This window comes from Novosphingobium sp. HNCC26DJ243, from assembly GCF_057180545.1.
The window spans coordinates 1-450,434 of record NZ_JBXUGN010000001.1; the positions used below are offsets into that span (position 1 = coordinate 1).

The following is a 450,434-nucleotide window of genomic DNA, read 5'->3' on the forward strand; positions in this document are numbered from 1 at the left end:
CGTCATCGTCATGGACAAGTCAACCGATATCGTCCGCGCGATCAGCCGCCTGTCGTACTTCTACAAGCACGAAAGCTGCGGCCAGTGCACGCCGTGCCGCGAAGGCACCGGCTGGATGTGGCGCGTGATGGAACGCCTGCGCACCGGCGATGCCGACGTGGGCGAAATCGACATGCTGTTCAACGTGACCAAGCAGGTCGAAGGCCACACGATCTGCGCCTTGGGTGATGCCGCCGCATGGCCGATCCAGGGCCTGATCAAGCACTTCCGCCCCGAAATCGAACGCCGCATCGCCGAGCGCAGCGATGTGCGGGAGGCAGCAGAATAATGCCTAAAGTCAAAGTCGATGGCGTTGAACTCGAAGTCCCCGCAGGCGCGACCGTCCTGCAGGCTTGCGAGCTGGCCGGTAAGGAAATCCCCCGCTTCTGCTATCATGAGCGGCTGTCCATTGCGGGCAATTGCCGCATGTGCCTGGTCGAAGTGAAGCCGGGGCCGCCGAAGCCGCAGGCTTCGTGTGCGCTCCCAGCCACTGAAGGGCAGGAAATCCGCACCGATTCCGAGATGGTCAAGAAGGCGCGCGAAGGGGTGATGGAGTTTCTCCTGATCAACCACCCGCTCGATTGCCCGATCTGCGATCAGGGCGGCGAGTGCGACCTGCAGGACCAGTCTGTCGCCTATGGCCGCGGTGCCTCGCGCTATCATGAGCACAAGCGCGCGGTGACCGAGAAGTACATGGGCCCGCTGATCAAGACGACGATGACGCGCTGCATCCACTGTACCCGCTGCGTGCGGTTCAGCGAGGAAGTGGCGGGCGTTGACGAAATCGGCGCGCTCTATCGCGGCGAGACGATGCAGATTTCCACTTATCTGGAAAAGGCTGCGGCGCACGAGCTTTCGGCCAATGTGATCGACCTTTGCCCGGTTGGCGCGCTGACCTCTCGGCCTTACGCGTTCGAAGCGCGTCCGTGGGAGCTAAAGAAGACGCTGTCGATCGACGTTTCGGACGCACTGGGTTCGAACATCCGCCTCGACAGCCGTGGCCGCGAAGTGCTGCGCGCACTGCCTCGCGTGAACGACGACGTGAACGAGGAATGGCTGTCCGACCGTGGCCGCTACATGGTCGATGGCCTGACCCGCCGCCGTCTGGACAAACCGTGGCTGCGCCGTGACGGCAAGCTGGTCGCGGCAACCTGGGCTGAGGCGTTCGAGGCTGTTGCCAGGATCAACCCGGGCTCGTCGGTGGCAGTGATCGCGGGCGATCTGGTCGATTGCGAAACGATGTTTGCAGCCAAGAAGCTGGCGGGGGCCTTGGGTTCCACGCTGCTCGAAGGCCGTCAGACCGGCCTTGCCTATGACACGTCGAACCTTGCGGCGGTGAACTTCAACTCAGGCCTGGCTGGCATCGAGGATGCGGACGCGGTGCTGATCGTCGGCTCGATGATCCGCGACGAAGCGCCGCTGCTCAACACCCGCCTGCGCAAGGCGGTGAAGAAGGGCGCGAAGGTCTTCGTGGTCGGCCCACAGTGGGACCCGACGTATCCGGCGACGTTCCTCGGCGACGATCTGGCGGTATTGGGCAACCTGCCGCAGGCCGTAACCGACGCCTTCGGTGCGGCACAAAAGCCTGCGATCATTCTGGGCGGTGCGGCACTGGGCAAGGGCGCGCTTGGTGCAGGCCTGGCCTTTGCCGAACGGTTCAATCTGGTGCGTGATGGCTGGAACGGCTTCAACGTCGTCCACATGGCCGCGAGCCGCATGGGCGGGCTGATGCTGGGCTATGCGCAAGCGGGCGGCATTGCCGATCTGGTTGCGGCCAAGCCCAAGATGGTCATCTCGCTCGGTGCGGATGAGGTGGACTTTACGAAGTTTGCCGACAGCATGATCGTCCACATCGGCCACCATGGTGACAAGGCGGCGCACGCTGCCGACGTGATCCTGCCTGCCGCAGCGTTCAGCGAGAAGGACGGCACTTACGTCAACACCGAAGGCCGCGTGCAATATGCCGAGAAGGCCGTGTTCGCGCCGGGCGATGCTCGCGAGGACTGGACCATCCTGCGTGCGATGGCCGATGCGCTGGGCGTCTCGGTCGGCTTCGACAGCTTCGAGCAGCTTCGCGCCGCGATGGTGGCCGAAGTTCCAGCGCTGGGCGTGGAAGGGCTGGCCGATTACGGCACGCTGCCTGCGGCTCCTGCGGGCGCAAAGGCTGAAGGCGTGATCGCGGGCTACCCGATCAAGGATCGCTACCTCACCAACGCCATCGCGCGTTCGAGCCCGACGCTGCAGCGCTGCTCGGCGGAACTGCTCCACGGTGCGACGTTTGCGGAGGCCGCGGAATGACAAGCACAACCAGCTTCGTCATTGCGAGCGCAGCGAAGCAATCCAGAGCGTTGCATAACCGGGCTCTGGATTGCCGCGCGGCTTTGCCGCTCGCAATGACGAATGAAAGGGTCGCACTGTGACCGAATTCTTCATGGGTCTTGGCCTCTCCTACGAGTGGGCCTTTGGTCTTTCGACCATCGCGGGCATCCTGCTGATCGCGCTGCCGCTGATGCTTGGCGTTGCCATGATCATCTATGCCGACCGCAAGATCTGGGCGGCGATGGCGCTGCGCCGTGGCCCGAACGTGGTCGGTCCGCTCGGCCTGCTGCAGTCGTTCGCGGACGGATTGAAGGTTTTCCTGCAGGAAACCATCATCCCTACGGCGGCGAACAAGGGTTTGTTCCTGATCGCGCCAATCATCACGTTCACCGTCGCGCTGATGGCCTGGGCGGTGATCCCGTTCAATTCGGGCGCGGTGCTGGCGGATATCAATGTCGGCCTGCTCTACGTCCTCGCGATCTCGTCGCTGGGTGTTTACGGCGTGGTTATCGCGGGCTGGTCGTCCAACTCGAAGTACCCGTTCTTCTCGGCGATGCGCGCCTCGGCGCAGATGATTTCCTATGAAGTCTCGATCGGGTTTATCCTGATCTGCGTGGTGCTGTGGGCGGGGACGTTCAACCTGAACGACATTGTCAAGGCACAGCAGAGCCATGTCTGGATCATCAACGGCTTCGTCGCGAACCCGCTGCTGTTCCCGATGTGGGTGATGTTCCTGATCTCGGGCATGGCCGAAACCGCACGCGCGCCGTTCGACCTGACCGAGGCGGAATCGGAGCTGGTTGCCGGGTATCAGACCGAATATTCGTCGATGAGCTTCGCGCTCTACTGGCTCGGCGAATATGCCAACGTGCTGCTGATGTGCGCGCTGAACGCCGTGCTGTTTTGGGGCGGATACCTGCCGCCGCTCGACATTCCGGTGCTCTACCTCGTGCCGGGCTTCGTCTGGCTGCTGCTCAAGATCCTGTTCTTCTTCTTCATCTTCAGCTGGGTTAAGGCGACCGTTCCGCGCTATCGCTATGACCAGCTGATGCGCCTGGGCTGGAAGATCTTCCTGCCCGTCTCGCTGCTGTTCGTGTTCCTGATCAGCGGCTACCTCATGGCTACCGGACACTTCGCATGACCGTCGGACAGCTCATCAAGAGCTTCACCCTGTGGGAGTTCGTGAAGGCGCACTGGCTGACCTTGAAGTATTTCTTCAAGCCCAAGGCGACGATCAACTACCCGTTCGAGAAGAACCCGCTTTCCCCGCGCTTCCGTGGTGAGCATGCGCTGCGCCGTTATCCCAACGGCGAGGAGCGCTGCATCGCGTGCAAGCTGTGCGAGGCGGTGTGTCCGGCGCAGGCGATCACCATCGAGGCCGAGCCGCGTGAAGACGGCAGCCGCCGTACCACGCGCTACGACATCGACATGACCAAGTGCATCTTCTGCGGCTTCTGCCAGGAAGCCTGCCCGGTCGATGCCGTGGTCGAGGGCCCGAACTTCGAATACGCGACCGAAACGCGCGAGGAGCTGCTTTACGACAAGGCAAAGCTGCTCGCGAACGGGGACAAGTGGGAGCGGGCGATTGCCGCGAACCTTGAAGCCGATGCGCCGTATCGCTAGGGGGCCGATCAACGTGACCAACAGGCACCAAGACCCGTTCGTGTCGAGCGCAGTCGAGACACTCGCGCGCGGCCTCTCGACTTCGCTCGAGGCGAACGGAGGTAGGGAATCATGATCCAGGTATTCGCCTTCTATCTCTTCGCCACGCTCTGCATCTTCAGCGGTGCGGTGACGATCCTTGCGCGCAATCCGGTGCATTCGGTGCTCTGGCTGATCCTCGCGTTTTTCAACGCGGCCGGCCTGATGGTGCTGGTGGGCGCTGAATTCATCGCGATGCTGCTGGTCATCGTCTATGTCGGCGCAGTGGCGGTGCTGTTCCTGTTCGTCGTCATGATGCTCGACATCGACTTTGCCGAACTGCGCGCCGGGTTCGTGAAGAACTTCCCGCTCGGGCTGGCGCTGGCGGTCGTGCTGTTCGTCGAACTGTTCGTCGGCCTCGTCGTGCGTGGCGCGGGCGGCGTTCAGCTTGGCAAGGCCGACGGCTCTGCGGCGCCGGTCGCGGACATGTCGAACATCGAATCCATCGGCGCGCTGCTCTACACGCGCTATCTGTTCCTGTTCGAAGCGGCGGGCATCGTCCTGCTGGTCGCCATGATCGGCGCGATCGTGCTGACGCATCGCCAGCGTGGCGGAACGCGCGGGCAGAACGTGTCGAAGCAGAACGCGCGCCGTCCACAGGACGCGACGATCAACATGCAGCCGGAAACGGGCAAGGGAGTGTCGCTCTGATGATCGGCACGATTTCCCAAGCCCCGTTCGCTTCGAGCGAAGTCGAGAAGCCGCACACTGTGTCTCGACTACGCTCGACACGTACGGATGTTGTCATGCAGGGGACCGCACGATGATCGGCATCGAACACTATCTCGTCGTCAGTTCGATCCTGTTCGTGCTGGGCGTGCTCGGCATCTTCCTCAACCGGAAGAACGTGATCATCATCCTGATGGCGATCGAACTGATCCTGCTCTCGGTGAACCTCAACCTCGTCGCGTTCAGCGCGTTCCTGCACGACCTTGTCGGCCAGGTATTCGCGATGTTCGTGCTGACGGTGGCAGCGGGCGAGGCGGCGATCGGGCTTGCCATTCTGGTCATCTACTTCCGTGGTCGCGGCACGATTGCCGTGGACGACGTCAACCGGATGAAGGGATAAGACCGTGCATCCTATCCTTATCATCGTATTCCTGCCGCTGCTGGCAGCGGTCATCGCGGGGCTCGGCAACAAGCAGCTGGGCATGGTTCCGGCCAAGGTCATCACGACCGGCGCGCTGTTCATCTCGTGCGCGCTTTCATGGCCGATCTTCCTTTCGTTCATCGGTGGCGCGGCTGAAGCCAGCGTCACGCCGGTGCTGAGCTGGGTGAAGTCGGGCGATCTCGATTTCGCATGGGCGCTGCGCGTGGATACGCTGACCGCAGTCATGCTGGTTGTTATCACCAGCGTCTCGGCGCTCGTGCACCTGTACTCGTGGGGCTACATGAGCGAGGAGCCGGACCAGCCGCGCTTCTTCGCCTATCTGTCGCTGTTCACGTTCGCCATGCTCATGCTGGTGACGGCGGACAACCTCGTGCAGATGTTCTTCGGTTGGGAAGGCGTGGGGCTTGCCTCGTACCTGCTGATCGGTTTCTGGTTCAAGAAGCCCTCGGCCAATGCCGCCGCGATGAAAGCCTTCGTGGTCAACCGCGTCGGCGACCTTGGCTTCATGATGGGCATCTTCGGGACGTTCCTGGTGTTCGGCACCGTGTCGATCCCGGCGATCCTTGAAGCCGCACCGGGCATGGCCGGATCGACCATCGGGTTCCTGGGGCATCGCTTCGACACGATGACCGTGCTGTGCATTCTGCTGTTTATCGGCGCGATGGGGAAATCGGCGCAGCTTGGCCTGCACACCTGGTTGCCCGACGCGATGGAAGGCCCGACGCCGGTTTCGGCGCTGATCCACGCAGCAACGATGGTGACCGCAGGCGTGTTCATGGTCTGCCGTCTATCGCCGATGTTCGAAGTCAGCCCGACGGCGCTGGGCTTCGTGACCTTCATCGGTGCGATGACCTGCATCTTTGCCGCAACCGTCGGTACTACGCAGACCGACATCAAGCGCGTGATCGCCTATTCGACCTGTTCGCAGCTCGGCTACATGTTCTTCGCGGCGGGCGTTTCTGCCTATGGCGCGGCGATGTTCCACCTGTTCACGCACGCCTTCTTCAAGGCGCTGCTGTTCCTCGGGGCCGGTTCGGTGATCCACGCGATGCACCATGAGCAGGACATGCGGTACTACGGGGGCCTGCGCAAGAGCATCCCGCTGACCTACTGGGCGATGATGATGGGCACGCTGGCGATCACCGGCGTGGGCATTGTCGACGTGTTCGGCTTTGCGGGCTTCTACTCGAAGGACGCGATCCTCGAGGCGGCTTATGCCAAGGGCACCGAATTGGGGCACTTCGCCTTCTTCCTCGGCATCTTTGCGGCGCTGCTGACGAGCTTCTATTCGTGGCGTCTGGTGTTCCTGACGTTCTTCGGCAATCCGCGCTGGGAGCAGTCGGAGCATATCCAGCACGCGGTGCATGACGCGCACGGGCATGATGATCACGCGCATGCCCATCACCATGACGAGCACAGCGACGGTACGGCGGGCTACCATCCGCACGAAAGTCCGCTCAACATGCTGGTGCCGCTCGGCGTGCTGTCACTGGGCGCGATCTTCGCGGGCTTCGTGTTCCACCACGCTTTCATCAGCGAAGGCACGGGCGAATTCTGGAAGGGTTCGCTGGTCTTTGCCGAACACACGCTCCACGCGATGCATGCCGTGCCGCTGTGGGTGAAGTGGGCGCCGTTCGCGGTGATGGCCACCGGTCTGCTGATCGCTTGGTACGCCTATATCAAGAACACGAAGTTCCCTGCTGCGTTCGTCGACCAGTTCGGGTTCCTCTACAAGTTCCTGCTCAACAAGTGGTACTTCGACGAGTTCTATCACTTCCTCTTCGTCGTGCCCGCGATGTGGCTCGGGCGTGTGTTCTGGAAGGTGGGTGATCAGGGCATCATCGATCGTTTCGGCCCCAACGGTGCCGCCTGGCTGGTCGCCCAGGGCAGCCGCGCCGCCGCCAAGCTCCAGTCGGGGTATCTCTATAGCTATGCGCTGGTCATGCTCGTCGGACTTGTCGGCGCGATCAGCTGGGTGATCGCACAATGATGGGCTTTCCTATCCTCTCGCTGATGCTGCTGGTGCCGTTGGTAGCGGCGGTGGCCTGCCTCGTCGTCCCGCGCGAACAGGCGCGCAATGTCGCGATCGTCGCTACCTTGATCGACTTCGTTCTCGGCATGATCCTCTGGGCGAACTACGACGTTGGCGGCGCGCAGTGGCAGTTCACCGAGAACGCCGCGCTGTTTGCCGGTTTTTCGTGGAAGCTCGGGATCGACGGCATCGCATTGATGCTGATCGCGCTCACCGTGTTCCTGATGCCAGTGTGCATCGGGGCCAGCTGGGAGTCGATCGACAAGCGCCAAGGCGAATATTACGCCGCGTTCCTGATCATGGAAACGCTGATGATCGGCGTGTTTGCGGCGCAGGACCTGTTCCTGTTCTACATCATGTTCGAAGCCGGCCTGATCCCGATGTATCTGATCATCGGCGTGTGGGGCGGGGCTGACCGCATCTACGCCAGCTACAAGTTCTTCCTCTACACGCTGCTCGGCTCGGTGCTGATGCTGATCGCGATGTTCTGGATGGTGAACGCTGCCGGCACGACCGACATCCCGACGCTGATGTCCTACAACTTCCCGGTACATGCGCAGACATGGCTATGGCTGGCCTTCTTCGCGAGCTTTGCAGTGAAGATGCCGATGTGGCCGGTGCACACCTGGCTGCCCGACGCGCACGTTCAGGCGCCGACCGGTGGCTCGGTGATCCTTGCCGGCGTTCTGCTGAAGATGGGTGGCTACGGCTTCATCCGCTTCTCGCTGCCGATGTTCCCCGAAGCTTCGGCGCAGTTCGCGCCGCTGATCTTCGGCATGTCGATGGCCGCAGTGGTGATCACTTCGCTGATCGCGTTGGTGCAGTCAGACATGAAGAAACTGATTGCCTATTCGTCGGTCGCGCACATGGCGATCGTCACGGTCGGCCTGTTCGCGTTCAACGTTCAGGGGCTGGAAGGCTCGATGATCGTGATGCTAAGCCACGGTCTGGTGGCGGGCGCGCTGTTCCTGTGCGTCGGCGTGATTTACGACCGCCTGCACACGCGCGAGATCGACCGTTACGGCGGTCTTTCGATCAACATGCCGCGCTATGCGATCTTCTTCCTGCTGTTCACGATGGCCTCGATCGGTCTTCCGGGCACGAGCGGTTTTGTTGGCGAGTTCCTCTCGCTTGCGGGCATCTACCAGATCTCGAGCTGGGTGGCGCTGGTCTGCACCACGGGCATCATCCTGGGCGCAGCCTACATGCTCTACCTCTACCGCCGCGTGGCCTACGGCGTGCAGAAGAACGCCGATGCCGCCGCATTGCCCGATCTCGACAAGCGCGAGTGGGCGATGATGGTGCCGCTGGCCGCCGTCGTGCTGTGGATGGGCGTCTATCCTGAAAGCTTCCTCGCGCCGATGCGCAAGGACATCGCCACGCTTGATGCGCGTCTTGCCCAGGCCAAGCCCAAGGGCGATGCCCAAGTGACCGCCGGATCGGCCAAACCCGCTGCTGAAGAACATTCCGCCCATGGGGGGGCGCACTGATGGATTTCGCCCGTTCGCTCTGGCTCGTCGCCCCCGAAACGCTCCTTTCGGTGGCGGGACTGGTCCTGCTGCTTGTGGCCGCATGGGGCGGTGACAAGGCTTCCCGCGCGATTTCGGTTGCTGCAGTTGCCGCGCTGACCGCGTGCGCGTTCCTTGTCGCACCGGCCTTGTGGAGTGGCGCCATGGGCCCTGACACGGTGGCGTTTGGCGGCCAGTATCGCGCTGACGCTTTCGCGTCGTTCGCCAAGCTGCTGATTTATGCTGGCGCCGGCGTGACGCTGATGGTCGCACCTTCGTTCTTCGACCGCTTCAAGGCGATGCGCGCCGAGTTCCCGCTGCTCGTCATGTTTGCCGCGCTCGGCATGGGCATGATGGTTTCGGCGGGCGACTTGCTGACGTTGTATATCGGCCTCGAGCTCAACAGCCTTGCTGCCTATGTGATGGCATCGTTCCTGCGGACCGACGACCGTTCGGCGGAGTCGGGCCTCAAGTACTTCGTGCTCGGCTCGCTGGCTTCGGGCATCCTGCTTTTCGGCGTAAGCCTCGTCTATGGTTTTACCGGCACGACCAGCTTCGCCGGCATCCACGACGCGCTTTCGGGTGAAATGGCAACGGGCGCACTGTTCGGCGTGATCTTCGTGCTGGCAGGCCTTGCGTTCAAGATCAGCGCCGCGCCGTTCCATATGTGGACGCCTGACGTCTACGAAGGCGCGCCGACCCCGGTAACGACTTTCTTCGCCACGGCGCCCAAGGTCGCCGCGCTCGGTCTGCTGATGCACGTGAGCCTCGAGGCGTTTGGCCAGCAGGTCTTCGCGTGGCAGCAGATCGTGATCTTCGCCTCGCTGCTTTCGATCGTGATCGGTGCGCTCGGTGCGATCGGCCAGAACAACATCAAGCGCCTGATGGCCTATTCGTCGATCAACAACGTCGGCTTCATGCTGATCGGGCTGGCGACCGCTACCCAGGCAGGCGCCTCGGCGATGCTGGTCTACCTCGCAATCTACGTTGCCATGTCGGTAGCGGGCTTCGTCGTCGTGCTGCTGCTGCGCGACGAGAACGGCGAGCAGGTCGAGGCGATCTCGGACCTTGGCGGTCTTTCGAAGACTCGGCCCTGGCTGGCGCTTTCGATGGCTTCGGTGATGTTCAGCCTTGCAGGCATTCCGCCGCTGTTCGGCTTCTGGGGCAAGTTCGTGGTGTTCCAGGCCGCCGTGCAGGCGGACCTTGTCGCGCTGGCGGCGATCGGTATTGCGGCATCTGTGATCGGCGCGTTCTACTACCTCAAGGTCGTCAAGATCATGTACTTCGACGAGGCGACCGACAAGGTGAAGGGCGAGGGCGAGCTTTCGCACACCGTCCTGCTCGCGATCTCGGTGCTGGCGATCTCGCCGCTCGGGTATCTTGGTACCAAGTGCCTTGGCGCTCTGGCCGACAAAGCCGCCGCCGCCTTGTTCTTCGCGTACTGACTTGATCGAAACCCTCACTGAAATCCCCTCGACCAACGGCGCGCTGCTGGCGCGGCTTGGCGGGGGAGAGGCCGTGCCCGAAGAGTACTGGCTGATTGCAGACCGGCAGAGTGCAGGCCGTGGAAGGGCGGGCCGGACATGGTCCGATGGCTTCGGCAACTTCATGGGTTCGACGGTCGTGCACTTGCGGCCCGCTGGCCCGATGCCGCAGACGCTTGCGCTCGTCGCCGGACTGGCCACCCATCAGGCCGTGATTGAATGCGCGCCGTCGCTTGCGGGCCTCGTGCTCAAGTGGCCGAATGACCTGCTCGTGGGCGATGCCAAGCTTGCGGGCATCCTGCTCGAGCGCCAGCGTGACAGCGTAGTTGTCGGGATCGGCGTAAATCTGGCGCAGGCGCCCGATGTTGCCGGTCGCGCCACAACTTCGCTCTCGGTTCTGGGCTGCGCGGTTTCGCGTGATTGCTTTGCCTCGGTCCTTTCCGCGCGATTTGCCGATGCGCTTGCCCGCTGGCACCTGGGCGAGTGGCCCTTGCTGCGTGCGCAGTGGCTTTCGCGTGCAATGCCGCTTGGTACGCTTGTATCCGTGAAGGATCGGGACCAAGGCGAGATCATCGGCGCGTTCGGCGGCATCGATGACGATGGAGTCGCCCTTCTGCGCTTGGCGGATGGTGCGGTCCGTGCCATCCACGCGGGCGACATTGAAATGGTGGGATCTCATGCTTCTGGCGGTTGACGTCGGCAATACCAACATCGTCTTCGCCCTGTTCGAAGGGCTGGCGATCAAGGCGCGCTGGCGCGTGGCAACGGACCCGCGCCGCACGGCCGATGAATATGCCGTGTGGCTGCTGCAACTCATGGAGCTTGAAGGGCTTGATCGCGGTGCGGTGAAGCAGATCCTGGTCTCGACCGTCGTGCCACGCGCGCTGCACAACCTGACCGTGCTTTCGCAGAAGTACTTCGGCCTCGACCCGCTGATTGCCGGGCAACCGCCGGTGGAGTGGGGCTTCGAAGCCGATGTGGACGAGCCACGTTCGCTGGGGGCCGACCGGGCGGTCAACGCCATTGCCGCGCATGCAAAGTATCCCGGCGACCTGATCGTTGTCGATTTCGGCACGGCGACAACGTTCGATGTCGTTGACTTCAACGGTGCCTACAAGGGCGGGATCATCGCGCCCGGCATCAACCTTTCGCTCGATGCGCTTGTCAACGCGGCGGCCAAGCTTCCGCGCATCGCCATCGAAGCGCCGACCCGCACCAAGAGCGTGATCGGCCGCAACACCGAGGATCAAATGCATATCGGCGTGTTCTGGGGTTATGTCGCGATGATGGAGGGCCTGATCGCTCGCATGCGCGCGGAAATCGGCCGACCTGCGAAGGTTGTCGCGACAGGCGGGCTTGCCATCCTGTTCGGCGATCACACCGACATCTTCGACCATGTGGATACCGACCTGACGCTCGATGGCCTCGCCATTCTCGCCGAACGGGTGGCTGCATCGTGAAGACCGCCAAGGAACTTTTGTTTCTCGCGCTGGGTGGTTCGGGCGAGATCGGGATGAACGTCAACCTCTATTGCTGTGATGGCAAGTGGCTGATGGTCGATCTCGGCATGACTTTTGCCGATCCGTTCTATCCCGGCATCGACCTCGTCTTCGCCGATCTCGACTTCATCGAGGATCGTCTGGACGATCTGGTCGGAATTGTGCTGACCCACGCGCACGAGGATCACATTGGCGCGGTGCCCTATTTTGCGCAGGACCTTGGCGTGCCGCTCTATGCGACGCCGTTCACGGCCAAGCTGGTCCACGAAAAGCTGGTCGAGGCAGGGATCGAGGATGAGGTCGAACTCAATGTCATCGACCATCTCGACCGCTTCGAACTGGGACCGTTCGGCATCAAATACGTGCCGCTGGCGCACTCCATTGCCGAAGGCAACGCGCTGCTGATCGATACGCCGCACGGCAACATCTTCCATACCGGCGACTGGAAGCTGGATGACGAGCCGCGCATCGGTACGCCCGCGACGGAAGAAGAGCTGACCGCGATTGGCGATGCCGGGGTTCTCGCGCTGGTCTGTGATTCGACCAACGTGTTCAACCCCAAGCCTTCTGGTTCGGAAGGCGAAGTGCGCGCCGGCCTGCTCGAAGCGGTGGCCGCGCAGAAGGGGCGGCGCGTCGTCGTCACGACCTTTGCCTCGAACGTCGCACGATTGCAGACCCTGGGCGAGGTGGCCGAGGCGACCGGGCGGCGGCTCTGCGTTGCCGGGCGCTCGCTCGACCGCATCATCCGCGTGGCAAAATCGTGCGGGTATCTCAAGAATTTCCCCGACCTTGTCCATCAAGATGACGCGATGGACATTCCGCGCGGCGAGCTGCTGGTGCTGGCAACTGGCGGTCAGGGCGAGCCACGCGCGGCGCTGGCGCGCATCGCGGGAGAGCAGCACCCGATCCGCCTCGAGAAGGGCGACGTGGTCCTGTTTTCAAGCCGCCAGATTCCCGGCAATGAACTTGCCATCGGGCGCATCCAGAATTCGCTGGTCGACAAGGGCGTGCGCATCGTGACCGACCGGCAGTCAATGATCCACGTTTCGGGCCATCCGGGGCGGCCGGAGCTGGTGGCGCTTTACGACTGGATCAGGCCCGAGATTCTCGTGCCCGTGCATGGCGAGATCCGGCACATGGCCGAACAGGCGCAGCTCGGGCTTTCGGAAGGCATCCCCAAGGCAATCGTCCAGAAGAACGGCGATCTTATCCGTCTCGCGCCTGATGGGCCGAAGAAGCTGTCAGAGGAGCGGGCCGGTCGGCTCGTGCTCGATGGCGACATCATCGCGCCAGCCGATGGCGAGGCCGTGATCGCCCGGCGCAAGCTCTCGCAGAACGGGTTGATCAGCGTGGCGCTTGCGGTGCGCCTTGATGGGCACGTCGTTTCCGATGTCGATATCGGCGCGATCGGCATTCCGCTCGACGAGGACATGGAAGCGTTCGTTGCCGAAGCCAAGGTCGAGGCTGTCGAGGCTGTGCGCAAGGTCAAGGGTGACCGAAAGCGCGACCGCGTGGCCGTTGCCGAAGCCGTACGGCTTGCGGTAAGGCGCTGCGGACAGCGCTGGAGCGGCAAGAAGCCGGTGGTTCAGGTCCTGCTGCGGGAAGGCTGAAGCAGATGAAGTGGACGTCGATCATTGCCATCTATGGCCTGTTCTGGGTCATGGCGGCATTCGTGGTGCTGCCGTTCGGCGTGCGCACGCATGATGAAGTTGGTGCCGCGAAAATTGCCGGCCAGGCCGACAGTGCGCCGGCCAACTTCTCGCCACGCAAGATCGCGATCCGGGCAACGATCCTTTCGGCGCTGATGTTCGGGTTCTTCTATGCCAACTATTTCCAGCAATGGATTACGGTCGCCGATCTCGACCTGACGACCTACTTCGGCCACTGACAGGCGAGGGGGCGTTGCGCGCGGCGGTCCGCAGGGCGGGCATCGATCCGTCCTTGCTTGCGCTGATGGCGCTGGCTCTGACAATCCGCGTCCCGATTGCGCTGTTCACAGTCTATCACCACGCCGACGAGGTCTGGCAGTACATCGAGCCAGCCTACGGCATCGTCACGGGCGACTGGATACGCACCTGGGACATCAGGCTCGGCATACGCAGCTGGCTGATCCCGCTAATCCTGTTGCCACCGGTGTGGCTGGGGCATGTGTTGGCACCGACAGGCGAACTTCACCTTGTCCTGCCGCGCCTGCTGATGGCGTGCTTTTCGCTGGGAGCGGTCTGGGCGGGCTGGTCGCTGGGACGACGCGTGAGCCGGACCCACGCGGCGGTCGCGGGGTTCGTCGCGGCGGTATGGGTCGATTTCGCCTACTTCGCCTCGCGCACGTCGAGCGATACGCTGTCCGTCCTCGCAATTCTTCCGGGACTTGCGCTGCTCTACCGCTTTCGGGACCGGGGCGGCACGAGGATCGCCGCGGCAGCCGGCTTCCTGCTCGGCCTGGGTTTCATCACACGATTTCCCCTGGGGCCTGCGCTGGCGATCCCGTTCCTGTGGGCGGGGCGGGCCGATTTTCGCAGGGCCTGGCTGCCGCTGGTGGGCGGCGCGATGCTGCCGGCGCTGTGCGATGTGGCGGCCAACGGTGCGATGGGAGAAGCGCCGCTGCTGTGGATCTACCGCAACGTCATGGCGAATGTCGTGCAGGACCGCAGCCATGCCTATGGCGTCGAGACCGCCGACTGGTATTTGCGCGTGCTGGTGTGGGAGTGGCAGTACATCGCGATTGCGCTGCTGCCGGCGTTGCTACTGGGCGCGCGCCGCTATCCGATGCTGCTGACGACTGCGCTTGTCGTGTTCGCGGTCCATTCGGCCATCGGCCACAAGGAGTACCGCTTCGTCCTGCTGGGTGTGTCGCTGGTGATCCTCCTCGCCGCAATCGGCTCGGTCGACCTGATGCGCGCGCTGGCTCAACGCTTTGGCAAGCAGCCAGCAGCGGGTGCGGTTGCGGGGCTGATGGCGGTCTGGCTTGCAGCTTCGGTGCAGGTGGCGGCGACCGAGCCGTTCAATATCAATTGGGGCGTCGGACAGGCCCCGTTGCGCGTCATGCGCACCGTGCGCAAGCAGCCCGCGATGTGCGGCCTGGCGACCTATCGCGTTCGTGACGTGCCGTTCGTATCGCGTGCCGTGCTCAATCGGTCAGTCCCGGCGATGCTCATCAATACGCAGGCGGCCATGCAGGTGACGCAGGGGCGCTACAATGTCGTCGTGACGCCTGCCGAGCACATGCGCGAACTGCCGGTGACCTATCGCTTCGTCGGTTGCGCCTCGCGGGTGAAGCCGCTGTTCGAGGAGCAGTACTGCGTGCTGGTCCGGCCGGGGACATGTACCGAAAAGCCGGGCGTCCTCGACTACAACACCGCGCTCAGGCGGATGGACCTCTAGAGTCTAGACGCCTTCTAGCGCGTATCCGGCCGAGCGGACGGTGCGCACCGGATCGGCCACGCTGGGCACGGCGATGGCCTGACGCAGCCGACGGATGTGCACGTCGACCGTGCGCAGTTCGATGTCGCTGCCGCTGCCCCAGACCGCGTCGAGCAATTGCCCGCGCGAGAACACGCGGCCGGGATGCTCCATGAAGTGCTTGAGCAGGCGGAACTCGGTGGGTCCGATCTTCATCGGCACGCCGCGTCGCGTGACGCGATGGGCGGTTGGATCAAGCGAAAGGTCGCCCACGGTGATTGTCTCGCCTGCCAGGGCAGGGCGCACGCGGCGCAGCACGGCGCCCACGCGCGCGATCAGCTCGCGCGGGGAGAACGGCTTGGTCACATAATCGTCGGCGCCGATCTCCAGCCCGCGAATGCGATCATCCTCGTCCGACCGCGCGGTAAGCATGATGATCGGGACGTGCGCCGTCTCCTTGTTCCGACGCAGGCGGCGGCACACTTCGATGCCGCTTGTGCCGCCGATCATCCAGTCGAGCAGCACGAGGTCGGGCGCGTCCTCGGCGGCGAGCAGCAGCGCCTCGTCACCATCGTCAGTGGTGCGAACGTCGTAGCCTTCGCCGCGAAAGCGGTATTCGACCAGTTCGGCCAGAGCCGTATCGTCTTCAACCAGCAGCAGTTTCGGAGCGGGCACGCAAACCTCCATGACAGTCAGTTTGCTGAAACACGACGGATGTTACCCCGATATGACAGCGATGCAGGCGGAGCGCGAATCAGGCCGGCGGGATGACTTCCTCGCGCTCGGGCAGGGTCGCGCCGGTGGCGGCATAGTACACCATTTCGGCAATATTGGTGGCATGATCGCCGATGCGTTCGATATTGCGCGCAACGAACAGAAGCTGGGCCGCAGAACTGATCGTCGCCGGGTCCTCGACCATGAACGAGATCAGGTTGCGGAAGATCGAATCGTAGAAGGCATCGACCTTGGCATCGCGCTGGACGATCTCGGTCGCCGCAGCCGCGTCGCGGGCGGCAAAGGCGGTCAGCACGTCGTGGACCATTTCGGCGGCGAGATCGTTCATCGCCGGGATGAGCGTGAGGGGTTCGAAGCGCTTGCGCCCTTCGATGATCCCGACGCGCTTGGCGATGTTCTTGGCATAATCGCCGATGCGCTCGATCACGCCAGCGATCTTGAGCGCGGCCACGACTTCGCGCAGGTCGTCTGCCATCGGCGCGCGCAGAGCGAGGACACGGATCGCGAGACGATCGACCTCGGCTTCGAGCTGATCGATGCGCTTGTCGCGAGCGATGACCCCGGCGGCGAGTTCGTGATCGGCGCGAACCAGCGCGTCCATCGCTTCGGAGACGGAGAGTTCGGCAAGGCCGCCCATTTCCGCGACAAGGCCGCGGAGCCGGGTGATGTCCTCGTCGAATGCCTTGACGGTATGTTCAGCCACGTTTCGATCCTTGCCCCTGCCGCTCAGCCGTAGCGTCCGGTAATGTAGTCCTTCGTGCGTTCTTCACGCGGATTGGTGAAGATGTCGGAAGTCTTGCCGTATTCGACGACCTTGCCAAGATGGAAGAAGGCGGTCCGCTGCGAAACGCGCGCGGCCTGCTGCATCGAGTGGGTGACGATGACGATGGCATAGCGCCCGCGCAGTTCGTCGATCAGTTCCTCGATGCGCGCCGTTGCGATGGGGTCGAGCGCCGAGCACGGCTCGTCCATCAGGATCACTTCGGGGTCGACCGCAATCGCGCGCGCGATGCACAGGCGCTGCTGCTGGCCGCCCGAGAGCGCGGTGCCGCTGTCGTTGAGGCGGTCCTTCACTTCGTCCCACAGGCCAGCACGGCGCAGCGACTGCTCGACGATCTCGTCGAGTTCGGCCTTCGAACCAGTGATCCCGTGAATGCGCGGCCCGTAGGCGATGTTTTCGTAGATCGACTTGGGAAAAGGGTTGGGCTTCTGAAAGACCATGCCGACGCGGGCACGCAGTTGCACCACGTCCATCCCCGAACGGTAGATGTCCGCGCCATCGAGCAGGATCTCGCCCTCGACACGCGCATTGGCGATGGTGTCGTTCATGCGGTTCAAGGAGCGCAGGAAGGTCGATTTCCCGCAGCCCGATGGGCCGATGAAGGCAGTGACGTAGCGCTGCGGAATGTCGATCGAGACATCGTCGATCGCGCGCTTGTCGCCATAGAACACCGAGACGTTCTTCGCGCTCATCTTGAGCGGCGCGTCGAAGTAGGGCGTGTCGTCGGGCTTTACCGCAGTCTGGATCGCTTCAGCGTTCATGTTACCACCGTTTTTCGAAGCGGTTGCGCAAGTAGATCGCAAGCCCGTTCATAAGGAGCAGGAAGACGAGCAGCACGACGATCGCGGCGCTGGTGCGCTCGACGAAGCCGCGGTCGATCTCGTCGGACCACAGGAAGATCTGCACCGGCAGCACGCTCGACGGCGAGGTGAAGCCGGTAGGGGGGCTGGCGACGAAGGCGCGCATGCCGATCATCAGCAGCGGTGCCGTCTCGCCCAGCGCGCGCGCCATGCCGATGATCGTTCCGGTGAGGATGCCGGGCAGGGCGAGCGGCAAGACGTGGTGGAACACGACCTGAACCTTGCTCGCGCCGATGGCGAGTGCGGCATCGCGGATCGATGGTGGCACTGCCTTGATCGCGTTGCGGCCTGAAATCACGATGACCGGCATCGTCATCAAGGCCAGCGTCATGCCGCCGATCAGCGGGGCCGAGCGATAATTCGGAAACAGCGCGAGGAAGACGGCGAGGCCGAGCAGGCCGAAGATGATCGACGGCACCGCAGCCAGATTGTTGATCGAGATTTCGATCCAGTCGGTCCAGCGGTTCTTGGGCGCGTATTCCTCAAGGTAGAGTGCCGAGAGCACGCCGACCGGGAAGGCCAGGATCAGCGTGATGAACATCGTCAGCATCGAACCCTTGAGTGCACCCCAGATACCCACGGTCTGCGGGCTCGTGGCGTCAGACCGGCTGAGGAAGCCCTTGTCGAAGGCGCGGACGAGCTTGCCGTCTGCGGCCAGCTTGCGCGCGATCTGCTGGTCGGCTGTTTCGCCTTCGCCGCGCTGTGCGCTGGCAAGATCGTCGCTTGCCGGCAGCGAAACGTTGATCGTGCCGTTGACCAAAGACGGGTCGGCGATGAGCTGCTCTGCCACTTCGCGCCATGCGCCTTCGGCCAGCATGTTCGCGCCATCGGGGCCGAGCGATGCCTTCGCGGCATTTTCGACCACACGCGGCAGGCCGGCGAGTTCGAGTCCTCCCAGGGGATCGGGTTGCTTGAGGCGATCGGCATCGATCTGCATCGAGCCGGCGATCGGGATCGGGAAACGCACTTCGCTGCGCTGGAAACCGTCGATTCCCGCAGAGCTCATGTTCACGAGGAGGAACAGCAGCATCAGCCCGGAAAAGCCCACGGCGATAAAGCCGAGCCAGCGGAAGCGGCGGTCGGCCGAGCGGCGCTTGGCGAGGCCGCGCTCCATCAGGGCATGACGGCGCGCCTGCACTTCGCTTCTCTCAGCCTCGGTGGCTGCGTCGGTCATTGCGGCCTCACTCATATGCTTCTCGGTACCGCTTCACCACGCGCAGGGCGATGAAGTTGAGCGTCAGCGTGACGAGGAACAGGACCATGCCCAGTGCAAACGCCGACAGCGTTGCGGGATGATCGAAGCTGCCTTCGCCGGTCAGCATGGCGACGATCTGGAATGTGACCGTGGTCATGCTCTGGAACGGATTGGCGGTCAGGTTGGCCGAAGCACCTGCGGCCATGACCACGATCATCGTTTCGCCGATCGCGCGGCTGATGGCGAGCATGACGCCGGCAACGATGCCCGGCAGGGCGGCGGGCACGAGGACCTTGCTGATGGTTTCCGCCGTGGTCGCGCCCATCGCAAGGCTGCCGTCGCGCATCGCTTGCGGTACGGCGGCAATGCTGTCGTCGGCCATCGAGGAGACGAACGGGATGATCATCACGCCCATGACGAGGCCTGCGGCGACCGCGCTTTCGGTCGACGCGCTGGAAATGCCGATGGCCTGGGCCACATCGCGCACCAGAGGAGCGACTGTCAGTGCGGCGAAATAGCCGTAGACCACGGTCGGCACGCCCGCGAGGATTTCGAGCAGCGGCTTGATAACCTTGCGCACGCTGTTGCTTGCGTACTGCGTGAGGAAGATCGCGCTCATCAGGCCGAGCGGGATCGCCACGATCATTGCGATGATTGCACCGATGTAGATCGTGCCCCAGAACAGCGGGATTGCGCCGTAATCATTGCCATCGGGCGCGCCCGAGCTCATCGGATCGGGCGACCAGTGGGTGCCGAAGAGGAAATCGAGCGGCGAGACCATGCCGAAGAAGCGGACGGTCTCGAACACGAGGCTGGCGATGATGCCGATGGTCGTCAGGATCGCCACGAGCGAGGCGATCAGCAGCAGCGCCATGACCGCGCGTTCGACGCGCGTCCTGGCGGTGAAATCGGGCTTGAGGCGCAGGAAAGCAAAAGCGCCGCCCGCGAAGGCGACAAGGATCGTCACGATCAGGCCGATCGAATCGAACAGCGTGATCGCGGTGCGATAAGGTCCGACGAGAGCCTGGGCTTCCTCGTTGAAGACTCCGAAGGCATGGCCTTCTGCAACCGAGCGCGCTTCAGCGAGCAGCGTCTCGCGTTCGAACCCGAAGCCAGGCAGCATTGCGGCGGCGGGATCGGCCATGACGTGGCCGGTGATCAGCGAAGGGCTGATGACGTTCCACAGCGCTGCGAAGAGCAGGGCTGGCACGCCGACCCAGAGGGCGACGTACCAGCCATGAAAATTGGGAAGGGAATGCAGCCGTGTCTGCGGATCGGCGCGCCGGAAGGCCCAGGCGCGAGATCGCGCCGCAAGCCAACCGAGCAGGCCCAACCCGAAGGCGAGCAGTAACAGGATGGCTGGCGACATGACTGCGGTAGTTCCCCCTTACTTCAACTGCGAACCGTCAAGGACCGGCAGGTCGTTAACAGCCTTGGCGCTTGCTGCAAGCACATCGTCAGGTGCGACGACCATGCCGAGCTTGGCGAGCGCGCCATCCTTGCCCCAAAGCTTTGACCATTCGGTGACAAAGCTCTGCAGTCCCGGGATTGCCTTGAGGTGCGCCTTCTTGACGTAGATGTAGAGCGGACGTGCACCGGGATAGCTGAAGTCCGAGATCGTCGCGTAAGTCGGCGTCACGCCCTTCATCGTCAGGCCCTTGATGCGGCCGTTGTTCTCTTCGAGATAGGAGAAGCCGAAGATACCGATGGCCTTGGGGTTGGCTTCGATCTTCTGGACGATCAGGTTGTCGTTTTCGCCGGCGTCGACATAGGCGCCATCATCGCGCACGTCGCCGCAGATCTTGTCGTGGCTGTCCTTGTCGCTGTCCTTGAGCGCCTTCATTTCGGCGTTCTCGTCGCAGCCCTTCATCAGGATCAGTTCCTTGAGCGCGTCACGCGTGCCCGAGGTCGAAGGCGGGCCGTAGACCAGGATCGGCTCGGCAGGGAGCGAAGGGTTGACGTCCTTCCAGGTCTTTGCGGTCTGCGGCTTGCCGTATGGCGTCTTGGCCAGCGCCTTGTAGACGTCTTCCGGAGTCAGCGCGATGCCGGGGCCGTTCTGGGCTTCGGCAAAGGCGACGCCATCGAGGCCGACCTGGATTTCGACGATGTCCTTGACGCCGTTCTTGGCGCAGTCCTCGAACTCCGACTTCTTCATGCGGCGCGAAGCATTTTCGATATCGGGGAACTGCGCGCCGACGCCGGCGCAGAACAGCTTCATGCCAGCGCCCGTGCCGGTCGATTCGATGATCGGCGATTTGAGCGAAGCGTCCGACTTGGCGAGCGATTCAGCGACCGCCTTGGCAAAAGGATAGACCGTGGAAGAACCAACCGCGCGCACCTGGTCGCGGGTCGTGGCCTCCTGTCCGCCGCAACCGGCGAGCGAGAGAGCGCCGAGAGCGGCAGCGGAAAGAGCAATCGTGCGAATCATCGACATGTTGAGAACCTTCGTCCCTGTTGGCAGGGGCGCAATGCGACGGTTGCGTGACAGCTTTATGACAGCGCGGGCTCTGCCGTCAAAGGCGGAGGTGCGGCAAGCGGAATCCTTACGCTTACGGTCGTGCCGACACCCAGCGTGCTCGCGATGTCGAGCTTGCCACGGTGCCGCTCGACAATGTGCTTGACGATAGCAAGGCCCAGGCCGGTTCCGCCCGCAGTCCGGCTTCGGCCGGGATCGGTGCGATAAAATCGACGGGTGAGATAGGGCAGGTGATCGGGGTGGATGCCTTCGCCCTTGTCGGTCACGGTCAGTTCGGCCTCGCCGCCGCGGGTGACGAGCTTGACGCTGACCGGCGCGACCGGATCGCCATACTTGAAGGCGTTGTCGATCAGGTTGCGTACCAGCTGGTCGAGCTGCTGGCGGTCTCCCGCAACGACGGCCTCGGTCGTATCGACGATCAGGCGGTCCTCGCCCGAGGTCATCGCCACCTCGCTGCCGATGCTGCCGACGAGTTGGCCGAGATCGATGCGGTCGCGCGGTTGCTCGTGCTTCTCGGCCTCGATGCGCGAAAGCGACATAAGGTCCTCTACAAGGTTCTGCAGGCGCTTGGCTTCGCGCAGAACCGTGTTGTGAAACCGGGCGGCGGTGGCTTCATCGACATTCGCGTCGGGATCGGCGAGCGTCTCGATGTAGCCGATGATCGATGCGAGCGGCGTGCGCAATTCGTGGCTGGCGTTGGCGACGAAATCGGTATGCGCGCGACTGATGTCGGCTTCGGCCGTGCGGTTGACCATTTCGATCAACGAGAAACGTTCGTCGATGGGCACGCGGCTGACTTGCCAGATGCTGCGCGCACCGGTCAGCCCGCGCACCAGCGCGCGCCCGGCAGGTTTGGACAGCAGCCGGATCGCCTCAGGATGGCGAAGGGCGACGCGCGCATCCTGCCCGACGATGTGGGTTCCCAGTTCCTCACGCGCCGCAGCATTGGCTGCAGCGATGCGCTGGCCATCGAGCATCAGCACCGGCAAACCGAACGGTTCGACCAGTTCGATCATGGTCTGGCGCGAGACGCTGCCATCGTCGCGCGTCAGCGTTTCAACGGTGGGTTCGGGCCGTGCAAGCCAGAGCGTTGCCAGCCATACCACCAGGATCGACAGCGAAAGCCAGAAGCCCGCGCCGCTGATGAACATGATGACAGCCGCGCACAGCGCAACCACAATGCTGGGAAGAGGCAGCGACAAGCCCTTCATCGAATAGTGCCGTGTGGTCTGCCTGCGTCTTGCGAATCGCCAACCGGGTCGGCTGGCCTTGCCGCGCCCGAATAGGCGACCATGCCGGTTGGGCGCAAGCACGCAGCGTGGCTGTCAAAAAGTGCGGCGACACTAAAACGCCGGAATGTCGGGAAAAATTCTGGTGACCCCTACGGGAATCGAACCCGTGTTTCAGCCGTGAGAGGGCCGCGTCCTGACCGCTAGACGAAGGGGCCGCTTGAATGGGCCGAGCTGTGCGCTGCTATCACCTTTCCCGGCATGCGAGAAATGAATGGTGACCCCTACGGGAATCGAACCCGTGTTTCAGCCGTGAAAGGGCCGCGTCCTAACCGCTAGACGAAGGGGCCATTGGGCTTGCGCCGCTGGGCAGGACCGCGCCTCTAAGGGGACTATGCCGGGGCGTCAAGCGCGGAATTGCGAAAAATGTCAGTCGGCAAAGGCGGCGTCCTCGACGTGCAGTTCGGCAGCCGGGCGGCTCGCCCAATCGTCGATCCGGGCGCGCCCTGCAAGCCACAGCTGGCGCCCCTTGGAGCCGTGGAGCAGCGTCTGTCCAAGTTCGGTCTGCGCAGCTCGAAAGGCGATGGCCTTGAACGACTTGCCATCCGCGCCGCTGGCCACCATCCGGACGTGGTCGGTCCCGACCAGATCGCACTTGACCAGCCGTACCGGTCCGACCGCAATGCGCGGTCCGGGCCAGCCGACGCCGAACGGCCCGGCAGTCTCGAGCGTTTCGACCAGGTCCGGCGTCAGGCCGCCAGGGCTCAGCGAAAGATCGAGCAGCAGGGCCTGCGAGAGTCGCGCGCCAGATATGTCGCGCGCCAGTCTTTCGTCCAGCCAGTCGCCCAGCGCGTTGAGGCGGGCAGGGTCGATCGTCAGCCCGCAAGCCATGGCGTGGCCGCCGCCGGCAATCAGCAGCCCGGCCTCGCGTGCAGCGATGATCGCGGCACCCAGATCCACCCCGGCGATCGAGCGGCCAGAGCCCTTGCCATTGCCTGCCTCGTCCGCATCGAGCGCGATCACCAGTGCGGGCTTGCCGGTCTTCTCCTTGATCCTTCCGGCGACAATGCCAATCACGCCCGGATGCCAGCCGAGGCCCGCCAGGACGAGCACCGCCCGGTTGTGCTGGGCCTCGACCTGCGCCTCGGCGGCTTCCTGCACTTCCTGCTCGATCGCGCGGCGTTCCTCGTTGAGCAGCGAAAGCTGGGCCGCGATGGTGCGCGCTTCATCCGGGTCCTGCGTGGTGAGAAGGCGCACGCCGAGCGTCGCCTCGCCGACGCGCCCGCCTGCATTGATTCGTGGCCCCAGCGCGAAACCAAGGTCGCTGCAGGTGGGCGCGCGATTGAGCCGGCTGGCGTCGATCAGGGCGGAAAGCCCCACGTTCTCGCGCCGGGCCATGATCTTGAGGCCCTGGCTGACGAGCGCGCGATTGAGCCCCTTGAGCTGGGCGACATCTGCCACGGTGCCCAGTGCGACAAGATCGAGCAGGCGCATGAGATCGGGGGCGGGGCGCCCGGCAAAGAAGCCGCGGCCGCGCAACTCGCGCACCGTGGCGATCGCCAGCAGGAAGGCCACGCCCACGGCGGCGAGGTGGCCATGGGCGGCAGCCTCGTCGCATTCATCGAGGCGGTTGGGATTCACCAGTGCGGCGGTAAGAGGAAGCTCGGACGAGCACTTGTGGTGGTCGACGACAATCACGTCGACGCCCACCCCATGCGCCGCAGCCAGCGCCTCGTGCGCCATCGCGCCACAATCGACGGTTACAATCAGACTGGACCCCTCGCGCGCGAGCCGCACCAGCGCCTCGCCCGACGGTCCGTAGCCTTCGAGCAGGCGGTCCGGGATATAGGGCTGCGCTGCCACGCCGAGATCGCGCAGCAGCAGGATCAGCAACGCCGCGCTGGTCGCGCCGTCGACGTCGTAGTCTCCGTAGATCGTGATCCGCTCGTTTGCCTCGACCGCATCCGAAAGACGGCGTGCGGCAGTGTCCATGTCGCGGAAGATCGAGGGATCGGGCAGGAATTCGCGCAAGGTTGGGCGGCGGTGGCGTTCGAGGTCGTCCCGGTCCACGCCGCGCGAGAGCAGGAGCTGCGTGACCAGATCATCGCCGCCAGCGCCACTTGTGCCGCCCAGGTCCATGTTCCCGCCCCGCCAGCGCCAGGCCTGTCCGGAAAGCGAGCGGGTAATGGATGACACGGGAATCATGCAACCAGCGCTAGACCATGCTAGCATGCACGCAAAGAGCCGGTTGCAGTGCAGTTGCGCACGATCATTGACTTGTCCCCGGCGCATATGGTCGCATCGAATCGTCGCGTGGCCCAATGGGGTCGCCGATGGCACATGGTCTCCAGCAGGAGTTCGCGAAAATGCGCAGGAACAAGATCATCTGGACGGTTTCGGGACTGGTTTTCGCCGGGGTCGCCACTGCAGGACTTTATGCCCAGCAGGCGAGCGGCCCCGTCGCAAGGTACGAAATGCGAGCCGAGACGATGTCGGGATTTGGCGGTGGCATGGGTGGACAGGGCGGCGGGCAGGGCGGTGTCGGCGCAGCGATGGCGATGGCCTTGGGTGGCGCGCCCAAGGCGCAGCATGCGCTCTGGCTCGATCTGGGATCGTCGCGCGCGGCTGCCGATGGCAAGCCCAAGGCCGATCACTTCCTGCCGACCGGGGCGAAGCTCGGCAAATCAGTGGCTCTGAAGACGCCGGTCGCCACTCCGCGTGAGCCTGGAACGACCGAGTTCCAGCGACCCAAGGGCCGCATGCTGATCTTCTGGGGCTGTGGCGAACATGCGCCAAAGGGCCAGCCGGTGATCATCGATTTCAGCAAGCTGGCCGCAGGGCAGGTGCCGCCGGGATTGTTCACCAGCGCAGTGCCTATGGACCGCTGGGTGTCGCCCGCGTCGAGCAAGACCTACGGGCACTGGCCTTCGGACGATGGCAAGTCTGCCCGTCCCGATACGTCGCTGATCGGCGCGCACCGTGTGGCGGGCAACTATTCGCCCGAGATGGCCTTCACGCTGGCCAAGGACTTCATGGCCCCCCTCAATGCGACCAACACCGTCCAGCCGAGCGGTTCAACGCTCGTCCGATGGGGCGCGGTGCCTGACGCTACGGGCTATTATGCCATGATCATCGGCGGCAAGCAGGCGCCCAAGGGGCAGGACATGACCGATATCGTGTGGTGGTCGTCGAGCGCGACCCGCGAATTCGGCGGAGGCCTGTCGGACTGGCTTGCCCCGTCCACGGTCGCCCGGCTTGTCACTGCAAGGACTGTGATGTCGCCGCAGACCACGACGTGCACAGTGCCGGCCGAGGTCAAGGCGGCCGCGCCCGATTTCATGTTCGGCACGCTCCATGCCTATGGGCCGGAGGAATCGTTTGCCTATCCGCCAAAGCCAGCCGATCCCAAGGCGAAGTGGGTGCTTGAGTGGACCGCGCGGATCCGCCACCGCTCGACCACGGGTTTTCTCGTAGGCATGGATGGCTTCGGCATGGGCGCCGCGCAAGGGTCGCAGGCAGAAGCCGCGGAAAAGCCCCAGTGCAAACCCAAGAAGAAGGGCTTCGGCGGGCTGCTTGGCAGCGCCATCGGCGGGGCCCTGGGCGTGCCGGGCTCGAACGACGGCTGCTGAGCCCCAAGTGCTGCTTATAATCTGGCACAGCCGGACCGGCACGGCGGAGGCCATGGCTCATGCGGCGTGGCAGGGAGCCAGCGCGCAAGGGCCATGCCGTCTGGTACGGGCAGAGGAGGCCGAGCCTGAGGACCTGCTTTCGGCCAGCGGGTTTCTGTTTGCGTGTCCCGAAAACCTCGGGACGATGAGCGGTGCGATGAAGGAGTTCTTCGATCGGACATATTACCCGGCGCTCGGCCGGATCGAAGGGCGTCCTTACGCGACGATGATCGCAGCGGGAACGGATGGATCGGGTGCTGAGCGCCAGATTGACCGGATCGCGACAGGGTGGCGGCTGCGACGTGTAGCAGAGCCCCTGATTTTGCTGACTGGTGCACAGACGGCCGCAGCGATTCTTGCTTCGAAAATCGCGCCTGTGGCAGCTCTGCAAGACTGTCACGTTCTGGGACAAAGCCTTTCTGGAGGCATCGCCTTGGGCATTTTCTAGCGTTCGCGGCCTATATCGACCGAAAGACCAGTTTCGGGTGTCGCGCCGGACTCGACGTCAGGGGGGCGATTGTGCCAATTCCGAATGAAACCAGCAGGGGTGTACGTGGACTCAAGTGACCAGTCTCCCGACTGCGCGCCGCTCGCGGCAATTCTCTACGATTCCGGGTCCTGCCCGGGGATCGAGGACTTGGCCACGGCAGCGGGGCAGGGCGGCGGATTTGCGATAACCCACTGCCCACCGCCCGAAGATGGCTGGGCCGAGGTCCTGCGTGACGGGCTGACATTCGATGTGCGCGGCCTTGCCGGTGGCCCTGCGCTTCCATCGTGCAAGGTTGACCATCGGTTGGGTTTGCAGTTGTCCGAGCTGGTGGGGCTATCTGCGATAACCGTCTCGCCCGGCCCGCATCTGGCGGGAGCAGAGCACCTGCTGCCGGTGATTCGCGTGGTCAGCGCACTGCTTATTGCGCTGTCACGAATCGGGGGCGCAAGGGCGATTTGCTGGAATCCTGCGAAATGCGCGGTATCTCCTGCACTGTTCGAGCGCGCCGTCACGCCATGGCTCGAAGGAGGTCCATTCCCAGCGCTCGCTCTGACCGCACTGAGCCCGCAGTCTGATGGCAGTCTTGCATCGGAAGGCCTCAAGTTTCTGACAGGACAGGAATTTTTGCTGTCCGATGCGCAGGGTCGGGGACGCGAGTATCTGTCGCGGGTGGCCGTCAGGCTCGTCGACTGGCTCGTTGCGCACGGACCGGTCACGGGCAATAAGGAGGCAGTTCTTGCCGGAACGGGCGTAGTCGTGGTTGAGGCCGCGACCGGCGACCGTATCGTTGCAAGGTGCCACTGAATCATGGACATGTTCGCGACAAGCCGGTGACGTTGCCGTTTGGCAGCGTCAATGTTGCAGGGCGTGCCGGCTATTCACCCGGTCTTCAGCGCCATCACATCATTCCGCGCCAGCTTCTGGGTTCGCCTTCGCTGTGCCGGATGATAGCGCGTCTCGGTCTCGATCGGCTGGGCTTTCACGATTTTCGCCGCAATGGCCTGTTGTTGCCCGCATCGGAAGTTGCGGCCTTGCGCATCGGGCTACCGCTGCATCGCGGGCCGCATCGCGGGTACAACGAACTGGTTCTCCAACGCGCCGGCCAGATCGAGGCGCACTGGACGCGGCAACGTGCTGCCGGGTCGAGGTTTGCCGACCTTGAGGCCTTGATGCGGTTCGACCTGCTGCAGCGCGCGCTGCGCCGCCGGTTGCTGAATCCGCGTGCGTGGAAGCGCAAGCCTCTCAACGCACGTGATCCGGCGCTCGATTTTGCGCATCTCGACGATATGGCCGATCTGCTCTGGGCCGCAAGCGACTGTGCCAGCCAAGCTGCTTAAGGTTCAGTCGAGAAACGGCGCCGAGTTGGCCGATAGTTCAGCAGCAGCAGTTCGATATTGCTCTTCCAGCCGTGCCACGCGGTCAGCCACGGACTCGACCTCGGTCACCGCGCCGATGCCCTGGCCGGAGCCCCAGATGTCCTTCCACGCCTTGGCCTCGGTATTGCCGCCCGATCCAAAATTCATCTTGCTGGGATCGCTGACCGGCAGATTGTCCGGGTCCAGCCCTGAATTGAGGATCGAGGTCCGCAGGTAATTTCCGTGCACGCCGGTGAATAGGTTCGAATAGACGATATCATCGGCGCGGCCATCGACGATGGCCTGCTTGTAGGCCTGGTCCGCGCGGGCTTCCTCGGTCGCGATCCACGCTGATCCGATATAGGCGAAGTCTGCGCCAAGGGCTTGTGCCGCCAGAACCGAGCGGCCGTGGGCGATAGCGCCCGACAGTGCGACGAGCCCGTCGAACCATTCGCGGATCTCCTGCATCAGGGCGAACGGCGATTGCGCACCGGCGTGGCCCCCAGCGCCTGCTGCCACTGGGATGAGGCCGTCCGCGCCTTTCTCGATGGCCTTGTGGGCGAAACGGTCGTTGATCACGTCATGCAGCACGATGCCGCCCCAGCGATGGGTTGCGGCATAGACATCCTCGCGCGCGCCGAGCGATGTGATCATCATCGGCACCTGCCACTTTTCGCACATCGCCATGTCGTCATCGAGGCGGTTGTTGGTCTTGTGGACGATCTGGTTGACCGCGAACGGCGCGGCTGGGCGATCGGGGTGGGCGCGATTGTGCGCGGCAAGTTCCTCGGTGATCTGGTGCAGCCATTCGTCCAGCTGGCTGACCGGCCTTGCGTTGAGCGACGGAAACGAGCCCACGATACCGGCCTTGCACTGTGCGATTACCAGTTCGGGGCACGAGATGATGAACAGCGGCGAGGCGATTACGGGCAGGCGCAGATTGGCGAACAGCGGGGGCAGGGGCATGCGTGGGCGTCCTTGCGTCGAAATATTAAGTGATCGGTTAAATGGTAGGGCCGAGGCCGCGGGTTGTCAAAGGGGCTGGCGGTCAATCACGGCATTATGTCGGTGATGCCATAGAAGCGCGCCGCCGTGCCTGCGAAGAGCGCACTCTTCTCGTCGGCCGAGGCTCCGTGCGCGAGGCGCTTGAACGCATTCCACAGCGTGTCATAGCTCGCCCCCCATTTGTCGACCGGGTAGTTGCTCTCGAACATGGCGCGATCCGGGCCAAAGGCTTCGATGCAGGTCTCGATGTAGGGCAGCCACATCGCCGCCAGTGTTTCGGACGAAAGCCCGGCGGCGGGGCCTTGATCGGGCATCGCGCAGAATGACATGGCGAGCCCGCCGAGCTTGACCGAGACGTTCGGACAACGCGCGATCTCACGGATCATCGCGCGCCACGTGTCGAAGCGTTCGTGCAGTTTGCCGTGGTATTGCCCCGTTCCCAGCGGCGTCCCGCAGTGATCGAGGCAGATCGGCTGGTCGGGGAATGCCCGTGCGAGCGACAGCACGTCTCCCAGTTGTGGCTCGAGCAACCAGGCGTCGAAGGTCAGGCCTAGTTCGCCGAGATGGCGAAAACCTTCGCGAAAGGTGTCGGACAGGTAGAGCTCGGGCGGCGCATGAAACGGGGGGCCGAGGACTTCGGGATCGGCGTCCCACGCGCCCTGATGCCGGATGCCTCGGAAGCGACCGTTGCCCGCTGCTGTGAGCGCTTCAAGAACCGGGCGGGCTCCGTCACCCAGCATCAGGTCGGCATGGCCGACGATCGCGGTGCAGGGGCGGAAAACGCCATAGAGCCCGCTTGCCCCTTGCGCCGCCACGCCGCTTACGAACTCGACCTCGCCGACCGGCTTCATCGCAGCGTCGGCGTCGGCGCGGTAGAAGGCGCCGCATTCCATGTAGACCGTGCCGATGACGTTATGACCACTGCGCGCATCGGCCAGCAGGGCATCGAAGGTGTAGTACGCCGAGAGCGCCAGGGTTTCGATGAAGGGATGGCGCGGCTCGGGGAAGGCGTTGACCAGTGGGCGCAGGTCCCAGAGGTGGTGATGCGGATCGATGATCGGCAGATCGGGTTCGAGAATCGTTTCGGCCATGTCCACTCCCAACATCGCGCCTCTGACGGGCAGGGAGGACTATGGCGCAACGCGCGCCGCCTTCAAGCGAATTTAATCGGGCAGTTGAATGGGCGGCCGCGACCGCCCATCCAGTTTGTCAGGAGGCTGCGTTGGCAGCGCTGAGGACAGCACGGACCGAAGCGGTCGCGACGTCCTCGTCGATGCCGACACCCCAGATCGTGCGGCCATCGGGCAGGATGCATTCGACGTAGGCCGCAGCGCGGGCATTGCTGCCCGAGCCCATGGCGTGTTCCGAATAGTCGCTGACATCGATATCGACGCCGAAACCATCCTTGAGCGTTGCCACGACCGACGAGATCAGCCCGTTGCCTCGTCCGCTTACGGTGCGGACATTTCCGTCGACCTCGATCTTGCCCGCGAAGATGCGCGCACCGTCGGGCCCGCGCGCTTCCTCGTAATCGACAAGCTGGAAGTGCTGCGGCGCATCGAGGCGATAGGCCTTGCGGAAGACGCCCCAGATATCGGCCGCCTGCAGTTCGCGGCCCAGTTCGTCGGCCAGTTCCTGCACGTGGCGCGAGAAGTGCGCCTGCATCTTCTTGGGCAGCTTGAGGCCCTGGTCCTGTTCGAGCACCCAGGCGAAACCGCCCTTGCCCGACTGCGAATTGACGCGAATCACGGCTTCGTAGCTGCGGCCCAGATCGGCCGGATCGATCGGCAGATAGGGGATGGCCCAGAGCTCGTCGTTGCGCTGGTCCTGCGCGGCAAAGCCCTTCTTGATCGCGTCCTGATGGCTGCCCGAAAAGGCGGTGAACACCAGCTCGCCGCCGTAGGGGTGGCGTGGGTGGACGGGCAGCTGGTTGCAGTATTCGACTGTCTGGATCACTTCGTCGATGTTCGAGAAGTCCAGTTCGGGATCGATGCCTTGCGTGTAGAGATTGAGGCCGACCGTGACGAGGCAGCAATTGCCGGTGCGCTCGCCATTGCCGAACAGGCAGCCCTCGACGCGATCCGCGCCCGCCATCAGGCCCAGCTCGGCCGCGGCAACGCCCGTGCCACGATCGTTGTGCGTGTGCAGCGAGATTATCGCGCGGTCGCGGTTCGGCAGGTTGCGGCAGAAATATTCGATCTGGTCGGCGTAGATGTTCGGCGTCGACGCCTCGACCGTGGCCGGCAGGTTGAGAATGATCGGATGGTCGACCGTCGGCTGGAGAATCTCCATCACCGCCTCGCAGCATTCGATCGAGAAATCGACTTCGGCGGTCGAAAACGTCTCGGGGCTGTATTCGAAATGCCAGTCGGTCTGCGGGAAACGGGCAGCCTGATCACGCAGGAACTTCGCGCCGTCCTGCGCGATCTTGCGCACGTCGGCCTTGTCCATGCCGAACACGACCTGCCGCCAGAGCGGCGAGACGGCGTTATAGACATGCACGATCGCCTGCTTGGCGCCGGCCAGACTTTCGAAGCTGGTCCTGATCAGATCTTCGCGCGACTGGGTGAGCACCTGCACGAAGACGTCGTCGGGAATGCGGCCCTGATCGACCAGACCACGAATGAAATCATACTCGGTCGCGCCCGCGCTGGGGAAACCGACCTCGATCTCCTTCAGCCCGATCTTGACCAGCAGATCGAAGAAGCGTGCCTTCTTCTCGGCATCCATCGGATCGATCAGCGACTGGTTGCCGTCGCGCATGTCGGTCGAAAGCCAGCGGGGGGCCTTCTCGATCACGCGCGAAGGCCACTGGCGATCGGGCAGGTTGATCTGCGGAAACGCGCGGTACTTGACCGAAGGGTTCTTCAGCATGGTCATGGGAAATTCACTCGATCTGTCTGGCCCTGTGGGCCTGATTGCCTGCATCTGGTCCTAAAGCTTCCCCTGGGCGCCGTCCCGCGCCGCAATCGCGACACGTCAGCTCACGCCCAAGGGCGGATAAGTCGCAGGGTAAGGTCCAGTCGAGCGGTCATGGATCAAGCCTATGGTGATTTGGCGCGCGCTTGTCCAGAATGAAAGCAACAAAACAAGCAGGGGAGAGCGCCGATCATGTCCGTCATGCCTTTCGTCGTCGACATCGCGCAAGAAGCGATCGCCGATCTGAATCAGCGCCTCGATCTGGCGCGCTGGCCGGAAAAGGAGACGGTGGCCGACTGGACGCAAGGCGTTCCGCTCGCTGCCCTGCAGGACTTCGTGGCGTACTGGCGCAACAGCTATGACTGGTACGCCTGCCAGGCCCTGCTTAACCAGTGGGGCATGCACGAGACCGAGATCGACGGCGTCATGATCCGGTTCCTCCATGTCCGCTCGGCCCATGCCGATGCGCGCCCGCTGTTGATGACGCATGGCTGGCCGGGTTCGATCCTCGAATTCCGCCGCTGTATCGCTCCGCTGACCGATCCGCTTGCGCATGGCGGGACAGCGCGCGATGCGTTCCATCTCGTGATCCCCTGCCTTCCGGGGTACGGTTTTTCCGGCAAGCCCGCCGCATCGGGCTGGAGCGTCCAGAAGATCGCGAGTGCATGGGGCGAACTGATGGCGTGCCTCGGCTATGATGCGTGGCTGGCACAGGGTGGTGACTGGGGTTCGATCGTCACCACGATGATCGGCGCGATGCAGGTCAAGGGTTGCCGGGGCATCCATCTCAACATGCCGATGGCATCCCCGTTGCCCGAAGAACTCGAAGCGCCCACGCCGGCGGGGGCAAGGGCGCTTGCTGCGCTCAAGCACTATCAGGATTGGGATTCCGGCTATTCAAAGGAACAATCCACGCGACCGCAGACCGTGGGATATGGACTGGTCGATTCCCCGGTCGGCCTTGCTGCGTGGATATACGAAAAGATGTGGGCCTGGACCGAAAACGGTGGCGCGCCCGAAGATGCGCTCAGCCGCGACGACATGCTCGACAACATCATGCTCTACTGGCTCACCGCCAGTGGCGCCTCATCGGCGCGGCTCTACTGGGAAAGCTTCGGGGCGGTACGCGGCGTGCAGATCGACATTCCGGTTGCCGCCAGCGCGTTTCCGAAGGAAATCATCCCCTCGCCGCGCAAGTGGTTCGAGCGCAGTTGCTCGCAGCTGGTCTATTGGGGCGAGCCCGCGCACGGCGGGCACTTCGCTGCGTGGGAGCAGCCCGAAGCCTTCGTGCAAGAACTTCGGGCCGCGTTTTCCCTGATGACTTGAGCGCTTACTTCTTTTCGAAGGCCACGGTGATGTCGAGCTTCACTTCGTCGCCGACGAAGGGAACGCCGTACTTCACGTTGAAGTCCGAGCGCTTGATCGTGGTCATGCCGTGGAAGCCAAGCGTCGGCGCCTTGGTCATCATGCTGGCACCTGCGCCTGCGAAGGTGGCGGCGATCGATACGGGCTTGGTCACGCCGTTGAGCGTGAGGTCGCCGTTTACCGTTGCCGACATGCCATCGGCACCGGGAACCACGCTGGTCGAAACGAAGGTCGCATCGGCCGGGGCAGGGCCGAAAAAGTCGGCGGGCTTGCCGTCGGCACCGGGCTTGAGCAGGTGCGCGGTAAGACCGGCGTTGGCGGTGATGATCTTCGATACGGGAATCTTCACCGAAACCTTGGCAGCGGCGGGATTGGCTGGATCAATGTCGAGCGTACCCGAAACATCGCCGAACAGGCCGAAGTAATCGTTGAACCCGAGGTGGTTGACCTTCCAGCCAACTAGCGAGTGCGCGGAATCGGCGGTGTAGGAACCGGCGACGACGCGCGACTTGTCGGCCTTGCCGGGCGTTTCGGGCATCTGGGCGAGCATCGGTGCGGCCGCAGCGGCAAGCGCCAGCGGCAATGCGATCTTGAAAGCGCGGGGGAACTTGGGGAGGATGGACACTGGGGATCTCCTGACCTTGTGACCCGCAGGAGATGCCTCAGGCGGACGGCGGGCACAAGGGCCGGTTTCGTGCCTTCAACCGCAACGCATGGTCAAGATCCGGCCGTCGGCAGATAGAATCACGTTGAGCCGGTCCGGGCGAAGATCCTGCGTGACTGCTGTTCCCGGCTTGATCCAGCGGATCTGATCATGAGCGACCGAGCCTTTTACCGCTTCACGGACATCGGGTCTTGCAGTGGCACCAATGAACCGGGCGGCAAGGTCGGCACCGCAACTGTCAGCAATCCGGCGTGGACCGGAGGAACCCGGCGGGATCGGCTTTGTGCCCATTTCGATTGCGGCCAGAACCGGGGAGTGCGCACCGACGCAACACGCCAAGGCGGCCATTGCACAGGCCACGCGCAGGCGTCCCGCGCCGATCGACGAAATATGCAAGGTGCGACCCATCCGCGTTTTCTCTCCGATTTGGAGAGATACCACTTGCCGCCAAGGCGTCCAAGGCTTTCGTCGTTGCCCGGATGCCGTTCATGGAAAAGGCGGCCCCTTTACGGAGCCGCCTTTGATCCACGTTGGCGGAGCGATCAGTTCTTGGTCTGGTCGACCAGCTTGTTCGCGCCGATCCACGGCATCATCGCACGCAGGCGAGCACCGGTTTCCTCGATCGGGTGGCGCTTTGCAGCAAGGCGCGAAGCCTTGAGCTCGGGCTGGCCGGCACGGTTGTCGAGGACGAATTCCTTGACGAAGCGGCCCGACTGGATGTCGGCGAGGACGCGCTTCATTTCCTTCTTCGTCTCTTCGGTGATGATGCGCGGACCGGTCTTGATGTCGCCGTATTCGGCGGTGTTCGAGATCGAGTAGCGCATGTTGGCGATGCCGCCTTCATACATCAGGTCGACGATCAGCTTCAGTTCGTGAAGGCACTCGAAATAGGCCATTTCCGGTGCGTAACCGGCTTCGACCAGGGTTTCGAAGCCAGCCTGGACGAGCGCGCTGGCGCCGCCGCAAAGCACGGCCTGTTCGCCGAACAGGTCGGTTTCGCATTCCTCGCGGAAGTTGGTTTCGATGATGCCCGAACGGCCACCGCCGACGCCCGAAGCATAGGCGAGAGCGACGTCATGGGCATTGCCGGTCGAATCCTGATGCACGGCGACCAAGCAGGGCACGCCGCCGCCCTTGAGGTATTCGCCGCGGACGGTGTGGCCGGGGCCCTTGGGCGCGATCATGATCACGTCGATGTCGGCGCGCGGTTCGATCAGGCCGAAGTGGATGTTGAGGCCGTGGGCAAAGGCGAGTGCTGCGCCCGGCTTCATGTTGGCGTGCAGATCGTCCGCATAGATCGCGGCCTGATGTTCGTCGGGAGCAAGGATCATCAGGACGTCCGCCCAGGCAGCAGCCTCGGCATTCGGCAGGACCTTGAAGCCGGCGGCTTCGGCCTTCTTGGCGCTGGCCGAGCCGGGACGCAGCGCGATGGCCACTTCCTTCACGCCCGAATCGCGCAGGTTCTGCGCGTGAGCGTGGCCCTGCGAACCATAGCCGAGAATGGCGATGTTCTTGTCGGTGATCAGGTTCAGATCACAGTCGGCGTCGTAAAAAACCTTCATTTCGTTCCCAATCTTGTTGAAATCGTGTCTGAAATTTATGCGAAAATCCTAGGCGGCCGAGGCGCCGCGCACCATGCCGACGATGCCGGTGCGACCCACTTCGACAAGGCCAAGCTCCTTCATCAGGGTGACGAAGCTGTCGATCTTGTCAGGCGCGCCGGTCAGTTCGAAGATGAAGCTGGAGGTGGTTGTGTCCACGACCTTGGCGCGAAACACGTCGGCAAGGCGGAGCGCCTCGACGCGGTTCTCGCCCTTGCCCGACACCTTGATCAGCGCCAGTTCGCGCTCGACGAAAGGACCAACTTCGGTGAGGTCGGTAACCTTGTGCACCGGCACCAGACGTTCAAGCTGGGCGCGGATCTGGTCGATGATCGGCGGAGGACCGTGCGTCACGATCGTGATGCGGCTGACGTCGTGGCCGTCGGTGATGTCGGCCACGGTCAGGCTGTCGATGTTGTAGCCGCGCGCGGTGAACAGGCCGGCGATCTTGGCAAGGATGCCCGCCTCGTTGTCGACGGTGATCGTGAGGACGTGGCGCTCCTGCGCCGCTTCATGGATGTGCATCATATGAGCTCTCTTACACCAGCGCCTTGGCTTCGTCGTCCATCGTGCCGGCGACTTCGTCCCCGTAGAGCAGCATTTCGGTATGCGCAGCCCCGCTCGGGATCATCGGGAAGCAATTGGCTTCCTTGGCGACGAGGCAATCGACGAAGACCGGTCCGTCGTGGTCCATCATCGCCTTGATACCGGCGTCGAGCTCGCTTTCGTCGGTAATGCGGATGCCCTTCCAGCCATAGGCTTCGGCGAGACGCACGAAGTCGGGCAGGCTGTCGGAATAGGAATTGGAGTAGCGACTCTCGTAGGTGAGCTCCTGCCACTGGCGGACCATGCCCATCCATTCGTTGTTGAGCACGAACACCTTGACCGGCAGGCGGTACTGCGTGGCGGTGCCCAGTTCCTGGATGTTCATCTGGATCGAGGCATCGCCCGCGATGTCGATCACCAGCGCATCGGGGAATCCGGCCTGCGCACCGATCGCGGCCGGAAGGCCATAACCCATCGTGCCGAGGCCGCCCGACGTCAGCCACTTGTTGGGCTTCATGAAGTGGAAGTGCTGCGCGGCCCACATCTGGTGCTGGCCGACCTCGGTGCTGATGATCGGCTCGAGATGCTTGGTCAATTCGTAGAGCCGCTCGATCGCAAGCTGCGGCATGATCTCGCTGGCCTTGCGCGGATAGGCGAGGCTCTTGCGCTCGCGCCAGCTGTCGATCTGCGCGTTCCAGCCCGACAGGTCCTGCGCGCAGTAGCCACGTTCGAGCCAGGCTTCGATCAGCTGCGCCAGCACCTTGCCGCAATCGCCGATGACTGGCAGATCGACACGCACGGTCTTGTTGATCGAAGCGCGGTCGATGTCGATGTGGATCTTCTTGCTGTTTGGCGCGAAGGCATCGAGCCGGCCGGTGACGCGATCGTCGAAGCGCGCACCGATGCAGACGACGAGGTCCGCGCGGTTCATCGTCATGTTGGCTTCATAGGTGCCATGCATGCCGAGCATGCCCAGCCATGCCGGGTGATCGGCCGGGAAGGCACCGAGGCCCATCAGGGTAGAGGTGACGGGCGCGCCGGTGAGGGACTGAAGTTCCTGCAGCAGGCGAGCGGCTTCCGGCCCTGCGTTGATGACGCCGCCGCCGGTGTAGAATACCGGCGCCTTGGCCTTGGCGATCATCTCGATCGCTTCGGCGATTTCCTTTGCGCCACCTTCGGTCTGCGGGTTGTAGCGGTTGCGCTGCTGCGGCGCTGCGTTGCTCCACGTCGCCGTCGCGATCTGGACGTCCTTCGGGATGTCGATCACGACCGGGCCGGGACGGCCTTCGGTGGCGATGCGGAACGCCTCGTCAATCGTCGCGGCAAGCTGCGACGGGTCCTTCACTAGGTAGTTGTGCTTGGTGCAGTGGCGCGTGATGCCGACGGTATCGGCTTCCTGGAACGCGTCCGAACCGATCAGGCCGGTCGGGACCTGACCGGTGATGACCACCATCGGAATCGAATCCATGAAGGCATCGGCAATGCCGGTGACGGCGTTGGTTGCGCCCGGGCCCGAGGTGACGAGCACGACGCCGGGCTTGCCTGTGGCGCGGGCATAGCCTTCGGCGGCGTGAGCCGCGCCAGCTTCGTGACGGACGAGGATGTGGCGGAGACGCTCGTCGCCGAAAAGCGCATCGTAGATCGGCAAAACCGCGCCACCGGGATAGCCGAACACGAATTCGACTCCCTTGGCGACCAGGCTTTCGACCAGGATCTCGGCGCCGCTGCGCTCGCTTGTCACGTTACTTCATCCTTCTTCGCGTGCCGGGGCCGATACCCCCGATGCCACGCAGGAAAAACAAAAAAATCAGGTCGACCGATGCTTCATGCGCCGGTCAAACCGTCAAAAAATATCGGCCCGGCTGCAGCGAACTGCGCCGGGCCGTCTCTCCCTTTCGGGTGCTTGATCGACATGCAACATGGATCAGGCAATTGACGGCCTGCTACTTGACACAAAATGCCATGTCAAGCGGCTATATGCGCAATAAACTTGCTATATGATCGCTGTCAATGGAATTTTCGTACTCAAATCGGGGCCAAGTGTCCGGATTCTGGTTCCTTGCCCACGTGTACTGCCGCTTGGCGTAGCGACGGGTCGCCTGCTGGCCTGCGGCGATAGCGCTTTCCCGGTCGATGTTGTGCTGCAGGAACATCCGTATTTCCGGCACGCCGATCGCGCGCATCACCGGCAGGTCGTCAGGCAGGGTACGCGCCAGCAGCGCCTCGACTTCCTCGACCGCGCCGCCATTCCACATCAGTTCGAAGCGCAAGTTGCAGCGGCGGTAGAGCCACTGGCGTTCGGGCAGGAGGATAAGGGGAGCGAGATCGACCTGCGATGCGATGCCGCCGCTTAATTGCCTTTGCCAGTGTGACAGCGCGTGGCCGGTAGATCGCACGACTTCGAGAGCGCGGGTTATGCGCTGGGTGTCGGCAGGGGCGAGAAGGGCGGCGCGATCGGGATCTTCGTGCTGGAGGGCCTGGTAGGCTCTGTCCAAGGGCATCGCCCTGACCTGAGCGCGAATTCCTGGGTCGATCTCGGGCACTGGTGCGATGCCATCGAGCAGCGTCCTTATATAGAGGCCGGTGCCGCCCACGAGGATCGGCAGGGCGCCGCGAGCATGAGCGGATGCGATCTCGTGCCTTGCGGCATTGGCCCAGTCCGCTGCCGAACAGGCTTGTGCGCCGTCCCATGCGCCGAACAGGACATGGGGCACGCCCTGCATCTCCTCTTCGGAGGGGCGGGCGCTCAACACGCGCAGATCGGCATAGACTTGCGCGCTGTCGGCATTGATGATGACGGCCTCCTGGCCTTGCGCGTTTGCGCGCAAGGCCAGCCTTACCGCCAGATCGCTCTTGCCGCTGGCCGTCGGCCCTGCAATTAGCGCGAGCTTCGGCCGTCCGGCCGCCGTGTCCACGCTTTCGCCTTCAAAGGAATTACCGGTGATCATTGCCCGGCTGATAGCAGACCAAGAGACGCTTGGTGACAATCTTGCGCTTGCCATGGAAATGATCGAGGCGCGCGACTGGGAAGTGGCCGGGGCAGGGATGCTCGAATTCTGCTCTGACGTTCTCGAACTGGAAGTGGTCGAGGGCAATCCGGCAGGCATCCGCAAGATCCTCGACCAGTGCTTTCCCGAGAGCGACCTGCTGCTGAGCGAAGGCATGATCGAGGTGCCGCATCTTTTCGTGTCGGACATGGATTCAACCATGATCGGGCAGGAATGCATCGACGAACTGGCCGATTTCGCCGGACTCAAGGATCGCATCGCCGCTATCACCGAGCGCGCGATGCAGGGTGAACTCGATTTCGAATCGGCGCTGCGCGAACGCGTCGGCCTGCTCAAGGACCTGCCGGAAAGCGCGATCGCGCAGTGTCTTGCAGAACGCATCACGCCGATGCCGGGCGCGCGGACACTGGTATCGACGCTGAAATCACGTGGCTGCCACACGGTGCTGGTGACCGGCGGCTTCCATTCTTTCGCCGATCCGGTCGCCGAAATGCTCGGCTTCGACCGCGTCGTCGGCAACCGCCTGGGCTTGCACGAAGGCGTGCTGACCGGCGGGCTGGTCGGCGGGATCGTCGACAGTTCGGTCAAGAAGAGGGTGCTGCTCGAGGAAGCCGAGCGCATGGGCGATCAGGCCTTCAGCCTTGCGACCGGTGATGGCGCCAACGACATCCCGATGATCGAGGCGGCGAGCTTCGGCATTGCCTATCGGGCCAAGCCCAAGGCGCGTGCGGCAGCGGACGGCTGGATCGACCGGGGCGACCTGACCTCGATCCTGTCCCTGCTCGGCATTCGGCGCGAGGACTGGGTCGTCGGCTGATCAGGCCGCTGCTGCGACCGGTCTGGCGCGGCGCGCGACAAGCCTTGTTGCCAGCGCGGCGATCGCGACCGTGGTCATGGCGATGCCGATCGCACGCGTTTCGGGCACCGGGATGCGCTTGGCGTAGGCAAGCGTAAAGATCAGCCAGATGACGTGGATGCCCGCCGTATGAAGGCGCTTCCACGTGTGGCCGAGCGCTCGCATCGCGGGGTTGCTCGAGGTTGCTGCCATCGCCAGAATGAACAGATAGGCGACCGTTCCCGGCACGAGCGAAGCGACTGTGCGCGGCGCGGGATCGAAGCGCAGCGCCATGACCAGCGCCAAGAGGTGAACGGTATGGCTCGCGGCGAAGCCGAGGCCCCACCAGCGCCTATTGCGCGCAAGGCTGCGCGTCCACCCGGCGGGATGGAGACGGACGAGCGAGGACGCGAGATAGACCGCGAGAAAGATCAGAAAGCCGGTGCGGGCCGTCCAGCGTGCTGCAAGATGCCAGCCCTCAAGCGGCGATGCGCCGTAGTGAAGACCCGCAGCCAGCACGGCCAGCGCCGACACGAGTCCGAGCGCCACGGGCCATTGGTTCGTCGTCATGTGCCATCCCCTCGTCGGGCGGAGATTGGCAAATGTGGCGATCCCGCTCAAGAACTCTTGCGAGAACCGCAATTGACGAACAATTTACAGTGTTGTTAGTATGGATTGCCGACTGCGACGGGAGAAAATGCCGTGAGTGTGATGACCGGCGCATTACATGCCGACCTGCCTCTCTATGACGAGCGCCGCCCGGAATTGAGGCTGCGCCCGGCAAAGGCCTGGCGGCACTTCCAGAACCTGCTGAAGGACAAGGAAAACACCCAGGAAGTGTTTCACATTTTCGAGTCCCTGCCGTGGCGCGACTTGCGCGAAACGGGGGAGCGGTTCTTGAAGTCCGAGCGTGGCCAGGCCGTGCGCCGGCAGGAGCCGTGCCTTCCGGTGATTCTCGACAATCACGCGGCGCTGCGGAAAATGCCGAAAGGCTCGCTGGCGCATGCCTATTGCGATTTCATGGAGCGCGAGGGGCTCACCGCGCAAGGATTGGTCGACGAGTTCGAGAAGTTCGCGCGCGATCACCAGAAATTCGATGATCAGTTCACATGGTACCTCGACCGGCTGCGCGATGTGCACGACATGCTGCACGTGCTGACCGGATATGGTCGCGATGCGCTGGGCGAGGCTTGCGTGCTGGCCTTTACCTACAGCCAGCAACCATCGTTGGCGAACCTGTTCATCGGCTATATGGCAGGCCTGAACATCGACAAGCAGACGCGGCGTTCTGCCCCGGTGCTGCGCGCGGTACGCGAGGGGCAGAAGCTGGGCAAGGCGTGCCCGCGCCTGTGCGAACAAGCGATCACCGACCTCTTGCCGCTACCGCTCGAAGAAGTTCGCCGTAGCCTGAACATCACGCCCGCGCGCCATTATCATGAGGCCCACGCGATCTGGCGCAGCATGGGAATCGATCCCTACGATCTGCTTGGCAAGGCTGCCGAGATGAAGCTGGCGGCCTGACTGAACCCTGCGCCAGCGCATCGCGCTGACGCAGGCAGTTTCGAAGGGGTCTTAGCCTTCCATCCAGTCGCGGAAGAAGGCTTCGTTGGCTTCGCGCAAGGTGGCGAGTTCGACGCCCGCTACGCTGGAGCCACCGACCGTGCCGATGCGCGTTGCGCCTTCGAGAGCTTCGCCGGCAGTGGTGGTGACCACGTAGCGCGACTGGTCTTCGCCGAAGGCCGACGCCGTTGTCAGGGCGACGTCGAGCTTGCAGCCCTTGTTGCCTGATAGCGCCATTTCGGTGAGTGCGACGAGCAAGCCGCCGTCGGAAATGTCGTGGACGGCGGTAAGCTTACCGGACGCGATCCAGTCGCGAACGAGTTCGCCGTTGCGGCGTTCGACCGCGAGGTCCACCTTGGGTGCATCGCCGGCTTCGCGACCTGCGATTTCGCGCAAGTAGAGCGACTGGCCCAGGTGCGTTCCTTCACCACCGAGAATCCAGATCGAATCGCCTTCGTTCTTGAACGCGACCGTTGCCATCACCTCGTGGTCGAGCATCAGGCCAACGCCGCCGATGGCGGGTGTGGGCAGAATGGCCGAGCCGCCGCCGGTTGCCTTCGATTCGTTGTACAGCGAGACGTTGCCCGAGACGATCGGATAGTCGAGCGCGCGGCAGGCATCGCCCATGCCTTCGAGCGCGTGGACGATCTGCGCCATGATTTCGGGACGCTGCGGGTTAGCGAAGTTGAGGCAGTTGGTGATCGCCAGCGGGCGCGCGCCGACCGCGCAGATGTTGCGGAAGGTTTCGGCCACGGCCTGCTTGCCGCCTTCATAGGGGTCGGCATAGCAATAGCGCGGCGAGCAGTCGGTGCTGATGGCCAGCGCCTTCTGCGTCCCGTGGATGCGCACGACCGCAGCATCGCCGCCCGACTTCTGCAGCGTGTCGGCACCGACCTGGCTATCGTACTGTTCGAAAATCCAGCGGCGGTTGGCGAGATCCGGGCAGCCGATCAGCTTGATCAGGTCCGCGCCGATGTCAGCGCTTTCCGGAATGTCGCCAAGCGGTGCGACGTTGGCCCACGCCTTGTAATCGGCAAGGCTGAGGGCAGGGCGGTCGTAGAGCGGGGCGTCTTCAGCGAGCGGACCCAGCGGGATGTCGCAGACGGTCTCGCCCTTGAAGGTCAGGACCATGTGGCCGGTGTCCGTGACTTCGCCGATTACGGCAAAATCGAGTTCCCACTTCCTGAAGACCGCTTCGGCCATGGCTTCCTTGCCGGGCTTCAGAACCATGAGCATGCGCTCCTGGCTTTCCGAGAGCATCATTTCGTAAGGTGTCATGCCCTCTTCGCGGCAGGGCACCTTGTCCATGTCGAGAATGATGCCGGCCTTGCCGTTGGTCGCCATTTCGACTGATGAGGAGGTGAGGCCAGCCGCGCCCATGTCCTGGATGGCGACGATGGCGTCCGTCGCCATGAGTTCGAGGCAGGCCTCGATCAGCAGCTTTTCGGTGAAAGGATCGCCGACCTGCACCGTGGGGCGCTTGGCCTCGGAGTCCTCGCCGAAATCGGCGCTGGCCATGGTGGCACCATGAATGCCGTCGCGACCGGTCTTCGAGCCGACATAGACGATCGGGTTACCAAGGCCGGTGGCGGCCGAGTAGAAGATCTTGTCGGCATCGGCCACGCCAACGGTCATCGCGTTGACGAGGATGTTCCCGTCATAGGCGGGGTGGAAGTTCGTCTCGCCCCCGACAGTGGGCACGCCGACGCAGTTGCCGTAGCCGCCGATGCCCGCGACGACGCCCTGCACGAGGTGCTTCATCTTGGGGTGATCGGGACGACCGAAGCGCAGGGCGTTCATGTTGGCGACCGGCCGTGCGCCCATCGTGAACACGTCGCGCAGGATGCCGCCGACGCCGGTTGCCGCGCCCTGATAAGGTTCGATGTACGAAGGGTGGTTGTGGCTCTCCATCTTGAAGATGGCAGCCTGACCATCGCCGATGTCGATCACGCCGGCATTCTCGCCGGGGCCGCAGATTACCCAGGGTGCCGTGGTCGGCAGCTTCTTGAGATGGATGCGGCTCGACTTGTACGAGCAATGCTCGGACCACATGACTGAGAAAATCCCGAGCTCGACAAGGTTCGGCTCGCGACCGAGCGCGTGGAGGACGCGCTGGTATTCTTCCTCGGACAGCCCATGGGCGGCGACGACATCTGCGGTGATCTCGGACATGGCCCGCGCCTTAGCGATGCCGCGCGAAAGTGGCTAGTCCTAACCCGCAAACCTTGTCGCGGCCCACGTTGCGGCAGTTGCGGCAACCGCGGTTGCAAAAGTGCCCCAGAGTACGTCGATGATCGTGACATGGACCGGCCAGCGGGCAAGGACCGCCTGGCTGGTGAGATCATAGGTCATGTAGCACATAGCGCCGAGGATCGCGCCGTTGAGCGCGGCTGCGCCAAGGCCTTGGGAAAGGCCGGGGCGGACGGCAAACCATACCATGCCGACAAGATAGAGCACGTAGAACACGAGTGCCGGGGCGAGGCGGAAAGTGGGGGCCAGAAGATCGCCGAGCGCGGGCCGGTAGAGCTTCGATCCTGCCCAGCCGAGCCAGGCCGCATCGAGCGCGCCGAAAACGAGCGCTGCGGCGACATAGGCGATGACGTATTGCATGGCCTTTCGTACCTCCCGGACAATTGCGGATCGAAGCTTGACCCGCCACCCCCGCGCCGTCAATGCTGCCCCAATGGGAACCGCACCGGATATCGCCAGCTTCAGCTTCGAAGAGGCACTGAAAGAACTCGAAAACGTCGTCAGGCGGCTTGAGAGCGGCGACGCTCCGCTGGACGAGTCGATCGAACTCTACGCGATGGGCGACAAGCTTCGCGCGCACTGCCAGGCTCGCCTCGATGCGGCACAAGCGCGAATCGAGGCAATCGTCGCCGACCGTGATGGCAAGCCGCAGGGGCTGCGCCCGTTCGATGAATCCGCCGGTTGAGCGACAGGACAATGGCTAACGACACCGGCCTGCTCAAGCCTGCGCTGGCGGCGATTGCCGAGGACATCGACCGTAGTTTCGACCTGCTGCTACCAGTGCAGGGCGATCCGCGTGACCGGCTGATCGAAGCGATGCGCTATGCCGCGATCGGCGGAGGCAAGCGGATCAGGCCGCTGCTGGTCTGCGCCACGGGCGCGTTGTTCGGGGTTTCGCGCGAAGCAGCGGTGCGCGTGGGCACCGCGATCGAGGCCATCCACGTCTATTCGCTGATTCACGACGATCTGCCCTGCATGGACAATGACGGGCTGCGTCACGGCAAGCCGACGGTTCACGTCGCGTTCGACGATGCGGCTGCGGTGCTGGCGGGCGATGCCCTGCACGATTTCGCCTTCGAAGTGCTGTCAGATCCGGCGACGAGCGGCGATCCCTTTGTCCGCATCGAGCTGATCCGTACGCTGGCGACGGCAAGTGGCATGAACGGCATGTGCGGCGGGCAGATGATGGACATCGTCGCCGAAACCACCAGTTTCGATCTGCCCACGGTCACGCGGCTGCAGCAGTTGAAGACTGGTGCGCTGCTTGGCGCAGCGGTGGAGATGGGGGCGATTCTCGGCCACGTACCGATCGAGGGGCGGTCGCATTTGCGCGGATATGCCCGCGACATCGGCCTTGCCTTCCAGATCGCCGATGACCTGCTCGACCTTGAAGGTGACGAGGCTGCGGCGGGCAAGGCGCTGCGCAAGGACGCCGACCAGGGCAAGCAGACATTCCTGTCCTTGCTGGGACCGGAGCGCGCGCGCGAACAGGCGCGGCGTCTGGTGGAGCAGGCAATCGAATTGCTGGCAAGTTATGGTCCCGAAGCGGACCTGCTGCGCGAACTCGCGCGGTTCATCGTGGAGAGGAACCACTGATGGCGGAGCGTATCGGCATTTATCCGGGCACATTCGATCCGATAACGCGCGGACATCTCGACATCATCCGGCGCGGGGCCAAGCTGGTCGACAAGCTGATCATCGGAGTGACGACGAATCCGTCGAAGAATCCGATGTTCACTCCGGCAGAACGGATGGCAAGCGTGGCGCGCGAAGTGGCCGCGCAGGGCGTCGACAATGTCGAGGTCGTCGGCTTCAACGCACTGCTGATGAAATTCGCGCGGGTGCAGGGCGCAAGTGTAATCATCCGCGGCCTGCGCGCGGTGGCCGACTTCGAATACGAATACCAGATGGCGGGCATGAACCAGAAGCTCGATGCCGAGATCGAGACCGTGTTCCTCATGGCTGACGTGAGCCTGCAGCCGATCGCGTCCAAGCTGGTCAAGGAAATCGCGCTGTTCGGCGGCGACATTACCGACTTCGTTACGCCCACGATCCGCGAGGAAGTTATCGCGCGGGTTGAGAAGATCGGCCGCATGGGCGATTATTGAACCAGAGCCAGCGGTGCGCGCCCAGCGCGCAATCGTTCATTGCAGCGACAGCGCGAGACGCCTATCCGCGCAGCAAGCTATCCGGAGTTCGACTGTCCCATGGTTTCGCGCTTTATCACCGCACTTGCGCTCGGCGCCGCTTTGATCGCCTCGCCCGCCATGGCGAAAAAGGACGAAGCGCCGGCGGCCGTCCCGCAGAAGGTCATCCCCTATGCGGTGAATACCGATCAAAGCGTTGATCGCGAGAACCTCCTGCTGCTCGACCTGTCGAATGGCGGACGGGTCGTGATCCGCCTTATGCCGGAGTGGGCGCCGAACCATATCGAGCGGATCAAGACGTTGGTGCGCGAAGGCTTCTATGACGGGGTGATCTTCCACCGCGTCATCGATGGCTTCATGGCACAGACGGGTGACCCGACGGGCACCGGGCAAGGCGGCTCGAAGCTTCCCGATTTGACCGCCGAATTCAATGCCATACCTCACGTTCGCGGCACCGTTTCGATGGCCCGCACGAATGAGCCGAACACGGCGAACAGCCAGTTCTTCATCGTGTTCTATCCGCGCTTCGCTCTTGATCACAAGTACACCAACTTCGGCCGGGTGATCGCGGGCATGGACAATGTCGATGCCATCGTGCGCGGCGAGCCGCCTGCCAATCCGACCAAGATCGTTCAGGCTTCGATCGCATCGGACAACAAGCCTGCTCCGGCAATGGCAGCACCTGCCGCGCCGACTGCCATCACCGCCGACATGCTGAGCAATTCGAAGGCAAACTGATTCCACGGTCGAATTGAGCGCTGAGTCGCGCTAGGGCGCGCGCATGCGCGTTGATCTCTTCGACTTCGAACTGCCGACCGAAAACATTGCCCTGCGGCCTGCGCGGCCGCGCGATTCGGCGCGTCTGCTCGGCGTGGGACATGACGGGCCGCTTCAGGACCTGATCGTGCGCGATCTGCCATCGTTGCTCGAACCCGGCGACGTGCTGGTGTTCAACGACACCCGCGTGATCCCGGCACAGCTTGAGGGCATGCGCGGGCAGGCGCGGATCGGGGCAACGCTGCACAAGCGAATCGATCTGCGCCGATGGCAGGCCTTCGTGCGCAATGCCAAGCGGTTGAACGACGGCGATGTGATCGAATTTGGCGCAGGTGTTTCAGCCCTTGCCGAGACGCGCCACGCCGATGGTAGCTGGACGCTGTTCTTTCCCGGCGAAGAGCCGGTCGAAGTGCTGCTCGAGCGCGCAGGGCGTATGCCGCTGCCGCCCTACATCGCGGGCAAGCGGCCGACCGACGAACAGGACCGGCAAGATTATCAGACGATGTTCGCCGCCAAGGATGGTGCGGTAGCGGCGCCGACCGCTGCGCTGCATTTTACACCCGAACTGCTTGCAGCGCTTGCCGCGCGCGGGATCGGGACCGAAACGCTGACGCTGCACGTGGGGGCGGGGACGTTCCTGCCGGTCAAGGCCGAGGACACGGCCGATCATGCCATGCATGCCGAATGGGGGACCATCGGCGCGGCGACGGCGGAGCGGCTGAACGCGGTCCGCGCACGCGGCAATCGCGTGATCGCGGTGGGCACCACGTCACTGCGCCTGCTGGAAAGCGCAACCGGCGAAGACCGGGTGATCCGCCCCTTCGAGGGTGACACCGCCATCTTCATCACGCCGGGATACACCTTCCGTGCTATCGACGGGCTGATGACCAACTTCCACCTGCCCAAGTCCACGCTGTTCATGCTGGTCAGCGCTTTGATGGGGCTTGAGCGAATGCAGGCGGCCTATGCTCACGCCATCGCGCAGGGTTACCGCTTCTATTCCTACGGTGATTCGAGCCTGCTCCTGCCATAAAGCGCAGTATCGGACGGGTGCACGCCCGCTAGCCTCGCCGCAAAGCATGGCGAGAGGATGAGCGCATGGTTCCAGCGCATGTACCGACAGACCGGGTGGTCAATTTCGACCTGTTCAATCCGCCCGGTGTCGAGGACGATTATTTCGCGGCCTGGAAGAGCCTGCTCAGTGGGCCCGGACTGGTCTGGACAACCGCGAACGGCGGGCACTGGATCGCGGCACGGGGTGAGGTTGTCCGCGCGCTTTGGAACGATGCCGCGAAGCTCTCCAACGAATGCCTGGCCGTGACGCCTGGTCTTGGCGAAGTGATGCAGTTCATTCCGCTCCAGCAGGACGGGGAGGAGCACAAGGCCTTCCGCATGGCGGTGATGAAGGGAATGGCCTCGCGCTTTGTCGTGGCGCTGGAGCCCAAGGTCGTGGAGATCGCGCGCGCGCTGATCGCGGATCTGCGTCCGCGTGGAACTTGCGACTTCGTGGCGGAGTTTGCGGAAATCCTGCCGCTGAATGTCTTCCTGACGCTTATCGACGTTCCGCTGGAAGATCGCCCGCGCCTGCGTGAACTGGGAGTGCAACTGACCCGGCCGGATGGTTCGATGACGGTTGAGGGTCTCAAGCAGGCTGCGGATGACTACCTGTGGCCATTCATCGAAAGGCGCATGGCCGAACCGGGCGACGACCTGTTCAGCCGCATTCTGTCCGAACCGGTCATGGGACGCGCGTGGACAGTGGACGAGGCACGGCGGATGTGCCGCAACCTGCTGTTCGGCGGACTGGACACGGTGGCGGCAATGTTTGGCATGGTCGCGCTGCATCTGGCACGGCACCCCGACGACCAACATTTGTTGCGCGAACGCCCGGACCTGATCCCCGCGGCAGCCGACGAACTGATGCGGCGCTATCCGACCGTCGCGGTCAGCCGCAATGCGGTGGCCGATGTGGAAATCGACGGGGTGACGATCCGCAAGGGGGATCTCGTCTACCTGCCCAGCGTACTGCACAACCTTGATCCGGCCAGCTTCGATGATCCCGAAGCCGTGCGGTTTGATCGCGATCTCGTGCCGATCCGGCACACGAACCTTGGCAGCGGCGCTCATCGCTGTGTCGGTGCTGGCCTTGCGCGAATGGAAGTCATCGTGCTGCTGCGCGAATGGCTGGGTGGTATGCCCGCATTCGGGCTCGATCCCTCGCGGCCGGTGCGGATGAAGGGCGGCAACGTTGGGGCCTGTACGGCCATTCCGCTGGTTTGGGATGTCCAGGTCAGCCCGAGAACCAGCCCCACACCAGCCTGACGGTGAGGCCGATGCTGACGACGACCAGCAGCGGCCGGATGACCTTTGCGCCGAACTTGGTCGCATAGTGCGAGCCGATCCAGGCACCGGTCATCGCGCCTGCGCCCATGCACAGCCCGAGGCCCCACAGGGCCTGCCCGCCTATCGTGAAGACGATGACGCTGGCGACGTTGCTGGTGCCGTTAAGCAATTTGGCAAGGCCGGTAGCCCGAGTCAGCCCCATACCGCGCAGAGCGACGAGCGTGGTGGCGAGGAACTGGCCGGTGCCGGGGCCGAAGAAGCCGTCGTAGAAGCCGATGCCACCGGCTACGGGCATATAGCCGCGTTCGCCCAGATGCGCGTGGCGGTCGTTGTCGCCCATGCTCGGCGAAAGCACCGTGTAGAGCGCGACCGCGATCAGCAGCACGGGAACGATGAGCTTCAGCACGTCCGCGCTGAGGCGCTGGATGGCAAGCGAGCCGATCATCGCGCCGATGAACACGATGAGGGCCGTGGGTACATTCTCGCGGAAGCTGAACAGGCCTGCACGGTGATAGCGCCAGGTGGCCATGGTGGTCCCGCTCAACGACTGGATCTTGTTGGTGCCGAGCACGACATGCGGGGGCAGATTGGTCGACAGCAGGATGGGCATCATCACCAGTCCACCGCCGCCGGCGACCGCATCGATGAACCCGGTCAGGATGGCGACGAGGGTCAGTGCCGGATAAAGCCACAGATCGAGTTGCGCAGGTTCAAGCATTTGCGCGCCTTGGCGAATAGGCTTAAGGGCCGCAAACTCTTTTTGCCGAGCCCTTTTGCATGACCCGCTTCGCTTTCGATATCCATGCCACAGATGGCAAGGCCCGCACCGGCACGATCCGCATGATGCGTGGCGACATCCGTACGCCCGCGTTCATGCCGGTGGGGACGGCGGCGACGGTTAAGGCGATGAAGGTCGAGGACGTGCGCGCCGCTGGCGCCGACATCATCCTGGGCAATACCTACCACCTCATGCTGCGCCCCGGTGCCGAACGCGTGGCGCGCCTCGGGGGGCTTCACAAGTTCATGGGCTGGGATCGCCCGATCCTGACCGACAGTGGCGGCTATCAGGTGATGAGCCTTTCGGATCTGCGCAAGATCACCGAGGAGGGCGTGACCTTCGCCAGCCATCTCGACGGATCGCGCCATCTGCTGAGCCCTGAGCGCTCGATGGAAATCCAGCGGCTGCTCGGATCGGACATCGTGATGTGTTTTGATGAATGTCCGCGCGCCGATCAGGAGCGCGACGTAATCGCGCGCTCGATGGAGATGTCGATGCGCTGGGCAAGGCGCAGCCGTGACGCGTTCGACGCGGGCGGCGAGCAGGCCGAGCGGTCGGCACTGTTCGGCATCCAGCAAGGCGCGCTGGACGAGGGGCTGCGCAAGACCAGCGCGGACGCGCTGATCGATGTCGGCTTCGACGGTTACGCGATCGGCGGGCTGGCCGTGGGCGAGGGGCAGGAGGCGATGTTCTCCACGCTCGACTTTGCGCCGCAACAGCTGCCCGCGAACCGTCCGCGCTACCTGATGGGCGTTGGCAAGCCTGATGATCTGGTGGGTGCGGTCGAGCGCGGTGTCGACATGTTCGACTGTGTGCTGCCAACGCGTTCGGGCAGGAACGGGCAGGCCTTCACCTGGAACGGGCCGCTCAACATGCGCAATGCGCGCCACGCCGAAGACATGGGGCCGCTCGACGAGCGCTGCCCGTGCCCGGTCTGCGCCAAGTACAGCCGCGCCTATCTGCATCACCTCCACAAGTCGGGCGAAATGCTGGGTGCGATGCTGCTGACCGAGCACAACCTGTGGTTCTATCAGCAGTTGATGGCCGGAATGCGCTCGGCGATTGCCGAGGGGCGTTTTGACGCCTTTGCTGCGGACTTCCGGCGGGATTATTTCGCGCGTTAGGCTGCGACGCCGTGCGAATCGCCGGTGTTCTCCTGCTGGTTCACTTCAAGCCGGGTATCCTTGTAGGGCATGAACTGCCCGGTGCTTTCTTCGAGAAAGCCTGCTCCGATCGCAAAGGCGTGCCGCTGTGCGGTGAGCAGGTCGGGGTACCATTTTCCGGCGCGGTGTGGGGTTACGAAGCGATAGAGTGGCATGACCGTGCAATCGCCTGACGTCCCTCTGGTTCCCGTATTTTTACCGTTTTCTGTATGGAAAACAGAAATATACGGCGAGCATTGCGGATACGAAAAAGGCGGAGCTTGCGCCCCGCCTTCTTGTGTTCCGACAGGAATTCAAATCAGCGCGAGTAGAACTCGACGACCAGATTCGGTTCCATCTTCACCGGATAGGGTACTTCGTCGAGCGAAGGCACGCGGGTGAAGGTAACCTTGTCGCCATCGGGGGCGACGTAATCGGGGACTTCGCGCTCGGGCAGGGTCTGCGCTTCGGCGATGAGGGCCATTTCCTTGGCCTTCTTGCCGAGGCTGATCACGTCACCGGGGCGAACGCGACGCGAAGCGATGTTGCACTTCACGCCGTTGACGTAGATGTGACCGTGCGAAACGATCTGGCGGGCCGAAAACACGGTCGGCGCGAACTTGGCGCGGTACACGACCATGTCGAGACGCTGTTCGAGCAGGCCGATCAGGTTCTGACCGGTATCGCCCTTCATCTTCGACGCTTCCTGGTAGGTGCGCTTGAACTGCTTTTCGGTCACGTCGCCGTAGTAGCCCTTGAGCTTCTGCTTGGCGCGGAGCTGGATGCCGAAGTCCGACACCTTGCTCTTGCGACGCTGGCCGTGCTGGCCGGGGCCATACGAGCGGCGGTTGACCGACGACTTGGGACGGCCCCAGATGTTTTCGCCAAGGCGGCGATCAATCTTGTACTTCGATGACTTGCGCTTGGACATGCGCTACCCTTCAATCTGCATTCGCACCGGCAACGCGCCGACGCTTCAAGTCCCGGACCCGCACCATCCTGCCAAGGTTGCTGGATGCGGCCACCGCTTCACCGGGAGTGCGAGGCCAATTGCGAAGCGCGGCCAAGAACAGAGATCGGCTGCATTGTCAAGCGCGCGAGCAGCGCAATTGCGCCACTTGCGTTCAATCGCGTGGATCGCCGGGCTTTGAGCCAGGACGGCGGCGGAGCACGCTGAGGACACCGCGAAGGGTGCGCACCTCAAGATGATTCCAGCCCGCCTTGGTCAGGACCGTGCGCAGCGTCCGTTTGGTGGTGGCAGCGCGGCTTGGCGGTTCGAAGTATCCGCGCGGTTCGAGCATGGCACAAAGCTGGTCGAACATGCCGTCGAAGTCTTCCTGCGGTGCAGGCGGAAGTATGTCCTCGATCGTCGGCTGGACTAGATCGGCGTGCTTCGACCATTCATAGGCACACAGGATGACCGCCTGCGCGAGATTGAGCGAGGCGAACCCGGGATTGATCGGAACCGTCAGGATCGCACGGGCGAGCGCGACGTCCTCGGTTTCGAGGCCCGAGCGTTCGGGACCGAACACGATTGCGCTGCGTCCAGGCGCGGCAACGATCTCGGTGGCCGCCTGTTCAGGGGTTACGACGGGCTTGGTCACGCCGCGCTTGCGCACTGTCGTGGCATAGACGTGGGCGCAATCGCCCACCGCGTCTGCGAGGCTTTCGAAGACTTGGGCCTTTTCGAGGACCGCGTCGGCCCCAGCGGCGGCTGGTCCGGCCGAAGGATTTGGCCACCCATCGCGCGGCGAGACGAGCCGCAGTTCGGTGAGGCCGAAGTTGAGCATGGCGCGCGCGGCCTTGCCGATGTTTTCGCCCAGTTGCGGGCGCACCAGCACGATGACCGGCTGGCGAACGTCAGTCCCGGTCACCGGTCGGCAACTCCGCGTGTGCTGACTTCCTGCACGCTGCTGGCGAATTCTTCGAAATCGCGCGCTTCGGCGAAATCGCGATAAACGCTGGCAAAGCGGATATAGGCGACCGAATCCAACTGGCGCAGGCCCTCCATGACCATCTCGCCAATAACCTTGGACGGCACTTCAGCGTCGCCCATTGTCTCGATCTGGCGCTGGATGCCCGAAACGAGTTGGTCGAGCCGCTCCTGCGAGACGGGCCGCTTGCGGCAGGCGAGCGATACGGATTGCTCGATCTTCGATCGGTCGAAGGGTTCGCGTCGTCCTTCGCTGCCCGGGCCACCACTCTTGACCACGAGCACTTCGCGCAATTGGACGCGCTCGAACGTGGTGAAGCGCGCGCCGCAGCCCTCGCACTGGCGGCGCCGGCGGATCGAGGTGTTGTCCTCGCTCGGCCGGCTGTCCTTTACCTGGCTGTTGTCATGGGCACAGAACGGGCAACGCATTGATGATCAGCGCTTGATCCGCTGCCAGAAGGCAAAGCCCGCACCGACCGCAAGACCGAGCGGAAGCGAGACGACCGGGAGCAGAGCCCCGGCGACCGCGCCGATCGCCGCTCCGGTCAGCACCGGCTTGGTGGAAGGATGGGCCATGCCCTGCTTGGCCATGGCCGAGAACTCTTCCTTGGCGCGGCTGGCAAGATCGTTGTTATCGTCCATGGATCAAAGCTCCGGGTAGATGGGGAAACGTGCACACAGCTCCGCAACGCGGTCGCGCACACGCTGTTCCACCTGACCATCGCCCTCTTCGCCATTGCGCGCAAGGCCATCGACCACTTCGACGATCAGCTTGCCGATCTGCCGGAACTCTTCCTCGCGGAAACCGCGCGTCGTGCCCGCAGGCGTGCCGAGGCGGATGCCCGAGGTGACGAATGGCGAGCGCTTGTCGAACGGAACGCCGTTCTTGTTGCAGGTCAGCCAGGCGCGATCGAGACCCTTCTCGGCGGCCTTGCCGGTAACGTCCTTGGCCGTGAGGTCGACGAGCATGAGGTGGTTGTCGGTCCCGCCCGAGACGATGCCGAGGCCGGCATCCTTGACGCTTTCGGCCAGAGCCTTGGCATTGGCGACGATCTGGTGCGCATATGCCTTGAACTCGGGACGCAGAGCCTCGCCGAACGCGACCGCCTTGGCGGCGATCACGTGAACCAGCGGACCGCCCTGCATGCCGGGGAACACGGCCATGTTGAACTTCTTGGCCAGATCCTCGTCATTGGTGAGGATCACGCCCGAGCGGGGCCCACGCAAGCTCTTGTGCGTCGTCGTCGTGACAACATGCGCGTGGGGGAAGGGCGAGGGATGAGCGCCGCCCGCCACGAGCCCCGAGATGTGCGACATGTCGACCAGCAGCCACGCGCCGATTTCATCGGCGATGGCGCGGAAGGCTGCCCAGTCCCAGGTGCGCGAATAGGCAGTGCCGCCCGCGATGATCAGCTTGGGCTTGTGCTCGCGGGCAAGGCGGGCAACCTCGTCCATGTCGATCAGGTGATCGTCGGGGCGCACGCCATAGGCAATCGGGTTGAACCACTTGCCGCTCATGTTCACGGGCGAACCGTGGGTGAGGTGGCCGCCCGAGTTCAGGTCGAGGCCCATGAAGCTGTCGCCCGGCTGGAGCAGCGCTAGGAACACGGCCTGGTTCATCTGGCTGCCCGAGTTGGGCTGGACGTTGGCGAAACTGCAGCCGAACAACTGCTTGGCGCGCTCGATCGCCAAAGTCTCGACAACGTCGGCATATTCGCAGCCGCCGTAGTAGCGCTTGCCGGGATAGCCTTCGGCATACTTGTTGGTGAACACCGAACCGGTGGCCTCGAGCACGGCGAGGCTGGTGATGTTTTCAGATGCGATCAGTTCGATCTTGGTCTGCTGGCGGTTCAGTTCGCCACGGATCGCCGCGAAGACCTCTGCGTCAGCGCTTTCGAGGTGTTCGGTAAAGAAGCCGGCCTTGCGGATTTCCGGCGCTGCGGTTGCAGTGGTCATCTTATGGGGCTCCTTCAGAAAACAGGATTGGAAAGCTTTTCGACGCGGCCTGCATGGCGGCCACCACCGAAATCGGTCGAGAAAAATGCGTCGAGACAGGCCTTGGCCATGTCTTCGCCGGTAAGACGTGCGCCCATTGCGATCACGTTGGCATCGTTGTGTTCGCGCGCGAGTGCTGCCGAAAGCGGTTCCGAAACGAGCGCACAGCGGCAGGCGGGATCGCGATTGACGGCGATGGAAATGCCGATGCCCGAGCCGCACAGCGCAACGCCGTATTCGGCCGTGCCGTCAGCGACGACCGAGGCGAGCTTGTAGCCGTAATCGGGGTAATCCACCCGGTCGGCAGTCTCGGGGCCAAGGTCGGCAACTTCGTGGCCTTGCTCGATCAGATACTCGCGCAAGGCCGCCTTCAGGTCGACGGCGGCATGATCGGAAGCGATGGCAATGCGCATGGGATCCGTTTCGATTGCGGTTCTACGGGAATCGTTGGCGGCCCCATAAGCTGTCGCAACGCAACAAGCCACCGCAAATCGCGCGCATGAATCTGCCCGTTCGGGCTGCTTGAGCGCCGATCGTAACAGCTGTGAACGTCTGGATGCACTGGCGGATTGCGTGAGAGCAGCGCGATGGCTAGACGGCGCAAGCTTTTTGCGGGCTGGACTCGTGAACGGGCAGACGACGGGGACGGGTGAAGATGCCGCAGGAACACGTACTTATCGCCGGTGGCGGGATCGGCGGGCTGACGCTGGCACTTACGCTGCACCAGATCGGCGTCGCCTGCACGGTGTTCGAAGGCGTGCGCGACCTCAAGCCGCTGGGGGTCGGGATCAATCTCCAGCCCAATGCGGTGCGCGAACTCGACGACCTTGGCATTGGCGAGACTGAACTCGACGCAGTGGGCATACCGGCGCGCGAGTGGGCGCTCGTCGGCCTCAACGGAAAAGAAATCTATTCCGAGCCGCGCGGCAAGCTGGCGGGCTACAACTGGCACCAGTACGCGGTGCATCGCGGCGAGTTTCACCTGCTGCTCTACCGCACGGTGATCGAGCGCCTGGGACCTGACGCGGTGAAGCTGGGTCACAAGGTCAGCGGATACCGCAAGCAGGCCGATGGCACGGTCATCGCCATGGTCGAGAAGGCTGACGGTACGCGCGAGGAGTTTGCCGGCACGCTGCTGTTCGGCGCCGATGGCATCCATTCAACGGTGCGGGCGCAGATGCACCCGAATCAGCCGCCCATTCACTGGGGCGGCACGATCATGTGGCGCGGCACGGCCAAGGGCGTGCCGATCCGCACCGGTTCGTCGTTCGTCGGGCTTGGCACCAGCCGCCACCGCGTCGTGCTCTATCCCATTTCCCGGCCGGACCAGCAGGGGCTCTGCGATATCAACTGGATTGCCGAGCAGACCTTCGACACCGATCACGACTGGTCGAAGTCGGGCTGGTTCCGGCCCGTTGAGATGCATGAGTTCGCGCAGGAGTTCGACGGCTTTGTCTATGACTGGCTGGACCTGCCAGCCTTGCTGAAGGGATCGGACATCGCCTACGAAAATCCCATGATCGATCGCAATCCGCTGCCGACATGGATCGACGGGCCGGTGGCGTTGATGGGGGATGCGGCGCATCCGATGTACCCGACCGGCTCGAACGGCGCTTCTCAGGCGATCGTGGATGCGCGGGTGATCGGACGGATCATGCTGGATCGCGGGGCGACGGTCGAAGCGCTGGCGGCATTCGACGCCGAACTGTGCGGACCGATCGGACAGGTCGCCATGCGCAATCGCGGGGCAGGGCCCTTCGGCCTGCTCAACATGGTCGATGAGCGCTGCGGGGGGGAATTCGACAATATTGATGATGTGATCCCGGCCGATGAGCGCGCAGCGTTCATGCTGGCCTACCAGCAAGCTGCCGGCTTCGCCAAGGATCGCCTCAACAGCGCGCCGCGCACTATTCCCGAGGGCGCAAAAGTGGCGAAGGTGACTGCATGACCATCGCGCTTGAGCCCATCTGCGATCTGGTGGTCGAGCTTTCACCGCCACACGAGATGGGTGCGGCTCTCTCGGGCACGCGTCGGATCATCCCGATCGTTGGCGGGACGGCAAGCGGACCGCGCATCAATGGTCGCATTCTGAACGTCGGCGCGGACTGGCAGACGGTGCAGGAGGGCGGCGTGGCGCAACTCGATGCGCGCTATGCGATCGAGACGCATGACGGCGCAGTGATCGAAGTGGTGAGCCAAGGCATCCGGCATGCCTCTCCCGAAGTGGCCGCGCGGATCGTGGCAGGCGAGATCGTGCCGCCTTCCGAATACTATATGCGCACCGCAATCCGGCTGGACAGCGGGCATCCGGACTACGCTTGGGTCAACCGGGCGCTGTTCCTTGCGACGGGCAGCAAAGTGGGACGCAATGTGCGGCTGAGCGTGTATCGCGTAAGGTAACCAAGCCGTACGATCCGGATTGGGGTGAGCACTGCTGCGGCAACGCATCAAGCTACCCGCAACAGCGTAATCTGCTTCAGCGAGCACCTGCTTGTGCGCTTTGTGTAGGTCCTGACCCTAGTCCAGCGTCACGCTGTTTCGGCTTTAGAGTGTACTTTTCCATCTGAGATGAATGGCTGTTGTTGCGCCAAGCTGGGATCGGGCTCTTCAACGCGGTTGAGCCTTTGTCTGATCCTGCCGAGTGGCTTCTCGACAAACGCGTGCATGCCTGCCGCAAAAGCGAACGATACGAGACCTGCGAGGAGCGCAGTGAATATATCCGGGGTTCCGGGCAGCAAGTGCCGAGCTGACAACAAGGCGGCGAAATGTATGAGATAGAGCGTATACGAATATAGGCCAATGACTTGGGCAGGCTTACTAAGCAGGACCGCGGAAATTCGGCCCTTTTCCTGTAGTACAAACGAAAAAAGCACAAACAGTCCGGCCCCTTGAAGAGTATACCGCAAGCCCTCACGAAAATCGGGTGAGCGAACAACAAAAGTCACACCAATCAGCATTGCTCCTGCCAGAACATGCGGCAGTGTAGGTCGCCACGCATTCCGATCCACGATAGGATTTTGCCATAGAGCGAGAATGCACCCGAACAGAATGGAATCTATCCTGGTGTGGGTCCAATAGTAAACGTAATAGTAGTCTTTAAGAAACTGTGTCGAGTAGAACCGTGCCCCGAGCACGGCAAGGCAAAGGCAACCACAAAAAATTGCGATTTGCCGCGATGAAAGGTGTCTGGAGAGTACAAGGTACATTGCCGGAAACACCAGATAGAAATGCTCTTCTACCGCAAGTGACCATAACGGAATGGGGAGTCTCCCCTCTCGTCCGTCCATCATGATGTAATTGGTGAAAAAGAAAGCCTGTCCGGTGATCTGGAATGCATCAATTTCGATAAGGAATGCGCCCAGCCAACCAGCAAATGCAATGAAAAGCATTGTCAGCCACAAGGGCGGGTTTATCCTCAGAAACCGACGAATGTAGAAGTTTTTCAGGCTGACCGTTCCGCTCACTGACCTTTCGATTCTGAGCAAGGTGGTAATGAGGAAGCCGCTGAGAAAGAAGAAAATAGTGACGCCGAAACCGCCTGGAAACTTGGGCAGGATTTCAGCATGACCAATGAATACTGAAGCAATGGCTACTGCGCGCAAGCCGTCTAGTTCGCGGATATGCGGAAGCTTTCTGACCTTGAGGTCATCGGCGTGGTCAGTTCTAGCCATTGCTGCAAGTCCCCTTCTCAAAGCCGGCCGAAGATATCAGCCGGCCTCAATATCAACAACGGATTGTTGCAATGCAGCGAAAGTCAGGTGGATGGCGGCTATCACTGATCCAGGAACGAGCGCATCTTTCGTGATCGCGACGGATGCTTCAGCTTCCTCAGCGCCTTGGCCTCGATCTGGCGGATGCGTTCGCGCGTCACCGAGAACTGCTGGCCCACTTCTTCCAGCGTGTGATCGGTGTTCATGCCGATGCCGAAGCGCATGCGCAGCACGCGTTCCTCGCGCGGGGTAAGGCTGGCAAGGACGCGGGTGACCGTTTCCTTGAGGTTCGCCTGAATCGCCGCATCGACCGGGATGATGGCGTTCTTGTCCTCGATGAAATCGCCCAGGTGCGAATCTTCCTCGTCGCCGATCGGCGTTTCAAGAGAGATCGGCTCCTTGGCGATCTTCATCACCTTGCGGACCTTTTCGAGCGGCATCGACAGCCGCTCGGCCATTTCTTCCGGTGTCGGTTCGCGGCCCTGTTCGTGCAGGAATTGGCGGCTGGTACGGACCAGCTTGTTGATCGTCTCGATCATGTGGACCGGGATGCGGATCGTGCGCGCCTGATCGGCGATCGAGCGCGTGATCGCCTGACGAATCCACCATGTCGCGTAAGTCGAGAACTTGTAGCCGCGGCGGTACTCGAACTTGTCGACCGCCTTCATCAGACCGATGTTGCCTTCCTGAATGAGGTCCAGGAACTGCAGCCCGCGGTTGGTGTACTTCTTGGCGATCGAGATCACGAGGCGCAGGTTGGCCTCAACCATTTCCTTCTTGGCGATGCGCGCCTCGCGCTCACCCTTCTGGACCATGTTCACGATGCGGCGGAACTCGACCAGCGACATGCCGGTGGCAGCCGCGATGTCGGAAACTTCGGCACGAATGCGCTCGACCGGATCAAGCTCGTTGGCGGCAAATGCGGCCCAGCGCTTGTCGCGCGTGGCAAGGTTCTGCAGCCAGCCGTCATCAAGTTCGTGCCCGACATACATGTCGAGGAAGTCCTTGCGCGGCACCTTGTGACGCTCTGCCAGACGGAGCATCTGCCCGCCAAGCGCGGTCAGGCGACGGTTGAATGCATAGAGGTTGTCGACAAGGTATTCGATCTTCGATGCGTGGAACTGCACCGATTCGACTTGCGCGGTAAGGTCCTCGCGCAGCTTCTGGTACTGCGTTTCGCGGGCACCCGGAAAATCGTTGCCCATGCCCAGCGCGTCGAGGCGCTCGGCCTGAATCTTTTCGAACGCGCGGAACAGTGCGGTGATTTCGGCAAAACGCTCGAGCGCGGCGGGCTTGAGCTGCGCTTCCATCTGCGCGAGGCTGAGGGTATTGTCCTCCTCTTCCTCTTCGGCAGGGCGGGCGCGGCGTTCGCGCAGTTCGTCGTCCTCGTCTTCGGCGGGCTCTTCCTCGACGTCCTCTTCCTCCTTGAAGGTCGGGCCGGCGGTGGCTTCGCTGATTTCGGGTTCGGCTTCCTCGCCGTCTTCCGAGAGGTTTTCGGGCTGCGGTTCCTTGGACAGCATCGCGTCGAGATCAAGGATCTCGCGCAGCTGCATTTCACCAGCGTTGAGCGCTTCTGACCACTGGATGATGGCGTGGAAGGTGATCGGGCTTTCGCACAGGCCCATGATCATGGTGTCGCGACCAGCTTCGATGCGCTTGGCGATGGCGATTTCGCCTTCGCGGCTGAGCAGTTCCACCGCGCCCATCTCGCGCAGGTACATGCGCACCGGATCGTCCGTGCGCTCGATGGTTTCCTTGCGCTTCTCGACGACGGGACGATCATCCATCCCGGTTTCGGTCTCGTCGGGCTCGTCCTCGGCACGATCTTCCGGATCGACCGCGTCCTCGTCGCTCTCGACGATGTTGACGCCCATTTCCGAGATCGCGGCCATGATGTCCTCGATCTGCTCGGAAGACATCTGGTCCTGCGGCAGGGCCTCGTTCAGTTCGTCATACGTGATGATGCCGCGACGCTTGGCGCGCGCGATCAGTTTCTTCACCGATGCATCGTTGAGATCAATCAGCGGAGCGTCGCCGCTATCGGTCTTGTCGTTCGAAGCCATTTAACCCCGGTACCATCATCTAGAGCCGGGCCTGACTGACCCGAAGTGCGTATTTGTATAATTATAACGCAGCACGAGCACGGCCCATCTGCCCCAAACGGGCAAGCAATGCCAGCCTTCGCTGCAACAATCGTTGCTGTTCGGCAAAACTTTCGTCGGAAAACTCCGTCTCGTGGACGCGCGTGGCATGTCCGAGCGCTTCCTCGACGGCCGGTAGTTCCACCAGCAGCGATACTGCTTCAGCCAATTCTTCGGGGGCCGAATCACCAACGCCGGTGAGAAAACCGAATCGCATTCCGGCGTAGTCCTGCGCCGACGGCACCCGAAGGCCCCGCTCGATCAATATGGGTTCAAGCGCTGCCGTTTCAAGCGCTTGCGCGCCGTCGGCGAGCGAGAGCAGCAAATCGAGCAGCGCTGAGCGGGCTGGGTCCTCGGGCTGGAGGCGCGCGAGTGATTCTGCGTGGGCCGGGATCTGTGCGGGATGGCGGACGAGCCCGGCGAGGACGGCGGCCAGGAGGTTGGTGCTGGGACCAGTGCCGATCCGCAGCATCCGCGCCTTGTCATCGGCGCCAAGCGGGGGAGGTGCCGGCTTCCACGGTCCCTTGCCCTGGCCTCCGCGCGGCTGCCCCGCCTGGCGCGGCTGAAACGGGGCGCGCTCCTTGCGGGCAAAGGCGAGTTCGCCGAATCGCTCCGTCAGTTCGCGGCGATAGAGCGACTTGATGTCGGGGTGCTGGATGGTCTCGCAATGGGCAAGCAGCCGGGCCTTCAGTCCCGCCTTGTCTTCTGGCGTGGCCAGCGGCTGGGCGTCGCGTTCGACCTCCCACAACACATCGACAAGGCTGCGCGCACCATCGAGCAGTGCCTCCATTGCCTGCGGTCCGTCGCGCTTGACCACGTCATCGGGGTCCATGCCCTTGGGCAAGGTAGTGATGCGCAGGCTATGGCCGGGGCGCAGCATCGGCAGCGCGCGCGTGATGGCGCGCATCGCGGCGCGCTGCCCGGCTGCGTCGCCGTCAAAGCAGAGCGTGGGCGTTTCAACCAATCGCCAAAGCCGCTCGATCTGGTGTTCGGTCAGCGCGGTGCCGAGGGGGGCGACCGCCTCGCCGATCCCCGCAGCAGCCAGCGCGACGACGTCCAAGTAGCCTTCGACGACCACGACGCGCCCATTCGCCCGCGAGGCAGGGGCGGCGCGGTGGAGGTTATAGACCGTGCGGCCCTTGTCGAAGAGCGGGGTGTCGGGCGAATTGAGATACTTGGGCGCGTCAGTCTTCTCGGCGCTGAGGATACGTCCGCCAAACGCGATCACGCGCCCGCGCGGATCGAGGATCGGCAGCATCAACCTTCCACGAAAACGGTCGTAAGGCTCCTTTCCATCGACCACGATGCGCAGGCCCGCCTCGATCAGCATTGCATCGGGAAAGGCGGAAAGCGCCTCTTTCAGCGCGGTGCGGCTGTCGGGCGCGAAGCCGAAGCCGAATTCGCGCACGACATTTGCCGGGAAACCACGCGAGGCGAGATAGCGCCGGGCTTCCGTGCCGCGGTCCTCGGCAAGGCAGTTGACGAAGAAGGCTTGCGCCGCCGCCATCACATCATGCAGCGACTTCTGCTGTTCGGCGACCTTGGCCGCGCGCGGATCGGGGGCAGGGACGTCCATCCCCGCCTGCAGCGCCAGTTCCTTGACCGCTTCCATGAACGGCAGGCCCTGATGGTCGGTCATCCAGCGGATCACGTCACCATGCGCGCCGCAGCCGAAGCAGTGGTAGAAGCCCTTTTCGTCGTTGATGGTGAAGCTGGGCGTCTTCTCGTTATGGAACGGGCAGCACGCCTTGAACTCCCGCCCCGCCTTGGTGACGCGCACGCTCCGCCCGATCACGCCCGAAAGCGAGATCCGGTTTCGCAGTTCGTCCATCCATTGAGGGGTGAGAGTCATTGCTCGGCCCCTTCGCACCCAACCCCGTTCGTGTCGAGCGAAGTCGAGACACGTTCACGCGGCGGTCGAGCAAAGTGGGAAAGGAGCTTCCAATCGCCTGCGATCAGCGATTCCTTCTTGGCGCGTGACCACTTCCCAACCTGCATTTCGCAGGTGAGCGCTTCATAGCGCGTGGCGAATGTTTCGCACCAAACGAGCGTGACGGGTCGGCGCTTAGAAGTGAAGGCGCAGAATCCACCGTGTGTGTGTTCGGCCATTCGACGTTCCAGATTGTCGCTATGGCCAGTATAATATTTCCCGTCAGCGCAGCGCAGGATGTAGGTCCAGAAGGCCATGACATCGAACCTTGGCACAGCGTGTCTCGACTTCGCTCGACACGAACGGGGAAGGAAAAGGCTATCCTATCCAAAAGTCCGTTCGTGTCGAGCGTAGCCCGCAGGCCGTAGTCGAGACATGCCAGCGCCGACTAACTCACCCCGCCAGCGCGGCCTTCACCAATCCGCTTGCCTTGCCCATATCCAGCTGAGTGCCGTGCTTCGCCTTGAGCGCCGCCACAACCTTGCCCATGTCCTTCATGCCCGCAGCGCCGGTTTCGGCGATGAGCGTGGCGATCACGGCTTTCACTTCGTCCTCGCCCATCTGCTGGGGCAGGAATTCCTCGATCACGACCAGTTCGGCCTTCTCGATGTCGGCGAGTTCCTGGCGGCCGCCCTGTTCATAGAGCGTGATCGATTCGCGGCGCTGCTTGGCCATCTTCTGCAGAACGTCGGTGACGAGCACGTCATCGTCGGGCTGCGTTGTGGCAGTACGCAGTTCGATGTCCTTGTCCTTGATCTTGGCAAGGATCAGGCGGACGGCGGCGAGGCGGGGCTTGTCGCCGGCTTTCATGGCCGAAACCTGCGCGGCCTTGAGGGTGTCGCGGATCATGTAATCGTATTTCCTGTGGGTGTGGTGCCCGCAAAAGCGGGAAACGCCACATGTAGGCCAAACTTTAGGAAATCGCTAGGTTGACGCTGCGGCGAGTCAGGTCTAGCTGCCGCCCCTTAGCGACATCGTCATAACCCCTGCCAACGGAGCGCCCCACATCATGGCCGACCCCGCACTTTCGCACGCGCCTCAACCAGATGGTGCGACGGGAGTCCTTGTGCTTGCGGACGGATCTGTGGCGTGGGGACGAGGCTTCGGCGCAACCGGTTCTGCCGTGGGTGAGGTGTGCTTCAACACCGCGATGACCGGCTATCAGGAAGTGATGACCGACCCGTCCTATGCAGGCCAGGTGGTGACCTTCACCTTCCCGCACATCGGCAATGTCGGCACCAATGGCGAAGACATGGAAAGCCATGACGTGCCGGGTGCCGTGGGCTGCATCGTGCGCGAGGACGTGACCGATCCCGCCAACTTCCGCAGCGCGGGCACGTTCCAGAAGTGGATGGAAAAGCTCGGCAAGATCGGCATCTCGGGCCTCGACACCCGCGCGCTGACCCGCCGCATCCGCATCTCGGGCGCGCCCAACGCGGTGATCGCGCACGATCCCAAGGGCGAGTTCGATATCCCTGCGCTGATCGAGCGCGCGCGCAACTGGCCGGGCCTTGAAGGCATGGACCTTGCCCGTGTGGTCACGCGCGATGCGCAGGAGAGCTGGGAAGGCTCGGTCTGGAAACTGGGGCAGGGCTATGGCCGTTCGCCGCATGACAAGCGCCCGCACGTGGTGGCGATGGACTTCGGCGCGAAGGACAACATCTTCCGCAATCTGGTAAAGGCCGGCGCTGTGGTGACAGTGGTTCCCGCGCAGACCTCGCTGGAGACGCTACTCGACCTCAAGCCCGACGGCGTGTTCCTGTCGAACGGCCCGGGCGATCCGGCTGCGACGGGCGCCTATGCCGTGCCGGTGATCCAGAAGCTGCTTGAGATCGACATGCCGGTCTTCGGCATCTGCCTCGGCCACCAGATGCTGGCGCTCGCCGCGGGTGCGCGCACCACCAAGATGCACCAGGGCCACCGCGGCGCGAACCACCCGGTCAAGCGCATGGAAGATGGTGTGGTCGAGATCACCTCGATGAACCACGGCTTCGCGGTGGACAACGCCCCCGGCGCGCTGGGTGACAATGTGATCGAAACCCACGTCTCTCTGTTCGACGGCTCGAACTGCGGCATCGCGGTGAAGGGCAAGCGCGCGTTCGGGGTGCAGTATCACCCTGAGGCATCGCCGGGACCGCAGGACAGCTTCTACCTGTTCGAGAAGTTTGTGGGGATGTTGGGGTGAAAAGACTTCTATTCCTCGTTCTGCCTCTAATCTTTTCAACTGGTGCCGAGGGACGCCAGAAAAAAGTGCATGAGTCCGATGTTCTGAAGGCAGCGCGGCAATGCGGGGTGGATGGGGACATTGAAGTTGAACGCGCAGTTGGCGATCCAAAGGTTTTTTGGTGGCGGACTAAGCCTGGCACATTGAAGGTGGTTATTAAGGTTGCGGATGAGAATGGGCAGGAACCCCTTCCGCAAAATCGTGATTATCAAGGTTGCCTTGATCGATGGGCAAAGGAGCGTGGGGTGTCTGTGCATACGGATTTGGGCATGGTCCAATACTGATGCTCAAACTAACTGAACCCTCCTCCGACACGGGTCTTACTGCCCCCCTCCCCAGCGGGGAGGGGCCGGGGGTGGGGGAGCGAGGCGCAGCCTCGCGTCTGCCTATCGGCGTGGCACACCCCCACCCAACCCTCCCCCTTGAGGGGGAGGGCTTTTATGGCGCTAACCTCTCCGTTGAAGTGGGGAGCTTTTCAGGTGCGGTTTTTGGCGAGGTCGATTTCTATCATCAGTGCGGTCAAGACACCGTCCGTGTTGCTGAGCACATCGTTGTTCCAGTAGCGGACGACATGGTAGCCGTGTGCCTCGATCATTCGGGTGCGGGTATCGTCGGTGCTGCTATCGGCATGGTGCCCGCCGTCCAGTTCGACGACCAGCTTCAAGCGGCGGCAAGCGAAGTCCGCGATTGCGTTTCCAATCGGAAATTGGCGCGTGAATTTGACGCCAAGCTGTTCGCCTTTGAGGCGCGACCACATTCGTTTTTCGGCTTCCGTAGGATCTTTGCGCAATTTGCGCGCCAGCGGCGTCAGGCGTTTATCGCTCATGCGTCGTACACCCCCACCCAACCCTCCCCCTCGAGGGGGAGGGCTTTAATAGCGAAGTCTTCCTAAATGCCCAAACGCACTGACATCTCCTCGATCCTGATCATCGGCGCCGGGCCGATCATCATCGGCCAGGCTTGCGAGTTCGATTATTCGGGCACGCAGGCGGTGAAGGCGCTCAAGGAAGAGGGCTATCGCATCATCCTGGTCAACTCGAACCCCGCGACGATCATGACCGATCCGGACATGGCGCACGCGACTTATGTCGAGCCGATCACGCCCGAGGTTGTCGCCAAGATCATCGAGAAGGAGCGCCCCGATGCGCTGCTGCCGACGATGGGTGGGCAGACCGCGCTCAACACCGCGCTGGCGCTGTTCAACGATGGGACGCTTGAGAAGTACGGCGTCCAGATGATCGGTGCCGATGCCGATGCGATCGACAAGGCCGAGGACCGCCAGCGCTTCCGCGAGGCGATGGACAAGATCGGGCTGGAATCGGCGCGCTCGGGCGTGGCGCATAGCATTGACGAGGCGCTGGCCATCCTCGAGCGCACCGGGCTCCCCTCGATCATCCGCCCGAGCTTTACCATGGGCGGCACCGGCGGCGGCATCGCCTATAACAAGGACGAATTCGTCAAGATCGTGAAGGGCGGCCTCGAAGCCAGCCCCACCACCGAAGTCCTGATCGAGGAATCGCTCCTCGGCTGGAAAGAGTACGAAATGGAGGTTGTCCGCGACAAAAAGGACAACTGCATCATCATCTGCTCGATCGAGAACGTCGACCCGATGGGCGTCCATACCGGGGATTCGATCACCGTCGCCCCGGCGCTGACGCTGACCGACAAGGAATACCAGATCATGCGCAATGCATCGATCGCGGTCCTGCGGGAAATCGGCGTGGAAACAGGCGGTTCCAACGTGCAGTTCGCGGTCAATCCCGCCGATGGCCGCCTTATCGTTATCGAGATGAACCCGCGCGTGTCGCGCTCGTCCGCGCTGGCATCCAAGGCCACCGGCTTCCCGATCGCCAAGGTCGCGGCCAAGCTCGCCGTGGGCTACACGCTCGACGAGATCATGAACGACATCACCGGTGCGACGCCGGCTGCGTTCGAACCGACGATCGATTATGTCGTGACCAAGATCCCGCGTTTTGCCTTCGAAAAGTTCAAGGGCTCCGAGCCGCTGCTCGGCACCGCGATGAAGTCGGTCGGCGAGGTCATGGCGATCGGCCGCAACATCAAGGAATCGATGCAGAAGGCCCTGCGCGGGCTGGAAACCGGCCTCGACGGCTTCAACCGCGTGGTCGAGCTGGAAGGCGCAAGCCGCGACGAGATCACCGCAGCGCTCGCCCGCGCGACGCCTGATCGCCTGCTGGTGATCGCCCAGGCCTTCCGCGAGGGGCTGAGCGTGGACGAGATCCACGCGGTCACCAAGTACGAACCGTGGTTCCTGCGCCATATCTGCGAGATCATCGCCGAGGAAACCGCGATCCAGCAGAACGGCTTGCCCAACGACGCCGCAGGCCTGCGCCGGTTGAAGGCGATGGGCTTTTCCGACAAGCGCCTCGCCACGCTGGCGGTGCGCTCGGTCGGGGTTGCCGGCGGCATGGGCGAGACCCAGGCCAAGCGCTCGGGCCTGCTGCACGACGCGCTGCGCGCGATGGCGGGTGCCACCAGCGAAGCGGAAGTGCGCGCGCTGCGCCACAAGCTGGGCGTGCGCCCGGTGTTCAAGCGCATCGACAGCTGCGCCGCCGAGTTCGAGGCGGTGACGCCTTACATGTATTCGACTTACGAAGGCGCGCTCTTCGGCGAGCCCGAGAACGAGGCTGCTCCCACCGACCGCAAGAAGATCGTGATCCTCGGCGGCGGTCCCAACCGTATCGGGCAGGGCATCGAGTTCGACTACTGCTGCTGCCACGCGTGCTACGCGCTGGATGAGGCCGGGTTCGAGACCATCATGGTCAATTGCAATCCCGAGACCGTCTCGACCGACTACGACACCTCGGACCGACTGTACTTCGAGCCGCTGACGGCCGAGGACGTGCTTGAAATCCTCGAGCTGGAACAGTCGAAGGGCGAACTCGTCGGCGTGATCGTGCAGTTTGGCGGGCAGACCCCGCTCAAGCTGGCGCAGGCGCTGCAGGATGCGGGCATCCCGATCCTCGGCACTTCGCCCGACTCGATCGACCTTGCCGAAGACCGAGAGCGCTTTGCCGCGCTGGTTGCCAAGCTGGGCCTCAAGCAGCCGATGAACGGCATCGCGCGCAGCCGCGACGAAGCCGTCGCGGTTGCCAGCCGCATCGGCTATCCTGTGCTGATCCGTCCGAGCTACGTGCTCGGTGGCCGCGCGATGGAGATCGTCGACAGCCAGGCGCAGCTCGATGACTACATCGCGACCGCCGTGCAGGTGTCGGGCGACAGCCCGGTACTGATCGACCAGTACCTGCGCGATGCGATTGAATGCGACGTCGATGCGTTGGCAGATGGCGACGACGTGACCGTCGCCGGGGTCATGCAGCACATCGAGGAAGCGGGCATCCACTCGGGCGACAGCGCCTGCACCCTGCCGCCCTACAGCCTCTCGCCCGAGATCATCGCCGAGATGGAGCGCCAGGCGGTCCTGCTTGCGCGCGGCCTGGATGTGCGTGGTCTGATGAACATCCAGTTCGCTATCAAGGACGGCGAAGTCTATCTGATCGAGGTAAACCCGCGCGCCAGCCGCACGGTGCCGTTCGTCGCCAAGGCCGTGGGTCAGCCCATCGCCAAATACGCCGCGCGGATCATGGCGGGCGAGAAGCTGGCGAACCTGCCCGCGATCAAGCGCGAGATCGACTACATGGCGGTCAAGGAAGCGGTGTTCCCGTTCGCGCGCTTCCCCGGCATTGACCCGGTGCTTTCGCCCGAAATGAAGTCGACTGGCGAGGTCATGGGCATCGACAGCACTTTTGCCGTCGCCTTTGCCAAGTCGCAGCTGGGGGCAGGGACGAAGCTGCCGCAGACAGGCACGGTGTTCGTCTCGGTCAAGGATTCGGACAAGGCCGTAGTCCTGCCTGCAGTCCGCAAGCTTACCGATCTTGGCTTCAAGATCGTGGCGACGGGTGGCACGGCGCGCTACCTGACTGACGCGGGCGTGATCGTGGAGCGCGTGAACAAGGTGGCCGAAGGTCGCCCGCATATCGTCGACCGCATCATCGATGGCGACATGTCGCTGATCTTCAATACCACCGAAGGTTGGCAGAGCCACAAGGACTCGCAGTCGATCCGCGCTTCGGCGCTGAATTCGCGCGTGCCCTACTTCACCACGGCGGCGGCCTCGGTCGCGGCGGTGGAGGCAATTGAAGCCCTGCGCTCGGCCGAACTTGAAGTGCGTTCGTTGCAGGACTATTATAGCTCAACCTAGTGGAAGCTTCCCGGCATCATGGCTTTGAAGGTCCGGCCTTGCGCATGCGGCGCAGGTCGGCGGGGGCAGGTTTTCCCTGAATGCCGTAACGGCAATCAGGGGGCAGTACAGGAAAGAGACTGACGGATGGCGAGTGTGGAAAAGCTGCCGATGCTTGCAGGAGGCTACGAAAGGCTGACTGCCGAGCTGAAAGCGCTGCGCGAAGAGCGCCCCCGGATCGTGGATGCCATCGAGGAAGCGCGCGCCCACGGCGATCTTTCGGAAAATGCCGAATATCATGCCGCAAAGGAACGCCAGGGTCAGGTCGAGGCGTCGATTGCCGATCTTGAAGACCGCGTCAGCCGCGCCCAGATCATCGACCCGGCCACGCTCTCGGGTGACAAGATCATCTTCGGTGCGACCGTGACCTTGCTCGACGAAGACGAGAAGCCGGTGAAGTACCAGATCGTCGGCCCTTACGAGGCCGATGCCAAGCACGGCATGATCAGCTACAACTCGCCGCTGGGCAAGGCGCTGATCGGTCGCAAGGTGGACGAGGAGATCGAGGTGACCGTGCCGTCGGGCGACAAGTTCTACCTCGTGCAGAAGATCGAGTTCATCTGACAGCTTGCTGATATCGCAACAAAAAAGGCCCCGGATTTCCGGGGCCTTTTTCGTATGTCCGATCAGCTTGCCGGCAACTCGGGTTCAAGCAGGCGGTGCATGTGGACGATCACATACCGCATTTCGGCATCGTCGACCGTCCGCTGCGCGGCACTGCGCCAGGCGTCTTCGGCGCTGGCGTAGTCCGGAAACACACCGACAAGGTCGATGGCCTTGAGGTCGACGAATTCGAGGCCCTGCGGGTCCTTGACCCGCCCGCCCATCACGAGGTGCAGCTTTTGCATTGGCGACTTTCCATTGGGAGGATTCGTCTGTGCCACTGACAAAAAGCCGAGGTCAAAGCAAGTCGATGAAAGTCGTATTTTTACCTGTAATGGCGCAACTCAGTGCTTCATGCGCGAGGCGAACTCGGTAACCTTGCGAATGGCGATCTCGCTAGCTTCCATCGCCGCAGACCGTGCCACTTCGGCTAGATCGACGGCCTTTCGTTTCGCATCGCCGCTGCCTTCGGCGATCCTGCCGCCAACGGTTCCGCCCACATCAGCGATCTTGCCGCCAACTTCCTCGACCTTGTGCATGCCTTCGCGCCCGGCCTCGGCCGCCTTCGCCGCATAATCGACCGCCAGCTTGCCAGCGACGCTGGCAAAACCGGCCGCACTCTTGCGCAGGCGGCCTGACGAAGGAAGGGCCTTTGCAATCAGCGCGCCCAGCAGGATGCCGGCGGCAAGCGAAGCCACGGGATGCTCCTCGATCAGGGTCTTGACCTTCTGCGCCGGGTTGGCGTTGCCCGTGCGCTCAGCGAGACGGGCCTTCGCAGCCTCGACCTTTTCGTGAAGTTCGGGCTTTTCGGTCATGTTCTTGTTGGACATATCAATCTCCGGGTCGGACCATGTCGCGCGCCTTCTCCGCCAGCTCCAGCAGCGGTCCCCGCAGGAACCATGCCGCCAGTGCTGCAGCCGTCGCGCCGATCACGGCCTTGTTCTCGCTCGCGATGTCGCGGGCGGTCTCGACGAGTTCAACGGCCTCGCCGACTGCACGTTCCTTGATCCGTGCGGGCGAAGTCTCGGTCTTTGCCAGTTCGAGATCACCCTTCACGATGGCCAGCGCTGCATCTCGCAGGGCACGGGCCTCGGCAATGGTACGCGGATCGCTCATCCGGCTTGCTCCCCGCCCGTCAGGCCGGCCTTGGCCCGCTTCATGCGCGCCGATGCCATGAACAGGCAGAGCACAGTCAGCATCAACAGTGCACCGCCGACGATGGCAAGTGCACCCCAGACGCCGACATATGCCGCCAGGGCAAGCAAAAGCCCCACAACGATCGCCAGGAGCGTAAAGAAGCCGAACGCCAGTCCGAGGATCAGCAGAACCGCGATCGTCTTTGCCTGACCCAAGCCATAGGCGGCCTGGGCCTTGCGATAGGCGACCTCGGCCTCGACAAGCGTCTGGGCATCCTCGACCAGTGCGCGCAGGGCGTCACCGACCGAGGGTTGATCATGTTGGTCTGCCACGGCGGCGGCTGGTTCGATTTCGGTCATGAAATTTCAGACATCTGATCATGCACCTTTGCGACAGGTGCCGTCAGTCGTCCGATCCGCCCGAAAGCAGCTTGGCCACGGCAAAACCGGCAACTGCCGCGATGCCGATCGCCACGCCAGGGCTCTTCTTCACGAATTCCTTCACGTCTTCGCCCAGCTCACCAAGATCCTTGGCTTCGAGCCTTGCAGCGGTTTCCTGGATCGAGCGGGCGGCGGTGCGGGCATAATCGCCGTACTGAACGCCAAGCTTCTCGTCGATCGAGGTGGCGCTATCGGAAATGGTCTTGCCCAGAGTGCTCAACGCATCGCTGGCCTTGGTCTTGCCCTGTGACGCGAGTTCAGCACCCTTTTCCTTGGCCTGCGTGGCATAAACCTTGGCTTCGCCGACCCAATCGGTGGCGGTATCGCTGACCTTGGCCTTGTAGGCAGAGCCCTTTTCCAACGCCTCCCCCTTCAGGGCTTCGGCGCCAGCCTTGGCTTCCTCGATTGCCTTGGTGAAACGCCCCTTGGCGCTGACATCATCGGTCGATTCAGCGACCGGGGCGACAGACGTAGCAAGTCCGCCAGCCTTGGCAGCAGTCTTCTTGGGAGCGTCTTCGGGGGTCATGGTAGTATCGGCCATTGTCGTATTCCCTTCGGCATTTCGCACGGCAGTTGCCGTTACGATATGGGCGGTCCGCGCCATCTTGCCAGACCCTTTTTGACAAAGGCAAGCAGGGATGGTGCGGGAGATGCGCCCGTATAGGTATGTGGTCAGGCAACGCGGCTTGCCTGCGAGGGTTCCAGCCGATAGGAGCCGCGCCAAACCGTGGCGCGCAAGAATCCTCGTCGCCACCCTGCAGGGAGCAGACCATGACCGCGATCATCGACATCCATGCGCGTGAAATCCTCGACAGCCGTGGCAATCCCACCGTCGAAGTCGATATTCTCCTTGAAGACGGCAGCTTCGGCCGTGCTGCGGTGCCCTCGGGCGCCTCGACTGGCGCGCACGAGGCCGTCGAACTGCGCGATGGCGACAAGGCGCGCTATCTGGGCAAGGGCGTGACCAAGGCGGTCACCGCCGTGAACTCGGACATCGCCGAAGCCATCGTCGGCATGGATGCCGAAGATCAGCGCGACATCGACCTTGCGATGATCGAGCTTGATGGAACCGAGAACAAGAGCCGACTCGGCGCTAACGCCATTCTCGGGACCAGCCTTGCCGTCGCCAAGGCCGCTGCCGATGCACGCGGCATGCCGCTTTACAGCTACGTCGGCGGCGTTTCGGCCCATGTCCTGCCGGTGCCGATGATGAACATCATCAACGGCGGCGAACATGCCGACAACCCGATCGACTTTCAGGAATTCATGATCATGCCCGTCGGCGCGCCCACTCTGGCGGAAGCCGTGCGCTGGGGGGCCGAAGTTTTCCACACGCTCAAGAAGGGCCTGCACGAGAAGGGCCTGGCAACCGCAGTTGGCGATGAAGGCGGCTTCGCACCGAACCTTGCCAGCACGCGCGACGCGCTCGACTTCGTGATGGCTTCGATCGAAAAGGCCGGCTTCAAGCCGGGCGAGGACATGATGCTCGCACTCGATTGCGCAGCGACCGAGTTCTTCAAGAACGGCAAGTACGAGATCAGCGGCGAGGGCCTTTCGCTCTCGCCCGACGCAATGGCGGACTATCTTGCCGCACTGTGCGATGCCTATCCGATCATCTCGATCGAAGACGGCATGGGCGAAGACGATTTCGAAGGCTGGGCTGCGCTCACTGCCAAGGTCGGCAAGCGCGTGCAGCTGGTCGGCGACGATCTGTTCGTGACCAACCCCAAGCGCCTCGAAATGGGCATCGGCAAGGGGCTGGCGAACTCGTTGCTGGTCAAGGTCAACCAGATCGGATCGCTCACCGAAACGCTCGAGGCCGTCTCGATCGCGCAGCGCAACGGCTACACTGCTGTCATGTCGCACCGTTCGGGCGAAACCGAGGACGCCACGATCGCGGATCTCGCGGTTGCCACCAACTGCGGCCAGATCAAGACGGGCTCGCTTGCGCGTTCGGACCGGCTTGCCAAGTACAACCAGCTTATCCGCATCGAGGAAGAGCTGGGCAATTCGGCGCGCTATGCCGGCAAGGGCGCGTTCGGCCGCCTCGGCGCCTGATCAACCTCCTGCAACGCAAGAACCGAAAGGGCGGCCTGCGAAGGTCGCCCTTTTCATTTTAGGCCTTATTGCGCCATTCGCAGCGAGGGCAGCTCAATGTCTTCGTCCTGGCGCATGTCGCCGGCGATGTCCGCGAAGTAGGCGACCATCTTCTCATACCCGTCGCTCGACAGGCGAACAAACACGCGGCGTGCGTCGGCGGTATCATTTTCGCGCAGGATTAGGCCCTTGTCCTCCAGCACGGTGAGCCAGCGCAGTGCGGTTGTCGCCGGGACGGCTGCGCCGATGCAGGCGCTCGTCACCGGAAGGCGTTTGCGCTCCTTCGCTGCGATAAACAGGTCGAGCATGATATCCCACGCTGGTTCACCAAAGAGTGCCGGATCGGCAAATACGTCCTGACGACGGCGCCGTTCGCGATAGGCGGTCCGCGCGACTTCCGCCCAGACCGGGCTGTCCTTGGCCATGTGGGATGCCGGGCCTTCCTCGGATTGCTGGTCGGCGTCGGTCAGCTCAAGTTCGTGTGCGATGGCAAGCAGCTCGTTCGCAGCAGCAATCAGTCTTCGTGCCTTGGCTCTCAGCTGGATTTTGCTCATCGCACCCCCGTTCATCGGCACTGTGAGCCCTGTCCGGCTTCGTGGCGATGTCCTGCAATCATCCATTGTCGAAGAAGGGCCGATGAACCATTCGGGGTTACGCTAAGTATTTTCTCTTATTAATTTGTAATGATCTGCAATATGTTGTAATTGCTTCCAATTGTCAGAACCAAAATGGATTGGTTAGCAAACAGTATTCAAAACGGAGTTGTTTTTCAATTTGATGATCCGGACTTCTTTTCCTTGTCGCTGATCAGATAGCGCCATACGCCGTACGCGTTTACCAGAAGCAATGCTCCGTTCTGGATCGCGATCGAGACCGTGTCGTTCAGTACGCCTGATACGACCCATGAGATCGATACCGCTACAAACAGCACGAAGCCCCAACCCGTTATACGCCGTCCCAGATCGGCCGCGACGAGACCTGCCGCAATGATCGTTCCCAACGCGGCAAACCATTCGAGCGCGCCATCCACTACCGTTCTCCCGGGCAACAATTGCTCATGCGCAACCGGCAGGGATGGCAAGGCGTTCCCGCTCGACAACTTTGTGGAACCGGAAGATTTCCCTTTTTTCGCCTGATGGGGTCTGACAGCTTGGGCACTGCAAGGGTTGAACACCTGGCACAGGGAGGGGGCGATGGAGTCCAAAGGAGGCACTGACCGGAAAACGCCATGCGCCTGGCGCTGAGATACGCCGTCACCATTCTTGCAGGTTTGGCCTGCGGGTCCGGGGCCGCGGTTGCATCGCTTCGTGCGATGGGTATGGGCGCCGAAGCGCACCAGGGCTGGTCGGGAAGCCATCTTACCGGCTCGGTCGATGCCGGAGCCATGCTGCGCGCGAGAGTGGCGATCAGCGGGCTGCTGGCCCTCAACCGCACCCAGGCGCTTTACTTCACGCGCACGACAGACAGTTCGGGCAATCGCCTGCGCGAAGATTGTCGTTACCGGCTTAGCGGCGGTCCCTTGCCCGGTCGCTGGTGGTCGATCACCGCCTATGCGCCCGACAACTACCTGCCGCAAAACGATGACGATGCGCTATCGGTCGATGCGTCGGAAGTACGCCCGGATGCCGCAGGGCAGTGGAGCGCCGAGGCGGGGCCAAGCCGGCCGAAGCACGAACCGTGGATATCGACGGCGCGGGCAGGGGCCTTCGATCTGACCTTGCGCATCTACAACCCCACGCCATCGGCGCAGCGTGACTTCGCCTCCATACCCTTTCCACAAGTCGAACGGCTGGATTGCGCCGGAGAAGCACGATGAGGCGCCGCGTGCGATACGCAATCGCGTTCCTGGTTGCCGTCGGCGCAGGCTTTGCGGCCACAGTCGTCGCCACGCCATGGGTGATCATGCACGTTGTCATGGACCGGCTGTCGGAGAAGGGGCGAATGGTCAACCGGTTCCGTTTCGGTGACCGCACGACAGCCGGGTCGCGTCAGATCGTTCGGCCATCGCCCGATCTGGCCTACGCAAGTTGCGTTTACGATCTGTCGCGCGGGCCGATCATCGTCAACGTCGCGCCGGATCCGGCAGGAGGCTATGTTTCTGTCTCGGTGTTTGCTGCCAACAGCGACAACGTCGCCGTGTTCGACTCATTATCTCATCCCGGCGGCATCCGCTTCATGCTTCAGAAGGAGCGCAAGCTGGCCCACCCGGGGCTGCCTGTCGTCTATACGCCAACGGAGCGCGGCATCATTCTGGACCGGAGACTGGCTGCGGGCGGGGAGGAGTTTGCCGCCGCCGACCGAGCCCGCCGGGCAGACGACTGTGGGCCCTTCAGCAGCGCTGCAACAGGCGAGGCGACTGGGAGCTGATTCGCGCTTTTGCGACGGTTCCGTGCCGTCACTTGCCGGGAATCTATGCATTTTCATACCGAAGCGGATATTTTCGGTCACGAATGAAACGACCTTCCCCTACGGAAACCCGCATTTTTAATTATACGATTGACAAAGATTCACGCCTGTTATGTCCTGCAGTTCAGGTAGTCCGCGATCAATGACGGACACCGCTGGAGAGAGAGGTCTGAACCTATGAGGGGCAAGCTTTCCCTGTTGGCTGGCGTTTGCGTAACGGCCATTTCGTCGCCCGTGTTCGCGCAGTCCGCGAATGAGAATGTCGGGCTGGAAGAGATCATCGTCACGGCCCAGCGCCAGGCACAGTCGCTTCAGGCGGTGCCGATCGCTGTTTCGGCCTTTACTGCCGAAAACCTCGAGAAGCAGCAGATCCAGAACTCGTCCGATCTGCAACTTTCGCTGCCCAACGTCACCTTCACCAAGACGAACTTCACTTCGTCAAGCTTCACGATCCGCGGCATCGGCGACCTTTGCGTCGGCGTGTCGTGCGATTCCGCGACCGGCATCCACCTCAACGACATGCCGATGTTGCAGAGCCGCCTGTTCGAAACGGAATTCTTCGATCTCGAGCGGATCGAAGTTCTGCGCGGGCCTCAGGGCACCTTGTTCGGGCGCAACGCAACGTCCGGCGTGGTCAACGTGATAACCGCCAAGCCCGATCTATCCGGCTTCGGGGCCTCGGGCGAGGCCGACTACGGAAAGTACAATTCGGTCCGCGTGAAGGGCATGGTCAACGTGCCGCTCGGCGAGACGCTCGGCATCCGCCTTGCCGGCATGTACAACCGCCGCGACGGATATACCTACAACATCGGCACCGACAGCCGGATCGACGGGCGTGACATGTATGCGCTGCGCGGGTCGCTGCGCTGGGAGCCGAGCCCCGACACCACCATCGACCTTTCGGCCTACTACTTCCGCGAGAACGACAGCCGCAGCCGTGTGCAGAAGCAGCTCTGCCATCGCGATCCCACCGGCGTGCTCGGCTGTCTGCCCGACAAGCTCGCCAATGAGACGACCAACGGAGATTCGACGCTGGCGTCGCTGCTTTCGTCGCGCGAATTCTTCGGCATCGCGGTTGCGCCGGCCTTCGCGGCGCTGGGCCTCGGCAGCATCTACAACACCGATGGTGACGGCTTCTCGAACGCGGTCAATCCGACAGACGTGCGTACCGTCAACATCGATTACCTGCCGACCTACTTCGCCAAGGAAGAAGTCTATCAGGGCAAGCTGCAGCAGGCATTGGGTGACAACCTGACGCTGAACGTCACGGCAGGCTTTGCCCGCAACGAAGTGCGCAGCCGCACCGACTACAATCTGGCCACCCAGCGGGCCATTTCCGGAAGCCTTGGTCTGTATGGCCTTGCAGCCTTTGCGGCCAACCCCGCAACGGCCTTTGCCTTTGGACCGATCGCTGCCCGTCTTATCCCGAATGGCCCGACCGGCAATGTCTGCCAGTCGGACATCGACCCGAACAACGTTGGTGTTTTCGGCGCGGGCGGCAAGGCTCTCTGCGCAAAGACATCGTACGACATCGATGAATCAAGCCAGAGCTACAAGCAGTATGCGGCCGAAGCGCACATCGACTCCGATTTCGACGGGATGTTCAACTTCCTGATCGGCGCAAACTACCTGCGCGGTGAAACGACGAACAACAGCTATTACGTCAACTCGTTCGGCCTCGACTATGCGGCTGGTGTACTTGGCGCAGCGGCGGCTCTTACGGGGGCGACCGGCGGCAAGGCCGTCTTCCGTCCCTCGCCGTTCTTCCGCAGCAATACCGCCAAGGGCACCGTCGACAGCTACGGCATCTTCGGTGAGAGCTACTTCCAGTTCAACGACAAGGTGAAGCTGACTCTCGGCCTGCGTTACAACCACGACAAGAAGTTCACCCGGGCGCGCACGACCCTGCTCAGCAATGGTCTGTCGAGCGAGTTTGCCGGTGGCGGTGCGCTCTACGCATTGATCGGCGCGAACACGCTCGAGGAAGCGTTGAATTATGCTTCGGCAGGCGACTTCGACAAAGGCACCTTGGGCGTACAGCCGTTCCAGGAGCGCTCGGTCAGCTTCGGTCGCATGACCGGTCGAGCGGTGCTGGATTACCAGATCACGCCGGACAACCTCGTCTACCTGTCGTATTCGCGCGGCTACAAGTCGGGCGGCATCAATCCGCCGCTTTCGGTCGGGTCAGTGAATGACTCGTTCAAGCCGGAATCGGTCGATGCCTTCGAACTCGGGTCGAAGAACCGCTTCGGCGCACTGCAGCTCAATGTTTCGGCATTCTATTACCGCTACAAGGATCTGCAGCTCAGCCGCATCACCGCGCGCACCTCGGTCAATGACAACATCGATGCCAATATCTACGGCGTCGAAGCCGAAGCCATCATGGCGCCGACCCGCAACCTGCTGGTCAATCTCTCGGCGAGCTATCTCAAGACCAAGGTGGCAGGCGACCAGCTGTTCGTCGACACGCGCGATGTTTCGGCAGGCCGTTCGGACACGGTGATCATCAAGGACATCACCCTGGGTTCGAACTGCGCGGTTACGGGTGCCAGTGCAGCGGCGGCAAATGCCTTCGTCGGCGCGATCAACGGCAAGATCGGGCTCAAGGCTCCGACGCCGATCCCGGGCACCAACACCACCGGTGCGTTCTCGATCTGCGGTGCGCTTGCAGCACAGGCGGCCGCCATCGGCAATCTGTTCGGCGGCATCAAGGTAAGCTCGGGCATCGAGAAGAACGTCAAGGGCAACCAGTTGCCTCAGGCGCCCGAGTTCAAGTGGTCGGCAGGCATCCAGTACACGCTCGAAGCCGGCGACATGACGCTCGTCCCGCGCTTCGACATCAACTATACCGGTGAGAGCTACGGCACGATCTTCAACGGCAACATCAACCGCATAAAGGGTTTCGCGGTGATGAACGCCCAGATCCAGCTCAATGGCAAGGATGACCGCTGGTTCCTGCGCGGTTACATCCAGAACCTCGCCAACAACAACGCCACGACCGGGCTCTACGTTACCGATCAGTCGTCGGGCCTGTTCACCAACATCTTCACCCTGGAGCCGCGCCGCTACGGCGTTGCCGCAGGTTTCAAGTTCTGATTTTCGTCACCAGACGAAACCTCGCGCCGGGATCGCAAGGTCCCGGCGCTTTTCTTTGCGGCTCAATCGAACTGCGCTTTTGGCAGGCCTGAGCCGTCGTAGACCGGCTGCTTGGCAACAGCCTTGTATTTGGCCACATCGGCCCCGGTCATGCCGGACTGGGTGAGGTAATCGGCCATTGCGCGGTAGAGCGGCCCGGCGAGATGGTCGGCCAGCGCCGCAACGCTTTCCCATTCCTCATAGACCCACAGTCGCGAGGGGTTCAGCGCGTCGCCGTTCCAGACGTAGTGGATACAGCCGGGCTCGTCATACGTCGGCAGGATGTGCGGGGCACCACCACGCGCGATTTCCGCTGCATCCTTGCCTTCGAAATCGATCCAGCCCCAGAGCGTGACCCGTTCCATCATGCATTCCTTCGCGTTGCTTGCAGGCAATAGCGTAGGCGCACACAGGTCAGCCGGACATTGGCACTATCGACAGGGAAGAAAATGGTGGACGCACTTGGGCTCGAACCAAGGACCCGCTGATTAAGAGTCAGCTGCTCTACCAACTGAGCTATGCGTCCGTACCCGGAAGGGGCATGCCGCATGGTGTGCGGCGGGGAGGGGAATGGTGGACGCACTTGGGCTCGAACCAAGGACCCGCTGATTAAGAGTCAGCTGCTCTACCAACTGAGCTATGCGTCCATTCCCGCTCGGGAGCCGCCCCAATAGCGATTTTTGGACGGCTGCCAAGCCCCAAATTTCGGTTTTTCAGGAGAGGCTGCGCGGCGCTGATCGGCTCCAGCGTTCGACGGCCATGATCGTGCCGATGCAGATCATATTGGTCATCATCGAGGAGCCGCCATGGCTCATCCACGGTAGCGGAATTCCGACCACCGGAGCGAGGCCCATGACCATCATCAGGTTGATGCACATGTAGAAGAAGATGGTCATCGTCATGCCTGCAGCAAGCAGGCGCGAGAAGCGATCGGGCGCGTTGTTGGCGACCTTCAAGCCCCAGCGGAAGATCAGGCCGAAGACGGCGAGCACGAACAGCCCGCCGAGCATGCCCCATTCCTCGGCCATGGTCGCAAAGACGAAGTCGGTGTGCGATTCCGGCAGATAGTTGAGATGGCTTTGCGAGCCCTGCCCGAAACCCTTGCCGAAGAATCCGCCCGAGCCGATCGCGATCTTCGACTGGGTGATGTGGTATCCCGAGCCGAGCGGATCGTTCTCGGGGTCGAGGAACACGAGCACGCGCTTGCGCTGGTAATCGTGAAGCAGGGTGAAGAAGGCGAGGGGCGCGATGATCAGACCGGCCGCGCCTGCGCCCAGAAACCAGCGCAACGGAAGGCCTGCAAGGAACATCACGACGACTGCGCCGAACGAGATCGCAAGTCCGGTGCCGAGGTCTGGCTGGAGCATGACGAGACCCGCGGGAATGCCCAGCAGGATGCCGGCAGGCGCGAGCGAACGCCAGCTCTGCGTCTCGCCGACCGGAAGCACGGAATAGAACCATGCCAGCACAAGCACGATACCGGGCTTCATCAGCTCCGACGGTTGCAGGGTCATGAAGCCGAGATTGAGCCAGCGCTGGCTTCCGCCGCCGATGCCGCCGATCAGTTCGACGAGCACGAGCAGAAGGCACAATGCGACGTAGATCGGGATGGCCATCCGCCGGAACAGCTCCTGTGGCAGGCGGGCGATGATCATGGCCATGATCAGGAAGATGACGAAGCGTACGAGGTGCGACATCGACCAGGTTTCGAACCGTCCGCCTGCCGCCGAATAGAGCACAGCCGAGCCAAAGGTCACGAGCCCCGCGAGAGGCAGAAGCACGCCCCAGGGCTGACGGGCAATGGCGGCAGGGACGTAGGCGCGTGGCATCACTGCGCTCCTGCAGGCGCGGCGACGACCGGTGGAGGCGCGGCTGGCGGTGCTTCAAGTGTGGTGACAGGCTCTGCGCCGGGCGTCGCCGCAGCAGTCTGCGCATCGGTCGGCTCAGTGTCGGGCTTGCGCTCTTCCTCGACCCGCTCGGTCAGTTCCTCGTCGTCGGGCACGGGCTTTGGCGCCGATCCACCGTACTTGGCGGCGAAAGTGTTATAGCGCGTGGCCATGCGCTGCTGGACGTTGCCACCCCATTGCTTCTCGAACCCGTCGAGCACTTCCATCGCCTTGTCGGGCGCGAAGATGTAGGTCATCACGTCGCGCGCGATCGGGTAGGCCGAGCCCGAGCCGCCGCCATGCTCGATCGCCACGGCGCAGGCATACTTGGGCTTGTCGAACGGGGCGAAGCAGATGAAGTGACCGTGATCGCGGTGCTTCCACAGGCCGCCCTTGCCATTGCCGATGTTGAGCCCGACGACCTGCGCGGTGCCGGTCTTGCCCGCCAGAAGCACGTTCTCGACCGGGAGCCGCGCCTTGCCGGCGGTGCCGCGTCCGTTCACCACTTCGCTCATCGCCGCATGGATGTAGTCGAGGTGGTCCTGGCGAAAGCCCATCGACTTCGGCAGGGGGGCGTGGCGATCAAGCAGCAGTCGCGGCATGACCTCGCGGCCCGAGGCGATGCGCGAAGCCATGACCGCCTGCTGCAGCGGGTTGACCAGCATGTACCCCTGACCGATCGTGGCGTTGACCGTGTCGTAGACTGCCCATTCCTTCTTGTACTTGCGCATCTTCCATGCGGGATCGGGAACGGTGCCATAGGACTGGCCGGCGTAGGGCATGGGAAATTCCTGCCCGAGCCCAAGCCGCCGCGCCATCTGCGCGATCACGTCCATCCCGAGCTGTTGCGCGAAGTGGTAGAAGTAGACGTCGCAAGACTGGTAAATGCCCTTGGCCATGTTCGTCGAACCATGGCCACGGTGGTTCCAGCAGTGAAACACGCGGTTGCCTACACGAAGGCCGCCTGCACAGTTGACACTTGCCTCCGGATCGAGCCCCGCTTCAAGGAAGGCCATGGCGACCATCGGCTTGACGGTGGACCCCGGAGGATAGAGCCCGCGCAGAACCTTGTTGCGCAAAGGCACGTGATCGTCCTCGGACAGCATCTTCCATTCGATGCGGCCGATGCCGTCGGAAAAGCTGTTGGGATCGAAGCTTGGCATCGAAGCCATGGCGAGAACATCGCCGGTTTCGCAGTCCATGACCACGACCGAACCCGATTCCAGTCCGATCCGCCGCGCTGCATAGTCCTGAAGACCGGCGTTGATGGTCAGCTGGATCGGCTTGCCGGGTACGTCCTCGCGCGTGCCAAGATCGCGAACGATCCGGCCGGAAGCCGTCGCCTCGACCCGGCGCGCTCCCGGAACGCCACGCAGGCGCGTTTCGAACTGCTTTTCGAGTCCGTCTTTCCCGATCTTGAATCCCGGGGTGATGAGGAGCGGGTTGCGTTCCTTTTCGTAGTCCTCGGCGGAAGCGGCGCCGACGTAGCCCACAAGGTGTCCAACGGCAGCGCCAGTCGGGTAGAAGCGCGAATAACCGCGCTGGGGAATGACGCCGGGCAGTTCGGGCAGGCGCACCGAGACGGCCGCAAACTTGTCCCAATCGAGGCTGGACGCAACTTCGACAGGCTGGAAACCGCGCGCCTTGTCGAGCTTGTCGCGGATGTCGCGCACGCGGTCGGGCGGAAGGGCGAGAAGGTCCGCCAGTGTCTTCATCGTGCGGTCCGGATCCTCGACGCGGTCGGGGATGAGGTCGACGCGAAAATCCGCGCGGTTGGCGGCCAGCGCCTTGCCGAAGCGGTCGAGTACCCAGCCTCGGCGGGGCGGGATCAGCGTCAGGTTGACGCGGTTGCTCTCGGAAGCGGCCTGGTACTTCTCGTTCTGCGCAACCGCGAGATAGCCAAGGCGCGTGGCAAGAAGGACGCCGACGCCCGCCTGAAGCGATCCCATGACGAACGTGCGCCGCTCGAAGCGGTTGGTGAGGATCGCAGAGGTGATCGGCAGCCGCGACTTCACCGTCACAGCCTCTTGAGGGGAAGCAGGCGCACCCGGTCGAGCAGGGCCACGACGCCGGTCATGACCGGATAGAGCATCACCGAGACCAGCACCTGTGGCAGGATGACGACAGGAAGCGGGTAGCCAGTGGCGATGCCGGCCAACGTGGCACAGATCAGCAGATACCCGACGATCAATGTCGCCGCGACCATCCAGTCTTCGAAGAAACCACGCCAGCGAAACCGCTCGTCGATCACTTCCATTACCAGCATCGTCAGCGACCAGAGCAGGATGCCCGATCCGAACGGTTGGCCCGAATAGAGATCATCAAAGAAACCTAGCGGAAGTCCCGCCCAGACCGGGAGCATGCCGGGGCGCAGCATGCGCCAGGCGAGCAGCATGATGTAGGCGATGGGAGGCAGCACCGGGGCCGAGGCAATGATCGGCGAGAAGCTGGCCATTGAGGCGAGCATGATCGTGGCCCACGGCAGGCCCGTGGCGACGACCGGATGGGGCGCACGGTTGATCCGCTTGCGCACGACCTCGTCGGACGCGGTGCCGAGGCCGCTCCAGCTCACGGTTCCTGCGCCGCGGCCGCTGCGCCGTCCTTTTCGATCTGACGGAGTTGTTCGTTGGCCTGTGCCTGATAGGCCTGCTCGACAATCACGAATTCGTTGTCGGCGGGATCGGCAGCCAGATGGCCGGTTGCGCCATCACGATGGGGATCGGTGGCAACGGCAACCGGGATGCCGGGAGGGTAGAGCCCGCCCGAACCGGATGTGACGAAGACGTCGCCCTTCCTGACCGGATTGACGCCCATGTTGATCAAACGGATGTCGATCCGGCCGTTGGATGCGCCCTGTACGAACGCGGCCAGTCCGTCACGCGCCCGGCGTACCGGCACGACGTTGTCGGGATCGGTGACGAGCAGCACCCGCGCGGTGTCCGGGCCGGTCTCGATGACCCGGCCGACGAGGCCGGAGGCGGCGCGGACAGGCTGGCCGGGCTGTACGCCCTGCCGGGTGCCTGCATCAATTACCGCAAAACGGCGGGTACTTGATGCGGTCGAGCCGATCAGGTGGACGGTTGCGACTGGTTTGCGTGCGGCGTCGACAATGCCGAGCAGCGCCTTGAGGCGTCGGTTTTCGTCCTTTAGGGACTGCATCGAAACCGCTTCAGCGCGGGCGGCTTCGACTTCGCGGCGCAATTCGGCGTTCTGCTGCCCGGCCTTGAAATAGGCCCCGATGGCGGCGAGCACACCCTGGCTTGTTCCGCGGCTGGCCGCGCCGGCACGGCCGAGCGGTCGTGCGACTTCCGAAGCGGTGCTGCGTGCAAACGAGAAAGCATCCGGGTTGATCAGGGAGGCAACGACCACGGCCAGCCCGGCCACGACGCCGATGATGGCGATCACGTAGCCGGTGAAAATCCCGTACTGCGCCCTGCGCGAATAGCCCGGGCGCCGGTCCTGCGACCGCGCCATCCGTTCACCCCTTCAAGCCGGCTCCATCGGGAGCCGTAATGCAACCCACGCCGAAGTGTGGTTTCGTTCTGGTCAGGCTGTCGTCAGGACGCCGCGATAGATCGGATCTTCCATCGCGCGACCCGTACCGAGAGCGACGCAGGACAGCGGATCTTCAGCAACGCTGACCGGCAGTCCGGTCTCTTCGCGAAGATGCTCGTCGAGGCCGCGGATCAGCGCGCCACCACCGGTCAGCACGATGCCCTGGTCAACAATATCGGCAGCCAGTTCGGGCGCCGTGTTCTCCAGCGCGATTCGCACGCCTTCGACGATTGCACCGATCGGTTCGGAAAGCGCTTCGGCGACATTGGCCTGCGTGATGGTGATTTCCTTGGGCACGCCGTTGACGAGGTCGCGACCCTTGATCGCGATCGTCTCGCCGATGCCATCGGCGGGGACCATCGCGATGCCATAGTCCTTCTTGATGCGTTCAGCAGTGCCTTCGCCGATCAGCAGGTTGTGATGGCGGCGGACGTAGGACACGATCGCTTCGTCCATCTTGTCACCGCCGACGCGCACCGAAGTGGTGTAGGCCAGACCGCGCAGCGAAAGGACGGCAACTTCGGTCGTGCCGCCGCCGATATCGACCACCATCGAGCCCACCGGCTCTGTCACTGGCATGTCGGCTCCGATCGCAGCGGCCATCGGCTCGAGGATCAGGTAGACCTGGCTTGCGCCGGCGTTGCTCGCGGCATCGCGGATTGCGCGCTTTTCGACCGAGGTGGCGCCCGAGGGCACGCAGATCACGATTTCGGGATAGCGCAGCAGGCTCTTCGATCCGTGGACCTTGCGGATGAAGTGCTTGATCATTTCTTCGGCGACTTCGATGTCGGCGATCACGCCGTCGCGAAGCGGGCGGATGGCTTCGATGTTGTCGGGCGTCTTGCCCATCATCATCTTGGCGTCATCGCCGACGGCCTTTACGCGCTTGATTCCGTTAATCGTTTCGATGGCGACGACGGAAGGTTCGTTCAGCACGATGCCGCGATCCTGGACATAGACCAGCGTATTGGCCGTGCCGAGGTCGATCGCGATGTTCTGGGAACCGAACTTGAAGAATCGGGAAAAGATCGAAGCCATCAGGAAATCCGTAAATAAACTGCGGTTTGGCGCACGGGCACGCGCCAGACCCCTCCAGAATGTGCGCCCGGGAAGGCGGCTCATTAGCAGGGGTGCGCAGCAAAACCCATAGGCTTGTACCGCATTGGACAGATAAGTTCTCGGCTTGTCTCGAAATAAGGCGAGTTCGGCGCTAGAGCCTGTCGGACCATGCGAGTCATCCGCCGTCTACCCGAAACCCTGATCAACCGTATCGCGGCCGGCGAGGTGGTGGAACGGCCTGCCAGTGCGCTCAAGGAACTGGTCGAAAACGCTATCGATGCGGGTGCAACGCACGTCCATGTGCGCCTGTCCGAAGGCGGCCTGGCGATGATCGAGGTCTCGGACGATGGCTGCGGCATGCGTCCCGACGAGATCGAACTCGCGCTGGAACGCCATGCTACCTCGAAGCTGCCCGACGAGGCGATCGAGGAGGTCGAGACGCTGGGCTTCAGGGGCGAGGCGCTGCCTTCGATTGCCTCGGTTGCGCGCGTGACGGTTGAAAGCCGCCCGCAAGGCAGCGCCGATGGCTGGAAGCGCGTGGTCGACAACGGCGCGCTCTTCTCCGAAGGTCCGGCTGCCCTGCCTCCGGGCACGCGAGTGCGGGTGGAGCATCTGTTCGACAAGATCCCGGCACGGCGCAAGTTCCTGCGCAGTGCACGGTCCGAATGGGCGGCGTCGATGGATGTCGTGCGCAGGCTGGCGATGGCGCGGCCCGATCTGGGCTTTACGCTGGAGCACGATGGACGCCGCGCGCTCCATGTACAGTCCGGCGAAACGCTTGAGGCCCGCGTCGCACAACTGGTGGCGCGTGAACTTGCCGGAAATTCGGTGACCGTCGATCTCGAGCGCGGGGACTATCACCTGACCGGCGTTGCCGGCTTGCCCACCTACAATCGCGGCGTGGCCGATCATCAGTACCTTTTCGTCAACGGCAGACCGGTGAAGGACCGCCTGTTGATCGGCGCAGTGCGCGGGGCTTATGCCGACATGCTGGCGCGCGATCGCCATGCCGTGCTGGCGCTGTTTCTGCAGGTGCCGGGATCGGAGGTGGATGTGAATGTCCATCCGGCCAAGACGGAAGTGCGCTTCCGCGATCCGGCGCTTGTGCGCGGCATGGTCGTCTCAGGCCTGCGGCACGCGCTTTCGAGCGGGGACCGCCGGTCCGCACAGGCACCATCGGCAAGCGCGATGGCGGCGTGGCAGGCAGAGCCGCTCGCACCGACGCCGACGATACAGCAGGCCAGCATCTTTGCGCAGCCGTGGCGGCCCGACGCACGGGTCTCGGACGCCGGGGCGGCGTGGCGCGGCTACGAACAATCGGTAATGGCACCGCCGACGGCTCGCGCCGAACCGGCGACCGAGGATGTTGCGGAAGCACCGCGTTATCCCTTGGGCGTGGCTCGCGGGCAGGTGGCCAAGACCTACATCGTCGCCGAAGCCGAGGACGGCCTGGTGATCGTAGATCAGCACGCGGCGCATGAGCGGCTTGTGCTGGAGCGATTGCGCGCGGCTGGCGCGGGGCAGGGCACTACTCCGGCACAGGCGATGCTCATCCCCGAGGTCGTCGAACTGGAAGAAGTGGCCTGTGACCGGCTGGAAGCGGCGGCGGACAAGCTTGCCGAATTCGGGCTGGTGCTGGAACGGTTCGGTCCTGCGGCAATGCTGGTGCGGTCGATCCCGGCCGCGCTTTCCAAGGGCGATCCCGCGAGGCTGGTCGCAGACGTCGCCGACGACCTTGCCCATCATGGTGACGCCCTGCTGCTGGGCGAGAAGCTGGATCTGATCCTTGCGACGATGGCCTGCCATGGCTCGGTGCGGGCAGGGCGCGTGCTGTCGGTAGCGGAAATGAACGCGCTGCTGCGCGAAATGGAGGTGACGCCGCGCTCGGGTCAGTGCAATCATGGCCGCCCAACCTGGGTCAAGCTTGCCCATGGGGACATAGAAAAGCTGTTCGGGAGAAAGTGATGCTGTCCATCGCGCGTGCTGCCATGATCGCCCTTGGCCTTGCGGGTCTTGCCGCCTGCGACGAAAAGGAGCCGAGCGATGCCGAGGCGATCGCCGCAGTCAATGCGGCGCAGGATGTGAAGCCGCCGGTCCAGACGCTCGATCCGCAGGCGATCCTCTATCCCGACATCACCCGCGCCAAACTTCACGGCACGGGTTGTGCATTCGTGGCCGAAGGAGGCGGGCTCGGCGCGGTACTGCTCGCACAGGACAAGCGCGGGGTCATCAAGGTCAATGGCGAGATCATGGTGCTTGCGCCCGATACCGGCAGCGCAAAAATGCCCAAGGGGAGCTGGTCACGCTATACTGGCAAAGCTTATGCCCTGACGCTGACCGCCATCGGGCCGATCACGCCGGCCGGCGGGGCCGAGCAGTTCCGGGGCAAGCTGGTAATTACCGACGCCTTCGAACGCCCCGCGTATGAAGCGAACGGCGACGTCCAGTGCAAGGCGATCTGAGGCTTCAGGTGCTTTCGGGCGCGCGCACGCGGATGAGCCCGATCGACTTCATCGTCATCACAACCACTCCGTCCTGATTGAACACGCGCACGTTCGAACGGAAACTCCCCATCTCGGGCCGCGATCCGCTGCGCTTCTTGTCGACGATTTCGGTTTCGACCGAGAGCGTGTCGCCGGGAAAGACCGGGGTGAGCCAGCGAATCTCGTCCAGCCCAGGTGAGCCGAGGCCAGCCTGTTGGCGCGCCTTCAGGTTTTCCACCAGCATCGCCATGGTCATGGCGCAGGTATGCCAGCCGCTGGCCGAAAGGCGCCCGAAATGCGTTTTTGCCGCAGCATCGTCTTCGAGATGGAAAGGTTGAGGATCGTACTTCGAAGCGAAGTCGATCACTTCGTCCCGCGTGACCGCATAACTGCCAAAGCGCTGCACGGCACCGGGTTGAAGGTCTTCAAAATACTGCATGGTCAGCAGGTTTGCCGGAAGGGCAGGCAAAGTCAATCGATCGGTTAAGCCGTCTCAACGATGCCACGGCATTTTTAAATGCGAGGGCGGGGCTGGATCGGGAATGATGCGGTACCTTGCGAGAATCACGCTGAACACGCCGAACAGTAACAGGCCTGCTGCAACCAGGCTGAAGGCAAGGCCCATGTCGCGCAGATCATTGATCGCGCCGCCCAGCGACAGCACTTCGCTGCTTCGTTCGAACCAAGCCGAGCGCAGCAATGACCAGCCTATCAGGGCGAAGACCACTGCCCTTGCGGCGTGGCCGGCGCGACCGATCCAGCACGTGGCGCGCGGTGCCCTGTGCGAGACATTGCGCATGAAAGAGGCGGTCAGCGCGCTATTTCCCTGCATGAATCCGCCAATGATCAGCGCAAGGCCGAGTACCCCGAGAACGGTTGAGCCGAGCGAATAGGTCAGCACGCTTTCGGCCATTTCCGACGATTGATCTGAGCCGGATTTGCGCGCGCCCGAAGCGATGCGCGCTGCCGTCCAAGCCATAGCGAAATGGACGAGTGCGCTTGCGAAATAGCCAATCCGCTGGGCCACGCCCTTTGTATCGGTCCCCTTGCGTTCGATGTCGAAGAACGCGCACGAAAGGCGATAGAGCGCATAGCCGATAAGTCCTGCGGCTGCGAGATAGAGCGCGAGCGATCCTCCGGGGATGCCCGCCACGACCGCAAACGCATCGCCCGGACCGTCATCGACATCTGCGTGCCGGGCGGTGGTCAAGGCAAGGTAACCGAGCAGGATATAGACGATGCCTCGTGTCGCGAACCCGATCCGCGCAAGCCATGCAACCTTTTCAGACTTGTCGACCATCGCCCGCCCCTCGCTCTCATCTTGATCGAGCCAGAACGCAAGGGGCGGGCATTCGTGCCCGCCGGCATCACATCGGCCGCACTATCATCCACAGGGCCATGGCAACCATCACCAGGTTCTCGGTCAACGAAACGAAGCCCAGCGGCACACGGCCCGAGCCACCCACGCAGGCGCACTTGAGCTCGCGCTTCTGGACATAGACGGCGTAAAACACTGATACCGCGCCAATCGTGCCGATGAACAGGGCAATGGGGACAGACAGCCATTCAAGCGCGCGGGCAGACATGAGTATGCCTGCCAATGCCTCGCCGAATGGATAGAGATAGGCATAGGGCACCCAGCGGCGTGCCAGGAGGTCGTAGCCCAGGAACATCGTCGCAAACCGATCGACGTCCTGAAGCTTGAGCATGGCGAGGAGCGCCATCGCGAAGGATACGAACCATTCGAGCGATCGGCCGGTGAACGGCGTGCCGAATGTCGCAAAGCTCACGGCCAGAGCGAGTCCTGCGGCAATGGCGAACACCGCAAGCACGGGGACGTAGCTCACCGCATCGGGATCGGCGACCTTCAGGCCGAGGAAGCGGCGTGTGTCGTCGTGTCCGCCGATGCGCTCACCGCCGATGAAGACCTGAGGCGTCGTTTTCACGCCGTGTTCGGCCTTGAACGCGTCGGTCTCCTCACGGGTCTGCAACCAGTGGTCCTCGACCGTGTAACCCTTTCTTTCGAGCAGGTGCTTCACTTTCACGCCATAGGGGCAGATGTGCTTGGGCATGACCATGCGATTGAGCACGGCGACGGGCTTGGTGGTCTTTTCCTGTGTCATGGCGATGCTTATAACTTGCGTACCATGGTACGGAGTCAAGCATTATGGCGATGACGATTTCCGGTTTGGCCAGAGAGGCCGGTGTCGGGGTGGAAACAGTGCGTTTCTATCAGCGCAAGGGCCTGCTTGACGACCCTCGGCCCAGCAAGTCAGGGCGGGAAGGGCAACAGCATTACGGCCCCGACGATTTGCGCCGCCTTCGTTTCGTGCGAAGCGCGAAAGCCGCCGGGTTTACGCTTGCCGAGATCGCGGAATTGCTCGCACTGGATGCCGGCCATGATCGCCCTCGTGCCAGCGCGATGGCACGGGGCCGCCTTGAAGCGATCGATCAGGAAATCGCCCGGCTGGAAGCGGCGCGGCAATCACTGCGCAAGCTCGCGAACGAATGCGCCAGGGGCGATGCCGGACCGTGCCCGATCATCGCCGCTTTCGAAGCCTGAAGATCAGACGTTGAACTTGAAGTGGAGGACGTCGCCGTCCTTCACCACGTATTCCTTGCCTTCCTGGCGCAGCTTTCCGGCATCGCGCGCGGCGCTTTCACCGCCAAGGCTGACGAAATCGTCATAGGCGATGGTCTCGGCACGGATGAAGCCGCGCTGCATGTCGGAATGGATCTCGCCCGCCGCTTCCGGAGCCTTGGCACCAAGATGGACGGTCCAGGCGCGTGCTTCCTTGGGTCCGACGGTGAAGAAGGTAATGAGGTGGAGGAGATCGTAACCTGCGCGGATGACGCGGGCGAGGCCGGTTTCGTGCAGCCCCATTTCCTCGAGGAAGACGCTGCGCTCTTCGGCGTCCATGCCGACGAGCTCGGATTCGATTGCGGCCGAGACGATGACGGCGTTCGCGCCCTCGGCCTTCGCCTTTTCGAACACGCGTGCCGAAAACGCGTTGCCTTCGGCCGCACTTTCTTCCTCGACGTTGCAGACATAGAGCACAGGCTTGGCGGTGAGCAGCTGGGCCTGACGGAAGACGCGCAGTTCTTCCTCGTCCTTCGGCTCGGTCAATCGCGCGGGCTTGCCTTCGCGCAGCAGTTCGAGCGCCTGGCCCAGTACCGAGGCTATGATCTTCGATTCCTTGTCGCCCGCCTTGGCCTTCTTCTCGGCAGCAGGAACGCGCTTCTCGAGGCTCTCGAGATCGGAAAGCATCAGCTCGGTCTCGACCGTCTCTGCATCGGAGATCGGATCGACCTTGTTGTCGACATGCTGGATGTCATCGTTCTCGAAGCAGCGCAGCACGTGGACGATCGCGTCCACTTCGCGGATGTTGCCGAGGAACTGGTTGCCCAGGCCTTCGCCTTTCGACGCGCCGCGCACGAGACCGGCGATGTCGACGAAGCCGAGCTGCGTCGGGATGATCTTCTGGCTTCCCGCGATGGCGGCCAGCTTGTCGAGGCGCGGGTCGGGCACGCCGACGTTCCCTACGTTCGGTTCGATCGTGCAGAACGGATAGTTCGCGGCCTGCGCGGCCTGCGTCTCGGTCAGCGCATTGAACAGCGTCGATTTGCCGACATTGGGAAGACCGACGATCCCGCAACGAAAACCCATTTCAAACTCCTTGGCTGGCCGCGCCCATAGCCGCACCAGCAGGGTTTGGAAACCTTCACCGAAATTTCAGGCATTCACGGCACAAGGTCCGGATCGGTGGAGAATGGATTCATGAATAAGCTGGCCAGACTGACCTTGCCGCTTGCCTTGCCCTTGCTGGTCATGGCGTGCAGTGCGAGCCCGCAAGAGCGTGCGGAGCGGGCGCGCAAGGCCTTTGCAGCGCACGATTTCCGCTCCGCCCAGGTCGACATTGCATCGGCATTGGAAGCCAATCCGGGCGATGCCGGCCTGATCGAGCTTCAGGCCCGCAACGCCCTGGCGATGGGCGACGGCATCGCTGCCGAGGCAGCGCTCGCCCGATTGCCACAAGGGCGCCGGCCGGCCGATTTCGCTTTGCTCGCCGGCGAGGCCGCATTGCTGCGCGGGGCACCGGACGATGCGTTGTCGGCAATCGGTGCTGATGGCTCTGCATCGGCACAACGCATCCGGGCGCTGGCGATGCTCGCCAAGGACGATCGTGATGCAGCGGCCAAGGCCTTTGCTGCGGGCGCCACGGGAGCGAGCGACGGTCGCCTGCTGGCTGACTATGCGCGGTTTGCCTTGATGGGCGGCGATGTGAAGAGCGCCCGTGCTCTCGCAGATCGGGCAAAGGCTTCGGCGCCTGACCTGGTGGACAGCATGCTGGCCGACGCCGAAGTGGCGACCGCCGAAGGGCATCTGGCGCAGGCACTTGCGACATATGATCGCGCTGCAAAGGCGTGGCCTGGAAATCTGGCGGCGCTGGCAGGCAAGGCCGCCGTGCTGGGCGATCTGGGCCGCACCAAGGAAATGGACGCGGTGCTTGAGAGCCTCGCCGAAGTGAAGGGCGGTAGCGAGGTGGCTTGGCTGCAGGCGCGCGCCGCAGCCTCGCGCGGCGACTGGCCAACCGTGCGCAGCGTGCTTCAGGCGAACGAGACAGCATTACAGGGCAAGGATGAAGCGACCGTGCTTTATGCTCAGGCGCTGGTTCAGCTGAAGCAGCCCGAACAGGCGCGCGCGCGCCTCCAGCCGCTGCTCACCCGTAATCCGCAAAGCGCGATGCTGCGCCGCGAACTGGCCAAGGCCCAGCTCGCCGCCGGCGATGCAACCGGCGCGGTCGAAACCATGCGGCCTTTCGCCGAGGTGCAGACCGCCGATGTCGAGGACCTGCGTCTGTTGGCAAAGGCGGCCGAAGCTTCGGGTGATCCGGAAGCCGCGAAGCTGGCGCAGAAGGCCCGGTTCCCCTCCGCCCAGGCGCTGGCGGCGACGCTGGCGCAGGCCGATACCGCGGTTCGCCAGAACAACTGGGGCAACGCGATTGCCGCTTACGAGCGGATTCTTGCAGTGACCGACGGCACCAATCCGCTGGTGCTCAACAACATGGCCTACGCCCAGGGGCAGGTCGGCAACATGTCGAAGGCCATCGATTATGCCGAACGCGCTTTGAAGAAGGCGCCGGGGAATGCCTCGGTCATGGATACGCTGGGCTGGTTGCTCGTGCAGTCGGGCGAGGACCGTTCGCGCGGCCTTGCCTTGCTTCGCGATGCCGCCCGCAAGGCACCGGACAACGCAAATATCCGCGATCACCTGCGCAAGGCCGAGCACGGCTGATCGATCGCATGCGAAAAGAGGAGCCGGCGCAATGCGCGGGCTCCTCTCTTGGTATAATGCGGCGTTCGTTCAGGCGATGGCGAGGCGTCGTGCCGACTGGCGACGGCGCGCCATGGCAAGGCCCACAAGGCTGAGGCCGAACAGGCCGAGCATGCCGGGTTCAGGCACCGGGGTGCCACCAGTGGAGCCGCCGGTCGATCCGCCCGTGCTGGTCGAGGTCATCGTTCCTGCGCCGCTGGCAGAGCTGATGCCCGGAACGCCGCTGATCGACTGGTAGCGCACGTAGAAGTCGCTCAGCGTCAGGGCGCTGACGGGCGAGGAGAAGCTCAGGGTGAATGAACCAGTGCCGGTCTGGCCCAGAGTCAGGCCGCCGCTGCCGCCGCCTGCGCAGCTTCCGGTCTGAGCATCCTTGAAGCACACATCGACGGTGCCGATTCCGTTGGGATAATTCGAGTTCAGCGTCGTGTACGAGAATGCACCGGTGCTGCTGGCCGACGAGATCGTCGGATCAGTGTTGAAAGCGAAGCTCGAGATGCGCGAGTCGGTCACCGGTGCGGAGCTGGTGTTGGCCACGCTGTAATCGAACGTGTAATCGTTGCCCGAGACGCCGGTCAGCGTGAACGTGGTCGATCCGGTCAGGCCACTGATCGCGGTGCTGCCCGAGAAGCCGTCATAGTTCAGCGAGAAGGTCGAGCCGATATCGCCCGAGCCGAGCGTGATCGAATCCGCAAACGCCGGAGCGGCGAAGGCGAGGGATGCGGAAGCGGCAAGTCCCGTAAGCATCTTCAAGGCGTTCATGGTGAGTCCCCGTATTGAATTGGTTGACGGCATACTCAGCAAACCCCGTGCCAACCGCAGAAATACGTCACATTGAATGGTTAATGACAATTCGTTCGTAAACTTTTCCGACGCTTTTCATATGTTTTGCCTTTCACCAAACTTTCAGGCGTTCGTGGCATTGCAGGTGCATGAGAAACGTTGTGGCGCTTGCTCCCCTATTCTTGATGGTGGCGGCCTGCGGTGAAGATCCGGCCGCGAGGATTGCGCGTGCGCGCGAAGAGATCGCGGCAATGGAACTGGGCGCTGCGCGCGTCGACCTTTCCGCAGCACTGGCGCAAAAGGGTGATGACGCCGAATTGCTGAGGCTCCTGGCCGACGTGCAGTTGCGGCTCGGAGACGGTGATGGCGCGCAAGCAACGGCGGCCCGGCTGGAGCGTGCGGGCTTCAAAGGGCCCGATCTGGCGCGGATAAAGGCCGAGGCCTTGTTGCTGCGCGGCTTGCCCGAAGATGCGCTGGCCCTGCTTGGTCAAGACGCATCTCCCACCGCATGGCGCATCCGTGCTGCGGCAAAGATCCGGCTTGAGGATGCGAGCGGCGCACTCGAAGCCCTGAAGAAGGGGGCGGCCGCGGGCAGTGATCCGCTGCTGATGCGGGATTATGCGCGGTTTCTGCTGAGCGCTCAGGATCTGGAAGGCGCCTCCGCGCAAGTTGCGGCCTTGTCGCGACTGGAGCCGGACGGCTTCGATTCCCTGATGCTGGCTTCGGAGCTGGCGACGAGACAGGGACGCATGGGCGAGGCCCACGCCACGCTCGAGCGCGCGGCCAAGCGCTATCCCAAGGTGCCCGATCCCTGGATCGCGCGCGCGACCGCTTACGATATCGAAGGCAAGCTCGACGCCGCTATCGCAATGACCGGACGCGCCGCAGCGATCGCACCCGATGATCCGCGCGTCACCGATCTCAAGGTGCAGTTCGCGGCGATGAAGGGCGATTGGGAACAGGTGCGTACGGTCCTTTCACGCGAGGAAGGGCGTCTCGATCCGCTGTCAGCCAATGGTCTCACCTATGCCGAGGCGATGTTGCGTCTTGGTCACCCCGAGCAGGCGCGGGCCATGTTCCAGCGTGCTTTGACGCGCTCTCCCAACAATCCCTATTCGCGGCTCATGCTGGCGCAGGCACAACTGGAAACGGGCGATGCGGCAGCAGCCTACGCCACGGTAAAACCGCTTTCGGACAGCCTGCTTGCCGGGCCGCGCGAACTGGAACTCGCCGAAAAGGCGGCGCGCGCGATCAACAGTCCCGAAGCCGAGGCGTTGCGTGCGCGGCTTGGCGCTGTCCGCACCAGCGCCGCGCAAACCCTTTCCGGCAAAGGGCAGGGGGCATTGGCGCGCCAGGACTGGAACGCCGCGATTGCGGCCTATGGCGAACTTGCGCAGCTTGGCGACGACGCCGGGGTCTTCAAGCGGCTGGCGCTTGCGCTCAGTCACGCCGGACGAACAGGCGAGGCCATGGCTGCCGCAGACAAGGCGCGGTCGCTAAGTCCCGATGATCCCGATACGATGTACATGGCTGGCTACGTTCGCGCAGTTGGGGGAGCGGACCGCGCAAACGGAATCCGTTTTATCAGACAGGCGATCGAGGTCGATCCGGGCAATGCGCTCTACCGGGCCAGCCTTGCCCGGTTTTCCAGGCAAGATTGATCTTCGCCAGGGCGCTGCGCGCGATCAGGCGCGCGGCTTGACCTTGCGCGAACGGGCATAGCCTACGCCGAGCAGACCCATCGCCATCATGCCGAGCATCCCTGGTTCAGGAACCGACGTACCACCCGAAGTCGTAGTGGTGCCGCCTGAGGTCGTCGTCGTGGTGCCGCCTGAGGTCGTAGTCGTGCCGCCGGAGGTGGTGGTGCCACCCGAGGTGGTCGTGGTGCCGCCCGAGGTCGTGGTGCCGCCGCACATGCTGGAGCCCGACGTGTGGCCGCAGTTGCAGTAGTGGGTATGGGTCGACCAGAAGAAACCGGCCTGAGCGGGCGCAGCGCCTGCGGCGGTCAGGGCAGCGGCGGAAACGATGGCGAGCTTGCGAATCTTCATATCAACCCCCGTTGAACAAGTCGTGGTTGACGGCATCCTGTGCAAAACCGATGCCAAATGATGAAAAACAACAGCTTGTGTGGTTAACGTGCGGAAAGGTGCCGGTCCGTTGTCAAGGCTGCCGACACTGCCGTTGCGCGACGCGCTTTATCGCTGTTGGCGCAAGGCGACCTCGCTCATGAACCGCACCGCGTCACCCTGAGCAAGCCATGACGCCTCCGATGCCACCGCGCCGAGCATGTCGACGAGATCATCCTGTTCGGCCTTGGCGAAGTTTCCGAGGACATAGCCCGTCACCCGATCCTTGTGGCCGGGATGGCCGATGCCCAGCCGCACGCGCTGGAAATCTGCCCCCAGGTGCTGGTCGATCGAACGCGACCCATTGTGGCCTGCGGTGCCGCCGCCCTGCTTCACCTTGACCTTGAACGGGGCGAGGTCGAGTTCGTCGTGGAACACCGTCAGTGCCTCGAGCCCGAGCTTGTAGAAGCGCATGGCCTCGCCGACCGAGCGACCGCTCTCGTTCATGAACGTCGCAGGCTTGAGCAGGAGGACCTTGGTGTTGCCGATGCGGCCTTCCTGCAGCCAGCCCTGGAACTTCTTCTGCACCGGCCCGAAATTGTGGACCTCGGCAAGGGTATCGAGCGCCATGAAGCCGACGTTGTGCCGGTGGAGCGCATATTGCGGTCCCGGATTTCCAAGGCCGACCCAAAGTTGCATGTGCTTGGCGTTCCTTCAGTTCGCTGCGCTCGCGCCTTGCCAGATGTGGCCGCGCAAAAAAAGAACCCCCCCCCGCACCGGGCGGAAGGGGTTGCTCTTTATCGCGCTGGCCCGAGGGCAGGGCGATCACCCGAAGATCAGTCTTCGGCCTTCGTCGTGTCGCCTTCTTCGCTCTTCAGCGAAGAGGGAGCAACGATCGTGGCGATGGTGAAATCGCGATCGGTGATGGCGGGCTTGGCGCCAGCAGGCAGGGTCACGGCGCTGATGTGGATCGAATCGCCCACTTCATAGCCTGAAACGTCGACGATGATGTCGTCGGGGATCGAGTCAGGCGCGCATACCATTTCCAGCTCGTGGCGGACGATGTTGAGGATGCCGCCCTTCTTGAGGCCGGGCGACTTCTCTTCGTTGATGAAGGCGACGGGCACGTTGACGTGCACGACAGCGTCCTTCGACACGCGCAGGAAGTCGGCGTGCTGCGGACGGTCGGTCACCGGGTGGAAGGCGACGTCCTTGGGGAGGGTACGGATGGTCTGGCCACCCACGGTGAGTTCGACGATCGAGTTGAAGAAGTGGCCGGTGCCGAGCGCCTTGTTGAGCGCCTTTTCTTCCAGGTGGATTGCAACCGGTTCTTCATTGCCGCCATAGATCACGGCGGGGGTGCGGCCTTCGCGACGCAGTGCACGGGAGGCTCCCTTGCCTGCCCGATCGCGCGTCTCGGCCGACAGCGTAAGCGTCTCGCTCATGTGTCAGTACCTTCCAAGAATGCTGTGTTTCAAATCTTCCTCCGCCACGCCTCCAGGGATGACCATGACAGGGAAGCGGCGGCCCTTAGCGGGTTTACCGGGAAATGCAAGGGTTGTGGGGGTGGGGCACTCTAGCTTTACGACAATCAAAATTTCGCCCGAATAGCCGCGCGGCCTTCTCGCGCTTCCACCCACCAGGTTCGACCCGTCACAGCTCCACTAAAAGCTCCCAGCAGTGCAAGCCACCAAGCATCAGTGCCGTATGTCAGCAAGATCGACATGGGTATCCCAAACCCGACGAAAATGCCCAATCCGACGTAAGCAGCCAAGCTTTCCCAATTCAGCTTGGAAAGGAGCGCAGTGACGGGAAGGCCCAAAAAGAGGCTTGTAGGGAGAACGAAGATCAGAGTTAGAGGTATCGGGAGCGCGATGAAAAAAAGCGAAGTCAAAAATTCGCCTTCTCCCTTCCCGTCAATTATCGAAGCCATTGAAAGAACAAGTAAAAGCATCATCGGCATGCATGCGCCCGCGAGCGTTCCGAAGACTACTGCTTTTGCAAACGCACGCATAATTAGTCTATAGTCCAACTAAGTGCGATATCGAATGAAGTTGTTCGGTCTTTGCATGTTTTCCAGTTCATCGGACCCTGAATGTGGGCGAACACTTATCAAGGCACCCGCTTGATCGTCCACCCTCGCGCCATCATCAGGCGTTGGAGGCTGTCGGACCCGGCGAGGTGCGCTGCGCCCACGGCCACGAACGGCTTTGCGCCCGCCTTCAGCATCGCGTCGAGCTGATCGGCCCAGTTACGGTTGCGGTTGGAGAGCAGGGCTTCGTGCAAGCCGGAATCGGCGAGGAAGCCGCTGTCGCTTTCCTTGGCGATGCCGAGGTCGTTGCCGCGCAGCCACAGCGTGACCATGTCGGCCTCCTCGTCCTTGTCGCTCGCCACTTCCACGGCAACTTCGCGCAAGAGCACTTGCTGTTCTCGCGGGGGCAGGGCGTCGAAGATGCCGAACTGGCTGTCGATCGTCTCGAACCCGGCGATCGGCTTGGTGCCTGCCAGCTTGCGCAGTTCCGGCTCGGCACCGCTCTGCGGATCGGCCCCGGCCTTTTGTCCCGCAATCGCGGCGAGTTGCAGGGCAACCGCCCAGCTTTCGGTATCGGCAAAATCCGCGTCTGACAGGCCGAGCTTGCGGTAAACTGCCGCCAGTTCATCGCGGTAGGCTACGGCCAAGCGCTGCGATGGCGGCGGCAGGCCCGCCGTGCCGGCCAATCGCGCCAGCGCCTCGCCAGCGACCGTCTGGTCAAGCGGCTCGGCGATTTCGAGGACGAGCCGGTCAGACTTGGCCAAGGCATCGGTAATCTCGGGCCGCAGCCACTGTGTGCCCGGTGGCAGCGCATGGACCGTGCCGAACAGGTAGCCGTGCACGGTGCCGGTGCGATCGGTTACCTGCCATAGCGCCACCCGCGCGTCGCTTTCGGGCTTGTCCTCGTCACGCCCCATGCAGGTGACGAGCATGCCGAGAGCGGCTGCCAGCAGCAGGCGCAGGACGATCTTCACTGCACGCGAACCGAGGTGAAGCCTTGGCGCTTCAGCAGATCGAGCACGCTGTTTGCGCCCGCCAGATGGCCTGCGCCCACCGCGATGAACACTTGTCCCGGCTGGTCCAGCCGCTTGGCGATCCACGATGTCCAGTTGCGATTGCGCTGGTACAGCAGCGTCTCGGCAAGCTCGGGATCGTCCATCTCGTCATTGAGCAATCTGGCCAGCGCATCGGAATCGCCTGTGCCCCATTGTTCGGTCATGGTGCCGATCAGGGCGAACGACTTGTCGAAATCACGCACCGCCTGGGCCAGGAACTTCAATTGCGCCTCACGCGGCAGGCTGTCGAACAGGCCAAGCTGGAAGACCATGGTCTCGAGCGCGCCTTGAGCCTTGCCCTTGGCCAGAGCCGCCTTGCGCAGCACGGCTTCTGCTCCGTCGTCCTTGCCATAGCCGGACATGGCATAGGGCAGCATGCCGATGGTCAGCCCGGCCAGCCAGGGTTCCGCCTTGTCGAAGGCCTCAGGTGGCATCTTGAGCTTGGTCAGCAACGCCTCGTAGGCCACCCGGTCCTCGTCGGTCATAAGTGAGCGCAGCGTTTCGCCTTGCAGCAGCCCGATCGAGACGATCGCCTTCTGTTGTTCGGATGCCGGCATATCGGGAATCTCGGTCACCAGCTGGTCCGAAGATTCGAGCGCGGTCGCCACCGGGCCGTCCAGCCAGGCAAGATTGCGCGGCAGCGCGTGGACCGTGCCGAACAGATAGATGGTGGTGTCCGCGTCGGCCACCTTCCACAACGCGGGCTTCAATTGCCTGGGCGCGGGCGTGGTGGCGGCGCGCTTGGTGGTTTCTCCCCGCGCGGCGACTGGCCCGGAGAAGGCAATTGCGGCAAGTGCGAGAACGCTGGCGAAGGTCTTGGCAAGAGTCATGAAGGCATCCTTATCCGCCGGGCATGAACGAACCGTTTTCGCCACGCAATGCGGCACGATTGCAGAGCAGGACTTTCACCCGAAAAGGTTGATTTGGGGCGGCTCATCGGCCAAAGCCGCGCGACCATGGCCGATACATTGAACACGCCGCCCACAGCGCCCGTCAAGGCGCCGCTCAGTCTGCAGGACATGATCCTGCGCCTTCATGCTTTCTGGGGGGAGCAGGGCTGCCTGATCCTCCAGCCTTATGACATGCGCATGGGCGCAGGGACCTTCCATACCGCGACCACGCTGCGCGCGCTGGGGCCCGAGCCGTGGAACGCCGCCTTCGTCCAGCCCTGCCGCCGCCCGACAGATGGCCGCTATGGCGAGAACCCCAATCGGCTGCAGCACTACTACCAGTATCAGGTGATCCTGAAGCCTTCCCCTGAAAACCTGCAGGAGCTTTACCTCCAGTCGCTCGGCGTGATCGGCATCGATCCGCTGGTGCACGACATCCGCTTCGTGGAAGACGACTGGGAATCCCCGACTTTGGGCGCATGGGGCCTCGGCTGGGAAGTGTGGTGCGATGGCATGGAAGTCACCCAGTTCACCTATTTCCAGCAGATGGGCGGGTTCGATTGCAAGCCCGTGGCGGGTGAACTGACCTATGGGCTCGAGCGTCTGGCGATGTACATTCAGGGCGTCGACAACGTCTATGACCTCGCCTTCAACAATCACGGCGTGACTTATGGCGAGGTGTTTCTCGAGAACGAGAAGCAGATGTCGAAGTGGAACTTCGAAGTCGCCGATACCGAAAGCCTGTTCGAAGGCTTCCGCCGCGCCGAGGCCGAATGCCAGCGCAGTCTCGAAGCCGATGTACCCATTGCCGCCTATGAGCAGGCGATCGAGGCCAGTCACCTGTTCAACCTGCTGCAGGCACGCGGCGTGATTTCGGTGCAGGAACGCGCCAGCTACATGGGTCGCGTCCGCGATCTCGCGCGCGGAAGTTGCGAGGCCTACATGGCCAAGTTCGAAGACCAGTGGACTGCCCAGTATCCGGAGTGGAGCAAGTGACCGATTTCCTTCTGGAACTTCGCTGCGAGGAAATTCCGGCGCGCATGCAGGCTGGCGCCCGTGCCGATCTGGCCAAGCTCTTTGCCAGGGAACTGGCCGCTGCCGGGCTGAACGCAGGCGAGGTGACCGTCTGGTCCACGCCGCGCCGCCTTGCCCTGATCGCGCGCGACCTGCCGCTGGCGACCGAGGCAGTGTCCGAGGAAACCAAGGGCCCCAAGACCTCCGCGCCCGAACAGGCACTGGAAGGGTTCCTGCGCAAGACGGGCCTTTCGAAGGACCAGTTGACCGAACGCGACGGCGTGTGGTTCGCCGTCACCGAAAAGCCCGGTCGCGCCACGAAGGACGTGCTGGCCGAAGCGATCCCCGCGATCATCCGAGCGTTCCCCTGGCCCAAGAGCCAGCGGTGGGGCGCGACCTCGCTTTCGACCGAGAGCTTGCGCTGGGTGCGCCCGCTTTCGGGTATCGTCGCGCTTCTCGGCGAAGACCTCGTCGAATGCGAGATCGGCGGCATCCGTTCGGGCTACGCCACGCGCGGCCACCGCTTCCACTGCCCTGGCGAGATCACCATCGGCAGTGCGCACGACTATGCCGAGAAACTGCGCGCCTGCCACGTGATCGTCGATCACGCGGAACGCGAAGCGCTGATCCGCGACAAGGCCAAGGCCGTGGCCGAGGCCGCCGGTCTGGTGCTGGTCGAGGACGAAGGGCTGGTGATCGAGAACGCTGGGCTGACCGAATGGCCCGCGCCCCTGCTCGGCCGCTTCGACGAGGCGTTTCTTGAGGTTCCGCCTGAAGTCATTCAGCTTACCGCACGGATAAACCAGAAGTATTTCATCTGCCGCGATGCTGCCGGAAAGCTCGCCAACGCCTTCGTCTGCACGGCCAACATCGAGGCCAAAGATGGCGGCGCGGCCATCGTCGACGGCAACCGCAAGGTTCTCGCCGCGCGCCTCTCGGACGCCCGCTTCTTCTGGGAGCAGGACAAGAAAAAGCCGCTGGCCGAACACGCCGAGAAGCTGGCGCGGATTACGTTCCATGAGAAGCTGGGGACTGTGGCACAGCGTCAAGAACGCTTCGTCGCGCTCGTTGATGATTTCGAGGGGCAGCTCCGCGAGGCGATCCCGGCCGCAAGGCGGGCTGCCGGGATCCTCAAGGCCGACTTGGTGACCGAAATGGTCGGAGAGTTTCCGGAACTTCAGGGCCTGATGGGCGGGTATTACGCCAAGGCCGAAGGACTGCCAGCAGACGTCGTTGCAGCGGTGCGGGATCATTACAAGCCAGCTGGCCAAGCAGATGCGGTTCCGTCCGATGGAGTTTCAATCCTCGCAGCGTTGGTCGATAAGATCGATGCACTTGTCGGGTTCTTTGGAGCTGATCTGAAGCCTACCGGTTCTAAGGACCCGTTTGCGCTGCGTCGTGCAGCTCTCGGAACAATCCGCCTCATCACCGAAAACAACTTGCGGTTGTCGCTGGGCCGGTTGTTCGGGGCGTCTGCGCAACTCTATCGCAACCAAAGTATCGCGGTCGATGACGCTTCCGCAGAGCTTCTCACCTTCTTCGCCGACCGCCTCAAGGTCCAGCAGCGTGAAGCGGGCGTTCGTCATGACCTGATCGATGCCGTGTTTGCGCTAGGCGGTGAGGACGATCTCGTCCGCCTGCTCGCCCGCGTTCATGCGCTTCAGGCCTTCGTCACCACCGAGGATGGCGCAAACCTCCTTGCAGGCTACAAGCGCGCGGCGAACATTCTCAAGAAGGAAGGCTTCTCGGCGTCGGACATGATCCCGGCGGACGGCGAGGAAGATCCGCTGGTCATGGTCGACGATCCCGCGTTCGAAGGCATTGCCAACCAGATGGCCCACGCGCCGAGCGTGCTGGCCTATGAGCCGGAGCCTGCCGAAGCGGATCTCATTGCCTCGCTCGAGGCGGCAGGTCCGCGCGCCGATGCAGCCATCGCCGCCGAGGACTTCACCGCTGCCATGGCCGCGCTTGCGAGCCTTCGTGCGCCCATCGACGCTTTTTTCGAGGGCGTCACGGTGAATGACGCGGACGCTAACAAGCGTTCCAGTCGCCTCGCGCTGCTTGACCGTTTTCGTGCTGCAGTGCACAAAGTTGCGGACTTTTCGCGCATAGAAGGCTAAAGGCCGACCCGACTCCGGGGTCGGTTCCGGCAATAACAGCGGTTTTCAGGGAGCCTCGTTCAGGCATGAGTGCATACGTATTCCACTTCGGCGGCGGTGCAACCTCGACAGAGGCGCGGGCCAAGGACAAGACGATCGTTGGCGGCAAGGGCGCGAACTTGGCCGAGATGGCCGGGATCGGCCTGCCGGTGCCTCCCGGCTTCACGATCACCACCGAAGTCTGCACGGCCTACAATGCCAGTGGCAAGACCTTTGACGAGGCCCTGCGCGAAGGCGTGGCCAATGGCGTTGCGCACGTCGAGACAGCCACGGGCCGCGTCTTCGGGGATTCAGCTAACCCGTTGCTCGTCTCGGTACGCTCGGGCGCGCGCGTGTCGATGCCTGGCATGATGGACACTGTGCTCAACCTCGGCCTCAACGACTTCACGGTCGAAGGTCTTGCCGCCGGATCGGGCGACGCGCGCTTTGCATGGGACAGCTATCGCCGCTTCATCCAGATGTATTCCGACGTCGTTCTGGGTCTCGATCATCATCGGTTTGAGGATGCCCTTGAAATCATCAAGGAAGACCACGGTTTCTTCAACGATGTTGAGATGGGCGCCGAGCATTGGCAGGCGCTGGTCGGCGAATACAAGGCCATTGTCGAAGAGCAGCTTGGCCGCCCGTTCCCGCAAGACGTGCACGAACAACTGTGGGGCGCAATCGGCGCCGTGTTCGATTCATGGGAATCGGACCGCGCCAAGGTCTATCGCCGCCTGAACGACATTCCCGCCGATTGGGGCACTGCCGTAAACGTGCAGGCCATGGTCTTCGGCAACATGGGTGACACTTCGGCCACCGGCGTTGCCTTCACGCGTGACCCTGCAACCGGCGAAAAGGCCTATTACGGCGAATGGCTGGTCAATGCGCAGGGCGAGGATGTCGTCGCCGGCATCCGCACGCCGCAGTACCTCACGCTGGCCGCGCGCGAGCGGGCAGGGGCCAAGCCGCTGTCGATGGAAGAGTCGATGCCCGAGGCCTATGGTGAGCTTGCTGCCGTGTTCGAGCTGCTCGAAAAGCACTACAAGGACATGCAGGACATCGAGTTTACCGTCGAGCAGGGCAAGCTGTGGATGCTGCAGACCCGCTCGGGCAAGCGCACCGCCAAGGCCGCGCTCAAGATGGCGGTGGACATGGTCGGTGAGGGCCTGATCGACGAGGCGACCGCGATCCGCCGCATCGATCCGATGGCTCTCGACCAGCTCTTGCACCCGACGCTCGATCCCAAGGCGACACGCGACGTTCTGACCAAGGGCCTGCCGGCATCGCCCGGCGCGGCTTCGGGCGCGGTCGTGTTCGACGCCGATACCGCGCAGACGCTGGCCGAGCGCGGCGAAGCGGTCATCCTCGTTCGCGTGGAAACCAGCCCCGAGGACATTCACGGCATGCATGCCGCCAAGGGCATCCTGACCGCGCGTGGCGGCATGACGTCACACGCGGCCGTTGTTGCCCGCGGGATGGGCCGCCCTTGCGTGTCGGGCGCCTCGGCGCTGTCGATCGACATGGCGAGCCGCACCGCGCGCATCGGCAATCGCGAACTGCGCGAAGGCGACGTGATCACGCTCGATGGTTCGAACGGAGACGTGATGGCCGGCAAGGTCGCGACGGTCGAGCCCGAGCTGGTAGGCGATTTCGGCACGCTCATGGTCTGGGCCGACAAGCATCGCCGCATGAAGGTGCGCACCAACGCCGAAACCCCGCTCGATTGCCAGGTCGCGCGCCAGTTCGGCGCCGAGGGCATCGGGCTGTGCCGCACCGAACACATGTTCTTCGAAGCTGGCCGCATTTCGGCCGTACGCCAGATGATCCTGGCCGAGGACGAAGCGGGGCGGCGCATGGCGCTGGCCAAGCTGCTGCCCGAACAGCGGAGCGACTTCCAGTCAATCTTCGAGGTCATGGCCGGCCTGCCGGTCACGATCCGCCTGCTCGATCCGCCGCTGCACGAGTTCCTGCCGCACGCCGACGCCGAGTTTGCCGAACTGGCCGAAGCCACCGGCCTTGGCGTCGAACATCTCAAGCGCCGTGCGGGCGAACTCCACGAGTTCAATCCGATGCTCGGCCATCGCGGTTGCCGCCTCGGCATCACGTTCCCCGAAATCTATGAGATGCAGGCCCGCGCCATCTTCGAGGCGGCGTGCGACGTTGCGGACAAGAGCGGCCTTGCCCCCATTCCCGAGGTAATGATCCCGCTCGTGGCCACGCGCAAGGAGCTCGAAATACTCCGGGCACTGGTCGATCGCGTCGCGCTTGAGGTCTTTGCCGAGAAGGGCCGCACGCTCGAGTATCTCGTGGGCACGATGATCGAGCTGCCGCGCGCTGCGTTGATGGCCGGTGAGATCGCGGAAGAAGCCAAGTTCTTCTCGTTCGGCACCAACGACTTGACCCAGACTACTCTGGGTGTTTCGAGGGACGACGCGGCGCGCTTCCTCAACCCTTATGTCGAGCAGGGCATCTATCCGCGCGATCCGTTCGTGAGCCTCGACATCGAGGGTGTGGGGCAGCTGGTAGAACTGGCTGCCGAGCGCGGGCGCAAGACCCGGCCCGATCTCAAGCTGGGCATTTGCGGCGAACACGGCGGCGATCCGGCTTCGATCGCGTTCTGCGAAAAAACCGGCCTCGATTACGTCTCGGCCAGTCCGTACCGCGTGCCGATCGCCCGTCTTGCCGCAGCGCAGGCCGCGCTCGGCTGAACGATCAGAACTTGGGTGGGCGAAGCGGTTTTGCCCACCCGCTCAGCGTCAGGATCTCGAAGCGCTCGGTCACCTTGCCGTCGGCATCGGCGCGCGCGGCAAAGGCCCGATGCGCGCGGGCGAGGGCAGCCTTGCCGAGCGGCGCTCCTGCGCGGGCTAGGCAGTTGCCGAGGCCTTGTGCGCGAATGTCTCCGATCAACCGCTCGAACGAGCTGAACCGTACGTCCAGATGGTGGCTATCGACAACGGGATCGGCGAAGCCGCAGCGCTGGAGCAACTGCCCCCCGGCGCGAACGTCCACTTGCGGATGTACGCGCGGTGAGGGCCGCTCGCCGTCGGCTTCGAGCATGATGTCGCGCAAGGCAGGCAGCGATCCTGCAGCCATGAAGCAGGCGATCATCAGGCCCCCGTCGGCTAGTGCGCGGCGCAGATGGACCAGCGCGCCGGGCAGGTCGTTCACCGTATCGAGCGTACCGAGGCTGGCAATGAAATCGTAGCCGGGCCCGGCCGGCAGCGGCGCTTCCTCGTCGAGCGGATTGGCTCCGAGAGCAGGATCCCGGCAATCGACCAGGGGGCATGAGAGGCCGGAGGCCAGTGCGCCTGTCCAGTCCCCGATCACCAGTGCCCGCGCCGGTTCGTGCCGCAGGAACGACAGCCGGTCGAGAACGTCGTCGACCATGTCTTCGGCGATGTATCGCGGCGCATCGGGTTGCGCTTGCAAGCCGGCCATGCGCTTACGGAGGGCATTGCGCCGTTTTGGCGCGAAAATAACGGGGGGCGAGGTGGCCATTTGCGGGCATTGCCCGTCCGGCGCGCTCTTGCCAAGGGGCCGCTTGGCCGGGACTATGCACTGGCCATGCGCCTTGCCGCTTTCAACTCTGTCGTCGATTTCGTCTTTCCGCCACGATGTCCGCTGTGCGGTCTGCCGATCGCGGAGCATGGCGGGCTTTGTCTTGCCTGCTGGGCCAAGCTGGTGGTGCCGTCAGGGACTTGCTGTTCGCTGTGTCAGCGACCCTTGGGGGACGGGCTGGACGAGGGCGAGGGTGCGAACCTGATCTGTGCGCCCTGCATGGCAGAGCCGCCGCGCCATGCCGGGATTGCTGCAGCCACGCTCTACAATGACACGTCGCGCGCGCTTGTCGTCGCGCTCAAGCATGGCCGTCGCGTGGGGCTGGCGCCGATGATGGCGCGGATGATCAAGGCGCGCCTTCCGGCCCTCGACGGCGAATGGCTGGTCTTGCCGGTTCCCTTGCATCGCTGGCGTATCCTGAGGCGCGGCTTCAACCAGTCAGCGCTCATTGCCGCGACAATCGCCCGGATGGCCGGGCAGCGACTGCTGGTGGACGGTCTGGTGCGCCAGAGGCCGACGCCGTCTCTGGGCGGGCTGAACCGCAAGGCCCGCGCCCGTGCGCTTTCAGGCGCGATCGTGCCTCACCCGCGACGGGCAGCCGACTTGCGCGGCGCGAACGTCCTGCTTGTGGACGACGTGATGACGAGTGGTGCGACAACGAATGCCTGCATTTCGGCACTTCGCCGCGCAGGGGTGGCACAAGTTCGCATAGCCTGCTTCGCGCGCGTTCTCGACGAAGCGCTGGATGTGGCGCGAGGACAAGTCGGGTACGAATCCGGCTTGCTGCAAACGGAAACGCCCGGAGCGTGAGCTCCGGGCGCCGTCGTGACGAATTTCTGCGGGCGTTCGCGTAAACCGCGATATCGACGGCCCCCTGACCGTCCCGCCATATTCCCTCACCAACCGATCGGATTCCGCGCGGCCTCTTCGGCCTGCTGCAGGACTTCCAATCAGCCCCTCATGTATTCCCTGAACATTGGCGCTTCGTCCGTGCCTTCCGGCTGTTCAGTCTGCGGTTCCCTCAAACCGCGCAGTCTTAATCGTTCATTCATGCCCGCAGCGAAAGTCCGTTATGGTTCGGACATGGATTTTGCGACGGTGTTGTGGTTATCGTGCAACAAGTCCCGATCGCATGGATCGAGGCAGGAAGGTGATGTGCACTTGAGTACCCTGGAAGAGACTGCCCGGCGTGAGCAGGGCGCTGAATTCATGCCGAAATTCGACTCAGCAGGGTTGGTGACCGCAGTGGCGGTGGACCACGCCAGTGGCGCCTTGCTGATGCTGGCGCACATGGATGCCGAAGCGATTGCCAAAACTTGTGAAACAGGGTTCGCACACTTCCATTCGCGGTCACGCGGACGGCTGTGGATGAAAGGCGAAAGCTCGGGTCACGTGCTGCGCGTGATCGAGATTCGCGTCGATTGCGATCAGGACGCGCTGGAGTTGCGCGTGGAACCTGCAGGACCCGCCTGCCACACGCTCGCGCCGACCTGCTTCTATCGCAAGCTGGATGGCGACGGCCAGCTGGTTCGCATAGCCGATTGACGCTTACGTAAAGGGCAGATAGTGTGCGCGTCATGTCTCAGCATGATGCCGTAGCGACTCGCGACCATACCGGTCACCTCGATCAGCCCGATGCGCTGAAGCGTGATCAGTTCACGATCTCCGATCTCTCCAACGAGTTCGGCGTGACTGCACGCGCCTTGCGTTTCTATGAGGACGAGGGCCTGATCGCGCCGACGCGCATGGGCCTGTCACGCATCTATTCAAAGCGTGACCGTGCGCGCCTGGCGTGGATCATGCGCGCCAAGAACGTGGGTTTCAGCCTCGCCGAAATCCGCGACATGATCGACCTCTACGACATGGGTGACGGACGCGCCGAGCAGCGCCGCGTCACTCTCGCCAAGTGCCGCGAGCGGATCGAAAATCTCCAGCGGCAGCAGGCAGACATTGCTGCGACCATCGATGAACTGACCAGCTTCGTCGATCTTGTCATCGCCAAGGAGCGGTCCGAAGGCCGCAATCCGGACGCCTGAGACCAAGGGACAGGATACCATGCCGATTTACACTGCGCCGACGCGCGACACCCGTTTCGTCGTCAACGAACTGCTCCGCCTCGAAAGCTATGGCGAACTGCCCGGCTTCGAGAGCGCCACGCAGGACATGACCGATGCGATCATCGAGGAAGCCGGCCGCTTCGTGTCGGAAGTGATCGCCCCGCTGAACCTTTCAGGTGACAAGGAAGGCTGCACGCGCCACCCCGATGGCAGCGTAACGACGCCGGCGGGATTCAAGGACGCCTACCGCCAGTATGTCGAAGGCGGCTGGGGCACGCTTTCCGCGCCCGAGCAATTCGGCGGGCAGGGGCTGCCGCACGTCATGGGTTTCGTGATGGAAAAGTACCTCGCCACCGCGAACCAGGCTTTCGCGATGTATCCGGGCCTTGCCAACGGCGCGATCTCGGCCATCCGCGAAAAGGGTTCGCCCGAGCAGCAGGCCATGTACCTGCCCAAGATGGTAAGCGGAGAATGGCTCGGCACGATGAACCTGACCGAACCGCACTGCGGCACCGACCTCGGTCTGATCCGCACGCGCGCGGTGCCCGGGACTGACGGTTCCTGGGCGATCACCGGCACGAAGATCTTCATTTCGGCGGGCGACCATGACCTGACCGAGAACATCATTCACCTCGTCCTTGCGAAAACCCCCGGCGCGCCGGAATCGAGCAAGGGCATTTCGCTGTTCATCGTGCCCAAATTCATCGTCAAAGCCGATGGCTCTCTGGGCGAGAAGAACGCGGTTACCGTGGGGTCCATCGAGGAGAAGATGGGTATTCACGGCAATGCCACCTGCGTGATGAATTACGATGGCGCGAAGGGCTGGCTGGTCGGGGAGGAGAACAAGGGCCTCGCCGCCATGTTCATCATGATGAATGCCGCGCGCCTTGGCGTCGGCATGCAGGGCCTTGCCCAGGCCGAGGTCGCCTATCAGAACGGCCTTGCCTACGCGCTCGATCGCCGTCAGGGCCGCGCGCTGACGGGTCCGGCCGAACCGCAGGAGCGTGCCGATCCGATCATCGTTCATCCGGACGTTCGCCGCATGCTGATGGACGCCAAGACCTTCGTCGAGGGCATGCGCGCGCTTTGCCTGTGGGGCGCCCTGCAGGTTGACCTCACCCACAAGGGCGCCACCGAAGCCGATCGTCAGGAAGCGGACGACCTGATCAGCCTGCTGACGCCCGTGATCAAGGGCTACGGCACCGACATGGGTTACAAGACCGCCACCGACATGCAGCAGATCTGGGGCGGCCACGGCTACATCGCCGAGAATGGCATGGAGCAGTTCGTGCGCGATGCCCGCATCGCCATGATCTACGAAGGCACCAATGGCGTGCAGGCGATGGACCTTGCCGGGCGCAAGCTTGCGCTCAATGGCGGTCGCGCGGTCCAGCGCTTCTTCGCGCTGGTGGATGGCGAATGCGCCGAAGACTCCGCCGACGAGACGGTCAAGCTGGTTGCCGAGCGGCTTGCCAAGGCCACAGGCGAGATGAAGGCAGCGACGATGTGGTTCATGCAGAATGCGATGGCCAACCCGAACAACCTCGGCGCGGGCGCCTATGCCTACATGACGTTGACCGGGATCGTCTCTCTCGGCCTGATGTGGTTGCGCATGGCAAAGGTGGCTGCAGCGGCGATTGCCGACGGCGCCGACGACAAGGCATTCTACGAAGCCAAGCTCGCCTGCGCCCGCCACTGGGCGACTCGCTACACCACCGAGGCAGGAGCCCTGCGCCGTCAGGTCGAAGCTGGCAGCGAGACGATCATGGCGCTGACGCCCGAGCAGCTGGCGATTGCCTGATCCGTCAGGCCAGCAGCCAGCCGAGAAGGAAAAGCAGACTTCCAAGCAAGGCGGTGATGCAGAGGATGAGGACCAGCCCGAAGCCGTCCATCAAGCCGCCATCACCGCCAAGAGCTGCGTAGCCTGCGATTGTCAGGATGCACCAAGCCAGCCATGACAACAGAATCAACGGTGCCTTGAGCCATCCGTTGCTGACGCTTCGCCAATTCCAAAAGGCGTAGGCAGAACCGAAGACGACCAGACCCTGCACGCTCGAAATCAGGATGAGGATGACCATGCTCAAGCTGCGAGCACCTCGTCCAGCAGCTCCATCAGTGCAGCCCAGCTTTGCCGGTCTGCGCTTTCGTCATATCCGATAGCCGCCATGCCGCGTGCGTCGCTGCCGGGGTCGGTGAAGCCATGCTTGACGCCGCTGTAGCTGTGGAAGTGCCAGTCGGCTCCGGCTGCGTCCATTTCCTCCCAGAAGGCCATGACCTGCGAACGCGGGACCATCGGATCAGCATCGCCGTGGCAGACGAGGATGCGGGTCTTGATCGCACCTGAAGCTGCGGGTGCTTGCGTGTCGAGCAGGCCGTGGAAACTGGCCGCCAGAACGAGATCCGCGCCGTCGCGCGCCAGCTCGAGCGCTGCCTGTCCGCCCATGCAATAGCCGATGGCTGCGACGGGAAGGCCCTTTGCATCGGGCAGCCTCACCAGCGCATCCAATCCCGCGCGCAGACGCTTGCGATAGCTATCGGCGCTTGCCCGCAAGGGCCCCGACAGTTCGCGCGCATGGTCGAAATCGCGGACCTGCACGCCGTAGAAGTCTGCGATCATTGCAATATAGCCCGCCTCGGCCAGCAGGTGGGCGCGGCGGATCATTGCGGTGTTGCAGTTGGCGATAGTCGGCAGGATCAGCACCGCCGCGCGGGGCGGTCCAGCCGGACGGACGAGGAAGCCGGTGAGGGCCACCTCGCCATCGGCATAGTCGATCTGCTCGACTGCCAAAGCACTCACTCCGGCAGGAAGTCGGGCACGGACAGATAACGCTCGCCCGTATCGTAGTTGAAGCCCAGCACGCGGCTTCCGGCGGGAAGGCTGGCCAGCTTCTGCTTGATCGCGGCCAGGGTTGCGCCCGATGAAATGCCGACGAGCATGCCTTCCTTCGAGGCACAAAGCCGCGCCATTTCCTTGGCGTCTGCCGGATCGACCTGAATTGCACCGTCGATCGACTGCGTGTGCAGGTTGCCGGGGATGAAGCCGGCACCGATGCCCTGAATCGGGTGTGGCGCCGGCTGGCCGCCCGAGATGACCGGGGAAAGCGTCGGCTCGACCGCATAGGCTTTCATCGAAGGCCAGTGCTTCTTCAGTTCCTCGGCACAGCCGGTCAGGTGTCCGCCGGTGCCGACTCCAGTGATCAGCACGTCGATCGGTTCGCTGGCGAAGTCCTTGAGGATTTCCTGCGCGGTCGTGCGCACGTGGACCGCAACGTTGGCAGGATTGTCGAACTGCTGGGGCATCCACGCGCCATCGGTCTGCTCGACCAGTTCCTTGGCGCGTTCGATCGCACCCTTCATGCCCTTTTCGCGCGGGGTGAGGTCAAACGTGGCGCCATAGGCCAGCATCAGCCGGCGACGCTCGAGAGACATCGATTCGGGCATGACGAGTACGAGCCGGTAGCCCTTGACGGCCGCTGCCATGGCAAGGCCAATGCCGGTGTTGCCCGATGTCGGTTCGATGATCGTGCCACCCGGTCGCAGGCTGCCGTCGGCTTCGGCGGCCTCGATCATGGCGAGGCCGATCCTGTCCTTGATCGAGCCGCCAGGATTGGCACGCTCGCTCTTCACCCATACCTCGTGGTCGGGAAACAGGCGGGACAGGCGAACGTGCGGGGTATTGCCGATCGTGGCAAGAATGGAATCCGCTCTCATTTCGCTTGGCTCCTTGTGGTGAATTGGGGAGACTTTAGGACGATCTGTACCGGGCTGCAAAGGTTCGTGCGTTCTTCAGTTCGGGGAAGAACACAAACCAGATCGCGGTCACGGCGATTGCGCCTACGCCGCCGAAAATCACTGCGCCAACTGCGCCAAGCAATGCAGCGGCCATGCCGGATTGCATCTCACCCAGTTCGTTCGATGCCGATATGGCAAGTCCCGAAATCGACGAGACGCGTCCGCGCACGGCATCCGGCGTGTGCAACTGCACCAATGTATTGCGGATATAAACCGAGACCATGTCGGCAGCGCCGATGCCCGCAAGCATGAAAAGAGAGAGATAGAAATTGTGCGATAGGCCGAAGCCGATCGTGAACAGGCCATAGACTGCCACGCCCAGCAGCATCTTGTTGCCTACCTGGCTGACAATCGGGCGCCGCGCGAGGCCGATCGTGACAAGCGCGGCACCAAGGCCGGGCATCGCGCGCATGATGCCCAGGCCATCTGCGCCCACCGGATGGCCGTTAAGGAACAGCACGTCGCGCGCAAACACCGGCAGAAGCGCGGTGGCGCCGCCGAGCAGGACCGCGAACAGGTCCAGCGAAATGCAGCCCAGCAGGAAGCGATCTTTCCAGACAAAAGAGAGACCTTCGCGGATCTGGCGGATGGGGTGAACGTCGCGATTGCCGGGAGGGGCGGGAAGGCGGCGGATACCGAACACGCACGATGCCGAAAGCACCAGAAGCGCAACCGATGTCCAGTATGGCAGCGAGGGGTGCCCCGCGAATAGCAGACCTGCAATGGCCGGTCCAGCAACCGAACCCGTCTGCCAGGCCATCGAATTGATCGCCACCGCCTTTGGCATCAGTTCGGCGGGCACGATGTTTGGCGCGATCGAGGCAAGGGCGGGGCCGATGAAGACGCGCGCCGTTCCGTGAAGGGCCGCGAGCCCGAACAGGAGCGGGAGGGACAGAATGCCGATCTGCGTAACGATCGCCAGGGTCAGCGCGATCGTGAGATCGAGGCAGATCGAAAGCCCGGCGACAGTCCGCCGGTCAAACCTGTCGGCCACCACACCAGCCACCGGGGTCAGCAGAAACAGTGGAAGAAACTGGGCAAGGCCGAGCAGGCCGAGCTGGAATGCTGCCTGGGCAATGGACATCCCGTATTCGCTGCGCGCGATGTCGTAGAGCTGGTAGCCCAGGATCACGACCATGCCCGAAGTGGCCACGACCGAGAAGAACCGCGCGATCCAGAACCGCCGGTAGTCGGGAATTGCCATGGGCGATGTCGGCAGCTTGCCGACGGGGGGAATACTTGCCGTCACCACGCGGCAATGCCAGCCACGAGCCCCATTGCCAAGAAAGCAAATTTTGGCCTGCCCCATCCACATGGATGGGCAGCGCTCAGTGAGTCGCGCGCATCTTCGGGTTGGGTTGCAGTGCCTTGATCAGCTTGGCGAAATCGTCCAGCCGGATGATGCGCTCGAACTGGAAGCCCGCCCGGTCTCCGTCGCTCCACACAAGGAAAGCTTCGATCCGCCCAACCTGAGGCAGGCGGATGGTCACACGTTCGCCCCGTCCAAGACCCTCGACGCCTTGCGCCATGAAGCCGGTTGTCGAGACATTGGACAATTGCAGCATGATATCGCCGCGCACGCGGTGTTCGCCGATGACCGGAAGATTGACCGGATGGCGCGTCGACCGACGCAAGTCGGTGACTGAAAGCTGGGCTCCGCCGCGCATCGTTCCTCCTCTGGCGTCCGGTGTGGAACGACAGTACTAGGTCCGAATTGGCGAATATTTGGTAAAGCCGCGGCAAAAGCGTGCCGGAAGCGGCAAGCCTTTGCCGTTAGGCTTCGCTAAACTTCTTTCACGCCTTGCGCAGAATTCCGTGCTTCTTCTTGCCCGAAGAAACCCGAATTTCTTTTTCGTTCAGTGTGATGCTGTGGCCTTCGTCAGCTATCGACACGCCATCGACACGAGCACCACCACCGGAAACCAGTCTTTTGGCTTCACCTCGGCTTGCCGCAAATCCAAGTCCGATCAACGCATCGATGATTCCGATGCCATCCCCGGCCACTTCGAATGTTGGAAGATCCTGCCCGATTCCCCCCCCGGCAAAAGTGGCAGCGGCCGTCGCTTCGGCAGCCCTGGCCGCTTCATCGCCGCGGACGAGTCGCGTCACTTCGTTGGCCAGCACGATCTTGGCGTTGTTGATCTCGCTGCCTTCAAGCGATTCAAGGCGGGCGATTTCGTCGAGCGGCAGATCGGTAAACAGCCGCAGGAACTTGCCGACATCGCGGTCATCGGCATTGCGCCAGTACTGCCAGAAGTCCCAGGCAGGCAGAGCGTCTTCGTTGAGCCAGACGGCCCCTGCCGCAGTCTTGCCCATCTTCTTGCCATCGGCCGTGGTCAGCAGCGGCGTGGTCAGACCGAACACCTCGCGTGCATCCTTGCGACGGGTCAGTTCGATGCCGTTGACGATGTTGCCCCACTGATCCGAACCACCCATCTGCAGGCGCACGCCCATCTCCTTGTTGAGATGGCGGAAGTCGTAACCCTGCAGGATCATGTAGTTGAATTCGAGGAAGGTCATCGGCTGTTCGCGATCAAGCCGCAGCTTCACCGAATCGAAGGTGAGCATGCGATTGACCGTGAAGTGAGTCCCGACTTCCTGAAGCAATTCGATATAGCCCAGCTTGCCGAGCCAATCGTGGTTGTTCACCATGATTGCATCGGTCGGGCCGTCGCCGAAGGCCAAAAGGCGACTGAACACCTGGCGGATCGAGGCAATGTTGTCCTCAATGGTCTGGTCGGTCAGCATCTTGCGGCTTTCATCGCGCCCGGTCGGATCGCCGATCCGCGTCGTGCCGCCGCCCATGAGGACGACGGGCTTGTGCCCCGCCTGCTGCAACCGACGCAGCATCATGATCTGCACGAGGCTGCCCACGTGAAGCGATGGCGCGGTCGCGTCGAAGCCGATATAGCCCGGAACCACGCTCCCGCTCGCCAGCTTGTCGAGGCCTTCGGCATCGGTCAGCTGGTGGATGTAGCCGCGCTCGTCGAGCAGGCGGAGGAGAGTGGACTGGTAGTGGGTCATCGTGGCCTTCTCTGGTTCGGCGGCGCGACTAGCACGGAGATGAGCGCTTGGGAACTTTCGAGCTAGTCTGCCATCCCATGCATCCGCCGCTTGGCATTACCGGCATTTCCGCGCGCATTGCATCGCGCGACGGTTCCTGGGTCACGTTTCGGTGGCGAGTCGAAGGGGCGGCGAAGTTGGTCGTCCCGCCTTTTGCGGGCAAGGGCCGCGCCGACGGATTGTGGCAGACGACCTGCTTCGAGTTATTCGCGAGGCCGAACGGTGGCACAAGCTACGCTGAGTTCAACTTCTCGCCATCGCAACGATGGGCCGCCTACGACTTTTCGGACTACCGCGAAGGGATGACCGAACGTGCCATGCCGCGCGATCCTGTCTGCACGCCCCGCCGCGGTCAGTCGCTGTTGATTTTCGACGTCGCGCTGCCCGCTTCGGCACTGCCGGCGCTGCCCTTCGTTTACGGCTTCACGGCGGTGATCGAGGAGGAGGGCGGGCACAAGTCCTACTGGGCCATTGCCCATCGCGAAGACCGGCCCGATTTCCATCACGCATCTTGCTTCGCCGCGCGCCTTGAGGCACCGGACGGCCTATGAAATTCGGTATCGACCGGCTCATCGCCGAACCCGCCCTGAGAACTCCTCTTGAAGGCCGCCGCGTTGCGCTCGTCGCCCATCCCGCTTCGGTGACGGCGGACCTCGTTCACTCGCTCGACGCGCTGATCGCGGCCGGTGTAAACGTGACGTCGGCTTTCGGTCCGCAGCACGGGCTCAAGGGCGACAAGCAGGACAACATGGTCGAGACGGCGGACGAGCTGGACTCGATCTATCGCATCCCGGTGTTCAGCCTCTATGGCGAAGTGCGCCGCCCGACGCCGCAGATGATGGACAGCGCCGACGTGTTCCTGTTCGACCTGCAGGACCTCGGCTGCCGCATCTACACCTTCGTCACCACGCTGCTCTACCTGCTTGAGGCCGCGAGTGGTACCGGCAAGACGGTCTGGGTGCTGGACCGGCCCAATCCCGCGGGCCGCCCGGTCGAGGGCACCAGGCTGGTGCCGGGCTGGGAAAGTTTCGTCGGCGCTGGCCCCATGCCCATGCGTCACGGCATGACGCTTGGCGAGATGGGGCAGTGGTTCATCCAGCACTTCGGGCTCGACGTCGATTACCGCGTGATCGCAATGGAAGGCTGGCAGCCGGATGGCGCGCCCGGCTTTGGCTGGCCCGAAAGCAGGATCTGGATCAATCCTTCGCCCAACGCCGCCAGCCTGAACATGGCGCGGGCCTATGCCGGAACGGTGATGATCGAAGGCGCGACCGTGTCCGAAGGCCGGGGCACGACGCGTCCGCTCGAAGTGCTGTTCGGTGCGCCCGATATCGATGCCAAGGCCGTGCTCGCTGAAATGCGCGCCTTCGCGCCGCAGTGGATGGAAGGGTGCGCCATCCGCGAATGCTGGTTCGAGCCGACTTTCCACAAACATGGCAAGACGCTCTGCAACGGGCTGATGATCCACGCCGAGGGCGCATTCTACGATCACGAGGCCTTCCGCCCGTGGCGTTTGCAGGCGCTGGCCTTCAAGGCCATCCGCCGGCTCTATCCCAATTACCCGCTGTGGCGCGATTTTCCGTACGAGTACGTGTTCGACAAGCTGGCGATCGACGTCATCAATGGCGGTCCCGCCTTGCGCGAATGGGTGGATGCATCAGGCTCGCAGGCGGCTGATCTCGATGCCGTAGCGAACCCCGACGAGGCATCCTGGGTCGAGGAAAGGCGCGCGTTCTTGCTTTACTGAGGTTGCGGCACCCGCTTCGGCGCGCTCTCGCGCGTAAGTGCCATGCCCGCAAAGGCTAGCAGCGCAGCAACCAGCATGTACCAGGCGACTATCATCGGCTCGCCGGTGACCTTCAGCAGCCAGGTCAACATGAGCTGCGTTGTGCCGCCCAGAAACGTGACGGGGAGGGCATAAATCAGCGCAAAGGTGCGTGCCCGTGTTGCCTTGGGCAAAGTCTCGGTAATGCTCGCATAGAGTGCACCGTTGGGGATCGTTGCCAGAAATGCGAGGATCGCATTTCCTGCGATGAAGACCGCAGCATCGTGAGTGGATGCCAGCCAAGCATAGCTTGGCACGATGGCCAGCGTGAACGCCGCCCACGGCCAGATCAGCAGCGGTCGCCGACCGAACCGGTCGCTCAGCCAGCCTCCCAGCAGAATGGCGAAGAACCGCGCCACGTTCGCACACAGCGTCGCGCCCATCGCAATGCTCGCAGAGAAGCCGAGGGTATTCTGGCCATAAGTCGCGAGGTAGTTGAACAGGTAGGTCGCAATCGTCGCGCCAGAGACCATCATCGCGCCAAGCACGATGACCCTGAGCTGTCCTTTGGCGGCAGGGCCTGCCTCGAGATGGTCGGGAGCATGGATGGTTTCCGGAAGCGAGCGGCGGATGATGATCGAGAACGGCACGATGACTGTCCCCAGCAACAGCGCCACGCGCCAGCCCCAGTCGGTCAGTTGCTCGGCCGTAAGCACAAGGCTGAGGCCAAGACCGACCAGAGCACCTGCGGACGAAGCGATGGCCTGGCTTGCGCCCTGCCAACTGATTGCCATCGCCCGCCGATCCTGGCTCGCAGTCTCAAGCATGTAGGTCGTTGCCGAACCAACCTCGCCACCAAGCGCAAACCCCTGCAACAGTCGGGCGACCACAACGATGACGGGAGCTATGGCGCCGATGCGTTCATATGACGGCGTAAGCGCGAGTACGGCAACCGAGACTCCCATCAGTGCCATGCTCAAGAGCATGGCAGGCTTGCGCCCATGGCGATCCGCCCATGCTCCGATGATCCAGGCCCCAAGTGGCCTTCCGATAAACCCGACTCCGAACGTGGCAAGCGAAGCCATCAGGCTTACGAACGGATCCTGCGACGGGAAAAACACCTTGCCGATCTGGATGGCAAAGAAGCTGAACGTGATGAAATCGTAGAACTCGAGCGCATTGCCAGTGGTCGCGGCAATGATCGCTTTTCTCGCCAGTCGGCGCTCATCTTCTCCGGATAATGTCACGATCACCCCCGTCGACCGAATTCGGGTTCAGGCTGACAGGGAAGCCCGCGAAGTCAAGCGAGGCGGCCCGCCTCAGTGCTTCTTGCGCGTAAGTTCACGCATGGCACCGTCGAGGCCTTCGAGCGAGAGCGGGTACATCGATCCGCCAAGCAAGTCCTTGATCATCTTGGTGGATTGCGAATATCCCCACTGCTTTTCGGGGACGGGATTGAGCCAGACAGTAGCCGGATAGGTCTGTGCCACGCGGTGCATCCAAACCGCGCCTGCTTCCTCGTTGAAATGCTCGACGCTGCCGCCGGGGTGGCTGATCTCGTAAGGGCTCATTGCCGCATCCCCGACGAACACGACCTTGTAGTCGTGCCCGAACTTGTGGAGGATGTCCCAGGTCTTGGTGCGATCGGACCAGCGGCGCTTGTTGTCCTTCCACACGCCTTCGTAGAGGCAATTGTGGAAATAGAAGAACTCCATGTTCTTGAATTCGGCGGTGGCGGCGCTGAATAGCTCCTCCACTAGCCGGATGAACGGGTCCATTGATCCGCCAACATCGAGAAACAGCAGCAGTTTCACGGCATTGCGCTTTTCCGGGCGCATCCTGATATCGAGCCAGCCCTGACGGGCGGTGCCTTCGATCGTGCCTTCAAGGTCGAGCTCGTCGGCCGCGCCTTCGCGGGCAAAGCGGCGCAGGCGGCGCAAGGCGATCTTGATGTTGCGCGTACCCAGTTCTCTGGTGTTGTCGAGGTTCTGGAAATCGCGCTTTTCCCAGACCTTGAGCGCGCGCTTGTGCCTGCTCTCGCCGCCGATGCGCACGCCTTCGGGGTTGTAGCCTGAATTGCCGAATGGGCTGGTGCCTCCGGTTCCTATCCACTTGCTGCCGCCCTGGTGCCGGTCGTGCTGTTCCTCGAGCCGCTTCTTCAATGTCTCCATGATCTCGTCCCAGCTTCCCAGGGACTTGATCTTTTCCATCTCTTCTTCGCTGAGGAACTTTTCGGCGATAGCCTTCAGCCAGTCCTCGGGTATGTCGACCGGGCGCTGGCCGTAATCGGTGAGAACGCCCTTGAAGACCTTGTTGAAGACCTGGTCGAAGCGGTCGAGCAGGCCCTCATCCTTCACGAACGTGGCGCGCGACAGGTAGTAGAACGCCTCGGGGGTCTGCTCGATAACGCCCTTGTCTAGCGCTTCGAGCAGGACGAGATGCTCCTTGAAGCTGGCGGGAATCCCGGCGGCGCGCAGTTCGTCGACAAAATTGAAGAACACGAATGAGCGCTCCCTTGGCTTAATCGTGTGATTAAGCGCTGATCGCCTGTTGGGCAAGGCCTGTCGGAGCATCCGGATCGGCGCGTTTGATCGGCGTGAACCGAAAGAATCGGTTGAGCGCCCGCCGACAACGTTTAACCAAGACGGAACATGGTTAAGAGGTGTTTACCATGACGCGGACGCTGGGCGCTGTCGGGTTATTCCTTGCCATGCTGGTCATGGCCCTGATCGCCATGCCCGGCGCACTCTCGTCTTTCGCGGGCGAGAAGGCACAGGCGCAGGCCGTTTCCGCCGCTTATCCGCAACCGGAATTGATGGCGCCTCCGCTACCCGCTCCATCCACTGTCACGATGCCGCCGCCTGTTTCGGACGTTCTTCGTTCGGGCGTACTGATCGTCGTCAGCAAGTCGACCCAGCGGATGCACGTGTTCAAGGACGGAACGCTGTGGGCAACCTCGCCGGTCTCAACCGGAAAGCGCGGCCATGGGACTCCCGCGGGCATATTTTCGATTCTCCAGAAGAAGACCTTTCACCGCTCTAACATCTACAGCAATGCGCCAATGCCCTTCATGCAGCGGCTGACTTGGCGCGGGATCGCGATCCACGCAGGACGATTGCCGGGATATCCGGCGTCGCACGGCTGCATCCGTCTGCCCTACGGATTCGCGCGTGCGCTCTTTGCCCTGACGCGCGCGGCGTCGACGACAGTGGTCGTGACCAACGAGCCGATCCGGAGCGACGAGCAAGCCGTGCAGATCGCGTTCAATGCCGAAAGTCCCCGTACGAACGTCCCGGGCACGCAGCCGCAGCAAGGCATGATGGCGCAGGCAGCTCAGACGACGCCCGTTCTGAACCAGTCTGGGCCCAGCCTTTCAGGGCCGGGGCAGACCATTCAGCTTGCAGCAGCCATCAGTCCGGGAGAAGCGGAGGCCCATTGGCAGGATCTGGTTTCCATGCATCCCGAGCTTGCCGGCTTTCAGAAAGTCGTGATCCCTGCCGTGGTCGGCACACGTCGCTTCTATCGCCTGCGCGCAAGTGCGCCCGGCGCCCATGCTTACTGTGCCTCGCTCCGCCGCACGGGTCAGGATTGCTTCAACGTCATTTAGCCGGGGTGGGTGGGGCAGGTGGCTGCCTCGGCCAGCTTTCGAGCGTGGGATCGATATGGGCCCAGGCAGGAGCCTCTTCGGTCCAGATCACCACTTCGGGCCTGAGACCATGCGGCTCGTCGATGACACCCAGCCGAACGGTCTTGAGGTGCGCGCGGGCCGAACTCTGCGCATAGACCTGCGTGCCGCATGACGGGCAGAAGCTGAAGGTCAGCGTGTTGCCGCTCGCCGCCGTCCAATGGCTGGCTGCAAGAGGGCCGGAAACACGCACATCCTCCACCTTGAAGATCGCGTTGTGCGTCGGACCGCCTGCGGCAATCTGCTGGCATTGGCGGCACCAGCACTGGCGCGTGCCAATCGGTTCTCCTGTGATTTCAAGCTTTACCGCTCCACAGGCGCAGCCACCGGTATAGGACATCAGCGCAGACTCCGATTTGGTATTGTTAGTGTTACATACAATTGTTTATGGTGCGCTCACTCGGAGAGGATACCAAAAAATGCTCAAGCTCTATTCGTTCGGCCCCGCCGCCAATTCGATGAAGCCGCTGCTCACGGTCTTTGAAAAGGGCCTGCCGGTCGAGAAGCATCGCCTCGATCCGGCGAAGTTCGAACATCATACCGACTGGTTCAAGGCAATCAATCCGCGCGGTCAGGTTCCGGCTCTCGTCGATGGCGACAATGTCGTAACCGAGTCGACCGTCATCTGCGAATATCTTGAAGACGAGTATCCCACCGAGGTCCTTCTGCGCCCGGCCGACAGTTTCGGGCGTGCCCAGATGCGCGTCTGGACCAAGTGGGTGGATGAATACTTCTGCTGGTGCGTCTCGACAATCGGCTGGCACCGCTATGTCGGCAACATGGTCAAGGGGCTCAGCGACGAGGAATTCGAACAGAAAGTTGCCGCCATTCCGGTCGTCGAGCAGCAGATCAAGTGGCGCCGCGCCCGCGATGGCTTCCCGCAGGACATGCTGGACGACGAGATGCGCAAGATCGCCTATTCGGTCCGCCGTCTCGACGATCATCTGGCCAACCACGAATGGCTGGTGCCCGGCCAGTACACGCTGGCCGACATCTGCAACTTTGCGATAGCCAACGGCATGCAGTTCGGCTTCGCCGACCTCGTCAACACGCACGAGACGCCGCACCTCTTGCGCTGGATCGAACAGATCAATGCCCGCCCGGCGGTGAAGGAGATGTTCGCGCAGGTCGAACTCGAAAAGCTCGGCCCGCGCGAATGACGGCGTGAAGGCTTCGGTCAGTTACCCGGACGGCGGGCCATGAAGGCGAGGCGTTCGAACAGCATGATGTCCTGCTCGTTCTTGAGCAGGGCCCCATGCAGCGGGGGGATCGCCTTGGTCGGGTCGCGGTTCTGGAGAACGTCGAGGGGCATGTCCTCGTTCAGCAATAGCTTCAGCCAGTCGAGCAATTCCGATGTGCTCGGCTTCTTCTTGAGGCCGGGTACTTCGCGCACTTCGTAGAATATTTCCATTGCCTTGCCGACGAGCGTCTTCTGGATGCCGGGGAAGTGGACGTCGATGATCGCCTGCATCGTCTCGCGGTCCGGAAACTTGATGTAGTGGAAGAAGCAGCGGCGCAGGAAGGCGTCGGGCAGTTCCTTCTCGTTGTTCGAGGTGATGACGACGATCGGGCGTTCCTTCGCCTCGACCCGCTCCTGCGTTTCGTAGACGTCGAAGCTCATCCGGTCGAGTTCTTGCAGCAGGTCGTTGGGGAACTCGATATCGGCCTTGTCGATCTCGTCGATCAGCAGGACGGGGAGCTTGGGCGCGGTGAACGCTTCCCAGAGCTTGCCCTTCTTGATGTAGTTGCCGATGTCATGGACGCGTTCGTCGCCCAACTGGCCATCGCGCAGGCGGGCGACGGCGTCATATTCGTAGAGGCCCTGCTGCGCCTTGGTCGTGGATTTCACGTTCCATTCGATAAGTGGCGCGCCGACGGCCCTAGCGATTTCGTGCGCAAGCACTGTCTTTCCGGTGCCGGGCTCGCCCTTGACCAGTAATGGGCGGCGGAGCAGAACGGCGGCGTTGACGGCAACCTTGAGATCATCGGTAGCGACGTAATTGCTGGTGCCTTCAAAGCGCATCGGTGGTTCCTGTATTAATCGGCTGGTTAAGCGATAGGTCGCCAGGTCAAGCAGCGCAAGACCCCCGACGTTACTGACGAACGCGTCATGATCGGCCCGGTTGTGTGACGCAAGTGTCAGCAACCGGCAATTCCTGCTGACGCTCGCGTAAAATAAGTCTCCACCTTGAAAGCGGACCAGCGTGCCGAGACCTTGGCCCTTCCAATTGCGGGACTGGTCTGGCGCGTGTAGGCCCCGCGCGATGATTTTCCGGATCCAGAGACCCGAAACCACAGGCTATCGGGCCTCGCCCCGCGGAAGGCTGGCGGCGATTGTGCTTGCGCTTCTGGCGAGCATCTCCGTTTTCGTGATCATGATTCGCATGGGAGCCTTCAGCCCGTTCGGCGAACCGGGCGGCGCCCGACTCGTTGCCATTGACCTCGGGACCGAGGCACAAAAGGGCGAGAAGGAATCAGCCAAACCCGAGACTTCCGAGCAGAAATCGGACGCGGCGGTGCCAGATGCGCGAACAGTGCAGGTGGCACCTCCCCGGGTGCCGGTTCCGGGCAAGGTGCAATGGCCCGAAGGGTTCATCGAACTGTCGTCCAAGGATTACGCAGACGCCGATATCAGCAGGATGAAGCGGGGGCAGGCCGGGGGCAGCACCGGGGCCGCGGGCGGCAGCGGCGGTGCAGAAGGGGTGGGCGAAGGTCCGGGCGGCGTCCGCCTGTACAATGCACAGTGGTATCGCGAACCGACCGACGCGGAGATCGGACCCTACATGCCCGCCAGCCGCCCACCGGGCGCCTGGGCGATGATCGCCTGTCGCACGATCGAGAAATTCCATGTCGAGGACTGCCAGGAACTGGGCGAATCCCCGCCGGGATCAGGCCTCGCCCGTGCGCTGCGGCAAGCATCCTGGCAATTCCTCGTCCGTCCGCCGCGTGTGAACGGCAAGAGCCAGGTTGGTGAGTGGGTGCGGATACGATTCGAATTTACGCGCGAAAAGACCAAAGAAGCAGACGGTTAAGCGTCAATCAGTTCAGGATCCAATTCCCCCGCCCGGTTCTGGATGAACATGAACCTTTGCGCCGGGTCACGGCCCATCAGGCGGTCTACCAAGTCCTTCACCGCCGCGCGGCCTTCGTATTCGGGCGGCAGGGTTATGCGGATCAGGCTGCGGGTGGCAGGCGCCATGGTGGTTTCGCGCAGCTGCTGCGGGTTCATTTCACCAAGGCCCTTGAACCGGCCGACCTCGACTTTCTTGCCCTTGAACTTCGTGGCTTCCAGCTCCGCGCGATGGGCGTCATCTTTGGCGTAGGCCGAAGTGCTGCCGTGGGTCAGGCGGTAGAGCGGGGGCTGGGCGAGGTAGAGGTGGCCGCGCCGGACGAGGTCGGGCATCTCCTGAAAGAAGAACGTCATCAGCAGTGTGGCGATGTGCGCACCGTCGACATCGGCGTCGGTCATGATGATCACGCGGTCATAGCGCAGGGCGTCGGCGTTGCAGTCCTTGCGCATCCCGCAGCCCAATGCGAGCGCGAGGTCCGCGATTTCCTGATTGGCGCGGATCTTGTCGGCCGTGGCGCTGGCGACGTTGAGGATCTTGCCGCGGATCGGGAGGATTGCCTGCGTCTTGCGATCGCGCGCCTGCTTGGCGCTGCCGCCTGCAGAGTCACCCTCGACGATAAACAGTTCAGTTTCGCCGCTGCCTTCGCCCGAGCAATCGGTCAGCTTGCCGGGCAGGCGAAGCTTGCGTGCGTTGGTCGCGGTCTTGCGCTTTACCTCGCGTTCGGCCTTGCGCCGGAGGCGTTCGTCCATGCGTTCCATCACCGCACCAAGCAGCGCACGCCCCCGCTCCATATTGTCGGTGAGGAAGTGATCGAAATGGTCGCGCACGGCGGCCTCTACCATGCGCGCGGCCTCGGGGCTGGTCAGGCGGTCCTTGGTCTGGCTCTGGAACTGGGGATCGCGCACAAACACCGAAAGCATGATCTCGCTTCCGGTGATCATGTCCTCGGGCGCGATGTCCTTGGCCTTCTTCTGACCGATTAGATCGGCGAAAGCGCGGATGCCCTTGGTCAGCGCAGCGCGCAGGCCCTGTTCGTGGGTGCCGCCATCGGGCGTGGGAATGGTGTTGCAGTACCACGAATACGAACCGTCGGACCACAGCGGCCAGGCGATGGCCCATTCGACGCGGCCCATTTCCTGTCCTTCGGGGCCTGCTGGAAAGTCCTGACTGCCGGCGAACGGCACAGAGGTAACGCATTCGCGACCCGATACCTGTTCAGCCAGATGGTCGGCCAGACCACCGGGGAACTGGAATACCGCTTCGGCTGGAACATCGTCGCTGACCAGCGAAGGCGCGCATTTCCACCGGATTTCGACGCCTGCGAACAGATAGGCCTTCGAGCGGACCAGCCGGAACAGGCGGGCGGGCTTGAACTTCGCGTCGGCGCCGAAAATCTCGGTATCGGGTACGAACGTGACCTGCGTGCCCCGCCGATTGGGCGCATTGCCGATCTTGAGCAGCTTGGTCGTGGGAACCCCGCGCGAGAACTCCTGCGCGTAAAGTTCCTTGTTCCGGGCGACTTCGATGCGGGTAAGCGAGGACAGCGCGTTGACGACCGAAACGCCGACGCCGTGTAGGCCGCCCGAGGTGGCATAGGCCTTGCCCGAAAACTTGCCGCCTGAATGGAGGGTGGTGAGGATGACTTCGAGCGCCGATTTGCCGGGATACTTGGGGTGTTCATCGACCGGGATGCCGCGCCCGTTGTCCGAGATGGTCAGGCGTCCGGCAGAACCGGGTTCATCCTCCAGGAAAACTTCAATGCGGTTGGCATGGCCGGCGACAGCTTCGTCCATCGCATTGTCGAGCACTTCGGCGGCAAGATGGTGAAGCGCGCGTTCGTCGGTGCCGCCGATGTACATGCCGGGGCGACGGCGAACCGGTTCGAGGCCTTCGAGCACCTCGATCGCGGAACCGTCATAGCTTTCGGCAGCACTGGTGGCGGGGAGCTTGTCGAAAAGGTCATCGGACATGCGAACGGGTATAGAACGCCCGCGAATCCGGGCGCAAGCGGGGATGGCGCCTTATCCGGTGAAATCCCCGGCTTTCGGGCTTTCAGAACTTCGCAGGAGCCGGGCTGACGGTCGAAAACGTCCCCGCGCCCACTTCGCGCACTTCCATCGCGCGCTCGGCCATGCCTGATGCCGTGAAGCGGAACACTCCGTCGAGACCGATGAAGCCTTGCGGATCGTATAGCTTGGCGGTGGGGAAGGTGGTGCCCGGCTTCCATGTGCGGGCGACGTTGAGTGTCAAGAGAACGCTGTCATAGCCGAGCGTGGCCAGCCGCGATGGGACCGCGCCGAAGCGGGAACGATAGGAGGTTTCGAACTTGCCGAAGCGGGCATCGGACACGGCGGCAAACCATGCGCCGCGCATGGCCGGGGAATTGGCGATGGCCCCTTCGCCACTCCAGAGTTCGGTGCCGAGCAGCTTCGTGCCGCGTCCTGCTGCTCCAGCGGCCTGAAGCGCCATGCGGCTGCCATCGGCAACCAGCAGGGCATCGAAACGCCCCTTGTCCTTCGCGCGGCGCACGGCGCTTGCGATCGAGGTGTTGCCGCGATCGTAGGTTTCGACCGCGGTGATGGTGACGCCCATCGCGCGACCCGCTTCGATCACCGCACTGGTGGCGCGCTGCCCGTAATCGCCGGTCGGGATTATGGCCGCGACCGACTTCATGCCGCTCGATTTGGCAAAGCCAAGAACCCGCGCGATCGACTGTCCCGGGGCCTGACCCATGACGAATACATCGCGCGAGGCGACGGCGCTGTCATTGGAGTAGGTGATCATCGGCACCTTGGCGGGACGGGCGGCATTGGCAACCAGCACGACATCGTCGGATAGCAGGGGCCCGAGGATCAGTTTGTTGCCATCGGCAATCGCCTTGGTCGCTGCCGCACCTGCACCGCCCGCCGTGTCATAGGTGGTGATGCGCAGATTTGCCGCGTTGGTATCGAGCAGCGCCATCGTCGCGGCATTGGCGATCGACTGTCCGACCGCACCACTTGGCCCGCTCATCGGCACCAGCAGGGCAACGCGATGGCGGCCTGCGTCGGCTGGCAGAAGATTGGCGTCGGGCGCCTTTTCGGTCGCTTCGGGTGCCGGGCCGACCGAACCTTTCGGGATGACCGCGCAGCCTGCGAGAAGGGAAAGCGAGCCAAACGCGAGGCCCTTGACCAGCCAGCGGCGTGAGGAGCGATGATCGCCCATGCGGCAATCGGCTTCCTGCGCGTCGATCATTACCGGTCCACCCTCTTGTCGCTCATTGCTACCCGGTCCATGGACTGCCCATGGATACGCCACCACTCGAACCCGGCCTGTATATTGTAGCCACCCCGATTGGCAATCTTCGTGACGTAACCCGTCGCGCGGCAGAAACGCTTGAGCGCTGCGCCATCGTTGCCTGCGAAGATACGCGCGTTACGGGCAAGTTGCTGAATTTGCTCGGGCTGCACAAAGTCATGCGCCGGTACGACGATCACGCGAGCGATGCGGCCCGCGAGGCTCTGCTGTCCGAAATGGCGCAAAATCCCGTTGCACTGGTGTCGGATGCCGGGACGCCGCTGATTTCCGATCCGGGTTACAAGCTGGTGCGCGAGGCGCGGGCGCGCGGCATTGCCGTTACCTCCATCCCCGGCCCCAGCGCGTTGGTGGTGGCGCTGTCGATGGCGGGCCTGCCGACCGACCGTTTCATGTTCGCAGGGTTCCTGCCGGCCAAGGACAAGGCGCGAGGCGATGTACTGACCGAGCTGGCTACCGTGCCTGCCACGCTCGTCTTCTACGAAACCGGACCCCGGCTCGTTGCATCGCTGACGGCATTGGCCGAGCGCCTGCCAGGGCGTGAAGTGGCCGTGGCACGCGAACTGACCAAGCTGCATGAGGAATGCCGCAGCGGCAGCGCGGACGAGCTTGCGGCGCACTACGCCGCGCATCCTCCCAGGGGTGAGATTGTGCTGCTGGTCGGGCCGCCTTTGGCGCAGGAAGCACCGGGCGAGGACGTCGTCGAAGCGGAGTTGCGGGCGGCGCTTGCTGAGATGTCGCCCTCGCAGGCAGCAGGGAAGGTGGCCAAGGCACATGGCCTCGACCGCAAGGCGATTTATGCGCTGGCGATGACGCTCAAGTCATGACCGGTTCGCAATCACGGGCCGAGGCCGAGCGGCGCGGGCGCAAGGGCGAGACGCTCGCGGCGTGGTGGTTGCGGCTGACGGGCTGGCGTATTCTTGCGCGTCGCGTGAAGCTCGCCGTGGGCGAGATCGACCTCATTGCGCGGCGCGGACGAACGGTAGCATTCATCGAGGTCAAGTGGCGACGCGATGGCGATGCGCTGGCAGGTGCGATCGATGCTTATCGCCTGCGTCGCGTGGCGCGTGCCGCCGCAGCGGTAGCGCCGAAATTTGTACGGAACGGGGATGCGATGCAGATTGACGTGATCCTGATCGCGCCGGGGCACTGGCCGCGCCGGATCGCCAATGCATGGCAACCCGGCGCGTAACGCTGCAAGCTCAGTGGGTCTTGTGCTCTTCCTTGTGCTCACCTTCGGCGTGGTGGTCGTCCTTCTTGTCGCCTTCGTGATGATCGTCCTTGTGTCCGCCATCGCTGGGTGCCTGCGTGGGGTGCGGATCGGGATTGGCAACGGCCATGCCCGACCAGCCGAGAACGGCAACGGCGGCAGCGGCGGTGGTGATCAACTTGCGCATAAGGGTAGGCTCCTCTTTCGAATCTCTGTCGGGCGCCATCGCGGCGCTCCGGCGAATTTGGTCGCGCGGCGCATAATTCGGCTTTAAGGCGCGGGTGAGATAAACCCCTGAGGCAGAGTGAAAGCATGACTCTTCGCGTCGCGGTCCAGATGGACCCGCTCCATTCGATAAACATCGCCGGGGACTCGAGCTTTGCGCTGATGCTTTCAGCGCAGGAACGCGGACATGAGGTCTTTCATTACGATGTCGGCTCGCTCAGCCTTGACGAGGACGACCGTCTGATCGCGCATGCCACGCAGGTGACGGTGCAGCAGGTGGTGGGCGATCATTATAAGGCAGGTGAAAAGCGGCGGCTCGATCTGGGACGCGATATCGACGTGGTGCTGATGCGGCAGGATCCGCCGTTCGACATGGGCTACATCACCGCGACACACCTGCTCGAACGGATCGAGCGCGAGACGCTTGTCGTGAACAACCCGCGCAGTGTCCGCAACGCGCCCGAAAAGGTGATGGTACTCGACTATCGCCGGTTCATGCCGCCGACGCTGGTGACGCGCTCGGTCGAGGAGGTGCGCACCTTCCAGAAACGCCACGGCGCTATCGTGATCAAGCCGATCCACGGCAATGGCGGCAAGGCGATTTTCCGCGTTTCGGAAGAGGGCGAGAATCTCGGCGCGCTGTTCGAAGTGTTCAACCAGACATGGCCCGAGCCGCACATGGTGCAGGCCTTCCTTCCCGAAGTGGCCCAGGGCGACAAGCGCATCGTTCTGGTCGATGGCGAGATTGCGGGCGCGATCAACCGCCGTCCGGGCGAGGGCGAGTTCCGCTCGAACCTTGCTGTCGGCGGCTACGCCGAGAAGACCGAGCTGACACCGCAGGAGCAGGAAATCTGCGCCGCGCTGGGTCCTGAACTGAAGCGGCTTGGGCTGATCTTCGTCGGGATCGATGTGATCGGCGGCAGATATCTCACCGAGATCAACGTGACCTCGCCGACCGGAATCGTGGCGATCGACAAGTTCAACGGCACCGACACGCCGGGGATGATCTGGGACGCGATCGAGGGGAGACTTTGAGGCGCGTCGTGCGTTGAGCACACCATGAATGACTGGATTATCCACCTGATTGAAGGCGGCGGCTATTGGGGCATCGCTTTCCTGATGGTCATCGAAAACGTGTTTCCGCCCATTCCGTCCGAAGTGATCATGGGCCTTGGCGGCATCGCCGTGGCGCGCGGTCGCATGGAGTTCTGGCCGCTGATGCTGGCCGGGACCGTGGGCAGCACGGCGGGAAACTACTGCTGGTATCTGCTCGGCAGGAGTCTCGGTTACGAACGCCTCAGGCCCTTCGTGACCCGGTTCGGACGTTGGCTGACCGTCGAATGGCACGACATCGAGCGGATCGTCCATTTCTTCCGGCGACACGGGCAGTGGGTGGTCTTCGCCTTGCGCTTCGCACCTTTCATGCGCACCATGATCTCGTTGCCGGCGGGTCTGACCCGCATGGGTCACCTGCGCTTCCTTGCCTTTACCTTTGCGGGCGCGGCGATCTGGAATGCCATCCTTGCCGGGGCTGGCTATTATCTCGGGCGGAACTTCGAGGATCTCGAAAAATATACCGGACCAGTTGCGACTGCAGCGATCGCGATCGTACTCATTGCTTACGCCTGGCGCGTCATCACATGGCGGCCGCGCGAGAACTGAGGGCTCTCAAAAAACAAAGCCCCCGCAAACTGCGAGGGCTCTGCTCGTCCGGTGCCGGGTGGCTCAGGCGTCCTTGGCCAGCCACTCCTCAAGCCACTTGATCGTGTAGTCCCCGCTCAGGAAATCGGGTTCGCCCAGCAGGCGCTGGTGAAGCGGGATCGAGGTCTTGGGGCCTTCGATCACCATCTCCTCGAGCGCGCGCTTCAACCGCATGATGCAGCCTTCGCGCGTGCGGCCGTAGACGATCAGCTTGGCGATCATCGAGTCATAATATGGCGGGATCTTGTACCCGGCATAGAGCCCTGAATCCACGCGCACGTGCATGCCGCCCGATGCGTGATAGCTCTTCACCAGTCCCGGCGAAGGAGCGAAGGTAAAGGGATCTTCCGCATTGATGCGGCACTCGATCGCATGGCCCTTGAACTCGATTTCGTCCTGACGGACCGAAAGCGGCTTGCCATCGGCGATGCGGATCTGTTCGCGCACCAGATCGACGCCGGTGATCGCTTCGGTGACGGGATGCTCCACCTGCAGGCGGGTGTTCATCTCGATGAAGTAGAACTCGCCGTTTTCCCACAGGAACTCGATCGTGCCCGCGCCGCGATAACCCATGTCGGCCATGGCATTTGCCACGATGCCGCCCATACGGTCGCGCTCGGCCGCGGAAATCACGGGCGATGGCGCTTCCTCGAGCACTTTCTGGTGACGGCGCTGAAGCGAACAATCCCGTTCGCCCAGATGGATGGCGTTGCCGTTGCCGTCTCCGAAGATCTGGAATTCGATGTGGCGCGGGTTGCCGAGGTATTTCTCGATATAGACTGTGGCATCGCCGAATGCGGCTTTGGCCTCGCTTCCGGCCTGCTGGATCAGCGTCTCGAGCTCGTCGGGGCTGTTGCAGACCTTCATCCCGCGACCGCCGCCGCCCGACGCCGCCTTGATGATTACCGGGTAGCCGGCCTTTTCGGCAATCGCCTTGGCTTCTTCGAGATCCGAGACCGCTCCGTCCGATCCGGGGACGAGCGGCAGGCCGAGCGCGCCAGCGGTGCGCTTGGCCTCGATCTTGTCACCCATCGTTCGGATATGTTCGGGCTTTGGGCCGATCCACGTGATGCCGTGCGCTTCGACAATCTCGGCAAACTTGGCATTCTCCGAAAGAAAGCCATAGCCGGGGTGGATCGCATCGGCATGCGTGATCTCCGCTGCCGAAATGATCGCCGCGACGTTCAGATAGCTGTCCTTGGCCGCAGGCGGCCCGATGCAGACCGCGTGATCGGCAAGGCGCACGTGCATGGCATCGGCATCGGCGGTGGAGTGCACCGCAACGGTCTCGATGCCCATTTCGTGCGCCGCGCGGTGGATGCGCAGCGCGATTTCGCCGCGATTGGCGATCAGCAGGCGCTGGATGGCCATGGGCGGTCCCTTACGCGATCACGACCAGCGGCTGGTCGAATTCGACCGGCTGCGCGTTCTCGACGAGGATGGCGGTGATCGTGCCCGACGTCGGTGCGACGATCGGGTTCATCACCTTCATCGCCTCGATGATCAGGAGAGTTTCGCCTTCCTTGACGGTCTTGCCCACCGAGATGAAGTTGGCAGCGCCCGGTTCTGCTGCAAGGTAACAGGTGCCGACCATCGGCGATTTCACGGCGTCGGCATTCGCGTCGGCCGGTGCTGCGGCAGCAGCGGTCGCTGCGGCTGCAACGGGGGCAGGCGCAGGTGCTGCGACGGCAAATTGTTGTGCAACTGGTGCTGCGGTCAATTGGCGCGCCACGCGGATCTTGCGGCTGCCGTCCTCAACTTCGATCTCGGAAAGCCCGGTGTCGGCAAGAAGTTCTGCCAGTTCGCGGACCAATGCGCTGTCGATTGCCATGTTATCGGCCTTTTCGCCGCGGTCGTGCCCCATTTATAGTTCCTCGCGGGTGATAATTACAGGCCTCGCGCCATGCCCTCAAGCTGCCAAGCTGGCAAGGGGTGGCTGACCTGGAAGGTGGAAAAACGCCGGTTTCTATAGCCGCGAGGCGGCTTCAAGCGCGACGATATAGCTGTTTGCGCCGAATCCCGCGACAGAGCCCTTGGCGGCCATGCCGACAAACGACTTGTGGCGAAACGCCTCTCGCGTGTGCGGGTTCGACAGGTGCACCTCGATCACGGGCACCTTGATCGACTTGATCGCGTCGTGGATGGCGACCGAGGTATGGGTATAGGCACCGGCATTGAGCAGGACGGCCTTTGCACCGCTCGCCTGCGCCTCGTGCAGCCAGTCGACGAGGTGGCCTTCGTGGTTGGACTGCCGGACATCGACCTCCAGCCCCAGTTCGCGTGAACGGTCTTCCAGCATCCCGGCGATATCGTCCAGCGTCTGCGACCCGTATATTTCGGGTTCGCGCAGGCCCAGCAGATTGAGATTGGGGCCGTTGAGCACGAAGATGGTCGTGCTCGGTGCGGCAGAAGCGGTCATGACAAATCCCCGGAAGCTGGCATTTGTCCGACCTGATAGCCTGTCGCCAGCGTGACGCAAGCGGTCGTCGGGCGGAAATGGGCAGCGTTAAGGGTCAGCCGGCAGGGCCAATAGGAGGCGAGGGCGGCGATTCCATCTGATTGTCGTAGATGGCGCTTTCGGCCGAATTGTCCGTGACGCCCTCATCCATCGCCATCTCTTCGGGCTGGACTTCGGCCTGCATGCTCGAACCGCCAGAGCCCGAGGCCGCCATGGACAGGGCTTCGCGCGACCGCTTGTCGGCGGCTTCGGCCTTGGCCTCGGCAATAGCGATCCGCCGTTCCATCGCCTCCTCGCTCTTGGACTTGCCGCACCCTGCAAGCAGCAGGGCGGGCAAGATCGCGACAAGGATGGTGGATTTGGGCGTGGCCTGATGAAGCATGTTTCTGGACGACCTGATCATTTGCAGGCGAGTCAATAGCAGGCGGAAGTTACCAGAAACTAACCAAACGTTCGGGGCTTCACCGTGGCGTCAGCGATCGGTGCCCCGGGCCTTTCCCCATTGCCGGGCGACCGTGTAGCCAAGATAGCCCGTGCCGAAGAGGGCGTAGAGCGGTTCGGGCAATCCGTTGAGATAAGCGTTGATCCCCGCAGCGATTCCCTGCGCCGCTTCCGGGCGGAATGCTCCGACCAGGCCCATTGGCAGGGCCCAGAGGATCATGATGTACATGACATAGAGAAAGCCGGGCCTTGCGCGACTGGTCCAGGGATCTGTCGACGAGGCTTCGGTTACGATGGCTGACATGCGCGTGCGCAGTTGCTCGATCTCCTGCGTGCCTTCAAGCTTCAGCAGCTCAAGCTTGGCGCGATCGCGCGCTTCCTTGTCGGGGATGACCCGGTCGATTATCGACGAAAGGGGCGAGATCAGGGCTTCGAGAAACGACATGGGCGGGGCGTCCTTGGTTGTGGAAGACGCCCGACGAGATAACCATATCGGTTTGTGTAGGAAAACGATTTGCAGCAAAAAGGCCCGACGCAGAAGTGCGCGGGCCCTTTGAACTTATTGGTCGGGACGAGAGGATTCGAACCTCCGACCCCCACACCCCCAGTGTGATGCGCTACCAGGCTGCGCTACGTCCCGACCGGAAGCGCGCCTATAGGCACCGCCTTCAGGCTTGGCAAGCGCCGGAATGGGCAAAAAGGTTCCACCGAGCCATGGGGCGGATCAGGGGCGTTCGATTGCCATGGCGGGGCCAAGCTGCTAACCGCCCGCGTCAAGCTTGCCGGGCGTCGGTGCGTGCACAATTTACGCGCCGGGTCTGTTGCAAAGTCGAACCCGCGATCCCAGAAACGGACCCATGATGCTGAGCACTCTTTCCGCCGCCGCCGCCAATGCCGGTGAACCGCCTGCCTGGATGAGCTTCCTGCCGCTGGTGGCCATGGGCTTCATCTTCTGGTTCCTGATCCTGCGGCCGCAGATGCGCCAGCAGAAGGAGCACAAGGCCAAGATCGCGGCGATGAAAAAGAACGACATGGTCGTGACCGCGGGCGGGTTGATCGGAAAAGTGGTAAAGCTTGACGATCATTACGTCGAACTCGAACTAGCGCCCAACGTGAAGGTCAAGGCCGTACGCTCGACGCTGGGTGACATCATTCCGCCAGCCGGCAGCGCACCCGCGAACGACTGATCGTCACTTTTACCGAAGGCTGACCGCCCATGCTCGAATTTCCGCGCTGGAAGGTGATCTGGCTCTGGCTGGTGACGCTGATCTGCGTTGCCGCCGCGATCCCCTCGCTCACCTCCACCATGGGCCTCTCCTGGCCGTCATCGCTGCCCGAGCCCAAGGTCAATCTCGGGCTGGACCTCGCCGGCGGCAGCCATATCCTGCTCGAGGCAGACCCTTCGCAGGTGCGCCAGCAGCGCATCGAGGGCATGGAGGAATCGGTCCGCAACAAGCTGAAGCAGGATGGCAAGAATATCCGCATCAGCGATATTTCGAACCGCGATGGCGCGCTCACTTTCGTCGTCGCTGAACCTTCGCAGGTCGATGCCGTGCGTGAAGCGGTATTGCCGCTGACCAATGGCGCAGGGCTGACCGGTCAGCGCGATTGGGACATCAATGTCATCGACGGCAACCGCTTCATCCTGAAGCCGACCGATGCGGGCGTCGATCAGGCGGTGACGCAGGCGATGGACACCGCCGTCGAAGTCGTGCGCAAGCGCATCGACGCTCTGGGCACCAAGGAGCCGACGATCATCCGTTCGGGGCCGACGCGCATTGTCGTGCAGGTGCCCGGCCTGCAGGATCCGCAGGCGCTCAAGAACCTGCTCGGTCAGACCGCGAAGCTCGAGTTCAAGCTGGTCGATACTGCAGCACTTCCGTCCGACGTGGCGCAGGGCATTGCACCTCCGGGCAGCGAGATCGTGCCGTTCATCAGCCCTGCGGAAGGCGGCGGTGCGCCTGCCATTGCGGTCAAGCGCCTTGGCGGCATCCGAGGCGATCAGCTGACTAACGCGCAGCAGACCAACAACCAGCAGACCAACGAGCCGGTCGTCAACATCACCTTCAACACCGAAGGCGGGGCAAAATTCGCCAAGCTGACGACGCAGAACACCGGCAAGCAATTCGCGATCATTCTCGACGGCAAGGTCCTGTCCGCGCCGACGATCAATGAGCCGATCCTTGGTGGCAGCGCCATCATCTCGGGCCGCTTCACCACAGAAAGCGCGAATGCGCTGGCCATCTCGTTGCGCTCGGGCGCGCTGCCGGTCGACCTCAAGGTCGTGGAAGAGCGCACTGTTGGGCCTGACCTTGGCGCGGATTCGATCCGCAAGGGCATGATTGCGATGGGCGTGGGCACGTTCGCGCTGATGGTGTTCATTTTCGTGACCTATGGCCGCTTCGGCATCTATGCGAACCTGGCGCTGATCATCAACGTGCTGATGATCCTGGGCGTCATGGCGATAATCAACACCACCCTGACGCTGCCCGGCATCGCGGGCTTCGTGCTGACTGTCGGTGCAGCGGTTGATGCCAACGTGCTGATCAACGAGCGCATCCGCGAGGAGCGCCATCGCGGGCGCAAGGTCGTGGCCGCAGTGGAGATGGGCTACAAGGAAGCCAGCCGTGCGATCTTCGACGCCAACATCACCAACGTGATCGCGGCTGTGCTGATGTTCGCGTTCGGCTCCGGCCCGGTCAAGGGCTTCGCCATCGTGCTGATGATCGGCATCGTCACCTCGGTGTTCACCGCCGTCACGCTGACGCGCCTGTGGGTCATGCAGTGGCTGCGCCGTGCGCGCCCTGCCGACCTGAATCTGTAAGAGGAAAAGAGAGTCATGAAGCTCCTCAAGCTCGTTCCCGACGATACCAACATCCACTTTCTCAAGTGGCGCGTGCCGTTCTACATCGTCAGCATGATCCTGATCGCCGCCTCGTGGGGGCTGGTGCTGACCAAGGGCCTCAATCTCGGCGTCGATTTCATCGGCGGACAGATGATCCGCGTCACGTTCGAGCGCAGCCCAGAGGCCCCTGTGGTCGAATTGCGCGAACAGGTGGGCAAGCTCGGCTATGGCGAGCCGATCATCCAGCGCTACGGCAAGCCGAACGAGATATCGATCCGCATGAAGCTGCCCGAGGGCGCGGACCATGATGCCGCGCTGTCGGACAAGATGGCCCGAACGATCACCACCGACATCAGGAAGAACCACGCCGATGCGCGGATCGACGGCGTCGATTCGGTCTCGGGCAAGGTTTCGAAGGAGCTTGGCTGGGATGCGTTCAAGGCGCTGGGCTTTGCCGCTTTGGCGGTGGCTGCCTACATCTGGATCCGGTTCGAATGGCAGTTTGGCGTGGGCGCGCTGTTCGCTCTGTTCCACGACGTCTCTCTGACGCTGGGCCTGTTCGCGATCACGGGGATGGAGTTCGATCTCAACATCGTGGCGGCGCTGCTAACGCTGATCGGCTATTCGCTGAACGACACGATCGTGGTCTATGACCGTATCCGCGAGAACATGAAGAAGTTCCGCAAGATGCCGATGCCCGAACTGCTCGATCTATCGGTGAACGAGACGCTGGCGCGCACGATCGTGACCTCGCTGTCGGTTCTCATCACGCTGGTAGCGTTGCTGCTGCTGGGCCCGGATGTGATCTTCGGCTTCACCGCCGCTATTACGCTCGGCATTTTCGTCGGCACTTACAGTTCGATCTACATGGCCGCGCCGATCCTGATCTGGCTCAAGGTCAATCCGAACAGCTTCGTGCCGACCGAGACGGCGCTGGAGAAGCAGGAGCGGCTGGCGCGCGAAGGCGCGTAACCGCCAAAAGACTTGCGAATGCAGCGGCGGCGAGGCTCAGCGCTTCGTCGCCGCTTTTTCGTATATGCTGGAAAGGGCTGCCGCGTTCGCTTCCCAGCTGAACCGTTCGGCGTTCTCCGCAACCGCTTCCTGGCTGGGCGGATCGGCGAGGAGGTCGGCCACGGCTGCGGCGATCGCCTCGGGTGTGCGCGCGGCGATCCGCCCCGCACTGTCGTTTCGTACGACTTCGCGTGCGCCCCCAACGTCGGGGATCACGACCGGCGTACCGCAGGCGATCGCCTCGATCCAGGCGTTGGCCAGACCCTCGCGTTCGGACGGCAGAACCATGACGTCGGCGGCGCAGAGCAGGTGGGGGAGAAGGTCGTGCTCAACCGCGCCCAGAAACTGCACCCGCTCCTTGAGGCCAAGTTGCGTGACGAGAGTCTTGAGCGCGGATTCGTCAGCCCCTGTTCCGGCAATGGCGAGGCGCACGTTCTGTGGCAGCAGGGGCAGGGCGCGAATGGCGAGTGCCTGCCCCTTGATCGGCAACAACGCGCCGACGCAAAGCAGCAGGGGGCCCGTCGACCAGACCTGCAGCGCGGGGACCGCCGAAACAAGCTGCCGCGCTGCTGTCCGTTCGAGCGGCTGGAAGCGTTCGCGGTCAAGGCCGGTATAGTGCACCGTGATGCGATCTTCAGGCATTCCCATCGCAATCATGTCATGTGACAGGGCGCAGGATACCGAAAGCAGCGCCTGCGCGCCCTTTGCAGCCTCGATCATCTGTCGGCGCGCAAACTGGTTTTCGCCCCAAAGATGAATGTCGGACCCGCGTGCCTTGATTGCGTAGGGAAGCCCAAGTTCGCTGGCGACCTTTGCGGCGGCCGGTCCGTCGGGATGGAAAAACTGCGCGTCGACCATGTCGAAGGCTGCTTCGGCATGGAGGCGCCGGGCCAATGGCAGAATGGCGCGTTCGATAAGCCACGGGTTGATAGGGCCGGATATCGCGGGGATCAGCGCAAAGCGTGGGCGATAGACCGTGACCGTGCCCTGATGTTCGACCTCCGGAATACGCCGCAAGGGTTCGTAGCGCTTGAGCGGCAGTGGTGGCAGGCCGATCGGGTTGATCACCGTCACGTCCCAGTCTCCCCGGGCTGCGAGTGCTTCCATCTGGCGCGCGACGAACCGCCCGAAACCCGTGCGACCGGGTGCGGGGTAGAGCGTCGAAATCGTCAGCAGGCGCAACACGTCAGAGTTTTCGCACCAGCATTTCGGCAAGACCGAGCCAGGCGGGGCGGTCAATGATAACTTGGCGTTGGCCCGAGCCAGGCGGGAGCAGGGCAATGCGCCCGTCGCGCTGGTCGATCAGGCGACCGAAGGCAAAGCGCCCGCCGGGGCGTGGGGAAAGCACGTCACGGTTGAATGCCCGTGCAAAATCGTCCGGGTCGATCTGCCGCAGCCAGACCTGGTCACCGGCCCGGTATTCGCCAGCGCTGACATCGACCGCCAAGGCCATCAGCCGGGCCGAACCGTCGAGCGTGACCGGGAGAATCGCGTCCATCGGCTTGGCCAGCGCTTCTGCGCCGCTGGCCCCGATTCGGGCGACCAGACGCGCAGGGGACTCCTCGTCTGCCTTGACGAGCAGCTGCGGATCGACGCCGAGCGCCGCGCCGATCCGGTTCATCCATGCCAGCGAAAGGCTGCGCATGCCGGTCTCGAGACGGCCGATGGTTTGCGCGGTCGTCGGTGGCGTGCAGCGCGCCGCAACATCGGCAAGCGTCATGCCCTTCTGGCGGCGAATGTCGCGGATTCTGTTGATCATGTGCGGCCCATTAACCGGAACGGTGTTTTTGCTTTCCTACAAAGCAGCAACATAGGCAAGCGCTTTGCTTGCACCTGAAACGTTCTTTTGCCCACCCGGTCCACGTAAATGTGCGACGTCTCAGCCCTCGACCAATTCCGCCAGTTCCAGCCAGCGCTCCTCCGCAGCATCCTTTTCTGCCCGCACTTTCGCGAGGGCCGCCATCAGCGCGTCGAACTTTCTGGGATCGCGTGCGTAGAGATCGGGGTCGGCCAGTTGCGCCTCGCCGCGCGCGATTGCCGCATCCAGTTCCTCGATCCGCGAGGGCAGCAGGTCGTAATCGCGCTGGTCCTTGTAGGAGAGCTTGCCCTTCTTTGGCGGTGGAGGGGCTGGCGTCGGAGCCGCAGCCTTTCTGGGTGCAGCCTTGCCAGATCCGGGGGCGTTGCGCTGTTTGCGCATTTTTTCCCAATCGGCATAACCGCCCGCGACGATGTCGACCCGGCCCGATCCATCCATCCCCAGCGTGATCGTGACGGTGCGATCAAGGAAATCGCGGTCGTGACTGACGATCAGCACGGTCCCGTCATAATCCGAGATCACCTCCTGCAAGAGGTCCAGCGTCTCGAGATCGAGATCGTTGGTTGGCTCGTCGAGCACCAGAAGGTTAGAAAACCGTGCGAATTCGCGAGCGAGCAGAAGGCGCGAACGTTCCCCGCCCGAAAGCGTGCCAACTCGCGCTTCGACTAGGCCCGGATCGAACAGGAAGTCCTTGAGATAGCCTTGAATGTGCTTGCGCACCCCGCGCACATCGATCCAGTCGCTGCCGTCGGCCAGAACGTCGCGCACGCGTTTCTCCGGTGCCATCAGGCTGCGCTGTTGGTCGATCATCACGCCTTGCAGCGTCTTGGCGAGCGTGACCGTGCCGCTGTCGGGCGCGAGTTCGCCGGTCAGGAGCTTGAGCAGCGTCGTCTTGCCCGCGCCGTTCGAACCGACCACGCCGATGCGGTCCTTGCGCGTGATGCGCAGCGTGAAGTCCTTGACGATGGCGCGTTCGCCGAAGCTCTTGTTGACGTGATCAGCGACGATCACCGCCTTGCTCTTGGCATCGTCACTTGCAATCGCGAGCTTGGCCGTGCCCTGCGGCGTCAACATCGCAGCGCGCTGCGCCCGCATCTCCCAAAGCTTCTCGAGCCGTCCCTGGTTGCGCTTGCGCCGCGCGGTAACGCCGCGTTCGAGCCAGTGTGCCTCGATTTTCAGCTTGGCATCGAGCTTGTCGGCCGCGCGCGCCTCTTCCGCGTAGACCTGCTCCATCCATGCTTCGTATCCGCCAAACCCGATGTCCTTTCGGCGAAGGCTGCCGCGATCAAGCCAGAGCGTGGCTTTGGTCAGCCGGTCGAGGAACGTGCGGTCGTGGCTAATGACCACGAACGCCCCCTTGAAGCGCTGCAGCCAGTCCTCGAGCCAGTCGATGGCTGCAAGGTCGAGGTGGTTGGTCGGTTCATCGAGCAGGAGCAGGTCCGGATCGGAAGCGAGCGCACGCGCCAGTGCCGCGCGTCGGCGCTCGCCACCGCTGGCGCTGTCGGCCTTGCGCGAAAGATCGATGCCAAGCTGGCCGGCAATCGCTTCGACCTCGTGGCGCGGCGGAGCATCCTTGCCGGAGAGGGCAAAGTCCATCAGCGTATCGTAGCCGGTGAAGAAAGGGTCTTGTTCGAGCGTGACGATCCGCGTGCCCGGCTGGATCGAGCGGGTGCCCTTGTCGGCATCGACCTGACCGCCGATCAGCTTGAGCAACGTCGTCTTGCCCGCGCCATTGCGCCCGATCAGCGCAAGCCGGTCCCGCGGGCCGATGTGAATGTCGAGGTCGCTGAAAAGCCAGCCATTGCCCTGGATCAGGCCAAGGCCTTCCCAGCTGAGGATCGGTGCTGCTGCCATGGGCTCCGCGCTTAGCGGGGGTGTAGCTTGTGTGCAACGCCGCAGGCTTAACGATCACATCCCTTCGCATTCACCGCTTGTTCAATGCCTTGGCCTTATGCATGCCGACATCATGAAACTGACCGTTCCCCTGATTGCCACAGTGCTTGCCAGCATGGTTCCTGTTGCCGCCCAGGCGCAGCAGCGCCCAGACGAGCAGAACGAGGTCCGTCGCGACTTGCGTTCCGGCGCGGTGCGGTCGCTGCGCGACATCGAGCGGCGCGTGCTGCCGACAAAGCCGGGAATGCAGTACCTCGGACCGGAGTACGATCCCTCGGCGATGGTCTATCGCCTCAAGTTCATCCGCGACGGACGCGTAACATTCGTCGACGTCGATGCGAAGACCGGGCAGATCATGGGTGAGTCCCGCTGAGACTTCACCTCTGAACCGAAGCTTTCGTGCCGGTTCCTTGACCGTTCATGTTTGTCGCCCCATCTACATGAACAAGTTTCGGCGCGATCGTCGCGTCCAGCAGGGGACAGAATTCCATGCGCATCCTGATCGTCGAGGATGAACCCACTCTCGGCAAGCAGCTGAAGTCCACGCTCGAGCACACGGGCTATGCGGTCGATCTTTCGACCGATGGCGAGGACGGGCACTTCATGGGATCGACCGAGGAATACGACGCGGTCGTCCTCGACCTCGGCCTGCCCGAGATCGACGGGCTCACCGTGCTGGGCATGTGGCGCAAGGAAGGACGCAAGTTTCCGGTCCTTGTGCTGACTGCGCGTGATTCGTGGTCGGACAAGGTGGCGGGCCTCGATGCCGGCGCCGACGATTACCTTGCAAAGCCCTTTCAGACCGAGGAACTGATCGCCCGCCTGCGCGCGCTGATCCGCCGCGCCTCTGGCAATTCGTCGTCCGAACTCACCGCCGGTGGCGTGCGCCTCGACACGCGCTCTGGCCGCGTCACCCTTGATGGCGAGCCGGTGAAACTGACCGCGCAGGAGTACAAACTCCTGTCCTACCTGCTGCATCACAAGGGCAAGGTCGTCAGCCGCACCGAACTGATCGAACATATCTACGATCAGGATTTCGACCGCGATTCGAACACGATCGAAGTGTTCGTCACGCGCATCCGCAAGAAGCTCGGGCCCGACGTCATCACCACGATCCGTGGGCTCGGTTACAGCCTTGACGATCCGGCTGGCCCCGGCCGGGGGTAACACGTGGCCGAAAGCAGGCCTGAACGCGTAGCTCCGTCCCAGCGCGCCGTCGATGTGCCGGCACCGCACACCGGCTCGCTGGCGCGGCGCATGCTGCTCATTGCGTCTGCCTGGATCACGATCCTGCTGGTGGGCGGTGGGCTGGCGCTCGACCAGACGCTGACCGGTCTCGTCACGCGCAATTTCGACGAGCAGCTCGGCTACATGCTGACGGCGATGGTTGCGTCGGCCGAGATCGGGCCCGACGGCGAGGTGTTCTTCAACCGCCCCTTGGGCGACCAGCGCTTTCTCGAACCCAATAGCGGCCTTTACTGGCAGATCTCAGGGCAGGGGCATGAGGATTTCCCTTCGCGCTCGCTATGGGATCGCTCGCTCCGTACGAACGCCGACCAGAACAATGTCGATCCCCTTATCGAGGACAGCGACCAGTTCGATGGTGAGCCGCTGCGCATCATCAAGCGTTCGGTGATCCTGCCCGGGACCAACACGCTTTGGGAATTCCAGGTCGCGGCCAGTCGCGGCGAACTCAATTCCCAGATCCGCCGCATCCGGTCGATCCTGATCTGGTCGTTCCTAGTTCTTGGCCTGGGCCTGTTTGTCATGGCCGGCTTGCAGACATATTACGGACTGGGTCCTTTGCGCCGCGTGCGCAAGGCGATTGCCCGCATGCGCGAGGGTGGTGCCAGCCGCGTGACCGATCCGCTCCCGCTCGAAGTCCAGCCGATGGTGCAGGAGCTCAACGCGCTGCTCGAACATTCCGAGCGGCAGGCCGAGGAGGCGCGGACGCACGCAGGCAATCTGGCCCACGCACTCAAGACGCCGCTGACCGTGGTGATGAATGCGGCGACCGCGAAGGCGCCTGACCTTTCGGATACCGTGATCCGCGAGGCGGCGGTGATGCGCCGGCAGGTCGACCATCATCTGGCGCGAGCTAGAGCAGTTGGCCGCCGCGCGGTGGGCCTCTCACGCTCGCAGGTCTGGGAAAGCGCCGAGGCGGTGGAGCGCGCCGTGACGCGCCTCTACCCGCAAGTGAGACTGGACATGGACGGCAACCGCGCCGCCGAAGTTTCGATCGAACGGCAGGACCTTGACGAAATCCTCGGCAACCTGATCGAGAACGCGGCGAAGTATGGCGGCGGTTCGGTGTTCATCACCATCGATGCGGCACCGGCCGACCCGAAGTTCTGCGAAATCTGGGTCGAAGATGACGGGATGGGCATTCCGGAAGACGCGCGCGAGCGCATCTTCGACCGTGGCGCGCGGCTCGATACCGGAAAGCCAGGAACCGGCCTCGGCCTTGCCATCGTGCGCGACGTTGCCGAGATTTACGGAGGCAATGTGGAACTGCGCGAGAGCGAGGACCTCGGCGGTTTGCTTTCAGTGCTCAGGCTGCCTCGCGCCATTACCGGCACCTGACGGCGGCATCGTCAGCCCCTCTTGCCAAGCCTGTAACATTGCCCGATCCAGTTCCGGGGGACGGTACATCTGTGCCGCAGGAGAGGACGGGGAACATGAAATCAGGATTGGTTTTCGCGATGGCAGCACTTTGCCTTGGCCAGACGACTGGCGCCATGGCACAGGACCAGACGGCAGCAACGACAGTGGCGCCTGCATCTGACGCTCAGACATGCGAACTGCACGTATTTCCGACCGAGAACTACATCGGTTTCAACAGCGGTCTGCTGAGTGGCTTTGGCATCGTCGGTGCGGTGGCGGATCAGGCAACCCACAAGGACAAGGTCGCAACTGTCAAAAGCCTGATGAAGGATTATCTCGGTCCCGAGATCCAGCTCGCCGAACTTGAGAAGATCAACTACCGCACACGGCTGGGCGTTCAGGACTGGAAAGTGATCGTCGAGCCGCCGACGCCGGCGAACGAGGCGGTCAAGGCCGATCCGGCGCTCAAGGCGAAGATCAAGGCGCTCAATGCCGATCTCAAGGCGGGCAGGCGCATTACCTCGTCGACCGCGCCCTGCTACGCCGAGTTCATCCTGTCCAGCGTGTTCTACTTCAAGGCGATGATGTACGGCAGCAACCTGCTCGTCGGCACGCAGTTCCGCGACTTCAGCAAGGGCGGGGCGCCAATCAGTTCCGTCGGCGCGGTAAAGAACCCGTTGGAGGTCTTCCCGCCAAAGAGTGCGGAGATGGTCGAACCAGCCAAGGCCGAATTGCGCGAGGCCTTCACCAAGGACTTCATCGAATGGGCTGACAAGAAGCTCAAGGACGACCGGGCGGCGCGCAAGTAGGATGGTGCAGGCTCAGGCCCTCGGATGGGCGTTGCGGTAGACGTCGAGCAGGGTGGCCGCATCGACCTTGGTGTAGATCTGCGTCGATGACAGACTCGCGTGGCCGAGCAGTTCCTGCAAGGAGCGCAGGTCGGCCCCTGCGCCTAGCAGGTGCGTGGCGAAGGAGTGGCGCAAGGCGTGGGGCGTCGCCGTGGCGGGGAGGCCCAGCACCGTTCTCGCACGCGCCACGGCGCGCTGAACCATGCCCTGCGAAAGCGGACCGCCCTTGGCGCCGCGGAACAGAGGCTGATCCTTGGAAAGTGGCCAAGGGCACTGGCGCACGTAGTCGTCCACGCCGACACGGACGATCGGCAGGAGCGGGACAACGCGCTGGCGGCCACCCTTGCCGGTGATGGTAATCGTCTCGCCAAGAGGCAGCATGTCAGCGGGCAGGGCGAGGGCTTCGGCAATGCGCATTCCTGCGCCGTAGAGCATCAGCAAGACTGCGCGATCCCGCGCCGCAATCCACGGTTCCGAAGCGTCGTCGGCCACGGTTTCGGCAAGGTTGACGGCTTCGTCGGGCGTGATCGGGCGTGGCAGGCCCTTCTTGACACGTGGGCCGCGCAAGCGCGGACGGCTGGGCTCATCATCCCCCGCTTGCTCGCGCGCGAAAGCGATGAAGGTCTTCAGAGCCGAGAGCTCGCGCGCGGCGGAGACATTCCCGAGGCCGTCGGCTCGGCGCTCTGCCAGATGGCTCCGCAAGATTGCCGCATCAAGCCGCGCGATCGACTGCCAGTCCTGCCCCGAAGGAAGCGCGTGGAGCAGCCGGGCTGCGGTGGCCGCATAGGCGCGGACGGTGTGCGGCGAACGACGCCGCGAAAGCGCGAGATAATCGTGCCAGGCTTCGAGGATATCTGCCGCCGTCATGCGCCGACGAGTGTGTCGGGGACAAGCTCTGCCAGCAAGGCTTCGAGCAGTGGCGCGCCCTGCTCGGTCACCTTCAGCCGCCCATCCGTGTCGTGCAGATGGCCGATCCGGGTAAGGAATGCGCGCTTGGCCGGATGGATCAGTTCGTCTTCGGCGAATCCAAAGCGGCTGGCCAGCGCGGCTGGTTCGATTCCTTCGGTAAGGCGCAGGCCCATCAGCACGGCCTCCATCGCCTGATCCGCTGGAGCAAGGGAGCGTTCCTCAGATATTCCGTGGCGCTGTTCGCCGACGGCGCGAAGGTAGTTCTCCGGCTTGCGGTGGCGAACCGTCGCCTGGCCCAGCCTGCGCCCATGCGCGCCGGGCCCGATGCCGACGTAGTCCTGATAGCGCCAGTAAGTGAGGTTGTGGCGGCTTTCCTCGCCGATGCGCGCGTGATTGCTCGTCTCGTAGGCCGGGAGGCCGGCCGCGGCGGTCACTTCCCGCGTCAGCGTGAACAGGTCCGCGGCGGCATCTTCGTCGAGCGGAGTGAAGCGGCCTTCGCGAACCAGCGTGGCGAAACGCGTGCCGGGTTCGATGGTCAGCTGATAAAGCGAAAGATGGCCGGTTCCGAAATCTAAAGCGCGCTTGAGTTCGGCTTGCCATTGCCCCGGCTTCTGACCAGGACGGGCATAGATCAGATCGAAACTGACGCGGTTGAACAGCCCTTGCGCAAGTTCCAGCGCCGCAAGACTTTCCGTGACGTCATGCAATCGGCCCAGAAATTTCAGCGTGTTATCGTCCAGTGCCTGGAGCCCCAGCGACACGCGATTGATCCCAGCCGAGGCGAGCGCTGCAAAATTGGCGGCTTCGACCGAACTGGGATTGGCCTCCAGCGTGATCTCGATTCCGGGCGCGAAGCCCCAAAGGCGCTCGGCTTCACGCAGCAGGGCTTCGACCAGCGCGGGCGGCATCAGGGAAGGCGTCCCGCCGCCGAAGAAGATAGAAGAGAGCGGGCGTCCGGAGGTCAACGTCGCTTCATGGCGCATGTCAGCCAGCAAAGCCGCTTCCCACGCGGCGATGTCGGTCCGCTCACGGACATGGCTGTTGAAGTCGCAATAGGGGCACTTTGCGAGGCAGAACGGCCAGTGGATGTAGAGGGCGAGTGCCATTGGCCCGCCTTAGGCCGAAAACTGCTCCGCGACCAGCTTGGCGAAGGCATCGGCGCGGTGGCTGATCGCGTGCTTTTCGGCCGGATCGAGTTCGGCGAACGTGCGGATATCGCCCACGGGCACGAACACCGGATCGTAGCCGAAGCCGAGCTTGCCGCGCGGCGGCCATGTCAGCGTGCCTGGGGCGCGCCCTTCGTAGGCGACGTATTCGCCGTCCGGCCAGGCTATGGCGAGGACGCAGGCGAAGTGGCAGCCGCGCGGGGCATCGGGTCCGAGTTCGGCGAGTTTGCCTTCGACCTTGCCCATTGCCATGTACCAGTCGCGACGCGGCCCACCTTCGAACACGGCGGCTTCGGCCCAGTCGGCGGTGTAGACGCCGGGTGCACCGCCAAGGGCGTCGACACAGAGGCCTGAATCATCGGCGAGCGACGGAAGCTGTGACGCCTGCGCTGCCGCTCGCGCCTTGATCAGCGCGTTTTCGACAAATGTGGTGCCCGTCTCGGCCGGCTCAGGCAGGCCCAGCGCGCCCGCTGACAGGCATTCCATGCCATAGGGGGCGAGCAGAGCCTGAATTTCCCTGAGCTTGCCCGCGTTGTGCGTGGCGATGACAAGCTTTCCGGGTCCAAGACGGGCAGGCATCAGCGAACCGCCTTTTCCTGTGCGGCGAAGATCTGGTCGCAGCCCATGCGCGCAAGGCGCAGGAGGCGGAGCAGCGCTTCCTCGTCATAGGTCGCGCCTTCGGCGGTGGCCTGAACCTCGGCAATGTGGCCGCCTTCGATCAGCACGAAGTTGGCATCGGCGTCGGCCGACGAATCTTCGATGTAGTCAAGGTCGAGGACCGGCGCGCCGTTGTGAATGCCGCACGAGATCGCTGCAACCTTGCGGGTCAGCGGGTCTTCCTTGATCGCGCCGCTGGCGAGCAGGCCCTGCACGGCGAGGCGCAGCGCGATCCACGCGCCCGAAATCGAGGCGGTGCGCGTGCCGCCATCAGCCTGGATCACATCGCAATCGAGCGTGATCTGGCGTTCGCCAAGCTTCTTGAGGTCGGTCACCGCGCGCAGGGAGCGGCCGATCAGGCGCTGGATTTCCTGGGTGCGGCCCGATTGCTTGCCCTTGGCTGCCTCACGGCTGCCACGGGTATGCGTGGCGCGGGGGAGCATCGAGTATTCAGCCGTGACCCAGCCTTCGCCCTTGCCGCGCATGAAAGGCGGCACGCGCTCTTCGACAGAGGCGGTGACGAGAACCTTGGTATCGCCAAAGCCGATCAGCACCGAGCCTTCGGCATGCTTGGTAAAGGCGGTTTCAACGGTGATGGCGCGCATTTCATCTGGCGCGCGTCCTGACGGTCGCATGTATTTTCCCTCGCAAGTTTGCATGGCCTCTGGCGCATTGGCCTTGAGCCTGCAAGAGCGGTGAATAGATTGCATATGATGACAGGCCCCACGCTCCCCGACCTGACCGACCGCGCCCGCGAGATTTTCCGTCTTGTGGTCGAGGGCTATATTGCCAGCGGTCATCCGGTTGGGTCGAAAGCCCTGGCCGGGACCGGTTCGGTCAATCTCTCGCCCGCGTCGATCCGTTCGGTGTTGCAGGAACTGCAGGATGCCGGCCTTCTGGCAGCGCCGCACACCAGCGCGGGCCGGATGCCCACCGATGTTGGCTTGCGCCTGTTCGTCGACGGAATCATGCAAGTGGCCGAGCCATCGGTGGCCGAGCGCGCACAGATCGAGCGCGGGCTGGTCAGCGGCGGCACGATCGAGACCGCCATTGCGGCTGCCAGCTCGGCCCTGTCCGCGCTGTCGGCAGGTGCCGCGGTCGTGATGGTCCCGCGCCGCGAACCGCGTCTGACACAGATTTCCTTCGTACCGCTTTCGCCTGTTCGCGCGCTTGCCGTGTTGGTTGGCGAAGATGGCGGAATCGAGAACCGGGTCATCGACTTGCCCGAACCTGTCGCGACATCTTCGCTGGAGCAGGCGGGCAATTACCTGACCAGCCGCTTATCTGGACGGACACTGGCAGATGCCGTTGCGGCTGTGCGCTCGGAGATCGCGGGCGGCCGTTCGGCACTCGATTCCGCCAGCGCCGACCTGGTGCAGCGCGGCCTTGCGGTGTGGAGCCTCGATGCGGCGGCGCGGCCCGTGCTGGTCGTGCGGGGACAAGCCAATCTGCTCGACGATGCGGCGCTGAACGACATCGAGCGCGTGCGCCAGCTGCTGGACGAACTGGAGAGCGCTGAGTCCATCGCGACAGTGCTCGATGCCGCGCGGCAGGCGCAGGCGACGCGCATTTTCATCGGCAGCGAGAACCGGCTGTTCTCGCTCTCCGGTTCGTCGGTCATTGCATCGCCATGGCGCGATGGTGACGGGCGCGTGGTCGGCGTGGTCGGGGTTATCGGGCCGACTCGGTTGAATTATGCGCGCGTCGTCCCCATGGTGGACTTCACTGCCCAGACACTGGGCAAATTCATCGGACAAGACGGGTTTACAAGAAAATGAGCGATAACGAGACGCGCCCCACGGACGCAGAAGTCGAAGCGGAACTGAAGGGTGTGCCTGAAGACATGATCGAACAGCCTGCCAAGGATGACGAACTGGCGAGGCTGCGCGAAGATCTCGAGGCCGCAAAGCAGGACGTGCTTTATGCCAAGGCCGAGACGCAGAACGTGCGCCGCCGCATGGAGAAGGACGTCGCCGACGCCCGCGCCTATGCCGCGACCGGCTTTGCCCGCGACATTCTTTCGGTGGCCGACAATCTCGCCCGCGCGCTCGAGACCATCCCTGCCGATCTTCGCGACGACGACAAGTTCAAGAACCTCGTCGCCGGGCTCGAAGCCACGGGCCGCGAGATCGAGAAGGTCTTTGCAGGGCACGGCATCGTGCGCATCGCCGCGGTGGGCCTGCCGCTCGACCCGCATCAGCATCAGGCCATGATCGAAATGCCATCAGCCGATGCCGAACCGGGCACGGTCATTTCGGAACTGCAGGCCGGCTACATGATCAAGGACCGCCTGCTGCGGCCCGCGATGGTTGCGGTGGCGAAGAAGCCGGATTGATTTGCCTTGAGCGGCGGCGAAAGCTTCGATCCGATACTGAGGTTTGGTGACTTTCTCGGTCCGCTCCTGACAATTTTGCTTATCGGTTGGTTCATCGTTGCGGGGGTGAAATCTCGTCAGCGCCGTACTCGGCCGGATGCCGTACCCGATCGTCCGGACATGCCATATCGGGTGTTTACGAAAGAATTCGACGAGGTTGTGCGCGCTCGTGATCTTGGCCGAGTTCTATCCGCTTTGGGTAGCTCCAACCCACGAGGAATCAAGGTTCCAATCTGGTCCGATCGGGTCGAGCTAGCAGAATCAGTTTGGGCAGAAGCCGAGGCTCTTCGCGGCGAATGTCACTTTCATCATGTCGTCGAAGACTGCGCTGCGATTGTCATTCTGATAGATCAATCTGGGTCGAATAAAGACAGAATGCCTCTGATCGCCGGTGCAGTGGGCTATGTATCCGGTGTTTTGGAGAAACTCGGATTTCCGCTTGCGGTGTTGGGTTTCACAACTGCTGGTTGGAAGGGCGGTGCTGCGTTCCAGGCGTGGAAAGGTACCGCGCAAAAGCCGTACCCCGGTCGACTCTGTGCCTTGCGGCATATCGTTTACAAGGATTTTGACGATGCATCACTGGAACGCGAAGACTGGATAACGATGTGCCATCCCGGGGCTTTACATGAAAATGTTGATGGCGAAGCGTTGGAGTGGGCGGCCGCACAGCTGCGGTCTAGATCAGTTCATAGGAAGTTGCTTATCCATATCTCGGATGGCGTGCCGATGGATGATGCAACAGCTGCGTATAATGGCCTTAATTATCTGGACAGGCATTACCGCGAGCTGATTGTGCGATTTAATTCTGAGGGCATCGTAAAACTCGTCAATATTATGGTCGTTGATACCGAGGCAGAAGCTCAAGCTGGACCAAGTCGAGCGACGCCGAATCGGTTGCCAGATGCGATTTTCGAGGTGGCAGGGGTTAAGCAAACCAAGTCTTAAGTCTCCTCTGCTGACTAGAGATTCCAGAGAGATATCGCCAGCGCGTCGGACGCGGCAAAACTGGCCAACATCGAAGCTTCGGCGCAACAATGCACGACGGTTCATGGGCGGTTCGTCGCATTCGGCGGAACCGGCTGTCGATCGGCGCGTCCTCTCCGAAACCAATGGAGACAGATCATGCGCAGATTGATGATTGCAACGCTGATGCTTGGTTCGGCTGCCAGCCTTGGCGGCTGCGCTCGCAATTACACGGGTGAGGGAGCGGCGCTCGGAGCCGCTGCCGGTGCGGGCGTTGCTGCCGCAACGGGCGGAGACATTGCAACCGGCGCTGCCATTGGCGGCGCTGTCGGTGCAGCAGGTGGATCGCAAATCCGCAAGGACGGCGACCGCTGCTACAGCCGTGACCGCAACGGTTACGAGTACGAAGTGCGCTGCTGACGCTTTCCGGTTCCGAACGGAACCAGCGCATCGAGCTTTTCGAAAGGCGGGGCCTCCGGCGACGGTTGGCCCCGCTTTGCCATGAACCAGTGACGCACGATTTCGGCCTGCTGCTCGATGCCGTAACGGGTGAACGGCAGACCCTCGCGGTAGGTGTAGCCATAGCGGCAGAACGGGTGCCGCATCAGCGGAAGCCACCAGCGACCATGGACCTGCGCCTGCCAGACATGCACCATTTCGTGAACGAACAGCCCCTGCTGCGCGGCTGAGGCGCAGGAAAAATCTTCGGCATAATGCGGGCTTGCCGGCGCAAAGTGCAGGTGTCCCATCGGTGCCATCACCGTCCCTGTCGGCTGGAACGGAAACCAGCGACGGCGGCGGATGCGCACGATATCGGTGTCGATGGCGTCACCGAACACTTCGCGCGCCAGTGCATGCTCGCCAGGCGTCAGGCAGCGCTCGCGACCGGGCGGGCAGCGCCCGCCTTCGTGGCTCACATCTTGCCCATGTCGTGGTCCGTGCCGGACATGTCATGATCGCCCGACGCACCGCCGATCGCTTCGATCGTGGCCGGAACACTCGCCTTGTCGCCGTTGTCGAGGGTGATCGTGATCTCGGTCGTACCGCCGACCTTGATCGTGTCGGCAATGTCGAACAGCATGACATGCATGCCGCCGGGCTTGAATTCGACCGTCTTGCCTGGCTCGATGCCCACGTCCTTCACCGGGTTCATCGACGACACGCCATTTTTCGTCACGGTTTCGTGCATTTCGGCACGCTCTGCCCCTTCGACATGGACGCCCGCGATGCGGCGGGGTGCACCGCTGCCTTGCGAGACCGTGAAATAGGCGGCACCGGGCGATCCGGCCATGACCGGCAGGCGTACCACCGCACCGGACAGCGTAATGCCCGGAGCGCTCTCGGGCGTCGCATCCGCTGTTTCCGTCGCTGTCGCCGAGGGCTCGGCCGTGTTTTGCCCGCAACCGGCAAGCGCAAGCGCCACCATCGAAAGCCCGGCGAACATAGCCTTGCGCATAATCAACGACTCCTCGTGCAAATTCGCTGCACGAGGTAAGCGCGCGAAGGCCTTGTGCCAAGCGGAACCGCACCTATATCGCCGTCAATCGAGCCGCATTCGGCGGTCTGCCCGGCAGGGGGACTTGCTTCACCTTTGCGGTGTCTTGAATGGAAGGAATTGGGGAAACCATGGCTAAAGTTATCGGTATCGACCTCGGCACGACCAACAGCTGCGTTGCTGTGATGGACGGGGGCACGCCCAAGGTCATCGAAAATTCGGAAGGTGCGCGCACCACGCCGTCGATCGTCGCGTTCACCAAGGATGGTGAGCGTCTGATCGGCCAGCCGGCCAAGCGTCAGGCTGTTACCAACCCGGACAACACCATTTTTGCGGTGAAGCGCCTGATCGGCCGCCGCTTCGACGATCCGATGACCCAGAAGGACACGGAGCTGGTTCCCTATTCCATCACGAAGGGGAAGAACGGCGACGCCTGGGTCAAGGCTGGCGGACAGGACTACAGCCCTTCGCAGATCTCGGCTTTCACGCTGCAGAAGATGAAGGAAACCGCCGAGGCCTATCTCGGCGAGACCGTCACGCAGGCCGTCATCACGGTTCCGGCATACTTCAACGACGCGCAACGTCAGGCGACCAAGGACGCCGGGCAGATTGCCGGGCTTGAAGTGCTGCGTATCATCAACGAGCCGACTGCTGCTGCGCTGGCCTATGGCCTCGACAAGCAGGATGGCAAGACGATCGCGGTCTATGACCTTGGCGGCGGCACCTTCGATATTTCCGTGCTGGAAATCGGCGACGGCGTGTTCGAAGTGAAGTCGACCAACGGCGACACCTTCCTTGGTGGCGAAGACTTCGACACAGTTGTGGTCGAGTACCTGGCCGACAAGTTCAAGGCCAAGGAAAACATGGACCTGCGCGGCGACAAGCTTGCCCTGCAGCGCCTGAAGGAAGCGGCTGAAAAGGCGAAGATCGAACTGTCTTCGGCCCAGACGACCGAGATCAACCTGCCGTTCATCACGGCCCGCATGGAAGGTGGCTCGACCACCCCGCTCCATCTGGTCGAGACGATCACGCGCGCCGATCTCGAGAAGCTGGTCGCAGGCCTGATCCAGCGCACGCTCGATCCATGCAAGAAGGCTCTGGCCGATGCCGGCCTGACCGCCAAGGACATCGACGATGTGGTGCTTGTGGGCGGCATGACCCGCATGCCCAAGGTCCGCGAAGTGGTGAAGGACTTCTTCGGCAAGGAACCGCATACGGGTGTCAATCCTGACGAAGTCGTGGCCATGGGTGCAGCCATTCAGGCCGGCGTGCTTCAGGGCGACGTCAAGGATGTCCTGCTGCTCGACGTTACTCCGCTTTCGCTGGGCATCGAGACGCTGGGCGGCATCATGACGCGCATGATCGATCGCAACACCACGATCCCGACCAAGAAGAGCCAGGTCTATTCGACTGCCGAAGACAATCAGCAGGCCGTTACGATCCGGGTCTTCCAGGGCGAGCGCGAAATGGCGCAGGACAACAAGATGCTGGGCCAGTTCGATCTGGTCGGCATTCCGCCTGCCCGTCGCGGCGTTCCGCAGATCGAGGTGACGTTCGACATCGACGCCAACGGCATCGTCAACGTCTCGGCCAAGGACAAGGGTACCGGCAAGGAGCAGCAGATCCGCATCCAGGCCTCGGGCGGACTTTCCGACGCGGACATCGACCAGATGGTTCGCGATGCCGAGAAGTTTGCCGACGAGGACAAGAAGCGCCGTGCCGAGGCCGAGGCGAAGAACAACGCCGAAAGCCTGATCCACGCGACCGAACGCCAGCTTGAAGAGAACGGCGACAAGATCGACGCCGGGCTCAAGGCCGAAATCGAAGCGGCGATTGCCGAGGCGAAGTCGGCTGTAGAGGGTGGTGATGTCGAAGCGATGAACGCCAAGGCACAGGCCCTCACAGAAAAGGCCATGAAGATGGGTCAGGCGATCTACGAGAAGGAGCAGGCAGCTGCTGCTTCTCCGGGCGCCGAAGCGCCGAAGGCCGACGACGACGTGGTCGACGCCGAGTTTTCGGAAGTCGACGACAACAAGTGATGTTGCGATGAACCAGACCCGCCGCTCGCGCCGAGGCGCTGGCGGCGGGTCGTTATTTGTCAGGGAAACGCAATGTCGACCGAGATCGACTACTACGAACTGCTCGAAGTCGAGCGCACCGCGGATGACAAGGTCCTCAAGTCGGCCTTCCGCAAGCTCGCGATGAAGCATCACCCGGACAAGAATCCGGGCTGCACCGAATCCGAAGCGAAGTTCAAGCAGATCAACGAGGCCTATGCCTGCCTCTCCGATCCGCAGAAGCGGGCGGCCTACGATCGCTATGGCCACGCTGCATTCCAGCAGGGCGGCCCTGGTGGCGGTTTCGGCGGTGGTGGTGACTTCGGCGACATCGGCGATATCTTCGAGACGATCTTCGGCGGCGCATTCGGTGGCGGTGGACGCCAGCAGGCACGGCGCGGTGCGGACTTGCGCTACGATATGGAAGTCAGCCTCGAAGACGCGTTTCACGGCAAGGAGGCCGAGATCGCGGTTGAGGTTTCGCAGACCTGCGATCCCTGCGGTGGCTCGGGCGCAACGCCCGGGACTTCGGCGCGGCGTTGCAACTTGTGCAAGGGGCACGGCAAGGTCCGCGCGCAGCAGGGCTTCTTCATGGTCGAGCGTCCGTGCCCGACCTGCCATGGTCGGGGCGAAGTCATCGAATCCCCGTGCAAGCATTGTCGCGGTGAAGGCCGTGTCGATGCCGAGCAGCGTCTGCAGGTGAATATTCCGGCGGGCGTGGACAATGGCACCCGCATCCGCCTTGCAGGCAAGGGCGAGGCCGGCCCATTCGGCGCGCCAGCTGGCGACCTTTACATTTTCCTGCATATCGAGCGGCACAATGTATTCGAACGCGAGGGCACGACGCTGCTCACGCGCTGCCCGATCAGCTTCACCACGGCGGCACTTGGCGGCGAGATCGAAATTCCGGGCCTTGATGGCAGGGTGCACGAGATCGAGATTCCAGCCGGAATCCAGTCGGGCAAGCAGCTCCGCAAGCGCGGTGCCGGAATGCCGGTGCTTCAGGGTCGCGGCATTGGCGATCTGGTTATCGAGATTCACGTCGAAACCCCGACCAAGCTGTCAGCGCGCCAGAAGGAAATCCTGCGGGAATTCCAGGGCACGGAAACCGGCGAGGAATGCCCTCAGTCCAAGGGCTTCTTCGAACGCATCAAGGATGCATTTCTCTAGTCTGGAAATGACGCGAGAACCTCGGCCCTGATCCCTGAGATCAGGCCGGGTTCCGCGATCAGTTTGCCGTCTTCTTCCTCGAGGATCGCGAGGAACGCATCGCGCTTGAAGTCGCGAATGACGTCCGGCGACAGAGGGGCGTCTAGCGTCGAGGTGATCAGGTCGATCATTCGTTCGGCTCCGTGCAGTCGGCCCCAAAGGTAGTCGTTCTCGCGGTAGGCGCGGCTGAAGAATGCGCCGAAGTTGAAGAACTCGACGCCGCGCAGGCAAGCGAAAGTTCCTCCCTTGCGGATCGATGTCGCGTCGTCGGGCGATATGCGATCGACCTTGACCGGATCGAACTCGTTCATGCCTTCGCCCTGCAGCAGCGGGAGCGTAGCTATGTCGTAAAAGGGGAAGCCGAGATAGGCGTGGAGGAAGCGCCGTCGCAGCGGCTTCTCCATCGTCTCCAGCGCCGCAACCAGAACCGCATCGACCTGCAGATCGAGCCCCACGAGATCACGCCGCGTTGCAATGGCGGACAGCACCGCTCCGGGATCGACGGTTGCGAGTGCTGCCGTCTCGGCAAAACCCGGTCCCAGACCGTCGACCGTCTCGCGGCCCTGATACAGCGCCTGAGCGCGATAGACCGCGTCGCGCGCCGCATCGCGTGCCTGCGGAGCGATGTCGTCACCTGCCTCCCATTCGTGGGTCAGGCGTCGCGCCAGAAGTTTGAGGCGCCGGATGCGGTATGCGATGTCATGCGTGCGAAAGAACGTGATCGCCTGCTCGGTCGCTCCGCCGCGCAGCGCCGAAAGCCGATCGAGACCGTTTGCGGCAAGATGCGCCCAGAGCGCATTTTCCACCTTGTCGCGCGGCGCTGACTGCGGTGCAGCCTCGCAGACCAGATCGGCCAGTTCCGAGACGATTCCTGCGAGCTTGGTCTGCGCGTAGCCATGGAAGGCAAAGCCAGACTTCTCGGCGGCCGCCTGCTGCGCTTTGTTTCGCCAACCGGTCAATCGCCGCGCATTGGGCCGGTCGAAGAACAGGGTGTGCCCGAAAAGGCTTTCCACCGCCTCCTCGATCTCCGGGCGGAGGGCCTCGACAATCGTCCGCAGCCGCGATCGCTGGCGTGACTGGCGCTCCAGAGCCTCGAGATTGTCGCGGATCGGCTGCTCGCGCGGGATCGACGAAAGCGATCCGAAAATGGCCGAGAAGAACCCGACTGTGCGACCGCCTTTGGGTGCGATCCGCATGTGATCCGGGCTGGGGTCGATGTAGACGAAGCGTCTGTCGACCTCGCGCCGCGCTGGACGATCGCGCAGCACGCCGATGGCCTGTGCGAACGGGCGATTGACGAGCACGGCGCCGTCGACCAGCGCCACGCTCGCCAGGTCACCGTTCTTCCAGTGGCTTGGCATGATTTTCTGGAAAAAGCGGTCGCGACCGGGCCAGGCCGTTCCCCGTTCCTTGACCAGTCCGTCGATCTCCTCGACCAGCAGCGGCGGAAAAGCGCCGGGAAAGCTTGCCGTCGATCGTGCTGCGAGAACAAGCTCGGGCAGGGGAGCCATCTCGCGCACGCCGTCGCCACCGGTGCTCCGCCGAAACGTGATCGAGAGGCGGTGCTCGCTTTCCACGACCTTGGGCGGGCTGTTCAGCCGCAATTCCTCAAGATGCCCGTTGAAATCCGTCGCGGTCACCAGCAGGTCGATTGGATGGCCTTCGGGCAGCAGCGGAGCGCCCTCGGGAGTGGCAGCCATGGCGTCGAGCGCGTCGGCAATCATCCGCGAAAAGCCTATGCCGCTGAACGGAGGCGCAAACCAGCGCGCACGGATCAGGCGCGAAACCTTGCGCCGCACTTCGGAGCGGGTTCCCGGAGCAACCGTGCTGCTGACGACGTTTCCGGGGCGCTTGAGGATGAACCAGACGAGCGGCTGGGCCCAGAATTTGGCAAAGCGGCTCCAGGGCTTGGCGTCGGGATCGAGCAGCACGTCGATGTCGGCCCGCTCGAGCCACATCGCGGTAAGCGGTTCGAGACTTTGCCCGGTGGCGACCGCCTGCGCGAGGAAGACACCGTTGATTCCGCCTGCGCTCGCGCCGGAGATTATGTCGGGCAGCAGGCGCAGCCGCAAATCACGCGAAAGAGCGATTTCCTCGAACAGACGGAGGTAGACGCCCTCGACGCCGCCGACATTCTCGCCATCGGGGCAGTGGAACGCGCGGCTGGCGCGCGTGGCGTGCCACAGTTCCTTGGTCACGCCGTGCATGTACACCGCGAGGCTAATGCCGCCATAGCAGACGAGCGCCGTGCGCAATTCTTTCTGCCGCATGGGCACAGCATGGCACGCCCGCGATTTCACTGCCAGCGCAATTGGATCGAAGCCATCGGGGAACGCGTTCGTTCCGGTGCAGTTTTCCAGTCATATCAATTTCATCAGGAATTCATCATGACCGAGGAACGCATCGTCGAAGTCAATCAGCCCGACGGCACGACGCATACCCACACGACCGTTTACCAGGATCGGCCCGCCAGCCGCGGTGGGAGCGGTTGGTTGATCGGGCTGGTCCTTGTCATCGCTTTGCTGGTCGGCGGATACTTCCTGTTGCAGATGCAGGACAGCCGTTCGGCGCGCGACAGTGCCATCGCTGATGCGGCTGACGATGTCGGCACGGCAGCAAAGCAGATCGGTGACGCGGCCAAGGATGCAACTGACGGCAAGTGATCTTGTAAAAGGTGCCGACACAAGAAATTGCGTCGGCACCATATCTGTATGAAATAACGCAAAAACATTTGGATTTCGCGCAGGGACTGCGTTGTCAGGGTAACCGACGCTTTACTCTTTGTGCCTAAGGCTTGGCACAAGGGACCACCACGGTCCGATTGGGGTGACAAGCGCCAGGCCGATGATCCGTTTGTTCAAACACTATATCCCGCACTCGGTGCTGTTGCTGGGGTTGCTGGATTTCATTCTGCTCCTCGGCGCGGGCGAGGTGGGCTGGCAATTGCGCGCCCACCAGATCGGCATCGATCCTGGCCTCTTCCCGATGCGCACGACACCGCTCCTCCTGTTCGCAGGTCTGGTGCAAACGGCGATGATCGCGGTGGGGGTCTACGGATCGGACGCGCTGCGATCCATGCGCTACGCGACGGCACGCCTGCTCGTCGCCATCAGCCTTGGCATTATCGCGCTCTCGGTCGTCTACTTCGTGCTCCCGGGCAAGACGCTGTGGCGCTCAAACCTGCTCTACGCGATGTTTCTGGCGATGGGTGCGCTCGTGCTCATCCGACTCCTGCTGGGCGGGCTGCTCGGCACGGCTGCATTCCGTCGCCGCGTTCTCGTGCTGGGTGCAGGCGCGCGTGCCGAACGCTTGCGCAAGCTTGGTGACAAGCCGGAGGCAGGCTTTGCCATCGTGGGCTATGTCGGCATGAGCAGCGCTGCCCCGGTCGTCATCGAGGCGATCCATCGCGACGCGATCAACAACCTCACGCGCTATGTCGAGAATCTCGGCGTCAGCGAAGTCGTGCTGGCACTCGAGGAGCGGCGCAACGCGCTGCCGCTCAAGGACCTTCTGAGGATCAAGACCACCGGTGTCCACGTCAACGACTTCTCGACCTTCGTCGAGCGCGAGACCGGACGCGTCGATCTTGATACGGTAAACCCCAGTTGGCTGATCTTTTCAGATGGCTTCTCATCAGGCCGCGCGCTGTCGAGCGCTGCCAAGCGCATTTTCGACATCGTCGCGAGCCTTCTGCTGCTTACGCTGACCCTGCCCGTGATTATTGTCTTTGCGATTCTGGTGAAGATCGACAGCAAGGGGCCGGCGTTTTTCCGCCAGACTCGCGTCGGGCTGTACGGCCAGCCGTTCGATGTCATCAAGCTGCGCTCGATGGGGGTCGACGCCGAAGCCAACGGCGCACAATTTGCCCAACAGAACGATCCACGCGTCACGCGGGTGGGGCGCATCATTCGCAAGCTCCGCATTGACGAATTGCCGCAGACCTGGACCGTCCTCAAGGGCGAGATGAGCTTCGTCGGCCCGCGTCCGGAGCGCCCGGAATTTGTCGCCGACCTCGAAGACAAGCTGCCCTATTATGCCGAGCGCCATATGGTGAAGCCGGGCATCACCGGCTGGGCGCAGATAAACTATCCGTACGGCGCATCGATCGAGGATTCGCGGCACAAGCTCGAATACGATCTCTACTACGCCAAGAACTACACCCCCTTCCTCGATCTCCTGATCCTCCTCCAGACCTTGCGCGTCGTGCTCTGGCACGAAGGCGCACGCTGAGGAGATCGCGGTGCTCAGCCCCTTTACCTGGTCAGGCTTCGGGCAGTGGATGTTTCTGGCATCCGCGTTTGCCTTCATGATCCTGTTCGGCTGGCGCTGGGACAGGCGCAGGCGCGAAGGCGGAAAGTCGGGAAGGGCGGAACTCGCTGCCTTCTCGCTGACGGCGGCATGGTCGCTGATCGTTGCAGGAACGGGGCATGTCACGCTGGTCGGCGAAGTGTTCGAGACCTTCCGGAGTCTCGCGTGGCTGGGACTGACTTTCGTCCTGTTCTCGCGGGACGGTCGACACGCGAGCGTTGCGCCGATCCGGCCCGTAATGGCTGCGGTGGTCTTTGTGGAATCGCTTCAGCCCCTGCTGCTCATGCTGCAGTACCGCTACGGCTATTACCCCGCCGCGCAGGCGATGATCTTCCAGATCTCGGTCATGTTCCGACTGTTGGTGGCGACGGGCGCACTTGTGCTCGTCCACAATCTCTATGCCGGTGCCATGGCGCAGCAACGCATGGCGCTGCGCTGGACCTGCAGTGCACTGGCGCTGATCTGGGGATACGATCTCAATCTCTACACCATAGCCTATCTGGCACAGGCCATTCCGGTCGAGCTGGCAGCCCTTCGCGGCCTTGCTCAGATCGGCGTTGCCGCGCTGCTGGTTATCGGTGCGGTCAGGGGTCGGTCAGCCCTGCGCTTCTCGCCCTCGCGCGCGGTGGCGTTCCAGTCGCTGTCGCTGCTGGTGATCGGCGGATACATGATTCTCATGGTGGGCGCGGCTCAATCGCTTGCGTGGCTTGGCGGCAACTCGAGTCAGCTTGCCCAACTCGGCTTCATTTTCGTCAGCAGCGTGCTGATCGTGGTCATCCTGCCGTCGGGTCGCGTGCGCGGCTGGCTCAAGGTCATGCTGGCCAAGCACTTCTTCCAGCATCGTTATGACTATCGCGCCGAATGGCTGCGCTTTACGCGCACCATCGGTCGCGCAGGTGCCCATGCTCCGCCCTTGCACGAGCGCGTCGTCCAGGCAGTGGCGGATATCACCGACAGCCCTTCCGGCCTGTTGTTGGTGCCTTCCGAAAGCGGTGAGCTGGTGCTTGCCTCCCGCTGGCAGTGGCCGACGGCGGACGTGCCCGCCGCAGCGGTTTCTGCCACTGAAGCTACTTTTTTCGAGAAACGTGGCTTCATCGTCGATCTCGACGAAGTTCGCGCGGGCATCGACTATCAGGGCGAGGGACATTCGGTTCCCGCGTGGCTGATCGAAGAGCACTCGGCCTGGGCTCTCGTTCCCCTGCTGCATTTCGACCGCATTGTCGGACTGGTGGTGCTGGGACGCCCCATCGTCGCACGCAAGCTTGACTGGGAAGACTTCGACCTGCTTCGGGTCGTGGGCATGCAGCTTGCGAGCTATCTGGCCGAGCACGCGGGGCAGTCAGCCCTGCTCGAGGCGAGCCGCTTCGACGAGTTCAATCGCCGGATCGCTTTCGTGATGCACGACATCAAGAATCTTGCCAGCCAGCTCAGCCTGCTTTCGCGCAATGCCGAAAAGCATGCCGAAAATCCGGCGTTCCGCGCCGACATGCTGATCACGCTGCGCAACTCCGCCGACAAGCTCAATGGACTGATCGCGCGCCTTTCGCGCTACGGCGCGAACGGCAATGAGCGCATCGAGGATATCGACGCCAGCGAAGTCGTACGCCAGATCGCGGCGCGATATAATGCGCCGGGCCTGCCGCAGGTCCATGTCACGCAGGACGCCCCGTGCCGCGTGCTTGCCAATCGCGAAGCGCTTGAACAGGTGGTGCTGCATCTTGTCCAGAATGCCATCGACGCCAGCCCGGAAGGTATGGCGGTGTTTCTGCAAGCGAACGCCGACGGGCTCTACGGCACTATCGAGGTCATCGACACCGGCTGCGGGATGAGCGCCGAGTTCATCCGCAATCGCCTGTTCCGGCCGTTCGTTTCGACCAAGCAGGGAGGCTTCGGCATCGGCGCCTATGAAGCGCGTGAACTTGTCAAGACCATGCGTGGACGGCTTGAGGTGGAGAGCCGCGAAGGACTGGGCAGCCGGTTCACCGTGCGCCTGCCGCTGGCAGCCGCCCAACCATTGATCGATTCCATCGACGGGACCGCAAAGGGCCCGGACAAGAGGGTAGCATGATGAGTGAAGCCAAGCCCGGACAGCGCCCGTCGCTGTTGATCGTCGAGGACGACCCCGGCCTCCAGGCACAGCTGAAGTGGGCGTACGAGGATTTCGACGTGTTCATCGCGGGCGACCGTAGCAGCGCGCTTGCCCTGTTGCGTTCGGAAGAGCCTGCCGTCGTCACGCTTGATCTCGGCCTGCCACCAGACCCTGACGGCACCACCGAGGGCTTTGCCGTGCTTGATGAAATCATGGCGCTCCGCCCGCAGACCAAGGTGATCGTCGCCTCGGGCCATGGCGCGCGCGAAAGTGCGCTCATGGCGATCGAGAAGGGCGCCTACGATTTCTACCAGAAGCCGGTCGATATCGACGCGCTCGGCCTGATCGTCCGTCGCGCGCTGCACCTGTCGCGAATCGAGAGCGAGAACCGCACACTCGCCACCCGTGCGACCTCTGACAACAAGGTGCTTGGGCGGATGATCACCGCCGCGCCCGAGATGGTCAAGGTTGCCCGCACGATCGAACGCGTCGCCAACACCAGCGTATCGGTCATGCTGCTCGGGGCGAGCGGCACCGGCAAGGAATTGCTCGCGCGCGGACTTCACGATGCATCCATCCGCTCGGCCGGGTCGTTTGTTGCGATCAATTGCGCGGCGATTCCGGAAAACCTTCTCGAAAGCGAGCTTTTCGGGCACGAGAAAGGCGCATTCACGGGTGCGGTGAAGACCACCGAGGGCAAGATCGAACAAGCCAGCGGCGGCACGCTGTTCCTCGACGAAGTTGGCGACATTCCGCTGCAGCTTCAGGTGAAGCTGTTGCGCTTCCTGCAGGAACGCACGATCGAGCGCATCGGCGGGCGTCGTTCGATCGAGGTCGATACGCGCATTGTCTGCGCGACCCATCAGAACCTCGAGGCGATGATCGCGGAGGGACGCTTCCGCGAGGACCTTTACTATCGCCTAGCCGAAATCGTCGTGCGCATTCCCAGCCTTGCCGAACGGCCCGGCGATGCGACCCTGCTTGCCAAGACATTTCTCATACGGTTCGCCAAGGAAATGAATCCGCAGGTAAAGGGCCTTGCTCCCGATGCCCTTGCCGCGATCGACGGCTGGCCGTGGCCCGGCAATGTGCGCGAACTCGAGAACCGCGTGAAGCGCGCGGTGATCATGGCTGATGGCAAGCTCGTTACAGCGGCCGACCTCGACCTGCCGGGAGCAAGCGAGGACGAAGCCTCTCCGCTTAATCTGAAGTCTGCGCGAGAAGCCACCGACCGCAAGGTCATCCGTCATGCACTGGCTCGCAGCGAAGGCAACATCTCCAGCACCGCCCGCCTGCTCGGAATCAGCAGACCGACCCTGTATGACCTGCTCAAGCAGTACGATCTCCAGAACTAAGCGTCTCGGAACCGCCTTGGGGCTGGTGCTGCTGGCTGCGGTGCCAGCGCGCGGAGACGTGCCTGCCGACGCCATTGCCAAGGCAAGATCAGCGATCGCAAAGGGCGATGGGATTGCTGCCGAGGCGCCCTTGCGCGAGGCCATCAGGCGTGGAACCTCGGTCGATGATGTGCGCGCCGATCTCGGCGAGGCCCTGCTGCTTCAGGGCGATCGCCGTGAGGCGCGGCAGGTGCTTTATGGCGGCGACTTTGCCCAAGGAACATCGGCCCGCGGATGGCATTTGCGCGGACGGCTGGAACTGGCAGAGCAACACTTGCCTGAAGCGGGCAGGGCGTTCGATCGGGCCTTGCGGATAGATGCAAACTATGCCCCGTTGTGGGTCGACATTGCCCGCCTGCGTTTTACCGGCGGCGAGCAGGCCCAGGCCATCGAAGCGGCGGAACGCGCCATCCAGCTGGCGCCCAGGGATCCCCGTGCGCTTGAATTGCGGGGCCTGCTCATCCGCGAACAGTTCGGCCTCTACGCATCCCTTGCCTGGTTCGAGGCAGGCTTGCGCGCCGCGCCCAACGATCCCGGCCTGCTTGGCGAATATGCTGCGACACTCGGCGACATGGGCCAGTACAAGGCAATGCTTGTCGTATGCCGCAAGCTGGCGGAAATCGATCGCGGCAACGTTCGCGCGCTTTACCTGCAGGCCGTTCTGGCAGCGCGCGCCGGACAGACCAACCTTGCGCGCCAGATCCTGCTCAAGACCGGTACCGCGCTGCGCGACATGCCGGCGGCGATCATGTTGAACGGCATACTCGAGTATCGCGCCGGAAACGCCAATCTTGCCGTAGGGCACTTCGACCGTTTGCTGAGAATGCAGCCGGACAACCTGCAAGTGCGCATGCTGCTTGTTCGATCGCTTCAACGGCAAAACCTCAACTCGGAGGCAATCGAGGTAGCAGGGTTCTGGCCCAAGCAGATCGGAGCGCCGCCTTACCTTCTCGCTGTGACGGGCCATGCGCTGGCCAAAACCGGACGCAAGGCCGAGGGGGCGAGGCTGCTCGCGCAGTCGACCCAGATGGGCGAGTACGGACCGGAAGGCATCGCAACCGGCCAGCCACTCGGCGCGCTCGCGCTCAACTATTCCGATGCGCCCAATTTTGCGGGGAACGCGGTTCCCTATATTCGCGGGCTGATCGGCGCCGGGGATGATCAGCGCGCGATAGCTGTCGCGGATCGCCTGCGCCTTGCCAATCCCGGCGCAGCCGAAGCCTGGTTGCTCTCCGGTGATGCCCGGCTGATGGCCGGTGACAAGGTCGGCGCGCTCGACAGCTATGGTCGAGCCGCTCTGATTCGCTTCAATCTGCCCACGCTTGTGCGCATCGATCACGTATTGCGTGCGCTGGGACGCTCGCGGCAGGCAAACGAGATGGTTGCACGGTTTCTGCGTCAGAACCCCGCAAACCCCCAGGCGATGAAGTTGTTGGCATTCGGGCGCGATGCAACGGGCGATCATGGCGGCGCCGAACGTCTTGAAGCCGTGCTCCGGTCACGCGGGTTTCGCAACCCGCGGTGAAGTCGCGGCTCGACAGAGCGCACGACCCTGATTAGTCCCTGTTTCAATCGTACGATTAAGCGGGAGTAGACTATGCCGGGCGCGCTCGAAGGACTTACCGTACTCGAATTTGCGGGGATTGGTCCGGGTCCTTTCGCCTGCATGATGCTGGCAGACCATGGCGCTCGCGTGATCCGCATCGATCGCCCGGCCAAGGGCAGCCGCGTTGGTGACAGCGGCAGTCGCGACATTCTCAACCGCAATCGCGAACGGATCGAACTGGACCTCAAGGACCCGGCCTCGGTTGCGCGCATCCGGGAACTTGTGACAAGCGCCGATGCTCTGGTTGAAGGTTACCGCCCCGGCGTGATGGAGCGGCTGGGGCTCGGTCCCGATGTCCTGCTGGCAGATAACCCGAAGCTCGTATTCGGGCGAATGACCGGTTGGGGACAGGATGGTCCGATGGCTTCACTGGCGGGCCACGACATCAACTATATCGCGCTCGCAGGCGCACTCCACAGCTTCGGTCAGGCGGGAGGCAAGCCCCAGTTCCCTGTCAATCTCGTCGGCGATTTCGGCGGCGGCGGCATGCTCATGGCTTTCGGAGTCATGGCTGCGGTTTTTTCAGCGCAGCGCACCGGCAAGGGCCAGGTCGTGGATTGCGCCATGGTCGATGGCGCGGCGATCCTATCGGCGATGACCTACACCTTCCTCGGCAACGGGATGTGGAAAGACGAACGCGGCGTGAACCTGCTCGATGGTGGCGCGCACTTCTACGACACCTACGAAACGCGGGATGGCAAGTGGGTTTCGATCGGGTCGATCGAACCGCAGTTTTATGCGCTGCTGCTTGAGAAGATCGGCCTTGCTGACGATCCTGCCTTTGCCCCGCAGATGGACTCGCGTGGGTGGCCCGCGCTCAAGGACCGCCTGACTGCCCTGTTCCTGACGAAGACCCGTGACGAATGGTGCGCGATCATGGACGGCACCGACATCTGCTTTGCTCCCGTCCTGAGCCTGCGTGAGGCACCGCAGCACCCGCACAATCTCGCGCGCGAGACCTTCACCGAGGATCAGGGCATGGTCATGCCAAGTCCCGCGCCGCGCTTTCTCGGCACGCCTGCGCCCAAACCCGCTTTGAACGGGCGCTAGAGCCTCAGTCGGCGCGGACGGCTGCGTCGATTTCCTCGTCGGGATACTTGCGCTTGTGGCGGATCGACCACCACAGCGAGAGGCCGATCATCGCTGCGCCGATCAGGCCGGTGATGGTCTCGGGGATGTGATATTTCGCCGAGAGCAGCATGATCGCGCCCAGTGCAATGATTGCCCAGAACGCGCCGTGCTCAAGATAGCGGTATTCCGAGAGGGTGCCCTTCTTGACCAGCATGATCGTCATCGAACGCACGAACATCGCGCCGATCGAAAGGCCAAGCGCGATGATCACCATGTTGTTGGAAAGCGCGAAAGCTCCGATCACGCCGTCGAAGCTGAAGGAGGCGTCGAGCACGTTGAGGTAGAGGAACCCACCGAGGCCTGAGCGCACTACAAGTCCGGCTGCCTTCTGCGCCTCTTCGCGCATCTCGAGGATGGTGCCCAAGGCCTCTACGGCGATGAAAGTGACGAGGCCCAGCACGCCCGAAACCATGAACGTCAGGGCTTCGTCAGCGGGCAGCAGCAGCGAGATGCCGTAGATCGTCAGCAAAAGAAGGGCGATCTCGGCTGCTTTGATGTTCGAGACGACCGCCAGCTTTTCCTCGACCCACTTGATCCAGTGCACTTCCTTCTCGCCATCGAAGAAGAAGCTGAGCCCGACCATGGCAAGGAACGCGCCACCGAACCCGGCGATGCCGACATGCGCGCTGCTGACGATTTCCTCGTAGCGCTTGGGATCGTTGAGCGAGAGATTGAGCGCCTCTACCGGTCCCAAGCCCGCCGCGATCGCAACGATCGCCAGTGGGAATACGATGCGCATCCCGAACACGGCAATGATCATGCCCCAGGTCAGGAACCGCTTCTGCCAGACCTCGTCCATGTCCTCGAGTACGGCGGCGTTGACCACGGCGTTGTCGAATGACAGCGAGATTTCAAGGATCGAGAGGACGAACACGATCCACAGCAGCGAAATCGTGCCGCCTGCGGTCCCGGTCTGCATCCAGCCATAGGCGGCGGCGAGCCCGAGGCACACCAGAGTGAAAAAGATCGAACCCTTGTAGAAACGCAGCAAGCGGAGATTCCCTGTTTTATGCCCGGACGCGGTTACTTCGGCTGGTAAGTCTGTTCAATACCGGGAAACACGCGAGAGCGCACTTCGTCTGCATAACGCGCGGCGGCACCGGCAATCGTATCGCCGACATTCTCGTAGATCTTCACGAAGCGGGGCACGCGCTCGAACATGCCGAGCATATCCTCGGTCACCAGCACTTGCCCGTCGCACTGCGCCGAAGCGCCGATGCCGATCGTGGGGCAGGGCACTGCGTTCGTGATGGTGATTGCGATCGGTTCGACCACGCCCTCGATCACGATCGCAAAGGCGCCGGCATCGGCAAGCGCCTTGGCATCGCCCACGATCTTGCCAGCCTCTGCCTCGCTGCGTCCGCGCGCATTGTATCCGCCAAGCACGTTCACCGCCTGCGGGGTGAGGCCGATATGGCCCATGACCGGAATGCCGCGCGCGTTGAGAAAGGCGACCGTCTCGGCCATCGCTTCGCCGCCCTCGAGCTTGACGGCCGCGCAGCCGGTTTCCTTGAGAATACGCGCCGCGCTTTCAAAAGCCTGCTGGGGCGATGCTTCATAAGTTCCGAAAGGCATGTCGACGACCACGGCTGCATGATAGGACCCGCGCACGACCGCCGCGCCATGTGCAATCATCATCTCGAGCGTGACGGGCACGCTTGAGGGCAGCCCGTAGATGACCTGCCCGAGCGAATCCCCGACCAGAAGCAGATCGCAATGGGCATCGAGCAACTGCGCCTGGCGCGCCGTGTATGCCGTCAGCATGACCACCGGCTGGGCCGTTACGCCATCCTTCTTGCGTTGCCGGATCGCTGGAATCGTCAGCCGCTTCATCGGCGCGGGTGTGGGGTTTGCCCGGCTGGTGGCGGTGTCGAGCTGGAACGTCGTTGACATCGATGCGCATCCTTTGAGGCGGGCCAATGCTTCTACTGCCTTGGTGCAAACCCGCAAGGCTGCGCGTCTTATCCGCAATTTTGGGGAAAAATGGCTTGCGCGAAGTCCGGTTCCCGCTAGCTTCCCGGCCATTACCTGGTTTCCGGAGCAACCGCATCGGCGGTTTGGCATCCGGTCCAAGGCGGGAGAAATTCATGTTCGGTCGCGTCAAACCGCTCGACGCCATTCTAGCAACTGCAGAAAAGAAATCGCTGCATCGCTCGCTCGGAGCATTCCAGCTTACCATGCTGGGCGTTGGTGCCGTCATCGGCACCGGCATCTTCGTGCTGACGGCCGAGGCCGCGCAAAAGGCCGGTCCCGGCATGATGATCAGCTTCATCATCGCAGGTTTTGTCTGTGCCGTTGCCGCGCTCTGCTATGCGGAAATGGCCTCGATGGTGCCGGTCTCTGGCTCTGCTTATACCTACAGCTATGCCGTGATGGGCGAACTCATCGCCTGGATGGTCGGCTGGGCCCTCATACTCGAATATGCTGTCGCCGCGGGCGCGGTCAGCGTCGGTTGGTCCGGCTATGTCGTGGGGTTGATAGAGAACGCCTTTGCCATAGACATACCCGACCTGCTGGTACGCGGTCCTTATGATGGCGGTATGGTGAACCTTCCGGCGATGCTTATCGCGGGTCTGGTGACCTGGCTTCTTGTCATCGGCACCAAGGAAAGCGCCTCGGTCAATGCCGTGCTCGTGGCGATCAAGGTTTCGGCGCTCACGCTCTTTGTCATCCTGGCGCTGCCGGTGATGAAGATGGAAAACTTCGAACCGTTCTCGCCCCTGGGCTTCGGCGGCATCGGCGCGGCCGCAGCCTCTATCTTCTTTGCCTATGTCGGTTTCGACGCGGTCTCGACCGCGGCCGAGGAGACGAAGAATCCGCAACGAAACATGCCGATCGGCCTGATCGGCAGCCTTGCGATCTGCACCGTGTTCTACCTTCTTGTCGCTGCCGGTGTGATCGGTTCGGTCGGTGCCCAGCCGGTGCTCGATGCCAATGGCGTCGGCCTTGAGCCGGGAAGCCGCGAACTGGCGGCCCAGTGCATGGCTATGGGAGACCAGGCGGTCGTCTGCTCGAAGGAGGCGCTGGCCTGGACGCTCCGTGAAATCGGCTGGCCGCAGATTGGCAACCTGATCGGCCTTGCCGCCGGTCTTGCCCTGCCTTCGGTCATCCTGATGATGATGTTCGGCCAGACCCGCATCTTCTTCGTGATGAGCCGTGATGGCTTGCTGCCGGCATCGTTCTCGAAGATCCACCCGCGCTACAACACGCCGCACGTGATCACGATCATCACCGGCGTCTTCGTGGCGTTGTTTGCTGCGTTCTTCCCGGTCGGTCTGCTGGCGAACATCTCGAACTCGGGCACGCTGTTCGCCTTTGCCGCGGTTTCGATTGCGGTGCTGGTGATCCGCCGCCGCGAACCGGGCCGTCATCGCCCGTTCCGTACTCCGGCGATCTACGTCACTTCGCCGCTGGCCTTCGCTGGCTGTCTCTACCTGTTCTACAAGCTGGATGCGAAGAGCCAGATGCTGTTCGTGGTCTGGGCCGCTGTCGGTCTTGTGGTTTATTATGCCTACAGCCGCAGCCGCAGCCATGTCGGTCGCGGTCTGGTCGAAGTGCATGAGACGGATACCGATGCGCCGCCGCAGCCGGTCCCGCCGATCGACTGATCGAGGCGTATACACAAAAGCAAAGGGCCGCCCCGTAAGGAGCGGCCCTTTTCATGTGTGGTGGAAAAGGGTCAGAGCTTCGTTTCGGTGAAGCCGCCCTTGATATCGTCGGTCACGTCCATGCCCAGCGCCATCTTCGCCGTGCCGATCACGCCAAGGTCACCGGCCCAGATCGAGGCGTCGCCCAGGTCCATGCGCATGAACAACAGGTTGGGCGCGTCCTTGCCGCCCGGAAACCAGGCTTCCACGAAGTTGTTCCACTGCTCGTCGAGCCGGGCACGGTCGGTTTCCTCGACCAGCATGCCATGGAAGCGCGCGAATACGTCGTGGCCCTTGGATGAGAAGGTGACCGTGGCCCCGCCCATTTCGGCAAAGCGGTTGTCGCGGCTGGTGAAGAACCAGATGGCGCTGTTTGCATCCTTGTCGAGCTGTGCGGTCATCGGGGCGGCGGTATCCGGGTCGCTGTCGAGCTGGAGCATGACGTAGGGCGAGGCCGACATCGCCTTCCAGAATTTTTCACGGAGTTCTTCCGGGTTCCCTTGATCGTACTTCATCGCAAGATTGCCTTTCCTATCTGGTTCTTGGTGCCTGAACGGGCCGGGGCAGGGGATGTTCCCTTGGCGCACCTGTCCGGAAGTTCTGCACAGAAAGGCACCACAAGGCGGATTGCGCGTTCACAGAATCGGAACATAATAAGAACAAAGGACCGATTCGCATGTCTCAGATTCCCTCTCACCCTGATCCTGTCGGGCTCGCGCCTGGACTTGTACGGGGCATTGGCGCGAGCGCCCGCACGCCGCACTGGCGCCCCGGCATCGCCACCGGCTGTGCCCATGCCGAACTTTTCGCCTCGGCGCGCGATGCTGCCGGGGCGGGACTTGCGCTCGCTCTTGCGCGCGATGCCTTGCGCATCGGCCAAGGTGATCCCGCGGCCGATACGCCCGACCGTCGCCCGTTTCTGTGGGTGCAGGACAAGATGGCAACGCGTCTTTCCGGGCGGCCCTATCTGCCCGGACTTCCCGCCGATCTGCGCCATCGCCTGATCCACGTCGCCGCGCCTTCGCCCGAGGATGCGCTGTTCGCGCTCGAGGAGGGCCTGCGCTGTCGCGACCTTGCCTTCGTGATCGGAGAGATTGCCGGCAATCCCCGCGCGCTCGATTTCACGGCCTCGCGCAGGCTGGGGCTGGCGGCCGAGAGGCACGGCGTGCCGTTCTGGCTGGTGCGTCTGGATGCCCGGCACGATCTGGGCTCCGCCCGCATGCGCTGGCGCGTGGAGGCTGCGCCTTCGCCGGTTTCGCGCTGGAACGCGCATGCTCCCGGCGCGCCTGCCTGGCGTGCCGACCTGTTCCGCGCCCACACCTACCAACCCGGACAATGGATATTGCGCGATGACGGTGCCCATCTCGCCGCCGATGCCGCCATCCCCGCAACGCCGGATCATGGCGATCTGGCTGACGGGACTGGCGATCGATCGCTGGCGGCTCGCTGAAGGGATCGAGCGGGGGCAGGGTGCCGATGGCGAACCCTTCGCCCTGATCGAGGATACCGCGCACGGCCCGCGCATCGCGGCTGCCAATCCCGCGGCCCGGCTTGGCGGCGCGATGCCCGCCATGCGCCTTGCCGATGCGCGCACGCTGTGTCCCACGCTTGGCGTACGTTCTGCCGATCCGGCGGGCGATCTCGCCTATCTCGAAGGACTGGCGCTGTGGTCGCAGCGCTGGGGGCCGTGGAGTGCGCTCGATCCGCCCGATGGCCTGCTTGTCGATACCACCGGCGTTGCCCACCTGTTCGGCGGGGAGCGCGCGCTGCTCGATGATGCGATCTGCGCCTTCACCCGGCGCGGCCTTGCCGTGCGTGCGGCACTGGCTCCCACCGCCGGGGCGGCATGGGCCCTGGCGCACTACGGACCCGAAGGCGCGATCATTGCGCCGGAGGATGATTCTCTGGCACGCCTTGGCGATCTGCCCGCAGCAGCCCTGCGGCTCGATGACGAAGTGATCCTGCTCCTGCGCCGCCTCGGCCTCAAGCGGCTTGGCGATCTCCACGGCATCGCGCGTGATGCCGTGGCGCGGCGGTTCCGCAACCGGCGTTCGGCCGCTGCCAATCCGCTGCTGCGGATGGACCAGTTGCTCGGACGCCTGCCCGAACCGCTGCTGCCGATGATCGGCGTGCCCGCTCCGCTCGTCCAGCGCCGTCTGATGGAGCCGATCCGCCATCGCACGTTGCTCGATCAGGTGGTGGCCGATCTCGCGCAGGACATGGCGCGATTGCTCGAAGCCTTGGGGCAGGGCGCGCGACGGCTCGAACTCGGCCTATGGAAAGTGGACGGAGAGGTGCTGGTCCGCCGCCTCGAGATGGCCGCCGCCACGCGCGATCCCGCCCATGTCTGCCGCCTGTTCGCCGCGCGGCTCGATGATCTCGATGCCGGCTTCGGCATCGAACTTGTCCGCCTGCGCGCGTCATGGACCGAACCGCTGCTGCTGGCCCAGGCCGATCTCGACGCTGCTGCCGAACGCCACGGCACCAGTCTTGCTGCCTGCTTTGACCGGCTTACCGTCCGCCTTGGTCCCGATGCTGTGCGCCGTCCGGTTCCTCATGCCAGCCACCTGCCCGAACGCGCGCAGAAGTGGCAACTGCCCCTGATCGATTCACCTTCCTCACAAGGAGAATTGGCTTTCCATCACAGGCCGCTGAAAATTCTTGATAAACCCGAATCTGTGGCGGTGATCTATGAAACGCCGGACGGATTGCCGCGGCGCTTCCGCTGGCGAGGGAATGTCCACGAGATCGCCCGTGCAGAGGGGCCGGAGCGGATCGCGCCCGAGTGGTGGCGCGAACGCTCGACCGTGCGCCTGCGCGATTATTACCGGATCGAGGATGCCACCGGCCGCCGCTACTGGATCTACCGCCATGGCGTGATCGGTGATGGGCGTGGCGGAGCCCCTGAATGGTTCATCCAGGGGCTCTTCGCCTGATGGATACGGATCAGAACGTCGGCGTCACCAGCGTCTGGGCCGTCAGACGATCGACCACTTCCTGCGGCACATCATCGGCCTCGCGCCCCGAGACGAAGTCGAGCAAATCGCGGATCAGGCGGTCCTGCTGCGTCGCGAAGACGCCATGGGGTTCGCCGTCATATTCCAGCAACGTGGCATGTGGCACCGCCCGTACCAGTGCCCGGGCCGTGGGATCGATCGGCACGGTCTTGTCCGAAGTCCCGTGGATCAGCAGCGTGGGCACGGTGAAGGAGGCCAGGTCGGGGCGGAAGTCGGTCGTCGAGAAAGCCTTGGCCGCGGCCAGCGTCGGACGCAGCCCCGCCTGCATGGCCGTCGCCCACGAAAGCTGCAGCACTTCGTCGCTCACCGGCTGCGTCAGCATCCCCACGCCATAGAAGTCCTTGAAGAACCCGGTGAAGAACTTGGCGCGATCGGTCAGCATGCCCTCGGTCATCTCATCAAACGTCGCCTGCGGCACGCCGTCGGGATTGTCCTCGGTCTTGAGCAGATAGGGCACCACCGACGAAACCAGCGCCACGCGCGAAACGCCTTGACCGCCATGGCGCGACAGATAACGCGCAATCTCGCCGCCACCCATCGAGAAGCCCACCAAGGTCGCGTTCTGCGAGGCATCCATTGCCGTCATGACGTCAGCCAGATCGTCGGAAAAGGTATCGTAGTCATAGCCGCCCGAGGGCTGGTCGGACCGCCCGAAGCCGCGTCGATCGTAGGCGATTGCGCGAAAGCCGGCATCGGCCAGCGCATGGGTCACCGGGTCCCAACTGTCGCCCGAAAGCGGCCAGCCATGAATCAGCACCACCGGCGGGCCGCTGCCCCAGGTCTTGGCGTAAAGACGCGTCCCGTCACGGGTTTCGATCATCGGCATCAAACAAATCTCCTGCGCCCCGTCCTTGTCGCCCCTAAACCGTTCGGCGCGTTTCGCGTTCCGCTGCCCGCCTGTCCACAGGTTCACACTGGCGCAGGGCCTGAAAAGAACATATATGGAACATATGTCGCAACCCACCATCATGGAACGTCTCGAGATTCTGGCCGATGCCGCCAAGTACGATGCGTCCTGCGCGTCGTCCGGCACTGCCAAGCGCACCAGCAAGGGCGGGAAAGGGATCGGATCGACCGAGGGCATGGGCATCTGCCACGCATATGCGCCCGATGGCCGCTGCATCTCGCTGCTCAAAATCCTGCTGACGAACCACTGCGTGTTCGATTGCCACTATTGCATCAACCGCAAGAGCTCGAACACGCGTCGCGCCCGCTTCACGCCACAGGAAGTCGTGGACCTCACGCTGTCGTTCTATCGCCGCAACTATATCGAAGGCCTGTTCCTCTCGTCGGGCATCGTCAAAAGCTCCAGTCACACCATGGAGCAGTTGATAGAAGTCACTCGTATCTTGCGGGAAGAGCATGATTTTCGGGGGTATATCCATCTCAAGACCATCCCCGAGGCCGACCCTGAACTGGTAGCCCAGGCGGGGCTCTATGCCGACCGCGTCTCGATCAACGTCGAACTGCCGACCGTGGCGGGCCTCACCCGCCTTGCGCCCGACAAGTCCGCCCCGCAGATCGAAGGCGCGATGGGATCGCTGAAGGACGCCATCGTCGAGGCCAAGGACGCCCGCAAGCGCTTCAGGAATGCTCCGAAGTTTGCGCCCGCCGGACAATCCACACAGATGATCGTCGGCGCCGATGCGGCTACGGATTCGGACATCGTCGGCCGCGCCAGCACGCTCTACGGCCGGTTCGGCCTGCGCCGTGTCTATTATTCGGCGTTCAGTCCTATCCCCGATGCCAGCGCGGTTCTGCCGCTTAAGCGCCCGCCGCTGATGCGCGAACACCGCCTCTACCAGTCCGACTGGCTGATGCGGTTCTATGGCTATGCCCCGCACGAGGTGCAGCAGGCCGCCGGCACCGATGGCATGCTTCCGCTCGACATCGACCCCAAGCTGGCCTGGGCGCTGCAATTCCGGGCCGATTTCCCCGTGGACGTGAACCGCGCTCCGCGCGAGAAGCTGCTGCGCGTGCCGGGCCTTGGCGTGCGCGCGGTCAACGCCCTCATTGCGGCAAGGCGTCAGCGCCGCCTGCGCCTGACCGATGTCGGCAAGCTCACCGTTTCGCTCGCCAAGGTGCGGCCCTTCCTCATTGCCGAGGATTGGCGGCCCGTCCTGCTGACCGATCGCGCCGACTTGCGCGGGCTGATCGCGCCAAAGCGTTCCGAACAGCTTGAACTCTTTGCGTCATGAAGCCTTTTCGCGACATGCGCCTGCCCGAGGCATTTCGCGTCTCGCTGTCCGCGCCTGACGATTTCGATGGCTGGCGCGATCTTGCCCGTCGGCTGATCCGCGCGGACGTTCCGCCAGATCGCATCGTGTGGGATTCACCTGCGGATCAGAGCGCCGATCTCTTCGCGCATGGCGACCGCCGTCTGCCTGCGCCCTCTGCAGCCGCACCGCAGCCGCGCGCCTCGCGCGATTTCCTGCAATTTGCGCAAAGTGCGATCCTTCACACTGATGGAGAACGATTTTCTCTCCTGTATCGCCTGCTCTGGCGGCTTCAGGCGAACCCTCGGCTGATGGACGACAAGGCCGATGCCGATGTCCGCCGCGTGGACGAACTTGCTCGCCACGTGAGGCGTGACATTCACAAGATGCGCGCCTTCGTGCGCTTCCGGGTTGTCGAAGAATCCGATGGCGAACGCTACGTCGCCTGGTTTGAGCCGGAACATCACATCCTGCGCGCCAACGCCGCCTTCTTCGTGCGCCGCTTCACCAATATGCGCTGGTCGATCCTCACTCCTCGCGGCAGCATTCACTGGGATGGCGAAACGCTGCAGGAAGGCCCGCCTGCCACGCGCGCTGATGCGCCCTCGGGCGATCCGGTCGAGGCGCTATGGGGCAAATATTACGCATCGATCTTCAATCCTGCGCGTTTGAAGGTGGGGGCGATGCTCAAGGAAATGCCCCGGAAGTACTGGAAGAACATGCCGGAGGCTGCGCTCATTCCCGAGTTGATCGCCGGGGCACAGGCACGCGAGGCACGCATGGTCGAGGCAGGAGCGCAGGATTTCGGCGAGCGGCCCGGCAGCCTCGCCGGGATAGCCGAGGCCATCGGGTCATGCCGTCGCTGCGAAATCGGCTGCAACGGTACGCGCGCGGTCATGGGCGAGGGGCCACAGGCGGCCATGCTGATGATCGTGGGCGAACAGCCGGGCGATCAGGAAGAGGAACTGGGCCGACCGTTCGTCGGCCCCGCAGGCCGCCTGCTGCGCGCGCATCTCGAAGATGCCAGGATATCCGACGAACAGTCCTACGTCACCAACGCGGTCAAGCACTTCAAGTTCGTGCCGCGTGGCAAGCGCCGCCTGCACCAGAACCCCACCGCCAAGGAAATCGACATCTGCCGCTGGTGGCTTGATGGCGAACGCGCGCTGGTGCGCCCGCGGCTTGTGCTGGCACTCGGTGCCAGCGCGGCGCGGAGCCTGCTTGGCAAGACCGTCAGTGTACAGAAGGGACGCGGCATGCCGCATGGCCTGGACGACGGCAGTGAGCTGTGGATCACCACGCATCCCAGCTATCTTCTGCGCCTGGCCGATGATGGTCGGGACGAGCAGGAACGTCTTTTTGCCAGTGACTTGCGCAAGGTTGCTGCGCGCCTGTCAGAGCTTTCGCGCCAAGGCTGAAGCGCATGCCCGAACCGCCGCTGACACCCGATCGTCGTCATGTCGAGCCGGTCGAAGGCCCCATCCCGTTGCCGCGCGCCCCTTTCGTGGAACTGGGCTTGGCCACGTGCTTTTCGTTCCTGCGCGGAGCGTCGGAAGCGGTCGATCTGGTCACCGAAGCGCGCCGGCTTGGCTATGATGCGCTGGGTATAGCCGACGCCAACACATTGGCCGGTGTAGTCCGCCTCCATACCGACGCTGAAACGGCGCAGATGCGGCCGGTCATCGGTTGCCGGATCGAGACGGTCGAAGGTTTCGTGTTCCTTGCCTATCCGACCGGCCGCGCGGCTTATGGACGCCTCTGCCGCTTGATCTCGGCCGGTCGCATGGCCCGGCTCGATGGGACCTGGCAGGCCAAGGGCGTTTGCGAGATCGATCTTGCCCTGCTGGCGGCCAATGCCGAGGGAGTGCAACTGATCCTCATACCGCCACGTGAATTGGATCAACGATTTACGATCGATATCGCAAGTAATATCCTGACTTTTCCGGGCAAGTTCGAAGCTGTTTCTCCCCAGGTTTCCCACAGCCGGCCAATGTCTTTTCCCGAAATTCTCCCCAAGCTTGTCCACCGGCTGCCCAGTTTGAGGCATCTGGCGGCAAGCTATCTGCATGTTGGCGATGACATTGCCCGGATCGAACGGCTCGACGCCATGGCGCACGCCAACGGTCTGGGCCTGCTCGCAACCAATGATGTCCTCTATGCAACTGCCGATCGCCGTCCGTTGCAGGACGTGATGACGGCAATCCGCCACAAGACCACCGTGGCGGCAGCAGGCCACCTGCTCGAGCCCAATGCCGAACGCCATCTCAAATCGCCCGAGGAAATGGTCCGGCTGTTCCGGCGATGGCCCCATGCCGTCACGGCATCACGCGAAATTGCCGATGCCTGCCGCTTCAATCTTTCCGAATTGCGCTATGAATATCCCGAGGAAATCTGCCCCGACGGCCACGATCCGCAATCATGGCTTGAGGATCGCACATGGGCGGGTGCGGACGAGCGCTACCCCGAGGGTGTGCCCGAAGCCGTTGCCGAAACCTTGCGCCGCGAACTGGATCTGATCGGCAAGCTGAACCTCGCAACTTACTTTCTGACTATCAAGGATATCGTTGATTTCGCGCGTAATTGCGATCCACCTATCCTGTGTCAGGGCCGCGGGTCGGCAGCCAATTCGGCGGTTTGCTTCTGCCTTGGCATCACCGCGGTCGATCCGGCCAAGCATGCCCTGCTGTTCGACCGCTTCATTTCCGAGGAGCGCAAGGAGCCGCCCGATATCGACGTCGATTTCGAACATGAGCGGCGCGAAGAGGTCATCCAGTACATCTATCGGCGTTTCGGGCGCGAGCGCGCAGGTCTTTGCGCCACGGTCATTCACTATCGCCCGCGCATGGCCATCCGCGAGGTGGGCAAGGCCATGGGCCTGTCCGAGGACGTCACCGGCGCACTGGCCCGCACCGTCTGGGGCAGCTGGGGCCACGAGGTGGGCGAACGCAACGTGGCGGAAAGCGGTCTTGACGGCGCCGACCCGCACTTGCGCCGGGTGATCAGGCTGGCCGAACAGATGATCGGCATGCCCCGCCACCTCTCGCAGCACGTCGGCGGCTTCATCCTCACGCAAGGCCCGCTGGTCGAGACGATCCCCATCGGCAATGGCGCAATGCCCGATCGCAGTTTCATCGAGTGGGACAAGGACGACATCGATGCCCTCGGCATCCTCAAGGTCGATGTGCTCGCCCTCGGCATGCTCACCTGCATCCGCAAGTGCCTTGACCTGCTGGGCGCACATCACGGGCGCGATCTGACGCTGGCCACGGTCCCGCGCGAGGACCCGGCGGTCTATGACATGCTGTGCAAAGGCGATTCCCTGGGTGTGTTTCAGGTGGAAAGCCGTGCGCAGATGAACATGCTGCCGCGCCTTCGCCCGCGCTGCTTCTACGATCTGGTGATCGAGGTCGCCATCGTGCGCCCCGGCCCGATTCAGGGCGACATGGTCCATCCCTATCTCAAGCGGCGGCGCGGCGAGGAACGCGTGCAGATCCCGGCACCCGGCCCCGAACACGGCCCGCCGGATGAACTGTCCTCGATCCTGGCCCGCACGCTTGGCGTGCCGATTTTCCAGGAGCAGGCGATGAAGATCGCGCTCGACGCAGCCAGGTTCTCGAGCCTTGAAGCCAACCGCCTGCGCAAGGCGATGGCGACGTTCCGCTCGCGCGGGATGGTCCATGAGCTGGAGGACATGATGGTCGGCCGCATGGTCGAGCGCGGCTACGACCCCGATTTCGCCGCACGTTGCTTCAACCAGATCAAGGGCTTCGGCGAATACGGCTTTCCCGAAAGCCACGCCGCCAGCTTTGCGCATCTCGTCTACGTCTCGTCATGGCTGAAATGCCATTATCCGGCGGCTTTCGCCTGCGGTCTGCTGAACTCGCAGCCGATGGGTTTCTACGCGCCCGCGCAGATCGTGCGCGATGCCGCCCAGCACGGGGTCGTGGTGCTGCCGGTCGATGTGAATCATTCCGATTGGGACTGCACGCTGGAACAGGACGGTCGGGCTCTCCGCCTCGGCCTGAGGCAGATCGACGGCTTTCCCGAACACGCCGCCGCCATGCTCGTGGCAGCGCGTAGCGAAGGGGGGCTGTTCACCGAAGTCGCTGCGCTCAAGAGCCGCGCAGGGCTATCTCCTGCACTGGTCGAACGCCTTGCCGCCGCTGATGCCTTCGGATCGCTCGATCTTCCGCGCAGGCAGGCGCTGTGGGACGCGCGCAGCCTTGTGGCGGCAAAGGAACTGCCGCTTTTCGCCTTTGCCACGGCGCGCTCGGAAGGAGAGGAGCGGGTAAGGGCGATATTGCCTTCCATGCCGCTGTCGGAGGAAGTCGTCGCCGATTACCAGACGCATCGCCTCTCGTTGAAGGCCCACCCGCTGGCCTTCCTGCGCTCCGAACTGGGCGATCGCGGGTTCGTGCGCGCAGTCGATCTCAGGAATCACAAGTACCGCTCGACCGTGCAGGTCGCCGGCGTGGTGCTGGTGCGCCAGCGCCCCGGGAGCGCCAAGGGCGTCTGCTTCATCACGCTCGAGGACGAGACCGGCGTGGTCAATCTCGTGATCTGGCCCGATCTGATGGAGAAACAGCGCAAGGTCATCATGGGCTCCCGCCTGATGGAGGTGCGCGGCCGCCTCGAGTACGACGACGAGGTCATTCACGTCATCGCCACGCACCTGACCGATGCCAGTGCCGGCCTCGACGCTCTTTCGGACGCCGATCGCATGGTCCCGCCGATCGCGCGGGCCGATGAATGCAATCGCCCGATCCCGGAGCGCGGCCCCGGCGCACGCGGTCATCCGCGCGATGTCCGGATCATCCCCAAGTCACGAGATTTCCACTGAAACTCAAGACCGCAGGCGTTCGATCCCTTGCGCAAGCGCGACGTAGAGCTTGCCCATGTCGGACGAGAGCAGCGTCACGCCCAGAGCGTTGCCATCGCGGGTCGAAAGCAACTGGCGCAGCATGGTCTCGAAATCGTGGATGTAGCGGTTCACGTGTTCACGGAATTCGCTTTCGGCTTCGTAGTGCGCCTGCACCGCTTTGACTTCGGCGGTTTCGAGCAGCGATACCGCGCGCCGCGTGAAGATCCCGCGATCGCCGCGGAGATACGACGCCCAGGCCGTTTCGGAAACGTCCGAAGACAGCGCCTTGGCAATATCGATGGCCGAAGAATTGAGCGATTCGGTGATAAGCGCCGCACGCCGTGCAAAGTCGTTGTCGACGTGCTCCTCGGCCCGTTCACGCGCTCGGGTAACCCGTGCTTCAAGATTGCCGGCCAGTTCGTCGACTTTGGTCAGTTGGTCACGCATCTGCACCGCTGTCTCGCGACTTGCCGAGGCGGCAGCATCGATCGCTTCTTCCAGCCGCCCGATCAATTCCGCCGCGCGCCCCTGCAGCACGCGCGCGATCGCTGCACTGCTTTCCTCGCCAAGCCGCGTTGCCAAGGCCTCGACTTCGCCCGCCGTGCTGTCGCGCAGGGAAGTGCCGGACGTGGCCGCAGCTTCGGAAAGGCTGGCGATGGCGCCCGAAAGCCTCTGCTCGATACCTTCGGCCAGATTGTCGCTGTCACTGCGTGCCTGGGCGAGCACTTCGCGCAAAGCGGCAAGTTGCCGCTCGCGCTCGATCGTCTGCTCGGCCAGCGCCTTCTGCGCTTTCTGCAGTTCCTTGATCGTCGAGCCGACCTCGCCACGAGCAGAGCCGACCGTCTCGGCGAGATTTCGCCCGCCATCGCTCGCCTCGCGAAGGGTGTCGCGCAAGGTGAACACGCGGTCTTCGAGTCCCTTGAGCCCTGCTTCGGTGCTGCGCAGGGCCTCGGGTATCTGGGTCCGGGTATGATCGCCGCCAGCCTGGATCAGTTCGAGAAGGCGCACGGCCGAATCGGTCAGGTCGCCGATCTGCAGATCGGTGCCCGAGAGAGCATGACGCATTTCGGCAAGGCGCGATGTGAGGTCGGCCATGGCCTTGTCGACAGTGGCCGCAGTCTCGGAACTTTGTTCGCCCGAGGTGCGCAGGACGCCGGACAGGGCATCGACCTTGGCCGCAATCTGCTCGCAGGTCTGTGCCAATCGTTCAGCCTCGGCGGCCTGCAGCTTGCGCTGGGCTTCGATCGCCTGGTCCAGTTCGGCCAGCTTGTTGGCAAGCGCTTCAGCAGCTTCACCTGCGGCTCGCTCCATCGCAGACCGGCGTTGAGCGACCGCTTCGTCGATTTCGCCAAGCCTGTCCTCAAGAGCAGCCCGTTGCTGGGAAGCGGCAGCCTCTGCCGAGGCGCGCCGGCGTGCGAGCTGCTCGTCCAGGTCACGAGCCTGCGCATCGAGCAATGCGGTTACCGATCGGGCCGCGTCCTCGAACCGTGCCAGCCGCCCGCTTGCGTCCGACAGCAGCGCCTCATGGTCGGACCCCAGACGGTCGAGCGCATCGCGCAGGGCCGCACCGTGAGCATCGGTGCGTTCCTGCCATGCCGCCAGCGCCGCGCGCTCGGCTTGGGCGAGCGCCTGGGCGTGTTCGTCGCTGCGCCCCGCCAGCGCCTCGAAACGACCTTCAGCAATTCGGGCCAGCGCATCGCCAGCCTGCGCAAACTGATCGAGAGCAGCTTCGACACGTTCGCGAATCGATGTGACCTGCCGTTCGCTGGCGAGGCCGAACTCGTTCAGCCGCTGGAACCCCGAAACCATCTCTTCGAGCTGAAGGTGCGCGGTGCGTCCGGCGTTGCCGATGTTGTTGGTCACGTCCTTCGCGGCGTTGGCAATCACCGGCAGCTGGCTGCGAAGCTTGTCCATGTTGTCGAGCGCACTTGAGGAAACCTGCGCGATCAGTTCGATCCTCTCGCGGTTCTGTCCGATCAGCCCGTCGAGTTGGCTTGCGCTGCCGGAGAGCCTGTCGACCGCAATCCGCCCCAGCGACTCGAGATCGCGTCCTTGCGAAGCGATGAAGTCCCGGGCGATTGAGAGTTCGGTGTTGATGCTGAGCAGGCGCTGTTCAAGCGCTGCGGACTGTCGGGCAAGCGCGAGCGAGACATCGCCGAACCGTGCCGCTTCGCGCCGGCTCGTGCGCATCAGGACGAGCAGGATCGTCAGGACCAGCATGACCGGAACAGCCCACTGCGCGATCCACCAAACCCACTGATCGGGCTGCGAGACGAATTCCGAACGCAGGACGATTGCCCAGGTGAAAAAGGCTGTCCAGCAGGCGATGACTGCCGCTGCAATCACAGGTGCAATTACGCTTCTGTCGGACGAGGCAGCGGCTGCCGGCTCATCATCCCACACGACATCCTCGTCGCGCAGCGAGAGCGTTGCCGCAGCTCGCTGTTCAGGCGTGTCCTGCAAGCCAGCGGTTGCGTTGCCGATGCCTGGCTCGCCGCCGTCGATCGGAATGATCCTTGTTCCCCCGTTCATGACCACTGCTTTACCACGATTTTGCCGGAGGCATAAACCCCGCCTTAACGCTTCGCCTCATAGCGCAGTCACATGGCCTATGAAGGTGGATCACTCGACGCGAACCTCGCCGTTGCCGCCGGGCACGATCCCGATCTCGTGCGCGAACTGCGCGCGGCCTTCATCGAAAGCGCCGAAAGGCAGGTCGATCTGCTGTCTCGTTCGCGCTGTGATGGAAACTGGGAAGTTGCCGCCATGCGCCTAAAGGGCCTGGCTGCCAGTTTTCACGCCGATGGCCTGCTCGCTCTGGCCGAGGAAGCGCTCGACAGCGCGCCTGGCGATCCGCTTGTCTTGCGCCGCCTCCAGCAGATGCTGGTCGATCTGACTCTGGCACCCTGAAGGCCTCTGGCAGAACCTTAACCCCTGCCAATCCTGCCAGCCTGCTTGGCATCGACAGCGCCTGCATCTACTGTGGCCAGACAGGAGGCATGCCCTTGCGGGTCGCAGTTCTATCGTTGATCGAGGCCGCCGGTGCCGAACCGGGCGCCCTGCGCGGATACCTGCCAATCGGCGGGCGCTCGATCCTGCGCCACCAGATCGGCCTGGCGCTGTCACTCGGGTGCAAGCGCATCGCCGTCATGGCCGAGGGCATCAGCGGCGAACTCGTTGCGCTTCAGCACATTTCGGAAGCGGGTGGCGCGCAGTTCCATGTCATCGCTACTGCCCGCGCGCTTGTGCCGCTGTTGCAGCCAGAGGACGATGTCTTTGTACTGGGCGATGGCTTGCTCGCCATGCCCGACGCTTTCCGCGAACTGCTCGACGCGGGGCCGGTCGTCCTGACCTTACCGGTCGAGACCGCTCTGCCACTCGGATTCGAGCGGCTCGACATCAATAACGCTTTTGCAGCCGCGATGCGGTTTCCCGGACGGATCGCGGCATCGCTTGCCGATCTTCCGCCTGAATGGAACGCGCAATCGGCGCTTCTGCGGCTCGCAATCCAGGCCCGCGTGCCCCAGCGCGCCGCTCCTGCCAGCCTGCTCGATGATGGACGCTGGAGCATCGTACGCAGCGAGGATGAAGCTCATGGTGCTGAACGCCGGTGGCTGCGCCTCCACACCGACATGGCTTCCGGAGGCAGCAGTTCTCCCGGCGAAGGCCTTGCCATGGCCATCGTCCGGCGCTTCGGTCCGGCGATGCTTCACGCCGGAACGAGGCCGGCGATAGTCGGATTGGCGGCGGGACTTGTCGGATTGCTGGGTGGCGGGCTGGGCTGGCTGGGAAGCTATGTCGCAGGGTTCGTGCTGCTGGGCATGTCATGGCTGATTGAACGGGTCGCCAGCCTGCTGGGACAGGTTGAACGCGATTCGCTTCTGGCATCAGGCCTCGCCCGCAGAGGTGTCGCGCTGTTCCATATTCTGGTCGACGCCGGATTCATCGTTCTGATGACGTGGCGCAGCGAGTTGCCCTCCGGCCCGGCAATGCCATGGGGCACAAGGGCATTTGCCCCGATCCTGCTGGTCTGCGCACTGCGTCTCGTTCCCCTCGCGCTTCCGTCGTCGCGCTGGTCCCGCTGGATTCAGGACCGGTTGCTGGCCGGCCTTGCCCTGGCTCTGGCCAGCCTGTTCCTGCCGTTCGACAGTGCAATCGGCCTTGCCGTTATCGCTTTGATCCTTGGGTGTATCGTCGCGGTACAGGTCGCAAACAGGGGAGGCGGACCGGGTTCGCCTAACCCCCGGTTAACCAGTCGGGGTTAAGAGCTTCGCATGGCACTGACCGCATCCACCGGCGTCGACACCGGAGCTTTGGAAACCCTTTTGCGCGACGACCTTTTCCATGCGGATCAGGCGATGCTTCACATGGGGCCGATCCTCCAGCACTTGCTGCGCAACGACGACAGCTCGATCTTCAGTGACGAGATCATTGCGCGGGTGCGGGGAATGTTCGGCGATATTTCCCGGCAGCTTGTCCAGGCGCTGGGTGAAGCTGCAGGCCATGCCGATGCAGGGGCGTGGGCGCGCGAAGCTGGTCCGGGCCTTGCCGAAATGCTTGCCGCCGATCAGGCGCTTCTCACCCATCTTCACATGCTTGCTGTCGAATGGCAGCTTTCCGAGAAATTGCAGGGCCGTCAGGGGATCGATCCGGTGCTGACGCCGCTGCTTCAGGATCTGATTGCATCGCCCGATCCCGATCTTGCCGCGCGGGGCATGAACCTGCTTGCCGCACAGGCCCGCTTCGGTCAGGCGATTCGGCGCATGCAGATTCCCTTGGTCGAGCTGCCCGGAGACCTGCACCATATCGCCTTGATGGTCATGCAGGCTTATGTCGCAGGTGATCCGTCGGGCGTTGCTGCGGCCGAGCTCGCCGAAGTGACATTGCGCAAGGCGCGTTCGGCCGCGGCTTCGCGCATCGATCTGCTGAGCTATGCGATCAGCGTCTCCGGCGCACGGCCTGCCGCCACACTGTCTCTCCAGAATGCGGGCGTCGCCCTGTTCCTTACCGCTCTGGGCATGGGAGCGGGATTGCCCCGCGAAACCGCGGTCATGTGCACCACCGAAAGCCAGATGCCGCGCCTTGCCCTGTCGCTCGCTGCCGCTGGTCTCGGTCGGGATGGGTTGGTGGAGACTTTTGCCGCCCTCCACCCCGACATCGCTCTGCCGGATGGCCTCGAAGGCCTCCATCCCGATCGCGCTGCCGCGATTCTTGCGGCGTCGCACCCGCTGGATCAGCAGGACTGACATGGCGCGCGCGCGCCAATGACGGCGGCCGGGCCGATCCGCGCCCGCTGCGACGGCGCCGACCGTCTCGTCGAGGCGGACGAGACGATTGCGGGTCTGCAGGTGCGTCTTGGCGGTGGGTTCCCCGGTCAACTGGCCGTGCCAGGTCTGCTCGCACTTGTGCGCAAGGTGCGCGGCTCGGGCGTTCCGCTCGCCGCTCTCCTCAACCTTGAAGACGAAGGTCAACCGATATCGTTTCGCGCAAGTGCCTGGCCCGCCGGCGAGGGCACGCGGATCGAGATAACTGAATGGCGGCTCGCCGCCGAGGCGTGGAAGGCAGAGGAGACCCTTGTCGCCGAAGCGCTGTTGCGCCAGTTGGCCGAAGTCCACGTCGTGCTCGATGCCGAACAGCGCGTGATTTCAGGTATGGTCGAGGGCCATGATCTTGCCGAGTTCGACAAGACGCTGCGGCAGGGCTTCGGCAGGTTCTGGACCGACCTGGTAACCTTGCGCGGCAGTTCGCATCGCCAGCCGTTGCACTGGCGACTGCTTGACGATGCCGACGTCGAAATCGCCGGATCATCGCGAAATTGGAAAGCGCGGCTTCTGCCCCTGCGCGCAGGCGGATTCGAGCTGCTGCTGGTGGCTGACACCGTACTTGCCGCGCCGGAGCCGTCATACGTCGAGAGCCACGAGCCAGCACCCGACTTCAGGGGACTGCTGGGCCGCAATCTGGCGCCGGCCCTGCGCCAACCGATCAACCGCATTGTCGCCAATGCCGAGACGATCCGTACGCGCCTCGCCGGACCGCTGGCGGAGCAGTACGTCGTATATGCAGGCGACATCGCCGAAGCGGGGCGGCATCTGCTGGGCCTGGTCGAAGACCTGTCCGATCTCGAAACCGTGGAAGACGAGAGCTTCGATCCCGCGCCCGACCGGATCGACCTTGCCGATTGCGCGAGACGCGCGGCAGGGATTCTCGGCGTAAGGGCGCAGGAGCGCAGCATCGTGCTTGTCACGCCGTCGCTCGACGAGAGCGCGCCTGCCATTGGCGAGTTCCGCCGCGTTTTGCAGATCCTTCTCAACCTGATCGGCAATGCCATCCGCTATACCCCCGGCCATACCACCGTGTCGATCGAGGTTGGCTCGGACGGGGGCGCAGCATGGCTAGCGGTCAGCGACGAAGGCGAGGGCATTGCCCCGGAAAAGGCCGAAAAAGTCTTCGAGAAATTCGAGCGTCTCGGGCGAAGCGGCGATGGAGGGAGCGGCCTCGGCCTCTACATCTCGCGCAGGCTCGCGCGCGCCATGGGGGGCGATCTGATCGTGTCACCGACAGTCAGCGGCGGTGCACGCTTCAAGCTTTCCCTGCCGGCCGATCAGGCCGCACAGTCCAGCGCCACCGGTTAGGTCCTCAGCGGCGCTTGGCGCTGCGCCAGAGCACGATCACACCCACCAGCAACAGCGCGGCACCGATCACGGCCCATTGGCCCTGTGCCAGCATGAAGCTTGATGCGGGCCACATGATCAGCCCAAGTCCTTGGCCGACCCACAGGCCACCCATCAGGATGGCGGCAATGGCGAAAATTCTCAGAAGTATCGTCATCGCCGCGTTATCCTTGTCGTGTGGATCGTCTCAGCGCTTGCCGACCTCGACGTAATCGCGATGGGCAGGCGCGGTGTAGAGCTGGCGCGGCCAACCGGTTTCTCTTGAGAAACCGGCTTCCGGAGAACCGGCCGCGCACCGCAACCTGTCAGCGCTTGCCGACTTCGACGTAATCGCGCTGGGCGGGCCCGGTGTAGAGCTGGCGCGGCCAACCGGTTTCTCTTGAGAAACCGGCTTCCGGAGAACCGGCCGCGCACCGCAACCTGTCAGCGCTTGCCGACTTCGACGTAATCGCGCTGGGCAGGCCCGGTGTAGAGCTGGCGCGGACGCCCGATCTTCTGGCCCGGATCGCTGATCATCTCGTTCCACTGTGCAACCCAGCCCACGGTGCGCGCCAGGGCGAAGAGCACGGTGAACATCGTGGTCGGGAAGCCGATCGCCGAAAGGATGATGCCCGAATAGAAGTCCACGTTCGGGAACAGCTTCTTCTCGGCAAAGTAGGGATCGCTGAGCGCGATCTCTTCCAGGCGCAACGCGGTTTCGAACAGAGGATCGTTGACCTTTAGCGCGCTGAACACCTCTCGCACGGTCTGCTGCATGACGGTCGCACGTGGATCGTAGTTCTTGTAGACGCGGTGTCCGAAGCCCATCAGACGGAACGGATCGTTCTTGTCCTTGGCGCGGTCGATGTAGTGCTGGATGCGATCGGGCGTGCCGATTTCCTTGAGCATGTTGAGCGCAGCTTCGTTCGCGCCGCCATGGGCAGGGCCCCACAGGCAGGCGATGCCAGCCGCGATGCACGCAAACGGGTTGGCACCCGACGACCCGGCAAGACGCACGGTCGAGGTTGACGCGTTCTGCTCGTGGTCGGCATGCAGGATGAAGATGCGGTCCATCGCGCGTTCGACTTCGGGAATGACCTCGTATTCCTCGGCGGGGACGCCGAAAGTCATCTTGAGGAAGTTGCCGGTGTAGGACAGCTTGTTGTCGGGATAGACGAAGGGCTGGCCGACTGAATACTTGTAGGCCATCGCCGCGATCGTCGGCATCTTGGCGATCAGACGGTGCGAACTGATCTTGCGGTGCACCGGATCGGCGATATCGGTGCTGTCGTGGTAGAACGCCGAGAGCGCGCCGACCACGCCGCACATGATCGCCATCGGGTGCGCATCGCGACGGAACCCGCGATAGAATGTGGCGAGCTGTTCGTGCAGCATCGTGTGGCGCGTGATCGTGCGGCTGAAATCAGCCAGTTCGCCGGCGTTGGGCAGTTCGCCGTTGAGGAGCAGGTAGCTCACTTCCATGAACGACGAATGTTCGGCCAGCTGACCGATCGGATAACCGCGGTGCAGCAGCACGCCCTCATCGCCATCGATGTAGGTGATTGCGGAGTCGCAGCTCGCCGTCGAGGTGAAGCCCGGGTCGTAAGTGAACATCCCCGTCTGGGCATAGAGCTTGCGGATATCGATGACATCCGGGCCGATGGTCCCGCTGTTCACGGGCATGTCGATGGTCTTGCCGCCAGCGGTCAAAGAAGCCTGGTTATCGCTCACGCCTTAGCCCTCCTGTTCCTTGAAATACAATTATCTGCTCGCGATCAGGCCGCGTGGTCGCGAATGCGCGCCAGCGACTCGTCCTTGCCGAGCAGTGCCAATACGTCGAAAATTCCCGGTGAGGTAGCCTGTCCCGTCAAGCTTGCGCGCAACGGCTGGGCGATCTTGCCCAATCCCAACCCGAGCCCCTCGGCCATTTCTTTTACCGTGGCTTCCAGCTTCTCGGTTGTCCAGCCGTTTTCAGCTTCCAGCACGCCTGCCACTTTGCCCAGGATCGCGCGGGCTTCGTCGGTCAGGATGGCCGCAGCCTTTTCGGCCAGGGGCAGGGGACGCTGGGCGAAGAGAAACACCGCGCCCTGCGCCAGTTCGTTGAGGTCCGCCGCGCGAACCTTCAGCACCGGCATCGCGCGCGCCAGCAGGTCCATACCCGTTCCGGCGTCGAACGAGGGCGTCAACTCGGCAAGGCGCGGCGCGATCAGACTGGCGAGCCGCGCATCGTCGGCCTCGCGGATGTAATGCCCGTTGAGGTTCAGCAGCTTCTTGAGATCGAAACGCGATGCGCCCTTGTTGACGTCGCCGATGTCGAACCATTCGACCGCCTGATCACGGCTGATGATCTCTTCGTCGCCATGGCCCCAACCGAGCCGCAGCAGATAGTTGAACACCGTTTCCGGCAGCAGCCCCATCTCGTCGCGATAGGCGTCGACGCCCAGCGCCCCGTGTCGCTTCGAAAGCTTGGCCCCGTCCGCGCCGTGGATCAGCGGGATGTGGGCATAGGCCGGATCGGGCCAGCCGCCCTCGATCGCCTCCATCGCGCGGACGATGACGAGCTGGCGGAAAGCATTGTTGATGTGGTCGTCGCCCCGGATGACGTGGGTGACGCCCATGTCATGATCGTCGACGACCACCGCCAGCATGTAGGTCGGCGTACCATCCGAGCGCAGAACGATGAAATCGTCGAGTTCGCTGTTCTGGACCGTGATCGAGCCCTGGACCTTGTCGTCAATGACCGTCTCGCCTTCGCGCGGTGACTTCATTCGCACGACGTAAGGCTGGCCATCGGGCCATTGGTCCGCCGTGGCATCGCGCCACTCGCTGTCGATGCGGAACGGGCGACGTTCTGCCTGCGCCAGTTCGCGCCGCGCCGCCAGCTCTTCCTGGGTCAGGTAGCAGCGATAGGCATGCCCGGCCTCGAGCATCTGGTGTGCGACTTGTGCATGCCGGTCAGAGCGCGCGAACTGGAACACTGGCTCCTCGTCACCGCCCAGACCCAGCCAGTTAAGGCCGTCGAAGATAGCTTCGATCGCCGCGTCGGTTGAGCGGGCGCGGTCGGTATCCTCGATCCGCAGCAGATAAGTGCCACCGTGGTGACGCGCATAAAGCCAGTTGAACAGCGCGGTACGCGCGCCGCCAATGTGCAGGAACCCCGTAGGCGAGGGTGCAAATCGGGTAACCACACGGCCTTGCCCGCGCGATCCTGCAGAAACGGTGTCAGTGGCGCTTGCCATCGGCCGCGCTTTCCTTCCCTTTGAAATCCATGGCGTCCCCGGCAGCAGATGGACCCGCAGCAGATTTTCCTGCCGCCGATCCCGGCAAAGAACCGGTCGGACGCGCGCGGCATTGGGACATCCGCACGCGATTGTCCAGCGTGCTTGATAGGGTCGAAGCCTTCCTTGATGCCCACCCGTTCGAACGCGGTCTCTGGCTGGTTGTCGCCTTTGCTGCCGGTATCGTCGCCTGGGTTGCCCTGCCGGGTCCGCTCGACTGGATCGGGACCTTGCTGGCAGCAAGTGCGACCGTGATCGCCAGCCTCGTGTTGATCGATGAATCGCGGCTTCCCCACGTGCGACTGGCCATCGCAGGCCTCGCGATCATGGCAGCCGCGGGCATGGCGAACATATGGACGCGGTCTTCGCTTGTCGGCCAACCTGGCATTGCCCGCCCGCAAGTGGCGCTGCTGAACGGCCAGGTGATCGAGCGGCGCGAGGAACCGGCCAAGGACCGCGCGCGCCTGCTGCTCTTGGTGAGATTGCCCGAGTTCCAGAAGCCCGTGCGCGTCCGCGTCAATCTTCCTGTCGCCAAGGATATGCCGGGCCTTGCCGAAGGTGCTGCCGTTCGGCTGCGCGCCAGGCTCATGCCGCCCGCATCGCCGATGCTTCCGGGTGCCTACGATTTTGCGCGCACCGCCTGGTTTGACGGTATTGCCGCGACCGGGACCGTGCTCGGCGACGTCGTGGTCGTGCGCCGGTCCGAACGCGGCACCACATTGCGCGGCATGCAAAAGGATCTGGCAGACCACGTGCGTTCGCGCCTCGGCGGCTCGCCCGGCACCATTGCTGCGGCCTTTGCCAGTGGTGATCGCGGGGCGATTGCGCAAACCGACGAGGACGCGATGCGCGACGCGGGCCTCACTCACCTACTGTCAATCAGCGGCCTTCATGTGAGCGCGCTGGTCGGCGCGGTCTACTGGATCGTTGCCCGGCTGCTCGCCGCGATGCCGTGGATCGCGCTGCGCATTCGCGTACCCATCGCAGCCGCGCTCGCAGGCGCAGTGGCGGGCCTTGCCTATACCCTGCTGACTGGCGCCGAGGTGCCCACAATCCGCTCGTGCATCGGCGCGATGCTGGTCCTCGTCGCGCTCGCGCTCGGACGCGATCCGCTGTCGTTGCGGATGGTCGCGGTCGGCGGGTTCATCGTGATGATCTTCTGGCCCGAAGCCGTGCTTGGTCCCAGCTTCCAGATGAGTTTTGCCGCCGTCATCGCCATCATTGCCTTCCACTCGGCCGCTCCAGTACGCGGGTTCCTCTCCGCCGAGCACCATGGGCCGTTCGCGCGGATGGCGCGCAATCTGATCCTGTTGCTCGCCACGGGCATGGTGATCGAACTGGCGCTGATGCCGATTGGCCTGTTCCACTTTCATCGCGCTGGCGTTTACGGATCGCTGGCAAACGTCATCGCCATTCCGCTCACAACCTTCGTCACCATGCCGCTGATCGGGCTTGCCCTGCTGCTTGACCTCGCAGGTCTGGGAGGCCCGGCATGGTGGTTGACGGGCAAAAGCCTCGAAGTCCTGCTCGCGCTCGCCCATTTCGTCGCCGCCCGTCCGGGCGCAGTGACCATGCTTCCGCCGATGGCGCCGTGGTGCTTCGTGCTGTTCGTTGCAGGAATGCTCTGGCTCGCGCTGTGGACCGGCACCGTGCGCCTCTGGGGAATGCTACCGGCGACGATGGCGGTGGCGGCGATGGTCGTCACTCCCACGCCCGATCTGCTCGTTACCGGCGATGGCCACCATGTCGGCATGACCGGCCTGGGCGACGATCTCATCGTTCTGCGCATGGGACGCGGCGATTACATGCGTGAGAACCTGCTCGAACTCGCCGGGATGGAGGGGACGCTCCGTCCTATCGACGAATGGCCCGCGGCCCGTTGCAGCGACGATTTCTGCACAGCCGATTTGCGGCGAGACGGCCGCCGCTTCGTCCTCCTCCTGACGCGCAGCCGCGCCTACGTTGATGACATGGCACTGGCCGCGGCATGCGAGCGTGCCGACATCGTGATCGCCGACCGGCGCCTGCCTTTCGCCTGCAAACCGAGGATGCTCAAGGCAGACAGGGCCTTCCTCGACCGCACCGGTGGCCTCACAATCAACCTCGCCACCGGCCGCATCCGCACCGTCGCCGAAACGCAAGGACACCAAGGCTGGTACCGCTGGCCGGAGATGTGGACTGGCTTCCCTGTTGTCGATGCAACTACGGGGAGCCGGCCCATCGCTTGATTGGTGATCGACGAAGGGCAATCGCGGCTACGGCGTCGGGGCATCTGACTTCGTGCGCCACGCGCAATCAAACGTCATCACGTTCGCCAGCGGTCTGACTCGAAGCGACCGACAAAGTTTTAGATTGCCCGAACCCCTTCCATTCCGACTCTTCCCAACGACTGATCCGTCATTGCCCGCCCTCACGTCCCTCAAGCTTGGGTGCCATCCAAAGCCGTTCATGTGGAAAGGGAAAGCGGATGTTTGCAGCCCACTTGGCCCCGCCAATCTCGACGGCACCTCGCGCGTGCCGTGTTTTCAAAAAGGCTTTGACCTGCTCAAACATCGAACTTGTAAGGAACAAGCTGTAGGAGTGGCCCCTCGTTACTGTTTGCGGATCGTCGATGCCCGGCCAGTCTTCTGGCCAGACAATCGAGGGTTCGGCTGCATGGGCATAAGGAGAAATCATCACTTCGAACTTCTCGGGCAGCCAGGGCCGTGCTTGGGCGGCACGGTAACGCTGCAAAGTATTCCAGGCTGAGACAACAGCCTTTGGCAATCTGGCACGGAAGTCCGGCTCACCCATCGGTCCGGTTATCGTGATGAAGATGGGCTTTGCACCTGCATAGATCAGCAAACTGTGCTCTGGCATGTCAGTGACGCCCTCCAGCATGAATTCGCCTTGAAACTGTGCAAGCGCGCGCAGATTGAGCTGTTCGACGAGTTCTGAGACTTCTTCCGACGTAAGGCGAGAAGTCGAAAAACCGTCTGGCGTATTCTGGATGACAGTTCCGTCCGCATAGAGTGCGAACGTCGGAGATTCGCTGCCTATCACATTGGACCAGATGCTGCGGCCCAGCACGACGACAAGGGGGGCTGGGCTGTTTGACTTCCTTGCGGCGGCAAGCGCCGCTGGCCGCTCGAAAAACTCCTCTCCGGAACGCCGATGCACAATCGGAAAGCTGTGGATCGGGTCGGCCGTTCCAGCGGTACCGTGCTCGTTACTGTTCGCCTTCACGGTTGGATCGCAGCCCGCGAGCAGAAAGATCGACGCGACAAGCAAGGCGACAATTTCAGATGAGATTTGCATCGGCATAAATTATCACATCTGGGGACCGGTGTTCCACTTCACGCGCGAATAGCTCGCGCGAAGGAATGATTGATGAGGCCATTCTTCGCGGAGAAAGTTCGGTGCGAAAGGGGGCGGCAGGTAGGAAGTCCAGAAACGGGCCGGATTGCAGGAATGCAAGTCTTCGGCACCCGATGCGCTCGCCAATCCGTCAATCAAAATTCTTTAGCGGTTTGACCGCGCGGAACTGTTCGTGCAGCGGCCTGCTCTTGAGCGCCGGCAGATCGACGGGGTCTTCCGGCACGAACTTGTCGGGGATCCGGTCGAGAAGATCGCGGATCAAGGTCAGGCGTCCCGTCTTCTGGTCGTTGAAGTCGATGAGCGTCCAAGGGGCAAACGCGGTGTGCGTAGCGGCCAGCATGTCCTCGCGCGCCTCGGTATAGGCGCCGTAGAGTTCGCGCGCCTTTACGTCGATCGGCGAGAGCTTCCAGCCCTTCAGCGGATCGTCGCGCCGCTCGGCGAAGCGCTTTTCCTGCTTGTCCTGATCGCAGCACAACCAGTACTTCACCAAGATGATGCCGTCATCGACGAGCATCTTTTCGAACTGCGGCGTGGCCTCGAGAAAGGCGCCGACCTGTTCGGGCTTGGCATACCCCATGACCCGCTCGACGCCTGCGCGATTGTACCAGCTGCGATCGAACAGCACGATTTCGCCCGCTGTCGGCAGGTGCTGGACATAGCGCTGGAAATACCACTGGCCCGCTTCGCACTCGGTCGGCTTTGCAAGCGCAACCGTCCTGACCTGCCGGGGATTGAGATGTTCGCGGATGGCGGCGATCGCGCAACCCTTGCCCGCGCTGTCGCGACCCTCGAACAGGACGACGAGACGCTTGTCGGTGGCGGCGACCCAGCGCGCGAGCTGGACAAGCTCCCGCTGCAGGGGCTTCAAGGCCTCGCGGTATTCCTTGCGCTTCAACCGGCCCATGCCCTGTTCTCCAAAGCCCGGCCTGCAGGCACGGCGCTAGCGGCAGAGCATTGCGCAAGGTCCTGTCCGTGGCAAGGCGCGCAGGTTTCACCCTTCGGCACAACGAGACTTGAGAGCAATACGAGCCCAGGCCGCAGGTGAAGGCCTCATCGCGCCAACAGCGCTCGCTCACTCACGGCAAGCGAAGAATCCCGCGCCAACCGTGCTCGCTACTTCACCAAGAGCCCAGGCCTGCTCGCGCAACTTCGCGCAGCCTCGCCGGACTGCTGCGCGGCGTCGCTGTCTGCAGAGACCATCACTGGCCCACGTCAGCCTCCACGCAATCCGGTTTGGTCAGCGAAACGAACCGGCCGAGCCGCACACAAGGGGCGTGCAGCTCCTTCAAGCGCGCCAGCAACGCCCCGTCAGTGATAACGGCGCAGAAGTCCGGCCAGCTTGCCTTGCACCGCGACTTCGTCGGGGCGGTAGAACTGCGGATCGTACGCAGCATTGGCCGGATCGAGACGGATCATGCCCTTCTCGCGATGGAGGTACTTGAGCGTGGCTTCCTCGCCTCGCACCAGCGCCACGACAATCTCGCCGTCGCGGGCGACATCGGTCTTGCGCACCAGCGCGTAATCGCCGTCGAAGATCCCGGCCTCGACCATGGAATCGCCCGAAACCTCGAGCGCATAGTGTTCGCCCGCACCGAGGAGTGCAGCGGGCACCGGCAGAGTGGCCGACGTCTCGAACGCCTCGATCGGCACGCCCGCAGCGATCTTGCCGTGAAGCGGAAGCTCGATCACGTCGTTGGCCGGGGCGGGGGCCGCCTTGGCAACCTGACGCATCGGCGCGACAACCGGGTTGGTGTTGGCAGCCTCGCGCGCCAGCACCGGCTTCGTCACCGCGCTTTCGGGCTGGCGCAACACTTCGAGCGCCCGCGCGCGATTGGGCAGGCGGCGGATGAAGCCGCGTTCCTCAAGCGCCGAGATCAGACGGTGCACGCCCGACTTCGACTTGAGGTCCAATGCCTCCTTCATCTCTTCGAACGAGGGCGAAATGCCGGACTCCTCCAGACGAACCTGGATGAAAGAGAGCAATTCGTGCTGCTTGCGCGTCAACATTGGCGGTTACTCCGCGGGTGAACGAATGCGGAACGGATAAGCAACCAAATACGACTCGTCAAGCAATTCCGCCATTTCCGAGCAGGTAGATCGGAACATCACTTCCCGCGCCTTGTGCAGGCGCTCCTGCCTCGCGCACGACCAGCGCATTGCTGCGGGCAAGCGGCGACAGCGCACCGGAATCCTGCAAGTGATCAAGCGTCACGCCCGCGCCGTCCCACTGCGCCCGCAGGAACTCCATTCGGCTTCCGCCAACGCCCATCGCGGTTGTCAGGCGTGACGATAGCGCCCGGGGCAGGGGTTGCGCAGCACCGAGCATCGACCGCAGCAGCGGGAGCAGGAACAGGAACCCGGTGACGAAAGCCGAGGCGGGATTGCCCGGCAGACCGAGAATGATCTGGCGGCCACGGCGGGCGACGATCAGCGGCTTGCCCGGCTTGATCGCGATCCGCCAGAATTCGAGTGTTGCGCCAACCGCTTCGAGCGCGGGCCGCACGAGATCATGATCGCCCACAGAAGCGCCACCACTGGTCACGATGACGTCTGCATCGCCCGAAGCTTCGAGCGCGGCGGCAAGGTCCTCGAGCCGGTCGGCAATCGGCCCGACGTGGCTGATATCGACCGGCAGCTCCCCCGCCATGGCGCAGAGCATCGGCCCGTTGCTGGCGGGAAGCTGGTGGATGCCGGGCACCTGGCCGGGGAGCACCAGTTCGTCGCCGCTGTCGATCACCGTCAGGCGCAGGCGGCGTCGCACGGGCAGGTGACTGTGCCCGCCGGCGATGGCGAGCGCGATCTGCGCAGCGCCAATGCGCGTTCCCGCATCGAGCAGCACGGCATCGCCGGCAAAGTCCATTCCGGCGGGCCGGATGTGGCGCTCGGGCGGGCGCGGCGGTTCACCGGCGAGGGAAAGCGTGCCGGCGTCGCGCGACGCATCTTCCTGAAGCAGCACCATGTCGGCACCATCGGGCAGCACTGCGCCGGTGCTGATCCGCACGGCCTGGCCGCTCCCCACGGTCCCACCGAAGGGATGGCCCGCCGCGCTCTCGCCGATCACCGTCCACGGACCCGGCAGGTCGGCAGAGCGCAGCGCATAACCATCCATGGCGGAGAGCGGCGCGGCGGGCTGGGTGCGGCGCGCCCGAAGCGGCTCGGCCAGGTAATGCCCGAGGCAATCGCAACCTGCGCGATGCTCCACCGGCAAGGCCTCGGCCAGCGCAAGCAGGCGCGCCTGCGCCTCGGCGAGGGGGAGGGGCGGCGTCCTCATGCGCGCACACTCATTCGGGCGCTACCCAGGTGCCCGACTTGCCGCCGCGCTTCTCGATCAGGCGGACGTTTTCGATGACCATGCCTTTGTCGAGCGCCTTGGCCATGTCATAGACCGTCAGCAGCGCGACCGACACCGCGGTGAGCGCTTCCATCTCGATCCCGGTCTTGCCCGTCAGCGATGCGGTGGCGGTGCAGTCCACGCCGGTTTCGGTAAAGGCGAAGTCGACGTTCACCGCGTCGAGCGCGAGCGGGTGGCAGAGCGGGATCAGATCCCCGGTCTTCTTCGCTGCCATGATCCCGGCGATGCGGGCCGTGCCGAGCACATCGCCCTTGGGCGCGTTGCCTGCGCGCACGGCGTCGAGCGTGGCGGCGTTCATCCGGATCGATCCGCTGGCGATGGCAACGCGCTGCGTCTCGGCCTTCGCGCCGACATCGACCATGCGTGCAGTGCCGGCCGAATCGATATGCGTCAGATCGTTCATCCACGTCCTCGGAAAGCTGAACAGGTTTACGGGGTTTACACAGTCCAGGGAGAAAACGGCGAGGCCCCTTTGCGGCTCTCGCTCTGGCCCGGAACGCCGCCGGTTTCAAGGTTTTCGGGGACGGGGATCGACATCGGCGAAAGATTGGCAGACCGCGCGGGTGTAGGAAAGATTTTCCTGCCGCTTCGGAGGCTTGTTGGGAATTCATTAGCCTTCGCCGGTCATTCTGGCGGTCCATGACTGACAGCGCCCCGCAACGCCGCATCGCTCTGCTTGTCGATGCCGAGAACATGCAGCCCGAATACATGCGCTCTGTTCTGCCGCATGTGTTCAAGCTCGGTCGGCCGGTAATCCAATACGCCTTCGGTGACTTCAGCCACCCTTGCGCGAAGCCGTGGGTCGAGTTCCTGCGGCGCAATGTGATCGAGGCGCGGCAGGTTACCCCTGCGGAATCGGGCAAGAACGCGGCAGACATCGCGCTGGTGGTAGAGGCCATGCGCCTTGCGCTGCACAAGCGGGTCGACGCGCTGTGCATCGTGTCGAGCGACCGCGATTTCGTGGCGTTGACGACCTTTCTCAAGGGCGAGGGCATCGACGTCTACGGTTTCGGCGACGACAGGGCGGGAGGCAAGTACCGCCAGTCCTGCGCCCGGTTCTTCGAAGTGCGACCCGATGCCGCGACGGTGCCGCTACCAGGTTCCGCGCCGACTCTGGCGCCAGCACCTGCACCAACGCCCGCACCCACGGGCGCTACGAACTGGCCCGCGATCATGCAGCACATGGCGCGACTGGCGGGCAAGGAAGGCTGGCTGTCGCTTCAGGTTCTGGGCTGCGAACTGGGCAAGCAGGGCATTCGTGCCAAAGCCCATGGCGCTGCGACGTGGGCGCGCGTCTTCGCGTGTGCCGAGGGTTTCGAGGTGCGCAAGGACACGACCGGCCGTGCGAGCGTGCGTATCTCCGCAAGAGCCTGCGCGGCCTGACACTGTGGAAGACCGGAGCGGCGGCATTTCCCGCGGCCCGCAGGCAGGCTCAGAATGACGCCTTCCGTCGCGCCCCCCTGCTGATTTGGCGGCGCTTGCATTCGCCTCTGCCGCACATAGGATAGCCTTCGAGGCGTGTCGGGCTTTGCTTTTGCAGGAGGTGGAGTTTGGGGAATTATGCACCTGTCACTGTAATTCGGTCACTGTAATTCGCGACGTAGCGTCTGGATGCCGGAGCGAGGGGCGCTTGTATTCGCCTCTGCCGAACATAGGATAGCTTTCGAGGCGTGTCGGGCTTTGCTTTTGCGGGAGGTGGAGTTTGGGGAATTATGCACCTGTCACCGTAATTGGTCACCGTAATTGCCCCACCGTAATTGCCCTTGATTATCGTGTCGGCATTGCGCGCAACGGGTTCGACTTCATGTATCAGAATGTGTTCAAACCTTCGCCGCTCTCAACATATGGACAGAACGCGATGCAGCACTTCTTTGGCGATGTGTGGCAGCAGAATCAGCCTCGCTGGAAGCCAACGCCGGGCGGCGGAACCTGATCGATGGTTGCGGCAAGATATCATGTTGGTGCGGCGCTGCTCGCGCTAACCGCCTGTGGTGCGACCAATGGGCAATCGGGTGAAACCATGGAAACAGTTCGCTTTGCACCGGGAATGAATCTGCGGGAGATGCTGCCCGAGCGCCTCTACAAGCAATTATTGCCGCAGATCAGGACTGACGGGAGTCCCTTTGTAGTGACCATCGGGACGCCTCATGTCCTGAAGCTGGAATTGGGAAGCGAGGAAATAGAACTCCATCCAGGCGGATATAACTCAACGACATATTTAAACTCCGGCTACTCGCCAGGTGGTCTGGGAGACGGGAGCAATCGTGACTACAATCGTATTGGCACATTAGATAGCGACACCGGGTCAGAGCGATTGACCCGTGGGGCTGCGCGCGATCTCGCAATCCGTTTATGTGGGGTCGCGGAAAAGGGATTGCGGGCGAAGTCCAGCATCGACCCGGTGCAAGTGATCGACAATCCTAAACTCTCTGTAACGGATCACATGAAGTTCATCGGCGCGCGCGCCAGCGACGTGTGCGTTGTTGAGAATGCGGATGTGGCCTTCATCATTCGATATAGCGGGCCGGATGATATCCTAAGCGAAGACTCACCTCGAAGGGGTGAGGAAGCATTCAGGCTGAACGTCTCAGTGCACCAGGTTATCCCTAAATCAGGTTGAGGGCAGGAAAACGGGCGGTCAGTTGGCCCGCCTTCGGTGTCGTTGACGGGAATTACGGTGACACGTGCATAAATCCCTTAATTGTTAATCGCGGATTGTATCCGCAATGGGGCAGGGATGCCGAAGAGTGGGGCGCTTGCATTCCTTCCTGCCGCACATAGGGTGCGTTCTTTTGGGCGTGTCGGGGCTGGCTTTGTTGGGAGCGGAGTTTGGGGAATTATGCACCTGTCACCGTAATTCCGGTTGCGGCCATCGTGTTGATGGTAATATATCACTACAATATAGGTCTTGTCTACAAGTGTGACTATAAAGAAAAGTTGATCGTAGGAGACTTGGCAAAAGTTAGCGGTAATTATTGCGATACTTCTTCTACTAGTGATTGCTACTCAGTCGAGAAATTTTTGAGTCCACACGGGTGGGGTAAAATAACTAGGGATCAAAGAGATATTGTATATCCATTATGCCAAAAATTGGTAATTGGGTATGATGATTATTTGGAGTCACGCTTCTAATTACGGTGGGCGGTGTCAACCTGAAGCGCAACACTGGCCGTCAGTAGCCAGAGCCTGTGCGACCAGTCTGGCGAAGACCTCGTTTGCAAATTACGGTGACACGTGGCAAATTACGGTGACACGTGGCAAATTACGAAATTACGAAATTACGAAATTACGAAATTACGGTGACACGTGCATAAATCCCTTAATTGTTAATCGCGGCTTTGTATCCGCAATGGGGCAGGGATGCCGAAGAGTGGGGCGCTTGCATTCCCTCCTGCCGCACATAAGGTACGGTCTTTTGGGCATGTCGGGGCTGCTTTTTTGGGAGCGGAGTTTGGGGATTTATGCACCTGTCACCGTAATTCCTGCACCTGTCACCGTAATTCTATTGTTCCGTGAGGTTGATCAAATGTTCGTGATGGAAAGTGTCGATGACCTATGGGACCACATAGCTTATGTGATGGGCTACGCTCCGGATCGCTTCCCTTATAGGGATTTCCTTCCGGATGATGAGCAGATGAATCTCGATCGTGCTTTCGATCAGCTGCGCAAAGGTATCGAAGTAGCTTACCCAGAGCTATCCTCTGCTTCGAAGCGGATGTTGCTCAACGGTATCTTGGATCGTTCATACGCTGCCTATAAGGGCAACGATGAGATCGCTGCTGGCCATTTGTTGAACGAGTTCCAAGACAACATCTTCAAGACCGAATGAATTACGGTGACACGTGCATAAATCCCCAAATTATTGACACCACCAACCTATGCACTTTGCAGTGCAAGCATGGCTCGCCTTCCCCGCCTTGTCCTCCCCGGATTGCCCCATCACGTTACCCAGCGTGGCAATCGGCGGGAGCAGACGTTCTTCGAGGATGGCGATTATGCTCTCTATCTCGATCTGCTTGGCGATGCCGCAAAACGGTCGGGCGTGGAGATCTGGTCGTACTGTCTGATGCCGAATCATGTGCATATCGTGGCGGTGCCATCGGACGAGGATGGGCTGCGCCGCACCTTCCGCTACGTCCATCGCCACCACACCGGCTACATCAACGCGCGGCTGCGCGTGACCGGTCATCTGTGGCAGGGGCGGTTCAGTTCTGTCGCGATGGACGAACCGCACTTCGTGACGGCAATGCGCTACATCGCACTCAATCCGGTGCGCGCCCGTCTTGCCCATCGCGCGCAGGACTGGCGTTGGTCCAGCACGCGTGCCCTGATCGACGGGAGGGACGATCACGTCGTCACCGTTGCCCCCGCGCTGGAGCGTGTCGGGGATTTCGCCGCGTTCCTGTCAGAGGACTTCGATGAAGCCCTGACCTATGTCGCGCTGCGGAAGGCCGAGAGCACCGGACGCCCGGTCGGATCGGCTGAGTGGCTGGCTGACATGGAAGAGCGCACCGGGCGAACGCTCGCCCCGCAAAAGCGCGGGCCGAAGGCGAGGGCGCAAGTGGGCGTGCGTTAGCCCGCCAACAACGCTCGCGTGGCCGCCTCGACATCCGCCTGACGCATCAGCGCCTCTCCCACCAGGAACGTCCGCGCGCCGCACTTTTCGAGGCGCTGGAGGTCGGCGTGGGTGTTGATGCCGCTTTCCGCCACCAGCAGCGTGCCTTCAGGGGCCAGAGGCGCCAGGCGCTCCGTGGTGGCAAGATCAGTGATGAAGCGCTTGAGATCGCGGTTGTTGACGCCGATCAGGCGGGATTTGAGGCGGGCGGCGCGTTCCATTTCCTCTTCGTTGTGGACTTCGACGAGCGCATCCATGCCCTGTTCGCGGGCGGCGGCTTCGATCTCTGCCATTTGCGCGTCCGAAAGGCAGGCGGCGATGATCAGGATGGCGTCGGCGCCGATCGCGCGGGCCTCGGCACACTGCCATGGATCGACCATGAAATCCTTGCGGATGACCGGCAGGGTGCAGGCGGCGCGGGCTTCTATCAGGTAATCCTCGTGGCCCTGGAAATAGGGTGCGTCGGTGAGGACCGAGAGGCACGCGGCTCCGCCGGCCTGATAGGCAGCAGCGTGGGCTGCGGGATTGAAATCGGCGCGGATCAGGCCCTTGGACGGGCTGGCCTTCTTGATCTCGGCAATCAGGGCGTAGCCGGTGGCGGCGCGCGCGCGCAGCGCGGCCTCGAAACCGCGCGGGGGCGTCCGTTCGCTGGCGCGGGCGGCGAGGTCGGCGAGGCTGGTGGCGGCCTTGCGGGCGGCGACTTCGCTGCGCTTGGTGTCGCAGATTTCGGTGAGCTTGTCGGTCATGGTGCGGCGGCTTTTGGCCTCTCGCGAGGGGCGTGTCGAGTGGGTTTTGGGGCGGGGGTTTGCGTGGGTCCTTCGACAGGCTCAGGACGAACGGGGGTTGGTCGTTGGCCGGGGGGTGTCTCGACTTAGCTCGACACGAACGGGGGGTGGGAATGTCTGGCGCGTTGATCTGTGCAGACGATGCCACTCAACGACCGTTCGTCCTGAGCCTGTCGAAGGACGCGCGGACCGCCTATTTCAGCGCCGAAATCCAGCAGTTCAGCAGCGCGTTGGCGAGGCCCTTGTCGATGGCTTCGGCGGCTTCCTCGACGCCTTCGTGCCAGTCTAGCGCTTCGCCCGCGACGATCAGCGCGGCGGCGGCGTTGAAGAGGACGGCGTTGCGGTAGGGGCCTTCCTCGCCCTGGAGGAGCGCGCGCAGGGCGGTGGCGTTGTGAGCTGCGTCGCCACCGCGGATCGCATCGACCGGGGCGGTGGGCAGGCCGGCATCGGCAGGCGTGATGCGGCGCATGGAGAGTTCGCCGTTCCTGACTTCGGCGAGTTCGTTGCCGCCTGCCAGGCTAAGCTCGTCAAGGCCTTCGTCGCCCGAGATGACGAGGCTGTGGTCGGTGCCGAGGCGCTGGATGGCCTCGGCATAGATCGGCACATAGGCGGGGCGGGCGATGCCGACGAGCTGGCGGCGGACGCCTGCGGGGTTTGCCAGCGGGCCCATCAGGTTGAAGATCGTGCGGCGGCCCAGCGCCTTGCGGATGGGCATGATGCGGCCCATCGACGGGTGATGGCGTGCGGCGAAGAGGAAGCAGATGCCGAGGTCGGCGAGCGTTTCCTCGGCGGTTTCGGCGGCGCGATCGAGATTGAGGCCGAGTGCTTCCAATGTGTCGGCTGCGCCTGCCTTGGAGCTGGCGGCGCGGTTGCCATGCTTGGCGACGGGGACGCCGCAGGCCGCGACGACGAGGCTGACGGCGGTGGACACGTTGAGCGTATGGTGGCCGTCACCGCCCGTGCCGCAGACGTCGATGGCGTTTGCAGGCGCGGCGATAGGGATCATGCGGGCGCGCATGGCGCGGGCAGCGCCGGCGATCTCGCTCGCCGTCTCGCCGCGCTCGGACAGTCCGACGAGGAACTGCGCGATGGTGGCATCGGGCACGGTGCCGTCGAGGATCGCGGCGAAGGCCGCTTCTGCCTCGGCCTCTTCCAGCGGGTGGAGCGGATCGGGCAGGGTCATGCCGGGACGGGGCGCGTATTGATGCCGCAGAGTTTGAGGAAGTTGCCGATCATCGCGTGGCCGTGCTCGGTGGCGATGCTCTCCGGGTGGAACTGAACGCCGTGGATCGGCAGCGACGTGTGGCGGAAGCCCATGACGTGGGTGTCATCGGACTGCGCGTTCACCGCGAGACATGGCGGAATGTCGGTCACGATCAGCGAGTGATAGCGGGTGGCGATGAACGGGCTGGGCAGGCCTTCGAACACGCCGGTGCCGTCATGGGTGACGGGTGAAGTCTTGCCGTGCATCAGCCCGCCGCGCACGACCTTGCCGCCGAAGTACTGCCCGATCGACTGGTGGCCGAGGCACACGCCGAGCAGCGGCAGCTTCGCATCCGCCGCCGCGCCGACGAGATCGAGGCTGATGCCCGCTTCGTTTGGCGTGCAGGGGCCGGGCGAAAGCAGAAACCCCTGCGCACCGGTCTTGATCGCCTGTTCGGCGGTGAGCGCATCGTTGCGCACGACCTCAACCTCCGCGCCCATCTCCATCAGGTAATGGACGAGGTTCCAGGTAAAGCTGTCGTAATTGTCGATGACAAGGATCATTGGCCAAATCCCGGCTCGGTGGCGACGCGGACGGCTTCGCGCGCCGCCGCGAACAGCGCGCCTGACTTCAGTTCGCACTCGCGCTGTTCGTATTCGGGGTTGCTGTCGGCGACGATGCCAGCGCCTGCTTGCGCATGGAGGACGCCGTCCTTGATCACGCCGGTGCGCAGGACGATGCAGCTGTCGACCGACCCGTCGGGCGCGAAGTAGCCGACGCCGCCTGCGTAGGCGCCGCGTGTTTCGGGTTCGAGTTCGGCGATGATCTCGCAAGCGCGGACCTTGGGCGCGCCGCTGACGGTGCCTGCGGGGAACCCGGCGAAGAGGGCGTCGACGCCGTCAGCGCGGGCGGTGTCGAGCTGGCCAACCACGTTCGAGACGATGTGCATGACGTGGCTGTAGCGTTCGACGGTGTAGCTTTCGGTGACCTTGACCGTGCCTGCCTTGGCCACGCGGCCGACATCGTTGCGGCCGAGATCGAGCAGCATCAGGTGCTCTGCGCGCTCCTTGGGGTCTTCGAGCAGGCTGCGTTCGTTGGCGCGGTCTTCCTCGGGCGTTTTGCCGCGTGGGCGGGTTCCGGCGATCGGGCGGATGGTGACTTCGCCGTCGCGGATACGTACCAGAATTTCCGGGCTCGATCCGGTCAGCGCGAAGCCCGGCATGTCGAGGAAATAGAGGAAGGGCGAGGGGTTGATGCGGCGCAGGGCGCGGTAGAGCGCGATGGGCGGCAGCGGGAACGGCGCGGTGAAGCGCTGGGCGAGGACGACCTGGAAGATGTCGCCCGCCTCGATGTAGTCCTTCGCGGTGGTGACCATGCGCGCATAGTCGGCTGCGGGCATGACCGGCTGCGGGGTGACGTCCACGGCTTGCGTCAGGCGCGTGTCGGCAGGGACCGCATCGGCCAGCTTGCGGATGGCGTTGTCGATGCGCTCGGCTGCGGCTTCGAGCAGGTGTGCAGGGCTGCCGCCTTCGGCCCAGACCGGCGCGATGGCGAAGAGTTCGTCGGACAGGCGATCGAACACCAGCACCACGGTGGGGCGGGTGAACAGCATGTCGGGCAGGACGAGATCGCTCTGGCTTGCGCGCGGGAGCTTTTCGACAAGGCCGATAGTCTCGTACCCGAAGTAGCCGACGAGGCAGGCGAGCGCCGGCGGGAGTGCTGCGGGAACGTCGATCCGGCAGGCGGCGACCAGCGTGCGCAGTTCATCGAGCGCGTTGCCGGCAAGCGGGGCGAAGGCGGCCTTGTCGTGCCGCCAGATGCGGTTGATCTCGGCCGAAGCGCCGGTGGCGCGGAAGACAAGGTCGGGATCGATGCCAAGCAGGCTGTAACGCCCGCGCACTTCGCCGCCCTGGACGGATTCGAGCAGGAATTCGCCGCGCCCGCTTTCCATCAGCTTGAGGCCCGCGCCGACCGGGGTTTCGGTATCGACAATAAGCTTGCGCCAGATCAGCGCCGGCTTGCCCGCGGTGAGCTGAGCGAGCGCGGGGCCGTGGTTTTCAGGCAGTGCGGCGGTGGTGGTTGCAGCTTCGAGCGTGGACATCGTCTTGCTTCGTGCTCGATTACTGGGCGCCGGTGCCGGTCAGCTGGTTGCGGACCGCCTTGATCGCGGCTTCGTTTCGCTCGACGCCGACATCGTCGCGGATCGCGCGGCGCAGGGATTCGGCGTATTCGTTTCCGGTGATGGTGCCGAATTCGCGCGAGGCCTGGGCCAGTAGCGGATCGCCGCGCTTGATATCGCCGAGGATGACGTCCTTGAGCGAAACGACGTACCAGCCCGCCTTGTTCGGGCCTTCGAGCCGCTTTGACGTGCCCTTGGCCATGGCGAAGAGCAGCGCCAGCGGCGGCGGCACCTGGGTCTGCATCGCCTGTAGCTGCTGGCGGCCCATGTCGACCGGCTGTGCCGGGGGAAGAGCGACGCCAGCTAGCTTGATCGCGTCGGCCAGTGGCGTTCCCTTGGCCAGCGCCGCAAGGATCTTGTCGGCAGCGGCCTTTGCCTTGGCCGAGCCCTGATCGAGCGCCCAGTCGCGTGCGACGACCTGGCGAATCTGGTCGAGCGGGGCAGGGGTAGCGGCGGTCAGCTGACCGACGTCATAGATTGCGAAGACTTCACCGGGCTTGATTTCGGCAAGCTGCGGTTCGCCTTCGCGTTCCATGGCGAAGGCCGCCTGAACGAGCGCGGCGACTTCTGCCGGAGCCTTCTCGTTTGCCTTGCCGAACACGGTGCCATTGGACAGCAGGGGTTGCGTCGAGGTGATGGTCAGGCCTAGCGACTTGGCGATATCGGACAGGCCGGTGCCGTTGTCGACTTCCTCTTCAACCTGTGCGGCAAGGTCGGACAGGGCAGCGCGGCGCTTTTCCAGCGTGATCGCAGCGACGATCTCGGCCCGTGCCTTATCGAGCGTCTTGCCGGGATTGCGCTTGACCGCGTCGACCTTGAGGACGTGCCAACCAAGGCCGGACCTGGCGGGGGCCGCAAGCGTGCCCTGCGCGGCAGCAAAGGCGGCATCGGCGACAGCACGCGCCGTCTGGTTGCTCAGCGCATCGCGGCTGAGATCGGTGAGTTTGCTCGCAACGAGGCCTTTGGTGCGGGCAGCGGCATCGAGCGAACCGCCCTTGCCGACTTCGCTGGCGAGCGCACGTGCGGCAGCTTCGGTGGGCACGATAACCTGCGTGACCGTGCGCAGTTCGCTGGCGGCATAGACCGCGCTGTTGAGCTTGTAGCGGTTGGCGACTTCGGCCTCGGTCGGTGCAGGCACAGACTTGAGGCTGGCTTCATTGACCATCGCATAGCGGATGGTACGGCGTTCGGGCTGCATGTAGCGGCCCTTGTTGGCGTTGTAGAAGGCAGAGAGCGCAGCCGCATCGGGGCCCGCCTGCGGAGCAAAGGCAAGCGATGGCACGGAGACGATCGTGCCGGCGCGCCGCTCAGTCAGCAGCGAGGCATAGCGAACGACGGATTCGGCGGGCATCTGCGCGCCGAATGCGACGGGCAGCAGCAGCTGCCGCGCGATCAGGCCCTGGCCGATGTCCTTGCGCACTTCCTTGTCGGTGAGGCCGCGCTGCGCGAGCAGCTGGTCATAGGCAGACTGGCTGAACTTGCCATCTGGGCCCTGAAACGAATTGATCTTGACGATTTCGCTGTCGATCAGGCGGTCGCTGACGGCTAGGCCGTGCTTCTTGCCCCACTCGGCCAGCGCAAGGCGATCGATCAGATCGTTGAGAACGCCGTCCATGCCGCCGCCGTCGAGGAACTGCTTCATCGTCAGGCCCGGCGTCTTCTGGCGCTGCTGCTCGAAAGCGTTGGTCAGCGCCTTGGCAAGCTCGGCCGTGCCGATGCGCGACGACCCGACCTTGGCTGCGCGATCGCCGCCGGCGATGCCGCCGAAGCCACTGCCGGTTACGTCGGCGCTGGCAAAGGCCAATGCGATCAGGCCGAGGAAAATCAGCGCTACAGCGACGCCGATACGGGATTTCAGGAAGGAGCGGAAGAAGCCGAGCATTTGCGGGTGTTCGTCTCGTCAGTCTGGGCGCGCGGGCGTGCCCGTATGGAAATTTCGCCGATGCCTTAGGGGGCATTCGCGCTTCTCGCAATGCCCGGCTTGGACTTGCAGTGTACCACAGGCTCCACCGAAACGGTGATTTTTGCCGGTTATGCGATCAGGCGTTTTGCAGAATCGGCACAGGTTTGATAGCCGCCCGACGACTCAGGGTGCATCGACCCTCGCAAATATCGATTGCAACATGGATTTTCAGGGGAATTGGCCGAACATGCCGCATCGTCCTTACATCGTCGGCAACTGGAAGATGAACGGGAGTCGCGCCATGCTTGCCGAGGCACGCGCAATCGACCGTGCTGCCGGACGTTATCCCGACGTGCAGGTTGCGCTGGCACCGCCATTCACGCTGATCGCTTCGTTGCGCGAGGCGGTTACTGCCATGGGCGTTGGCGGGCAGGACTGTCATGCGCAGGCCAAGGGCGCACACACCGGCGACGTATCGGCAACGATGCTGGTCGATTCCGGTGCGGACTTCGTGATCGTCGGGCATAGCGAGCGACGCAAGGACCACGCCGAGGACGAAGCCACTGTGCGTGGCAAGGCCGAGGCTGCGCTGGCCGCTGGTCTGGCGATAATCGTCTGCGTCGGCGAGACGCTGGACGAGCGTGACGCAGGCAATGCCGTCGCGGTCGTGTCTGGTCAGGTCGATGGCTCGATGCCGGTCGGCGAGGGGGCCAGCGAGGCCGTTGCCGCCGGCAAGGTCGCAGTGGCCTACGAGCCTGTCTGGGCGATCGGCACGGGCCGTGTTGCTGCCGTCGAGGACGTTGTTGCCATGCATGCCGCGATCCGCGAACGGTTGATTGCGATCTACGGCGAGGCGGGCGACAAGGTGCGCATCCTCTATGGCGGTTCGGTCAATGCCGGGAACGCTGCCGAGTTGCTTGCCGCCGATGGCGTGAGCGGCGCGCTGGTCGGTGGCGCAAGCCTTACCGCAGAAGGCTTTACCCCGATCATTGCCGCAGCCGGGAGCGGCGAAGCCTGACAGGCTCCCCGGTGGCTTGCGCAAAAGCGCGCCCGCGCCTACATGGCCCGAGTTCCAGCGCGCTTGCGCGCCAAGGGTAGAGATTCATGTCGCTGTTCATTTTCCTGACCGTCGTCCAGGCGATCGTTGCCGCCCTGCTGGTCGTGACGATCCTGATGCAGAAGTCCGAAGGCGGCGGCCTCGGTGTTGGTGGCAGCCCGGCCGGGTTCATGTCGGCACGCGGCGCGGCCGATTTCATGACCCGGGCAACGACGGTCCTGGCTACTCTGTTCGTGGTGCTCAGCATCGCGCTTGCCGCTCTGGCGGTCAGTGCAACCTCGGGGCGCGAGATCGATACGTCGCTCCAGCGCACGGCGCCGGTGCAGAACGCGCCTGCGACTGATCCGCTCGCTCCTGCGCAGGGCGCTCCGGCACCTGCCGCGGCTCCGGCGCAGCAGCAGGCTCCGGCCCCGGCCAACGATCCGCTGAGCGGCGCAGCCGGCCAGTAAGTCTTCCTTGCAACGCGGGTTTTGCCGCCTCGCTGCCATCGGGTTGCGGGGTGGCTTTCGCGTTGCGCTTCATCGATGCTGTGGATTGCCGCGAAGATTGCAGCGGCAACCGCTTGCGCATGTGCAACTTCTGACGCTAAGGCCCAACTCCCATGGCGCGGTACATTTTCATCACCGGCGGCGTGGTCTCCTCGCTCGGCAAGGGACTCATGGCGGCGAGCCTCGCGGCTCTGTTGCAGGCACGCGGCTTTCGCGTGCGAATCCGCAAGTTCGACCCTTATCTGAATGTCGATCCGGGGACGATGAGCCCCTATCAGCACGGCGAAGTCTATGTGACCGACGACGGGGCCGAAACCGACCTCGACCTCGGCCACTACGAGCGCTTCACCGGCGTCTCGGCACGCCAGGCTGACAACATCACCTCTGGCCGCATTTATCGCGACATCATCGCCAAGGAGCGCCGCGGCGATTATCTGGGCGCGACCGTGCAGGTCATTCCGCACGTGACCGATGCGATCAAGGACTTCGCCCAGGCCGAGACCGAAGATCTCGACTTCGTGCTGTGCGAGATCGGTGGCACCGTTGGTGACATCGAGGGGCTGCCCTTCATCGAAGCACTGCGCCAGCTCCACAACGAATTGCGCGACGAAACCTGCTTCGTCCACGTAACCCTTGTGCCCTACATCGCGGCGGCGGGCGAGTTGAAGACCAAGCCGACCCAACACTCGGTGCGTGAACTGACCGGCCTCGGCATCCAGCCCGACATCCTGCTCTGCCGCTGCGAAAAGCCGCTGCCCGAGAGCGAGCGTGCCAAGATTGCGCAGTTCTGCAATGTGCGCAAATCGGCGGTTATCCCGGCGCTTGATGCTTCGAGCATCTATGCGGTGCCGTTGCAGTACCACGCCGAAGGGCTCGACAACGAAGTGCTGCGTCACTTCGGACTGACCGCACCCGAGCCGGAACTTGCCACGTGGGATGATATCGTCGATCGCTACCAGAACCCGGAAGGCGAAGTGACCATCGGCGTGGTCGGCAAGTATGTCGGCCTGCAGGACGCCTACAAATCGCTCAACGAAGCGCTCGCGCACGGCGGCATGGCCAATCGCGTCAAGGTCAACATCAAGTGGCTCGATGCCGAACTGTTCGAGAAGGACGACGACGAGATCGCGGCCCATCTCGAACCGATGCACGGCATTCTCGTGCCCGGCGGCTTCGGCGAACGTGGGACCGAAGGCAAGATTGCCTCGGTGCGCTTTGCTCGTGAGCGCAAGGTGCCGTTCTTCGGCATCTGCCTCGGCATGCAGATGGCCTGTATCGAGGGCGCGCGGAACACGGCGGGAATCGCAGGGGCCTCGTCCACCGAATTCGGGCCGACCGAAGAACCGGTCGTGGGCATCATCACCGAATGGATGACTGCCGAGGGTCTCGAGAAGCGCTCGGAAGGCGGCGATCTGGGCGGCACGATGCGGCTCGGCGCCTATGACGCCAAGCTCACTGGCAATAGCCACGTCGCCAATGTCTATGGCGCTACCGAGATCAGCGAGCGGCACCGGCATCGTTACGAAGTAAACGTCGCGTACAAGGACCGGCTCGAAAAGGGCGGCCTCGTGTTCTCGGGCATGTCACCTGATGGCCTGCTGCCCGAGATCGTCGAGCGGCCGGACCATCCTTGGTTCATCGGGGTGCAGTTCCATCCTGAACTGAAGAGCCGTCCGTTCGACCCGCACCCCCTGTTCAGCGGCTTCATTGCCGCTGCGGTCAAGCAGGCGCGTCTCGTCTAAAGGGGCTGGTCAGCACGCAGTTTCCCTGATTATTTGCGCCGCATCACGACCTTGGTGGTTTTGGGGGCATTAACGACATGGACGCGGCCAAGCTGGCAGAGGCACTGACGGCGCAAAGTCTGTTCGCGGATTGCGAGCAGGCCGAGCTGTCGGACATCATCGCGCGCGGCCAGGTCAGGGCCTACAAGCCCGGCCAGGAACTGATGGCACAGGGTGAAGAGGGCAAGACGCTTTTCATCGTGCTCAAGGGGTTGGCGCGGGTCAGCATGGTTGCCGCCAATGGGCGTGAGATCATCCTCGACTATGCCGAGCCGGGCCACGTGCTGGGCGAAATCGCGTTTCTCGACGGCGGCGACCGCACCGCCTCGGTCGAGGCGATCGAGCCGGTCGAGGCGCTGGTGCTCACGCGTACCGCCTTTGCCGACATCATCGAAAAGCACCAGGGCCTGTCGATGCGCCTGCTCAAGGCCATGGCGCGGCGGCTGCGGCAGAACAACGCGGTGATCGAGGCCGACCGCGCCTATACCTCCGGCCCAAGGCTCGCGCGCTTCCTGCTGCGGTTGATGATGGGCGATGAAGGCCAGAGCGGTGCGCAACTCAAAATCGCGCTGAGCCAGGGCGAGCTCGGCAATTTCGCGGGCATGTCGCGCGAACAGATCAATCGCCAGCTTTCGGCTTGGGTCGACAACGGGATCGTCGCGCTCAACAGCGGACGGGTAACCATCCTCGATCGCGAAGCGCTGGTGGATGTGGCAGAGGCTTGGTGAGGCGAACTAGCCTTCCGGGATGAGAGCGACCTTGATGTCCGTGACGTAGCTTGTTGGTCGGCCCGCGCGGTCAAGTCTGCCGGGTTGCAACAATAGGGAACGATTTTCGCAGATTTTGGCCCATTCATCGCCCACGCGAGATTCGTTATAGGCCAGGTTCGGCACGCAGTCCTGGACTTTGCCGTCCGGAGCAATGTGCAGCGTCAAATATCTTTCCGCCCTGTCCCCTTTCAGCAATGATGCCTTGACCTTGAATTCGAGGTCGGCGGGCATACGCGCCCTCGCTACGTCGTTCGCACCGACGGCACCTGGGATGTAGAAGCTCACTATTGTGCGCACGAATCCGAGAGTTTGCGTACCATCTGCGAGCTTGGCTGGTGGATATGTTCTCTTCGACACTATGGTGCAGATTTCCTGCGCCAATTGCTGTGAACCGAGATGCGCCACAACCGTGCATCCTCGTGGCTTGCCGTCGAGATCTACAAAAAATTCGATCTTTGCCGCAGCCGACTCGTTCTTGCGCAAAGCCCACTGCGGATAGTCGCGGAATGAGGTTATTTTTGAAATGTCTGGACTTGTAAGCGCGCTGCTAGCTGCTGCCAGAGCCGCGATAATAACTATACTCATCGGAGACCTTCCATCCTGCGATAACAGGCACGTTTTCGATGTGGATCGGCCGGAACAATGTAGGTCAAGCAAAAAAGGGCGAGCCATTTCTGGCCCGCCCTTCGGTTCAATTAGCGACCACTCAAGCAGCGGCGGTATTGTCGCCTTCGATTACCTTGAGCTGGCTCTGGGCGCCGATCAGCACCTTTTTCGGCTTCATCGCTTCGGGCACTTCGCGGACGAGGTCGATCATCAGGAGGCCGTCGGCGAGGTCGGCGGCTTCGACGCGGACGAAGTCGGCCAGTTCGAAGCGGCGTTCGAAACCGCGGTTGGCGATGCCGACGTGGAGGTATTCGCGCTCCTGCGGCTCGGGCTTGGCGCCCTTGACCACGAGCAGGTTCTGCTGCGCCGTGATGTCGATGTCCTCGGCCTTGAACCCGGCGACCGCGAGCGTGATGCGGTAGGCATCATCGCCGCTGCGCTCGATGTTGAACGGCGGGTAATTGTCGCCGGTATTGGCGCGGGCCTGGCGTTCGAGCAGGTCGAACAGGCGGTCAAAGCCCACGGTGGAGCGACGATAGGGGGTGAAATCAAAACGGTTCATGGCAATATCCTCAATGTTTGAGCAATCTGCACTTGCCTCCGCTGGCCCGGAACCCGGCACCCGCATCGGCGGTTGATGGCCATGCCCGCATTTGCGGCGCATGACACATGCACCCATGTGTGTTAGCGATTTTCGCATTTCAAGACCCCGCAACGAGGTACCCATGTCGAATACGCCAAAGGTTGAAATCTATACCAAGTGGGGCTGCCCATACTGCGTGCGCGCAAAGTCGCTGCTTGAAAGCAAGGGCGTGGCGTTCGAAGAATATGACGTGACCATGGGCGGGCCCAAGCGCGCCGAAATGACGCAGCGCGCCCCTGGCGCCATGACCGTGCCGCAGATATTCATCGATGACGTTGCCGTGGGCGGCTCGGACGATCTTGCCGCGCTCAATGCGCAAGGCAAGCTGGACGCGATGCTGGGCCTGTGACTGCTGCGTCTTTGCGCGATCCGGTAAAGGTCGCTCTGTTCCAGATGACCAGCGGGATCGATCCGCTGGCCAATGCTGCGGCGATCGTGGATGCTGCTCGTGCCTCTGCTGACGCGGGCGCGGCGATGCTGTTCACGCCCGAAATGTGCGGCCTGCTCGATCGCAAGCGCGATCGCGCCTTGCCTAGCATCGTGTTCGAAATCGATAATCCCGTTCTCGCTGCAGCGCGCGGCGCTGCGCGCGATCTGCGGATCTGGATTGATCTGGGATCGCTCGCGATCCTGCGCGAAGATGGCAAGTGGGCCAATCGCGGCTTCGTGATCGATGCCGATGGCGAAATCGCGGCGCGTTACGACAAGATCCATATGTTCGACGTCGATCTTGCGACTGGCGAAACCTGGCGGGAATCGGCGGCCTACACGCCCGGCGAAAAGGTTGTCACGGTCGAGACTCCGCTGGGCCTGCTTGGCCTTGCGATCTGTTATGATGTGCGGTTCCCTGCGCTGTTCGAGGAACTCGGGCGGCGGCACTGTGATGCCATCCGCATTCCTGCCGCTTTCACCGTGCCAACGGGCAAGGCGCATTGGCATTTGATGCAACGCGCGCGCGCCGTCGAGGCAAGTGCTTGGGTCATCTCCGCCGCACAAGGCGGGCACCATGAGGATGGCCGCGACACGTTCGGCCATTCGCTCGTGGTCGATCCCTGGGGTGAGGTGGTCTATGATGGCGGCGAGGGTGCCTCGCTCGGGTTTGCGACGATCGCCGCGTCACGTACCGCCGAGGTTCGCGCGCAGTTGCCAAGCCTTGCCAACAAGCGCGAAATCCCTGGATCGGCGCCATGATTGTCTACGATCTGCTATGCGAGCCGCTCGGGCATCGCTTCGAGGGGTGGTTCGGCTCTTCGCAGGATTATGAGGACCAGTGCGCGCGCGGGCTTGTGTCGTGCCCGTCGTGCGGTTCTGCCGCCGTGGCCAAGGCGGTGATGGCGCCGAACGTCGGCCGCAAAGGCAACCAGATCGTCGCATCCCCTGCGATGCCCCATGCGCAAGCGGCGCAGCCGATGGCGAACACGCCGCTGCCGCCCGAGGCGGTGGCCATGCTCAAGGCTGTGGCGACGATGCAGGCAGAAGCGCTCAAGTCTTCGACCTGGGTAGGCGATACATTTGCCGATGATGCGCGCGCGATGCATTATGGCGAGAAGGACGCAGCCCCTATCCATGGTCGCACCACGCTGGCCGAAGCGCGCGAACTGGTGGAGGAGGGCATTCCCGTGGCGCCGGTGCTGGTCCCGGTTGTGCCGCCGGAAGAAGCGAACTGAAAGCGCGACGCCGGACCAGCAAAAGCGCGTTGCCAGCACCGCGCGGCCTGCCTAAAGGAAGCGCGGGGCGCCCGTAGCTCAGCCGGATAGAGCACCAGATTCCTAATCTGGGGGCCATGGGTTCGAATCCCGTCGGGCGCACCATTTTTCTTTAGATTCGGGTCGGTTCGCGCTGAGCGTGTCGCTCTGGATCAAGGCAAATCGGGCAGACCCATGGCACGCAAGCATCCCAAGCATGGACCTTACCCCGAACTGGTAGCCGAAGATGAGGCACCTGTTCCGGTCGTTCCTTGCTGGTTGTGCGGCCGCCCCATGGGCAAGACGATCGTGCAGCATCACCCGGTGCCGAAAAGCCGCGGTGGGCGCGATACGGTTCCGATGCACCCGATCTGCCAGCAGACGCTGATCGCGAACTTCACCAATTCCGAATTGCAGCGCCACGGGATGAACGTCGAAGGGCTCCTCGATAACCCGGCTGTGCGCAAGTTCGTCGACTGGGTCGCCAACAAGGACCCCGATTTTACCGCAACAACGGCAAAGAAGCAGCGCTGACGGCATTGCTTCGCGCTTTCTTCTAAGGGGCTGTTTCAGGTGTTGTGCATGCAATTGGCATTGCGACATCCATTATGGCTTGAATCCCCACAAGAACTATGATTCAGTGACAAAATGCAGACCCGCCGTGTTGCCTTGCTCCCCAAAGACAGTCTGACCCAGTCGCTTGCGCTGGTGGCGTTGCTCGTTCTGGGTGCGATCGGCATCGCCGGCCCCAGCGGCCTGCTTGCCTGGGGCGAAAATGCCCGCCTGCTCGATCAGCGCCGGCAGGAAATCGCGCACCTTACAGCACAGCGGGACCAGTTGAAGAACCGAGTTGCCCTGCTCGATCCGCGCCATGCCGACCCGGATCTTGTCGGCGAACTTCTGCGCAGCAATCTCAACGTTGCTCATCCCGACGAACTGGTGATTCCGGTCAAACCCTGAGCGTTTTTGCGAAAAGGACTTCGGCGTATGTCGCGCCGTCGATCCGTGCATTGTCCGGCCCATAGAGCAGCACTTGCGGATCGCTTTGCGCGAAGGGCAATTCCTTTGCCTCGTAGCCAGAAGCAATGGACAGGTCCGAAAAGCGGAAGTGTGCATTCCACACCGCCAGCCAGCCGCCGGGTTTGATGTGGCTGTCGAGCGCCTCGACCGTGTCGGCAAATCGCTTGAACGGTAGGCACTGTGCGCAGGAATCGGGGGCCGATGCTTCAAGGTCGCCATGTCTGAACACCGCCATTGCCAGCACCGCGTCAAAACGCATTGCGCCAAGCGCGTCTGGCGAGCCTGCCTCGACATAGGATATGCCTTCATCTGGATTGCGCGCGAGATGTGCGCGGGCCTTGGCGATCATCCGGGCATTGGGATCAAGGCCGACGATCCGGGCGCGGGGGAACCACCTGCGCAGACTGCGAACCTCGCTGCCGTCGGAACAGCCGTATGAGAGGATCCACGGTTCGGCCACGTCCGCCAGTTGCGCTGCCAGAGCGGTAAAGACCTCTGGATAGCGGTCTTCGAAGGTCGTCGGATAGGGCTGGAGTACCAAGCCATCGTGGCGGCGTCGCATCGCGCGGAGGTCGCGCGAGTGGGGATGGACGAAGTCATGCAGTTTTCGCAGAACCGTTCGCAACGGGGGAACCGCGCGAAGCCCCGTGCGTAACGCTGCTGCGAGGAATTTGCGTGCCGCCATGCGCAGGGGCGTGCAAGCCTTTCGGGCCGTGGTAAAGCGGTCAGGCAGAAAAAGTCACAGGTTCGGGGGCAGGGCACACAGATGATCACCGTAAATCAAGGACTTGGGCGCATCATCTGCAAACCTGGAGTGCCGCGACGGTGACCGAATGCGGCACCGCGCCAACAGATTGTGCCGATCACAATGGCGAATCGGGTTCGGTCTGGCGCTATGCCAAGGCCACCCGCGCCCATGCCGTGATCGATGCAGCGGACTATTTCATGCACATGCGCGAGGCGATGCTCCGCGCCGAGCAGCGAATCCTGCTGATCGGATGGGATTTCGATACGCGCATCATCATCGGCGGCGGACGCCGGTGGTGGAATCTGCCCCGGAAGCGCGTGTCTCCGGCAAGGCTCGGCGCTTTCGTCGTCTGGCTCGCCAATCGCCGCAAGAAGCTGGAAGTACGCGTCCTCAAATGGAACTTCGGCGCGCTCAAGGCCTTCTTTCGTGGCTCGATGATGCTCGACCTGCTGCGGTGGTTCCGGCATCCGCGGATCGATTTCAAGCTCGACAGCGCGCATCCGCTGGGGTGCAGCCACCACCAGAAGATCGTCGTGATCGATGACCGGTTCGCGGTCTGCGGCGGGATCGACATGGCGGGCGACCGCTGGGATACGCGCGAGCACCTTGACGATGACAAACGCCGCAAGCGGCCAGGCGGCAAGCTCTACGGACCGTGGCACGACTGCACGATGCTGCTTGAAGGCGATGCGGCCAGGATGCTTGGCGATTTTGGGCGGACGCGTTGGCAGCAGGCCGGCGGGCCGCCGCTGCAACCTTGCCAGCCGCAGGAGCATACGCCCTGGCCACCGCGGCTCGAGGCGGAGTTCACCGATGTCGAGGTAGGTATCGCGCGGACACGGTCGCAATATGCCGACGCGGGCGAAGTCCGCGAGATCGAGGCGCTGTTCCTTGAGCACATCGCGAGGGCGAAGCACTTCATCTATTTCGAGAACCAGTATTTCGCCTCGCGCAAGATCGCCGAGGCGATCGCCTTGCGCATGGCAGAGCCCGATCCGCCCGAGATCGTTCTGATCAACCCGGAGAGTTCGGATGGCTGGCTGGAGCAGACCGCGATGGATGGCGCGCGCATCCGTCTTGTCCGCTCGATCGAGGAGGTCGATCACAAGTCGCGGTTTTCGGTGTGGCACCCCGTCACGAAAGGCGGAAAGCCGATTTATGTCCATTCGAAATTGACCATCGTCGATGACGAGATCCTGCGCATCGGCTCGGCCAATCTCAACAACCGTTCGATGGGGCTCGACAGCGAATGCGATGTGTTCATCGATTGTGCGCGCAGTGCCAATACCAACTGCGTTCCGGCCATCCGGTCGCTGCGCATATCGCTGCTGGCCGAGCATTGCGGTATCGCGCCCGACCGGGTAGCGGAACTGCTTGGCCAGCACGGCACTATGGCGGCGGCGATCGCTGCCGCGCCCGATGATGGCAAACGGTTGACGCCCTTCGTGCCGCGAGAATTGAGTGACGCGGAAAAGGCGCTGGCCGACAACGAGGTTCTCGATCCCGAGCGGCCGGAGGAAATGCTGTCCTTCTACCGCCGGGGCCTGTTCAAGAGCCGCATCCTGCGGCGGCCGCTACGCTGAGGGCGGCAAGGTTGTGTAGCGTTAAGGGGAAGCAATGAGCAGTTTCGGTGGACCGGACGAGGACGACGATCTGGCAGGCGGCAAGCTCCCCGTTCCGCAGGACGTGCAGGAGGCGATCCGTACCCTGATCCGCTGGTCCGGCGATGATCCGGCGCGCGAGGGCCTGCTCGATACGCCCAAGCGCGTGGCACGCGCCTGGAAGGAATATTGCCTCGGCTATGGCGAGGACCCGGCGGCGCATCTTGCCCGCCAGTTCGAGGAAGTCGGTGGTTACGACGAGATCGTGCTGCTCAAGGACATTCCGTTCCAGTCGCACTGCGAACACCACATGGCGCCGATCATCGGCAAGGCCGCGATTGCCTATCTCCCGCGAGACAAGGTCGTCGGCATTTCAAAGCTGGCGCGGGTGTTGCACGGCTTTGCCCGCCGCTTGCAGATCCAGGAGCGCCTGACCGCCGAGGTTGCGCAGTGCATCTGGGACAATCTCAAGCCGCATGGCGTGGCCGTCGTGATCGAGGCGAGCCATGCCTGCATGACCGCGCGCGGCGTGCGCACCCCGGGCGTGGGCATGGTTACGAGCCGCATGATGGGCACCTTCCTCGAAGATACGCGCAGTCGCAAGGAAGTGCTCAGCCTGATGGGCTACTGACGGTCACCGTCCATCGCGGCGGTGGCACGGATGGCGCGAAAAAGATGGCGCGTGCCCGCAGCTTGACTTGCCGTGGTTCGAAGATGCGGCAAGTCGACAGCGGCAGGCTACAACGGGACGTATCGATGATGAACAGGAACATGCTGGCGCTCGCGTTCGTCACGCTGACGTTTGGCGCAAGTATCGGCACAGCAGGGGCGCAGTCGGTCGATGCGGGCGTCGAGGCAACGACCGACGAGGTTCGGCGGGGCCTGAGCTGGAGCGATGGCGAGATTTCCGCTTCGGCCGATGCCGCCGTCGGCCTTGCCGGGCTGGATGCGGCCGTGCGCTTCTCGGCGCTGCGCAAGTCAGATCGCCATGCCAATGCCGATGTCGTTGCTGACATTGCGCTCGGCAAGGAATGGGACGTGAGCGGGTTTTCGCTGCGCGCCGAGGGAATCGGCCATGTCTTCGGCGGCGCGGATTCGCGGATGCATTATGGTGAGCTTGGCCTTGGTGCGCGCTACACGCTGGGGCCGGTGCAGGTGGGGGCAGGGGCCTTCTATGCCCCGAGTCAGAGCGCGATCGGTGGTGACAACCTGTACCTGCGCGCGACGGCGCTGGCGGGAATACCGGCTTTTCCTGTGAGCGTTTCCGGCTCGATCGGCCACACGACTGGCGATAGCAAGGATGCCCGCTCGGCGCGGTTGCGCCCGGCCGGGGACTACACCGACTGGAAGGTGGGCCTCGAATACAACCAGTTTCCGTTCACCGTAGGTCTGGACTACCTTGGCACCGACATCGATACGGACCGCATCGTCGCATCGCCCTTTGCCGACATCAGCCATGCGGGCGATCGCGTAATCGGACGGGTGCGACTTTCGTTCTGACGAAAAAGGCCCCCGCGACGGCTCGCAGGGGCCTGATATTCAGCTGATGTCTCTCAGGCCGGGGCCTGACAGGCTCAGAGGTTTTCGAGCATGTGGTCTGCCGAGCTGACCTTGAAGTCGCCCGGAGCTTCGACGAACAGCTGCTCGACGACGCCATCGTTGACGACCATCGAGAAACGCTGGCCGCGCTTGCCGAGGCCGAAGCCCGAACCGTCCATGGTAAGGCCGAGCGCTTCGGCAAGGTCGCCGTTGCCATCGGCCAGCATGGTCACGTCGGACGAGCCAGACGCAGCACCCCATGCCTTCATCACGAAGGGATCGTTGACGGCGGTGCAGGCGATCTCGTCGATGCCCTTGGCCTTCAGATCGGCGGCCTTGTCGACGTAGCCCGGCAGGTGCTTGGCCGAGCAGGTCGGCGTGAATGCGCCCGGAACCGAGAACAGGGCGACCTTCTTGCCCTTGAAGTAGTCGGACGACTGGACGGCCTCGGGGCCTTCAGCGGTAGCCTTCACGATCTTGACGTCGGGAAGCGTGTCTCCAACAGCGATGGTCATCCCCAATTTCCTTTCCATGGCGCCCGGCGGGCAGATGTTGCGCAAGGGATATAGGTGCACGTCAGCGGTGCGCAACGGGGTTCTTCGCGGCGAATGCTGATATACGATATAAAGAAGTCTTTATATTAAGTTTGCACGTTCTCCACCGTCGCGCTATGGGGCGGCCATGGCGCCATGGTGCGCATGGATTCTTCAGGAGATTGCCTCGTGGCCAGCGTGCTTGACGCCAAGAACGACTACGTGATCGCCGATATCGGTCTTGCCGATTTCGGTCGCGCCGAAATCAAGATCGCCGAAACCGAAATGCCCGGCCTAATGGCCCTGCGCAGCGAATTCGGCGCATCGCAGCCGCTCAAGGGCGCGCGCATCACCGGCTCGCTCCACATGACGATCCAGACCGCCGTGCTGATCGAGACCCTGGTCGCGCTCGGTGCCGAAGTGCGCTGGGCCACCTGCAACATCTTCTCGACCCAGGACCACGCTGCCGCGGCCATCGCCGCTGCCGGAATCCCCGTGTTCGCGATCAAGGGCGAGAGCCTGGCCGAATACTGGGACTACGTCGGTTCGATCTTCGACTGGGGTGATGACATCACCGCCAACATGATCCTCGACGACGGCGGCGACGCCACGATGTTCGCGCTGTGGGGCGCGCGCGTCGAAGCGGGCGAAAAGCTGTTCGAACCTTCGAACGCCGAGGAAATCGAGTTCGTCCGCGCGCTCAATGCCTTCCTCAAGAAGAAGCCGGGCTACCTCACGCAGTCGGTCAAGAACATCAAGGGCGTGTCTGAAGAGACGACCACCGGCGTTCACCGCCTTTATCAGATCGCCAAGGACGGCAAGCTGCCTTTCCCGGCGATCAACGTGAACGATAGCGTCACCAAGTCGAAGTTCGACAACCTTTATGGCTGCAAGGAATCGCTGGTCGACGCGATCCGTCGCGCCACCGACGTGATGCTCGCCGGCAAGGTCGCCTGCGTTGCCGGCTTCGGCGATGTCGGCAAGGGTTCGGCGGCATCGCTCCGCCAGGGCGGCGCGCGCGTCATGGTCACCGAGGTTGATCCGATCTGCGCGCTCCAGGCCGCGATGGAAGGCTACGAAGTTGTCACGATGGAAGAAGCCGTCACGCGTTGCGACATCTTCGTCACCGCGACCGGCAACGAAGACGTGATCACCGCCGAGCATATGAAGGCGATGAAGCCGATGAGCATCGTCTGCAACATCGGCCACTTCGACAGCGAAATCCAGATCGCCGCGCTCGACAACTACAACTGGACCGAAGTGAAGCCGGGCACGGACCTGGTGGAATTCCCTGACGGCAAGCAGATCATCATTCTGGCCAAGGGCCGCCTGGTCAATCTGGGTTGCGCCACCGGCCACCCGAGCTTCGTGATGTCGGCATCGTTCACCAACCAGACGCTTGCGCAGATCGAACTGTTCACCAAGAACGACCAGTACAAGAACGACGTCTACGTGCTGCCCAAGCACCTCGACGAGAAGGTTGCCGCGCTGCATCTCGAGAAGCTGGGCGTGAAGTTGACCCAGTTGAGCGACAAGCAGGCGAGCTACATCGGCGTGCCGCAGCAGGGTCCGTTCAAGCCCGATCATTATCGTTACTGATCCGGCGTCTCGGGAACGACCATCGAAAAGGGCGGCGAGGGTAACTTCGCCGCCCTTTTTCGCGCGGCCGTGGATCGGATCGCCCATTGTAATGTGCTGCGCCTGCGCATAGCGAAGCAGGGATGCCTGTGCTCAACCAGACCGCAATGGTGCTGATCGGACTGCTGCTGGCCACGTGGACGGTCGGTGCGGGCTGGTTCGTGCTCGAAGCGCGCCGCCGGGCGCGTCGGGGCGAGTCGGTACAGCGGCAGGCGCGCAGGCTGGCGCGGATGATCGACGAATCGCCAGCCTTGCCCTTGCTGGTGCGCGCCGATGGCCGGATCGAAGGCCCGTCGCGCCTTGCCGGGTGGCTCGGCTTCGACGCCATGCCCGGCTACCTTTCGGAACTCGATGCCGGCGATCGCGGCCTGGGTGAAGTCGAGCTTTCGCGGCTGAGCGATGCCGTGCGCCGTGCGCAAAAGACGGGAACGCCGTTTCGACTTGCGCTGACACCCAAGGGCGGGACGCGCAGCCTTGCCGCGCACGGCCACCTTGCCGATCCGCAAGTGTCGCCCGGCGGTTCTGCGCTGGTGTGGTTCTTCGATTTTTCGGAAAGCGAGGCCGAACTGGTGCGGCTTCGGGCCGAGGCTGGCAATGCCAAGGCGGATTTCGCCGGGCTTTCCGGCCTGATTGAGGCGGCGCCGCTGCCGATGTGGTTCCGCGGCTCCGATTTCCGGCTGCGGCTCGTCAACAGCGCCTACGTCAAGGCGGTCGGCGCGCCGAGCGCGGACGCGGTAATCGCGCAAGGGATCGAACTGATCGAGCCGGTCGACCGATTGACCGCGGCCCAGGTCGCGCGGCAGGCGCTGTCGCGGCGTGTCCCGATCGAACGTTCGCTGCTCGCCACGATCAAGGGCCAGCGCCGCGCCGTGCGTGTGACCGACCTCCCGCTGGGCGAGGATGGCGTTGCGGGCTACGTGGTCGATATCGAGGAAATGGAGGAGTTGATCCGCCAGTTCCGCCGATTCCGCGAAGCCCAGCGCGAGATGCTCGATACGCTCTCGGCCGGGATCGCCCAGTTTGACGAGAAGCGGAACCTCGTTTTCGCCAACCAGCCGTTCCTGCGCATCTTTGCGGTGCCGCAGGCGTGGGTCGTCGACACGCCGCCTTTCGACCGCGTGATCGACCGGATGCGCGATGCCGGACGCTTGCCCGAAGTACGCGATTTTCCCGAGTGGCGGCGTGAACGACAAAGCTGGTTCCTGGCGCGCGAACCGATCGAAGAACCCTGGCACCTTTCAGATGGCACGCATTTGCGCGTTGTCGGCCAGCCCATGCCAGACGGCGGGTTGCTGATGATCTTTGAAGATCGCACCGAGCAACTGCAACTGTCGGCCACGCGCGACACGCTGCTGCGCACGCGCACGGCGACGTTCGACAACCTGTTCGAATCGCTCGCGGTCTTCGCGCCCGACGGCAAGCTGCAACTGTGGAACCGCCGGTTTGCTGCCGACTGGGCGCTCGAGGAATCGTTCCTCGCCACCCATCCGCGCGCCGATGCACTGCTGAGCCAGATCGCCAACCAGCTCAAGCGTCCGGCGCAGGTCGGCACGATCGCGCAAGTGATTCAGGGCGCCACGCTTGAGCGCAAGCAGCGCGGGGGTCGGCTGACGCTGGCTGACGGACGGCATCTGGCGCTGGCGGGCGTGCCGCTTCCCGATGGCAACGGCATGCTGACCGTACTCGACATTACCGACAGTCAGAAGGCCGAAGCTGCCTTGCGCGAGCGCAACGCCGCGCTGGTCGAGGCCGATGCGGTCAAGACACGCTTCATCGCCAACATGAGCTATGAGTTCCGCACGCCACTGACCTCGATCGGCGGGTTTGCCGAGCTTTTGCAGAGTGGCCTAGCCGGGAAGCTGACCGAGCAGCAAAACGAATATGTGGCGGCAATCCTGTCTTCTGTCGAACGGCTCGGCGAGCAGATCGAGAACGTGCTCGACCTGTCGCAGAGCGAGGCCGGGACGCTGCCACTGGCGCAGGAGCCGGTCGAGATTTTCCCGCTGTTGACCGAAGTGGCGCAAGAGCGAGCAGAGCGGCTGAGCGCAGGCCAGCTCACGCTCGATTTGCGCGGCGACAAGTCGGCAGGTGTCGTGACGGGGGACGCGCGGCGATTGCGCAGGGCTTTCGGGCAATTGCTCGACAACGCGATTGCGGCCACGCCCGAAGGCGGCCGTATCCTCGTCGAGGCCTCGCGCAAGAAGGGCGCAAAGCTGCAGGTTGTTGTCTCCGACAACGGGCGCGGGATGGAACCGGCGATCCTTGCCCGTGCGCTTGAAGGCCTGAAAGTCAGTGCCGATGGTCGCACGGTCGAGCGCCGCCAGGGGTTGGGGCTGCCGCTGGTGCGACAACTGGTCGAAGCGCATGGCGGCACGCTTGAACTCATGTCGGAACCAGGCCTTGGCACGAGCGCGATCGTCGTGCTGCCGTGATCGTGGACCTGCCCGACATTGCCGCGTCTCATGCGCTCGCGCAGCGTATCGCTGCTGACTTGCGCGCGGGCGATGTCGTCGCGCTCTCGGGCGGACTGGGCGCGGGCAAGACGACTCTGGCGCGCGAGATCATCGCGGCGCTGGGCCACGAAGGCGAAGTACCAAGTCCGAGCTTTGCGATCATCGAAGTCTACGACCCGCCCTTGGTGCGCCTTCCGCTGGTCCACGCCGATTTCTACCGGCTCGAGGACCCTGCCGAGGCCGACGAGATCGGACTGGACGACTATAGGCAGGGCGCGGCGCTGCTGGCCGAGTGGCCCGAACATGCAGGCGGCTTCGCGCATGAGCCTGCCTGTCTTTCGATCGATCTTGAATCCACGGAAAAGGGGCGGCGGGCCATTGTGTCGGCAGGCCGCGATTGGCTAGAGCGAGGATCATGGACCTGACCATTCCTCCGGGCACCGAACAGTTCCTCAACAGGGCGGGCTGGGTCGGTGCGACGATCGAGCCCCTGCCGGGGGACGCCTCGTTCCGCCGCTATTTCCGCATACGCCGCTCGGCCGGCACGGCCATGCTGATGCACGCCCCGCCGCCCAACGAGGACCCGCTGCCGTTCATTCGCTCGGCCAAGTGGCTCGAATCGAATGGAATGCGCGCGCCGATCGTACTCGCCGAACAGCCTGACGATGGCTTTGTCCTGCTCGAGGACTTCGGCGAAGTTCGGATGCGCGAATATCTCGACGCCTGGCCGCAGGACGAGGAAGAGGTCTATCGCTACGCGATCGACGCGCTGCTGCAGTTGCGCCGCCTGCCGCCGGGACCGTTCACGGGCTATACGCTTGCCGAGTATCAGCGCGAGGCCAAGCTGCTGATCGACTGGTTCGTGCCCGCCCGCGCGCTCTATGTCGACAGCCGCACCTGGGCCAATGCCTGGGAAGAGGTGCTCAGCCCGATGCTTGGGCGCCAGCGGCCCGGTGTGACCGTGCTGCGCGATTATCACGCCGAGAACATCATGCTCGTCGGCGGACTTGAAAAGCAGGGTCTTCTCGATTTCCAGGACGCGCTTGTCGGCCATCCGGCCTACGATCTCGTTTCGCTGCTGCAAGATGCACGGCGCGACGTTTCGCCCGAGCTTGAAGCGGCGATGCTGGAGTATTACCTCGATCATGTCGGCGCGTCGGGTACGCCTGCGGGTGAGGAATTCCTTGCCGACTACGCCCGCCTCGGCGCGCAGCGCAATGCCAAGATCGTCGGCATTTTCGTGCGGCTGTGGAAGCGCGACGGGAAGCCCCGCTATCTCGATTACATCCCGCGCGTCTGGGCCTTGCTCGAACGGGATCTTGCGCATCCCGCGCTCGCGCCGGTGGCGGCGTGGTTCGAAGCCAACATTCCTGCAGACGTCCGCGCAAACCTGGGCGGCACGTTCGCGACATGAGCAAGCCGCTGGCAAGCGATGTGGCGATGGTCCTTTCAGCGGGGCTGGGCAAGCGCATGCGCCCGCTCACCGCAACCCGCCCCAAGCCTTTGGTGCGCGTGGCCGACAAGCCCCTGATCGATCATTGCCTCGACAAGCTGGAAGAGGCGGGCGTCGCGCGGGCGGTGGTCAACGTCCACTATCTTGCCGATGCGATGGAGGCATACCTTTCGCGCCGCAGCACGCCCGATGTCGCGATTTCGGACGAGCGTGCCGAATTGCTCGAAACGGGCGGCGGGATGGTCAAGGCTCTGCCGCTGATCGGCAGCGATCCGTTCTTTGCGCTCAACAGCGACAACATCTGGCTCGATGGGCCGCGCAACGTGTTCCAACACCTTTCGGACAACTGGGACGCCGAACGGATGGATGCGCTGCTGCTGCTGGTGCCGCACGCACGGGCTTTCAACTATCGCGGCAAGGGCGATTTTCACATGGACCCGCTGGGCCGCATCTCGCGCCGCCGGACAGGGCGGATCGCGCCGTTCATCTACAGTGGCATCCAGATCGTGTCGCATCGCCTGCTGCGCGATGCGCCCGCAGGCGCGTTCTCGACCACGAAGCTGTGGGACCGGGCGATTGCCGAGGGGCGTCTGTTCGGCACGTCGCATCTCGGCTTGTGGTACGAGGTGGGTGAGCCGCAGATGATTGCACCCACCGAAGCCGCGCTGCGCCAGGACTGACATGGGCGAGGGTTCACCCCGCCCGCGTGTCTGGTCGATTGCGGCGCACCGGGGGTTTGCCGACGCGCTCGTCGCCGGCCTGATCCCGCGCTATCGCGAAGACCGCTTCGGCCTCGCCCGGCTTACGCTGCTGCTGCCAAGCCAGCGCGCGGTCAGGATCGTGACCGAAGCCTTCGTGCGGGCGAGCGGGCAGGGGCTGCTGCTGCCGCGCATGGCGGTTGTTGGCGATCTCGACCTTGACGAAACGCTGGGGCCGCTGCTCGATCCGATCGGCGCGGGCATCGGCATTCCCGAGGCTGTCGATCCGGTCTGGCGATTGCTGCGCCTTGCCCGCCTGCTGGGTGAGGAACTGGGCGACGAGGCACCGGGCGAGGCGGCGCTGCTCCGGCAGGCGCGAGGGCTCGCTCAGGGAATCGACCGGTTGCTGGTCGAGGGCGTGGCGATTGCGGACATGCTCGACGAGAAAGTCGTCGGCATTGCCACGGAACTGTCAGAACACTGGCAGGCAAACACCCGTCTTTTCGCGCGCGTCTTCGCGCGTTGGCAGGCCGAACTCGGCGAACTGGGGCGGATCGACGCGCCCGAGCGCCGCAATCTCCTGCTCGACCACGCGGCGCGGGTCTGGCGCACGAACCCGCCAGCCCATCCGGTAATCGCGGCGGGGGTTACCTCTGCGTCACCGGCGGTGGCTAAGCTGCTGCGCGTGGTGGCGGACATGCGCGACGGCGGCGTGATCCTGCCCGATCTCGATCTTGCGCTGGATGACGAGGTCTGGGATGCGCTGGGCAGCGCGGGCGGGACAGAAGGCGGCGTGTTCGATCGCGGCGATGTGGTTACGCACCCGCAATATCACCTGAAGCTGCTGCTCAATCGCATGGGCATCGCGCGCGAAGAAGTGCAGCCGTGGCATCGCGCAGGCCTTTCGCCCGCACCGCCCGAACGCAGCCGCGCCATCTCCAACCTGTTCCTGCCGCCCGAGGCGAGCACGGTCTGGGTCTCGCTAGAGGCAAAGGATCGGCGGCTGTCAGGCGTGCGCGTGATGGAAAGCGCGACCCCCGAGGAGGAAGCGCAGGCCATCGCCGTGCTGGTGCGCGAGGCGATAGCCGTCCCCGAACGCCGCATTGCGGTGATCACGCCCGACCGCAGCCTTGCTGCGCGCGTGGTCGCCAACCTTGGCCGCTGGAACATCGTCGCGGATGACACCGCCGGCCGGCCCCTGCCGCAGACCGCAGCGGGCAGGGCGTTACTGCAGATGGCCGAAGTTGTCGCGGAACGCGCCGCGCCGGTGCCGCTGCTCGCTCTTCTGGGGCATCCGCTCGTGCAGGCGGGCGAGGGCCGCCCTGCCTGGCTCGAACGCGTGCGCCAGCTTGATCTGGTCCTGCGTGGGCCTCGTCCCGGACCGGGGCTGCCCGCGATCCGGCAGGCCGTCGAAAAGGCAGAGCCGCGCCATCCCGGCCTGACCGATTGGTGGTCGGGTGTCGAGGACCTGCTGTTCCCGCTGGTCTCGCTCGAAGGCGCGATCGGTCTCGATATGGCGCTCGTAGCGTTGGGTGAGGCGGGCGAGGCGTTGTGTGGCACGGGGCTGTGGGCTCAGGCCGATGGTCGCTGTCTCGCCCAGTTCGTCGAGCGCTGGCGCGAGGCTGCAGGCTCTGCACCTTCTTTGGTCGAATGCAACGAACTGCCCGCGCTCCTGCGCGATGCGATGGACGAGGTTTCGGTGCGCCCGCCTTGGGGCGGCCACCCACGCCTTGCCATCTACGGATTGCTCGAAGCGCGCATGAGCCGGGCCGATCTCGTCATCTGCGGCGGACTGACCGAGGGCACCTGGCCGGGAAATCCTGCGCCCGATCCGCTGCTCGCCCCGCCGATCCTGCGCGCGCTCGGCATTCCGGGCTCCGATTTCCGCATCGGCCTTTCGGCGCATGATCTTGCCGCAGCGCTCGGCGCGCCCGAAGTCGTGCTCAGTCACGCGCGCCGCGATGCGTCGGGCCCCGCCATCCCGTCACGCTTCATCCTGCGCATCCAGGCGATGCTGGCCGAACAGCTGCGCACCGAGACGCGTGCAGTCGACCTTGCCCGCGCGCTGGCCGAGGCAGAGCCGGTCGATCCGCATCCGCAGCCGCATCCGATGCCTTCGGCAGAACAACGGCGTGTCCCCATCGCGGTCACCGCGCTCGACCGCTTGCGCGGCGATCCTTACCAGTTTTATGCCTCGGCCATCCTCGGCCTGCGCAGTCTCGATCCGATCGATGCCGACCCCACGCCTGCATGGAAAGGCACGGCGGTGCACGACGTGCTCAAGGTCTGGCACGAGGCGGGCGGCAAGCCTGGTGAACTTGTACCGATTGCCGAGCGCATGTTCGACGAGATGAGCGCACATCCCTTCATGCGCACGATGTGGAAGCCACGCCTGATCAACGCGCTGCACTGGATTGAGGAAGAGACCGACCGTCTTGCCGGCGAGGGGCGTGAGGTTCTTGCCGTCGAACGCAAGGGGGAGATCACGGTCGATGGCATCCGCATCCACGGACGCGCCGACCGCATCGACAAGCTGCCAGATGGCACCCTGGCCATCGTCGATTACAAGACGGGCAAGCCGCCGTCCGCCAGGATGGTCGAACAGGGCTTCGCACTTCAGCTCGGCCTGATCGGCCTTATCGCGCGTGAGGGCGGCATGACAGGTGTGGCGGGCGAGCCGGCGCGCTTCGAATACTGGTCACTGGGGGGCAACAAGGAGCGCGGCTTCGGTTACATGAAATCGCCGGTCAAGGACGCCGGAAACCGCAGCACGTTGAACCCTGAAGACTTCGTTCCTGCGACCGAAAGCTTCCTGCGCGAAGCCATCGCCAAGTGGCTGCTGGGCAGCGACCCCTTCACCGCGCGGCTCAATCCCGATCTTCCGGGCTATTCAGACTACGACCAGTTGATGCGCCTCGATGAATGGCAGGGCCGCGAGCGTGCCGGAGGCGCACGCGGGAGCGCCGCTGGCGGGGAAGAGGCATGAGCAAGGTTTACCCGCTTCAGGACAACCAGGCCCACGCGGTCGATCCATTGCGTACCGTCTGGCTTTCGGCCTCGGCCGGCACCGGCAAGACGCAGGTCCTTTCGGCGCGCGTGCTTCGTCTGCTGCTACAGGACGGGGTCGAGCCCGAGCAGTTGCTCTGCCTGACCTTCACCAAGGCGGGTGCGGCAGAAATGGCCACGCGCGTCAACGAGGTGCTGGCAAGCTGGGTGCGCATGGACGACACGCGCCTCGCGCGCGATCTCATGGCGATCGGCGCGCCGTTCGATCCGGCTACGGTCGCGCGCGCGCGCAGCCGCTTTGCCGCCGTTCTCGATTGCCCCGGTGGCGGCCTCAGGATCGAGACGATCCATGCCTTCTGCCAGTGGCTGCTCGCCTCGTTCCCCGTCGAAGCGGGATTGCGTCCCGGAACGCGGGCGATGGAAGACCGTGACCGCGCGCTGCTGGTGCGGCAGGTGCTGGCCGACATGCTGGTCGAGGCCGAGGCGCAGGGCGACGATGCGCTGCTCGACGCGCTGGCCAACCTGTCTCTGCGGATGAGCGAGGATCAGGTCGAAAGCTTCCTGCTGCGCTGTGCCGGTGCGCGCGAGCTGTGGTGGGGAGCAGGATCGTGGACCCCACCCTTGCGCCCGCGCATCAACCGGGTGCTGGGGCTGGGCGAGGACGATACCGAGGCGAGCCTTGCGGCTCTTTGTGCAGACGACGCCTTCGATTGCCAGTCCGTGCGCCGATGCATGGAAATGAACGCCGCGTGGGGCACCAAAGGCGGCATCGAAAGCGCGAACATTCTGGGCGATTGGCTCGCGGCGGCGCCGGACAAGCGCCTCGCGACGCTTACCGCCCTTGAAGGTTGTTTTCTCACCGCCAAGGGCGAGCCGCGCTCGACCACCAACATCGAGAAGAAGCAGCCGGAATATCCGGGTTATGCTGCGCGCGTCATCGCCAGCCTCGAAGCCTTGAAAGCGCACAAGGCGCGCATCGATCTGGCCGCGCTGCTCGAAACCGCCTTCACCATCGGCCGCCGCTTTGCGCTGGCGTGGGACGAGGCCAAGGCGCGCGAAGGCTTCATCGATTTCGATGACCAGATACGCGCTGCCGCCGACCTCCTGACGAAGCGCACCACGGCGGACTGGATCCGCTTCAAGCTCGACCGCCGGTTTGACCACATCCTTGTGGATGAGGCGCAGGACACCAATGCCTCGCAGTGGGAGATCGTGCTCGAAGGGCTGGTCTCCGACTTCTTTACCGGCGAGGGCCAGCGCGGGCCGAAGATGCGCACGCTGTTCGTGGTGGGCGATTACAAGCAGGCGATCTTCGGGTTTCAGGGCACCAGTCCCGAAAACTTCGCGCGCGCCAGCCTGCAGGTGCAGCGGCAGTTGGAAGACGTCGCCGCCGTCCTGCGCGATCCCGAACGCAAGCTGCTGGAACTGGGCCTTGGCCAGTCCTACCGCACCGCCAATCCGATCCTCCAGTTCGTCGATGGCGCGATCGACCGGATCGGGTGGGACCGCTTCGGCCTGAGCCAGCCGCCCGAGCCCCATCGCGGGCTCGACATCCCCGGAACGATAGGCCTCTGGCGCGTGACCGGCGATGAGGCAGCCGAGGATGGCGAGGACACGGACGAGGGCGAAGAGAGCTGGCTCTCTCGCCCCGACCGCGATCTGGCAGACAAGATCGCACGACAGGTCCGCGCGTGGATCGACAGCGGGTTCCCGCTGTCGAAGGGTGGTCCGAAACTCGCCGATGCCGGCGACGTGATGATCCTCGTGCGCAAGCGCAAGGAGCTTGCCGGGCTGATCGTCGCCCGCCTTCACGCCCGGGGCGTGCCTGTTGCCGGTGTGGACCGTTTGCGCCTTGGTGCGCCGCTTGTGGTCAAGGACCTGGTCGCGGCGCTGCGCTTTGCCGCGCAGCCGCTCGATGATCTCAACCTTGCCGGATTGCTTGTCTCGCCGCTGATCGGATGGAGCCAGGAAGACCTGCTCGAACATGGCTATCGCCCGCATGGCGAGCGGCTGTGGAACTTCCTGCGCCGCAAGGAAGGGCCTGCAACGTTTGCCGCAATGGAACGCCTGCGCGCTCTGCTCGCCCGTGCCGACTACGATCCGCCGCAGGTGCTGCTCCATTGGCTGCTGGTCGGACCGTGGGACGGGCGGCGCAAGCTCGTCGCCCGGCTCGGGCGCGAGGCGAACGACCCGATCGACGAACTGCTCAATGCCGCCATGGCCTATGCCAGCGCCAACGTGCCCAGCCTGGTCGGCTTCCTCCAATGGTTCGATGCGGGCGAGGGCGAGTTGAAGCGCGAGGCAGGCAAGAGCGATGGCCTCGTCCGGGTGATGACCGTCCACGGATCGAAAGGGCTGCAGGCGCCGATCGTGATCCTGGCCGATTCCGCCGACGATCCCGACCTCTCGCCGCCGCGCGGGCTTGAACTGATCGAAGATGTGCTCGGCACGATGCGAAAGCTGCCGCTGCCACCCTTGCGCAAGGACGAGAAAGCCCCGGCGGTGCTGGAGGCCGAGGCCGAGGCCAAGCGGGCCGAGCGAGAGGAGCATTGGCGCCTGCTCTATGTCGCGATGACGCGGGCCGAAGAAGCGCTGTTCATCGCCGGAGCCAAGGGCAAGAAGCGCAAGAAGGGCGGCGGCGACTTGCCCGAAGACAGCTGGTATGCCCAGTTGGAGCCGCTGTTCGAACATCTCGACTGGCAGGATTGTCCGCTGTGGGGCGCGCGCAAGACCATCGGCGCGCCGCTGCCGTTCCCGATCAGGAAAGCGGAACAGGGGCAGGTTGAGCGGATCGTGCTGCCCGAAGTTTTGCAGACGCCGGTCGGTGCCGAACCGCGCCCTCCGCGCCCACTTGCCCCGTCATCGCTGGGTGAAGACGATGCGCCCGATCCGCCGGCGCCTCCCGGCCCCGGCGCGATGCTGGCGGCACGGCGCGGGACCTTGTTGCACCGCCTGATCGAGCGTTTGCCCGAAGTGGCCGTCGATGGAGGGGAACATGCCGGGCGAGCGTGGTTGGCACGTGTCGCTCCCGAATTTGCCGAGCGTGACCGCGAAAGTATGGTCGCTTCGGCGTTGGCGGTCATGCAGCATGCCGAGTGGTCGGACGTGTTTGGCCCGGATTCCCTGGCAGAGGTGCCGCTCGCGGCGGTGGTCGGCGGGCGCGTGGTAAGCGGCACGGTCGACCGTCTCGTCATCACTGCCTCGCACATCCGCATCGTCGATTTCAAAACTGCGCGGCGGCCTCCGGAGTGGCTTGAGCAGATCCCAGTGGCCTACGTCCGGCAGATGGCGGCCTATGTGGCCGCGATCGAGGCGATCCATCCCGGCGTGCCGGTCGAGGCGGCGATCCTCTACACACATACCCCGCAGCTTTTCGTGATCCCGCAAGCGGTTATCGACGCGCAAAAGCTGCGCCTTGGGCCTGCGCAGGAAACCTTTTCCGGCTGATCGGTTGCGCCTTGCAACTGCGGCCCTAAATTGATCGCAAAGACCATACAGGAGTTCATCCGATGCCGACGAAAGCCGTGACCGACGCCAACTTCGCCACCGAAGTGCTGGGCAGCAGCAAGCCCGTGCTCGTGGACTTCTGGGCCGACTGGTGCGGCCCGTGCAAGATGATCGCACCCGCGCTCGAGGAAATCTCGGAAGAGCTGGCCGACAAGGTCGAGATTGCCAAGGTCGACATCATGGAGAACACCGATGTCGCCAGCCAGTTCGGCGTGCAGTCGATCCCGCTGATGATCCTGTTCAAGGATGGCAAGCCGGTGGCCCAGAAGCTGGGCGCTGCGCCCAAGAGCCAGCTCAAGGGATGGCTCGAAAGCGTCCTCTGATTGTTGACGTTAGCCCCCGCGAAAGCGGGGGTTTTCGTCTCAGCCCGACATCCGCGCGAGGCGTTCGGCCAATTGGTAGAACAAAGCGGGGCTCGCCGCGCCGATCAGGCCCGGCTCCAGATGCCGATCAACCCGGTACGCCGACCCATCGGGCCGCGCCGCCATCCCACCCGCTTCATTGAGAAACAGCACGCCCGCCGCGTGGTCCCAGGCCAGCGTCTTTTCGAACAGCGAGACGTCGTTGGTGCCAAGCCCGATGCGCGGATATTGTTCGGCGGCGCACCGCGGGATGTCGACCAGCGTGTAGTGCGGGGCAATATGTTCAAGCAGCGCGGCGCGGCGGCTTTCGTCGGCAAAGATCAGCGAGATCGCAGCGATCGGAGGCGACTCCCCGCTTTCCTGCGCCGAGAAACGTTCTCCGTTGAGGTACGCTCCCTTGCCGCGATGCGCGGTGCACAGCCGTCCCGATAGCGGATCGTAGATCCAACCCGCCACCGTCTCGCCCGCTTCGGCCAGCGCAAGCAAGATGCCGAACGGCGGCTTGCCCGCCGCGAAGTTGTTGGTTCCGTCGAGCGGATCGATGATCCAGCACAAGCGGTCGGACAGACGCTCGAATATCGCGGGATCAGCGTGAGCCGCTTCCTCGCCGATGATGGCCGCCTCAGGGAGGATCTTTGCCAGCCCTTCTGCCAACAGCGCCTCGCTCTCGGTATCGGCAATTGTCACGACGTCATTCGCGGCCTTAGACACGACATCGCCCGCCGAGAGGTGCTGGTAGTGTTTGAGCAGGGTCCGTTCTGCCGTATCGCGCATGAGCGCGGCGACGGCATGATCGAGGGCGGTTTCGGGCATGCGAAGTCCTCAGGTCAGCGGGATCATGACCTGGCTGGCAAAGCCGGGCCGATCGCGCAGGCGTGCGTACCAGTCGGCAAGGTGCGGCAAGTGCGGCCGCTCGACAGGGATCGCAAAGAAGGTGTGGGCATAGACGCCCATCGGAATGTCCGCGATGCCAAAGCGTTCGCCCGAAAGCCATTCGCGGTCCGCAAGCTCCGCATCGAGGATCGCCATCATCGCCGACGCCGCAGCGGCCGACTTAGCCACAACCGCATCGCTGCCATCCTTGCCGTGGCGCACACAGCCCAGGAACGCGTCGCGCTGCGCATCGGCGAAATGGAACTGCCAGTCCATCCACTTGTCGCCGCTCGCCCGGACGAGTGGATCGTCGCTGCGCAAGGACGGCGCGTAACGATCGGCGAGGTAGCGCAGGATCGCGTTCGATTCCCACAGCGCGAACGCACCGTCCTCGACCGTCGGGATCATCCGGTTGGGATTCATCGCGAGGTATTCGGGCGTGTAGCCGAACTGCCCGCCGATATCCTTGCGTTCGAACGCAAGGTCCATCTCGATCAGCGCCCAGGCCACCTTCTTGACGTTATGCGAATTGAGGCGGCCCCAGAGCGTGATCATTTGCCGTGTCCTCAGCTGCGGTAGTCCGCGTTGATCGAGATGTAACCGTGGGTGAGATCGCAGGTCCACACGGTGGCGCGCCCTGCGCCAAGGCCGAGATCGACCTCTATCGAGATCTCCTGTCCCTTGAGGTGCGCGGCAACCGGCGCCTCGTCATAATCGGCTACCGGCTGCCCGTCGCGCGCGGCCCAGGTTCCGCCGAAGCCGATGGACAGGCGGTCGCGGTCGGCGGGTTCGCCGGCCTTGCCTACGGCCATGACAACGCGGCCCCAGTTGGCGTCCTCGCCGGCAATGGCGGTCTTCACCAGTGGGGAATTGGCGATGGCCAGGCCGACTTTCCGCGCGCTTTCGTCCGAAACCGCGCCCGAGACGCTCACCGCGATGAACTTCTGCGCGCCTTCGCCATCCTTCACGACGAGGTGCGAAAGCTGGCGACATACATCTTCGAGCGCCGCTGCAAAGGCATCCGCACCGGGACTGTCGAAGCCCGTGATTGGTGCATTGCCCGCCTTGCCCGTGGCAAAGGCCAGCACCGTGTCGCTGGTCGAAGTATCGCTGTCGACCGTGATGCAGGAGAACGTGCGACGGTTCGCGGCAGACAGGCATTCCTGCAGGAATGCGGGGCTGACATTCGCATCGGTGAAGACATACCCCAGCATCGTGGCCATGTCGGGCGCGATCATGCCGCTGCCCTTGATGATCGCACTGAAGCTGACGCGGGTGTCACCGATCATCGCGCTGGCGGTTGCGCCCTTGGGATAAGTGTCGGTGGTGCCGATGGTGCGGGCGGCGTCTTCCCAGGAGCAGGGTTCGGCCGAGAGCGCCGCCTCGATCCCGGCGCTCGCCTTGTCCTTGGGCAGCGGCACGCCGATCACGCCCGTGGAGGACACGAAGACCTGTTCCTGTGCGCAGCCGAGGTGGTCGGCGACCTGCGCCATGATCTGCTCCACCGCCTCGCGACCGCGATAGCCGGTAAAGGCGTTGGAGTTGCCCGCGTTTACGACCAGCGCCCGCGCGAGGCCCAGCCTGGCATTTTCGCGCCCGATCTCCACTTCCGACGAACAACACACATTGCGCGTGAAAACGCCCGCCACTGCCGTGCCTTCGGCAAGTTCGACGTAAGTCAGGTCACAACGGCCCCAGTCCTTGTAGCCCGCACGCACGACATGCGGCGTGACGCCCGCAATCGCGGGCATGGCGGGGAAGGGCGTGGCGAGCGGTGATACGGCGTCGGACATGGGTGAAGCGCCTAGCGCGGGTGGGGGCGCCGTTCAAGCGGGAGGCAACGAGCCCTTGTCACCTGCAAAATTCTGCGCATGATGTCCAAGATGAGAAAACTACTCGCTACTTTCACAATATTCCTTTCGACAGTCACTTTGACTGCGGCACACGCGAAAGAACCGATACCGGCTACCCCGAATGGAAGTCCTGGACGGTGGGTAACTCCCAGCGATTATCCGCAAGAGGCACTCCGAACCCGTAAGGAAGGCACTGTGCGCTTTCTTGTGCGCATCGGCACCGATGGAAAGCCGATCGGGTGTGACGTACTTCAATCCAGCGGCACCCCCGAATTGGATGAACGCACGTGTTTTCTCGTGATGACGCGTGCAAATTTTTATGCGGCGAGAGATGCGAACGGTGACGCGACGACGGGGACATATACAAATTCGATCCGTTGGCTGTTGCCACTTCAGGCAAACAAACTTTTGAGCCCGAAATCGGATATGCTGAGCTTTGTCGTCGAGAAGAGTGGAAAAATCGTGGACTGCAAGATCACCGCAACGGGTGATGGGGCAGCCGAGGCGATGCAGGCAATGACACCTTGTTCCAAGAATGCATCAATTCAGGAACCGTTTCGCGATGAAAACGGGAACGCCGTCGCAAAGCGTGTGATCATCAGGTCTTCCACTGAAGTGGAGGATGTGAAGTAGACCCTGCGCTTTCCTGATGGACGAAACGCGCTTGAATCCCTATCTAACAACCTGATGCGTTTCCTGCTCGCTCTGCTGGCCATGATTACGGGCCTTACCTTGCCCGAGGTGGCTCTGGCTGTCTCGCGTACGGAAGTGGCAGATACGGGGGTTTCGGGTGCGGCCACGGCTTCGGCCGAACAGCGCCAGCAGCGTTGCGCTGGGCGCGGCGGCGTGGTTCCGCAGAAGCGCAGCAATGCCCGCCGCAAGACGGTGTGGCTTCCCGCCCCGGCACTGATCCGGCCCTGCGGTATCGAATTGAGCGACCGCGCGCGCGAATAGCGCGTCGCCGTCTGCCACTTCCTCCGGCAAGCCTCTTGCCACGCCACGGCGCGCGAAATGTTGCGCCGCTTTTTCTACACTACTGATTCGACAGGATTGTTCCGCCCATGCTCGGTTCCATCGCCAAGGCCCTTTTCGGCTCTTCCAACGATCGTTACGTCAAGTCGCTCGACAAGATCGTGCGCCAGATTGCTGCTTTCGAGCCGCACCTCCAGGCCTTGTCCGACGAGGAACTGGCAGGGCAGACGCCCAAGTTCCGCACCATGCTGGAAGAGGGCAAGACGCTCGACGACCTGCTGCCCGAAGCCTTTGCCACGGTTCGCGAAGCCTCGGTCCGCACGCTCGGCCTGCGCCATTTCGACGTCCAGATGATCGGCGGCATTGTCCTGCATCGCGGCGAAATCGCGGAAATGCGCACGGGCGAGGGCAAGACGCTTGTCGCAACGCTTGCGGTCTATCTCAACGCGCTGGAGCGCAAGGGCGTCCACGTCGTCACCGTCAACGACTATCTTGCCCGTCGCGACGCAGAGACGATGGGCGTGCTCTACAAGTTCCTCGGTCTGACGGTCGGCGTGATCGTCCCGAACCTCAACGAAGAGCAGCGTCGCGCGGCGTATGAGAGCGACATTACTTACGCCACCAACAACGAGCTGGGCTTCGACTACCTGCGCGACAACATGAAGCACTCGCGCGACCAGATGGTCCACCGCCCGTTCAATTTCGCGATCGTCGACGAAGTCGACTCGATCCTGATCGACGAGGCGCGCACGCCGCTGATCATCTCGGGTCCGACCGACGACAAGAGCGACCTCTATCTCTCGGTCGACGCGGTCGTGAAGACGATCGATCCCGAGCTTTACGATGCCGACGAGAAGACCAAGAACATCACGCTGACCGAAGATGGCGTGGAATGGGTCGAGCGCGCGCTCGAGACCGCCGGATTGCTGGTCGGCTCGAACCTCTATGACGTCGAGAACACGATGGTCGTCCATCACCTCGATCAGGCCCTGAAGGCCAACGTCATGTTCAAGCGGGACATCGACTACATCGTCAAGGACGAGAAGATCGTCATCATCGACGAGTTCACCGGGCGCATGATGGACGGCCGCCGCTGGTCGAACGGACTGCACCAGGCGGTCGAGGCCAAGGAAGGCGTGCGGATCGAGCCCGAGAACCAGACGATGGCCTCGATCACGTTCCAGAACTATTTCCGCATGTATCCCAAGATCTCGGGCATGACCGGCACCGCCGCTACCGAGGCGCCCGAATTCTTCGACATCTACAAGATGAACGTCGTCACGATCCCGACGAATGTGCCGGTCCTGCGCATCGATGACGAGGACGAGTTCTACAAGAACACGATGGACAAGTTCGGCGCCATCGCAAAGCTGATCCGCGAAAAGTACGAGATCGGCCAGCCCGTGCTGGTCGGCACCGTTTCGATCGAGAAGTCGGAACTGCTTTCCGACTTCCTGACCAAGGAAGGCGTGAAGCACAACGTCCTCAACGCCCGCTTCCACGAGATGGAAGCCCATATCGTGGCGCAGGCGGGCCGCCTTGGCGCGGTTACCATCGCCACCAACATGGCCGGGCGCGGCACCGACATCCAGCTGGGCGGCAACATCGATTTCCGCATCGAGGACGAACTGCGCGACATGCCCGAGGGGCCGGAGCGCGATGCCGCGATCGCGAAGATCAAGGCCGAAGTTGCCGAGGACAAGCGCAAGGTGCTCGAAGCAGGCGGCCTTTGCGTGATCGGTACCGAACGCCACGAAAGCCGACGCATCGACAACCAGCTGCGCGGCCGCTCGGGCCGTCAGGGCGATCCGGGCATGAGCAAGTTCTACCTCTGCCTCGAGGATGACCTTCTGCGCATCTTCGGGCCGGACACGCTGTTTGCCAAGATGATGAACTCGAACCTTGCCGATGGCGAGGCGATCGGGTCGAAGTGGCTGTCCAAGGCCATCGAGACGGCGCAGAAGAAGGTCGAGGCGCGCAACTACGATATCCGCAAGCAGGTCGTCGAATACGACGATGTCATGAACGACCAGCGCAAGGTGATCTACGAGCAGCGCGCCGACATCATGGACGCCGAGGCGGTGGGCGATGTCGTCACCGACATGCGCCATGATACCGTCAACGCGATCGTCGGCGATGCCTGCCCTCCGGGTTCCTACCCCGAACAATGGGATGCCGACGGGCTCAAGGCGCGGGTGCGCGATGTTCTGGGAATCGAGATTCCGCTCGAGGACTGGATGCAGGAGGAGGCGATCGAGCCCGACCTGATCGAGGAACGCGTGCAGACGCTCGCCGACGCGCACATGGATACCAAGATCACCGAGGTGGACGCCAGCGCCTGGCGCGGACTGGAAAAGTCGATCTTGCTCGAACGGCTCGACCATCACTGGAAGGAGCATTTGGCCACGCTCGACGCGCTGCGGCAGGTCGTGTTCCTGCGCGCCTATGCGCAGAAGACGCCGATCAACGAATACAAGCAGGAAGCCTTCGGCCTGTTCGAGAAGATGCTCGACGCGATCCGCGAGGACGTGACGCGCATCCTGATGACCAGCGAAATCCGCATGCGTCCCGCCGAGGAATTCCAGTTGCCCGAGTTGCCCGATTTCCTCACCAGCCATATCGATCCGTTCACCGGCGAGAATGACGCTTTGCCATCGCCTGCCACGGCGCCGATGTTCGGCGCGGTCGCGCCGCAGGCTGCCGGGGCCTTGTCGGTCGGCGCTGTCGGGGCCGACCCGTTCGCCGGGCAGGGCATCAGCCGCAATGCGCCTTGCCCATGCGGTTCGGGCCAGAAGTACAAGCACTGCCACGGCGTCGCCGACTGACATCGAAGCGCACCAGGAGGATCGAACGGCGCGGAAGGCACTGCTCTTCCGCGCCGTTTTGATTCCGGACCTAGGTATGAACACTAGAAGGGCGACAGGAGGCCACTTCCAACCTGAATTCACTGGTTAACGCACCGTCCTTCATCCCGCGACGATTGTGGGACTGGAGACGGACGATGTGGCTTGATCATGGAGTGCAGACCGCAACGCAGACTTGGCATTCAGGTGACCCGGTCGCGCCGATCGAAGCAGCTTATCGCCGTGGCGTCCTGCGTGCGAGGGTTAACGTACAGGACCTTTCCTGCTCATCGGCCGCGATCGACTGCATGGACAATCCGGTTCCCGGTTCACGCGTGTGGCTGACGCTGCCGGGCCTCGAAAGCCGCGCGGCAGTGGTGGAAAATTGCGAAGGCTTTCGTGCGTTCCTGCGCTTTGCCGAACCGTTCCATCCGGCCGTGCTGGATGCTTTCCTCAATGGCGCGATCCGACGCTACCACTGAGCCCTGGCATCAATCCTCCGCGATACCGGACACTTCCCCGCGAAAGCGTCGCCAATCGCCCGGGCCGTAATGCCGGAGCCTGCTGCCACAGTAACGGCACGGAGCAAATTCAGCCATTGCGTTCCGATAGACACGGTTCCGGTCAGGTTTGTGCACCCCCATGAGGCATTTCAATCGCAACAATCTGCACCTCCATCGCACATCGTCCATCCGCGGGCTGCCGGATGGTACTATTTCGCAAGCATTTTTACGAAGGTAATCGGCGGCGGAGTGAACAAAGGCGACAAAGCAGACGGTCCGACCGGCAACTGCGTCCCATAAGGTGAATCTTGCATGCGTCGTGGAGCCGACGTGATGCCATGACGAAAGGCGTGATACGCCGTTCCGAATGGTTGTTCAGATCAATGTGAGCAGCTTGCCGCCTCGGCGGCGTCTTCCGTCTGCGCTTGGCAGTCAATGGACGAAAATGGCTCCCTGAGTAGGATTCGAACCTACGACCAAGTGATTAACAGTCACCTACTCTACCGCTGAGCTATCAGGGAGCAGCCCCGGTCTCCCGAGGCAGGACCGCGCTAATAACAGGCGTTTCCGGTTTGGCAAGCACCTGTTTTCAAATTTTCCTCAGACCATGAACTGCTCGGCGAAGATGCGATCCTCCAGGCTTTGCCCGCGGTCGAACATCAGGGTGAGGCGATGCTCGGGCCAGGCCTTGACGCGTACCTCGCTGACATCGCGCACTTCCTTCTGGTCGGCCACGACGAGCACCGGGCGCTTCACCGATTCCAGCGCCTTGAACACGATCTCGTAGGTGTCGGGCAGGATCGCACCGCGCCAGCGACGCGGGCGGAAGGGGCTGATCGGAGTGAGCGCGAGCATGTTCGATGACAGCGGAAGGATCGGGCCATTGGCCGAAAGGTTATAGGCGGTCGATCCTGCAGGCGTTGCCACCAGCACACCGTCGCAGGCCAGTTCGGGCATGCGAACCTTGCCGTTGACGCTCACCTCCAGCTTGGCGGTCTGGCGGGTTTCGCGAAGAAGCGAAACTTCGTTGATCGCGCAGACCGACTGCACTTCGCCGGTGTTGGTCGTCGCCGTCATCCGCAGGGGGGAGATCGCGATCTGCGTGGCCTTGGCCAGTCGTTCGTCGATCGACCTGCCCGAGCGATACTTGTTCATCAGGAAGCCGACGGTGCCAAGGTTCAACCCGAACGCGGGCACGATATGATCCATGTCGATCATCGCGTGCAGCGTCTGCAGCATGAAGCCATCTCCACCGATCACAACCGCGGCCTGCGCATCCTCGAGCGGTACCCAGTCACGGCCCTTGCGCAAGGTCTCGCACGCTTCCTGCGCCCGGTCCGTGGGCGAGGCGAGCAAGGCGAGGCGGGTAAAGTCCGGCATTGTCGTAAAGCCCCCGGGGCAATGTGTCTTGCACCGCAGATATGGGTCGGGAGGGGCAGGCGCAATGCACAAAAGCACAGGAGCCTGTAGCGAAGCCCTTGCCCGGAACGCTTTGGCAAGGGTTGGCACGCTATGGCGCTCGGGATGACCGAGCCTGCACAACCTGCGCACTTGCCGGACGATCGCGACCGGCTGACCGGACTGCCGGGTCCGAGCGGCGCTCTGGCGTGGCTGGATGGTGCGGGAAGGGGCGGCTTCGTCCATGCCATGCTGATCGGGCTGCACCGACTGCGTTCGGTCAATCTGGCTTATGGCAAAGCCGGTGGCGATCTTGCGCTGGCCGAGATTGCAAGGCGCATCTGTGATTTTGCCATCGAAGAACTGGGGCCAGACGGCTTCGTGGCGCGCATTGGCGGCGGAGATTTCCTGGTTGCCAGTACGGGCGCGACCAGCCGCGAGCGGTGGCAGTGGCTGGCGGAGGCGTTGGCGCGCAGCGTGTCGCGGTCTCTAACCATGCACGGCGACGTGTTGAACCTTGCACCTCGCACCGCTCTTCTCCGCGGGCAACCGGGTGAGAGCGGATCGGCGCTGCTCGATCGCCTCGACCAGGCGCTCGCTTCTCTGCAGCAGCAAAGCGGTCGCCGCGTACTCTGGGCCGACGGATCGCATCGCGCGCGGGGGCGCAGTGTCGCGCGGCTCGAGGCAGACCTGATCGGCGCGATGGCGCGTGACGAAATCGGCCTGGTCTTCCAGCCGCAGTACGGCGTAGCTGACGGGAAGCTGACTGGTGCCGAGGCCCTGGCCCGGTGGGACCACCCCCAGCTCGGTCGGATCGGTGCGGAAACGCTCTTTGCCATTGCCGAGCGCGGCGATCACGTCGCGCAGCTTTCCCGCCACATCGCGCGCCGTTCGCTCGACGTGGCAGCAAGTTGGAAACGGCTTCTGCCGCTATCGCTCAACGTGACCGCCGAAGATCTTGCCGATGACCGTTTCGCCACCAATTTCTGCGAACTTCTCTCGGCAACTGGTTTCGATCCGGCACAGCTTACGCTCGAGGTGACCGAGCAGGCACTGGTTGCGGATTTCGCGCGCTCTGCCGAAATGCTGGGCGAACTGTCCCGGCTTGGCATCCGCATCGCGCTCGACGATTTTGGCACCGGCTATGCCAACTTCCGCACGCTCAAGGCCCTGCCGGTCGATACGCTAAAACTCGATGCCTCGCTCGTGCGCGACGTCGATCATGATCAGCGTGATCGCGCGATCTTGCGCGCAATCGTCGCGATGGCGCGAGCGCTCGGGCTCAAGGTCGTGGTCGAGGGGATCGAGCGCGAAAGCCAGCTTGCGGTGCTGGTCGAGGAAGGGTGCGACACGTTCCAGGGCTTCCTGCGATCCGCACCGCTACCCGGCGACAAGATCGCGGACCTGCTGGCTTAGAGCACTTTCCGATTGGTCTGAAAGTGCTCTAAGCCGCCTTCTTTCGCGCCCGCCGAGCGATAGCCGAGAGTCCCTTGGTCATCTGGACAAGACCATTGAGGCGACCCTCGGGCGTGCCCCAGGCGCGGGTGATTACCAGCTTGTTGTCGGGGCGCAGCTTGGCGATTCCGTTCAGGCGCTCGACATAGCCGATCAGGCCCATGGGGTCGGGGAAGTTGTCCTGATGGAAGCTGACCAGCGCGCCCTTTGCGCCGACGTCGATCTTGGCGATGTTCGCCTCGATCGCCTGGCGCTTGATTTCGATCAGGCGCAGCAGGTTTTGCGTCGGCTGCGGCAGCGGGCCGAAGCGGTCGATCATCTCGGCGGCCAGGGCTTCCACGGCATCGGCGCCTTCGGCATCGCTCATCCGGCGATAGAGCGCCATGCGTACGGCAAGGTCGGGCACGTAGTCCTCGGGGATCATGATCGGTGCATCTACCGTGATCTGCGGGCTCAGGGCGTCACGCTGACGCGCAAGGCTGATGTCGCCCGCCTTGGCGGCAAGAATCGCATCTTCGAGCATCGACTGATAAAGCTCGAAGCCCACTTCCTTGATGTGGCCCGATTGCTCGTCGCCCAGCAGGTTGCCCGCGCCGCGCAGGTCAAGATCGTGGCTTGCAAGCTGGAAGCCTGCGCCAAGGCTGTCGAGATCGCCCAGCACCTTGAGCCGCTTTTCCGCCACTTCGGACAGCGCCGTGTTCTCGGAATGGGTGAGGTAGGCGTAGGCGCGGATCTTGCCGCGCCCCACGCGCCCGCGCAGCTGGTAGAGCTGGGCAAGGCCGAAGCGGTCGGCACGGTGAATCACGATGGTGTTGGCCGAAGGAATGTCGATGCCGCTCTCCACGATCGTGGTCGAAAGCAGGATCTCGTACTTCTTCTCGTAGAACGCGCCCATGCGGTCCTCGACCTCGGTCGGGCTCATCTGGCCATGCGCGGTGACGAAGCGGACCTCGGGCACGTTGAGTCGCAACCACTCTTCCAGATCGGCCATGTCCGAGATGCGCGGAACGATGATGAAGCTCTGCCCGCCGCGCTGGTGTTCCCGCAGCAGGGCTTCGCGCATCACCATGTCATCCCACGGCATCACGTAAGTGCGCGTGGCAAGGCGGTCGACCGGTGGCGTCTGGATCGTCGACAGCTCGCGCAGGCCCGACATTGCCATTTGCAGCGTGCGCGGGATCGGCGTGGCGGTAAGCGTCAGGACGTGGACGTCGGCCTTCAGTTCCTTGAGCTTTTCCTTGTGCGTCACGCCAAAGCGCTGCTCCTCGTCGACGATGACGAGGCCAAGGCGCTTGAACTCGATGTTCTTGGCCAGAATGGCGTGCGTGCCGATGACGATGTCGATGGTCCCGGCTGTCAGGCCCGCCTTGGTCTCGCCAGCCTCCTTGGCCGGCACCAGCCGAGACAGGCGACCGATTTCCAGCGGGAAGCCTTTGAAGCGCTCGACGAAGTTCGTGTAGTGCTGCCGCGCCAGCAGGGTGGTTGGCGCAACGACAGCCACCTGCATCCCGGCCATCGCCGCCACGAAAGCCGCGCGCAGGGCAACCTCGGTCTTCCCAAAACCCACATCGCCGCAGACGAGGCGGTCCATCGGTTTGCCGCCGACCATGTCGGACAACACATCGTCGATTGCGCGCTCCTGATCGTCGGTCTCGTCCCACGGGAAGCGATCGACGAACGGGCCGTAGCTGGCCGGATCGACCGGCAGGATCGCTCCCTGCCGCAGCGCGCGGTGCGCGGCGGTTGCCATGAGCTGGCCCGCCATCTCGAGAATGCGCTCGCGCATGCGCGCCTTGCGCCGCTGCCATGCCTCGCCGCCAAGCTTGTCGAGCCCCACGCCCTCCGCATCCGAGCCATAGCGCGAGAGAACGTCGAGATTTTCGACCGGAATGTAGAGCTTGTCGCCGCCGGCATATTCCAGCTGCACGCAGTCATGCGGCGAATCGCCGACCGCGATTGCCTCGAGCCCGATATAGCGCCCGATGCCATGGTCCATGTGAACGACGAGGTCGCCGGGCGTGAGCGCGGACAACTCGGCCAGGAACGCATCGGCATCCTTGCGCTTCTTCTTGCGGCGGACAAGGCGGTCGCCAAGAATGTCCTGTTCGGTCAGCAGTTCCAGATCGGCGCTGGCAAAGCCCTGTTCGAGGGGCAGGACGACCGCCACCGGTTTGCCCGAAGCGGCAAGGCCCAGCGCTTCCTGCCATGTCTCGGCCATGAGCGGCACGATCTTGCCCGCCTCTGCCAGCAGCGAGGCGAGACGGGAGCGCGATCCAGTGCTGTAGGCCGCGATGATCGGCTTCAGGCCGCGCGTGCCGAGTGCCGAGACGTACTTCGAGGCCGCCTCGTAGATGTTGCTCCCCCCGCTCGTCGCCGCAGCACGCTCGGGCGTGAAGTCGTGACTGGAGGTGAAGCCGAAGTCGATGACCTGCTTCGATTCCGGCTCGGCAAACAGGGTGGTGCGGTGGACCGGCCAGCCGAGCAAGGCGCGATCGATCTCGTCGCGCGACAGGTAGAGCGCGTTCTCGGCCAGCGGCCGGTAGCTGCCCGGCGCCTTCGACGAGCTTTCGACACGCGACTCGTGGTAGTCGGCGATGTCGGCAATGCGCTGTTCGGTGGCCTTTGCCGCCGAGGCATCGATCAGGACGAGGTCGTCGTCGCCCAGATGATCGAACAGGGTGACCAGTCGGTCCTCGAACAGCGGCAGCCAGTGCTCCATGCCCGCCAGCCGCCGGCCATCGCTGATCGCCTGATAAAGCGGATCACCCGTGGCGTTGGCACCGAACTGTTCGCGATAGCGGCTGCGGAACCGCTTGATGCTGTCCTCGTCAAGCAGCGCCTCGCTTGCGGGGAGCAGCAGGTGCGTCTCGACCGGCTGCACCGAGCGCTGCGTGTTCGGATCGAACAGACGCAGTGTTTCCAGTTCGTCGCCGAAGAAGTCGAGGCGCAGGCCGTGGTCGAGCCCCGAGGGGAAAATATCGAAGACCGAGCCGCGCACCGCGTACTCGCCCGCGTCTACCACGGTGTCGGTGCGCGAATAGCCCTGCCGTTGCAGAAGCGCGATCAGGCTCTCGCGCCCGATCTCCGCACCCGGCGTCAGCAACCGCGTGGATTCACGGATGCGGAAGGGCGTGAGTACGCGTTGCAGCACCGCGTTGATCGTGGTGACCAGCAATTGCGGCCCGGTGCGCTTGTGTTGCAGCTTCTGCAGGGCGGCGAGCCGGCGTGCGCTTACCGACAGGGCAGGCGATGCGCGGTCGAAGGGCAGGCAGTCCCAGGCCGGAAATTCGATAACCTCGAGATCGGGCGCGAAGAACGGCGCGCTGTCGGCCACCGCCCGCATCGCCGCCTCGTCGGGCGCGATGAACACCGCACGGCCTTTGGCTGCGCGCGCAAGGTCAGCCAGCACAAGCGGCTGCGCGCCGCGCGCGACGGAGGACAGGGTGAGCGGCGTGGTGGCCGAAAGAATGCGATCGAGATCAGACATGGCGGTCGGGGTAACGCGCGAAAATCGAAATCAGCGCGGGATTTCGACGTAATCGAGCTTGCGCATGGCGTCCATCATCGGCCCGGCATATTTCTCGGGCACTTCTTCGGTGCCCAGCGCCCAGGCCATGATCTCGACGTCGTCCTCCTCGATCAGTTCCTCGAACCAAGCGATATCCGCTGCGGTCCACTGCGCGTGGAAGCGATCGAAGAAGCAGCCGATCATGTAATCCGCTTCGCGCGTGCCGCGGTGCCATGCACGGAAGTGGATGCGGCGCAGATGGGCGGGGTCGGTAGCGGCGGCGTCGGTCATGGTCTGGCCGTTAGGCGCATCGGGCGCGGGAAACAAGGTGACAGGGGGGCATACGAAAGGGCGTGCGCCGATGAACCGGCACACGCTCCGTCGCTGTCTCCTGAAACGCTACTTGCCGCGCAAGGCTGCGAGGATCTGCTCGGGCTGGCGATCCATGAAGTCCTTCGCCAGTTCGCGGATCACCGCGCGCTGCACGGCCTTGCTGTAATGGTGGCGGAGTTCGCCCAGTGTGCGGGGTGGGGCGATGACCACCAGCTTCTCGATCTTGTGATCCTGCACCTGCCGGTTGAGCCACTCAGCGACGGCAGCAGCATGGGCGTCCTCGTCGCGCTGGTTGCCCGAGGGATTGGCCGAGCTGATCGCGTGGCGACCGCCCGATCCGTGGTTTTCCTCGACCAGCTCGGGCGTCTCGAGCACGGCGAGCTCGGGCTCGGCTTCGGTTCCGCCGTTGCGCAGGACCTGCCAGTCCTCACCATCGACAAGGGCAATGACGGCGCCATGGGGGATCAACATCGTATCAGACTCCTGTGCTTGTTGCGGTCTGAACGGATGAAGCGCCCACTTGGCCCCGCTGCCCATGCGCTGTGTCAAATTTGGCGTGAATTTCGTGCGCCGGGCCATTGGCGAAGCGTCTGTGTTCCGCCTATGTCCACGCGATGCGTCCCGACGTGCTCAATCCGCTATTCGCCGAAGCCGGCAGCCTCAAGGGCGTCGGGCCGGGATTGGCGCGCCCCCTCGAAAAGCTGGGGCTGACGCGCGTCAAGGACCTGGCCTATCATCTGCCCGATCGTTTCGTTGCGCGCCGTGCCGTGGCAAATCTCGACGAAGCGAGCGTGGGCGAACAGATCGTGATTGCGCTCACCCCGCGCGATTACAAGCAGTCCGCAGGGCGCGGGCCGTTCCGGGTCATGGCCGAAGACGAACTGGGCAACTACGTTGCGCTCACCTATTTCGGCCGCGCATCCTATTCAGGCAAGAAGCAGCTTCCCTTGGGCGAGAAGCGGTGGGTGGCGGGCCGCCTCGACCAGTTCGGCCAGACGCTGCAGATCGTTCATCCCGATCATGTCAGCGAAGACAGTGCCGGCATGCTCGGTCAGTTGAACGAGCCGGTCTATCCACTGTCGGAGGGGCTGACGCAGGGCCGCATCCAGGCGCTTGTCCATCAGGCGCTCGGCTTCCTGCCGGTCCTTCCCGAATGGATCGAGCCGGGGCTTGTCGCCAGGATGGACTGGCCGCGTTGGCATGAAGCGCTGCCGTTGGCGCACAAGGCGCAGCACCCCTTGGCACGCGACCGGCTTGCCTATGACGAACTGCTCGCAAACAGCCTCGCGCTGATGCTCGTCAAAGAGAGCAATCGCAGCCGGCAGGGCACTCCGCTCCATGGTGACGGAAGGCTGCGCGCCAAGCTCGACCTTCCTTTCGCGCTGACAGGCGCGCAAAAGCGCTCGATCGCCGAGATCGAAGGCGACATCGCACAGGGCGCGCCGATGCTGCGCCTGTTGCAGGGTGATGTCGGCTCGGGCAAGACCGCCGTTGCACTCCATGCCATGCTGATCGCGGTGGAGGCAGGCGCACAGGCCGCGCTGCTCGCGCCCACGGAAATCCTCGCCCGACAGCACGCCGAAACGCTGACCCGCATGGCTTCTGGCACCGGTATTACCATCGCCCTCCTTACGGGACGCGACAAGGGCAAGGCGCGCGAATCGATCCTGATGGGGCTGATCGATGGCAGCATCGACATCTGCGTCGGCACCCATGCGATCTTTCAGGACACTGTGGCCTATCGCAATCTCGCACTGGTGGTGATCGACGAGCAGCACCGCTTCGGCGTTGGCCAGCGCCTGATGCTTACGCAGAAGGCGCGGCGCACGCCGCATTGCCTTGCAATGACCGCGACGCCGATCCCGCGCACGCTGACCCTGGCGCAATATGGCGAGATGGATGTTTCGCGGCTCGACGAGATGCCGCCGGGGCGTCAGGCCATCGACACGCGTGTGATCGCAATCGAACGTATGGCCGACGTGGTGGATGGTATCGGTCGACACATAGCCAAGGGCGCGCAGGCCTATTGGGTCTGCCCGATGGTCCGCGAACTGGAGACCGAGGACATTGCCGCTGCCGAAGCCCGGCACGCCGCCTTGCAGGAGCGTTTCGGGGATACCGTCGTCATGGTCCACGGCCAGATGCGGCCCGAGGCCAAGGACGCCGCAATGGAGCGGTTTGCGCGGGGCGATGCCAACGTGCTTGTGGCCACGACCGTGATCGAGGTTGGGGTCGATGTGCCCAATGCCACGCTCATGGTCATCGAACAGGCCGAACGCTTTGGCCTTGCCCAGCTGCACCAGTTGCGGGGCCGCGTGGGGCGGGGCAGCCAGCAATCGACCTGCCTGCTGCTGCGCGGCGAAGCGCTGTCGGAAACGGGACGCGAGCGCCTGGCGCTGATGCGCGAGACCCAGGACGGATTTCGGCTGGCGGAAGAAGATCTGCGGTTGCGTGGTGGCGGCGAACTTCTCGGCACGCGACAATCGGGCGATACGCCGTTCAAGGTTGCCGATTTCGAGCAGATCGCGCGGCTGCTGCCCCTGGCCCATGACGACGCGCGATTGCTGATGGAGCGCGATGGCGGGCTGTCGTCGCCTCGCGGCGCTGCCGCGCGCCTGCTACTCTATCTGTTCGAACGCGATTGGGGCGTGCAGTTATTGCGCGGCGGCTGACAAGGAAGGGCGACGCGAAAAGGGGGAAACGCGCCGCCCAATCCCTGAAAACTTTACTTGCCGCCGGACTTTGCGGCGCTCTTGGCGGCGTCGGCGAACTGCTGCGCGGTCATGCCGATCATCAGACCGGTCGAACCCTTGGCCACCGAGGTCTTGGGCAGCTTCACGCGCGCTTTGCCGGTGTCGAGGATGAAATCAGCCTCGGTCACTTCGCCTACCTTGCCCAACGCTGTCGTCCCATCGGAGGCATAGACCGGAGCGCCTGCGACGATCGCTGCCGCAAGCGCTGCGGCAGCATCGGCAGATGCCTTTTCGGCGGCGGCATCAAGCTGGGCCTTGGTCAGGCCAAGGACGGGCCCCTTGGGACCGGTGCCGAGCGAGGTCAGCGCCATCGTCGCGCTGTGGGTACCGGTATCGATCACGAAGTTCGGCGCGGCCACGCTCTTGATAGTGCCGACTTCGGCTCCAGCGGCGTCATAGACCATTGTGCCAACAGTTACGCCAGCCGTGGCTGATGCTGCGGCGTCGGTAGCAGGGGCAGGGTTTGGTGCTGCGTCCTGTGCCATTGCGGCGGTGGCAAACATGGAAAACGGGGCCGAAACGGCCAGGAAAAGTGCATTGATCTTCATACGGTGCGATCCTTGTTGTTGAGAAACCGTGTTCCAACAATGGGATGCCCGCAGTTTGAAAACATGGCCCGTGCGACGAACGCCTTGCTTTTCAAGGCTGGCCGAACCGCCTGAACGGCTCGTCCGCCAGCCCCTGTCGCTTCGTCGCGCGCCGATTCAGGTGCTCTCTTCTGCCGCCACGAAGTTCATGTCGGATGACGGCAGGTTGTCGTCTTCCACTTGCTGGCGCAGCTCCTCTTCGCGATCGGTCATCGCCTCTAGCATCGCCACAAGATCGAGATCGGACTGGCGGGCCTGATCGAAAACGCCCTTGCCCTTTTCCTCTTCTTCCTTGTGATGGTGCTCCATCTGCTCGCCCAGAACCTGCAGCTTCGGGCCAAAGGAAGCGGCGTCGGTCTCGTCCGAAAGCACGTCATTGATCAGCAACTTGCCGGTATCGTGCTCGACAAGGCCTTCGGTCAGCTTGTCGTCATCGGCCTTGCCGCGCAAAGCCGGGTAGAGGAACTCCTCCTCAAGCGTCATGTGAATCTTGACCAGATTGGCGACTTGTATGCCCAGCCGCTGCTTGTTGTCGCCCTCTGCCTTGTCCACTTTTTCGAACAAGGCCTCGATCCGGTCATGATCGGCTTCGAGCTTGGCAATGGCGTCTTTGTAGGCGTGTGACATGGAATCACTCCGGCACGAGTTGCGTGCAGGCTGAAACCACAAAGGCCGCCGACGTTCCCGTCAGCGGCCTTGAGACCCTGGTCTGAAAGTGGATGTTGGTCGGGGAAAGAGGATTCGAACCTCCGGCCCCTGCCTCCCGAAGACAGTGCTCTACCAGGCTGAGCTATTCCCCGACCGATCCGCCGCCGGTCACCCGGCTGCAAGGCAGGGGCGCCCTATACGGGGCGGTTCCTGCACTGGCAAGCGGGCACGCGACGTTTTTTTGCCCACCCCTTTTGTGCCCCCCTTTTGCGCCTTGGCAAAGGGGCAGATAGAAGCAGGCCATGTCTTCGATCCGCGAATCCGCTCGCCATCCGGAATGGCAATATCTCGATCTCATGCGCCGCATCTGGGAAGACGGGGATGAGCGGGTCGATCGCACCGGGGTTGGCACGCGTTCGGTGTTCGGCGCGCAACTGCGGTTCGATCTGACAGATGGCCGCATGCCGCTGCTCACGACCAAGCGCGTGTTCTGGAAAACCGCCACGCGCGAGTTCCTGTGGTTCCTCACCGGGGATACCAACATTCGGAAGCTGTGCGAACAAGGCGTGCAGATCTGGACCGACTGGCCGCTCGACAATTATCGCAAGGCGAGCGGCGAGACGATAACGCGAGAGGAATTCTCCGCGCGAATAGTCGAGGATGCAGCCTTTGCCGCGCAATGGGGCGATCTCGGCCCGGTCTATGGCAAGCAGTGGGTCGACTGGCCGGTCTATGAACCGGCGGGCAAGGGCCTTTTCCGCCAGCGCGCCCAAGGCGTGAACCAGGTTGCCGATGTCGTCCGTTCGCTGCGCGACAATCCCGGCAGCCGCCGCCACATCGTCGAAGGCTGGAACGTCGCGGAGCTTGACCGGATGGCGCTGCCGCCGTGCCACAAGACCTACCAGTTCCACGTATCGGGAAACCGGCTGAACGGTTTGCTCTACCAGCGCAGTTGCGACGTCGCGCTCGGCCTGCCGTTCAACCTATGGGGGGCGGCGCTGTTTGTGCGGCTTCTGGCCCAGCAATGCGACCTCGAACCGGGCGAACTCGTATGGATGGGCGGCGACACCCACCTCTACCTAAATCACTCAGACCTGGTCGAAGCGCAGCTTTTACGGGAACCGGACGGCGATCCGCGCCTTGCCATTGTACGCCGACCGGATAGTATCTTCGGTTACCGGATCGAGGATTTCGAGGTGACCGGATATGCTCCGCAGGGCCAGTTGAGTGCTCCCGTAGCCGTCTGATCTCACTGATTGACTCGGAAAGGCGCGTGAAATAAAATAACACGTGTCTAGAATATTGCGTCTTACCGCTTTCGGATCGAAACCGAGGCGGGCGGCGCGGGAGAGTCATCAGATGCAGGCGTTCACATCATGAGCGGCAAATCGCGCGGTAACCTGCCGCCCTTGTCGCTCCACGTCCCCGAGCCGAAATTCCGGCCGGGCGACGTCGTCGATTATTCGCATATTCCGATTCCCCCGGCAGGTGCTCAGGCCCGCCCGGACGAACAGTGCACTGCGTCCGACACGCACCCGTTGTGCCTCGATCTGGTGCGCGTGCTGGGAGACGATCACCGCGCCGTGGGCCCCTGGGACCCGAAGCTCGATGCCGAGACCCTGCGCCGCATGCTGCGCACGATGGCGTTGACCCGCGCGTTCGATGACCGGATGTATCGCGGCCAGCGCCAGGGCAAGACCAGCTTCTACATGAAGTGCACCGGCGAGGAGGCGACATCGGTCGCCCCCGCGATGGCACTTGCCGACGATGACATGGTCTTCCCCAGCTATCGCCAGCAGGGCATCCTGATCTCGCGTGGCTACCCGCTGGTCGATATGATCAACCAGATCTACTCGAACCGCGCAGACAAGCTGAAGGGGCGCCAGCTACCGATCATGTATTCGGCGCGCGACTATGGCTTCTTCACGATCTCGGGCAATCTTGCAACGCAATACCCGCAGGCCGTGGGCTGGGCGATGGCGAGTGCGATCAAGGGTGATACGCGCATTGCCGCCACCTGGATCGGCGAGGGCTCCACTGCCGAAGGTGATTTCCACTCGGCCATGACCTTCGCGGCGGTCTACAACGCGCCAGTCATCTTCAACGTCGTCAACAACCAATGGGCGATCTCGAGCTTTTCCGGGTTCGCCGGGGCCGAGCGCGCAACGTTTGCCGCTCGTGCCATCGGTTATGGCATCGCCGGTATCCGCGTCGATGGCAACGATCCGCTCGCGGTCTATGCCGCCACCGAGTGGGCCGCGAACCGCGCCCGCTCCAACGCCGGGCCAACGTTGATCGAGCACTTTACCTACCGCGCCGAGGGGCACTCAACCTCGGACGACCCTGCGCAGTATCGCTCGGCGCAGGAGCGCGATGAGTGGCCGCTCGGCGATCCGATCATGCGCCTGAAACGCCACCTTGTTGCGCTGGGCGAGTGGTCGGACGAGCAGCACGAGGCGATGGACCGCGACTTGGTCGACCAGGTCAAGGTCGCGACCAAGGAAGCCGAGAAAAACGGCATCCTCGGCCACGGCCTGCACCACCCGTTCCACACCATGTTCGAGGACGTGTTCGAGGAACTGCCCTGGAACCTCAAGGAACAGAGCGAACAGGCGATCCGCGAGCGCCGGATCAAGTGGCCAGAGTGGAAAGAAGCATGACCTACGAAGAATCTCCGGTCAGCCTTGCCGAGGCTCCGACCCGCCGCCTCAACATGATCGAAGCGATCAACGACGCGCTCGACATCATGATGGAACGCGACCCCAGCGTGGTGGTGATGGGGGAGGACGTCGGCTATTTCGGCGGCGTCTTCCGCGCCACCGCCGGGCTGCAGAAGAAGCACGGCAAGACCCGCGTGTTCGATACGCCGATCAGCGAATGCGGCATCATCGGCGTTGCTGTCGGCATGGGCGCCTATGGTCTGAGGCCCGTGCCCGAGATCCAGTTCGCCGACTATATCTATCCCGGCCTCGACCAGCTCGTTTCGGAAGCCGCGCGCCTGCGATACCGCTCTGCCGGTGAGTTCATCGCGCCGATGACCGTGCGCTCGCCCTTCGGCGGAGGCATTTTCGGTGGCCAGACTCACAGCCAGAGCCCCGAGGCGATGTTCACGCACGTCGCCGGACTAAAGACCGTCGTGCCGAGCAACCCGCACGATGCCAAGGGCCTGCTGATCGCTGCGATCGAAGACAACGACCCGGTGATCTTCTTCGAGCCCAAGCGCATCTACAACGGCCCGTTCAACGGCTACTACGACAAGCCCGTCGAACCCTGGGCGCGCCATGCCGACAGCGTGGTGCCCGAGGGCTACTATTCGATACCGCTGGGCAAGGCGCGCATCGTCCGTCCGGGGCAGGCCTTCACCGTCCTCGCCTACGGCACGATGGTCCACGTCGCCGCCGCGGTCTGCGCCGACAAGGGCGTCGACGCCGAGATCATCGACCTGCGCACGCTCGTTCCGCTGGACATCGAGACTGTGGAGAAGTCGGTGGAAAAGACCGGCAAATGCCTGATCGTCCACGAAGCCACGCGGACGTCCGGCTTCGGTGCCGAACTCTCCGCACTGGTGCAGGAGCGCTGCTTCTATCACCTCGAAGCCCCGATCGAGCGCGTGACCGGTTTCGACACGCCTTACCCGCATAGCCTCGAATGGGCCTATTTCCCCGGCCCGGTCCGCATCGGCGAGGCCATCGACCGTCTGATGAAAGCCTGAAGCCATGGGAACCTACACATTTCGCCTGCCCGATATCGGCGAAGGCATTGCCGAGGCAGAGATCGTCGCCTGGCACGTCAAGATCGGTGACCGCATCGAGGAAGACGACCGCGTTGCGGACATGATGACCGACAAGGCGACGGTCGAGATGGAAAGCCCCGTCTCGGGCACTGTGGTGCAGGTCGCGGGCGAGGTGGGCGACGTCATCGCCATCGGTTCGGCGCTCGTGGTGATCGAGACCGAAGGGGCAGGGGAGGCAGAGGTGCCTGCTCCCAGGGCCGAGGCGGTGACCCAGCGCATTGACGCGGAGACGCCCGACGCAGGCGACGTAGCCAATATCGAGGTCCGCGCGGGTTCTTCGACAAGCTCGACTCGAACCGATTTTGCCGACAGAACTGAGCCCGTGCAGCCTGATGAACTTTCGGCTGAAAACATCATCACTGAGGCATCGAAAGCCGCTCCGCTCCCCGCATTCGTTCGTGCTGAGCCAGTCGAAGCACGCGCGCCCACGCCAGCCCCAGCGCCAAGACCTGCTCAGCAGTCTGGCGCCAAAGTCCTTGCCAGCCCTGCCGTGCGCCAGCGTGCGCACGATCTCGGCATTGACCTATCCGAGGTTCGCCCTTCCGAGGAAGGCCGCATTCGCCATGCAGATCTCGACCAGTTCCTCGCCTACAACGCGACCGGCGGCTATCGCGCAGCGGGCACCGAGCGCGGTGACGAGACGATCAAGGTTATCGGCATGCGCCGCCGCATTGCCGAGAACATGGCCGCGTCCAAGCGCCACATCCCGCACTTCTCCTATGTCGAAGAGTGTGACGTAACCGCGCTCGAAACCATGCGAGAACAGCTCAATGCCAGCCGCGGAGACAAGCCCAAGCTGACGCTGCTCCCGCTGCTGATCACCGCGATCTGCCGCGCGCTGCCGCAGTTTCCCATGATCAACGCCCGCTACGACGACGAAGCGGGCGTCGTCACACGTTACGGCGCAGTGCATCTGGGCATGGCGGCGCAGACGCCGGCCGGGCTGATGGTTCCGGTGATCCGCAACGCGCAAGGCCTAAATCTGTGGCAACTGGCGCGCGAGATCGTTCGCCTTGCCGAGGCTGCCCGCAGCGGTTCGGCCAAATCCGAGGAGCTGTCGGGATCGACGCTGACGATCACCTCGCTCGGGCCGCTGGGCGGCGTTGCCACGACACCGGTCATCAATCGGCCGGAAGTTGCCATCATCGGCCCGAACCGCATCGTCGAACGCCCGATGTTCGTGTCCGACGGCATGGGTGGCGAGCGTATCGAGAAGCGCAAGCTCATGAACATCTCCATCAGCTGCGATCATCGCGTTGTTGACGGACACGATGCGGCGAGCTTTGTTCAGGCGATCAGGAAGCTGATCGAGACGCCGGTGCTGCTTCTGGCGGACTGAACGGCCCTGCAGGCACGGAGACCTGTATGCCCAAGCGCGATTCCCGCATCGATGACCATATCGCGAAGGCCGGAGCGTTTGCGCGTCCGATCCTCGAGCACTTCCGCGCAACGATGCATCGCGTCGTGCCCGAGTGCGAAGAGGCGATCAAATGGGGCATGCCGCACTTCACGCTGGCGGGGCGTAATCTGGCCGGCATGGCGGCGTTCAAGAAGCACGTTTCGATCTTCTTCCATCACGAGGAGGACCGGGGCGGGTCGGGCAAGTTCCGTCAGATCGCGTCACTGGATGACTTGCCATCTGCCGATGAATTGGAGGCGACCATCCGGGCTGCAGTGGACCGCCTCTCCCATCGGGCGACACCGAAGCAGAAGGCTCCTCCCAAGCCCGTTCCCGAGATGCCACAGGCCTTTGCCGTAGCGCTGGCTGCATCAGGCCATCAGGAGCGGTTCGAAGCCATGCCGCCCGGATATCGACGCAAATACATCGAGTGGATTGCCGAAGCGAAGACCGACGCTACCCGGGACAAGCGCATCGCGCAGTCGGTCGAATGGATTGGCGAGGGCAAGCATCGCAACTGGAAGTACCAGAAATGCTGAGGGGTCAGCGCACAACGCCGCGATAGGTGAGCTGGCCGCTCCCGCGCTGGGCAAGGGGGCCAGGCACGCGCCAGCGCAGATGCGTAACGTCCTCGGGCGTCGCATTGCGAACGCCTCCGTCCGGATCCCGTACAGTCAGGTCCTCCATCCGTCCCCAGTTGCGTCCGCCATCGACCGAGACTTCCTCGGCCCCGTCTACGCTGCGCTGGAATGCGACCGAGCGCGGCATCGGGTTGGTGACGGTGAATTCGGAACGGGGTTGCGCGGTCCAGTTGACCACGAAGATTACCCGGTCGCCGGGGCGGAGCTGATCGGCACGTTCGAGAATGCGGCTGGTCCGGCCACCAGGCGCCGCGACGAAGCGTTCGACGAAGACGTCGCTGGCAAAACGCACCGCGTCGGCAGCCTGCGCTGCCATCGGTGCGCAGAGCGCGCCAACGCTTCCCGCGCCCAGAACGATCGAACGTGCTATCATTTGTGTAAGCCCCCGCACGCCGAATTCGCGTGCGCCAGCCTTGTCGCAAACAAGCGCTAAAGCGTGGTTAACGGCGCTAAACCATGTTTTTTGCAGAGGCGCGAATTTGCTGCACGAACAGCGTTGACAGCCCCGCGCACCTGTCATAGAGGCGGCGCTCCCAAGGGTGAGCGGGTGTAGCTCAGTTGGTTAGAGTATCGGCCTGTCACGCCGAGGGTCGCGGGTTCAAGTCCCGTCACTCGCGCCATTGGGAAGATGAAAAGGGCGCCTCCGGGCGCCTTTTTCTTTGTCTGCGCGACACCGGAAAAAATCCCTGCGGACCCATGTTGACAGTCCGGCGGACCTGCCATAGAGGCGCGGCTCCCCAAGGGGCGAGCGGGTGTAGCTCAGTTGGTTAGAGTATCGGCCTGTCACGCCGAGGGTCGCGGGTTCAAGTCCCGTCACTCGCGCCACCTTGGGGAATTTTCCCTGAATTTCAGATATTTGCGGTGGTCACTTCAGTGACTGCCTCAGCCCCAGCGGCCGGTTTCCATCCAGATCAGGAAGCGCCGCAGCGGCAGCAGCCAGATCGTGCCGAGCACGACATAGGCGAGCGTCTGCACCAGCACGTGCCAGCCACCGATCACGCCCGATAGCGAGGCCACGCCGAACGCATATATCGCCAGCGCGATCATCAGGAAGATAATGCCCACGGGCTTGCGCCAGGTCGGTTGGTAGTCCTGCTTCACGCTTGCGTCTCCCACGGCCCGTAGATTCGCGTCGGCGTTACCACGGCATGGAGTGGGCAGTCATGTGGCTCGCGGGGCAGGTCGACTGCCAGTTGACAATCCCAAGCAAGGCCGATGGGCAGCACGGCAGGGTGCGCCTCGAGCCAGCGGTCGTAGTGTCCGCCTCCCTGGCCAAGCCGACCGCCTTCGGCACTGAAACCGACCAGCGGCACGAAGAGAATGTCCGGGACAAGTTCGGCGGCATCGCCGGAAGGTTGCATCACCCCTTTCCATGGACCCGGCACCAGCAGGTCATCGACCCACGGCGAGGTCCATTCACGAAAGGCCATGGGCGCCTCGCGATCGGCAAACCATGGGAGCGCAACCTTGTGACCCGCCTCATGGAAATACTGCGCATAAGCGGCGGCGGGCGCTTCATCCGGGGTCGCCACGTAGACAGCTACCGTCGCGCCTTCCGGCACCAGGGCGAGTACCGGCGATGGCGGGCGCCTGAACATCAGAGCCCGGATGCGTGGATCGAGCGCGGCGACATGGGCCTTGCGCACGGCGCGCAAGGTTTTGCGCAGCCCGGCCTTGGTCTCGGCGGGGGTCAGGTCCAAGCAAACCTCCTGATGCGATCGGGAAGGGGGGAGGGTGACGGGCCCACCATGGGTCGTTAGCTCGGAAAATCCTCCGACGCCTCGACGTCAGGTGGGGACCGCTTGCCCAGGACCAGGGTCCCGGACAGGGGCAGCCCCCTTGGATTGCTTATAGCCTCAGGGATATTCATGCGGCTCGTGCCGGGCAGATCCCGTCACGTCCCTATCTAGGCGTTGACGGCCCCTTGCTCAAGGGCTGCCCCAAGTTTTTCAAGCCGCTCGGCCAGCGTATGGATGCGCGCGATCACGGCTTCGTCGATTGCGGGTGCTGCCGCCACCGGGGACGGCGCTTCTTCCGCAATCGCAGGCTGAGCGACATCGGGCGCAGGTGCGCCGCGATGCGCATCGTGCAGTTCGTCGGCCAGCATCAGCGCGGAAAACAGCAGCATGCGCGTCTCGCTCTGCATGCCGTTCATGCGGCGCGTGCGCTCTTCGACCATGCGGCCGAGCATCTCGATGTGGGCTTCCTCGCCATCGGCGCAAGATACGGCGAATGTGCGGCCCCCAATGGGCAGGTTGACGTTGCTCACTTGGGCAGCCCCGCGAGCAGCAGGTCGAGTTGCGCCAGTTCCTGCGCAACCGTGTCCTTGAGCTTGCGATGGCGCACCTTCAGGATCGCCAGTTCCTGACCATTCTCCTCGACGCTGCCGCTCCGCTGCGAGATCGCCGTTTCGACACGCGTCAGCGCGTGCTCGAGCCGATCCAGTGCACCATTCAATTCATCTGTCGCCATGGCGCGAACGCTACCACATTGGTGTCTTATCGCAACCGCAAGGCGGCCGATCGCGCAAGACAGCGCTGACAATTGCGTGCGGTCCCCTTCGGACCGCGCGCCAGCCTTGACCCACGGGCCTCGCGTGACCAAAGAGGCCGCGCTCCGAATCATCGGGAATCGTGCCGTCGGCCGTTTTTCGACCGCACGACAGGGAAGGGCTTTTTCAAGCATGACACGCGACTCCACCGCGCTGGCGCCCATGGCCAACGCGATCCGTGCGCTCGCCATGGACGCAGTCCAGGCCGCCAATTCGGGCCACCCCGGTATGCCGATGGGCATGGCCGATGTTGCCACGGTCCTGTGGACGCAGTTCCTCAAGCATGATCCTTCCGCCCCGAACTGGTCCGACCGCGATCGCTTCGTGCTTTCGGCAGGGCACGGCTCGATGCTGATCTACGCGCTCCTGCATCTCACGGGCTATGAAAGCCCGACGATGGAGGACATCCGCAAGTTCCGCCAGCTCGACAGCGTCTGCGCTGGGCACCCCGAGAATTTCCTGATCGACGGCGTGGAATGCACCACCGGTCCGCTCGGCCAGGGCCTCGCCATGGCGGTCGGCATGGCCATGGCAGAACGCCATCTCAATGCGCAGTTCGGCAATGATCTGGTCGATCACAAGACCTGGGTCGTTGCAGGTGACGGCTGCCTGATGGAAGGCATCAATCACGAGGCGATCGGCCTTGCCGGCACGCTCAAGCTCGGCCGCCTCAACGTCCTGTGGGACGATAACAAGATCACCATCGACGGTGATACCTCGCTGTCGACCAGCGAAGACATCCTGGCACGCTACACCGCCAGTGGCTGGCACGTCGCATCGTGCGACGGGCATGACTTTGCCGACATCGCCCGCGCGCTGGCCGAGGCCGCCGCCGATCCGCGTCCGTCGCTGGTCGCCTGCCGCACCGTCATCGGCAAGGGCGCGCCCAACAAGCAGGGTGGCCACAGCGTCCATGGCGCGCCACTGGGTGCTGACGAAATCGCCGCCGCGCGCGAATATCTTGGCTGGACGTCCGCTCCGTTCGAAATTCCCGCTGACATCCTCGCCAACTGGCGCGCAGCGGGCGAAGCCGGCAAGTCGGACCGCACCGCCTGGGAGGCGCGCGCTGCTGCCAACCCGCAGGCTGCCGAACTGGCGCGCCGCATGGCTGGCGAACTTCCTGCCGACACCGGTTTCGACGCCTATATCCAGTCGCTGATCGCCACTCCGCCCAAGGTCGCGACGCGCAAGGCGAGCGAGATGGCGCTCGGTGCGTTCACCGCGGCGATCCCCGAACTCGTGGGCGGCTCGGCCGATCTCACCGGCTCGAACCTCACCAAGACAAAGTCGACCGCACCATTCACCGCCGACGACTACACCGGCCGTCACGTCTATTACGGCATCCGCGAATTCGGCATGGCCGCCGCGATGAACGGCATGGCGCTCCACGGTGGCGTGGTGCCCTATGGCGGCACGTTCCTGATCTTCTCGGACTATTGCCGCAACGCCATCCGCATGTCGGCGCTGCAGCACGTGCGCGCGATCTACGTCCTGACGCACGATTCGATCGGGCTTGGCGAAGACGGCCCCACCCATCAGCCGGTCGAGCAGGTCATGTCGTTGCGCATGATTCCGAACCTGCTGGTGTTCCGCCCCGCCGACGCGATCGAAACAGCCGAAGCCTGGGCTCTGGCCCTCGCCAACAAGGACCGTCCCTCGGCGCTTGCGCTCACCCGCCAAAACCTGCCGCCAGTCCGCTTCGACGCCGAGATGAAGAGCGCGAAGGGCGCCTACCGCCTCGTCACAGCATCGGCGGCGCGCAAGGTCGTGCTGGTCGCTACCGGATCGGAAGTCGAACTGGCGATGAAGGTTGCCGCCGCGCTCGAGGACAAGGGCATCGGTGCAGACGTCGTCTCGGCGCCGTGCCTCGAACTGTTCGACGAACAGGACGCCGCCTACAAGGCCGACCTTCTCCCCGCCGGTACGCTCAAGGTCTCGATCGAGGCCGGCGTCACGTTCGGTTGGCAGAAGTACGTCGGTGATGGCCTGACCATCGGCATCGATACTTTCGGCGCATCGGCCCCGGCCGAAGTGCTGTTCGACCACTTTGGCCTGACGGCTGAAAAGATTGTCCCGCAAGTTCTCGCGCGGGTTTCGTAATTCAACAGGAGTAATCTGACATGGCGATCAAGGTTGCGATCAACGGTTTCGGACGCATCGGCCGCAATGTGGCCCGCGCCATTCTCGAACGGCCCGATTGCGGCCTCGAGCTCGTCTCGATCAACGACTTGGCCGATGCCAAGGCAAATGCCCTGCTGTTCAAGCGTGACAGCGTCCATGGCGCGTTCTCGGGCGATGTCTCGGTCGATGGCAATGACCTGATCGTCAACGGCCAGCGCATCCAGGTGACCGCCGAGCGCGATCCCGCCAACCTGCCGCATGCCGCCAACGGCATCGACATCGCACTGGAATGCACCGGCTTCTTCACGAACCGCGATGGTGGCCAGAAGCACATCGACGCCGGCGCAAAGCGCGTCCTGATCTCGGCTCCTGCCAAGAACGTCGACCTGACTGTCGTCTTCGGCGTGAACGACGACAAGCTGACTGCCGATCACAAGATCGTCTCGAACGCTTCGTGCACCACCAACTGTCTCGCGCCGATGGCCAAGGTCCTGCACGAAGCCATCGGAATCGAGCGTGGCCTGATGACCACGATCCACTCGTACACCAACGATCAGAAGATCCTCGACCAGATCCACAGCGATCCGCGCCGCGCACGCGCTGCTGCGATGAACATGATCCCGACCAGCACCGGCGCCGCCGTAGCCGTGGGCGAGGTTCTGCCCGACCTCAAGGGCAAGCTCGATGGTTCGTCGATTCGCGTCCCGACGCCGAACGTCTCGGTCGTCGACCTGACTTTCACGCCCAAGCGCGACACCACGCTTGAGGAAGTCAACGGCGTGCTAAAGGCTGCCGCTGAGGGCGCGCTCAAGGGCGTGCTCGGCTACACCGACGAACCGCTGGTTTCGATCGACTTCAATCACGATTCACACTCGTCGACGATCGACAGTCTCGAAACCGCCGTGCTCGAAGGCAAGCTCGTGCGCGTCCTTTCGTGGTACGACAACGAATGGGGCTTCTCCAACCGCATGCTCGACACTGCGGGTGCAATGGCGAAGTTCCTCTAAGGACAACGCGGCACAATGGGGCGTCTCGGCGGAATTGCACGACACAACCGGTCGCGCGGGCCGATCGAGACGCTCGACCACGTATCGGTCACACGCGAGCAGGGAGTTCGCGGTGACCTGCGCGGCGCGATCCGCCCCGGCAAGACCGGGCGTCGCCAGATTTCGCTGATCGAGGCGGAAAGCTGGGGCAAGGCGCTGGCCGAACTTGGTCTTTCCGCAGACCGCATGCTCCCTTGGCACGAACGCCGCGCCAACCTGCTGGTCGAAGGCCTACGCCTCCCGCGCGAGGCGGGCAAGGTCATTGCCATCGGCCAGTCGCTGCGCATCGAAGTTACCTGTGAGTGCGATCCGTGCAGCCGCATGGACGAAATCCTGCCCGGTCTCAAAGCCGTGTTGCTGCCTGACTGGCGCGGCGGCGTGCTTGGCCGGGTCCTGTCTGATGGCGAGATTGCCGTCGGCGACGAAGTGAGGATCGAGGAATGAGCTTCAAGACACTGGATGATCTCGGTGACCTGACCGGCAAGACCGTTCTCGTCCGCGAAGACCTTAACGTGCCGATGGCCGATGGGGTCGTCACCGACGACACGCGGTTGCGCGCGACGGTTGCCACGCTTTGCGAACTGGCTGACAAGGGCGCGAAGGTTCTTGTTCTCGCCCACTTCGGTCGGCCCAAGGGCCAGCCCTCCGACGAGTTTTCGCTCAAGAAGCTGGCCGCACCGCTTTCGGGCGTGCTTGGTCGTCCGGTGAGCTATATCGACTGGGACGGCGACAAGGCCTCGGTCGAAGTGCTTGCTCCCGGCAGCATCGCCGTGCTGGAGAACACCCGTTTCTTCGGCGGCGAGGAAAAGAACGATCCTGCCGTGATCGAGCGCTTCGCCAGCCTCGGCGACATCTACGTCAACGATGCGTTCTCCGCGGCGCACCGCGCCCACGCCTCGACCGAGGGCTTGGCCCACGTCCTGCCCGCTTATGCGGGTCGCGCGATGGAAGCTGAACTCAAGGCACTTGAAAAGGCGCTCGGCAAGCCTGAGCATCCGGTCGCAGCGGTTGTCGGCGGGGCCAAGGTTTCGACGAAGCTTGACGTTCTCAAACACCTTGTCGGCAAGGTCGATCATCTGATCATCGGCGGCGGCATGGCCAACACCTTCCTTGCTGCGCGCGGCGTCAATGTCGGCAAATCGCTGTGCGAACATGACCTGACCGGTACCGCCGAGGAAATCCTCGACAATGCCGACAAGGCGGGTTGCACCGTGCACCTGCCTTACGACGTCGTCGTCTCGAAGGAATTCGCCGCCAACCCGCCCAGCTTGCGCACCTGCAACGTGCACGAAGTTGCTGACGACGAGATGATTCTCGATGTCGGGCCGACCGCGGTCGAGGCTCTGGGTGATGTGCTCAAGACCTGCCGCACGCTCGTGTGGAACGGGCCGATGGGGGCGTTCGAGACCGAGCCGTTCGATACTGCGACTGTCGCCCTGGCCAGAACGGCCGCTGCGCTGACCAAGGAGGGATCGCTCGTTTCGGTTGCAGGCGGCGGCGATACCGTAGCCGCGCTCAATCACGCGGGCGTCGCTGCCGACTTCTCCTACGTCTCGACCGCCGGGGGCGCCTTCCTTGAATGGATGGAAGGCAAGGAACTTCCCGGCGTCGCTGCACTGCAGGGATAATTTTTTCGGGCGCGTGTTGCACTGCGGCACGCGCCCTATTATGGCGTGAACTCGCATAGGTATGCGCCCTCATGTTGACGCCCCTTGAATCCCATGGGCGTCTTTTTAAGGCGCATTTGCGCATAGGTATGCGGAACCGGAATTCCGGGCTCCAGGCAAGAACAGGACCGGCTGATGAACACGACCGAAATGACCGCCAAGATGGCCACCGGCAACGGCTTCATCGCCGCGCTCGACCAGTCGGGAGGTTCGACTCCGAAGGCCTTGGCAGGTTACGGCGTGACCGAAGATGCCTGGTCGACCGAAGAGGAAATGTTCGGCCTTATCCATGACATGCGCGCGCGGATCATCCGCTCGGATGTGTTCCATGGCGACAAGGTGATCGGCGCGATCCTGTTCGAACGCACGATGGATGGCACTGTCGATGGCAAAGGCGTGCCTGCTGCGCTGATCGAAAAGGGCGTCGTGCCCTTCATCAAGATCGACAAGGGCCTCGAGGATGAAGCGAACGGCGTGCAGCTGATGAAGCCGATGCCCACGCTCGACGAGCTCCTGACCCGCTCGAAGGCGCTTGGCGTGTACGGCACCAAGGAGCGTTCGGTCATCAACTCGGCCAACCGCGAAGGCATTGCCGCCGTGGTGGCGCAGCAGTTCGAAGTGGGCAAGCAGGTCCTCGGCCACGGCATGATGCCGATCATCGAGCCTGAAGTGAACATCAAGTCAGCGACCCGCGCGGATTGCGACACGATCCTGTGCGAGGAAATACTCAAGGCGCTCGATACATTGCCCGAAGGCGTGCAGGTCATGCTCAAGCTTTCGCTGCCGGTCGTGCCCTGCACGTTCGATCCGCTGGTCAATCACCCCAAGGTCCTGCGCGTCGTCGCGCTTTCGGGGGGATACAAGCGCCCCGAGGCTTGCGTCGAGCTGGCCAAGAACACCGGCATCATCGCCAGCTTCAGCCGCGCCTTGCTTGAAGACCTGCGCCACCAGATGACCGACGCGGAATTCGATGCGGCGCTGGGCGCAGCGATCGACGAAATCTATGCCGGCTCGACGCAGAAGAGTGCGGTCCCGGCCTGATACCCAGTTTGAGAGGACGGAAAAGGCACGCCCCGCACCCGGCAACAAGCCGGGGCGGGGCGTTTTGATTCAGGCCGTCAGAGTCAGGGCTGCATGCTGAAATGCAGGCGATAGTCTGTGGGCTTCAGGACCGTGTCGGTCATCCGCCCCGGCTCGACCGTGTCGAGCATGATGCCGTCGGTTGCGACCTCACCAAGCGTGTAGTTGCGCAGTTGCGGGCTGTCGCCCTGCCACACTGTCGCTTCGACGGTCACGCGACCGGCCCAGACGCAGCGTGCGTTCATGGGGCAGCGGCTGTCTTCCACCACGCGTTCCGGCCGAAGCCTTACCGCGCCGACGCGTGTCGTCTCGCCAAGCCGGGCAAAGCCATCGGATGCCGGCTGAGGAATGATCGTGCAGGCCGAAAGCAGCAGGGCCGGGACGGTGGCGAAGAGGGTGATCGATCTGGTCATGGTGCCACAATGCGCAAGCTGGCTGAACCGGTCCCGAACCGGGCCGGATGCTGGCAAGAAAACGGAGGGGTGATTGCGGCGAGGCGATTGCCCGGATAAGGCGCATGCCATGACCGATCTTTCCAGCGAACTCTATCTCATCTCCCCGCTCGACGTGACCGGCCCGTTTCCAGACCGGCTTGCCCGCGCGCTTGACGCTGGCCCGGTTGCCGCATTCCAGTTCCGGGTAAAGGGCATCGACGAACACGCCGCAGCAAAGCTTGCCGAGCCGCTGCAGAGTATCTGCGCAAGCCGTGACGTGGCGTTCATCGTCAATGATTCGGTCAGTCTGGCCAAGCGGCTTGGAGCTGATGGCGTGCACCTTGGCCAGGACGATGGCGATGTGGGCGAGGCGCGCGACCGCCTTGGTCGCGATGCCCAGATCGGGGTGACTTGCCACGACAGTCGCCATCTGGCGATGGCCGCAGGAGAGGCAGGGGCGGACTACGTGGCATTCGGCGCGTTCTTCCCGTCCTCGACCAAGGACACAAAGCATGTTGCCAGTGTGGACCTGCTCGAATGGTGGCAGGGCATTTTCGAACTGCCATGCGTTGCCATTGGCGGGATCATGCCGGAAAACTGCGGTCCGTTGGTGCAGGCCGGTGCCGATTTCCTCGCGGTGAGCAATGCCGTCTGGGGTGGTGACGAGGCGGCGGCGATCAAGGCATTTCACGAGGCCATTCGCGCCAACCCGCGCATCGCGGAATAAAGCGCTTTCGGGAACTTGCGGGGGCAGGGCGGCGTTCTGACCGGATAGCCATCCGGGAGTTCAGATGTTCCGCCACGCCACTGCAACCGCGCTCGTTCTCGTCTCCCTTTCGCTGACTGCATGCAATTCCGACAAGCCCGTCCCCAGCCCGAGTGACGTTGCCAGCACGTCTGCAACGGATTCGCTCGCCTCGCGTGACCCGGCGCCGGGCGAGTCGGGCGAAAAGGATGACGTTGCCCGCCCGATGATGCAGGCGCAGGTCGTGCTCGAACGCCTCGGCTTCGCTCCGGGTGTGATCGACAACAAGGAAGGTCTTTCGACAACCAACGCGGTCAAGGGCTTTCAGGAAGCAAATGGCTTGCCGGTAACCGGCACGTTCGATCCGGCGACGATGCAGGCGCTCGGTCGATATTCGAACATCGCGGCCACGCGCCTTGTAACGATCCCTGAAGACTTTGCGCGCGGCCCCTTCGCGCCGCTGCCAAAGGACCCTGCGGCGCAAGCAAACCTGCCGATGCTCGGCTATGCCTCACTCGAGGAAAAGCTGGCAGAGCGGTTCCATACGACACCCGACGTCCTGCGCGCCCTAAATCCGCAGCTTGCCCAGCCTGCACCGCTTCCATCGGATGCTGCCGCTCCGGCAACGCCCGTGCCGGTCAATTATCAGGCGGGCCAGGAAGTTCGCGTCCCCAATGTCGGTGCAGACGCGATCGACGGCGCGATGATCAAGGACAAGGGCTGGCTGGCCACGCTGACCACCCTTGGTGTCGGCACGGCGCAGCCCAAGGTTGCGCGTATCGTGGTGAGCAAGAAGGGCGGAACGCTCAAGGCTTTCGACAAGGCGGACAAGCTTGTCGCGCTGTTCACCGTCACGACCGGTTCGTCGAAGGACCCGCTGCCGCTCGGCGACTGGAAAATCTACGGCACTGATTACAACCCCGAGTTCAGCTATGACCCGAGCCTGTTCTGGGATGTGCCCGACAGCAAGGGCGAACATCTGCTTCCGCCCGGACCCAATGGACCGGTGGGGGTGGCCTGGATCGACCTTTCGAAGGAGCACTACGGCATCCACGGCACGCCCGAACCGCAGACGATCGGACGCGCGCAAAGCCATGGCTGCGTGCGCCTGACCAACTGGGATGTGGCGCGCCTTGCGCAGATGGTGGACAGCTCCACGAAGGTTTCGTTTGTAAGCTGATCGCCCTTCCCACGAAGGCAAGTGCGTGTCAGACAGGCCGCAGGTGTTATCGATTGGAGTGGGCATGGCTGGAACCGCATCACCAAGAGAGCTGACTGTTCGCGGGGTGATCCTCGGCGCCCTGCTGACGGTCGTGTTTACCGCGGCCAATGTCTATCTCGGGCTGCGCATCGGTCTGACCTTTGCCACGTCGATCCCGGCGGCGGTTATTTCGATGGCAGTGCTGCGGGCGTTTTCGGACACCACGATCCAGGAAAACAACATCGTCCAGACGATCGCGAGTTCGGCCGGAACGCTTTCGGCCATCGTTTTCGTCCTGCCGGGCTTGGTCATGGTCGGGTGGTGGGCCGACTTCCCTTATTGGGAGTCGGTTGCCGTCATTGCGGTCGGCGGCGTGCTCGGCGTCATGTATTCGGTGCCCTTGCGCCGGGCGCTGGTGACGGGTTCGGAACTTCCCTATCCTGAGGGCGTTGCGGCGGCCGAAGTGCTGAAAGTCGGCGCGGGCGTCGGCGGTGCCGAGGAAAACCGCAAGGGCCTCGCCGCCGTCACTGCCGGAGGCCTGCTCGCCGCGCTCTATCCACTACTCGCCAAGATGAAGCTGGCGGTCGAGGAAGTTGGCGGAGTGTTCAAGGTCGGCACCGGCGGTTCCATGCTGTTCGGCGGATTGTCGCTCGCGCTGGTCGGTGTCGGACATCTGGTCGGCATCGCGGTTGGTCTCGCCATGCTGGTCGGCATCGTCATCAGCTTCGGCGTGCTTCTGCCGCACTTCACAGCGGGGGGCCCCCCGGTCGGGACCGAACTTGCCGATTTCGTCGGAACGGTGTTCCGCCAGAAAATCCGCTTTGTCGGCGCCGGCACCATCGGCGTGGCCGCAATCTGGACCTTGCTGCGCGTGATCGGTCCGATTGTGCGCGGTATCGCCGGAGCGCTTGCCGCGAACAAGGCGCGCAAGGGGCAGGGCATCGAGAGCCTTGCTTTGACCGAGCGCGATCTGCCCATCGGCATCGTCGGCGGCACGATCCTGCTCGCGATGATTCCGATTGCACTGCTGCTGGCCGATTTTGCGGTGGGAGGGCCGGTCGCTGGTGCATTGGGCATGACGCTGGTCGCCTCGGTGATCTATGTGCTCGTCGCGGGGATCGTGATTGCGTCGGTCTGCGGATATATGGCTGGTCTGATCGGTGCATCCAACAGCCCGATCTCGGGCGTCGGCATCCTGGCGGCGCTCGGCATTTCGCTGCTGCTGCTTGGCCTGTTCGGACAGGGCAACAACGAGGCCGATACCAAGGCGCTGGTCGCCTTCGCGCTGTTCGTGACCGCCATCGTCTTCGGCGTGGCGACGATCTCGAACGACAACCTGCAGGATCTCAAGACCGGGCAGTTGGTCGGCGCGACGCCTTGGCGGCAACAGATCGCGCTGGTGCTGGGTGTGCTGTTCGGCGCGCTGGTGATACCGCCGATCCTCGACCTGCTTAATTCGACCTTCGGCTTCCAGGGCGCGCCAGGTGCTGGAGAGAATGCGCTTTCGGCACCGCAGGCCGCGCTCATCTCGGCCATTGCGCAGGGCGTGCTCGGCGGGAGTCTCGACTGGGACCTTGTCGGCCTCGGCGCTGCAATCGGTGCAGGCGTTGTGCTGGTCGACGAACTGCTCAAACGTTCAGGGCGCGGCTCGCTGCCGCCACTGGCCGTGGGCATGGGCATGTACCTGCCGACGCAAGTAACGATGCTGGTGATCGCGGGCGCCGTTCTCGGCCATCTCTATAACCGCTGGGCCGCGCGGCAGGGGTCGCCCGAATTGGCGGAGCGCATGGGCGTGCTGACCGCAACCGGCCTGATCGTCGGGGACAGCCTGTTCAATATCGCCTACGCGGCGATCGTCGCCATGACGGACAATCCCGATGCACTGGCAGTTGTTGATGGTTTTGCGGCAAGCCTGCCGCTCGGCGTTGCGATCTTTGCCGGGATCATCGCCTACGCCTATTGGCGCATGCGGCGAGATGGACAATCAGCCTGAGGGACAGTCGGCCTAACCGGCGGCGGTCAGGTTGATCGGGCCTGCGTGAACGCAGCGCAGGCCGGTTTTGCCGCTGCCGCCGCTCAATTCGCGCATGATTTCCGCGCCGTCCATGATGAAGCGACGGCCGTTGAAGGTTCCGCTCGTCATGGTCAGTTCGTCGGCCAGCAGGAGGTAGGACCCGCGCGTGCCGTCGGGCGCGACATAGCTGGAGTCCGGCACGATGGCGAAGCTCGCCTCAGGCTTTGCAATCGGCATGACCGACGCATCGCCCGGCACTTCACATGTCCATGAGCCTTGCTGCAGCACTGCCAGCTTGCCGCCGGGCACGGCGTTTGCGGGGCCGGTGAGGCCGATCAGGACCAAGGCAGGGATAATCGCGCGCATCATGCAAATTGCGCTAGCATGCGACGCCCGCTTGAAGCAACGCCCGCGAGCGGCTAAGGGCCGCGCTTCCCTTACCCTGGTATAGGCTCTTTCCATCATGAAGATCAGCGGCGTGGACATTCGTCCGGGCAATATCCTGGAATACGAAAAGGGCATCTGGAAAGTTGCCAAGACCCAGCACACCCAGCCCGGCAAGGGTGGCGCGTTCATGCAGGTCGAAATGAAGAACCTCATCGACGGCCGCAAGACCAACGTCCGCTTCCGCAGCGCCGACACGGTCGAGCGCGTGCGCCTCGATACCAAGGACTTCCAGTTCCTTTACGCCGAAGGCGATGATCTGGTTTTCATGGACGTGGAAACCTACGACCAGATCACCCTGCCTTCCGATCTTCTCGGCGATGCCGCCGCGTTCCTGCAGGACGGCATGACCGTGCTGCTCGAAATGTACGACGAGCGCCCGATCTCGGTCCAGCTGCCCGACCAGGTCGAAGCGACGATCGTCGAGGCTGACGCAGTGGTGAAGGGCCAGACCGCTTCTTCGAGCTACAAGCCCGCGATCCTCGACAATGGCGTGCGCGTCATGGTGCCGCCGCACATCGGCAGCGGTACGCGCATCATCGTCGACGTTTACGAGCGCACCTACGTCGGCAAGGTGGGCTGATAGATGGCAGCCATTTCCGGCCTGATGCGCGTGATGGAGCGCGCGGCGCGCAAGGCGGGCGGCCGCCTGCGTCGCGATTTCGGCGAAGTCGAGCATCTCCAGGTCAGCAAGAAGGGCCCGGCGGACTTCGTCTCGAAGGCCGACCAGCACTCTGAACGGACCTTGTGGGACGAGCTGCGCGAGGCGCGTCCGGGTTGGGGCTTCCTGATGGAAGAGGGTGGCGAGATCCCGGGTGAAGAGGGCAAGCCCCGCTTCATCATCGATCCGCTCGACGGCACCAGCAACTTCCTTCACGGCATTCCGCACTTCGCGATCTCGATCGCGGTGCAGGAACGCACGCTGGACGGCAAGGACTGGGGCGAGGTGACGGCGGCCTTGGTCTACCAGCCAGTGACCGACGAGAGCTTCTGGGCCGAGAAGAGTCGCGGTGCGTGGTTGCAGGACCGTCGCTTGCGGGTCTCGGCGCGCCGCTACATGGACGAAGCGTTGATTGCGACTGGGATTCCCTTTGCGGGCCGTGGCGACATCAACGAATGGGTGCGCATCTATGCCGAACTGGGCCCGCGCATCGCGGGCATCCGCCGCTTCGGAGTCGCCTCGCTCGATCTCGCATGGGTTGCCGCCGGGCGGTTCGACGGTTTCTGGGAATCGGGTCTCTATCCTTGGGACACGGCCGCCGGATGCCTGCTGGTGCGCGAAGCCGGCGGCTTCGTTTCCGACTTCAAGGGCCGATCGCAGCCGATCTGCGACGAGACGGTGCTTGCCGGAAACGACGCGCTTCATTCGAAGTTGCACAAGCTTCTGGCCGGCGCGCTGCGCAACGCCTGATCAGCGCTTGACCTCGCACGGGGCTGCTGGCTAAGGCCGCAGCCCTGACGGCGCAGTGCCCCTGTGGCGGAATGGTAGACGCGAACGACTCAAAATCGTTTGTAGAGATACGTGCCCGTTCGAGTCGGGCCAGGGGCACCATCCGACTGCGGCGTTAGACAGCATGACGCGCAGATGTTTGTGCGAACGAAAGTTCCGTTAGGGAAACTTTCCGGCCGAACCAACAGAACAATCTGTTGCTTTCAGTCGATTTCATTGGACCCCGAGCGGGCGGCAGATATTGCGGCCAGCGATGATACCTGCTCGCGGCTCGGCATGAATGGCCCTTCACGCATCCGGCGTTGGCGTTCTTCCTCAAGCGCCTTGAGATAAGCCTTGCGCTGCTCCGGGCTCATCTTGGCAAGTGCCGCCCGATCGACCTCGATCACAATGGGCATCGGCCCCAGCGCCATGCTGGCGGGGACATAGCTGCTGTTCCCGCCCGGACTGGATGTGCCGTCCATCGGCTCGCCGAATGTGCCTCGAAACCCGCCGGAACCACGCTTTGCATCAGCTGAGCGATTATCGCCGATCTTGGCCTTGCCGAAGCGTTTGACTTCGGCCTGCTTCATTTCCGTATGCTGGTCGTTGCGCGCGATTGCCTCCTGCGTTTCGCCATTGGCGAAAACGGCAACGACCGTCGAAATCGCGATCGTGATCATCGCGAAGTGCCGGTACATCTTTGGATCGATGCCGAGAATATGGGACGTTGCAGTGGACATTCTCTGCCGCAATAGCGACAGCATCTTAAGGATAATGCCACGCGTGATGGTTAGCAAAGCCTTGCCGTAATGGTGGCGACGGCGGCAGGGACTGGCTTGTGTTCCAGATATGTTCCCGGTAAGCAGCGGGCATGGCCAAACCCAAACGCCGCTATGTCTGCCAGGCCTGTGGCAGCGTCACTCACCGCTGGCAGGGCCAATGTGCCGATTGCAGCGAATGGAACACGCTTGCCGAGGAAGCACCCGAAACGGTGTTCTCGGCCAAGCATGATCTTTCGAGCGGAGGTCGTCCGGTCAGCTTTGCTTCACTCGACCATCCGGTAAAGCTGCCACAGCGCCGCCGCACGGGCATTGCAGAATTCGACCGTGCGCTTGGCGGCGGCCTCGTGCCCGGCAGCGCGATCCTGATGGGCGGCGATCCGGGCATCGGCAAGTCTACCCTGCTTTTGCAAGCTGCGGCCAAGGTCGCGCTCGATGGCGGCTCGGCGGTCTACATCAGCGGCGAGGAGGCATCGGACCAGGTGCGCCTGCGCGCCGACCGACTTGGGCTGGGCAAGGCGCCGATCATGCTCGCGGCGGCAACGTCGGTGCGTGATATCCTGACCACGCTTGGCACGATGGAGACGCCCGACCTGCTGGTGATCGATTCGATCCAGACCATGCATTCCGACCAGATCGAGGGTGCGCCCGGCACGGTTAGCCAGGTGCGGGGCTGCGCCTTCGAACTGATCCGCTATGCCAAGGAGAATGGCGTTGCGATGGTGCTGGTGGGCCACGTGACCAAGGATGGATCGATCGCCGGGCCGCGTGTGCTCGAACACATGGTCGATGTGGTGATGAGCTTCGAGGGAGAGCGAAGCCATCAGTACCGCATCCTCCGCGCGATCAAGAACCGCTTTGGCGCGGTCGACGAGATCGGCGTGTTCGCGATGGCGGGCGCAGGGCTTGAAGAAGTGGGCAATCCGTCTCTGCTGTTCCTTTCGGGACGCGAACAGGACGTGGCGGGTAGCGCGGTGTTTCCCGCACTGGAGGGCACGCGACCGGTGCTTGTCGAAATACAGGCGCTGACCGTCCGGCTTGCCAGCGGAGCAACACCGCGCCGCGCGGTGGTGGGATGGGACAGCGGGCGTCTGGCGATGCTGCTGGCCGTGCTGGAAGCGCGTTGCGGGCTGAGCTTTTCCACTGCGGAAGTCTATCTCAACGTGGCAGGCGGTTATCGGCTGACAGATCCGGCGGCAGACCTCGCGGTGGCGGCAGCACTGGTATCGGCGCTATCGGACCGGCCCTTGCCATCGGATTCCATCTGGTTCGGTGAAATCTCCCTTGCCGGAGAAGTGCGGCCTGTCGCGCACACGCCAGTGCGCCTGCGTGAGGCAGCAAAGCTAGGATTTTCGCGGGGTTGCGGGCCTGAAGCCGGGGCCGAAAAGGTCGAAGGCCTGCGCTATTCGCCGCTCCGGCTGCTGCCAAATCTGATTGACCGGGTCATGGGCGGGTCATAGGCTCCAGCACAATGACCGGTTTCGACTATGTAGTCCTGATCCTCGTCGGCCTCGGCGCGGTAGGCGGCTTTTTCCGCGGCTTCGTGGAAGAGGTCCTGTCGTTGGCTGCATGGTGCCTTGCGCTGCTGGCAGTGCACTACTTCCACGCGCCGCTCACCGAATGGCTCGGCGGGCATCTTCCCAATGAGACGGGCGCTGGGATTCTCGCCTTCGCGCTGCTGCTGCTCGCCCCCTACATCCTGACGCGCTTCGTGGCCCGCCGGATGGGCAACGCGAGCAGGGGATCGGTAATCGGGCCGATCGATCGCATTCTCGGTTTCGGTTTCGGTGCCGTCAAAGCCTTCGTCATCGTCGTGCTGGGTTATTCGCTGGTCGTCTTTGCCTATGACCTCGTGTGGGGCGAGGGTGGTAGGCCGCAGTGGATAACCGAATCGCGGACTTATCCTTTCCTGAATGCAGCGAGCGAGGAACTGCTGACGCTCATTTCCGAACGGCGCGAGCAGGCCGCAGAGCAGGCGCGCGAAGTTGCGAAGCGCAAGGCGCGCAACGCCGTTCTCGGCGAGTGAGATGAGCAGTCGCGGGCTCTACACGCCCGAAATTCTCGCTGCGGCGATGGATTTGACACAGTTTCCGTGGGACGAGGCGCTTCCGTTGCGAGGTAGCGCACGCTCGCGCAGCTGCGGAAGCGTGATCGAGATGGCGCTGCGCCTCGATGCCGGAGGACGGATCGCTCAGGTCGGGATCAAACCCCATGCCTGTGCCGTGGGACAGGCCGCGGCATCGCGCTTTGCCCGCGCGGCGAGCGGCAAGGATCTGGGTGAGTTGCGCGCTACCCGGTCGGCCCTGTCTGGCTGGCTCAATGGCCAAGGGGACATGCCTGACTGGCCGGGGATCGATCTGCTTGAACCGGCGCGGGCTTATCCGGCAAGGCACGGCGCGATCGTGCTGGCATGGGATGCGGCCATTTCCGCTCTGGAATAGGCGCAGGGGTTCCGCGTTGCCTGCCTCTTCGCTAGAGGATGCGCGACGAAGACGATTGCCTGGGGGATTGAGAGTGACAGCAGTCTTGAACAGGGGCCACGGCGCGCAGCCGAGCGCGTCCGACATACGGCTAGTCATTGCTGCAAGTTCCGCTGGTACCGTGTTCGAATGGTACGACTTTTTCATCTACGGCACGCTCGCCGCGATCATCGGCAAGACGTTCTTTCCGGCCGATAACGAGACACTTCAGGTGCTGCTGGTGTGGGCCGGCTTCGCTGTGGGCTTTGGCTTCCGCCCGCTCGGTGCGATCCTGTTCGGATATCTCGGCGACAAGCTGGGACGCAAGTACACCTTCCTCGTCACCGTGACGCTGATGGGCATCGCCACCGCAGGCGTCGGGCTTATTCCATCGGCGGCGAGCATCGGGTTATTTGCGCCGGCCATCGTCATCTTCCTGCGCGTGCTCCAAGGCCTTGCGCTCGGCGGGGAATACGGCGGCGCTGCGATCTATGTGGCAGAACACGCGCCGGGCGGACGGCGCGGCTATTATACGAGCTACATTCAGGCGAGCGTGGTCGGCGGCTTCGTGCTGAGCCTGATCGTGGTGCTTTCGAGCAAGGCGCTGATGAGCGAGGACACCTGGCTGACGTGGGGCTGGCGCGTGCCGTTCCTGGTCAGCCTGGCGCTTCTGGCCATATCGCTGTGGATGCGGCTCAAGCTTTCGGAGAGCCCGGTATTTCAGGCGATGAAAGAAGAAGGCGAACTGGCCGGTAACCCGTTTATCGAAAGCTTTACCTATCCCGGCAACAAGCGTCGCATTTTCATTGCGCTGTTCGGCATCGCGGCTGGGCTTACGGTGATCTGGTACACCGCGATGTTCTCGGGCCTCAGCTTCCTCAAATCGGCGATGCGGGTCGAGGATACGACAGCGGAAATAATCGTCGGTATCGGAGCCGGGGTCGGGATGATCTTCTTCATTCTGTTCGGCGCGCTGTCCGACCGAATAGGGCGCAAGAAGCCGATCGTTTTCGGCTATGTGGCAACGCTACTGATGCTGTTCCCGACCTTCTGGCTGATGGGATCGGCGGCGAACCCCGAACTTGCGGCAGCAGCCGCGCGCAGTCCGGTGGTCGTGAGCGGGGCCGATTGCCATTACAGTCCGTTCGCCTCCGAGCAGGAAAGCCATTGCGGAAAGTTGCTGGCCGACCTTGCCTCGTCGGGCGTGACCTACCGGCTCGAGCATTCGACGACGTTCACGGCAACGGTTGGCGGCGATCCGATCGACGTTTCCAGCTACCCATGGACCGAGAAAGCGGCCGCGCGCGCGAAGGTGCTGCAGGCTGCACTTTCGGCACATGGTTATGATTTCGCCAAGGTCAGCCCGTCGGCCGGGCGGATTGCGATCGTCATCATAGCGCTGCTCATGCTCATGGCGCTGTCGGGGGCGACGTACGGCCCGGTGGCAGCATTGTTGTCCGAAATGTTCCCGCCGCGCATCCGCTACAGTTCGATGTCGATCCCCTATCATCTCGGGACCGGGTACTTCGGTGGCTTCCTTCCGCTTATTTCGAGCTACATAATTGCGCGTACCGGTGATCCTTATGCCGGGCTCTGGTACACCTGGGTCATCGTGCTTGTAGCCCTCATGGTGGCGATCTGGGGCCTCAAGGACGGATTGCCGACCGACTTTGCCGATGACTAAGACATCTGACTGCCATCCGCCGCTTCCCCCGGCAGCCTTGCGCCTGCGACTCGATGCCGAAGCGCTGGCGGGGAACTGGCGTTCGCTTGATGCCATGTCGGGCGAGGCGCGGGCCGGAGCGGCGATCAAGGCCGATGGCTACGGACTGGGTGCAGCCCGCGTGGCGAAGGTTCTGGCAGGGGCCGGATGCCGCGATTTCTTCGTGGCACATTGGGCCGAGGTCCCTGACGTGCTCAGCGAGGTACCGGCCGAGCGCGTGGCGGTGTTGCACGGACCGTTGAGCGCCGCGGATGCGGACTATGCGCGACAGACGGGAGTTCGTCCCGTGCTCAACAGCCTAGCGCAAGTGGAGCTTTGGCTGAACGGCGGAGGCGGGCCGTGCCACTTGATGGTCGATACCGGCATGAACCGCCTCGGTCTTGGCCTGAGCGAGATCGGTGACCCGATGCTCGGGCAGCTCGATATCGACATCTGCATGAGCCACCTTGCCAGCGCTGACGAGGACGTGGCGCAGAACGAGTTGCAGCGCCAGCGCTTCGAGCGCGTGCGGGCGCTGGTCCCGGCGCGGCGCTACAGCCTTGCAAACAGTGCCGGAATCGCGCTCGGGCACGCTTATCATGCCGATCTCACGCGCCCCGGACTTGCGCTTTATGGCGGGATTGCGCGGCCGGAACTCGTCGGACGCATCGCGCAAGTTGCATATCCCGAGGCCGCGGTCGTGCAGGTCCGCACGCTCGCGCCGGGCGACAAGGTGGGGTACAATGCCACCTTTACGGCTGAGCGAGCCATGCGCGTCGGCGTGCTCGCGATTGGCTATGCCGATGGCTATCTGCGTTGCTGGTCAGGCAAGGGACGCTTCACATACGAGGGGCAGGAGGTAGCGGTTCTCGGGCGCGTCTCAATGGACCTTACGATAGTTGACCTTCGGGATCTGCCCGATTGCAAGGAAGGCGACTGGATCGGCGCGGTCTATGACCTGCCACTTGCCGCAGTGCGCAGTGGTCTCTCTCAATACGAACTCCTTACCTTGTTGGGCCGCCGATTTTCCCGCCAAAGTGGAATCTAGGGGCTCTTGTTAAGTTTTGTTGCGCCGCACATGCTGCACATGCTAAAAGGACAAATGTCGCAGCGGGGGCGTTAGAGCCATGACCAATGAATCAAAAATCGGCGAAACGGTAATAATCAAGAAATACGCCAACCGCCGTCTCTACAATACCAGTACCTCGAGCTACATCACGCTCGACCATCTCGCGCAGATGGTGAAGGAAAACATCGACTTCAAAGTGATGGATGCCAAGACGGGTGCGGATCTGACGCATGCGATCCTGACGCAGATCATCATGGAAGAGGAATCGGCGGGTGAGCAGATTCTGCCTACCAATTTCCTGCGCCAGCTGATCTCGATGTACGGCAACTCGATGCAGGCATTCCTGCCGGGCTATCTGGAAGCGTCGATGGACCACTTCCGCGAGAATCAGGCCAAGATGCGCAAGGCGATCGAGGAAAGCATCGGTTCGAACCCGCTGGCCCAGATTGCACAACGCAACATGGAAATGTTCAAGGCCGCTGCCGCAGCATTCGTGCCCGGAGCGACGGTGAAGGACGAGGCGAAGCCAGCGTCCGAAACCGGCGAACTTGATACCCTGCGCGAGCAGATGGCCGAAATGCAGCGCAAGCTCGACCAGCTTTCCAAGTAAGGCGCCTGCCCGCAAAGCCAGGTTGCGCGACATTTCGCGTGAATCCGGGCATTGCGGGAAACGGCTTTGCGCTTTAACGCGCAACCCCATGAACCAGCCTGCAATAAAGCACGCGCTCAACGTCAAGCGCGCCGACGACTTCGCCCAGTGGTATCAGGCCGTGATCTCGGAAGCCGAGCTTGCCGAGGAATCCGGCGTGCGCGGCTGCATGGTGATCAAGCCGTGGGGCTATGGCATCTGGGAACGCATCCAGAAGCTTATGGATGCGCAGATCAAGGAAGCGGGCGTCGAGAACTGCTACTTCCCGCTCTTCATCCCGCTTTCATACTTCGCCAAGGAGGCCGAGCACGTCGAAGGCTTCGCCAAGGAAATGGCGGTCGTCACGCACCATCGGCTGATCGGTGATGGCAAGGGCGGGCTGGTGCCCGATCCCGAGGCGAAACTGGAAGAGCCGCTGGTCGTCAGGCCGACGTCGGAGACGGTGATCGGCGCCGCGATGGCACGCTGGGTGCAGTCGTGGCGCGACCTCCCGTTGATGGTCAACCAGTGGGCCAACGTGGTGCGCTGGGAGATGCGCACCCGCATGTTCCTGCGCACGAGTGAATTCCTCTGGCAGGAGGGGCACACCGCTCACGTCGACGAAGCTGACGCGATGAGCGAGACACTGCGCGCGCTCGAGATGTATCGCGCTTTTGCCGAAGGGCCGCTGGCAATGCCGGTGATTGCCGGGCCCAAGCCGGAGAACGAGCGTTTTCCCGGTGCGGTGGAGACGTTCTCGATCGAGGCGATGATGCAGGACGGCAAGGCACTGCAGGCGGGCACTTCGCACTACCTGGGCACCACATTCGCGCAGGCCGCGGGCATCCAGTATCAGAACAGGGAAGGCCAGCAGGCACTGGCGCACACCACGTCGTGGGGCGTTTCGACGCGCCTGATCGGCGGCGTGATCATGACGCATGGCGACGATGATGGCCTGCGCGTACCGCCGCAGGTGGCGCCGCAGCAGATCGTCATACTGCCGATGCTGCGCGACAACGACAGCGACGAGGCACTGCTTGCCTACTGTGAGGATATCCGCAAGGCGCTGGCCAGGCAGTCTGTGTTCGACGAACGGGTGCGGGTGCTTCTCGACAAGCGTCCCGGCAAGGCCACGCAGAAGCGCTGGGCCTGGGTCAAGAAAGGCGTGCCGCTGATCCTCGAGATCGGCGGGCGCGATGTCGAGGCCGGGCAGGTTTCGGTGCTGCGTCGTGACCGGCTGTGGCGCGCCGACGCGAAGCCTAACTTCGCAGGGCAGGCCAAGGATGACTTCATCTCTGCGGCTGCGGGCGAACTCGAATCCATTCAGGAAGCGCTGTACACCCAGGCGCGCGAGCGCCGCGATGCGCAGATCGTGCGCGACGTGACCGACCTTGCAGGACTTGCAACTCACTTTGCGGAAAGCGCGAAGTTTCCGGGTTGGGTCGAGATGGGCTGGAGCAAGCCGACCGGTGCCGCGCTCGACAAGGTGGTCGAGCAGTTGAAGGCGCTCAAGCTGACGATCCGCAACACGCCGCTGGATGCGGAAAAGCCCGAAGGATTGTGCCCGTTTACTGGTGAGCCGGCCGTCGAGAAGATCCTGATCGCCCGGGCATACTGATCGGCGGGAAGTGTCGGGCTGCTTCACGTAATGTGCTTGCAGCCTGAACACAGCATGCCCCTGAACATCGCTTGCCATTGCCGGGGCGAAAGACCACATGCCGGGAATGGCTAAAAGCAAATTTCCCCAGGGTCTACCTTCGCGCCAGCAGGTGCTCGATTTCATCGCCCAATCGGACGAACCGGCAGGCAAGCGCGAGATTTCAAAGGCTTTCGGGCTCAAGGGTACCGAGAAGATCGCGCTGAAGGCGCTGCTCAAGGACATGGCCGAGGAAGGCCTGATCGACGGTAACCGCAGCGCGTTCCACGCGATGGGAGGCGTGCCCAAGGTGACCGTGTTGCGGATCGTCGAGATCGATGAGGGCGAGGCCGTGGCCATTCCCGAGACCTGGCAGCCCGACGATGCCAGCCCGCCGCCACGCCTGCGCGTCGTGGAGCCGCGCGGCAAGGTGCGTGATCGGCAGGCAGCGCTGCGCGTCGGCGACCGCGTGCTGGCGCGGACCGAAGAGGCGGGCAAGGGCTGGCTCGCGCATCCGATGAAGAAGCTGGCCGTGGCTGATGAACAGGTCATGGGCGTCGTCGAGCTGGACGGCACCGGCAAGGGCTGGCTTGCACCGGTCGACAAGCGCGTGCGCAATGCGGTGCAGATTTCCGATCTGGGTGGCGCCGAAGCCGGACAACTTGTCTTGGCTGAGCCGGCAGGACGATCGCCGCGTTCGGGCGTGCGGGTGACGGCCGTGCTCGGTGATCCGCTGGCACCGCGAGCCTTCAGCCTTATCGCGATCCACAAGCACGGCATTCCCAACGTCTATTCTGCCGACACTCTTGAAGAAGCGGAAACTGCGGCAAAGTTGCCGTTGAGCGAGGAACATCGCGAGGATTTGCGCCATCTGCCGATCGTGGCGATCGACCCGAGCGACGCGCGCGACCATGACGATGCAATCTGGGCCGAGCCCGATGGTGAGGGCGGTTTTCGCGCGCTGGTGGCGATTGCGGACGTCAGCTTCTATGTGCGACCCGGCGGTCTGATCGATCGCGAAGCCCGCAAGCGCGGCAACTCGGTCTATTTCCCCGATCGCGTCGTACCGATGCTGCCCGAGGTGTTGAGCGCGGACGTCTGCTCGCTAAAGGCTGGCGCGGACCGCGCCGCGATGGCGTGTCATCTGTGGATCGACGCGCAAGGGCGGATCAAGGAATGGCGCTTCACCCGCGCGCTGGTGCGAATTGCCGAAGTGATCGCCTATGAAGAGGCGCAGCGCTGGATCGACGCGGGCGAGGCAGCCCAGCATCTCGCCAACTTGTGGGACGCATGGCGCTTGTTGGAGAAGGCGCGGCAGGATCGCGATCCGCTGGATCTGGATCTGCCGGAGCGGCGCGTGGTGCTTGATGCGCAGGGCAAGATTGCCGAAATCGTCATGCGCGAGCGGCTCGATGCGCACCGAGTGGTCGAGGACTTCATGATTGCGGCCAACGTGGCCGCGGCCAAGGCGCTTGAGGCCAAGGTTGCACCTGTGGTCTATCGCATCCACGAACCGCCGAGCCGCGAGAAACTGATCGCGCTCAAGGACTATCTGGCGACGTTCGACCGCAAGCTGTCGCTGGGGCAGGTGATCACGCCTTCGCTGTTCAACCGGATGCTCAAGGACGTGACGGATGACGCCGAGAAGGCGCTGGTCATGGAGGCGGTGCTGCGCAGCCAGACGCAGGCCTACTACGGTCCACGCAATGCCGGGCATTTCGGGCTCTCCCTGGGCAGCTACGCGCACTTCACATCGCCGATTCGACGCTATTCGGACTTGCTGGTGCATCGTGCGCTGGTTGATGCCTATGGGCTGGAACAGCCGCGCCCCAAGGCCGACGTTCCTGCGACCTCTGGTCTTTCCGACCGTGACCGTGCCGATCTGGGGCGAGTGTCCGAAGCTATCAGCAATGCCGAGCGGCGCGCCATGATGGCCGAACGCGAGACGATCGATCGCTACGTCGCGGCATGGCTCTCAGGAAAGGTGGGCGAGGTCTTCGACACCCGGATCACCGGGGTCCAGAAGTTCGGTCTGTTTGCAACAATCATCGGCCTCGGCGGTGACGGTCTGGTCCCGGTTTCAACGCTGGGTGCCGAACGTTTCGGCTATGACGAGAAGGCGCAGGCGCTCGTGGGGGAACTGAGCGGCGAGGTGTTCAACATCGGCATGATCATCAAGCTGAGGCTGGCCGAGGCAAACCCGCTGACCGGCGCACTCAAGTTCGAGCCGGTCGATGTGGCCGAAGGCGTGCAGCGGATCGAACGGCGCGGCGGCAAGCTGGAGCACAAGCCGCGCGGCAAGAGCGGGTTCAAGGGCCAGCATGTCCCCGGCAAGCGCGGACGGCCTTCGAACATCCGGCACCAGGGCAAGAAAAAGCGCTGAAGGGTCAGCTCACCCGGTCGATCGTCTCGTCATCCAGCGCGCCTGGCACGATCATCAGCGGGCAGGGCAACTGGCCTGCAATCCCGGCGAAGTGGGTGACGAGCGGTCCGGGGCTCCCGTCCTTTGCCGCGCCCAATACCAGCGCGGAAACCTCGGGGTGTTCGCCGAGATAGGCGCGGACCGACTGCGGGCCATCTCCCTGCATGACCGCGATGACAGGGCTGAGACCGGATTCGCTGGCGAGACTTCCGGCCGCCGCCATGGCCAGCGCTTCAGCCCGATCGCGCGCCTCTTCCTCAATCGTCGCCTGGACGCCGCCGAATGCGACGAATTCCTGCCGCGGCATGAGCGCAAGGATATGGACGGTGCCTCCGGTGCGGACGGCGCGGCGCGCGGCGAAGCGGAGCGCGGCGCGCGCTTCCTCGGTCTCGTCCATGATGACCAGGTAAATACGCTGCGGCATGCCTTCGATCCTCCAATATCCTTCGTATCGGCAAATTCGTATGCGGTGCAAGCGGCAAGCCACTTGACCCGACGCGCCATGCTGGTGAAATGGGCCCGACAAAAGATGCAGGGGAGGTTTGCGTTACGGCATCCTTTCCCTTGCGCCATCAGGACACGGAAAAAGCACCATGCCCATCGCGATCAAGATGCCCGCCCTTTCGCCGACCATGGAGGAAGGCACCCTCGCGAAGTGGCTGGTAAAGGTGGGCGACAAGGTGTCTTCGGGCGACATCATGGCTGAAATCGAGACCGACAAGGCGACGATGGAATTCGAAGCGGTCGACGAAGGCACGATCGTCTCGATCGACGTTTCCGAAGGCAGCGAAGGCGTCAAGGTCGGCACCGTGATTGCGATGCTCGCTGGCGAGGACGCGAACGCACCGGCTCCGGCGGCCAAGGTCGCCGAAGCCGCTCCTGCTGCGAAGGCTGCACCTGCTCCCGCTCCTGCCGCTGCACCGGTTGCAGCCCCGGCCGCAGCGCCTACCGCCAAGGGTGACCGCGTGGTCGCCAGCCCGCTTGCCAAGCGCATCGCCGCCGACAAGGGCGTCGACCTTGCCGGGATCAAGGGTTCGGGCCCGAACGGTCGTATCGTCAAGGCGGACGTCGAAGGCGCCAAGTCCGGCGCAGCAGCTGCTCCCGCCGCTGCACCGGCATCGGCCGCGGCTGTTTCGGCACCTGCTGCCGCGCCCGCTCCGACCGCAGTTCCCGACTTCGGCATTCCGTACGAAGCGCAGAAGCTCAACAACGTGCGCAAGACGATCGCGCGCCGCCTGACCGAGGCGAAGCAGACGATCCCGCACATCTATCTTACCGTCGATATCCAGCTGGATGCGCTGCTCAAGCTGCGCAGCCAGCTCAACAAGGCGCTCGAAGCGCAGGGCGTGAAGCTTTCGGTCAACGACCTCATCATCAAGGCTCTGGCCAAGGCGCTGGTCCAGGTGCCCAAGTGCAACGTGAGCTTTGCGGGCGATGAACTGCGCAACTTCAAGCGCGCCGACGTATCGGTTGCCGTGGCCGCGCCTTCGGGCCTGATCACGCCGATCATCGTCGATGCCGGGTCCAAGTCGATTTCGGCAATTGCGACCGAGATGAAGGTGCTGGCAAACAAGGCGCGCGAAGGCAAGCTGCAGCCGCATGAATTCCAGGGCGGCACGGCCTCGCTTTCGAACCTCGGCATGTTCGGGATCAAGCAGTTCGAGGCAGTGATCAATCCGCCGCAGGGCATGATCATGGCGGTGGGTGCTGGCGAGCAGCGTCCTTACGTGATCGACGGTGCGCTGGCCGTGGCGACCGTGATGTCGGCAACCGGCAGCTTCGATCACCGGGCGATCGACGGGGCCGACGGTGCCGAACTGATGCAAGTGTTCAAGAACCTGATCGAGAACCCGCTGGGCCTGGTCGCCTGATCGAAGTCGCAGGGGCGAGGCCATGGCCGATACGCTACCCACCGGCGAACCGGCCATTCGCATCACTGCCATGCCGGCAGATGCGAACCCCGCCGGGGACATTTTCGGCGGGTGGCTGATGGCGCAGATGGACATGGCCGCCGGGATCGTGGCGGCCAGAACTTCGAAGGGCAGGGCGGCCACGATCGCTGTCGACGGGATGACATTCCATCATCCCGTGCATGTCGGCGACGAAGTGTCGGTCTATGCCCGACTTACGGCATCGGGGCGTACCTCGATGACGATTGACGTGGAGACCTGGCGCCGCGCCCGCACCGGCGAAGAGCGCCAGAAGGTTACCCAAGCCAGATTTTTCTTCGTCGCGATCGACGACGACCGCAAACCGCGGCCCTTGCCGCAACGAGACTGACAGGAGCATTCGTGTGGCAGAACAATACGACGTCATCGTCCTCGGATCGGGCCCCGGCGGCTATGTCGCGGCGATCCGCTGCGCCCAGCTTGGACTCAAGACCGCGATCGTCGAGCGCGAGAATCTGGGTGGCATCTGCCTCAACTGGGGTTGCATTCCGACCAAGGCGCTGCTGCGCTCTGCCGAAGTGCTCAACCACATGAAGCATGCCGCCGCCTATGGACTGGCCGCTGACAACATTCGCGCCGACCTTGACGCGGTGGTCAAGCGGTCGCGCGGGGTTGCCAAGCAACTCAATCAGGGCGTCACGCACCTGATGAAGAAGAACAAGATCACCGTGCACATGGGCAACGGCGTATTGAAGTCGGCGACTTCGGTCGAAGTCACGGGCGACAAGGGCACCGAGACGATCAGCGCCAAGCACGTGATCGTTGCAACCGGCGCGCGTGCGCGCGACTTGCCCTTTGCCAAGGCCGATGGCGAGCGCGTGTGGACTTATCGCCACGCGATGACTCCGAAGGTGCTTCCGACGAACCTGCTGGTCATCGGCTCGGGCGCGATCGGGATAGAATTTGCAAGCTTCTACAACGACATGGGCGCCAAGGTCACCGTCGTTGAGATGATGGACCGCGTGGTGCCGGTGGAAGACGCGGATGTCTCGGCTTTCCTTGAGAAGGCGCTGACCAAGCAGGGCATGACGATCATGACCGGTGCCGGCGTCGAGAGTCTGGCCGTGAGCGCATCGGGCATCAAGGCGAAGATCAAGGGCAAGGACGGGAAGGTTGCCGAAAGCGACTTCAGCCACGTGATCGTCGCGGTGGGCATCGTTCCCAACACCGAGAACATCGGCCTCGAAGGGCTGGGCGTGAAGGCCGAGCGCGGCATCATCGCGATCGACGGCTATGGTCGAACCAACGTAAAGGGTCTGTGGGCGATCGGCGACGTTACGCCGGGGCCGTGGCTGGCACACAAGGCGAGCCATGAAGGCGTGATCGCGGCTGAAGCCATTGCCGCAGAACTCGGCAACAAGGACGTCCACCCGCACCCGATGGATCGCGGCAACATTCCCGGCTGCACATATTGCCACCCGCAGATCGCCAGCGTGGGCCTGACCGAGGCCAAGGCGAAGGAGGCAGGCTACACGGTGAAGGCGGGCACCTTCCCGTTCATCGGTAACGGCAAGGCGATCGCGTTGGGCGAGCCGGAAGGCTTCGTGAAGACGGTGTTCGACGCCAAGACCGGCGAACTGCTGGGCGCGCACATGATCGGCGCCGAAGTGACCGAAATGATCCAGGGCTATGTCGTGGGCAAGACGCTCGAGACGACCGAAGCCGAGCTCATGCACACGGTCTTCCCGCATCCGACCATCAGCGAGTCGATGCACGAAAGCGTGCTGGCAGCTTACGGGCGTGCCATCCACATCTGATCGGCCACGCCGAAGCTTTCAAGGGCCGGGGGCAGCCGCAAGGGCCGCTCCCGGCCTTTTGCTGTCCGGTGCCCAATCTACCCACCAAGTATTGCCGCGTATTCGCAGGCGGCCTTTCGGTGGCGCCAAAACCGATTTATGACCGATTGTTACAGGGGCGGATCGAGGGGGCGTAAGTGGCGAAATTCGTCGTTCATATTGGGGACGGCAAGTGTGGCAGTACGGCGATCCAGTCGTCGCTTTATCAGTCACGCACATCGCTGGCTGATCAAGGCATTCTCTTTGAAACCCTGACGCCAAGTTCGGGACATACCGTCATCCCGCTCCTGTTGGGGTTGAGGAGCCGCGTGATTGATCCGGCCCGGCTTGATCTGGCGCGCGGCATTCTTGAACTTTTGCGATCGAAATCAGATCAATATGAGTGGATCGTTCTATCGGCCGAGAACCTGATCAACCTTGATCCGGCCGAATTGCCCGAGTTGCTTTCCTGGGTGAACCCGAAGGCCGACGAAGTCCACGCCATCGCCTATGTGCGTGAACCGTCCGCGATGTATCTCTCGTCGGTCCAGCAGATACTCAAGGGCAATCACCACTACGTGCGTCCGGAAAAGTATCTGCGGCGCGTGGATCGCAAGATCATGCAATGGCATGATCAGATGGGGGCGGACAACTTCACGCTGCGCCTGTTCGATCGCAACGCGCTTGTCGCTGGTGACGCCGTGGCGGATTTCTCCGCCTACCTTTCGCGCCTTACCGGCAAGACGATCAATCTCGTCGAACAGCATTCCAATTCATCGATGACGGCCGAGCAGATGCAAGTCATGCAGACTTATCGACGACAAGTGCTGAAAAATGCCGCCGGGACAGTCGTGGGCCGCAGCACGCTGCTCGCCCGTATGTTCGCAGAGATGAATGATATTCGCCGGATCGGGAATCGTCCGCAACTGGCCGCGCAGGCCGAAGCGGTCGTCGGACAGGCCAATCGCCCGGTCGTCGAGGCTCTGAACGCGCGCTTTCCTGCGCTCGCGATGCCTGAAGTCGGAGATGGGTCCTGTAACTCCGACCCACCATATCCCTGGTCCGAGACCAAGCTCGTCTCGGCCATCCTTCGATCGTGCGACGAAAACATCGTGGGCAAATACTGTGCGATCTTGCCCGACCTCAATGATGGCAAGATCCCGACCGGGCGCGAGTTCGAACATTTCATGGCCGACTTGTACGGCTGCACCCGCATGGAAGTTGCGCCGCTCTGCGACGTGCACGCGCACTATCTAAAGCGACTGCGCAAATGCCCACCCGCCCCTTGAAGACGCCTTTCGAATAATGAGGCGGCCGCTTTGCAGGAGTTGGCGGACAGGGTGGGATTCGAACCCACGGTGAGCTTCCACCCACGGCGGTTTTCAAGACCGCTGCCTTAAACCACTCGGCCACCTGTCCGCATGATTCCGGCCGACGCCGGAATCGGTTCGCCGTTAGCGCCTTCCGGATCGGTCGCAAAGGGGATTCCCATCGCGAACCATCCGTGCGACACCATGACCATGACTTTTTTGAAGAACGTGAGAGGGTTGAGGGCCGCACTTGTGACGGCGCTCGTGATTGGACTGGCGGGACCTGCCAAGGGCCAGGTAGCCGGCGAAGAAGCCGGTTTTCAGGGATACCTGCAGTTGCTGGCAGCGCGGGCGCGGGCGGAGGGCGTGCGCGAATCGACGATTTCCCAGATGACTTCGGGGCTTACGCTCAATCAGCGGGTGATCCAGCTTGACCGTGCACAACCGGGATCGGCTTCGGGCAGCATTCCGGCATTCGAACCTTATCGCCGCGCGCATGTCGATGCAGCGCGGATCGCACGGGGAAGGCGGCAATACGTCGCCGCCGCAGGACAGTTGGGGAACATCGAGCGGCGCTATGGCGTTCCCGGCCCGATCATGTTGGCGATCTGGGGGCATGAGACAGACTTCGGCGGCTATACCGGAGACTTCGATCTGCCGCGAGCGCTGGCGACGCTGGCCTATGAAGGCCGCCGCCGCGAACTGTTTGCCGACGAATTCATCGCGGCGATGAAGATGGTGGACCGTGGGGTGCCGCGTTCCAAACTGGTGGGGAGTTGGGCCGGTGCCTTTGGCAATCCCCAGTTCCTGCCCTCGGTCTATCTGCGCGTGGCGCAGGACGGCGACGGCGATGGCTTTGCCGACATATGGAGCAGCCGGACCGACACGCTGGCTTCGATCGCCAACTATTTCCGCGATGCTGGATGGCGGACCGGGCAGCCTTGGGGCGTAGCGGTGAGCGTTCCCGAAGGACTTGATCGGGCGAGTCTTGGCACCACACTAAAAAGTCCGCGCTGCGCCCGCGTGTTCGACCGGCATACGGGTTGGAAGTCCATGCGCGAGTGGCGCGCGCTCGGAATCGCTCCGCGTTCCGGCGTGTGGCCGGGCGATGACGTCATGGCGAGCCTGCTCGAACCGGACGGGCGCGGGCGGACGGCCTATCTGCTAACCGGAAATTATAGGGTTATCCTCGATTACAACTGCTCGAACTTTTACGCCTTATCGGTAGGACTTCTTGCAGATGAAATCAGTCGCTAGCTGGATCGCGCTTTCCGCAGCCGTTGTGCTGACGGCCTGCGGCGGAGCAAACGCACGCGTTTCCAAGGTTTCCGACATGGCACAGGGCGGTCCGGCGGGTGATTACCCGATGGTCCTGGGCGATCCTTTCGTGGTCGATGGGACGACCTATACGCCCGCAGACACGATGAACTATGATTCGGTCGGCTACGCCAAAGTCGAGGCCGGATCGGGCATCAGCGGTTCGCACCGCACTCTGCCCCTGCCGAGCTATGTCGAGGTGACTTCGCTAGACACCGGGCGGACGATCCTGGTGAGGATGACGCAACGCGGGCCGATGCAGGGAGCCGAGCTCGTCTCGCTTTCGCCCGGCGCATGGGCGCAACTCGGTGCGGCAAGCGATGGACGGTTGGCTGTGCGCGTGCGCAGGGTCAATCCGCCCGAGGCAGAACGCGCGCTTTTGCGTGCCGGATCGCAAGTCCCTGCGCGCATGGATACACCTGTCGGGCTGCTGGTGGCGCTCAAGCGCAAACTGGGCCTTCCGGTCGCGCCTGTCGTTACGCCCGACTTTGCGCCAGTGACTGAAGCCATACCGGCCAAGCCCGGCAAGGTTGCCGCTCCTGTGGCAAAGCCCCAAGTCGCTACACCCAAGCCGGCCGCACCAGCAAAGCCCCCAGAAGTCGCTTCATCGCCCAAGCCCGCAACAACGTCGCAAGCTGGTGGCACGTTCGTTCAGGTAGGGGCCTTTTCGAGCAAGGCGCGTGCCGAAAGCGCGGCGAAATCGGTCGGTGGGTCAGTCGCGCAATCAGGCAAGTTCTGGCGCGTACGGACGGGGCCGCACAAGGACCGTGGACAAGCCGATGCAGCGCTGGCGAAGGCGCGCGCGGCGGGCTATGCCGACGCACGGGTCGTCGCCGCGCCTTGATCGGAACGTTGATCGGGGCTTGAGCGAAGCGGCCCTCGCTTGATCGGGGAATGCTGCTTGCCTGCGAAGTTCGTTGCGATTGTTGCCGGTGTGGCGCTGGGATCTATTCCGGCTGTGGCTGCCGCACCCGAGGCACCGAGTGCTGCCATATCCAGCCCGGCGATGCCCGAAATCTCCGCGCCGATTGCGCTGCTCGTCGATGTCGGGTCCGGGCGGGTGCTCTATGCCCGCGACGCACATCGCCGTTTCGTGCCGGCATCGATCACAAAGATCATGACGAGCTACGTCGCCTTCGACCTGATCGAGAAGGGCAAGCTGCGTCTCGACCAGCGCATTCCGATGCGACCCGAGACTTTCAAGCAATGGCATCGGGTGGGCAGCACCATGTTTCTGCCGATCGATGCGCAACCAACGGTTGCCGAACTGATCGAAGGTATCGTGACCGTTTCGGCCAACGACGCTTGCGTCGTGCTGGCTGAGGGCGCAACGGGTTCGGTCCCGGCCTATACCGCGTTGATGAACGCTGCCGCGGCAGATCTCGGCATGCGGGACAGCCATTTCAACACACCCAACGGGTGGATGGATGAAGGCCAGACCTATGTGACCGCAGCAGACCTCGCCACCTTGAGCGGCGCGCTGATGACGCGGTTTCCCGACCTGTATCGCCGCTTCTACGGCCATGCGCAGATGACGTGGAACGGGATTACACAGCCCAACCACAATCCGCTCTACGGCTTCACGCAGGGCGCTGACGGGGTGAAAACTGGCTTTACCAACGAGGCAGGCTACGGCTTTGTCGGCTCGGCAGAGCGGAGCGGACGCCGTCTGGTCATGGTGCTGGGCGGCTACGACCGACCGAAGGACCGCACGCAGCAGTCGCGCGATTTCATCGAATGGGGCTTCAATGCGTGGGATGCGCGCCCGCTGTTCGGCAAGGGCGCTGTCGTGGGACAGGCGCTCGTGCAGGGTGGAGCCGATCGGTCGGTGCCGCTCGTCGCCCCGCGCGCCCTGACCGTGACATCGGTGAAAGGCAGCAACCCCAGTTACACGCTCGCCATTCGCTACAAAGGACCCCTCAAGGCCCCGATAGCCAAGGGTGAGACAGTAGCCAGCCTGCTGGTACGCGTGCCTGGGGAGCCGGTGCATGTCCTGCCGTTGGTTTCAGGGGCAGCAGTGCCGAAAGGTGGAGTCATGGCGCGGGTGCGCGATGGAGCGCTGGGAACTGTAGGACTGTGAGTCTTGGACGGTTCATCGCGCTCGAAGGGGGCGAGGGTGCGGGCAAGTCGACGCAGGCGCGGATGCTCGCCGAAGCCTTGCGTTCGAGAGGTGTCGAGGTCGTCACCACGCGCGAGCCGGGCGGGACACCTGGAGCCGAGGCGATCCGCAGCCTGCTGCTTTCGACCGAAGGCGAGGGCTGGGGGACGCGCGCCGAGGCGCTGCTGTTTGCAGCCGCACGAGCCGATCACGTCGAAAAACTGATCCGCCCCGCAATGGCCCGCGGCGCGTGGGTGGTATGCGACCGGTTCATCGACAGCAGCCGCGCCTATCAGGGCGGCGGCGGCGGCTTGAGCGACACCGACGTGCTGGCGCTGCACGCAATCGGCAGCGAAGCTCTGTTGCCCGACATGACGCTGCTCCTGACGGTAGCGCCGGATGAGGCAGCGCAACGGCTTGCGCTGCGCGATGGCGACAGCGCTGACCGGATCGGCGGGCGCGGTGCAGAGTATCACGCGAAGGTTGGCACGGCATTCCTCGCCATTGCTGATGCGCAGCCGGAACGCTTTGCGGTGATCGATGCGCAGGGTGAGCCGTCGCTAGTGCATCGCCGCATCATGGCGGCGCTCGAAGGGCTGTTGCCGTCGTGACGTCAATGATCGGCCATGAAACCGCGTGGGTGCAATGGCGCGCGGCGCTCGCGGGAGGCCGCATGCATCATGGCTGGATCCTCGCGGGGCGCGAGGGGTTGGGAAAGTCGCACTTCGCGCAGGCTGCCGCAGCGGAGCTGGTAGCCGAGCCTGGCGTGTCGCAGCCGCCGATTGAAATGCACCCGGACATCCTCGTCCTGCGTCCGCTCCCGGCGAACGACGACGAGGCGAAGAAACGCGACGAGGGCAAGCCCTTCCTGACCAAGCGTAACATCTCGGTGGATCAGGTGCGCGATATCCAACGCCGGTTGACGACGCGACCGACCCTTGGCGCACGGCGGGCGGTGATCATCGATGCGGCGGACCAGCTCGAAAAGGGCGCGGTCAATGCCTTGCTCAAAAGCCTTGAAGAGCCGCCCGTCGGCACGTTCTTCCTGCTTGTGGTCCACGCGCCCGGCCGACTTCTGCCGACGGTGCGATCGCGCTGCCAGATCATCCGGTTCGCTACGCTGTCCGATGCCGAAGTCGCCAGAGCGCTCGACATGGCGGCGCCCCAGCTTGACAGCGAGACGCGACAGGCGGCACTGGCCGTTGCGGGCGGATCGCCAGGCGCGGCGCTGGCATTTGCCGAGCAGGATCTGGGCAAGGCGCAGGCGATATTCACCGCCCTGATTGAGCGAGGCGATCCTGACCTCGCCTTGCGGGGCGCGCTGGCTGGCGCATTGGGTGCAAGGCCCGACCGCGACCGCCAGTTGGCGGCTATCGAGGCGGCGCGGATGACCGTCGTCCGGGCGCTGGGGCGCGTTGACGATCTTGCAAAGCTGCGCCTGGTCGAGGCCCATGCCCGACTGGTCAGGTTGGCGGGTGAGGCGCCCATCTACAATTTCGATCCCGGAATGCTGATGATGGAAATCGGGTCCTTGCTGGCATCGGCGGCTCCGACTAGGGAACTGGCTCGATAAGTCCGAAATTCCCCGACAGGAAAGCGAACTGCCCGATGGGCGAGCCCTATTACATCACCACTGCCATCAGCTATCCCAACGGCAAGCCGCATATCGGCCACGCCTATGAGGCGATTGCCGCCGACGTCATTGCGCGGTTCCAGCGTGCAATGGGGCGCGACGTTAGGTTCCAGACCGGCACTGACGAGCACGGACTGAAGATGGCGCAGAAAGCGCGCGACCTGGGCATCACTCCGCGTGAGCTTTCGGATGAAATGTCGTCCTATTTCATTGAGATGTGTGACACTCTTGATATTTCGTACGACGTGTTCATCCGCACGACGGAAGAGCGGCATCACGCGGCCTCGCAGGAACTGTGGCGCCGGATGGAAGCCAAGGGCGACCTTTATCTGGACCGCTACGAGGGTTGGTATTCTGTTCGCGACGAAGCCTATTACGACGAGAGCGAGCTGGTCGCGGGCGAGGGCGGTGAAAAGCTCTCACCACAGGGCACCCCGGTCGAATGGACAGTCGAAGAAAGCTGGTTCTTCCGGCTTTCGAACTATGCCGACAAGTTGCTCGCGCACTACAACGACAATACCGGGTTCATACAGCCTGACAGCCGCCGAAATGAGGTGATGCGCTTCGTCGAGGGCGGCTTGCGTGACCTGTCGGTATCGCGCACCAGCTTCGACTGGGGCGTGAAGGTGCCGGGCAGTGACGGGCACGTGATGTACGTGTGGGTCGATGCGCTGACCAACTACTTGACCGGCCTTGGCTTTCCTGGCGAAGGCGGCGACTTCCCGAAATACTGGCCGGCAAGCCTGCACCTGATCGGCAAGGACATTGTCCGGTTCCACACCGTCTATTGGCCGGCGTTCCTGATGAGCGCGGACATCGCGTTGCCCAGGCAGGTATTCGGCCACGGCTTCCTGCTCAACCGGGGGCAAAAGGAATCGAAGTCGCTTGGCAACGTTACCGATCCGCTTGATTTGGCGGGCCGGTTCGGTGTCGATCCGCTGCGCTATTTCCTGATGCGCGAGGTTGCCTTCGGTCAGGACGGTTCGTACTCGCCCGAAGCGATTGTGATGCGCTGTAATGCCGAGCTGGCCAACAGCTATGGCAACCTCGTCCAGCGCGTTCTTTCCATGATTTTCAAGAACATGGATGGCGTGCTGGAGACTTTTTCGAGCACGGAGGCTGACGACGCCCTGCTCGCAACCGTGTTTGCGGCCTGCCACGACGAATTGCCGCGCGAGTTTGCAGCCATGAACTTCTCGGGCGGGATCGATGCCTGGATGAAGGCGGTGTTCGCCTGCAACGCCTATGTCGATGAGCAGGCGCCGTGGACCCTGCGCAAGACCGATCCCGAGCGGATGAAGGCAGTGCTGCTCACGTTGTTCATGGCGATACGCGACCTGACGATTGCGATCGCCCCGGTCGTGCCCGCAGCGGCGGCCAAGGTTCTCGACCAGATCGGCGTTCCTGCCGAAGCGCGCGGATTTGCCGCACTGACCGATGCGGACTGGTATATGGCACGGGTCGCGAGTGGCGAGAAGTTGACCGCTCCGGTGCCCGCTTTCCCCCGGCTCGAAATGCCCGAGGATGCCGGCGCAGCATGATGCTGATCGATTCTCACTGCCATCTCAACTACAAGGGACTTGTCGAAAGCCAAGGGCAAGTCCTTGACCGCGCGCGTAATTCCGGCGTGCGCGGGTTTCTGAATATTTCGACGCGGCGCAGCGAATGGGATGCCATCGTCGCCACGGCGGAACGTGAGCCCGATGTCTGGGCCAGCATCGGCATCCATCCACACGAAGCCGATTCCCATGCGGACCTCGGCGAGGCGGCACTGCTATCAGCAGCCGAGCATCCGCGCGTGATCGGGATCGGCGAAACCGGGCTCGATTACTATTACGATCACTCTGACCGGCAGGTGCAGCAGGACCTGTTCCGCGTACACATCAGAGTGGCGCGTGAGACGGGTCTGCCGATCATCATCCACACCCGCGATGCCGAGGAAGACACAACCCGGATCATCGAGGAGGAGATGGGGAAGGGGACCTTCCCGGCGCTGATCCACTGTTTCACCGCTTCCGCTGCATTCGGCAAACGAATGCTGGAACTCGGGCTGACGATATCGCTTTCCGGTATCGTGACCTTCAAGAATGCCAAAGATTTGCAGGCTGTAGCTGCCGAACTGCCGGACGATCGCATCCTCGTTGAGACCGATGCACCGTTTCTTGCGCCCGTGCCGCACCGCGGCAAGACCTGCGAACCCGCGTTCGTTGCCGATACCTGTGCCTTCGTTGCAGGCCTGCGCGGCACCACTGCCGAGGCCCTCGCCGATCTGACAGGCGCCAATTTCCTGCGATTGTTCGGCAAGGCTTCGCTGTGAAGCTGACTATTCTCGGCTCGGGCACCTCGACCGGAGTCCCACGCATCGGCAATGACTGGGGCGATTGCGACCCCAACGAACCCCGAAATCGTCGTTCGCGCGTGGCGATCATGGTCGAGGGTGACGATGGCAGCAGACTGTTGGTCGATACGCCCACCGACCTGCGCAACCAGTTTCTGGCCAACGATATCGATCGTGTGGACGGCGTGTTGTGGACGCATGACCATGCTGACCATTGCCACGGCATCGATGATCTTCGGCCGTTGCGGTATGGCCGGGCGGGACCCATTCCGGGCTATGCGGCATCCGAAACCGTGCGCCGCCTGCGCCAGCGCTTCGGTTACGTCTTTGCCGGCCAGTTCGGTTACCACACGATTGTCGAACTGGATAATCTCGACCGGGTGCGCATGGTCTGCGGCATTGGTATCGGCCATTGCCAGATGCCGCACGGGCCTGCGCAGTCCACGGCTTTCCGTTTTAATCAGGACGGAAAATCAATCGGTTATGCGACGGATTTCAGCGAAATTACGGCTGAGATGGTGTCCTTGTTTCACGGGGTCGACGTCCTTGTCGTCGATTGCCTCCGTCGGCAGCCGCATCCGACACATGCGCATCTGGCCATGGCTCTGGAGTTGATCGACGCTGCGCGCGTAAATCGCGGTATCCTGACGCATCTCGACAAATCCATGGATTACCGCACATTGTGCGATGAGACACCGGCGCATGTTGAACCGGCATTCGATGGCATGGAGATCGTGCTTTGAGCGGTGACGACATCGCCAGAATTATTGCACTGGCCATGGCGCTCGTCCTTGCGGTGGCAAACCTGCGAGGGCGTCAGATCGGTCTGTCGGATGGATTGCGGATGGCGGCGCTGTGGGGATTCATTTTCGTCGCTGTGGCGCTGGTGTTCTCGGTGGTTGGCATGTGAAAACGGGCAGATCGCCCTGCTCTTTATTTTACATAATACTTATTATCAAATCTAATTCGGAGTTCCGCGTGACCGAGGTTTGCGACCGTCCTTCTCGCAATAGCGGCCTGCAACGGCTGCTTGCGATCATGTCACGCTTGCGCGATCCGGCCCGTGGTTGCGAATGGGACTGTGCCCAGACTTTCGCGACAATCGCGCCCTACACGATCGAAGAAGCCTACGAGGTCGACGACGCGATCGCACGTGGCGACATGGCCGCGCTCAAGGAAGAACTCGGCGACCTCCTGCTGCAGGTCGTGTTCCACGCGCGCATGGCTGAGGAGCTTGGCCTGTTTTCGTTCGACGACGTTGCGACCGCGATTGCCGACAAGATGGAGCATCGCCATCCCCATGTCTTCGGTTACGAGATTGCCACGGGCCAATCGCGTGAAGACCGCTGGGAAAGCGCCAAGGCCAGCGAGCGAGCGGCCAAGGGTGCGCAAAGCGCCCTGGATGGCGTTGCCTTGGCACTGCCAGCTCTGATGCGCGCCGAGAAATTGCAGAAGCGCGCAGGCCGCGTTGGTTTCGACTGGCCTGATCCGGCAGGTGCCGTCGAGAAAGTCATCGAGGAACTGCAGGAACTTGACGAGGCGACCTCGGACGAAGAACGCGTCGCGGAAGCCGGCGACCTGCTGTTTGCAGTGGCCAACGTCGTGCGCAAGCATGGCGTCGCGCCCGAAGATGCACTGCGCCAGGCCAATGCCAAATTCGAGCGTCGCTTCAAAGGCATGGAAGACCGCGCCGCTGGCCGTTTTGCCAAAATGACGCTCGAACAGCAGGAGGAACTCTGGCAGGCGGTCAAGCGATCAGAGCGTGGTGAAACGACCTAGCTCACGCGGTGTCAGTCGTACCGTAATCCGCATCGCGGGACCGGCGTCGCCATCATCGATCTGCGTCTCGCTGATGATATCGCCATGCGCATGGAGCCATGCAAGGCGCTGACCGTCGGACAAGGGAATGGTAAGTTCCAGCGTCTGCGCGGTGCCGGTGAGCATTTCGCCCAGGCGAACAAGCAGCGCCTCGACGCCTTCGCCCGTCAAGGCCGAGATCGGCACAACGGGAATCTCAGGCACCTTGGCTGCAATCAGATCGTGGCGCATGGCCTGATCATCAGGCGAGAGCAGGTCCCACTTGTTCCAGGCCTCGACCACCGGGATGGTAGGCCCCCCTTCCCCGTTGACGCCAAGATCCGCAAGGATTTGCTCGACCTCGGTCTTCTGGTCGGCGGTGGCCGGGTTGGCGACATCGCGGACGTGCACGATCACGTCGGCCGCGGTTACTTCTTCCAACGTCGCGCGGAATGCGGCGACGAGCTGCGTAGGCAGTTCCGAGATGAACCCGACGGTGTCGGACAGGATCGCCTTGTCGACGCCCGGCAGACGGATGGCCCGCATTGTCGGATCGAGTGTGGCGAAGAGCAGATCCTCAGCCATGACATCGGCCCCGGTCAGGCGATTGAACAGCGTGGATTTGCCGGCATTGGTATAGCCAACGAGCGCAATTACAGGCCATGGCGCGCGTTGGCGACGCTCACGATGAAGGCCGCGCGTGCGGCGGACCTGCTCGAGTTCCTTGCGCAGGCGGGCCATGCGATTGCGGATCTGCCGACGGTCGGCTTCGATCTGGGTTTCGCCAGGGCCGCCAAGAAAGCCGAAGCCACCGCGCTGACGCTCCAGGTGAGTCCAGGACCGTACAAGGCGACCGGCCTGATAATCCAGATGCGCAAGTTCGACCTGAAGGCGGCCTTCGGCAGTGGCGGCGCGTTCGCCAAAGATTTCGAGGATCAGGCCGGTGCGGTCGATGACCTTGCGCTTCAGCCGATCTTCGAGATTGCGCTGCTGGATGGCCGAAAGCGAACCGTCGATGATGACGAGCTCGGCATCTGACTGGTTGCACGCAACGCCGATACGCTCGACCTGACCTTCTCCGAACAGCGTGGCAGGACGGACGGCGCGGATCGGGAGGATGAAGGCATCGACCACCTCGATGCCGATGGCGCGAGCTAGCCCCTGCCCTTCCTCAAGGCGCGATTCGGCGTCCGTACCGAGCCCCCCTCCCCGCTGCTTGATGTCAGGGAGGACGACGACGGCACGGGCGCCGCGAGTGACTTCACCGGCAACCTCGCCGGTGTTGTTGCCAAATTCGAAAGTGCTCAGGAAACCTCACCATCCCAGTCACCCGTCAAATCGACGTGACCGGCGGGCTGAATAGTTGAAACGGCATGTTTGTAGGCCAGCTGGACGTAGCCCTCACGTTCCAGCAGCATGCAGAAGAGATCGTAAGACGCGACCTTGCCCTGCAGCATGACGCCATTGACCAGGAACATCGTGACCTGAACGCCCGAATCGCGAACGCTTGACAGGAAGACTTCCTGAAGGAGCCGTGCCTTGCGGCCGTTTTCTTCGCCCGTGGTCTGAAAATGAGCGACCGACAGCTGCTGGCCGGGCATGATCGTGGAGATCGCGTGCTTGTAGACCAGCTGCGACTGGCCATCGCGGCGCAGGAGGATCGAGAAGTTATCGAACCATGTGACGATGCCCTGCAGCTTGACGCCCTTCACGAGGAACATCGTGACCGGAATTTTGTTCTTGCGCAGATGGTTGAGGAACAGGTCCTGAAGGTTCTGCCCCTTTCCGCCGCTGGGGCCGGAAACCGCCGCAGGAACCACGACATCGGCTTCGGGAGCCGGCTCGGGCTTGGAACGCGGGCGTGCAGTTAGGGTCTTTCCGGTCATTTCACGTGACTCCGTTTTATATTGGCTTGGCCCGTTGACGGGCCTTCGCGATCTGGCCTTCGCAGCATTTGCTGATCCGGCCGGGTTCATGGCTAAGTGTATGTTGCGCCGACCGATGCGTAAACCTTGGAAATTGGTCGGGGTTCCAAATTAATCCGTATGCACGAGGATCAGTCTTCGTCTTCGCCCTCGCGGCGCTCGGCCATGCCCAGCAGCTTGAGTTTGCGGTGCAGAGCGGAGCGCTCCATGCCGATGAAGCTGGCCGTCTTCGAGATATTGCCCGAAAAGCGCCGTATCTGCACCTTGAGGTATTCGCGTTCGAAGTTTTCGCGCGCCTCGCGCAGAGGGACGCCCATCAACGCCGAACCACTGGTTTCACCGCCCATCGGACTGCTTACGATTTCGGAGGGCAGCATGTCGGCATCAATCCGCGCAAGGCGATCGCGCGGCGCGAGGATCACTGTGCGTTCGACGACATTGCGCAGCTGGCGGACGTTGCCGGGCCAATCGTAGCTTTGCATAGCCGCCATCGCCTCGGGCGTGATTGCCGGCGGCGCCACGCCCTGTTCGTTGGCGTGGCGCGCAAAGAAATGATCGACCAGCGCTGGGATGTCCTCGCGTCGCTCGGTCAGCGAGGGAATCGCGACGGGCACGACGTTGAGGCGGTAATAGAGGTCCTCGCGGAAACGGCGCTCGGCGATTTCCTTTTCGAGCGGGCGCGAGGAGGACGAGACGACCCGAACATCCACACGCAACTGGCGGTGGCCACCGACGCGGACGAAGGACTGTTCCGTCAGGACACGCAGAATCCGGGCCTGGCTCGATGCCGGCATGTCCGAGACCTCGTCGAGAAACAGTGTCCCGCCATCGGCCATTTCGAGAAGGCCGGCACGCACCAGCTTGCCGTCGACTTCCTCGCCGAACAGTTCCTGTTCGAAACGCTCGGGCGTGATGCGCGCGGAATTTACGGTGACGAAGGCGTTCTGGGCGCGCGGACTCCATGAATGAAGCAGGCGCGCAGCCACTTCCTTGCCGGAGCCAGCTGGCCCGGTAATCAGCAGGCGGCTGCCGGTGTTGGCGACACGCTTCAAGGTGGCACGGACCTGGTTGATCGCCGAACTGTTGCCGGTGAATTCGTCCGACATGCCGAAATCCTGCCGCAGACGCGCGTTCTCGCGGCGCAGGCGTTCGGTTTCGGTGGCGCGCTCAACGAGCAGGAGCAGGCGTTCGGCTTCGAACGGCTTTTCGAGGAAGTCCATGGCTCCGCGGCTGATCGCCGAGACGGCGGTGTCGATGTTGCCGTGGCCCGAGAAGATGATGACGGGGAGTTCAGGCTCGCGCTTCTTGATCTCGTCGAGCACTTCGAGCCCGTCCATCGGGCTGCCGTGAAGCCAAACGTCGAGCAAGACGAGGCTCGGGCGGCGTTCGTCGATGGCGGCGAGCGCTGCGGTGCTGTCAGCGGCAAGGCGGCAGCCATATCCTTCGTCGCTGAGCACGCCGGCCACAAGCTCGCGAATGTCGCGTTCGTCGTCCACAATGAGGATGTCGAGTGCCATTGGCTGGGTCCTGTCAGTCCTGATCGGCGCCGGTTACGGTGCCGGTTGAATGAGAGAGCGGATCTCGGGCGAAGCGCATGGTGACGCGGGTGCCGCCGCCGGGCTCCGGGGTGAAGGCCATCTCGCCGCCGTGTTCCTCGACGATCTTGTGAACGATCGCGAGGCCAAGCCCAGTGCCCTTTTCGCGCGTGGTCATGTAGGGCTCAAGGATGCGTTCGCGGTCAGCCGGAAGGCCGATGCCATTGTCGGTAACGCTGACCGTAACCGAATCGCGGTCACCCGCCAGGGTCACGGCAATGCGGCCCTTGAAATCGACTTCACTTGACTTCGCCTTGCTTTCAATAGCTTCGACGGCGTTCTTGAGCACGTTGGTCATGCACTGCCCGAACTGGTGGCGGTCGCACTGGATCGGAACGCTGGGCTCGTCGCAGGCGAAGCTGTAAGCGATCTGGGTGTGCGCGACTTCCTGAAGGAAGAGCGACTGGCGAACGAGATCGCTGGCGTCCTCGGCGCGGAAGACGGGCTTTGGCAAACGCGCGAAGGACGAGAACTCGTCGACCATCTTGCGCAGGTCGCCCACTTGCCGGATGATCGTGTTGGTCAGTTCCTCGAACAGTTCGGGATCGGTTTCGATCTGGCGTCCATAGCGACGCTTGAGCCGTTCGGTGGCAAGCTGGATCGGGGTCAGTGGGTTCTTGATCTCGTGCGCGATGCGGCGCGCGACGTCGGACCAAGCAGCGCGGCGCTGGTCGAGCAACTGGCGGGTAATGTCTTCGAACGTGATGACGTGACCATTGTTGTCTTCTACGACCCGGACCGCCAGCGTGCGAAGATCCCCGCCCAGCGGGTGCTGGATCACGTTGTTGGGCTGCCCGCTGGCAACAAGCTGCGCGAAGACGGGCGAGACGTCGGCCAGTGGGCGCCCTATCGGCGTTTCGGCGCCCGGATCGGACATCAAGCGCAGAGCCGATGGATTGATGAGCTGGATCGCACCATCTCGACCGATCGAAACGATGCCGGCAGTGATTGATTCGAGGACCGCCTCGATGAAGGCTCGTCGCACTTCAAGTTGGGCGTTGGCCGAGACGAGCGCCTGGGTCTGGCCTTCGAGCTGCTGGGTCATGCGGTTGAAAGCTCGCGCGAGCAGACCGATTTCGTCAGCCCCGCTGCTCTGTGCCACGCGCATGGCGAAATTGCCGCTGCCGATCGTCCTTGCCGCCGAGACCAGTTCGGCCAGCGGGGCAACCTGCCGGTCGGCGAATCGCAGTGCCGCCCAGACCGCGACCCCGACAAGCGCAAGGCTGACGCCGAAAAGCGCCAGATTGAAGCGAAGCTGCAGCGCGCGGGCGCGTGATGTCAGCATGTCGTACGACTTCAGGACGGTCTGCGCGCGCTCCCACTGTTCAAGCGCAAGCGCATTCGAGGTGCGGGCGGCGTAAAGGTAGATGCCGCGCCGCTTGTCGATCGGCGTCACGGCCTCGATGCGCTCGGCCGAGGCATTGACCACCACGATTTCACCCGCATCGAGCCGTTTCAGATCCTGCGGCGTGACGCGCTGCTGACGGTCGGCCTTTTCCGGATCAACAATCGCGGCGGTGCGCAGGCTGCCGTCCGGAGCACGCTCGAGGATGGCAGATTCGTTGAGTTTGCGGCCGAGGACCTGGTAGGAATAGCCTTCGGCAAATTCGGTGGACGTGATCGCGGCCTGATCGAGATAGTCGCGAATGTCGCCGGCCATGGCGACAGTTTCATTGCCGACATCGCGCAGCTTGTCCTCGTAGTAGCCCTGGGCGAGCTTGTTGGCATTTTCGAGCATGCCGCGCGAACTGTCGGAGAACCAGAATTCGACGCCCGACTGGAACAGCAGCGATGCGAAGACGACCACGAGCAGAGTCGGGATCGCCGCGATCAGCGAGAACAGCCAGACCAGCCGAATATGCAGGCGCCCGCTCGATCCCAGCACGCTGCGCGTGGCGCGGCGGATGGCAAGCCGCCGCCCGCCCAGAACGAGCAGCGCCATGGCCGGAACGAGCGTACCGATCAGCAGGCTGGACGTAAGGCGAGACGGGAGGATCTGCCCCTCCTCGCTCGATCCGGTCACGGTCAGCCAGCTAACCGCGACCATCAGGGCAAGGATGGCCGAGGCGGCAACTTCAAGCAGCAGAAAGACGTTGGCGCGGCGAAGGCTCACGAGGACGCGGCGCCACCAACGTGGCATGCGTCGCACTTTCATCGAGCCATCCTGCTGCATAGTTGCCGTGTCACAACACCCCTGTTGCAGAATTGCAAGAGGAAACCGACAAACGGCATTTCAGGCGCCACAGGCCGGCGGGCGCTAGTCGCGAGTCACGAATTCCTCGGGAACGATGCCAAGATCGGACAGCCGCTTGCGCAAGGTATTGCGGTTGATTCCAAGGATCTGTGCAGCGCGCAGCTGGTTGCCGCCGGTCTGGCGCAGGACGGCGTGAAACAGCGGTCGCTCAAAGGCCGCGAGCGCTGAATCGTAGACGCTTCCTGCGGGTGGCTGTTGCAGGGTGAGCCAATTTGTCACCGCACTTGCGAAATCTGCAGGAGAGTCGGCCGGTGGCTCGCTCGCGCGCTGCTGTGCTCCTGCCTCGGTCTGTATAAGCAACGGTTCGATCGCTGCCATATCGATCACTTCGTCGCGAGCGAGGAGGGCGAGCCGATAAATGAAGTTGCGCAACTCGCGCACGTTGCCGCGCCACGGCTGACGGGCAAGCAACTCCGCCCCAGCTTCACTCAGATGCCTGCGGGGAAGCCCCTCGGAAGCCGCCTTGGCGAGGAAATGGCGCGCCAGCGCGTCGATGTCGTCGGCACGCTCACGCAAGGGCGGCAGTTCGATCGGAACGACAGCGAGGCGATAGTAAAGATCCTCGCGGAAGGTGCCTGCGGCAATCATCGGCAGAAGATCGCGGTTCGTCGCGGCGACGATGCGGCAATCGAGTGTGATTTCGTCGCGGCCACCGACCCGACGGATCTTGCCGGACTGCAGCGCCCGCAGCAGGCGCGTCTGGGCCTGCATCGGCATGTCGCCGATTTCGTCGAGGAACAGCGTGCCGCCACTGGCCTGCTCGAACTTGCCGATCGAGCGGGCGACTGCGCCGGTAAAGGCGCCCTTCTCGTGTCCGAAGAGTTCGCTCTCGATCAGTTCGGCGGGGATTGCGGCGGTGTTTACTGCGATGAAGGGGCCGGAACGACGGTTGCCCAATTGATGGATCGCTTCGGCCACGAGTTCCTTGCCGGTGCCCGATTCACCCAAAATCAGAACCGTGAGATCGTTGCGCAGCACGCGCGTAATCATGCGGTAGACCGCCTGCATGGCCGCGCTGCGACCGACCAGCGGCAGGCCTTGCGGCACGTCCTGTGGCAGGTCCAGCGCAGCAGCCTCTGCCTTGCCGATGGCCTGCGTGACGGTGCGGATCAGTTCTTCAAGGTCGAACGGCTTGGGAAAATACTCGAAAGCCCCGGTGTCGCTGGCACGCACCGCGGTATCGAGTGTGTTCTGGGCCGAGAGGATGATGATCGGAAGGCCGGGATCGGCCTCGCGCACGCGTCCGATAGTTTCGATGCCGTCGCCGTCGGTCAGCATCACGTCGGTCAGCAACAGGTGGTATGCATGACCTGCCAGAAAGCGGTCGCGCCCGGCGATGGAATCGCAGCGGTCGACCGTGAAGCCTTCGGCTTCCAGCGCGGCGGTGATGACAAGGGCGATCGAGGCGTCGTCTTCGACCAGCAGGACGCGCTTGCTCATGGGGTGGGTACCGATCCGGCAACGGGCAAGTGAATGCGGAAATGCGTCCAGCCGCCCAGCTCGTCGCGATCATGCGTGATGCGGCCATTCATTTCGCGCACCAGTTTCTGCACGAGCGCGAGACCGAGGCCCTGCCCGGACTTCTTGCCGGTGACGAAAGGTTCGAAGATATGATCGCGCAGGGCAGGGTCGATGCCTGGGCCGTTGTCCGAGACGCGCAGTTCGATCGGAAGGCGCAAGGGTTTGCCGCCCGGCCCTGCGTGCAACTGGATGCCACTGGCGAAGCGCGAGCGAACCGCGATGCGGGGCGACGCACGGCCGGCGCAGGCCTCGCGCGCATTGCTCATCAGGTTAAGCAGGACCTGCACCAGCGAATCGGGGTTGGCCATGACTGGTGGCAGCGAGGGATCGAATTCCTCTTCAATGACGATGGGTTCTGGCGCGCCGGCAGCGATCACCGCCTGCGCGCGGCGCACCGCTTCATGGAGATTGCAAGGCTGCGCTGGCTCGGTCCGGCGGCGCGAGAGCGACTGCATCTGGTCGATCAGCTTGGCGATGCGGTCAACTTCTGCGGTGATAAGACCGGTCATGGCGCGGTCGCTCTCCGAGAGCTTGCGATCAAGAAGCTGCGCTGCGCCGCGTATGCCCGCGAGCGGGTTCTTGATTTCATGCGCGAGCACTTCCGGCGCGCGCAGGGCAATGCCCTCGCCCCCGCCTGCACCGCGACCGTCGCCCGAAAGCGCCTCGACGCCCACGCCTTCGTGAAGCATCAACAGCTGCCAGCCCGGGCAATGCGTAACGGGGCTGGTCATGACATCGAACGGTCGAGGAGCCTGCCCGCGAATCTGGACACGCACGCCACGCGCGAAAAGCTGTGCCTCACCTTCAGTCAGGCGCCCCAGAATTAGCGGCTCGTCGAATTCGAACAATTCAGCGACCGACTTTCCGATCAGGCGACGCGCGCCCTGCCCCATGAGCTGCTCGGCCGCGGGATTGACTGCCGCTACCTTGAGTTCCGGATCGAGCTGCAGCAATGCGAGCGGCAGGCTGGCGACGACGCGTTTGGGGTCGGGCTTCTGCCCGGACTCCTGCCTGCGCCAGTCGGGCAGTGCAATCATGCCGCCGCGCGCCGCTCCGCCAGATCGGCGTGGGCGCCAGAAAGCTGGTGTTCGATCGCGCGACCATAGAAGTCGGCAAGGCTGGCGAGCACCGCATCCGGATCGTCGATGAAGTTGACCTTGTTGCGGAAATCTGCCGAACCGTGGAGCCCCTTGGTATACCAGCCCAGGTGCTTGCGCGCCATGTTGACGCCGGTGATCGCACCGTAGTGCTCCTGCATCGCGTGATAGTGCTCGACTATCAGCGCGTATTGTTCGGGCAGCGTGGGATCGGCCAGGCGCTCACCCGTCTGCAGCCAATGCATCATCTGGCCGAGCAGCCAGGGGCGGCCATAGGAGCCGCGTCCGATCATCACGCCATCGGCACCGCTCTGGTCAACAGCGGTGGCAACGTCTTCGATGGTACAGATGTCGCCATTGACGATCACGGGGATCGACACAGCATCCTTCACGCGGCGCACGAACGCCCAATCGGCATTGCCCTTGTAGAGCTGGTTGCGCGTGCGACCATGGACCGTGATCATCTTTGCACCGATGTCCTCTGCGATCCGCGCGAGTTCGGGCGCATTCAGACTGTCATGGCACCAGCCCATGCGCATCTTGACGGTGACCGGAACCTTCACCGCCTTCACCGTCGCCTCGATCAGGCGCGTGGCGAGCGGGATGTCGCGCATCAGGGCTGAACCTGCGTCCCCGTTGACGACCTTGCGGACCGGGCAGCCCATGTTGATGTCGATGATCGCAGCGCCCTTGTCTTCAGACAGCTTGGCGGCCTCGGCCATCTGCTCCGGGTCGCAGCCGACGAGTTGCATCGAAACCGGCTCTTCGATCGGATGCCAGGCAGCCTTCTGGATCGACTGGCGGGTTTCGCGGATCGCTGCGGGGCTGGCGATCATTTCGGTGACGTTGAGGCCGGACCCGAAGCGGCGTACGATGGTGCGGAACGGAAGGTCCGAAACGCCGGTCATCGGCGCGAGCACGACCGGCCAGTCAACCGTGACGGGGCCGACCTGAATGGGCTTGAGCCGAGGTGGAACGGGAACGTCGGACATGTGCGCATATCTGCCTAAAAAACAGGCACGCGCTTAGTCGATTGTAGCGCGCGCGGCAAGGCTGTTGCTCCGGGCAGGCTTGCGCTGGTAGAGGCGCGCGCAATGGATAGACCTGCCCTTCCCCAAAGTCCCCGCGTTGCAGCCGTTGTCGTCGCGGCTGGCAAGGGGCTGCGCACGGGCGGCGCGGTGCCCAAGCAGTTCGTTACCTGGCGCGGAAAGCCGCTCGTGCGGCACTCGGTCGAGGCGTTGTCGGGATATGGCATCGGGCCGATCGTCGTCGCGATACCAGAGGGGTGGGGCGAGGTTGCTGGAGCCGCGCTTAACGGAATCGAGGGCGTGCGGCTGGTCAACGGCGGCGCGACGCGGCAGGAATCGGTGAAGCTGGCGCTGGAATCGCTGGAAAGTGACGCGCCGGAAAAGGTTCTGATCCACGATGCAGCCCGGCCCATGTTGCCGAGAGAAGTGATTGACGGCCTTGTGACCGCTCTTGCATCGAACGTCGCTGCGGTGCCGGTCCTGCCCGTGGTCGACAGCCTGTTGCGCGGGATCGACGCGATGATGGACCGCAAGGTCGAGCGCGAGGGTCTGCATCGCGTGCAAACTCCGCAGGCGTTCGATTATTCCGTGATACTCAGGGCTCACCGGGCGTGGGTGGGCACGCCGGATGCAGGCGACGATGCTCAGGTCGTCGTCGCTGCAGGACACCCGGTTGCCCTTGCTCGGGGCGATGAGGCCTTGCGCAAGGTGACGTTCGCTTCAGATCTCGAGGAATCCGACATGAACGCCGTGCCGCGCACCGGGATGGGATTTGACGTCCATCGCCTTGTAGAGGGCGAGGAGTTGTGGCTGTGCGGTGTCATGATCCCGCACACCAAGGGGCTTTCGGGCCATTCTGATGCGGATGTGGCGATCCATGCCCTCGTCGATGCCTTGCTTGGTGCGATCGCGGCAGGCGACATCGGGGATCACTTTCCGCCCAGCGATCCGCAGTGGAAAGGGGCTTCGTCGGACCGGTTCCTGGCACATGCGGCGGGGCTTGTACGCGAGGCTGGCTGCCGCATCGCGCATGTCGACGTCACTATCATCTGCGAGTCGCCGAAGATCGGACCGCACAAGCTTGCCATGCGCACGACGCTTGCCGGGATTCTCGGGATTGACTTGAGCGCGGTCTCGGTCAAGGCGACGACCACCGAGCGCCTCGGACTGACCGGCAGGGGCGAAGGCATTGCCGCGCAGGCGGTTGCCACGGTTGTCGCTGCCTGATCCGGCTGGAGATGTTGATATGACTGTTTCCCGAACGATCCTGGCATTGACCGCAATTGCCCTGACGCAAGGCCAGGTCGCGTATGCTGCGACGGCGGGTTCCGATTGCCTGAACGAGGTCGAGGTCGGTGCACTCGTTGGTTATGCTTTGCCCTCGGTACTGAACGGAGCGATGACCGCATGTCGCCCGCATCTGGCCAAGGACGGCTTTTTTGCGACGCGCGGCGCGGAATTCGTCGGTCGTTATGCCGCGCGCAAGGACAGCGCATGGCCCGTGGCGAAGAACGCCTTTCTCAAGCTTGGCGCAGCAAAGGACGCCAAGCTGACCGAAACAATCAGTTCCCTGCCTGACAGCGCTTTACAACCATTTGTCGAGGCAATGGTTTCGGAAATGGTCGGCGGCGAGATCAAGCCCGACCAATGCACCGCGATCGAACGCGGCGTGCGCATTCTATCCCCGCTCCCGGCCGAAAATACCGCGGAGCTGATCACGTTCGTGGTCGTGCTGGCCGACAAGCCCAAAAGCGGCAAGTCGTCGTCGATCCCCATCTGCAAGGCTGCAAGATAGTAATATGGACAGCATTCTACCTGCCGAGATCGGCGAACTCGCCCGCAAGGTCGTCGAGGCGAACATTGCGCTCGGCCGCAAGGTGGCCATCGCCGAAAGTTGCACCGGCGGCCTCGTCGCGGCAGCGCTGACCGAGATTCCGGGTAGCTCGAGCGTGCTCGATCGCGGTTTCGTTACTTATTCGAACGAGGCCAAGCAGGAGCTGCTGGGCGTGTCCGAGGATGTGATCGACACTTTCGGTGCGGTTTCAATCGCGGTGGCATGGTCAATGGCACAGGGCGCGCTCAAGAAATCGGGGGCCGATGTGGCGGTGGCGATCACCGGCGTTGCCGGGCCCGATGGCGGTTCGGACCAGAAGCCAGTAGGAACGGTGGTGTTCGCCTGCGCCAAACGTGGCGAAGATCCTGAAGCGACCAATGCCGAACTGAAGCTGTTCAGCGAGGCAAAGACCCGCGCCGACGTACGTTTTCAGGCAACGCTCGTCGCGCTGGAACTGCTGCTGCCGTAAAGCTGTTCGGCGCGCTTCTCGAAGGCGCCGACCATCTTGCGGAAGGCGGAATCAAGATACTGGCCGGCCAGTTTCTCGAAAATTGCATTGCGGAACGTGAAATCGACGCTGAAGCCGACAGTGCAACCGCCATCGGCATTTGGCGTGAAAGTCCAGTCGTTCTCGAGCCGCTTCAGCGGACCTTCGATATATTCCACCCTGATCGCCCGTGGACGTTCCTTGTGGACACGCGAGGTGAACTTCTCGCGCAGCGCGCTGAAGCCCACGAGCATGTCGGCGACCATCACGGTTTCATTGTCGGACCTGATCCGCGTGGCCACGACCCACGGCAGAAATTCGGCATAACGACCAACGTCAGCCACAAGATCGAACATCTGTTGGGCAGACCAGGGCAGCACACGGGTTTCGACGATATGCGGCAAGACCTGTGGCCCCCTCGGCTCAAGCCTTCAAGGCAGCCTTGGCGAGCTGCGCATCGCGTGCGGCGCGCATTGCCCGGAAATCGTCACCGGCATGGTAGCTCGAGCGGGTCAGCGGGGTTGCCGCGACTTGCAGAAATCCCTTTGCCCGTGCGATCGAGCCATAGGCGTCGAACGCCTTGGGCGTCACGAACTCGATGACCTTGGCGTGCTTGGGCGTCGGTTGAAGGTACTGGCCCATCGTCAGGAAATCGATCTGCGCGCTACGCATGTCGTCCATCACCTGGTGAACTTCGAGCCGCTCCTCACCCAGCCCGAGCATGACGCCCGACTTGGTGAAGATTCGTGGATTGTGGCGCTTGACCTGTTCGAGCAGGCGCAACGAGGCATAATAGCGCGCGCCCGGGCGGATCGTGGGGTAGAGCCGCGGCACGGTTTCGAGGTTGTGGTTATAGACGTCGGGCCCTGCGTCCACGATGGCTTCCACAGCCGCTTCCATCTTGTTGCGGAAGTCCGGCGTCAGGATCTCGATCGTGGTGTCGGGAGTCATCTCGCGCAGGGCCTTGATGACCTTCACGAAGTGACCGGCACCGCCATCGGGCAGATCATCGCGGTCAACCGAAGTGATGACGATGTGCGTCAGCCCCATCTTGGCCGCAGCGGTGGCGACATTGACCGGTTCAAGCGGATCAACCGCGCGGGGCATGCCCGTCTTGACGTTGCAGAAGGCGCAGGCACGCGTGCAGACGTCCCCCAGGATCATTACCGTGGCGTGCTTCTTCGTCCAGCATTCCCCGATGTTGGGGCATGCCGCTTCCTCGCAAACCGTGTTGAGGCCAAGCTCACGCATCAGGTTGCGCGTTTCGCCGTAGCCCTTGCTGGTGGGGGCCTTGACGCGGATCCAGTCCGGCTTGCGCTGGCGTTCGGGCCGGGGAGCGGGCGAAGAAGCGAGGTCGTTCATGGGGTCCAGATAGGCGCAACTTCGAGCACTTGAAAGTGCGAATTGATGCGCCCATTAGCGCAAGTCATGACCCAGGACGCAACACCCGAACTCGACCACCTCATTGCAGGTTACCGCCGCTTCAGAGAACAGGGCTGGACACCCAAGCTTGAAAGATGGCGCGAATTGCGTGACTTGCAGGAGCCGCAGGTCATGATCATCGCCTGTTCTGACAGCCGCGTGGACCCCGCCCAGATCTTCGATGTGGCACCCGGCGAAATATTCGTGGTGCGCAATGTTGCCGCCATGGTTCCGCCGTTCGAGACCACCCCCGGGCGTCACGGCGTGTCCGCTGCGCTCGAATTTGCAGTTCAGGTGCTCAAGGTGAAGGAAATCGTGGTGATGGGCCACGGCATGTGCGGTGGCTGCAAGGCAGCGCTGACGCAGGACCTCAAGGGTACCGAACCGGGCGAAGGCGGTTTCATCGCCGACTGGATCGCCATGCTCGACGACGTGCGCGAGGAAGTGGTCGAAAAGCACGGCACGACCGGACGTCCGGCGGAACGCGCCATGGAACAGGCAGGCGTCAGAGCGAGTCTCGCCAACCTGCGCACCTTCCCCTGCATCCGGCGCAAGGAAGCCAGCGGCGAACTGCGCCTGCGCGGTGCCTTCTTCGCGATCTCCGACGGATTGCTGCACGTGCTCGACGAAGCCACCGGAGTATTCGCCCCGATCGAGTAACGCTCTCGCAATGTTCACAAACAGAAAGGGCGGCCCGCGCAGGCCGCCCTTTCCGTTATCAGCGGTGCGCCAGACTTACGGGCGCGCCTGCGTGGTCGCAAAGACCGACCAGAGGTGCGCAAGCGATGCACGAGCGCCGCCAACCTGCGCGAACGAGGCCTTGGCTTCGTCGTACTTCTTCAGGTCGACCTGTGCGATGCCGAGACGGGTCAGCGCGCGATCCTTGTCGATGCCACCCTTTTCGATCGCCATCTTGTACATTTCCTCGGCCTTCGCGGCTTCGTCGTACGAGAGATAGGCATCGGCCATGGCAAGCGCGCTCTTGCCGTCCTTGCCCGCGCGGGCTTCCTTGTCGAGTGCGGGCAGCGAAGCCTTGTCGGGTGCGATGCGACCCTTTGCCTGGGTACGGGCATCGACGACGAACGGGTCGTTCGCCTTCAGCACGCCAGCGGCCACGCCCATGTCGGCAACCTTGAGCACTTCGCCGGGAAGGCGACGCGGGTCGGCAGCTTCGATATATTCGACGTATTCGCGTTCGACGAACTTGGGATCGTTATTGAATCCGCCCGAGCGCAGCAGGAGGCGTCCGAGGTCCAGCGATTCCTGGTTGGTGAACTGGCCGAACTCGCGCGTAAGCTGGCCGGCACCGAGCCAGTTGAGAGGCGTCGGATCGTTTTCGACCATCATCGTCGACCATTCGATCGCTTGGGGCCCAAGGCGGTTCTTGTAGGCAATCAGGTTCGCGCGCTTGAACCATGCGTCCGGCACGGCCGCACCGGCAGCCTTGCGCGCAGCAACCGCAGTCTTGAGTGCGTCGAGTGCCTGCGGGTTCTGACCTTGCTGCGAGAACGAGTCAGCAAGCACTTCGGCTGCGCTATCGTCGTTGTAGTTGGCGGCAACCAATGGGCCAAGCGCCTTGGTGGCTGTGGCGAAGTCCTTGTTTTGATAGGCCATCATGCCAAGGTAATAGGTGACCAGCTTGGTCTTCTCGGCGTCCAGCTGGCCGCTGTCGACCATGTTCTGCAGGCCCTTCTGCTGAAGCGCAGAATCGCCGACGACGCTACCGACCTGCTGCTGCCACTGGCCGAAGATGATGCGGTCGAGCGGTGTCTTGACCACGGCCTCGGCCGTCGCAAGCTGAGGCACCAAAGCGGCTGCGGCAGCCTTGTCCTTGGCCGCAACAGCATCGTTGACCGGCTTCTGCAAAGTGCCTGCGGCCTTGATGAATTCAGGCGAGTTTGCTGCCTTTGGGGCCTTCTGTTCCTTTTCCTTGGCAGTTGCGCCGGTTGCGCCGACCGTAAGTGCGCCGGTGGCGAGTGCGAGGGCCAGCGCGGTCTTGCCGATCGCTCCGCCGAAGTTACGCCCGAAAGTTGCACGCATAGAATTCATCTCCTGTTCGACCGGAGGCTCGCGGCGGGGCTTGGCTGCCCTCGGCCCGTTTGCATCCCGGTGTCCTCTCACCTTTGGCGATCCCGCTAGTGACGCGGAATTCGGGCCTTGGCAACGGTTGAGCGCTATCCTTTTGACCTTGAATGGCGATTGAATGACACCTCGACCGATTATTCAGGCAATCCGTCGCAGGTGTGGAAAACAACCGGCGATTCCCGGCGATAACGCCGCGCTTGCTGGTCTTCACCAGGCAATTGGCCTAGGGCCTTCAAGCATTCCTGAAACAACATGAAAAAGCCACCACAGTGAGCGACGACACCACGATCATCGACCCCCCCGTCCCCGCCCCCGAAGGCGAGTTCCAGCGGATCGACATCGTCGATGAAATGAAGACCAGCTACCTCGATTACGCAATGAGCGTGATCGTCAGTCGCGCGCTGCCAGACGTGCGTGACGGGTTGAAGCCGGTCCACCGTCGCATCCTGTGGACCTGCCACGAGAACGGGTTCGTCTCGAACAAGGCCTATCGCAAGTCTGCCCGTATCGTCGGCGACACGATGGGCAAGTACCACCCGCATGGTGACAGCGCGATCTACGACGCGCTGGCGCGCATGACGCAGGACTGGTCGATGCGCCTGCCGTTGATCGACGGTCAGGGCAACTTCGGTTCGATGGATCCCGATCCGCCGGCTTCGATGCGCTACACCGAGGCGCGTCTTGCCAAGGTCGCGGATTCTCTGCTCGGTGACATCGACAAGGATACCGTCGACTTCACGCCGAACTACGACGGTTCCGAACACGAGCCCCAAGTCCTGCCAGCGCGTTTCCCCAACCTGCTGGTCAACGGCGCGGGCGGCATCGCAGTCGGCATGGCCACGAACATTCCGCCACATAATCTTGGCGAAGTGATCGACGGTTGCCTTGCCTACATGGACAACCCGCTGATCACGATCGACGAACTGATCCAGATCATTCCCGGCCCGGACTTCCCCACCGCCCCGCTGATCCTCGGGCTTTCGGGTGCGCGCAAGGCGTATCATGAGGGCCGCGGGTCGATCATCATGCGCGCGCGCCACAAGATCGAGGAAAGCCGGGGCGACCGTCGCGCGATCGTGCTGACTTCCATCCCCTATCAGGTGGGCAAGTCCGGCCTGGTCGAGAAGATCGCCGAGGCCGCCAAGGACAAGCGGATCGAGGGCATCTCGGACATTCGCGATGAATCGAGCCGTGAGGGCGTGCGCGTCGTCGTGGAGCTGAAGCGCGATGCGACGCCCGAAGTGGTGCTCAACCAGATCTGGCGCAACACGCCCGCGCAATCGAGTTTCCCGGCGAACATGCTGGCGATCCGTGGCGGTCGCCCCGAAGTCCTGAACCTCAAGGACATCATCGAAACCTTCGTGCGTTTCCGCGAGGAAGTAATCACGCGGCGCACCAAGTTCGAACTGAACAAGGCACGCGACCGGGCACACATCCTGCTTGGCCTCGTGATCGCGGTGACCAATCTCGACGAAGTCGTGCGGATCATCCGTGGTTCGCCCAATCCCACTGCGGCGCGCGAAACGCTGATCGCGCGCGAATGGCCGATGGGCGAAATCGCGCCCTATATCCGCCTGGTCGAGGCTATCGAGGAGATCGGCGTTGCCGATGCGGCGACCTATCGCCTGTCCGAAACGCAGGTTCGCGCGATCCTCGAACTGCGCCTGCACCGCCTGACGGCACTCGGCCGTGACGAGATCGGCAGCGAACTCGAAGGGCTGGCGATCGCAATTGCCGAGTACCTCTCGATCCTTGCCGACCGCCAGAAGCTCTATGACGTGATGCGTCAGGAACTGGTGGAAGTGCGCGCCGCCTTTGCCACGCCGCGTCTTTCGGAAATCGCGCCCGCTGCCGATGGCATCGAGGACGAGGACCTGATCGAGCGTGAGGACATGGTCGTCACGATTACCCTCGACGGCTACATCAAGCGCACGCCGCTTTCCACTTTCCGTGCCCAGAACCGTGGCGGCAAGGGCCGCTCGGGTATGGCGACGAAGGACGAGGATGCCGTGGCGACGATGTTCGTCACCAGCACGCACACGCCGGTGCTGTTCTTCTCGACCGCTGGCAAGGTCTATCGCCTGAAGGTATGGCGCCTGCCCGAAGGCGGACCGACCACGCGCGGCCGGCCGGTGGTCAACTTGCTCCCGGCTCTCGACAAGAACGAGACGATCGCAACGGTGTTGCCGCTGCCCGAGGATGAGACCGAATGGGGCAAGCTCTCGGTCGTTTTCGCCACGGCCAAGGGCAACGTGCGCCGCAACTCGATGGACGCTTTTGCCAACATTCCGTCCAACGGCAAGTTCGCGATGAAGTTCGATGCAGCCGAGGACGGCACGCCGAGCGACGACCGCCTGATCGGTGTTGCGCTGCTTGAGGCGAGCGATGACGTGCTGCTGGCTACGCGATCGGGCAAGGCGATCCGCTTTGCCGGTGACGAAGTGCGCGAATTCACGAGCCGCACCTCGACCGGCGTGCGGGGCATGACGCTCAAGGGTGACGACGAGGTCATTTCGCTCTCGATCCTGCATCGCGTCGGCGCGACTCCCGAGGAGCGCGAGGAATACCTTCGCTTCGCGGCGTGGAAGGGCGAAAAGGAAGGCCAGATGGCCGACCAGGAACGCTACGCCTTCATGGCCGAACGCGAGCAGTTCATCCTGACGGTCTGCGCCAACGGTTACGGCAAGCTGTCCTCGGCATTCGAATATCGCCGCACGGGTCGCGGTGGTCAGGGTATCACCAACATCGACAACATCGGCCGCAATGGTCCGGTAGTGGCGAGCTTCCCGGCGACCCAGGCCGACCAGCTTATGCTGGTGACCGATCAGGCCAAGCTGATCCGCCTGCCGCTGACCACGCTGCGCGTGATCGGGCGCGGCTCTGCCGGCGTGCGCCTGTTCAACGTTTCGGGCGACGAGCACGTGGTTAGCGCGGTCCGCCTTGCGGAGGATACCGAAAGCGGTGACGACGCCGATCTGGACATCGGCGAGGCGGGCGCGATCGAAAGCGGTGAAGGCGACGCGGAATGAGCGAGTTGCCCGTGCTCGCCTACAAGGTGCTGACGGGGCCGCAGATGGCGCAGCTCGAAGCCGATGGCGTGTTCAAGGGCGCGCCGGTTGATCTGGCGGATGGCTACATCCACCTGTCGAGCGAAACGCAACTGACCGAGACGGTGGACAAGCACTTTGCCGGACAAGACGACCTGCATGTGGTGGCGGTCGATCTTGAAGCGCTTGGCAATGCTGTGAAGTGGGAGCCTTCGCGCGGCGGGCAGCTGTTTCCGCATGTCTACGGCGATTTGCCGTTGAACGTGGCGGTGGCCTACGGACCACTGGAGCGCGATGATGCGGGCGTGGTGAAGCTGCCGGTCGCGGGCTAGACCGCGCCGAACTCTCCCCTCGCCCCCAGTGTTCTGATAACGCCCGTGCAGATCAGGAACTGGCCGAAATAGTAAAGCGGCCAGATCAGCAGGCCGGGGATCGGGCTTCCGGCCAGCGGCCCCATGCGCGCGAAGATCAACAGGTCAGAGACCACGAACATCATTGCGCCAAGGCCCACGCGGTAACGCGGAAAACTGCTCATCCAGGCAGCGGCGGCCATTCCCGAGAGGGTCAGCGCATAAAGCGCCACATCCGGAGCGCGGGATAGTTGCCATGCGATCAGGGGAACGCCGATCAGTGTGGCGACTGCTGCAGCCTTCTGACTGGTAACAGGTTTTCCGCGAGGATGCCGCAGATAGAGCGCTATGGCCGCGAGATGGCCGAGCAGGAATGCGAACGCGCCAGCCGAGAACCACAGTTCGAGAAGCATGTCACCCGCAGCACCCAGCGCCATGACAAGCGCGAGCATATGGGCGTTGCGCGAGGGGTGATGCGCCCAGGCATAGGCGGCGAGCAGGGCCACCCCAGCGCCTTTCCACAGGATCAGCCACACACCGGGGACCTGGCCTTTCGCAGCCAGCCAATAGCTAACCCCGGCCACCAGGCTCGCCACCAGCCACGGTCGTTTCTCGATCAGCGCGCGCTTGGGCACGTTTCCCCTTCCCTGCCGTTCCGATGACGGTCTTGCCGCAAGGCTCGTGCAATGCCAAGGGCTGGGCCATGACGCATCAGGTACATATCATCGGCGGCGGAATGGCCGGCAGCGAGGCGGCGTGGCAACTTGCGCGGCGTGGGATCACGGTGCGCCTGTCCGAGATGCGCGGTGGTGGCGACACGACGGCCGCGCACAACGGCGATGGCCTTGCCGAACTTGTCTGCTCGAACTCGTTCCGGTCCGACGATCATGAAAAGAACGCGGTGGGCCTGCTGCATCAGGAAATGCGCGAGTGTGACAGCCTTCTGATGGCTGCGGCAGAGAAGGCGCGCGTGCCGGCGGGCTCAGCGCTGGCGGTGGACCGCGGCGTATTTTCGGCGGAGGTCGAGTCGGCGCTGGCGGCGCAGCCCACGCTCGAGATCGTGCGCGAGCGGGTGGACCTGCTGCCTTCTGATGGCCTGACCATCGTAGCGACCGGGCCGCTCACCTCGCCGTCGCTTGCCACCAGCATCGGCGCGGCAACCGGCGCGGACAGCCTCGCCTTTTTCGATGCCATCGCCCCCATCGTCTACCGCGAATCCATCGACCTGGATGTCGCGTGGATGGCCTCGCGCTGGGACAAGGGCGCAGAAGCCTCGCTGGCGCTGGGCGGCGACGGGCGCGACTACATCAACTGCCCGATGACGCGCGAGCAGTACGAAAACTTCCGCGAGGAACTGCTGGCGGGCGAGAAGACCGAATTCAAGGAGTGGGAAGCCAACACGCCCTACTTCGACGGGTGCATGCCGATCGAGGTCATGGCATCGCGCGGGGTGGAAACACTGCGCTTCGGCCCGATGAAGCCGGTCGGCCTCGACAATCCGCACTGGGCAACGCCCGAGCATCCCAACGGGCGCTGGCCCTATGCCGTGGTGCAGCTGCGGCAGGACAACAAACTGGGTACGCTGTGGAACATGGTCGGCTTCCAGACCAAGCTGAAGCATGCCGAACAGGTTCGCGTGTTCCGCACCATTCCGGGGCTGGAGAACGCGGAGTTTGCGCGGCTCGGCGGGCTGCACCGCAACACCTTCCTCAATTCGCCCACGCTGCTCGACCGGCAGTTGCGCCTGAAGTCTGCGCCGCATATCCGCTTTGCCGGGCAGATCACGGGTTGCGAAGGCTACGTCGAGAGCGCCTCGGTGGGGATGCTGGCCGGCCTGATGACGGCGGCGGAGATCGCCGGGCGCGATTGGGCTTCACCGCCACGCACCACAGCCCTGGGCGCGCTGCTGTCGCACATCACCGGTGATGCCGAGGCTGAAACATATCAGCCGATGAACGTGAACTTTGGCCTGTTTCCGCCGCTGCCCGATGTGAAGAAGAAGGCGCGCAAGGAAGCCTATACCGAGCGAGCGAAGCGGGATCTGGCAGATTGGGTTCGCACCCTGGCTTGAGGGCACGAGTCATACGGCTTCGCTGACCTCCGGCTCGGCGGGCTCGGCACGAACGCGCTGATGGCCCGCCCTTCAGTGCTATTTGCACGAGCATTTCTGCTTCGGTTTGGGTTTGGGCTTCGGGCGGGTCGTGGCGAATTCGGTACGGGTCAGCCAGAGATCGCCGTTGCTGTCGGCGAACTTGAACTTGTCTACGGTGGTGTGCGCCCATTCCTCGAACGTCAGCAGGTTGTTGCCGTCCTTGTCGAGCTTGCGGAAATCGTTGGCGCGCGTGCTGAGCATCTCGTTGCGGGTGATGCGGTTGTCGCGGTCCTTGTCGATCAGGTTGAAGCGCCGGGTTTCCTTGCCGACTTCCGAAACCTCGGGCGGAGCAATCCCTTCCATCCCTTCGACATCGGCGGTGGGCAGTTCCTCCGGCTCGGCCGCAGGTGCGCTTTCGACCGGAAGAACCGGCGCTTCACCTCCGAAACCGGTTTCGGCGCGGCCCTGCCACCAGAAAATGCCTGCCGCGACCAGCATCAGGGTTGCAAGCCCGCCCAGCAATCCACGCAGCATCGATCCGGCTCCATAAATCCGGATCGAGTCTAGCCCGGCAATGCCGTGTTACGCATTGGCAGATGCTGCCGCTTTGGCAGGATATCAGGCGCCCAGCAGGCCGATGCGCACGATGGTGAGGAAATCGGCAAGCGGTGCCCTGCGCTCTTTCTTGGCCTCTCTTGCGGCGATGGCGTGGAGGATGGACAGGGGTCGCATCGCCTTCGAAAGCCGCGGCATCGAAACCGAAGGATCGCCGAAGGAAGACGCGACCGAAGTGACGGCGGCCAAGTCGCCTTCTCCGACCAGGCGACCAAGCGCGAGATAGGCCGCGATCTCGGCACGCGCGAGTTCTTTTCCGCCATCTTCGCCAACGATGCGGGCTTCCCAGCCATCGACCAGCCCGATCAGGGCCTGCGTCTCGCCTTGCCATGCGTGAAGCCTTGCGAGGACAGGTTCGCCCTTTGGCCAGGCGGTCGCGGACTCGGAAAGTCGGTCGCGCCACCAAGACAGGCGCAACTGAATCATCAGCGGTTCGCGCCCCGGTCGAGCCGTCTCGGCGAGTCGCCGTTGAAAAAAAAGCAAGGCTTCCCACGCCGGACGAGCGGAAAATGAGGCGTATGTGACAGCCAGACGCTCGACCGGATCAAGCATCTCTGCGGCTTCGAATGGTAAATTCGTCATTTACGCCAGCTCTCGCATTGCACGTATGTTTAACCAGTCTTCAACCACGACAGTTCAAGATGAACAAACCACGACATTCTAATGAAGGATTCCGGAAGTTTGCCATGGTCCCCGGAACCCGAGCGAGGCCTGTAACAAGATGATCGCCAAGATACGATCACTGATGCGCGCACTGACAGGAAACTCCAGCGGCAACGCTGCGATCCTGATGGCGCTTGGCTTGCCCGCGATGATCGGGGGGGCCGGCTTCGCCGTGGATACGGCGCAATGGTACATGTGGAAGCGCGAATTGCAGTTCGCGGTGGACCAGGCGGCGCTGGCCGGAGCCTGGGCGCGCACGCAGGATGCTACCAAACCCAATTATTCGACCCGTGCGCTGCAAGAGTTCAACGCCAACCTGTCCATCACGACAGACAAGATCAACGGTACGCCAACGGTGACGCTCGCAAATTATTCGGGCGGCACGAACAACAGCGTCACGGTGCGCGCCTCGCTCAGCGAAACCCTGCCCTTCTCGAGCTTTCTGACCGGAAAGGGTACGACCATCAGCGCCTATGCCCAGGCTGCTTACACCGCAGGCGCGTCGTTCACTTCGTGCCTGATCGCGCTTGACGAGGATGACGACGGCGCGATCACGGTCGGCGGTACTTCGGTGCTGAGGGCCCGCTGCGGCATGGCTGCGCTTTCGACTTCGGACCAGTCGATCGTGGTTGCGGGCAGCCCTGACATCGATGCCGGCTGGATCCTATCGCGCGGCGGTGTTGACGATTGGTTCAACACCCATACCGATGACGAGGTGCATGACTACCTCGAGGGCCTGTTCGATCCTTTTGCCAGCCTGACCCCGCCCAATCCGACCGAGAGCCAGGTTGCGCGCTCCTATTCCTGCGTGAAAGGCACGACGACGACGCGCGCCGACAGGTCGAAGAAGACCAACATCACCTATACATACTGGAAGGGTGAGACGATCGAGACCGCAACCACGCAGGTCACAAATCAGAAAAATGCCAACAAGCCCAGCGAGACGACGGTCGGCGAGACATATGTGATTGTCGAGAACACCACGGTTGCGGGCGTTACCTATACGACGACCGACAAGTGGACCGCGACCAACAGCGCGGGCAAGAACACGGTCTGGGAAAAGCAGACGACGGTCGTCGCGACGACGACCTCCAACGTCAGCAAGACGACCTCGCCCGATCTGGCAACGGTCTATCCCGGTACTTATACCGGCGGGATCAAGGTCTCCTGCACGACTACGTTCAATCCCGGCGTTTATGTCATCAGCGGCGGCGGGCTCGAAATCGACGGTCAATATGCGGTTGTCGGCAGCGGCGTGATGTTCGTGCTCAAGAACAACGCTTTTATCAAGATCAACGGCGGTTCGAATATCAACCTGACCGCAATCCAGTCCTCAGACCTCGTCAGCCGCGGGGTGAACGCAACCGACGCAAATGCGCTGGCGGGGATGCTGGTGTTTGAAGATCGCGCGTCATCGGGCACCGATCGCAGCCGGATCAACGGCAACGCCAGCACGGTGCTGAACGGCACGATCTACCTGCCCAACAGCGGGATCGACTTCCTGGGAACGGCGGCCGTTACCAGCCAGTGCCTGATGATCGCGGCAAACACGATCACCATCAGCGGCACGGCGAACATGACCTCGTTCTGCCCGCCGGGCCTCACCGAAGACAGCGTGGTGGCTAACGAAATCAGCCGGGTGAAGCTGGTCGTCTGATGCGCCCCCCCTCCCTTCTTGCAAGGCTTGGTGTCGACAGCGCGGGCGCGATGATCATCGAGACCGCGATCCTGGCGCCGGTGCTGATCCTGCTCAGCCTGGGGGCATATCAGGTGAGCAGCGCCGTTGCGCGCGAGAGCGAACTCCAGAACGCGATGAATACCGCCCAGGGCGTGGCGCTTGCCTCTGCGCCCGACGATGATGCCAAGCGGACGACGCTCAAGCAGATCATTGCAGCCTCGACCGGCGTGCCTATCGCCAACATACAGGTGACTGCAGCCTATCGCTGCAATTCCGGTGTGGACTACGTTGCGGCGGAAAGCACCTGCACGATTGGCGACAAGGTTTCGAGCTACGTCAAGATCAACATTTCTGATACCTACGAGCCGGTCTGGACCGAATTCGGGGTAGGTGAAGACGTCACCCTGAGCGTTGAGCGCTACATCCTGCTTCAACAGAGTACCAGGCTGTGATCCGGCGTCTTCTCCATGACACCCAGGGCTCGCTCGCAGTCGAATTCGCGCTGATCGGGCCGACCTTCATCGCGATGATGCTGGGCGTGTTCCAGATCGGAATCGGCATGCAGAACTACAATGCGTTGCGTTCCGTGGGCTCGGACGTGATGCGTTACGCCGTGGTCAATTACCAGACCAACAATGACCTCACCAACACGCAGGTGCGCGACTATGCGCGCTCGCTGGCGGTCAATTCACCCTATCTGCTCGACAGCAGCCGATTGGCCGTGCGCGTCGATTCGGTTACGACTTCCCGTGTTTCGGGAACCTTCGAGAAGACCCTGACGCTGACGTACAGCGTGCCTACCGTACTTTCCATTATCGGTTTCGGCGATTTTCCGATCAGCTATTCCCAATCGATCTTCCTGATCAACGACGCATAGCGATCTTCAGAACGGTGCGTCGATCAGCTGATAAATCAGCAAATGATTAACCATGTTCAGCCCTTAGGGACCGGTAATACCGGTGATATTTTCCCAAAATTAACCGAGTAAATTTTACCAAGTCTTACGTATTGGCCCGTAAGTGGTTTTCATGGCTTGGGGTCGACCATCACAGCACCGGACAACTCGCGTCGCGCGCGCAGCCGTGCGTCTGCTCGGAGCGATCTCGCGCGATACGAGCGGCAATGCGCTCAGCATCATCGCCTTCTCCATCGTGCCATTGCTCGCCCTTGTCGGCTCCAGCATCGACATGGGCCGCGCCTATCTCGTCCAATCACGGCTCCAGCAGGCCTGCGACGCGGGCGTGCTAGGGGCGCGCAAGGAACTGGGCGCAATCGACAATTTCGATGCCGACACCGACAGCGCGACCATCGCGGCCAAGGGCAACCGCTTCTTCAACGTGAACTTCGCCGACGGCATCTACAACTCGATAGATCGCAGCTTCGACATGGCGATCGAGGACGACATGTCGATCAGCGGCATTGCCTCGGTGATTGTGCCGACAGACATCATGCAGTTCTTCGGCAAGGATGAAATCGCGGTCGACGTTACCTGCCGGGCCAAACTAACGATCCCGAACACCGATATCATGATGGCGCTCGACGTGACTGGTTCGATGGCGGAGACGAACCCGGGCGACACCGGCTCCAAGATCTCGGTCCTCAAGACCGTGGTCAAGCAGTTCTACAACACGATGGAAACGACGCGGCAGCCCGAAAGCCGCATCCGCTATGGGTTCGTGCCCTATTCGACCAACGTGAACGTTGGCAACCTGCTCAAGGACGAGTGGGTGGTGAGTTCGTGGGATTATCCTTCGCGCACGCTGGTCGGCAACGGAAGCGGAAGCGGACTTTACGGCTATTACAGCGCGGTTTCACCGGTATCGGGCGGATATGGTACGACGCCTTCGACATTTGCGGCAACGCAGGCGATGGACGGCAGCTACAGTTGCTCCAAGCCGGCGAATACTTTGACAACCAGCACGGCACTCATGTCGACGACGACCGAGGCGACCACCAATCCAACCGGTACGCGTACGACCTACACGTATAACCGGACCCGAAACGGCAACATCTACTCGGTCAGTCTTTCGGGTTCGACCTGCACGCTTTCGACCACGGCCTACTCGAACTATGTCGACACTTATCGCTACATCACCGAGCCGCGGCTAGGTACGGGTAGCTCATGGCTCTACAAGGATGTGTCCAAGGACACGACCAACTGGCGCAATGAGTCCAACGGCTGCATCGAAGAACGTTCGACGTATGAAATCGACGACTACGACAACGTCGACCTGACGCGTGCGCTCGATCTCGATCTCGACCTCGTACCCAGTCCGAGTGACGCGGACACGCAATGGCGACCGATGTATCCCTCGATGATCTATGAACGGTCCAAGCCCTGGAGCGGCGGTGGCTCGTTCACGACTGCGGCCGTTGCTACGGACGTTGAATACATCTCACCGTACGTCGCCGGGTTCGCCGCCTGCCCGACCGCTGCCAGGAAACTGCAGGTCTGGGCCCAGGCAGATTACGATGCCTATATCGATGGCCTGGTCGCTGCTGGCAGCACCTATCATGACATCGGCATGATCTGGGCGGGTCGCCTGCTTTCGGGAACCGGTATCTTCGCAGACGAGAATGCCGACGTCTCGGCAAGTCAACGCACGAGCCGGCACCTTATCTTCCTGACCGACGGGCAGACTTCGTCCCTTGACATCAGCTACAGCTCCTACGGGGTGGAACCGCTGGCGCAGCGTCGCTGGAACACGGCTTCACCAATCTCGCTGACCGAGACAATCGAGAAGCGCTTCTCGTTCGTTTGCGAGGAAGTGAAGAAGAAGAACATTACGGTGTGGTTCGTCGCGTTTGGTACGGACCTCAATCCGATCATGACCAACTGCGCCGGCAACGGACACTACTTCAGTGCGGCGAATGCGGACGAGTTGCAGGAAGCTTTCGTCAAGATCGCGAAGTCGATAGGCGACCTGAGGCTTGCACAATGATCGCGCGACGCAGGCTGAGGCGACTGTGCAAGGACAGGCAGGGCGCAGCGGCCGTAGAGTTCGCGCTCATCTCCCCGGTGATGGTGTTGGTCCTGATGGGCCTGTTCGACATGGGTTACACGCTTTATGCCGGCGTCATGCTGCAGGGCGCACTGCAGGAGGCCGCGCGCAATTCGACGGTCGAGGGTGCAGCACAGAGACTGACCACGATCGACACGGCGGTCGAGAATGAGGTGCTTCGCGTGGTGCCGAACGCCGACCTCGTGTTCAAGCGCAAGTCCTACTCCAACTTCTCCGATGTCGGACTCGCAGAGGACTATACCGACACCAACGGCAACGGAGCCTGCGACGCTGGCGAGCCCTATGAAGATGCCAATGGCAACGGGGCGTGGGATCAGGACCGTGGCACCAACGGCCTGGGCGGAGCCCGCGACGCGGTGCTCTACACTGTGACGATGACCTATCGCCGGCCCTTCCCGATGGCTTCGCTGATCGGCCTGCCGGAGAATGTCACCAACGAAGCGACCACTGTTCTGCGCAACCAGCCCTACGATCTCCAGAAAAGCGTCGCCAAGCTGGAGAACTGTGCATGAGGCCGGTGGCGAAACTCTTCAGGCGCGGGTTGGCGCAGGTCGGGCGAAATCGCTCAGGCGTCGCCGCGGTGGAGTTCGCGTTGGGGCTCCCGCTCCTCCTGTCCGTGGGATTGTGGGGCACCGAGCTTGGCAACCTTGCGATCACGCACATGCGCGTAAGCCAGCTTGCCATGCATATTGCCGACAATGGCTCGCGCATCGGTGACGTATCGATGCTCGAAAATCTCAAGATCTATGAATCCGACATCAACGACAACCTGATGGGCGCGCAGATCCAGGCGGGAGGGCTAGACCTGTTCGAGCACGGCCGCGTGATCATGAGCAGCCTCGAGGTCGTCGACGGGACCGAAGATACGCAATACATCCATTGGCAGCGCTGCAAGGGCAAGCGCAACGTCCAGTCGGCGTATGGTCCGGCCGGAACGGGAACCGACGGTTCGCTCGATGGCATGGGGCCTGCTGGCGAGGAAGTGACGGCATCGGCGGGAGATGCCGTGATCTTCGTCGAAATCGAGTACGAGTATCAGCCGCTGGTTTCCGCGCAGTTCGTACCCAATACCGTGATCCGGTCGACCGCCGCCTTCAACGTGCGCGACGATCGCGATCTTACGCAGATCTACCAGCGCGATGCCGGTACGCCCGATCCTGTAGCAAGTTGCACTGTCTACGACGGATTCGACTGATCAAGCAGAAAGGGCGCCCGGATGACCGGACGCCCTTCCCTTTGATTGTCAGGCTCAGTGCCGGTCAGCGATAGCAAACCTTGCGAACCGCAGCGACGATGCGGCTTGCATCGATCAGCGCGAGCTTTTCGAGATTGGCCGCATAAGGCAGCGGCACATCTTCGTTGCACACGCGCAGGACCGGGGCGTCAAGGTGATCGAAGCCTTCCTCCATGCACAGCGCCATGATTTCGGACGCGATCGAGCAAACCGGGAAGCCCTCTTCGGCCACGACGAGGCGGTTGGTCTTGGCCAGCGAGGCCAGCACCGTCTGCGTGTCGAGCGGACGCAGCGTGCGCAGGTCGATCACTTCGGCATCGATCCCCTCGCCCGCGAGCGCTTCAGCCGCTTCCAGTGCCAGACCGACGCCGATCGAATAGGAAACGATCGTGACGTCCTTGCCCGGCCGCACGATGCGGGCCTTGCCGATCGGCAGGACGAAATCGTCGAGCTGCGGCACTTCGAAGCTGCGACCGTAGACCAGCTCGTTCTCGAGGAAGACAACAGGGTCCTCGCTGCGGATCGCGGCCTTCATCAGGCCCTTTGCGTCAGCCGCATCGTAAGGCGCGATGACGATCAGGCCGGGTACGTTGGCGTACCACGGGCCGTAGTTCTGCGAGTGCTGCGCGCCGACGCGGCTTGCTGCGCCATTGGGACCGCGGAACACGATCGGGCAGCGCATCTGCCCACCCGACATGTAGTTGGTCTTGGCGGCGGAGTTGATGATGTGGTCGATCGCCTGCATGGCGAAGTTGAACGTCATGAACTCGATCACCGGGCGCAGGCCGCCCATCGCCGCACCTGCACCGATGCCGGCGAAGCCGTATTCGGTGATCGGCGTATCGATCACACGCTGCGGGCCGAACTCGTCGAGCAGGCCTTGCGTGACCTTGTAGGCGCCCTGATACTCGGCCACTTCCTCGCCCATGACGAAGACGCGATCGTCCGCGCGCATTTCCTCGGCCATGGCATCGCGCAAAGCTTCGCGCACGGTAGTCGAGACCATCGCGGTGCCAGCGGGCACTTCGGGATCTGCGGCGGCAACGAATGTTGCCGGCTTGGCCGGTGCAGGCGCAGATTCGGCGACCGGAGCCGCTGCAGGAGCGGCGGCCGGGGCCTGCGCAGCCGAGGCGGGCGCCGCCTCTTCGCCTTCCCCCTGAAGCGTGGCGATCACGGTTCCGACCTTCACGCCCTCGGTGCCTTCAGCGACGAGGATCGCGCCGACGACGCCTTCATCGATGGATTCGAATTCCATTGTGGCCTTGTCGGTTTCGATCTCGGCGAGAATGTCGCCGGACTTCACCTGATCGCCTTCCTTGACCAGCCACTTGGCGAGCGTGCCCTCCTCCATCGTCGGGGAGAGCGCGGGCATCTTCAGTTCAATCGCCATCTCAGTACTTCCCCACCAGCACATCGGTATAGAGCTCCGCGACTTCCGGCTCGGGCGAGCTTTCAGCGAAGTCGGCCGATTCGGCGACGGTCTGGCGAATGCGCTTGTCGATTTCCTTGATCTTCTCTTCGCTCACGCCGCGCTTGAGCAGTTCGGCCTTCGCACCCTCGATCGGATCGTGATTGTCGCGCATGTCCTGCACTTCTTCACGGCTGCGATACTTGGCCGGGTCGGACATCGAGTGACCGCGGTAACGGTACGTCTTGAGTTCCATCAGCACAGGGCCATTGCCGGCGCGGACATATTCGAGCGCGACTTCTGCGGCCTGGCGCACTTCGAGCACGTCCATGCCGTTGACGTCCATGCCGGGGATACGGAAAGCCGTGCCGCGACGGTAGAAGTGTGTCTCGGCTGAACCGCGCTTGACCGCCGTGCCCATCGCGTAGCCGTTGTTCTCGACCACGAAGATGATCGGCAGCTTCCACAGCGCGGCCATGTTGAACGTTTCGTACACCTGGCCCTGGTTGGACGCGCCATCGCCGAAGTAGGCCATGCAAACGCCGCCATCGCCGCGATACTTGTGTGCGAAGGCAAGCCCGGCGCCGAGCGGAACCTGTGCGCCGACGATGCCGTGCCCACCGTAGAACTTGTGCTCGGTCGAGAACATATGCATCGAGCCGCCCTTGCCGCGGCTGATGCCAGCTCCACGACCGGTCAGTTCGGCCATGATCACCTTGGGATCGATGCCATAGGCCAGCATGTGGCCATGGTCGCGATACCCGGTGATGACGCTGTCGTGACCCTCCTTGAGCGCCGACTGCAGGCCGACCGCAACGGCTTCCTGCCCGATGTAGAGGTGGCAGAAACCGCCGATCAGGCCGAGACCGTAAAGCTGTCCGGCCTTTTCCTCGAACCGGCGGATCAGCACCATCTGTTCGTAGAAAGTCAGCAGCTCCTCGTCAGAGGCATCGTAGCGCTTGTTGTTGGCATGAGCCTGCTGGAGGCTGCGCAACGCAAAGGCGGCTTCATCGGCGACTGACGACGCGATGATCGGCTCTGCGGGGCTTGCGGCAGCATTTGCGGCGGATTTAACGGCTCTGGGCCTGGCGGGCTTGGCCAAGTCGGGGTTTCCTTTTCTCGCAGCCTCAGGTTCCGTAGGGTCCGGAACGCATGAACAGCCTATACCCTGAAGCAAGCGGTTCGCAACGCTGTTCGGTGGATACGAACCTTTTGCTCATACCTATGCAAATATCACGAACCATAACGGTTAGTCATTCGCGCGCGCAGCACGTAAGGCCCGTCACCGTGAAGCACTGGTGAGGTACAATGTAGGAAAATAGCAAGATCGGGTGAGATGGTGGCGCACCCGGAACGATTCGAACGTCCGGCCCTCAGATTCGTAGTCTGATGCTCTATCCAGCTGAGCTACGGGTGCCTACCAACAATGTATGGCTGCGCGTGCGCACAGCATTTTCCCGAAAATATTCCCCAAAGGGGAATGGCGCACCCGGAACGATTCGAACGTCCGACCCTCAGATTCGTAGTCTGATGCTCTATCCAGCTGAGCTACGGGTGCCGGGAGACGCGCCTTTAAGAGGGTCCTTTCCCTTTGGCAACCCCTTCAAGCAAAGGAATCACCGCGCGCGCCAGGGGTACGTCGAGCGGAGGCATTGGCAGGCCCGCAAGCTCTGACGCCGTAACCCAGCGGACACTTGTGCCAGGCTCAAGCGCCAGCGCCTCACCCGCCCAATCGCGCAGGCCGAAAAGCGCCAGGAGGATCGGACGGTGGCCGGGGAGCGGCGGTTCGGTAGCGAAGCTGACCGGAAACAGCATGGCAGGATCTACCATCACGCCAAGTTCCTCGTCGATTTCTCTTACAACCGCCGATTCGAGCGTTTCACCCTGCTCAACCTTGCCGCCCGGAAACTCCCAAAGCCCGCCGTGCTGCTTGCCCGCAGGCCTCTGCTGCATCAGCACTTTTCCCTCCGGCGACAGCAGCGCGGTGGCCACAACGATCCGGACTGTCGAAAAACTTTCCATCGGTATCCGCCTCGTCAACCTTTTCTTAGGCACCTGAGCGTAGATCACATTCTGCCGCTATCTGGAAATGACCATGAAGACCTTACTTCAGAACATCGTTCGACAGAAAAGCGGTGCCACGGCTATCGAATACGGACTGCTGGTCGCTCTGATCGGTATCGCCGCAAGCTTTGGCATGAAGGCGTTCGGTGAGGAACTGTTCAATCTGTATAACGCTGTCGACACAGCGACTTCCGAGAACAGCATTTCGAATTAACGTCTTTTTAGGAAGTACCGAGTAACACTACGGATACTCGCTCCGGGGACAAAGTTGGGGCGGGACGGGAAAATGAAGACCTACTCTAGGAGATCGACCATGAAGATTTTTCGTGACCTGCTCGCCAACAACGAAGGCGCCACCGCAATCGAATACGGCCTGATCGCTGCTCTCGTCGCTGTTGCCGCAATCGGCGCGATGGGTGCGCTCGGCGGTTCGCTCAGCAACACCTTCAACAAGGTTTCGGGTGACATGGGCAACGCCTCGGACGGCAGCCTGGCCTAATCGGCTGACACCATCAGCTAGTCACGAGGGTGGGCACCTAAGGTGCCCACCCTTTTGCGTTTCCCGACTCGCGAAAATTACTGAACCTGAGCCCCCGCCAGATCAGTAGACGACGAGCTTTACTTTCTGGCCGGATGCCAGCCTGCTTGATGCGGTAAGTCCGTTGAGGACAAGGAAACGCTCGAGCGGTTTGTCGGTGAAAGCCATGCGCTTCGCCATCGTCTGCACGGTGTCGCCCGATTTTACAGTCACGACCGAAAGCTTGCGCGGCTTCACTGCTGCCGCCTCGGTCGCATTGATTCGCCGAATCGAGCGGAACATGGCGTCAAACTGTGGTGCCTGACCTGCCTGACTGATTGTGGCAAAGTGGAATGCCTGCTGCGGGCCCCATTCATAGGCGAACACGACGACGTCCACCTGACTGCTGCCATTGGTGGTTCGGACAGTGCCATAAGCTGCCGGAATGCCGTTGATCGTGGTGGTCTGGATCGAATCGGGCTGCAACTGTTGCTGGCTCGACAGGCCGGTGAATATCGAGCGGACGTATGTCGACAGATTGCCGCTGTAGGTCGCCGAGGAAAATTCACCCTTCCCGCTCTGTCCGCTGATGGCGACCGAGCGGGTGCCATTGACTAGATAGAATCCGTTGGGTGCTTCGAAAGCAAGGCGGAGCTGGGGATGGGTAAACCGCGATCCGTCGACGATGCCCTGTGCCGGATCGTCACCGTAAGTCAGACCATTGATACCATTCAGGAACATGTCGCGATTCGTGCGTCCGCTCACGTTTCCGGCGCGCGTCAGGGCAGCGCGAACGCGCGAGGCGGGATCAGGGTGCGTGCTGGCCCATTGCGGAACCTGATTCGACGTCCCCTTGATGCTCGCGTCCAATGCGTTCTGATTCGCCAGGCTCTGCAGCACCGAGGACATTGCACGCGGATCGTACCCTGCCCGTTGGAGATACGTGACGCCAAGATTGTCGGCCTCGGTTTCTTGCGAGCGGGAATATTTCAGGGTGAGCAGCTGGCTACCGGTAGAGAAAATCTTCTGTCCGATCTGGCCAAGCGTTCCGTTGCCGAGCAGCGCGCCGGAAAGCAGCGTGCCCAATGCACCAAGAATGGAGTTGCGGGTTGCTGCACTCTCCCGCTTGGCGGCGTGGCGCGCAGCAACGTGACCAACCTCATGTCCCAGAACTCCAGCCAGTTCCGCTTCATTGTTCATCAACGCAGTAAGCTGGCGGGTGACGTAGACATAGCCGCCGGGGATCGCGAAGGCGTTGTTCACCGGAGAGTTGAGCAAGGTGACGGTGAAATCGCTGCGGGCATTGCCGAGCCCTGACTGAAGCGCGATCGTCTTGCCCACGCCTTCGACGTAGGTTGCCTGCGGCCCGGTGAGAGCGCCGCCAAACTCCTGCAGCAGTTGCGGATGAGCTTCGGCACCCTGCTTCTTGTCAGCCGCACTGATTGTCTGGACCGCGCCTTGAGCCTTGGCGGGGCTTCCGGCCTGATTCACGCAAGCCGGTAAGGCGAGGCCGACGAGGGCGGTAACAGAAAGGACTGCGGCGCGCGAACGGCGGAATTTCGACATTGCTCTCTCCCTGACGGGCGTGCGGAACTGCCCGCCGCGCCCTGCTGGACTACAGCGACACAATCCGTTTGTCGCAAATCCGGTTCCCGAGCGCCAGCGCTAGAGGGAGATCAGGCACCGATCCGGAGGAAACGGTCTGCGCGCAGGTTGCGCAGTTCATCGGGCGACTTGCCTGCAAGCGCATCGAGCTCCTGGCCGATCGCCGTGCCGAGTTCTGCGCAGGCAGCGACGGGATCACGGTGTGCCCCGCCAACGGGCTCCCGCACGATTCGGTCGATCACGCCGAGTGCCAGCAAGTCTTGCGCGGTCACCTTCATCGCTTCGGCGGCATCGGCAGCCTTTTCGGCAGTGCGCCAGAGAATCGACGCGCAACCCTCGGGCGATATGACCGAGTAGATCGCATGCTCGAACATCAACACGCGTTCGGCGCTGGCAAGTGCCACAGCACCGCCCGAGCCGCCCTCGCCCACGATCGTCGCGACCATTGGCACGCCAAGACCGAGGCATGCCTCAGTCGAGCGGGCAATGGCTTCGGCCTGGCCGCGCTCCTCGGCCTCGACGCCGGGAAAAGCCCCCGAGGTATCGACCAGCGTGACGACAGGCAGGCCGAATCGGCCGGCGAGTTCCATAAGGCGGATCGCCTTGCGGTAGCCCTCGGGCTTGCCCATGCCGAAGTTGTGGCGAATGCGGCTCTGGGTGTCGTTGCCCTTCTCGTGCCCGATCAGCATGACCCGGCGCGTGCCCAGACGGGCAAAGCCGCCGACGATCGCCTGATCTTCGCCAAACAGGCGATCACCGCCGAGCGGCACGAAATCGGTAAAGATTGCTTCGACATAGTCCTTGAAGTGCGGACGCGCGGGGTGGCGTGCGACCTGCGTCTTCTGCCACGGCGTCAGCGCCTTGTAGGTGCTGGCAAGCAACTCGGCGGACTTGGTTTCCAGCCGCGTTATTTCCGAGCTGATATCGATACCGCCGCCCTGCGCGGTCTGGCGCAGTTCGGCAATGCGGGCTTCGAGCGCGGCGACCGGCTTTTCGAACTCGAGAAAGGAAATCATGGCGCTTCCGCTAAGCGTGCGCGGCGCTTCGGTCAACTGGAAGCCGCATTTCCGAGCGGGTGTCGCTGGTTGACGAGAGCGACAAGGCGCGCCGAATCGACGTGGGTGTAGATTTGCGTCGTGGCGATGTCGGCGTGCCCTAGAAGCGTCTGCAGGACGCGAAGGTCCGCACCGCCCTCAAGCAGGTGCGTCGCGAAGGCATGGCGCAGCACATGCGGACTGACGGTTTCGGGATCGAGGCCAGCGCGCAGGGCTAGGTCGCGCAGAAGCTGGAACAGCCGGACCCGTGATAGAAAGCCGCCGCGCGGACTTGGAAAGACAAACCGCCCGCCCTTCCCCCGGATTGCAAGCCAGTCTGCCAGCGCCCGTGTTGCCCGCGCCGAGATCGGCACCATGCGCTGCGTCCCGCCCTTCCCGATGATCGTCAGGAGCGGAGCGTCGCGAGGGACCGAAGCGAGCGGCAAGGAGACCAGTTCGGTCGCGCGGAGGCCTGAACCATAAAGCAGTTCGAGCAGCGTTAGCATCCTGACGCCCTCGGGCGTACCGGCCCGGGCATCGGCTTCCGCCGTGGTGAACAATGCGCCCACGGCTTCGTGCCCCAGAAGCCGTGGCAGCGGTCTGCGCGCGCGCGGCCGTGGCAGTGCCGACGAGGGATCGTCATCGCGCAGGCCCTCGTCGATCAGGAAGCCGTAGAACTGGCGCAGAGCCGAAGCCTTGCGGGCCAGCGAGGACGGGGCCAGATCGACCCATGCCGTGGCAAGGCCGGCGATCTCTTCGCGACCTGCGGTTGCCAGGCTTCCAATAGCCTCGGCCGCGCCCTGAAGGTCACGGCGATAGGCCGAAAGCGTGTTGGCAGCCGCGCCCCGCTGTGCTGCCAACATGGCCAGGAAGCTTTCGACCGCCGGTTCGGGCTTGTCCCTGGCCATGGTCAACCGTTCTCTCAGACGCGGGCGACCGCCTCGGCCGCGATCATCCGGGCTTCTCCGTCAAGGCCGACGCGATGCAGCGCCGAAACGATATGATAGAGGTGCAATGGCGTCATCCGGTCCCAGCGGTTGCCCTGCATGCCGAAGGCAGCGAGGAGCGAGACGAGCGCAGGATTGCCGGATGCAGCCGCATTGTCGATCGCACGCGTCCAGCGGGTCTGCCGGTTCAGATCGAGCTCAAGCTTCCCGGCGAAATCGCGCGCTGCACCCGCATCGACACGCTCGAGCCCCATCAGGCCCGCGAGCAGGAACTGCGATCGCAACGCATTTTCCGAGTCATCGTCGTCGGTGAAGGCGTTGAGCCCTTCGGCCCCGACCTTTGTCGCCCGCCCCGAATTGGCCAGGACGAGCAGGCCCCATCCCTCGCTTCCGATGGGGCAAAACGGAGCCCACTTGATCGCGTTGCGATCGAGTCCGGCGGTGAGCATCGAGGCAATCAGCCCGGGAGCATCGTCCGCGAAGGCCTGATCAGGAGACAGCCGCGCTGCGGCGTAAGAGGTCAAGACCAAGCCTGCGTAAGCCTGGTCCGGATCGGAACCATCGCCCCACAGTGTGCGAATGGCTTCAAGACGGTCCGTGGGCGCGGACGAGACATAGGCCTTGCGCAAGGTTTCGGCCCGACGGGTCCAATCGTCCAGCGAGCCTTGCTCTGCTTCCTGGTCCCGCAGCGCATAGATCTGGCTGTAGAGATCGATCATCGACCGCGCTGAGAACGCACCACGCGCTGCAGCAACATCGGCCGCGGCGGCACGCGAGGCCAGGGGCAGCATCGGAGCGCGCGCGGCCACGACGGCATAGGCAGCGCCCGCGTTCTTGCGCAGAGCCTCGGGCGGTTCAATCCCGGTGGCGAAGGACATACCGGTCGACCAGGGCGTCAGCGTCTCGACGCCGTCCCATTCGATCTTGACCGCGCGACGCGCGTTGATCGCGGCTCCGGCGAACTTCTGGGCCAACAGGATGTCGATCTTCGATCCCGCGCCCCGGCGCATCGCTCTATCGAGCTGCGCCATCGCGTTTGAGCCTTCATCGGCAAATGCCGAGCAGATCGCGCGAGACAGGTCCCAGTCCCAGCCCTGCCGCGATGCCGCAGTAAGCGCAGTGATCGGGCAAAGGCCGACGGGATCGGCGGTGGCAAGGAAGCTTGCCATGGCGGCATCCTCGAGGCCCCGCGTGAAATTGCCACTATCGACCGACTGGACCATGGCACGCGCTGCGTCCGGTTCACCCATGCGCAGCAGCAGTTGCGCTCGGATTGCCGCCCAGTCCGCCCCATTCATCCCGACAGGGGTTGCCAGCCTGCTGGCCAGCGCGCGGCGGGCAAGGATGTGGCCCCAGCGCGAAACGAAGCGACCGCGCATCTTGCCGATGACCGCCTCGACATAGGGGCCATTGAGATAGTGCGTGGACGCTGCCGGAAAGCCACTGTCCTTCTCGTCGATCACGCCGACGATTTCTACACTGCGCCGACCCGAAGGCGGAATGTCGAACTTGGGTCTGGCCGACTGGATCAGCTTTTCGAGCAGGGCTGGATCAAGAGAATCGAGCAAGGCCTGATCGCTGGTGCCTCCGCCGCCCGTTGCGACCGGAGCCGAACCGACCGGAAGAGCCTGAACGACAGGGATTGCGGTGGTAGAAGGCGCTGGCGCCGCAGGCGAAGACTGTACCGGGACGGACGCAGGCCTTGCGGGCTGCGCCCCGCGTGCAGGCGAGGACGGACGCGCAGCAGGTTGGCGCGTCTGCGCAGGCGGATTGTCAAAACCCGGGGGAAGCAGCGATTCCTGCGCCACCAGCGAGCCCGAAATCGCTGCCAACGCAGCCGCTCCACCAAGCCAGAAAGCACGGTGCTTCACCGCTGGGAAACTCCCTGCCCGACAGGCTGTTCGATCCACTGCATCGGCTGCGCCCCACCCTTGATCCATGCAACCACCAGAAAAGCGACCAGCACCAACGCACCGGCCACGGCAAGCTTCTTCATCACGCGCATCCGCCAGACTTGCGGCAGGCCACCGGCCAGGGCCGGCTCCTCCAAGCGATACTTGCAACCGGCACTAGCGCAAGTATAGGCGGCGCGGCAATGGAACTTGATGTGGCCCCCCTCAGCTCGTCGGAAATCGGCCGCATCGCGCGCCGGATCGACCGTCCTGTGGTGCTCGTCGGCATGATGGGCGTGGGCAAGACCACGGTTGGACGCAAGCTGGCAGGTATGCTCCATCTCCCGTTCCTCGACGCTGACGAGGAGATCGAGCGGGCCGCACACATGCCCATACCCGAAATCTTTGCGACCTACGGCGAGCCCTACTTTCGCGACGGTGAGCGACGCGTGATTGCCCGGCTGATCGGCGCAGGCCGCCATGTCGACCGCAAGGTTCTGTCCACAGGTGGCGGCGCCTTCATCGACCCGGCAACCCGAGCGTTGATACTCGAGGCGGGAATCGCCGTCTGGCTCGACAGCGATGTTGATACGCTGCTCGAGCGTGTCGGGCGCAAGAGCAACCGGCCGCTGCTCAAGACGGGTGATCCGCGCGAAATTCTCACGCGACTGAGAGCCGAGCGCCAGCAATTCTATGAACAGGCGCCAATCCATGTGACCAGCGGCCAGCAGCCGCACCATGTGACTGCGTGCAAGATCCTGAGGGCAATTGACGAATGGCTGTGATCAAGGTCGCCATCGCGGGCGCGCCCTACGAGGTCCGCATCGAAGCCGGGTTGCTTGAACGCGCAGGCAAGCACTGTCGCCCGTTCGTGCGCAAGAGCCACGTTGCGATCGTCACCGACGAGCACGTTGCCGCACAGTGGCGCGAGGCCGTGTCGGCCTCGTTCGACGCTGTCGGTCTTCGCAGCGAGTGGCTCGTTCTGCCTGCGGGCGAAAGCACGAAGAGCTGGGAGCAGCTGGCCCGGGTCATCGACTGGCTGCTTTCGCAAGAGGTGGAGCGCAAGGACAATGTCATTGCCCTGGGCGGCGGCGTGATCGGCGATCTCACCGGATTTGCCGCATCGATCGTCAAGCGGGGCTGCGGTTTCATCCAGATCCCGACGACGCTTCTGGCGCAAGTTGATTCAAGCGTTGGCGGCAAGACAGCGATCAACACCCCTGCTGGGAAGAATCTGGTCGGCGCCTTCCACCAGCCTGTGCTGGTGCTGGCCGACCCCTTGGCGCTCGACACTCTGCCTTTGCGCGACGTGCGGGCTGGCTATGCCGAAGTGGTGAAGTATGGCCTGATCGACGACGCCGGGTTCTTTGCCTGGTGCGAACAGAACGGACCGAAGCTGCTTGCCGGTGATCACGAGGCGCGCGAATTCGCGATTGCCCGTAGCGTCGAGGCCAAGGCCCGGATCGTTGCCTCCGACGAGAAAGAAACGGCGGGCGTGCGCGCCCTGCTCAATCTCGGTCATACGTTCGGCCACGCGCTCGAAGCCGAGACCGGGTTCTCCGATCGCCTGCTGCATGGCGAAGGCGTAGCGCTGGGCATGGTACTGGCAGCGCGGTTCTCGGCGCGGCAGGGACTTATGCCGATGGCAGATGCGGAGCGGATTGCAGCTCACATCGGCGCGGTGGGCCTGCCCTCATCGCTACGTGAGCTTGGCCTCGCTTGCGACGGGCGCAGGCTCGCTGATCACATGCTGCACGACAAGAAGATGGACGGCGGCACGCTTCCTTTCCTGCTCATGCGCGCGATCGGGCAGACCTTCCTCGCAAAGGATGTGGACCTCGAAGACATCGCGATCTTCCTCGATGAGGAATTGGCGCGGGCCTAGAGCGGCGTGCGGTATATCTGAATCAGATATGCCCCACGCCGCTCTGGCTGTCCTAAGGGACGAGATCGACTACCGCAAATTCGGGCAGGACTTCCTGACGTAGCAGGGTGCGATGGCATCCGTGCGCCTCGCGTTCGTAGCAGAGCAGTGCAACGCGACGTTCTGTTGCCAGATCGGCAAGCTTCGCACCGGCTGCAATGGCTTCGGGCAATTCCAGTTGGGCGGCATAGATCCGCTCCAGAGTCGCGTGGTCATTGCGGCGTGCGGCGGCTCGGCCGTCTGCAGGGGTACCGAGCGCCTTGAAGTGAACGTATTCGATCCCGGCTTCGCGCGCATTGGCAGCAAGAGCGGTCTTCGAAAAGCCGGGGCGCCGCGAAAGCGGCAGGGCCCGGACATCTGCCAGCACTTCGACGCCTGCCTTGCGCAACGCATCCATGACGCCGGGAACAGTCGCCTGCTCGTAGCCGATGGTCCAGATCGTATGGGTTGTCATTACCACTAAGTCGGGACGGGCATTGATAATTCAAGCGCTTATCGGCCGGTAAAGGCAGGCTTTCGCTTTTCGAGGAAAGACAAGCCACCTTCGGCTGCGTCCGCGCTGTCGCCCGCAACCCATTGGCCTTCTGCCTCGATCAGCAAGGCGCCGGCATATTCGGCCTCAAGCGCCTTGGCGATATTCAGGCGCATCACGCCCAGCGCAACAGTTGGGCCGGAGGCGAGCCGGGTAGCGAGCGCGAGTGACTCAGATTGCAGTTCGGCATCATCGACGGCCTTGTAGATCAGGCCCCAGCTTTCGGCCTGTTCGGCGCCAATCTTCTCGCCCAGCATCATCATCTGCGTTGCCCTTGCCTTGCCGACGAGGCGCGCGAGCATCCATGTCGATCCACCATCGGGCACGAGACCAATGTTCACAAAGGCCTGGAGAAAGTAGGCGCTGCGGCCCGCGATCACGAAATCGGCAGACAGTGCGATCGAACAGCCGATGCCCGCAGCCGGACCATTAACGGCAGAGACGACCGGAATGGGAAGGCGCGCCAGCGTGAGCATCAGCGGATTGTAGGCATGGGTCAGGGCTTCATATGCGCCCTGCCCGCCCGAGGTCTTGCGTTCGCCCCGTGCAGCAAGGTCAGCGCCCGAGCAGAAAGCACGGCCTTGTCCCTTGATCAGCACTGCGCGCGCATCGCCGCGGTCGACCAGCGCGCGGTTGATTTCAATTGCCATGGCCGGAGGGCAGGCATTGAGGCGTTCGGGCCGGTTGAGCGTGATCTGCAGGACATCGCCGACGCGTTCGGCCAGAATGGTTTCGTAGTGCATCGTCGGCTCTCTCCCTCACCGCGCTTGGCGGCGTGAGCAAAGAATAGCCTGCCCGACGCGCGAATCCACCCTTAACTTAACTGGACGATTAAGTTTGTGTCTTGCTGGCGATCGTCCAGCCTGAAGGTCAGGCGGTGTGCGCCTGCGCGAACGCGGCTGCGGCACCGAACAGGCCTGGCTGAGGATGCGTGATCAGCTTTACCGGGATCGCTGCCATCAGGGCCTCGAAGCGACCCTTGGCCTGGAAACGGTCGGCAAAGCCGGAACGAACGAGCGTATCCTTGATCCTCAGGCCAAGCCCGCCGGCCATGACCACGCCGTTCGCGCCGTGTGCCAGAGCGAGATCGCCGGCGACGCTGCCCAGTGACAGGCAGAAACGGTCGACCGCAGCAGCGGCAAGGCTGTCATCACCCGACGTACCCAGTTCCCACAGTTCACGATCCGAGCGCGGCGTGTAGGGCCGCCCCTCCATAAGCGCGAGAGCTTCGTAGATGTCGACGATACCGGGCCCCGCCACCACGCGCTCGACCGAGACGCGCCGGTGCCGCTTGCGCAGACCTGCGAGGATTGCGTCCTCGATCGTATCGAGCGGCGCGTAATCGATGTGTCCGCCCTCGGTCGGCTGAACGCGGTATCCGGTTCCATCGCGCCACAGTTGCGCTACGCCGAGTCCGGTGCCGGGGCCGACGACGCTGATGACGCCGGTTGCAGGGATATGTTCGTCAGGCCCGCTGAGGTGGACGAAATGCTCGCAGTCGGCCTGGGCCACCGCGTGGGCAACGGCGGCAAAGTCGTTGACCACGACATTGCGTTCGGCACCGAGCTTTTCCGGGATCAGGGCCGGACGGATGATCCAGGGATTGTTGGTGAACTTGATGATCTCGCCGCCGACGGGCCCGGCGACGGCGATCGCCGCAGCCTTGGGAAGCGGTTCATCCAGAATGCGGCCGAACTCTTCCCAGGCTAGCTGGAACGAGCCGTGCTCGGCCGTTTTCAGTGTTACCGCTTCACCCAGAGAAACAACGCGTCCTTCGGCAACTTCGGCAATCGCGAAGCGCGCGTGGGTTCCGCCAATATCGACGGCAACTACCTGCATCCTGACCCCCAACAACGCAATCGCGCCTTTCCGTCAAAGTCCCGCTGCGGCGAGCATCGCCGATCCGCCGCGTTCGGCCTGATCGGTGTGCTGGCGCATCAGCGCGAACAGTTCGCGACCTACTCCGACAGCGTTGTCGGAAGCAACGGCTTCTTCACGCGCGTTCCATTCTGCTTCAGGCACCAGTGCTTCGAGCGCACCGGTTTCTGCACAGACGCGCACGACATCGCCATCGCGCAGCTTGGCAAGCGGGCCGCCGAGTTTCGCTTCGGGCGATACATGGATCGCGGCGGGAACCTTGCCCGAAGCGCCGGACATGCGGCCATCGGTGACAAGCGCGACCTTGAAGCCTCGATCCTGCAGGACTCCAAGCGGCGGTGTGAGCTTGTGCAATTCGGGCATGCCATTGGCACCGGGCCCCTGGAAGCGGACGACGACCACGACATCGCGCTCGAGTTCGCCCGCCTTGAATGCGGCAAGCACGTCGTTCTGGGCGTGGAATACGCGGCACGGCGCCTCGATTGTCCAGCGTGAGGGATCGACGGCGCTGACCTTGATCGTGCCACGACCCAGATTGCCCTTGAGCAGGCGGAAGCCGCCCTCCGGCTGGAACGGTGTCGCGACTGGGCGCAGCATCTTGTCATCGCCGGAGACCTCAGGCGCCGGGTCCCAGCGTAGCGTGTCACCGTCCATCACTGGCTGCTGCGCGCCTTCGGCAAGCGAAGCGCCATAGACCGTGCGGATGTCGGCATGGGCGAGACCCGAACCGATCAGTTCGCGGATGACGTAGGGCATGCCACCGGCTGCAGCGAAGTAATTCACGTCGCCGGCGCCATTGGGATAGACGCTCGCGATCAGCGGGACGACGCGCGACAGGTCATCCATGTCGTTCCAGTCGATCTGCACGCCCGCAGCGCGCGCGATGGCCGGCAGGTGGATCACGTGGTTGGTCGAGCCGCCCGTGGCAAGCAGACCGACGATCGCATTCACGATTGCCTTTTCATCCACGCAATGGCCGAGCGGGCGGTAATCGTCACCGTCCCAACCGATCTGCGCGATGCGGTGCGTGGCTGCACGCGTCAGTTCCTGGCGCAGCTTGGTACCGGGCAGGACGAAGCTGGAACCGGGCATGTGCAGGCCCATCATCTCCATCATCATCTGGTTGGAGTTGGCGGTGCCATAGAAGGTGCAGGTGCCCGCCGAGTGATAGCTTGCGCTTTCACTTTCGAGCAGTTCGTCACGCCCGACCTTGCCCTCGGCATAGAGCTGGCGGATGCGCACCTTTTCCTTGTTGGCAAGGCCGGTGGGCATGGGCCCTGCAGGCACGAGGATCGTCGGCAAGTGGCCGAAGCGCAGCGATCCGATCAACAGGCCCGGCACGATCTTGTCGCAGATGCCGAGCAGCAATGCGCCTTCGAACATCGCGTGGCTGAGGCCGACGGTTGCCGCCATGGCGATGACATCGCGGCTGAACAACGACAGTTCCATCGAATCCTGGCCCTGCGTCACGCCGTCGCACATCGCCGGAACGCCGCCTGCGACCTGCGCGGTGGCACCGACTTCTCGCGCGAAGATCTTGATCTGCTCGGGATAGCGGCCATAGGGCTGATGGGCCGAAAGCATGTCGTTGTAGGCGGTGACGATGCCGATGTTCATCGCCTTGCCCGACTTGATCAGCGCCTTGTCCTCGCCCGAGGCGGCAAATCCGTGCGCAAGGTTGCCGCACGAAAGCTGCGGTCGATTGAGACCCTGGTCGCGCGAGCGTTCGATCAGATCGAGGTAGGCAGCACGCGAGGTGCGCGAACGCTCGATGATGCGCTGCGTAACGCGCTCGACGGTAGGGTTAAGGGCCATCATTCGCTCCAGTAGATCGTGACCGGCGGGCCATAGCCACGCAGGAAATCGGCGACGGGATAGCTTTCATCCCCCGCCAGAACGCGCTCGATCAGCGCCTTTTTCGACGCGCCGGTCACGACGAGGATGATCTCCTTCGCCGCCTTCAGCGCCTTGTGATTGAGAGTCAGCCGATCGAACGGGGCTTCGGGCGGCAGCGGGATCGGCGTGGTTGCGATGACCGTCGGGCCCGGACGCACCAATGCCTGCATATGCGGAAACAGCGAGGCGACATGGCCGTCCTCGCCCATGCCCAGCCAGACGAGATCGAATGGTGCGACCGGCACGCCCTCTTCCAGACGTTCGAACGCGGCCCCTGACGCGCCCAATGCGCCATGGATCTTGCCGAAGTTGCTGGCCGGATGATCATCGGGCACGCGGCGATCGTCGGTCAGTCCGATCGTCACGCTCGACCAATCGAGCGGGCGATCCTTGAGCAGGCCGAGAACCTTGATCGGTGTCGATCCGCCCGTGAAGGCAATGCGCTTGTGTCCCGGTGCAGATACGACACGGGCGATGTGATCGGCGACTGCCGCAGCATCGCCGGGATCGGCCCAGCTAGCCAGAAGGGGCGCGGTCTCAGTCATTCCAGCTTCTCCCGTCGCGCTCGGTCAGCGCGATCGCGGCATTGGGCCCCCAGCTGCCGGCTGCATAGGGCTTAGCTTCCATGGCAGTATCCGCCCAGGCCTTGCGGATGCCATCGATCCAGCGCCATTGCGCTTCCACCTCGTCGCGACGCACGAACAGCGTCTGTTCGCCCTCGATCAGGTCGAGCAGCAGGCGTTCGTAGGCGATGCGACGACGGGCCTTGGCGAATGCCGTGGTCAGCGAAAGGTCGAGATTGACCTCGCGCAGGACGATGCCGCCGCGATCGAGCCCCGGCTCCTTGGCCATGACCTGAAGCCGAACGTATTCCTCCGGCTGGAGGCGGATGACGAGACGATTGGCGCGCAGACGCCCGCCACGATCGGCAAAGATATTGTGCGGGACCTGCTTGAACTCGACGACGATCTCGCTCCGACGTTCGCCAAGGCGCTTGCCGGTGCGCAGGTAGAAGGGAACACCAGTCCAGCGCCAGTTATCGACATGGGCCTTGATCGCGACGAACGTCTCGGTGTCCGAGGCATCGCCCAGGTCCTCCTGATAGCCTGCCACGGCCACACCCTTGACCGCGCCAGTGCGGTACTGTCCGCGCACCATCTCGTCCGGCTTGACCGGACGCAGGGCGCGCAGGACCTTGACCTTCTCGTCGCGAATCGAGGTCGCATCGAGGCTGGCGGGCGGTTCCATGGCAGTCAGCGCGAGCAGCTGGAGCATGTGGTTCTGCACCATGTCGCGCAGCGCGCCGGTATCGTCGTAGAAGCCCTTGCGGCCTTCCAGCCCGACCGTCTCGCTGACCGTGATCTGCACATGGTCAATCCCGCCTGCGTTCCACAGCGGTTCGAACATCATGTTGGCAAAGCGCAGCGCCATGAGGTTCTGGACCGTTTCCTTGCCGAGGTAATGGTCGATCCGGAAGATCTGTTCCTCGGCAAAGGCAGCAGCGACCGCATTGTTGATGCGGTTTGACGATTCGAGGTCGTTGCCGAGCGGCTTTTCGAGACCGATGCGGACGTTTGAATGCGCCAGCCCTGCGCGGCGCAGCCCTTCGATCGTCGGCTCGAACAGGAACGGCGCGGTCGACAGGAAGATCGACAGGCCGCACGAGATATCGCCCAGCTTGGCTGCAAGTTCGCCGAAGCCGTCGATGTTCGAGGCATCGAGCGTCTGGTATTCAAGCCTTTCGAGGAACGAGGCGAGCTTGGCCTCGTCGCGGCGATCTTCAGGCAGGAATTCCGCCAGCGCTTCGCGCGCGAATTCGCGGAAACCGGCATCGTCATGCTCGGACCGGGCGGTACCGACGATGCGCAAATCCGGGCGGATCAGCTCGTCCTCGTGTAGCGCATACAGCGATGGCAGGAGCATTCGGCGCGAAAGATCGCCGGTCGCGCCGAACAGCAGCAGCGCGGAACAGCTTGTCTCGATCATCGACGCAAATCTCCCTTTGGCGTTGCGGGCCGGCAAAAACAGGCCGGACGGCGCGCCCTTGCGCACCGTCCTAGACCCTAAGACCGCCCCTTACAGCACGCATAAGTATGCAGGATAGCTATGCGCGACCATAAGCAATTGTGGCACGGTCGGCTCCCGATGTGGACCGTCCGAACGCCGACCGCAATGTGGTGCCGATGGCTCTGCTACTTCGCAGGATGCAGCCGAACCGCAAGGCCACCACCCGGCGCAAGCCAGGCCGGCAGCACATCGCCCTTGCGCACCGTGCGCGTCTCGTAGGCGATGCGATGGCGAGCCTCGGTCTCGTAGGTTGCTCCCTCGCCGTCCTTCCAGATCGTGGCGGTATAGGTCTTGCCTGCTTCGAGGAAGTCGAGTGGAAGCGAGAGGTCACGCGCGGTCGCATCGTTCACGCCGCCAAGATACCAGTCCTGGCTGTTGCGATCCTTGCGCGCGAAGATCGCGTAATCGCCCACTTCTCCTGCAACCAGATGGCTTTCGGCCCAATCGGCCGGCACCTGCTTGATGAAAGCCAGTTCCCTGGGATGGGCATCGAGGCTTTCGATAAAGTCCGCCGCCATCTGTATTGGCGAGTAGATCGCAAGATAAAGGCCGAGTTGCTTGGCGAGCGTCGATGCAAGCGGAACCTTGCCCGCCCCTTCAAGGCTCAGGACACCAGGCGTGAAGTCCATCGGCCCTGAAAGCATGCGCGTGTAGACCAGCGTCGGTTCGTGGTCGGGTCCGTTCGAGAAGGCTCCCCATGCGTTGTACTCCATCCCCCGCGCGCCTTCGCGGTCGATCCAGTTGGGATAGGTGCGACGGAGGCCCGTGTCCTTGACCGGCTCGTGCGCATTGATCGCGATGCGATAGCGCGCGGCCGTCTCCACCACCTTGAGGTGATGCTGAACCTGTCGCTGCCCGTCGTGATACTCCATGCGGTAGGTGTCTGGCTTTTCGCCCGGTGCAAGGATGCCGCCGGCGTCGGCAACATATCCGGTCTTGACCGCGCGCACGCCGAGCTTGTCATAAAGCTTCATCGCATCGTCGAGTTGCGCTTCGTAGTTGGCGATGTTGCCACCGGTTTCGTGGTGCCCGATCAGCTGCACGCCCTTCCTGGAGGCATACTTCGTGACTGCCTCGAGATCGAAGTCGGGAGTGGCCTGCGTGTAGCTGAAGTCCTTGCCGTTGCCGAACCAGTTGCCGTTCCAGCCCTTGTCCCAACCTTCGACCAGCACACCGCCAAAGCCATGCTTCGCTGCAAAGTCGATATACTGCTTGGTGCGCGCAGTCGTTGCGCCGTGGTTGGGGCCTTCGGCCCAGCTCCAGTCACCACGGATCATCCCCCACCAGATGCCGATGTACTTCATCGGCTTGAACCAGGAGACGTCACCCAACTTGTTGGGTTCGTTGAGATTGAGTTCGAGGTCATTCTCGACAAGACCCTTGGCGCCGTCCGCAATGCGGATCGTGCGCCACGGGGTATTGAAAGGCAGATCGCGCACGACCTTGGGCCCGTTCGGCGAAGGCGAAAGCGTCGAACGGAACGTGGTGCCGGTCACGCGCTTGAGCCACATCGCAGAGTAATCGACTAACGCCGCCTCGTGGAAGGCGAGGTGTGTGCCGTCTTCCAACTTCATCGTGATCGGCGTGTGCGCGGTCGAAACGCCGTCGATCGCGGACTTCTGGTAGACCTGCTCGTAGCGGTTCCATTCACCACCCGGTATCCACCACGCCGTGCCATTCTGCGTGAGCGAGAACTCGGTCAGCTCGTCGGCGATCTTCATCGTCTTCATCGCAGGTTGTTCGGGCAGTTCATAGCGCAGGCCGAACCCGTCGTTGAACAGGCGGAACCTGACGTTCATGCGACGGCTGCCCCATTCGGGGACCTGCTCAAACTTGACCAGTAGATCGTTGTGGCTGTCCTCGACGTAGCGACGCTCGCCCCACGGCTGCTCCCAGGTCTCCTTGCCGCTGCCTGTCTCGGAGCCGAGGATGCGATTCCCGCGCACCATTGTCGGACCATCGGCCACGATAAAGCCGAGCGATGACGCGCCAACCAGAAGCTTGCCCTTGCGGGTCAGCGTATACGTGGGGCGGCCATCGTTATCGACGGTGACGCTGACGACGAGACTGCCGTCGGGCGACGCGGCGGTTATTGCCTTAGCGGGCTCCTGCGCGAAAGCGGCCGGAATGAGGGCGCACGAAAGGGCCAGCGCCAGCGGCGCTGCGAAAGCTGGAATGGTACGCATCAGATCCTCTCTTCGATCAGCACGGCGCCAAACGGCGGCAATTGCTGTCCCATGCATGCGTCGTTGACCGACGCGATCACTTCACCATCTTGCACAACCCCATCGGGCCAGTGCGCGGGCAGCGACGACATATTGAAAACGCCCGCAACCGACTGGTTGCCGCAAACGCGCCGGACAACAAGAAGGCATACGTCTGCTATCAGCACGGTGAAGTCGCCAATCCGCAGAGCCGGGGTGTTACGGCGCAGGCGCAGCAGCCGCGTCGTGAGGTTCAGCATCGACTCCGGATCGGCCTCTTGACGATCCACCGCGAGCGAAAGATTGTCGTCGCCGACAGGAAGCCACGGCGCACCCGACGTAAAGCCGCCTTCGTGCAACTGGATCTCCCACGGCATCGGCGTGCGTGCGCCGTCGCGCGACAAAGTCAGCGGCCAGTTGGCGATCGCTTCGGGATCCTGCAATTGCTCGAACGGGATGTCGACTTGGGTCAGGCCGAGTTCCTCACCCTGATAGACGATGATATTGCCGCGCAGGGCCGCAAAGAGCATCGCCTTCATACGACCGAATTGCTCGCGATATTCAGGCGCGCACCAGCGCGAGAGCGCCCTTGGCGCGTCATGGTTCTCGAAAGCCCAGCTTGGCCAGCCCATGCCCGGTTCGTCGGGCCATTTGGCGACCGCACGCTCCACGAATTGAGGGGTCAGGCAATCGGCATAGAGAAAGTCGAAGCCGTAGGCGCTGTTGAGATGGCTCTCGCCCTCGGTATAGGCCTTCATCTCGGTCTCGGCGAGATCGCCGCCGACTTCGGCGACCGTGAAGATCGCGCCATATTCGTCGCAGAGCCCCCTCACCCGCTCGATGAACCTGAGGATGTCCGGGTGCGACTGGTTGTAGATCTTGAGCTGGAAATCGAAAGGCCGGGTCTTGCGGCGGCCGTCGTCGGGCGCGGGCGGATTGTTGCGCAAGGCCGGGTCGTGCATCAGGAAATTGAGTGCATCGAGGCGGAAACCGTCGACGCCGCGATCGAGCCAGAAGCGCATGGCCCCAAGCAGGGCGTCCTGAACCTGCGGGTTGTGCGCGTTCATCTGCGGTTGGCTGGAAAGGAAATTATGCAGGTAATATTGGCGGCGGCGCGCGTCCCATGTCCATGCAGGCCCTCCGAACACCGACTGCCAGTTCGACGGCGGCGAACCGTCTGGCTTGGGATCGGCCCAGACGTACCAGTCGGCCTTGGGATTGACGCGATCCTGCCGGCTCTGCGCAAACCACGCATGTTCGTCGGAGGTGTGCGCAAAGACCTGGTCGATCGTGACCTTGAGCCCAAGTTCGTGCGCACGCGCCACCAGCGCATCGAAGTCCGCCAGCGTGCCAAAGATCGGATCGACATCGCAATAATCGGCCACGTCGTAGCCGAAGTCGTTCATGGGCGATTTGAAGAACGGTGAAATCCAGATCGCATCGACGCCCAGACGGGCCACGTGGTCGAGCCTTGCGGTGATGCCCGGAAGGTCGCCGATTCCGTCGCCGTTGGAATCGCAATAGCTGCGCGGGTAGATCTGGTAGATCGCTGCACCCCGCCACCATTCAGGAGGGGACACGGCTGGCATCTGGGCGTGTTCGGACGTCATCGGCACGGTTTTTCCGGTGAGAAGGCAAGGCTTGGGCAATCGCTGCCAAAGTGCAGTGCAACAGGCAAGACCGAGCGGCGAGGCCTCATTCTGTTGCGAACGGCGGTGTTGTCCGGGCGCTAGCTCCAATCCCGAGCATTTGCGCCGTTCACTGATTGATCACCCCGCACGACGCCGCATTCGACTCCCTTTTTCAGCATACGTATGCCATCGTCGACTCGTTGCGATTGCAACCCGAAGTTCTACCCCTGCTTCGTTCCGACGCACGCCGTTACGCGGCAAACCGCCGGCCCGGTGGGCTGAGAGAGTCAATTGCATGAGCCGCGGATCACGCATACAGTCCAAGGCTGTTGACCACGGGGACACACCGGGCGACGGGAGAAAGACGGACATGGGGCGCAAGCCATCCAACAAGCCGACCAGTTTCGACATCGCCTATCTCGCGGGTGTTTCGCAGCCGACCGTCAGCCGCGCATTGCGTGGAAGCAACTCGGTGAGCCTGGCGACGCGACAGAAGATCGAGGCGATTGCCCGGCAGCTCAACTATACGGTCGACAAGAATGCCTCGTCGTTGCGCACGCAGCGTTCCAACACGCTGGCTCTGCTGTTCTTCGAAGATCCGACCCCCGATGAATCGAACATCAATCCGTTTTTCCTCGCCATGCTTGGATCGATTACGCGGCATTGCGCCAATCGCGGGCTGGATCTGCTGATCTCGTTCCAGAAGTTGGATGACGACTGGCACAAGCGCTACCAGGACAGCCATCGCGCGGACGGCCTTATCCTGCTGGGTTACGGCGACTACACGCATTACGAACCGCGCCTGCGCCAGTTGATGCGGTCCGGCACGCATTTCGTACGCTGGGGATCTGTCGACGAGGCCACGATCGGTGCGACGGTAGGGTCCGACAACTTCGGTGCAGGGCGGCTCGCAGGCGAACACCTTCTGGCGCGCGGCCGAAAGAACATAGCCTTCCTCGGACAGGCGGATTCGCACTATCCCGAGTTCGAGCAACGCTACGCTGGACTTGCCAAGGCCATCGTTACAGCAGGGCTTCAGCCGGACCGCGATCTCGTGGTGGATGCGGTTTCATCGGAGGAAATCGGCTACAACGCGGCCCGCATGCTGCTTTCGCGCGGGAAGCCCTTCGACGCGATCTTTGCGGGCAGCGATCTCATTGCAATTGGCGCGATGCGCGCCTTGGCCGAGGCCGGCCTCTCGGTTCCGGGCGATGTCGCCGTCGTCGGCTTTGACGACATTCCGGCGGCAAGCCTGACGACGCCTCCGCTGACCACGATCATGCAGGATACGCGCCTTGCGGGCGAAGCCTTGGTGGATTGCGTATTGGCGCAAGTCGAAGGCCGGCCACCGATGCCGCGCATTCTTCCCGCCAGATTGATCGTTCGCGCCAGCAGCGGTGGTTAAGTCCACGTAAGACTAAGCCATTGTTATTCGTATGCGCATCGATTGCAGAAAAGGCCCGTTTTTGCGACGGGATATCATGATGCTGCGCAAGGGTTGAGAAGGCCGCGTCAGACGGTTGTCAGCAGGCGTCGGGGGGATGGATGACCGGGAAACCAAGACAGAACTTCTGGGGCCTTTGGAACATCAGTTTCGGCTACTTCGGCATCCAGCTCGCCTTCGCGCTGCAGAACGCCAACGTCAGCCGGATCTTCCAGTCGCTCGGCAGTGATGTCGATGATCTTGCCTTCCTCTGGATTGCCGGACCCGTCACCGGGCTGCTCGTCCAGCCCCTGATCGGCTATCATTCGGATCGAACGTGGGGGCGTCTCGGGCGGCGGAGGCCCTATTTCCTTGCCGGTGCAGTCTTGACGGCGCTCGCCCTCATGGGCCTGCCGAATGCCGGCTATGTCCTTCTGGCCGCAGCTTTCCTGTGGATGCTCGATGCCTCGCTCAACGTCGCGATGGAGCCCTTCCGGGCATTTGCTGGCGACATGACGCCAGACAGCCAGCGCGCGCAGGCCTTCGCGGTGCAAACCTGGTTTATCGCCGCAGGTGCGGTCGTCGGCAGTCTTGCCCCTGCCCTTTTCAACTGGCTGGGCATCGCCAACATCGCGCCAGCCGGGACCATCCCGCCGTCCGTGCGATACAGCTTCTATCTGGGGGCGGTTGCGATCGTGCTGACGGTAGCCTGGACCATTTACCGCGTGCGCGAATACAGCCCCGAAGAGATGACCGCGTTCGAAAATCGAGCCGATCCAGGCCATGATCTGCGCGATGAACCCCTGCTTTACCCCAAGACCGGACCGGGCTGGGTACTGGCCGGTGCCGCAACGTTGGGGCTTGTCCAGGTGTTCGACCTTGATCGGCAACTCTATGTCCTGGGCGCGGCGCTGATCGCATTCGGCGCGATACAGATTATGGTAAGAACCACGAGATCGAGCGGTGCCCTCGCCCATATCATCAGTGATCTGGCGCGAATGCCGGTGCAGATGAAGCAACTGGCGATCGTGCAGTTCTTCACCTGGATCGGCTTTTTCATCGTCTGGATCTATACCACCCCGGTCGTAGCCGAGCAGGCGTTCGGCGCGACCGATACGAGCGGAGCCGCCTACAATGCGGGTGCCGACTGGGTCGGCGTGATGTTCGCATTCTACAATGGCGTCGCGGCTTTGGCGGCCATGGTGCTGCCGCTGATGGCGCGCCGGATCGGGAATGTCGCCACACATGCGATCGGATTGCTGTGCGGTGCTGCAAGTTTCATCGGCATGCTTCTGCTTCGCGACCCGCATCTCTTGCTGCTGCCGATGATCGGCATCGGCATCGCATGGGCCTCGGTGCTGTCGATGCCCTATGTGATCCTGACCCGTGCCCTGCCGTCGCAGAAGTACGGAATCTACATCGGGATCTTCAACTTTTTCATCGTGATACCGCAGCTTGTGGTGGCAACTTTGATGGGCGGAATCATGCGCAGTTTCTTCCCCGGAGAGCCGCGCTGGACGATGCTTGTCGGCGGCCTGATGATGGCTGTTGCCGCCGGTGCGATGCTGCTGGTTCGCGAAACGCACAAGGACGATGCACAATGAGTGAAGAGGGACTGATCGGCGCGGTTGAAGCCGGGGGAACGAAATTCGTCCTCGCGCTGGCGAGACCTGACGGCGAGATTGTTGCACGCACGCGCATGCCGACCAACACGCCCAGCGAAACCTGGCCTGCGATGCAGGACTTCTTCGCGCAGGCTTCTGCAGCCCATGGGCGTATCGCATCGTTTGGCATCGCGAGCTTCGGACCGATCGACATCGACCAATCGTCGGACGCCTATGGTACTTTTACCACCACGCCCAAGGCAGGTTGGTCGGGTGCGCGCTTTCATGATGCGCTGGCGGGCTTCGGCGTGCCGATCAAGGTCGATACCGACGTCAACGGGGCAGCGATTGGCGAATGGATGGCAGGCGCGGGTCAGGGATGCCGCACACTTGCCTATACCACGATTGGCACCGGGGTCGGCACCGGCGTTGTTCGCGACGGTCGGTCTCTCATGGGTATATCGCACTATGAAAGCGGCCATATCGTGCCGCCGCAGAACCATGCCGCCGATCCCTTCCCCGGCATCTGCCCCTACCATGGCGGCTGTATCGAGGGCTTGGCGTGTGGGCCTGCCATTGAGCGCAGATGGGGGCGCAGCCTCGACAAGCTGGGCAGCGAACCGGGCGCAGTCGCACTGATCGCTGATTACGTCGCTCACCTTGCCGCAACTCTGGTGCTCTTGCACATGCCGGATCGGCTCATCTTCGGCGGGGGCGTGATGAAGGCTCCCGGGCTGGTCGAAGCCGTCAGGTCGGCGACTGCGGCCAAGCTCAACGGCTATGTCCGCCACCGGCGACTGGACGAAGGCCTGACCGACTACATCGTCATCCCCGGTCTGGGCGACGATGCCGGGATTACCGGCGCCATCGAGCTGGGGCGTCAGGCTTTGGCGAGCATATAGGAAACGGCAATCTGGCCCTCGCCCCGCAACGCCCAGGCTTCTCCGGCCAATCGGTGCTGCAGGGTAAGGCAAGCCGCGCCATGATCCGCAAGGATCTCGATGCTGCCGCTGTCGAGCCAAACCTCGACCGGTCCCGTTCCGTTGATCGACATCGTGCTCGTCCGGTCAAGCTCCGGAGTGACCGGGTCTGAACGGACCACGCTCAACACCCCATGGCGCAGACTGCACTGCACGGTTCTGCGAGCATCGTCGGCAAGGGTGAACAACCACGCCCCGGTGCCTTCGATAGTGAGCAATGCGCTCGCAGGCAAAGGATGGCAGCCTTGCGAAAGCGACAGCACCTCGGCTTGGCCGAACAGGGCGCGGCATGACGGCTCGACCGACTGCACAAGGGAATACCCCGATGCAGTGCGCCGCAAACTCATGCGGCGCGGTACGCTCATCGCGCCGCGCCAGCCCTGCAACGGCAAGTGCTTCTGGATCATGTGGTTGCCCATCCAGCCAATCCACGCCGGTCGGCCGCTCTTGTCGCGCGGGCCTTGCCAGCCAATCGAGGCGTAAAACTCGTTACCATGATCGGCGAGCTGCCACCCGGTTTCGGGCAGGAAGCTGACTCCATCAAAAACGCCCACGCGGTACATCGCGCCCGAACCGGGAGCACCGGAAAAGACGTCGACCTTGAACAGCCAGCGCGTCTCGCTCGAACCCTCGACGGGCAATTCGACAAGGTAGGGGCATTCCCAGAGGTGACCGGGCACGCCATCCTGCGCAATGCCGGACAGTTCGGTCCAGTGCACCAGATCAGCTGATCCGTAGATCAGCGCACGGTTTTCGTCCGACAGGACGACGGCCATCACCCATTTGCGCGAGGGCCCGTGCCAGAAGACGCTGGGATCACGGAAATCGGCCAAATTGCGATCGAGAACCGGGTTTCCGACATACTTCTTGAAAGTGCGTCCGCGGTCGGTGCTCGCAGCGATATGCTGCGTCTGGATCGGCCGGTCAGTGCGTGCGCCGGTATAGATGGCAATCATGGCGTCGCGCCCGAAGCCGGCAGTATTCTCGCGGTCGATCACCGCCGAACCCGAATAGATCATGGTGGAGTCCGCCTCGGCCAGGGCAACAGGCAGCTCCGTCCATTCGGCGAGGTCCGCACTGACCGCGTGCCCCCAGGACATGTGCCCCCAGTCCTCGCCGAAAGGATTGTACTGGTAGAACATATGCCATTCGCCATCGTGCCAGATGAGGCCGTTGGGATCGCTCAACCAGTTGGCGGCAGGGGCATAGTGGTATCGGGGGCGCATTTCAGGTTCTCGTCGCAGGAATGATGTCGAAGGCGATGGTCAGCCGTTCGCCGTCGGTGAATGGCACGGTGCCGTGCCACATGGTCGAAGGAAACAGGGCCAGCCTGCCGGGTCGGGGCACGACTTCACCGTATGGGGACAGCGGCAGCTTCAGTTCGGGCGGCGGTGCACCAAATTGCAGGTTTCCCGCCGGGGGATCGCCGAGCGCTTCGGCATCGGGGACCGATACGTAGAGAGCGGAACTGATCCAGCCCATCGGATGGGTGTGGACAGCGTGAAAGCCACCGGGCCGCAGGCGTACGGACCAGCTACCTGAAAACAGGAACGCTTGACGCGGTGCCGCCAACAACGGGTGCGAAGAATCTGCAGGGCCGAGGCTATCGACATATTCGCGCACCGCATGTTCAATCCTGGTCCGCGCGTTTGCGATCACCGGATCGATGCGCAGCAAGAGCGGTCGTTCCGTTTGCGTACCGCCGCGAACCGATTGCTCGTGCCAAGGTTGCTGCATGGTATGGAGACTGCGCAATGTATCGGCCAGCGTGGCAAGCTCAGCAACGTCGAAACCGAGATCGAACGTGCGCACATCACGCATCGCGCCGTCCAGCCAATCGACGCGCGGATCATCGAGCAAGCGCCAGGCCAGCGAGAGATAGGACCAGAAGGCGCGCATTGAAGGTTGCCCGACGTGGCGCAGGCAGACGTCGCGAGCGCGCTCGATCTGACCTCCGCGCAGGAAATGCCGCACCCGGGCAAGGTCGAGGCCGACGTCTTGCACCTGCTCTACAGCGTCAAACAACGCCCTGTCCTCGGCGGACGCTCCGCTTTCGCTGGCAATGAACAGCTTGCCCAGCAGTGATGCCCGGCGTTCACCGAGCCGCGCCTCGGCATCGGCAATCACCTCGCGCGCGTCATCCCAAAGCCTTGCCGTGGCCAGAACGTGGAACCACGCCATCCGCAAGCCGAAATTGTCTGGTTCTTGCGCAACGGCCAAGGCAAAGCTGCGCGCAAACTGCGCGTCGCCCGATGTAGCGCGCATCCCGCAAAGGCAGCGGTGACCGTCGATCCATGCAGGGTTGGCAGCGAGCAATGCGGCGAGCAGCGCTATACCTTCGTCCTGCCGCCCTTCGGCCACGAGGGCCGTTGCGCGCGATCGCTGCAGATCTATCCGCTGGGGATTGTGCAAGGCTGCGCGCGCAAAAAGATCGGCGGCATCAAGCCCTGCCTCGAACGTGATCTGGGCAAGGCCAAGCGAAACGTTGGGATCGGTCGGAGCCAGCTTCGCCGCTGAACGGATTGCCTCTAACGCTTCGGCAAGGTCCTGCACCTCGCGGGCAGCAACCGCTCTCTGCAAAAGGCTCGCAGCGTCAGACATCACGCCCTGCAGTGCGCCGCGATGAACTCCTCATGCGTTGGCTGCTGCATCGCTGCATGGTGCATCGCCGCACGCAACTTGCCGAGCCATTCGCGTCCGTTGACGCCGCGATAGTCGGCCAGCGGGTCCGCTCGCTCCGGGAAATTGAGCTGGCCGATGTGTACGGCCAGCCACGAGGGCGGCCCGAACAGATCGGCGTCACGCTGGACAAGCCTGCCGTAGCGGCGGAAATGCTCGATCTTCGTCTCGAGGGTATCGGGGATGGCCATGTCGGCGCAGTAACGCCAGAGTTCAGCATCATCGCGCTCGGTGAGCTTGTAGTGGAGGATCAGGAAGTCCCTGATGCGCTCGTACTCACCGGTTGCGATGCGATTGTATTCCTCGATCACGATGGGATCGAAGGTCTTGTCGGGAAAGAGCGCGAGAAGCTTGGAGATGCCCGCCTGGATCAGGTGGATCGAAGTTGATTCCAGCGGCTCCATGAACCCGCTGGAAAGGCCGACCGCAACGACGTTCTTTTCCCAGAAGGACTTGCGCCGGCCTGTAACGAAACGCAGCGGGCGCGGCTCGGCCAAGGCTTTGCCATCAAGGCGCGACAGCAGATTTTCGGCTGCCTCGTCGTCGGACAGGAATTTGCTGCAATAGACATACCCATTGCCGGTGCGATGCTGCAGCGGAATGCGCCATTGCCAGCCTGCCTCACGCGCGGTGGAGCGGGTATAGGGCGTAAGCGGGTAGGCGTTCTCGCAGGGCACGGCCATGGCGCGATCGCAGGGCAACCAGTGCGACCAATCCTCGTAACCGGCCTTGAGCGCGCCTTCGATCAGGAGCCCGCGAAAGCCTGAGCAATCGACGAACAGGTCAGCCTCGATGCGACGACCATCCTCGAGCGTGACGCCGGTGACGAAACCCGTTTCGCCGTGCTGCTCGACGCTGGCAACCTTGCCCTCGATGCGCGTGACGCCCTTGGCCTCGGAATAGGTTCGCAGGAAGCGCGCGTAAAGACCGGCATCGAAATGGTAGGCGTAATCAAACGTGGACAGAACATTGCGCTGGTCTGGCGATGGCGGTGCAAAGCGGTTCTGCTTGGCCAGGGCCCAGGCCATGGCGTGATCATCAAGCGGCGCAGTCTCGCCTTCGTCCCGCGCACGCAACCAGTAATGGTGCAGATTCACCATGTCGAACGCGCGGCCATATGGACCGAACGGATGGAAATAGCGATTGCCCTTGCGCGCCCAGTCGACGAATTCAATGCCGAGCTTGAACGTGCCCTTGGTGGCGCGAACGAACTCCCGCTCGTCGATCTGCAAGGTTTCGTTGAAAGTGCGGATGGGAGGAATAGTAGCCTCGCCAACCCCGACTGTGCCGATCTCGTCGGATTCGACCAGCGTGATCGCGCAATCAGTACGCAGCGCCTGCGCGAGGGCTGCGGCTGACATCCAGCCCGCAGTGCCGCCACCGATCACCGCAACCGAGCGGATCATCTGGTCAGACCTCGTCATGCAATGGCTCTCCCGCCTGGCATCTTCATCCCCCCATATCGCTCTTGCCGCGATAATGGAAAGGAAGGGCGGCAGCGCAAGATGCGCAACCGCCCTTCAGTACATGCGTCCCCTTCATGCGTCCCGAAGGAAGGACTTTTATCTGCCACGGTCCGGGGAGCCGCGTGGATTGGCTCCCCTCGCCATGGATCAGAAGTTGTAGCGGACCGAACCCGAGATCGTACGGCCCAGCGCCGGGGCGCCACCGATGACGGTCGGGGTAACCGAAGCATCGGCGATGCCGCCATTGCCGCGCAGGTCGAACGTGTCGAACACGTTGTACACCTGCAGACCAAGCTCGAGGTTCTTGATCGGGTAGACGCGCAGCGATGGGTTGAAGATCGCCTTGCCCGGGTACTGGAAGCCGTTGCTGTCGATCGCGTTGGTCTGGCCGGTGACGGCGAGTCCAAGGGTTGCGATCTCGCCCACGTCGTAATTCGCCGAGACCGTGTAGATCAGGTCGGGAATGCCGTCTGCGCGGATGTAATTGGCGGCGCCTGCACCAAGCTTCTTGGCCTTCGAGTACGTAGCGTTACCAACCAGGCTGAAGCCGCCATTACGATAGGTGGCGAAGATTTCAGCACCGCTCGACTTGTACTTGGCGTCGATCACGCAGCCACCGGCGCCGCCAGGGCACTTGGTCGCCGAGAGTTCGAAAGTCGACTGCTTGAAGTTGCCCTTGAGCAGGGTTAGTTCCATCGTGAAGCGGCCACCCAGCAGATCGCCACGGCTCTTGATGCCGAGTTCGTGCTGCTTGACGAAGTCCACCGAAGGCGTGACGCCATCGGCCGAGCAACCGCCGTTCCCTGCCGAAGCATCGGCCGAGGTGCAGAGAGCGCCATCGTTGCGGATCTTGCCGCCCAGGGTCTGGCGGTCACCGTTGAAGCGGCCACCGCGCGACGTGCGGGCAAAGATCGAGACGTTCGGAGAGACCTTGAACAGGCCGCCGAAGGTGTACGAGGTGTAGCTGCGGGTGTAGTTCAGCTGCTCACGCACGCCGTTCGAGGTGATCGTCGGGATGGTCACGCCGTTGCTGACGATGTTGAACTCCGAACCACCGGCAATGGCATAGCCGCTGGCCTTTACCCGCTCGAAGCGCACCGAGCCGTCGACGTCGAACATGTCGTGATCGAAATCGAGCGACAGGTAGGGCGCGGTATTGGCGTACGACAGGTCATAGTCGCGAGCGCAGCAGTTGCCCCAGTTGTTGTTGTAGCCCGAAGTGCCAGCCTGGGTCAGCTTGTTGCCGGCGCTGTCAAACAGGTCGAGCTGCGACGGGTTGTCGCCGTTCAGTTCGCGCAGCGACTTGTTCACATGCCAGTCCATCGCGATTTTCTGGTTCATGTAGAACACACCGGCGCGTGCGGTGACCTTGCCTGCGCCGAACTCGTACTTGCCAGCCAGGGTGAGGTCGTTGGCAAAGCTGCCGATGTCACGGATGTTCGTGCGAACGTTGACGTTGTTGTCGAGGTAATCACCCGTGAAGAGCTGGCCTGCGTTCGGGCCGCTGGCATAACGGATGGCGGCAACGGTCGAACCATTGACGTTCGAGCCGAGCACACTCGAGGTGCGGGCAGTGTTGAGAAATGGCGAGGTAAAGCCACCGCTCATCTTGGTGTAGCGCGCATTGTTGTCGACCGTGATGCCGCCGTCGAACTCGTAATGGAGCTGACCGCCGAACGACTTTGCGTTGGTGGTGATGCCGTCCATCTTGACGCGCTCGAGATTGCCGTCGCGATTGTAGATCAGGAAGTCCTGATTGTAGACCGAGTAGTTCGAGCTGTCCCGACCATCAAAGCCCGGATAGGGGCGGATGTTGCTGACATTCTTGCCGGTGATCGTGGCAAGCGCCGGGGCGCCCGTGTAGTTCGGCTCCTGCGTGTCGGCATACTTGAAGTTCAGGCGGAAGAAGCCCTTGCCACCGTCGAACTCCTTGGTGAAGTTGCCCTTCACCTGGATCGAATCCGACACCGTGTAATCGGCGTGGAGTGGTCCGCGGCCGTTCTTGAAGTAGCCACCGACGTGGAAGTAGGTCGTGTCGTTGATCGGACCACCATAGCGGAAATCGACGCGGGTTTCGTCATAGCCGAAGCCCTTGCCGACCGATACGAAGCCGCCTTCCTGCTTGCCGGTGTGGCTGATGTAGTTGATGACGGCGCCCGGAGCCTGCGAGGCAAAGGTCGTGGCCGAACCGCCACGAACGCCTTCGATGTTGGCGACCGAAGCGTCGAAACGGGTCCAGTAATCGTTGTTGCCGAACTGGATGTCACCAAACAGGACGGTGGGAAGGCCATCTTCCTGCAGCTGCACGAACGGCGAACCACCGGTGGCCACGGGCAGACCGCGGACGGCGATGTTGGAGTTGCCGCCGGGGCCCGACGTACCGGCAACCTGAATGCCCGGAATTGTGCGGAAGACTTCGGCTTCCGAGCTGGGCTTGAGGCTCTGGATCGTTTCTGCCGAGATCGAGCTGACCGAGACCGAGGTGTTGAGCTGGGTCTTGTCACGGCCCGAAGCGGTGACGACGATCGCATCGAGACCCACGGCCTCGGGAACGGCATCGGCACTGTCAGCCTGGGCGGCCTCCTGCGCATGGACCGGCGATACCATGAATGCGCTCGACAGCGCGATGAACGAAACGCAGGCGTTTAGGGGCGACAGCTTCATAGATCCTCCCATTAAGAAGCCCCTGCATTGATTTGCAGGAATCAGTCGTTATCTGCATAAGATCGGTTACAATCGTTTGCAATGAAATTCGCAATCGATTGTATGTTGCGTTTGCTGCGTGGCTTTGCCGCAACATCAGAGCACGCTCGTGGCCTTGGGAGCCACTGCAATCGGTTGACACCAATAGGCCGCTCGTCGCATCACGACGATTGGGGCAAGCATCACAAGCACCGCCAAACCTCTGCAGGATTTCAAATTTAGATGAGCGACGGCAAGGCTCCCGGCAAGATCCGGAACATCGCGGAACTCGCAAGAATGGCAGGCGTATCGGCCGGCACGGTGTCACGTGCACTTGCGGACAAGTCGCTCGTGAACAAGGAGACGCGCGAACGCATCCAGGCGCTGGCGCGTGAACACGGGTTCCGGCCGAATCAGATGGCGCGCCGCCTGCGCACGCAGAAGACCGGCGTGATCGGCGTGGTCATTCCGCTCGGCCACGAACGGCGCCAGCACATTTCCGACCCGTTCTTCATGAACCTCTTCGGCTATCTTGCCGACGAACTGACCGAGAGCGGGCACGACCTGATGCTGTCGCGCGTAATTCCCGGCGACGATGACTGGCTCGACCGCATCGTCGACTCTGGCATGCTCGATGGCGCGCTGGTCATAGGCCAGTCGGACCAGACCGGAGCGATCGAACGCGTTGCACAGAATTACCGCCCTCTCGTCATCTGGGGCAGCCATCATGAAGGTCAGGTGCAGTGCACGGTGGGCGTGGACAATTTTGCCGGCGGAAGACTGGCCGCGCAACATCTCGTGGACCGCGGTGTCAAGCGGCTGGCCTTTTTCGGCGATCCCAACGGCCCTGAAATTGCCGAACGCCAGGCAGGCGCACAGTCCGTCGCCGATGCCACAGGTCTGTCGCTTCGGGCTTTCCCCACGCATCTGGCAAGCGAGGAGATGCCGACCCAGATCGCAGCTCACCTCAATGATCTGGGCGGTTCGATCGAAGGCATCGTCTGCGCGTCCGACGTCATCGCCATGACCACGATCCGCCTGCTTCACGAGCGCGGCGTTTCCGTGCCCGATGAAGTCGCGGTGACGGGCTTTGACGATCTTCCGCTGGCATCGCTGATGGTTCCTCAGTTGACGACCGTGCGTCAGGACATCGCAGCAGGCGCACGGGCGATGGTGCAGGCGCTGCGCCAGCGAATGGATGGCGAGGATGCTCCGCCGACCATCATGACGCCGGAATTGATCGTGCGCGAAAGCGCCTGATTTGCGCGCCTTGGCTACGCTATAGTGACTGTGTCGCCATCGAAGCGAAGCTGGAACCGGGGTGCGGGTGTCCCTCCGAAATTGCTGCGCAGCAATTCCGGATGCTCGCTCACCGTGCGACCGCGCATTTCGTAGTAATCGACGAAACTCCAGACGACGCCTTCTCCAGTCACCCACCAGCTGTAGGATTGCACAGGCTCCGAATCCGGATTGGCGGCAACCAGCCCGCCGGTGTTCAATGGACGCCACGGCCCGTTCATCTCGTCGGCCACCATGCCATAAAGGCCGTTGGGTCCGGCTACTGCTTCGGGAGCGAACGTGTGCTGCTGCGTTGACCAGAACAAATAGTAGCGACCGTCACGCGCGACGATGTGCGGGCGCTCCAACTCGTTGTTCACGCCGATTGCATCGATCAGCGGGTCGCCGAGATGCCATTGGTCGTGTTCGAAGGTGGCAATGCCGATATTGCCGTTGAAGGCATGGTCCGACGCTGCAGAGCTGCCGGTAAACAGGATATGCGCCTTGCCGGAGTTCGGATCGCGAAACCAAGCAGGATCTCGGAACCCCTTGATCAGACCAGGCGCGCCGCGATCCTGACGGTCGAGGACATAGCGCACGCCATCCGCTTGGAACAGTTCGCGGGGTTGCTGCCACTCGCCCGGACCGTCCGTGCCCAAGCGACCCTCGACGACGAAGAGGCGCTGTTCGAAGGTCAGGCTCGCTTCGCCGCGCCGTCCCGCTGCCGTGATGAAATGCTGAACGGTGATGCCATCGTCCATCAGCACGGCCGAGCCCGCCCACTCGCGACTGCCCGGAGTCAGGCCATCCGGAAAGGCATTGCCGTGATCGGCCCAACCGTCCGCGCCCAGCGAAAGCAGGCGTATTCGCGCATGTCCGTGGCGCTCGACCGGATCGGCGAACACGGGTGCGCTGAGATAGAACCACCATTGCCGGCCTAAATGAGTGACGGTCCGACCGTCTTCATGAGCCAGTGGCCAGCAATCCCAGAGATCGTGGTTCCCGAGAATGCGCGTCACATCGCCCGCGCCGATCAGGGGAATGCGAGGAACCTCGGCATAGCCTGTCGGCTCCCAGCGCACCGGTGCTGCGGGCGCGAACGGCCGGACTGACGGCGAAATTTCTTGCATCTTCATCTTTCAAATCGCGCGGCCCGGCTCACGGACGCTTCTTCAAATGGAAAATCGTGACGGTTTCGGCCTTGCCCGGAGGGAGTGGCAGGCCGTTGTATGACAGCCAGTCAGCGTTGAAGGTGACTGCTACCGTGCGCATCGCATCGAAAAGCGGGGCGGAATGTGCGGCGTGTCCGCCCTCACCTCCGGCGATATTCAGAAGCGACACGTCCCAATCACCACTGGCGAGGAATGCGATCGGCAAAGGTTGCGGGCGGCGATCGAGCGGTGGATCGGCGCGTATCACGAACAGCAGGAATTCATCGTCGCGGCCCTGCGCCTGCCAGACAATTCCGTCACCGGCTTCACCCAGCCAGGCGCGACCGGCATGGATCAGGTCGCGCCAATCCTTGTGGAAGGCGATCCAGCCTGCAAGTTCCTTGCGCTCTGCTTCGTCGAGCGACCGGGGGTCCATCTCGACACCGAGATGGCCGCACATGGCCATTGCTGCGCGAAAGCCCAACGCGTGCCTGCGTCCAGTGGCGTGCGCCGGGCTCGCCCCGATATGCGATCCCATGACTTCGGGGGGAAGGAACGCCAGAAACCCGCGCTGAATAGCGATACGACTGACAGCGTCGATGTTGTCGCTGGTCCAATAGCGGTGGCAGAAGTCTGCCATGCCGGCATCGTTGCGACCGCCTCCACCGGCGCAGGCTTCGATCTCGACAGCAGGATGTGCGGCGCGGATCCTTGCCATGAGGTCGTAGGTCCCGCGCACCTGACCCGCGCCTCCTGCCGGCGCGAGATCGCGGTTGTGATCCCACTTGAGATAAGTGATCGGGAGCGCCTTGAGCAGGTCATCGATGCATTCGAACAGGTAATCGCGAACATCGGTTCGGCGCATGTCGAGCACCAGTTGGTTGCGCGCGGTTGGCCGGGCGCGATCGGCCAGCGCCAGCCCCCACTCCGGGTGGCGGCGGTAAAGATCGCTGTCGGGGTTGATCATCTCCGGCTCGACCCAGAGACCGAACTCCATGCCAAGGTCGTTGATGCGTTTTGCGAGAGGGCCAAGGCCCTGCGGATACTTGCGCAGGTCATGAGTCCAGTCGCCGAGCCCGGCGCTGTCGTCGTCGCGATTGCGGAACCAGCCATCGTCGAGAATGAAGCGCTCGACGCCGACCGACGCGGCAGCTTCCGCCAGGGCGATGACGCGCTCTTCGTCGTGATCGAAGTAACAGGCTTCCCACGAATTCAGATGAACCGGGCGGGCGCGCATGACACAGTCAGGCCAGTTCAGGCGAGATCGCACGGCCTCGTGGAAGGCAGCGATGATGCCGTTGCGCCCGGAGGTTGACACGGCAACAATCGCGTCAGGCGTCTGCCAGCTTTCACCGGGTGCGAGGCGGATTTCCCCCGGCAGCAGGACCGCACCTGCAGTCAGCGTCCAGAATCCTTCGTCGTCACGCTCGATCGCGATGTGGCTGTCGCCAGACCAGGCAAGCTGCAGCGCACGCACAGTTCCGGTGCCGAAGGTCGCACCTTCATCGAGGACGTAGACGCCGGGCGGTCCGCCATGCCCCGAAATACCGCGTCGTCCCTCGCGCACCCATGCTTGTTGCGGCATGGCCTCGCGGCATTCGACGAGTTCGGCATTGTGCCGCCCCCGCCAGGAAACGATCTCTCGCGCTTGCGCCGGCAAGGGCATGAGGGCGCTGGCCAGCCAGTCCACCTCCACCGGTTCGGTGCCGACGTTCCGCAAGATCGTGCAGCATGAAAAGGCACTACCTGTGGAAGCATAGCGCTGTTCGACCTCGACGCCCGCAACTATATCCAACGATTTGACGGCGATCCTGGACGCATCGACTTCGATCGACGATTTGAAGAAGATCGGCACAAGTTCATGGCCGTTACGACGCAAGCGCGCCAAAGCGGGACCAAACCATCCCAACCCTGCGGGAGGTATGGTTGAAAAGGGTTCATCCTGGTCGAGAGAGTACGATGCTGCGGTGCGAACCTCGGCCAAGGCGCAGGGAGGAACGGCCGACACGCGCGGTCCGAAATGCCTCCAGACAGGCAGCGCATTCACGCGAGATTCGAGCACGAGGCTGCCCTCGCCTGCATGAAGGCTTGCCATTTTCATCATCAGGCGATCGCAGCGCCCTGCGGCATGGAGTCGGCACGCCCTTCGCGAACCCAGAGGACAGAGAACCCGGCGAGGATCAGGCTGACGCCACAGAACATCAACATGTTGCGCGGATCGCCCCCGAGCACGAGCTTGTAGGCATCAAACCCGATCGAGACGACGCCGAGATCGAGACGGCTCATGACCACCGCGAAGATCAGCATCGGAATGACGATCATCATGTTGAAGATGCCCATGTAGACGCCGGTGCGCTGGGCCGGGATTGCATTGCTCAGGATCGCATAGGGATTGCCCATGATGCTTCCCCACGCGAGACCAATGCCGACAGCGGGCAGAAAGAGCAGCGCCTTGTCGGTGATACCGGGCAGGACGAACATGCCGACGCCCCCTGCAAACAGGCACAAGGCGTGGAGGGGTCCGGGTCCGATCCGGCGAACGAGCGGCACCATCGCGAAGGCCGTCACGAAGGCGACAGCATTGTAGAATGCGGCAACTTCGCCATTGGTCAGAACGGCGCTGTGGAAGGCGCTGCTGTGCGCGTCAGCCGTGCCGTAGACAGTGCGGCTGATCGAGTAGACGGCATAAGTCCAGTAGCCTGACATGCCGACCCACTGGAACAGGCTCATCAGGCCAAGCTTGCGCATCGCAACGGGCATGTCGACGATGGCGCTGCCGATCTCGCGCAAGGTTGCGCCCAGACCCTTGGGTTGGGCCGCAATGTGTGCGCGTTCGTCAACCGTCAGCGGAAGTTCCGGGACGCGCAGAACGGACCACAGGATCGTGGAGAGTGACAGGACCGCGCCAATCATGAAAACGACGCGCACGGTGTAGGGAATGTTGTGGCTGTCCACCCAATCCTGATTCATGCCGAGGCCGACCAGCAGGGACGGCGTCAAGAAGGCGAGCATCTGGGCAAGACCGGTGAAGGCACTTTGCGAAAGGAATCCGGCCTGCCGTTGATCGGGATTGAGCCGATCGGACACGTAGGCGCGGTAAGGCTCCATTGTGATATTGTTGCCCGCGTCGAGAATCCACAGCAGCGACATCGCCATGAGGATCGAGCTGGATAGCGGCATGAAGAACAGGCCCACGGCGCAAAGCACCGCGCCGATCAGGAAATAGGGCGTACGGCGGCCCCACTTGCTGTCCGTACGGTCACTCAATGCCCCGATAATCGGCTGCACAAGCAAGCCGGTTATCGGGCCGGCGAGTTGCAGCATGGGCAACTGCGATTCGTCTGCGCCGAGATAGCTGTAGATCGGGCCCATGTTGCCCTGCTGCAGACCGAAGCTGAACTGCAGACCGAGAAACCCGAGATTCATCTCCAGGATGCGCGAGAGCTGAAGATGTGGACGATGGGCGGTCATGCTCGGTCTCTCCCGTCGGGCTTGTGCGTCCCTTGGAGATCACCTTGTCACAAGCCGCGGCACTTTTCAACAATCGATTGCAGAACGCTCGCACCTAGCCCCAATGCAAGAGTCCTCACGTCGGAAGCTAGAACTGGGCGACACTGTGCGGCGTGGCGGAAAGCAAGGCCTCGGCCCTTTCGCGCATCCTGTTGGCGAACTGGCCGTGGGTGATGACGTAGAGGCGATCTTCGAGGATCGCCTCCGCAACCATCTCGCCAACTTCGTCGGGGTTCATCCAGTCTTCGCCAGCGACACGCTCGGAAAGAGCCTGCTCGGATGCGGCAAAGCCACTAGCTTCGCGCAAGTGAGCGGGCCGGTTCCTGGCCGCCTCGTGGATGTTGGACTTGACGAAACCCGGACAGAGCACGGTCATGCCGATACCCTTCACCGCAAGATCTGCGCGCAGATTTTCCGAAAGGTTGAGAACGGCTGCCTTGCTCGCGGCATAAATTGCAAGATGCCCCGGCATGGTCACGGAAGCGGCGAGTGATGCCGTGTTGACGATGTGCCCGCCCTGCCCCTTTGCAATCATCTGCGGCAGGATCGACTGGAGACCATTGATGACCCCGCCCAGGTTCACCCCGATGCCGAAGTCCCAATCCGCATAGGTCGCCTGAAGGATTGGCCCTTCGACGCCGACGCCGGCATTGTTGACGAGAATGTCGATACCGCCGAGTTCCTCGTCCATGCGCCTTGCGGTTTCAGCATATGCCGCGCGATCGGTGACATCTAGGTCGACCGCGACCACGCTCTCTGCGAGGCCTTCGGCAGCGACATGATCCAGCGCTGCTTCGATATGATCGGCGCGCATGTCGGCGATGACGACGAATGCCCCGCGCCGCGCGAGGGCTTTGGCAATGCCGAGGCCGATGCCCGAAGCGCCGCCGGTGACGAAGGCCTTGCGACCGCCAAACGATTCGATGCCCATCAGCTTCCCCCGACGCGTTTCGCGGCGTCATTCACCCGGATTGATCAAGACCTTGCACTGATGCGTGCGCTTCCTGAGGCTCTCGAAGACATCGGGCGTCGCCGCCAGCCCGATGGTGTCGGTTACCAGTAGGCGTGGCTCGACCGCACCACGATCAAGGGTGTCGAGCGCGGCTTCGTATTCCTGACGGGTGAAGAAGGCGGATGTCACCAGCCTCACCTGCTTGGACAGCATCGCGAAGCTGTTGAACGTATCCGGCCGTGTGCAAAGCCCGAGCAACACTATCGTGCCGTCGTTGCGAACCTGATCCACGGCCTGCGCGATCAGGCCGGGCACGCCTACGCATTCGAAGACCACGTCGGCCTTGCCGCCCAGCGCCCGTTCGGCGCTGCCCACGGGGTCCGACGGATCGACCACGAAATCGTGCGCGCCCATCTGCAAGGCGCGGTCCCGCTGCCATTCCGACAAGTCCTGGACCACCACCCGCCCAGCGCCGAAGCGTCGCGCCCAGAATGCAACGGCAAGGCCGATCGGCCCTGCCCCCAGCACCAGCACCCTGTCGCCGATCTTCATGCGGCTAAGGGCAACGCCGTGCAAAGCCACTGCGACCGGCTCGACGATCGCGCCATCTGCCAGACTGGCGCTAGCGGGCAGTCGCACGCACTGGTTCGGGCGTGTCAGCGCGTATTCCGCATAGCCTCCGCCCTGAAGGCCGAATGTATCGCACCACTGGACCACACCTGTACGGCAGGCGTGGCAATGGCCGCAGCTCTTGAGCGGAATGACGGAGACCATATCCCCGGTCCGCAAACCCTCGACCCCTTTCCCGATTGCCACGACTTCGCCTGAGAATTCATGGCCGAGGATAGACCCCGCACCTTGGCCATACGCGGGGTCTTCGGTCATGTGCAGGTCGGAGCCGCAGATTCCGCAGCGACCCACCTTGACGACAACGTCGCCCTCTTCCGGCGTGGGATCGGGGACGGTCTCGAGAGCGAGAGGCTTGTGCAGCCCCTGCATGACGGCGGCGCGCATCGGCCTGTCCTTACTTGTACTTGCCGAGCATCATGCCGCCATCGATCACGACGTGACTGCCGGTCATGTAATCCGACGCATCCGAGGCGAGCAGCAGCGCAAGCGGCTTCAACTGGTCGGTCTCAGCAACTTTGCCGAGCGGCACGATGGCATCCCACGCCGCGCGGGCAACCGGGTCCTTCTTCAGCCAGCCCCCGCCAATGTTGGTGACGAAAGGACCGGGCGCGATGGCATTGATGCGGATTCCGAACTCCGCCAGCTCGAGGCCGAGAGCGCGCACCATGTGCAGCACGCCAGCCTTGGCCGGCATGTAGGGCAGCCCAACGATAGGTTCGGTCACCAAACCCGCGTTGGACGCAGTTGTAATCACCGAACCACCGGTGCGTCCGTTGGCGCGGCCTTCCTTCTTCATGATCCGCACCGCATTGCTCACGGTGTAGAAAACGCCGTTGAGATTGATCTGGATCGAGCGGTCCCAGCGCTTGGGATCGTAGGTATCGACCTGACCATCGGGATTGCGATGCCCCGCCGGATTCCAGAAACCTGCGCCTGTATCGATCCCGGCATTGGCAAAGCAGATGTCGAGCCCGCCGAATGCTGAATCGTGCGCATCGAATGCTGCAACGACCTGATCCCAATCGGACACATCGAGCCGATCCGCGCGCGCTTCGCAGCCGAGGTCGCGCAGGCGGGCGGCCTCGCGTTCCGCGCCTTCCGCATCAATGTCGGCCAAGGTGACCGCAGCCCCGGCCTCGGCCATCGCTTCGGCATAGGCCAGGCCGATGCCTGATGCGGCGCCGGTCACGAAGGCCGTGCGTCCCTTGATGTCGAACCTGTCGAGCGTTCCCATTGGCATCCTCTTGTCGTTTTATACCTGTCAGGCCGATTGGCCCTGCCTCTCACGATCTATCAGCCGCTGCAGCATCCGCCGCGCGCGCACACCGCCGCCGTCGCCACCGAGGATCAGCGGACGCAGGGCCCAGAAATCCTCACCCCGCATCAGACGGTGGCTATCTCGAATGATGGGCATGTCTTCCTTCTCGAACGCGAATTCCAGTGCGCCCCGCATGATCGCGCTGAACTCGGCGTCACCGAGCTTGTAGTCTCTTGCCGTGGCCCAGAAGTAATGCGTCGTGTCAGGTGTTTCGGGCGTGAAGGCATGGAGCGATGGCAGCAGTGTGCATTCCTCGCGCGGGGTTCCCGGATCACCAGCGCGGAAGTCGAAATAAAGGACAGCCGGCGCGTGCCACTTCACGTAGCCATAGAAGTCCTGGCGGCGGCCCTCCGTCCCCATGACGGCGGAAATGCCGACCGACAGTTCGTCGTCCAGTTGCACGTACTCGGCATAGACGTTCTCGCCATCCTGCCAGAACTTTCGCTCACCCTCGGTAAAGGCGCTGGCGACGAGCGCCGGGTGGACGAAGTTTGCATGACTGAGATCGAGAATGTTGTCGCTGTAGAGTTCGTAGTGACCCTCGGCGAGCGTGGCGCCACGCACCGTTTCCCACCGCGCATCGGACAGCCACGAGAAATCGGGGATCAGCGCGGCGTCGGCACGCGCCGGGTCACCCATCCATATCCACAGCAACGCGTCCTGCTCGACCAGCGGATAGACCTGTTGCCGAACATCCGGCACTTGCCCGCCGGGATGCGGATTGTGCACGCAGGCGCCTGCCCCATCGAAACGCAGGCCGTGATAGGGGCACATCAGCGCGCCATCCACCACCGAGCCTTGGCCGAGCGGAGCGAACCGGTGCGGGCAACGCCCGCCGATGGCGCGCGCCGTCCCCGCACCATCGCGGAAAAGCGCAACCGGTTCTTCAAGGAACGTGCGTTGCTGCGGCGTTTCTCCGAGGTCGTTAGCCCATCCGGCAACGTACCACGCATTGCGCAGATACGTGCCGGTCGGCTCGCTGGAAAGGCGCGGAACCGGGGTTCTGTCCGCAGTCACCGCAGTTGCCTTCAGAGGTAGAGCGCGGGGTTGATCGCGATCCCGTGCTCCTTGCAATAGCTCTCATAGTGATTCATGAACCACCACACGTCGAGCGTTTCGACGTGATTGCCGTTCTCATCGTAGAACTCGTTCGCGCCCTGCATGTGGAACAGCGCCTTCATTCCGTTCGGATCGTCAGTCACCAGCGTGTGCGCGGTGCCCGGCGTTTCGGTGATGAAATCGCCGGCGCGGCAGACCCAGTCATACTCCAGGTAGCGGAACGAACCCTCAAGGCCCACCGCCCAGACCTTGCCGCGATGCTTGTGCGTGCCGATCACACCCGGGCTCTTGATCCACAGGATGTTGACGTAGACGTTCTCGCGCACGTCGAACGCCAGATGGCGGATCGCTGCATTTTCGCCGAAGGGAACCCACGGGCTTTCGGCGTCGGACGACCCGACGTAGGTGCCCTCGACGCCCTTGGCGCGGATCAGGTCACCGTAAAGCTCGGGGACGTCGACAATCTTGTATGCCCCGGACGGGGGCGCCTTCATCGTGCTGGCCATGGTCGCCTCAGAGATAGAGCTTGGGATTGATGGGGATGCCATTCTCGCGGCAGTAGGTCTCGTAGTGATTGATGAACCACCAGACATCGGTGGTATCGACCAGGACCGCGTTCTCATCGTAGAAGTCAATCGGTCCCTGCATCCATCCGAATAGCTTGCAGCCCTGCGGATGGTCGGTGACGAGCGTGTGGCTCTCGCCCGGCGTTTCGAGGATCAAGCCGCCCGGCGATGCGACCCAATCGTATTCGAGATAGCGCACGCTCCCTTCGAGGCAGACCATCGTGATCGTGCCGCGATGGAAGTGCGTGCCGATCACGCCTGGGCTTTTGACCCACAGGATGTTGGAGAACAGCCCCTGCCGGACGTCGAACGCAAGATGCTTGATCGCGGCGTTGTCACCGAAAGGAACCCACGGGCTGTCGACGTCGCTCTGTGCGTCGATGTAGCGTCCGCCGGGGCTCAGCCGGGCCACCAGTTCCTTGTGCGCGAAGGGCACGTCTACGATCTCTGCCTTGTTCGAAGGCGGAGCGGTCATCACGGTCATCTGGAAAATCCTCTCAGCGGATCAGGGTGTCGACGTAATCGGCACCGATGCCGACCTTGTCGTAATGTTCACGCGCGGCTTTCATGTAATCGAAGACGTCATAGTGCCCGACCGTGTTGCCTTCTTCGTCGAGCCACATCAGCGGGCCCGACACAACGAAGAACACCTTCATCGGATCCTCGTGCTCGTAGCAGACGAGCGTATGGCTCTCGCCCGGCGTCTCGTAGACGAAATCGCCCGCGGTGGCCGTCCATGAATGCTCGAGGTAGGCCCACTTCCCGCTGATCGTGTAGGCCCAGATCGGATGGGGGTGATAATGCCGGTTCACGAGGCCGGCCGACTTGCTCATCAGGACGTCGGCCCACATGTTCTTGGAAGGGCTGATCCAGACAGGCTTTGAAAAGACCGTTTCCGAGATCGGCACCCAGTACCGCTCGTCGCCCTCGGCGATCTTGGGCAGGTAGACTTCGGGAAGTCCGCCCTCGCGGAACACCTTCTCGACCGGCTTGAGGTCTTTCCAGAATTCGGTGTGGGCGGCTTCTGCCATGTTTTCTCTCCGGGTAAGTCCGGGCGGAGCAGTGCCCCGCCCGGCATTCTTGTTTGCTTAGAACTCCACGCCGAGACGTGCGTACCATTCACGCGGACGGCTGTAGGTGCCGTAGAACTGGCCACCTGCAATCTGCGCCTGACCAGTCACCAGGTAACGTTCGTCGGTGACGTTGGTCATGCCCACTGTCAGGTCCCAGTTGCCACCTGACTTGTAGGTCATGCTGCCGTTGACGATGTCAGTCGCCGCACGCTGCAGCAGGTAGGCCCGCTCGGTATCGTTCCACAGCGAGGAGCTGTGGGTGTAGTCCGCAAGGATGACGAGCTTGGAATCGCCACCAAGACCCACTTCGTATCGCGGGCTGATGTTGAACTTCCACTTCGGCGTCTTTGGCAGATCTGCACCGGGGATGACGCCTGCCTGGAACGGATTGGGCGCAACCTGCGCACCAGCCAGAACCGAGGTGTAATAGGCATCGGTATAGCCGACCGAAGCATTAATCAGGAACCCTTCGACCGGGGCTGCAACCACTTCGACTTCGAAGCCCTTGATGCGCGCATCGCCGGCGTTCTGAATGGTCGGCGAAACGCCCTGCTGGAAGTTCAGCTGGATGCCCTTGTAGTTGGTGGTGAAGGCTGCCGCGTTGATCTGCAGGCGACGGTCAAGCAAGGTTGACTTGATGCCCGCTTCCCAGGTGGTTGCCTTTTCCTCGTCGAAGTCCGGCGCCGTCGGCAGCGGGTTCGACAGGCGCGTGGTCCAGCCACCCGTCTTGTATCCCTTCGACCAGCTGGCATAGAGCATCACGTCGTCGGTGGGGTGATACTGCAGGCCGATCTTGGGCGAGAAGTTGCTGAACGACTTCTTCTGCGTTCCCGCGATGTAGTAGCGCAGCGGCTGACCGGGGTTGGGGAAGCCGGCAGCAATGCGGCAGGCTTCGCTGATCGGATTGATGCTCGCGCAGGGCGGCACGCCGATCTGGTTGAGGATCTTGTAGGTCAGGCCGTTGGCATCCGACTGGAATCCTTCGAACTCCTTGTTTTCCTTGGTGTAACGGCCACCGATCGTGATGCCGAACTGTTCGGTCGGACGGTAGTCGACCTGACCGAAGAAGGCATAGTTCTTGGTGTAGAGATCGTTCGGACCATCGACCTGCAACAGGCCTTCGGCAAAAGTCACATAGTCGTGGAGATCGCCGCCTTCCTTGAAGAAGTAGGCGCCCAGGACGTAGTTCAGCTTCTTGTCGAGAGCAGAGCCGTTGAGCTGGACTTCCTGGCTGAACTGATACTGGTTCATCGTGAAGCTGGTGTGCAGGAAGTTGAGCGGCGAACCGTCAATGTCCATGCCCACGTTCCAGTGCAGCTCACGATAGGCCGTGATCGACTTGAGCATCATCGTGTCTGACAGATCGAATTCGATCGTGCCCGAACCACCGTACGACTTCAGCTTTGAGTAGTTGTTGCCGTTGGCATAGCTGGTGTCGATGTCGTTGGTGACGAAGCGATTGTCGTAAGGCAGGCGATCGTTGTTCGGATCGGCATCGACGTTCACGCCGAACACGGTGGGGTTGTCGAAGATCGAGTTCAGGCCGCCGATGCCGCCAACATAGGCAAACGAAGGCGGCCCGCCCCCGCAATCGCCAACGACAATGCCCTGAATCGCGCAGTTGTAGGTGCCTGCAAAGACGGCCGGGGTCGTGGCGATCAGGCGGTTAGCGAGCTGCGACTGGTCGACTTTCATGTAGTCGCCCGAAAGCGAGATGCGCAGGTTGGACTTGTTGTCGTAGCGAAGCTTGCCGCGGAGGTTCCAGCTGTCGTCGCCGCCTTCGGTGCCGTATCCGATGTTGCCGTATCCGGCGGCCTTGTACTGCGTGATCGGGGTCGAATCGAAGTTCTCGGCACCCGGGAACGGGATGCGCTTCACGTAGCCGTCGCGATTCTTGGTCGCAAAGCTGACCGAGGCTGCAAGGCCGTCGGTAAGCGGCAGATCGACCGTACCGCGCGTCTGGATCAGACCGAAGCGTCCGGTGGTCACGTCACCCTTGAAGCGGAATTCGTCGCCCGGATCGTGCGTGACGATCGAGATCGCGCCACCGATGGTGTTGCGGCCGAAGAGAGTGCCCTGCGGGCCCTTCAAGACTTCGATGCGCTCGACGTCGGGAAGGTCCTGGTTCGCGCCGACCGAGCGGGCGAGATAGACGCCGTCGAGATAGACGCCCACGCCCGGATCGATGTTGAAGGCAAAATCGTTCGCGCCGATGCCGCGAATGTAGGCCGAAAGCACCGCGCTCGAACCCGAGAACGGCGTGCCGGCGTCAAGCGTTACGTTGGGCGAGATGTTCGACAGCGAGGCAACGCTGCTGACGGCACGCTCCTGCAGCGAATCCGCACTGAACGCCGAAATCGCGATCGGCACGTCCTGCACGTTTTCAGCGCGCTTCTGCGCGGTGACGACGATTTCGGCGATGCCGCCCGAAGGTGCGGCAGCCTGATCCTGCGCGTAGGCAGGCATGGCTATGGCCGTGGCCAGTGCCGCTACGGAAACCGAAGCAAACTTCATGGTCTTCCTCTCCCTGTTATCAAGTATTCCGGACCGGGCCGTTGATTATGGCCCGGCATTGTCAATGATACCTAGCGGGGCACTTCGTTTGCCGCTTGCACTGGTGCGCAAGCTGATCAGGACAGAAGCGCACGCCCCAATGCGCCCCTGCCCGAACTCTATCGCCCCAATCGCCAGTCGCGTGGTGCCGCCCCGAATTCCTGCCGAAAACAGCGCGTGAAATAAGCACTGTCGTTGAAGCCCAGTTCGAACGCGATCTCGGTGATGCTGGCATCGGGCCTGGCGACAAGACGGTCCGCAGCACGGCGCAGGCGCTGCTCGAGAATGTGAGCGCTCGGCGTTGTGCCCATGGCTGCGAAGACGTTTTGCACTGTCCGGACAGAGATGTTGCAGGCATCGGCGATCGACGCGGTCCGCAGGGCGGGGTCTTCAAGATTGGCCTCTACCATGGCAACCACACGACGCCCGAGATCGGCGTCGCCTGCGTCGCTCGATGGCCGTTGCGCTCCGCGCATGGCGAGAGCAGCCAGATCATAGAATACAGAATTGACCCCGCTTTCCCACTCGGGATCCTGTGACGCACGCTCGCCCTGCTGCCACAGCGACAGCAGGAAATCGTGGAACACCCGGCCACCGGGCGTGGCGCCGCACATGCGGCGCAAAAGGGCGTCGTCGACGCCGGGGAAACGTTCGGCCAGAGGGGCGCGGGGAAATTCCACCACGAGCATCTCGTGCCCGGTGAGTTTGATGGAATAGGGCGTGTGCGGGCTTGCCAGCACGAAATCCCCTGGCTCCAGCAAGCACTCGGCGCGATTCTGCAGATGCTCGCTGGTGCCGCGACATTGCAGATGGAGAATGAGCCGCTCATCATCCTGCGGAAGCGGCGTCCGTCCTACGGCAGACCGGGTGGAGTTGGTACGGATCATGTCGAGGTCGCCCACGCGCCAGGCGAGCATCTTGCCGGTGAAATCTTCGCTGGGAACGTTGACGAACGTGCCGGTAAAGGCGCGGTCGGCGATCTCGTTCCAGTAGCGTGCCCGCTCGGGCGGCGGAACGTCATTGGTATAGAACTTGAGAAGCGCGCTCATGGTTCTTTTCCTGCTTTCAAACGCTTGGCGCGAGTGCCGGCGATGCCCGCCGTGCCACCACGCGCGGCGCGGATTCAACCAGACCGAGCGTGAGGATCCCCGCCAGGATCGTGCAGCCGAACATCAGCCAGAGTGGCGCGGAAAGGCCGTAGATATCGGCAAGATAGCCAGCCATGAACGGGCTGACGACACCGCCAAGGACTTCACCCGTACCCATGACCACACCTGTAAGGGTCGCGGTCAGGCGCGGGTCGACCGACTCTGCCGGGATCGTTGCCATGAACATCGGGAACAGACCATTGAGCCCCCAACCGACAAAGAAGATGGCGGCCAGCACGATGGCCGATCCCTGGAAGTAGATGGCGCCAAGCGGCAGGATCACGCCGAGAAACGAGAAGAAGATCATGACCGGACGCCGACCGATTGCGTCCGAGATTGCCGGAACGACGAAGCTTCCGATGCCTGCCGAAATGCCGAGCGTCGCCATCAGCCAGCTCATCGTGTCCGGGCTGAAACCGCGCCCCTTGGTGAGGAACAGCGGCATGAACGCCCAGCAGACGACCAGATAGGACACCAGCAGGATCGAAATAAGCGCGCACAGGATGACATTGCGATGCGAGAAGGCCTCGCGCAGCGTGACCTTTGGCGATGCTTCATTGTGAACTTCTACCGGCGGTTCGCGCAAGGTGAACCAGATCAGCGCCGCCGTGATGAGGCCGGGGATGGCGGCAAGGTAGAAGCCGGTGCGCCAGCCCACGGCCACTGCAACAGGGACAAGCAGCACCGGCGCCAGTCCCGAACCGAGCAGGTTGGAGCCAAGGTTCTGCGCCACTCCCATCGCCATGCCGCGCCGTTCGGGGGCGACCTCTGACACGATCATGGAATGGCTGACCGGCATTACGCCACCTTCAGCCGCGCCCATCAACAGGCGTGAGCCGAGCAACATCATGAACGATGACGCCATGCCCGACACGAACGAACACAGGCAGAACGCGATCGTGGCGATGACCACCACCGGCTTGCGCGACCCCAGCTTGTCGGAGATGCGCCCGACAAGAAGACCCGACAGCGCCCACGTGAGCGACAGCGCAGAACTGAACATGCCAACCTGCGTATTGGACAGCTGCAGGTCGGGCTGAACGAACGGCATCAGGAAATTGAGCGCATTGCGGTCAAAGAACAGGATCCCGAAGTTCAGGCTGAGCAGCCCGACCACCCAAGCCTGGTAACCTCCGCCCTTGCGCTGTGTATCCGCCATGCCTTGCCCTCTTTCCCGTTTCGTCTTGTTCTTGTGATCAGATGAAAGGCCTGATCGGGTCGCGTCCATCCCAACCTTGCGAGGCCTTCCACATGGCGGTGAAATGCGCATCCATTCCCGGCGTCGCCGGTATGAGCTCCAGGAATCCGGGAGCCGCCGCATCTCCGCCTTCGAGGTAAGCGACGCTTCCCCCGGTCGGCACAGCCGCCTTGAAGGCAACCGCGTACCCTCTTTCGAGATATCCTGGCAGCGCCGCGTCCACATCCTCGCAGGCGATCCCGAAATGGTGGAAACCATGGCCGCGCTGCTGGATCGTCTCGCGATAGACCGAAGGGTTGTCATCGAGCGGCTGGATCAGTTCGATCTGCATATGGCCGACAAAACCCATGGCGATCGTCACGTCCGCGCTCGACTGCGCGCCTCGATAGATCTGATCCGGGCCGAGGAAATTATCCAGCAGGAAGAACGGCCCCGCTGCACAGTCGCGCTGGAAGTGCGCAATCGACGCACGAACGTCTGCGACCACGAACGCGGTCTGCATAACGCCCCCCATTGGCTGGCCGAAGCCCAGCTGGATCGTCATCCTTTTCCTCTCCGGCGCCTCCGCCTCTATCGGGCGATCGACGCTTCATGATTGCAGGTCAGAGACTAATTGCAACTTTCCCGAAAAGTCCGGTCGAAGACTGATATTCCCAAGCCTTGCGCGCATCCTCCATCGCAAAACTGCGATCGACGACGGGCTTGATTCCGTGCGCATCGACAAACGCATTCAAGCGCTGCGCCATGACTTTAGAACCGACAAAGATGCCGCGGATCGATGCACCCTTGAACATCAGGCCATGGGGATTGGTATCCCCTTCCCGTGTGAGCACGCCGATGAGCGCAATCTCGCCGGCAAAGCCCACAGCCGCGATGCTCTGCTTGAGCGTGCCTGCTCCGCCCACTTCGACGACATGGTCGACGCCGCCGCCGGCCAGACGCGCCGCCTCGGCGCCCCATTCGGGCGTGGTGCGATAGTTGATCACGTGATCGGCGCCCATGGCCTTTACGCGCTCTAGCTTTTCATCCGACGACGATGTTGCGATGACACGTGCCCCCGCCGCCTTGGCGATCTGCAGTGCGAGCAGCGAGACGCCCCCGGTACCGAGGATCAGAACGCTCTCGCCCGCCTTGACCGGTCGCGGCCCTTCCATCAGCGCGTTCCATGCGGTGACGCCGGCGCATGGCAGGCAAGCGGCCTGCGTGAAATCAAGACTGCTCGCCAGCGGCACGACACCGTGCTCCGGCAGGACGACGTAGTCCTGCAGCATTCCGGTGGCTGGCGGTGCGCCAAGCGCCACGCCCATTGCAGGATTTGGCGGGCCGTCCATCCAGTCCTGGAAGAAAATGCCCGCGACACGATCGCCGACCTTCACCGAAGTTACGCCTTCGCCGACGGCGGCGACTTCGCCCGCCCCGTCCGAAAGCGGAACTGTGTCGTGCGGAACGACGCCGCCCATATAGAAGCCGAGTGGTATGATCTGATCGCGATAGTTGAGCGAGCAGGCGCGAACACGCACCAGCACTTCACCCGGACCGGGACTTGGTGCGTCCACCTCTTCAAGCCGGAGGCCGTCGAGTGATGTCGAACCTTTGCTAACAAGCCACTGGCGCATTTCAGACTGTCTCCCTGCGTGCACCATTCCTCATTCTCGCCTCGGAATTAATCAGTCAGACAAACAGATTTCACCAGATGGAACTAATTTGGATTCATCTCGAGCGCTTTGCCGATCGCGCGCGCAGTAGCCTTGAGCGCCTCAAGATGGCGCTGCACCACTTCCTCATCGGCGCCGCGCCGGCCCGGCCAGGTCACGTTGATGGTTGCGATCGGGGCCCCTGACACGATGATCGGCACGGCCATCGAACGCCGGCCATCACGCAGGATCAGCTGCTTTGACCGATCGGGCCAGGGCAACAGCGGATCGCGCGTTGCATATCCCCTCTGTCGAACCTGGGAGAGCATCTGCCGCAGTTCGGCTTCACTGCCATCAGGCGCGTTACTTGGACGCAGGCGGTTGATGATCGAATCGCGCTCGGCATCACCACACGCTGCCAGATAGGCGCGGCCGGTGGCAGTGTGGATGTAGGACAGCTTCACACCGACAGGTCCGAGGATTGCAGAGTCCAGCTTGAACAACGGACTGTTCGTTTCGAGGATTTCCATGTGATCGAGGCGCGGTGCGGCAAGGACCGACGGCCAGGCGACGCGCGTAGAGAGCGCCTTCATGTGCGGCGAGGCCACTTCCGCGATGTGAGACGACGATGTCACCGGCGCCCTCTCGATGCGCTCGACGTGGGGCAGATAGGCACCGTCGGCGAGCCTCTGCCAGACAAGCCCCTTCTGACCGAGCGTCACCAGCATCCGCAAAAGCGTTGCCTTGGGCAGGCCCGTAGCCTGATGCAATTCATGCAGGCTTGCCGCCTTGCGCGTCTGCACCTCGATCAGCACGTCAAGCCCGCGTTCGAGCGCACGCACTGTTTTCACCTTGCGATCAAGCATCATTCCGCTCCCGGTGAATTCTACGTTTCACCTTATGGAACGCAAAATCCCGAATGACTGGTGCAAAGTCAACCATAGTGTCGCAGCAAGGGGACGACGGAGAGGAAAACAATGACACAGGCAATGACCGAAAGGCCGAGCGTGCTGTTCGTCTGCACGCAGGACACCAAGGAAGAAGAAGCGCGCTTCACGAGGGCCGTGCTCGAGGAGGCCGGCGTGCGCGTCGTCCATCTCGACCCGAGCGTGCGACGCACCATCGGGGGCGCGGAAATCTCGCCCGAGATGGTAGCGCAAGCCGCCGGAATGACCATTGAGGACGTGCGGGCTCTCGGCCACGAAGGCAAGTGCCAGGGTGCAATGATCCAAGGTGCGATCGCGGCGGCGCTGGAATGGCATGCGCGCGAGCCGCTGAGCGGTATCCTTGCCGTTGGCGGCTCGATGGGGTCGGCGCTTGCCGGCGCGCTGATGCAGAGCTTTCCCTATGGCCTGCCCAAGATGATCGTCTCCACCATGGCATCGGGCTTTACCAAGCCGTACATGGGTGTGAAGGACATCGCGATGATGAACGCGGTGACCGATATCTCGGGCATCAACACGATCAGCCACGATGTATTCCGCAACGCAGCCAATGCCGTCGCCGGAATGGCCAAGGGCTACAAGCCCAATACGAGCGCGGCAAAGCCGCTTGTGCTGATCACGACGCTCGGCACGACCGAGGCGAGCGTGAAGCGTATCCGGCAAGCGCTGGAGTCCGATGGCTGTGAGGTGATGGTGTTCCACTCCTCCGGCGCCGGTGGCCCCACGCTCGACGCTCTGGCCGCGGACAAGGACACTGCACTGGTCCTCGACCTGTCGCAGACCGAAGTGCTCGATCACCTCAATGGCGGGCTGGCAGATTCCGGGCCCGATCGCGGAAGGGCGCCGCTGCGCAAGGGTATCCCGACGATCCTTTCGTTCGGAAACGCCGATTTCATCATCGGCGGACCGATCAACGTGTCCGAGGTCCAGTTCCCCGGACGGCGCTATCACGAACACAACCCACAACTCACCGCGGTACGCACCAATGTTGCCGATCTCGAAAAGCTCGCCGACCACATTGCCGCGAACGTGCGCGAAGCGAAGGGACCGGTTCGCGTGTTCACTCCGCTCCAAGGTTTTTCGAGCCACGACAGCAATGCAGGCCACCTGCTCGACCTGTCGGTACCCGGTCCCTTTGCCGAATACTTGCGCAAGGTGATGCCGGAAGACGTGCCGGTGACCGCCGTCGACGCCCATTTCAACGACGAAGCTTTCTCGGATGCGGTAATTGCCGCCGCCCGCGAAATGCTCGCCGCAAAGGCTTGATGATTCCATGACAGATGACCTGCCGCTCAATCACGAAGACGTTGCCGAGATCGCGGCAATCCTCGAAAAATCGGGGTATCGCGAACTCGATCTGGCAACTCGGCGCTTCCGCCTGCGCGTCGCCAAGGGCGATGGCAAAGATGGCGGCCTGACCCAGGAATGGCAGTGGGCCGGTGCCTCGGGAGAAGCCGCGACGAGTGCGGTCCTGGCACAGGCCGATCCCGACGCGATCTGCTCGCCCCTGCCCGGCACGTTCTATCACGCGCCGCAACCCGGCGCGCCGGCGTTCATCAAGGTGGGCGACGTGGTTGGCCCGGAGACGGTGATCGGGATCGTCGAGACGATGAAGTTGATGAACCCGGTCCATGCCGGACGGGCAGGCACCGTTAGCGAACTGATCGTCGCCGACGGTACGCTCGTGGCAAAGGGCGATGCGCTGGTGCGCGTGGCATGACCGGCAGGCCGATCCGAAAGCTGTTCATTGCCAATCGCGGCGAAATCGCGCTGCGCATCGCGCGCACGGCTAGTCGCATGGGTATGGAGAGCGTGCTGGGCGCGTCGGAAGCCGATGCAGGCTCTCTGCCAGCAAAGTTCGTCGATCATGTCGCGATCGTCGGCCCGGGCCCTTCGTCGCAAGGCTATCTGAATATCGACCGCGTGGTCGCCGCAGCCGTTGGCGCCGGATGCGACGCGGTTCATCCCGGCTACGGCTTCCTTTCGGAAAACGCCGCTTTTGCGCGCGCAGTCATGGCTGCCGGAATGCGCTTTGTCGGACCCGATATCGCCACACTGGAAGGCATGGGTGACAAACTGGCCGCCCGCGCTCTGGCGGTTGAAGCGGGCCTCCCCGTACTGCCCGGCGGCGAAGCTGCTGCGCGCGAAGACGTCCATACCCGGGCCGCGCAGACAGGTTACCCCCTGTTGCTCAAGGCCGTGGCGGGCGGCGGTGGAAAGGGCATGCGGCGCGTCGACCGGGCAGAGGACCTTGATACCGCGCTCGACATGGCGCAGGCCGAAGCGCAGGCGGCGTTCGGTAATGCAGCTGTCTATGTCGAACGGTTCGTTGCGCGCGGTCGCCACGTCGAAGTGCAATTGCTGGGTGATGGGACAAGCGCGATCCACCTCGGCACGCGCGACTGCTCGATCCAGCGCCGGTTCCAAAAGCTGGTGGAGGAAGCCCCCGCCCCGGCCATGCCCGAAGCGGCGCGTGCGGGCATCGAGGATGCAGCAGTGCGTCTGGCGCGCCATCTTGGCTATTGCGGCGCGGGGACAGCCGAATTCCTTGTCGATGCCGACGACTTCTCGTTCTTCTTCCTCGAACTCAATGCGCGCATTCAGGTCGAGCATCCCGTGACTGAAGCGATCACCGGAGTCGACCTGGTCGAACAGCAATTGCTCGTCGCCTCGGGCAAGCCCTTGGGCCTGACGCAGGCGATGATCCGCCCGCGCGGTCATGCAATCGAGGTGCGCATCAACGCCGAAGACCCGGACGCGGACTTCCGCCCCTCGCCAGGACGCGTCACCCGCGCGGCATGGCCGGCAGGCGAAGGCGTTCGTGTCGACAGCCACATCACAAATGGCGGCGAAGTGCCCCCGTTTTATGACTCGCTGATGGGCAAGCTGATCGTGCACGGTGCGACACGCGACGAAGCCGTCGACCGGCTGACGCGCGCGCTGGCAAGCCTGCACATCGAAGGTCTGCCGACCACGGCGCCACTCCACCGCCGAATTGCCGTCGATCCGCGCTTCATCGCAGGTGGCGTCGACACCGGCTTTCTCGCAGGGCTCGCACAATGACCGATATCAGACTCGTGGACGTCACCATGCGGGACGGCAACCAGAGCCTGTGGGGGGCAACTGGCCTGAACACCGCGCACATGCTGCAGGCCGCCGCGCTGACCGAGGCCTGCGGTTTCCGCGCCATCGACTTCACATCGTCAAGCCACATGGCCGTGGCCGTCCGCTACTTCCAGAACAACCCGTGGGAACGACTGCGACGGATGCACGCGGCGATGCCGACCACGCCCTTGCAGTTCATAACCACCGGCTTGCGTTTCATCGCATGGCAGCAGGCTGACCCGGAATTCATGCGCCTGGTCTATCGCGCGCTGCAGGCCAACGGCGTCGGCCGCTTCGTGCTGCTCGATCCGATGCACGAGATCCCTGCCGTGATCGAGGCGGCGCGGCTGGTGAAGGAAGAGGGCAACGCCGAGGTCATGTGCGCGCTGACCTTCACCCTGTCCGAAATCCATACCGACGAGTTCTACGCGAACTTTGCGCGCGAAGTCGGCAAGAGCGAGGACATTGATCTTTATTACATAAAGGACCCGGCTGGCCTGCTCAGCATGGACCGTGCGCGGACCCTGGTGCCGGCAATCAAGGCTGCGATCGGCAACAAGCCGCTCGAGATACATGCGCACACAACCGTCGGGCTCGGCATGATGGCAAGCCTAGAGGCGGCAAAGCTGGGCATTTCGGCGATCCACGTGGGCGTCGGGCCGGGAGGCGACGGATCATCGCTGCCCGAGGCGAACCGGATGGTCGCCAATCTCGAGGAGGCGGGCTTCGCGGTGGATATCGACAAGGCCGCCCTCGCCCGACTGACAAGCTACTGGAACAAGGTCGCCAGTGCTGAAGGTTTGCCGCCCGGTCGCCCACAGAACTTCGACGCAAGTTTCCTGCGCCATCAGATTGCCGGCGGCGTGATGACCACGATCGCACGCCAGCTCGAGGAACTCGGACTGTCTGACCGGATGGGCGCGGTCATCGAGGAAACCGGACAGGTACGCGCCGATCTCGGCTATCCGATCATGGTCACGCCGTTCCCGCAGATGGTGATGACACAGGCCCTGTTCAACGTGATCGGCGAGCGGCGCTACGCGCAGGTTTCGGATCAGGTGATCCGCTACTGCATGGGTAAGTTCGGCAAGCCGACCTCACCGGTTAGCAGCGACGTTCTGGCAACAATCATGGATCGCCCGCGTTCGCGCGAGCTTGAAAACGAGCCGATGTTCCCTGCACTTGCTGACCTGCGCCGGCAATTCGGCACGCACCTGCCGGACGAGGAGTTCCTGCTGCGCGCGGTCATGCCGGGCGAGCAGGTCGACGCCATGCTGGCATCGGGGCCATCGCGGTCAACATACACCCCCGAGGCCGCACCGATCATATCCCTGCTGCGCCAACTCGCCGCGCGACCCGATGCGCGCGACATCGTGGTCGAACGCGGATCGTTCCGCATGGCCCTTCACGCTGGAGCATCGCTTTGATTTTTTCGCAGGATTTCAAGGCGCGTCTCAAGGATGCCGCGGGCTACATCTTCGACATGGACGGCACGATCGCGCTGGGTGATTCCAAAAGCGGCGGGCATCGCGCCCTTCCCCACGCCATCGCGGTTCTCGAAGCGCTCAAGTCCAGCGGCACGCCCTTTGTCGTTTTCACCAACGGCACGGCAAAGCCCCCTGCTGCCTACGCGCAATCGCTTCGCAATGCGGGATTTCCGGTGGACGACGGGCAGATGCTCACCCCGTCATCCTCCGCCGCCGTCTGGCTTGCACGGACGGGCATGTCCAAGGTCCGCGTTCTCGGCAACGCGGGTTGCGCCGCACCGCTGATCGAAGCCGGTCTGGAAGTGATCGGTCCATCGGAGGAAGCCGAGGGCGTCCACGCGGTCTACACCGGCTGGTTTCGCGAGTTCGATTTCGCAGCGCTCGAGGCCGGGTGCCATTCGCTGTGGCACGGCGCCAAGCTTGTCACCGCCAGCAACGTGCCATTCTTCGCCACCGAAAATGGCCGCGCGATCGGCGCAAGCTACCCGATCAATGCCATGCTGACCGCGATGACCGGCAAGCGCCCGCGCATCCTCGGAAAGCCCGCGCGCGTCGCGTTCGAGACCGCGCTCAAGATCATGGGCCTGCCGCGATCTGCGACGAAGAATATCGTGGTGGTGGGCGATGACCCCGCCCTCGAAATGCGCATGGCCAATGCGGTCGGCGCACATTCCCTGGGAATGGCGACAGGCGTTATGGCCTCCGATGCGGCCCTGCCGGAGAAGGATCGGCCTTCGGTAATACTTCCGGACCTTTCCCCTCTTCTGGAGGCGCTCTAGCCGTTGGCGGGCTCGTTCAGGACCGGCACTTCAAACCCGTCGCTTGACCGGATCCATGATCAGTCGGTCGTCACGGGCTCGGCCGGTCCGCGCCCCGAACGCCAAAGGTAAAGCCCCGCGCTGACAATGGCGACTGCGCCAACCGCTGTCATTGCGTCCGGTCGTTCGCTGAACAAAAGCCAGCCAAACCCTCCTGCCATGAGCAATTGGACATACGTCATCGGCGCAATCGTTGCAGCGCCGGCGCGCGTGGTTGCCATGTAGATGAAGGCGTGTGCGAACGAGGCGCTGAACGCGATGAACGCACATTTCGCCACGACGATCGCGGGCGGCGTTACGATCGCGAGGCGCGCGATGCCGGAGAAATGCGCGAGGGTGGCGGCTGTCAGCAGGAAGATCATGCCGATAAAGGCAACGCTGAACTGCATCGACAAAGCACTGCTCTTCCCTGCAACCTTGCGATTGGCGATGATCAGCATTGCCATGCAGGTGGCCGAGATCAGCGGCAGGAGCGCTACGATACCAAGTTCGCTGAAATTGGGCCGGAGGATCATCAGGACACCCGCAAAGGCAATTCCGCTGGCAATCCAAGTCTCCTTGCGCAGCGGCTCCTTCAGTATGACTGCCGCGAGCAAGGCCGTGATCATCGGGCTGGTGAACGACAGCGCGGTCGCCTCACCGATCGGCATGAGTTGCACGGCGCTGAAGAACGAAATGGCCGAGGTGCCCACGCTCACGCCTCGGATCAGCTGCCAGCGAGGCTCGGGAAAGCGGAAGCCCGACCGGCCTTCGCGGATCGCCAGCGTCGCGCCCAGTCCCAGCGCTCCGAACACATAGCGCAGCGCGGCCAGCGCGGTGCCGGGCCAGAGCCCCGCCATGCCTTTTACGAGGATGTCCCCGACCGAGAGCAGCGCAAAGCCGAAGAGCGCAAAAAGCAGAGCCGATCTGTGACTGTCCTGCAATGCAACTGCTCCAGATCGCGCATACCCGCATTGGTTCGCGCCCCGCCTCTACCCTGCCTTTATCCGCCAGACCAGCGCCGATCCAAGGTCTTTACCGGGAGTTAACCACGACTGCCTATCAACCCTGATTGACGGACTGCAACCATGCGGACGGGACGGGGCACAATGACCAAGCTGATCATCCAGATTCCTTGCCTTAACGAGGCCGCCAGCCTGCCGGACACGCTGGTCGCCCTTCCCCGGAGGATCCCGGGTATCGACAAGATCGAAATCCTGGTGATCGACGATGGCAGTTCCGACGGCACCGCCGATGTCGCCCGCCGGTTCGGTGCGCATCATGTCGTTCGGCACCGCCGAAATCGCGGCCTTGCTGCAGCTTTCCAGAGCGGGCTCGACGCGGCCCTGGCCGCAGGGGCAGACATCATCGTCAATACCGACGCCGACGGCCAGTATGTTGGCGAGGACATCGCCAAACTTGTCGCTCCGATCGTTGCCAACGAGGCCGACATCGTCATCGGTGACCGCGGCGTGGGCCGCAATGAACACTTCGGCCCGTTCAAGCAATTGCTGCAGCGCCTCGGCAGTGCGGTCGTGCGCAATCTGTCGCGCACCGACGTAACCGACGCGGTCAGTGGCTTTCGTGCGATCAGCCGGACCGTTGCCCAGCGCATCACGATCACGACCGAATTCAGCTACACCACCGACATGCTGATCCAGGCAGGGCGCAAGCGGTTCAAGATTGTCAGCGTGCCTATCCGCACCAATCCGACAATGCGCCCCTCGCGCCTGTTCTCCTCGATCCCGCAGTTCATCTCGCGCCAGCTGATGACGATGGGTCGGGCCTACGCGACCTACAATCCGCTGCGCACGTTTGCGATGATCGGCGGAAGCATCGCTTTCGTCGGATTGCTGCCCGTCATCCGCTTCATCGCGCTCTGGGCCATGGGCAACGGCGATGGTCACATCCAGTCACTTGTGCTCGGCGGAGCCTTGCTGGTGCTCGGCATCCTCACCGGGCTCATGGGCGTGCTTGCCGAGCTGATCGGTGCCAATCGCAAGCTGATGGAAGCAACGCTTGGCCATGTGCGCAGGCTCGAGCAGGACGTGGCTGCTCTGCGCGAAACCGCACAAGGTAACGTACCGGAGGCGCAGGGATCGACGGGCAAGGTCGCAGCGTGAGCGCGATGCCGATGAATGCTCGTCCGGTAGAGCAAGCTCCGATCCCGACTGCCCGCCTGGTCAAGGCAGCGCTCGTCCTCGTGGTCCTGCTGCAGCTTCCGCTGGTATTCCATCGTGCGGTCAATTGGGACGAGTTCTGGCACTACAGCCTGACCGTGCTCGCCGCCAACGGCACGCTCGACCAACCTCTCCAGACCTTCTTTACCCGGCCGTTTGCCTGGGTGCCGGGCCTGCCGGTGAACGCGATCGATCACGTGATCATCATCCGCCTGTTCATGGCCGCATGCGAATGGGCAACGCTGGCCGCCATCGTCGGAATCGCGACAAGGTTTGCCGACCGGACCACGGGTTATCTGTGCGCGCTCGCCTATCTTTCCGCGGCCTACGTGATGCAGCACGGAACGTCTTATCGCTATGATCCGCCGGTAACGGCGCTCCTGATGGGTTGCCTGTGGGTCTTTGCCTGCCGCCCATTGATCGGGCGCTGGATCGCGGTTGCCGGCGTACTTGGCGGTCTTGCCGCCATGGTGACGATAAAGTCGGTGCTCTATGCGCCGGCCTTTGCCGGGCTGGTGTGGCTGCGCTGGCAGGAATGCGAAGACCGTCGCGACTTCATCGCGTCGCTGGTCAAAGTGGCGGCCGTCGCAGCGGCGACATTTGCGGGGGCCTATTTCCTGCACTCGCTTGGCATTGTCGAGACGTTCGGTCGCAGCAGCAAGGAAGTGCTGGGCGCATCGGCCGACCGCATGTTCAGCCTCACCTACCACCCCTATATCCTGCACAACATCAAGGGCGCGGCGCTCTCTCCGATCGTGACGATCCTCGTCCTGCTTGCGCCGGTCTTTCTGGTGACGTCAAAGCGGCCGGTCGTGGAACGGATCGCGCTGACAGGCTTCTGGCTGCCGCTCACCACCCTGGGATTCTACCATAACACGGCGCCTTACTATCACGTGTTCATGCTCGCCCCCGTGGCAGTTTCGCTTGCCGTAATCATCCCGGCCGCCGTGCGCAGATACGACGCGCGGTTTCTTGCCGCGGTGTTCGTCCTGAGCGCGATCGCAGTTCTTGCGCTCGAGAAGCCCAGCCCGATCAACAAGCAGCGCCAGCTTGTCGATGCCGCGAGCCGGATATTCGGCGGGCCGGTTGCCTATTTCGACAGCTGCGCGATGATAGGCCAATTTCGCAAGGTCAACGCCTTCATGACTCCTTGGGGCACGGAACGCTACCTGACGGGTCAGCTGCCGAGCCTGGTGGAGACGATGCGTAGCGAAACGGTGCCTCTGGTCGTCAACGATGATGTCATGTTCAAGGATGCGCTTGAAACCCGGCGGGAAGTCGGCGAATTCCTGCCTGCCGATCTCGCGATGCTCCGTTCAACTTACCTGCATTTCTGGGGACCTTTCTGGGTCGCCGGTTTTGACCTGCCTTCAGGCGCAGCGGGCCGCGAAATCGATGTTCGCGTGCCCGGTCCTTACACCGTGACGGGCCTTGCGGCTGCGACGGTTGACGGGGTCGAGCACAAGCCGGGTGAAGTCATCGTGCTTGACCGCGGTCGGCACGTGGTTGGCGCACGGCCGACGAAACTGGTCTGGGGCCGCAACCTGAAGGTACCGGCGCAGGAAGCTCCTGCGGAACCTCACTTCACGTCGTTTTGATGACGCGATTTCATTTGATGTTGGTTCGCTTCAGGCGCGCTTGCGATAACGGGCCAGTGCGCTGACGCCGAACAGGACGTCACCCAGGATAGAGGCCAGGCGCAAAGCCAGGACGCATGCGAGAAGCGGACCTGCCGAAAATTGCTGTCCGGCAAGCAGCAACAGTGCCGCTTCCCGAACGCCCAGGCCGCCTGGGGCCACGGGCACAAGAAAGCCTGCAAGCCACGAGAGCAGAAACAGGCCTCCAAACAGGCCCAGCGACGCAGTTGCCGGCAGCAGGGCAGCCCCGACCACCGCCGCAGCGGCTCCAAAACAGAGAAACGCTCCAAACTGAAGCGTGCCTGCACGCAGCAAAGGATCGCGAGACCGGAGAGCGACGAACAGCGCCCCCAGTCCACAAGCCACCGTGGGAACCGGGAATTCAGTCAGGGCAACGCCAAATCCGGCAGCAATCATGCTCGAAGGCAAGTGGAGCGCAATCTCTGCTGCACTGGCCTTTGCAAGCTTGCCGTGGGCAAGTCCGGCCGCTGCACCGTCCACCTGTCGGCTGGCGTACTGGAAGACCGAACCCGGCAGGTACTTTGCAAGACCCCCGCGCGCATAGATCGCATCGACCTGACGCGATGGCAGCAAGCCATCGGCTCCGGCGAGCGAGGACCACGCTGCAGACAGCAACTTGTCGGATGTCGCGAAAAGAAGCGGCGCAGCCACCATGGCCGCGCCAAGATGCCATGAGGCATGATCGAGCAGTTGCGCCGGGTCGAGCCGGACAAGTCGGTCGCCGATGAAGCCAACGCACACTGCCAGTATGGCGGCGCTGCCCAGACGGGCACCTCGCCGTCGCCAGTTTCGGGAACCGGAACCGGCAGGAGAATCCTGCCGTTCAGACTCAGGCATGAAGAATGCTGGTAAAGTCAGGATAAGGCACGCAGTAGGACCTGCCGAAGTGCCGCTCCTCCTTGAGTCCGCAGGACTTGATGGCATTGCGATAGCGTCCACGACCGGTGTCGTCGAACAGGATCACACCATCGGCCTTGAGGAACGGCATCGCACGGGCGAGGCAGGCATTCCGGTCGCGACCATCGACCACGATCAGATCAAACGCGCCACCCGCTTCGGCAATCGCGCCGACATAACCCGGACCGGCAAGATCGCGATGCCACAGCCTGACGTTCGCCCGATCCGCGATGAGTTCGCCAAGGCGCTTGTGCCACCCTGCATGATGCTCGACGCTGATGACTTCGCGGGCCCGGCGCGAGAGCCAAGCAGTGCTGGCACCCGAGCCATATTCAAAGACGCGTGCGTCCGGGCGCGCGGCAAGAAATGCGTCGATATGGCGCGTGGCGGCAACATTCCACCAAGGGCAATCGAGCGGTATCATGCGTTCAGGCTGATGGATCGCGAGGAGCGAGGCGATCCAGCGGCGCGCACCCCACGGATCGGAGTTCAACGCACCTTGCCAAAAACCATCAAGGATCGGCAGGCCAGCAATTGCCTGCGCCGATGCCGAATAGACCTGTTTGGCAGCTTGCATGAATTCAACCCCCGTCACATTCGCTTTCTCGTCGATTACCGAGACGTCGTTAAGATAGCACTAACGATGTTTGGCAAGACCTTGGGCGGCTCGGGCAAGCCACGAACGTCGTTAGCAAATCTTCAAAGTTTCGCAGGTAATTCCCTTCGGTGAACATGGACCGCAGCATCGCAACTGGTGCAACCGGCTCCTGAATCGGACGGGAATTGCTGATGAGCGCTTTCGGGCGAAAGAACGGAATCACTGGAACTTCGGGTGGTGCGCGGCCGTCTTTCGGCATTGCGCGCCCAATGAAGAGCGGTGAACAGAACGCCTCCGCAGGCGGGCAGGCGCCTATTCCCGTGCCGCTACCGATGGGGGGGGACCAGTTCCCCCCCCTGCCAGACCTTGATACCGGCGACAGCGGGAACGCAGCTTCGCTCAAGGCGGATGCACTGACGCGCCTGGCCGACCGTGCCAATGGCGTCAACGAGGGCAACTACCAGGCAGAAGGCTTCGAGGCCTCGGTCCACAAGATCAAGGAACAGGTGCTGCCGCGCCTGCTCGAGCGCGTTGATCCTGAAGCCGCCGCCACGCTGACCAAGGAAGAACTGTCGGAAGAATTCCGACCGATCATCATGGAAGTGCTGGCCGAACTGAAGGTCACGCTGAACCGGCGCGAACAATTCGCGCTGGAAAAGGTCCTGATCGACGAGTTGCTGGGCTTCGGACCGCTCGAGGAACTACTCAACGATCCCGACATCTCGGACATTATGGTCAACGGACCCGAGCAGACCTACATCGAAAAGAAGGGCAAGCTCGTGCTCGCCCCGATCCGTTTCCGCGACGAAAGTCACCTGTTCCAGATCGCCCAGCGCATAGTCAATCAGGTCGGCCGTCGTGTCGACCAGACCACGCCACTGGCCGACGCCCGCCTCAAGGACGGCAGCCGCGTCAACGTGATCGTGCCGCCGCTGTCCCTTCGCGGAACCGCGATCTCCATTCGTAAGTTTTCCGAAAAGCCGATCACGATCGACATGCTGCGCGATTTCGGTTCAATGTCGGACAAGATGGCAACCGCGCTCAAGATCGCCGGCGCCTGCCGCATGAATGTGGTTATCTCGGGCGGTACCGGCTCGGGCAAGACGACGATGCTCAACGCCCTTTCGAAGATGATCGATCCGGGCGAGCGCGTGCTCACCATCGAAGACGCCGCCGAACTTCGCCTGCAACAGCCGCACTGGCTGCCGCTCGAAACGCGCCCGCCGAACCTTGAAGGCCAGGGCGCCATCACCATCGGCGACCTTGTGAAGAACGCGCTGCGCATGCGTCCTGACCGCATCATCCTCGGCGAAATCCGCGGCGCGGAGTGTTTCGACCTGCTGGCCGCCATGAATACCGGCCACGATGGATCGATGTGTACGCTCCACGCGAACTCGCCGCGCGAATGCCTTGGCCGTATGGAAAACATGATCCTGATGGGTGACATCAAGATCCCCAAGGAGGCCATCTCGCGCCAGATTGCGGAATCGGTCGACCTGATCGTTCAGGTCAAGCGTCTTCGCGACGGCTCGCGCCGTACCACCAACATCACTGAAGTGATCGGGATGGAAGGTGATGTGATCGTGACGCAGGAACTGTTCAAGTTCGAGTATCTGGACGAGACCGAGGAAGGCAAGATCATCGGCGAGTTCCGTGCATCCGGCCTTCGCCCCTACACGCTCGAAAAGGCGCGTCAGTTCGGATTCGACCAGGCCTATCTGGAAGCCTGCCTCTAAGTCGCGAGGTCAGGTAGCAAACCACTCCCTTGCCGCCAGTCCGAGCAGGATGACGGCGGTGAGGAAGGCGATGAGGTAGATGACGGTCCAGGGCATGAAGCCCACCGCATCAAGGTTGGTGCGGCGCATCCGGCGGCGCTCGGCCCAAACGGATATCAGTGCCACGGCCAGGGCAAGCGCGCCCACCGCTGCGTGAAACTCCCAGATGTGCACGAACCTGTCTTCCATCGCGGCGCACATGGCCAGTTAAGGGGTTGATCGCAAGGGGGCTTGGCCTATGGGCAAAGCATGTCCTCGCATGATCGTCCGATGTTCGCACTCGCGCTGCGCTTGCTCGCCACAGTGTTGTTCTCGGTCATGTTGTTGCTGGTCAAGCTGACCGGCGAATACGGGATCGCTCTCACCGAAACCATGTTCTGGCGCCAGTTCGTGCCGGCTGTCTGCATCCTTGGTTGGCTCGTCTTTCGTGGTCAGATCTCCCGTTTGAAGACCGAAAGGCCCTGGATCCACGCCCGACGCGCCTTTATCGGCGGATCGGGAATGTTCCTGACCCTCGGCGTCGTCCAGTTGCTGCCTCTGGCCGAGGCGACGGTGTTGGGGTTCACCACGCCGATGTTTGCCGTGATCCTGTCCGCACTTGTTCTCAAGGAGCGGGTTGGCGTCTGGCGCTGGTCGGCAGTTACCCTCGGGCTGCTTGGTGTTCTGGTCATTGCAGGGCCCGACACGGCGAATTTGCCATTGCTGGGCGTGGCAGTGGGGATAGGCGCGGCCTTGATGGTCGCGCTGGTGACGATCCAGGTGCGAGATCTGGGGCGCACCGAAGAACCCCTCACGATCGTGTTCTATTTCTCGGCGTTCAGTGCCCCGCCACTTGCGCTATTCCTGTTCAAGACGGGTGCAAGCCATGACCTGACGGGTTGGCTCATGCTTGGCGGGATCGGCCTTACCGGATTGTTCGCTCAGATCGCGATGACGGCGTCCTTGCGCTACGGGTCGGTGGCAAGCGTGATCGTCGTCGACTATATCCAGCTTGCATGGGCCACGTTCTGGGGGTGGCTGATTTTCCACCATTTGCCGCCGGCATCGACCTGGCTCGGCGCGCCGATCATCATCGGTGCCAGCCTCGTCATCGCATGGCGCGAACACCTGCTAGGCAAGACCCGCCGCGCACTTGCCCAGACCTGACGGAACCGGCTGGCCACCCGCGCGTTTTCCCTTTCGTCCAGTCCAGCGAAGCGCTTTGTGCGCATCGCCGAATGTTTCGAAAGGTGACCACCATGATCCGCAAGTTCATTTACGCCACGATGATGGGCGGCCTGCTGCTCGGCGCAACTGCATGCAACACCGTAAAGGGTGCCGGCAAGGACCTCCAGTCAGCAGCCGACACGACCGAAGAAGCGATCAACTGATCTGATCGAACCAACCTAAAAAAGGGCCGCTCCGGATATCCGCAGCGGCCCTTTCTTTGTGCGTCAGGCTGGCTTGTAAACCAGCTTCGGCTTTCGCGCCGCCAGCGTCTCGTCGAGCCTGCGCCGGGGGGCAAGATGGGGCGCAGACTTCAGCATCTCGTCGCCTGCCCTTGCGCGCTCGGCCAAGGAGCGCATCGCGCCGATGAACTGGTCGAGACCAGCCTTGCTTTCGGTTTCGGTGGGTTCGATCAGCATCGCCCCATGGACGACCAGCGGGAAGTAAACGGTCATCGGGTGATAACCCTCGTCGATCAGGCCCTTGGCCAGATCGAGCGTCGAGAACCCTTCGGCAAAGCCATCATCGGAGAACAGCGCTTCGTGCATGCACGGTCCGGAATCTCCGAAGGGGGCATCGAGCAGGTCCTCGAGGCTGCGCAAAACGTAGTTCGCGTTCAGCACCGCATCGCCCGAAACCTGACGCAATCCGTCCGCTCCGTGGCTCAGTATGTAGGCGAGCGCGCGCGTGTACATGCCCATCTGACCATGGAAGGCGCACATGCGCCCGAAGGCTTGCGGATGCTCCTCGTGCGCCTGCTCCTCCTCGATCAATCTGATGCTGCCATCGGGCTGGCGCGCCGTGAACGGCAGCGGCCCGAAGGGCGAGAGCGCTTCCGATAGCACCACCGGCCCCGAACCCGGCCCACCGCCGCCATGCGGAGTGGAAAAAGTCTTGTGGAGGTTGATGTGCATCGCATCGACGCCGAGATCGCCGGGGCGGACGCGTCCGACGATCGCGTTGAAGTTTGCGCCATCGCAATAGACGTAACCGCCCGCCGCGTGCACGGCATCGGCAATAGTCTTGAGATCTCGCTCGAACAGGCCGCATGTGTTGGGATTGGTGATCATGACACCGGCAACGTCAGGCCCCAGGCGGGCAGTCAGCGCCGCCAGGTCGACGCGCCCCTCGGGCGTCGCCGGGATATTCTCCACCCGATAACCCGCAAACGCAGCCGTTGCCGGATTGGTGCCGTGGGCGCTTTCAGGCACCAGGATCACCTCGCGCGGATCGCCCTTGGCTTCGAGCGCAGCGCGAATGCACAGCAGACCGCACAATTCGCCATGCGCGCCTGCCTTTGGCGTCATCGCAACGCCATGCATTCCCGTCAGTTCGATCAGCCAGCGCGCCAGTTCGTTGATCGCACCCAGCGCTCCCTGCACCGTATGCACCGGCTGGAGCGGGTGAACGTCGGCAAAGCCGGGCATCCGCGCGACTTTCTCGTCTAGCCGCGGATTGTGCTTCATCGTGCACGAGCCGAGCGGGAACAGGCCGAGATCGATCGCGTAGTTCTGACGCGACAGGCGGGTGTAGTGCCGCACCGTCTCGGGTTCAGACAGCCCCGGCAGGTCCGGGCGGTCACTGCGCGCCATGGGGCCAAGCGCCGACATGTCGAAGTCGGGCACTTCGTCGAAGTCGACGCCCGAGCGATCGGGCGAACCGAGTTCGAACAACAGCGCCTCTTCGAGCTGCAACGCGCGATTGCCCGTGTGTGTGCGGATCGTTTCGACCGGGCCAGTGCCAGTCATGGCGGGGCGCCAGCCCGAGGGGTTCAGGTCGTTCATGCCAGCACCTCCGCAAGCGCGGTCGCCAGCGCTTCGATGTCTTCCTCGCTCGTGCACTCGGTGGCCGCGATCAGCAGGCCTCCCGAAAGCGCCTGTTCCCGGGGGTAGAGTCTCCCGAGAGACACACCGCCCAGAACCTGCCTGTCCGCCAGATCACGCACGACCTGCCGTGCATCCTTCGGCACCTTCACGACGAACTCGTTGAAATAGTGCTTATTGACGATCTCGACGCCCGACACCGCTTGCAGGCGCCTGGCGGCTTGGCGCGCGCGCAAGTGGCTGAGACGGGCCATTTTCTCCAGCCCTTCCCCGCCAAGCAAGGTCAGGTGGATCGAAAACGCCAGCGCACACAGCCCGGAGTTCGTACAGATGTTGCTCGTCGCCTTCTCGCGACGGATATGCTGCTCGCGCGTCGAGAGCGTCAGCACGAAGCCTCGCTTGCCATCGGCATCCACGGTCTCGCCACAGAGGCGGCCCGGAATCTGGCGCACGAACTTTTCGCGACAGCCGAACAGGCCGAGATAGGGACCGCCGAACTGGAGACCCACACCGATAGACTGCCCTTCGCCAACGACGATATCCGCCCCAAGGCTGCCGGGGCTTTTCAACAGTCCGAGCGCGACCGGCTCCGTGACAACCGCGATCAAGAGCGCGCCCTTCGCCTGCGCCGCGGCTGCAATGGCCGCGAGATCGGGAATGCGCCCAAGAACATCAGGATATTGCACGACGACGCAGGACGTTTCTGCATCGATCTTTGCGACCAGTGCAGCATCGTCGGATGCGGGCGCCAGTTCGGGCACCGCCGTTTCGAGGACGTCACCCGTGAACTTGGCCATGGTCCTTGCGGTTTCGACGTAATGCGGATGCAGTCCGCTCGACACGATCGCCTTGTTGCGGCGCGTGATGCGCGCGGCCATTGCGATCGCTTCCCAGCACGCGGTGGACCCGTCGTAGAGCGAGGCGTTGGCGACATCGGTGCCGAACAGCCGTGCGACCTGAGTCTGGAATTCGAACAGGACCTGCAATGTGCCTTGCGCGATTTCGGGCTGGTATGGCGTGTACGCCGTCAGGAACTCGCCGCGCTGGATCAGGTGGTCGACGCTGGCGGGAATGTGGTGGCGATAGGCACCTGCCCCGAGGAAAAACGGCACCGAGCCAGCCGTGATGCTATCAGCGGAAAGACGGGCCATGTGACGTTCCACGGCCATTTCACTGGCATGGGCGGGCAGTCCGGCAATGGGCGCGGCAAGACGCGCCTCGGCAGGGACATCGGCGAAAAGCTCGTCGATGGAAGCCGCGCCGATGACCGAGAGCATCGCACTCCGGTCGGCGTCGGTGAGGGGAAGATAGCGCATCGTATCAGAGCTCCGATACAAACGCCTGGTAGGACGCATCGTCCATCAGGCCATCGAGTTCGGACGGGTCGGACAGGGTCATCTTCCAAAGCCAGCCTTCCCCCTCGGGATCGGAATTGACCAGTTCGGGCTGCTCTTCGAGCGCAGCGTTGGCGACGGTCACCGTGCCGGAAACGGGGGCATAGACGTCGGAAGCGGCCTTGACGCTGTCGACAACCGAGGCGCTGTCGCCCTTGCCCACATCGCCGCCTTCTGCAGGCAACTCGACGAAGGTGATGTCACCGAGTTGGCCCTGCGCATAGTCGGTGATGCCGACGGTGGCTTCGCTGCCTTCGACCGCGATCCATTCGTGGTCCTTGGTGAAGTAACGGGTCATCAGGCGGCTCCTTTGCGATGGTAGCGATGGGGAACGAAGGGCATTGGAACGACGGTTGCGGTAAGTTTGCGACCGCGCACGTCTATGGAAAGCTGGGTGCCTTGCTCGGCATGGTCGGCAGCGACGAAGGCCATGGCGATCGGTCGCTCGAGGCTGGGCGAGAAACCGCCCGACGTGACGGTGCCGATCTCCAAGTCGCCTGCGAGCACCTTCGCGCCTTCGCGCGCCGCCATCCGGCCGTCGATGGCAAGGCCCACGCGGCGGGTTGGCGCGCCATTCGAAAGCAGGGGCAGAACGATGTCCGCGCCGGGAAATCCGCCTTCGCTGCGGCGGCGCTTGTTGATCCCGAACTGCAGGTCTGCGCTAACCGGATCGACATCGGTGTTCATGTCATGACCGTATAGCGGCAGGCCCGCTTCAAGGCGCAGACTGTCGCGCGCTCCAAGACCGATCGGGCGCACCTGCGCTTGCGCGCAGATCAGATCGGCCAGTTCGGCAGCGCTTTCTGCCGGCACGGAAATCTCGAAACCGTCTTCACCGGTATAGCCCGAGCGACTGATCCATGCGTCGATGCCACCCAGCTTGAACTGCCCGCCACGCATGAAGGTCAGCGCAGAGAGCGGATATTCGCCCGAGAGCAAGGGTTCCAGCGCCTCTGCCGCCTTCGGCCCCTGCAACGCGAACAGCGCGGTGTCATCGAGATGGTTGATCGTGACATCGTCGGGCAGATGTTCGCGCAAGTGCGCGATGTCGTCCCACTTCGTCGCGCCGTTGACAACAAGGTAGAAGCCCGTGCCCCAGCGCGTCACCATCAGGTCATCGAGGATACCGCCAGTCTCGTTCAGCAGGAGCGAGTAGCGCACACCGCCAACCGGGAGTGTCGACAGATCGATCGGCAGGACCGCTTCGATCGCGGCTTCGACGCCCTCGCCCGAAACGTAGAGCTGGCCCATGTGCGAGACATCGAAGAAGCCGGCCGAGGCGCGGGTCCACAAGTGCTCGGCGATGATGCCAAGGCCCTCGCCGTTGTACTGTACCGGCATCCAATAGCCGGCAAAGTCCACCATCCGGCCACCGCGCGCACGATGCCACGCATCGAGCGGCAAGGTGAGCGGACCAGCTTCGGGCTCGTCATTTTCAGAAATATCGTATGTGTCGCTCACAAATTGGTTTCCCGTACAGTTCAGACGCCATTCGGCGCCCCCTCTGTCACGGAAACCTGAGAGCTTTCCCCCACCTCCCTCTCCAGAGAGGCTTGTGCGGGGTTACCCCTTCGGCGGCCCATCCCGTTTGCGGGAGTGACACTTTCCAGAGCGTCGCTATCGACCAACGCGGTCCATTTGCCTGAGAGATTCCGGGGCGGTTGCTCCTTCGGCGTCTCTCGATACTGAACGAATCGAGAGAGCTCTCCCGCGCGACCAGCGACACCTCCTCATCGCTGCAGTGCAACGTGAAGTCAACCTGAGGCCCGCGCCCTTATCCCCTGCGCAGGATGCGGCGGAAGTCGTCGTGGTGATGGATTTGACGGCCGCGCTGCTTCGATCCCGCGAGCGTGAGAATCACCCGAGCGAGATCGTCGGCGCGCGCCGAACGATATCTCCGCAGCGAACCGAGCAGCAGCAGATCAATCAAGGGGCTCAACGTCATGCCAAGCCGTTCGGCAAAGCGCGGCGGTCCTTCGCGGTGACCGCGCAGCAGGCCAGGGCGCAAAATGTCGAGCCGGTCGAAGTGCAACTTGGCAAGCTTGTCCTCGACCTCTCCCTTGACCGACAGGTAGAAGTTTTTCGACGAAAACTGCGCGCCAACCGACGATACGACGATCAACTGGCGCGCACCGGCTTCCTTTGCCGCCCGTGCGCTATCAAGAACGAGATCGTGATCGACCGCGCGAAAGGCATCCTTGTCTCCGCCGACCGCCTTGATCGTGGTGCCAAGCGCGATCACGACCACGTGCGGGCGGCCAGCGGCAATCGCATCGGGCCAGTGCTCGGTTTCGGACAGGAGCATTTCCATCCGTGCGCCCTTGGGCAAGGGCACTTCGCGGCGTGCCACGGCAACAAGATGAATGTCGGAGCGCCCGACCGCCTCGGCCATCACCGCTCGTCCGATCAGCCCGGTGGCACCGACAAGCACGACCCGCGTCTGTTCAGACATTGCGCAATCCTTCGGGCGCCTGTCCGAACAGACGGGCATAACTGTCGATGGCGTAGCGGTCGGTCATGCCGGAAATGAAATCGGCAATATGGCGCGTGCGGCCGGGCTCCGCCTGCGGCAGCGATGTCTGCCACGATACGGGCATCTGCGAGGGATCGCCGGCATAGGCCGCGAACAACGCCACGATGACTTCGCGCGCGCGGTCCGCCGTCGCGCACTGCTCTTCATGAAGATAGAGGCGGTCATACATGAACTGCTTGAGCATGCGCTCCTCCTCGCCCATCGCATTGGAGAATGTCGCCAGCGGACGATCCGCCATGCGAACGTCCTCGACGCTGGCGACACCAGTCTGCGCAATCCGCGTGCGTGTCTCGGCAATCACATCGTTGACCATTCGGCCGATCTGCCCGCGCACCAGTTCGCGCAATTGCCGATCCTGCGGCGCACCGGGAAACCGGGTCTCGATCTTCCGCCATTGCTCGGCCACCGACGGTAGCTGCATCAGGTCGTCAAGATTGAGGAACCCAGCCCTCAGGCCATCGTCGATGTCGTGGTTGTCATAAGCAATGTCGTCAGAGATCGCGGCGACCTGCGCTTCGAGCGAGGCGTATGTCGACAGCCCCAGCGGATAAGCCGCGTCCAGTTCCTCGAGTGCCCAGGCAGGTCTGCGGATCGGGCCGTTATGCTTGGCAAGGCCTTCAAGCGTTTCCCATGTGAGGTTCAATCCCTCGTGCCCGCAATAGGGGCTCTCGAGCCGCATCAGCACACGCAAGGTGTTGGCGTTGTGATCAAAGCCGCCTGCGCTTGCCATGGCCTCTTCCAGCGCGTCCTCGCCCGCGTGGCCGAACGGGGGATGGCCGATGTCATGGGCGAGGCAAAGCGCTTCGGTCAGGTCCTCGTCCAGCCCCAGCGCTCTTGCGATGACGCGGCCGATCTGGGCAACTTCGAGGCTGTGCGTAAGGCGGACGCGATAGTGATCGCCATCGGGCGCGATGAACACCTGCGTCTTGTGGCGCAGGCGACGAAACGCGATCGAATGGATGATGCGATCGCGATCGCGCTGGAACGCGCTGCGCGGTCCGCGCGCCGCGCCCTGGTCCATAGCGAACTCACGCCCACGCGAGCGCGTCGGATCGCTGGCATAAGGGGCGCGGCCCTCGGAGTTCATCGGACTAACCGAGAATCCAGTCGACCGCGGCCTCTGCATGAATGCGGGTGCCGTCGAAGATCGGCAGGACATTGGCATCGACGTCGATCACCATATCAAGCTCGGTGCAGGCCAGCACCGCCGCCTGCGCGCCACGCTGGCCCATGTTGGTGAGCATGGTCTTGAACGTGCGCTCGGCCGCGCGGGTTGCCTTGCCCTGCATCAGCTCGTCATAGATGATCGCGTCCATCGCCTCGACCTCGTCGGCCACCGGGGGCAAGAGGCTGATTCCATGGGCGATCAGGCGCTTGCGGTAGAAGCTTTCCATCACGACGTTGCGCGTGCCAAGCAGCGTGGCGTTGGTAACACCGGCCGCCTGCATCTTTGCTCCCACCGCATCGGCGATATGGATGACTGGTACGGACACGGTCTCGGCGACCTTCTCATAGACCTTGTGCATCGAATTGGCGCCGATCAGCACTGCGCTGGCCCCAGCCTGTTCAAGCCGCCGCGCGCTGTCTGCGAGCACCTCGGCGGCGTGAGCCCATTGTTCGGGCGTGGACAGGCGGACGAGGTCGGTAAAATCCAGGCTTTCGATCAGCAGCGGCGCACTGGCGACCTTCGTGGTGCGTGCCTGGACGAGCTGGTTGATGTCTTCATAATAAGTGCGGGTGGAAACCCAGCTCATGCCGCCGATAAGGCCGATCTTGCGCAAAGTCCGTTACTCCCGAGCTTCAGGTACCCCTGTCGGCACCGGCCTTACGAAAGGTGGCGGGAGAGGTCCAGAGCGAGGCAGGCGGTTTTTACCCCCGGCGGGGCTAGCGCTTCTTCTCGGGCGCGAATCCCGTCGCGCAGAGCGCTGCGGCACTTGTGGTGACGCCCAGCAGTTCGGCGTCGCCCAGCCGCTTCACGGTCGCCACGTAATCGGTCAGGCCGCGCTTCGGGCCCTGCAAGGCCTGCAGCCGCTTGAGCTGGCCGATGGTCAGGCGATCTGTCATCCGCTGCGCCATGCAGGCAGCATTGCTGTCGGAAAGGCCCGCGTCGACCAGTGCCGAGCGGACCTTTCCATAAGCCAGTTTGGAAGGCGCGCAGCCCCCCGCCGCCAGCGCAAGCGCCATGGCAAGGTAGCCCGCGTGCCGCATCAGTGCCCCAGCGACTTGACGATGTCCTCGACCATCTTCTTGGCGTCGGTCAGAAGCATCATGGTCTGGTCCATGTAGAACACGTCGTTGTCGACACCGGCATAGCCGACCCCGCCCATCGAGCGCTTGACGAAGAAGATCGTCTTGGCCTTGTCGACGTCGAACACGGGCATGCCGTAGATCGGCGAGGACTTGTCGGTCTTGGCCGCCGGATTGACCACGTCATTGGCACCGATGATGAAGGCAACGTCGGCCTGCGCGAACTCGCTGTTGATGTCTTCCAGCTCGAACACTTCATCGTAGGGCACGTTGGCTTCGGCCAGCAGCACGTTCATGTGCCCCGGCATGCGGCCTGCGACCGGATGGATCGCGTACTTCACGTTGACGCCGTGGGCTTTCAACTGATCGCCCATTTCGCGCAGCGCGTGCTGTGCCTGCGAAACCGCCATGCCGTAGCCCGGGATGATGATGACGTTTTCGGCTTCCTTCATCATGTAGGCCGCGTCTTCGGCCGAGCCGCGCTTCCATGGGCGCTGTTCGCGCGCCGCGCCGCCTGCGGCCTCGGGCGCAGCGCCAAAGCCGCCCGCGATCACCGAGATGAAGCTGCGGTTCATCGCCTTGCACATGATGTACGAAAGGATTGCGCCGGACGAGCCCACCAGCGCGCCGGTGATGATCATCGCCGTGTTGTGAAGCGTGAAGCCCATCGCCGCCGCGGCCCAGCCCGAGTACGAGTTGAGCATCGAGACGACCACCGGCATGTCCGCGCCGCCGATCGGGATGATCAGCAGGAAGCCGATGATGAACGACAGCACCGTGATCGCCACGATCACCCACTGGCTCTGGTCCTGCGTGAAATACGCCACCAGCCCGAGGATGGCGACCAGCGTGCCGAGGTTCAGCACATGGCGTCCGGGCAGCATGATCGGCGAACCGCTCATCTTGCCCGCCAGCTTCAGAAACGCGATGATCGAGCCCGAGAACGTGATCGCACCGATGGCGATGCCGAGGCCCATCTCGATCCGGCTCTGCACCTCGATCACCCCGTCAGCTCCAGCGATGCCGAACGCGACTGGATTGAGGTACGCGGCAAGGCCGACCAGCACGGCGGCAAGTCCCACGAGCGAGTGGAACGCTGCCACGAGCTGCGGCATGTCGGTCATCTTGATCTTGCGCGCGGTGACGAAGCCGACGCCGCCGCCGATCACAAGAGCGCCGATGATCTCGGGCAGGCTGGCGATGGAGTGCGTGTAGAGCGTGGTCACCATGGCAATCGCCATGCCGATCATGCCGTAGCGGTTACCTGCACGGCTCGTGGCCGGGCTAGAAAGGCCTCGGAGCGCAAGAATGAACAGCACGCCTGAGACGAGGTAGGCGAGCATCGCCCACGAAGGGACAGCAGTGACGTGTTCCATCACTTCTTCTCCTTCTTCTTGTACATCGCCAGCATGCGCTCAGTCACGGCAAAGCCGCCGAAGATGTTGACCGAAGCCAGCACTACTGCGCCCAGCCCCAGCCACTTCGAAACGACCGATCCTTCTGCGGCCGCGGCAACAAGAGCGCCAACCACGATCACCGAGGAAATCGCGTTCGTCACCGCCATCAGCGGCGTGTGCAGTGCCGGGGTCACCGACCACACAACGTAATAGCCAACGAAACAGGCCATCACGAAGATCGAGAGAATAGAGATAAAGTCCATGTCAGCCCCCCTCAGCCGAGCAGTCGTTCATTCACGACCTTGCCGCCCTGCGTAAGGCGGATTGCGTTGCCGATTTCCTCGTCGAGAACGGGTTTGCCCTGTTCCTTGTCCCAGAAGGCCGAGAGGAAGTTGTAGAGGTTGCGCGCGAACAGGGCCGAGGCATCGGCTGCAAGGTGCGTCGCAGTGTTCGAATAGCCGACGATCTTTACGCCGTGCTTTTCGACCACCTGATCCGCGACCGATCCTTCGACATTGCCGCCTTGCGAGACGGCAAGATCGAAGATTACCGACCCCGGCTTCATCGTCGCGATCTGCGCGTCCGTGATCAGGCGCGGTGCAGCGCGGCCCGGAATCAGCGCGGTCGTGATGACGATGTCCTGCTTGGCGATGTGGCTGGAGACCAGTTCCGCCTGCGCCTTCTGGTATTCCTCGGACATTTCGGTGGCATAGCCGCCCGCGCCCTCACCCTCGATCCCGGCGACGCTCTCGACGAAGATCGGCTTGGCACCGAGCGACTGGATCTGTTCCTTGGTGGCGGAACGCACATCAGTTGCCGAAACCTGTGCGCCGAGGCGGCGAGCGGTGGCAATCGCCTGAAGACCGGCAACACCGACGCCCATGACAAAGGCCTTGGCGGCCGAGACGGTGCCTGCCGCCGTCATCATCATCGGGAAGGCGCGACCGTAGATATTGGCGGCGGTGATGACCGCCTTGTACCCGGCCAGGTTCGACTGCGACGACAGGATGTCCATGCTCTGCGCTCGGGTAATGCGCGGCATGAATTCCATTGCCAGCGCTTCGAGACCTGCGGTGGCATAGGCATCGACCCGGTCACGACGGCCGAACGGATCAAGGCCCGCGACTACCCATGCGCCCGGTTTCGCAGCAGTCAGCAGATCCGCTTCGGGGCCCTGCACACCAAGCACGATATCGGCATCCCTGGCCGCATCGCCCGGAACGACATCAGCGCCGGCGGCGCGATAGTCATCGTCGCCAATCGAAGCACCCAGACCTGCGCCGTTTTCGACGACGACCGATGCCCCAAGGGCAATGAATTTCTTCACGGTCTCCGGCGTCGCCGAAACCCGACTCTCCCCCATCGCCCGTTCCCGAAGAACGGCGATCTTCATTGCCCCTGCCACCGACTGGTTACTGGATGACCAGGACGACGACGAAAGCCAGCACGCAGACAAGCGGCGTGGCCCACTTCACCAGATTCACGAAACCTTCGTAGGTGGCCTTGGCCGCCTTCATGTCGTTTGCAGAAGCCATTTTAGTCCCCATAACCAGGCGCCGCCTTGGCGCGACGGCCTTGCTCTAGCGATCCGGCGGTCCGGGCTCAAGGCCGGAACCACCGCATCGCGCTTAATCGGGTCTTTACCCTATCGGCCTAATCCTCCCCCCTGTCGCAAGTGTTGGGGAGTCAAAAGAACAGGTCATGCAGGAGCCCGAACAGCGCCTTCTCATGCTCATCGACGATGAACCCGCACAATGCCGCCTTATTTCGGCACTGGCATCGCGGGAGGGATGGCGCACGATCATTGCGCGCGATTCGGAAAGCGCCATCGCAACGCTCGGCACACGCCAGGGCATGCAACTCAGTGCGATAATCCTCGATCAGTGGGTCCCTGGCGACGACGCCTGCGCGCTTATCGCCGAACTCAAGGCCCGCCGGCCTGCCCTTCCCCTCCTCATGCTTACCACCAGCAGCTCGCCGTTGCTGGCGGTCGAGGCGATGCGTGCAGGCGCGACCGATTACCTGATAAAGCCCGTGGCGCCCGAGCGCCTGCTTCAGGCCCTGCGCAGCGCGACGGCGCGCGAGGCTGACGCCTGCGAGTTGCAACCACTGACCGAGAAGATCGGCGCAACGCTCGATTTTGATTCAATGATCGGTGCCGCACCCGCGTTTCGCGCAGCTCTTGCCGTCTCTGCCAAGGCGGCGCGCACGCACGGCACAGTGCTGATCGAGGGCGAAAGCGGCACGGGCAAGGAAATGCTGGTTCGAGCCATGCATGCGGCAAGCCCCCGCTCGAAAACCGCGATGCGCGCCATCACCATCGGCGGCGTTCCTGCCAACCAGATCGAATCGGTCCTGTTCGGCCATGAAAAGGGGGCCTTCCCCGGCGCATTCGAACGCCACATCGGACTGCTCCAGCACGCTGACGGCGGCACACTGGTCATCGACGAGATCGACCGGCTTCCTGAAGCGATGCAGGAGCGGCTCGTGCGCTTTCTCGAGCGCGGCGACGTTCAACCAATCGGCGCGCGCCATTCCTTCCGTGTCGACGTGCGCCTGATCGCCTGCGCCAACGCGGGCTTGCGCGATCTGGTCGAGACCGGCGACTTCCGCGCCGATCTTCACGCGCTGCTGACCCAGACGCAGGTGCTCCTTCCTGCCCTGCGGCAGCGCGCAGCCGATATTCCGGCCCTTGCCCGCCATTTCCTGACCCGGATCGGTGAGCAGCCAGGCCTGCGCCCGCTCGGCATCACCGATGGCGCGCTGGCCCTGCTGGGCGCATACGACTGGCCGGGCAACGTGCGCCAGCTTCAGGCAACCCTGTTCCGCGCTGCGGTGTTCTGCGAAGGCGAAGCACTGACCGCGCAGGATTTCCCAAGCCTTTCGAACCTGATCGGCGAAGGCAGTCGGGCAACGCCAAGTGTTACGGACGGTGCCGGCGTGACCTTGTTCGCTCCCGACGGCAACCTGCGCCCTCTCGAGGATATCGAAGCCGATGTCATCCGCCTCGCCATCGGCCACTACCGCGGCCGCATGACCGAAGTTGCGCGACGTCTCGGGATCGGTCGCTCAACCCTTTATCGCAAGCTTTCCGAACTCGGAATCGACAACGCCGCCTGACCCGCGCTAGCCTGCTCACATGGGCAATGATTCCGAATTTTCAGGCAAGGTCGCCTTGGTCACGGGCGCGGCATCGGGCATTGGCGCTGCCGTAGCGCGTTGGCTCGACGACCGCGGGATAGGCGAGCTGATCCTGATCGACATGGATCGCGGTGGCCTCGATGCGCTTGGCGTGAACTGCCGTACCCGTCCGCTCGGTGGCGACATTGCAGATCCGGCGCTTTGGAAGTTGCTCGAGCGCGATCTGGCGCGGCTCGATTATGCTGCGTTGAACGCCGGGATTGCCAGCAACGGCGACATCGTCGATCTAGACATCGCGACCTGGCGCAAGACGCTTTCGGTCAATCTCGACGGCACGTTTCTTTCGCTGCGCACCGCGATGCGCGCCATGAAGCGCCAGGGCAGCGGTTCGATCGTGATGACGGCCTCGGTTTCGGGCATCAAGGCAAATGCCAGCACGGCGGCCTATTCCACATCAAAGGCGGCTACCATCCAGCTGACCAAGGTTGCTGCCGCTGAAGCAGCCGCATTCGGCGTTCGCGTCAACGCCATCGCCCCGGGCGGCGTGGACACCGGCATCTGGGATCGCGCCGAATTCTTCGCGCCGCTGGTCGAAAAGCATGGTGGCCGAGCCGAGGCCCTCGCCGCGATGGGCAAGGATTCGACGCCGCTCGGCCGCTTTGCCAGGGCCGATGAAGTCGCAGCGCAGATTGGCTTCCTGCTATCCGATGCGGCAGCTACCATTACCGGCACCTGCCTTGTCAGCGATGGCGGTGTGTCGCTCTGATCAGGGCAACTGGCTGAAATCGGTCAGCGCGGCATCACGCAGGCCACGCCAGACATGGAAGGCTTGCACGGTTTCCGCCACATCGTGAACTCGCACGATCTGGCATCCAGCATCCATCGCTTTCATGGCAAGCATGACCGAGCCTGCCATGCGCTGATGGGCCGGGACCTCGTTCGAGAGCGCACCGATCATCCGTTTGCGACTGGCACCGAACAGTATCGGTTGGCCGAGCGCATGCAACAACGGAAGTGCATTGATCAGCGCAAGGTTCTCGGCCAGCGACTTGCCGAAGCCGATGCCGGGATCGAGCAGGATCTTGTCGCGCGCGATCCCGGCTGACAGCGCAAAATCGCGCCGCTCGCGCAGGGCGTCGAAAACATCGAGCACCACGTCGCCATACTCGCCGTCGGCATGAAGGTCGCCCTCGGCTCCCGGCGAGTGCATCAGCACAATCGGTGCACCGCTTGCGGCCACGATCTCTGCCGTTCGGGGATCATGGCGCATTGCAGATACATCGTTGACGATGTGCGCCCCTGCGGCGAGCGCCGCCTCGATCACCGTGGACCTGCGCGCATCGATAGAGATGGCAGCGCCGCTGGCAGCCAGTCGCTCGATTGCCGGGACGACGCGTTTGACTTCGTCCCCTTCCCATACGGCCGCGGCGCCGGGCCTTGTGGACTCGCCGCCGACATCGATGATCGCCGCCCCCGCGGCCAGCATGGCATGTGCGTGATCCAGCGCAGCATCGGGCTTGTCGAGGAATTGTCCGCCGTCCGAGAAACTGTCGGGCGTGACGTTGAGGATGCCCATGGTCTGCGGCTGATCGAGCCGGATCATGCGCGAACCGCACTCAAGCGGTTTGTGCACGCGGCGCAGATTGTCCCACTGTTCGGCCGCGTCGCTTGCAAGATCGTCCGGCAGTGCGTTCAGCGCGGAGGCGACGTCTGCCGCGCCGATCCGCTTGCGCGACACCACCTTGCCGCCTTCGCGCACGATGATTGCAAACCGGCTGGCATAGGCAAGCCCCCCGCCGAGACGAATGGTCTCTCCCTCTTCCGACTGGGGACTGTCGGCCAAAGAAATCGGGCGGATATAAACACTCGGCATCCTGCATCCCCGCGAAGGCGGGGACCTCGGGCGATTATCCGCAAGGTTCCGCCAAAAGACCTGGGCCCCCGCCTGCGCGGAGGCGCGGCATCATACTACCCGCTCAGTCTTCCACCGCGAGCAGATAGAGCTGGCGCAGCGCGTCGATCGGCTTGAGTTCGCCTTCGTGCTCCACGTGCCAGAACGTCCAGCCATTGCATGATGGCGCGCCTTGGAGGGTTGCACCAAGTCCGTGGATCGAACCGATTTCGGCACCCGACTGCAGCGAACCGTCCGCGCGGACGACGGCAGTGAACTTGCCCTTCTTGGCCGTGAGATGCATGCCGGGCGTAAGGTATCCGCTTTCCACCAGCGCGCCGAACGCGACCTTGGGAGCCGAGCGCTTCGACTGCATGGTCACCAGCGCGCTTTCATCGAGCGGCAAGGCAAGTTCGATGCGCTCTTCGGCCACTTCGATATAGTCGGCCTCGCGCTCGCAGCCGATCCAGTCGCGCCCAAGGCGCTTGGCCACCGCACCGGTCGTGCCGGTACCGAAGAACGGGTCGAGCACGACGTCGCCCTTGTTGGTCGTCGCAAGCATGACGCGATAGAGCAGCGCTTCCGGCTTCTGCGTCGGGTGCGCCTTTGTGCCGTTGCGGCGAAGGCGCTCAGGCCCTGAACAGATGGGGAGGACCCAGTCCGAGCGCATCTGCAATTCGTCGTTGAGGGTCTTCATAGCGCGGTAGTTGAAGGTGTACTTCGACTTCTCGCTCTTCGATGCCCAGATCAGCGTTTCGTGCGCGTTGGTGAAGCGCGTGCCCTTAAAGTTGGGCATCGGATTGGCCTTGCGCCAGATGATGTCGTTGAGGATCCAGAAGCCGAGATCCTGGAGGATCGTGCCGACGCGGAAGATGTTGTGGTAGCTGCCGATCACCCAGATCGAGCCGTCGGCTTTCAGCAGGCGATGCGCCTCGGCCAACCATTCGCGCGTGAACTTGTCGTATGTCGCAAAGCTCGAGAACTTGTCCCAGTCGTTCGTCACCGCATCGACATGGCTGCCGTCAGGCCGCGCGAGATCGCCACCAAGCTGAAGATTGTACGGCGGGTCGGCGAAGATCATATCGATGGACGCATCGGGCAGCTTGCGCATCTCCTCGATGCAGTCGCCGCGCAGGATACGGTTCAACGGCAGGGCCACATCGCTCTTGAGCACTTTTGCCGGTGCCGCGCGTAGCGCCTTTGCCGGAGCCTTTGGTGCCCGTTCCTTCAATGCGACTGCCATGACCCGTCCTTGCCCCTGAATTGCAGGCCTCTGGTGAGTCATTGCGGACTGCGCGTCAAGGCGCGACTCGCCAGATTTCGGCGAGTCGCGCGTGTCACAAGGTGAGAACGGAAAGAGTCCAGATCGACATATAGAGTCTTACGGCGCACGCAGGACTCAACATGTGGTGGTGTGATTTGCCGGACTCACACGCAAAAATATTTTGCGTGTCGTCGCAAAGGGACACCGACTTGCGCAACAGCGATCACAAGACGCGCAATCGGGCGCTGGCGACCGATCCCTCAATGCGATAGCTTTACGGCAAAGACAGCCGGAAAGAACTGCGTCGGCAACCGGAGGGAGATCACATGGCACTGAAGGTGATCGGTGCGGGCCTTGGACGGACCGCGACTTTCTCGCTGAAGTTCGCGCTTGAGCACATCGGGTTCGGGCCATGCTATCACATGTCCGAACTGCAGGCGGGCGCACGGCGCAATGTTCCATTTTGGGCTGATGTCATCGCGGGAAAGCCGGATTGGGATGCGATCTTCGATGGCTATGCATCGACCTGTGATTACCCTGGATGCACCTATTGGCGCGAGCTTGCCGCCTATTACCCCGACGCAAGGATCGTTCTCACCACGCGCGATCCGGACTCCTGGTTCGATTCCGTCACCGCCACGATCTTCAGTCGACCGATGCGTGAAGGCGTCGCCGGCACGCCGGTCGGTGCCTTTCTCGAAGGCACGATTTTCGCTGCATTCGGCAGCCGGATCGAGGACCGCGCGTTCATGACCGACTGGTTCGTGCGACGTAACCGCGAGGTTGCAGAGGCCTTTCCGGCATCACGCCTGCTGGTATTCGCGCCCAGGGACGGTTGGCAGCCGCTTTGCGACTTCCTGGGTGTCGATGTACCGGATGCGCCGTTCCCGAGGGTCAACAGTCGCGATGAACTTGAGGCTGCGATCGGCGACGTCATCGTCCCCGCCAGCCCCGAGGAGGCAGAACAGGGCGCACGCGCCTACATCGAACTTCTTCGCGCCAAGGCGTTTGCGCCAGGCAGCTAGGATCAGAGCGCCAGCGCAAGCTGCGCGACCGGCGCAAAGCTGCGACGATGAAGCGGTGTGGGCCCATGCTGACGGAGCGCTGCGAGATGTTCAGGCGTACCGTACCCTGCGTTCCGCTCCCATCCGTAATGGGGGTGCTCGCGCGCGGCTTCGCGCATCAGCCGGTCGCGGTGCTCCTTGGCAATGATCGAGGCGGCTGAAATGCACGGTTCAATAGCATCGCCGCCCACGATCGGCCGCGCTGGCCAGCACCATTCGGAACGGCGCCCATGCGGCGTGAGATTGCCATCGACCAGCACCTCGTGAACCGCTTCATCCTCTGACAACTGGCGGCACAGATCCGAAACGGCGAGAGTCATCGCCAGCATGGTCGCGCCGAATATATTGAGGCGGTCGATTTCCTCCGGTTCGACCACGCCGACGGCCCAGCGGCAGCGACGCTTGATCTTTTCCTCGACGATCGCGCGCCGCACAGCAGTGAGCTTCTTGGAATCGTCCAGACCGGACGGGCGCGGCCGACACAGAACGACAGCTGCTGCCACCACCGGGCCTGCCAGCGGACCCCGCCCTGCCTCGTCCACGCCGATCACGACGCGCGAGGAGAAAATGGCTGTGGCACTTGTGGCGTTACCAGGCATTGTAAGGCCCATGACGAATCCGATCCTGCGATGCCTATCGCCTCTCGCCCCAATCATCGCAAGTGTCCTGGCAAGCTGTGGCTCGCCGATTTCGGCGCAGGGAAGTGACCCGGTCGAACCGGCGAGCGCCGGCATCGCCATAAGCGATGTGGCAACTTTCGATGAGCCGTGGGCGATGGCGTTCCTGCCCGGCACCGACACAGCGCTGATCACCGAGAAAAAGGGCAAGCTCAAGCTCTGGCGCGAGGGAGGCAAGTCCGCGGCCGACGTGGCTGGCGTTCCAGCGGTGGACTACGGAGGCCAAGGTGGCTTTGCCGATGTCGTCGCCTCGCCCGATTATGCCTCGAGCGGGATGATCTACCTTAGCTGGGCGGAAGCGGGAGAAAAGAATACGCGCGGTGCAGTCGTCGCCTCAGCCAGGCTCGTGCTTGAAGGAGGACCGCATCTCGAAGGTCTCAAGATTGTCTGGCGGCAGTTTCCCAAGGTGTCAGGGCGCGGGCATTATTCGCACCGCATCGCCTTCTCGCCTGACGGCAAGTACCTCTTCATCTCCTCCGGCGAGCGCCAGAAGTTCACGCCCGCGCAGGACATTTCGGTGAATCTCGGCAAAGTTGTCAGGCTCATGCCAGATGGAACGCCAGCTGCCGGCAATCCCTTTGCCGACAAGGGCGGGATAAGCGCGCAGATCTGGTCCTACGGACACCGCAACCTGCTCGGGCTTGCCTTCTCGCCGGATGGGCGTTTGTGGGATCTCGAGCATGGCCCAGCCGGTGGCGACGAACTAAACCACGTGGAGCCGGGCAAGAATTATGGCTGGCCGCTGGTCTCCGACGGTGATCATTACGATGGCAAGCCGATCCCGCGCAATTCAACGCGCCCTGACCTTGCCCAGCCTGCCATCAGCTGGAACCCCGTGATCGCACCGGGCAACATGATCTTCTACACCGGCAGCGCCTTCCCCAAGTGGCAAGGGCAAGTCCTGATCGCGGGGCTCGGTGCAGGCGGCATCGTCCGCGTCGCCGTCGAGGGCGAAAAGGCACGAGAACTGGAGCGTATCGACCTTGGCAATCGCATTCGCGAAATCGAGCAGGCGCCTGACGGCTCGCTTTATGTTCTCGAGGACGGCGAAGGCGGACGCCTGCGCCATATCACCGCGAAACCCTAGAAGCCCGCACTCCAGCGCAATGCGGCCCCTCTATCATCCGGAAGGGTCGCGAAATGGCCGGGATCGCGGCGCCAGAACAGGCTCGTCGCCAGCGAACCGCCCCAGACCGGCGCTGCCCAGGCCAGCTCGGCATCAATCTCGCGTCCATTGGGGGATAGTGAGAGGGGGACGCGCGCGAACGTTGCTGTGCTGGTCGCATAGTCCCACGCAACGGGCAGGTTCAGCTGCAAAGCGCCGCTTTCAACGCGCATGGGCTGTGACAGGCGGAGGCCAAGTCTGTCGCCAGACAGCAGCGCACCATCTCGGGCGATGTCGATTGTCCATGCCGATGTTGCAAGCCGTGAGCCTTCGCTTGCAACGCTGCGACGATCAATCCGCGTCAGTCCGAAGACGCCGCTTGCGCCCAGATACCAGCCTGCTGCCGGTTTCCATGACATACCCGGCGCGAGGTTGACGGTCGTTGCCCCCCCGCCGCCAAGCGCCTCGGCAAAGCGCGCGCCCAGCACCGTGCGATCCTCGCGCATGAGGCCGACCCCCAGACGCCAATCAAGGCTTTGCCCTTTGCCATCGAAGGCGAGTCCAAGCCGGACGAGGCGATCGATGCGGCGGTCGCGCAAAGGCTCGGCGCGCCAGAGGGAAGTGCGCTCGGCACTGGCGGTCAATCCCAGAGAACCAAGAACATGGCGCGCGGCGATTGTTGCCTCGGGCCGTTCGAACATCCCGCTGTTCATGCCCGCCACCATGAACGTCGGTTCGCGCCGTTGCTGCAGCCGCGCCGTCAAGCCCTCGCCCGACATCTTCCAGCCCAGCGCAAGTTCGAGCTTCGGGTTGATCCGGGTGACCAGGCTGGATGCCAGCACCCGCGCCTGCTCCCGCTCTGCCGGCGCAAGGCGCAGCGGGGCGGCACCAAAGCGGCGGTCGACCGAAAATGCGAGGGATGCGCCATCCACTTCGAGCGCAACGGGCTGAGAAGGTGTGCCCATCGCTTCGTAAAGCGGCTGGCGGGTACGCGCCTCACGCAATCCGGCGGCAAGATTCAGCGCATAGGCGCGACCGTAGCCATCAAGCATCACCGTGGACAGCGACGCGGCCGTGACCGCATCGCCCATCGCGCCCCCGGTCGTTCCGGCCAGGCTGTCGAGCGAAACCGCGACATTCGTGCCTGCAAGGCCTGTGCTACCCTGAGGCGAAAACGCTTTGGCAATGTCCAGAATGCCCCGTCCATAGATTGCATCCGTCCCGGGGGCGCCCGCATCGCGCGTGGATGTGAGCAGCAGGTTCACGATCTGCGTGGCCGTAAGGTTCGGAAAGGCCTGTGCCAGAAGCGCAACCGCGCCTGATACTTGCGGCGCCGAAAAGCTGGTCCCGTTTACCACGGTAACGAAAGTGGTTCCGCCGGTAACCGTCGTCTTGATCTGGCCGTTCTCGTAAGCGCAGCAGACCTCTTCGCCCTGCGCCATGATCACAGATGAGGCCGAACTGCCCGCGCGATTGCTGAAGGCAGAGACCGTGCCGGATGAATTCACCGACCCCACAATCAGGACATTGCCCCCGCCAGCTTCTAGCATTGATATGGCAAAGGGATCCGGATTCTTGGGATCGACTCCCGGTTCGGTACTGTCTCCATCGTTGCCCGCGGAAACGACCACCACCATGCCTGCGGCAACAGCGCGGCCGATCGCCGCGCGCAAGGTTGCATTGGCAGGATCGCCGCCCAGCGAAAGATTGATGACTTTCGCTTTCGCGGCGATCGCGGCATCGATGCCCCTGCTGATATTGCCGTCCGTGAAAGTGCAGCCATCGGTGTCTGTGCAGGACCCTGGCGTGTCGGCCCGCAACATCTGCACTGTCGCGTTCCATGCAATGCCGACAATCCCCGCCCCATTGCGCGCGGCGGCAGCTACCAGCGCTACCTGCGTGCCATGATCGTCGTCCGCATTGACGAGCCCGCGGTTGCCGCCAACGTCTTTCGACGCGCCGGAAATGCGGCCTGAGAACTCCGGATTGCTGGTGTCTATGCCGGAATCGACGACCGCAATGGTCGTACCTTTGCCGCTTGCCCCCGCCTGCCAGGCAGTGATGGCGGTGTGAAATGATGGGCCGTCAGAACGCCGGTACTCGGATGTATCGAAATTGGTGGCTGTTGGTGTGGGAGTGGGCGTCGGCGTCGGCGTCGGTGTCGGTGTTGGTGCCGGAGTAGGCGCTGGAGTGGGCGCTGGAGTGGGCGCAGGCGCGGGTGCGGGCGAAGGCGTACTCGCAACGCCCCCGCCGCCGCACCCCCCGAGGGACAGGGCCATCACGGCTACCGTCACATATCCTGCAGTCCATGAGCGTCGCATGATGTCGTCTCGCAGCTTGGCAAAATCAGAGGGTTACTGATAACCGCGTACTCGTAAATGCCCTATGACACAGCTTTGGTGAGGATTTTCCGATGCCCTTCGACCCCCGGCGCGTCGATTGCTGGATTTTCGATCTCGACAACACGCTCTACCCGCCGTCGACGCGGCTGTTCGATCAGATCGACGAGCGGATGGGGTCGTTCATCGAGAACCTGCTCGGTTGCGACTCGATCGAGGCGCGGCGCGTCCAGAAGCTTTACTTTCACGATCATGGCACGACGCTGTCGGGCCTGATGCACTACCACGCAATCGACCCATACGAATTCCTTGGCTACGTGCATGACATCGACATGGCCCCCCTCGCCTCGGCTCCGCGCCTTGCCGATCGGCTCTCCGCCCTCCCAGGCCGCAAGATCCTCTTCACCAATGGCGACGATGCCTATGCCGCGCGCGTGCTGGAAGGACTGGGACTGGCGCAGAGTTTCGACGGGCTATGGGATATCCACGCGATGCAATATCGCCCGAAGCCAGAGCCTTCTGCCTATTCCGGCATGATCGAGGCGCTGCAGATCAATCCGGAAACCGCGGTCTTCGTGGAAGACATGGCGCGCAATCTTGCCCCGGCCAAGGCGATGGGCATGCAGACGATCTGGCTGGATCTCGCAACCGAATGGGGCGACCGTGCCAAGGACGATGCCGCCATCGATCTGGTGGCTGGTGACGTCGTGCAATGGCTCGATCACACATTGGCGAGCCTTGCCGATCAGGGCACACTCGGCTAGGCGGCGCGCAATTTCGTTTCAGACCGATCCCGCACGGAGACCAATCATGACCACCTCGCTCGAATCCGCCATCGAAGCAGCTTGGGAAGATCGCGCGAACGTGACCCCGGCAAGCGACGCCGTGCGCGAAGTGGTCGAGGCCGCGCTCGACCTGCTCGACAGCGGCAAGGTCCGTGTCGCAGAGAAGATCGATGGCGAATGGCAGGTCAACCAGTGGCTCAAGAAGGCGGTGCTGCTGTCGTTCCGGCTCAACGACAACGCCGTGATCGAGCATGGTGCCGGCGGCGCGCCCGCGTTTGACAAGGTTCCCTCGAAGTTTGCAGGCTGGGGCGAAAACCGTTTCCGTGACGCCGGTTTCCGCGTTGTTCCCGGCGCCGTCGCGCGCAAGGGCGCCCACATCGCCAAGGGCGTCGTGCTGATGCCGAGCTTCGTCAATATTGGTGCTTATGTCGATGAAGGTACGATGGTTGATACCTGGGCGACTGTCGGCTCCTGCGCCCAGATCGGCAAGAACGTCCATATCTCCGGCGGCGCAGGGATCGGCGGCGTGCTCGAACCGCTGCAGGCAGGGCCTGTGATCATCGAGGACGGCGCCTTCATCGGTGCGCGCTCGGAAGTGGCTGAAGGCGTGATCGTGGGCGAAGGCGCGGTGCTTTCGATGGGCGTCTATCTCGGCGCGTCGACCAAGATCGTCGACCGCGCGACGGGCGAAGTCCACATCGGCCGCGTGCCGCCATATGCTGTGGTGGTCCCAGGCGCCATGCCGGGCAAGCCCCTGCCCGATGGCACCCCTGGCCCCTCGCTTTACTGCGCCGTCATCGTCAAGACGGTCGATGCGCAGACGCGCAGCAAAACCGGAATCAACGAGTTGCTTCGCGACTGATCCCGGCGTGTTCCGTCCCTGCTCTTCGGGGCAGGCGCGGAACAGGGCGTCTCCCCGAGCGTAGAGCTACCAAGCACGGTATCTTACCGAAGGAGACGCACCATGGAACGCCACGGTGAAGAGACGCATATCACTACGGAAGAAGCGCGCGGGGGCGAAGGCCTCAACGTCCTGCGCTGGATTCTGGCCATCAGCCTGATCCTGGCAATCGGCGCGCTGACCATGATCTGGGTAACCGGGGCAATGACCACGCCCCAGTAAGCCCGCTTGAAAAGCAGGGGCGGCAAGCGTGACCAGTGGCTGGAAGCTCGACAGGGACCAACGCGAACGCCTGCTTGCCGCCCACACTCCCAAATACGCAAACGTGGTTGCCGACCACGTGACTCTGTCCATTGCCAAGACCGAACCGCCAGCGCAAATCGGCAAAGCGCGGATTGTCGGGCAAACCGACGATAACACCGGCGTTCAGGCCTTTATCGTCGAGATAGACGGCTCGACCACGCGACCCGATGGCAAGATCTGGCACATCACCTGGTCGCTCGCAGACGGCCGCCTCGCTCGCGAAAGCAACGATGTGATCGCGCGCTTGGGTTGGCAGCAACTGGCCGGTGAAGAGATCGTCATCCGGCCGGCGGTGTGGTGATTGACACCATTGCCCCACCCCGCAATCGTCGCGTGATGCATACCGCCCAAAACCTGATCGCTAGCCTGCAGCTTTCGCCTCACCCGGAAGGTGGCTGGTATCGCGAAACCTGGCGTGCGGTCTCGCATGGCGATGTGCGGCCTGCGAGCACGTTGATCCATTTTCTGCTGTGTGCAGGCGAGCGCTCGCACTGGCACAGAGTGGACGCCGACGAGATCTGGCTTTGGCACGGGGGTAATCCACTAGCCCTTCAGATTGCCGCAACGGACAATGCCGAGCCACAAACCTTGTTGCTTGGGCCGGACATTGGATCAGGCCAGATGTTGCAAGCGGTCGTCCCGGCAGGACAATGGCAGTCCGCAGAGCCTGTCGCGGGAGACCATGGCTACGTATTGGTCTCCTGCGTAGTGGCGCCGGGTTTTGATTTTTCCGGATTCGAACTGGCGCCAGAAAGATGGGCCCCCGGTCAATGATCCGCACGATCCCGAGACTTGTTCTTGGCGCATTCTATTTCATCGCCGGCGTCATCCATCTGACCAATCCGCGTCCGTTCCTGTCGATTATGCCTGAATGGGTACCGATGCCCGAAGCCGTCGTGGCACTGACCGGCATCGCCGAGTTGCTCGGAGCTACAGGTCTGGTGCAATGGCGCTCGGCAAAGCTGAGGAAAGCTGCGGCAATCGGCCTTGCGCTCTATGCCGTGTGCGTGTTCCCGGCCAACATCAATCACTTCATCCTCGACATGGCGCGGGCTGATCATGGGCTCGGTCTGGGCTATCATGTGCCACGCATGTTCGCTCAGCCCGTGCTGGTCTGGCTCGCGCTTTGGACTGGCGTGGCCATCGATTGGCCATTCGCGCGAAAGGTGGGCTGAATTCCGATGCTTTTGTCCGACCCCGCCACTGTCGCGGTTTGCGTTCTGGCCGTCATCCTCGTGGGCCTTGCGAAGGGTGGCTTTTCGGGCCTCGGCGCGCTTGGAACGCCAGTTGCGGCACTCGTTCTTCCGCCTTCGACCGCCGCGGCAATTCTGTTGCCGATCCTGATCGTGCAGGACGTGATCAGCGTGTGGTCGTTTCGCCATGCCTGGGACAGATGGATCGTCGGCTGGATGCTGCCGGGCGCGGTGGTTGGTATCGCGATCGGGTGGGCGCTCGCGGCATTGATCGACGAGAAGGCGCTCATGGGCGTGCTCGGAGCGATTACCTTGCTATTCGGACTTTACCGGTTGTGGGTGGAACGCGGCAGTCGCGAAGTGGCGGCATCCACCTCACCTGGCTGGGTCGGAGCGTTTTTTGGCATGGCTACGGGCTTTACCAGCCAGGTCGCCCATGCCGGCGGACCGCCGTTCCAGATGTGGGTGACGCCGCGCAAGCTGCCGCATCTTACTTACGCTGGCACCAACGCGATCCTGTTTGCGGCGATCAACTGGATCAAGGTTCCCAGCTACATCATGCTCGGCGCGTTCACTCACGAAGTGGTTGTGGCAGCGGCCATTCTCATTCCGCTGGCCGTCGGAACAACGTTGCTTTCGATCCGCATCGTCCGGGTGCTCAAGCCGGAACGCTTCTATACCATCATCTACGTCCTGATGGTCCTGCTCGGTGCAAAGCTGATTTTCGACGCCTTTGTCTGACCATGCTTTGTGCTGGCAATCGCGCGTCCAACCTGCCAGTCGCATCCTCGGAAATCCGCAGAGACCAGAGGGGAAGCCGACATGGCTGAGGACGAAGACTACGTGTACGACGAGGAAAGCGGCGAATGGATGCCGGCGTCCGAACTTGCTGCCCGACAGGCTGCTGCCGGTGCGGTCGAAGTACGCGATGCGGTCGGGAACATCCTTGCCGATGGTGATCAAGTGACGCTGATCAAGGATCTCGAAGTCAAGGGGGCCGGACAGACGCTCAAGCAGGGGACGCTGATCAAATCGATCCGGTTGACCGGCGACGCTCAGGAGATCGACTGCAAGTATCCGGGCATCAAGGGCCTCGTGCTTCGAGCCGAATTCGTTCGCAAGCGCTAAGCCGCCTCAGCGTGAGCCTAGCGAATTCGTATGTGCCGCATACGTCCCTAGGGGCACCCGTCCGTCAATGTTCGTCTAAGCTGCTGAATAACAACGAATATCCTTGGTGGGTGCAAATCATGCAACCGTCTTGTCTTGAAATACAATTGCGGCGCTGCACACAAAACCTATGCTGCGACGCAACAAGATAAGGGTGCTGAAGGCAATCTTTCCTTATCTTCCAGGAGAAATTGCCATGATCAAGTTTTTCGCTACCGCCGCCATCGCCTTCCTCGCCGCTCCGGTCGTAGCCATCGCTGCTGAAGCAGACGCCGGCAGCTTCACCTACAAGGGCGTGAAGTACGACTACACCGCCGAGCAGCAGGGTGAAGTCAAGGTGCTCAAGGGCTCCGCCTACGCCGGCAAGGTGCCTTTCGAACTGCGCGTCAGCAAGCGCGCCGTCACGGGCAAGTTCAACGGTCGTCCGGTGTCGTTCGACGTCAAGGACGTGAAGCCGATCGCCAGCAAGGCCGCTTCGCTCGCTGACTGAAAGCGTAGCAATACGAGGCTTCCGCGCGAACTGGCCGATGGTTCGTCCGCGCGAAGTGCGAAACTCGTAAGCCGTGCCAGCTTCGCGCTGAACCGGAAATAAGACGCTGAACGAGAAGTATGACAGGGGGCGCTCCGCAAGGGCGCCCCTTCGTCGTTGCTAACGGTTCTCTAAGCATTCTTCCTTATTCTGCGACGCAGTTCACCGTGGGGGAGGACCTGATGTTTGCAGTTGCCCGCGCCGTCGTGCGCCGTCCAATACCGTTTCTGTGCGTTGCAGCCGTTATCGGCTACCTTGCTATGTCGGCCAACGAAAAGCCGAAAAAGGTCGATCCGTGGGGCCCGACTGTCGCGCAGGAAGCACCCGCAGCCCAGAAGGATTCCATGTTCGGCAAGGCTGCTGCCAAAGCAGCGGATCTCGTGACCGAGGCCGATACCACGGGAACGGTGGCGAAGGTTCGCGGCACGGTCGAAACGACGGCCAATTCCTGGGAAAACACTTCGACTGCAGTAGGCGAAGCGACCGGAAACTGATTCAGGGCGGGGTCAAACTATCGCTTTGGCCCACCTTTCAGTTCGACCGAAAGGCCGCTGCCGGGCTCGTTGGCACCGTGGGTTTCCTTGATCGTATCGATCCTGGCCTTGATCGCACCATCGTCGGCGTCCTGCTCGATCACGTAGCGCGCCAGCACCATGCCGTCGGCCACGTTCGTCACGCAGATGTATCGGATGCGCGATTGTGCTGCGAGTTCGTCGAGATCGACCGCATCAGCCAGTGCCCATGACTTCCCGCCATGCGATCGGATCGGGCGCTCACAATAGCGGCAGGTCGAAGTCAGAAGATCACCCTCGCCCCGCTCCTTGCGCGATACCGGCACGTGGGTGCGCGTGTACCAGCACTGGGTCAGCGTGTGAGAGGTGGCGGGCTTGATCAGCATGCAGGTATCGTCGCCTGCCGTGGTCAATTTCACGCAAACACGGGCTACGTAGAAATACCTTAGGCGAGCGTCACGAATATCTCGGCGATGAGCAACCACACATCGCCCGTCTTTCGCCACTTCGCGGAGTAGGTTCCTGAAGCCAGAGGCTGGAGCGCACCCGCCCGTCGGCCTTCCCAATGGCCAATCTCCATCGCGATCGGTTCGATTGCAGAAGCGGTCACCGTTTGCGTCGTTCGGACATAGATCGTCCGTTCAGAAGCTGCGAATTCCCGCTTCCAGGCAAGCAGTTGCGCCTTGCGACCCCTGATCACTGCGCTGTCGGTGCCGGTTACCAGCACGACGTCGGGAAAGAGGATGGGGCCGATCGCAGCGATATCCGCAGCTTCAAGGGCGCGATTGAACTCGGCGCGGCGCAGGCGGATGGCGATTTCGGCGGTCATGGAGCAAGCCTTGGCAGGCGTGCGCAATGATGAAAAGAGGATCATCCCCGGCGGCGAGCGAAACGCCCTGCCGCCGGGGATGAAGAGCAATCAGGCCGAAGCGAGATTGATGGCCGAAGCCTTGCCGTTACGGCCGGTCTCGACTTCGTAGCTCAGGCGCTGGTCGCGCTCGAGGGTCGACATGCCGGCAGCCTGCACGGCCGAGATGTGCACGAAGCTGTCGGTGCCGCCGTTGTCAGGCTGGATGAAGCCATAGCCCTTGTCGGTGTTGAAGAATTTCACGGTGCCTACTGGCATGAGCTGTTCCTTTCGAGAACGATGGTTGCCCGTACGCAAGAGCGCGGCCGGGCCGTGCGTCGGATCGTCATTCGAAAGGAAGTCGTCGTCAAAAGCCGCTGTCACGGCGCCGTAAAGGCCGGGAAATGCGGAGATTTTCTGCCGAAGTCCGTTGCAAAGTTCAACGTCAGCAGCGGCGCATTAGCATGAGGCAATGGGTTTACCTAATTATTCCGGATAATTGGGGGGTATCGGGGGTGCAGGCGGGTAGACGCCAGGGCATTGGCGTAGAGGTAGCCGGGCACAGCACATCTCGGTATGGCCGCCGCCATGACAGCCCCTTCCCCCGAGTCCGCCCTCATTCTCGTCGATGGCGATGCCTGCCCGGTGAAAGAGGAAATCTACAAAGTCGCCTTCCGGCGCAACGTCGCGGTAACCGTGGTAAGCAACTCGCCTTTCCGCATTCCGGTACATCCGCTGATCCGGCGCGTAGTGGTAAGCGACGGTTTCGACGCGGCGGATGACTGGATTGCCGGGGCGGCGGGCGTGCGTTCGGTCGTGGTTACCGCCGACATCCTCCTGGCCGACCGGTGCCTGAAGGCCGGGGCGATTGTGCTGTCGCCTGCGGGCAAGCCATTCACGACCAGTTCGATTGGCAGCCAGATCGCCACGCGGGCAATCATGGCGGACTTGCGCGCCGGTGGCGACATCGTCGGCGGCCCGGCCCCGTTTTCCAAGACTGACCGATCGCGCTTCCTTTCCGCGCTGGACGAGGCGCTGGCGAGGCTTTCGCGTTAGCGTTCGCTATTTTGTCCGGAAAGGCCTAGCCCCGTTGTGGGCAAGTGCCCGCTGGAGAACGATAATGGCGAAGAGCCAGAAGAAGTCGAGCCGCGAGGCGCGCAAACCCAAAGCCGAAAAGCCAAAGAAGCTCAATGCTTCCAACCCTTCGGTAAAGCCCGGCGTGGTCGCCGGTCTTGATAACATGAAGAACAAGTGAGGGATCGGCGGGCGTCGCTCCAGCCCGCCTCCCCCGGTTTTTCCGCTTAGCGGCAGCGCACGTTGCTGCGGCTGTTGCGATTGCCGCTGTCGACTGCCGCTCCCACCGCTGCGCCACCAATGGCGCCAATGATCGCACCAAGCGGCCTGCTGTCACCCGGAGCGATTGCCGCGCCCACCGCGGCACCGCCAAGGCCTCCGATGATCAGACCGGTCGAACCATCGGAGCGACGGCAATAGTACCGATTGTCGCGGCCACGATATACGCGGTCATCGTACGAGAGTTGACGTTCCCGATAGCGGCTGCTGTTGCGATAATAGCGATCTGCCTCGTAGCGATTGCCGTAGCGCGGGTCAGGGCGGTTGTAGTCGTAGCTGCCGTTCTGGGCGTAATAGCCCTGATCGTAGTAGCCCCATTCGTCGCCATTGGCGTAGCCCGGACGATCGTAGCCGGTGCTGGTACAGGCACCTGTCAGCGTCGCGGCTGCAAGTGCGGAAATCATCAGGGCCTTTTTCATGGCGCCTACTCCATTTCATGAGACGAGCGCGCGAGTGACGCTCGATGTGTCTCCTGAATGGATGGACGTGATGCGGGTTCCCGGGTTGTCCCTTGGAGTGCGGAGGAAGCCCTAAAGCAAAGTGCAGAATATCTACACTACGCTTCGTTATTAATTCTCCGCACGCTGCGCTAAAGCGCAACGTCGATCGAGACTGCGGCAAACGGACTGACGTCGTCTTCGGGGCGACCTGTGTCTGTTTGATCGACCTCAAACACATCGTCGGCACCCACGTCGGCGTCGCCATGTTCGTACTCGTCGTCCAGGGGTGGCAACGGAACATCCTCGGGCAGGTCATCGAAGCGGTCAAGGCGGTCGTGCCTGAGCACCGGATCGACTGCCGAATAGGCGTGCGGGGCGAAATAGGCTCCGCCACCGTTATCGTAATTCACTGCGACGATTTCGGGATAGGCCTCGGCGCTAGGCGCAGTCCAAGGCCGCTGGGCACCTTCTACAAGTCGTGTGGGTACTGCCTGCGAAGTGATCGCACCCAGCCCCACTCCACATGCCACGATAACGGCGAGCGCATTGCCAATTGCCACCAGTGCCTCCTGCGACTTTACCCGTCGCAGAGGCAATGAAGGAGTGGCCAGTCGGTTCCGTTCCGAATGGCTGGATGCCGCTGCATCCAGCCCGCGAACCTCAGCCCTCGGCTTCGCGCTCGAAAGCGGCGGCACCGCCAATGCGCGCGCTGATCCGGCCGAGTGTGGCCAGAACCACGACGGCGAGCAATGTCGCGACAATCGCGTAGCTGTACAGGCCGGCGAGATTGTCGCCCATGCCGAGCAGCGCGAGCGTTGCCTTGATGGCCTCGTTCCATGCCAATGCGGCCACAAGGCCGAGCGAGGCGGATGCGAGTGCGATCATGGTCTGGATCATGGCCTTGGGGTCAGTCATCTTGAACACCTCCCTGACTGAGTGACGTCATGATGGTGCAGATTGCTGCCAGGCCGCGCAAGCCCAGTTGCAACCGATTGGGTCATCGAAAAACGGACGCCCCCCCCTCGAATGAGGAAGGGGCGTCGCATTACTCATTCTTCTGATCGCAATCCGCGAGCAGACCCACCTATCAATCGTGTTCGCGGCCGCCTGCACCGATGTAGAGTTCGCGACCACCTTCGTGGTACTTCTCGCTCATCGCTTTCATGCCGGCTTCGGCCTCTGCCTCGTCAGCCACGCCTTCAGCGGCAACGAAGGTCTCGATCCCGGCATTCTGCTTGGCGGCGAATTCACGGACTTCCTGGCTGATCTTCATCGAGCAGAATTTGGGTCCGCACATCGAGCAGAAGTGAGCAGTCTTCGCGCCTTCGGCCGGAAGCGTCTGGTCGTGATACTGCTCGGCGGTTTCCGGATCGAGCGAGAGGTTGAACTGGTCACGCCAGCGGAACTCGAAGCGCGCCTTGCTGAGCGCATCGTCGCGCACCTGCGCGGCCGGATGGCCCTTGGCGAGATCGGCCGCATGTGCGGCGAGCTTGTAGGTGATCACGCCGACCTTCACGTCATCGCGATCGGGCAGGCCGAGGTGCTCCTTGGGCGTCACGTAACAGAGCATCGCGGTGCCGTACCAGCCGATCTGCGCCGCGCCGATGCCGCTGGTGATGTGGTCGTATCCCGGCGCGATATCGGTGACCAAGGGCCCGAGTGTGTAGAACGGCGCTTCGCCGCAAGCCTCGAGCTGCTTGGTCATATTCTCCTTGATCTTGTGCATCGGCACGTGGCCGGGGCCTTCGATCATGACCTGCACGTCTTCCGCCCACGCCCGCTTGGTCAGTTCACCCAGCGTGTAGAGTTCAGCAAACTGCGCTTCGTCATTGGCATCGTAGATCGAGCCCGGACGCAGGCCGTCGCCGAGCGAATAGGCGACGTCATAGGCCTTCATGATCTCGGTGATCTCGTCGAAGCGTTCATAGAGGAACGATTCCTTGTGATGCGCGAGGCACCACTTGGCCATGATCGACCCGCCACGGCTGACGATCCCGGTCATGCGCTTGGCGGCAAGCGGAATGTAGGGGAGGCGCACGCCGGCGTGGATGGTAAAGTAGTCGACGCCCTGTTCGGCCTGTTCGATAAGCGTATCGCGGAACACTTCCCAGGTCAGGTCCTCGGCAACGCCGCCGACCTTCTCAAGCGCCTGATAGATCGGCACGGTGCCGATCGGCACGGGGCTGTTGCGCAGGATCCATTCGCGGGTGTCGTGGATGTTGCGGCCCGTCGACAGGTCCATGACGGTGTCGGCGCCCCAGCGGATCGACCAGACCATCTTGTCGACTTCGCTCGCCACGTCGGAAGCAACGGCGGAGTTGCCGATGTTGGCATTGATCTTGACCAGGAAATTGCGCCCGATCGCCATTGGTTCGGATTCGGGATGGTTGATGTTGCTGGGGATGATCGCGCGTCCACGAGCGACTTCATCGCGCACAAATTCGGGTGTGACGTAATCGGGGATCGACGCGCCCCAGTCCTGCCCGTCGCGGATCAGTGCCTCCTTGGCCTGCTTGCGGCCGAGGTTCTCGCGGATGGCGACATATTCCATCTCGGGCGTGATGATACCCTTGCGGGCATAGTGCATCTGGCTGACGTTCTGCCCGGCCTTGGCGCGCAGCGGGCGCTTCACAACATTGGGGAAAGCCGGGACGCCGGCCGACCGGTCCGGACCCTTGAGGCCGTTGTCTTCCGGCTTGATCTCGCGCGCCTGGTAGTCTTCGACATCGCCGCGCGCCATGATCCAGTCGCGACGCAGCTGCGGAAGGCCTGCGGCGATGTCGATCGTCGACGTCGCATCGGTATAGGGGCCAGACGTGTCGTAGACCCGCACGGGCGGTTCGCCGCTCGAAGGTTCAAGCGAAATCTCGCGCATCGCCACGCGCACATCGGGGAAGCGCAGGCTTTCGACATGGATCTTGCGGCTCCCGCGGATCGGGCCGGTGGTCACGCCGATTTCGAGTTTGCTGTTGATGTCGGCCATGCGCGTTCCTTTGATGGACGGAACGGGAGCGCGGATTCGGGCCGGCCCTCCCTCCGCCCGTGCTAACGGGTTCAGGTTCGACGGGTCGGGCAGCGTGACCTGCCCCTCTCAGCCAGCACTGGCTCCCCGGGGTATCGCGCACCTTTTAGGCGCACTGGCGGATCGCCGCAACCTGACAATCACCGAAACGCGAAGCAGTTCACCCCGCTGCCTGCCATTCGCGCACGGCCTCCACCGGGGTGGCCAGCATGAGGACGTTCAGCGTCAGGTTGTCACGGATGTTATAGAGCGTGAACAGTTCGAATGCGATCGCAATGGCGACAGTCAGCAGCGCAGGCACACGCGCTGCGAACAGGAAGCCGACCGCCATGAACCCCATATCTGCCGCTGAATTGAGCACGCTGTCGCCCGAGTAGCCGTAGGAGACAGTGACGGCACGATAACGGTCGATGATGATTGGAGAGTTTTCGAGGATTTCCCACGATCCTTCGACCAGCACAGCAAGCGCGAGAGCCCAGACCGGAGCAACGGCGGAAAGGCCGAAGCGCCGCCAGAGCAGGTGCGCCGCGCCGTAAAACAGGAAGCCGTGTATGACATGGCTGAAGCTGTACCAGTCGGAAATCTGCTGGCTGTTCTCGGCCGATTCGACCACGCCTTGCCAGAGACGGATCGTTCCGCACGGGCATATCGGCGGACGATGCATCCCCAGCAGGATTATCATGATACCGAGCGCCACGCCGATTGCGGCAATCTTCCCCGCGCGATCGGGCAGCAGCGCAGATTGCGCCCTGGCTGGCTTCGCCTCATCCATTGGTTTCCCCTCCAAACTCCCTGCCCTTTCTGACGGGTGCCTTGTCCGGGCACAAGGGCATGGTTGCACGGGCAACTGCATGTCCCTAGAGCCTGACGCCATGAATTCGGTCCGAACCGACTGCCGCGTTGTTCCGCTCAAGACACGCAGGCCGCGCCATCAGGCCACGGACGCGTGAACGTGGCTGCGAGGCGTTGCGACATCGCGATCCTTGGCGGAGGGCTGGCTGGCGCGCTTGTGGCCTTGGCCTTGCGGCGTTCACACCCTGCCCTCTCGCTGCTGTTGGTCGAGCAGGCAGAAGTGCTCGGCGGCAATCATGTGTGGTCGTTCTTCGGGTCCGATGTCGGCAAGGCGGGACGGGAGCTGTTGCAGGACATGGTCGTCGCGGCCTGGCCCGAATATACCGTGCGCTTCCCCACGTTCAGCAGGACGCTGGGCACGAGTTACTACTCGATCACCTCCGAACGGCTCGACGCGGTAACGCGGGCAGTGCTAGACCGCGACGAGATCGTGACCGGAGTCCGCGCGCTCGCCTGCAGTGCCACCAACGTGACCCTTTCGGATGGGACACGGATCGAGGCCGGTGCGGTTGTCGATGCGCGAGGCATCCGGAATCTTGGCCATCTTACAGGGGGATGGCAGAAGTTTCTTGGGCAGCGTCTGAAGCTGGAAGCGCCGCATGGTCTGGACGCACCGCTCGTCAAGGATGCGACGGTCGAACAGCATGACGGCTATCGCTTCGTCTATTGCCTGCCCTTTGCTTCTGATGAGGTCTTCGTCGAGGATACTTATTATTCCGACAACACCACGCTGGACACGACGGCATTGTCCGCCCGCATTGCCGACTATGCCAAGGCACGCGGATGGGTGGTTCGTGAGGTGTTAAGTGAAGAGCATGGCGTGCTGCCGGTGGTTGCCGGGGGCGACTTTGACGCATTCTGGCGCTCGACCGGCGGTGCAGTGGCGCGCGCCGGAACCCGGGCGGGGTTGTTCCAGGCGGTCACCAGCTATTCGCTTCCCGATGCGGTGCGCTTCGGGCTCGCTCTGGCAAGGCAGGATGATCTGAGCGGTCCGGCGCTGGCGTCGTTCAGCGAGCAATGGTCGCGCAAGCACTGGAAACGTGCGGCCTACATGCGATCGCTGGCTGCCATGTTGTTTGCCGCAGCAGAGCCCGATGTGCGTTATCGCGTTCTCGAACGCTTCTATCGGCTCGACCGCCGATTGATCGAGCGCTTCTATGCCGGGCGCCTCACTGCGCTCGACAAGGCGCGCATTCTCATCGGCAAACCGCCTGTGCCGATCGGCAAGGCCATAGGTGTGCTGACCGGTCTCGGCGCCAGGCCGCAACCCCTCTCGCTTGCAGGAAATCGCGCATGAAGCGTGCATGTGTCATCGGTGCCGGATTTGGCGGCCTCGCCCTTGCCATCCGGCTGCAATCCGGCGGTGTGCAGACCACGCTGATCGAAGCGCGCGACAAGCCCGGCGGGCGGGCCTACGTCTGGGAAAAGGATGGTTTCACCTTCGATGCCGGGCCGACGGTCATCACCGATCCGTCTTGCTTGCAGGAACTCTGGGCGCTCAAAGGCCATCGCATGGCCGATGACGTCGACCTCATGCCAGTCATGCCGTTCTATCGTCTCAACTGGGCCGACGGCACGAATTTCGACTACTCGAACGACGATGCCAGCCTGAAGGCCGAGATTGCCAAGCTCAATCCCGCGGATGTTGCGGGCTATGACGATTTTCTCGATTATTCGGCAGGCGTGCTGGAGGAAGGCTACGTCAAGCTCGGCGCAGTCCCGTTCCTCGACTTTGCGAGCATGATCAAGGCGGCCCCTGCGCTTGCCCGCTATCAGGCCTGGCGCTCGGTCTATTCGATGGTCTCGTCTTTCGTGAAGAACGAGAAGCTGCGCGAGGCATTCAGCTTCCACTCGTTGCTGGTCGGCGGAAATCCGATGACCACAAGCGCGATCTATGCGCTGATCCACAAGCTCGAGAAGAATGGCGGCGTGTGGTGGGCGCGTGGCGGAACGAACAAGCTGATCGAAGGAATGCTTACACATTTCAGAAGGTTGGGCGGCGAAGTTCGCATCGGGGATCCAGTTACACATGTCTCTACGCTGGGCACGCGCGTTACCGGGGTCGAGACCAGAAGCGGTTGGTCGGGGCAGTTCGATGCCGTGGCGTCGAATGCCGACCTGATGCATTCATACCGCGATCTTATGCCTGATAATCTACATGCAAAACGGCGCGCAAAGGCTCTGTCCAAAAAGCGTTTTTCTCCGAGCCTGTTCGTCGTCCACTTTGGCTTGGAAGGCACTTGGCCGGGCATCCCGCACCACATGATCCTGTTCGGTCCGCGCTACAAAGGGCTGCTCGACGACATCTATACCCACGGCGTGCTGCCCGAGGATTTCTCGATCTACCTGCATCATCCGACCGTGACGGACCCCTCGGTGGCGCCGGAAGGCATGAGCACGTTCTACGCGCTGGTGCCGGTGGCCAACATGGGCAAGCTGCCGGTCGACTGGGACCAGGTGGGGCCAATCCTCGAAAAGCGCATTCTCGATGAAGTGGGGCGCAGGCTGATCCCGGACATTCATTCGCGTATCGTAACGAAGTTCAGCTATGCGCCGAGCGACTTCAAGGCGGACCTTTCCGCCCATCTCGGCAGCGCCTTCAGCCTGGAACCACTGCTTACGCAAAGCGCCTGGTTCCGCGCGCACAATCGTGACGATACGATTTCGAACTTCTACCTTGTCGGCGCGGGCACCCACCCGGGCGCTGGCATTCCCGGCGTGGTCGGATCGGCCAAGGCCACGGCGGGACTGATGCTGGAGGATCTGGCTTGAAGCGAATTGCCGTCTATTGCGGGTCCGCAACGCCTGCAGACCATCGTTACGTTACGCTTGCCCGCGACGTAGGGCAGGAACTGGCGCGCCGCGGAATTGGCGTAGTCTATGGCGGCGGGCGCATGGGATTGATGGGCGCGGTTGCCTATGGCGCGCTCGATGCCGGCGGAGAAGTGATCGGCGTCATTCCCGAAGGGCTCGTGGGTAGTGAGGTAGCCAACTACGACTGTACCGACCTGCAGGTCGTAGCGGGCATGCACGAACGCAAGAAGCGCTTTACCGACCTGTCGGACGGATTCCTGACCATTCCCGGCGGCGTGGGCACGATGGACGAGTTGTGGGAAGCGGTCAGCTGGGCGCAGCTTGGCTATCACGCAAAGCCTGTCGGCCTGCTCAACGCCTTTGGGTTCTACGATCATCTGCTCGCTTTCAACCGGCACATGATCGAGGTGGGCTTCATTCGCGAGGCTCATGCCGGCATCATTCTGGCCGAGCCCAGCCTCGACCTGCTCCTTGCCCGCATGGCAGCGCACGAACCCCACGTGCCGATCTTCGCGATGAAAGCGGACGATCTTTGACCGATGCTTGATCGGAAGGATCTCGTTAGTAACGCCCGAACGTCGATCATGAAGGGCTCGAAAAGCTTTGCCGCCGCCAGCCACTTGTTCGACCGCGAAACGCGCGAGCGCGTCTGGTTGCTCTACGCCTGGTGCCGCAGATGCGATGACATCATCGATGCACAGGACCACGGCGGCGCGCTGGGTGACCAGAGCGGGGCAGCGGAGCGTCTGCTGCTGGTGCGCGAGAAGACGACATTGGCCTTCGCGGGACGCGAGACAGACGATCCGGCGTTCGACGCTCTCGGACTTGTCGCGCGCGAGACCGGATTGACCCTGGAGATGGCAAGTGCGGTCATCGATGGCTTTGCGCTCGATGCCGCCGACTGGCAGCCCCATTCCGAAGCCGATCTCATGCGCTACTGCTGGCATGTCGCGGGTGCCGTAGGCGTGATGATGGCGGTGGTGATGGGCGTTTCACCCGACGATCAGGACACGCTCGACCGGGCCTGCGATCTTGGCCTTGCCTTCCAGTTAGCCAATATCGCGCGCGACATCGAAGAGGACGACGCGGCCGACCGTTGCTACGTTCCGCTCGACTGGCTGGCCGAGGAGAACATTCCGCCCGGCGAGCAGATGAAACCGCATTTCAGGCCCGCTCTTACCCGGATCGTGAAGCGTATGTGCCATACCGCGCATGTCCACGAGTGTTCGGCGCGCATCGGAGCGGCGCGGCTGACGCGCCGCCAGCGCTGGGCCATTCTGTCTGCCGCTGGAATATACGGCGAAATAGCCCGCGAGGTCGAGCGGCGCGGCGACCATGCCTGGGACCATCGCACAGTCGTTAGTAACGCGCGCAAGATTAGCTTTATCGGTAAGGCGGCACTCGCCTCGATCCGTCCCGTGCCGCGATCATGCATTGCCATGGCCAGCGAACGGCGGTTCAAGCGCGGTGACCTTATCGCGCTGGCAAAGCGCAGTCCGGAGCCGACGGGCATTGCAATGTGACTTGACTGCATCTCGCCTTGCTCATCGGCGGATTTATGGCAGGGTCTGGCAGATTGGGCGGGAGACGGTCGTGACTGAGGAAGATTCACCCGTAACGTTACCCGACGAGCCAAGCGCGAAGAGCGACCCGCTCGTCTATCGCACGAAGTTGCCGGTGCGGATCTGGCACTGGATCAATGCCGTGACGATCTTCGTCATGTTGATGAGCGGTGCGACGATCTTCAACGCCCATCCCCGCCTATATTGGGGTGCATACGGGGCGAACTACGACGATCCCTGGCTGGTGATCGGCCGTCATGGGCAGGAAGGCTATCTCTATCTTGCCGGCCTGGAAATTCCCACAACGGGATTCCTGGGCCTGACCTCAACATCGACCCGCGCGTTTCCACCGCTGGTCACGATCCCGAACTACTACAGCCTTGCCGAGGGCCGCCAGTGGCACTTCTTCTTTGCATGGGTGCTGGTGATATCGATTGTGCTTTTCGTGATCTACGCGATCGGGTCAAGGCATCTGCACCGCGATCTTGCGCTCAAGCCCGAGGAGCGCAAGCTTTCGCATCTGTGGCATGACATCAAAAGCCATGCCCGGCTGCGGTTCCCCACGGGCGAAGCGGCGCGATCGTACAATCCACTGCAGAAGATCGCCTATCTTGCGGTGATCTTCTGCCTGATCCCTCTAGTGGTGCTCACGGGCATGACGATGTCACCCACGCTCAATGCTGCCTTCCCCTGGCTTCTCGATGTCTTCGGCGGACGGCAATCCGCCCGTTCGATCCACTTCCTGTGCGCCGCAGGGTTTGCCGGGTTCATCCTTGTCCATTTGGCAATGGTGGTGCTCGCCGGCCCGCTGAACGAACTTCGCTCCATGATTACCGGCTGGTATCGCCTGCCCGCACCGCGTGAGGAGAAGCAACCATGACTCTCGTTTCACGCAGGTCGGCACTAATCGGCGCCACGGGGTTGCTCGTTGCGGGATGCGACAGGATCACCACCTCACCTGCAGTGCGCAAAGTCCTTACGCTGGGCGAGAAAGCGACGCTAAGCGGGCAGAAGTTAGTGACCGACCGTAACGCTCTTGCGCCGGAATTCACGCGTGCCGACCTTTCGCCCCGCTTCCGGGTCAACGGTAATGCCATGCCCCGTTCTCCTGAATTTGCCAGGCTCATGCAAAATGGCTTTGCCGATTGGAAGCTGGATGTCGGCGGCCTGGTGCGGACGCCGCTCAGCATCGGCATGGCAGCGCTGAAATCGGCACCCCAGCGCACGCAAATCACCCGCCATGACTGCGTGGAAGGGTGGAGCGCGATCGGAGAGTGGACCGGAACGCCGCTCGGCCCGTTATTGCGGCACGCAGGAATTTCATCGAATGCACAGTATGTTGTGTTTCATTGTGCAGATGATTTCTCAGGAACGCCCTATTACGAAAGCATCGACGTGGCCGAGGCGATGCACCCGCAGACGATCCTGGCCCACACCATGAACGGCGCTCCGCTTACCATCGAACATGGCGCGCCGATCCGGCTGCGTGTCGAACGCCAGCTCGGATACAAGCAGGCCAAATACGTGATGAAGATCGAGGCGGTCGCCTCGCTTGCCGGCATTCACGGCGGCAAGGGCGGCTATTGGGAGGACCATTCCGGGTACCAGTGGTACGCCGGGATCTGATCCCCCTGCCCCTTTTCGTCACGTTACAGGCCGCAAATCAGCGCATCAGCACAAGCTCTTCGGCCATCGAAGGGTGAAGCGCCACTGTTGCGTCAAAATCGGCTTTGGTCAGCCCGGCCTTCACCGCGATGGCCGCGGCCTGAAGGATTTCCGGCGAATCCGGGCCGATCATGTGAATGCCAAGTACCCTCTCAGACGTGCCTTCGACGATCATCTTGTAGAGTCCGCGCTCGGGCCGGTGGCCGAAGATGTTCTTCATGGGCCGAAAATCGGACGAATAAACCTTTATGTTGCCACCGAAAGCAGCGCGCGCCTGCGCCTCGGTCAGGCCCACGCCAGCAAGCGGGGGCTGTGAAAACACTGCGCTGGGGATGCAATCGTAGCTGATCTTGATGTCCTTGCCCCCGAAGACGCGGTCGGCAAAGGCCTGACCTTCGCGGATGGCAACAGGCGTGAGCTGGACCCGGTCCGTTACGTCACCGATAGCAAAGATGCTTTCGCATGATGTCTTGCCGGTGTCGTCGACCACGATCTCACCACGTTCGCCAAGCGTGATCCCTGCGCTTTCGAGCCCGAGGCCCTCGGTCTTGGGGCGGCGGCCGGTGGCGACAAGTACGACATCGGCGGGGATGGGGTCCGGCTGGCCAGCGAGAAAGACGTTGAGGCTGCCGTCTTCCTGCTTCTCGACCTTTTCGAACGGGCAGTTGAAGCGATACTGGATGCCGCGTGCCATGGTGATCTGCAGCAAGCGATCGCGCATCGATTCATCATAGCCGCGCAGAAGCGTCTCGCTGCGGTTGACGACCGTTACATGACAACCGAGAGCATTGAAAATTCCCGCGAATTCCATCGCGATGTAGCCCGCTCCCGAGATAACCACGCGCTTGGGCAGGCTTTCGAGATGGAAAACCTCGTTCGAGGTAATGCAATGCTCATTGCCTTCGAATTCGGGCATGAGCGGCCAGGCACCTGTGGCGACAAGGATGTACCTTGCGGTGATCTCGCGCCCGCTTTCGGCCAGCTTGACCGAATTGGGGCCGGTGATCGTGGCGCGCTCGAGAAAGCGCTCGACCTTGTTGTTCTCGAGCGTGGTCGTGTAGGCGGTGTTGAGCCGATCGACGTCCTTCAGGACAGCGTCACGTAACGTCGGCCAGTCGAACGACATCTTCTCGACCGTCCAGCCATAATTGGCCGCATCCTGCAATTCCTCGGCGAAGTGCGAACCATAGACGAGCAGCTTCTTGGGAACGCAGCCGCGAATGACGCAAGTACCACCGATCCGATACTCTTCGGCAACGGCCACGCGCGCGCCATGACTGGCGGCGATGCGGCTGGCGCGGACACCGCCCGAACCTGCGCCAATCACGAAGAGATCGTAGTCGAAGTCCTGCTCAGCCATCATGCGCTCCTTGTCGATGAGCGCATATGGCCTCTGGCCTTGCGCAAGACCAGAGGCATTTCAGGGCAAATTGTTAGTGACCCAAACCGTCAGCCACCGATTCCGGCGAGCGCGAGCAGGGACTCGGTCGAGGCATCGAAACCTTCACCTCCGCCCGCATCGATCTGCTTGGCGATGGCCTTGCCCAGCTCCACGCCGAACTGGTCGAACGGGTTGATGCCGAGCATCGCAGCCGAGACGAACGTGCGATGTTCGTGAAACGCGATCAGCGCACCGAGCGTTGCCGGGTTCAGTTCGTCACAAAGGATCGTGGCGGAAGGGCGATCGCCGGGATAGGCGCGTGCGCCCCCTAGCGGATCACCGGCACCCGAAGCCTTGCCTGCCATCAGCGCCGCACCCTGCGCAAAGCAGTTCGACAGCAGGATCTGGTGATGCACCGGATCGAGATCATGTCCCTGCGCCTTGACCGCGAGGAAATCGACCGGGATCAGGTGCGTACCCTGGTGGAGCAGCTGGAACACGGCATGCTGGGCATCGGTGCCGACCCCGCCCCAAGTCACCGGCGCGCTCGGCCGGGTGAGCGGCGTGCCATCTGCCAGCACGCGCTTCCCGTTCGATTCCATTTCGAGCTGCTGGAGATAGTCGGGCAGCAAAGCGAGCCGTTCGTCATAGGCGAAGACCGCGCGGGTCTGGCAACCGCGCACTTGCGCATAGTAGAGATCGGCGAAGGCCGCGCGCGCGACGACGTTTTCGGCAAGGTCAGTATCGACGAAATGACGGTCGATCGCGGCGGCACCGTCGAGGAATTCGGCAAAGCCTTCCCAGCCAAGGGCGATGGCGACCGGGAAGCCGATCGAGGACCATAGCGAATAGCGTCCGCCGACCGTTTCGGAGAACGGCAGAACGCGGGTTTCATCGACGCCCCATTCGACGGCCTTTTCAGGTGCGGCGGTAAGGGCGATGACGCGGCCATAAGGATCGGCAACGCCGTTCTCGCTCAGCCATTCCAGCGCCGAGGCGGCGTTTGTCATGGTTTCGGTGGTGGTGAATGTCTTGGACGCAAGCGCGATGATCGTGCTCTGCGGGTCGCAAGCGTTCATTGCCGCCTCGAGCGCGCAGCCATCGATGTTCGAGACGACATGAACCGCAACCTTGGCGCCATCGCGCGTCAGCGCGTCGATCGCCAGCGCCGGGCCCAAGGCCGAACCGCCAATGCCGATGTGGATCAGGCTCTTCACTTCGCCGAGCGCGCCGTCATGGATGGCATCGACGAGCATGCGCATGCGCGCGTGAAGGGCTTCGGCCTCCTCGACGCTGGCATCCTTGCCAATGCCGCGCTCGGCGGTGTGTTCAGCGGCGCGGCCTTCGGTATTGTTGATCTTCTCGCCATTGATCAAGGCGGCGCGACGGCCTTCGACGTCCATCGCTGCGGCAATTGCGCCGAACATCGCCATGACTTCCATCGACAGGTGAGTCTTTGACCAGTCAAACCGGATGGCGCCGCCCGGAAGATCGAGCGTGGTCGCAAAGGTATCGAGCCGCGAGGGATCTTCAAACAGGCTCTTGAGCGTTGGCCGGGGCAGGCCATCGAGCGCCGTCCAATAAGTTTCCGCTTCGGCTACGGTCATGGCAATCCTCTTTCGTTTCGCAACTGCGAGACCGACCTATGCCCGCTGCTTGGCTTCGCGCCAAGCCGCTGTTCACCTGCCGGCAAGCTTCGCAGACGTATTTCGGGACTGTATTATTAAAACAACACACTTGACGAAGGGCACCTGTGGCAACATGACCGCGACGATGAACGACACGCCCGAAGCCTCGCCCACGCCCGCTCAGTCGGCCTCGGCCCACCCTACGCCGGCAAAACCGGAGAAGAAGGAGGACAGTTTTCCCGTCTTCCTGATCAAGCTCGTGCTGGTCGTGGCAATCTTCCGCAGCTTCATCTTTGCGCCGTTCAACATTCCTTCGGAATCGATGCTGCCTCGGCTGGAGAACGGCGACTACCTGCTCGCCGCCAAATGGCCCTTCGGCTACAGCAAATATTCGCTGCCGTTCAGCGCGCCGTTGATCCCCGGTCGGATTCTGGCAAATCAGCCAACGCGCGGCGATGTGGTGATCTTCAAGGCGCCTCCCGGCAACGATGTCGACTATATCAAGCGCGTGATCGGTCTGCCGGGCGATACCGTCCAGATGATCGGCGGGACGCTGCACCTCAACGGCAAGCCGGTGCCAAAACAGCGCGTTGCAGACTTTGTCATCGCCGTCACGCCCAACACTGATTGCCTCTCGCCGGAATTCGAGGCGACCGAGAAGGACGGCAAGGCGACCTGCCATTACCCGCAGTATCGCGAGACGCTGCCTGAAGGCAAAACCTACAACGTGCTCGACCTCGGCTATCGCCCGCAGGACGACACCCCGCCGGTAGTCGTGCCCGAAGGCCAGATGTTCCTGATGGGCGACAACCGCGACAACTCGATGGACAGCCGGTTCCCTGCCATGGAAGGCGCCGGGATCGGCCTGGTCCCGCAGGAGAACCTCGTCGGCCGCGCAACCGTGATGATGTGGTCTACCGATGGCAGCGCGAACTGGTTCCTGCCGTGGACCTGGTTCACCGCCGCACGCTGGAACCGGATCGGAGGCACGTTCTGAGCACGTTGGCCGCACAGGCCTCCGCCTATGTCGCGGAGTTGACCGGCGCGCCCCCTGCCCGCGCGGACCTTTGGGCCGAGGCGCTCACGCATGGCTCTATGGGCGAAAAGCGCGATTACCAGCGCCTGGAATTCCTTGGCGACCGGGTGCTTGGGCTCGTGATCGCCGAATGGCTGCACGAAAAGAGCGACGCTGCCGAGGGCAAGCTCTCGCAACGGCTCAACGCGCTGGTCAGCCGCGAGACCTGCGCCGACGTGGCGCGCGCAATTGCACTGCCTCTCCACATCCGCCTCGGAAAGCAGGCGCGTGACGATGGCGGCGCGCAAAGCGACAACATCCTGGGCGACGTGATGGAAGCGCTGATCGGGGCGCTTTTCGTCGAACGCGGCTTCGAAGCCGCACGCGATTTCGTGCGCAAGGTCTGGGAAAAGCCCATGGTTTCGGGCACCGGCCAGCGCAAGCACCCCAAGGCGGCGCTGCAGGAATGGGCGGCCGGCAACCGCCGCAAGCCGCCGGTCTACACCATGGTCACTCGCGAAGGTCCCGATCACGCCGCAACCTTCACCGTTTCGGTCGAGGTCAAGGGCGTGGGCGAGGCAAGCGCGCGCGGATCGAGCAAGCAGGAAGCGGAGACCGCTGCTGCCCTGGCATTCATGCAGGCTTATGCCTGAAGGCCGATTGGCCTATACTCCCCCGATACACTGACAGAGATTTTCACAGATGACCGAAAAATGTGGCCTCGTGGCCGTGCTTGGCGCGCCGAACGCCGGAAAATCCACCCTCGTCAATTCGCTCGTGGGGCAGAAGGTGGCAATCGTTTCGGCCAAGGCGCAGACCACGCGCGCGCGCCTGATGGGCATCGCGCTGGAGGGTGAGGCCCAGATCATACTGGCGGACACGCCCGGCCTGTTCGAACCCAAGCGCAGGCTGGACCGGGCGATGGTCAGTGCCGCTTGGGACGGTGCGCAGGAAGCTGACGCGATCCTGCTGGTGGTCGATGCGCGCAAGAAGAAGCGCGATTACCTCGAACCTATCCTTGAAAGCCTAAAAGGCAGGCCAGAGCGCAAGATCCTGGTGCTTAATAAAGTCGATTCCACCGCCAAGGAACCGCTGCTGATTATGGCCGAGGAACTCTCGGCCGATGCAGCCTTCGACGAAGTATTCTTCATTTCGGCGCTGACCGGCGATGGCGTGCCTGAATTGAAGCAACGCCTTGCCGCGCTGATGCCCGAGACCGCCTGGCATTATCCCGAGGATCAGGTCTCCGATGCCAGCGAGCGCCTGATGGCTGCGGAAATCACACGCGAGCAATTGTACCGCCAGCTTCATGACGAGCTGCCTTACGACAGCACCGTTCGCCCGGAAAAGTACCTTCACCGCAAGGATGGATCGATCGAGATTCACCAGCAGATCGTGATCACGCGCGAAACGCAGCGCGCCATCGTGCTTGGCAAGGGCGGTTCGAAGATCAAGTCGATCGGCGAGGCATCGCGCAAGGAGCTTTCGACTCTGCTCGAGACCAAGGTCCATCTGTTTCTGCACGTGAAAGTGGACGAGCGGTGGGCTGACGCCAAGGAAATCTACGAGGAAATTGGGCTCGAATGGGTCAAGTGAAGCCGTTCTGGGCCTTGCTGGCCTTCGCGGGGGCACTTGCGGGGCCATCCGCCCTGGCAAAGCCCGCCGGCCTGGCCGAAGGCGCGCGCTACGTGGCCATGGGCAGTTCGTTTGCCGCCGGGCCGGGCGTCGGTCCGGTTACGCCCGGAACGCCGCCACGCTGCGGCCGGGGCACACTGAACTACCCCAATCTTCTGGCGCAGAAGCTGAAGCTCGACCTTGTCGACGCGACCTGCAGTGGCGCCACCACGGAACATGTGCTGGGGCCATGGAAGGAACTGCCGCCGCAATTGGACAGCGTGGATGCCACGACGCGGCTGGTCACGATCACCATCGGCGGCAACGACGTGGCCTTTGTCGGCAACATCTTCGCAGCCGCCTGCGAGGGGATGACAGTGCCAGAGCCGCGCTGCCAGCCATGGCGCGCAGTGAGCGAGCAGGAATGGCGCGATGACGAGCAGCGCATGCGCACCATCGTGCGCGAGGTGCGCAAGCGTGCACCTGACTCAAGAATCGTGCTGGTCGATTACATCACAGTATTGCCGCCAAAAGGGACGTGCGAGGCCGTGCCGATCACGCCCGAGCGGATGGCCTACAGCCGAGGCGTAGCCAAGCGCCTCGCCAGGATGACCGCCAAGGTTGCGCGCGATGAGCGTGCCGAAGTGCTGAAGTTCTCGCGCCTGTCGAAGACCCACGCACCATGTTCGGCCATGCCGTGGAGCAACGGGCTGACGGCGCCGCAGGGGGACGGCATTCCCGTCCACCCCAATCAGGCAGGCCACCGTGCTGCGGCAGAGGCTCTGGCAATACTATTGACGAAATGACGCCAGATTAACCTGATCGGGCGCGTACCAGACCGACGCAGCCCTGTACCGAGACGGGCTCCCTGCCCGATCAGACCGGGAGCCGTCGTCAGCACGCGATCACATCATTTCATGCCGAAGCCGCTTTGGCGGTCTTGGCGGCGGACGGTTTCTTGGCTGGGGCCTTTTTGGCCGTTGCAGGTTTGGCGTCTGCCTTCTTGGCAGCAGGTTTCTTCGCAGTTGCCTTCTTCGCGGGCGCTTTCTTCGCGCCCTTCTTGCCTTTCGCCGGGCCCTTGGCTGCGCGTTCGTCGATCAGGGCGATCGCTTCCTCCAGCGTCAGAGTTTCGGGCTGCTTGTCCTTGGGCAAGGTGGCGTTGGTCGTTCCGTCCGTTACATAGGGACCATAACGGCCCGCCATGAGCTTCATCTCGCCACCCGAAGTCGGGTGGGGGCCGAAGGTGTTGAGCGGTTCTGCAGCGGCGCGATTGCCCCTGCCCCCGGCCCCCGCTGCGGCGGCTGCGAGCAACATGACGGCGGCGTTCATGCCGGTTTCGAAGACTTCGGCAGTGCTTTTGAGGCGGGCATATTTGCCGTCATGCGCCAGGTAGGGACCATAACGACCGATGCTGGCGGTGATGGGATTGCCGGTCTCGGGATGCTGGCCAACCTCGCGCGGGAGTCCGAGCAGCTTCAGCGCCCACTCCAGATCAAGCTCGCCGATGTCCTTGGGGATAGAGGCGCGCTTGGCCTCCTTGCCATCACCCAACTGAACGTAAGGGCCGAAACGGCCGGTCTTGCGAGACACGTCGAGACCCGTCACCGGGTCCTTGCCCAGTGCGCCGTCCTCACCCTCGGCGCCCTCACCCGCCCCGCCCGGCTGGGCAAACTTGCGGGTGTACTTGCACTCGGGGTAATTCGAGCAGGCGACGAAAGCGCCGTAGCGCCCGCCGCGAAGCGATAGGCGTCCGGCCTCGCACTTCGGGCATACGCGGGGATCGGTCCCGTCCTCGCGGGGCGGAAACAGATAGTCCGAGAGAAACTCGTCAAGCTCGGCGGTCACCTCGCTTGGCTTCTTCTCCATCACCTCGTCGGACTTTGGCTTGAAATCGCGCCAGAAATCGGCAAGCACGATCTTCCATTCGGCCCGACCGCCCGAGACGTTGTCGAGTTCGTCTTCCATCCCTGCGGTGAATTCGTAGGCCACGTAGCGCGGGAAGAAGCGCTCGAGAAATGCTGTCAAAAGACGACCGGATTCCTCTGCGAAGAATCGATTTTTCTCGGTTCTGACGTAATTTCGATCCTTCAGGACCTGCAAGGTCGCTGCATAAGTCGAGGGGCGTCCGATTCCCAGTTCCTCGAGCCGCTTGACGAGGCTGGCTTCGGAATAGCGCGGCGGCGGCTGGGTGAAATGCTGCGTGGCATCGACGCCGCGCTTGGCAGGCGTATCGCCCTTTGCCATGGCGGGAAGCAGGCCGCTTTCCTCGTCATCGCCTTCTGCCTTCTGGTCGCGGCCTTCTTCGTAGACGGCAAGGAAGCCGGGGAACTTCACGACCTGGCCGGTCGCGCGCAGCTCGTGCTTGCCGGTGCCATCGCGCAGCGTGACGCTGGTGCGCTCGATGCTGGCCGAGGCCATCTGGCTGGCCATGGCGCGCTTGTAGACGAGGTCGTAAAGCCGCGCCTCGTCGCCCGAACCATAGCGGTCTTTCGAGAAGTCGGTCGGACGAATGGCCTCGTGTGCTTCCTGAGCATTCTTGGCTTTCGTCTCGTAATGACGGGGTTTTTCGGGAAGGTAATGCCCATCATAGCGATCGGAAATCGCCTTGCGCGCAGCCGAGATGGCGCTTGGGTCCATCTGTACACCGTCGGTACGCATGTAAGTGATCGCACCCGCCTCATAGAGCGTCTGGGCGACACGCATCGTGTGGCTCGCCGAGAAACCCAGTTTGCGGGCGGCCTCCTGCTGCAAGGTCGAGGTGGTGAACGGTGGATAGGGATTGCGACGGGTCGGCTTTGTCTCGACCTCCTCAACCCGGAACGTGGCAGCCTCGACAACCGCTTTGGCCTTCATGGCGGCGCCTTCATCGCCCAGCGTCAGCTTGTCGAGCTTCTGGCCATCGAAACGCACGAGGCGCGCGGCAAATTCCGTTCCAGTCTGCTCGAGACGAGCGATAACCGACCAGTATTCCTGCGAGCGGAATCCTTCGATCTCACGCTCGCGCTCGACGATCAGGCGCAGCGCGACCGACTGGACACGTCCGGCAGATTTTGCACCCGGCAGCTTGCGCCAAAGGACCGGCGAGAGCGTAAAGCCGAACAGGTAATCAAGTGCGCGGCGGGCGAGATAAGCGTCGATCAGATCCTGGTCGAGTTCGCGCGGGCGCTTCATCGCGTCCGTCACCGTCTGTTTGGTGATTGCGTTGAAGGTTACGCGTTCGACTTCCTTAGGAAGCACCTTACGTTTCTTGAGCAACTCCCTGACATGCCAAGAAATTGCCTCCCCTTCGCGATCAGGGTCGGTTGCGAGGATCAGTCGGTCTGCGCCCTTGGCCGCATCGGTGATCGCCTTCACGCGCGACGCCTTGTCGCCGTAAAGTTCCCAGTCCATCGCGAAGTCCTCGTCCGGGCGGACAGAGCCGTCCTTCACCGGAAGATCGCGGATGTGGCCATAGGAGGCGAGGACCTTGTAGCCGGGGCCCAGGTACTTCTCGATGGTCTTCGCTTTGGCGGGGGATTCTACGATGACAAGCTGCATGATCTGGAAAGGCAGTCCTTACGTGTACGTGTACGCGAGGGTGGCGGCCCCAAAGCAGGTTCGTCAAGCGACTTAGTTGGTCCGCTCGTCCGGACAACCGCCCTTGGACTTCAGGCAAACACATCGTCGTACTGCGCGCCGTTGCCGGTCAGCGCGCGATAGACTGCCACGCCGATCAGCACGCCGAGCATGCCCAGCGCGCTCGACGCCAGGTTGATAACTGCTTGCGTGGGGATGGTGAGCGGTGCCGATGCCGCTTCGCCATCCACCGCTTCCAGCACGCCTGAGCCTGCCGCGAAGGCGACGATCACCGCGAAAGCCACGATATAGGCGATGTAGACGACGGCGATCGCCCAGGCGCTATCGCGCGTACGCTCCCAACTCATCGACAGTGCATCAGATGCCGAACGTCCTTCGGCAACGATCAGCGGCGAAACCATCGACCACCGGGCCATCAGATATAGGCCCGGCACGATCAACAGGACGAAGGCCAGGCCCACGCCGAGCGCGGTGAGGATCGATGCGCCGAACAGCGAGCCGTAGGAGCGGCTGGGGGTAACCATCAGCGATTCGCCGCGCAGGATGGCCTCGGTGACATGGTAGGTGACGAAGAAGTTCACGATTGCAGCCAGCAGCGATGCCACGGGTGCCCCAGCGCCACTGCCCATCACAACGTCAAGCACGGTCGTGAAGGTGGCAATGAACCCTGCGGCGACCACCCAGATGCGGGCGTGGCCAATCGCGAGGTCTGTGATGCCTGAAAACAGCGAACCCACGCTGACCTTGTTCTGCCCGATCATCAAATTCCCCCGATTCGTCTAGCCAGCCAGCGATACGCGTCCGCCGGCATGTCGCACGAGCCTGCCCGCCAGTTCGAGTTCGAGCAAGGCCATCTGTACTGCGCCGGCCGCGGCCCCGCTCTGCCGGATGAGTTCGTCCACAGCGATTGGCGCAAGTCCCAGCAATTCGCCGACGTCTGCCGGCTGGTCTGCAAGATCAGGCGCGTAGGCCAATGTGGTTTCGCGGAAGGTCGATCGGGGCTTGCCCTCGAACCCCACCAGAAGCTCGATGACATCTTCCGGAGATTGCACAAGGATCGCGCCCTCGCGGATCAGCTGGTTGCATCCCTGCGACCGGCTGTCGAGCGGAGAACCGGGAATGGCCATGACCTCGCGCCCGGCTTCAGCGGCGAGGCGAGCGGTAATCAGCGAGCCCGACCGGGGAGCGGCCTCCACCACCAGCGTCCCTGTGGCGAGTCCTGCGATGATGCGGTTGCGATGCGGGAAATGGCGCGCCAACGGCTCGGTCCCCGGCGGCATCTCGGCGATAAGCAGGCCTTCGTTGGCCACCTGCTCCTGCAGCGCGGCATTTTCGGGAGGATAGGCGATGTCGATCCCGCTGGCGATCACGCCAACCGTGCCTCCGCCTTGCGCCATTCCGGCGAGCGCTCCGCGATGGGCCGCTGCATCGATGCCCCGTGCCAGACCCGACATGACGACGTAACCATGCCCTGCAAGCGCGGTCGCAAAATCGCGCGACAGCTTTGCCGCAGCGGCCGAGGCGTTGCGGGCACCGACAATGGCAATCGAAGGTCGCGAAAGCAGCCCTGCGTCGCCGCGGACCGTGAGGATGGGAGGCGGTGTTTCAAGTGCCGCGAGCAGTGCAGGGTAATCTGCGCCGTCATGGAACAGGTAGCGGGCTCCGGCGGCCCTGACTGCCGCAACTTCGGCCTCGATGCGTTCAGGCGAGGCGGGTCTGTAAGGCGCTCCACCCCGTGCCGCGAGATCGGGAAGCGCTTCGAGCGCGTTGCTCGCCGTGCCGAACCGGCGCAACAACTGATTGTAGCTGACCGGACCTATATTTGGTGATCGCAACAGGCGAATGCGGGCGAAGGCCTCGTCCCGGGTAAGCGTGGCAGCGCCCGCGTTCACTTCTTGCTGCCGACTTTCGGTTCTGTCCCGGCGCGCAGGCGGGCGATATTCTCACGATGGAGGAATACCACCAGCAGCGCGAGCAGCGCCAGAACGGGAAGATAGGGGTAATGCCCGAACACCGCCGCGACGACCGGCGCCACGATGGCCGCGCTCATGCCACCGAGCGAGGAGGTGCGGCTTGCAGCCAGCACCCCTAGCCAGGTCACTGCGTAGGCAAGGCCGATCGGCCATGCGAGCCCGAGCGACACGCCCATGAGCGTTGCCACGCCCTTCCCGCCCTTGAACCGGAGCCAGACCGGGAAACAATGCCCCAGAACGACAGCGAGGGCTGCAACAGCCTCATTGCCGGGCCAGTAGTGGCGGGCGATGAGCACGGCGGCGAGGCCCTTGGCCATGTCGAGCAGCAGGGTTGCGGCTGCAAGGCCTTTCCTGCCCGTCCGCAACACGTTGGTCGCGCCGATATTGCCCGAGCCGATTGAGCGCAGATCGCCTGCGCCGGTGAGGCGGGTGAGGATGAGGCCGAAGGGGACCGAGCCCAGCAGATAGCCGACAACAAGGGGAAGAAACGTATTCACGGCGCTGCTCATACCCAATCCTTATGCAAAAGCGAAAGAGGCGAGTTTCCATTTTGCAGCCAATCCCGATACAAGCCTGCGCATGAGCTTTGCCGCCCCCGTTTCAAGTCAACCCGGTTCGATCGATCCTGCGGCCCCCATCCTGCTGTTCGATTCAGGTGTGGGCGGACTTTCGGTGCTCGGAAAGGTCCGCCAGCTTCTCCCGGACGCGCCGGTCATTTATGTCGCTGACAACGCCGGACTTCCCTACGGAGCCAAGAGCGAGGCACAGATCGCCGCACGGGTTTCGGGGCTACTGGGCCGACTGACCGAGCGACTGCGCCCACGCCTCGTTTGCATCGCCTGCAACACGGCTTCGACGATCGCACTTGCCTCTGTCCGCGAAGTGCTGGAAGTGCCGATCGTCGGCACCGTCCCGGCAATAAAGCCTGCAGCCGCGATGACCCGGACCGGTGTGATCGGCCTGCTCGGGACCGAGGCAACGATTCGTCAGGCCTATGTTGACCGGCTCGAGACGGAATTCGCTGCCGACAAAAGGTTGCTGCGGCACGGCGCTCCCGAATTGGTCGCCGCCGCCGAAGCCAAGCTGCGGGGCGAACAGGTCGATCCGGCAGTCTATGCCCGAGCGGCAGATGCATTGCGCGCCATGCCGAGCGGTGCCGATATCGACACGGTGGTCCTTGCCTGCACCCACTTTCCTCTGGTTGCCGACGAGTTGACTGAGGCGTTTGGCCCGGGCGTGTCTTTCATCGATGGTTCCGACGGCATCGCCCGACGGATAGCCTATCTGACAGAGGGTCAACCGTGGCAGCGCTCGAGTGACGATATCGCGCTTTTCACCCGTGGCGGAAAGGACGTGGACCTTCTGGCACCCGTCCTGTCCACATATGGCCTGAAGCAAATTGACGTTTTCTGATCCGGACTGGCGGATGGTGCCGATCCGGATGGCGTGGGGGGCCACGAAGTGAGCCGATTGTCGAAGACGTTAATGGGCATGTTGCTGCTTGTCGGGGCTGCTTACTACTGGCTGATGGTCAACGCTGGCCCTGCCGATGCCCCAATCCGCAGGATCGACCTTGCCCAGTTGCGCGCTGCAGCGAATGCGATGCCGGGCAAGAAGCCCATGGGCCTTGAATATGTGGTCATCGCGAGGCGGGATATTCCCGGCGGAGCACTGGCAGCGGGGATTGGGCTTCGTCAGGTGACTTCGGGTGTGATCGCATGGCACCTTGTCACGCCAGGCGGTGGGATCGTGATCGACAGCGGGCTGATGCCGGCTGACGCCAAGGCCATGAAAATGGGCCATTATGACAAGCGCGCCGCAGCGCTGGTCGGGGAGTGGATGGACCAGGCAAGCCTGATTCTCTTCACCCATGAGCACATCGACCATGTCGGCGGGTTTCTGGATCATCGGGCGTTCGAGACGATCGCACGCAAGGCCATGATCTCGCCGGAACTGCTGCGCGGAATGACCTCGCATTGGCGGGAGAGCACGGGCCTTATCCCTCAGCCGCGCCCCTTCCCTCCAATCATGCCAGTGGCGCCGGGCGTGGTGCTCATCCAGACTCCGGGACATACGCCGGCCTCGCAAATGATTTTCGTCCAGACGGCGGACCGGCGCGAATACCTCTTTGCTGGGGACACCGGGTCACTTGCCGACAACATCATGAAGATGACCCCACGGTCACGCCTGCTGGCCGATTGGCTGGTCAAGGAAGACAGGCCTGCCGTCATTGGCTGGCTCAAGGGCATCGCCGCGCTGCGCAAGAAGGACTTGAAGCTCATCGTCGTGCCATCACACGATCCTAACTGGATCGCCGCAACCGCCGCCCGTGATGGTTTCGTCCGAGCAAGAACGGCTGTCGGACCTGCGGTCGCAAAATAGCTACGACTTTCGGACAGTTGCTCTAAATGATGCTGGAATTGCCGAGACAACAGGCGTAGAAGCCGCCCATTCGCCGATGGGCCCAAGGGATCGGGCCTCAAGGGCAAACATGTCCTTGTTGCAGGAAGGAGCGGCGGGGTGAACTACGACCAGGTTTTCGATTCAGCCATCGAGCGCTTGCACTCCGAAGGCCGCTACCGCGTTTTCATCGACATCCTGCGCAACAAGGGCGCCTACCCCAACGCGCGCTGCTTTGCCGGTCACAATGGCCCCAAGCCGATCACGGTCTGGTGCTCGAACGACTATCTCGCCATGGGCCAGCACCCCAAGGTGATCGAAGCGATGGAAGAAGCGCTGCACAATGTCGGCGCGGGCTCCGGCGGTACGCGCAACATCGGTGGCAACACGCACTACCATATCGAGCTTGAGGCCGAACTGGCCGATCTGCACGGCAAGGACGGCGCACTGCTGTTCACCAGCGGCTATGTCTCGAACGATGCCACGCTGTCGACGCTGGCCAAGATATTGCCGGGTTGCGTGATCTTCTCGGACGAGCTCAACCATGCCTCGATGATCGCGGGCATCCGCAATTCGGGCGCGGAAAAGAAGGTGTTCCGGCACAACGACGTCGAGCATCTCGAAGAGCTGTTGGCCGAGACCGATCCTTCAGTGCCCAAGCTGATCGCCTTTGAATCCGTTTATTCGATGGATGGCGACGTCGCCCCGATCCACGCGATCTGCGACCTTGCAGAAAAGTACAACGCGCTGACCTACATCGACGAGGTTCACGCAGTCGGCATGTATGGCCCGCGCGGCGGTGGCATTACCGATCGTGACGAGGCTGCCCACCGGATCGACATCATCGAGGGTACGCTTGGCAAGGCCTTCGGCGTGATGGGTGGTTATATCGCCGCCGACACGCGGATTATCGATGTGATCCGCTCCTACGCACCGGGCTTCATCTTCACGACTTCGCTTTCGCCCGTGCTGGTGGCAGGCGTTCTCGCCAGCGTGCGTCACCTCAAGGCCTCAAGCATCGAACGTGAAGGCCAGCAGGCCTCCGCCGCGTTCCTCAAGAAGGCATTTGCCGATGCGGGCCTTCCGGTCATGCCATCGACGACGCACATCGTTCCGCTCATGGTGGGTGATCCGGTGCGCGCCAAGAAGATCGCCGACATTCTGCTCGCCGAATATGGCGTCTATGTGCAGCCGATCAATTTCCCGACAGTCCCAAGAGGCACCGAACGCCTGCGCTTCACGCCCGGCCCGTCGCACACCGAAGCAATGATGACCGAACTGACCGAGGCGCTGGTGGAAATCTGGCAGCGCATGGAGCTGGAACTGCGCAAGGCCGCCTGAAGGCAGCGTCCGTTCTCTGCTGACAGGTCAGGATGACAAGGCCCTCCCATCACCGGGAGGGCTTTTTCGTTGCGCATGCCTTCCCGGCCGCCTTGATCCCGCTTGCAGACATCTGAGCTCATCGCCACCTTGAGCCGATGGAAAGGCCGTCCATCATCCGCCAACTCAAGGTCTGGGCCAAGACCATCAAGCGCGACGTTCTGGCGCTATGGCTTGCCGCGCGCGATCCGCGCGTCCCGGTAGCCGCCAAGGTGATCGCCGGCGTGATTGCGGCCTATGCGCTCTCGCCGGTCGATCTGATCCCGGACTTCATTCCCATCCTCGGCTATCTCGACGATCTGATAATCGTGCCGCTGGGGATCGCGCTGGCTGTGCGGCTTATCCCGCCGCCAGTCATGCAGGACCTGCGCAACCGCGCGAATGCTGTCGCTCGCCCGCGTTCCATTGCAGGCATTTGCATGGTGATTGCGATATGGCTCGCCCTGGCGCTCGTCTCGTATCACGTGATGGTGCCGATGAGCTAACGCAGCGACCGGCCCAAAGGAAAAAGGCCCCGCCTTGCGGCAGGGCCTTCGTCCATTTCAGCGAGACGCCAATCCGATCAGCGCAGAGATACGACGTTGTCCGAAACGCGCGGGTCACGACGGTCACCGCGATACTGGCTCGACATCGGCTCGTCCGTGACTTCGAACACTTCGGTTGCGCCGAAGCCGTTGAAGGCGGTCTTCATCGCGGCGCCGTAAGCGCCGAGCATACCGATCTCGATGAAATCGCCCGCCTTGATATCGACCGGGAGTTCGAACGGACCGTCCATGTGATCCATGTCGTCGCAGGTCGGGCCGTAGAAGCTGAACGGCTCCAGCTCGATCTCGGCGCCGTCATTGGCGACCTCGTTGCGCAGCACGCGCACGGGGAAACGCCAGCCTACGTGGGCCGCATCGAAAAGCGCGCCATAGGCACCGTCGTTGATGTACAGTTCAGTGCCGCGGCGGCGTTCGACGCGCACGATCATCGAATTGTATTCGGCGCAGAGCGCACGGCCAGGCTCGCACCACAGTTCGGCCGAGTACGACACCGGCAGCGATTCGTAGGTACGGTCGATGACGCCGAAATAGTCTTCGAGCGGCGGCGGCTCCATACCGGGATAGATCGACGGGAAGCCGCCGCCGACGTCGATGATGTCGACAAGGACCGAGGCATCGACGATGGCCGCGCGCACGCGCTCGAGCGCCTGGACATAGGCGTGAGGGCTCATCGACTGGCTGCCGACGTGGAAGCACACGCCGAGCGAGTCGGCCACCTGGCGGGTCGCCTGAAGCAGTTCCGCCGCATTGGTAAGATCGCAGCCGAACTTGGACGCGAGGCTCAACTCCGAATATTCCGACGAGACGCGCAGGCGCACGCACAGCGTCAGATCCTCGGCACCGTCGGTCGCTTCGGTGATCTTCTCGAGTTCCTCGAGCGAATCGAGGCTGAACACGCGTACGCCGTGGGCGAGATAGGCCTCACGAATGGCGCTCGAGGATTTTACCGGGTGCATGAAGCACAGCGTCGCGTCAGGGAGCGTTTCACGCACAAGGCGCGTCTCGACGATCGAGGCGACGTCGTAATGCGTCACGCCTGCATCCCAGAGCACGCGCAGCAGATCCGGCGAGGGATTTGCCTTTACCGCATAGAGCGACTTGCCCGGAAACTTCTCGACAAAGAAGCGGGCAGCGCGCGCGGCAGCGTGCGGACGGTTCAAAATGGCGGGTTGGTCAGGCGCGCAAGCGCCGACTACAGCCAGTGCGTCAGGATGGATGTGCAACTCAAGGGACCCCCAAACGGAACGTTGAACAAGGCTGCCTTGCGGTTTGGAAGTCCCCATGGGGCAGCGAGAGGGGCGTAATAAGGCCCCCACGCTGAACATCAAGTGAAAAACTCACACACGAAAACGGGCGTCAGGAAAATGAAACAATTCCAGACAGATCGCATTTTATCAGCGACTTAGCACCTCGGCCAGCGCTGCCCATGCGGGCAAGGAGAGCGGGTCGTTCGCACCGTTGGCCGCCATGGGGTGCGATGCGAATCGTGCAACCGTCATTTCCGCCGCCGGATCGACCCACAAGGTCTGGCCATGGATGCCCCGCGCGGAGAAACATCCGTTCGCATTGTTGCTGATCCACCACTGGCTGGAATAGCTCCAGCCCGGCAATTGCGGATAGCGTGCCTTGTCAAAATGGGCGGGATCGCCGCCGCTCCGGACACGGTCCACCACTGCTTCCGGGATGACTCCTGCGCCGCCCAGGCGCATCGCCTCGCCGAACCGTGCCAGGTCTTCGAGGCGCAGGCACAGCCCGCCACCGGCAAAAGGATTGCCCGAATGGTCGACGATAAGGTCCGCATCGCCGCCCATGCCAAGCGGCTGCCAGAGACGCTCGGACAGGACGTCGGCAAAGTGCCGCCCTTCGATCCGGCTTATGATCCACGCCAGAACGTCGGTATTGGGGGTGCGGTAGGTGAACCCCTGCCCATGCACGCCCGCCTTGGCAATCGTCGGGAGGTAGGAACACAGGTCAGGCGGGCCGGCGTAGTTCGCGGGGCGCGGGGTCAGGCCCAGCGCGGCGCTGTAGGCGCCGATCCCCGAGTTCGGATCGGCGTAGTCTTCCGAAAAATCGAGAGCGGTAGTCATGTCCAGAACCTGGCGCACGGTTGCGTCGGCAAAACCGCTGCCTGCCAGTTCGGGAAGATAGGCTGCGGTGAGCGCACCGGGATCGAGGCGACCCTCCTCGATCAGCATCTCGGCGATCGTACCGACGAAGCTCTTGGTGACCGAGAAGGCTATGTGCCGCGTCTCGGGGCTGGTCACGCCGAACCAGCGTTCAAACACGATCCTTCCCTGATGCAGAATCAGGATCCCATCGGTGTAGGCCTGCGTCAGCGACTCTCCGAAAGTCATGGGGCGTTCTGCACCAAGCGGAACGAAAGCGATCTCGGCCAGATCGTCATTCAGCGCCCTTGCGAAGCTTGGCCGCTGCCCAGCAGCGACACGTCGAGAGGACGCGAACTGGCGCATGTTCGAGTACGACCAGCGGATCATCGGAAAGCGCATGTGATCGGCGCGCGAGGCGAGCAGCAGCTTGTCGGGCGGTGGTGGCGATCCTTGCATCCAGCCCATCACCAAGGGATCGCTGGTCACGCCATCGAGCAAATCGCCAGCCATCACACTCTCCCGCCTACATTACTGTCAGCAGGCAGCATGCATCAGGAAAGACGGTCGCGGAAGTCCTCGTAGGAAAAGCCGCGCACCTTCTCGAGCACGTCGTTCTCGCTGTCCCAAAGCCAGATCGAAGGCAGAGGCACGCCATTGAAGGTCGTGGTCTTTACCATCGAATAGTGCGCCTGATCGAGGAACGCGAAACGCGTTCCGGGCGTGAAGCCGTTGGGCAGACGATAATCGCCGATGACATCGCCTGCGAGGCACGACGGTCCGCCCAGACGCACCGGCGCGCCACCCTCCCCGCCGTCCTCGTATTCGTCGATCGGCAGTTCGCCCAGCATCGCCGGGCGATAGGGCGCTTCGATCACGTCGGGCATGTGGCACGTCGCCGAAATGTCGGTGATGCCAAGTTGCATCCCGTTCCAGTGCGTATCGAGCACGGTGCCGACGAGAATGCCAGCATCCAGCGCCACCGCCTCACCCGGTTCAAGATAGACCTCGCAGCCGGTCTGCGCCTTCACCGCCTTGAGAAATTCGATCAGATCGGCGCGCTGATAGTCGGCGCGCGTGATGTGGTGGCCGCCGCCGAAGTTTAGCCACTTGAGCTGGCCGAGATAGGGTTCGATCCGGGGCAGAAGGGCATTCCAGGTGCGCTGGAGCGGCTCGAAATCCTGTTCGCACAGCGTGTGGAAATGAATTCCGCAGACGCCATCGAAATGCTCGGGCAGAAGCTGGTCAACCGGAAAGCCCAGACGTGAATGCGGCGCGCACGGATCGTAGCGCGGCACCTCGCCCTCGGCATGGAGTGGATTGACCCTGAGGCCGATGTCGAAGACGTCACCGCGCGATTGCGCTGCGGCGATCTCGCCTTTGAAGCGTGCGTGCTGACCGGGCGTATTGAAGATCACATGGTCGGACAGACGCAGGATTTCGGGCAGATCCTCAGCCTTGTAGGCTGCGCAATAGGTCGCGATTTCGCCCTTGTAGTGCTCGGCGGCAAGCAGCGCTTCCCACAGGCCTGACGTGCAGACGCCGTCGAGATATTCCCCGACGATCGGTGCGACCTGCCACATCGAAAAGGCCTTGAGCGCGGCGAGAACCTTGATCCCAGCGCGGTCGCGGACGTCGGCCAGCACCGCCAGATTGGCGCGCAACTTCGCCTCATCCACGACGAAAGCGGGGCTATCAACGCGGCTCAGGTCAAATTGCGCAAACGCGCCCGGATCGCCGGCTCTGGTTTCCATATTGGACTTCCGTTCTGCGCATCGTTCGACAGGCTTAGGATGAGCGGGGTTGGAAAATGCGGTGAGAGATCAGAACGCCAGCGGGCCCGCCAGTTCCTTGACCTGCCACGGCAACCCGTGCTGGTTGAGCATGTCCATGTAGGGATCGGGATCAAGCTGTTCGATGTTGAACACGCCTGCGCCGCTCCACACGCCCTGAACCATCAGCGCTGCGCCGATCATGGCGGGCACGCCGGTGGTGTAACTGACGGCCTGATTGCCGGTCTCGCGGTAGGCGTCTTCGTGGTCGCAGATGTTGTAGATGTAGAAGGTCTTCTCCACTCCATCCTTGAGGCCGGTGGCGATGTCGCCGATATTGGTCTTGCCTTTGGTCGTGGGCCCCAGCGAGGCAGGCTCGGGCAGAACGGCCTTGAGGAACTGGAGCGGGATGATTTCCTGCCCGTTATACATCACCGGATCGATCCGGGTCATGCCGACGTTCTGCAGCACGGTGAGGTGCGTGATATAGGCATCGCCGAAGGTCATCCAGAAGCGGATGCGCTCGATCTCGGGGATGTGATGCGCGAGGCTTTCGAGCTCCTCGTGGTACATCAGGTACATGTTCTTCGGGCCGACGTCTTCGAAGTCGAAGGTCTCGCGGATGGTCAGCGCGGGCGTTTCCACCCATTCGCCTTTGAGCCAGTGGCGCGCAGGCGCGGTGACTTCGCGGATGTTGATTTCCGGATTGAAATTGGTGGCGAAGTGCTGGCCATGATCGCCGCCGTTGCAATCGAGAATATCGAGCGTGCGGATCGTGTCGAGCTTGTGCTTGCGCAGCCACGTGGCGAAAACGCTGGTCACGCCCGGATCGAAGCCCGAGCCGAGCAGCGCCATAAGGCCTGCTTCCTTGAAGCGCTCCTGATAGGCCCACTGCCACTTGTATTCGAACTTGGCCTCGTCAATCGGCTCGTAATTCGCGGTGTCCATGTAATTGACGCCTGCGGCAAGGCAGGCGTCCATGATGTTGAGGTCCTGATAAGGCAGCGCGAGGTTGACGACGAGGACGGGCTTGACCTCGTTGATCAGCGCAGTCGTAGCCGCGACATCGTCGGCATCGATCTGATAGGTGTCGATCGAAACGCCGGTGCGCTCCTTCACCGAAGCGGCGATGGCGTCGCACTTGGACTTGGTGCGGCTGGCCAGCGCAATGCCGGTAAAGATGTCTGCGTTCATCGCCATCTTGTGAACCGCGACCGAGCCGACGCCGCCTGCGCCGATGACGAGAACTTTTGCCATGATGTCTCCAAAATGCCTTCATCGGCCGCGCGTTCCGAACGCGTCGCGCCCTACATGGATAGCGCCTGTAGGGGATCGGAATGACAAACCCAAGTCCCCTTTGCCACGCCTCGGACGACGTCTGCCATAAAAACGGGCAGGAAGTGGTTGAACGCACGTTATAAGTTGCATTTGACAATCTAACGCGACGACCGCACTCTTCCCGCGGAGAGTTGGGGAGACAATGCGATGCAGGCGCAAATCCTGACACCGGCAGCGGTGCTGGTGCTTTGGTCTATCGTCATGCTGTTCTGGATGGCTTTCACGCGCCTTCCGGCGCTGGGCAAACTTGGCGGCTTGGGCAAGGCAAAGCCGGGTGGACGCGGGCAGGATCTGGAAGGCGTACTGCCCGACGAGATCAACTGGAAGGCGCACAACTACAGCCACCTGATGGAACAGCCGACGCTGTTCTATGCCACGATCACCATCCTTGCCTTGATGGGACCGAGTTCATTCGATGTCGCTCTGGCCTGGGGCTATGCCGCCGTCCGCATCGTTCATTCGATCTGGCAGGCGACGGTGAACCGGGTACCAGTGCGCTTTGCCCTGTTTCTGGCATCGACCATATGCCTGACCGTGCTGGCAATCCGCGCTTTGGGAGCGACGCTCGGACACGGCTGAACCAAATCAACAACGGGGGAGAAGTGCAATGAAGATGGCTGCTATCCTGCAACCGACAGTCGCGCTGATGATCTGGACTATGGTGATGTGGCTGTGGATGTACGCCACGCGCATTCCGGCAATGAACGCGGCGAAAGTGGATCCCGACGGACTGGCGCAGGACCCGACCAAGACGCTGGATGACCTTCTTCCGGCATCCGTGCAGTGGAAAGCGCACAATTACAACCACCTGCACGAAGCGCCGACACTGTTCTATGCCGTATGCCTGACGCTTGCCGTTGCCGGCGTTGGTGGCGGTATGAGTACCAAGATTGCCTGGGCCTACGTGGGTCTGCGAGTGGTCCACTCGCTGGTGCAGGTGACGGTGAACAAGGTGATGATCCGCTTCGTCCTGTTCGCGCTCTCGTCGATCGCGCTCATGGCTCTGATCTACCACGCCGCGCGCGTCGTGTTCTAAGACCTCAAGCTCGCAAGAACAGGCTGGCCAGTTCCACATGGGTTGACCAGCGGAACTGGCCGACCGGCCTGAGTTCTGCCAGCCTGTAGCCGCCCGCTATCAACCTCACGGCGTCGCGCGCCCAGCTTGCGGGATTGCAACTGATATAGACCACGCTGGGCACTTTGCTCGCGGCAATCTGGTCGATCTGCTCCTGCGCGCCAGCGCGGGGGGGATCGAGCAGGACGCCGGCAAAGCGGTCCAGCTCCTCGACACGCAGCGGATTGCGGAACAGGTCGCGGTGCAGGCAATGGACAGGGCGTCCGCCCATTCTCGCCGCAGACTGGCACGCGAGATGAGTATCGCGCGCCGCTTCAACCGCGAGAACCTTGGTTTTCTCGCCGGCCAACGCGAAGGCGAACGTGCCGAGCCCGGAGAACAGGTCTGCGATCGTTGCCGAACCTTCAAGCCATTCCCGTGCCGCTTCGACCAGCGCCGCTTCGCCATCGCGGGTGGCCTGAAGAAAGGCACCGGGCGGCAGTGAAACCGCCGTGCCGCCAAGCGTCACAGTCACTGGTTCGGGCTCCCAGGCACCTTCAGCGCCATAGCCGCTGTCGATGGTGAGCCGCGCCAGTCCGTTATTGCGGGAGAAATCCAGCAGCGCCTCGGTCCGGGCAAGGCCTTCGACCTTCAATCCCTTGAGGCCGACCGAAAGCCCCTGATCGGCCATGGCTAGTTCGATGTCCACGCCGAGCTTGCGGTCGCCCCAGTTTTCCAGAAGCTGGCGCAACGGCTCAAGGAGCGCGACCATTTCAGGCACAAGCACATGGCATTCGCGCATGTCGACGATCTTGTGCGAGCCCTGTTCGCGAAAGCCGATGACGACGCGCTTGCCGATTGCCTGCGCATGGAGCGTGGCGCGACGACGGCTGTTGGGGGGCGACAGGTGTGGTGCTGTGGCGCCAGTCGGTTCGATCCCCTGCCCCCGCGCTGCGCCGACAACGCGATCATGGACATAGCCGGCAAGTGCGTTTTCAGACAGATGCTGCAACTGACACCCGCCGCAAGCGGGAAAATGGCGGCAGGGCGG

The 450,434-nt window shown here is 63.1% G+C and carries 435 protein-coding genes, 14 tRNA genes and 3 riboswitches (1 of these 452 running past the window's edge); of the genes, 224 read left to right on the forward strand and 225 right to left on the reverse strand.

What is annotated here, in order from left to right:
* The 14 genes from AC2A04_RS00005 to AC2A04_RS00070 form a co-directional block, all read left to right on the forward strand.
* Window positions 1-328: NADH-ubiquinone oxidoreductase-F iron-sulfur binding region domain-containing protein (locus AC2A04_RS00005; protein WP_484210267.1), on the forward strand; the 328-nt coding region annotated here is incomplete at its 5' end.
* Window positions 328-2,337 carry an NADH-quinone oxidoreductase subunit NuoG gene (gene nuoG, locus AC2A04_RS00010; protein ID WP_484210268.1) on the forward strand — a complete coding sequence of 670 codons (2,010 nt, stop codon included), beginning with the start codon at window positions 328-330 and terminating at the stop codon, window positions 2,335-2,337. The genes AC2A04_RS00005 and nuoG, both read left to right, overlap by 1 nt.
* Before the next feature lie 118 nt (window positions 2,338-2,455).
* Window positions 2,456-3,499, forward strand: coding sequence for an NADH-quinone oxidoreductase subunit NuoH (nuoH, locus tag AC2A04_RS00015; protein WP_484210269.1), 1,044 nt, complete (start codon window positions 2,456-2,458; stop codon window positions 3,497-3,499).
* On the forward strand, window positions 3,496-3,981 hold the full coding sequence (gene nuoI, locus AC2A04_RS00020; protein ID WP_484210270.1) for an NADH-quinone oxidoreductase subunit NuoI: 486 nt from the start codon (window positions 3,496-3,498) through the stop codon (window positions 3,979-3,981). The genes nuoH and nuoI overlap by 4 nt, the downstream gene beginning before the upstream one ends.
* A gap of 111 nt (window positions 3,982-4,092) precedes the next feature.
* Entirely contained in the window at window positions 4,093-4,710 is a 618-nt protein-coding gene (locus AC2A04_RS00025; protein WP_484210271.1) for an NADH-quinone oxidoreductase subunit J, read from the forward strand.
* 112 nt (window positions 4,711-4,822) lie between these two features.
* Window positions 4,823-5,128 (forward strand): NADH-quinone oxidoreductase subunit NuoK, encoded by a 306-nt coding sequence (nuoK, locus tag AC2A04_RS00030; RefSeq protein WP_011445933.1) that lies wholly within the window; start codon window positions 4,823-4,825, stop codon window positions 5,126-5,128.
* A 4-nt stretch (window positions 5,129-5,132) separates the two neighbouring features.
* Window positions 5,133-7,160 (forward strand): NADH-quinone oxidoreductase subunit L, encoded by a 2,028-nt coding sequence (nuoL, locus tag AC2A04_RS00035; RefSeq protein ID WP_484210272.1) that lies wholly within the window; start codon window positions 5,133-5,135, stop codon window positions 7,158-7,160.
* Window positions 7,157-8,692 carry an NADH-quinone oxidoreductase subunit M gene (locus AC2A04_RS00040; protein WP_484210273.1) on the forward strand — a complete coding sequence of 512 codons (1,536 nt, stop codon included), beginning with the start codon at window positions 7,157-7,159 and terminating at the stop codon, window positions 8,690-8,692. Before nuoL ends, AC2A04_RS00040 begins: the two co-directional genes overlap by 4 nt.
* Window positions 8,692-10,155: an NADH-quinone oxidoreductase subunit NuoN gene (gene nuoN, locus AC2A04_RS00045; RefSeq protein WP_484210274.1), complete on the forward strand. Its 1,464-nt coding sequence runs from the start codon at window positions 8,692-8,694 to the stop codon at window positions 10,153-10,155. The genes AC2A04_RS00040 and nuoN overlap by 1 nt, the downstream gene beginning before the upstream one ends.
* Window position 10,156: 1 nt before the next feature.
* On the forward strand, window positions 10,157-10,888 hold the full coding sequence (locus tag AC2A04_RS00050; RefSeq protein ID WP_484210275.1) for a biotin--[acetyl-CoA-carboxylase] ligase: 732 nt from the start codon (window positions 10,157-10,159) through the stop codon (window positions 10,886-10,888).
* Window positions 10,872-11,654 carry a type III pantothenate kinase gene (locus AC2A04_RS00055; RefSeq protein WP_484210276.1) on the forward strand — a complete coding sequence of 261 codons (783 nt, stop codon included), beginning with the start codon at window positions 10,872-10,874 and terminating at the stop codon, window positions 11,652-11,654. The genes AC2A04_RS00050 and AC2A04_RS00055 overlap by 17 nt, the downstream gene beginning before the upstream one ends.
* Window positions 11,655-11,707: 53 nt before the next feature.
* The gene (locus AC2A04_RS00060) at window positions 11,708-13,303 is read left to right on the forward strand and encodes a ribonuclease J (protein ID WP_484211656.1); all 1,596 of its coding nucleotides are present in this window, start codon (window positions 11,708-11,710) and stop codon (window positions 13,301-13,303) included.
* Between the two features lie 5 nt (window positions 13,304-13,308).
* Window positions 13,309-13,581: a DUF1467 family protein gene (locus AC2A04_RS00065; protein ID WP_484210277.1), complete on the forward strand. Its 273-nt coding sequence runs from the start codon at window positions 13,309-13,311 to the stop codon at window positions 13,579-13,581.
* 14 nt (window positions 13,582-13,595) lie between these two features.
* Window positions 13,596-15,074 carry a glycosyltransferase family protein gene (locus AC2A04_RS00070; RefSeq protein ID WP_484210278.1) on the forward strand — a complete coding sequence of 493 codons (1,479 nt, stop codon included), beginning with the start codon at window positions 13,596-13,598 and terminating at the stop codon, window positions 15,072-15,074.
* A 3-nt stretch (window positions 15,075-15,077) separates the two neighbouring features.
* Here the strand turns inward: AC2A04_RS00070 and phoB are convergent, their stop codons facing one another.
* The 10 genes from phoB to recJ all read right to left on the reverse strand — a co-directional run bounded on the left by phoB (window position 15,078) and on the right by recJ (window position 24,573).
* A complete protein-coding gene (phoB, locus tag AC2A04_RS00075) occupies window positions 15,078-15,767 on the reverse strand; it encodes a phosphate regulon transcriptional regulator PhoB (RefSeq protein WP_484210279.1) in 690 nt (229 codons plus the stop codon).
* 79 nt (window positions 15,768-15,846) lie between these two features.
* Window positions 15,847-16,530, reverse strand: a complete 684-nt coding sequence (phoU, locus tag AC2A04_RS00080; RefSeq protein WP_484210280.1) for a phosphate signaling complex protein PhoU — start codon at window positions 16,528-16,530, stop codon at window positions 15,847-15,849.
* Window positions 16,531-16,553: 23 nt separating this feature from the next.
* On the reverse strand, window positions 16,554-17,369 hold the full coding sequence (gene pstB / locus AC2A04_RS00085; RefSeq protein WP_484210281.1) for a phosphate ABC transporter ATP-binding protein PstB: 816 nt from the start codon (window positions 17,367-17,369) through the stop codon (window positions 16,554-16,556).
* 1 nt (window position 17,370) lies between these two features.
* On the reverse strand, window positions 17,371-18,657 hold the full coding sequence (gene pstA, locus AC2A04_RS00090) for a phosphate ABC transporter permease PstA (protein ID WP_484210282.1): 1,287 nt from the start codon (window positions 18,655-18,657) through the stop codon (window positions 17,371-17,373).
* Window positions 18,650-20,032 carry a phosphate ABC transporter permease subunit PstC gene (gene pstC / locus AC2A04_RS00095; RefSeq protein WP_484210283.1) on the reverse strand — a complete coding sequence of 461 codons (1,383 nt, stop codon included), beginning with the start codon at window positions 20,030-20,032 and terminating at the stop codon, window positions 18,650-18,652. Before pstC ends, pstA begins: the two co-directional genes overlap by 8 nt.
* 18 nt (window positions 20,033-20,050) lie before the next feature.
* The gene (locus AC2A04_RS00100) at window positions 20,051-21,091 is read right to left on the reverse strand and encodes a substrate-binding domain-containing protein (protein ID WP_484211657.1); all 1,041 of its coding nucleotides are present in this window, start codon (window positions 21,089-21,091) and stop codon (window positions 20,051-20,053) included.
* A 62-nt stretch (window positions 21,092-21,153) separates the two neighbouring features.
* Window positions 21,154-22,350 carry a sensor histidine kinase gene (locus tag AC2A04_RS00105; RefSeq protein WP_484210284.1) on the reverse strand — a complete coding sequence of 399 codons (1,197 nt, stop codon included), beginning with the start codon at window positions 22,348-22,350 and terminating at the stop codon, window positions 21,154-21,156.
* 161 nt (window positions 22,351-22,511) lie between these two features.
* Window positions 22,512-22,586 (reverse strand) — tRNA-Glu (locus AC2A04_RS00110).
* A 57-nt stretch (window positions 22,587-22,643) separates the two neighbouring features.
* Window positions 22,644-22,718 (reverse strand) — tRNA-Glu (locus AC2A04_RS00115).
* A 79-nt stretch (window positions 22,719-22,797) separates the two neighbouring features.
* The gene (gene recJ / locus AC2A04_RS00120) at window positions 22,798-24,573 is read right to left on the reverse strand and encodes a single-stranded-DNA-specific exonuclease RecJ (RefSeq protein WP_484210285.1); all 1,776 of its coding nucleotides are present in this window, start codon (window positions 24,571-24,573) and stop codon (window positions 22,798-22,800) included.
* Window positions 24,574-24,734: 161 nt separating this feature from the next.
* Here recJ and AC2A04_RS00125 point away from each other — a divergent pair, with 161 nt between their 5' ends.
* The 4 genes from AC2A04_RS00125 to AC2A04_RS00140 all read left to right on the forward strand — a co-directional run bounded on the left by AC2A04_RS00125 (window position 24,735) and on the right by AC2A04_RS00140 (window position 27,863).
* Window positions 24,735-25,997, forward strand: a complete 1,263-nt coding sequence (locus AC2A04_RS00125) for a hypothetical protein (RefSeq protein WP_484210286.1) — start codon at window positions 24,735-24,737, stop codon at window positions 25,995-25,997.
* A 7-nt stretch (window positions 25,998-26,004) separates the two neighbouring features.
* Window positions 26,005-26,484, forward strand: coding sequence for a flavodoxin family protein (locus AC2A04_RS00130; RefSeq protein ID WP_484210287.1), 480 nt, complete (start codon window positions 26,005-26,007; stop codon window positions 26,482-26,484).
* A 105-nt stretch (window positions 26,485-26,589) separates the two neighbouring features.
* The gene (locus tag AC2A04_RS00135) at window positions 26,590-27,330 is read left to right on the forward strand and encodes a hypothetical protein (RefSeq protein WP_484210288.1); all 741 of its coding nucleotides are present in this window, start codon (window positions 26,590-26,592) and stop codon (window positions 27,328-27,330) included.
* Window positions 27,321-27,863 carry an AHH domain-containing protein gene (locus AC2A04_RS00140; protein WP_484210289.1) on the forward strand — a complete coding sequence of 181 codons (543 nt, stop codon included), beginning with the start codon at window positions 27,321-27,323 and terminating at the stop codon, window positions 27,861-27,863. The genes AC2A04_RS00135 and AC2A04_RS00140 overlap by 10 nt, the downstream gene beginning before the upstream one ends.
* Before the next feature lie 3 nt (window positions 27,864-27,866).
* Here the strand turns inward: AC2A04_RS00140 and AC2A04_RS00145 are convergent, their stop codons facing one another.
* The 3 genes from AC2A04_RS00145 to leuA all read right to left on the reverse strand — a co-directional run bounded on the left by AC2A04_RS00145 (window position 27,867) and on the right by leuA (window position 31,766).
* The gene (locus AC2A04_RS00145) at window positions 27,867-28,847 is read right to left on the reverse strand and encodes an NAD(P)H-dependent flavin oxidoreductase (RefSeq protein WP_484210290.1); all 981 of its coding nucleotides are present in this window, start codon (window positions 28,845-28,847) and stop codon (window positions 27,867-27,869) included.
* An 86-nt stretch (window positions 28,848-28,933) separates the two neighbouring features.
* Window positions 28,934-29,977 (reverse strand): amidohydrolase family protein, encoded by a 1,044-nt coding sequence (locus AC2A04_RS00150; RefSeq protein ID WP_484210291.1) that lies wholly within the window; start codon window positions 29,975-29,977, stop codon window positions 28,934-28,936.
* A gap of 118 nt (window positions 29,978-30,095) precedes the next feature.
* Window positions 30,096-31,766: a 2-isopropylmalate synthase gene (gene leuA, locus AC2A04_RS00155; RefSeq protein ID WP_484210292.1), complete on the reverse strand. Its 1,671-nt coding sequence runs from the start codon at window positions 31,764-31,766 to the stop codon at window positions 30,096-30,098.
* A gap of 231 nt (window positions 31,767-31,997) precedes the next feature.
* On the opposite strand from leuA, the gene AC2A04_RS00160 reads away from it, so the two are divergent.
* Window positions 31,998-33,131: an epoxide hydrolase family protein gene (locus AC2A04_RS00160; RefSeq protein WP_484210293.1), complete on the forward strand. Its 1,134-nt coding sequence runs from the start codon at window positions 31,998-32,000 to the stop codon at window positions 33,129-33,131.
* A 4-nt stretch (window positions 33,132-33,135) separates the two neighbouring features.
* On the opposite strand, the gene AC2A04_RS00165 is transcribed toward AC2A04_RS00160, so the two are convergent.
* From AC2A04_RS00165 to miaA, 6 genes are all read right to left on the reverse strand, one after another.
* Window positions 33,136-33,795, reverse strand: coding sequence for a YceI family protein (locus tag AC2A04_RS00165; RefSeq protein WP_484210294.1), 660 nt, complete (start codon window positions 33,793-33,795; stop codon window positions 33,136-33,138).
* 75 nt (window positions 33,796-33,870) lie between these two features.
* On the reverse strand, window positions 33,871-34,242 hold the full coding sequence (locus AC2A04_RS00170; protein WP_484210295.1) for an I78 family peptidase inhibitor: 372 nt from the start codon (window positions 34,240-34,242) through the stop codon (window positions 33,871-33,873).
* A 134-nt stretch (window positions 34,243-34,376) separates the two neighbouring features.
* Window positions 34,377-35,396, reverse strand: a complete 1,020-nt coding sequence (ilvC, locus tag AC2A04_RS00175) for a ketol-acid reductoisomerase (protein ID WP_484210296.1) — start codon at window positions 35,394-35,396, stop codon at window positions 34,377-34,379.
* Window positions 35,397-35,444: 48 nt separating this feature from the next.
* Complete coding sequence (gene ilvN / locus AC2A04_RS00180) at window positions 35,445-35,960, reverse strand: acetolactate synthase small subunit (RefSeq protein WP_484211658.1); 516 nt, start codon at window positions 35,958-35,960, stop codon at window positions 35,445-35,447.
* A 13-nt stretch (window positions 35,961-35,973) separates the two neighbouring features.
* On the reverse strand, window positions 35,974-37,722 hold the full coding sequence (gene ilvB, locus AC2A04_RS00185; RefSeq protein WP_484210297.1) for a biosynthetic-type acetolactate synthase large subunit: 1,749 nt from the start codon (window positions 37,720-37,722) through the stop codon (window positions 35,974-35,976).
* A gap of 232 nt (window positions 37,723-37,954) precedes the next feature.
* On the reverse strand, window positions 37,955-38,929 hold the full coding sequence (gene miaA, locus AC2A04_RS00190; protein WP_484210298.1) for a tRNA (adenosine(37)-N6)-dimethylallyltransferase MiaA: 975 nt from the start codon (window positions 38,927-38,929) through the stop codon (window positions 37,955-37,957).
* Here miaA and serB point away from each other — a divergent pair.
* The gene (gene serB, locus AC2A04_RS00195) at window positions 38,922-39,806 is read left to right on the forward strand and encodes a phosphoserine phosphatase SerB (protein ID WP_484210299.1); all 885 of its coding nucleotides are present in this window, start codon (window positions 38,922-38,924) and stop codon (window positions 39,804-39,806) included. The two genes, miaA and serB, sit on opposite strands and share 8 nt — an antisense overlap.
* On the opposite strand, the gene AC2A04_RS00200 is transcribed toward serB, so the two are convergent.
* The gene (locus tag AC2A04_RS00200) at window positions 39,807-40,394 is read right to left on the reverse strand and encodes a hypothetical protein (RefSeq protein WP_484210300.1); all 588 of its coding nucleotides are present in this window, start codon (window positions 40,392-40,394) and stop codon (window positions 39,807-39,809) included.
* A 141-nt stretch (window positions 40,395-40,535) separates the two neighbouring features.
* Between AC2A04_RS00200 and AC2A04_RS00205 the strand changes: the two genes are divergently transcribed.
* Entirely contained in the window at window positions 40,536-41,345 is an 810-nt protein-coding gene (locus AC2A04_RS00205; protein WP_484210301.1) for a Coq4 family protein, read from the forward strand.
* Between the two features lie 51 nt (window positions 41,346-41,396).
* Here the strand turns inward: AC2A04_RS00205 and purL are convergent, their stop codons facing one another.
* Together purL and AC2A04_RS00215 are read right to left on the reverse strand one after the other, a co-directional pair.
* Window positions 41,397-43,556, reverse strand: coding sequence for a phosphoribosylformylglycinamidine synthase subunit PurL (purL, locus tag AC2A04_RS00210; RefSeq protein ID WP_484210302.1), 2,160 nt, complete (start codon window positions 43,554-43,556; stop codon window positions 41,397-41,399).
* Between the two features lie 39 nt (window positions 43,557-43,595).
* The gene (locus AC2A04_RS00215; protein ID WP_484210303.1) at window positions 43,596-43,994 is read right to left on the reverse strand and encodes a DUF2177 family protein; all 399 of its coding nucleotides are present in this window, start codon (window positions 43,992-43,994) and stop codon (window positions 43,596-43,598) included.
* 73 nt (window positions 43,995-44,067) lie between these two features.
* Here AC2A04_RS00215 and AC2A04_RS00220 point away from each other — a divergent pair, with 73 nt between their 5' ends.
* The 6 genes from AC2A04_RS00220 (at window position 44,068) to AC2A04_RS00245 (ending at window position 48,880) form a co-directional block, all read left to right on the forward strand.
* On the forward strand, window positions 44,068-44,319 hold the full coding sequence (locus tag AC2A04_RS00220) for an exodeoxyribonuclease VII small subunit (protein ID WP_484210304.1): 252 nt from the start codon (window positions 44,068-44,070) through the stop codon (window positions 44,317-44,319).
* 11 nt (window positions 44,320-44,330) lie between these two features.
* Window positions 44,331-45,230, forward strand: coding sequence for a polyprenyl synthetase family protein (locus tag AC2A04_RS00225; RefSeq protein WP_484210305.1), 900 nt, complete (start codon window positions 44,331-44,333; stop codon window positions 45,228-45,230).
* Window positions 45,230-45,742, forward strand: coding sequence for a pantetheine-phosphate adenylyltransferase (gene coaD, locus AC2A04_RS00230; protein ID WP_484210306.1), 513 nt, complete (start codon window positions 45,230-45,232; stop codon window positions 45,740-45,742). The genes AC2A04_RS00225 and coaD overlap by 1 nt, the downstream gene beginning before the upstream one ends.
* A gap of 99 nt (window positions 45,743-45,841) precedes the next feature.
* A complete protein-coding gene (locus tag AC2A04_RS00235) occupies window positions 45,842-46,519 on the forward strand; it encodes a peptidylprolyl isomerase (protein WP_484210307.1) in 678 nt (225 codons plus the stop codon).
* A gap of 43 nt (window positions 46,520-46,562) precedes the next feature.
* Window positions 46,563-47,591: a tRNA preQ1(34) S-adenosylmethionine ribosyltransferase-isomerase QueA gene (gene queA / locus AC2A04_RS00240; RefSeq protein WP_484210308.1), complete on the forward strand. Its 1,029-nt coding sequence runs from the start codon at window positions 46,563-46,565 to the stop codon at window positions 47,589-47,591.
* Window positions 47,592-47,656: 65 nt separating this feature from the next.
* Entirely contained in the window at window positions 47,657-48,880 is a 1,224-nt protein-coding gene (locus AC2A04_RS00245) for a cytochrome P450 (protein ID WP_484210309.1), read from the forward strand.
* On the opposite strand, the gene AC2A04_RS00250 is transcribed toward AC2A04_RS00245, so the two are convergent.
* Window positions 48,849-49,619: a TSUP family transporter gene (locus AC2A04_RS00250; protein ID WP_484210310.1), complete on the reverse strand. Its 771-nt coding sequence runs from the start codon at window positions 49,617-49,619 to the stop codon at window positions 48,849-48,851. The genes AC2A04_RS00245 and AC2A04_RS00250 overlap by 32 nt on opposite strands.
* 59 nt (window positions 49,620-49,678) lie before the next feature.
* Here AC2A04_RS00250 and tgt point away from each other — a divergent pair, with 59 nt between their 5' ends.
* Window positions 49,679-50,803: a tRNA guanosine(34) transglycosylase Tgt gene (gene tgt / locus AC2A04_RS00255; protein WP_484210311.1), complete on the forward strand. Its 1,125-nt coding sequence runs from the start codon at window positions 49,679-49,681 to the stop codon at window positions 50,801-50,803.
* Here tgt and AC2A04_RS00260 read toward each other — a convergent pair.
* From AC2A04_RS00260 to rpiB, 7 genes are all read right to left on the reverse strand, one after another.
* Window positions 50,800-50,997 carry a hypothetical protein gene (locus tag AC2A04_RS00260; protein ID WP_484210312.1) on the reverse strand — a complete coding sequence of 66 codons (198 nt, stop codon included), beginning with the start codon at window positions 50,995-50,997 and terminating at the stop codon, window positions 50,800-50,802. The two genes, tgt and AC2A04_RS00260, sit on opposite strands and share 4 nt — an antisense overlap.
* A gap of 143 nt (window positions 50,998-51,140) precedes the next feature.
* A complete protein-coding gene (gene rpsD, locus AC2A04_RS00265; RefSeq protein WP_484210313.1) occupies window positions 51,141-51,752 on the reverse strand; it encodes a 30S ribosomal protein S4 in 612 nt (203 codons plus the stop codon).
* A 193-nt stretch (window positions 51,753-51,945) separates the two neighbouring features.
* Window positions 51,946-52,695 carry an RNA methyltransferase gene (locus AC2A04_RS00270; protein WP_484210314.1) on the reverse strand — a complete coding sequence of 250 codons (750 nt, stop codon included), beginning with the start codon at window positions 52,693-52,695 and terminating at the stop codon, window positions 51,946-51,948.
* The gene (gene nrdR, locus AC2A04_RS00275; protein WP_484210315.1) at window positions 52,692-53,183 is read right to left on the reverse strand and encodes a transcriptional regulator NrdR; all 492 of its coding nucleotides are present in this window, start codon (window positions 53,181-53,183) and stop codon (window positions 52,692-52,694) included. Before nrdR ends, AC2A04_RS00270 begins: the two co-directional genes overlap by 4 nt.
* 6 nt (window positions 53,184-53,189) lie before the next feature.
* A complete protein-coding gene (locus AC2A04_RS00280; RefSeq protein WP_484210316.1) occupies window positions 53,190-53,396 on the reverse strand; it encodes a hypothetical protein in 207 nt (68 codons plus the stop codon).
* Window positions 53,397-53,399: 3 nt separating this feature from the next.
* On the reverse strand, window positions 53,400-54,710 hold the full coding sequence (glyA, locus tag AC2A04_RS00285; protein ID WP_484210317.1) for a serine hydroxymethyltransferase: 1,311 nt from the start codon (window positions 54,708-54,710) through the stop codon (window positions 53,400-53,402).
* 14 nt (window positions 54,711-54,724) lie between these two features.
* Window positions 54,725-55,162: a ribose 5-phosphate isomerase B gene (gene rpiB, locus AC2A04_RS00290; protein WP_484210318.1), complete on the reverse strand. Its 438-nt coding sequence runs from the start codon at window positions 55,160-55,162 to the stop codon at window positions 54,725-54,727.
* A 242-nt stretch (window positions 55,163-55,404) separates the two neighbouring features.
* On the opposite strand from rpiB, the gene AC2A04_RS00295 reads away from it, so the two are divergent.
* On the forward strand, window positions 55,405-56,697 hold the full coding sequence (locus AC2A04_RS00295; RefSeq protein ID WP_484210319.1) for a flavin-dependent oxidoreductase: 1,293 nt from the start codon (window positions 55,405-55,407) through the stop codon (window positions 56,695-56,697).
* Window positions 56,694-57,149 (forward strand): DUF3237 domain-containing protein, encoded by a 456-nt coding sequence (locus AC2A04_RS00300; protein WP_484210320.1) that lies wholly within the window; start codon window positions 56,694-56,696, stop codon window positions 57,147-57,149. Before AC2A04_RS00295 ends, AC2A04_RS00300 begins: the two co-directional genes overlap by 4 nt.
* Before the next feature lie 128 nt (window positions 57,150-57,277).
* Here the strand turns inward: AC2A04_RS00300 and AC2A04_RS00305 are convergent, their stop codons facing one another.
* The 5 genes from AC2A04_RS00305 to AC2A04_RS00325 all read right to left on the reverse strand — a co-directional run bounded on the left by AC2A04_RS00305 (window position 57,278) and on the right by AC2A04_RS00325 (window position 63,379).
* Window positions 57,278-58,420: an acyltransferase family protein gene (locus tag AC2A04_RS00305; protein WP_484210321.1), complete on the reverse strand. Its 1,143-nt coding sequence runs from the start codon at window positions 58,418-58,420 to the stop codon at window positions 57,278-57,280.
* A gap of 101 nt (window positions 58,421-58,521) precedes the next feature.
* Entirely contained in the window at window positions 58,522-60,522 is a 2,001-nt protein-coding gene (rpoD, locus tag AC2A04_RS00310; RefSeq protein WP_484210322.1) for an RNA polymerase sigma factor RpoD, read from the reverse strand.
* 61 nt (window positions 60,523-60,583) lie between these two features.
* Window positions 60,584-62,452 (reverse strand): DNA primase, encoded by a 1,869-nt coding sequence (dnaG, locus tag AC2A04_RS00315; protein ID WP_484210323.1) that lies wholly within the window; start codon window positions 62,450-62,452, stop codon window positions 60,584-60,586.
* Window positions 62,449-62,787: a GIY-YIG nuclease family protein gene (locus AC2A04_RS00320; protein ID WP_484210324.1), complete on the reverse strand. Its 339-nt coding sequence runs from the start codon at window positions 62,785-62,787 to the stop codon at window positions 62,449-62,451. The genes dnaG and AC2A04_RS00320 overlap by 4 nt, the downstream gene beginning before the upstream one ends.
* Window positions 62,788-62,923: 136 nt before the next feature.
* A complete protein-coding gene (locus AC2A04_RS00325; RefSeq protein ID WP_484210325.1) occupies window positions 62,924-63,379 on the reverse strand; it encodes a GatB/YqeY domain-containing protein in 456 nt (151 codons plus the stop codon).
* 160 nt (window positions 63,380-63,539) lie between these two features.
* Here AC2A04_RS00325 and carA point away from each other — a divergent pair, with 160 nt between their 5' ends.
* Both carA and AC2A04_RS00335 read left to right on the forward strand, forming a co-directional pair.
* Window positions 63,540-64,715, forward strand: a complete 1,176-nt coding sequence (gene carA, locus AC2A04_RS00330) for a glutamine-hydrolyzing carbamoyl-phosphate synthase small subunit (protein ID WP_484210326.1) — start codon at window positions 63,540-63,542, stop codon at window positions 64,713-64,715.
* A complete protein-coding gene (locus tag AC2A04_RS00335) occupies window positions 64,712-65,038 on the forward strand; it encodes a single stranded DNA-binding domain-containing protein (RefSeq protein ID WP_484210327.1) in 327 nt (108 codons plus the stop codon). Before carA ends, AC2A04_RS00335 begins: the two co-directional genes overlap by 4 nt.
* Before the next feature lie 191 nt (window positions 65,039-65,229).
* On the opposite strand, the gene AC2A04_RS00340 is transcribed toward AC2A04_RS00335, so the two are convergent.
* Window positions 65,230-65,580 (reverse strand): endonuclease domain-containing protein, encoded by a 351-nt coding sequence (locus tag AC2A04_RS00340; RefSeq protein WP_484210328.1) that lies wholly within the window; start codon window positions 65,578-65,580, stop codon window positions 65,230-65,232.
* Between the two features lie 66 nt (window positions 65,581-65,646).
* Between AC2A04_RS00340 and carB the strand changes: the two genes are divergently transcribed.
* Window positions 65,647-68,976 carry a carbamoyl-phosphate synthase large subunit gene (gene carB / locus AC2A04_RS00345; protein ID WP_484210329.1) on the forward strand — a complete coding sequence of 1,110 codons (3,330 nt, stop codon included), beginning with the start codon at window positions 65,647-65,649 and terminating at the stop codon, window positions 68,974-68,976.
* A 126-nt stretch (window positions 68,977-69,102) separates the two neighbouring features.
* On the forward strand, window positions 69,103-69,579 hold the full coding sequence (gene greA / locus AC2A04_RS00350; protein ID WP_484210330.1) for a transcription elongation factor GreA: 477 nt from the start codon (window positions 69,103-69,105) through the stop codon (window positions 69,577-69,579).
* Window positions 69,580-69,641: 62 nt separating this feature from the next.
* On the opposite strand, the gene AC2A04_RS00355 is transcribed toward greA, so the two are convergent.
* From AC2A04_RS00355 to AC2A04_RS00375, 5 genes are all read right to left on the reverse strand, one after another.
* Window positions 69,642-69,863, reverse strand: a complete 222-nt coding sequence (locus tag AC2A04_RS00355; protein WP_484210331.1) for a DUF4170 domain-containing protein — start codon at window positions 69,861-69,863, stop codon at window positions 69,642-69,644.
* A 99-nt stretch (window positions 69,864-69,962) separates the two neighbouring features.
* The gene (locus AC2A04_RS00360; protein ID WP_484211704.1) at window positions 69,963-70,448 is read right to left on the reverse strand and encodes a hypothetical protein; all 486 of its coding nucleotides are present in this window, start codon (window positions 70,446-70,448) and stop codon (window positions 69,963-69,965) included.
* Between the two features lies 1 nt (window position 70,449).
* A complete protein-coding gene (locus AC2A04_RS00365) occupies window positions 70,450-70,734 on the reverse strand; it encodes a hypothetical protein (RefSeq protein WP_484210332.1) in 285 nt (94 codons plus the stop codon).
* A complete protein-coding gene (locus AC2A04_RS00370) occupies window positions 70,731-71,114 on the reverse strand; it encodes a phage holin family protein (RefSeq protein ID WP_484210333.1) in 384 nt (127 codons plus the stop codon). The genes AC2A04_RS00365 and AC2A04_RS00370 overlap by 4 nt, the downstream gene beginning before the upstream one ends.
* Window positions 71,115-71,157: 43 nt before the next feature.
* Window positions 71,158-71,736: a hypothetical protein gene (locus AC2A04_RS00375; protein ID WP_484210334.1), complete on the reverse strand. Its 579-nt coding sequence runs from the start codon at window positions 71,734-71,736 to the stop codon at window positions 71,158-71,160.
* Window positions 71,737-71,966: 230 nt separating this feature from the next.
* Between AC2A04_RS00375 and eno the strand changes: the two genes are divergently transcribed.
* Window positions 71,967-73,253 carry a phosphopyruvate hydratase gene (eno, locus tag AC2A04_RS00380; protein ID WP_484210335.1) on the forward strand — a complete coding sequence of 429 codons (1,287 nt, stop codon included), beginning with the start codon at window positions 71,967-71,969 and terminating at the stop codon, window positions 73,251-73,253.
* A gap of 65 nt (window positions 73,254-73,318) precedes the next feature.
* Here the strand turns inward: eno and AC2A04_RS00385 are convergent, their stop codons facing one another.
* Both AC2A04_RS00385 and AC2A04_RS00390 read right to left on the reverse strand, forming a co-directional pair.
* Complete coding sequence (locus AC2A04_RS00385) at window positions 73,319-73,846, reverse strand: MarR family transcriptional regulator (protein WP_484210336.1); 528 nt, start codon at window positions 73,844-73,846, stop codon at window positions 73,319-73,321.
* 215 nt (window positions 73,847-74,061) lie between these two features.
* Complete coding sequence (locus tag AC2A04_RS00390) at window positions 74,062-74,322, reverse strand: hypothetical protein (RefSeq protein ID WP_484210338.1); 261 nt, start codon at window positions 74,320-74,322, stop codon at window positions 74,062-74,064.
* Between the two features lie 282 nt (window positions 74,323-74,604).
* On the opposite strand from AC2A04_RS00390, the gene AC2A04_RS00395 reads away from it, so the two are divergent.
* The 3 genes from AC2A04_RS00395 to AC2A04_RS00405 all read left to right on the forward strand — a co-directional run bounded on the left by AC2A04_RS00395 (window position 74,605) and on the right by AC2A04_RS00405 (window position 78,794).
* Window positions 74,605-75,108 carry a DUF1214 domain-containing protein gene (locus AC2A04_RS00395; protein WP_484210339.1) on the forward strand — a complete coding sequence of 168 codons (504 nt, stop codon included), beginning with the start codon at window positions 74,605-74,607 and terminating at the stop codon, window positions 75,106-75,108.
* On the forward strand, window positions 75,105-75,659 hold the full coding sequence (locus AC2A04_RS00400; protein WP_484210340.1) for a DUF1254 domain-containing protein: 555 nt from the start codon (window positions 75,105-75,107) through the stop codon (window positions 75,657-75,659). Before AC2A04_RS00395 ends, AC2A04_RS00400 begins: the two co-directional genes overlap by 4 nt.
* 273 nt (window positions 75,660-75,932) lie before the next feature.
* Complete coding sequence (locus AC2A04_RS00405; protein WP_484210341.1) at window positions 75,933-78,794, forward strand: TonB-dependent receptor; 2,862 nt, start codon at window positions 75,933-75,935, stop codon at window positions 78,792-78,794.
* Between the two features lie 62 nt (window positions 78,795-78,856).
* On the opposite strand, the gene AC2A04_RS00410 is transcribed toward AC2A04_RS00405, so the two are convergent.
* The 8 genes from AC2A04_RS00410 to AC2A04_RS00445 form a co-directional block, all read right to left on the reverse strand.
* A complete protein-coding gene (locus tag AC2A04_RS00410) occupies window positions 78,857-79,198 on the reverse strand; it encodes a putative quinol monooxygenase (RefSeq protein ID WP_484210342.1) in 342 nt (113 codons plus the stop codon).
* Window positions 79,199-79,283: 85 nt separating this feature from the next.
* Window positions 79,284-79,359 (reverse strand) — tRNA-Lys (locus AC2A04_RS00415).
* 45 nt (window positions 79,360-79,404) lie between these two features.
* Window positions 79,405-79,480 (reverse strand) — tRNA-Lys (locus AC2A04_RS00420).
* Window positions 79,481-79,546: 66 nt separating this feature from the next.
* Complete coding sequence (rodA, locus tag AC2A04_RS00425) at window positions 79,547-80,662, reverse strand: rod shape-determining protein RodA (RefSeq protein WP_484210343.1); 1,116 nt, start codon at window positions 80,660-80,662, stop codon at window positions 79,547-79,549.
* Window positions 80,662-82,734: a penicillin-binding protein 2 gene (gene mrdA / locus AC2A04_RS00430; protein WP_484210344.1), complete on the reverse strand. Its 2,073-nt coding sequence runs from the start codon at window positions 82,732-82,734 to the stop codon at window positions 80,662-80,664. Before mrdA ends, rodA begins: the two co-directional genes overlap by 1 nt.
* A gap of 2 nt (window positions 82,735-82,736) precedes the next feature.
* Complete coding sequence (locus AC2A04_RS00435) at window positions 82,737-83,291, reverse strand: rod shape-determining protein MreD (protein WP_484210345.1); 555 nt, start codon at window positions 83,289-83,291, stop codon at window positions 82,737-82,739.
* Entirely contained in the window at window positions 83,288-84,193 is a 906-nt protein-coding gene (gene mreC, locus AC2A04_RS00440; RefSeq protein WP_484210346.1) for a rod shape-determining protein MreC, read from the reverse strand. The genes AC2A04_RS00435 and mreC overlap by 4 nt, the downstream gene beginning before the upstream one ends.
* 72 nt (window positions 84,194-84,265) lie before the next feature.
* Window positions 84,266-85,312 (reverse strand): rod shape-determining protein, encoded by a 1,047-nt coding sequence (locus AC2A04_RS00445; protein ID WP_484210347.1) that lies wholly within the window; start codon window positions 85,310-85,312, stop codon window positions 84,266-84,268.
* A 189-nt stretch (window positions 85,313-85,501) separates the two neighbouring features.
* On the opposite strand from AC2A04_RS00445, the gene mutL reads away from it, so the two are divergent.
* Both mutL and AC2A04_RS00455 read left to right on the forward strand, forming a co-directional pair.
* Window positions 85,502-87,298 carry a DNA mismatch repair endonuclease MutL gene (gene mutL, locus AC2A04_RS00450; protein WP_484210348.1) on the forward strand — a complete coding sequence of 599 codons (1,797 nt, stop codon included), beginning with the start codon at window positions 85,502-85,504 and terminating at the stop codon, window positions 87,296-87,298.
* Entirely contained in the window at window positions 87,295-87,795 is a 501-nt protein-coding gene (locus AC2A04_RS00455; protein WP_484210349.1) for a hypothetical protein, read from the forward strand. The genes mutL and AC2A04_RS00455 overlap by 4 nt, the downstream gene beginning before the upstream one ends.
* 4 nt (window positions 87,796-87,799) lie before the next feature.
* On the opposite strand, the gene AC2A04_RS00460 is transcribed toward AC2A04_RS00455, so the two are convergent.
* The 3 genes from AC2A04_RS00460 to AC2A04_RS00470 form a co-directional block, all read right to left on the reverse strand.
* A complete protein-coding gene (locus tag AC2A04_RS00460) occupies window positions 87,800-88,255 on the reverse strand; it encodes a MaoC family dehydratase (RefSeq protein WP_484210350.1) in 456 nt (151 codons plus the stop codon).
* A 54-nt stretch (window positions 88,256-88,309) separates the two neighbouring features.
* On the reverse strand, window positions 88,310-89,116 hold the full coding sequence (locus AC2A04_RS00465) for a DUF1206 domain-containing protein (protein ID WP_484210351.1): 807 nt from the start codon (window positions 89,114-89,116) through the stop codon (window positions 88,310-88,312).
* Between the two features lie 67 nt (window positions 89,117-89,183).
* Entirely contained in the window at window positions 89,184-89,939 is a 756-nt protein-coding gene (locus tag AC2A04_RS00470; RefSeq protein WP_484210352.1) for a MauE/DoxX family redox-associated membrane protein, read from the reverse strand.
* A 44-nt stretch (window positions 89,940-89,983) separates the two neighbouring features.
* On the opposite strand from AC2A04_RS00470, the gene AC2A04_RS00475 reads away from it, so the two are divergent.
* On the forward strand, window positions 89,984-90,379 hold the full coding sequence (locus tag AC2A04_RS00475) for a MerR family transcriptional regulator (RefSeq protein WP_484210353.1): 396 nt from the start codon (window positions 89,984-89,986) through the stop codon (window positions 90,377-90,379).
* A gap of 3 nt (window positions 90,380-90,382) precedes the next feature.
* Here the strand turns inward: AC2A04_RS00475 and ychF are convergent, their stop codons facing one another.
* On the reverse strand, window positions 90,383-91,483 hold the full coding sequence (gene ychF / locus AC2A04_RS00480) for a redox-regulated ATPase YchF (protein WP_484210354.1): 1,101 nt from the start codon (window positions 91,481-91,483) through the stop codon (window positions 90,383-90,385).
* 111 nt (window positions 91,484-91,594) lie between these two features.
* Here ychF and AC2A04_RS00485 point away from each other — a divergent pair, with 111 nt between their 5' ends.
* Window positions 91,595-93,112 (forward strand): tetratricopeptide repeat protein, encoded by a 1,518-nt coding sequence (locus AC2A04_RS00485; protein ID WP_484210355.1) that lies wholly within the window; start codon window positions 91,595-91,597, stop codon window positions 93,110-93,112.
* Window positions 93,113-93,181: 69 nt separating this feature from the next.
* Here AC2A04_RS00485 and AC2A04_RS00490 read toward each other — a convergent pair whose 3' ends face one another.
* Window positions 93,182-93,910 carry a cistern family PEP-CTERM protein gene (locus AC2A04_RS00490; RefSeq protein ID WP_484210356.1) on the reverse strand — a complete coding sequence of 243 codons (729 nt, stop codon included), beginning with the start codon at window positions 93,908-93,910 and terminating at the stop codon, window positions 93,182-93,184.
* A 170-nt stretch (window positions 93,911-94,080) separates the two neighbouring features.
* On the opposite strand from AC2A04_RS00490, the gene AC2A04_RS00495 reads away from it, so the two are divergent.
* Window positions 94,081-95,592: a tetratricopeptide repeat protein gene (locus tag AC2A04_RS00495; protein ID WP_484210357.1), complete on the forward strand. Its 1,512-nt coding sequence runs from the start codon at window positions 94,081-94,083 to the stop codon at window positions 95,590-95,592.
* A gap of 24 nt (window positions 95,593-95,616) precedes the next feature.
* Here the strand turns inward: AC2A04_RS00495 and AC2A04_RS00500 are convergent, their stop codons facing one another.
* The 6 genes from AC2A04_RS00500 to AC2A04_RS00525 all read right to left on the reverse strand — a co-directional run bounded on the left by AC2A04_RS00500 (window position 95,617) and on the right by AC2A04_RS00525 (window position 99,914).
* Window positions 95,617-95,979 carry a PEP-CTERM sorting domain-containing protein gene (locus AC2A04_RS00500; protein ID WP_484210358.1) on the reverse strand — a complete coding sequence of 121 codons (363 nt, stop codon included), beginning with the start codon at window positions 95,977-95,979 and terminating at the stop codon, window positions 95,617-95,619.
* Window positions 95,980-96,126: 147 nt separating this feature from the next.
* The gene (gene pth, locus AC2A04_RS00505) at window positions 96,127-96,696 is read right to left on the reverse strand and encodes an aminoacyl-tRNA hydrolase (RefSeq protein ID WP_484210359.1); all 570 of its coding nucleotides are present in this window, start codon (window positions 96,694-96,696) and stop codon (window positions 96,127-96,129) included.
* Window positions 96,697-96,833: 137 nt separating this feature from the next.
* Window positions 96,834-97,442 (reverse strand): 50S ribosomal protein L25/general stress protein Ctc, encoded by a 609-nt coding sequence (locus tag AC2A04_RS00510; protein ID WP_484210360.1) that lies wholly within the window; start codon window positions 97,440-97,442, stop codon window positions 96,834-96,836.
* A 146-nt stretch (window positions 97,443-97,588) separates the two neighbouring features.
* On the reverse strand, window positions 97,589-97,960 hold the full coding sequence (locus AC2A04_RS00515; RefSeq protein WP_484210361.1) for a hypothetical protein: 372 nt from the start codon (window positions 97,958-97,960) through the stop codon (window positions 97,589-97,591).
* Between the two features lie 149 nt (window positions 97,961-98,109).
* Entirely contained in the window at window positions 98,110-99,003 is an 894-nt protein-coding gene (locus AC2A04_RS00520) for a TraB/GumN family protein (protein ID WP_484210362.1), read from the reverse strand.
* A complete protein-coding gene (locus AC2A04_RS00525) occupies window positions 99,000-99,914 on the reverse strand; it encodes a TraB/GumN family protein (protein WP_484210363.1) in 915 nt (304 codons plus the stop codon). The genes AC2A04_RS00520 and AC2A04_RS00525 overlap by 4 nt, the downstream gene beginning before the upstream one ends.
* Window positions 99,915-100,040: 126 nt before the next feature.
* On the opposite strand from AC2A04_RS00525, the gene AC2A04_RS00530 reads away from it, so the two are divergent.
* From AC2A04_RS00530 to ppdK, 3 genes are all read left to right on the forward strand, one after another.
* Window positions 100,041-100,970, forward strand: a complete 930-nt coding sequence (locus AC2A04_RS00530) for a glycine--tRNA ligase subunit alpha (protein WP_484210364.1) — start codon at window positions 100,041-100,043, stop codon at window positions 100,968-100,970.
* Window positions 100,967-103,108, forward strand: a complete 2,142-nt coding sequence (glyS, locus tag AC2A04_RS00535; protein WP_484210365.1) for a glycine--tRNA ligase subunit beta — start codon at window positions 100,967-100,969, stop codon at window positions 103,106-103,108. The genes AC2A04_RS00530 and glyS overlap by 4 nt, the downstream gene beginning before the upstream one ends.
* Before the next feature lie 65 nt (window positions 103,109-103,173).
* Window positions 103,174-105,837 (forward strand): pyruvate, phosphate dikinase, encoded by a 2,664-nt coding sequence (ppdK, locus tag AC2A04_RS00540; protein WP_484210366.1) that lies wholly within the window; start codon window positions 103,174-103,176, stop codon window positions 105,835-105,837.
* Between the two features lie 4 nt (window positions 105,838-105,841).
* Here the strand turns inward: ppdK and AC2A04_RS00545 are convergent, their stop codons facing one another.
* Entirely contained in the window at window positions 105,842-106,567 is a 726-nt protein-coding gene (locus AC2A04_RS00545; RefSeq protein ID WP_484210367.1) for a class I SAM-dependent methyltransferase, read from the reverse strand.
* A 126-nt stretch (window positions 106,568-106,693) separates the two neighbouring features.
* On the opposite strand from AC2A04_RS00545, the gene AC2A04_RS00550 reads away from it, so the two are divergent.
* The 4 genes from AC2A04_RS00550 (at window position 106,694) to AC2A04_RS00565 (ending at window position 110,545) form a co-directional block, all read left to right on the forward strand.
* Entirely contained in the window at window positions 106,694-107,497 is an 804-nt protein-coding gene (locus AC2A04_RS00550) for a double zinc ribbon domain-containing protein (RefSeq protein ID WP_484210368.1), read from the forward strand.
* A 360-nt stretch (window positions 107,498-107,857) separates the two neighbouring features.
* The gene (hisI, locus tag AC2A04_RS00555; RefSeq protein WP_484211659.1) at window positions 107,858-108,232 is read left to right on the forward strand and encodes a phosphoribosyl-AMP cyclohydrolase; all 375 of its coding nucleotides are present in this window, start codon (window positions 107,858-107,860) and stop codon (window positions 108,230-108,232) included.
* A 32-nt stretch (window positions 108,233-108,264) separates the two neighbouring features.
* Window positions 108,265-108,723 carry a MerR family transcriptional regulator gene (locus tag AC2A04_RS00560; protein WP_484210369.1) on the forward strand — a complete coding sequence of 153 codons (459 nt, stop codon included), beginning with the start codon at window positions 108,265-108,267 and terminating at the stop codon, window positions 108,721-108,723.
* A gap of 19 nt (window positions 108,724-108,742) precedes the next feature.
* Window positions 108,743-110,545, forward strand: a complete 1,803-nt coding sequence (locus tag AC2A04_RS00565) for an acyl-CoA dehydrogenase C-terminal domain-containing protein (RefSeq protein WP_484210370.1) — start codon at window positions 108,743-108,745, stop codon at window positions 110,543-110,545.
* Between the two features lie 4 nt (window positions 110,546-110,549).
* On the opposite strand, the gene AC2A04_RS00570 is transcribed toward AC2A04_RS00565, so the two are convergent.
* From AC2A04_RS00570 to tyrS, 6 genes are all read right to left on the reverse strand, one after another.
* Window positions 110,550-110,828 (reverse strand): hypothetical protein, encoded by a 279-nt coding sequence (locus AC2A04_RS00570; RefSeq protein WP_484210371.1) that lies wholly within the window; start codon window positions 110,826-110,828, stop codon window positions 110,550-110,552.
* On the reverse strand, window positions 110,825-111,532 hold the full coding sequence (locus tag AC2A04_RS00575) for a dienelactone hydrolase family protein (RefSeq protein ID WP_484210372.1): 708 nt from the start codon (window positions 111,530-111,532) through the stop codon (window positions 110,825-110,827). The genes AC2A04_RS00570 and AC2A04_RS00575 overlap by 4 nt, the downstream gene beginning before the upstream one ends.
* Window positions 111,533-111,537: 5 nt before the next feature.
* Entirely contained in the window at window positions 111,538-112,455 is a 918-nt protein-coding gene (gene cysK / locus AC2A04_RS00580) for a cysteine synthase A (RefSeq protein WP_484210373.1), read from the reverse strand.
* A 34-nt stretch (window positions 112,456-112,489) separates the two neighbouring features.
* Window positions 112,490-113,740: an MFS transporter gene (locus tag AC2A04_RS00585; protein WP_484210374.1), complete on the reverse strand. Its 1,251-nt coding sequence runs from the start codon at window positions 113,738-113,740 to the stop codon at window positions 112,490-112,492.
* A 124-nt stretch (window positions 113,741-113,864) separates the two neighbouring features.
* Window positions 113,865-114,203 (reverse strand): PilZ domain-containing protein, encoded by a 339-nt coding sequence (locus AC2A04_RS00590; protein WP_484210375.1) that lies wholly within the window; start codon window positions 114,201-114,203, stop codon window positions 113,865-113,867.
* Between the two features lie 127 nt (window positions 114,204-114,330).
* Complete coding sequence (tyrS, locus tag AC2A04_RS00595) at window positions 114,331-115,560, reverse strand: tyrosine--tRNA ligase (RefSeq protein WP_484210376.1); 1,230 nt, start codon at window positions 115,558-115,560, stop codon at window positions 114,331-114,333.
* A 77-nt stretch (window positions 115,561-115,637) separates the two neighbouring features.
* Here tyrS and AC2A04_RS00600 point away from each other — a divergent pair, with 77 nt between their 5' ends.
* Together AC2A04_RS00600 and AC2A04_RS00605 are read left to right on the forward strand one after the other, a co-directional pair.
* A complete protein-coding gene (locus tag AC2A04_RS00600; RefSeq protein ID WP_484210377.1) occupies window positions 115,638-116,150 on the forward strand; it encodes a DOMON-like domain-containing protein in 513 nt (170 codons plus the stop codon).
* Window positions 116,147-117,346, forward strand: a complete 1,200-nt coding sequence (locus tag AC2A04_RS00605) for an exo-beta-N-acetylmuramidase NamZ family protein (RefSeq protein ID WP_484210378.1) — start codon at window positions 116,147-116,149, stop codon at window positions 117,344-117,346. Before AC2A04_RS00600 ends, AC2A04_RS00605 begins: the two co-directional genes overlap by 4 nt.
* Here AC2A04_RS00605 and AC2A04_RS00610 read toward each other — a convergent pair.
* Entirely contained in the window at window positions 117,340-118,611 is a 1,272-nt protein-coding gene (locus AC2A04_RS00610; RefSeq protein ID WP_484210379.1) for an MFS transporter, read from the reverse strand. The genes AC2A04_RS00605 and AC2A04_RS00610 overlap by 7 nt on opposite strands.
* A 72-nt stretch (window positions 118,612-118,683) precedes the next feature.
* Entirely contained in the window at window positions 118,684-119,865 is a 1,182-nt protein-coding gene (locus AC2A04_RS00615) for a vWA domain-containing protein (RefSeq protein WP_484210380.1), read from the reverse strand.
* Between the two features lie 170 nt (window positions 119,866-120,035).
* Between AC2A04_RS00615 and AC2A04_RS00620 the strand changes: the two genes are divergently transcribed.
* Entirely contained in the window at window positions 120,036-120,971 is a 936-nt protein-coding gene (locus AC2A04_RS00620) for a L,D-transpeptidase family protein (protein ID WP_484210381.1), read from the forward strand.
* Here the strand turns inward: AC2A04_RS00620 and AC2A04_RS00625 are convergent.
* Entirely contained in the window at window positions 120,964-121,389 is a 426-nt protein-coding gene (locus tag AC2A04_RS00625; RefSeq protein ID WP_484210382.1) for a GFA family protein, read from the reverse strand. The genes AC2A04_RS00620 and AC2A04_RS00625 overlap by 8 nt on opposite strands.
* Window positions 121,390-121,468: 79 nt before the next feature.
* On the opposite strand from AC2A04_RS00625, the gene AC2A04_RS00630 reads away from it, so the two are divergent.
* Entirely contained in the window at window positions 121,469-122,209 is a 741-nt protein-coding gene (locus AC2A04_RS00630; RefSeq protein ID WP_484210383.1) for a glutathione S-transferase family protein, read from the forward strand.
* Between the two features lie 17 nt (window positions 122,210-122,226).
* Here the strand turns inward: AC2A04_RS00630 and AC2A04_RS00635 are convergent, their stop codons facing one another.
* Window positions 122,227-123,072 (reverse strand): AAA family ATPase, encoded by an 846-nt coding sequence (locus tag AC2A04_RS00635; protein ID WP_484210384.1) that lies wholly within the window; start codon window positions 123,070-123,072, stop codon window positions 122,227-122,229.
* Window positions 123,073-123,424: 352 nt separating this feature from the next.
* Between AC2A04_RS00635 and AC2A04_RS00640 the strand changes: the two genes are divergently transcribed.
* Window positions 123,425-124,081, forward strand: a complete 657-nt coding sequence (locus AC2A04_RS00640) for a hypothetical protein (RefSeq protein WP_484210385.1) — start codon at window positions 123,425-123,427, stop codon at window positions 124,079-124,081.
* Here AC2A04_RS00640 and parE read toward each other — a convergent pair.
* On the reverse strand, window positions 124,078-126,090 hold the full coding sequence (gene parE, locus AC2A04_RS00645) for a DNA topoisomerase IV subunit B (RefSeq protein ID WP_484210386.1): 2,013 nt from the start codon (window positions 126,088-126,090) through the stop codon (window positions 124,078-124,080). The two genes, AC2A04_RS00640 and parE, sit on opposite strands and share 4 nt — an antisense overlap.
* Before the next feature lie 82 nt (window positions 126,091-126,172).
* Window positions 126,173-127,354 carry a penicillin-binding protein activator gene (locus AC2A04_RS00650; RefSeq protein WP_484210387.1) on the reverse strand — a complete coding sequence of 394 codons (1,182 nt, stop codon included), beginning with the start codon at window positions 127,352-127,354 and terminating at the stop codon, window positions 126,173-126,175.
* 50 nt (window positions 127,355-127,404) lie between these two features.
* On the opposite strand from AC2A04_RS00650, the gene rsmI reads away from it, so the two are divergent.
* Entirely contained in the window at window positions 127,405-128,241 is an 837-nt protein-coding gene (gene rsmI / locus AC2A04_RS00655; protein ID WP_484210388.1) for a 16S rRNA (cytidine(1402)-2'-O)-methyltransferase, read from the forward strand.
* Window positions 128,238-128,606, forward strand: a complete 369-nt coding sequence (locus tag AC2A04_RS00660) for a YraN family protein (protein WP_484210389.1) — start codon at window positions 128,238-128,240, stop codon at window positions 128,604-128,606. Before rsmI ends, AC2A04_RS00660 begins: the two co-directional genes overlap by 4 nt.
* 10 nt (window positions 128,607-128,616) lie before the next feature.
* On the opposite strand, the gene AC2A04_RS00665 is transcribed toward AC2A04_RS00660, so the two are convergent.
* Window positions 128,617-128,811, reverse strand: coding sequence for a hypothetical protein (locus AC2A04_RS00665; RefSeq protein ID WP_484210390.1), 195 nt, complete (start codon window positions 128,809-128,811; stop codon window positions 128,617-128,619).
* A 125-nt stretch (window positions 128,812-128,936) separates the two neighbouring features.
* On the opposite strand from AC2A04_RS00665, the gene gshB reads away from it, so the two are divergent.
* On the forward strand, window positions 128,937-129,884 hold the full coding sequence (gshB, locus tag AC2A04_RS00670) for a glutathione synthase (protein WP_484210391.1): 948 nt from the start codon (window positions 128,937-128,939) through the stop codon (window positions 129,882-129,884).
* 24 nt (window positions 129,885-129,908) lie between these two features.
* A complete protein-coding gene (locus AC2A04_RS00675; RefSeq protein WP_484210392.1) occupies window positions 129,909-130,511 on the forward strand; it encodes a DedA family protein in 603 nt (200 codons plus the stop codon).
* 63 nt (window positions 130,512-130,574) lie between these two features.
* Here AC2A04_RS00675 and accC read toward each other — a convergent pair whose 3' ends face one another.
* The 6 genes from accC to AC2A04_RS00705 all read right to left on the reverse strand — a co-directional run bounded on the left by accC (window position 130,575) and on the right by AC2A04_RS00705 (window position 134,089).
* On the reverse strand, window positions 130,575-131,921 hold the full coding sequence (gene accC / locus AC2A04_RS00680) for an acetyl-CoA carboxylase biotin carboxylase subunit (protein WP_484210393.1): 1,347 nt from the start codon (window positions 131,919-131,921) through the stop codon (window positions 130,575-130,577).
* Between the two features lie 10 nt (window positions 131,922-131,931).
* On the reverse strand, window positions 131,932-132,414 hold the full coding sequence (accB, locus tag AC2A04_RS00685) for an acetyl-CoA carboxylase biotin carboxyl carrier protein (RefSeq protein ID WP_484210394.1): 483 nt from the start codon (window positions 132,412-132,414) through the stop codon (window positions 131,932-131,934).
* A gap of 102 nt (window positions 132,415-132,516) precedes the next feature.
* Window positions 132,517-132,969 (reverse strand): type II 3-dehydroquinate dehydratase, encoded by a 453-nt coding sequence (aroQ, locus tag AC2A04_RS00690; RefSeq protein ID WP_484210395.1) that lies wholly within the window; start codon window positions 132,967-132,969, stop codon window positions 132,517-132,519.
* 94 nt (window positions 132,970-133,063) lie between these two features.
* Window positions 133,064-133,390: a hypothetical protein gene (locus tag AC2A04_RS00695; RefSeq protein WP_484210396.1), complete on the reverse strand. Its 327-nt coding sequence runs from the start codon at window positions 133,388-133,390 to the stop codon at window positions 133,064-133,066.
* A 90-nt stretch (window positions 133,391-133,480) separates the two neighbouring features.
* Window positions 133,481-133,894 carry a holin family protein gene (locus AC2A04_RS00700; protein WP_484210397.1) on the reverse strand — a complete coding sequence of 138 codons (414 nt, stop codon included), beginning with the start codon at window positions 133,892-133,894 and terminating at the stop codon, window positions 133,481-133,483.
* Window positions 133,895-134,012: 118 nt separating this feature from the next.
* Window positions 134,013-134,089: transfer RNA gene (locus AC2A04_RS00705), tRNA-Pro, on the reverse strand.
* Window positions 134,090-134,306: 217 nt separating this feature from the next.
* Between AC2A04_RS00705 and yajC the strand changes: the two genes are divergently transcribed.
* From yajC to secF, 3 genes are read left to right on the forward strand one after another with little or no spacing between them, the layout of a single operon-like run.
* A complete protein-coding gene (gene yajC, locus AC2A04_RS00710) occupies window positions 134,307-134,636 on the forward strand; it encodes a preprotein translocase subunit YajC (protein ID WP_484210398.1) in 330 nt (109 codons plus the stop codon).
* Between the two features lie 29 nt (window positions 134,637-134,665).
* Complete coding sequence (secD, locus tag AC2A04_RS00715) at window positions 134,666-136,273, forward strand: protein translocase subunit SecD (protein WP_484210399.1); 1,608 nt, start codon at window positions 134,666-134,668, stop codon at window positions 136,271-136,273.
* A 15-nt stretch (window positions 136,274-136,288) separates the two neighbouring features.
* Entirely contained in the window at window positions 136,289-137,266 is a 978-nt protein-coding gene (gene secF, locus AC2A04_RS00720; protein ID WP_484210400.1) for a protein translocase subunit SecF, read from the forward strand.
* 36 nt (window positions 137,267-137,302) lie between these two features.
* On the opposite strand, the gene AC2A04_RS00725 is transcribed toward secF, so the two are convergent.
* The 3 genes from AC2A04_RS00725 to AC2A04_RS00735 form a co-directional block, all read right to left on the reverse strand.
* The gene (locus AC2A04_RS00725; protein ID WP_484211660.1) at window positions 137,303-138,487 is read right to left on the reverse strand and encodes a glycosyltransferase; all 1,185 of its coding nucleotides are present in this window, start codon (window positions 138,485-138,487) and stop codon (window positions 137,303-137,305) included.
* Window positions 138,488-138,491: 4 nt separating this feature from the next.
* On the reverse strand, window positions 138,492-139,064 hold the full coding sequence (locus tag AC2A04_RS00730) for a helix-turn-helix domain-containing protein (RefSeq protein ID WP_484210401.1): 573 nt from the start codon (window positions 139,062-139,064) through the stop codon (window positions 138,492-138,494).
* Between the two features lie 120 nt (window positions 139,065-139,184).
* Complete coding sequence (locus tag AC2A04_RS00735; RefSeq protein WP_484210402.1) at window positions 139,185-140,975, reverse strand: ABC-F family ATP-binding cassette domain-containing protein; 1,791 nt, start codon at window positions 140,973-140,975, stop codon at window positions 139,185-139,187.
* A gap of 112 nt (window positions 140,976-141,087) precedes the next feature.
* Here AC2A04_RS00735 and AC2A04_RS00740 point away from each other — a divergent pair, with 112 nt between their 5' ends.
* The 4 genes from AC2A04_RS00740 to AC2A04_RS00755 all read left to right on the forward strand — a co-directional run bounded on the left by AC2A04_RS00740 (window position 141,088) and on the right by AC2A04_RS00755 (window position 144,427).
* Window positions 141,088-141,387, forward strand: a complete 300-nt coding sequence (locus AC2A04_RS00740; RefSeq protein ID WP_484210403.1) for a PepSY domain-containing protein — start codon at window positions 141,088-141,090, stop codon at window positions 141,385-141,387.
* Window positions 141,388-141,503: 116 nt separating this feature from the next.
* Complete coding sequence (locus AC2A04_RS00745) at window positions 141,504-142,181, forward strand: response regulator transcription factor (protein ID WP_484210404.1); 678 nt, start codon at window positions 141,504-141,506, stop codon at window positions 142,179-142,181.
* Between the two features lie 90 nt (window positions 142,182-142,271).
* Window positions 142,272-143,597 (forward strand): sensor histidine kinase, encoded by a 1,326-nt coding sequence (locus tag AC2A04_RS00750; protein WP_484211661.1) that lies wholly within the window; start codon window positions 142,272-142,274, stop codon window positions 143,595-143,597.
* Between the two features lie 95 nt (window positions 143,598-143,692).
* Window positions 143,693-144,427 carry a hypothetical protein gene (locus AC2A04_RS00755; RefSeq protein WP_484210405.1) on the forward strand — a complete coding sequence of 245 codons (735 nt, stop codon included), beginning with the start codon at window positions 143,693-143,695 and terminating at the stop codon, window positions 144,425-144,427.
* A 12-nt stretch (window positions 144,428-144,439) separates the two neighbouring features.
* Here the strand turns inward: AC2A04_RS00755 and AC2A04_RS00760 are convergent, their stop codons facing one another.
* The 4 genes from AC2A04_RS00760 to rph are packed head-to-tail and all read right to left on the reverse strand — an operon-like array spanning window position 144,440 to window position 147,833.
* Window positions 144,440-145,333 carry a tyrosine recombinase XerC gene (locus AC2A04_RS00760; RefSeq protein WP_484210406.1) on the reverse strand — a complete coding sequence of 298 codons (894 nt, stop codon included), beginning with the start codon at window positions 145,331-145,333 and terminating at the stop codon, window positions 144,440-144,442.
* Window positions 145,330-146,481, reverse strand: coding sequence for a radical SAM family heme chaperone HemW (hemW, locus tag AC2A04_RS00765; protein WP_484210407.1), 1,152 nt, complete (start codon window positions 146,479-146,481; stop codon window positions 145,330-145,332). The genes AC2A04_RS00760 and hemW overlap by 4 nt, the downstream gene beginning before the upstream one ends.
* A 9-nt stretch (window positions 146,482-146,490) precedes the next feature.
* Window positions 146,491-147,120 (reverse strand): RdgB/HAM1 family non-canonical purine NTP pyrophosphatase, encoded by a 630-nt coding sequence (gene rdgB / locus AC2A04_RS00770; RefSeq protein WP_484210408.1) that lies wholly within the window; start codon window positions 147,118-147,120, stop codon window positions 146,491-146,493.
* Window positions 147,120-147,833, reverse strand: a complete 714-nt coding sequence (rph, locus tag AC2A04_RS00775) for a ribonuclease PH (protein WP_484210409.1) — start codon at window positions 147,831-147,833, stop codon at window positions 147,120-147,122. Before rph ends, rdgB begins: the two co-directional genes overlap by 1 nt.
* 78 nt (window positions 147,834-147,911) lie before the next feature.
* On the opposite strand from rph, the gene hrcA reads away from it, so the two are divergent.
* From hrcA to AC2A04_RS00795, 4 genes are all read left to right on the forward strand, one after another.
* The gene (gene hrcA, locus AC2A04_RS00780; protein WP_484210410.1) at window positions 147,912-148,976 is read left to right on the forward strand and encodes a heat-inducible transcriptional repressor HrcA; all 1,065 of its coding nucleotides are present in this window, start codon (window positions 147,912-147,914) and stop codon (window positions 148,974-148,976) included.
* Entirely contained in the window at window positions 148,973-149,533 is a 561-nt protein-coding gene (gene grpE / locus AC2A04_RS00785) for a nucleotide exchange factor GrpE (RefSeq protein WP_484210411.1), read from the forward strand. Before hrcA ends, grpE begins: the two co-directional genes overlap by 4 nt.
* A 6-nt stretch (window positions 149,534-149,539) precedes the next feature.
* Window positions 149,540-150,517 carry a cobaltochelatase CobT-related protein gene (locus AC2A04_RS00790; protein ID WP_484210412.1) on the forward strand — a complete coding sequence of 326 codons (978 nt, stop codon included), beginning with the start codon at window positions 149,540-149,542 and terminating at the stop codon, window positions 150,515-150,517.
* Between the two features lie 177 nt (window positions 150,518-150,694).
* Window positions 150,695-150,955: a glycine zipper domain-containing protein gene (locus AC2A04_RS00795; protein WP_484210413.1), complete on the forward strand. Its 261-nt coding sequence runs from the start codon at window positions 150,695-150,697 to the stop codon at window positions 150,953-150,955.
* Here the strand turns inward: AC2A04_RS00795 and AC2A04_RS00800 are convergent.
* Together AC2A04_RS00800 and AC2A04_RS00805 are read right to left on the reverse strand one after the other, a co-directional pair.
* Window positions 150,931-151,452, reverse strand: a complete 522-nt coding sequence (locus AC2A04_RS00800; RefSeq protein ID WP_484210414.1) for a vgr related protein — start codon at window positions 151,450-151,452, stop codon at window positions 150,931-150,933. The two genes, AC2A04_RS00795 and AC2A04_RS00800, sit on opposite strands and share 25 nt — an antisense overlap.
* Window positions 151,449-151,991 (reverse strand): copper chaperone PCu(A)C, encoded by a 543-nt coding sequence (locus tag AC2A04_RS00805; RefSeq protein WP_484210415.1) that lies wholly within the window; start codon window positions 151,989-151,991, stop codon window positions 151,449-151,451. The genes AC2A04_RS00800 and AC2A04_RS00805 overlap by 4 nt, the downstream gene beginning before the upstream one ends.
* A 170-nt stretch (window positions 151,992-152,161) precedes the next feature.
* On the opposite strand from AC2A04_RS00805, the gene dnaK reads away from it, so the two are divergent.
* Both dnaK and dnaJ read left to right on the forward strand, forming a co-directional pair.
* Window positions 152,162-154,069, forward strand: a complete 1,908-nt coding sequence (dnaK, locus tag AC2A04_RS00810; RefSeq protein ID WP_484210416.1) for a molecular chaperone DnaK — start codon at window positions 152,162-152,164, stop codon at window positions 154,067-154,069.
* 72 nt (window positions 154,070-154,141) lie between these two features.
* The gene (gene dnaJ / locus AC2A04_RS00815) at window positions 154,142-155,257 is read left to right on the forward strand and encodes a molecular chaperone DnaJ (RefSeq protein WP_484210417.1); all 1,116 of its coding nucleotides are present in this window, start codon (window positions 154,142-154,144) and stop codon (window positions 155,255-155,257) included.
* Here dnaJ and AC2A04_RS00820 read toward each other — a convergent pair.
* The gene (locus AC2A04_RS00820; protein ID WP_484210418.1) at window positions 155,254-157,566 is read right to left on the reverse strand and encodes a patatin-like protein; all 2,313 of its coding nucleotides are present in this window, start codon (window positions 157,564-157,566) and stop codon (window positions 155,254-155,256) included. The genes dnaJ and AC2A04_RS00820 overlap by 4 nt on opposite strands.
* Window positions 157,567-157,683: 117 nt before the next feature.
* Here AC2A04_RS00820 and AC2A04_RS00825 point away from each other — a divergent pair, with 117 nt between their 5' ends.
* The 6 genes from AC2A04_RS00825 to AC2A04_RS00850 all read left to right on the forward strand — a co-directional run bounded on the left by AC2A04_RS00825 (window position 157,684) and on the right by AC2A04_RS00850 (window position 165,743).
* Complete coding sequence (locus AC2A04_RS00825) at window positions 157,684-157,959, forward strand: hypothetical protein (RefSeq protein WP_484210419.1); 276 nt, start codon at window positions 157,684-157,686, stop codon at window positions 157,957-157,959.
* A 181-nt stretch (window positions 157,960-158,140) separates the two neighbouring features.
* Window positions 158,141-159,526: a TIGR03013 family XrtA/PEP-CTERM system glycosyltransferase gene (locus AC2A04_RS00830; RefSeq protein WP_484210420.1), complete on the forward strand. Its 1,386-nt coding sequence runs from the start codon at window positions 158,141-158,143 to the stop codon at window positions 159,524-159,526.
* Between the two features lie 10 nt (window positions 159,527-159,536).
* Window positions 159,537-161,672, forward strand: a complete 2,136-nt coding sequence (gene prsK, locus AC2A04_RS00835) for an XrtA/PEP-CTERM system histidine kinase PrsK (RefSeq protein WP_484210421.1) — start codon at window positions 159,537-159,539, stop codon at window positions 161,670-161,672.
* Window positions 161,672-163,048, forward strand: coding sequence for a PEP-CTERM-box response regulator transcription factor (gene prsR / locus AC2A04_RS00840; protein ID WP_484210422.1), 1,377 nt, complete (start codon window positions 161,672-161,674; stop codon window positions 163,046-163,048). The genes prsK and prsR overlap by 1 nt, the downstream gene beginning before the upstream one ends.
* A gap of 25 nt (window positions 163,049-163,073) precedes the next feature.
* Window positions 163,074-164,612 (forward strand): tetratricopeptide repeat protein, encoded by a 1,539-nt coding sequence (locus AC2A04_RS00845; protein WP_484211662.1) that lies wholly within the window; start codon window positions 163,074-163,076, stop codon window positions 164,610-164,612.
* Between the two features lie 72 nt (window positions 164,613-164,684).
* Window positions 164,685-165,743: a CaiB/BaiF CoA transferase family protein gene (locus tag AC2A04_RS00850; RefSeq protein ID WP_484210423.1), complete on the forward strand. Its 1,059-nt coding sequence runs from the start codon at window positions 164,685-164,687 to the stop codon at window positions 165,741-165,743.
* Between the two features lie 4 nt (window positions 165,744-165,747).
* On the opposite strand, the gene AC2A04_RS00855 is transcribed toward AC2A04_RS00850, so the two are convergent.
* Window positions 165,748-166,815 carry a DUF475 domain-containing protein gene (locus AC2A04_RS00855; protein WP_484210424.1) on the reverse strand — a complete coding sequence of 356 codons (1,068 nt, stop codon included), beginning with the start codon at window positions 166,813-166,815 and terminating at the stop codon, window positions 165,748-165,750.
* 32 nt (window positions 166,816-166,847) lie between these two features.
* Entirely contained in the window at window positions 166,848-167,717 is an 870-nt protein-coding gene (panB, locus tag AC2A04_RS00860; RefSeq protein ID WP_484210425.1) for a 3-methyl-2-oxobutanoate hydroxymethyltransferase, read from the reverse strand.
* 194 nt (window positions 167,718-167,911) lie between these two features.
* On the opposite strand from panB, the gene AC2A04_RS00865 reads away from it, so the two are divergent.
* Window positions 167,912-169,432, forward strand: coding sequence for an amino acid permease (locus AC2A04_RS00865; protein WP_484210426.1), 1,521 nt, complete (start codon window positions 167,912-167,914; stop codon window positions 169,430-169,432).
* A 71-nt stretch (window positions 169,433-169,503) separates the two neighbouring features.
* On the opposite strand, the gene AC2A04_RS00870 is transcribed toward AC2A04_RS00865, so the two are convergent.
* Window positions 169,504-169,986, reverse strand: coding sequence for a pyridoxamine 5'-phosphate oxidase family protein (locus AC2A04_RS00870; protein WP_484210427.1), 483 nt, complete (start codon window positions 169,984-169,986; stop codon window positions 169,504-169,506).
* Window positions 169,987-170,147: 161 nt separating this feature from the next.
* Between AC2A04_RS00870 and AC2A04_RS00875 the strand changes: the two genes are divergently transcribed.
* A complete protein-coding gene (locus tag AC2A04_RS00875; RefSeq protein WP_484210428.1) occupies window positions 170,148-170,921 on the forward strand; it encodes a hypothetical protein in 774 nt (257 codons plus the stop codon).
* Window positions 170,821-172,407, forward strand: a complete 1,587-nt coding sequence (locus AC2A04_RS00880) for a DUF6504 family protein (protein ID WP_484210429.1) — start codon at window positions 170,821-170,823, stop codon at window positions 172,405-172,407. Before AC2A04_RS00875 ends, AC2A04_RS00880 begins: the two co-directional genes overlap by 101 nt.
* A 10-nt stretch (window positions 172,408-172,417) precedes the next feature.
* On the opposite strand, the gene AC2A04_RS00885 is transcribed toward AC2A04_RS00880, so the two are convergent.
* A complete protein-coding gene (locus AC2A04_RS00885; protein WP_484210430.1) occupies window positions 172,418-173,314 on the reverse strand; it encodes an alpha/beta fold hydrolase in 897 nt (298 codons plus the stop codon).
* 124 nt (window positions 173,315-173,438) lie between these two features.
* Between AC2A04_RS00885 and AC2A04_RS00890 the strand changes: the two genes are divergently transcribed.
* The 3 genes from AC2A04_RS00890 to AC2A04_RS00900 are packed head-to-tail and all read left to right on the forward strand — an operon-like array spanning window position 173,439 to window position 179,544.
* On the forward strand, window positions 173,439-174,686 hold the full coding sequence (locus AC2A04_RS00890; protein ID WP_484210431.1) for a putative DNA modification/repair radical SAM protein: 1,248 nt from the start codon (window positions 173,439-173,441) through the stop codon (window positions 174,684-174,686).
* Complete coding sequence (locus AC2A04_RS00895; RefSeq protein WP_484210432.1) at window positions 174,683-176,122, forward strand: UdgX family uracil-DNA binding protein; 1,440 nt, start codon at window positions 174,683-174,685, stop codon at window positions 176,120-176,122. Before AC2A04_RS00890 ends, AC2A04_RS00895 begins: the two co-directional genes overlap by 4 nt.
* A 5-nt stretch (window positions 176,123-176,127) precedes the next feature.
* Window positions 176,128-179,544, forward strand: coding sequence for an error-prone DNA polymerase (locus AC2A04_RS00900; protein ID WP_484210433.1), 3,417 nt, complete (start codon window positions 176,128-176,130; stop codon window positions 179,542-179,544).
* A 3-nt stretch (window positions 179,545-179,547) separates the two neighbouring features.
* Here the strand turns inward: AC2A04_RS00900 and AC2A04_RS00905 are convergent, their stop codons facing one another.
* Window positions 179,548-182,097, reverse strand: a complete 2,550-nt coding sequence (locus tag AC2A04_RS00905) for a coiled-coil domain-containing protein (RefSeq protein WP_484210434.1) — start codon at window positions 182,095-182,097, stop codon at window positions 179,548-179,550.
* A gap of 72 nt (window positions 182,098-182,169) precedes the next feature.
* Between AC2A04_RS00905 and AC2A04_RS00910 the strand changes: the two genes are divergently transcribed.
* The 4 genes from AC2A04_RS00910 to AC2A04_RS00925 all read left to right on the forward strand — a co-directional run bounded on the left by AC2A04_RS00910 (window position 182,170) and on the right by AC2A04_RS00925 (window position 186,197).
* A complete protein-coding gene (locus AC2A04_RS00910) occupies window positions 182,170-182,475 on the forward strand; it encodes an Hpt domain-containing protein (protein WP_484210435.1) in 306 nt (101 codons plus the stop codon).
* A gap of 95 nt (window positions 182,476-182,570) precedes the next feature.
* Window positions 182,571-183,830: a glycosyltransferase family protein gene (locus AC2A04_RS00915; protein ID WP_484210436.1), complete on the forward strand. Its 1,260-nt coding sequence runs from the start codon at window positions 182,571-182,573 to the stop codon at window positions 183,828-183,830.
* A gap of 9 nt (window positions 183,831-183,839) precedes the next feature.
* A complete protein-coding gene (locus tag AC2A04_RS00920) occupies window positions 183,840-184,811 on the forward strand; it encodes a hypothetical protein (RefSeq protein ID WP_484210437.1) in 972 nt (323 codons plus the stop codon).
* Window positions 184,812-184,829: 18 nt separating this feature from the next.
* Window positions 184,830-186,197, forward strand: coding sequence for a sensor histidine kinase (locus AC2A04_RS00925; RefSeq protein ID WP_484210438.1), 1,368 nt, complete (start codon window positions 184,830-184,832; stop codon window positions 186,195-186,197).
* Window positions 186,198-186,201: 4 nt separating this feature from the next.
* On the opposite strand, the gene AC2A04_RS00930 is transcribed toward AC2A04_RS00925, so the two are convergent.
* The 3 genes from AC2A04_RS00930 to gltX form a co-directional block, all read right to left on the reverse strand.
* On the reverse strand, window positions 186,202-186,393 hold the full coding sequence (locus tag AC2A04_RS00930; RefSeq protein ID WP_484210439.1) for a hypothetical protein: 192 nt from the start codon (window positions 186,391-186,393) through the stop codon (window positions 186,202-186,204).
* A 266-nt stretch (window positions 186,394-186,659) separates the two neighbouring features.
* Window positions 186,660-187,946 (reverse strand): citrate synthase, encoded by a 1,287-nt coding sequence (locus AC2A04_RS00935; protein WP_484210440.1) that lies wholly within the window; start codon window positions 187,944-187,946, stop codon window positions 186,660-186,662.
* A 44-nt stretch (window positions 187,947-187,990) separates the two neighbouring features.
* Window positions 187,991-189,454 (reverse strand): glutamate--tRNA ligase, encoded by a 1,464-nt coding sequence (gene gltX, locus AC2A04_RS00940; RefSeq protein ID WP_484210441.1) that lies wholly within the window; start codon window positions 189,452-189,454, stop codon window positions 187,991-187,993.
* A gap of 29 nt (window positions 189,455-189,483) precedes the next feature.
* Here gltX and AC2A04_RS00945 point away from each other — a divergent pair, with 29 nt between their 5' ends.
* The gene (locus tag AC2A04_RS00945) at window positions 189,484-191,721 is read left to right on the forward strand and encodes a ComEC/Rec2 family competence protein (protein ID WP_484210442.1); all 2,238 of its coding nucleotides are present in this window, start codon (window positions 189,484-189,486) and stop codon (window positions 191,719-191,721) included.
* A 169-nt stretch (window positions 191,722-191,890) separates the two neighbouring features.
* On the opposite strand, the gene AC2A04_RS00950 is transcribed toward AC2A04_RS00945, so the two are convergent.
* From AC2A04_RS00950 to moaC, 5 genes are all read right to left on the reverse strand, one after another.
* Complete coding sequence (locus AC2A04_RS00950; protein ID WP_484210443.1) at window positions 191,891-192,796, reverse strand: hypothetical protein; 906 nt, start codon at window positions 192,794-192,796, stop codon at window positions 191,891-191,893.
* A gap of 184 nt (window positions 192,797-192,980) precedes the next feature.
* On the reverse strand, window positions 192,981-193,754 hold the full coding sequence (gene ppk2, locus AC2A04_RS00955) for a polyphosphate kinase 2 (RefSeq protein ID WP_484210444.1): 774 nt from the start codon (window positions 193,752-193,754) through the stop codon (window positions 192,981-192,983).
* Window positions 193,755-194,158: 404 nt separating this feature from the next.
* Complete coding sequence (lexA, locus tag AC2A04_RS00960) at window positions 194,159-194,857, reverse strand: transcriptional repressor LexA (protein ID WP_484210445.1); 699 nt, start codon at window positions 194,855-194,857, stop codon at window positions 194,159-194,161.
* A 58-nt stretch (window positions 194,858-194,915) separates the two neighbouring features.
* Window positions 194,916-196,121, reverse strand: coding sequence for a molybdopterin molybdotransferase MoeA (locus AC2A04_RS00965; RefSeq protein ID WP_484210446.1), 1,206 nt, complete (start codon window positions 196,119-196,121; stop codon window positions 194,916-194,918).
* 10 nt (window positions 196,122-196,131) lie between these two features.
* Window positions 196,132-196,605: a cyclic pyranopterin monophosphate synthase MoaC gene (moaC, locus tag AC2A04_RS00970; RefSeq protein ID WP_484210447.1), complete on the reverse strand. Its 474-nt coding sequence runs from the start codon at window positions 196,603-196,605 to the stop codon at window positions 196,132-196,134.
* 236 nt (window positions 196,606-196,841) lie between these two features.
* Between moaC and AC2A04_RS00975 the strand changes: the two genes are divergently transcribed.
* The 5 genes from AC2A04_RS00975 to AC2A04_RS00995 all read left to right on the forward strand — a co-directional run bounded on the left by AC2A04_RS00975 (window position 196,842) and on the right by AC2A04_RS00995 (window position 200,778).
* The gene (locus AC2A04_RS00975) at window positions 196,842-197,585 is read left to right on the forward strand and encodes an NYN domain-containing protein (RefSeq protein WP_484210448.1); all 744 of its coding nucleotides are present in this window, start codon (window positions 196,842-196,844) and stop codon (window positions 197,583-197,585) included.
* Between the two features lie 319 nt (window positions 197,586-197,904).
* On the forward strand, window positions 197,905-198,135 hold the full coding sequence (locus tag AC2A04_RS00980) for a hypothetical protein (RefSeq protein WP_484210449.1): 231 nt from the start codon (window positions 197,905-197,907) through the stop codon (window positions 198,133-198,135).
* Between the two features lie 3 nt (window positions 198,136-198,138).
* Window positions 198,139-198,822 (forward strand): hypothetical protein, encoded by a 684-nt coding sequence (locus AC2A04_RS00985; protein ID WP_484210450.1) that lies wholly within the window; start codon window positions 198,139-198,141, stop codon window positions 198,820-198,822.
* Window positions 198,823-199,623: 801 nt separating this feature from the next.
* The gene (locus tag AC2A04_RS00990; protein ID WP_484210451.1) at window positions 199,624-200,031 is read left to right on the forward strand and encodes a hypothetical protein; all 408 of its coding nucleotides are present in this window, start codon (window positions 199,624-199,626) and stop codon (window positions 200,029-200,031) included.
* A gap of 69 nt (window positions 200,032-200,100) precedes the next feature.
* Complete coding sequence (locus AC2A04_RS00995) at window positions 200,101-200,778, forward strand: transposase (RefSeq protein ID WP_484210452.1); 678 nt, start codon at window positions 200,101-200,103, stop codon at window positions 200,776-200,778.
* Here the strand turns inward: AC2A04_RS00995 and trpC are convergent.
* The 5 genes from trpC to AC2A04_RS01020 all read right to left on the reverse strand — a co-directional run bounded on the left by trpC (window position 200,775) and on the right by AC2A04_RS01020 (window position 206,867).
* Window positions 200,775-201,563, reverse strand: coding sequence for an indole-3-glycerol phosphate synthase TrpC (trpC, locus tag AC2A04_RS01000; RefSeq protein WP_484210453.1), 789 nt, complete (start codon window positions 201,561-201,563; stop codon window positions 200,775-200,777). The genes AC2A04_RS00995 and trpC overlap by 4 nt on opposite strands.
* 232 nt (window positions 201,564-201,795) lie before the next feature.
* On the reverse strand, window positions 201,796-202,785 hold the full coding sequence (gene trpD, locus AC2A04_RS01005) for an anthranilate phosphoribosyltransferase (RefSeq protein WP_484210454.1): 990 nt from the start codon (window positions 202,783-202,785) through the stop codon (window positions 201,796-201,798).
* Window positions 202,782-203,369, reverse strand: coding sequence for an anthranilate synthase component II (locus AC2A04_RS01010; RefSeq protein WP_484210455.1), 588 nt, complete (start codon window positions 203,367-203,369; stop codon window positions 202,782-202,784). Before AC2A04_RS01010 ends, trpD begins: the two co-directional genes overlap by 4 nt.
* A complete protein-coding gene (locus AC2A04_RS01015) occupies window positions 203,366-204,907 on the reverse strand; it encodes an anthranilate synthase component I family protein (protein WP_484210456.1) in 1,542 nt (513 codons plus the stop codon). The genes AC2A04_RS01010 and AC2A04_RS01015 overlap by 4 nt, the downstream gene beginning before the upstream one ends.
* A 19-nt stretch (window positions 204,908-204,926) precedes the next feature.
* A complete protein-coding gene (locus AC2A04_RS01020) occupies window positions 204,927-206,867 on the reverse strand; it encodes a peptidylprolyl isomerase (RefSeq protein ID WP_484210457.1) in 1,941 nt (646 codons plus the stop codon).
* Between the two features lie 268 nt (window positions 206,868-207,135).
* Here AC2A04_RS01020 and tpiA point away from each other — a divergent pair, with 268 nt between their 5' ends.
* The 4 genes from tpiA to AC2A04_RS01040 all read left to right on the forward strand — a co-directional run bounded on the left by tpiA (window position 207,136) and on the right by AC2A04_RS01040 (window position 210,942).
* Window positions 207,136-207,906 (forward strand): triose-phosphate isomerase, encoded by a 771-nt coding sequence (gene tpiA, locus AC2A04_RS01025; RefSeq protein WP_484210458.1) that lies wholly within the window; start codon window positions 207,136-207,138, stop codon window positions 207,904-207,906.
* 92 nt (window positions 207,907-207,998) lie between these two features.
* Window positions 207,999-208,394, forward strand: coding sequence for a preprotein translocase subunit SecG (gene secG, locus AC2A04_RS01030; RefSeq protein WP_484211663.1), 396 nt, complete (start codon window positions 207,999-208,001; stop codon window positions 208,392-208,394).
* A gap of 152 nt (window positions 208,395-208,546) precedes the next feature.
* Window positions 208,547-210,175: a CTP synthase gene (locus AC2A04_RS01035; protein ID WP_484210459.1), complete on the forward strand. Its 1,629-nt coding sequence runs from the start codon at window positions 208,547-208,549 to the stop codon at window positions 210,173-210,175.
* A gap of 77 nt (window positions 210,176-210,252) precedes the next feature.
* Window positions 210,253-210,942 carry a Crp/Fnr family transcriptional regulator gene (locus tag AC2A04_RS01040; RefSeq protein WP_484210460.1) on the forward strand — a complete coding sequence of 230 codons (690 nt, stop codon included), beginning with the start codon at window positions 210,253-210,255 and terminating at the stop codon, window positions 210,940-210,942.
* 6 nt (window positions 210,943-210,948) lie between these two features.
* Here AC2A04_RS01040 and AC2A04_RS01045 read toward each other — a convergent pair whose 3' ends face one another.
* Window positions 210,949-211,569, reverse strand: a complete 621-nt coding sequence (locus AC2A04_RS01045; protein WP_484210461.1) for an energy transducer TonB — start codon at window positions 211,567-211,569, stop codon at window positions 210,949-210,951.
* 121 nt (window positions 211,570-211,690) lie between these two features.
* The gene (locus AC2A04_RS01050) at window positions 211,691-212,152 is read right to left on the reverse strand and encodes an Hsp20 family protein (protein ID WP_484210462.1); all 462 of its coding nucleotides are present in this window, start codon (window positions 212,150-212,152) and stop codon (window positions 211,691-211,693) included.
* Window positions 212,153-212,315: 163 nt separating this feature from the next.
* Here AC2A04_RS01050 and grxC point away from each other — a divergent pair, with 163 nt between their 5' ends.
* From grxC to AC2A04_RS01080, 6 genes are all read left to right on the forward strand, one after another.
* Window positions 212,316-212,582, forward strand: a complete 267-nt coding sequence (gene grxC, locus AC2A04_RS01055) for a glutaredoxin 3 (RefSeq protein ID WP_484210463.1) — start codon at window positions 212,316-212,318, stop codon at window positions 212,580-212,582.
* A 44-nt stretch (window positions 212,583-212,626) separates the two neighbouring features.
* The gene (locus tag AC2A04_RS01060) at window positions 212,627-213,424 is read left to right on the forward strand and encodes a carbon-nitrogen hydrolase family protein (protein ID WP_484211664.1); all 798 of its coding nucleotides are present in this window, start codon (window positions 212,627-212,629) and stop codon (window positions 213,422-213,424) included.
* On the forward strand, window positions 213,421-213,900 hold the full coding sequence (locus AC2A04_RS01065; protein ID WP_484210464.1) for a DUF1178 family protein: 480 nt from the start codon (window positions 213,421-213,423) through the stop codon (window positions 213,898-213,900). Before AC2A04_RS01060 ends, AC2A04_RS01065 begins: the two co-directional genes overlap by 4 nt.
* A gap of 67 nt (window positions 213,901-213,967) precedes the next feature.
* Window positions 213,968-214,044, forward strand: a tRNA-Arg gene (locus AC2A04_RS01070).
* A gap of 69 nt (window positions 214,045-214,113) precedes the next feature.
* Window positions 214,114-214,452: a hypothetical protein gene (locus AC2A04_RS01075; RefSeq protein ID WP_484210465.1), complete on the forward strand. Its 339-nt coding sequence runs from the start codon at window positions 214,114-214,116 to the stop codon at window positions 214,450-214,452.
* A 114-nt stretch (window positions 214,453-214,566) separates the two neighbouring features.
* On the forward strand, window positions 214,567-214,878 hold the full coding sequence (locus AC2A04_RS01080) for an FtsB family cell division protein (RefSeq protein WP_484210466.1): 312 nt from the start codon (window positions 214,567-214,569) through the stop codon (window positions 214,876-214,878).
* Here the strand turns inward: AC2A04_RS01080 and AC2A04_RS01085 are convergent.
* The gene (locus AC2A04_RS01085) at window positions 214,868-215,623 is read right to left on the reverse strand and encodes a class I SAM-dependent methyltransferase (RefSeq protein ID WP_484210467.1); all 756 of its coding nucleotides are present in this window, start codon (window positions 215,621-215,623) and stop codon (window positions 214,868-214,870) included. The genes AC2A04_RS01080 and AC2A04_RS01085 overlap by 11 nt on opposite strands.
* Before the next feature lie 140 nt (window positions 215,624-215,763).
* Between AC2A04_RS01085 and AC2A04_RS01090 the strand changes: the two genes are divergently transcribed.
* The 3 genes from AC2A04_RS01090 (at window position 215,764) to AC2A04_RS01100 (ending at window position 218,787) form a co-directional block, all read left to right on the forward strand.
* Entirely contained in the window at window positions 215,764-217,269 is a 1,506-nt protein-coding gene (locus tag AC2A04_RS01090) for a phospholipase D-like domain-containing protein (protein ID WP_484210468.1), read from the forward strand.
* 34 nt (window positions 217,270-217,303) lie between these two features.
* Window positions 217,304-217,918: a GTP cyclohydrolase I FolE gene (folE, locus tag AC2A04_RS01095; RefSeq protein WP_484210469.1), complete on the forward strand. Its 615-nt coding sequence runs from the start codon at window positions 217,304-217,306 to the stop codon at window positions 217,916-217,918.
* 128 nt (window positions 217,919-218,046) lie between these two features.
* Window positions 218,047-218,787, forward strand: a complete 741-nt coding sequence (locus tag AC2A04_RS01100; RefSeq protein ID WP_484210470.1) for a TorF family putative porin — start codon at window positions 218,047-218,049, stop codon at window positions 218,785-218,787.
* Between the two features lie 74 nt (window positions 218,788-218,861).
* Here the strand turns inward: AC2A04_RS01100 and AC2A04_RS01105 are convergent, their stop codons facing one another.
* Window positions 218,862-219,341 carry a redoxin family protein gene (locus tag AC2A04_RS01105; protein WP_484210471.1) on the reverse strand — a complete coding sequence of 160 codons (480 nt, stop codon included), beginning with the start codon at window positions 219,339-219,341 and terminating at the stop codon, window positions 218,862-218,864.
* A gap of 183 nt (window positions 219,342-219,524) precedes the next feature.
* Between AC2A04_RS01105 and ahcY the strand changes: the two genes are divergently transcribed.
* From ahcY to trxA, 8 genes are all read left to right on the forward strand, one after another.
* The gene (gene ahcY, locus AC2A04_RS01110; protein WP_484210472.1) at window positions 219,525-220,958 is read left to right on the forward strand and encodes an adenosylhomocysteinase; all 1,434 of its coding nucleotides are present in this window, start codon (window positions 219,525-219,527) and stop codon (window positions 220,956-220,958) included.
* A gap of 122 nt (window positions 220,959-221,080) precedes the next feature.
* On the forward strand, window positions 221,081-223,429 hold the full coding sequence (locus AC2A04_RS01115) for a sensor histidine kinase (RefSeq protein ID WP_484210473.1): 2,349 nt from the start codon (window positions 221,081-221,083) through the stop codon (window positions 223,427-223,429).
* Window positions 223,426-223,875: a tRNA (adenosine(37)-N6)-threonylcarbamoyltransferase complex ATPase subunit type 1 TsaE gene (gene tsaE, locus AC2A04_RS01120; RefSeq protein WP_484210474.1), complete on the forward strand. Its 450-nt coding sequence runs from the start codon at window positions 223,426-223,428 to the stop codon at window positions 223,873-223,875. Before AC2A04_RS01115 ends, tsaE begins: the two co-directional genes overlap by 4 nt.
* Window positions 223,866-224,864 (forward strand): aminoglycoside phosphotransferase family protein, encoded by a 999-nt coding sequence (locus tag AC2A04_RS01125; RefSeq protein WP_484210475.1) that lies wholly within the window; start codon window positions 223,866-223,868, stop codon window positions 224,862-224,864. The genes tsaE and AC2A04_RS01125 overlap by 10 nt, the downstream gene beginning before the upstream one ends.
* A complete protein-coding gene (locus AC2A04_RS01130; protein WP_484210476.1) occupies window positions 224,861-225,583 on the forward strand; it encodes a nucleotidyltransferase family protein in 723 nt (240 codons plus the stop codon). The genes AC2A04_RS01125 and AC2A04_RS01130 overlap by 4 nt, the downstream gene beginning before the upstream one ends.
* A gap of 1 nt (window position 225,584) precedes the next feature.
* Complete coding sequence (addB, locus tag AC2A04_RS01135; RefSeq protein ID WP_484210477.1) at window positions 225,585-228,587, forward strand: double-strand break repair protein AddB; 3,003 nt, start codon at window positions 225,585-225,587, stop codon at window positions 228,585-228,587.
* Window positions 228,584-232,054 (forward strand): double-strand break repair helicase AddA, encoded by a 3,471-nt coding sequence (gene addA, locus AC2A04_RS01140; protein WP_484210478.1) that lies wholly within the window; start codon window positions 228,584-228,586, stop codon window positions 232,052-232,054. The genes addB and addA overlap by 4 nt, the downstream gene beginning before the upstream one ends.
* 62 nt (window positions 232,055-232,116) lie before the next feature.
* Window positions 232,117-232,437 carry a thioredoxin gene (gene trxA / locus AC2A04_RS01145; protein ID WP_484210479.1) on the forward strand — a complete coding sequence of 107 codons (321 nt, stop codon included), beginning with the start codon at window positions 232,117-232,119 and terminating at the stop codon, window positions 232,435-232,437.
* Window positions 232,438-232,476: 39 nt separating this feature from the next.
* Here trxA and AC2A04_RS01150 read toward each other — a convergent pair whose 3' ends face one another.
* The 3 genes from AC2A04_RS01150 to argJ are packed head-to-tail and all read right to left on the reverse strand — an operon-like array spanning window position 232,477 to window position 235,142.
* Window positions 232,477-233,289, reverse strand: a complete 813-nt coding sequence (locus AC2A04_RS01150) for an inositol monophosphatase family protein (RefSeq protein ID WP_484210480.1) — start codon at window positions 233,287-233,289, stop codon at window positions 232,477-232,479.
* 9 nt (window positions 233,290-233,298) lie between these two features.
* Window positions 233,299-233,904, reverse strand: coding sequence for a glutathione S-transferase family protein (locus tag AC2A04_RS01155; RefSeq protein ID WP_484210481.1), 606 nt, complete (start codon window positions 233,902-233,904; stop codon window positions 233,299-233,301).
* 11 nt (window positions 233,905-233,915) lie between these two features.
* Window positions 233,916-235,142, reverse strand: a complete 1,227-nt coding sequence (gene argJ, locus AC2A04_RS01160; protein WP_484210482.1) for a bifunctional glutamate N-acetyltransferase/amino-acid acetyltransferase ArgJ — start codon at window positions 235,140-235,142, stop codon at window positions 233,916-233,918.
* 90 nt (window positions 235,143-235,232) lie between these two features.
* On the opposite strand from argJ, the gene AC2A04_RS01165 reads away from it, so the two are divergent.
* The 4 genes from AC2A04_RS01165 (at window position 235,233) to AC2A04_RS01180 (ending at window position 239,499) form a co-directional block, all read left to right on the forward strand.
* Window positions 235,233-235,835 carry an energy transducer TonB gene (locus AC2A04_RS01165; protein WP_484211665.1) on the forward strand — a complete coding sequence of 201 codons (603 nt, stop codon included), beginning with the start codon at window positions 235,233-235,235 and terminating at the stop codon, window positions 235,833-235,835.
* A 54-nt stretch (window positions 235,836-235,889) separates the two neighbouring features.
* On the forward strand, window positions 235,890-236,156 hold the full coding sequence (locus AC2A04_RS01170) for a hypothetical protein (RefSeq protein ID WP_484210483.1): 267 nt from the start codon (window positions 235,890-235,892) through the stop codon (window positions 236,154-236,156).
* A gap of 107 nt (window positions 236,157-236,263) precedes the next feature.
* The gene (gene secA / locus AC2A04_RS01175; protein ID WP_484210484.1) at window positions 236,264-238,999 is read left to right on the forward strand and encodes a preprotein translocase subunit SecA; all 2,736 of its coding nucleotides are present in this window, start codon (window positions 236,264-236,266) and stop codon (window positions 238,997-238,999) included.
* Between the two features lie 176 nt (window positions 239,000-239,175).
* Window positions 239,176-239,499 (forward strand): PilZ domain-containing protein, encoded by a 324-nt coding sequence (locus AC2A04_RS01180; RefSeq protein WP_484210485.1) that lies wholly within the window; start codon window positions 239,176-239,178, stop codon window positions 239,497-239,499.
* A 467-nt stretch (window positions 239,500-239,966) separates the two neighbouring features.
* Here AC2A04_RS01180 and AC2A04_RS01185 read toward each other — a convergent pair.
* Together AC2A04_RS01185 and AC2A04_RS01190 are read right to left on the reverse strand one after the other, a co-directional pair.
* A tRNA-Asn gene (locus AC2A04_RS01185) sits at window positions 239,967-240,041 on the reverse strand.
* Between the two features lie 79 nt (window positions 240,042-240,120).
* The gene (locus tag AC2A04_RS01190; RefSeq protein ID WP_484210486.1) at window positions 240,121-240,900 is read right to left on the reverse strand and encodes an NAD kinase; all 780 of its coding nucleotides are present in this window, start codon (window positions 240,898-240,900) and stop codon (window positions 240,121-240,123) included.
* A 132-nt stretch (window positions 240,901-241,032) separates the two neighbouring features.
* Here AC2A04_RS01190 and AC2A04_RS01195 point away from each other — a divergent pair, with 132 nt between their 5' ends.
* Window positions 241,033-242,334, forward strand: coding sequence for an EAL domain-containing protein (locus AC2A04_RS01195; RefSeq protein WP_484210487.1), 1,302 nt, complete (start codon window positions 241,033-241,035; stop codon window positions 242,332-242,334).
* A gap of 28 nt (window positions 242,335-242,362) precedes the next feature.
* On the opposite strand, the gene mfd is transcribed toward AC2A04_RS01195, so the two are convergent.
* The 3 genes from mfd to AC2A04_RS01210 form a co-directional block, all read right to left on the reverse strand.
* Complete coding sequence (mfd, locus tag AC2A04_RS01200; protein ID WP_484210488.1) at window positions 242,363-245,860, reverse strand: transcription-repair coupling factor; 3,498 nt, start codon at window positions 245,858-245,860, stop codon at window positions 242,363-242,365.
* 30 nt (window positions 245,861-245,890) lie between these two features.
* Window positions 245,891-246,172, reverse strand: a complete 282-nt coding sequence (locus tag AC2A04_RS01205) for an FAD assembly factor SdhE (protein ID WP_484210489.1) — start codon at window positions 246,170-246,172, stop codon at window positions 245,891-245,893.
* 108 nt (window positions 246,173-246,280) lie between these two features.
* Window positions 246,281-246,685 (reverse strand): baeRF12 domain-containing protein, encoded by a 405-nt coding sequence (locus AC2A04_RS01210; protein ID WP_484210490.1) that lies wholly within the window; start codon window positions 246,683-246,685, stop codon window positions 246,281-246,283.
* 143 nt (window positions 246,686-246,828) lie between these two features.
* On the opposite strand from AC2A04_RS01210, the gene recG reads away from it, so the two are divergent.
* Window positions 246,829-248,886: an ATP-dependent DNA helicase RecG gene (recG, locus tag AC2A04_RS01215; RefSeq protein WP_484211666.1), complete on the forward strand. Its 2,058-nt coding sequence runs from the start codon at window positions 246,829-246,831 to the stop codon at window positions 248,884-248,886.
* A gap of 53 nt (window positions 248,887-248,939) precedes the next feature.
* Here the strand turns inward: recG and AC2A04_RS01220 are convergent, their stop codons facing one another.
* The 3 genes from AC2A04_RS01220 to AC2A04_RS01230 all read right to left on the reverse strand — a co-directional run bounded on the left by AC2A04_RS01220 (window position 248,940) and on the right by AC2A04_RS01230 (window position 250,354).
* A complete protein-coding gene (locus AC2A04_RS01220; RefSeq protein ID WP_484210491.1) occupies window positions 248,940-249,515 on the reverse strand; it encodes a hypothetical protein in 576 nt (191 codons plus the stop codon).
* 156 nt (window positions 249,516-249,671) lie between these two features.
* Window positions 249,672-250,181: a hemerythrin domain-containing protein gene (locus AC2A04_RS01225; RefSeq protein WP_484210492.1), complete on the reverse strand. Its 510-nt coding sequence runs from the start codon at window positions 250,179-250,181 to the stop codon at window positions 249,672-249,674.
* A 96-nt stretch (window positions 250,182-250,277) separates the two neighbouring features.
* Window positions 250,278-250,354, reverse strand: a tRNA-Pro gene (locus AC2A04_RS01230).
* Between the two features lie 150 nt (window positions 250,355-250,504).
* Between AC2A04_RS01230 and thyA the strand changes: the two genes are divergently transcribed.
* From thyA to AC2A04_RS01255, 5 genes are all read left to right on the forward strand, one after another.
* Window positions 250,505-251,449, forward strand: a complete 945-nt coding sequence (gene thyA / locus AC2A04_RS01235) for a thymidylate synthase (RefSeq protein ID WP_484210493.1) — start codon at window positions 250,505-250,507, stop codon at window positions 251,447-251,449.
* 129 nt (window positions 251,450-251,578) lie between these two features.
* Window positions 251,579-252,862, forward strand: coding sequence for a thiamine pyrophosphate-dependent enzyme (locus AC2A04_RS01240; RefSeq protein WP_484210494.1), 1,284 nt, complete (start codon window positions 251,579-251,581; stop codon window positions 252,860-252,862).
* Window positions 252,859-253,914: an alpha-ketoacid dehydrogenase subunit beta gene (locus AC2A04_RS01245; protein WP_484210495.1), complete on the forward strand. Its 1,056-nt coding sequence runs from the start codon at window positions 252,859-252,861 to the stop codon at window positions 253,912-253,914. The genes AC2A04_RS01240 and AC2A04_RS01245 overlap by 4 nt, the downstream gene beginning before the upstream one ends.
* A 4-nt stretch (window positions 253,915-253,918) precedes the next feature.
* Complete coding sequence (locus AC2A04_RS01250) at window positions 253,919-255,334, forward strand: dihydrolipoamide acetyltransferase family protein (protein WP_484210496.1); 1,416 nt, start codon at window positions 253,919-253,921, stop codon at window positions 255,332-255,334.
* A 26-nt stretch (window positions 255,335-255,360) separates the two neighbouring features.
* Entirely contained in the window at window positions 255,361-255,933 is a 573-nt protein-coding gene (locus tag AC2A04_RS01255) for a YdeI/OmpD-associated family protein (RefSeq protein WP_484210497.1), read from the forward strand.
* Window positions 255,934-255,937: 4 nt separating this feature from the next.
* Here the strand turns inward: AC2A04_RS01255 and AC2A04_RS01260 are convergent, their stop codons facing one another.
* A complete protein-coding gene (locus AC2A04_RS01260; RefSeq protein WP_484210498.1) occupies window positions 255,938-256,408 on the reverse strand; it encodes a hypothetical protein in 471 nt (156 codons plus the stop codon).
* Window positions 256,409-256,578: 170 nt separating this feature from the next.
* Here AC2A04_RS01260 and AC2A04_RS01265 point away from each other — a divergent pair.
* A tRNA-Asp gene (locus tag AC2A04_RS01265) sits at window positions 256,579-256,655 on the forward strand.
* A gap of 128 nt (window positions 256,656-256,783) precedes the next feature.
* Window positions 256,784-256,860, forward strand: a tRNA-Asp gene (locus AC2A04_RS01270).
* 57 nt (window positions 256,861-256,917) lie between these two features.
* Here the strand turns inward: AC2A04_RS01270 and AC2A04_RS01275 are convergent.
* The 4 genes from AC2A04_RS01275 to AC2A04_RS01290 all read right to left on the reverse strand — a co-directional run bounded on the left by AC2A04_RS01275 (window position 256,918) and on the right by AC2A04_RS01290 (window position 258,507).
* Entirely contained in the window at window positions 256,918-257,136 is a 219-nt protein-coding gene (locus tag AC2A04_RS01275) for a DUF2842 domain-containing protein (RefSeq protein ID WP_484210499.1), read from the reverse strand.
* A complete protein-coding gene (locus tag AC2A04_RS01280; RefSeq protein WP_484210500.1) occupies window positions 257,133-257,735 on the reverse strand; it encodes a 5-formyltetrahydrofolate cyclo-ligase in 603 nt (200 codons plus the stop codon). The genes AC2A04_RS01275 and AC2A04_RS01280 overlap by 4 nt, the downstream gene beginning before the upstream one ends.
* A 206-nt stretch (window positions 257,736-257,941) precedes the next feature.
* Window positions 257,942-258,304 carry a cell division protein ZapA gene (locus AC2A04_RS01285; protein WP_484210501.1) on the reverse strand — a complete coding sequence of 121 codons (363 nt, stop codon included), beginning with the start codon at window positions 258,302-258,304 and terminating at the stop codon, window positions 257,942-257,944.
* Window positions 258,301-258,507: a hypothetical protein gene (locus AC2A04_RS01290; protein ID WP_484210502.1), complete on the reverse strand. Its 207-nt coding sequence runs from the start codon at window positions 258,505-258,507 to the stop codon at window positions 258,301-258,303. The genes AC2A04_RS01285 and AC2A04_RS01290 overlap by 4 nt, the downstream gene beginning before the upstream one ends.
* 211 nt (window positions 258,508-258,718) lie before the next feature.
* Here AC2A04_RS01290 and tkt point away from each other — a divergent pair, with 211 nt between their 5' ends.
* The 5 genes from tkt (at window position 258,719) to AC2A04_RS01315 (ending at window position 264,461) form a co-directional block, all read left to right on the forward strand.
* Window positions 258,719-260,686 (forward strand): transketolase, encoded by a 1,968-nt coding sequence (gene tkt, locus AC2A04_RS01295; protein WP_484210503.1) that lies wholly within the window; start codon window positions 258,719-258,721, stop codon window positions 260,684-260,686.
* Between the two features lie 20 nt (window positions 260,687-260,706).
* On the forward strand, window positions 260,707-261,714 hold the full coding sequence (gene gap, locus AC2A04_RS01300; RefSeq protein WP_484210504.1) for a type I glyceraldehyde-3-phosphate dehydrogenase: 1,008 nt from the start codon (window positions 260,707-260,709) through the stop codon (window positions 261,712-261,714).
* 15 nt (window positions 261,715-261,729) lie between these two features.
* A complete protein-coding gene (locus tag AC2A04_RS01305; protein WP_484210505.1) occupies window positions 261,730-262,197 on the forward strand; it encodes an MOSC domain-containing protein in 468 nt (155 codons plus the stop codon).
* Complete coding sequence (locus AC2A04_RS01310; protein WP_484210506.1) at window positions 262,194-263,381, forward strand: phosphoglycerate kinase; 1,188 nt, start codon at window positions 262,194-262,196, stop codon at window positions 263,379-263,381. The genes AC2A04_RS01305 and AC2A04_RS01310 overlap by 4 nt, the downstream gene beginning before the upstream one ends.
* A 174-nt stretch (window positions 263,382-263,555) precedes the next feature.
* The gene (locus AC2A04_RS01315) at window positions 263,556-264,461 is read left to right on the forward strand and encodes a fructose bisphosphate aldolase (protein ID WP_484210507.1); all 906 of its coding nucleotides are present in this window, start codon (window positions 263,556-263,558) and stop codon (window positions 264,459-264,461) included.
* Window positions 264,462-264,544: 83 nt separating this feature from the next.
* Here the strand turns inward: AC2A04_RS01315 and AC2A04_RS01320 are convergent, their stop codons facing one another.
* Window positions 264,545-264,913 carry a hypothetical protein gene (locus AC2A04_RS01320; RefSeq protein ID WP_484210508.1) on the reverse strand — a complete coding sequence of 123 codons (369 nt, stop codon included), beginning with the start codon at window positions 264,911-264,913 and terminating at the stop codon, window positions 264,545-264,547.
* A gap of 109 nt (window positions 264,914-265,022) precedes the next feature.
* Between AC2A04_RS01320 and thiE the strand changes: the two genes are divergently transcribed.
* The 3 genes from thiE (at window position 265,023) to AC2A04_RS01335 (ending at window position 268,873) form a co-directional block, all read left to right on the forward strand.
* A complete protein-coding gene (gene thiE, locus AC2A04_RS01325) occupies window positions 265,023-265,661 on the forward strand; it encodes a thiamine phosphate synthase (RefSeq protein WP_484210509.1) in 639 nt (212 codons plus the stop codon).
* 64 nt (window positions 265,662-265,725) lie between these two features.
* On the forward strand, window positions 265,726-266,859 hold the full coding sequence (locus AC2A04_RS01330; RefSeq protein WP_484210510.1) for a L,D-transpeptidase family protein: 1,134 nt from the start codon (window positions 265,726-265,728) through the stop codon (window positions 266,857-266,859).
* A gap of 64 nt (window positions 266,860-266,923) precedes the next feature.
* Window positions 266,924-268,873: an OPT family oligopeptide transporter gene (locus AC2A04_RS01335; RefSeq protein ID WP_484210511.1), complete on the forward strand. Its 1,950-nt coding sequence runs from the start codon at window positions 266,924-266,926 to the stop codon at window positions 268,871-268,873.
* Between the two features lie 12 nt (window positions 268,874-268,885).
* Here AC2A04_RS01335 and AC2A04_RS01340 read toward each other — a convergent pair whose 3' ends face one another.
* Window positions 268,886-269,263 (reverse strand): hypothetical protein, encoded by a 378-nt coding sequence (locus AC2A04_RS01340; protein ID WP_484210512.1) that lies wholly within the window; start codon window positions 269,261-269,263, stop codon window positions 268,886-268,888.
* 94 nt (window positions 269,264-269,357) lie between these two features.
* Here AC2A04_RS01340 and efp point away from each other — a divergent pair, with 94 nt between their 5' ends.
* From efp to AC2A04_RS01355, 3 genes are all read left to right on the forward strand, one after another.
* Entirely contained in the window at window positions 269,358-269,921 is a 564-nt protein-coding gene (gene efp, locus AC2A04_RS01345) for an elongation factor P (RefSeq protein ID WP_144907081.1), read from the forward strand.
* Window positions 269,922-269,924: 3 nt separating this feature from the next.
* Complete coding sequence (locus AC2A04_RS01350; protein WP_484210513.1) at window positions 269,925-270,749, forward strand: inositol monophosphatase family protein; 825 nt, start codon at window positions 269,925-269,927, stop codon at window positions 270,747-270,749.
* A 57-nt stretch (window positions 270,750-270,806) separates the two neighbouring features.
* Window positions 270,807-270,890: transfer RNA gene (locus AC2A04_RS01355), tRNA-Leu, on the forward strand.
* Between the two features lie 101 nt (window positions 270,891-270,991).
* On the opposite strand, the gene AC2A04_RS01360 is transcribed toward AC2A04_RS01355, so the two are convergent.
* Window positions 270,992-271,510 carry a hypothetical protein gene (locus tag AC2A04_RS01360; protein WP_484210514.1) on the reverse strand — a complete coding sequence of 173 codons (519 nt, stop codon included), beginning with the start codon at window positions 271,508-271,510 and terminating at the stop codon, window positions 270,992-270,994.
* Window positions 271,511-271,641: 131 nt separating this feature from the next.
* Between AC2A04_RS01360 and radA the strand changes: the two genes are divergently transcribed.
* From radA to AC2A04_RS01400, 8 genes are all read left to right on the forward strand, one after another.
* Window positions 271,642-273,009 carry a DNA repair protein RadA gene (gene radA / locus AC2A04_RS01365; RefSeq protein WP_484210515.1) on the forward strand — a complete coding sequence of 456 codons (1,368 nt, stop codon included), beginning with the start codon at window positions 271,642-271,644 and terminating at the stop codon, window positions 273,007-273,009.
* A gap of 11 nt (window positions 273,010-273,020) precedes the next feature.
* The gene (locus tag AC2A04_RS01370) at window positions 273,021-273,575 is read left to right on the forward strand and encodes a CvpA family protein (protein WP_484210516.1); all 555 of its coding nucleotides are present in this window, start codon (window positions 273,021-273,023) and stop codon (window positions 273,573-273,575) included.
* A gap of 1 nt (window position 273,576) precedes the next feature.
* Window positions 273,577-273,990: an iron-sulfur cluster assembly scaffold protein gene (locus AC2A04_RS01375; protein ID WP_484210517.1), complete on the forward strand. Its 414-nt coding sequence runs from the start codon at window positions 273,577-273,579 to the stop codon at window positions 273,988-273,990.
* Window positions 273,991-274,063: 73 nt separating this feature from the next.
* Window positions 274,064-275,692: an MFS transporter gene (locus AC2A04_RS01380; RefSeq protein ID WP_484210518.1), complete on the forward strand. Its 1,629-nt coding sequence runs from the start codon at window positions 274,064-274,066 to the stop codon at window positions 275,690-275,692.
* Entirely contained in the window at window positions 275,685-276,758 is a 1,074-nt protein-coding gene (gene alr, locus AC2A04_RS01385; protein WP_484210519.1) for an alanine racemase, read from the forward strand. The genes AC2A04_RS01380 and alr overlap by 8 nt, the downstream gene beginning before the upstream one ends.
* 79 nt (window positions 276,759-276,837) lie before the next feature.
* Window positions 276,838-277,389: a polyhydroxyalkanoate synthesis repressor PhaR gene (gene phaR / locus AC2A04_RS01390; RefSeq protein ID WP_484210520.1), complete on the forward strand. Its 552-nt coding sequence runs from the start codon at window positions 276,838-276,840 to the stop codon at window positions 277,387-277,389.
* An 88-nt stretch (window positions 277,390-277,477) separates the two neighbouring features.
* A complete protein-coding gene (gene proS / locus AC2A04_RS01395; protein WP_484210521.1) occupies window positions 277,478-279,025 on the forward strand; it encodes a proline--tRNA ligase in 1,548 nt (515 codons plus the stop codon).
* Between the two features lie 106 nt (window positions 279,026-279,131).
* On the forward strand, window positions 279,132-281,426 hold the full coding sequence (locus AC2A04_RS01400) for a ribonuclease R family protein (protein WP_484210522.1): 2,295 nt from the start codon (window positions 279,132-279,134) through the stop codon (window positions 281,424-281,426).
* A 4-nt stretch (window positions 281,427-281,430) separates the two neighbouring features.
* Here the strand turns inward: AC2A04_RS01400 and AC2A04_RS01405 are convergent, their stop codons facing one another.
* The gene (locus AC2A04_RS01405; RefSeq protein WP_484210523.1) at window positions 281,431-281,889 is read right to left on the reverse strand and encodes a universal stress protein; all 459 of its coding nucleotides are present in this window, start codon (window positions 281,887-281,889) and stop codon (window positions 281,431-281,433) included.
* A 169-nt stretch (window positions 281,890-282,058) separates the two neighbouring features.
* On the opposite strand from AC2A04_RS01405, the gene AC2A04_RS01410 reads away from it, so the two are divergent.
* From AC2A04_RS01410 to AC2A04_RS01425, 4 genes are all read left to right on the forward strand, one after another.
* Window positions 282,059-283,336: a pyruvate dehydrogenase complex dihydrolipoamide acetyltransferase gene (locus AC2A04_RS01410; RefSeq protein ID WP_484210524.1), complete on the forward strand. Its 1,278-nt coding sequence runs from the start codon at window positions 282,059-282,061 to the stop codon at window positions 283,334-283,336.
* A 22-nt stretch (window positions 283,337-283,358) separates the two neighbouring features.
* Window positions 283,359-283,745, forward strand: a complete 387-nt coding sequence (locus tag AC2A04_RS01415; RefSeq protein WP_484210525.1) for an acyl-CoA thioesterase — start codon at window positions 283,359-283,361, stop codon at window positions 283,743-283,745.
* Window positions 283,746-283,758: 13 nt separating this feature from the next.
* Window positions 283,759-285,171, forward strand: a complete 1,413-nt coding sequence (lpdA, locus tag AC2A04_RS01420) for a dihydrolipoyl dehydrogenase (RefSeq protein WP_484210526.1) — start codon at window positions 283,759-283,761, stop codon at window positions 285,169-285,171.
* Between the two features lie 347 nt (window positions 285,172-285,518).
* Window positions 285,519-286,478 carry a hypothetical protein gene (locus tag AC2A04_RS01425; protein WP_484210527.1) on the forward strand — a complete coding sequence of 320 codons (960 nt, stop codon included), beginning with the start codon at window positions 285,519-285,521 and terminating at the stop codon, window positions 286,476-286,478.
* Window positions 286,479-286,518: 40 nt separating this feature from the next.
* Here the strand turns inward: AC2A04_RS01425 and AC2A04_RS01430 are convergent.
* Window positions 286,519-286,608 (reverse strand) — tRNA-Ser (locus AC2A04_RS01430).
* A gap of 101 nt (window positions 286,609-286,709) precedes the next feature.
* Here AC2A04_RS01430 and AC2A04_RS01435 point away from each other — a divergent pair.
* The 10 genes from AC2A04_RS01435 to mazG all read left to right on the forward strand — a co-directional run bounded on the left by AC2A04_RS01435 (window position 286,710) and on the right by mazG (window position 295,664).
* Window positions 286,710-287,756: a lytic murein transglycosylase gene (locus AC2A04_RS01435; protein WP_484210528.1), complete on the forward strand. Its 1,047-nt coding sequence runs from the start codon at window positions 286,710-286,712 to the stop codon at window positions 287,754-287,756.
* Window positions 287,740-288,660, forward strand: a complete 921-nt coding sequence (locus tag AC2A04_RS01440; protein ID WP_484210529.1) for an SPOR domain-containing protein — start codon at window positions 287,740-287,742, stop codon at window positions 288,658-288,660. The genes AC2A04_RS01435 and AC2A04_RS01440 overlap by 17 nt, the downstream gene beginning before the upstream one ends.
* Window positions 288,661-288,717: 57 nt before the next feature.
* Entirely contained in the window at window positions 288,718-289,896 is a 1,179-nt protein-coding gene (locus AC2A04_RS01445; protein WP_484210530.1) for a D-alanyl-D-alanine carboxypeptidase family protein, read from the forward strand.
* On the forward strand, window positions 289,893-290,525 hold the full coding sequence (gene tmk / locus AC2A04_RS01450; protein ID WP_484210531.1) for a dTMP kinase: 633 nt from the start codon (window positions 289,893-289,895) through the stop codon (window positions 290,523-290,525). The genes AC2A04_RS01445 and tmk overlap by 4 nt, the downstream gene beginning before the upstream one ends.
* 5 nt (window positions 290,526-290,530) lie before the next feature.
* Window positions 290,531-291,487 (forward strand): DNA polymerase III subunit delta', encoded by a 957-nt coding sequence (locus AC2A04_RS01455; RefSeq protein ID WP_484210532.1) that lies wholly within the window; start codon window positions 290,531-290,533, stop codon window positions 291,485-291,487.
* A 35-nt stretch (window positions 291,488-291,522) separates the two neighbouring features.
* On the forward strand, window positions 291,523-293,088 hold the full coding sequence (gene metG / locus AC2A04_RS01460; RefSeq protein ID WP_484210533.1) for a methionine--tRNA ligase: 1,566 nt from the start codon (window positions 291,523-291,525) through the stop codon (window positions 293,086-293,088).
* Window positions 293,088-293,864 (forward strand): TatD family hydrolase, encoded by a 777-nt coding sequence (locus tag AC2A04_RS01465; protein WP_484211667.1) that lies wholly within the window; start codon window positions 293,088-293,090, stop codon window positions 293,862-293,864. Before metG ends, AC2A04_RS01465 begins: the two co-directional genes overlap by 1 nt.
* Window positions 293,861-294,628 carry an MBL fold metallo-hydrolase gene (locus tag AC2A04_RS01470; RefSeq protein ID WP_484210534.1) on the forward strand — a complete coding sequence of 256 codons (768 nt, stop codon included), beginning with the start codon at window positions 293,861-293,863 and terminating at the stop codon, window positions 294,626-294,628. Before AC2A04_RS01465 ends, AC2A04_RS01470 begins: the two co-directional genes overlap by 4 nt.
* A complete protein-coding gene (locus AC2A04_RS01475) occupies window positions 294,625-294,795 on the forward strand; it encodes a hypothetical protein (protein ID WP_484210535.1) in 171 nt (56 codons plus the stop codon). The genes AC2A04_RS01470 and AC2A04_RS01475 overlap by 4 nt, the downstream gene beginning before the upstream one ends.
* Before the next feature lie 68 nt (window positions 294,796-294,863).
* Window positions 294,864-295,664, forward strand: coding sequence for a nucleoside triphosphate pyrophosphohydrolase (mazG, locus tag AC2A04_RS01480; RefSeq protein ID WP_484210536.1), 801 nt, complete (start codon window positions 294,864-294,866; stop codon window positions 295,662-295,664).
* Here the strand turns inward: mazG and hflX are convergent.
* The 7 genes from hflX to dusB all read right to left on the reverse strand — a co-directional run bounded on the left by hflX (window position 295,641) and on the right by dusB (window position 305,066).
* Window positions 295,641-296,990, reverse strand: coding sequence for a GTPase HflX (gene hflX, locus AC2A04_RS01485; RefSeq protein ID WP_484211668.1), 1,350 nt, complete (start codon window positions 296,988-296,990; stop codon window positions 295,641-295,643). The two genes, mazG and hflX, sit on opposite strands and share 24 nt — an antisense overlap.
* Window positions 296,987-297,568 (reverse strand): RNA chaperone Hfq, encoded by a 582-nt coding sequence (hfq, locus tag AC2A04_RS01490; RefSeq protein ID WP_484210537.1) that lies wholly within the window; start codon window positions 297,566-297,568, stop codon window positions 296,987-296,989. The genes hflX and hfq overlap by 4 nt, the downstream gene beginning before the upstream one ends.
* Before the next feature lie 170 nt (window positions 297,569-297,738).
* Entirely contained in the window at window positions 297,739-299,124 is a 1,386-nt protein-coding gene (ntrX, locus tag AC2A04_RS01495) for a nitrogen assimilation response regulator NtrX (protein ID WP_484210538.1), read from the reverse strand.
* Between the two features lie 13 nt (window positions 299,125-299,137).
* Window positions 299,138-301,375 (reverse strand): sensor histidine kinase, encoded by a 2,238-nt coding sequence (locus tag AC2A04_RS01500; protein ID WP_484210539.1) that lies wholly within the window; start codon window positions 301,373-301,375, stop codon window positions 299,138-299,140.
* 84 nt (window positions 301,376-301,459) lie between these two features.
* Window positions 301,460-302,896: a sigma 54-interacting transcriptional regulator gene (locus AC2A04_RS01505; protein WP_484210540.1), complete on the reverse strand. Its 1,437-nt coding sequence runs from the start codon at window positions 302,894-302,896 to the stop codon at window positions 301,460-301,462.
* Window positions 302,893-304,014 (reverse strand): two-component system sensor histidine kinase NtrB, encoded by a 1,122-nt coding sequence (locus AC2A04_RS01510; RefSeq protein WP_484210541.1) that lies wholly within the window; start codon window positions 304,012-304,014, stop codon window positions 302,893-302,895. The genes AC2A04_RS01505 and AC2A04_RS01510 overlap by 4 nt, the downstream gene beginning before the upstream one ends.
* Window positions 304,011-305,066, reverse strand: coding sequence for a tRNA dihydrouridine synthase DusB (dusB, locus tag AC2A04_RS01515; RefSeq protein ID WP_484210542.1), 1,056 nt, complete (start codon window positions 305,064-305,066; stop codon window positions 304,011-304,013). The genes AC2A04_RS01510 and dusB overlap by 4 nt, the downstream gene beginning before the upstream one ends.
* 102 nt (window positions 305,067-305,168) lie before the next feature.
* Between dusB and AC2A04_RS01520 the strand changes: the two genes are divergently transcribed.
* From AC2A04_RS01520 to AC2A04_RS01530, 3 genes are read left to right on the forward strand one after another with little or no spacing between them, the layout of a single operon-like run.
* Window positions 305,169-306,329 carry a bifunctional 2-C-methyl-D-erythritol 4-phosphate cytidylyltransferase/2-C-methyl-D-erythritol 2,4-cyclodiphosphate synthase gene (locus AC2A04_RS01520; protein ID WP_484210543.1) on the forward strand — a complete coding sequence of 387 codons (1,161 nt, stop codon included), beginning with the start codon at window positions 305,169-305,171 and terminating at the stop codon, window positions 306,327-306,329.
* A gap of 19 nt (window positions 306,330-306,348) precedes the next feature.
* The gene (locus AC2A04_RS01525) at window positions 306,349-306,897 is read left to right on the forward strand and encodes a hypothetical protein (RefSeq protein ID WP_484210544.1); all 549 of its coding nucleotides are present in this window, start codon (window positions 306,349-306,351) and stop codon (window positions 306,895-306,897) included.
* Window positions 306,898-306,901: 4 nt separating this feature from the next.
* Complete coding sequence (locus tag AC2A04_RS01530) at window positions 306,902-307,405, forward strand: CinA family protein (protein WP_484210545.1); 504 nt, start codon at window positions 306,902-306,904, stop codon at window positions 307,403-307,405.
* Here AC2A04_RS01530 and AC2A04_RS01535 read toward each other — a convergent pair.
* Window positions 307,366-307,827, reverse strand: coding sequence for a type II toxin-antitoxin system RatA family toxin (locus AC2A04_RS01535; protein ID WP_484210546.1), 462 nt, complete (start codon window positions 307,825-307,827; stop codon window positions 307,366-307,368). The two genes, AC2A04_RS01530 and AC2A04_RS01535, sit on opposite strands and share 40 nt — an antisense overlap.
* A 19-nt stretch (window positions 307,828-307,846) precedes the next feature.
* Window positions 307,847-308,785: a lipoyl synthase gene (gene lipA / locus AC2A04_RS01540; protein WP_484210547.1), complete on the reverse strand. Its 939-nt coding sequence runs from the start codon at window positions 308,783-308,785 to the stop codon at window positions 307,847-307,849.
* Between the two features lie 66 nt (window positions 308,786-308,851).
* Here lipA and AC2A04_RS01545 point away from each other — a divergent pair, with 66 nt between their 5' ends.
* Complete coding sequence (locus AC2A04_RS01545) at window positions 308,852-309,505, forward strand: carbonic anhydrase (RefSeq protein WP_484210548.1); 654 nt, start codon at window positions 308,852-308,854, stop codon at window positions 309,503-309,505.
* A 75-nt stretch (window positions 309,506-309,580) separates the two neighbouring features.
* Here the strand turns inward: AC2A04_RS01545 and AC2A04_RS01550 are convergent, their stop codons facing one another.
* A complete protein-coding gene (locus tag AC2A04_RS01550) occupies window positions 309,581-310,885 on the reverse strand; it encodes a hypothetical protein (protein ID WP_484210549.1) in 1,305 nt (434 codons plus the stop codon).
* A 314-nt stretch (window positions 310,886-311,199) separates the two neighbouring features.
* Here AC2A04_RS01550 and gyrA point away from each other — a divergent pair, with 314 nt between their 5' ends.
* Both gyrA and AC2A04_RS01560 read left to right on the forward strand, forming a co-directional pair.
* A complete protein-coding gene (gene gyrA / locus AC2A04_RS01555) occupies window positions 311,200-313,959 on the forward strand; it encodes a DNA gyrase subunit A (protein ID WP_484210550.1) in 2,760 nt (919 codons plus the stop codon).
* A complete protein-coding gene (locus AC2A04_RS01560) occupies window positions 313,956-314,309 on the forward strand; it encodes a DUF952 domain-containing protein (RefSeq protein ID WP_484210551.1) in 354 nt (117 codons plus the stop codon). Before gyrA ends, AC2A04_RS01560 begins: the two co-directional genes overlap by 4 nt.
* Here AC2A04_RS01560 and AC2A04_RS01565 read toward each other — a convergent pair.
* A complete protein-coding gene (locus AC2A04_RS01565; protein ID WP_484210552.1) occupies window positions 314,306-314,962 on the reverse strand; it encodes a lysoplasmalogenase family protein in 657 nt (218 codons plus the stop codon). The two genes, AC2A04_RS01560 and AC2A04_RS01565, sit on opposite strands and share 4 nt — an antisense overlap.
* Window positions 314,963-315,030: 68 nt before the next feature.
* Here AC2A04_RS01565 and trmFO point away from each other — a divergent pair, with 68 nt between their 5' ends.
* A complete protein-coding gene (gene trmFO, locus AC2A04_RS01570; RefSeq protein WP_484210553.1) occupies window positions 315,031-316,398 on the forward strand; it encodes a methylenetetrahydrofolate--tRNA-(uracil(54)-C(5))-methyltransferase (FADH(2)-oxidizing) TrmFO in 1,368 nt (455 codons plus the stop codon).
* 78 nt (window positions 316,399-316,476) lie between these two features.
* Here trmFO and AC2A04_RS01575 read toward each other — a convergent pair whose 3' ends face one another.
* On the reverse strand, window positions 316,477-316,953 hold the full coding sequence (locus AC2A04_RS01575; RefSeq protein WP_484210554.1) for an EF-hand domain-containing protein: 477 nt from the start codon (window positions 316,951-316,953) through the stop codon (window positions 316,477-316,479).
* Window positions 316,954-317,037: 84 nt separating this feature from the next.
* Complete coding sequence (locus AC2A04_RS01580; protein ID WP_484210555.1) at window positions 317,038-317,460, reverse strand: hypothetical protein; 423 nt, start codon at window positions 317,458-317,460, stop codon at window positions 317,038-317,040.
* Window positions 317,461-317,755: 295 nt separating this feature from the next.
* Between AC2A04_RS01580 and AC2A04_RS01585 the strand changes: the two genes are divergently transcribed.
* From AC2A04_RS01585 to AC2A04_RS01610, 6 genes are all read left to right on the forward strand, one after another.
* On the forward strand, window positions 317,756-319,354 hold the full coding sequence (locus tag AC2A04_RS01585; RefSeq protein WP_484210556.1) for a pilus assembly protein TadG-related protein: 1,599 nt from the start codon (window positions 317,756-317,758) through the stop codon (window positions 319,352-319,354).
* A complete protein-coding gene (locus AC2A04_RS01590) occupies window positions 319,354-319,827 on the forward strand; it encodes a TadE/TadG family type IV pilus assembly protein (RefSeq protein WP_484210557.1) in 474 nt (157 codons plus the stop codon). The genes AC2A04_RS01585 and AC2A04_RS01590 overlap by 1 nt, the downstream gene beginning before the upstream one ends.
* Window positions 319,824-320,252 carry a TadE/TadG family type IV pilus assembly protein gene (locus tag AC2A04_RS01595; RefSeq protein ID WP_484210558.1) on the forward strand — a complete coding sequence of 143 codons (429 nt, stop codon included), beginning with the start codon at window positions 319,824-319,826 and terminating at the stop codon, window positions 320,250-320,252. The genes AC2A04_RS01590 and AC2A04_RS01595 overlap by 4 nt, the downstream gene beginning before the upstream one ends.
* A gap of 205 nt (window positions 320,253-320,457) precedes the next feature.
* Entirely contained in the window at window positions 320,458-322,317 is a 1,860-nt protein-coding gene (locus AC2A04_RS01600; RefSeq protein ID WP_484210559.1) for a pilus assembly protein TadG-related protein, read from the forward strand.
* Window positions 322,314-322,910 carry a TadE/TadG family type IV pilus assembly protein gene (locus AC2A04_RS01605; RefSeq protein WP_484210560.1) on the forward strand — a complete coding sequence of 199 codons (597 nt, stop codon included), beginning with the start codon at window positions 322,314-322,316 and terminating at the stop codon, window positions 322,908-322,910. Before AC2A04_RS01600 ends, AC2A04_RS01605 begins: the two co-directional genes overlap by 4 nt.
* Before the next feature lie 68 nt (window positions 322,911-322,978).
* Entirely contained in the window at window positions 322,979-323,593 is a 615-nt protein-coding gene (locus AC2A04_RS01610) for a TadE/TadG family type IV pilus assembly protein (protein ID WP_484210561.1), read from the forward strand.
* Between the two features lie 64 nt (window positions 323,594-323,657).
* Here AC2A04_RS01610 and AC2A04_RS01615 read toward each other — a convergent pair whose 3' ends face one another.
* The 5 genes from AC2A04_RS01615 to AC2A04_RS01635 form a co-directional block, all read right to left on the reverse strand.
* The gene (locus AC2A04_RS01615; protein ID WP_484210562.1) at window positions 323,658-325,022 is read right to left on the reverse strand and encodes a pyruvate dehydrogenase complex E1 component subunit beta; all 1,365 of its coding nucleotides are present in this window, start codon (window positions 325,020-325,022) and stop codon (window positions 323,658-323,660) included.
* Between the two features lies 1 nt (window position 325,023).
* Window positions 325,024-326,142, reverse strand: a complete 1,119-nt coding sequence (gene pdhA, locus AC2A04_RS01620; protein ID WP_484210563.1) for a pyruvate dehydrogenase (acetyl-transferring) E1 component subunit alpha — start codon at window positions 326,140-326,142, stop codon at window positions 325,024-325,026.
* A gap of 238 nt (window positions 326,143-326,380) precedes the next feature.
* Window positions 326,381-326,457: transfer RNA gene (locus AC2A04_RS01625), tRNA-Arg, on the reverse strand.
* 64 nt (window positions 326,458-326,521) lie between these two features.
* A tRNA-Arg gene (locus AC2A04_RS01630) sits at window positions 326,522-326,598 on the reverse strand.
* Window positions 326,599-326,612: 14 nt separating this feature from the next.
* The gene (locus AC2A04_RS01635; protein WP_484210564.1) at window positions 326,613-327,062 is read right to left on the reverse strand and encodes a (deoxy)nucleoside triphosphate pyrophosphohydrolase; all 450 of its coding nucleotides are present in this window, start codon (window positions 327,060-327,062) and stop codon (window positions 326,613-326,615) included.
* Between the two features lie 73 nt (window positions 327,063-327,135).
* Here AC2A04_RS01635 and AC2A04_RS01640 point away from each other — a divergent pair, with 73 nt between their 5' ends.
* Window positions 327,136-327,318: a Flp family type IVb pilin gene (locus AC2A04_RS01640; protein ID WP_484210565.1), complete on the forward strand. Its 183-nt coding sequence runs from the start codon at window positions 327,136-327,138 to the stop codon at window positions 327,316-327,318.
* Between the two features lie 99 nt (window positions 327,319-327,417).
* The gene (locus tag AC2A04_RS01645; RefSeq protein ID WP_484210566.1) at window positions 327,418-327,603 is read left to right on the forward strand and encodes a Flp family type IVb pilin; all 186 of its coding nucleotides are present in this window, start codon (window positions 327,418-327,420) and stop codon (window positions 327,601-327,603) included.
* Between the two features lie 102 nt (window positions 327,604-327,705).
* Here the strand turns inward: AC2A04_RS01645 and AC2A04_RS01650 are convergent, their stop codons facing one another.
* From AC2A04_RS01650 to AC2A04_RS01670, 5 genes are all read right to left on the reverse strand, one after another.
* On the reverse strand, window positions 327,706-329,187 hold the full coding sequence (locus AC2A04_RS01650; protein WP_484210567.1) for a M48 family metalloprotease: 1,482 nt from the start codon (window positions 329,185-329,187) through the stop codon (window positions 327,706-327,708).
* A 110-nt stretch (window positions 329,188-329,297) separates the two neighbouring features.
* Window positions 329,298-330,242, reverse strand: coding sequence for an acetyl-CoA carboxylase carboxyltransferase subunit alpha (locus tag AC2A04_RS01655; protein ID WP_484210568.1), 945 nt, complete (start codon window positions 330,240-330,242; stop codon window positions 329,298-329,300).
* Between the two features lie 32 nt (window positions 330,243-330,274).
* A complete protein-coding gene (locus tag AC2A04_RS01660) occupies window positions 330,275-331,168 on the reverse strand; it encodes a tyrosine recombinase (RefSeq protein WP_484210569.1) in 894 nt (297 codons plus the stop codon).
* 14 nt (window positions 331,169-331,182) lie between these two features.
* A complete protein-coding gene (locus AC2A04_RS01665; protein WP_484210570.1) occupies window positions 331,183-333,078 on the reverse strand; it encodes a hypothetical protein in 1,896 nt (631 codons plus the stop codon).
* Window positions 333,075-333,257, reverse strand: coding sequence for a hypothetical protein (locus tag AC2A04_RS01670; protein ID WP_484210571.1), 183 nt, complete (start codon window positions 333,255-333,257; stop codon window positions 333,075-333,077). The genes AC2A04_RS01665 and AC2A04_RS01670 overlap by 4 nt, the downstream gene beginning before the upstream one ends.
* A gap of 45 nt (window positions 333,258-333,302) precedes the next feature.
* On the opposite strand from AC2A04_RS01670, the gene AC2A04_RS01675 reads away from it, so the two are divergent.
* Both AC2A04_RS01675 and aroB read left to right on the forward strand, forming a co-directional pair.
* On the forward strand, window positions 333,303-333,884 hold the full coding sequence (locus tag AC2A04_RS01675; RefSeq protein ID WP_484210572.1) for a shikimate kinase: 582 nt from the start codon (window positions 333,303-333,305) through the stop codon (window positions 333,882-333,884).
* Window positions 333,875-334,984: a 3-dehydroquinate synthase gene (aroB, locus tag AC2A04_RS01680; RefSeq protein ID WP_484210573.1), complete on the forward strand. Its 1,110-nt coding sequence runs from the start codon at window positions 333,875-333,877 to the stop codon at window positions 334,982-334,984. Before AC2A04_RS01675 ends, aroB begins: the two co-directional genes overlap by 10 nt.
* A gap of 52 nt (window positions 334,985-335,036) precedes the next feature.
* Here the strand turns inward: aroB and AC2A04_RS01685 are convergent, their stop codons facing one another.
* The 8 genes from AC2A04_RS01685 to AC2A04_RS01720 form a co-directional block, all read right to left on the reverse strand.
* Complete coding sequence (locus AC2A04_RS01685) at window positions 335,037-335,477, reverse strand: DUF488 domain-containing protein (RefSeq protein WP_484210574.1); 441 nt, start codon at window positions 335,475-335,477, stop codon at window positions 335,037-335,039.
* Window positions 335,478-335,515: 38 nt separating this feature from the next.
* Window positions 335,516-336,298 carry an enoyl-CoA hydratase-related protein gene (locus tag AC2A04_RS01690; RefSeq protein WP_484210575.1) on the reverse strand — a complete coding sequence of 261 codons (783 nt, stop codon included), beginning with the start codon at window positions 336,296-336,298 and terminating at the stop codon, window positions 335,516-335,518.
* Between the two features lie 127 nt (window positions 336,299-336,425).
* Entirely contained in the window at window positions 336,426-337,394 is a 969-nt protein-coding gene (locus AC2A04_RS01695; RefSeq protein WP_484210576.1) for a glucokinase, read from the reverse strand.
* 33 nt (window positions 337,395-337,427) lie between these two features.
* Complete coding sequence (gene edd / locus AC2A04_RS01700; RefSeq protein ID WP_484210577.1) at window positions 337,428-339,248, reverse strand: phosphogluconate dehydratase; 1,821 nt, start codon at window positions 339,246-339,248, stop codon at window positions 337,428-337,430.
* Window positions 339,248-339,874, reverse strand: coding sequence for a 6-phosphogluconolactonase (locus AC2A04_RS01705; RefSeq protein ID WP_484210578.1), 627 nt, complete (start codon window positions 339,872-339,874; stop codon window positions 339,248-339,250). Before AC2A04_RS01705 ends, edd begins: the two co-directional genes overlap by 1 nt.
* Window positions 339,867-341,315 carry a glucose-6-phosphate dehydrogenase gene (gene zwf, locus AC2A04_RS01710; protein ID WP_484210579.1) on the reverse strand — a complete coding sequence of 483 codons (1,449 nt, stop codon included), beginning with the start codon at window positions 341,313-341,315 and terminating at the stop codon, window positions 339,867-339,869. Before zwf ends, AC2A04_RS01705 begins: the two co-directional genes overlap by 8 nt.
* A gap of 206 nt (window positions 341,316-341,521) precedes the next feature.
* Complete coding sequence (locus AC2A04_RS01715) at window positions 341,522-343,582, reverse strand: glycoside hydrolase family 97 protein (protein WP_484210580.1); 2,061 nt, start codon at window positions 343,580-343,582, stop codon at window positions 341,522-341,524.
* The gene (locus tag AC2A04_RS01720) at window positions 343,582-345,210 is read right to left on the reverse strand and encodes an alpha-amylase family glycosyl hydrolase (RefSeq protein WP_484210581.1); all 1,629 of its coding nucleotides are present in this window, start codon (window positions 345,208-345,210) and stop codon (window positions 343,582-343,584) included. The genes AC2A04_RS01715 and AC2A04_RS01720 overlap by 1 nt, the downstream gene beginning before the upstream one ends.
* 391 nt (window positions 345,211-345,601) lie before the next feature.
* Here AC2A04_RS01720 and AC2A04_RS01725 point away from each other — a divergent pair, with 391 nt between their 5' ends.
* The 3 genes from AC2A04_RS01725 to AC2A04_RS01735 all read left to right on the forward strand — a co-directional run bounded on the left by AC2A04_RS01725 (window position 345,602) and on the right by AC2A04_RS01735 (window position 349,160).
* Complete coding sequence (locus tag AC2A04_RS01725) at window positions 345,602-346,636, forward strand: LacI family DNA-binding transcriptional regulator (protein WP_484210582.1); 1,035 nt, start codon at window positions 345,602-345,604, stop codon at window positions 346,634-346,636.
* 140 nt (window positions 346,637-346,776) lie between these two features.
* Window positions 346,777-348,258, forward strand: coding sequence for an MFS transporter (locus AC2A04_RS01730; RefSeq protein ID WP_484210583.1), 1,482 nt, complete (start codon window positions 346,777-346,779; stop codon window positions 348,256-348,258).
* The gene (locus AC2A04_RS01735) at window positions 348,255-349,160 is read left to right on the forward strand and encodes an ROK family protein (RefSeq protein WP_484210584.1); all 906 of its coding nucleotides are present in this window, start codon (window positions 348,255-348,257) and stop codon (window positions 349,158-349,160) included. The genes AC2A04_RS01730 and AC2A04_RS01735 overlap by 4 nt, the downstream gene beginning before the upstream one ends.
* On the opposite strand, the gene AC2A04_RS01740 is transcribed toward AC2A04_RS01735, so the two are convergent.
* The 4 genes from AC2A04_RS01740 to AC2A04_RS01755 form a co-directional block, all read right to left on the reverse strand.
* Window positions 349,139-350,464 (reverse strand): glycoside hydrolase family 32 protein, encoded by a 1,326-nt coding sequence (locus AC2A04_RS01740; RefSeq protein ID WP_484210585.1) that lies wholly within the window; start codon window positions 350,462-350,464, stop codon window positions 349,139-349,141. The two genes, AC2A04_RS01735 and AC2A04_RS01740, sit on opposite strands and share 22 nt — an antisense overlap.
* A 1-nt stretch (window position 350,465) precedes the next feature.
* Window positions 350,466-351,839, reverse strand: a complete 1,374-nt coding sequence (locus AC2A04_RS01745) for a 2OG-Fe(II) oxygenase family protein (RefSeq protein ID WP_484210586.1) — start codon at window positions 351,837-351,839, stop codon at window positions 350,466-350,468.
* Window positions 351,839-353,341 carry a tryptophan halogenase family protein gene (locus AC2A04_RS01750; RefSeq protein ID WP_484210587.1) on the reverse strand — a complete coding sequence of 501 codons (1,503 nt, stop codon included), beginning with the start codon at window positions 353,339-353,341 and terminating at the stop codon, window positions 351,839-351,841. Before AC2A04_RS01750 ends, AC2A04_RS01745 begins: the two co-directional genes overlap by 1 nt.
* Window positions 353,342-353,530: 189 nt before the next feature.
* Entirely contained in the window at window positions 353,531-356,047 is a 2,517-nt protein-coding gene (locus AC2A04_RS01755) for a TonB-dependent receptor (RefSeq protein WP_484210588.1), read from the reverse strand.
* A gap of 261 nt (window positions 356,048-356,308) precedes the next feature.
* On the opposite strand from AC2A04_RS01755, the gene AC2A04_RS01760 reads away from it, so the two are divergent.
* A complete protein-coding gene (locus tag AC2A04_RS01760; RefSeq protein ID WP_484210589.1) occupies window positions 356,309-357,325 on the forward strand; it encodes a LacI family DNA-binding transcriptional regulator in 1,017 nt (338 codons plus the stop codon).
* Window positions 357,326-357,339: 14 nt separating this feature from the next.
* Here AC2A04_RS01760 and AC2A04_RS01765 read toward each other — a convergent pair whose 3' ends face one another.
* From AC2A04_RS01765 to AC2A04_RS01840, 16 genes are all read right to left on the reverse strand, one after another.
* A complete protein-coding gene (locus AC2A04_RS01765) occupies window positions 357,340-358,479 on the reverse strand; it encodes a glycoside hydrolase family 68 protein (protein WP_484210590.1) in 1,140 nt (379 codons plus the stop codon).
* Window positions 358,480-358,501: 22 nt separating this feature from the next.
* Window positions 358,502-360,589 carry an alpha-galactosidase gene (locus AC2A04_RS01770; RefSeq protein WP_484210591.1) on the reverse strand — a complete coding sequence of 696 codons (2,088 nt, stop codon included), beginning with the start codon at window positions 360,587-360,589 and terminating at the stop codon, window positions 358,502-358,504.
* Between the two features lie 8 nt (window positions 360,590-360,597).
* Entirely contained in the window at window positions 360,598-361,965 is a 1,368-nt protein-coding gene (locus AC2A04_RS01775; protein ID WP_484210592.1) for an MFS transporter, read from the reverse strand.
* Between the two features lie 127 nt (window positions 361,966-362,092).
* The gene (locus tag AC2A04_RS01780) at window positions 362,093-362,935 is read right to left on the reverse strand and encodes an SDR family NAD(P)-dependent oxidoreductase (protein WP_484210593.1); all 843 of its coding nucleotides are present in this window, start codon (window positions 362,933-362,935) and stop codon (window positions 362,093-362,095) included.
* 27 nt (window positions 362,936-362,962) lie between these two features.
* The gene (locus tag AC2A04_RS01785) at window positions 362,963-363,970 is read right to left on the reverse strand and encodes a zinc-binding dehydrogenase (protein ID WP_484210594.1); all 1,008 of its coding nucleotides are present in this window, start codon (window positions 363,968-363,970) and stop codon (window positions 362,963-362,965) included.
* A gap of 10 nt (window positions 363,971-363,980) precedes the next feature.
* Window positions 363,981-364,820 (reverse strand): SDR family NAD(P)-dependent oxidoreductase, encoded by an 840-nt coding sequence (locus tag AC2A04_RS01790; RefSeq protein WP_484210595.1) that lies wholly within the window; start codon window positions 364,818-364,820, stop codon window positions 363,981-363,983.
* 27 nt (window positions 364,821-364,847) lie between these two features.
* Complete coding sequence (locus AC2A04_RS01795; RefSeq protein ID WP_484210596.1) at window positions 364,848-365,921, reverse strand: Rieske 2Fe-2S domain-containing protein; 1,074 nt, start codon at window positions 365,919-365,921, stop codon at window positions 364,848-364,850.
* Between the two features lie 11 nt (window positions 365,922-365,932).
* Window positions 365,933-366,469, reverse strand: coding sequence for a 2,4'-dihydroxyacetophenone dioxygenase family protein (locus AC2A04_RS01800; RefSeq protein ID WP_484210597.1), 537 nt, complete (start codon window positions 366,467-366,469; stop codon window positions 365,933-365,935).
* A gap of 7 nt (window positions 366,470-366,476) precedes the next feature.
* Window positions 366,477-367,013 (reverse strand): 2,4'-dihydroxyacetophenone dioxygenase family protein, encoded by a 537-nt coding sequence (locus tag AC2A04_RS01805; protein WP_484210598.1) that lies wholly within the window; start codon window positions 367,011-367,013, stop codon window positions 366,477-366,479.
* Between the two features lie 13 nt (window positions 367,014-367,026).
* Window positions 367,027-367,560, reverse strand: coding sequence for a 2,4'-dihydroxyacetophenone dioxygenase family protein (locus tag AC2A04_RS01810; protein ID WP_484210599.1), 534 nt, complete (start codon window positions 367,558-367,560; stop codon window positions 367,027-367,029).
* 57 nt (window positions 367,561-367,617) lie between these two features.
* Window positions 367,618-370,116: a TonB-dependent receptor gene (locus AC2A04_RS01815; RefSeq protein WP_484210600.1), complete on the reverse strand. Its 2,499-nt coding sequence runs from the start codon at window positions 370,114-370,116 to the stop codon at window positions 367,618-367,620.
* A gap of 158 nt (window positions 370,117-370,274) precedes the next feature.
* Entirely contained in the window at window positions 370,275-371,204 is a 930-nt protein-coding gene (locus AC2A04_RS01820; RefSeq protein WP_484210601.1) for a helix-turn-helix domain-containing protein, read from the reverse strand.
* A gap of 16 nt (window positions 371,205-371,220) precedes the next feature.
* Window positions 371,221-372,462 carry an MFS transporter gene (locus tag AC2A04_RS01825; protein WP_484210602.1) on the reverse strand — a complete coding sequence of 414 codons (1,242 nt, stop codon included), beginning with the start codon at window positions 372,460-372,462 and terminating at the stop codon, window positions 371,221-371,223.
* A gap of 37 nt (window positions 372,463-372,499) precedes the next feature.
* Entirely contained in the window at window positions 372,500-373,045 is a 546-nt protein-coding gene (locus AC2A04_RS01830) for a VOC family protein (RefSeq protein ID WP_484210603.1), read from the reverse strand.
* 58 nt (window positions 373,046-373,103) lie between these two features.
* A complete protein-coding gene (locus tag AC2A04_RS01835; RefSeq protein ID WP_484210604.1) occupies window positions 373,104-374,117 on the reverse strand; it encodes a zinc-dependent alcohol dehydrogenase family protein in 1,014 nt (337 codons plus the stop codon).
* An 83-nt stretch (window positions 374,118-374,200) separates the two neighbouring features.
* Window positions 374,201-375,001 carry an IclR family transcriptional regulator domain-containing protein gene (locus tag AC2A04_RS01840; protein ID WP_484210605.1) on the reverse strand — a complete coding sequence of 267 codons (801 nt, stop codon included), beginning with the start codon at window positions 374,999-375,001 and terminating at the stop codon, window positions 374,201-374,203.
* A gap of 123 nt (window positions 375,002-375,124) precedes the next feature.
* On the opposite strand from AC2A04_RS01840, the gene AC2A04_RS01845 reads away from it, so the two are divergent.
* The 5 genes from AC2A04_RS01845 to AC2A04_RS01865 are packed head-to-tail and all read left to right on the forward strand — an operon-like array spanning window position 375,125 to window position 380,450.
* Entirely contained in the window at window positions 375,125-376,345 is a 1,221-nt protein-coding gene (locus tag AC2A04_RS01845) for a Tm-1-like ATP-binding domain-containing protein (RefSeq protein ID WP_484210606.1), read from the forward strand.
* A 7-nt stretch (window positions 376,346-376,352) separates the two neighbouring features.
* Window positions 376,353-376,799, forward strand: coding sequence for an acetyl-CoA carboxylase biotin carboxyl carrier protein (locus AC2A04_RS01850; protein ID WP_484210607.1), 447 nt, complete (start codon window positions 376,353-376,355; stop codon window positions 376,797-376,799).
* On the forward strand, window positions 376,796-378,142 hold the full coding sequence (locus tag AC2A04_RS01855; protein ID WP_484210608.1) for an acetyl-CoA carboxylase biotin carboxylase subunit: 1,347 nt from the start codon (window positions 376,796-376,798) through the stop codon (window positions 378,140-378,142). The genes AC2A04_RS01850 and AC2A04_RS01855 overlap by 4 nt, the downstream gene beginning before the upstream one ends.
* Entirely contained in the window at window positions 378,139-379,611 is a 1,473-nt protein-coding gene (locus AC2A04_RS01860) for a biotin carboxyl carrier protein (RefSeq protein WP_484210609.1), read from the forward strand. Before AC2A04_RS01855 ends, AC2A04_RS01860 begins: the two co-directional genes overlap by 4 nt.
* Window positions 379,608-380,450: an HAD-IIA family hydrolase gene (locus AC2A04_RS01865; protein ID WP_484210610.1), complete on the forward strand. Its 843-nt coding sequence runs from the start codon at window positions 379,608-379,610 to the stop codon at window positions 380,448-380,450. Before AC2A04_RS01860 ends, AC2A04_RS01865 begins: the two co-directional genes overlap by 4 nt.
* A 59-nt stretch (window positions 380,451-380,509) precedes the next feature.
* On the opposite strand, the gene AC2A04_RS01870 is transcribed toward AC2A04_RS01865, so the two are convergent.
* A complete protein-coding gene (locus tag AC2A04_RS01870; protein ID WP_484210611.1) occupies window positions 380,510-381,412 on the reverse strand; it encodes a DMT family transporter in 903 nt (300 codons plus the stop codon).
* A gap of 165 nt (window positions 381,413-381,577) precedes the next feature.
* On the opposite strand from AC2A04_RS01870, the gene AC2A04_RS01875 reads away from it, so the two are divergent.
* Window positions 381,578-382,591 carry a glycosyltransferase family 2 protein gene (locus AC2A04_RS01875; protein WP_484210612.1) on the forward strand — a complete coding sequence of 338 codons (1,014 nt, stop codon included), beginning with the start codon at window positions 381,578-381,580 and terminating at the stop codon, window positions 382,589-382,591.
* On the forward strand, window positions 382,588-384,246 hold the full coding sequence (locus tag AC2A04_RS01880) for an ArnT family glycosyltransferase (RefSeq protein ID WP_484210613.1): 1,659 nt from the start codon (window positions 382,588-382,590) through the stop codon (window positions 384,244-384,246). Before AC2A04_RS01875 ends, AC2A04_RS01880 begins: the two co-directional genes overlap by 4 nt.
* A gap of 30 nt (window positions 384,247-384,276) precedes the next feature.
* On the opposite strand, the gene AC2A04_RS01885 is transcribed toward AC2A04_RS01880, so the two are convergent.
* Window positions 384,277-385,143: a hypothetical protein gene (locus AC2A04_RS01885; RefSeq protein WP_484210614.1), complete on the reverse strand. Its 867-nt coding sequence runs from the start codon at window positions 385,141-385,143 to the stop codon at window positions 384,277-384,279.
* Window positions 385,136-385,780: a class I SAM-dependent methyltransferase gene (locus tag AC2A04_RS01890; RefSeq protein ID WP_484210615.1), complete on the reverse strand. Its 645-nt coding sequence runs from the start codon at window positions 385,778-385,780 to the stop codon at window positions 385,136-385,138. The genes AC2A04_RS01885 and AC2A04_RS01890 overlap by 8 nt, the downstream gene beginning before the upstream one ends.
* Window positions 385,781-385,992: 212 nt before the next feature.
* Between AC2A04_RS01890 and AC2A04_RS01895 the strand changes: the two genes are divergently transcribed.
* A complete protein-coding gene (locus AC2A04_RS01895; RefSeq protein WP_484210616.1) occupies window positions 385,993-387,537 on the forward strand; it encodes a TadA family conjugal transfer-associated ATPase in 1,545 nt (514 codons plus the stop codon).
* Between the two features lie 9 nt (window positions 387,538-387,546).
* On the opposite strand, the gene AC2A04_RS01900 is transcribed toward AC2A04_RS01895, so the two are convergent.
* The gene (locus AC2A04_RS01900) at window positions 387,547-387,765 is read right to left on the reverse strand and encodes a hypothetical protein (RefSeq protein ID WP_484210617.1); all 219 of its coding nucleotides are present in this window, start codon (window positions 387,763-387,765) and stop codon (window positions 387,547-387,549) included.
* A gap of 60 nt (window positions 387,766-387,825) precedes the next feature.
* On the opposite strand from AC2A04_RS01900, the gene AC2A04_RS01905 reads away from it, so the two are divergent.
* Both AC2A04_RS01905 and AC2A04_RS01910 read left to right on the forward strand, forming a co-directional pair.
* A complete protein-coding gene (locus AC2A04_RS01905) occupies window positions 387,826-388,722 on the forward strand; it encodes a DMT family transporter (RefSeq protein WP_484210618.1) in 897 nt (298 codons plus the stop codon).
* 92 nt (window positions 388,723-388,814) lie between these two features.
* On the forward strand, window positions 388,815-388,946 hold the full coding sequence (locus AC2A04_RS01910) for a hypothetical protein (RefSeq protein WP_484210619.1): 132 nt from the start codon (window positions 388,815-388,817) through the stop codon (window positions 388,944-388,946).
* A gap of 63 nt (window positions 388,947-389,009) precedes the next feature.
* Here the strand turns inward: AC2A04_RS01910 and gcvPB are convergent, their stop codons facing one another.
* The 12 genes from gcvPB to AC2A04_RS01970 form a co-directional block, all read right to left on the reverse strand.
* Complete coding sequence (gene gcvPB / locus AC2A04_RS01915; protein WP_484210620.1) at window positions 389,010-390,566, reverse strand: aminomethyl-transferring glycine dehydrogenase subunit GcvPB; 1,557 nt, start codon at window positions 390,564-390,566, stop codon at window positions 389,010-389,012.
* Window positions 390,563-391,921 (reverse strand): aminomethyl-transferring glycine dehydrogenase subunit GcvPA, encoded by a 1,359-nt coding sequence (gene gcvPA / locus AC2A04_RS01920; RefSeq protein WP_484210621.1) that lies wholly within the window; start codon window positions 391,919-391,921, stop codon window positions 390,563-390,565. Before gcvPA ends, gcvPB begins: the two co-directional genes overlap by 4 nt.
* A 4-nt stretch (window positions 391,922-391,925) precedes the next feature.
* Window positions 391,926-392,297 carry a glycine cleavage system protein GcvH gene (gcvH, locus tag AC2A04_RS01925; protein ID WP_484210622.1) on the reverse strand — a complete coding sequence of 124 codons (372 nt, stop codon included), beginning with the start codon at window positions 392,295-392,297 and terminating at the stop codon, window positions 391,926-391,928.
* Window positions 392,297-393,460, reverse strand: coding sequence for a glycine cleavage system aminomethyltransferase GcvT (gene gcvT / locus AC2A04_RS01930; protein WP_484210623.1), 1,164 nt, complete (start codon window positions 393,458-393,460; stop codon window positions 392,297-392,299). Before gcvT ends, gcvH begins: the two co-directional genes overlap by 1 nt.
* A gap of 33 nt (window positions 393,461-393,493) precedes the next feature.
* Window positions 393,494-393,619, reverse strand: a riboswitch (glycine riboswitch).
* A riboswitch (glycine riboswitch) is annotated at window positions 393,620-393,720 on the reverse strand.
* Window positions 393,721-393,773: 53 nt separating this feature from the next.
* A complete protein-coding gene (locus AC2A04_RS01935; RefSeq protein WP_484210624.1) occupies window positions 393,774-394,451 on the reverse strand; it encodes an NAD(P)H-binding protein in 678 nt (225 codons plus the stop codon).
* Entirely contained in the window at window positions 394,444-395,619 is a 1,176-nt protein-coding gene (locus tag AC2A04_RS01940) for a deoxyguanosinetriphosphate triphosphohydrolase (RefSeq protein WP_484210625.1), read from the reverse strand. The genes AC2A04_RS01935 and AC2A04_RS01940 overlap by 8 nt, the downstream gene beginning before the upstream one ends.
* Window positions 395,620-395,623: 4 nt before the next feature.
* Window positions 395,624-396,313 carry an aspartate/glutamate racemase family protein gene (locus AC2A04_RS01945; protein WP_484210626.1) on the reverse strand — a complete coding sequence of 230 codons (690 nt, stop codon included), beginning with the start codon at window positions 396,311-396,313 and terminating at the stop codon, window positions 395,624-395,626.
* 103 nt (window positions 396,314-396,416) lie between these two features.
* A complete protein-coding gene (locus tag AC2A04_RS01950) occupies window positions 396,417-396,740 on the reverse strand; it encodes a hypothetical protein (RefSeq protein WP_484210627.1) in 324 nt (107 codons plus the stop codon).
* Window positions 396,740-398,155, reverse strand: coding sequence for an NAD(P)(+) transhydrogenase (Re/Si-specific) subunit beta (locus tag AC2A04_RS01955; protein WP_484210628.1), 1,416 nt, complete (start codon window positions 398,153-398,155; stop codon window positions 396,740-396,742). The genes AC2A04_RS01950 and AC2A04_RS01955 overlap by 1 nt, the downstream gene beginning before the upstream one ends.
* Entirely contained in the window at window positions 398,155-398,439 is a 285-nt protein-coding gene (locus AC2A04_RS01960) for an NAD(P) transhydrogenase subunit alpha part 2 (RefSeq protein ID WP_484210629.1), read from the reverse strand. Before AC2A04_RS01960 ends, AC2A04_RS01955 begins: the two co-directional genes overlap by 1 nt.
* An 11-nt stretch (window positions 398,440-398,450) precedes the next feature.
* Window positions 398,451-399,569, reverse strand: coding sequence for an NAD(P) transhydrogenase subunit alpha (locus AC2A04_RS01965; protein WP_484210630.1), 1,119 nt, complete (start codon window positions 399,567-399,569; stop codon window positions 398,451-398,453).
* 19 nt (window positions 399,570-399,588) lie between these two features.
* Window positions 399,589-399,711, reverse strand: coding sequence for an aa3-type cytochrome c oxidase subunit IV (locus AC2A04_RS01970; RefSeq protein WP_484210631.1), 123 nt, complete (start codon window positions 399,709-399,711; stop codon window positions 399,589-399,591).
* Window positions 399,712-399,877: 166 nt separating this feature from the next.
* Between AC2A04_RS01970 and AC2A04_RS01975 the strand changes: the two genes are divergently transcribed.
* Complete coding sequence (locus AC2A04_RS01975) at window positions 399,878-401,296, forward strand: sigma-54-dependent transcriptional regulator (protein ID WP_484210632.1); 1,419 nt, start codon at window positions 399,878-399,880, stop codon at window positions 401,294-401,296.
* A 19-nt stretch (window positions 401,297-401,315) separates the two neighbouring features.
* Window positions 401,316-402,083 (forward strand): SDR family NAD(P)-dependent oxidoreductase, encoded by a 768-nt coding sequence (locus AC2A04_RS01980; RefSeq protein ID WP_484210633.1) that lies wholly within the window; start codon window positions 401,316-401,318, stop codon window positions 402,081-402,083.
* On the opposite strand, the gene folP is transcribed toward AC2A04_RS01980, so the two are convergent.
* Both folP and AC2A04_RS01990 read right to left on the reverse strand, forming a co-directional pair.
* Complete coding sequence (folP, locus tag AC2A04_RS01985) at window positions 402,084-403,190, reverse strand: dihydropteroate synthase (protein ID WP_484210634.1); 1,107 nt, start codon at window positions 403,188-403,190, stop codon at window positions 402,084-402,086.
* A 103-nt stretch (window positions 403,191-403,293) separates the two neighbouring features.
* On the reverse strand, window positions 403,294-404,451 hold the full coding sequence (locus tag AC2A04_RS01990; protein ID WP_484210635.1) for a DNA methyltransferase: 1,158 nt from the start codon (window positions 404,449-404,451) through the stop codon (window positions 403,294-403,296).
* A gap of 347 nt (window positions 404,452-404,798) precedes the next feature.
* Here AC2A04_RS01990 and AC2A04_RS01995 point away from each other — a divergent pair, with 347 nt between their 5' ends.
* Entirely contained in the window at window positions 404,799-405,497 is a 699-nt protein-coding gene (locus AC2A04_RS01995; protein ID WP_484210636.1) for a sulfotransferase family protein, read from the forward strand.
* Window positions 405,498-405,499: 2 nt separating this feature from the next.
* On the opposite strand, the gene AC2A04_RS02000 is transcribed toward AC2A04_RS01995, so the two are convergent.
* Window positions 405,500-406,135 carry a ribonuclease HII gene (locus AC2A04_RS02000; RefSeq protein WP_484210637.1) on the reverse strand — a complete coding sequence of 212 codons (636 nt, stop codon included), beginning with the start codon at window positions 406,133-406,135 and terminating at the stop codon, window positions 405,500-405,502.
* Window positions 406,136-406,145: 10 nt separating this feature from the next.
* On the opposite strand from AC2A04_RS02000, the gene AC2A04_RS02005 reads away from it, so the two are divergent.
* Window positions 406,146-407,300 (forward strand): PQQ-dependent sugar dehydrogenase, encoded by a 1,155-nt coding sequence (locus AC2A04_RS02005; protein WP_484210638.1) that lies wholly within the window; start codon window positions 406,146-406,148, stop codon window positions 407,298-407,300.
* Here AC2A04_RS02005 and AC2A04_RS02010 read toward each other — a convergent pair.
* Window positions 407,297-409,597, reverse strand: a complete 2,301-nt coding sequence (locus tag AC2A04_RS02010) for a S8 family peptidase (RefSeq protein ID WP_484210639.1) — start codon at window positions 409,595-409,597, stop codon at window positions 407,297-407,299. The genes AC2A04_RS02005 and AC2A04_RS02010 overlap by 4 nt on opposite strands.
* A 134-nt stretch (window positions 409,598-409,731) precedes the next feature.
* Between AC2A04_RS02010 and AC2A04_RS02015 the strand changes: the two genes are divergently transcribed.
* The 10 genes from AC2A04_RS02015 to AC2A04_RS02060 all read left to right on the forward strand — a co-directional run bounded on the left by AC2A04_RS02015 (window position 409,732) and on the right by AC2A04_RS02060 (window position 415,029).
* Window positions 409,732-410,421: a pyrimidine 5'-nucleotidase gene (locus AC2A04_RS02015; protein ID WP_484210640.1), complete on the forward strand. Its 690-nt coding sequence runs from the start codon at window positions 409,732-409,734 to the stop codon at window positions 410,419-410,421.
* A 46-nt stretch (window positions 410,422-410,467) separates the two neighbouring features.
* Window positions 410,468-411,304 (forward strand): 2,3,4,5-tetrahydropyridine-2,6-dicarboxylate N-succinyltransferase, encoded by an 837-nt coding sequence (gene dapD, locus AC2A04_RS02020; protein WP_484210641.1) that lies wholly within the window; start codon window positions 410,468-410,470, stop codon window positions 411,302-411,304.
* A gap of 102 nt (window positions 411,305-411,406) precedes the next feature.
* Window positions 411,407-411,565, forward strand: coding sequence for a hypothetical protein (locus AC2A04_RS02025; protein WP_484210642.1), 159 nt, complete (start codon window positions 411,407-411,409; stop codon window positions 411,563-411,565).
* Window positions 411,566-411,593: 28 nt separating this feature from the next.
* Window positions 411,594-411,947 carry a hypothetical protein gene (locus AC2A04_RS02030; protein ID WP_484210643.1) on the forward strand — a complete coding sequence of 118 codons (354 nt, stop codon included), beginning with the start codon at window positions 411,594-411,596 and terminating at the stop codon, window positions 411,945-411,947.
* A gap of 35 nt (window positions 411,948-411,982) precedes the next feature.
* Window positions 411,983-412,420 carry a cupin domain-containing protein gene (locus AC2A04_RS02035; protein ID WP_484210644.1) on the forward strand — a complete coding sequence of 146 codons (438 nt, stop codon included), beginning with the start codon at window positions 411,983-411,985 and terminating at the stop codon, window positions 412,418-412,420.
* Window positions 412,417-412,821: a DoxX family protein gene (locus AC2A04_RS02040; RefSeq protein WP_484210645.1), complete on the forward strand. Its 405-nt coding sequence runs from the start codon at window positions 412,417-412,419 to the stop codon at window positions 412,819-412,821. The genes AC2A04_RS02035 and AC2A04_RS02040 overlap by 4 nt, the downstream gene beginning before the upstream one ends.
* 6 nt (window positions 412,822-412,827) lie before the next feature.
* Window positions 412,828-413,580, forward strand: coding sequence for a sulfite exporter TauE/SafE family protein (locus tag AC2A04_RS02045; RefSeq protein WP_484210646.1), 753 nt, complete (start codon window positions 412,828-412,830; stop codon window positions 413,578-413,580).
* Window positions 413,581-413,661: 81 nt separating this feature from the next.
* Window positions 413,662-413,967 carry an alkylphosphonate utilization protein gene (locus tag AC2A04_RS02050; RefSeq protein WP_484210647.1) on the forward strand — a complete coding sequence of 102 codons (306 nt, stop codon included), beginning with the start codon at window positions 413,662-413,664 and terminating at the stop codon, window positions 413,965-413,967.
* Between the two features lie 235 nt (window positions 413,968-414,202).
* Window positions 414,203-414,496, forward strand: coding sequence for a hypothetical protein (locus tag AC2A04_RS02055; RefSeq protein ID WP_484210648.1), 294 nt, complete (start codon window positions 414,203-414,205; stop codon window positions 414,494-414,496).
* 221 nt (window positions 414,497-414,717) lie between these two features.
* Complete coding sequence (locus AC2A04_RS02060) at window positions 414,718-415,029, forward strand: hypothetical protein (protein ID WP_484210649.1); 312 nt, start codon at window positions 414,718-414,720, stop codon at window positions 415,027-415,029.
* Between the two features lie 17 nt (window positions 415,030-415,046).
* Here AC2A04_RS02060 and AC2A04_RS02065 read toward each other — a convergent pair whose 3' ends face one another.
* The 3 genes from AC2A04_RS02065 to AC2A04_RS02075 form a co-directional block, all read right to left on the reverse strand.
* The gene (locus tag AC2A04_RS02065; protein WP_484210650.1) at window positions 415,047-415,466 is read right to left on the reverse strand and encodes a hypothetical protein; all 420 of its coding nucleotides are present in this window, start codon (window positions 415,464-415,466) and stop codon (window positions 415,047-415,049) included.
* Window positions 415,467-415,492: 26 nt separating this feature from the next.
* On the reverse strand, window positions 415,493-415,876 hold the full coding sequence (locus AC2A04_RS02070; RefSeq protein WP_484210651.1) for a nuclear transport factor 2 family protein: 384 nt from the start codon (window positions 415,874-415,876) through the stop codon (window positions 415,493-415,495).
* A 90-nt stretch (window positions 415,877-415,966) separates the two neighbouring features.
* A complete protein-coding gene (locus tag AC2A04_RS02075) occupies window positions 415,967-416,173 on the reverse strand; it encodes a cold-shock protein (RefSeq protein WP_484210652.1) in 207 nt (68 codons plus the stop codon).
* A 309-nt stretch (window positions 416,174-416,482) separates the two neighbouring features.
* On the opposite strand from AC2A04_RS02075, the gene AC2A04_RS02080 reads away from it, so the two are divergent.
* Together AC2A04_RS02080 and AC2A04_RS02085 are read left to right on the forward strand one after the other, a co-directional pair.
* Window positions 416,483-416,950 (forward strand): YaiI/YqxD family protein, encoded by a 468-nt coding sequence (locus AC2A04_RS02080; RefSeq protein WP_484210653.1) that lies wholly within the window; start codon window positions 416,483-416,485, stop codon window positions 416,948-416,950.
* Window positions 416,951-417,014: 64 nt separating this feature from the next.
* Window positions 417,015-417,149, forward strand: coding sequence for a hypothetical protein (locus AC2A04_RS02085; protein WP_484210654.1), 135 nt, complete (start codon window positions 417,015-417,017; stop codon window positions 417,147-417,149).
* 46 nt (window positions 417,150-417,195) lie between these two features.
* Here the strand turns inward: AC2A04_RS02085 and AC2A04_RS02090 are convergent, their stop codons facing one another.
* From AC2A04_RS02090 to AC2A04_RS02110, 5 genes are all read right to left on the reverse strand, one after another.
* Window positions 417,196-417,666 (reverse strand): hypothetical protein, encoded by a 471-nt coding sequence (locus AC2A04_RS02090; RefSeq protein WP_484210655.1) that lies wholly within the window; start codon window positions 417,664-417,666, stop codon window positions 417,196-417,198.
* A gap of 170 nt (window positions 417,667-417,836) precedes the next feature.
* Window positions 417,837-418,247 (reverse strand): hypothetical protein, encoded by a 411-nt coding sequence (locus tag AC2A04_RS02095; protein ID WP_484210656.1) that lies wholly within the window; start codon window positions 418,245-418,247, stop codon window positions 417,837-417,839.
* A 100-nt stretch (window positions 418,248-418,347) separates the two neighbouring features.
* Complete coding sequence (locus AC2A04_RS02100; RefSeq protein WP_484210657.1) at window positions 418,348-418,602, reverse strand: DUF5654 family protein; 255 nt, start codon at window positions 418,600-418,602, stop codon at window positions 418,348-418,350.
* A gap of 172 nt (window positions 418,603-418,774) precedes the next feature.
* Window positions 418,775-420,670 carry a phosphomethylpyrimidine synthase ThiC gene (gene thiC / locus AC2A04_RS02105; RefSeq protein WP_484210658.1) on the reverse strand — a complete coding sequence of 632 codons (1,896 nt, stop codon included), beginning with the start codon at window positions 420,668-420,670 and terminating at the stop codon, window positions 418,775-418,777.
* Between the two features lie 31 nt (window positions 420,671-420,701).
* Window positions 420,702-420,809: riboswitch (TPP riboswitch) on the reverse strand.
* A 60-nt stretch (window positions 420,810-420,869) separates the two neighbouring features.
* Window positions 420,870-421,481 (reverse strand): DUF2585 domain-containing protein, encoded by a 612-nt coding sequence (locus tag AC2A04_RS02110; RefSeq protein ID WP_484210659.1) that lies wholly within the window; start codon window positions 421,479-421,481, stop codon window positions 420,870-420,872.
* Window positions 421,482-421,661: 180 nt separating this feature from the next.
* Between AC2A04_RS02110 and crtY the strand changes: the two genes are divergently transcribed.
* The 6 genes from crtY (at window position 421,662) to AC2A04_RS02140 (ending at window position 427,563) form a co-directional block, all read left to right on the forward strand.
* Window positions 421,662-422,858 carry a lycopene beta-cyclase CrtY gene (gene crtY / locus AC2A04_RS02115; RefSeq protein WP_484210660.1) on the forward strand — a complete coding sequence of 399 codons (1,197 nt, stop codon included), beginning with the start codon at window positions 421,662-421,664 and terminating at the stop codon, window positions 422,856-422,858.
* Window positions 422,855-424,333, forward strand: coding sequence for a phytoene desaturase (locus AC2A04_RS02120; protein WP_484210661.1), 1,479 nt, complete (start codon window positions 422,855-422,857; stop codon window positions 424,331-424,333). The genes crtY and AC2A04_RS02120 overlap by 4 nt, the downstream gene beginning before the upstream one ends.
* Window positions 424,330-424,911 (forward strand): LOG family protein, encoded by a 582-nt coding sequence (locus AC2A04_RS02125; protein ID WP_484210662.1) that lies wholly within the window; start codon window positions 424,330-424,332, stop codon window positions 424,909-424,911. Before AC2A04_RS02120 ends, AC2A04_RS02125 begins: the two co-directional genes overlap by 4 nt.
* Window positions 424,912-424,914: 3 nt before the next feature.
* The gene (locus AC2A04_RS02130) at window positions 424,915-425,898 is read left to right on the forward strand and encodes a phytoene/squalene synthase family protein (protein ID WP_484210663.1); all 984 of its coding nucleotides are present in this window, start codon (window positions 424,915-424,917) and stop codon (window positions 425,896-425,898) included.
* Window positions 425,899-425,968: 70 nt separating this feature from the next.
* Window positions 425,969-426,817, forward strand: a complete 849-nt coding sequence (locus tag AC2A04_RS02135; RefSeq protein ID WP_484210664.1) for a cytochrome b/b6 domain-containing protein — start codon at window positions 425,969-425,971, stop codon at window positions 426,815-426,817.
* Complete coding sequence (locus tag AC2A04_RS02140; RefSeq protein WP_484210665.1) at window positions 426,814-427,563, forward strand: molybdopterin-binding protein; 750 nt, start codon at window positions 426,814-426,816, stop codon at window positions 427,561-427,563. The genes AC2A04_RS02135 and AC2A04_RS02140 overlap by 4 nt, the downstream gene beginning before the upstream one ends.
* A gap of 37 nt (window positions 427,564-427,600) precedes the next feature.
* Here AC2A04_RS02140 and gorA read toward each other — a convergent pair whose 3' ends face one another.
* Complete coding sequence (gene gorA / locus AC2A04_RS02145) at window positions 427,601-428,962, reverse strand: glutathione-disulfide reductase (protein ID WP_484210666.1); 1,362 nt, start codon at window positions 428,960-428,962, stop codon at window positions 427,601-427,603.
* A gap of 89 nt (window positions 428,963-429,051) precedes the next feature.
* Window positions 429,052-430,590 carry a glucose-6-phosphate isomerase gene (gene pgi, locus AC2A04_RS02150; protein WP_484210667.1) on the reverse strand — a complete coding sequence of 513 codons (1,539 nt, stop codon included), beginning with the start codon at window positions 430,588-430,590 and terminating at the stop codon, window positions 429,052-429,054.
* Window positions 430,591-430,756: 166 nt separating this feature from the next.
* Between pgi and lepB the strand changes: the two genes are divergently transcribed.
* The 4 genes from lepB to AC2A04_RS02170 are packed head-to-tail and all read left to right on the forward strand — an operon-like array spanning window position 430,757 to window position 434,046.
* Window positions 430,757-431,608: a signal peptidase I gene (gene lepB / locus AC2A04_RS02155; protein ID WP_484210668.1), complete on the forward strand. Its 852-nt coding sequence runs from the start codon at window positions 430,757-430,759 to the stop codon at window positions 431,606-431,608.
* Window positions 431,581-432,279, forward strand: a complete 699-nt coding sequence (gene rnc, locus AC2A04_RS02160; RefSeq protein WP_484211669.1) for a ribonuclease III — start codon at window positions 431,581-431,583, stop codon at window positions 432,277-432,279. The genes lepB and rnc overlap by 28 nt, the downstream gene beginning before the upstream one ends.
* A gap of 49 nt (window positions 432,280-432,328) precedes the next feature.
* On the forward strand, window positions 432,329-433,222 hold the full coding sequence (gene era / locus AC2A04_RS02165; RefSeq protein ID WP_484210669.1) for a GTPase Era: 894 nt from the start codon (window positions 432,329-432,331) through the stop codon (window positions 433,220-433,222).
* Window positions 433,210-434,046, forward strand: coding sequence for an SGNH/GDSL hydrolase family protein (locus AC2A04_RS02170; RefSeq protein WP_484210670.1), 837 nt, complete (start codon window positions 433,210-433,212; stop codon window positions 434,044-434,046). Before era ends, AC2A04_RS02170 begins: the two co-directional genes overlap by 13 nt.
* Window positions 434,047-434,155: 109 nt before the next feature.
* On the opposite strand, the gene topA is transcribed toward AC2A04_RS02170, so the two are convergent.
* From topA to plsY, 4 genes are all read right to left on the reverse strand, one after another.
* A complete protein-coding gene (gene topA / locus AC2A04_RS02175) occupies window positions 434,156-436,777 on the reverse strand; it encodes a type I DNA topoisomerase (protein ID WP_484210671.1) in 2,622 nt (873 codons plus the stop codon).
* Between the two features lie 110 nt (window positions 436,778-436,887).
* Entirely contained in the window at window positions 436,888-437,577 is a 690-nt protein-coding gene (locus tag AC2A04_RS02180; protein ID WP_484210672.1) for a glycerophosphoryl diester phosphodiesterase membrane domain-containing protein, read from the reverse strand.
* 18 nt (window positions 437,578-437,595) lie between these two features.
* A complete protein-coding gene (dprA, locus tag AC2A04_RS02185) occupies window positions 437,596-438,708 on the reverse strand; it encodes a DNA-processing protein DprA (RefSeq protein WP_484210673.1) in 1,113 nt (370 codons plus the stop codon).
* Window positions 438,705-439,298: a glycerol-3-phosphate 1-O-acyltransferase PlsY gene (gene plsY / locus AC2A04_RS02190; RefSeq protein WP_484210674.1), complete on the reverse strand. Its 594-nt coding sequence runs from the start codon at window positions 439,296-439,298 to the stop codon at window positions 438,705-438,707. The genes dprA and plsY overlap by 4 nt, the downstream gene beginning before the upstream one ends.
* 70 nt (window positions 439,299-439,368) lie before the next feature.
* On the opposite strand from plsY, the gene murI reads away from it, so the two are divergent.
* The 4 genes from murI to AC2A04_RS02210 all read left to right on the forward strand — a co-directional run bounded on the left by murI (window position 439,369) and on the right by AC2A04_RS02210 (window position 443,054).
* Window positions 439,369-440,202, forward strand: a complete 834-nt coding sequence (gene murI / locus AC2A04_RS02195) for a glutamate racemase (RefSeq protein ID WP_484210675.1) — start codon at window positions 439,369-439,371, stop codon at window positions 440,200-440,202.
* A 57-nt stretch (window positions 440,203-440,259) separates the two neighbouring features.
* Window positions 440,260-441,171, forward strand: a complete 912-nt coding sequence (locus tag AC2A04_RS02200) for an MBL fold metallo-hydrolase (protein ID WP_484210676.1) — start codon at window positions 440,260-440,262, stop codon at window positions 441,169-441,171.
* 138 nt (window positions 441,172-441,309) lie between these two features.
* The gene (hemA, locus tag AC2A04_RS02205; RefSeq protein ID WP_484210677.1) at window positions 441,310-442,530 is read left to right on the forward strand and encodes a 5-aminolevulinate synthase; all 1,221 of its coding nucleotides are present in this window, start codon (window positions 441,310-441,312) and stop codon (window positions 442,528-442,530) included.
* A gap of 137 nt (window positions 442,531-442,667) precedes the next feature.
* A complete protein-coding gene (locus tag AC2A04_RS02210; protein ID WP_484210678.1) occupies window positions 442,668-443,054 on the forward strand; it encodes a YkvA family protein in 387 nt (128 codons plus the stop codon).
* A gap of 77 nt (window positions 443,055-443,131) precedes the next feature.
* Here the strand turns inward: AC2A04_RS02210 and AC2A04_RS02215 are convergent, their stop codons facing one another.
* The 4 genes from AC2A04_RS02215 to AC2A04_RS02230 all read right to left on the reverse strand — a co-directional run bounded on the left by AC2A04_RS02215 (window position 443,132) and on the right by AC2A04_RS02230 (window position 448,248).
* Window positions 443,132-444,337, reverse strand: a complete 1,206-nt coding sequence (locus AC2A04_RS02215; protein WP_484210679.1) for a type III PLP-dependent enzyme — start codon at window positions 444,335-444,337, stop codon at window positions 443,132-443,134.
* Between the two features lie 171 nt (window positions 444,338-444,508).
* On the reverse strand, window positions 444,509-445,732 hold the full coding sequence (locus AC2A04_RS02220; RefSeq protein WP_484210680.1) for a serine hydrolase domain-containing protein: 1,224 nt from the start codon (window positions 445,730-445,732) through the stop codon (window positions 444,509-444,511).
* 41 nt (window positions 445,733-445,773) lie between these two features.
* Window positions 445,774-446,973, reverse strand: coding sequence for a carboxynorspermidine decarboxylase (locus AC2A04_RS02225; protein ID WP_484210681.1), 1,200 nt, complete (start codon window positions 446,971-446,973; stop codon window positions 445,774-445,776).
* Window positions 446,974-447,042: 69 nt separating this feature from the next.
* The gene (locus AC2A04_RS02230) at window positions 447,043-448,248 is read right to left on the reverse strand and encodes a saccharopine dehydrogenase family protein (protein WP_484210682.1); all 1,206 of its coding nucleotides are present in this window, start codon (window positions 448,246-448,248) and stop codon (window positions 447,043-447,045) included.
* Between the two features lie 228 nt (window positions 448,249-448,476).
* On the opposite strand from AC2A04_RS02230, the gene AC2A04_RS02235 reads away from it, so the two are divergent.
* Window positions 448,477-448,908 (forward strand): MAPEG family protein, encoded by a 432-nt coding sequence (locus tag AC2A04_RS02235; RefSeq protein ID WP_484210683.1) that lies wholly within the window; start codon window positions 448,477-448,479, stop codon window positions 448,906-448,908.
* A gap of 28 nt (window positions 448,909-448,936) precedes the next feature.
* The gene (locus tag AC2A04_RS02240) at window positions 448,937-449,365 is read left to right on the forward strand and encodes an MAPEG family protein (RefSeq protein WP_484210684.1); all 429 of its coding nucleotides are present in this window, start codon (window positions 448,937-448,939) and stop codon (window positions 449,363-449,365) included.
* Between the two features lie 4 nt (window positions 449,366-449,369).
* Here the strand turns inward: AC2A04_RS02240 and AC2A04_RS02245 are convergent, their stop codons facing one another.
* On the reverse strand, window positions 449,370-450,434 hold the 3' portion of the coding sequence (locus AC2A04_RS02245; RefSeq protein ID WP_484210685.1) for a class I SAM-dependent RNA methyltransferase. Its footprint extends 141 nt past the window's final position; 1,065 of the gene's 1,206 nt are visible here — the last part of the coding sequence; its start codon lies off the right edge, out of view; the stop codon is at window positions 449,370-449,372.

Bases quoted from the DNA above. Each gene is read 5' to 3' on its own strand.
- nuoG (WP_484210268.1), top strand. From the start codon at position 328: ATGCCTAAAGTCAAAGTCGATGGCGTTGAACTCGAAGTCCCCGCAGGC.
- nuoI (WP_484210270.1), top strand. From the start codon at position 3,496: ATGACCGTCGGACAGCTCATCAAGAGCTTCACCCTGTGGGAGTTCGTG.
- AC2A04_RS00025 (WP_484210271.1), top strand. From the start codon at position 4,093: ATGATCCAGGTATTCGCCTTCTATCTCTTCGCCACGCTCTGCATCTTC.
- nuoK (WP_011445933.1), top strand. From the start codon at position 4,823: ATGATCGGCATCGAACACTATCTCGTCGTCAGTTCGATCCTGTTCGTG.
- AC2A04_RS00040 (WP_484210273.1), top strand. From the start codon at position 7,157: ATGATGGGCTTTCCTATCCTCTCGCTGATGCTGCTGGTGCCGTTGGTA.
- nuoN (WP_484210274.1), top strand. From the start codon at position 8,692: ATGGATTTCGCCCGTTCGCTCTGGCTCGTCGCCCCCGAAACGCTCCTT.
- AC2A04_RS00055 (WP_484210276.1), top strand. From the start codon at position 10,872: ATGCTTCTGGCGGTTGACGTCGGCAATACCAACATCGTCTTCGCCCTG.
- AC2A04_RS00060 (WP_484211656.1), top strand. From the start codon at position 11,708: ATGAACGTCAACCTCTATTGCTGTGATGGCAAGTGGCTGATGGTCGAT.
- AC2A04_RS00065 (WP_484210277.1), top strand. From the start codon at position 13,309: ATGAAGTGGACGTCGATCATTGCCATCTATGGCCTGTTCTGGGTCATG.
- pstB (WP_484210281.1), bottom strand. From the start codon at position 17,369: ATGAACGCTGAAGCGATCCAGACTGCGGTAAAGCCCGACGACACGCCC.
- pstA (WP_484210282.1), bottom strand. From the start codon at position 18,657: ATGAGTGAGGCCGCAATGACCGACGCAGCCACCGAGGCTGAGAGAAGC.
- pstC (WP_484210283.1), bottom strand. From the start codon at position 20,032: ATGTCGCCAGCCATCCTGTTACTGCTCGCCTTCGGGTTGGGCCTGCTC.
- AC2A04_RS00100 (WP_484211657.1), bottom strand. From the start codon at position 21,091: ATGATTCGCACGATTGCTCTTTCCGCTGCCGCTCTCGGCGCTCTCTCG.
- AC2A04_RS00105 (WP_484210284.1), bottom strand. From the start codon at position 22,350: ATGAAGGGCTTGTCGCTGCCTCTTCCCAGCATTGTGGTTGCGCTGTGC.
- recJ (WP_484210285.1), bottom strand. From the start codon at position 24,573: ATGATTCCCGTGTCATCCATTACCCGCTCGCTTTCCGGACAGGCCTGG.
- AC2A04_RS00125 (WP_484210286.1), top strand. From the start codon at position 24,735: ATGCGCAGGAACAAGATCATCTGGACGGTTTCGGGACTGGTTTTCGCC.
- AC2A04_RS00145 (WP_484210290.1), bottom strand. From the start codon at position 28,847: ATGCCCCTGCCCCCGCTGTTCGCCAATCTGCGCCTGCCCGTAATCGCC.
- AC2A04_RS00150 (WP_484210291.1), bottom strand. From the start codon at position 29,977: ATGGCCGAAACGATTCTCGAACCCGATCTGCCGATCATCGATCCGCAT.
- leuA (WP_484210292.1), bottom strand. From the start codon at position 31,766: ATGACCATGCTGAAGAACCCTTCGGTCAAGTACCGCGCGTTTCCGCAG.
- AC2A04_RS00160 (WP_484210293.1), top strand. From the start codon at position 31,998: ATGTCCGTCATGCCTTTCGTCGTCGACATCGCGCAAGAAGCGATCGCC.
- AC2A04_RS00170 (WP_484210295.1), bottom strand. From the start codon at position 34,242: ATGGGTCGCACCTTGCATATTTCGTCGATCGGCGCGGGACGCCTGCGC.
- ilvC (WP_484210296.1), bottom strand. From the start codon at position 35,396: ATGAAGGTTTTTTACGACGCCGACTGTGATCTGAACCTGATCACCGAC.
- ilvN (WP_484211658.1), bottom strand. From the start codon at position 35,960: ATGCACATCCATGAAGCGGCGCAGGAGCGCCACGTCCTCACGATCACC.
- miaA (WP_484210298.1), bottom strand. From the start codon at position 38,929: ATGATCACCGGTAATTCCTTTGAAGGCGAAAGCGTGGACACGGCGGCC.
- AC2A04_RS00200 (WP_484210300.1), bottom strand. From the start codon at position 40,394: ATGACGACGAACCAATGGCCCGTGGCGCTCGGACTCGTGTCGGCGCTG.
- AC2A04_RS00205 (WP_484210301.1), top strand. From the start codon at position 40,536: ATGACCGGCGCATTACATGCCGACCTGCCTCTCTATGACGAGCGCCGC.
- purL (WP_484210302.1), bottom strand. From the start codon at position 43,556: ATGTCCGAGATCACCGCAGATGTCGTCGCCGCCCATGGGCTGTCCGAG.
- AC2A04_RS00215 (WP_484210303.1), bottom strand. From the start codon at position 43,994: ATGCAATACGTCATCGCCTATGTCGCCGCAGCGCTCGTTTTCGGCGCG.
- AC2A04_RS00220 (WP_484210304.1), top strand. From the start codon at position 44,068: ATGGGAACCGCACCGGATATCGCCAGCTTCAGCTTCGAAGAGGCACTG.
- AC2A04_RS00225 (WP_484210305.1), top strand. From the start codon at position 44,331: ATGGCTAACGACACCGGCCTGCTCAAGCCTGCGCTGGCGGCGATTGCC.
- coaD (WP_484210306.1), top strand. From the start codon at position 45,230: ATGGCGGAGCGTATCGGCATTTATCCGGGCACATTCGATCCGATAACG.
- AC2A04_RS00235 (WP_484210307.1), top strand. From the start codon at position 45,842: ATGGTTTCGCGCTTTATCACCGCACTTGCGCTCGGCGCCGCTTTGATC.
- queA (WP_484210308.1), top strand. From the start codon at position 46,563: ATGCGCGTTGATCTCTTCGACTTCGAACTGCCGACCGAAAACATTGCC.
- AC2A04_RS00245 (WP_484210309.1), top strand. From the start codon at position 47,657: ATGGTTCCAGCGCATGTACCGACAGACCGGGTGGTCAATTTCGACCTG.
- AC2A04_RS00250 (WP_484210310.1), bottom strand. From the start codon at position 49,619: ATGCTTGAACCTGCGCAACTCGATCTGTGGCTTTATCCGGCACTGACC.
- tgt (WP_484210311.1), top strand. From the start codon at position 49,679: ATGACCCGCTTCGCTTTCGATATCCATGCCACAGATGGCAAGGCCCGC.
- AC2A04_RS00260 (WP_484210312.1), bottom strand. From the start codon at position 50,997: ATGCCACTCTATCGCTTCGTAACCCCACACCGCGCCGGAAAATGGTAC.
- rpsD (WP_484210313.1), bottom strand. From the start codon at position 51,752: ATGTCCAAGCGCAAGTCATCGAAGTACAAGATTGATCGCCGCCTTGGC.
- nrdR (WP_484210315.1), bottom strand. From the start codon at position 53,183: ATGCGTTGCCCGTTCTGTGCCCATGACAACAGCCAGGTAAAGGACAGC.
- AC2A04_RS00280 (WP_484210316.1), bottom strand. From the start codon at position 53,396: ATGGACGATAACAACGATCTTGCCAGCCGCGCCAAGGAAGAGTTCTCG.
- glyA (WP_484210317.1), bottom strand. From the start codon at position 54,710: ATGACCACTGCAACCGCAGCGCCGGAAATCCGCAAGGCCGGCTTCTTT.
- rpiB (WP_484210318.1), bottom strand. From the start codon at position 55,162: ATGCGCATTGCCATCGCTTCCGATCATGCCGCCGTCGACCTGAAGGCG.
- AC2A04_RS00295 (WP_484210319.1), top strand. From the start codon at position 55,405: ATGCCGCAGGAACACGTACTTATCGCCGGTGGCGGGATCGGCGGGCTG.
- AC2A04_RS00300 (WP_484210320.1), top strand. From the start codon at position 56,694: ATGACCATCGCGCTTGAGCCCATCTGCGATCTGGTGGTCGAGCTTTCA.
- AC2A04_RS00305 (WP_484210321.1), bottom strand. From the start codon at position 58,420: ATGGCTAGAACTGACCACGCCGATGACCTCAAGGTCAGAAAGCTTCCG.
- rpoD (WP_484210322.1), bottom strand. From the start codon at position 60,522: ATGGCTTCGAACGACAAGACCGATAGCGGCGACGCTCCGCTGATTGAT.
- dnaG (WP_484210323.1), bottom strand. From the start codon at position 62,452: ATGACTCTCACCCCTCAATGGATGGACGAACTGCGAAACCGGATCTCG.
- AC2A04_RS00320 (WP_484210324.1), bottom strand. From the start codon at position 62,787: ATGGCCTTCTGGACCTACATCCTGCGCTGCGCTGACGGGAAATATTAT.
- AC2A04_RS00325 (WP_484210325.1), bottom strand. From the start codon at position 63,379: ATGATCCGCGACACCCTCAAGGCCGCGCAGGTTTCGGCCATGAAAGCC.
- carA (WP_484210326.1), top strand. From the start codon at position 63,540: ATGGCCGACCCCGCACTTTCGCACGCGCCTCAACCAGATGGTGCGACG.
- AC2A04_RS00340 (WP_484210328.1), bottom strand. From the start codon at position 65,580: ATGAGCGATAAACGCCTGACGCCGCTGGCGCGCAAATTGCGCAAAGAT.
- carB (WP_484210329.1), top strand. From the start codon at position 65,647: ATGCCCAAACGCACTGACATCTCCTCGATCCTGATCATCGGCGCCGGG.
- greA (WP_484210330.1), top strand. From the start codon at position 69,103: ATGGCGAGTGTGGAAAAGCTGCCGATGCTTGCAGGAGGCTACGAAAGG.
- AC2A04_RS00355 (WP_484210331.1), bottom strand. From the start codon at position 69,863: ATGCAAAAGCTGCACCTCGTGATGGGCGGGCGGGTCAAGGACCCGCAG.
- AC2A04_RS00360 (WP_484211704.1), bottom strand. From the start codon at position 70,448: ATGTCCAACAAGAACATGACCGAAAAGCCCGAACTTCACGAAAAGGTC.
- AC2A04_RS00365 (WP_484210332.1), bottom strand. From the start codon at position 70,734: ATGAGCGATCCGCGTACCATTGCCGAGGCCCGTGCCCTGCGAGATGCA.
- AC2A04_RS00370 (WP_484210333.1), bottom strand. From the start codon at position 71,114: ATGACCGAAATCGAACCAGCCGCCGCCGTGGCAGACCAACATGATCAA.
- AC2A04_RS00375 (WP_484210334.1), bottom strand. From the start codon at position 71,736: ATGGCCGATACTACCATGACCCCCGAAGACGCTCCCAAGAAGACTGCT.
- eno (WP_484210335.1), top strand. From the start codon at position 71,967: ATGACCGCGATCATCGACATCCATGCGCGTGAAATCCTCGACAGCCGT.
- AC2A04_RS00385 (WP_484210336.1), bottom strand. From the start codon at position 73,846: ATGAGCAAAATCCAGCTGAGAGCCAAGGCACGAAGACTGATTGCTGCT.
- AC2A04_RS00395 (WP_484210339.1), top strand. From the start codon at position 74,605: ATGGGTATGGGCGCCGAAGCGCACCAGGGCTGGTCGGGAAGCCATCTT.
- AC2A04_RS00400 (WP_484210340.1), top strand. From the start codon at position 75,105: ATGAGGCGCCGCGTGCGATACGCAATCGCGTTCCTGGTTGCCGTCGGC.
- AC2A04_RS00410 (WP_484210342.1), bottom strand. From the start codon at position 79,198: ATGGAACGGGTCACGCTCTGGGGCTGGATCGATTTCGAAGGCAAGGAT.
- rodA (WP_484210343.1), bottom strand. From the start codon at position 80,662: ATGCCACGCGCCTACGTCCCTGCCGCCATTGCCCGTCAGCCCTGGGGC.
- mreC (WP_484210346.1), bottom strand. From the start codon at position 84,193: ATGGCGCGGTCGCAGGACCGGCGCCCGGGCTATTCGCGCAGGGCGCAG.
- AC2A04_RS00445 (WP_484210347.1), bottom strand. From the start codon at position 85,312: ATGGCTTCGATCTTTTCCCGATTCTTCAAGTTCGGTTCCCAGAACATC.
- mutL (WP_484210348.1), top strand. From the start codon at position 85,502: ATGCGAGTCATCCGCCGTCTACCCGAAACCCTGATCAACCGTATCGCG.
- AC2A04_RS00460 (WP_484210350.1), bottom strand. From the start codon at position 88,255: ATGCAGTATTTTGAAGACCTTCAACCCGGTGCCGTGCAGCGCTTTGGC.
- AC2A04_RS00465 (WP_484210351.1), bottom strand. From the start codon at position 89,116: ATGGTCGACAAGTCTGAAAAGGTTGCATGGCTTGCGCGGATCGGGTTC.
- AC2A04_RS00470 (WP_484210352.1), bottom strand. From the start codon at position 89,939: ATGACACAGGAAAAGACCACCAAGCCCGTCGCCGTGCTCAATCGCATG.
- AC2A04_RS00475 (WP_484210353.1), top strand. From the start codon at position 89,984: ATGGCGATGACGATTTCCGGTTTGGCCAGAGAGGCCGGTGTCGGGGTG.
- ychF (WP_484210354.1), bottom strand. From the start codon at position 91,483: ATGGGTTTTCGTTGCGGGATCGTCGGTCTTCCCAATGTCGGCAAATCG.
- AC2A04_RS00485 (WP_484210355.1), top strand. From the start codon at position 91,595: ATGAATAAGCTGGCCAGACTGACCTTGCCGCTTGCCTTGCCCTTGCTG.
- AC2A04_RS00490 (WP_484210356.1), bottom strand. From the start codon at position 93,910: ATGAACGCCTTGAAGATGCTTACGGGACTTGCCGCTTCCGCATCCCTC.
- AC2A04_RS00495 (WP_484210357.1), top strand. From the start codon at position 94,081: ATGAGAAACGTTGTGGCGCTTGCTCCCCTATTCTTGATGGTGGCGGCC.
- AC2A04_RS00500 (WP_484210358.1), bottom strand. From the start codon at position 95,979: ATGAAGATTCGCAAGCTCGCCATCGTTTCCGCCGCTGCCCTGACCGCC.
- pth (WP_484210359.1), bottom strand. From the start codon at position 96,696: ATGCAACTTTGGGTCGGCCTTGGAAATCCGGGACCGCAATATGCGCTC.
- AC2A04_RS00510 (WP_484210360.1), bottom strand. From the start codon at position 97,442: ATGAGCGAGACGCTTACGCTGTCGGCCGAGACGCGCGATCGGGCAGGC.
- AC2A04_RS00515 (WP_484210361.1), bottom strand. From the start codon at position 97,960: ATGCCGATGATGCTTTTACTTGTTCTTTCAATGGCTTCGATAATTGAC.
- AC2A04_RS00525 (WP_484210363.1), bottom strand. From the start codon at position 99,914: ATGACTCTTGCCAAGACCTTCGCCAGCGTTCTCGCACTTGCCGCAATT.
- AC2A04_RS00530 (WP_484210364.1), top strand. From the start codon at position 100,041: ATGGCCGATACATTGAACACGCCGCCCACAGCGCCCGTCAAGGCGCCG.
- ppdK (WP_484210366.1), top strand. From the start codon at position 103,174: ATGAGTGCATACGTATTCCACTTCGGCGGCGGTGCAACCTCGACAGAG.
- AC2A04_RS00545 (WP_484210367.1), bottom strand. From the start codon at position 106,567: ATGGCCGGCTTGCAAGCGCAACCCGATGCGCCGCGATACATCGCCGAA.
- AC2A04_RS00550 (WP_484210368.1), top strand. From the start codon at position 106,694: ATGCGCCTTGCCGCTTTCAACTCTGTCGTCGATTTCGTCTTTCCGCCA.
- AC2A04_RS00560 (WP_484210369.1), top strand. From the start codon at position 108,265: ATGTCTCAGCATGATGCCGTAGCGACTCGCGACCATACCGGTCACCTC.
- AC2A04_RS00565 (WP_484210370.1), top strand. From the start codon at position 108,743: ATGCCGATTTACACTGCGCCGACGCGCGACACCCGTTTCGTCGTCAAC.
- cysK (WP_484210373.1), bottom strand. From the start codon at position 112,455: ATGAGAGCGGATTCCATTCTTGCCACGATCGGCAATACCCCGCACGTT.
- AC2A04_RS00585 (WP_484210374.1), bottom strand. From the start codon at position 113,740: ATGGCAATTCCCGACTACCGGCGGTTCTGGATCGCGCGGTTCTTCTCG.
- AC2A04_RS00590 (WP_484210375.1), bottom strand. From the start codon at position 114,203: ATGCGCGGCGGAGCCCAGCTTTCAGTCACCGACTTGCGTCGGTCGACG.
- tyrS (WP_484210376.1), bottom strand. From the start codon at position 115,560: ATGACCCACTACCAGTCCACTCTCCTCCGCCTGCTCGACGAGCGCGGC.
- AC2A04_RS00600 (WP_484210377.1), top strand. From the start codon at position 115,638: ATGCATCCGCCGCTTGGCATTACCGGCATTTCCGCGCGCATTGCATCG.
- AC2A04_RS00605 (WP_484210378.1), top strand. From the start codon at position 116,147: ATGAAATTCGGTATCGACCGGCTCATCGCCGAACCCGCCCTGAGAACT.
- AC2A04_RS00620 (WP_484210381.1), top strand. From the start codon at position 120,036: ATGACGCGGACGCTGGGCGCTGTCGGGTTATTCCTTGCCATGCTGGTC.
- AC2A04_RS00625 (WP_484210382.1), bottom strand. From the start codon at position 121,389: ATGTCCTATACCGGTGGCTGCGCCTGTGGAGCGGTAAAGCTTGAAATC.
- AC2A04_RS00630 (WP_484210383.1), top strand. From the start codon at position 121,469: ATGCTCAAGCTCTATTCGTTCGGCCCCGCCGCCAATTCGATGAAGCCG.
- AC2A04_RS00635 (WP_484210384.1), bottom strand. From the start codon at position 123,072: ATGCGCTTTGAAGGCACCAGCAATTACGTCGCTACCGATGATCTCAAG.
- AC2A04_RS00640 (WP_484210385.1), top strand. From the start codon at position 123,425: ATGATTCGCATGGGAGCCTTCAGCCCGTTCGGCGAACCGGGCGGCGCC.
- parE (WP_484210386.1), bottom strand. From the start codon at position 126,090: ATGTCCGATGACCTTTTCGACAAGCTCCCCGCCACCAGTGCTGCCGAA.
- AC2A04_RS00650 (WP_484210387.1), bottom strand. From the start codon at position 127,354: ATGATCGACGCGCAGGAAGCCGATTGCCGCATGGGCGATCATCGCTCC.
- rsmI (WP_484210388.1), top strand. From the start codon at position 127,405: ATGGATACGCCACCACTCGAACCCGGCCTGTATATTGTAGCCACCCCG.
- AC2A04_RS00660 (WP_484210389.1), top strand. From the start codon at position 128,238: ATGACCGGTTCGCAATCACGGGCCGAGGCCGAGCGGCGCGGGCGCAAG.
- AC2A04_RS00665 (WP_484210390.1), bottom strand. From the start codon at position 128,811: ATGCGCAAGTTGATCACCACCGCCGCTGCCGCCGTTGCCGTTCTCGGC.
- gshB (WP_484210391.1), top strand. From the start codon at position 128,937: ATGACTCTTCGCGTCGCGGTCCAGATGGACCCGCTCCATTCGATAAAC.
- AC2A04_RS00675 (WP_484210392.1), top strand. From the start codon at position 129,909: ATGAATGACTGGATTATCCACCTGATTGAAGGCGGCGGCTATTGGGGC.
- accC (WP_484210393.1), bottom strand. From the start codon at position 131,921: ATGGCCATCCAGCGCCTGCTGATCGCCAATCGCGGCGAAATCGCGCTG.
- accB (WP_484210394.1), bottom strand. From the start codon at position 132,414: ATGGGGCACGACCGCGGCGAAAAGGCCGATAACATGGCAATCGACAGC.
- aroQ (WP_484210395.1), bottom strand. From the start codon at position 132,969: ATGACCGCTTCTGCCGCACCGAGCACGACCATCTTCGTGCTCAACGGC.
- AC2A04_RS00695 (WP_484210396.1), bottom strand. From the start codon at position 133,390: ATGCTTCATCAGGCCACGCCCAAATCCACCATCCTTGTCGCGATCTTG.
- AC2A04_RS00700 (WP_484210397.1), bottom strand. From the start codon at position 133,894: ATGTCGTTTCTCGAAGCCCTGATCTCGCCCCTTTCGTCGATAATCGAC.
- yajC (WP_484210398.1), top strand. From the start codon at position 134,307: ATGATGCTGAGCACTCTTTCCGCCGCCGCCGCCAATGCCGGTGAACCG.
- secD (WP_484210399.1), top strand. From the start codon at position 134,666: ATGCTCGAATTTCCGCGCTGGAAGGTGATCTGGCTCTGGCTGGTGACG.
- secF (WP_484210400.1), top strand. From the start codon at position 136,289: ATGAAGCTCCTCAAGCTCGTTCCCGACGATACCAACATCCACTTTCTC.
- AC2A04_RS00730 (WP_484210401.1), bottom strand. From the start codon at position 139,064: ATGATCAACAGAATCCGCGACATTCGCCGCCAGAAGGGCATGACGCTT.
- AC2A04_RS00735 (WP_484210402.1), bottom strand. From the start codon at position 140,975: ATGGCAGCAGCACCGATCCTCAGCTGGGAAGGCCTTGGCCTGATCCAG.
- AC2A04_RS00740 (WP_484210403.1), top strand. From the start codon at position 141,088: ATGAAACTGACCGTTCCCCTGATTGCCACAGTGCTTGCCAGCATGGTT.
- AC2A04_RS00745 (WP_484210404.1), top strand. From the start codon at position 141,504: ATGCGCATCCTGATCGTCGAGGATGAACCCACTCTCGGCAAGCAGCTG.
- AC2A04_RS00750 (WP_484211661.1), top strand. From the start codon at position 142,272: ATGCTGCTCATTGCGTCTGCCTGGATCACGATCCTGCTGGTGGGCGGT.
- AC2A04_RS00755 (WP_484210405.1), top strand. From the start codon at position 143,693: ATGAAATCAGGATTGGTTTTCGCGATGGCAGCACTTTGCCTTGGCCAG.
- AC2A04_RS00760 (WP_484210406.1), bottom strand. From the start codon at position 145,333: ATGACGGCGGCAGATATCCTCGAAGCCTGGCACGATTATCTCGCGCTT.
- hemW (WP_484210407.1), bottom strand. From the start codon at position 146,481: ATGGCACTCGCCCTCTACATCCACTGGCCGTTCTGCCTCGCAAAGTGC.
- rdgB (WP_484210408.1), bottom strand. From the start codon at position 147,120: ATGCCTGCCCGTCTTGGACCCGGAAAGCTTGTCATCGCCACGCACAAC.
- rph (WP_484210409.1), bottom strand. From the start codon at position 147,833: ATGCGACCGTCAGGACGCGCGCCAGATGAAATGCGCGCCATCACCGTT.
- hrcA (WP_484210410.1), top strand. From the start codon at position 147,912: ATGACAGGCCCCACGCTCCCCGACCTGACCGACCGCGCCCGCGAGATT.
- grpE (WP_484210411.1), top strand. From the start codon at position 148,973: ATGAGCGATAACGAGACGCGCCCCACGGACGCAGAAGTCGAAGCGGAA.
- AC2A04_RS00795 (WP_484210413.1), top strand. From the start codon at position 150,695: ATGCGCAGATTGATGATTGCAACGCTGATGCTTGGTTCGGCTGCCAGC.
- AC2A04_RS00805 (WP_484210415.1), bottom strand. From the start codon at position 151,991: ATGCGCAAGGCTATGTTCGCCGGGCTTTCGATGGTGGCGCTTGCGCTT.
- dnaK (WP_484210416.1), top strand. From the start codon at position 152,162: ATGGCTAAAGTTATCGGTATCGACCTCGGCACGACCAACAGCTGCGTT.
- dnaJ (WP_484210417.1), top strand. From the start codon at position 154,142: ATGTCGACCGAGATCGACTACTACGAACTGCTCGAAGTCGAGCGCACC.
- AC2A04_RS00820 (WP_484210418.1), bottom strand. From the start codon at position 157,566: ATGCGGCAGAAAGAATTGCGCACGGCGCTCGTCTGCTATGGCGGCATT.
- AC2A04_RS00825 (WP_484210419.1), top strand. From the start codon at position 157,684: ATGACCGAGGAACGCATCGTCGAAGTCAATCAGCCCGACGGCACGACG.
- AC2A04_RS00830 (WP_484210420.1), top strand. From the start codon at position 158,141: ATGATCCGTTTGTTCAAACACTATATCCCGCACTCGGTGCTGTTGCTG.
- prsR (WP_484210422.1), top strand. From the start codon at position 161,672: ATGAGTGAAGCCAAGCCCGGACAGCGCCCGTCGCTGTTGATCGTCGAG.
- AC2A04_RS00850 (WP_484210423.1), top strand. From the start codon at position 164,685: ATGCCGGGCGCGCTCGAAGGACTTACCGTACTCGAATTTGCGGGGATT.
- panB (WP_484210425.1), bottom strand. From the start codon at position 167,717: ATGTCAACGACGTTCCAGCTCGACACCGCCACCAGCCGGGCAAACCCC.
- AC2A04_RS00865 (WP_484210426.1), top strand. From the start codon at position 167,912: ATGTTCGGTCGCGTCAAACCGCTCGACGCCATTCTAGCAACTGCAGAA.
- AC2A04_RS00870 (WP_484210427.1), bottom strand. From the start codon at position 169,986: ATGAAGTACGATCAAGGGAACCCGGAAGAACTCCGTGAAAAATTCTGG.
- AC2A04_RS00875 (WP_484210428.1), top strand. From the start codon at position 170,148: ATGTCTCAGATTCCCTCTCACCCTGATCCTGTCGGGCTCGCGCCTGGA.
- AC2A04_RS00880 (WP_484210429.1), top strand. From the start codon at position 170,821: ATGACGGTGCCCATCTCGCCGCCGATGCCGCCATCCCCGCAACGCCGG.
- AC2A04_RS00885 (WP_484210430.1), bottom strand. From the start codon at position 173,314: ATGCCGATGATCGAAACCCGTGACGGGACGCGTCTTTACGCCAAGACC.
- AC2A04_RS00890 (WP_484210431.1), top strand. From the start codon at position 173,439: ATGTCGCAACCCACCATCATGGAACGTCTCGAGATTCTGGCCGATGCC.
- AC2A04_RS00895 (WP_484210432.1), top strand. From the start codon at position 174,683: ATGAAGCCTTTTCGCGACATGCGCCTGCCCGAGGCATTTCGCGTCTCG.
- AC2A04_RS00900 (WP_484210433.1), top strand. From the start codon at position 176,128: ATGCCCGAACCGCCGCTGACACCCGATCGTCGTCATGTCGAGCCGGTC.
- AC2A04_RS00905 (WP_484210434.1), bottom strand. From the start codon at position 182,097: ATGAACGGGGGAACAAGGATCATTCCGATCGACGGCGGCGAGCCAGGC.
- AC2A04_RS00910 (WP_484210435.1), top strand. From the start codon at position 182,170: ATGGCCTATGAAGGTGGATCACTCGACGCGAACCTCGCCGTTGCCGCC.
- AC2A04_RS00920 (WP_484210437.1), top strand. From the start codon at position 183,840: ATGGCACTGACCGCATCCACCGGCGTCGACACCGGAGCTTTGGAAACC.
- AC2A04_RS00925 (WP_484210438.1), top strand. From the start codon at position 184,830: ATGACGGCGGCCGGGCCGATCCGCGCCCGCTGCGACGGCGCCGACCGT.
- AC2A04_RS00930 (WP_484210439.1), bottom strand. From the start codon at position 186,393: ATGACGATACTTCTGAGAATTTTCGCCATTGCCGCCATCCTGATGGGT.
- gltX (WP_484210441.1), bottom strand. From the start codon at position 189,454: ATGGCAAGCGCCACTGACACCGTTTCTGCAGGATCGCGCGGGCAAGGC.
- AC2A04_RS00945 (WP_484210442.1), top strand. From the start codon at position 189,484: ATGGCGTCCCCGGCAGCAGATGGACCCGCAGCAGATTTTCCTGCCGCC.
- AC2A04_RS00950 (WP_484210443.1), bottom strand. From the start codon at position 192,796: ATGCCGATGCAAATCTCATCTGAAATTGTCGCCTTGCTTGTCGCGTCG.
- ppk2 (WP_484210444.1), bottom strand. From the start codon at position 193,754: ATGGGCCGGTTGAAGCGCAAGGAATACCGCGAGGCCTTGAAGCCCCTG.
- lexA (WP_484210445.1), bottom strand. From the start codon at position 194,857: ATGTTGACGCGCAAGCAGCACGAATTGCTCTCTTTCATCCAGGTTCGT.
- AC2A04_RS00965 (WP_484210446.1), bottom strand. From the start codon at position 196,121: ATGAGGACGCCGCCCCTCCCCCTCGCCGAGGCGCAGGCGCGCCTGCTT.
- moaC (WP_484210447.1), bottom strand. From the start codon at position 196,605: ATGAACGATCTGACGCATATCGATTCGGCCGGCACTGCACGCATGGTC.
- AC2A04_RS00975 (WP_484210448.1), top strand. From the start codon at position 196,842: ATGACTGACAGCGCCCCGCAACGCCGCATCGCTCTGCTTGTCGATGCC.
- AC2A04_RS00985 (WP_484210450.1), top strand. From the start codon at position 198,139: ATGGTTGCGGCAAGATATCATGTTGGTGCGGCGCTGCTCGCGCTAACC.
- AC2A04_RS00990 (WP_484210451.1), top strand. From the start codon at position 199,624: ATGTCGGGGCTGCTTTTTTGGGAGCGGAGTTTGGGGATTTATGCACCT.
- AC2A04_RS00995 (WP_484210452.1), top strand. From the start codon at position 200,101: ATGGCTCGCCTTCCCCGCCTTGTCCTCCCCGGATTGCCCCATCACGTT.
- trpC (WP_484210453.1), bottom strand. From the start codon at position 201,563: ATGACCGACAAGCTCACCGAAATCTGCGACACCAAGCGCAGCGAAGTC.
- trpD (WP_484210454.1), bottom strand. From the start codon at position 202,785: ATGACCCTGCCCGATCCGCTCCACCCGCTGGAAGAGGCCGAGGCAGAA.
- AC2A04_RS01010 (WP_484210455.1), bottom strand. From the start codon at position 203,369: ATGATCCTTGTCATCGACAATTACGACAGCTTTACCTGGAACCTCGTC.
- AC2A04_RS01015 (WP_484210456.1), bottom strand. From the start codon at position 204,907: ATGTCCACGCTCGAAGCTGCAACCACCACCGCCGCACTGCCTGAAAAC.
- AC2A04_RS01020 (WP_484210457.1), bottom strand. From the start codon at position 206,867: ATGCTCGGCTTCTTCCGCTCCTTCCTGAAATCCCGTATCGGCGTCGCT.
- tpiA (WP_484210458.1), top strand. From the start codon at position 207,136: ATGCCGCATCGTCCTTACATCGTCGGCAACTGGAAGATGAACGGGAGT.
- AC2A04_RS01035 (WP_484210459.1), top strand. From the start codon at position 208,547: ATGGCGCGGTACATTTTCATCACCGGCGGCGTGGTCTCCTCGCTCGGC.
- AC2A04_RS01040 (WP_484210460.1), top strand. From the start codon at position 210,253: ATGGACGCGGCCAAGCTGGCAGAGGCACTGACGGCGCAAAGTCTGTTC.
- AC2A04_RS01045 (WP_484210461.1), bottom strand. From the start codon at position 211,569: ATGAGTATAGTTATTATCGCGGCTCTGGCAGCAGCTAGCAGCGCGCTT.
- AC2A04_RS01050 (WP_484210462.1), bottom strand. From the start codon at position 212,152: ATGAACCGTTTTGATTTCACCCCCTATCGTCGCTCCACCGTGGGCTTT.
- grxC (WP_484210463.1), top strand. From the start codon at position 212,316: ATGTCGAATACGCCAAAGGTTGAAATCTATACCAAGTGGGGCTGCCCA.
- AC2A04_RS01060 (WP_484211664.1), top strand. From the start codon at position 212,627: ATGACCAGCGGGATCGATCCGCTGGCCAATGCTGCGGCGATCGTGGAT.
- AC2A04_RS01065 (WP_484210464.1), top strand. From the start codon at position 213,421: ATGATTGTCTACGATCTGCTATGCGAGCCGCTCGGGCATCGCTTCGAG.
- AC2A04_RS01075 (WP_484210465.1), top strand. From the start codon at position 214,114: ATGGCACGCAAGCATCCCAAGCATGGACCTTACCCCGAACTGGTAGCC.
- AC2A04_RS01080 (WP_484210466.1), top strand. From the start codon at position 214,567: ATGCAGACCCGCCGTGTTGCCTTGCTCCCCAAAGACAGTCTGACCCAG.
- AC2A04_RS01085 (WP_484210467.1), bottom strand. From the start codon at position 215,623: ATGGCGGCACGCAAATTCCTCGCAGCAGCGTTACGCACGGGGCTTCGC.
- folE (WP_484210469.1), top strand. From the start codon at position 217,304: ATGAGCAGTTTCGGTGGACCGGACGAGGACGACGATCTGGCAGGCGGC.
- AC2A04_RS01100 (WP_484210470.1), top strand. From the start codon at position 218,047: ATGAACAGGAACATGCTGGCGCTCGCGTTCGTCACGCTGACGTTTGGC.
- AC2A04_RS01105 (WP_484210471.1), bottom strand. From the start codon at position 219,341: ATGACCATCGCTGTTGGAGACACGCTTCCCGACGTCAAGATCGTGAAG.
- ahcY (WP_484210472.1), top strand. From the start codon at position 219,525: ATGGATTCTTCAGGAGATTGCCTCGTGGCCAGCGTGCTTGACGCCAAG.
- AC2A04_RS01115 (WP_484210473.1), top strand. From the start codon at position 221,081: ATGCCTGTGCTCAACCAGACCGCAATGGTGCTGATCGGACTGCTGCTG.
- AC2A04_RS01125 (WP_484210475.1), top strand. From the start codon at position 223,866: ATGGACCTGACCATTCCTCCGGGCACCGAACAGTTCCTCAACAGGGCG.
- AC2A04_RS01130 (WP_484210476.1), top strand. From the start codon at position 224,861: ATGAGCAAGCCGCTGGCAAGCGATGTGGCGATGGTCCTTTCAGCGGGG.
- addB (WP_484210477.1), top strand. From the start codon at position 225,585: ATGGGCGAGGGTTCACCCCGCCCGCGTGTCTGGTCGATTGCGGCGCAC.
- addA (WP_484210478.1), top strand. From the start codon at position 228,584: ATGAGCAAGGTTTACCCGCTTCAGGACAACCAGGCCCACGCGGTCGAT.
- trxA (WP_484210479.1), top strand. From the start codon at position 232,117: ATGCCGACGAAAGCCGTGACCGACGCCAACTTCGCCACCGAAGTGCTG.
- AC2A04_RS01150 (WP_484210480.1), bottom strand. From the start codon at position 233,289: ATGCCCGAAACCGCCCTCGATCATGCCGTCGCCGCGCTCATGCGCGAT.
- AC2A04_RS01155 (WP_484210481.1), bottom strand. From the start codon at position 233,904: ATGATCACGCTCTGGGGCCGCCTCAATTCGCATAACGTCAAGAAGGTG.
- argJ (WP_484210482.1), bottom strand. From the start codon at position 235,142: ATGTCCGACGCCGTATCACCGCTCGCCACGCCCTTCCCCGCCATGCCC.
- AC2A04_RS01165 (WP_484211665.1), top strand. From the start codon at position 235,233: ATGAGAAAACTACTCGCTACTTTCACAATATTCCTTTCGACAGTCACT.
- AC2A04_RS01170 (WP_484210483.1), top strand. From the start codon at position 235,890: ATGCGTTTCCTGCTCGCTCTGCTGGCCATGATTACGGGCCTTACCTTG.
- secA (WP_484210484.1), top strand. From the start codon at position 236,264: ATGCTCGGTTCCATCGCCAAGGCCCTTTTCGGCTCTTCCAACGATCGT.
- AC2A04_RS01180 (WP_484210485.1), top strand. From the start codon at position 239,176: ATGTGGCTTGATCATGGAGTGCAGACCGCAACGCAGACTTGGCATTCA.
- AC2A04_RS01190 (WP_484210486.1), bottom strand. From the start codon at position 240,900: ATGCCGGACTTTACCCGCCTCGCCTTGCTCGCCTCGCCCACGGACCGG.
- AC2A04_RS01195 (WP_484210487.1), top strand. From the start codon at position 241,033: ATGGCGCTCGGGATGACCGAGCCTGCACAACCTGCGCACTTGCCGGAC.
- mfd (WP_484210488.1), bottom strand. From the start codon at position 245,860: ATGTCTGATCTCGATCGCATTCTTTCGGCCACCACGCCGCTCACCCTG.
- AC2A04_RS01205 (WP_484210489.1), bottom strand. From the start codon at position 246,172: ATGACCGACGCCGCCGCTACCGACCCCGCCCATCTGCGCCGCATCCAC.
- AC2A04_RS01210 (WP_484210490.1), bottom strand. From the start codon at position 246,685: ATGTTGATCCCCCATGGCGCCGTCATTGCCCTTGTCGATGGTGAGGAC.
- recG (WP_484211666.1), top strand. From the start codon at position 246,829: ATGCGTCCCGACGTGCTCAATCCGCTATTCGCCGAAGCCGGCAGCCTC.
- AC2A04_RS01220 (WP_484210491.1), bottom strand. From the start codon at position 249,515: ATGAAGATCAATGCACTTTTCCTGGCCGTTTCGGCCCCGTTTTCCATG.
- AC2A04_RS01225 (WP_484210492.1), bottom strand. From the start codon at position 250,181: ATGTCACACGCCTACAAAGACGCCATTGCCAAGCTCGAAGCCGATCAT.
- thyA (WP_484210493.1), top strand. From the start codon at position 250,505: ATGTCTTCGATCCGCGAATCCGCTCGCCATCCGGAATGGCAATATCTC.
- AC2A04_RS01240 (WP_484210494.1), top strand. From the start codon at position 251,579: ATGAGCGGCAAATCGCGCGGTAACCTGCCGCCCTTGTCGCTCCACGTC.
- AC2A04_RS01245 (WP_484210495.1), top strand. From the start codon at position 252,859: ATGACCTACGAAGAATCTCCGGTCAGCCTTGCCGAGGCTCCGACCCGC.
- AC2A04_RS01250 (WP_484210496.1), top strand. From the start codon at position 253,919: ATGGGAACCTACACATTTCGCCTGCCCGATATCGGCGAAGGCATTGCC.
- AC2A04_RS01255 (WP_484210497.1), top strand. From the start codon at position 255,361: ATGCCCAAGCGCGATTCCCGCATCGATGACCATATCGCGAAGGCCGGA.
- AC2A04_RS01260 (WP_484210498.1), bottom strand. From the start codon at position 256,408: ATGATAGCACGTTCGATCGTTCTGGGCGCGGGAAGCGTTGGCGCGCTC.
- AC2A04_RS01290 (WP_484210502.1), bottom strand. From the start codon at position 258,507: ATGGCGACAGATGAATTGAATGGTGCACTGGATCGGCTCGAGCACGCG.
- tkt (WP_484210503.1), top strand. From the start codon at position 258,719: ATGACACGCGACTCCACCGCGCTGGCGCCCATGGCCAACGCGATCCGT.
- gap (WP_484210504.1), top strand. From the start codon at position 260,707: ATGGCGATCAAGGTTGCGATCAACGGTTTCGGACGCATCGGCCGCAAT.
- AC2A04_RS01305 (WP_484210505.1), top strand. From the start codon at position 261,730: ATGGGGCGTCTCGGCGGAATTGCACGACACAACCGGTCGCGCGGGCCG.
- AC2A04_RS01310 (WP_484210506.1), top strand. From the start codon at position 262,194: ATGAGCTTCAAGACACTGGATGATCTCGGTGACCTGACCGGCAAGACC.
- AC2A04_RS01315 (WP_484210507.1), top strand. From the start codon at position 263,556: ATGAACACGACCGAAATGACCGCCAAGATGGCCACCGGCAACGGCTTC.
- AC2A04_RS01320 (WP_484210508.1), bottom strand. From the start codon at position 264,913: ATGACCAGATCGATCACCCTCTTCGCCACCGTCCCGGCCCTGCTGCTT.
- thiE (WP_484210509.1), top strand. From the start codon at position 265,023: ATGACCGATCTTTCCAGCGAACTCTATCTCATCTCCCCGCTCGACGTG.
- AC2A04_RS01330 (WP_484210510.1), top strand. From the start codon at position 265,726: ATGTTCCGCCACGCCACTGCAACCGCGCTCGTTCTCGTCTCCCTTTCG.
- AC2A04_RS01335 (WP_484210511.1), top strand. From the start codon at position 266,924: ATGGCTGGAACCGCATCACCAAGAGAGCTGACTGTTCGCGGGGTGATC.
- AC2A04_RS01340 (WP_484210512.1), bottom strand. From the start codon at position 269,263: ATGATGCGCGCGATTATCCCTGCCTTGGTCCTGATCGGCCTCACCGGC.
- efp (WP_144907081.1), top strand. From the start codon at position 269,358: ATGAAGATCAGCGGCGTGGACATTCGTCCGGGCAATATCCTGGAATAC.
- AC2A04_RS01350 (WP_484210513.1), top strand. From the start codon at position 269,925: ATGGCAGCCATTTCCGGCCTGATGCGCGTGATGGAGCGCGCGGCGCGC.
- AC2A04_RS01360 (WP_484210514.1), bottom strand. From the start codon at position 271,510: ATGTCCACTGCAACGTCCCATATTCTCGGCATCGATCCAAAGATGTAC.
- radA (WP_484210515.1), top strand. From the start codon at position 271,642: ATGGCCAAACCCAAACGCCGCTATGTCTGCCAGGCCTGTGGCAGCGTC.
- AC2A04_RS01370 (WP_484210516.1), top strand. From the start codon at position 273,021: ATGACCGGTTTCGACTATGTAGTCCTGATCCTCGTCGGCCTCGGCGCG.
- AC2A04_RS01375 (WP_484210517.1), top strand. From the start codon at position 273,577: ATGAGCAGTCGCGGGCTCTACACGCCCGAAATTCTCGCTGCGGCGATG.
- alr (WP_484210519.1), top strand. From the start codon at position 275,685: ATGACTAAGACATCTGACTGCCATCCGCCGCTTCCCCCGGCAGCCTTG.
- phaR (WP_484210520.1), top strand. From the start codon at position 276,838: ATGACCAATGAATCAAAAATCGGCGAAACGGTAATAATCAAGAAATAC.
- proS (WP_484210521.1), top strand. From the start codon at position 277,478: ATGAACCAGCCTGCAATAAAGCACGCGCTCAACGTCAAGCGCGCCGAC.
- AC2A04_RS01400 (WP_484210522.1), top strand. From the start codon at position 279,132: ATGGCTAAAAGCAAATTTCCCCAGGGTCTACCTTCGCGCCAGCAGGTG.
- AC2A04_RS01405 (WP_484210523.1), bottom strand. From the start codon at position 281,889: ATGCCGCAGCGTATTTACCTGGTCATCATGGACGAGACCGAGGAAGCG.
- AC2A04_RS01410 (WP_484210524.1), top strand. From the start codon at position 282,059: ATGCCCATCGCGATCAAGATGCCCGCCCTTTCGCCGACCATGGAGGAA.
- AC2A04_RS01415 (WP_484210525.1), top strand. From the start codon at position 283,359: ATGGCCGATACGCTACCCACCGGCGAACCGGCCATTCGCATCACTGCC.
- AC2A04_RS01435 (WP_484210528.1), top strand. From the start codon at position 286,710: ATGACTTTTTTGAAGAACGTGAGAGGGTTGAGGGCCGCACTTGTGACG.
- AC2A04_RS01440 (WP_484210529.1), top strand. From the start codon at position 287,740: ATGAAATCAGTCGCTAGCTGGATCGCGCTTTCCGCAGCCGTTGTGCTG.
- AC2A04_RS01455 (WP_484210532.1), top strand. From the start codon at position 290,531: ATGATCGGCCATGAAACCGCGTGGGTGCAATGGCGCGCGGCGCTCGCG.
- metG (WP_484210533.1), top strand. From the start codon at position 291,523: ATGGGCGAGCCCTATTACATCACCACTGCCATCAGCTATCCCAACGGC.
- AC2A04_RS01465 (WP_484211667.1), top strand. From the start codon at position 293,088: ATGCTGATCGATTCTCACTGCCATCTCAACTACAAGGGACTTGTCGAA.
- hfq (WP_484210537.1), bottom strand. From the start codon at position 297,568: ATGACCGGAAAGACCCTAACTGCACGCCCGCGTTCCAAGCCCGAGCCG.
- ntrX (WP_484210538.1), bottom strand. From the start codon at position 299,124: ATGGCACTCGACATCCTCATTGTGGACGACGAACGCGACATTCGCGAG.
- AC2A04_RS01500 (WP_484210539.1), bottom strand. From the start codon at position 301,375: ATGCAGCAGGATGGCTCGATGAAAGTGCGACGCATGCCACGTTGGTGG.
- AC2A04_RS01505 (WP_484210540.1), bottom strand. From the start codon at position 302,896: ATGAGCAAGCGCGTCCTGCTGGTCGAAGACGACGCCTCGATCGCCCTT.
- AC2A04_RS01510 (WP_484210541.1), bottom strand. From the start codon at position 304,014: ATGATTGCACTGCCCGACTGGCGCAGGCAGGAGTCCGGGCAGAAGCCC.
- dusB (WP_484210542.1), bottom strand. From the start codon at position 305,066: ATGTCCGACGTTCCCGTTCCACCTCGGCTCAAGCCCATTCAGGTCGGC.
- AC2A04_RS01520 (WP_484210543.1), top strand. From the start codon at position 305,169: ATGGATAGACCTGCCCTTCCCCAAAGTCCCCGCGTTGCAGCCGTTGTC.
- AC2A04_RS01525 (WP_484210544.1), top strand. From the start codon at position 306,349: ATGACTGTTTCCCGAACGATCCTGGCATTGACCGCAATTGCCCTGACG.
- AC2A04_RS01530 (WP_484210545.1), top strand. From the start codon at position 306,902: ATGGACAGCATTCTACCTGCCGAGATCGGCGAACTCGCCCGCAAGGTC.
- lipA (WP_484210547.1), bottom strand. From the start codon at position 308,785: ATGAACGACCTCGCTTCTTCGCCCGCTCCCCGGCCCGAACGCCAGCGC.
- AC2A04_RS01545 (WP_484210548.1), top strand. From the start codon at position 308,852: ATGACCCAGGACGCAACACCCGAACTCGACCACCTCATTGCAGGTTAC.
- AC2A04_RS01550 (WP_484210549.1), bottom strand. From the start codon at position 310,885: ATGCGTGCAACTTTCGGGCGTAACTTCGGCGGAGCGATCGGCAAGACC.
- AC2A04_RS01560 (WP_484210551.1), top strand. From the start codon at position 313,956: ATGAGCGAGTTGCCCGTGCTCGCCTACAAGGTGCTGACGGGGCCGCAG.
- trmFO (WP_484210553.1), top strand. From the start codon at position 315,031: ATGACGCATCAGGTACATATCATCGGCGGCGGAATGGCCGGCAGCGAG.
- AC2A04_RS01575 (WP_484210554.1), bottom strand. From the start codon at position 316,953: ATGCTGCGTGGATTGCTGGGCGGGCTTGCAACCCTGATGCTGGTCGCG.
- AC2A04_RS01580 (WP_484210555.1), bottom strand. From the start codon at position 317,460: ATGATTCAGTTGCGCCTGTCTTGGTGGCGCGACCGACTTTCCGAGTCC.
- AC2A04_RS01585 (WP_484210556.1), top strand. From the start codon at position 317,756: ATGATCGCCAAGATACGATCACTGATGCGCGCACTGACAGGAAACTCC.
- AC2A04_RS01590 (WP_484210557.1), top strand. From the start codon at position 319,354: ATGCGCCCCCCCTCCCTTCTTGCAAGGCTTGGTGTCGACAGCGCGGGC.
- AC2A04_RS01605 (WP_484210560.1), top strand. From the start codon at position 322,314: ATGATCGCGCGACGCAGGCTGAGGCGACTGTGCAAGGACAGGCAGGGC.
- AC2A04_RS01615 (WP_484210562.1), bottom strand. From the start codon at position 325,022: ATGGCGATTGAACTGAAGATGCCCGCGCTCTCCCCGACGATGGAGGAG.
- AC2A04_RS01635 (WP_484210564.1), bottom strand. From the start codon at position 327,062: ATGGAAAGTTTTTCGACAGTCCGGATCGTTGTGGCCACCGCGCTGCTG.
- AC2A04_RS01640 (WP_484210565.1), top strand. From the start codon at position 327,136: ATGAAGACCTTACTTCAGAACATCGTTCGACAGAAAAGCGGTGCCACG.
- AC2A04_RS01645 (WP_484210566.1), top strand. From the start codon at position 327,418: ATGAAGATTTTTCGTGACCTGCTCGCCAACAACGAAGGCGCCACCGCA.
- AC2A04_RS01650 (WP_484210567.1), bottom strand. From the start codon at position 329,187: ATGTCGAAATTCCGCCGTTCGCGCGCCGCAGTCCTTTCTGTTACCGCC.
- AC2A04_RS01655 (WP_484210568.1), bottom strand. From the start codon at position 330,242: ATGATTTCCTTTCTCGAGTTCGAAAAGCCGGTCGCCGCGCTCGAAGCC.
- AC2A04_RS01660 (WP_484210569.1), bottom strand. From the start codon at position 331,168: ATGGCCAGGGACAAGCCCGAACCGGCGGTCGAAAGCTTCCTGGCCATG.
- AC2A04_RS01675 (WP_484210572.1), top strand. From the start codon at position 333,303: ATGGAACTTGATGTGGCCCCCCTCAGCTCGTCGGAAATCGGCCGCATC.
- aroB (WP_484210573.1), top strand. From the start codon at position 333,875: ATGGCTGTGATCAAGGTCGCCATCGCGGGCGCGCCCTACGAGGTCCGC.
- AC2A04_RS01685 (WP_484210574.1), bottom strand. From the start codon at position 335,477: ATGACAACCCATACGATCTGGACCATCGGCTACGAGCAGGCGACTGTT.
- AC2A04_RS01690 (WP_484210575.1), bottom strand. From the start codon at position 336,298: ATGCACTACGAAACCATTCTGGCCGAACGCGTCGGCGATGTCCTGCAG.
- AC2A04_RS01695 (WP_484210576.1), bottom strand. From the start codon at position 337,394: ATGCAGGTAGTTGCCGTCGATATTGGCGGAACCCACGCGCGCTTCGCG.
- edd (WP_484210577.1), bottom strand. From the start codon at position 339,248: ATGGCCCTTAACCCTACCGTCGAGCGCGTTACGCAGCGCATCATCGAG.
- AC2A04_RS01705 (WP_484210578.1), bottom strand. From the start codon at position 339,874: ATGACTGAGACCGCGCCCCTTCTGGCTAGCTGGGCCGATCCCGGCGAT.
- zwf (WP_484210579.1), bottom strand. From the start codon at position 341,315: ATGATCGAGACAAGCTGTTCCGCGCTGCTGCTGTTCGGCGCGACCGGC.
- AC2A04_RS01715 (WP_484210580.1), bottom strand. From the start codon at position 343,582: ATGCGTACCATTCCAGCTTTCGCAGCGCCGCTGGCGCTGGCCCTTTCG.
- AC2A04_RS01720 (WP_484210581.1), bottom strand. From the start codon at position 345,210: ATGACGTCCGAACACGCCCAGATGCCAGCCGTGTCCCCTCCTGAATGG.
- AC2A04_RS01725 (WP_484210582.1), top strand. From the start codon at position 345,602: ATGGGGCGCAAGCCATCCAACAAGCCGACCAGTTTCGACATCGCCTAT.
- AC2A04_RS01730 (WP_484210583.1), top strand. From the start codon at position 346,777: ATGACCGGGAAACCAAGACAGAACTTCTGGGGCCTTTGGAACATCAGT.
- AC2A04_RS01735 (WP_484210584.1), top strand. From the start codon at position 348,255: ATGAGTGAAGAGGGACTGATCGGCGCGGTTGAAGCCGGGGGAACGAAA.
- AC2A04_RS01740 (WP_484210585.1), bottom strand. From the start codon at position 350,464: ATGCGCCCCCGATACCACTATGCCCCTGCCGCCAACTGGTTGAGCGAT.
- AC2A04_RS01745 (WP_484210586.1), bottom strand. From the start codon at position 351,839: ATGTCTGACGCTGCGAGCCTTTTGCAGAGAGCGGTTGCTGCCCGCGAG.
- AC2A04_RS01750 (WP_484210587.1), bottom strand. From the start codon at position 353,341: ATGACGAGGTCTGACCAGATGATCCGCTCGGTTGCGGTGATCGGTGGC.
- AC2A04_RS01755 (WP_484210588.1), bottom strand. From the start codon at position 356,047: ATGAAGCTGTCGCCCCTAAACGCCTGCGTTTCGTTCATCGCGCTGTCG.
- AC2A04_RS01760 (WP_484210589.1), top strand. From the start codon at position 356,309: ATGAGCGACGGCAAGGCTCCCGGCAAGATCCGGAACATCGCGGAACTC.
- AC2A04_RS01765 (WP_484210590.1), bottom strand. From the start codon at position 358,479: ATGAAGATGCAAGAAATTTCGCCGTCAGTCCGGCCGTTCGCGCCCGCA.
- AC2A04_RS01770 (WP_484210591.1), bottom strand. From the start codon at position 360,589: ATGGCAAGCCTTCATGCAGGCGAGGGCAGCCTCGTGCTCGAATCTCGC.
- AC2A04_RS01775 (WP_484210592.1), bottom strand. From the start codon at position 361,965: ATGACCGCCCATCGTCCACATCTTCAGCTCTCGCGCATCCTGGAGATG.
- AC2A04_RS01780 (WP_484210593.1), bottom strand. From the start codon at position 362,935: ATGGGCATCGAATCGTTTGGCGGTCGCAAGGCCTTCGTCACCGGCGGC.
- AC2A04_RS01785 (WP_484210594.1), bottom strand. From the start codon at position 363,970: ATGCGCGCCGCCGTCATGCAGGGGCTGCACAAGCCTCTCGCTCTCGAG.
- AC2A04_RS01790 (WP_484210595.1), bottom strand. From the start codon at position 364,820: ATGGGAACGCTCGACAGGTTCGACATCAAGGGACGCACGGCCTTCGTG.
- AC2A04_RS01800 (WP_484210597.1), bottom strand. From the start codon at position 366,469: ATGGCCAGCACGATGAAGGCGCCCCCGTCCGGGGCATACAAGATTGTC.
- AC2A04_RS01805 (WP_484210598.1), bottom strand. From the start codon at position 367,013: ATGACCGTGATGACCGCTCCGCCTTCGAACAAGGCAGAGATCGTAGAC.
- AC2A04_RS01810 (WP_484210599.1), bottom strand. From the start codon at position 367,560: ATGGCAGAAGCCGCCCACACCGAATTCTGGAAAGACCTCAAGCCGGTC.
- AC2A04_RS01815 (WP_484210600.1), bottom strand. From the start codon at position 370,116: ATGAAGTTTGCTTCGGTTTCCGTAGCGGCACTGGCCACGGCCATAGCC.
- AC2A04_RS01820 (WP_484210601.1), bottom strand. From the start codon at position 371,204: ATGAGCGCGCTTCTCAAGTTCTATACCAATGACGTTCCGCCGCCCGAG.
- AC2A04_RS01825 (WP_484210602.1), bottom strand. From the start codon at position 372,462: ATGGCGGATACACAGCGCAAGGGCGGAGGTTACCAGGCTTGGGTGGTC.
- AC2A04_RS01830 (WP_484210603.1), bottom strand. From the start codon at position 373,045: ATGACGATCCAGCTGGGCTTCGGCCAGCCAATGGGGGGCGTTATGCAG.
- AC2A04_RS01835 (WP_484210604.1), bottom strand. From the start codon at position 374,117: ATGCGCCAGTGGCTTGTTAGCAAAGGTTCGACATCACTCGACGGCCTC.
- AC2A04_RS01840 (WP_484210605.1), bottom strand. From the start codon at position 375,001: ATGCTTGATCGCAAGGTGAAAACAGTGCGTGCGCTCGAACGCGGGCTT.
- AC2A04_RS01845 (WP_484210606.1), top strand. From the start codon at position 375,125: ATGACCGAAAGGCCGAGCGTGCTGTTCGTCTGCACGCAGGACACCAAG.
- AC2A04_RS01850 (WP_484210607.1), top strand. From the start codon at position 376,353: ATGACAGATGACCTGCCGCTCAATCACGAAGACGTTGCCGAGATCGCG.
- AC2A04_RS01855 (WP_484210608.1), top strand. From the start codon at position 376,796: ATGACCGGCAGGCCGATCCGAAAGCTGTTCATTGCCAATCGCGGCGAA.
- AC2A04_RS01860 (WP_484210609.1), top strand. From the start codon at position 378,139: ATGACCGATATCAGACTCGTGGACGTCACCATGCGGGACGGCAACCAG.
- AC2A04_RS01875 (WP_484210612.1), top strand. From the start codon at position 381,578: ATGACCAAGCTGATCATCCAGATTCCTTGCCTTAACGAGGCCGCCAGC.
- AC2A04_RS01885 (WP_484210614.1), bottom strand. From the start codon at position 385,143: ATGCCTGAGTCTGAACGGCAGGATTCTCCTGCCGGTTCCGGTTCCCGA.
- AC2A04_RS01890 (WP_484210615.1), bottom strand. From the start codon at position 385,780: ATGCAAGCTGCCAAACAGGTCTATTCGGCATCGGCGCAGGCAATTGCT.
- AC2A04_RS01895 (WP_484210616.1), top strand. From the start codon at position 385,993: ATGAGCGCTTTCGGGCGAAAGAACGGAATCACTGGAACTTCGGGTGGT.
- AC2A04_RS01900 (WP_484210617.1), bottom strand. From the start codon at position 387,765: ATGGAAGACAGGTTCGTGCACATCTGGGAGTTTCACGCAGCGGTGGGC.
- AC2A04_RS01905 (WP_484210618.1), top strand. From the start codon at position 387,826: ATGTCCTCGCATGATCGTCCGATGTTCGCACTCGCGCTGCGCTTGCTC.
- AC2A04_RS01910 (WP_484210619.1), top strand. From the start codon at position 388,815: ATGATCCGCAAGTTCATTTACGCCACGATGATGGGCGGCCTGCTGCTC.
- gcvPB (WP_484210620.1), bottom strand. From the start codon at position 390,566: ATGAACGACCTGAACCCCTCGGGCTGGCGCCCCGCCATGACTGGCACT.
- gcvPA (WP_484210621.1), bottom strand. From the start codon at position 391,921: ATGCGCTATCTTCCCCTCACCGACGCCGACCGGAGTGCGATGCTCTCG.
- gcvH (WP_484210622.1), bottom strand. From the start codon at position 392,297: ATGACCCGTTACTTCACCAAGGACCACGAATGGATCGCGGTCGAAGGC.
- AC2A04_RS01935 (WP_484210624.1), bottom strand. From the start codon at position 394,451: ATGTCTGAACAGACGCGGGTCGTGCTTGTCGGTGCCACCGGGCTGATC.
- AC2A04_RS01940 (WP_484210625.1), bottom strand. From the start codon at position 395,619: ATGAACTCCGAGGGCCGCGCCCCTTATGCCAGCGATCCGACGCGCTCG.
- AC2A04_RS01950 (WP_484210627.1), bottom strand. From the start codon at position 396,740: ATGCGGCACGCGGGCTACCTTGCCATGGCGCTTGCGCTGGCGGCGGGG.
- AC2A04_RS01955 (WP_484210628.1), bottom strand. From the start codon at position 398,155: ATGGAACACGTCACTGCTGTCCCTTCGTGGGCGATGCTCGCCTACCTC.
- AC2A04_RS01960 (WP_484210629.1), bottom strand. From the start codon at position 398,439: ATGGACTTTATCTCTATTCTCTCGATCTTCGTGATGGCCTGTTTCGTT.
- AC2A04_RS01965 (WP_484210630.1), bottom strand. From the start codon at position 399,569: ATGAAGATCGCCGTTCTTCGGGAACGGGCGATGGGGGAGAGTCGGGTT.
- AC2A04_RS01970 (WP_484210631.1), bottom strand. From the start codon at position 399,711: ATGGCTTCTGCAAACGACATGAAGGCGGCCAAGGCCACCTACGAAGGT.
- AC2A04_RS01975 (WP_484210632.1), top strand. From the start codon at position 399,878: ATGCAGGAGCCCGAACAGCGCCTTCTCATGCTCATCGACGATGAACCC.
- AC2A04_RS01980 (WP_484210633.1), top strand. From the start codon at position 401,316: ATGGGCAATGATTCCGAATTTTCAGGCAAGGTCGCCTTGGTCACGGGC.
- folP (WP_484210634.1), bottom strand. From the start codon at position 403,190: ATGCCGAGTGTTTATATCCGCCCGATTTCTTTGGCCGACAGTCCCCAG.
- AC2A04_RS01990 (WP_484210635.1), bottom strand. From the start codon at position 404,451: ATGGCAGTCGCATTGAAGGAACGGGCACCAAAGGCTCCGGCAAAGGCG.
- AC2A04_RS01995 (WP_484210636.1), top strand. From the start codon at position 404,799: ATGGCACTGAAGGTGATCGGTGCGGGCCTTGGACGGACCGCGACTTTC.
- AC2A04_RS02000 (WP_484210637.1), bottom strand. From the start codon at position 406,135: ATGCCTGGTAACGCCACAAGTGCCACAGCCATTTTCTCCTCGCGCGTC.
- AC2A04_RS02005 (WP_484210638.1), top strand. From the start codon at position 406,146: ATGACGAATCCGATCCTGCGATGCCTATCGCCTCTCGCCCCAATCATC.
- AC2A04_RS02010 (WP_484210639.1), bottom strand. From the start codon at position 409,597: ATGGCCCTGTCCCTCGGGGGGTGCGGCGGCGGGGGCGTTGCGAGTACG.
- AC2A04_RS02015 (WP_484210640.1), top strand. From the start codon at position 409,732: ATGCCCTTCGACCCCCGGCGCGTCGATTGCTGGATTTTCGATCTCGAC.
- dapD (WP_484210641.1), top strand. From the start codon at position 410,468: ATGACCACCTCGCTCGAATCCGCCATCGAAGCAGCTTGGGAAGATCGC.
- AC2A04_RS02025 (WP_484210642.1), top strand. From the start codon at position 411,407: ATGGAACGCCACGGTGAAGAGACGCATATCACTACGGAAGAAGCGCGC.
- AC2A04_RS02035 (WP_484210644.1), top strand. From the start codon at position 411,983: ATGCATACCGCCCAAAACCTGATCGCTAGCCTGCAGCTTTCGCCTCAC.
- AC2A04_RS02040 (WP_484210645.1), top strand. From the start codon at position 412,417: ATGATCCGCACGATCCCGAGACTTGTTCTTGGCGCATTCTATTTCATC.
- AC2A04_RS02045 (WP_484210646.1), top strand. From the start codon at position 412,828: ATGCTTTTGTCCGACCCCGCCACTGTCGCGGTTTGCGTTCTGGCCGTC.
- AC2A04_RS02050 (WP_484210647.1), top strand. From the start codon at position 413,662: ATGGCTGAGGACGAAGACTACGTGTACGACGAGGAAAGCGGCGAATGG.
- AC2A04_RS02055 (WP_484210648.1), top strand. From the start codon at position 414,203: ATGATCAAGTTTTTCGCTACCGCCGCCATCGCCTTCCTCGCCGCTCCG.
- AC2A04_RS02060 (WP_484210649.1), top strand. From the start codon at position 414,718: ATGTTTGCAGTTGCCCGCGCCGTCGTGCGCCGTCCAATACCGTTTCTG.
- AC2A04_RS02070 (WP_484210651.1), bottom strand. From the start codon at position 415,876: ATGACCGCCGAAATCGCCATCCGCCTGCGCCGCGCCGAGTTCAATCGC.
- AC2A04_RS02075 (WP_484210652.1), bottom strand. From the start codon at position 416,173: ATGCCAGTAGGCACCGTGAAATTCTTCAACACCGACAAGGGCTATGGC.
- AC2A04_RS02080 (WP_484210653.1), top strand. From the start codon at position 416,483: ATGACAGCCCCTTCCCCCGAGTCCGCCCTCATTCTCGTCGATGGCGAT.
- AC2A04_RS02085 (WP_484210654.1), top strand. From the start codon at position 417,015: ATGGCGAAGAGCCAGAAGAAGTCGAGCCGCGAGGCGCGCAAACCCAAA.
- AC2A04_RS02090 (WP_484210655.1), bottom strand. From the start codon at position 417,666: ATGAAAAAGGCCCTGATGATTTCCGCACTTGCAGCCGCGACGCTGACA.
- AC2A04_RS02100 (WP_484210657.1), bottom strand. From the start codon at position 418,602: ATGACTGACCCCAAGGCCATGATCCAGACCATGATCGCACTCGCATCC.
- thiC (WP_484210658.1), bottom strand. From the start codon at position 420,670: ATGGCCGACATCAACAGCAAACTCGAAATCGGCGTGACCACCGGCCCG.
- AC2A04_RS02110 (WP_484210659.1), bottom strand. From the start codon at position 421,481: ATGGATGAGGCGAAGCCAGCCAGGGCGCAATCTGCGCTGCTGCCCGAT.
- AC2A04_RS02120 (WP_484210661.1), top strand. From the start codon at position 422,855: ATGAAGCGTGCATGTGTCATCGGTGCCGGATTTGGCGGCCTCGCCCTT.
- AC2A04_RS02130 (WP_484210663.1), top strand. From the start codon at position 424,915: ATGCTTGATCGGAAGGATCTCGTTAGTAACGCCCGAACGTCGATCATG.
- AC2A04_RS02140 (WP_484210665.1), top strand. From the start codon at position 426,814: ATGACTCTCGTTTCACGCAGGTCGGCACTAATCGGCGCCACGGGGTTG.
- gorA (WP_484210666.1), bottom strand. From the start codon at position 428,962: ATGGCTGAGCAGGACTTCGACTACGATCTCTTCGTGATTGGCGCAGGT.
- pgi (WP_484210667.1), bottom strand. From the start codon at position 430,590: ATGACCGTAGCCGAAGCGGAAACTTATTGGACGGCGCTCGATGGCCTG.
- lepB (WP_484210668.1), top strand. From the start codon at position 430,757: ATGAACGACACGCCCGAAGCCTCGCCCACGCCCGCTCAGTCGGCCTCG.
- era (WP_484210669.1), top strand. From the start codon at position 432,329: ATGACCGAAAAATGTGGCCTCGTGGCCGTGCTTGGCGCGCCGAACGCC.
- AC2A04_RS02170 (WP_484210670.1), top strand. From the start codon at position 433,210: ATGGGTCAAGTGAAGCCGTTCTGGGCCTTGCTGGCCTTCGCGGGGGCA.
- topA (WP_484210671.1), bottom strand. From the start codon at position 436,777: ATGCAGCTTGTCATCGTAGAATCCCCCGCCAAAGCGAAGACCATCGAG.
- AC2A04_RS02180 (WP_484210672.1), bottom strand. From the start codon at position 437,577: ATGATCGGGCAGAACAAGGTCAGCGTGGGTTCGCTGTTTTCAGGCATC.
- plsY (WP_484210674.1), bottom strand. From the start codon at position 439,298: ATGAGCAGCGCCGTGAATACGTTTCTTCCCCTTGTTGTCGGCTATCTG.
- murI (WP_484210675.1), top strand. From the start codon at position 439,369: ATGAGCTTTGCCGCCCCCGTTTCAAGTCAACCCGGTTCGATCGATCCT.
- AC2A04_RS02210 (WP_484210678.1), top strand. From the start codon at position 442,668: ATGGAAAGGCCGTCCATCATCCGCCAACTCAAGGTCTGGGCCAAGACC.
- AC2A04_RS02220 (WP_484210680.1), bottom strand. From the start codon at position 445,732: ATGGCTGGCGATTTGCTCGATGGCGTGACCAGCGATCCCTTGGTGATG.
- AC2A04_RS02225 (WP_484210681.1), bottom strand. From the start codon at position 446,973: ATGGAAACCAGAGCCGGCGATCCGGGCGCGTTTGCGCAATTTGACCTG.
- AC2A04_RS02230 (WP_484210682.1), bottom strand. From the start codon at position 448,248: ATGGCAAAAGTTCTCGTCATCGGCGCAGGCGGCGTCGGCTCGGTCGCG.
- AC2A04_RS02235 (WP_484210683.1), top strand. From the start codon at position 448,477: ATGCAGGCGCAAATCCTGACACCGGCAGCGGTGCTGGTGCTTTGGTCT.
- AC2A04_RS02240 (WP_484210684.1), top strand. From the start codon at position 448,937: ATGAAGATGGCTGCTATCCTGCAACCGACAGTCGCGCTGATGATCTGG.